Raw genomic sequence first — 447,156 nt, forward strand, 5'->3', positions numbered from 1 at the left:
GCGGCGCGTGCGCACCCGGGCCAAGTGCCCGCTGTGCCAGTCCACCAGCCTCGTGTACGCCGACCCGCACGAACTCTGCCTCGCCTGCGGGGCCTCGTGGATCCGGGACGTGCGTGAGGAACCGATCGCCGCTACACCGCTACCGCAGCCCGCGGCGTAGCCTGCTGCATCTCGTACGCCCGGCCCCACGCCTCGGCCCACCGCCACGAGTTCCGGCGGAGCCGGAGCTGCTCGGCCACCGCGCGCCCCGCCTCCGACATCTCGGCCCGCAACGCCACCGACTCCCGCAGCCTCCTCAACTCCCGGTACCAGCCGCGCGCCCGGTCCGTCAGCACGCCGGCGCCCATCGCGTGCAGCCGTGCATACTCGGCCCGCGGGGACGCCACCCACGGCACGCCGGCCGCCGACATCTCGAGCGGCTTCAGCCACGACTTCGCCGCGTTGAACCGGGTGTCGGCCAGCGGGGCGATGCCGATCCCCAGCGAGGAGACCGCAGTCGGCCACTGCTCGATCGGCACGCCACCGCCGGGCGGGTCCGCTGGCAGCCCGAACGCCCGGCCCGCGCCGGTCGAGTCGCCGCGCATGACGAACTCGGCGCCCTCCTCGACGAGCCGTGCGATCGCGCCGCCGAGCGCCTCGGGGTCGTTCGGGTGGGAGTGGTAGGAGCCGGGCCAGCCGATGATGTCGGAGTCCTGGCGGGGCAGCCCGTAGTAGTGGTCGGGCAGGTAGTTGGGCAGCAGGTGCCCGCGGCCGTGCCGGGCGTACACGTCGAGCAGGGCCGGGGTGGACACGGTGACGAGGGTGGCGTCCCTGCAGGCGGCTGCGAGGTTGCGCCAGGAGTGCCGGTTCACACCGCCGGCCGCCATGCGGCGCCCCTCGTTGCCCGGGTGGTGCATGGCCCACGCCGGGTTGGAGGGGTGGATGGAAGAGAGGTCGTCGTCCACGTCGACCACCACGGCGATGCCCTTGGAGCGGAGGATGCTGACGGTCTGGGCCATGTAGGCGTGGGTGACGCGCTGCATGACGATGACGTCGATGTGCTCGTTGAGGAGGACATCGCGGACGGTGTCGCCCTCCATGACGAGCTGCATCCGGCGGCGCTCCGGTGCGACCACGGTGACGTCGTGGCCTGCGGCGGCGCAGTACTCGCCGGGCCAGGTCATGCGGAACGCTCCGCAGCCGAAGCGGTCGGCCGGGTAGACGACGACCTTCACTCGCTGTCCGCCTTCCTGGCGCGGCGCGCGGCCGGCCGTGTCTCCGGGCTCACGTCCGTCGGCGTCTTGGCCAGCGCGTCGAGCCGGTTGGTGAGGCTCTTCACCGAGGCCCACAGGCTCACGACTTCCTTCTCCAGTGCGGCCACCCGGTCCGCGTCGGCGCTGTCGGCGGGGGCGGCCGGGCTGGAGCCGAGGGCTGCGGCGACTTCCTCGCGGGCGACGGAGCGGATGCGTCCGTCGAGGGGGCTGCTCATGCGCTGGTGTCCTCTCCGGTCGAGGGCTTCCGGTTGGGCACCACCCAGGTGAGGCCGAGCGCGCCGAGCACAGAGGCGACGGCGGTGAGGCCTTCCTGCGTGGTGATCGTGTTGTCCGCCAGCGCGGTTCCCAACGATGCGGCCCCGGCGGCGAGTCCGGCGACGATCGCCTTCCAGTACTTCGACACCTTCATGGGTCAGCCCTCCTTGCCCGTCACGTCGACCGTGACCTTCACGACCGCGTCCTTGATCGCCGTCTGCACCGCCGCGACCACGGTGGCCGTGTCCACGCCCGTGCCGACGAGCTCAGCCAGCTTCGCGATCGCGGCCGTCTGCGCGGCCTCCGCCGCCGTGTTCGCCCGCACCCGCGTCTGGATGTCCCGCAGGACGCTGGCCGCCTGCCACGTCGGGTTCGTCTTGATGTCCGGCGCGTCCGTCGGCGCCGCCATTGCGTCCGTCTTCCAGACGGCGTTGTAGATGTCCTGAGCGGTCATCCCCGCCATGGGGTCCTCCTCGATGTCCGTGCCCTTAGCGAGGGCGATGAGCCGGTTGAAGTCGATGGCGCCGGGGTCGCCGTGGACGTTCTCCGGGACGTGCATGTGGCCGCACACGCCCTTGAAGGCGTTCCACTCGGCGAACGTCATGCGCTGGCCGCCGCCGCTTCCGTACGACGACGGGTACGCCGGCCAGGACTCCGGGCCGGTCAGCGGCACGCCGTGGTTCGCGTGCACCCAGGACAGGAAAGCCGCCACATCGCGCAGCGCCCAGTCCGGCGCCTCCGGCCAGTAGATGTGCGCGGTGCCGGCCGCCAGCCACTTCTTGTGGGTGGCCGGGTCGCAGGTGCCGACGAGTTCGACCTGGACGACGTTGAGGGTGTTCGTCTGCACGCCGCCCGACAGGTTGACGAGGGCCCGGCTGGAGCGGTCGATGTCGAAGTGCTGGTACCAGCGCAGTCGCTTGGCGGCGAAGTCCGGGACCGCGGTGAGGTTCGGCGCCACCGCGCCTCCGTTGTACGACGGAAGCGTGGGGCCTTCCGTGGTGTGGAGGACGGTGACGTTGACCTCCATGAGGTCGCTGTCGAAGTCGTCCTGGTACCAGGCGGTGAGGCTCGCGCCGGGGTATTTCTGTGGTCCAGTGCCAGCCATGGTCAGGCCTCCGTGGGGGTGTAGCGGCGGACGGTGAGATGGCCGTACTCCGAGTCGACCGTCACGGTGTCGCCGGAGACGGCAGCAGTGGAGTGCGCGTCAGCGCGCAGGACGACGGTGACGCGATGGCCGGCTGGCCAGTCCGCGGGGATCTGCCAGACGGTGTCGATCGCCAGCGGCATGTGGTGCCGAGGCGGGGGGACGTTGTCGCCGTCCTTCGGGGAGATCTGTGTCCAGGGCCCGGCGCTGCCGAGGCCGCTGTCGACGTCGTACACCCACAGGTGCCAGCCGATCCCGACGACGTAGCCGGTGTCGTTGGTGATCCGCGCCCAGGCGGAGACGTCGATGGTGTCTCCTGCCGCGACCGGTACGACCTGGCGGAGCATCGTCCGGGGGGTGTCCGGTGACGCGTCCACCGGCAGGGTGGTGGCGACGACCTGGTCCGTGGCTGTGAGGCTGGACAGGGAGAGCGGCGGCGTGGTGATGGACGCTGCCGGGAGGGTTCCGCAGCCGGTGAGCGCCAGCAGTACGGTGACGCAGGCTGCGCGGAGTTTCAGCACGGGGCTCCTCACAGCGGGATGACGCAGATCTCGCGGAACTGGAACGAGCCGGTTCCGCCGCCGACCCGGTACTTCATGGTGAAGGTGTTGGATCCGCCGGTCAGGCCGGTGTGCAGGCCGATGTAGGTGGACCGGTTGAACTCGCCGGTTCCGTTGGTCTCGTGCCACAGGGCGCGGCTGTCGTCGGCGGAGAAGGTCGTGGCGCCGGAGATGTCGTATCCGACGACGCCCGGCTGGGTGGCCGTGCTGTTGTTGATGCGGGCGGTGATGGCCACGAAGGCGCGGTTGCCCAGGGTCACGGTCACGGAGGGCCCAGATGATCCGGCGAGGTCGCCGTAGCTGGTGGAGGTCGTGGTGTCGGAGGTGTCCGACCTGGCGGTGGTCGGGGTGCGCTGGGCGATCGAGTTGGCGCCCGAGGTGACGATCAGTGAGCCGGTGCCGGTGGCCTTCGCCGGGGCGGTCTCGTTGAGGTTGTCGCGGACGTGCGTGTTGAACTGCGCTGCGGTGAACACCGTGTTGGCGACCGCGGTCATCGGTGCTGTCCAGGTCACGTCTACACCCCCATCGAAGGTTCGGCCTCATAGTGCCGCTGTTCCGCGCGGAGCTCTTCCGGCGTCTGCCCGTGCGGCAACGCGAGCCGGACCGCCTCATCGTGGCCGGGCGGGTACCAGTTCCTCGTGACGGGGACCGGGCGTTCCAGCAGTGCTTCCCAGATGCCGTCCGCGTCCGGCGGCCACTCGATCTCGGCGACCTGCTTGCAGCCGCCTTCGCCGCCGCAGTGGAACGTCGCCTGCCCCGGCTGCAGGCGCATGGCGTTCGCGCAGTAGCGGCGCGGGCAGTCGGCGATCCACCGCCCGTGGTTGACCCGCGCCCGCGCGAGCGTAACGATCAGATTCACCGCGCACCTCTCCTCATGTGCCGAGCTCGTTGGTGTCGAACGTCGACTGGCTGTCCCAGATCCACACGGTGGCCGGGTCGTCCGCGACGATCGGGTCGAAGTAGCCGTCGTCGAAGCCGGAGCCGGTCCGGTCGAACGTGAAGGGGTTGTCGTTGGGGGCCTCCCCCTCCTTCTCGCAGCCCAGGACCAGGGCGTGGATGGGAGGCCGGTCAGGGTTGATCCGGACGATGGTGTGGTCGAGCTGCTCGATGAAGAAGTCACTGTTGAGGCCGAGTTCGTCGTTGCGGATGGTGATCCGGTCCGACAGCGTCCGGGTGAAGATCTGCTGCAGGTGCAGTTCGTCCGCGGCCACGATCCGCATCGACACGATCGGCCGGCGGAACGCGTACTGGCCGACCACGGTCTTCGCGACGGCGTCGACGTCGTTGGCGGTGGCCAGCGGGATGTCCTGCGGGTAGGTGCGCAGTCCGTTGACGGTGATCGAGGCGGGGTCCTGCTCGCGGACCTGGACGGTGCGGGAGACGGGGACGGAGCGGGCGCGCAGCCGCATGGACAGGACGGTGGCGGTGCCGCCGGTGGAGGTGACGCGGATGATGGTGGACTGGCCGGAGGTGCGGGTCATGGTGGCGGTGATGACTCCGGCGCCGGAGTAGAGGATGTCGGGGTCGTCTCCGGTGGTGGTCGGCTCGACCGCGTCGAGGAACGGATCGGAGGCGACGGCCTTGATCTCCAGGGTCTGGCCGATGAGGACCGTGAACGGGCTCTCGGTGCTCCACACGGTGGACACGTCGACGTCCTTGACGCGTACGCCGACGTCCTGGGCGACGTCGTTGACGATGTCGCGCCAGCCGTGCTGGTACTCGAACGGGTCGGTGTACGTGTACGTCATGACACCCCCTAGGCGGCTACGGCCCAGGTGGACACGCCCGTGGACGTGTTGCTGGACATGGTGATCGACGAGGGCAGCGACGTCTGACCGGTGGCGCCGATCGCGTGCCGCAGGTTCGCGCCGGTGGTGTTCGCGTTGAACGTGGTCTGCAGCCCCGGCGAGGACGCGCCGGTGGGCGGCGTGGTGCCGACCGACAGGATGGCGACGTAGTAGTAGGCGGACGTCGTGATGGACAGCGGGGCCGTGAGCGCGGGCAGCTTGAAGCCGGTAGACGTCCAGCTGGAGGCCTGGTCCGCCGTGACCGCGAGCCGGGTCCCGGCCGCGCTGTAGAGGCCCATCAGCGACTGGCCGGCTGTGAGCGTGGATCCGGCGGTGGTGATGGTCCAGCCGAGGTTGCTGACGGTCGACCCGGCGGCGATCCACAGCTTGTGCAGGTACACCGTGCCCGAGGCGAGGATGTTGGTGGAGCTCGCGTGCTCGGAGTCGTACCCCCAGGCGACGAGCAGCTGGTCGGCCGGCTTGGAGCCCGCACGTGCCACGGACGAGGTGGTGTCCAGGGACTGCAGGGCCGTATTGAGGACGGTTCCCCAGCCGGATTGCCCGATCGTGGGCACGGTGATCATGCGGGTCCTCCTCCGTAGGCGCAGTCTCCGTAGCCGCCCTCGCCGTATCCGGCGATGTCGCAGCACTGGCTGCCGGTGGGTGTGGTGGCGAAGGTGGCCTGCGAGGTCACCGAGGTGGAGCGGAGCAGGCGGTGGTGGCGGTCGCGGAAGGTGAAGGTGCCGTCGGGTGCGACGTAGACGATGGCCGGCGGGCCTTCGGCCTGGACGGCGTCTTGCAGCGCGTCGAAGGCGGTGGTGCCCTCGGCCCACCAGTACTGGGTGAAGGACGCGCCTGAGTCGAGGTCGCGGCCGCCGGTCCATCCGGCTTCGGTGAGGATGGTGTCGATGATCTGGCCGGTGCGCAGTCCCTCGTACAGGGCGGTGGAGATCTTGATGCCCTGGAAGGAGGCGAGGCCGTCGAGGGCGGTGAAGTCGACGCTGCGGTTGGAGCGGTCGGCGTGGACGGTGAAGTCGTTCAACCGCCCGTAGAACAGCGGGTACGTCACGCCGGCGCGGGTGGCCCGGAAGCGGATCTCGCGGCCCGGCTCCAGGTCGCCGAAGAGGGCGCTGTTCGCGTTCTCCGGGGAGAACAGGCGGGTCACGTTGCACACCGAGAACCCGGCGGATCCGACGCGGCCCGGGGACAGCTGGCGGCTCTGGTCGCGGCCGTAGGAGATGGTGATGCCGCGTTCCAGGACGTCTTCGGTGACGTCGTCGTGGGCGTCGTCGAAGTCGCTGTCGGCCGCCCAGTCCACGGCGATCTGGTAGGCGGCGCCGGTCACGCACGGGGACCACGTCATGCGGCGACCCCCCGGGGCAGGCGCCCCTGCAGACGCAGCCGGTCCATGGCCCGCGTCAGCCAGTCCTCGGCCTCACGCTGCGAGCCGAGGACTCCGCGGTTCTCCAGATGGAAGTGATTGACGAACGTCGTCGACGTTGGCCTGCTACTCGCCCGGGTCAGGCCGACCATGGAGCCGATCGAGTCCGCGCCCGCGTCCGTGACCGACCCGGCAACGGTCCGGACCGTCGCCTGCACGCCGGCCTTCTCCTTCAGCAGCCCCTCGGCCAGGCCGCGCGCGGTGTTGGCGCCGATCTCCGCGAACACCCGCGACGGCGACTTGATGCCGAGCGCCTTCTTGATCGCGCCCTGGATCGACTTCGCGATGTCGAGCATCAGCGCCTCGATGCTCTTCTTCTGCGCTTTCAGCCCCGTCAGGAACCCATCCCCGGCCTTCTTCCCGGCGTCGAACAGGGCGTCCGCACCCAGGCGGCCGAGGTTCTGGCTCGCGTTCACGACGTTGGCCTGCATCTTGTTGAGCTGCTTGATGTAGGCGGGCGACTGCTTCGCCAGAGTGTCCGCGAGCTGGGCGCCCTGCTCGACGCCGAGGTCGAGGATCTGCTGGATGAGGTCCTTGCGCAGGCCGAGCTTCTTCAGCTGGCTGACGTCGGAGGTGAAGGCCTTGATGGCGATGGCGGCGTTGCCGAGGTTCTGCTTGAGGTTCCCGGCGGTGAGCGGGTCGGAGCCGAGGACGTTCTGCAGGGAGAACCCGGACGCAGTGGACGTGGCGAGGTCGGTGGCGAACTTCTGTGCCTGAGCGATCCGCGCGGACAGCTTGTCGCGCTCGTCGGCGAGGGACTGCAGCCGCTTGTTCCCGGACTGGATCAGGTTGACGAGCCGGTCGTCGACCTTGCTGCCGGTGCCCTTGAACGCCTTGACGACGGCGGCGGCCATCCGGTCGGCAGTCTGGTCGATCTTTGATTTGGTGCTGGTCAGGCCGTTGATGAAGCCCTGGCCGACGTTGCGGCCGATCTCCGCGAACACCTTCGACGGCGATGCGATCCCCAGCAGGTTCTTCGCTGCCGACACGGCGCTGCCGACGACGTCCTTCGCGGCCGCCACCAAGGCGCCGGCCATGCTGCGGATACCGCCGATCATGCCCCGGATCAGGTCCGCGCCGGCCGAAGCAAGGCGGCCGCCAAGGCCTCCGAGCGCGGCCGCGGCCCGGCCGGGCATCTCCCGCACTGCGGCCACCGCGCTGGCGACCTTCTCCCGGATCGCCGCCACCAGCGACGCGCCCGCCGACGCCGCCTGCCCCCGCAGCGCCCCGGCCAGAGCCCCCAGTGCCCCGGCCGCCCGGCCCGGCAGCCCGCGCACCCAGTTGACGGCTTCGGCGACCTTCGCCTGCAGCGTGCTCACCAGCGCGCTGCCTGCCTCGACGGCGCGCGCCACGATCCGGGAGGCGAGCCCGGCGAGGGCGCTGAACACCATGCCGGGCAGGCGGCCGAACCAGCTCACGATGCCGTTGACGAGGTCGGGGATGATGCTGTTCCCGATGAGGACGTTGTAGAGCCAGGTGAAGCGTTCGACGATGCTGCGGACGATGGAGGCGACGACGTTGTAGATGTTCGTCAGCGTGGTGGTGAAGTGGGTGGCGACGCCGCTGACCAGGGATTTAAGGGAGTTCCAGGCTGCGGTGAAATCGCCGCGCAGCAGGTTGGACACGAGCTGCAGGGTGGGGATGATCAGGTTGGTGAGGGTGGAGGCGAGCTGGCTGGCCAGGGTGTTGGCGAGCGATGCGACGAGTCCGATGATCGGCTGGAGCGCGGGGAGCAGCCCGCCGAGGAGCTGGGTCGTCAGCTGGGCCATGACAGCGATCAGCGGGGCGGCGGCGGCCAGGAGCAGGCCGGCGCTCTGGCCGAGGCTGATCAGGGCGGGGCTGACCTGGACGAGGAGGTCGCCGAAGAGCTGGATGGCGGCGATGAGCTGGTTGGCGAGGAGGTCGGCGAGGGGCTGGATGATGCCCGGGAGCTGCGCCAGGACGGGTGCGAGCGTGGCCTGCAGCACCGAGGAGACCTGGGCGACGACGGGGGCGAGGGCCTCGAAGATCCGCCGGATGGCGGCCAGCAGGGGGGTGAGTGCGGGCAGGAGCGCTGCCGCCAGTTGCCCGACGACGGGCAGGAGCGGGGCGAGGCTGGTGACGAGCGCCCCGACGGCGGCTGCCGCCTGCAGCAGGACCGGGCCGAGCGCGGTGATGATCGGTTCGAGTCCGGCGCCCAGCGCGGTGATCAGGGTCTGGGCGGGTGGTCCGAGCGCACTGAGGACGGGGGCAATTGCGGCCAGGGCCTGACCGACGAGCGGCCCGACGGTGCGGGCCAGGGTGCCCATCACCTGCGCCAGCGAGCTGATCGCGGTCTGGAAGGCCTGTGTGCCGGTGGCGTTCTTCAGCGCACCAGTGATCTGTACCAGCATGCCGATCAGGCCGCCGCCCGCGGCCTGGACGGGGGCCATGATGTTGCCGAGAGTGGAGAACACGTTCGCGGCGACGGTGCCGAGATCCTTCAGCAGACCGATCGCCGTATCCACGGCGCTCGTCAGCGCCCCGGACTCGAACGCCTTCGATAGCCTGTCGCCGATCCGTGCGGCCGCCCCGGCCGCGCCGGCCGTGAGCCGGCCGAACGCCGGAGTGCCCGCAGCGGCGAGCTGGCCGAGCGCGGTGACGACCTGACCGGGGATTGTCCGCAGGTTGGCGAGGCCCTTGTTGGCGCCGGCCATGGCGGTTCCGAGGGTGCCGCTGGTGGCGAGTTGACGAGCTGCTCCGCTCGCGCCGAGTGCCATCTTGTTCAGGGTGTCGGCGGTGGCGTTCAGGTTGGTGCGCACCAGGGGAAGCACGGTGCTGGACAGGCCCTTGAGTTCGTCGGCGAACCCGGCGAACACCCGGTTCTGGACGCCCTGCTGGAACTTCTGGAACGCGGGCTGCAGGGCGCGGATCTGCTCGGCGAAAGCGCGGGCGTTCGGGGCGAGCTTCTTCAGCGCCTCATCAAACTTCTTCGCCCCGGCCTCGGAGGTGTCGAACGCGGCGGTGACCGCGTCCTCGACGCCGACCATGCTGAGCTTGATGGCGGCCGAGGCTTGTGTGACGGCCAGCATCCCGGTGACCGCGACCGCGCCGGCGGGGGCGATGTTCTCCAGCGTGGTGACGATCCCCGCGAGCAGCGGGGCGGCGGTTCCGGCTGCCGCCCCGATGGCGCCGAGGCCGAGGCCGACGCGGCCGAGTACGCCGCCCGCGGCGGTCGCGGCGTTGGTGATGGTCCGCAGGGTGTGGCCGAAGCGGTTGCCTCGGTCGTCGGCGTTGGTGAGCGCGGTGGTGAGGGTGTTGCCGCCGGTGGCCGCGTTGGTGAGGGTGCGGTTGATGGCCGCACTCTCGGAGACGAACCGGCCGCGTACGTCCCGCATTCGGCCTTGGGCGTCGCGGGAGAACTGGTTGAGGGCGCGCAGTGCCGGATCGGTGTCGCCGTCGACCCGGATGGTTGCGTTGCCGACGAGGTCGTCACCGGCGGGAGTGCTCACGTGAGGGTCACCCCCATCGAGGCGAGGAAGGACTGGGATGCGTCCTCAGCGCCGTCCCACCACCACGGGGCCTTCGGGTCGCGCGGTTCGGGCTTGGCGTACTCGGTGCGGGGTGTGGTCCAGTCGCGCACGCCGAGCTCCCCGTCGAACCGTCGTCGGGCCCGGTCGGGGGTTTCGTTCTCTCCGACGTTGAGGCGCTGCACCATCTCGGCGTAGATCCAGTTCAGGAAGCGGTCGGCTGAAAGGTCGCCGGGATCGATGCCTGCGGCGGCGGCGCGTCCGTCGAGCTCGTGCCAGATTCCGGGCTGGGCGGCCCATCCGACGAGGGCGAGGACGGCTCGGTAGGGCGCAGGCCGTAGGCCTCCAGGAGCCAGGTGATGACGTCGGACGCCTGCTCCAGTTCGATGGGCTGCGCGAGGTCGTCGAGGCGCTTGTTGAAGCGGGCGGCCGACTCGGGGAGGAGCACCATGGCGAGGACGTCGATGAAGATGCCGAGCTGCTGGTCGACGCTCGTCTTCTCGATGTCGGAGAAGCGGGAGGCGAACCGGGCGAGCGTGTTGCCGGGCAGCGCGGCGGCGGCTTCGAACAGGTCGTCGTCGATGCGGAAGAGGAGGCGGTCGCGCTTGCGGGTGAAGTCGCGGATGGGCGCGGACTCCGTGGGTACCGGGGCGTGGGTGTGGGTGGGCTCGGTCATGGTGGGGACGGTAGGCACCACCCCGTCATGATCATTCCGGAGGTCAGAGAGCCGCCCGCAGCGCTTGGCGCAGGAAGTCGTTCGGCTTCGTACCCGGGTGCATGACCAGCCGGGCGTACACGACCTGGCCGCCGACCGTGAACCGCAGCACGCCGCCCTCCCTCCGGGGCCGGATGACGTGCGGGCGCGTCCCCCCGATCACGTACAGGGCAGCCGGATGCCGGACGTTGATGACGCCCTGGAACTCGCCGCCCGGCCCGGGGCGGATCTGCGCACGGATCGTGCTGCCCATCCGGCCCGGCGCCCGGCGGATCGCCTCCGCCTCGACCCGCCGCACCCGGCGCTCCATGTTCCGGTACACCATGCCCCCCGGCAGGCGCAGCATCCGCAGGATCCGCCCACGGTCCAGGCTGAAGCTGGTGGAGACGGTGAACACGGTCAGTTCCTGCCCAGCGCCACGTACGCGCGGAGCTCGTTGCCGACGCAGCCGCCCGCCGGTCCCTGTGAGGTCAGCGGACGCAGCATGAAGTCGGCGATCTCCCGGGCCGCGTTCATCTCGCACAGCTTCACCGACACCGCGGCCAGCATCTCGTACGCGTCGCGCAGCACCTCCTGCGCGGAGGCGGCCAGCTCGGCGGTCGACGGCGGGTTCGCCATGTCGTCGGGGTTGGGGGCGCAGCGGATCACCTGGATGACGAACTCACCCACCTCGTACGGCGCGTCGCACGCGTTACCGATGCGGCGGGCGAGCTGGTCGGGGAACGTCTCGGTGAGGAACACCTGCGCCACCGAGACGGCCAGCAGCCCGCAGTCGCAGGCGTCCCAGGCGATCGCCCCCGGCACCACGCTGTGCCGGGCCGGCTTCTCCGTCAGCTCGGCGTACACCACCTGCTCCAGCGTGGAAGCGACGGTGTACCACTTCAGCTCACCGCTGATCATCGGCATCGTCAGGTCCCCGTCCTGCGGACCTGCGGCCGGTCCACCGAGTACACGCGCGACCGCTGCCGCAGCCCATACGGGTTCCACGCCGCGACGAACATGTCCACCAGGTACAGGCCAGTGCGGCCCTGCCGGAACAGCTCCCCCACATCCGGATAGGAGATGGTCACGCCCTGCCGCACCAACTGCTGCAGCCCGGCCGGAAGCTTGCAGTCCCCGCCGTCAGCGGCCTTCGCGATCTCGCACGCGAGCTGGCCCATGGCCAGCGCCGCGCCTTCGGGGAGGGCCTCGCCGTAGGTCGCGCGGACCGACCACGTTCCGGCCTCGGTGTCTTCCTTCGACAGGTCGTTGCAGCGCGGCCAGGTCCCGCCGTCGGTGCGCACCAGCAGGCGGTGGTTGTCGACGCGGTAGGCGCCGGACGCCATCGGGGTCCCGTCGATGAGGACTTCGACGATCGAGTTCACCGGCGCCGGCAGCAGAACCTCGGACACAGTGCTGCAGGAGCAGCCGCCGTGGCAGGAGCCGCACGTGAGGTTGAACCACAGGCCGCCGATGAGGGCGGGCTGCGGGTAGGAGCGGCCGCCTTCCCACGGTGGGCCGAAGTCGTCGAAGAAGCGGCCGTCGTCGCACGAGCGGGCGCACGGCCGCAGGGTGATCTCGCAGGTCCCGAACCGCATCCCGGTGAGCGCCCACAGCGTCTCGGTCGCCATGCTGACGGCGGCGCCGGTGACGGCCGGGTTGAGGGTGGACACCTCGCAGGTCCAGGTGACGGGCCAGTCGGCGCACGGCCCGGTGGTGCCGCCGGTGCCGCTGGGGGTGCTGACGATGGGGTTGATGACGGGCACCGGGCTGCTCCTTCCTAGGCGGTGGTCTGGTCGTCGATGAGCCCGACGGTGTCGAGGGCCTGGAGGAACGAGGCCAGCGCCGCGTTGCCTGCGCGGGAGCCGGTGACGGCCTGCCGGGCGACCGGGGTGGCGCCGAGGAAGCCGAGCATCGCCTGCCCCGCGTTGGGGGCCGCGCGCATCACTTCGATGCCGTTGGCCGAGTCGGTCAGCAGGAGATCCTGGGATCCGCTGATCTGCTGCCACGCCCACCGGTCGACTCCGGCGGTGCGCCACACGTAGGCGCCGAAGTTGGCGGTGCCGCCGCGGTCGACCGCGTTGATGCCGGTGCCGCTGGAGTCGACGATCAGCTGGCCGTCGACGATGGTAAGGCTGGCCCCGGAGATGTCGACGGGACCCACGTAGTGGGCGCCCGCAAGGAACGCGGTGCCCTGCTCGATGGCGGCCACGCGGGCGAGGGCATCCTGCACCCACATGTCCAGGTTGGCGACCTGCCCGGACAGGGTGGTGACGGTTCCGGTGAGCGTGTTGACGACGACGATCGTGGCGAACTTGCCGTCGGCGTACGCCCGGTCGGCGTGCGGGTCGGCGGCGCCGGTGTGGTTGGTGATGTCCTGCTGCGTTGCCGTCTGCGCAGCCGACCCGACGGCGATCTCGAAGGCTTCGCTGTCGATGTGGACCCAGTAGCGGCCTTCCTCCGCCCAGAACTCCAGCACCCCGCCGGCCGAGGTGCTGACGGGGTTGGCGAGCGGCACGGTTCCGCCGGCGTCGGACCACAGCGTGGCGAGGGTGTTCGTGTTGTGCTGGAACACCCTCGCCGGGACGCTCGCGGCGAGCGTGCCGGTGGGGAACCAGTAGGTGTCGCTGTACTGGGCCAGCGCCATCGGTACCCCCTCCGGGCGGGTGGTGCTACGGGACCAGCGTGGTCGGGTTGCAGGCGGCCGTCGGCGGTGCGGTCGTGGTCACGTTCCACACCCAGTGCTCGTCGGTGTCGACGAACGCCCCGGACGGCAGGTAGTCGTCGCCGACGAGGGTGTCCCACGTCGAGGCGGCGCCCTGGGTCTCCGAGGTGAACTCGAAGGTGGAGCGGCCGTTCTCGATGGTGTAGTTGCCGATCTGGGTGGCGCCCACGTTCGGCCAGGCGTGGTAGATGTACCGCTGGTTCCCGGACGCGTCGCACGCCCCCGACCCGGCGACTTCCTGCCACACCTCCAGGCTGAAGCGGTTGGTGGGGTTGCCCTCGGCGACAGCGAAGCCGGTGCCCGTGGTCGGGCTGCCGGCGGTGAGTTCGCGGGCGCTGATGACGTAGGCGATCGCCGAGACGTTCATCTCGCACATCTGGATGGTGAGGCCCATCCGCTTCAGGGTGGGGTCGTCCTTCTGGTTCACGCACGGGTCACCCGACGCGGTCCGCTCGAAGAACTCCTCGCCGTCCTCATAGTCCGGCTCCATCTCCACCTGCACGAACCCGGAGCTGACGGCGACCAGCCCCGACGCTCCGGTGACCGGGACGCCGCAGGCGTTGAGGGCGATGATCCGAAGGTGCGTGCCCTTGATGGGAGTCGCGCACGTGGAAACTGTGGCCATGGGTCTTTCTCCCTATTCGGTGGGCACGCCGAGGACGATGTGCGCGGCCAGGTGGCAGCATTCGAAGCCGATGAGGTAGTTCCGCTCGGCCAGCATCTGCAGGCTGTTCGACGACCGGTTCAGCGAGTCGCGGACCTGCGAGACGAACACGTCGGACCGGTAGCCCCACGCCGCACCGGTGGCGTAGACCCACGTCGTGCCCGCGGCCGGCGCGCTGCCGTCCGGGCCGGTGCCGGTGTAGCCGCCGCCGGCCACGATCCGGTTCCCGCCCGGTGTGAACAGGCCCCCGCTGGTTTCGGTGACCAGGTTCCACGCGGCCAGCGTCGCCAGCGCCTGGCGGGGCACGTGGATGAGGCCCTGGCCGGAGTAGCAGTCGGCGAGTTCCTGCTCGAGCAGGCCGAGTGCGTGTGCCACGTCCGCGCCGGTGACGACGGGGGTGGCGACGGTTTGCAGGACGACGTCGCCGTCGAGCTGCTCGGCGTTCGCGGCCAGGTGGGGGAAGACCACGGCCTGCCCGCCCGCGGCGCCGGTCCAGAACGCCGTCTCTACCTGTTGCTGCTCCACGCGGGCGAGGGCGTCCTGCGCCGCCGTCTGCGCGTCACCAAGGCCGACGGGCGAGCAGTCGAAGCGGGCGTACACCGTGAACGGTGTCGCCCCGCGGAACTGCTGCTCGACGTTGTCGGTCTTCGCGGGCGGTTCGGGCGGCGCGCCGGTGCCGGTGACCGACAGGCACTCGTCGTAGGTGGTGTCGCCGATCGGGCAGCGCTCCGTCCAGGTGACGCCCTGCTGCCAGTGCACTCCATCGGGGCTGGGGGTCTGGAGGGAGTCCCACAGCCCGAACGGCAGGGTGGTGAACACCGTGGGCAGGTCGATGAGCTGACGCGCCATGGTTCACCACCCTTCCTCAACGGTTCGGTTCACGACGGCAGTCCGGGGTTAGACCCGGACCGTGCCGGTGAGGAGCGCCGACGTGGAGCCGTTGACGTTGAAGCCGACCGTGTACCGGCGCGACTCGTGGCCCACCTTCGCGATGAGGTGCGCCTCCTCCGACCAGGCGGCGGTGTGGTCGTTGGTCTCGTTCAGCACCGAGTCGCGGACCACGCCGAGGTCGAGGCTCATGCCCTGGCCGTGGATGAACGTGCCGGCCGCATAGATGAGGAAGTCGACCGTGGTCGGCCACGCGGTCATCTTCGTGGCGTTGCCGAACTGGCTCGCTCCGCGGACCTGCCAGTCGTTGACCCACTGCACGGCGATGTTGCGGGCGACGAAGTAGGCGTCGACCTCGCTGTTGGGGACGGCCTGCAGTTCGACGCCTGCCTTCCACGCCAGGTCGGCGCGGATGACCTCGCGGACCCAGTACGGCAGGACAACTTCGAGGACGTCGTCGATGCACATGCCGAAGCGGGCCCGGTAGTCGGTCGCGGCGAGGCCGACCGCGTTGTAGATCCGCGGGGCGGCGGCGTCGCTGGAGGCGCCTCCGGAGATGATGGTCGTGGAGGTGGAGCGGGCGAGCATGAGCGCGATGAGGCGGGCGTTGATGACGTGCGCGTGCGCGGACATCAGCAGCTGCAGGGTGTTCTGCGTGGCCTCCGGGTAGGCGTCGTCGGTGAGGTTGCCTGCGGTGAGGCAGTACCCGTACGCCTCCAGCCGCTCCTCGTCGAAGTCCGGGCAGGGGACTCGGATGCACGGCTTGGTCGGGGAGCCGGTGGCGGCGGCGATGTCGTCGGCCTCGGTCCACAGGAACGGCGTCGACGTGTTGGAGAGGGTGGCGGAGAAGCCTGCGAAGGCGGTGCCGCCGCCGAGCGCGTCGGCGAGGGACGGGCTGACGGGGAAGGAGATGCCGCCCCGGGTGACGCCGAAGGTCGGCAGGTCGATCAGCCCGTCCTCGCAGCTGATGTTGAAGAAGTCGTAGCGGATCTCGCTGGGCGCGCACCAGCCACCGCCGGCCACGAGCGCGGCCTGCTTGTCGGGGCCCGTCAGGTAGCTGATGAGGTCGCGCATCTCGCCGCGGCTGGTGCGGTTGTCGACCGTGTGGGAGAAGTCGTTGCGGATGGACGCGACGAGCTGCTCGCTGGGGGCGCCCTGGGTGATGGGCATGCTCTTGGCCTTGCGCGAGGTGACCTCGGCGAGGGAGGAGAGCGAGGGGAGTTCGCTGCCGCGGGCGACGCCGGGGATGTCCACCGAGGCGGTGACGGCGAGGCGCTGGGTGGGGACCTGCGGCGCGGGGGCGTGCGCGGCGGTCTCGGCGAGGGAGGCGGTGGCGCGCCGCGCGATCTCTTCCGGGCGGACGGTGCCGCCGCGGCGGTCGAGCATGAACGCGGAGAGGGCGGCGGTGACGCCCTGGGCGGTGGCCTGCGCGATGGCCTCGGCGTCGACGGCGGCGGCCGGAGCGGGCGGCTGCTCGCCGGTGGCGGGGGCGCCGTTGACGCGGGCCTGGAGCTGGGAGAGCTGGTCGGCGACGCGGGCCTGCTGCAGGGCGGCGGCCTGTTCGGCGCGGACCTCGCGGACGCGGAGTTCGGCGCGGATGCGGTCGAGGTCGTCGGTGAGGCGCATCGCGTAGGCGAGCGTGTCGGGGTCGACGTTGTCGATCTCGCTGACGCGGCTGAACTCGGCGACCGCGCGGGATTCGAGTTCGGCGAGGTCGGCGTCGGACGAGAGGGTGAGGTCGGGCGGGGCGCTGAACAGTTCCTCGGCTGCCACTGTGTCCTCCGTGGGCGAAGGTGGTTGTGCGCCTGGATTGTTGGCGCCCATTCAGCGCGAGGTTAGCTGAATAGCACACAGTCCGGCAAACATCAAATTATGTTCACCGGACTGCATAACTAAAGGTCAGACGCTCGGAGGGGGCGGCGGCGGAGGCGTCGGACGCCGACGCTTGTTGCAGCTGCACATACCCGTTCACCCCCTTCCGGGATGGACTCGACGGGACAGCATCCGCATCACGATCCGCACCGCGTCCCGCTCCACATCAGCCTGCGACCGGCCCCACGCCACCACCGGCTTACCCGCCGCGACCAGCGCCTGCGGCTGCCCGGACGCGACGCGGGCCCGCATCTTCGGCACCGGGAACCCCGGCACGTTGACCGCCAGCAGACCCACCAGCCTGAGCTGGCCGCCGATCCGCCGCCAGTCCCCACTGACTTGCCCGGCCGCCTGGAGCTCGTAGACCCTCAGCGGGTCCGCGCCCGGCCGCACGAACCCGGCCACCCAGATTCCGTGCTGGTCGTTGCCGACCGCCACGTCCGCGACGGCCGCGCCGGTGTTGTCGTAGTGCTCCGCCGCCGGGGTCGCCCCGTACGACAGCGGCGCATGCCCCGTCCCCACCGTGATCTGACCCACCGCCACCCTCGTGCCGTCCGCACAGACGACCTCACCAGTGCGGTAGTACGGGTGCTCGTCCTCGTGCGGCGGCTGCACGCACACACCCTCCTGCCCGATGTGGCACGACCCCCACTGCGCCGCGTGCCCGTAGATCCGACCCTCGTCCGTCACCGTGATCGGCGTCGGCAGCGACAGCTTCGGATCCGCGAACCATGCCGCCGACGGCCGCAGATCCGCAGACGCGGTCACCGCGACCAGCGACCGGAACGGCTCCGGCTCCTGCCCGGCGTCGCGAAGGTGCTTGGCCACGTGGTCGTACACCCCGCGCCGGTCGGCGTCGGGGATGTCGGAGCCGCCGCGGGCGCCATGCAGGGCGCCGATCGCCGCCGAGCACGCGGCCAGGTTCGCCGCCCCCGCGTTGCCGCCGTCGCCGATCTCGTGGTGCAGGAACTTCGCCGCGGTCTTGGGGAGTTCGCCGTCGGCGACCGCGCCGCCGTCGTACCAGGCGTACGCGGCCTTGGCCTGGTCCACGGTCAGCGGGCCGTCGAGACGCTTCTCGTTCACGGCCGCATCCCACGGGCCGTCGGTGGTGGCGGTGTCGTGGGTGCCGACCGCGCCCATCTCCTGCACCCGCAGCTGCGCGAGCTCGGCCGCGGTGACCGGCGCGCCGCCGGCCACGATGGCGCCTTCGGTGTTGAGGAGGGCGATGTAGGCCTCGGCGAACGCGGGGATGTCGACGAGGGTCGCGGCGCGGATCCGGCCCCCGTGGAAGACGGTCTTCTCGGGCTGCGCGAACAGCATCTCGAAGAGGTCGTCCTCCTCGCTGTCGCCGGTGCCGGCGTTGACGTCTTCGGGCCAGACGAACTCGACGTCGGCGTCGGAGATGGAATCGGCGTCGATGGAGACGCCGCGCAGGAACTGGCCTTCGATCTTGTCGTGGGCGCGGCGGCCGTTGTCGTCGGAGAGGTCGAGGACCCCGGCGCCCATGATCTTGTCGCCGTCGCGCCAGATCTTGTCGATGCGGCCGACGTTGACGGCCTTGGTGCGGGCTTCGCCGCCGTGGGAGTCCTCGATGTTCCATCGCAGTGGGACCGGCAGGTCGGCCCAGGACAGGGAGTCGGGGGCGAACTCGCGGCCGTCGCCTGTGACGATGCCTTCGACGGCGAGGACGCCTTCCCACGGGGCGGTCTCGCCCGCGTAGTCCATGTCCGGGGCGGCGTCGGGCGCGTCGTCGTTGGCGTCGTCGTCGCTCTCTGCGGCGGCGAGCGCGGCGAGTTGCTGGGCGGCTTCGTCTTCGGTGGCGTGGCAGCCCATGAGCTCGCCTGTGTCGTTCTGGACCACGGCGAACGGTGTGTCGGCACCGCAGTCCGGGTGCTTTTCCTCGATGCGGTACGGCACGGTGCCGCCTCCTTCTTGGGGTGTCGGCGGCATTGTGTCCGCAGACGCCGCCAAGATCATTCCGGCTTGTGCTGCCTGCGCCCCGTCCTGCGGCCACACCGTCACCAGCGTGCCCCGGCAGCGCGGGCCCCCCAGGCAGCCCGTGTAGCCGCCCGTCGGGTACGCCGTCCGCGCCTCGGTCAGCTCGGTGTACTCGGTGCCGTCGATGTCCCGGCACGGCTTGCACGAGTTCTTGTCAAGGATCTCCGTCGCCGTGTACGTGGCCGGGGGCGCGACCGCGAGGACGGCCATGCGGCCCTCGTTCTGCGCGGCCGTCATCGCCGCCCCCACCTGCTCCTCCACCGCCGCGCCCGACAGGTTCGCGAGGTGCTCGTCGACCTGTGCGGCCACCTGCTCCCCGCTCCCGGAGCCGAACAGCTGCACCGCGCGGCGGATCGCCGACTGCACCAGCCCGACACCCAGGTAGCGGGCCGTCGTCGCGGCCACCTGCCGCAGCCGGTCCCGGATCGCCGCCGCGGTCAGCGCCTCGTCGTCGAGGGACCACTCCGGCACGTCGACGCCCTGGGCCTCGGCCTCCCGCTGCTGCGCCTGTCCGGCCTGCTGGGCGTAGGCCTGCATGCGGCTGGTGAGGAGCTTCTCGGCATCTTTGGTGGAGACGGTCAGGGTGTTGAGCTGGTCGAGGTTGCCGCTGTCGACCGCGGTCTTCACGGCGGCGGTGATCTGCTCGCGCTGGGCGTCCTGGATGGAGGCCCAGTCTTCGAGGACGCCGTTGACGGCCTTGTGCCAGGCGTCGTTCATGTCGGCGAAGTCGGCGCGGGACGCGAGCTCCAGCTCGGTGGGCTGGCGGCGCAGCGGCCCGGCCGCAGCGGTCACGCCGCCGCCGAGGGGGATGTCGGTGTAGTCCCCGGCGAACGCCACCCGGACCCGGTCGAAGGTGACCGGGCCGAGACGCTCCTCCATCGGGATGATGAGGTCCAGCTCGTCCGAGTACGCGGCACAGATGTGGGGCTGCCACGGCGTGTGGGGCGGCGGCAGTTCGGGCGCGTCGGCGCTCTCGGCGAGGCCCTCCTCCAGCGCCATGCAGATCGCGCCGTGCAGCATGCCCAGCACACGAGGTGTGTCAGGGTCGTCGCCGACCGACCATACCCAGCACGGGTCTTCACCGTTGCCGTTCCAGTGCGCGGCGCCGAAGGCCTTCGCCCCCACGGGCCCGTCGGCGTAGTGGGGCAGGACATCAGCGACTGCGTCGATCACGCTCTGGCGGGCGTCGTCGCTGAAGTCCGCGCCCTTGCCGAGGTAGGACAGCGTGAGGTGAAGCTGGTCGGCAGGCTCGCCCCCCTCGATGGCGAGACGCTCGGCGTCCTCGGGCGTCGGCATCAGCGCGACCATCGCGCCGGAGGTGTGCGAGCCGTCAGCTGCGGCCGTGAGCGAACCCATTGCTACTCCGAGAGGAGACGGTGGTCAGGAAGCCGCTGGTGTCGAGCAGCGGAGCGAGCCGGCCGATGGACAGACGCCCGAACGCATCGAGGCGCGCCTCGTACGTCCCCGACGTGCCCGGCCTCGGTACCGCGCCCAGCTTCAGCGCGGCATGGGTGAACGGGCACGAGTAGGCGTGCTGCGTGCACAGCGCCGGGTGCAGCAGCTCCGGCGGGCGGCCGGTCGCGAACCGGATCGCGTGCAGGGCTCGTGCCTGCCGGGCGAGCCGCTCCGAGCGGGCTGCGGCGGCGGCTTCGCGGGCGGCGTCGGCATCTGGTGGACTGTGGTCCTCCGGCGGCGGTTCGGGCTCGGCGCCGTCCTGGGCCTGCTCGCCGGGCGGCGCGGCGGCGACGGGGGTGATCGTGACGCGCTCGCCGGTGAGTTCGGACAGGGCGGATCCGGCGCCGGACGGCAGCGTCTTGACTATGACCTTGAGGCCCTGCTCCTTCAGCTCCTCGTCGGTCGGCTTGTCGGCCTCACTGAACCCGGTCTCCCGGCGCAGCGCCGCGCCGTTGATCTCCAGCCGGTCGTACAGGGCGATCGCGTCGTCGGAGCGGTCGGGCCGCAGGCTCAGCTCCGACATGTCGTACCAGACGACCCAGCTCGCCCAGTCCTCAACACCGGACGCCTTCAGCCGGGGCTGCAGGTAGCCGGTCGTGAGGGCCTGGCAGATCAGCTCCGCCTCGGGCGCGATGTGCGTCTTGAGGGCGCCTTCCTCCAGCTGCCAGGCACCCCAGTGGTTGACGTCGCCCATCCCGAGGAGCACCTCGGCCGGCATGTTCAGCATGGTCGCGAGGCCCTTGATGGCGGACTCGCGTTTGTCGAGGATCCGTTCGTCGAGCTGCAGGGTGAAGTCGATGTGCTTGATCTTGTCGACGTGCTCGGCGGGCACCTTGATCGGGAGCGGCACCACGGCGGATGCGGTGCCCGGGTTGCTGATCGCGGTCGCGGCGATATCGATCCACTCGGCGACGAACGGGTCCGGTGCTTCGGCGAACTCCTCCTTCACCGGGAACGTCACTTCGTCCGGGAAGAGGACCACGCCGGCGCTGGCCAGCCGGGACAGGAACTGGCTGATGATGTACCGGTTGATCAGCTCCAGCTCGCGCATCTTGCCCCGCGCCGCCCGGGCCGGGGAGTCGGCCAGGTAGTGGAGCCGTTTGTGCGGGCGCCACACCCGGGTCACCAGGGAGTCGTCGCCGAGCGGGCGCCACTGGGCGCCGTTGCCGCTCGTCGTGTCGTCGATGACTTCGAAGCGGCCACGTGCGGTACGGACTTCGTTGGTGGAGCGGACCGACCAGCGCTCGACGCCGTTGACGGTCTCGCCGACGAGGTAGCCCTCGCCGGGGACCGCGAGCTGTGTGCCGAACCCTGCCATGAGCTGGGCCTGTGCGCCGACGCCTCCGCCGAGAGTGGTCATGAGGTCGACGGCGGTGCCTGCGTTGGCGCGGACGGGTTCGTCGGCGCCGGTCTCCAGCTTGGCGGCGTAGAGGCGGACGCGGGAGAGCATCGCGGACACCCACTCCACGCCGTAGCGGAACTCGCCGAGGTCGTCGTAGAAGCCCCAGGCTTCTTCCTGCCAGCCCTCGGTGTTGCCGATGATGCCGCTGCGGGGTTCCTTCACGGGCGCGGCTGCGGCGGTGACGGCGTTGGCTTCGGGTGGGGGCAGTGGTCGGGGCGCGGGTGTGCCGCGCCGGGTGAAGACGTGGTACCAGGCCACGGCGCCCTCCGAGTTGGTGAGTCGACTCGGTGGGGACGGTAGGCGCGACACCGTGAAGATCATTCCGGGTGTGGGCGAGGGCCGCCCGCAGTGCCCACCGCGGACGGCCCTCTTCCCTCACCCCGAACCACCACGGGCCCGGTCTCACACACGCCCGCGATGCTACGGGCCCGCGCGGCGCCCGCGTTCCGGGCTCACGCCCATTCCTGCGCGGCCAGCAGAGCACCCGCCGCCCACACGGCCAGCCACGTCAGCAGCGGCACCGGCAGCCCGGCCACCGCCCACGTGGCCGCCGTCACCCCAGCAGCGATCCAGCCAGACGCGCACCACGGGCACGAGACCAACTCGGCCAGCCAGAACGGCGACCACCGCTTCCGCTCCACGTACCGGTACAGACGCCCGTCGATCATGCTGACGCTTCCGAGACCGGCCACCGTGGCGGCCGAGTCCTCCTCGCCGAGGACCGGAAGCGGGTGCTTCTCCATCTCCGGCAACGTCAACGGCCGCCAGCCTCCGACCAGTCGATCCCGCGTCCACAGCACGGGAGGGAACGTGTCGGCCACGGCAAGGCGGGTCAGCCGGTACACGGCGAGCGACATCACGAGCAGCAGCAGCCAGAGATCCATGCCCGTCACCGTAGCCGCCCACCGGCGATCTGCCTTCTGGCCGCATCCCCGCCCAGCGAGCCCTGCCCACGCGGCACCGTCCCCACCAGCTTCGTATGCCAGCCGCCCCACACCATCCCGTCCAGCCGGTCAGGCGACCACCCCAACTCGGGGTACCACGTGCACAGCTGCTCCTCCAGCTCAGGGAACGTGCCCGCGTGATGCCAGCGGCCCTGCGCCGACAGTGCGGCCACAGGCTGAGCGCGGACCGCCTTGCCCTGCGTCGCGCGCACCTTCCGCACCGGGATGTCCACGCCGATCTTCTCCATCGCCGTGCGGATGACCGCCACCGCCTGATCGCCGCCATAGTTCACCTCGACGCAGATGTCGTCGGCCTCCCAGTCGATCGCGGCCCGCACCGCTCGCTCGCCCCATCCCTCCGGCGGAAGTTGGCACGAGCGGTCGTCGAGGACGAAGCCGTGCGGCTGCGGCCGGGGTGTGCCGACGGCCTGGACGGCCGGGTCCTCAGGGTCTACCTGTGGGGCTGGCAGCACGCCGGGCAGGATCAGCCCGGACTTCGCGGTCACGACGATGCCCTGCTCGCCGGCGCCTCCGGACGGGTCGACGCCGACGGTGCGGCGGATCAAGTCCGGGAGGGCGTTCAGCTGCATGCGCGACGCGGCAAGCGCGTGGCGCCGCCAGTACGCGTTGGTCACCTCGTCGAGGATGTGGCCGAGGAGTTCCTGCTCGCCGAGGTCGGTGCCGGCGTAGGCGTCTTCGAGCATCTCCCGGATGTGGGCGGGCAGGTGCGGGTTCTCGTACATGGTGGCGTGGGTGGCGACCACGCCGGGGACCTCGCCGTTCTTGAGCCGGTTGAGGAGCAGCTTCGGCTTCGGGGTGGTGGAGGCGACCCAGTGCGGGCGCGGCCCGGAGCGGAGACCGAAGCGGAGCTGGTCGAACGACTCCTGCATGTACCGCCACGCGGCGAACTCCTCCAGCCACGCCAGGCAGGTGTTGCCGCCGGCGCGGAGGCGTTCGACGTCGTCGGGGGAGCTGGCGCCGTACAGCTTGGCCTGGGAGCCGTTGGCCCACCGTACGACGGTGCCGCCCGCGGTGGTGATCGGGCCGATGGCCGTGGGGTCGTGGGCTTTGATGCCGGAGGGTCCGGAGACGCAGGCGGTGACGGCGTCGCCTTGGGTGGGGGCAATGATGCCGATCCAGTGCGGTACGGGGCCGGGCAGGCAGGGTGGTCCGGCGACGTGTCGGGCGACGTACTCGGCGCAGGCGTCGGTCTTTCCGGCGCCGCGGCCGGCGAGGAGGAGCCAGCCGTACCAGTTTCCGGGTGGGGGGATCTGGTGTGGGAGGGGTTGCCAGCGTGGGGTGAGGAGGGCGGCGAGCGCGGCGGCTGCGCGTTGCGCGACGTGGGCCCGGTCCTCGGTGGTCATGGTCGGATTGTGGCTGCTTCAGGCGCTGGTGTTCTCCGGAACGAAGTCGGAGTGCTGGCTCCTATGCTGGGAGTGCGCCAAGGCGGAGGCCTCATTGACCCGTTGGCGGCCCCGGGAAGAAGCGCGCAGGGCCGCCACTCAGCGTTGGCGAGCATCGCCACGGTTGGGGAGCCCGGAGGTGTTGCCGCCTCCGTGGTGGTGCCAGGTCCAACTCCTGCGGGGCAGGTGCACGATCTTTGCTCCGGCGGCGATGCAGCCGAGGGTGAACTGGAAGTCCTCGCCGCCGACCTGGACGTTGGGATCTCGCGCGAAGCCGATCTCTTTGGCCAGCTCGGTGCGGACGAGGATCGTGATCGTCGTCGAGTTCGGGCAGGTGGGGTCGAAGGCGCGGCCGAAGAACATGGGGAAGGGGTCGGTGCCGCCGACGACGCGGAACCAGGGGTACACGTAGTCGGCCTGCGTCTCGTTCGCGCAGGCGAGGAGCTGTGCGATGTGGTCGGGGTCCATCTCGTCGTCCGAGTCGAGGAACGCGGTCCATTCGGTGTCGACGAGGTGGAGGCCGTGGGTGCGGGTGATGGCCGCGCCCATGTGGTGGACGTCCTCGGCGAGGACGTGCTGCACGGGGACGGTCTGGGCGCGGACCGAGCGGGCGGCGCGCTCCAACATTCCGTTCGCGCGCCGCTGCTCGTGGAACGGAGTCACCACACTCACGCCCGGCTTCATGGCGCGGCCGGGTGGTCGACCTTGCCGAAGGTCTTCTGGCAGGCGCAGCCGTCGACTGGGTTCCAGGTTGGGCAGACGCTGGTGACCGCTGCGGTGTGACCGCAGGGCTCGTTCCAGAAGGTGGCGTCGCAGCCGCACTTGTCGTTGTTGTGCCAGCGGGGGACGGACCAGCGGCACAGCTCGCAGACGAGGAACGGGTTCGCGAACGAGACGAAGACGTGAGTCCTGGTGTGGGTGGTGGCCATCACCGGGGGGTCCCTCGCCAGAGGATCTCGTTGTCGCCCTGGATCAGCAGCTCCAACGTCTCCCAGTACCGGATCCCGTAGTCCGCGTTCGCCGCGAACGACCCGTCGAAGTAGTGGAACGACGGGATACACCAGAAGGAGACGTGCGTCGGGTCCGCGAAGGCGTGCCACGTCCCGGACAGCGCGTTCGGCACCCGGATCTCGAACACGCCGCCCGGGCACAGGACTCGGTGCGCCTCGTTCATCACGTCGATGCGGGGCTGCCCGGCCGGGATGTGCTCCATGACGTGGGAGGCGCGGATCCCGTCCACGCTGCCGTCCGGCGCGGGCCAGGGCACGACCTGGGCGGGGCGCTTCCAGTCGCCGACGCCGTGGGTGGGGTCGAGGTTGGTCCACCCGGCTTGGACGAGGTGACCGCCGCCGATCTCGATGTTCGTCATCACACACGCTCCGGCCAGTGCCAGGTGCCGCCGCGCTGCTGGCTGGTCTCGTTGTGCGGAACATGCTGGTCAAAGAACATGCCCGAAGGGTTGAGCACGGCGAGAGACACGCACTCCATGTGGGCATCACAGTCGGGCGCACCCGTGATGATCGCTGCGCGGCATTGCTCGGTGTACGCCTGCGTACCGTCCTCGCGGACGGGTGTCCCATGACTCACGTAGTGAACCACCCGGCCCACGCTCGGCAGTTGCTCACTCATCCGTGCCTCGCACTCCCCTCATAAGCCAGCCACGGCGTGGCCAGATGATTCCCCGGCCACGCCTGCGGGCGCAGCCCCTTCTCACGCAGCGCGAACGGCTGCGAGATCTGGTCCTGGAAGGACCACCGGTACGTCTCCGCCAGCCAGAGCCAGCCCATCTTCCGCACGGCCTCCGTGTGGCGGCGGCCGATCACGCCGGTGGCCCACAAGCCCCAGGCGGCCGGGTGCCCGGCCTGCCGGTACGACTCGGCCTGCTCCAGCACCGGCTCACCCCGGTACTTCGCCAGCCCGGCCGACTCCTTGGCCTCCTCGAACAGGCAATCCCGCCACGGATGCTGGAACTGGGCGATCGGCTCGCCGTCCGTCAGCCCAGCCGTCGCCTCGACAGCGAACCGGTCGGACACCACCCGGAACGACGCGTCCACCCACAGACTGACGGGCGCGTCCGTGTACTTCCACGGCTCGTACTTCGGGTGCTTCGCCGCCCGATTCGGATGCACGCCTGGGCGCGGCTCATACACCAGCGTCCACCCCCGCGCAGCCTCGGCGTCCGGCGGCGGACCGTCGTGGACACAGATCCACTCCACGTCCACCCCGGTCTGAGGCAGCAGCGGCTTCAGCTCGTCATACCCGTCGTAGATCGCCGTGATCAGCGCAATATCGCTCATACCGGAGACCGATACCACTCCACCGTCGCGGCCACGCGCGCCCAACTGTGCTCCGGCCGCCAGCCCAGCCGATCCCAGCCCTCCCCCTCCGCCACGATCCGGGTCGGCCGCTCGCCCTTCCGCATCGGCAGCCGCTCTACCCCGGCCCGCGACCCGGTCTGCTCGAGCACGAACTCGGCGAGCTCGTTCACCGTGACCGCCTGCCCGGTGCCGGCGTCGAAGGTGACGTCGTCCCCATGGCCGGTGGCCTCGATGAGCATGCGCGCGACGTCGTCGGTGTGGACGAGGTCCATGGTCTGCTCGCCGTCGCCCCACACCGGCAGCGGCCGTCCCTCCCACGCGGCGCGCGCGAAGGTGGGCACGATCTTCTGCGGATGCCCGGGGCCCCACTTCTGCCCGGGCCCGTACGCGTTGAACGCGCGGACGTGGGAGACGGGGATGTCGTACGCCTCGTGCCACGCGGTGGCGAGCCGGTCGGCGCACACCTTCGTCGCCGTGTACACCGAGGGGAAGACGGGCGGCATGGTGATGCCGACATAGCCGGCGCCGTGCTGCTCGCACCAGCGCAGCACCCGGAGGGTGCCGATCACGTTGGCGTGGACCGCGGCCTCCGGCGCGTCGAACAGCTCCGAGGTGCCGAGCATCCCGGCCAGGTGGATGACGACGTCGGCGCCGGACAGGTTGGTGAGGTCGCCGAGGACGTCGTTGCCGTGGGCCCGGTCGAACGACCACGCCTCATGCCCGGCCGTCTCGGCGGCGTGGATGGCGGCTTGTCCGAGGAAGCCGGACCCGCCGGTGACTGCGATCTTCACTGGTGTCTCCTGTTCACCACGGGGTCCGCCCCCACTTGTGTTGGAAGGTGGCCCGGTCGCGGCCTGCCTGCTCGGCGAGTTCGGGGCGCTCGTACATCGACCCGTTCGGGCAGCGGTGCTCCACGGCGAGTCCGGGGACGAGGAGCGCGCCGCCCTCCTGCCGGGCCCGCCAGTCGGCGTCGTCGTCGCCGTACCACCACACGAGGTCTTCGTCGAAGCGCAGCGCGTGCTCGCCGCGCAGCATGAACGCGAAGCCGGTGATGCGCTGGCGCAGGTCGATCGGCTCGGCCCGGGTGTGGAGGATCTGCTCGCGGCCGCCGTGCTGGTCCGGGTAGGCGAGGACCGCGGTCGTCGAGCGCATCGCCGTGGACAGCGCCTCCGCCCAGCCGGGAGGGACGACCACGTCGGAGTTGAGGACGGCGATGTCCCACTGCTCGGCGCCTGCCCGGTGGGCGGCGGCGTCCGCGACGGCGATCCCCACGTTCCAGAAGGTGCTGATGTTCGGTGGGTCAAGGGGGGCCGAGACGCCCCGGACTTTGCCGTGCCACGGCTCGACGTCGATGGGCGGTGTCGAGAGGTTGTCTAGGACGATGACGCGGTCGACCTGGTCCACCACGGAGTTGATGCAGTCGGCGAGGAGATCGTGCCGGTCCCGGGTCGGGATGACCGCGGCCCGGTAGAGGTCACTCATCAGCCGACTCCCGGAGTGCCGCCCGCAAGATGTCGCCGATCTCCAGGAGCGCGTGAACGATGGCAGCGTTCGTGAAGACCTGTGCCTTGGCCGAGTGCGCCAGCAGGACGTCTGCCTTGATCTCCCCGACAGGGATCGACCTGACCTCTTGGTCGGCCGCGTCGAGAGCCCGCTGTGCGTTCTGCGCCGACGGGCCGCGCTCGGACGCGCTCATGCGGCGAGCCACTGCGGGTTGTCGGCGTACCACTCCACGATGTCCGCCAGCGTCTCGTCCAACGGCCGCGGACCGGGCCAGCCGAGCGCGGCCAGCTTGCTGCCGTCCAGCGCGTACCGGTGATCGTGCCCTGGCCGCTGCGAGTGGTAGTCCACCAGCTCGTAGTTCAGCGACCGGCCGGCCGCGGCCGCCATGCGCTGGGCGACGTCGAGGTTGGTGGCTTCCTCGCCGACGATGTTGTAGCGGAGCGGGCCGTCCGGCATGGTCGGGTAGTAGGTGAGCCGCTCGTCGCCGTCGAAATACTGCGTGAGCCACAGCCAGGCGGCGGCGAAGTCGCGGGCGTCGACCCAGCAGCGGGAGCCGGAGGCGCCGTCCGGGGAGGCGTGGACGGTGAGCTTCTCCCCGCCGAAGATGGCGCGGGCGATCTTCGGGATGAACTTCTCCGCCGCCTGCGGTGACGGGGCGAGGAGGTTCATCGTGTTCGTCACGATGAGGGGGATGCCGAGGCCGCGCCAGTACGAGTAGGCGATCGCCTCCTGCGCGGCCTTGCTCGCGGCGTAGGGGTTGGAGGGGCGGATGCTGTCCCACTCGTGGTGTCGGTAGCTGGGCGCGGCGGGGCCGAAGACTTCGTCGGTGGACATCTGCAGGAACAGGCGCGGCCGCGCCTGTCGGGCGTATTCCAGCATGTTGAGCTGCAGCTCGACGTTGTTGCGGACGAACGGCACCGGGTCGGTCAGGCTGCGGTCGACGTGGGACTCGGAGGCGATGTTCCAGATGTAGTCCACGGGCCCGATGCGGTCCGCCATCAGGGGGGTGATGGGCAGCGCGAGATCGTGAGGGATGACGTCAACCCGGCGGCGTACGTCGATGTACGTGTCGAGGACGGCGTTGATGCGGGCGCCGTCGCCGTGGTGCCGGTAGGAGACGGGGCACACCACGTGCCAGTCGGTGTTGGCCAGCACGTGGGCGAGGACGGTGGAGCCGACGAACCCGGACGCCCCGGTGAGCAGGAGTCTCATGGCGGGGACGGTAGACACCCCACCGTGAAGATCATTCCGGGTAGGTGGGAGCGTCCCCGCCCGCGCCGAGGAGATGCTGCTGCGCCGCGCCGAGCGCCAGCACCCGCTGCTCATGCGGCAACTCCAGCGCGTCCAGCGCGGCAGCCAGGGCGGCGGCGACCAGCTCGCCCTCCAGATCAAGACGGCGCTCCAGCGCGACCATGACGCCGGCATCGACGGCCTGCTTCGCGGTGGTCGCTGCGATCTTCCGTTCGAGGCGGGACTGGCCGAGCCACGTCAGGACGTCCTTCGGCGGCTTGAGCGCGTCACCGCCTTCCTCGACGTGCTCCCGCATACGGTTGGCGATGATCGTGTCCGTCCACGCCGCCCGCGCGGTCGCCGTCCGCACGAGCTGGAGGAGGGCCTCGTGGGGAGTGACGCCCTGCTCGGCCGCGAGTTCTTGGGCCATGGCCCAGGCCTCCTCTACGTTCTTGTTCCTGCCGTTGTGCCAGATGCAGACGCCGAGACCAGGATGGTCGGTGCCTTGGCCGGCGCGGTGGGAGCACATGCGGCCGTTGCGGTTTCGTCTGGGGCAGCGGGCCGGGTAGGTGCTCATGGGGCCCAGTGTGGCGCGTTCCAGCGCGTTGATCTTCCGGCGGTGTGGGAAGGCCCGGCCGCGCAGAGGCGCAGACCGGGCCGCTCAGCGAGCCCCTGCGTCAGGGGCAGGTCTCGTCGAACTTGACTGCGGTGAACGTGACGGGCTGACCGTTCAACTTCGCCCCCGCCTTCGGGGTCTGGGTGCAGACCTTCCAGTTCGACTCGATCAGGATGAACCGGCTGTCACCGGATGCGTCGTCGACGGTGACCGACGTTCCGGAGTCGAGTGCGGCGCGGGCGGCCTTCACGCTCTTGCCGACGAACTCGGGCATCGTCCCGCCGGCAGCCGAGGGTGCGGCCTGGTCGGTCTTGGGGCAGGTCTCCTTCAGCTTCACGGCGCCGAAGTCGAGTTCGGTGTCCGTCGATACCGTCTTGCCGGCGGCTACGTTCTGGCTGCAGACCTTCCAGTCGCGGTCGAGGATCTGGTTGCGGGCGCGGCCGAGGCTGTCGTGGGAGGTGAGGGCGTAGAAGCCGGCGGCTTGGGCGGTGTCTTGGGCGGATTGGAGGCCCATGCCGATGAAGTTGGGGACGGCCTTCGTCTCGCTGCTCGCGTCCTTGCTGCTGTCCTTGGCGTCGCTGCTCGCGGTGGCGGTGCTGCTGCTCGTGCCGGTTCCGCTGCTGGCGGTGTTTTTGCAGGCGGTGGCGCCGCTGAGGAGGAGGATCCCAATCGTGAGCGTGGTGGTGGTTTTGCTTTTGGTCATGCTGTGCCCCCTGTTGGTGCGGGTTGTGATGCCGGGGAGCGTAGGCGCGGGTTGCCGGGTGTGTGGGGGTTGTGACTGGGCTGTGACCGGATCGGGTGTACGCGGGCGTGGGTGTGGGCCCGTCCCCTGGTTGGGGGCGGGCCCACTGCCATGTCGGGCGGTCAGCTCTCCCAGCCGCGGGCGACGTCCAACGCCCGACGGAGCGCGGCGGCGAGCGGCAGGCGCTGCTCCTCCGGGAGGACGATCCCGACGTCGACGTGCTGGCCGGCGCCGTGGTTCTCCGTGACACCCACAACCACCCCTCCGGAGGCTGCCGCGACCAGCAAGGCCCCGGAGACCAACGTGTTGTCGGCCCACCACCCTCGCTCGGTGAGCGCCTCGATCACCTTGGGCAGGTCCGTGGTCGTGACGCCAACTTCGGCAACGCCACGGCTGTCGGGGGTGGTGATGCCGAACTCGGCGAGGCCGGTAGCGTCGGGGCGCGTGATGCGGATGTTGACCTCGGCCTCACCGGCGTCGGCGCGCAAACCGGCGGGGATGACCCGGAGGGTGGTGCCGTCGGGGGTGGTGTAGTCCCACGGCTGCGGGGTGAGGTCGGCGATCACGCTGTTGAGGGCGGTGTTGAAGTCCACGGGTTCTCCTGCTCGTTGGCTGGTCAGTTGGTGGGGCGCAGGTCTGCAATCAGGACCGTCGCGTTGTCGGCGCGCGCCGACACGTGCTCGACAGCCGACGCCACGAAGTCGAGGGCGGCGGCACGCAGGTCACCGATCAGGTAGTCGGCCAGGTTCCGGCACGAGTCCTCCAACGGCTCGTACGCCCCGTCGGACGCGAGGAGCAGCCAGCAGTCCTCCGCGCCGCGCGTGACCGTCTCGATCGCCGGGTGCCCGTATCGGTCCCTTACCTCGTCGTCGGTGTCCGAGTTCCCAAGGTAGGAGGTGATGATGTTCCGGTTCCCGCCGTTGTGCGAGTCGCACGGCGGGTAGACGCGCCGCAGGTTGTGGTCGCGGGTGAGGCGCTGGACCGTACCGCGGACGAGGACGTAGGCGCGGGCGTCCCCGCACCAGGCGATGGTGAGCGGCCGGCCGGGGGCGGTGACGGCGACGATCGCCGCGGCGTCCGGGACGCTGTCGCGGGCCCATGGGTCGCTGCGCTCCGGCTCGGCGGCGTACCGCTCGTACACGGCGCGCAGGCCAGCCTCGGCGTCGCCGCGTTGGGCGGCCGCGCGAGCGAGGCGCTGCGCCGCGGTGCGCACCCAGGCGCGGACTTCGTCGGTGGAGCCGATGCCGTCGAGGAGGACGTAGGCGCGGGCCCCGGACGGGGCGGTTGCGGTGGCGGTGGCGTCGCACTGGTGGGAGCGGTCGCCGATGAGCTGGGCGGTGGCGTGGAGGCGCATGTGGTTCTCCTGGACGGTGATGGCGGAATGGGGCGGCGCGCGGAGGCTGTCAGACGGCCGGGCGGTCGAGGATCTGCGCGATCGTCTGCACCACGCCCATCTCCGCCATCTGGGCGTTGGTGGCGAGGTAGACGGTGCCGCCCTGGTCGCAGCGGAAGTGCAGGATGCCGGGGGTGCCGCCGATGGTGAGGACGTCGAGGACGAGGCCGGTCATGACGCCGACCCTGCTGTGGTTGCCGGGAGTGCGGGTGACGTGGACGCGGTGGCCGGCGGCGGGGGTGTAGGTCATGGCGGGGCTCCGATCAGGCGGCCAGCGCGTCTGCCAGCAGGGCGATGCGGGTGGTGGCGGGGCAGTCGACGGGGTAGAGGACGGTGGCGAGGTGATGAGGTCCTCGCCACCGCCGGCCGGTCAGTAGTCGCCGGGGCGGTCCGGGTGGACAGGGCACGGGCCGTAGACGCCGGGCCGACCCGGGATCTCCGGGTGGACGTGCGGCGTGCCGGAGAGGCGGCATGCCGTCTTCGGGGCCTCGTCGCAGTGCTCGACGCAGGTGCAGTCTTCGATCTCGTCCATCGGGTTGGTCTCCTTGCGGCTGCTGCTGGTGTGGGTCGTCTGGTGCAGCGGGTGGTCCGGCTGGTCCATCTCATGGCCGGTCCCCCGCTGGTGGGCGTCGAGCGCGGCGTTCGTGTCGAACGGCTCGCCGCAGGTCCAGCAGAAGCCGGGGCCGAGGTCGGTGGTCATGGTCGTTCTCCGTTCAGGCGGCGAGGCTGAGGATGTGGGCGGCGATGCGGTGCTTGCAGGGGTGGATGCCCTTGATGCCGGCGGGGCAGGAGCAGGCGGCGCGGTGGGTCTTGTAGGTCTGGCTGCCGTCGGAGGAGACGGCGAGGAAGATCTGGCCCCGGAGCGGGATGAGGCCGCCCTGCTCGATGAGCTCTTCGGCCTTGGCGACCTGGTGCGGCTTGTACTGGGCGACGATTTCGGCCTTGGCGGCTTCGCGGACCTTGCGCTGGCAGGTGGGGCCGTATCCGGTGGCGGTCGACTTGGCGGAGGTGAGGGTGCGGCCGCAGCGGAGGCAGTTGGTGTGCTGGTGGGTGGTGGTGTTCTGCATTGCTGCCCCCTTGGTGCGGTGCTCCCTTGCGATGACTCCATCATGAGGCCTACGTGTAGCCCTGTCAATAGGGCTACACGTAGCTCTTCCTGTAGGGCTACGCATCGTGCCAAGATGGAGGCATGCTGAAGGACCACACACCCGCGACCGACGCCGCCGAGACGTTCGCCCGCTACAAGGCCCACTACGAGGGCGAGCGTGCGCTCAAGCCCGAGATGCTGGAAGCCGCCGACCGCGAGCTGAAGGCCGGCGCCACTGTCGGCCAGCTCGCCGCCTGGACTGGGCTCACGCCTGAGGTGTTCCGCCGCAGGGCCCGCGCCCTGGGGGTCGAGCGGAAGAGGCCGCCGACCGTGGGCAAGCTGGCCCCGGAGCGCCCGGTGAGCAACGAGGAGACCACCACATGAGCGATGCAGCCGAGTGGGTCACCCAGCAGCTTGCCGCAGCGGGATACACGGCCCTGCCGTCCCTGCGTCCGGCGGAGTACTTCACGACGACCGGCTTCGCCGTCAAGGCCAGCAGCGCACCAGGCGCGGCCCGCGTCGAGGTGACCGCGCACTACACGGGGCAGGGCAGCTATGAGCAGTGGGGTCAGGCGCAGACTCTCGCCAACCGGCTGATGGACGTGCTGGAGCCGTTGGGCGCGGGGTTCGAGGAGATCGACGGCCGAGAACCGAACTGCGCCTTCGACGTGTGGCCGCCGAGCGCGGGTGTGGTGCGCCCGGACGAGGAGACCACGTGAGCGCTGACCTCGCCGAGATCCTGGCCCGCGAGCTGGGGGACGCGGACGTCGCGCGCGATGCACTACGCGACCGTCTCGACCGCGCCAACCGCGCCCTGATCCAAGTCCTGTACGTCGCCGAGGTGATCGAGGCGAACGGCATCAGCTGGGCAGCCGACTCGGTACGCCGCGCCGTCGCCACCGCACTCGACGAGCCCACGGCATGACGGAGGCCCCGCCCGATCCGGTGCGGGGCCTCTGCACGACGGTGGCAGCGCTAGTTCCCCAGGCTCTCCACCATCTTCAGCTTGTCGAACTTCCCGTCATCGCCCGTCCAGCCCAGACCATCGATCGCCGTGGCCATCTGCAGCGCGGTGTAGTCGTCCTCGTTGAGCGCCCCGCACGCCTCCGGCCTGCCCGTCCCGCCTTCCTTGGCCTTCTTGTCCACCGCGTCGAACGCGTTGTTGGCCACGCCCTCGTACCCGGACCGGACCATGCCCGCGAGCGCATCGTCGAGCGCGTCGACCCGTTCCTTCGCTTCGGCGACGGTCGGCTTGTCCGCAGCATCTCCGCCGACCCGCTCAGCGAGCACAGCGGCGCAGTCCCCAGCGGTGTCTCCGCCGGACGTACAGCCGACCGCAGCACCGGCGAGCAGCAGGACGGCAAGCAGGGTGGTGGTGTGGCGCATGGTCCCCCCAAGGACGTAGGTGGCCGGGATCGTAGCGCCGGCCACCGACAGGCGGGGGCGGGAATGGGCGAAGGCCCACCGAGACGGGGGAAGCCCGGTGAGCCTTCGGGGTGCCGGGCGGTCCCGGCGCGACAAGCCACCAGTGTGGCAGGCCGGCTTACAGGTTCGTGGTCGACCGTCCGAACCCACGGGTCTCGTTGCGCACGCTCGTGTACTCCTGCCGCACCGGCCCGCTGTAGTGGTGGTGATGCACGGCCGGCGCCGCCTCGACCGTCTCCTTCGCCCGCCGCACCAGCCGCGCCACGGCGAGCACGAGCGTGGTCGGCGCCGCGCACAGGACAGCGATCACGACCGGGTCGGCGTGCCCGGACGCCAGCATGATCCCGATCGTCACCGCGCCCACCGGCAACGACGCGACACCCGCGGACAGCATGAGCGTGCTGGCGTCGACAGCCCGCTGACTCATGGGCGGCCGCCCGGGCTGCGGTACCGGCGGAGCCGTGCCGACGGACGGCGGCGGGGTGCGGTCGCGGTAGGCGGTGGGCTGCTCGGCGGCGATCGCGTCCAGGGCGGCGAGGAACTGGCTGGCCTGCTCCTCGATCGCAGTGTCGGCCGTGCGCGGCTGGTACTCGGGCGGCATGACGGGGTCCCTTCAGCTCTGGTCGGGGCGGATGGCGTAGCGGCCGTACTTGGGCTGATGCACACGGGGATCGGCGCCGAGCCAGCGGCCGATCGTCGCCGCGTGCGGGACCTCAACACCAGGGTGGAGGCGCCGGATGGCGTCCTGGATCGCGGCGGGCCCGATGCCGTTCACGCCGGACTTGAGGACGATCTCGAACACGAGGGGCTTCCGCGGGTCGCCGTCGTCACCCTGCTGGACTGCAGTGCCGGCGGCGGGCGGCTGCCAGGTGACGCCTCCGCCGGCGAGGATGTCGAGGAACTGGGCGTCGAGGTTGTTGTCCCGCGAGCCGGTCTCGTTCATCGCCTCGTGCAGCCGCTGGCGGGCGGCTTCGGCCTGGTCGATGACGGCCTGCGCGTCCCCGCCCGCGGGCGCCGTGCCCCAGTCCGCGGTCACGCCGCGGCCGCGCGGAGGCGTCACCGGGCCGGGCTTCTCCTCGACCGGGGCAGGCGTAGGCACCGGACCGCCGAACAGGTGGTCGGTGTTCATCCACCGCTGCTCATACGCCTCCCCCGCGGCACGGCGGGACAGTTCGTCGAGCTCCGGGCGGCGGTCGGATGTGGCCTCGACGATGGCGCGGATCTGGTCCGGCTCCAGCCGGTAGATCTTCACCGGGTGGACCTGCCCGTCGCCGTCCCGCACGAGCGCGCAGCCGGGGTAGGGGGCGTCCTCGGCGGACACGTTGTGGTTGTAGCCGAAGAAGTAGTTGAGCTCGGCGTCGTCGGCGACTTTCAGCCCGGCCTTGAACGTGGACTGTTTGAGGATCTGCGGGTCGGAGATCACGTCCTGGGTGGCGCGCAGCCCGGATGTGGTCTCGTTGACGGCCGCGGCGCGGGCGATCTCCAGGGTCTGCACCAGATCGTCGGCGATGGCCCGCAGGGTCTCGTCACGGCGGGAACGGGTGGAAAAAATCTCGGCGCCCTCGTCGTTGAAGACGCGGATCTCCGGGACCTCGTGGTCGACGGGCAGTTTGTCGTCGTTGGCGGCGATCTCCCGGTCCTGGTAGCCGACCTTGCGGGCCTTGGCGATCCGCACGAGCATCCGCGCCATGGCGAGGGCCTTGTCCGGGGTGTCGGCCACGTAGTCGATCGGGGGTCTGCCGGGGCGTCCGGCGGCGTGCCAGGCGCGCATCCACTTCAGGGCGAGGCCACCGCCGTTGAGGTCGATGACCCAGGTGATGGAGTCGACCATCCTGCACTGGTTGGCGATCATCACGTTCATCAGGTTCGTCTTGCCGGAGCCCCGCTGGCCGACGATCAGCATCGACGCCTGCCGGCTGACCGGGCCCTCGGCCGCGCCGTCGCGGCGCACACCCACCGGGGCCGGTTCGTTGACGGTGAGCGGCGAGTAGTCGGCCGGGTAGTACACGTCCTCGACGAGGTGGTTGACGGTGGAGACGTGGATGAGGACGGCGCCGCGGTGCGCGCCGGGTTCGACTTCCACGCCGCAGCCTTCGGGGAGTCGGGCGTCGGCGGCGAGGGCGTCCTTGAAGTGGGCGACGTCTTTCCAGCGGGTGCCGCCGGGGCCGCATTCTCCGTCGAGGCTGAACCCGCCGCCGGACTCCCACTGTTCGACGCCGACGATCTGTACGACGGCGCCGGTGCAGACGCGGACGATGCGGTCTTCCCACTCGTCGGCGATCTTCTGGCGTTTCCCGTCGAGGGTGGCCCGGCGCGCTGCCGCCTCGGCTTCGACGCGCTGCTCCTCAGCCTTGCGCTCGACGTGGTGTGCCCCGGCCATTGCCGCGCCCAGGCCGAGGACACCGGCCAGCAGCGAGCCGACACCAGCCTGGGTCCACGGCCCGTTGATGATGGCCCACGAGCACCAGCCGCCCGCCCCCAGCCACCCGGCCGCCCGCAGCGCAAGCGTGGACCGGGTGACCTGACGACGGCGGCCGGCGATGTGTGTGCCTACGGCGCCGGCCGTGGCGGTGAGGGCGGCCCACTGCCACGGCATGCCGGTGACGTGACCGGCGTAGCCGACGGCGAGGGCGGCGACGCCGGTGTTGATGGGGCCGGTGACGGGGCCGTGCTTGGCGTCCCAGTCGAGCTTCACGACGTTGCTCCTGATGCTGGTCAGAGGTTGGTGGAGACGTCCCACATGCGTTCGCCCTGGACGCCCTTGCGGGGGTTGCGGAGCCGGTCGAGGTCGACCTGGTGGAGCTGCTCGAACGCGGGCGGGAGTTCGGCGGCGAGTTCGGCGGCCTTCAGCTGGAGGCCGTGGATCTGCCGCATGAGGTCGACGATCCGCGGGTCGAGGGGCTGGTGGGCGTCCGCGTTCTCCACCGTGATCTTCATGGCTTCGGCGTGAAGGCGGAGCGCTTCCTCCAGACCGGCGAAGTCGGCGCCGACTTGCAGCATCCCTTGCGGCTGGTAGTTGGCGGCGGCGCGGGCGAGTTCCATGGCGGGTGCGACGAAGTGGTGTCCTCCACCGGACATGCGGGTTCCTCCAGAAGGGGTGGCGGGGGGTGGGGTGGTGGGGCGCCGGACGCTGTCGGCGACCGCGGGTGTGGTGTCGGTGTCGGGCTGCTCGTTGTTGTGGCGGGTTTTGCGGCGGCGTTTCCAGACGGCTTTGAGGCGGTCGAGGGCGGCGTGCCGGTCGCGGCGCAGCCACGCCCATCCGGCTGCCGTGGCCGCACACAGGCCGTCCCACAGGGCGCCGGGGATGCTGCGGGCGGTCTTCTTGACGGCGGTCGCGGCGCGGGTGGCGAGCGGGCGGGCAGCGTTCCAGGCGGCTCGTGCGGCCCGCCCGGTGGCGGCTTTGAGGGCGTGGCTCTTGCCGGTCTTCTCGGCTTTCGCGGTGAGGTCTTTGGCAGCCTGCCGGATGGCTCGCCTGGCGGCTTTCGCGGCGGCCTTGTCGGATCGGGTCTTCTGCTTGCGGAGCGCCTTGTCGATGCCGCGGTTGTGGCGCAGGCTCGCGCCCCCGTGGCGGCCGGACTGGATGTGGGGGCGCCCGCTACCGGAGCCGATGCCTTTGTCGTTCGCGCCGCTACGGGGGGCGCTCAGCAAGGAGCCGCTACGGCGCCACGAGTGGCCGCTACCGGGGCGTGTAGCGCCACCGCTACCCGACCCGCTACGGCCGCTACGACGTGCCCCGCTACCGCCGCCAGCCGACCCGCTCCCGCCACCGCTACGCGTGGCGCTCCCGCTACCGCCCCCGGTGGCGCGGCCGGAACGGGCCGCCACGCTACGCCGCACCGCGGCACGCCGACGAAGCGCCGCAGCCGTAGCGCCGACCGCCACCACCGCGCCCGTGGCGGCAGCCGCTACCGGACCGCCCGCACTGTAGGCGGCCGTGGCGGTGAGCGCGGTGGCGTTGCTGGCGCCGGCCAGGACTGGGGCCATGGGCAGCCCGCGGCCGCGGCGGCGCCGCGGCTCAGGTTCGGGGAGTTCGGGGACGGGCCATTCGGCCGGCCAGGCGAGGACCGGGGACGGCCGGGGCGCGGCCTCGGCGGGCGGGTCGGGGGCCGGTGTGGGGGGTGCCTTGGCCTCGGTGGGCGGGGCTTCGGTGCGGGCCACGGGGTGGGGCTCCTTCACTGTGACTGGAGTCTGACTGCAGTCACACTCGGGGCGTGGATGGGCTGTCGGCGCTGGTCGGTGGGGGTGCGGGCGGGTACGGCTGCAGTCGCGGTTGGGGTCAGGCTGCGCGCGGTCCGGGCAGGGCGGGGTTCTCGCGGCGGACCTGCGCGCGGATCTTGCGGGCCTGCTGCTCGCTGTTCGCGAGCCCGGCATCTCCGAGGGCGGTGACGATCGCGGACTGCACGGGCTGGTGGCCGAGCTGCTGCCACAGCTGGCGGACGACGTACTGTGCGGTGCCGGGCTCGTAGCGCGGCTCGCCACCCCCGTCGGTGGCGGCCGCGGGGGCGGCGGTGCCGGTGGCGGGAGGCGTGGCGGTCTTGGCCGGCGTGGCGCTACGCGCGGGCCGCGGTGTGGCGGCTGCGGGCGCTACGGGGATTGCCGGGGTGGCGGGGCCCGCTACGGCCGGCGCGTTGGTGGCGCTACCGAGCATCCCGGCGAGCGCGGTGTTGGCGCCGTCGGTGATGCGGGTGTTCTGGACGTCGGTGAGGGCGCTACCGAGGGTGGCGTCGCCGTGGCCGAGCCGTCCCATGAGCCGCCACGCCACGAGTTCGGACACCTTGCGTACCCACTTCCAGGGGTGGCGTTCGGCGCGCGCCCGGTGGAAGGCGATCCGGCGGAGGATGGCCGCGTTGCGGCGCTGCGCTTCGACGTCAACGTCTGTCGAGTAGACGACGACGCGGCGGGCGAGGAGGCCGATTCCTTCAGCGGCACCGCACATTCCGAGAGGCGTGAGTGCGTACACGATGCGTTCGGTCAGGCTGTCGGCGACCGCAACGCCCATGGCGGAGGCGGAGAGCGGGGCGAGCCACAGGCCAACGCGGATGACGGTCGGGGAGGACTGGCCAAACATGGTGAGGACGATCATGACGAGGGCTAGGACGAGGGTGAGGCCTTCGCCGCCAGCGACCGCGCCAGCAGCGGTGGCGGCGCGGCCGAACTCGCTGACGATGTTGGTGTAGGTGCCCCATCCTCCGAATCCACCCACGGCGATCATCGGGAGGGTCGCGAGAACGAGGACAGCGATCTGTCCCCAGGTCAGCTTCTTCACGGTGACGGCTCCGTGGGTTCAGCGGCGGCGGTGGCGCCAGGCGTAGATGGCGAGGGTGGTGGTGATCAGGAACGGCCCGGTCTGGGCGGTGGCGAAGGCGAGGAACGCCAGCAGGGTGAAGCCCCAGCGCGCCAACGGCGTGTGGAAGGTGGCGATCAGTGGGGAGTGCCCGCGTGGCCGGCGGGTGGGGGTGCGTGCCATGCGGTGCTCCTGGTGGTTGGTGCCGGTCTGGCGGGTCGGGTGGGGAACCTGTGGTCCGCCAGACCGGCGGCTCAGTGGAGGGTGGTGCAGAGGGCGGCCATGGTGGTGGCGAGGCTGAGGACGGCGAGCACGGCGGCGGTACGCGGGCGGGGCCGGGTCATTGCGGGCGGCCTGCCTTCAGGACCTCGTCGACGCTGTGTCCGGCTGCGCGTGCTTCGTCGTAGCGGGTGTTCGCGGTCTGCTCGGCGGCGCGCCAGTCGGGGTTGTCGTCGCAGTTGCGGACGCCGGTCTGCTGGGCGATGTCGCGGCAGGTTTGGGCGGCTTGAGCGTAGGCGTCCAGCGCGGGGGTGGGCTGCTGGGGTTGCGGGTGGGTACCGTTGGTCACGGTCGTTTCTCCTGGTCGCTCAGGGGATTCGGCTGGCCCCGGCCGGGCTCTCACACCGACCGGGGCCGTGTTGTTGGTGCTGTTCCAGAGTGCACGTTCTGCTTTACAACGTCAAGCAGAACAGGGAGGATGTTGCCGTGCCCAAGAGCCCTGAACCAGAGGGGAGCCCGCGTTTGATGACCACCAGCGAGATCGCGGTGCAGCACGGGGTCAGCCGTCAGACGATCCACACGTATCGGCGGACCGGCATCTTCCCTGCGCCTGTCGAGGGCGAGGGCAGCACGCGGCCACGGTTCCGTGAGGACCAGGTGGCCGCGTTCTTCAAGGCGAACCCCAAGCAGCCGCGCAAGAAGCGCAGGCCCCAGCCCCAGCAGCAAGGAGATCCCATGACCGCCGCAGTCGACTCGCGTGAATGGCGGCTGACGCCGCAGACGCTCGACCAGTTCGTCCGCGCCCTCGTCGAGGAAGTCGACTACGACATCCACAAGGGCTACGAGCGCGGTGAGGAAGACGGGCTCGACCACTACCCGGAGCTGGTCGCCGAGGCTGCTGCGATGCTCGACGCGATCACCGGAGAGAGCTCCGAGGAGCCGAAGCCGGAGGGGTAGCTGCCCCGTGCAACTGCTGCGCCCCCTGCCGGTGTCCGGTAGGGGGCGCATTCGTGTGGCCGGTCAGGTGGGGCGGCTGGTCGCTTCGGTCGCTGTCGGGGCCGACGGGTCTGGCGGGAGGATCGCGTCGTGAAGCTCGACGAGCCGCTTGTCCCACCATCGCGCGACCGAGGTCCCAAGCGGCGGCGCCCCGGCCTTCACCCACCGCTCGTAGAGGGCGATGACGCGGCTGACTTCTTCCTCGGCGGAGCGGTGGAGAGCGGCGAGGACGCGAGCGGTCGTCTCAAGCTCGGTTGCTTGGGCCGCCGCCGGGGCGGAATCGGCGACGGCATTGCGGATGCCGGTGGCTGCCGCGCGGCGCAGGCTGTCGGCTTCGATGTCGGTCCCGTTGCCCGTGGTGTCGAGCCTGTCGGCATACGCGCGGACGCGGTTGAGGCCAGCCTCGGCGCGGTCGGCGCGCTGCTTCTGCTCGTTGGCGTACCGGACGGCTGACTCGCGCTGAGCAAGCGCAGCCCGCTTCTCGCTGATCTTCCGGGCGAATGCGGCCATCGTGACGTGCCCGACGCTCTGCGAGCAGAACGTGAACGCGCCGTGCTGCCGGGCCTCCCAGAAGTCGGCGATCACTTCGGTGGCAGCATCGGGCTGCGGGCAGTCCAGGCGTGAGCAGGTGATGTAGCCGCCGGAGCCGAGGAAGAGGGAGGAACCTCCGCAGGCGGGGCAGCGGCCTTGAACGAGCGGGTGCGCGGCTGCAGCCGGCGCAGTGGAGCGCGGCAGTGTCGGCTCAGTCACCGTGAGATCTCCTTGCTGAGGTCGGGGATGAGGCCGCGTCGCACGGCCTCCCGGACTGCCGCGGGCCGCTTCTCACTGCGGGGCAGCTGGTCGACACCGAGCCGCCGGTACGCCCCGGTCAGGAGCACGGACACGTACTCGCGGGTGATGTCGAGCCGCTCGGCGATCTCACGAAGGGTGGCCCCGGTCGCGGCGGCCGCGAGGGCCTGGGCCTGGCGTGGGCTGAGGACGGTACTGCGGTTCATGCCTGCTGCCTCCGGCCCCACCGCTCCTCCACCTGGTCCTCCGTGACCGGCACCTCCCGGTACGGCTTCGACGGCGGCGTCTCCCCGGTGCGCAGCGCCCACCAGCCGGCGCACACCATCGCGCCGAGCGGCAGGCCCCGAAATGCGGCGGTCGGGGTGTAGGCGCCGAACGCGGAGATGGGCAGGCCCTGGTGGCAGAAGAAGGGTTCGTCTTCCGGGAGGCGGGCGCCGTTCTCCTCCAGTTCGGGTGAGCCGGGCCGGAACGCGCAGTCGGCGCACGGGGCGCGCATCACGCCGGGCGGCCGTGGGGCCCGTTCGGCCGGGCCGCAGGGCTGGTCGGTGAGGCCGGTGCCGGTGCAGTGCATGCAGCGGTAGCGGCCTTGGCCGTCGTCGCTGGGCTCGATGCCGCCGACGCAGAACGGGCACTTCCACGATGTGATGTGCAGATCGCTTCGTTCGGGGGCCGCGGGCGTCGGGTGCTCGGCGGCGTGCTTCCGCTTGGCGGCGCTCACGACCTCGGCGTAGAACGAGGCGTCCTGGGCGGTGAAGTCTCCGGCGCCGCGGACGAGGACGGCCTCGCCGTCGACGTCGACGAGGTGGCAGGTGTCGGGCTCGTCGTGCTGCTCCTCGGCCCGGGCCCGGTGGTGCGCGCGGCGGGCGCCGGCGGCGATGGCGAGGAAGCTGGGCGCGGTGCAGGCGGTGAGGGCCGCTGTCCACCAGGCGTGGTGGACGGCGAGCCAGGCCGCGCCGGCCAGCTCGGCGAGCGCGATGGTGAGGCAGGCCGTGGCGACGGCGAGGTGGCGGGTCATAGGTAGCTCCCTACGAGGGGCACGTCGGTCATGGTGTGGATCTCCATGGAGGTGAGGCCCTGGCCTCTCAGGTCGCGGTGTCGGAGGGGGTCGTGGAGGAGTGCTGAGCCGAGTGCGCAGAGGGCGTCGTAGTCGTCCTCGTTGAGCCATGCCGGGTCGCAGCCGAGGGCGAGTTGCTCGGCGCTCATGCCGTCCACCGCCTCGTCGGAATGCTGGCCTGCTCGGCGAGACCAGCGGTGTGGGAGGCGCCCCGGGAGCCGTCCTTGATGAAGGCGAGGCAGACGTCCGCACCAAGGGCAACCATCTCGGCGTTGCGGCGGAACCCGGCCGCACGGTCGAGGACGCCGTTGACGCGCCACCGCGCGGGGTGGGCCTCCTCAATGACGCCCAGCTCGTCGTGAAGGCGGGCCCACCCCCTCGCCAGTGCGTCCGCCCCAGTGGGGCAGGCGCCGTGCACGACCACGAGACCATGCGCCGCGCCAGGGCCGATTCGTGCCTCGTGGAGGGCACCGAAGACGGCGTCAGCGTCGCGCCAGTCGCGGCTGCCGGTGACGAGGATGCGGTAGGGCTTCATGCGGCTTCCCGGTAATCGTGCTTGCGGGTGCGGTGGGCGATACGGCGGCTGGCCCGGCAGCCGCGGGCCCAGGCCGGACGGACCGTGGTGCGCCAGATGCCGCGCACGGCCCAGGCGCCGACGGCGCTCCCGGCGAGGAGGACGACGGCCGCGGCAGCGCCGAGGACGAGGATCCAGCCGAGGAGCCACCAGCCGAGGTTGACGAGGGCGTCAATGGCTTCGGCGATCAGCACGGGGCCACCTCGGTGTGCTCGGCCTCGACCGTGGTCGTGGCCGTCACCCGGATGAGCCGGTACTGGCACTTCGGGTTGGCGGTGCGCCGGGCGGCAAGGAACTCCTGTGCCTGCGGGAGCGAGAACAGGTCTGCGGTGTGGTCGCTCCACGGGCCGTCGGGCTTGTACTGGACCTGGAGCACCCAGGAGATCTCGCTGTGGAGCGGCGGCCGGGTGTCGGGCTGCTCCCCGCCAACAGGCCGCTCCAGCAGGTACCGGATACGCGCGGCCACCGGGTGCACCGCGTCCGGTCCGGCGAGCCGGCGGCCGACGTCGTCAAGGCTGGCCGCGAACTCCAGCACACGATCGATGGCGGCCTGGTCGCGTCCCGCTTGGGCGGCGAGGGCGACGTGTGCCTGCATCAGCGTGCTGTGGGCCTGGTTGGCGGAGGGCTGCTCCTCGCGGGCCAGGCCGCGGACGAAGGCGGCCACGCTGCTCCACTCCTCGGCCGCCGTGTGCTCGGTCGGGGACCAGGCGGCCTTGATGCGGCGGGCGTGTTCCTGGTCGAGGCGGTCGGCGAGCTGCTCGTACGGCGCGGCCGACGGAACGGTGGCGGCCTCGTAGGTCTCGGCGAGGACGTCCTCAGCGACGGGGTAGAACTCGCCCTTCACGCCGCGCACGATGTGCTGCCCGGTGTAGACGAGGACCCAGGTGGAGTGCAGCTTGTCGTAGACCGTGGCCGTGGCCTCGGGGTCGTCGCAGTTCTCCCGGTCGGCGTCGTCGAGGGCGTAGAAGTTGCTCGCGCCGCCGGTGAAGGCCTGGACGGCGGCTTCGTTGTTGCCGGTCCACTGGATGGTGTCGACCTCGACGGGCTTCTTGCGGCGGCGGATGACGGGTGTGGTCATGGTGCTGCTCCTGGGTGGCGTGTTGGGATGTAGGGCACGGCCGCCCCTGTCTGCCTCAGGGGCGGCCGGCCTGTGGGCCGCTGATTGGTCAGGCGGCGGTGTTGGCGAGTTCCAGCAGGACGGCGGCGTGGCAGTGGTCCGGGTCGCCGGGCTCCGGGAGCGGGCACCAGCACATGAGGTCCCGGCCCGCGAGCTGCCGCCGCGCGGCGGCGAGGAGGCCGGACTGGGTGGCGGCCCAGGCCCGGTACCAGTCGACGGCGACCCGGCGGGCTTCGGTGTCGCTGCGGCCGCCGAAGATGACGGCGTCGGTGCGGGTGTCGACGACAGCGTGGGTGTGGCCGCACTGCTTGACGGCGTAGGGGTTGCCCCAGGGGGTGCCGCGGCCGACGTACTTGGCGTCAGCCGGGGCGCGCCAGCCCTTGGTGCGGCGGCGTTGGAGGCGGCGGGGCTCGGTGTCGAGGGCGATCTGTCGGATGGTCATCACGCGTTCCTTCAGGGTTGGGCGGTACGGTTCGGGCCAGGCCCGGGCGTGATTGCTGCACGCCCGGGCTGTCAGATCAGGGAGTCCTGCACGGCCTCGGCGGCCAGCGGCGTCTCGGGCTCCTCGCAGAGCGGCGGCGGGTTGAACTCGATGCGGGCGTGCCGCCAGTTCCGCTCCCGCATCTCGGCGAAGCTCATGAGGTTGCGGTGCATCTGGCCGTTGAAGACCGCGGTGAGGGTGCCGTCGGGGTGGAGGGTGCAGTCCTGGGGCCGCAGGCCCTCCGTGTGCACGCGGATCGGGGTTGGGGTGGTGGGCAACTCGATGTGCTGCTCCGCGGCGACGGCCTCGGCGGCCGGGGCGGCGCAGTGCCGGCAGCCGCAGTGCCCGCTCACTGGATGCCCCCGGCCAGAAGGCGGCCCACGGTCGGCTCGTCGACGCACAGCTTGACGGCGATCTCGGCTGCGCCCAGCCCGTCACGGGCGAGGCTCTTGGCCATCTCGGCCCACTTGGCCGGCCGGTCGGCGGGTTGGACGTAGTCGGCGCCCAATCGGGTCGGCCACCAGTCCTCGTGACCCTCCTGGCGGCACAGGGCGCACAACGCGCCGTGGTAGGTCGCCGAGCCGCACTGACCGCACTCCGACGAGGACCGCGCCGGGGGCTCGCCGCCCCGCATCACGGTCACGCAGTCCGGGCACAGGCCCTCGGGCAGCTCGGCGTCCGGCCCGGTCTCGGTCATCTGCTCGGGGACGACGGCCATGCCCTCGCAGGCGGTGAGGGCGAGGACGCCGGGTGCGGCCTGGGGAAAGAAGATCGGGCTGGGGAAGATGTGGCGGACGTCGGGGGTGGCGTCGGCGTAGGGGCTGTGCGGGTTGGGGGCGAGCTTGGCCATGGGGTGTTCCTTTCGTGGTGGGTGGGTTGCGTGTGTAGTGATCGCTGCTGGTCAGGCGGTGTTGGGCCGCTGCGCGGCGACGAGGCGGGCGTGGGCGTGTTCGCGGAGGCTGTTCAGCTCGCGGAGGGTCTGGCAGGCGGCCCGCAGACGGGCGGTGTGCTGCTCGCGGCGGGCGTCCAGCCAGTCGAGGATGGTCCCGTAGCCGTAGTGGACGATCTGGTCGGCGGGGATGCGGAGGAGCCGTTCGGTACGGGCCGCCTCCCAGTCGTCGGCCTCGTCGTCGTCGGGCGTGGTCATGCGGGGCGCCTTTCGGTGTCCGTGGTGGGGTGTGTGGGTCGGTCGGGGTGGCTGCCGGTGTCGGGGTCGCAGGCGAGGTGTGTGGGGTATCCGCGGTCGAGTCGGTAGCCGGTGAGGGGGGTGTGGCAGACGGTGCAGAGGGGTGTGTCTGGGCTGGGCTGCCCGTCCCCCTGTCCCCCCTCTAGGGAGGGGGACATGGGGACAGGTCCGGTGGCGGCCTTGTTGGACCTGTCCCCGACCTGTCCGGGACAGGTTTGACCTGGGGTTTCTTCTGTACCTGTCCTGATCTTGGGGACAGGTTGGTCAGATTTCGGCGGGGACAGGTTTGGGGACAGGTTTTGAGGGCTGTCCTGTCCGGGTGTGTCCCGGTTTGCCGGGGCGTGGGGCTGCTGAGGGATGGTGTCAACAAGAGGCCTCTGAGAAAACTGCTGGTCAGACCTGTCCCCGACCTGTCCCCGTGACTTGCGGATCCGGGCAACGTCAGCAAGGAGGTCATTGCGGACGGAGATCTCCAGGCGCTGGCACTCGGTGCGGAGACGCTCCCGCCCGTAGGTGGCCGGGATGCCGGCGCGGTCGAGCTGGGTGGCGATCCACTCGGCGGTGCCGACGACCGTGGCTGGGTCGACGTTGTCGAGGGACTCCAGCACCACGGAGGTGACCGGCCGGCCGTCGGGCTTGTACTCGCCGTCGAGGGTGACGACCTTCAGGCCGAACTGGATGTCGCCGCCCTGCTCGTCGTCTTTCTGCTTGCCGACCTTGACGGTGACGATGGTGTTGCGGGCGTCGTCGCCCTTCTTCGACACGTGGAGCTCGGACTGCAGGGCGCCCTTGGCGGAGGAGGCGCCGCGGCCGTGTTCGCCGACGTGGCCGGTGTGGTGGATGACGAGGACGCAGGCGCCGGTCGCGCGGCGGAGGTCTTCGATCTTCTCGATGACGACGCCGACTTCGGTGTTGGAGTTCTCTTCGACGCCGACGGACACGCGGGCCTGGGTGTCGATGACGATCATCTGGGGCTGGAGGCGGCGCATCGCCTCGATGAGGGTGTCCCACTCGGGGCCCATCGCCTGGACCGGGCGCGGGAGGAAGAGGACGTTGTCCATGCGGACGCCGTAGTGCTGTTCCCAGGCGCGGACGCGCTTGCGGATACCGCGGGCGCCTTCGGCGACGAGGTAGACGACGGTGCCCTGGCGGACGTGCTGGCCGTGCCAGCGGCGGCCGGTGGCGATGTGGGCGGCGATGTCGATGACGACGAACGACTTCATGTGCCCGGACGGGCCGATGATCCGGGCGAGGCTGTCGAGGTGGAGGAGGTCGCCGAGGATGGGTTCCAGGGCGGGCATGCCGTCGAGGGCACTGGAGTCGAGGAGTTCGGCGAGGAGCGCGTCGGCGGGGTCGCCGGAACGGCCGGCGGCGCGTTCTTTCTGCCGCTGCAGGTAGTCGTCGATGAAGGTGACCGCGGCACCGGGTTCGGCGTCGGGGGCGGTCGCCTGCTGGACGATGCGGCGGCCGAGGTCGGCTTCGGCGCGGAGGTCGGCGTCCTTGCGGACGATGTGGGCGTGGTATTCGGCGTCGAGGCCGTAGTCGCCGATGCGGCTGAGGTAGCCGATGCCGCCGGCGCGGCGGAGTTCCTTGCGCTTCTCCAGTTCCAGGCGGAGCGTGAGGGGGGTGATCTCGATGCCCTCGTCGAAGAGGTGGGTGATGACGTCCCAGATCAGTTCGTGCTGCGGGAGGGCGAAGTCGGCGCGGGTGATGATGGTGCGGACGGTGGGGATGTCCTTGGGCTGATGGACGCAGCCGCCGAGGACGTACCGCTCGGCGTCGTACTGCTCGGAGCCGTGCGGGCCCGCCTCGTCGTCGTGCATGTGGCGGACGTTGGACACTGGCTCTCCTCAGAACAGGGTGGTGGGTTCGGCGGGCGGGCAGTGGTGGGTGAGCAGGTGCTGGTGGGGGCAGTCGGGTGGGTGGCGGCCGGTGGTCCAGCGGAGTCGGAGGGGTCCGTGGCGGGGGCGGGGCAGGCACCAGACGAGGTCGTTCGGTGTGCTCGCCGCCTTGGCGGCCCGGTAGGGCAGGGGCTGCTCGGCGGGTGGGAGGTCGACGGCGGCCTTGAGGGCTGCGGTGTGGCCGACCCACTGGACGAGGAGGGGCGCCCGGCACGCGGGGCAGCGCTGAGGGCGGTCACCGCCCCGCGGCCGGGCGCCCATCAGGCCGGGCTGCCGTTCATGACCGCGGTGTCGATCTGCTCGCCGATCGCTTTGACGACGTCCGCGAACGCGGTCTTCCGGATCTCGTCGGGGCGCTCCAGCTTGTAGCCGAGGCGGAGGCCGTTCTGCCCGATGCGGTGGCGCAGGCGGGCGGTGAGCCGGTAGCCCTCGGATCCCTCGAACGGGACCAGGCCGATCACGAAGGTCTCGGGGACGGTGAGCTGTCCCTTCTGGCCGGCCTTCGACTGGACGGTCTCGACGTACTGGAACTGCCGCTGCCCGCTGCTGAGTCGGCTGGCGGACTGGAAGTCGACCTTGATGGCGGCCTGGAAGGACTGGGCGATCTCCAGCATTTCGGCGGAGGACGGCTCCAGCAGCTCCGGCACGTGGTCCTCGAGGAACTCGGCGAACGCCTCCTGGTCCATCAGCTGGCCGTCCATGTGCAGCCACTGCTTCCAGGCGTTGGTCTCGCGCAGGGAGAGGTGGAGGCGGTGTCCGGCCCAGCGGGCGCCTTCGGTGGTGTGGGCGTCGAGGACGGCGGTGATGGTGAGGCGCTCGCTGTCGGCGTATACCTCGGATGCGTCGTCGTGGTGCTTGGTCCAGTAGGCGAGGAAGGATTTGGCGTCGCGGACGGTGGTGGTGCCGGTCTTGCGGGTGGGGTTGTCCTTGTACTGGTCGCCGGTGAGGTCGACCTTGTGGAGGCTGCCGTTGGGGAGGGCGAAGGCGTAGTACTTGCCGGGCTGCAGCTCGTTGGGCGGGGCGGAGGCGAGTGCGGTGTCGACGATGACCTGGGCGTTGTCGAGGTTGGTCATGGATCAGGCGTCCTTGTATTCGGTGGAGGTGTCGGCCATGCGGAATTCGGTGGTGCCGTCGGCGCTGCGGTAGACGCCGGGTGACATCTGGCGGGGGTCTTCGCGGACGGGCTGGCCGTCGTCGTTGAGGAAGTACAGGCTCTTGACGGGGGTGGGCTTGGGGGCCTTGACGGCGGATTCGACGCCGATCGGCATGGGTGCGGACTCGACGCCGTTGGCGGGCGGGTCGACGACGAGGGTGATCGTCATGGAGCCCTTCTTGCCGTGGGTGCGGACGGCGTCGAGGAGCCGGTGGAACTCGGCGGAGAGTTCTTCGTCGGTGCGGCCGTTGAGGTGGCTGGCGAGGAAGGCGGCGACGGGGGCTTGCGGCTGTTCGGTGATCTCGCCGGTCTCGTGGTTGACGGTCATCTGGTGGTGGTGCCTTTCGGGTTGTGGTCTGCGGTTGTGGTTGTGGGGTGGTGGGCCCGCCCCGGCGGGCTGGGGCGGGGCGGGCCCGGGTGGCGGCCTCGGCGTTGGGGCGCCGGGAGGGGGTGGCCGCCGGGTCAGGCCGCTTCGGGTATCTCCTGGGTGCGGCAGGTGTGGGAAGTTCGGATGTCGGCGACGAAGCGGGCGATGTCGCCGGGGCCGCGGCCGTCGGGGGTCTCGGAGGCTCCGCAGAGCAGGCAGTCGTAGCGGGCGCGGGGGAGGCGGTCCCACCGGATCTGGCCGGCCCGGTCGCCGTGCTTGATCTCGCGGCCTTCGCCGAGGTCGACGAGGAGGACGGCGTTGATCCGGCGGGTGGTCATGCCGCGTCCCGGGTGGCGGTTCTGGTGTTGCTGGTGAAGCGGCGCCGCCGACGGCGGAGCTCCACCTGGCTCATGCCGCCCCAGACGCCCCAGCGTTCTCCGGTCTTGATGGCGAAGTCGGCGCACTGCGGGCGTACGGGGCAGGCGGCACAGATGCGCTTGGCCTGCTGGACCTGGGCGGTGCTGCCCTTGCCGTTGGCGAAGAAGACGCGGGAGTCGAGTCCGGCGCAGTTCGCGAACTCGCGCCAGTCGTCGCGCGAGTCGAGGACGCCGTCGGGGTTGTCGGTGAGGTGCGTCATGCCGCTGCCTCCGCCCGGTGGAGGCTGGCGCGGAGCCGGGTCCCGATCCACGTTCCGACCTGCGGGCTGACGGCGTTGCCGTAGCCGTCGACCTGGTTTCGGGCGCTGCCCCAGACCTTGAAGGTGCCGCGGTGGTCGTTGAGGTCAGTGTCGAAACCGCAGCCTCGGCCGACCTCGTTGGCCTTCATCATCCGGAAGTAGCACTCCTCCAGCGGCAGATCCTTGAGCGAGGCCTGCCACTGGGCCATGAGGAGCGCGGTGGTGTCGTGGGCGGTGAGGGTGCCGAGCGGGTCGGTGAGCGGGTGCGGCGCGGTCCCGTGGCCGGGGCTGGTGCCGTTCTGCTTGAACCAGCCAGCCGCAGACAGAAGACCCGGGATCTGATCCGACGTGACCGTCGGCATCGCCCTGTCCGGCCCCGCGGCGAGGGTGTTCTTCCGGAACGGGATCACCCCGGAGACCACGGCGAGAGTCTCCGACCCGACCTGGGTGGGCAGCGGGGAGCCGATACCGCGCGGGACGCCCTGGAAGTTGTCCACCGCCAGCAGGACCGCCTTCTCATGGGTTGAGGTCACCGTGTCCATGGGCAGGGCGATGTTCTTGCCGTCGCCGTTGTGCCGGTGCGCCGCGAACACCGCGCCCGTGGAGAGCAGCGCGGTCTCCTGCTGGCTGGTCTGCGTCGCCAACGGCTGCCACAGAACCCGCTCCGACCCGTGCACGCCCTTCGCCGGCATGAGGACCGCGGGGAAGTCGGCGAACCGGCGGCGGCAGAGTTCCGCGCGGGTCATCGTCGACTTCGCGAGCGGTCCGACCCATCCGTCCTTGAACGTCTTGATCGGCCTGTCGCCGATGCGCGTGCCCAGGTCGGTGAGGTCGAGGGCGGCGATCGACGGGGTCATCGGCGGGATGACTTCGCGGCGGCAGGACGGGCACCGGTAGTTGTACTGCTCGCCGTAATAGACCTTGCCGGTCGGAGGGATGCCGGTCTTCCACGTCCACACGGCTTCGACGTCCTTGTCGCAGTGGTGGCAGCGCGAGATCGGCCGGTGCTCGAGGTCAGGGGCGGGCAGGGACTTGTCCCAGAACATCCAGTAGCCCCGGTTGCGGGACTGGCCAACTCCGAAGAACTGCGAGTTCAGGAACCGCACCGCGCCGTCGTAGTTCAGCAGGTCGAACTGCTTGAGCCACCACCGGTAGGTGGAGCCGTCGCCGTACTTCTTGCCTGGTACCGCCGGGCCCCACGATTGCAGCTCGGTGGTGCACTCGATGAGGATCAGGCGCGGGTGGTGCTTCGCGGCGTACTGCAGGACGCAGGTTGCGGTGGCCCGGTCCCGCTCGGACTTCGTGACCCGGGCCTCGTAGTCGGGGTCGTGGAGTTCGAACAGGGCGAGGCCCTGTTCGTAGGCCTTGACCGTGTTGGCCTGGCTGTGGCTGGTGCAACTCACGCCTGCGGCGAGGAGGTCGGCTGCGGGGAGATCGGCGGCGGAGTGGTAGTCGGATGCCTCGGGGTCTACGAGGTCGGCGATCCAGTGTTCGGCTTCCGGGTGGTTCGCCTCGTGGACGAGGGTCTTGTACTCGTCGTGGTTCGCGCACATGATCGTTTCGAATCCTGCGCGCTTGATGCCCTCGGTGAGCCCCCCGAACCCGGAGAAGCAATCGACGGCGGTGTAGCTGTCGTGGCGGAAGCGGCGCTTGTTGGCGGCTGGCCGGTGTGTGGCGGTGCGGGGCAGCTTCTTGGACGGGCGGGTGACCTTGGGCAGGGTGGGCATCAGACCGTCACCGCCGCCCGCTCCGGCCACCGGACCGAGTCCAGCGCCCGCCGGTGCGTGTCCGGGACGACCGCGAGGGGACAGCCGAGCCAGTGCAGGCCCATCGCGAGGAGGATGTAGGCGTCGGCCTCGTCGTACTTCGCCGTGCCCTCGGTGGTGATGCCGTACGTGTCGGCGACGGCCTGCCGGACGACAGCTTTCAGCGGGTCGCCCTTCAGTCGGACGCCGGTGTCCGGGTCCTTCGGGGCCGCGGTGCCGACGGCATAGATGATCCGGTGGTCGGGGTGGACGACGGCGTACGGGATGCGGCGTTTCCACAGGTCGTGCCGGACCATCCACCGCATCGCGGAGAGGGCGTCTGCGCCCTGGTTGTTCTTCGAGTAGGCGGCGCCCTCAACGACGACGAAGTCGGCGTGGCGGGTGTGGTCGGCGATGCCAGCCAGCTGCTGTTCGAAGCGGGAGTGCTGGCTGGTGCCCTTGGCCTTGACGTAGTCGGTCCAGCCTTCTCCGGCGATGCCGGTGGTGCCCATGGCGACGTCGAGGCCGATGACCTTGGGGGTGGAGTTGGTGGGCCGGGGCCCGGCCGCCGCGAGGGCGGCCGGAGCCTCGGAAGTGAGGTCGAACAAGGTGGTCACCGGGCACCTCCCGTGATGTTGCGGCAGTCGAGACACACGAGCTGCCGGGTGACGCGAGTACGGCAGTGGAGCGTGATCCGGCCCTCGGCCCGGCACAGGGCGGGCGTCCGCTCCAAGGCCTCGATCGGGCGGAGCAGCGGGCCGGTGGCGCGGTGCCGACCGGACGGGGCCGGGCGCACCCACCAGCGGGAGAGTCGGCTTGCCCCAACGAGTGCGGCGCTGAGGGCTGCAGCCCCAGCGGTGATGCGATCGCTCACGCCCCCTCACCCGCCTCGCGCTGCTCCGGGACCGGGCGCAGCGGCCACTCGGTGGGGATCACGGCCTTCGGGTCATGCTTCTCCTTCGCCTTCACCGGGTTCCGCAGCCAGGCCTGGTAGCCCTCGGCGTCCCGCCGGAACCACTCGATCTGCCGCTCGTGCAGCTCCTCGACCGTCACGTCCCTCAGCGAGTTGAAGCGGTTCGTCCGCAGCGCCAGCACCCACTCCGGGCGCTCCCGGTACGAGGTGTGCGCGATGACGCCCATCCGGAACGCGGCACGGGCGGACATCCACGCGTCGTACTCCGCGCCGTGCGCCTTCTCCTCATCCCAGGGCAGGCCGTACGTCTCGGCCGTCGTGCGCATCTGGTACGGGCCCTGCTCCTCCGAGACCCGCTTGCGGAACGGGGCGGCCTGCCGGTCCAGGACCATCGTGTCGATGACCCGCGGCAGGGGCTGGCGGACGATCCCTACGAGGCTGTCGCCGAGGTGGCGGCGGCACTCGCGGTCGAGGAGGTTGAGGTCGTAGCCGCCGATGTTGTGCCCTACGAGCGGCATCCCGGCGGCGGCGACTTCACTGATGGCCTGGGCGATCTCACCGACACCCTGCTGCGCCGGCATGCCGTGCTCGGCGGCGTACTCGTCGGTGATGCCGTGCACCGCGATCGCTCCGGGCTCCATGGGGATGCCGGGGTTGATCAGCCAGGTGCGGACGTCGGGGGTGCGGCCGACGCCGCCGAGGATGAGGGCGCAGGTGACGATGCGGGCGGTGTCGGCGTCCTTGTCGCTGGACTCGAAGTCGAGGGCGGCCATGTGCTCCAGGTGCCAGGTCACTCGGCACCCCCGGCGGCGCGCTCCTTGCCGATGCGGACGACCATCGCGCCGATCTGCTCCTCGACGCCCGCCTCGTTCGTGATGAGCGCGTCGAGCAAGTTGCCCTGCTTCAGCTCGAAATGGATCTGACGCAGCCGACCGGCGCTCGTGTTCGGGTCGCAGATCTCGTCGAGGTACGACACGGCCGAGCGGACGGAGGCCTCACCGCGGTCGATGGTGCTGCTGCCCGGGTCGGGGTCGCCGGTCGGCACCAGGCCGCCGTTCAGAAGGAGCACCCGCAGGGCGACGGACTGCGCCTTCGCGGTGCCCTTGTCACCGGAGTCCAGGGCCTCGCCCTGCGACTGCGCGACGATGACGTCCCCGCGGGGGCCGATGATGTGCCACGTGACCGTGACGGTGCACTCGCGGGTGGCCTTGCCCTTGGCGGTCTTCGTGTCCCGGTAGGTGGCGTCCACCTGGTGCGGGATGACGTTGACGCCGTGCCGCATGGTCACCGGGGCGAAGGCCTGCACGGTGGCGTCGACACCGCGGAAGCTGTACTTCGACCAGCCGTCGTCGTACTGCTCGCCCTTAGCGATGCCGCGGACGTCCTTGCGGACGCGGAGCCACGCCAGGTGAACGGGCACCATCTCGGGGTCGTCGTCGCCGGGCTCGTAGTCGGGCATCCGGCTCGGCGCGGGGAACTGGTCGACGTACTCGTCCGGCAGCCGCAGGTCGTCATGCTGCTCGTCGGTCTCGGTGCGGCCGGCGGCGGCCGCGGCCCGCTCCTGGATCGTGCTCATGCGTTGTGCTCCTCACGGACAGAGCGGGGGATGTTGAGCTGGTAGTGGGTGCGGTCCTCGACGCAGTCCGCGTAGGCGTCCGGCCAGCGCTCGGCGAGACGGTTCAGGTCCGCAGCCCGCTTGGTGCGCTCTTCGAGCGAGACGTGGAGCTTGTCGAGGACGGTGGCCGCCTCGGCTCCAGCCAGGCCAGCGAGGATGCGGGCCTTCGCGGCCTTCTTCCGCTTCTCGGCGGCGGCGTAGGCCTGGTGCGCGTCGAGGTACTCCTCAACGGCCGTCTGCGTGTCGACGTCCCGGGTGATGTCCACGACCCCGGCCCGGTCCGGATGGAGGCGGCCGTACAGGTCAAGGAGCACATCCGGGTCGGCGTCGTGCGCGAGAACCGGAGGGCGCCGCTCGGTGATCTGGGCCCAGGCCCGCTCGCCCGCAGCCCGCAGGTCGTCGACGAGCTGGGCGTGGTCACGGACGCGGATCACGTACTGGCGGTAGTCGTTCCCGCCGATCAGGACCGCGGCGTGCATGTGGTCGTAGCCGCAGGTGTCGGCCTGGTGCAGGGTCTGCACGAGGACGTCATCCGCGACACCGGCGCGGAACTGGGACGCCTTCATCTTGTCGCGGCACTTGATCTCGACGGCGCACTTCTCGGCGCCGTCGGCGAGCGGGCACTCCATGACGCGGCGGTCGAGGGTGCACATCTGCCAGGGGCGGTCGATGTTCTGGACGAGGCCGACGCGGCGGACCACGCTGCGGTTTCGGCGCGCCCATTCGCGGGCGACGGTCTCCTCGTTGAGCCGTCCCCACAGGGCGGGTTCGCTGTCGTCGGACTCCAGCGGGAGGCCGCCGGTCTTGTCGTGCCAGACAGAGAGGGCGTTGCCGTAGCGGGAGATGCCAAGGATGGCGGCGATGTCGGAGGAGCCGATGCCGGAGCGGCGGGCGGTGAGCCACGCGGCGCGGTCGGCGTCGGCGGGGAGGATGAGCCGGCCGGTGGGGGTGACCCGTCGGCCGGCGGCCGGGGCCGAAACCCCGACCGGCGCGGTCGTCGTCATCGGTTGGTACCGCCCTTCGGCGGCAGCTTCACGCCAGCGACGTCGTACCAGGCCTTGCAGTCGCGGGGCGGCAGGCCGCTGTCGCCCTCGCCATCGACGGGTGATCCCATCGCGGTAGCGGCGGCGTGGGCGAGGGTGGCGTGGACCTGCGCGGCAGCGAGGATGTTGGCCACGTCGCTGCCCTCCTGGCGTCCGTCGCGGACCTCGCGGAGCAGCTGCTCGGCGCGGGTGTAGTGCTCAGGGCCGGTCATGCGGCATCGCCCTTCGTGGTGGTAGAGAGGCTGGCCAGGGCGTCGGCCCACACGGCGTCGCCGTACGCGGCCTGATGGCGGGCGGCGATCTGGCGGGCGGCCTCCGCGTCGCAGCGGATCTCGCCGCGCTCGATCTGGCCGAGGACGCGCTCGGTGTCGGGCGACATCTGGATCCGGTCCGAGCGCAGGGACCGGCGGTCGCCGACGTACCGGGCCTCCAGGAGGGTGCCGTCGTCGGTGAGCTGGGTGCGGGTCTCGAAGGATCCGGCGGGCTCGTAGGGCCTGCCGGTGTGGGGCTTTCCGCCGGATGCGGTGCGGATGATGCGGTCGACGGTGTTGGCGGTCAGGGAGTTGCGGTACTCGGCGACGGGCAGCCAGACGCCGGGCTGCTCGCGCAGGGCGGCGGCGGTCTCGGCGTGGTCGACGCGGGTGTGGCGGCTCACGGGCGGCCGTCCTCTCCGGTGGTCGTGGGGTGGTAGGTGCGGCGGCCGTCGGTGTCCGTCTGTATGGCGTCGAGGAGGTACTGGCGGCGGGTCAGAACGTCAGCCACGGCTGCCTCCCGACTGGCGGGCGACCTCGTACCAGACGACGCCCTTCTCCTCGTGCCGGACCAGGTGGCCGGCGTCCGCGAGAGCCGCGAGGTCCCGCTGCGCCATCCCAGGGCTGACCGGGTGGTGCCCGGCCTTGCGGAGCGCGCTGACCGCGCGGCCGGACTTCCAGCGGCGGGCGGGGGCCTGGAGGATCTCGTTGAGGAGCGCGGCCTGGCGGGCGAGGATGGGGTCGCCCTTGGCCTCGTAGGCGGCGGCTTCGTCAGCGGCGTGCTGGTGGAGGAGGCGGCGGACCTCGGCGACGTTGTTGTCGTAGCGGACGACGACGCGGAGGGTGCGGACGAGGCCGCGGAGCATGGCGAGTTCGCCGTCGTACGCCTCGGGAGTGGCATCGGCCCCGGTGGGGCTGCTCTTCTCCCCGGCCTCGGTGAGGACTTCGGCGCGGTAGGCGTCGAGCGCACCGCGCACCTCGGGCTGGGAGTGCACGTTCATGTCGCCGCGCTCGGTGCGGATCATGTCCTGGAGTCGTTCGCGGGCGCTCATGCGGCAGCACCGTCCTCGCGCTGCGTCGGGATCGGCACCACGTTGCTCGGCCCCGGGGCGGCCGACAGCAGCCGCTCACCGAGCAGCCGCAGCGACTCACCACGCACCCGGATCTCGCAGCCCACGAACGCGGCGAGCTTCTCCAGCAGCAGTCGCTCCGGCTCCCAGCCGTCGTGCTCACGGGACAGGGCGCGGTCGTCGACGATGTCCTGGAACATGGCGTAGGCGTCGGGGTCGTCGGCGAGGACGCCGATCACGTAGGTGAAGTAGTCCTCGACGCCGATCGCCATGCCGTCGGGGATGGGGCGGGTGTAGATCCGCATGGGGTCGGTGATGACCGGGCGCCGGAACAGGCGGTGCAGGTACAGGCGGAGGCGGTTCATCGGGCGTTCTCCGGGGTGATGAGTGCGAGGAGCGCGGCGGCGGTGAGGAGCGCCTGCCGGGCGATGGTGTGGAGGGAGTGGCGGGCGCGGACCGCCTCGATGAGGAGGCGGTCGACGGCGCGGCCGAGGGCGGGGCGCGGGTCGAAGTAGGCGAGGTCGGCGTCCGCGAACGCGAGCCCGAATTTGACCAGGGCGATCGCGGTCAGACCGAGGGACCCGGCGGCCGCCCAGTCGGACGGCGAGGCGGGGTTCACTGCGCACCGTCCGGCGCGGGCAGGTCGTGCGGGACCCGGTACGTGTGGTGGACCGAGGCGTAGTGCTCGCCCTGCTCCTCGGCAGTCAGCGTCGGGCACCCCCACGCGTGCCGGCCGAACCGCTTCGGGCAGCCGCACGGGTGGCACGGGTCCGCGCCCGGCTCGTCCCAGGGAGCGGCCAGCGGGATCCCGAACATGGCCCGCAACTCGTCCTGGGACACGTAGTCCTCGCTGACGAGCGGCGGCCGCCGACCGGGCTGCCATTGCTGACCGGCCCGGAGTCGGGCAGCGAGGTCCTTGCGTTGGGCCTCCAGTTCGGCGACGCGCTCCTGAAGCCGCTTCAGCTCGGCTGCCGTCTCCGGCGTCATCAGCAACTGGGCCGACTCCAGCGCGAGCGCGATGCCGGCCGCCGTGCGGTTCTGCGTCAGCGCCGCCAGGATCACGCCTGCCGCGCTGTTCACGAGCTGCGTGTTCACGCGGCAACCTCCGACGCGTCCGCAGCCGCCTCCAGCACCGCGACCGCCGACTCCGTGGTCCGGCCCTCCACGTCACCCCAGTGCGCGACGTGCCCCTCCAAGTGGTGCGGCTCGTCGTTCCACGCGGGCTCGCCGTCCACCTCCAGGCGGCCGGCCAGCACCTTGACCGCGGCCTCGGACAGCTCGGTGATGCGGTGGGGGTTGTCGCCGTGTGGGGAGGTCACGCAGCGGATCGCGGCCACGATCGACAGCGGGCGCGTGGCGTGCGGTGTCGTCAGCCTGCGGTCGAAGGGGTCGGGGCAGTAGTCGCCCTGGTGGTGGCCGACGACGGCGAGCAGCCGGGCCGCCGCACGGAACACGGCCGGGATGGTCGTCGGCCGGGGCGTGGCCTGCGGGGACTGGCACAGGGGCAGAACCGTGGGGTTCTTCTGCAATGATGTGGCCATCGGTGGCCTCTCTTTCTCTGTTTGAAGGGGCGCCGGTCGGGGGTCACTCGGGCCTGGCAGTCGGAGTGGCCCTTCGGCGTTGGTGGGGTCAGGCGGCGTCGGCCTCGGAGTCCGCCGACCGCGACACGCGGACCGAGGCGAACAGGGCTCGCAGGAACTCGATCTGTTCCGGCCGCAGCCGGGCGGCGGCCTCTGCCGCACTGCGGCGCGCTTCTGCTGCTGCCGCGGGGCCGAACCGGCGTTCAGCCGCTTCGATGGAGAAGTTGCCCGCCATCAGGCCGGCACCGCCGCGATATGCGCCTCGATCGGTTCGGCGGGGGCGGGGACGGTGCGGCCGGTCGGCTTCCACAGGACGAGGAGGTCGACTCCAAGCCGTTTGGCAATTGCCAGTGCTTCGTCGTCGGTGGCGGTTTCGCGTTCGCCGGTGCGCAGGTGGCCGATCTTGCTGGGGTGGCATCCGGCTGCGTCGGCGAGTTCTCGGACGGTGACTTCGCGTCCGTCTCCGGTGCGCTCCATGAGCATGACCAGGAGGTCACAGCTCACGAGGACCATGGGGTTCTGCTGGGGGCGCACGTATCTACCTCCGTAGACGCTGTGTGCGTTTCCGTGAACAAGAACGACAGTACATGGCGGTAGACGTGCTGTCTACGCAAACGCACAGCGCACCCAGATTGAGACATCACATCAAGTAGGGATGGCGCTACCGGGGTGCTTGCGTAGACACTTTGTGCTGGGTCATGAACGGTTGCGTCGCCTGACCTGCTATTTACTCAGTGATCAATAGCCGTAACGTAGACATCAGGCGCCACTCCCGGGAGCTGAGAGGGCACAATGCACGTCATGACCGAGCAGCGAACTGACTTCACCGACCTGTTGAGGGCTCGGCGCGCCGAGCTCGGCAAGAGTCTGCGTGACATGGAAAAGCTCTGCATTGACCCCGAGAGTGGCGAGCAGGCGAAGTTCGGATGGCTCTCTAAGGTGGAGCGCGGCTTGCCCATCGATCCGCCTAGCAAGGAACGCCTGGTGGCAATCTCGATCGGCTATGGGCTTCCGATGAAGATCGTTCGGGCCGCCATGTTCCGACAGTTCTACGGCTACGACCCGGCGGCGGATTCCTCGGCGGTGTGGAGCGAGGACTTCACCACGCGGATCATCGTCGCGCGCACCGAGGAGATGACGGACGAGGAGCGGCAGCAGTATGCCGCGATCGCGGAGACCTTTGCCCGGAGGCGTGCGCAGGGTAGCGGGGGTGCGGGGAACAAGCCGGGCGAATAGTACGACTTTCCGCTACTGAGTGATTCCCTCTGGTCACACCCTGATCGGTATGACATCGTCGGTGATCCGCCTGGGGGGCGCAAACGGATCACTCCACGCGCGCGCTCGAACGCCAGAACGAGCACCGCGCGGCTGCATGTCGGGAGGGCAGTGCGATGGCGGACCAGGAGAACACCGAGTCGCGTGACGACGAGGGCGCCGGCGGGGAAGCCCCCCAGTCGGAAGAGCCCGAACCGCGGGCGGAGTTCAAGATGGAACTGGTCGACTCACTTCCCGGCGGTCGGGCCGTGATCGGCGTGGAGCAGGAAGGCGAGTTCATGTGGCTCGCCTCGAAGGAGCACATCAGCCAGCAGGCTGTGGACGAGTTCGTCGAGCAGCTGACCCGGATCGTGCATGAGGGCTGGTGGGTCCAGAACTGGCCCGGGGCGCGCTGATCCGCAGGACCATTCGAAGGCCGCAGGTCTGTGACCTGCGGCCTTAATGGTGCCTTTGAGGGATGTTGGACAAGCCGAACTGGAACTGGCCGCTGACCACGCCGGGCACGATGGCCGCGCCGCCCTGGGCGGTGGTGATCGACAGCTTCAGGCCGTGCTTCTCGTAGAACCCCTTCTTCACACCCAGGTAGACGGGTGCCACGTCCACGATCGGGATGAGGCCCAGTTTGACGGTCGTGACCCCGCCGGACGACGAACTCCCGCCGGACGAACCGGAGTCGGACGAGCCGCAGGCCGCCGTGGCGAGCAGGAAGGTGCCGGCCGCGAGACCGGCGAACAGACGACGCATGGCTCCCCCTGTGCAGAGACAACGGTGTTCCGACAGGCTGTGCGTGCACCGCACAGTAGTGCTCAACTCGCGTGCAGGGAACGTAGATCGTGCTGTCCGACGGGGTCAATGGTTTTGGCTGACGAAATTGTTGACACTTCGGGGCGTCCCTCGGGCCGGGACTCTCAGAGATCCAGGACGAGCTTCCTCCCCGCGCACCGCGACACACAGATCATCATTGTCTCGCCGGCCTCCCGCTCCTCGGCCGAGAGCACCGAGTCCCGGTGGTCCGGGGTGCCCTCCAGCACGTCCGTCTCACACGTGCCGCAGGTGCCCTCGGCGCAGGAGTACAGCACCTCGACCCCGGCGGCGCGCACGGTGTCCAGGACGGACACGCCGGGCGCGACGGTCAGCGTACGGCCGCTCTGCGCCAGCTCCACCTCGAACTCGGCGTCCTCGCCCGTCTGTTGCTCCTTGGGCTGGAACCGTTCGAGATGCAGCGCCCCGGCCGGGCAGCGTGCCTCCACCGCGTCCAGCAGCGGCCCGGGACCGCAGCAGTAGACCAGCGTCCCCCCGGACAGCCCGTCCAGCACCGACCCCAGGTCGAGCAGCCCGGTCTCGTCCTGCGGGGCGACGGTCACCCGGTCGCCGTAGCGCGCCAACTCCCCGGTGAACGCCATCGATGCGCGGCTGCGGCCGCCGTACAGCAGCGTCCACTCGGCGCCGGCCGCCTCGGCCGCCGCCACCATCGGCAGGACCGGGGTGATGCCGATGCCACCCGCGATGAAGCGGTAGCGGGGGGCCGGGCGCAGGGCGAAGTGATTGCGCGGGCCGCGCACCCGGACCTTCGCGCCCTGCCCCAACTGCTCGTGCACATACGCCGATCCGCCGCGCCCGTCGGGCTCGCGCAGTACGCCGATCCGCCAGGCGGAACGGTCCGAGGGGTCGCCGCACAGCGAGTACTGACGTTCCAGGTCCGGCCCGAGGAGGACGTCGATGTGAGCACCCGGCTCCCAGGCCGGGAGTGGCTCGCCCAGCGGGTGGCGCAGGGTGAGTGCGAGCACGCCGTCGGCAGCCCGCTCCCGTCGCTCGACGACGAGTTCGGCCTCGTACACGTCACTCATGAAGTGCTTCCTCGTGGCTCGTGTCCTGCGGGGTGGCCGAGCATCCACTCCCACATCTCGACCGGGTCCTGGGCGGAGTGCTCGGCGCCGCAGTGACAGGTGCCGTGCAGCACATCGGTGCCCGGCAGCCAGTCGATGCGGTAGATCTCGCCGGTGGGGCCGTTGCTCACAGGACCCTCTCCACCGGCTTGTCGCCCTCCTCGACCAGCCGGGCGAGGATCCGGCGGGCCGCCAGACCGCCGGTGTCGATGTTGATGCTCAGCTCCTGGTAGCCGGCCCGCTCCGAACCCAGCGTCCGCTGAAGGAGGTTGAGCGCGTCGACGTCCTGCATGACCACGGTGTGGTTGCTGCTCCGCAGGAACTCGGTGACCTCGTCGTCGTCCGTCGCCCAGTCCCGCGAGACCATCCAGAAGTCGTACACCCTGCCGTCGGACGACGGGGTGATCGCGTACGTGATCTCGGTGTGGAACCCGTTCGGGTCGCTGCCGTCGGCCTCCGGCAGCACGCCCACCGGCGCGATCCGGCTGTGCAGCAGATACAGGCAGGGGGCGTGGTACTCGATGTCCTGCCAGCGGGTGATCCGGCCCTCGATACCGGTCGAACGGGCGTAGAACGGCGGGCACTCGGCGTCGGCCATGTGCCGGCTGACCCGGACGATGCCGGCGCCCTCGTCGACCTCGGTGGTGATCGGCGTCTCGGCGACCTCGGGGGTGCCGATGTAGCCGCCGTGCAGATACGTCTCGTGCGAGAGGTCGAGCAGGTTGTCGACGAGCAGGCCGTAGTCGGCGTCGATGGGCTCCATGCCGCGCACGGTGGTCCAGCCGGGGGAGTCGAGGTGCCGGGCGCGCGGGATCGTCAGCGGGTCGGCCAGCGCCGGGTCGCCTATCCACACCCACACCAGGGCGTCCTGCTCGACGACCGGGTACGACGCCACACGGGCCGTGCGCGGGACGCGTTTCTGGCCCGGCACGTACACACAGGTGCCGCTCGTGTCGTACGTGAAGCCGTGGTAGCCGCACACCACCCGGTCGCCGTCGAGCCGGCTGGGCTTCTCGTGCAGCGGGAAGCGGCGGTGCACACAGCGGTCGGCCAGCGCGACCGGGGTCCCCTCCTCCTCCGTCCGGTAGAACACGAGGGGCTCACCGAGAACGGTCCGGCCGAGCAGCTCCTCGCGCCCGACCTCGTGGCTGTAGGCGGCGACGTACCACTGGTTCCTGGCGAAGGCGGTCGTGTGCGGCATGGATGCGGCTCCCGTCGTTGGGTGGTGGCGACATCGTCCGGAAGGGCGTCGCGGCGCCGCAACACCTCTTCCGCCTCGCGGAAGGTGCCGGGGAAACCGACCGGCCGGGGCGGGGCTCGGCTCTCGTCAGTGCCGTCGCCCGGGTGCCGGCGCACGCCACCGTGATCGCGGGCGCCGCCACCAGCAGGGGGCCGACGTCCGGTCGTGGTCGAAGGGCCGTGCCCCCGGCGTCCCCCACCCGCCTCGGCGTCCGGCGGTCGAGTCGGGCCGATCACTCAGGTCGGGTTGAGCTTCCGTACTCAGGTCCGGGGCGGCTCCGCCTTGCGAGCATCGGTGCAGCGGCGCCGTCGAGAGCGCCGGCTTCCTCCGCCGAGAGTGTCCGAGCCAGTTACGGAGATCCCGTCATGTCCCGTCGTACCGCCCTGTCCGTCGTCGCCGGTGTCGTCGTCCTCGCAGGTGCCGGGGCCTTCGCTCTCGCCTACGCCGCGGACCCGGCGCCCGCCCTGACGCACGGCACCGCCCGCTACTCGGCCCCCGACGGCGGCCGGGACGGCTCGTTCACCTTCTCCACCGAGGTCGAGGCCTCGTCCGGCGTCAAGAGCCTCAAGGTGCTGGCCTGGCCGGAGAAGTCCTCACTCGCCGCGAAGCGGCCGACCGCCGAGGAGATGCGCCGGGCGGAGTCCGCCCGCTGCACGCCCGCCGCTGCGGACACCGTGCGCTGCGTGTACACGGTCACGGTGACCGACGCCGACGCCGCCTCCTTCCCGCGCGGCTCCTGGCATGTCGCCGCGCTCGCCACCGCCGTTGACGGCACGACGACCCTGGACACCGAGGCGGTGGACTTCACCGTCGGCTGACCGGACCCCCGGGAAGCAGGCAGAGCGCCGCCGTGGCGGACGCCGCCTTCCCGGCAGTCCCTGGGCCTGGTCGTCGGCTCCCCGGGCCGCCGGGGGTCTCGGCGAGGGGGGCCGCGGCCCGCTCGGGCCGGGCAGGCGGGCGGGTACCTGGGCGGCTGGGGCTGCCAGGCCGGTTCGGAGACGGTGCCCTCGAGGGTCTCCACGCCTCGGGGCACCTGCGAGTCGGCCATGAACGCCGCCGGCTTCCCCGCTCTGTCGGCGGCGAAGGAGGCCGCGAACCGGTCCAGGTCCAGGTCCTGGTCCGGGTCCTGGACCGGGAAACGGAAAACGGCACCGCCGTCTGGAGGAGGGCTGGATTCTGCCTTGGGCGGGCGTCCACGGGCGTGGCCCCCCGGCGCCCGGGTCTGCAACGCTCGACCGGAGATCCGGCGGGCCGGGAGACACCGCCGCCGGTCTCTCGAAGACCCCTTGAGAGGGAGTTCCGCATGCCCAACTCCGCGTTGTCCGTCCCCCGCCCCTTCGGCGCCGACCCGGCGAACGAGGGCGAGGAAGCCGCCCTGGGCACCCTCCTGCGCCAGCTGGTACTGGCCGTCGGGCCGCTCAACGTGCTCCAGGCCGGCTGCCCGTACGAGTCCTGCGCCGTCCAGCTCGCGGCGGCGCTGAGCGAGAACGGGCGGGGCCGGGTGATGTGCTGCGACGCGGACACCGCGCGGTCGCAGAGAGCGGCCGCGGCGATCGAGCGGGCGGGTCTGACCCCGTACGCGCAGATGCGGGCCGGCAGTCCCGAGCGGGTGCTGCCGGCCGTGCCGGGGCCGGTCGATCTGCTGCTGCTCGGCGGCGTGCCGGAGTCGCATCTGCCGCTGCTGCGGCTGCTGGAGCCCCGCATGCTGCCGGGCGCGGTGGTCCTGGCGTACGGCGTGCGCCGGTTCGCCGCACGGTGCGCGGAGTTCCTGGCGTACGTCCGGCCGCGGGGCGGCGACTACGTGTCGCTGCCCCTGCCGTTCGGCGCCGGCGTGGAGATGGCCGTCCGCGCCTCCTGAACCGCCGGCCCGCCCGCCCACCGCACCCAGCGCGACCGAGAGGAGCGATGTGTCCAGCCCTGCCGTACCGCAGTCCCTCGCCGAGCGGCGCCCCCGTCCGGCCGGCGACCCGGTCCACGCCACCGCGTACGACGCGCCGCCGGGCAGGGACCCGGCCGCGATCACCAGCACCCTCGACCTGCTCAGACTGATCCACCACCGGGCCGCACGGCACGCCGGCCGCCGCACCGAGGAGCGCTGATGGCGCCCACAACCGTGCGGGAGGCGCTGGTCCGGTACTGCCTGCGACCCGTGCTGCGCTCGCTGATCGCCTACGGAAGCATGCACGTGGTCCCCTACTGGCACCCCGACCTCGGCCCCGCGCCCTTCGCGCCCGACGAGTCGTCCGCGGGGACCCGCGCCCCCGACGGCGGCCTGCCCTACAGAACGTCTCGAGCACCGCTCCAGAGCGGACCGGAAACCTGGCGCTGACACCCCCTCCCGATCCTCCCGAGGAGCGATGAGCGATGAGCGATGAACGACTGGTCGGCACCTGGACCACCCAACTGGACGACGACGGCAAGGCCGTTCCCGGCCTGGTCTCCTTCTCGGCCGACGGCGGGGTCGTCTCGACCCAACTGAACACCAAGAACATCGGACTGGGCACCTGGCGGTCCACCGGCCCCGGCACCTTCGAGTACGGGTTCCACATCCTCGCGGCGGACCCCGAGGGCAAGCACGTGGGCGAGGCCCATGTCCGGGTGGAGGGCGAGTTCGTCTCCGACACCCGCTGGCAGGGCTCCGGCGGCGCCAAGTTCTACGACCCGCAGGGCACCGAACTGCGCGGTCACTCGGGCTCCAAGGTGACCGCCGACAAGTTCGGCGTCGACGACTGATGCTGCGCGACCGCATCCGGGGTGAACTGGTCGAGCCGTCCGACCCCGGCTTCGCCCTGGCCAGACAGCTGCAGAACACCGAGTACGACACCGTCCAGCCGTACGCCGTCGCCTACTGCGCGACGGAGGAGGACGTGGTCGCCTGCCTCCGCCATGCGCGCGAGCACGGACTGCGGGTGCACATCCGGGGCAACGGCCACAGCATGAACGGCTGGTCGACCGGCGAAGGGCTGGTCGTCGACCTGTCCCGGATGAACCACGCCGTGGCCGACGGACCGCACGTCCGGCTCGGCGCGGGCGTCCAGTCCCTCGACGCACTGGCCGCTCTGAAACCGCAGGGCCGCCAGATCGTCACCGGCACCTTCCCCACGGTGAGCGTGGGCGGATTCCTGACCGGCGGCGGCATCGGCTGGCAGACCCGCGGCTTCGGCACGGGCAGCGACCGGATCGCCGCCGCCCGGGTGGTGCTGGCCGACGGGCGCGTCGTGCGGTGCTCCCCGACCGAGGAGCCCGACCTGTACTGGGCGCTGCGCGGCGGCGGGGGCGGCAGCTTCGGCGTGGTCACGGAGTTCGAGGTGCTTCCCGTCGACGCCCCGGCCCTGACCTCCTTCGAGACCCTCTGGGCGTACGAGGACGCGGTGGACGTCCTGACGGCCTGGCAGGAGTGGTGTGTCGGCGGGCCGGACGAGCTGGGGACCTCCCTGGTCGTGCTGCCCGGCATGTTCGGGCCCGGCGGGCGTCCCGTGGTCCGGGTGTGGGGCGTGCACCTGGGGCCGCCCGCACAGCTGGAGGCGGAACTCGACGCCCTGACCGAGCTCGCCGCGGCCAAGCCGATCAGCCGGACCGTCGGCGCCCGGGGCGCCTACTCCGACGTGATGCACGAGGCGCTCTGCGGATCCCAGACCGTGGCACAGTGCCACCGCACCGGCACCAGCGAGGAGGCACAGGGCCACCGCCACCCCTACACCCGGCAGAGCTACCGGCTGACCGGACGCGCCGCCACCCGGGCGGAGTCGGCGGCCCTGCTGGACGCCTGGGACCCGGCCCTGGACCAGGACGGCCGGGAACGCTATCTGCTGTGCATCGCGGTCGGCGGCGCCGCGAACCGGGTGCCCGCGACGGCCACGGCGTACGCGCACCGGGAGGCCCGGTTCCTGATCGGCTATCAGATGGCCTGCCGCGACCTGGCGGCGGACCCGGACGCACCCGGCCGCCTCACCGCCTGGGCCGACCGGGCGGCCGACGCCCTCGCCCCGCTGGCCTGCGGCTCCTACATCAACTTCCCCAGTTCCCGGGTGAGCGAGGACTGGGAGACGGACTTCTTCGGCGAGAACAGCGCCCGACTGAGGGAGGTCAAGCGGGCGTACGACCCGGACGACTTCTTCCGGCACGCGCAGAGCATCGGCGTCCGGCCCCCGACGACCAAGGCGGCTTCATGAAGACGGATCTGCACGACAAGGTGGTGCTCGTCACCGGCGCCTCCTCGGGCATCGGCCGCGCGACGGCCGTGACCTACGGCGCCGAACGGGCCCGGGTCGCGATCACCTACCACACCAACGAGGCAGGGGCCCGGGAGACGGCCCGGCTGGTGGCCGAGGCGGGCGGCACCCCCCTGGTGGTGCGCTACGACCTCGCCGACGAGCAGTCCGTACGGGACGCCGTCGGCCGGGTCGCCGAGGAGTGGGGCGGCCTCGACGTCCTGGTGGCCAACGCCGTGGTGTGGAGCGAGGCGATCCCACGGCCCGGCCGGCCCGTCCCGCGCTTCGAGGACGTCCCGCCCAAGCAGTGGCAGGAGGTGCTGCACACCTCCGTCGAGGCGGTCTTCCACACCGTCCAGGCCGCCCTGCCGGTCATGCGGGGACGCGACTGGGGCCGGATCGTGCTGATCGGCGCGGGCCTGGCGGACGCCGGCAAACCGGGCGCCGGCGCCTACGGCGCGGGCAAGTCCGCGCTGTTCGGCCTGATGCGCAGCCTGGCCTGGGAACTGGGGCCCGAGGGAATCCTGGTCAACATGGTGGTGCCCGGCCAGACGGCCACCGAGACGGTGCGGGCGAACGTGCCCGCCTCCTTCCTGGAGGAGAAGGGCAAGAGCCTTCCCTCCGGGCGGATGTCCGAGCCGCAGGACGTGGCCAACGCGGTGGTCTTCCTCGGCTCCGCCGCCAACGGCAACAGCAACGGCGAAACCCTCCGGGTCACGGGCGGGGCGTGACCCGTTCGCCGCCTGACGAGCCCCGCCGTTCTCGAGGGATCTTCCAAGCCCCCTCGAGAACGGCGGGGCTCAATGGCGTGCGTCGGGAAACGACTCAGGAGGCACGACATGACGGAGACCACCAGTCCACCCGCCGGGACCCAGGCGCCGGCCTATCCGATGACCAGGCGCTGCCCCTACCAGATGCCGGTGGGCTACGAGGAGTTGCGCGAGCGCGGCCCGCTCTCGAAGGTCACCCTGTACGACGGACGCCAGGTGTGGCTGGTCACCGGGAACGAGGTCGGCCGGACCCTGTTCCCCGACCCGCGGCTCTCCTCCGACGTGCTGCACCCGAACTATCCCTTCCTGGCTCCCCGTATCGCCGCCCAGACCCAGCAGCGGGCCGCACCACCGCTGGTGGGCGTGGACGATCCCGAGCACGGGCGGCAGCGGCGCATGGTGATCCCCGGCTTCGGCATCCGGCGCGTCGCGGCCCTGCGTCCCGAGATCGAGCGCATCGCCGAAGGACTCGTCGACAAGATGCTCGACCGCGGCAGCCCCGCCGAACTGCTGGCCGACTACGCGCTTCCGCTGCCCTCGGCGGCGATCTGCGCGCTGCTCGGCGTGCCGTTCGAGGACCGCGGCTACTTCGACGAGCGTTCCCGGCACGTGCTGTCCTCCTCCGGGGAGGGCGAGGCCGAGCTGGCCCGTACGGCCTTCACCGAGATCCTCGGCTATCTGCACGACCTGATCCGCAAGAAGGAGAAGCAGCCGGGCGACGGTCTGATCGACGAGCTGATCGCCCACCAGCTCGAGGACGGTTCGGTCGATCACAACGAACTCGCCATGATCTGCTCGCTGTTGCTCGTCTCCGGACACGAGACCACCGCCAACATGATCGCGCTGGGCACGGTCACCCTGCTCGAACACCCCGAGCAGCTGGCGCTCCTGAAGGCGGACGACGGTCTGCTGCCGGGCGCGGTGGAGGAGCTGATGCGCTTCACCTCGATCGGCGACGTGCTGATGCGGGTGGCGGCCGAGGACATCGAGATCGCCGGGCAGACCATCCGGGCGGGCGACGGCGTCGCCATGTCCACCATGCTGATGAACCGCGACCCGCACGCCTGGGACGACCCGGACGCCTTCGACATCCGGCGCTCCGCCGGCCGGCACGTCGCCTTCGGATACGGCATCCACCAGTGCATCGGCCAGAACCTCGCCCGGGCGGAGATGGAGATCGCCTTCCGCACCCTCTTCCGGCGCGTCCCCGGCCTGCGGGTGCCGGTGCGCGCCGACCAGCTGCCGCTCAACGCCCCGTACGTGCTGCAGGGCGTCGCCGAACTCCCGGTCGAGTGGTGAGCGAGGACCGGGGCATGAACATCACCATCGCGACGGACCGCTGCATCGGCGCCGCCCTGTGCGCGATGACCGCGCCGGAGGTGTTCACCCAGGACGACGACGGAGTGAGCCAACTGCTGCCCGACGGAGCACGGCGCGCCCGGAGCCTTCCGGTCCGGGAGGCGGCCAGGGCCTGCCCCGTCCAGGCCATCACCGTGCACGAGGACTGACCCGCCGCCGTGCGGACGGGCGGCCGGCCGGTCCCGCCGTTCGCACGGCGCCGGGGGTCGAGGCGTCCTCGACGGCGCTTCGAGAGCGGCGGGACAGGGTGGCGGCCATGGAGATTCGCAGCCTCGACGGTGACGACCCGGCGACCATCGCCGCCCTGCTCCCCGGCTTCCGGGAGACCATGAGCCTGGAACTGCCCGCGGATCCGCCGGTGACCCAGGCGTTGCTCGCGCGGCTGTTCCAGCGCCGCCACGGAACGACGCGGATCGTCCTCGCCGCCTTCGCCGACGGCGAGCCGGCGGGGGTGCTGAAACTCGGCCTGGACCTGGGCGATCCCACGGGCCCGGGACACGGCTCGCTCTGGGTGTTCCCCGGCTTCCGCCGCCGCGGCGCGGGCCGGGCCCTCGCCGCGGCCGGCCGCACGGCCCTGCGCGAGCTGGGGCGCGGCCCCCTGCTCGTGGACGCCCCCAAGGGGCAGGCGGCCGAGCGCTTCGCCGACGTCGTCGGCGCCGACCGCACCGGCGAGACCGTACGCAACCGGCTGCGGCCGGCCGGTCCCGCCCGCGCGCTGCTCGAGGCCGCGGCGGCCCGGCCGGTGCCCGGCCACCGCCTCGCGCACTGGGACGGCGCCTGCCCCGACGACCTCGTCGAGGCCTACGCCCGAGCCTGGAGCGCCCTGGACGAACGGGTCAACGGCCAGGCCCGGGTGCGCCGTCCGGCGGTCTCCGACGTACGGGCGCGTGAGGCGGAGGCCGCCCGCGCCGGTCACCGGCCCCTCGTGACGGCGGCGCTCGCCGAGGACGGCGGCGGCATCGTCGCCTACAGCACGCTCTTCGTCCGGGACAGCCCGATGGCGGACGCGGGCGAGACGCTGGTCCTGCCGGGACACCGCAGGCGGGGCCTGGGGGCGTGGGTGAAGGCGGAGCTGCTGCTGCGGGCGGTGCGCGACAACGGCCGTCTCGCGCTGGTCCAGGTCTTCAACGACGTCGACAACACCGCCGTCGTCGCGCTGAACAGGAGGCTCGGCTTCGAGGCCGACTCCCACTGGACGACGTACGCCCTCAAGGTCTGAGCGCCCGGCGGACCGCCATTCCCGCGCCGCCGCACCGACCGCGCACGACCCCGAGCCGATCCCACCTGGCGCACTTCCGAGAGGACCCCATGACCACTGTCAGCCCCGCCGGGCAGCGCGAGCGCAACGCCGAACTCGTCGGCGCCCTGTACGACGTGCTGTACCGCGAGCACCGGTTCGAGGAGGCAGGCCGGTTCCTGCACCCCGACCACATCGACCACGACCCGACGGCCGGGTCCGCCGGGGGCGGCCTCGTCGGCCACTTCAGGTCGCTGACCGGCCACTTCCCGCAGCTGCGCGCGGACATCGACCACCTGGTCGCCGACCACGACCGGGTGATGCTGTTCGTCACCTGGACCGGACGCACCCGCTCCGGCGAGGACGTCCGCCTGCACACCGCCGAGCTGTACCGCACGCACGAGGGCCGGATCGCCGAGCACTGGAACGTGACCGACCGGGACGTGCTCGACGCGCACGGCGTGGGCGGGCTGGAGGGGGACGGCGAGCAGCCGGCCGCGCCCGGGCTGCACGGCCCGCACAGCGCGGCCGAGAAGGCCAACGCCGACCTGGTGCTCGGGGCCTACCGCGAGGTCTTCAGCGAGCACAAGCTGGACCGCGCCGACGCCTACTACCACCAGGACTACCGCCACCACAACATGCGTACCGACGCGGTGCCGGACGGACTCGAGGCGTTCAAGGCGTTCTTCGCGGACAACATCGCGGCCTTCCCGGACCTGGTGACCACCGTCGACCACATCGTCGCCGCCGGGGACCGGGTGATGGTCTTCGTGACCTGGACCGGCACCCTCACCGGGGCGTGGAGCGGCGGCGGCCCCTCCGACCGCCCGCTGCGGATGCGTACCTGCGACCAGTTCCGGATCGAGCACGGCAAGGTGGCCGAGCACTGGGAGGTCGTCGACTACCTGGCGTTGCGCCGGGCCGGGCTGCCCACCCCGTGAGCCGCGCCGCCGTCCATTCCACGAGAGAGGGGTTCCGCGATGTCCGCGACGCGTTCCGGTGACGCACCCGTACTGATCGTCGGCGGCAGCCTGGTCGGTCTGTCCGCCGCCGTGTTCCTCGCCCACCACGGGGTGCGCTGCACCCTGGTGGAGCGCCACCCGAGCACCTCCGTCCACCCGAGGGCGGTCGGCTACTACCCGCGCACCGCCGAACTGCTGCGGCAGGCGGGCGTCGAGGACGCGGCCCTGCGGGAGGCCGCGGGCTTCGAGACCCACCGCACACGGGCCGGGGTGACCTCCCTGGCGGGGGAGGTGCTGTTCAGCAAGGAGGAGCTGGAGGGCGACGACGAACTCGGCGACCTGACCCCGTCCCGGCTGCTCCTGCTGCCGCAGGACCGGCTGGAGCCGCTGCTGCGCCGACGGGCCGAACAGCTGGGCGCCGATCTGCGCTTCGGCACCGAGCTCCTCTCCTTCGCGGAGGATCCGGAAGGGGTCACCGCCGTCCTCGGGGACCGCGACGGCACCAGCACCTTCCGCACCGGCCATCTGGTGGCCTGCGACGGGCCGCGCAGCACCGTCCGTGAGGCGCTCAAGGTGCCCCGTCACGGGCGTGGCGTGCTGTCGCACCATGTGAGCATCGCCTTCGCCGCGGATCTGCGCCCGGTGCTCGGCGCCCGCCGCTACAGCGTGGTCCATGTGAAGAACCCCGAGGTCACCGGCATCCTCGTGCACGACGACACGCTGACCGGTGGCACCCTCATCGTCGGCTACCGCCCCGAGGACGGCGAGAGCCTCGACGACTTCACCGACGCCCGCTGCGCCGAGCTGGTGAGCGCGGCGGTCGGCTCGCCCGGGACCGAGGTCACCGTCCGTTCCCGCTTCCCCTGGGACATGGCGGAGCAGGTCGCCGAGGGCTTCGTCCACGGGCGGGTGCTGCTGGCCGGCGACGCGGCGCACGTGATCCCGCCGACCGGCGGCTACGGCGCGAACACCGGGATCGCCGACGCGCACAACCTGGCCTGGAAACTGGCGCTGGTGGTCGGCGGGGCCGCGGGGGAGGGGCTGCTCGGGACGTACGACGCCGAGCGCCGTCCGGTGGCCGCGTACACGGCCGGACAGGGCTCCCTCCAGCTCGCGGTGCGCTCCGGCAGCGCCACCGACGAGCAGCGGGCCGCCGCCGCGGACGCGCTGACGGTCACCATGGGGCAGGCCTACCGGTCGGCCGCGGTGGTCCCGGAGCCGGGCGACGAGGCGCTTCCCGCCCCGGCCGATCCGCGGACGCTGCGCGGCGCGCCGGGCACCCGCGCGCCCTACGCGGTGCTGTCGCGGGACGGTGCTCCCCTGTCCACGCTCGACCTGTTCGGCGGCGGCTTCGTCCTGCTGGCCGGGGAGCGGGGCGGGGAGTGGCAGTCGGCGGCCGTCGGGGCCGCCGCCGAGCTGGGTGTGCAGCTCACCGCGCGGCGCGTGGTGCCGGGCCCGGGCGGCGGGGCGGGCACCCTGGCCGACCCGGACGGCCGCTGGGCCGAGCGGTACGGCGGTCTCACGGCCGAGGGCGCGGTGCTGGTACGGCCCGACGGAGTCGTCGCCTGGCGCTCGCGCGGGGCGGAACCCGCCGGCCGGGAGCGGACCGCGCTGGCGGCGGTGCTGCGCACGGTGCTCGCCCGCGGATGACGGGCCGGGCCGGGAACCGCGGCAGGACGCCCGCCGCGGCTCCCGGCCGGGGCGCCGACGCGGCTTCTGGCCGGGGGGCCGACGCGGCTTCTGGCCGGGGGGCCGACGCGGCTTCTGGTCCGGGGGGGGGAGGGGGGGCGGCTTCTGGTCTGGAGGCCGGGGCGGCTTCTGGTCCGGAGGCAGGCGTGGGCTCTTGGCCTGGGCGGCGGTGTGGGTTCTGGTCTGGAGGCCGGTTCGGATCCTGGTCCGGAGGCTGGCGTGGCCCTCGGCCCGGGCGTTGGGGTGGCCTCTGGTCCGGAGGCCGGGGCGGCGGCGTGGGTTCTGGCCTGGAGGCCGGGGCGGCTACTGGTCCGGAGGCCGGGGCGGATCCTGGGCCGGGCGCCGGGGTGGCTTCCGGCCCGGGCGGTGGGGCGCCGCCGGTCAGGACGGGTCGGGGGTCTCGTGCTGCAACTCGCCGATGGAGTCGACGTACTTGATGAGCAGCCGCGCGAACTCCAGCCGGTCCTCCTCGGGCCAGCTCTGGGTGATGCGCTCGAACGCCGAGCGCTGGTGGCTGCGGAACCGGACCAGCATCTCCTCGCCCTCCGGGGTGAGCTGGAGGATCGTCCGGCGGCCGTCGCGCTGCGAGGCGGCCCGCACGAGATAGCCGGCTCCGATGCAGTCGGTGACCATACGGCTCGCCACCGACGGGTCCACGGCCAGCCGCTCGCCGACCACGCCGACGGTGATCTCCTGCCCTTCGTGCTCCGGTCCGTCCTGGACGAGATTGAGCACCAGCGTGCGGGTCATGTCCTTGCGGGACACCTGCTGCTCGACACTCAGCGCCTGCGCGCGCCGCAGTCGCGAGAAGGCGGGGCCGACGGCATCGAGCAGTTCGGCTGCTCGCGGCTGGCTCTGGGTCGAAGTCTCCATGACCACATTCTAGGCGAGTTGATTACGGCAGACGAGCATCTGTATGCTGTCAATCCACTGCATGTAATCAAACACATATCTGTCAGCCAACACGTAATTGTCCTTCGCTCGCGGGGAGGACGTGGACACGGACGCGGAGGAACCTGCCATGACAACCCAGCCCACATCCGGGACGACCGGACCGGACGACAACGGACCCGACGAGATGGACGTGCTCATCGTCGGCGGCGGCCCCGTCGGCATGCTGCTCGCCGCGGAGCTGCGCATCTCCCGCGTCCGCGCGGTGGTGCTCGAGCGCCTGCCTGAGCGCACCCCGCACTCCAAGGCCTTCGGGCTGCACGCCCGCTCGCTGGAGTCCCTCGACCGGCGCGGCCTGGTCGAGCGGTTCCGCGACGGCGCCCGGTCCTGGAACAACGGCCACTTCGCGGGACTCGACGAATGGGTCGACTTCTCCGCCCTGGACAGCAGCCACGCCTACGCCCTGCTGTCCGAGCAGACCCGGACCGAGCGCCTGCTGGAGGAGCGCGCCGCCGAGGTGGGCGCCGAGATCCGGCGAGGCCACGAGGTGACGGCGATCCGCCAGCACGCCGACGGCGTCGAGGCCGACGTCACCGGCCCCGACGGCGCCTACACCCTGCGTGCCGGGTACGTCGTGGGATGCGACGGCGGCCGCAGCCTGGTCCGCCGGGAGGCCGGCATCGACTTCCCCGGCACCGGCGGCCGGGTCACCGCCCGCCTCGCCGACGTGAAGCTCGCCGACCGGGAGAACGCCCCGATGGGCATGGAGCGCACCGAGCGCGGCCTGCTCTTCTGCGTGCCGCTCGACGACACCTACCACCGGGTGTCCACCTTCGACTTCGCCGCCGAGCGCGAGGCCGGCGCCGAGCTCACCCTGGACGAGTTCCTCACGAGCCTGCGCGAGATCTGGGGCAGCGACCTCGGCGCCCACGACCCGCGCTGGCTGTCCGTCTTCACCGACTCCGCCTGCCAGGCCGACCGCTACCGCGAGGGCCGGATCCTCCTCGCGGGCGACGCCGCCCACACCCACTTCCCCGTGGGCGGCCAGGGCGTCAACCTCGGCCTCCAGGACGCCTTCAACCTCGGCTGGAAGCTCGCCGCCACCGTCCACGGCTGGGCGCCCGACGGGCTGCTCGACACCTACGACGCGGAGCGCCAGGCACCGGCCCGCAAGGTGCTCGCCAACACCCGCGCCCAGATCGCGCTGATGAACCCGGACCCGTACGTCACCCCGCTGCGCGAGCTCTTCACCGACCTGATGCGCAGGGACCAGGTGAACCTGTACCTCGCTGAGATGCTCAGCGGCGTCACCGTCCGCTACACGCTCGACGGCCCCGCTCACCGCATGCTGGGCGACTTCGCCCGCGATCTCGTCCTGACCACGGAGGAGGGGGAGAAGACCCTCCCCGGCTACCTGAAGCGGGGCACCGGCGTGCTGCTGGACCTGGCCGGCCGCCCGGAGATCGCCCAGACCTACGAGAAGTGGGGCGCGGGCGTCTCCTGGGCCGGGCGGGTGCGTCATGTGCGGGCGCAGTGCGCCGGCGAACCGGAGCTGGCCGGCCTGCTGGTCCGCCCCGACGGCTACGTCGCCTGGGCCGTGGACCGGGACGCCTCGGAACCGGAGGTCCGCGAGTCCCTGGCCACCGCGCTCGCCACGTGGTTCGGCACCGTCTGACCGGCCGCGCGGCGAACGGCCCCGCCCCCCATCCGATGCGAGGAGACGCGTGAGCGCACCACCCTGGTCCCGGGAACTGCTGGCGAAGAGCGACCTGATCACGCCGATGGCCATCAGAGTGGCCGCCACCCTGCGGCTGTCCGACCACATGGCGGACGGCGCGGCCACCGTCGAGGTGCTGGCCAAGGCGGCGGACGTGCATCCCGTGGCGCTGCGCCGCCTTCTCCACCATCTCGTGACGGCGGGGCTCTACCGGGTCGCGGCGGAGGGCGAGTACGAGCCGACGCCGCTCGGCGACATGCTGCGCGGCGACGTCGAGGGGTCGGGCCGTGACTGGCTCGGCCTGGACGGGCCGACCGGCCGGGGCGAACTCGCCTTCCTCCGGCTGCTCGACGCCGTCCGCGACAACCGCCCCGTCTACTCCTCCCTGCACGGCAGGGACTTCTGGGAGGACGTCGAGGCGGACCCGGCGCTCGCGGAGGCCTTCGCCGCGCGGATGGCGGCGAGCATGCGCTGGGTTCTTCCCGCGCTCCTCGCGCAGGGGGAGTGGCAGGGTGTACGGCACGTCGTCGACGTCGGCGGCGGCAGCGGGGCGCTGCTCGCGGCCGTGGTCGCCGCGACCCCCGGCGCCCGGGGGACACTCGTCGATCTCGAACGGCCCGTCGCGGCGGCGGGCCAGGAGTTCGCCTCGGCGGGGCTGGCGGACCGCTGCGAGGCGGTCGTCGGCAGCTTCTTCGACCCGCTGCCGGCCGGGGCCGACGTCCTTCTGCTGGCCAACGTCCTGCTCAACTGGCCGGACGAGCAGGCCACCGCCATCCTGCGCCGCTGCGCCGAGGCCGTCGCCGAGGGCGGCCGGGTCATGGTCGTGGAAGGCCTGCTCGACGTGCAGACCGACCAGACCGATCTCGACCTGCGGATGCTCGTCTACCTCGGCGGCCAGATGCGCACCACCGGCGAACTGGCCCGGCTCGCGGCCGGAGCGGACCTGTCACTGCGCCGCGTGGTCCCCCTGGGCCCGGTCCGCTCCCTGGCCGAGTTCACCAAGCCCTGACCTCCCCCAACCCGACCCACACCGACCCGACCCGCCCCGGCCCGATCCACCCCGACCCACACCGACCCGACCCGTCCCGGCCCGATCCACCCCGACCCGCCCCGGCCCGATCCACCCCGACCGCCGCCCGTCCGGACCGCCCGAATCGGGCCGACCGGATCGGCTGGACCGACCGGATCGCCCGGACCGGATCCGTCCGACCGGGTTGCCTGGACTGGGTGGCCCGGACCGGATCCGTCCGACCGGATCGACCGGGACGGGCGGGGTCGGGTCGAGCCTGGCCGGGCTCGACCGGGCTCGGCTCTGCCTGGGCGGTCCGGTGTGGCTCTGCTCGGTTTCGGGCCCGGTGGGCCGGCCGGGACGGGCGGTTCGTCCGGCTCGGTCGGGCGGCGGGCGGTGCGCGGGACGGCCGCGGTGCCACCGCCGCTCGGCACGGCGCCGACTCCACCGCGGTGCCGGGCCGTACGTCGTACCGAGCCCGCACACACCAGCACATCGCACACATCAGCACCCCCCACACCCGTAAGAGGAGCAAGTCCATGCGTATCGTCCGTCATCACGAGTTCGGCGCCCCGTCGGTACTGCGCGTCGAAGAGGCGGAGAAACCCTCGCCGGGGCCCGGCGAGGTACTGATCCGAGCCGAGGCGATCGGCGTCAACTTCGCCGAGTGCCAACGCCGTCAGGGCATCCCGGTCGGCGGCCCCGCCACCCTCCCCGGCTCCCCGGGCGGCGATGTGGCCGGCACCGTCGAGGCGGTAGGCGAGGGCGTGACCGGAGTGCGGACCGGGGACCGGGTGGTCACCGGCGTCGGCACCGACGGGTACGCCGAGTACGTGGTCACCCGCGCCGACTGGCTGTTCACCATCCCCGAGGGGATCGACGCCGGACAGGCCACCTCCTTGCCGATCCCCGCGCAGACCGCCTACCACGTGATCGTCACGGCCGGCCGGCTGCAGCAGGGGGAGTCGGTCCTCATCACGGCGGCGGCGGGCGGCATCGGCCACCTGCTGGTCCAGATGGCACGGGCGCTGGGCTCCGGCCAGGTGCTGGCCGCCGCGAGCGGCCAGGCCAAACTGGACTTCGCCGCCTCCCTCGGCGCCGACTTCACGGTCGACTACAGCCAGGACGGCTGGGAGGAGAAGGTGCGGGCCGCCACCGGCGGCCAGGGCGTCGACCTCGTCCTGGAAACGGTCGGCGGCGACATCCTCACCAAGAGCGTCAACCTCACCGCCCCCTTCGGCCGAACCGTGGTCTACGGCACGGCCGGCGGCGACGTTCCCGCGATCGAGGTCGGCGACATCTTCGACAACCGTGCCGTCATGGGTTTCAGCATGTGGGGCGTGATGCGCCACCGGCCCGACGCCATGGCCCGGGGCGCTCGGGAGCTGCTGGACATGGTGGCCGCCGGCACCGTCCGGCCCGTCGTGTACGCCGAGCTGCCGCTCGAGGAGGCCGCAGCCGCCCACGAGTTGATGGAGGCACGCCGCCAGCTCGGACGGGTCGTCCTCGTCCCCTGACGGGGCACGCACCTTGGCGCAATAATGTGTGGACCATCATGTAAATGTGTGACAGCATGTAAGTAGTAACCCGGACTCCTGGGCGGAGCCGCGATCCTTCGCGGCTCGACACACTTCCAAGTTGGGAGAAAACCATGCGAATCATCCGCCACTACGAGCACGGCGGCCCTTCGGTGCTGCGTGTCGAAGAGGCGGAGAAGCCGCAGCCCGGACCGGGCGAAGTGCTGATCCGCACCGAGGCCGTCGGCGTCACCTTCGCCGAGGTCCAGCGGCGCCAGGGCATCCCGATCGGCGGCCACGCCCATCTGCCCGGCGCTCCCGGCGGCGATGTCGCCGGTACGGTCGAGGCCCTCGGAGAGGGCGTCACCGACCTCGCCGTCGGCCAGCGTGTCGTCGTCGACGTGGACCACAGTGCCTACGCCGACCACGTCGTCGCCGACGCCGCGTGGGCCATCCGCATCCCCGACTCGATGGACGCCGCCGAGGCGACCCTGCTGCCGAGCCCCGCTCAGACCGCGTACCACGCGCTGAAGGAGTCCGGCCAACTCCAGCCCGGCGAGACCGTGTTGATCGACGCCGCATCCGGCGGCGTCGGCCACCTCGCGGTGCAGATCGCCAAGGCGATGGGCGCCGGCAAGGTCATCGCGACCGCCAGCACCCAGGCCAAGCTGGACTTCGTCCGGGGACTGGGCGCGGACGTCACCGTCAACTACACCGACGAGGACTGGGCCGACCAGGTCATGGCCGCCACCGACGGCCGTGGCGCGGACGTCGTCCTGGAGACGGTCGGCGGCGACATCCTCATCAAGAGCGTCGCCCTGACCGCGCAGTTCGGGCGTCTGGTCTTCTACGGGTCGGCCAGCGGCGACATCCAGTCGGTCAACCCGCTGATGCTCAGCCGGATGAAGACCATCGCCGGCTTCGCGCTCTACGCGATGCTCTACAACAGGCCCGAGGCCATCGCCGCGGGTCAGCGGGACCTGCTCGACATGATCGGCACCGGCAAGGTGCGGCCGGTCGTGCACGAGCGGCTCCCCCTCGTCGACGCCGTCAAGGCGCACGAACTGATGGAGGCACGGGCCCAGCTCGGCAAGGTCGTCCTGGTTCCCTGACCGGCCGCGCCGTTCGGCCACCCTCCCGCCGGACGTGGCCGGCCGCATCATCCCCCGCTGCGGCCGGCCACCCCACCTCCACCCGCACCACGACGTGAAGATCCCCTTTTCGGACAGCGCATGACGCCGGCCCTCACGAAGGAGCCGGTGGGACGGGGACGGAACACCACACGTAGGGGCGCGCGCCCCACGCGGGACACCTGATCCCTCACCCGAAAGGCCACTGCCATGTCATCGCCGCCGACCGAATCGCACCACCCGGGAACGGGCACCGCGCCCGACACCCGCATCAAGATCGTGATCGCCGCCTGCATGCTCACGATCTTCCTCGCGATGCTCGACGCGCAGATCATCGCCACCGCCCTGCCCCGCATCGTCGGCGACCTGGGCGACCTCGACCTGTTCGCCTGGGTGACCACGGCGTACATCATCGCCAGCAGCGTGACCACGCCGATCTACGGCAAACTCGGCGACCTGTACGGCCGTAAGAAGGTCTTCGTGGTCGCCATCGTGCTGTTCCTGGCGGGCTCCGTCGCCGCCGGTGCCGCACAGTCCATGGAGCAGCTCATCGTCTTCCGCGTCTTCCAGGGCATCGGAGCGGGCGGCCTGTTCGTCTCCGTGCTCGCCATCATCGGCGAGCTGTTCAGCCCGCGCGAGGGCGCCAAGTACTTCAACCTCTTCGGCATCGTCTTCGCCGCGGCCGCCCTCGCCGGACCGGCGGTCGGCGGACTCCTCACCGATCTCCTCAGCTGGCACTGGGTCTTCCTGATCAACCTGCCCCTCGGGCTGGTCGTCCTGGTCCTGATCGTCAGCTGCCTGCACCTGCCGCCCAAGGCGCGACGCGCACAGATCGACTATCCGGGGTTCATCTCCCTGAGCCTCGCCATCGTCGCGCTGACGCTGCTCAGCAGCTGGGGCGGGGCGAAGTACGACTGGATCTCGCCGCAGACCCTCGGACTCGGCGCGGTGGCCGTCGTCATGGGCGTGCTGTTCGTGGCCGCGGAGCGGCGGGCCGCCGAACCGGTCATCCCGCTGCACCTGTTCCGCGACTCCACCTTCAGCATCAGCGCGGCCGTCAGCTTCGCGGCGGGCGTCGTCTTCCTCGGCGCGGTCAACTTCCTCGCCCTGTACGTGCAGGTGGTCACCGGCGCCACGCCCACCATGTCCGGGGTGGTGCTGCTGCCGATGATGTTCGGACTCGTCGCCTCCTCGGTGGTGAGCGGACGCATCATCACCCAGACCGGGCGCTACAAGTGGTACCCGGTGCTGAGCATGGCCCTGGGCATCGTCGGCGCCCTGCTCTTCTCCACCATGGACGTCGACACGCCGCGGGCCGTCGTCATCGCGTACATGCTGCTGTTCGGCATCGCCGCGGGCCTCAACATGCAGGTCCTCACGATGGCCGCGCAGAACACGGCCCCGCGCGACGACATCGGCGCCGTCCACGCCACGGTCTCCTTCTCCCGCCAGCTCGGCAGCACCCTCGGCATCTCGGTGTTCGCCTCCCTCTTCTACGACCGTCTCACCGGCGAACTCGCCGACCGCGTCCCGGCCGGCGCCCTCACCGGCATCGACCCGGACGCGCTCTCCTCGCAGGAGGTCCTCGACAACCTCGCCGCGCCTGTGCGCGACGCGGTCGAGCAGGCCTATGTGGCCGCCCTCAACCCCGTCTTCCTCGCCGCGGTGCCGGTGCTGATCGTCGGCCTCGCCCTCGCCCTGCGGATGAAGAACATGCCGCTGAAGACGTGGGACCACGGGGGCCACGGCGACCACGGGGACACCGGCGGCGACGAGCAGGCCCGCGAGCACCAGCCCGCGGACCACTGACCCGCCACCCTTCCACCGGCCGCCCTTCCCGAACGCCCACGCGACCGGGAAGGGCGGCCTTCCCCCACCCCGGCCCACCCCACCCGCCCTCGGCCCCTGAGCCGACGGCGGCGCCGGGACTCGGTTCTGACGCCGGTGGCGGATGTGGGGCCGACGCCCGTTCGCGGTGGTGGACAGCCGGTCGATTCCGGGCAGTCGATCCCCGACTCCAGTCGCCGCCCGCCTGCGGCCGCCGGCCGCGGGCCCGCCGCCCCGGGAGGCGTCGGCCGCAGCGTCTCGACACGGAATGCCGGTCTCGGCCTCGGGCACGCGTCGCGTCCAGGGCACACGGGTGACTTCCCCGCCGCGACCCCGCGGTCGCGTGACGGGCCCGCGGCCGCCGTTCGCCGTGCGTCGGCGCCCTGCCCTCCGGCTTCAGACGCTCGCCACGCGCCACGCACCGCGGGCCTACGGCCGCCGTTCCCCGCGCGCGAGCCCGCTGTTCTCCGCCCGGCCCTCCGCCCAGTCCTCCGCCGGCCCTCCGCTGCCTTCCGCCGGGCGCTCGCCGCCTGGGGTCTGCCCGGGGCCCGCCTGGGGTCTGCCCGGGGTCTGCCCGGGGGTCGGGTCGGGTTCTGCCTGAGGTCCGGCCGGGGTCTGCCCGGGGCCCGCCTGGGGGTCTGCCCGAGGTCTGCCCGGGGCCCGCCTGGGACCCGCCCGGCGTCGGCCGGGGTCTGCCCGGGGGTCGGGTCGGGTTCTGCCCGAGGTCCGGCCGGGGTCTGCCCGGGGCCCGCCTGGGGGTCTGCCCGAGGTCTGCCCGGGGCCCGCCTGGGCCCGCCGGGGGTCTGCCCGGGGGTCGGGTCGGGTTCTGCCCGAGGTCCGGCCGAGGTCCGGCCGGGGCCCGCCTGGGGCCCGCCCGGCGTCTGCCGGGGTCTGCCCGAGGGTCGGGCCGGAGTCCGCCCGGGCCCGCCGGGGGTCTGCCCGGGGGTCGGGCCGGGATCCGCCCGGAGTCTGCCTGGGGTCTGCCGGGGTCTGCGGGGCCCGCCCGGAGTCTGCCCGGGGTCTGCCCGGGGTCTGCCGGGGTCCGGCCGGAGTTTGGGCGAGGGGTGGGTGGTCCGTTTGGTGGGGGCAGGCCGTCCTGTGGGCCTGTCGTCGACGGGACCGTGCGTCCGGGTCCTGGCCGGGGCGGCGGCGGGAGAACGGCGGCTTCAGGAGTGCGGGGCGGAGATCGTCGGCGTCCCGGCCCGGAGGGCTTCAGCGCTCTTCGAGCCCCGCTGGACCCGCCGAGGACATCGTCGGCAGCACCGCACCCACGCAGACGCCAAGGGCGACCAGGAGGCTTGTGTGACGACGACCGAAGACCCCACCACGACGGCAGAAGCGGTCGACCCGGGCCCGCTCATCAAACTGACCATCGCCGACTGCGCTGCCAAGGTGCTGCACAGCGCCGTGACGCTCGGTGTCTTCGCCGCGCTCGCCGAGGGCCCCCGCGACGCCGCCCACGTGTCCCGGCACACCGGCATGCACTCCCGTATGGCCCCCGACTTCCTGGACGCCCTGGCCGGGCTGGGCCTCCTGGAGCGCACGGACGGCCGCTACCGCAACTCCCTCCTGGCGCAGGCCTACCTCGTGCCGGACTCCACCTCCTACCTCGGCGGGTTCGTCGAACTCACCAACGAGACCCTGTACGGAACCTGGGGCCGGCTCACCGAGGCGCTGCGCACCGGCGAACCCCAGCACCTGGACCCCGACAAGGGCGGCTTCGTCGGGGACCGGCACCAGGACCCCGCGAAGATGAAGCGCTTCCTGGCCGGTCTCGACGCCTACAGCGACCGTATGGGCGCCGAGCTCGCCCGACGCGTCGACTGGCGCCGGCACACCTCGTTCACCGACCTCGGCGGCGCCCGCGGCAACCTCGCCGGCGTCCTCGTCCAGGCGCACCCCCATCTGCGGGCCACCTGCTTCGACCTCGAGCGCACCCGGCCGCTGTTCACCGAGCACATCTCGGGTCTGGCGCTCGGCGACCGCGTGGCCTTCGTCGGCGGCGACTTCTTCGCCGACGCGCTGCCCGCGTCGGACGTGTTCGTGCTCGGCCACATCCTGCACGGCTTCGACACCGACCGGCGGCGCACCCTCCTGCGCAGGGTCTTCGACGCGCTCAACCCGGGGGGCGCCGTCGTCGTCTACGACCGCATGATCGACGACGACCGCAGCGACCCCGAACGTCTCCTGAGCAGCCTGCACATGCGGCTGGTCAGCCCCGAGGGATCCGAGTACCGGATCGCGGACTGCCGGGACTGGCTGCGCGAGGCCGGCTTCGCCGACGGCTCCGCCGAGCCGCTGCTCGGCACCCACACCCTGGTGACGGCCCACAAGGAGGCAGCAGCATGAAGCAGGAGCAGACGCCCGTCCTCATCGTCGGCGGCGGGCTGACCGGACTCTCGGCGGCCGTCTTCCTGGCCCGGCACGGGGTGCGCGCCACGCTCGTGGAGCGGCACGCCGACACCTCCTCCCACCCCAAGGCCCGCGCGATCAACCCGCGCACCATGGAGCTGTACCGCGCGGTCGGCATGGAGGAGCGGGTACGGGCCGGACGGTCGCCCATCTCCGGCAACACCGACCTGGTGCACGTGGAGACGCTGGCGGGCCAGGAACGGGTGCGGATGCCGAACGCCTCGCCCGAGGACATCGGCCGCATCAGCCCCACCCAGTGGACGCTCATCGACCAGAACCAGCTGGAGCCGATCCTGCGGGAACGGGCGGTGGAGGCCGGCGCGGACGTCCGCTTCCACACCCGGGTCGAAGCGGTCCAGGAGGACGACGAGGGCGTCCTGGTGCGGGTCAGGGACCTGGCCTCGGACACCGAGACGGAGATCCGTGCCGCGTACGTGATCGCGGCGGACGGCAGCCGCAGCCCGCTGCGCGAGATGCTCGGCATCGGCGGCCACGGTCGCGGCACCATCACCAACCTGATCAGCTTCTTCTTCGAGGCCGACCTCGACGAGGCGCTGCGCGGGCGGAAGATCATCGCCGCGTACGTCAACAACCCCGAGGTGCGCGGCACGATCATCCCCATCGACAACGACCGGCGCTGGGTCATCAACGTGTCCTTCTTCCCGGAACGGGGGCAGAGCGCCGAGGACTTCACCGAGGAGCGCTGTGTCGCACTGGTCCGCGCGGCGGTCGGTGTCCCGGACCTGCAGCTGAAGATCGAGTCGGTGGACATGCCCGCGTGGGACATCTCCGCACGGGTGGCGGACTCCTTCGCCACCCGCCGGGTCTTCGTCGCCGGGGACGCCGCGCACGTCATGCCGCCGACCGGCGCGTTCGGTGCCAGCACCGGCATCCAGGACGCGTACAACCTGGCGTGGAAGCTGGCGCTGGTGCTGTCCGGCGCGGCCGGGCCCGGTCTGCTGGCGAGCTATGACGCGGAACGGCGTCCGGTGGCGGAGGAGACCGTACGGCAGGCGATGCTGCGGTTCGCCGTCCGCGACGGCAAGCAGTACCAGGACGTCGCCGCCGATCTGCTCAGCGAGGCGGCCATGACGTTCGGCTACCGCTACCCGTCCGGCGCGTTCACGGCCGAGGACGGCGAGCCGGGTGCGCTGGTCGAGGACCCGGAACAGCCGAGCGCCCGCCCCGGCGCCCGCGCCCCGCACCTGGTCCTGGACGGCCGTGACGGCCCGCAGTCCGTCGTCGACCTCTACGGCGACGGGTTCACGCTTCTCGTCGACGGGGCGGACGCCTGGCCGGCGGCCGTCGAGGGCGAGGCCGAGGCGCTCGGTGTCAGCCTCAAGGTGGTCCGTGTCGGCCCCGACGGGCACCTGCGGGACCCCGAGGGCGCGTTCCTGCGGCGCTACGGTGTCCGTCCCGGCGGTGCCGTGCTGGTCCGCCCCGACGGATTCGTCGCCTGGCGCACCACCGGCGAGGGCCCGGGCCCGCACGACCGCGAGGCGTCCCACTCCCTCCGCACCCTCCTGGACCGCCTGTAGCCCCGAGAACGACCGCTCCGGCTCGGGGGGAGAGAGGGGGCGGGCCGACAAGGCTCCTGAGCAGCACCGTGCCGACCGGGTCCGGCCAACGGGCCGACCGGCCCCGCCCCTTCGGCCCGGCCCGGCAACCGGACGGCCGGCCAGTCGTCCGGACGAGCGCGGTTCACCCGGTCACCGGCCCGCCCCTCCGAGACCGCCCGACGACGGCCGCACCGGGAGGGCGGGACCGCCGTTCGGCCCGACGGGGGTGGTCCGCCCCGGCGCGTTCTCACTCCCGGCCCCCGGATCTCCCGGCTGCCACAGTCGGGCCCCGGCCGCACCAGCCGTCAGGTGCGCCCGTCAGAGCGACTCGAGCCTCGGGGACGTGAGCCCCGCCCCGGCATCCCCGATGTCACGGCGCCTCAGCGCCCCAGGACCTCAGCGCCCCAAGGCCCCAGGGCCCCGACGCCCCTGCGCCTCGACGTCCCCGATGTCCCAGCGTTCCAGCGTCCCGGCACCCTTGTGCCTCCAGTGCCTCCAGTGCCCCAGCGCCCCGGTGCCCTTGCGCGCCTCGGTCCCCCTGCACCCTTGCGCCCTGAACCCCCCGCCGACCTTGCCCACGCCCCCGCCCTCGCCCCCCGATGACTCCGCGGTGTGATCCAGGAAGAGGATCACACCGCGGACGTGTGCCGGGGCGGGGTCAGGATGACCGGGCGGGGTCAGGTCCTGGGGCGGGAGAGGAGCGTGTCGAGGGCTGTCGACAGGGCCGTGGCCGGCCGGGACGGGAGGTCCCGCGCGCGCCAGGCGATGAAGCCGTCGGGGCGGATCAGCACGGCGCCGGACGCTTCGACCCCGTACCGGGAGAGGAAGGCCTCGGCCGTCCCGCGCGGTTCGTCGGCGCCGACGCGGTGGAAGGAGACGGCGGGCGCACCGCCCGCCGCCGCGCAGGCCGCCTCCCACGGCGCGCCCTCCGGCCCGGCCAGCAGCCAGAAGTCGCCGTCGAGCAGATCGTGCAGCGGCGTCTCCTTGCCCGCCCGGACCAGCGGCAGATGGGGAGCGCGGGTGCCCGGCCGCCCCGACGGGACGGTGGGGTCCTCGACGGGCGCGCCGTCGTCGGGGCCGCCCTCACCGAGTACGGCCCCCGAGCGGTACACATGGCCGAAGAGCACGGTCGTCTCGGGCCGGTGCCGGGCGGCCGCCGCCTCGTCCAGACCACTGCGCTGGAGGTAGCGGATCACGCCCTGGTCGACGGTGAACTCGGCGACCGGCGCCCGCTCGAGCTCGTAACTGTCCAGCAGTTCGGGCCCCGCGTGGCCGCGCAGCACCAGGGCGAGCTTCCACGCCAGGTTGTGCGCGTCCTGGATGCCCATGTTGCCGCCGAAGCCGCCGGTGGGCGGCATGACGTGCGCGCTGTCGCCGGCCAGCAGCACCCGGCCGGAGCGGAAGCGGTCGGCCACCCACGCGGCGATCTCCCAGCTCGTCGCCGTCTCCACCTCGACCGGCAGGTCGGCCACGCCGACCGCGTCCCGTACCAGCCGCACGCAGTCCTCGGCGGCGAACTCCCGGTGGCTGGCCCCGGGCGGCAGGCTGGGCGCCAGCACCCACCGGTCGGAGTCGTCGCCGCCCAGCTTGCCGAGCACCCCCTTGACGCGGTCGTTGCTGACGAAGCAGAGGAAGAAGGTGCGTCCCGCGACGTACGGGTCGAGATCGGCGTGGAAGATCACGTTCATCTGGCCGCCGAAGACGCCCTGCCCGTGCCGGCCGATGCCCAGCGCCTCCCGCACCGGCGCCCGTGAGCCGTCCGCGGCGACCAGATAGCGGGCGCGCACCCGGTACTCGCCCCGCCCCCCGTCCGGCCGCAGGTCGCGCAGGACGGCGGTGACCCCGTCCTCGTCCTGCTCGAACCCGGTCATCTCGGTGGCGAACCGTACGTCCGCCCCCAGCTCCTCGGCTCGCGCCCGCAGCACCGGCTCGAAGCGGTCCTGTCCGATCAGGGTCCAGCCGGTGGTCCCCACCTCGTTCGGGTCGTGCCGGAACGGCCCGTCGAAGCGGCCCAGTTCCGCGCCCGCGAGCGACTCCGCCTGGAGGATGTCCCCGTACTGGGCGTACGGGTTCTCCTGGGCGCGTACGGCGTCCTCCAGTCCGAGCGCCCGCATCAGCTCCATGGTGCGCGGGCTGGCCGCCTGGGCGCGCGGATGGGCCGATATCTCGGGGTGCCGTTCCACCAGGACCGCACGGACGCCCTGCCGGGCCAGGAACAGCGCCTGGGCCAGTCCCACCATGCTGCCGCCCACGATCAGTACCTCGGTCGTCTCTTCTGCCATTCCGGCTCCCGGGATGAGTGCGGATGTGCTCGGACACGGAGCGGCCCGATGCAACACCCCTCTCCTCGAGGTGGACTCGTGCCCCGCCCGAGCCGGGCGGTCCGGAGCCGGAATGCTCCCAGGCGGATTCGAGTGGTGTCCGAGGCCCGGCTGCGAGGTTCGAGCCGGCCGAGCCCGACGCGACGGCCCAAGGGTTCAGAGGAGGGAGCGGACATGGTGGAGGCGTTGAGTGTGCTGGTACTGCTGGGCACCGGCCTGGTGGCGGGGGTGCTGTTCGCGGTCGCGCTGAGCGTGATGCCCGCGCTGATCGCGATGACCCCCGAAAGGTATGTCGACACGCACCGGCTGCTGGGCCGGCGCTACGACCGGATCATGCCCTTCATCGTCACCGGCTCCGTCGCCATCGACGTGGGCTTCGCGGTCCGCGCCACGGGCACGGACCGGCTGCTGTTCGCGGCCGCCGCGCTGTGCATGGCCGGGGTGGCCGTGGTGTCGCAGACGCGGAACGTCCCCATGAACAGAGTCGTCAAGCGGACCCGTCCGCAGGACCTGGGGCCCGACTGGCGGGACCCGCGGCCGGCCTGGCGGGACTGGCACCTGGTGCGCACCTGCTGCGCGGTGGCCGGCTGCGCGTTGACGGCGGCCGCGGTGGTGCTGTCGTGAGCCCCGTCGTCGTACGCGATCTGCCGGACGGCGAGGAGCGCACGGCCGCCGACGCCCGTATGCGGGAGCTGCTCTCCCGGCCCGACCCCGGACCCGTGGCCGCCCGGGTCGCGCTGCTGCATTTCACGGGACGCCGCAGCGGACGGGCCTACACGGTGCCGGCCGGGGTGCACACCCTCGACGGGGAGCTGGTCGTCGCGACCGGCAGCACCTGGCGGCTGAATTTCGCGGGCGGCGCGGACGGCGCCCTGACCTGGCGCGGCGAACACCGTCCGGTCCGCTTCGAGCTGGTGACCGACGAGGCGCGGGTGGCCCGCGGCTACCTGGAGCTCTACCGGCGGTACGAGGACGCGGCGCCCCGTCGGCTGGGCATCGCGGTGCGCGGCGAGGGGACCCCCGGCCTCGCCGATTTCCGTGCCGCGGTGGCGGGGCACGGCCTGTCCCTGGTGACGGTCTCGCCCGGACCGTCCGAGGCGATCGACACGGCGAACGAGAGGACTCCACGATGAGCGGACTGGTCGGCTGGGTGGACTTCGAGCGGGATCTGGTGCCCGAGGCCCCCACGGTACGGGCCATGGCGGACACCCTGTCCCATCGCGGGCCGGACGGCTCGGGCGAGTGGATCGAGGGCCATGCGGCGCTCGCCCACCGGCGGCTCGCGCTGCTCGACCCCGAGCACGGGCAGCAGCCCGCGGTGGGCGCGGCGGACGGCGGCCGCCCGGCGGCCGTGGCCGTCCTCGACGGCGCGGTCACGAACTCCGCGGAGCTCAGGCGCGAACTGGTGGGCCGGGGACACCGGTTCACCGGTCACGGCGACGCCGAGGTCGTGGTGCGGGCGTTCCTGGAGTGGGGCGCGGACTTCCCGGCGCGGCTGGAGGGACTGTTCGCCCTCGCGGTGTGGGACGTCAGGCGCCAGGAGCTGCTCCTGGTCCGTGACCGGCTCGGGGTCAAGCCGCTGGCCTACGTCCTGACTCCCTCGGGCGTGCTGTTCGGCTCCGAGCCCAAGGCCCTGCTGGCGCACCCGGCCGTCCGGCCGGTGGTGGACGCCGACGGGCTGCGCGAGCTGTTCGCGCACAGCCGCAAGCCCGGCACGGGCGTGTTCCGCGGGATGCGCGAGGTGCTGCCGGGCCATGCGATGACCGTGCGCCGTGCGGGCACCGGACTGCGGCGCTACTGGTCGCTGCCCGCCCGGCCGCACGAGGACACGCCGGAGACCACCGTGGCCACGGTGCGCCGGCTGCTGGCCGAGGCGGTCGCCTCGCATCTGCGGGCGGACGTCCCGGTCGGGGCGATGCTCTCCGGGGGCATCGACTCCAGCGCGCTCACGGCGCTCGCCGCGCGTGCGGTGTCCGCGTCGGGCCGGGGCCGTCTGCGGTCGTTCTCGGTCAACTTCACCGGGTACGCGGAGAACTTCGAACCGCACCCCACCATGCGTGCCACCCCCGACGCGCCGTACGCGGCCCTGGCGTCCCGCCACATCGGCACCGAGCACACGGAGATCCTGCTGGACACCGCGGCGCTCGCCGACCCGCGGGCGCACGCCGCCGCCCTGCGCAGCCAGGACGCGCCGTCCCCGCTCGGCGACATGGACGTCTCGCTGCTGCTGTTCTTCCAGGCGCTGCGCTCGGCCGGAGCCACGGCCGTCCTCTCGGGAGAGACCGCCGACGAGGTGTTCAACGGCTATTTCTGGTCGTACGACCCCCGCCACAGCAACTCCACGACGTTCCCCTGGGTCTCCTTCGAGCGCGGTCACGACGCCGCCGCCGGGGGCCTCGGCTGCTCGCTGGTGGACCGGGGCCTGCGCCTCGAACTGGACTTCATGGAGTACGCCGACCAGCACTACCGCGACGCGCTGGCGGAGGTTCCCCAGGTGGCGGGGGAGGGGCCCGCGGAGCGCAGGGCGCGGGAGATCACCTATCTGGCGCTGACCCGCTGGGCGCCCACCCATCTCGACCGGGCGGACCGGATGAGCATGGCGCACGGCGTCCAGCTGCGTCCGCCGTTCTGCGACCGGGCGCTGGTGGAGTACGTGTACAACGTGCCGGCCGAGTTGAAGCGGGTGAACGGCCAGGAGAAGAGCCTGCTGCGGGCGGCGGTGGCCGATCTGCTGCCGGAGCAGGTGCTGAAGCGGCCCAAGAGCGCCTACCCGACGGTGCAGGAGGCGGCCTACGGGGAGTTCGTGCGGCGCCGCTTCGCCGAGCTGGCGAAGGACGGTACGGCGGCGGTCGCCCCGCTGCTGGACACCGAGGCGACGAGCGCGGCGCTGGACACCGCGGGAGCCCCCAGCGGCGCCTTCGCCTGGGTGGAGCGGGCCAGTATGGAGATGGTGCTCCAGCTCGACACCTGGCTGACCGAGTACGGGGTCGAGCTGCGGTGGTGAGAGCGCGCGGACGCGGGCGACACGCCCTGAGACGTGTGTCACTTGTCATCCATGTGCGAGCGGCAATATGATGCGCTTAGGTACATAGTTTGGCGGTATCCGGTCCGCGTCACGGCTCGAGACCGTCGACGCTTCAAGCGCTTTCGCGCTGAAATCCCTCGCCTCCTTTAGCTTCCCGCTGCCGTCCGTGAATTCGAAATGAAGCGCTTGCCGGGCCGGATTTCCATTCGGCCCGGCGGGACGGCGGAAGTTTTGCCCGCATTTTACGGTCGTCGCAGGTCGACCGGATTTCGCGGGGTGCATTTACCGAAAGCATTCTGGCCCAGGAAGGTGAATGGCTGGCAGACTTCCGGGGGTACCGAGCTCGACGATGGCCGCCGCTCATAACGCGGCTAAATCAGGGGGACTTAGTGATTGAGATCGGTCTGCTGGGTTCACTGCGCGTACGCAGGAACGGAGAGGACGTGACCCCGTCCGCCCCGAAGCTGCGTCGGGTGCTGGCCCTGCTGGTGCTCAATGCGAATTCGCTGGTCAGCGTGGACCAGTTGTGTGAAGAGCTGTGGGAGGACCACCCCCCGTTCAGCGCGTTGACCACCCTGCAAACCTACATATATCAGCTGCGGCGCAGACTGCTTCTGGCCACCGGACAGCAGGGTGCCCCCTTCGGTTCCCGTCCGCCGCACGGAACCCCCGCCCTGCTCACCCGGGTCAGCGGTTACGAACTCCGACTGCAGGACAAGCAGGCAGTGGACGCCTACCGGTTCGAGCGACTGGTCGAGCGTGGCAAGGCGGAGGAACGGGGAGGCGCCCGCGAGGAGGCGGCGCGCACTCTGGCGGAGGCGCTCGACGTGTGGCGGGGCCCGGCCCTGGTCGACGTCAGCGCCGGCCGCCGCCTCTCGGCCTGGTCGACGCAACTGGAAGGACGCCGCAAGAACGTTCAGGAGCAACGGTTCTCCTTGGAGCTCGAACTCGGCCGGCACCACGCCGTCCTGGACGAGCTCGCGGGGGCGTTCCGGGACCATCCGACCCACGAGGCCTTCGCCGGGCAACTGATGAAGGCCCTGCACCGGTGCGGCCGCAGGCCCGACGCGCTCGAGGTCTTCCGCACCCTGCGCGGCCATCTGGTGGACGAGCTCGGCCTGGAGCCGTCGCTCCAGCTCCAGCGGCTCCACCAAGAGGTGCTGGCGGACCGCCGCCCGCCCGCGGCGGCCGTCGCACGGTTGGCCAGGACCGGCGGGCCGACCGGTCCCGGGGTGCGGTCGAACTCGCCGGCGCCCGCCCAACTCCCCGCCGACATAGGTGACTTCGTCGGAAGGGAGGACGAACTGGCCCAGCTCGAGGCCTTCCTCGGCGGCAACCGGGCCTGCACGGGGATGCGGGTCGTGGAGGTGCACGGCCCGCCCGGCGTCGGCAAGAGCGCCTTCGCCATCCGCGCCGCGCACCGGCTGCGCCCCCGATTCCCCGACGGGCAGCTGTTCATCGACCTCTCCACGGTCGGCGACGGCGCGGAACAGCTCACCGACGTGCTGTCCGCATGCCTCAGCGCCTGCGGGATCGAACGGGAGAAGCAGCCCACGGGTCTCGACGAGCTCAGCCGGCTGTTCCGCAGCTGGACCGCGGACCGCCGGGTGCTCGTGGTGGTCGACGACGTCCTCACCGCCTCCCAGCTGCGCGCCGTCATGCCGGGCGGCGCGGGCTGCGCGGTGGTCGCCACCAACCGCTACCGGGCGCACAGCCTGTCCACCGGACGCAAGATCACCCTGCCCACCCTCTCCGCCGACGAGGCCCTCGAGCTGTACGACCGGGTCGCCGACGACAGTTCGCCGGCGCAGGACCGGGCGGCCGTGCGGGAGCTGATCCACATGTGCGAGGGGCTGCCGCTCGCGGTGCGGGCGGTGGCCGGACGGGTGGCCGCCAGGCCCTCCTGGTCGGCCGGGCGCCTCGTCGACCGGCTCCGGGGCAACCAGCAGCTGCTGCTGGAACTCCCCGCCGGAACCCAGTCGCTGATGAGCACGGTGGCCTCCAGCTACCGGCATCTGCCCAAGCCCTCCAGGGACCTGCTGCACACCCTGCTCGGGCTGAGCCGGCCACGCTGGCGCATCGGTGAGCTGCGGGCGCTGATGCGCGGGCGCGCGGGCGACATGGAGACGCTCCTGGAGTACCTGGTGGACGTCCATCTGGTGGAGGAGAGCACGCTGTCGGGCACCGACCCGGTCTACACGGTCCCGACGCTCACCCGGCAGGCGCTGCTCCAGCTGCTGCCCGACGGCGTCCACGCGGACCGTCCGGACGACGCCGTCGACCTCCCCCGGGGGAACGTGGTGCTGGTGAAGGTCGAGACCCCGCGCCGGGCCTCCTGACCCCGTCGTGGACGTCCGCCGCCTGTGCGGAGGCGGCCGAGGTCCCCGGCGCCCTGGACCGCTCCGGTCCGGTGAACGAGGCGAAAGCTCACCTTGTTCACCGGACCGGAGCGGTCTGCCGTCTCCACCCACCCTCCCGGCCGGGCCTCCACGACGGACGGCCCTCCCGGCGACCAGGACCCGCCCGCGGTCCCGTGCCGCCCCCGCCCGGCGGCACGTCCCCCGACCCACCAGAAGACCGACGCCCTCCCTCGTCCCTACCGGCACGTCCACCAATCCCCGACCCGACTCCGCTCCTCCGACCCGGCTGCGTCCTTCCGGCCTGGCTGTGCCCCTCCGGGCTGGCTGCGTCCCCGGGCTGGCTGTGCCCCTCCGGGCTGGCTGCGTCCCCGGGCTGGCTGTGCCCCTCCGGGCTGGCTCCGCGCCTCCGGGTCGGCTGCGTCCCCGGGCTGGCTCCGCCCCTCCGGCCCGGCTGCGCCTTCCGGGTCGGCTGCGTCCCTTCCGGGTCGGCTGCGCGCCTTTGGGTCGGCTGCGCCCCCCCGGGCTGGCTGCGCCCCCCCGGGCTGGCTGCGCCCCCCGAGTCGGCTGCGCCCCCCGGCCCGGCTGCGCCCGCCCGCACAACGCGACGCCCGCTCTTCGGCCACCCGACCCCGGCCACCCGACCCCGGCCATCCGCCCCCGGCGCCTCCGGGCCGACGCCTCTCGGTCCCATGGGTTCCGGGGCTCGTCGTATGACGGAATGCCCGAATGCCCGAATGCCCGAATGCCCGAATGCCGGAATGACGGAATGCCGGAATGGCGGGTTCCGACGCTCCAGGGTGGCCCCGAGAAGCGCCGAGCCGCCCCCCGCATGGCCCCTGGGGCCGGCCCGTCAGTGGTTCTCCAGGGGCCTTCGAGACGGTCTCGACCCGTGCCGAACAGGGTGAGCGCACAAGCGACAAGCCCGGGAGGACAACGTGCACCGAACGCTGATCGTGGCGAGGATGGACCTCGCCGACGCCGAGGGCGTCGCGCAGGTCTTCGCCGACTCCGACAGCACCGAACTCCCCCACCTGGTCGGGGTGTCGAGGCGGACGCTCTTCGCCTTCCACAACCTCTACTTCCACCTGGTGGAGGCGGAGCAGGACATCGCGCCGAACCTGTACAAGGCGCGCAGCCACCCCCTCTACAACGAGATCAACACCCGCCTCGGCGAGTTCATCTCGCCCTACGACCCGAACTGGCGGGAGCCGAAGGACGCGATGGCCGTGCCCTTCTACTCCTGGACCCCCCAGCAGGGCCCCACCGTCACCGCGCCGACCGCCGCGAACCTCGGCGGTGCCCGATGAGCGCCCCCACGACCCCCAAGGTGCACGTGGACACGGTCGCCGCCAACACCAAGCGCGGCGGCGACATCCGCGTCACGCTCAGCCCGAAGACGGTGGGCTGCACCTCCGGGTTCGGCGGAACCCTGCGGCTCGCGCCCGGCGAGTACGTCACCGAGCACCTCCACCCGTACTCCGAGGAGTTCCTGCACGTCGTCCAGGGACGGCTGGAGATGACCCTGGACGGCGCCCCCGTCGATCTCGGCCCGGGAGACGCGCTGCTGGTGCCCATCGGGGTGCGCCACCGCCTGGTGAACACCGGGACCGTGCCCGCGGAGGCGGTCTTCCACCTCTCGCCGCTGGCCCCGCGCCCCGAGCTCGGCCACGTCGACACGGAGCAGCCGCTCAACGCCGCGGCCGGCAACCCGGACGTCGGAGAGGCCCGATGAGCGGACCACGACGCCGAGCGGTCATCACCGGTGTGGGGGCCGTCGCCCCCGGCGGCCACGGCCGCGACGCCTACTGGGAGCTCCTCACGGCCGGGCGCACGGCCACCCGCCGGATCAGCCTGTTCGACTCCTCCGGGTTCCGCTCCCGGGTGGCCGCCGAGTGCGACTTCGACCCGCTCGCCGCGGGCCTGACGCCCCAGGAGGTCCGCCGGATGGACCGGGCCGGTCAGTTCGCGGTCGTCGCCGCCCGCGAGGCGGTCGAGGACAGCGGCCTCGACCTGCCGGGGGCCGACCCCGGCCGGGTCGGCGTGAGCATCGGCAGCGCCGTCGGCTGCACGATGGGCCTCGAGGAGGAGTACGCGGTGCTCTCCGACGCCGGCCGGCACTGGCTGGTCGACCACAGCTACGGAGTGCCGCACCTGTACGGCCACATGGTGCCCAGCACCCTCGCGGTCGAGGTGGCCCGGCAGGCGGGCGCGGAGGGACCGGTCGCGCTGATCTCCACCGGCTGCACCTCGGGCCTCGACGCCATCGGCCACGGTGTCCAGCTGATCGAGGAGGGCAGCGTCGACGCCGTCCTCGCCGGCGCGACCGACGCGCCGCTGTCACCGATCACCTCCGCCTGCTTCGACGCCATCAAGGCCACCACGGCCAACAACGACGACCCCGAGCACGCCTCGCGTCCCTTCGACGGCCGACGCGACGGCTTCGTCCTCGGTGAGGGCTCCGCCGTGCTGGTGATCGAGGAGGCCGAGTCCGCGAGGCGACGCGGCGCCCGGGTCTACGCCGAGATCCTCGGCTTCGCCGGACGCAGCAACGCCTTCCACATGACCGGACTCAAGCCCGACGGCCGGGAGATGGCGGAGGCCATCAGGGTCGCCCTCGACCGCGCCCGGACCGACCCCGGGGACATCGACTACATCAACGCGCACGGCTCCGGCACCAAGCAGAACGACCGGCACGAGACCGCCGCGTTCAAGCGCAGCCTCGGGCAGCGCGCCCACGAGGTGCCCGTCAGCTCGATCAAGTCGATGATCGGTCACTCGCTGGGCGCGATCGGCTCGCTGGAGATCGCGGCCTGCGCGCTCGCCCTGCGCCACCAGGTCGTCCCGCCCACCGCCAACCTGTCCGTCGCCGACCCCGAGTGCGACCTCGACTACGTGCCGGTGACGGCGCGTGACCACCGTATGGACCGGGTGCTCAGCGTGGGCAGCGGCTTCGGCGGCTTCCAGACGGCGATGGTGCTGGGCCTGCCCACGGAGGTGCGGTCCGGCCCCCGCCGGGGCACGACGGCCTCCCGGCCGGCCGGACCCGGCGCGCCCGCCCGGAAGAAGGCGGCATGAGCGCCTCCGGGATCCGCCCGGGGAACCCGGGCCGGGCCGTGGTCACCGGGCTGGGCGTCGTCGCGCCGACCGGCATCGGCGCGCACCGGCACTGGGAGTCGGTCCTCGCGGGCAAGAGCGGCCTCGGCCGCATCACCCGCTTCGACCCCACCGGCTACCCCGTCCGGATCGCGGGCGAGGTGCCGGGCTTCCGGGCCGACGAGCAGGTGCCCGGACGGCTGGTCCCGCAGACCGACCGCTTCACGCACTTCGCCCTGGCTGCCGCCCAGGCGGCCCTGGCCGACGCGGCGGCCGACCCCGCGACGCTGCCCGAGTACGAGATGGCGGTGGTCACCGCCGCCTCCTCCGGCGGCACCGAGTTCGGGCAGCACGAGATGGAGAACCTCTACCGGCAGGGCTCCTCCTGGGTGGGCGCCTACCAGTCGATCGCCTGGTTCTACGCGGCCACCACCGGCCAGGTCTCCATCCGGCACGGCATGCGCGGCCCCTGCGGGGTGATCTGCTGCGAGCAGGCCGGCGGCCTCGACGCCCTCGGCCAGTCCCGCCGACTGCTGAACAGCGGCTCCCGGCTGGTGCTCAGCGGCGGCACCGACGCCTCCCTCTGCCCCTACGGCCTGGTCGCCCAGCTGTCCTCGGGGAAGCTGTCCACCGAGGATGACCCGGCCCGCGCCTATCTGCCCTTCGACGCGGCGGCCTCCGGCTTCGTCCCCGGCGAGGGCGGCGCCATGCTCGTCGTGGAGAGCGCCGCGTCGGCACACGGGCGCGGTGCCCCGTCCTACGGCGAACTGCTGGGCTACGCGGCCGGCTTCGACCCGGACACACCCGAGCGGGACCGCGCCGGACGGCCTCCCGTGCTGGTGAACGTCATCCGACGGGCGCTCGCCGACGCCCGGCTGGACCCCGGCGCCGTCGACGCGGTCTTCGCGGACGCCTCCGGGGTGCCCGCCGAGGACCTCGCCGAGGCACGGGCGATCACCGAGGTCTTCGGCGCGGGCAAGGTCCCGGTGACCGCGCCGAAGACGCTCACCGGCCGCCTGTACGCGGGCGGGGCCGCACTGGACGTGGCGACCGCGCTGCTCGCCCTGCAGGCCGGCGTCGTCCCGCACACCGCGGGCCTCGGACGCACCGCCGACGGCTGCGAGATCGACCTCGTCCTCGACCGCCCGCGCCAGACCGATCCGCGCACCGCCCTGGTCCTGGCCCGCGGACACGGCGGATTCACCTCCGCGCTGGTGGTCGGCGCCGGCGACCGGCGCCCGCCCGGCGCACAGCCGCAGCACCCCTGACCGACCGGCCACCACCTCACGACGACCGAAAGGCGTGCACCATGGCAGAGTTCACCCTCGACGACATCAAACGGCTGCTGCGCGCGAGCGGGGGCGTCGACGAACAGTCGGACCTGGACGGCGAGGACTTCGCCACCACCGCGTTCGCCGACCACGGATACGACTCCCTCGCCCTGCTGGAGCTCGTCAACCGCCTCGAGCGCGAGTACGGCATCCAGATCCCCGACGGCGACCTGACGCACACCCAGACGCCCCGCGAGGTCCTCGCCTACGTCCGGGCCCGGCTGACGGAGGCCCGCGTCTGATGGCCGGGCACACCGACAACGCGATCGTCGTCGACGCCCCCATGGACCTGGTGTGGTCGATGACCAACGACGTGGCCTCCTGGCCGACGCTGTTCAGCGAGTACGCGTCCGCGGAGATCCTCGGCCGGGACGGGGACACGGTCACCTTCCGGCTCGCGCTGCACCCCGACGAGAACGGCACGGTCTGGAGCTGGGTCTCCGAGCGCACCCCGGATGCCGCCACCCGTACCGTGCGGGCCCGACGGGTGGAGACCGGGCCCTTCGCACACATGAACATCCGCTGGGAGTACGAGGAGCAGCCCGGCGGGGTGCGGATGCGCTGGATCCAGGACTTCGCGATGAAACCGGACGCCCCGGTCGACGACGCGGCGATGACCGAGCGCCTCAACCGCAACACCGCCGTCCAGATGCGGCTGATCAAGGCCAAGGTGGAGGAGGCGGCCCGGGCCGGCCGGACGCTGCTCGGCAAGCGCCTGCTGGTCACCGGCGGCAGCCGGGGCATCGGGCGCGGCATCGTGCTCGCCGCCGCCCGGGCCGGCGCCGACGTCGTCACCTGCTACCGCACGCCCGGCGAGGCCGTCGCCTCCCTGGAGCAGGAGCTGGCCCGCACCCCGGGCAAGCACCAGGTGGTGCGGGCCGACGCCGCCGATCCGGCGGAGGTGAACCGGCTGGTCGCCGAGTGCGAGGCCAGCCTCGACGGGCTGGACGCGGTGGTCAACAACGCGGGCTCCTTCCTGCCCAGGCCGTACGCGGAACTGGAGCCCGAGGAGTGGGACGCCGCGCTGCGGGGCAACCTGACCGCCGCCCACCTGGTGACCCGGCGCACCCTGCCGCTGCTCGGCGCGGGATCCAGCGTCGTCAACATCGGCTCCACGGTGGCCTTCCTCGGCATGGCGGGCGGGGTCCACTACACCGCGGTGAAGTCGGCGCTGGTCGGCATGACCCGGTCGCTGGCCCGTGAACTGGGCCCGCGGGGCATCCGCGTCAACACCGTCTCGCCCGGCCGGATCGCCACCGAGGCACTCGAGGAACAGCCCGCTGAGGCGGCCGAGCGCGAGCGCCGGATGTTCGCGTCGTTCACCGCGCTCGGCCGGCTCGGCACCGTCGACGACATCGCCCGCACGGTGCTGTTCCTGATCAGCGACCACGCCGCGTACATCACCGGCCAGAACATCCACGTCGACGGCTGCGTGTGACCCGCAGCCCAGCAACGGAAGGGACACCAGTGGAATTCGCACTGCACGGCAAGAAGCTGCTCGTCACCGGCGGAACCCGGGGCATCGGACGCGGCATCGTGCTCGCCGCCGCCCGGGCCGGCGCCGACGTCCTCACCTGCTACCGGCAGGAGAGCGAGGCGGTCGACACCCTGACCGCGGCGCTGAAGGAGACCGCGGGCGACCACCATGTGGTGCGCGCCGACGTCGGTGAGATCGCCGAGGTCGACCGGCTCGTCCAGGAGGCCGCGGACCGCTTCGGGCACCTCCACGGCGTCGTCAACAACGCGGGGGTGATCAGCCACATCCCGTTCGGCGAACTGCCCGCCGACGAGTGGTCCAGGATCATCGACACCAACCTCACCGCCGCCTACCGGATCATCCACCAGGCGCTGCCCCTCTTCGGCGCCGGCTCGTCGGTCGTCAACGTCGGCTCGCGCGGCGCCGCCGCGGGCATCCCGCTGCGTGCCCACTACACCGCCGCCAAGGCCGCGATGACGGGCCTGACCCGCTCCCTCGCCAAGGAACTCGGTCCCCGCGGAATCCGGGTGAACGTCGTCGCACCCGGCGTCATCGAGACCGAGGCCTTCGACGCCATGCCCGCCGAGCGCGCCGCCGGCCTGCGCGCCACCTACGCGCAGAAGACGGCCCTCGCCCGGCTCGGCACCGTCGACGAACTGGCCGGCCCCGTCCTCTTCCTGCTCAGCGAGCACTCCGCCTACATCACGGGCGAGACGCTCAACGTCGACGGAGGCATCTGACATGGCCGACACCGTCTTCCGCGTCATGCTCCGGATGGAGATCAAGCCCGGCATGGAGGAAGAGTTCGAGAAGGTCTGGCTGGAGGTCGGCGACTCGGTCACCGGCCACCCGGCCAACCTGGGCCAGTGGCTGTCCCGCAGCATCGACGAGAGCGGCATCTACTACATCGTCAGCGACTGGGTGAACGAGCCGCTGTTCCGCGCGTTCGAGACGGGCGAGAGCCACGTCCAGCACCGCCGCAAGCTCCACCCGTACCGCAGCGGGGGCTCCATGACGACGATGCACGTCGTCGCCGCCCTGACCGGCGCCGCCGGAGCCGCGCGGTGAGCGCGGCCCCCGTCGAAGTGGTACTGCACCACCTCAGCGACGACGTCCGGGAGGTGGAGCGCGCCTACCACGAGGCCAGCCGGCGGATGGCGGGCACGCCCGGGCTGCTCGGCAACCGGCTGCTGCACGCCGTGGGCGATCCGCGCGCGCTGGTCGTGGTGAGCCGGTGGAGCGACTGGGCGGCCTTCGAGGCCTGGGAGCGCGGCGCCGCCCACAAGGAGCAGACCGCCCCGCTCAGGCCGTTCCGCGACCTGGAGCGGGACCGGCCGTTCGAGATCTACCGGGAAGTCGCCCACTACGAAGGCGGCCACCCGGCGCCCGCCGCGGAAGGAACCCGACGATGAGCGCCCCGCGCCCCGCGGCCACGCCGCCGGTCGACCTGTTCACCCCGGCTTTCCACCAGGACCCGCACCAGGCGCTGGCCGCACTGCGCCGACAGGCCCCGGCCGTCGCCGTCATCACCCCGAACGGGCTGCGCACCTGGCTGGTCACCGGATACGAGCACGCCAGGGCACTGCTCGCCGACCCCCGCCTCAGCAAGGACATGCGGGTGGGCAAGGACCTCATCCCGCGCAACTTCGCCGACCCGGAGAAACAGCGGGCGTTCCTCGCCGAGTCGGGGGAGCGCAGCCAGTTCCCGCATGTGCTCAGCGTGCACATGCTGGACAGCGACCCGCCGGACCACACCCGGCTGCGCCGCCTGGTCGGGCGGGCGTTCACCGCCCGCCGGGTGGAGTCGCTGCGGCCGAGGATCGTCGAGCTCACCGACGAGCTCCTGGACGGCATCGCGGCCGGCGGCGAGCCGCTGGACCTGATGGAGGAACTGGCCTTTCCCGTGCCGTTCACCGTCATCTGCTGGCTGCTCGGCGTGCCGCCGGACGACCGGGCCAGGTTCCGCCGCTGGTCCAATCTGCTCGTCTCGGGAGCGGGCACCGACGAGGTGCGGGACGCCAGCGTCGAGATGATCGCCTATCTGCGGGCGCTGATCGACGCCAAGCGCGCCGAGCCCGCCGACGATCTGCTGAGCGATCTCGTCCACGCCGGCGACCAGGGCGACCAGCTGTCGGCCGACGAGCTGATCGCCATGGCGTTCCTGCTGCTGGTCGCCGGCCACGAGACGACGGTCAACCTCATCGGCAACGGAACGCTCGCGGTCCTCGGCCACCCCGAGGTGCGCAAGCAGCTCGACGCCGACCCCTCGCTGTGGCCCGCGGCCGTCGAGGAGTTCCTGCGCTACGACGGGCCCGTCACCAACGCCACCTGGCGCTTCACCACCGAGCCCGTCGAGGTCGGCCCGGTGGTCATCCCGCAGGGGGAGTTCGTGACGATCTCGCTCGCTGCGGCGGGACGCGACCCGGCGCGCTACCCCGACCCCGACCGGCTCGACATCACCCGTGCCCACAGCGCCTCGGTCGCCTTCGGCCACGGCATCCACCACTGCCTGGGCGCTCCGCTCGCCCGACTGGAGGGACAGCTCGTCCTGAGCCGTCTCTTCGCCCGCTTCCCCGGACTGCGGCTCGCCGTGGACCCCGCCGAACTGCGCTGGCGCAGCAGCCTGATGATGCGCGGCCTGGAACGCCTCCCGGTGGTCACCGGGGAACACCCGGCCTGAGCCCGCCGTACGCCGCGACACCCCCAGCCGCACGCCACCCGAGACCTCAGGAGCGAAACATGGAACGACTGGACACCGAACGCCCCAGCTGGGCGCCGCCGGAAGTGGACATCGACACCCCGAGCATCGCCCGGGTGTACGACTACTGGATCGGCGGCACCCACAACTTCCCCGTCGACCGGGAACTCGCCCACCGGGTCTCGGCGGGCAACCCCGACATCGTCGCCACCCTCCGCGCGAACCGCGCCTTCCTGCGCCGCGCGGTACGGGAGCTGTCGGCGCTCGGCATACGCCAGTTCCTGGACATCGGCTCCGGCATCCCCGCCGAGGGCAATGTGCACGACGTCGCGCTCGGCGCCCACCCGGACAGCACGGTGGTGTACGTCGACATCGATCCGGTCGCGGTCGCGCACGGCCGGGCCCTGCTCGCGGACGAGCCCCGGGCCGCCGTGTTCCAGGGAGACCTGTACAAGTCGCGGGAGATCCTGACCGCGGACGACACCCGCCGGCTCATCGACTTCGACCGGCCGGTGGCGGTGATCCTCGCGGCGGTGCTGCACTTCGTGCCGGACGCCGACGATCCGGCGGAGCTGATCCGCCAGTACACCGAGCCGCTGGTGCCGGGCAGCGCGCTGGTCGTCTCCCACGCCGGGGCGGACGAGGTGCCGCAGGCGGCCCCGGAGGCGGCCGAGCAGTACCGGGGTGCGGTCAGTCAGGTCATCTGGCGCAGCCGGGACGAGGTCGACGCGCTCTTCGAGGGCTTCGACCTCCTCCCGCCCGGGGTGCTGCGCGCCCCGCTGTGGCGCCCGGAGGCGGGGGAGCGGCCCGATCCGGAGCTGGCCATGCTGGCCGGAGTGGCGATCAAGCCGGCTGGGTGAGCCGGATGGACGCCTCGCTCACGGCGCCGTCGGCGCCGGCCGGGCCCCGCACCACGGGCCCCGGCCGGCGCCGCGGTCTCGGCACGCTGCTCGCGGTCGACCTGTGGGAGCGCTTCAGCTTCTTCGGCATGGCGGCGATCCTCGTGCTGTACCTGACCGCGTCGAAGGCCCGCGGCGGTATGGGCATGGCGCCCCAGTCGGCGGCCGCGGTCTTCGCGGCGTACATGTCGCTGAGTTTCCTGGCCGGGCTGCCCGGCGGCTGGCTCGCCGACCGGGTGCTGGGTGCTCGCCGCGCGGTGCTGCTCGGCGGGTCGCTCATCGGCTGCGGGCACCTGCTGCTGGCGGCGCCGTGGGCGGGCGCGCTGTGGCCCGGACTGCTGCTGGTCGTGGCGGGCACCGGCCTGGTCAAGCCGGCGATGGCGGCGATGGTGGCCGAGATCAGCGGTGACGGGCCCGGCCGCAGGGAGGCGGCCTTCTCCCTGTTCTACGTGTGCATCCAGGTGAGCGCGCTCGTGGCGCCCGTCGTCACGGGCCTGCTCGCGGAGCGGGTCGCCTGGCATCTCGGTTTCGCGGCGGCCGCCGCCGGGATGCTGGCCGGGCTCCTGCAGTTCGGGCTGGGGACGCGTGCGTTCGGGGACGTGGGCGTACGTCCGCCCCGTCCCGTCGGCCGGGCCGAGCGCACGGCGGTGCTGCGCCGGGTCCGCGTCGTGGCCGGCGTGGCCTTCGTGGCCGGCGCGATGACGGTCCCGTGGGCGGTGCTCGGCGTCCTGCCCGTCCACGCGGTGCTCGCCGTCCTGGGACTGGTCACGGTCGGCCTGCCGTTCGCCTACCTCCGCGCGCTGCGGCGCCTCCCGGCGGCGGGCCACCCCACCGGGGGCGCGCAGGACGTCCGGGAGGAGGGCGGCGGTGGTGGTGGGGCGCGGGCCCGGCTCGGGGCGTTCACCGCCATGATGGCGGCCTCGGCGGCCTTCTGGATGATCTTCGCCCAGGGCGGCTCGGCGCTCAGCCTCTTCGCCGACCGTCACACCGACCGCGCTCTGTTCGGCTTCGAGGTCCCGGCGAGCTGGTTCCAGTCGCTGCACCCGCTGTTCGTGCTGTCCGTCGCCCCGGTCCTCGCCCGCCTGCGGGCGGGCGCCTGGCAACGTGTCGGGGCGCCGGTGAAGTTCGCGGGCGCGCTGGCCGCCGCGGGCACGAGCTTCGTGCTGATGGCCGTGGCCGCCCGGCTGGCGGAGGACGGACCGGTCGGCCCGGGGTGGCTGATCCTGGTCTACCTGCTCTACTCCTGCGGCGAGATCGCGCTCGCCCCGGCCGGTCTGGCACTGGCCGCCGCGGTCGCCCCGCCCGGCAGCACCAGCCGTTTCCTGGCCGTGAACGGGCTGTTCGGCGCGGTGGGCGTGGTGATCGGCGGCCAGCTCTACCGCCTCACCGCGGTGCTGCCGCTGTCCGTCTACTTCTTGCTGGTGGGCCTGCTCGTCCTGACCGTCGCGGCGGCGGTCGCCCTCGGCGCGGGCCGCCTGTCCCGGCGGCTGTCCGCGGACTGACACCGCCGTCAGGGGAGATCCGGGCACTCCTCGGCGAAGCCCTGCGAGACGGGCTGCCATGCGCCGTGGTCCTGACGCACGCTCAGCCGGTCCGCTTCCGCCGCGGTCGCGATCAGCTGAGCGGTGGTCAGGGGGACGGCCGCCGCGAAGACCCGTCCGAGGTGGTGGCAGTGCACTACCGGGCGGATGTCCGGCGCGTACGGCTCACCGGCCACGGCGAAGAGATCGGGCAGCTGCCAGCCCAGCGGACCCGCCACGGCGGACAGCTGGTGCCGGCGGTGCGGGCTCGGATGGCAGCGCCACACCATCCCGTACAGCGTGCTGCGGGCCAGCCCCATGAACGGCAGTTCGCGGACACCGAAGCCGCGATTGCGGATCAGCGCGTCGAGCACGGCGGCGAGCCTGGTCTCGGCGGGGCGGCGGCCCGGCCACGCCGGCTCCACGAAGGGCGGCGGGGCGGCGGGGCGGGGCAGCGAGCGGACGAAAGCCTCCAGCGCGGCGAGCTGCGCGTGGTCGCAGTGACTGACGCGGTAGGCGAACCGCTGCATGACCTCGGCGTCGCGCTCCGGCGGAAGCAGCTCCACCGGCACCGGGTGGCCCGCGACAGCGAGAAGGTCGGCGGTCGGCAGGTCGAGTTCGGCGGCGAGTTCGACGAGCCGCTGCGGGGCGGTGTCGGTTCCGTCCACGACGAGGCTGCTCAGAAGGGTGGCCCGATCCATGGGAGCAAGGTAGCGGGCGAGTGGGAGCATCCGATGCCCTTCTCCGCCGATGGTGCACCTCCCGCTGCGATGACCTCGGCCTTCGCCGGGCTGCCGCGGTGCCATGTCGTCACTCCGGGTCGGGATCGGGCCCGCCCCGCATCCCGCGGGGCTGAGGGTCCGGACGCGTCCGGAACCGGGTCACCAGGCCACGGGCAGCTCCGACACGCCGTGGACCGCGCGGCCCTCGAACGCGTGCCGTTCCGCGGGCGGGCCCGTCAGATGCAGGCCGGGCAGACGGTCGAAGAGCATCGGCAGGGCGATCTGGAGTTCGGCGCGGGCGAGTGACTGGCCGAGGCAGTGGTGCGGGCCGTGGCCGAACGCGAGCTGGCGGCCGGCGTCCCGGGTGAGGTCGAGGGTGTCGGGGTCCTCGAAGACCGCGGGGTCCCGGTTGGCGGACTGGAGGGCGACGACCACCCCCTCGCCCGCGCGGATGGTCACCCCGCCGATCTCGACGTCCTCGACGGCGATGCGACGCAGCCCGATGTGGACGACCGTGAGGTAGCGCAGGAGTTCCTCGACCGCGCCCGGGACGAGGCCGTCGTCGGCGCGCAGGGCCGCCAACTGGTCGGGATGGCGCAGCAGGGCGACGACGCCCAGCGAGAGCATGCTCGCGGTCGTCTCGTGCCCGGCGATGAGGAGCTGGACCAGCATGCCGGCCGCCTCCGCCGTGGTGGCCTCGCCGGTGGCGACCCGCTCGACGGCGAGCTTGCTCATCAGGTCGTCGCCGGGCTCGCGCGCCTTCGTCGCCAGCAGTTCCTGGAGGTGGCCGAAGAGGGCCGCCCAGCCGGCCCGCATCGCCTCCGGTCCGGCCGAGACGGTGGCGAACGCGGCGGCATGCCGGTGGATGAACTCGCGGTCGGCGTACGGCACTCCGAGCAGCTCGCAGATGACGAGGAGCGGCAGCGGCAGCGTGAAGTGCTCCACCAGGTCGGCCGGCCGGCCCTGCTCGGCCAGGCCGTCGAGGAGTTCGCCGGTGATCCGCCGGACGGCCGGCCGCAGTTGTTCGACCCGGCGGAAGGTGAACTCGGGGATCAGCATGCGGCGCAGCCGGGTGTGGTCCGGCGGGTCCATGGCGAAGAGCTGGCCCGGGGTGGGCGGCGGGGGCGTCGGCTGGAGGCCGGGGAAGCCCGGGCGGACGTTCCGCGCGCTGAAGCGCGGGTCGCCGAGGACGGCGCGGGCGTCCTCGTGCCGGGTGACGAGCCAGGGGTGGGTGTCGCCCCACAGGGTGATCCTGGCCAGCGGCCGTTCCGTGATCCAGCGTCCGTACTCGGCGGCGGGATCGAGGAGGGGCCGGTGGTGGGGGAGGGGCGGTGGGGTGTCCGTCGCGTGCATGGTGGGGGGCTCTTCCGATGATCGGGGGGCAGGGGAGGGGGACCGGAGGGGGCGCCGGCCCGGACGGCCGACCGGGCGCTCAGCCGGTGAGGCCGGCCAGCCCGAGGAGCAGGTCCTTGACCTCGGTCGCGGCGATCCGCTCGCGCGCGGGGCCGGGCCGTGAGCACAGCAGGACGGGGCTGTCGCGCGGGTCCTCGGGGAGCCGGCCGTGACTGCCCCGGACGCCCGAGGGGTCCAGCGGGACGGTCCGGATGCGGTACCGCAGACCGGCCTTCTTGCGCGCGACCTGCCCGAGGACGCGGGCCTTGACGCCGGGGACGGTGGGGTCGTAGAGGAGTTCGGCGGGGTCGTAGCCGGGCTTGCGGTGGATCTCGACCTGGCGGGCGAAGTCCGGGGCGCGTGCGTCGTCCAGCCAGTAGTAGTACGTGAACCAGGCGTCGGACTCCGCCACCGCGACCAGTTCGCCCGAGCGTTCGTGCGCGAGTCCGTGCCGGGCCTTGCCCTCCTCGTCGAGCACCTCGTCCACCCCGTCGAGGCCGGCGACGATCCCGGCGACCTCGGCGAGGTCGGCCGGGTCGCGGACGTAGACATGCGCGATCTGGTGGTCGGCGACCGCGAAGGCGCGGGACGTCATCGGGTCGAGGTACTCCATGCCGTCCTGGGTGTGGACCTCCAGCAGTCCGGCCCGGCGCAGCGCGCGGTTGACGTCGACCGGGCGGGACGCGGGCGTGATGCCGTACTCGCTGAGGATCACGACGGTGGCGTCCTCGCGGCGGAGGTGGTCGAGGAAGGGGCGCAGCGCGTCGTCGAGACGACGGGCCTCGTGCGCGGACTGCGGTGAGCCGGGGCCGGAGCGCTGGGGCTCGTAGTCGAGGTGGGGTACGTAGACCAGGGTCAGGTCGGGCTGCTTCTCGTCGAAGATCTGGCGGGCGGCGGCGAGGATCCACTGGCTGGAGGGCAGGCTCGCGTTGGGGCCCCAGAAGGTGAACATGGGGAACGCGCCCAGCCGGTCGGTGAGTTCGTCGTGCAGGGCGGGCGGCCGGGTGTAGCAGTCGGGTTCCTTGCGGCCGTCGGAGTAGTAGATCGGGCGCGGGGTGACGGTGAAGTCCACGTCGGCGCCCATGGCGTACCACCAGCAGACGTTGGCGACCGTGTAGCCGGGCCGGGAGCGGCGGGCGGCGTCCCAGAGCTTCTCGCCGCCGACCAGGGCGTTGTGCTGGCGCCACAGCAGGACCTCGCCGAGGTCCCGGAAGTACCAGCCGTTGCCGACGACACCGTGCTCGGCGGGCGGTGCGCCGGTCAGGAGGGTGGACTGCACGGAGCAGGTCACGGCGGGCAGGACGGTGTCCAGCCGGGCCTGGAAGCCCTGTTCGGCGACGGCGGAGACGGCCGGCATGTGGCGCAGCAGGCGGGGGGTGAGGCCGACGATGTCGAGGACGACGAGTCGTGTCATGGGACGGGCTCCTTCCGGGGGCGGGCGGTGTCGGTCGTCGCGACGAGGCCGAGTTCCTCGAACCGGGTGCGGGACCAGGCCAGTTCGGCGGCGATTCCCGCGACCAGGCCCTCGCGGTCCTGCGGCCGCAGCTGTTCGGGCAGGACGGACCAGGTGTAGGTCTCCACCTCGACGTGGTCACAGACCGCCTGCGGGCCGCCGAGCAATTCCCGCAGGGCGAAGGTCAGTTCGGCGGCCGTGGTGCTCAGGGGCGGTTCGGGTGCGGCGTGCAGCGGCGCGTGGAAGTGCACCCGCCAGGGGGAGCCGGGGTCCAGGCCGCCGGCCAGGGCGTCCGGGAGGTCGTCGACGCCGCTGACGACGCCGCCCGGGGCCGTACGGGTCTGGTGCAGGAAGCGGGGTTCGGCGAACCGGGCGAGGGCCCGGCGTGCCCCGGGGTCGGCGGGGTCGTCGGCCTGGAGGGCGCTGGAGGCCTGCACCTTGACGACCGGGAGGCCGGCGTCGGCGAGCCGGCGCAGGGCCCGCGCCGGGTTCTCGAACTGCACGGCGAGATGACAGGTGTCCAGACAGACGCCGAGCCGCTCGGGGTCCAGTCCGCCGAGTTCACGGGCGGCCTGGACGGTGTTCTCCACCACGCAGCCCGGCTCCGGTTCGAAGCCGACCCGGATCGTGCGGCCCGTCTCCCGCTCCAGCTCGGCCAGTTGGGAGGCGAGCCGGTCCAGGGAGCGGCGGGCGGTGTCGCGTGCCCCGGCCGGCCAGGGCGTGCGCCAGGCCAGCGGCAGGGTGGAGACGCTGCCCCGCCGCGCGTCGTCGGGGAGCAGCCCGGCGAGGACCCGGGCGCAGTCGACGGTGTAGCGCAGCCGTGCGGGGTCGGTCCAGTCGGGCAGATAGACGTCCTTCTTGACCACCTCGCGGTGGAAACCCTCGTAGGGGAAGGCGTTGAGGGTGACGGTCTCCAGGCCGCGGGCGGTCAGCTCGGCGCGCAGCCGGCGTACGGCCCCGGGCCGGGCGGACAGCTCGGTGACCACGTCCCGCGCCAGCCACAGTCCGATGCCGAGCAGATCGGCGCCGAGGGCCTCCCGGACCGGCTCGGCGTGGGAGGCGAGCTGGCGCACCACCCCGGCCAGGTCCTCCGCCTGGTGGACGTTGCTGCAATAGGCGAGGTGGACGGTGGTGCCGTCGCCGTGTCGGAAGCGCAACCCCTGCTCACTCCCCGCCGCGCTGCACGGAGTTGCCCTCGAAGAGGGCGCCTGCGTCGGCTTCGACGTCCCCCAGGTCGAGCCGGCCGCTCTGCCCGTAGAAGGCCACCGGGTTGCGCCACATCACCTGGTCGACGGCGTCCTCGTCGAAACCGGCGGCCAGCATCGCGTCGGCGGTCTTCCGGGTCTTCAGCGGGTCGCTGCGGCCCCAGTCGGCGGCGGAGTTGACCAGCATCCGCGCGGTGCCGTGCTCCTGCAGGATCCGCACCATGCGGTCCTCGCTCATCTTGGTGTCCGGGTAGATGGAGAAGCCCATCCAGCAGCCGCTGTCGGCCACCATGCCGACGGTGAGTTCGTTGAGGTGGTCGACGAGGACGTGCTCGGGCGGGATGCCGGACTCACGGACCACGTCGAGGGTGCGGCGGGTGCCGGCGGCCTTGTCGCGGTGGGGGGTGTGCACCAGCACCGGCAGTTCGTGCTCGAGGGCGAGGGCGAGCTGCCGGGCCAGCGCCTCGTCCTCCTCGGGCGTCATGGAGTCGTAGCCGATCTCCCCGACGGCCACCACCCCGTCCTTGGCCAGATAGCGCGGCAGCACGTCGAGTACCCCGGCGCAACGCGGGTCGTTGGCCTCCTTCGGGTTGAGGGCGATCGTGCAGTGGTGCCGGATGCCGAACTGCGCGGCGCGGTACGGCTCCCAGCCGAGCAGCGCGTCGAAGTAGTCGGTGAAGCTGTCCACCGAGGTGCGCGGCTGGCCGAGCCAGAACGACGGCTCCACCACCGCCCGGACCCCGGCGGCGTACAGAGCCTCGTAGTCGTCGGTGGTGCGGGAGGTCATATGGATGTGGGGGTCGAAGATACGCATCAGACGGCTCCTGCGGGTGCGGCACCGGGGGCCGGTGCGGTGGCGGAGAAGGCGGCCAGGGCCCGGACGGCAGCGTCGCGGCGGTCGGGGGAGGAGGACCCGGTCTCGGCGGGCAGCCCGGAGGCCTGAAGCGTGCCCGGGTGGGCGCGCACGACCGGCCAGACGTCGGCCGGGACGTCCCGGCCCGCGGCGACCCGCTCATGGGCGAAGTCGGCCATCATGCGGGCGAGTTCACGGTCGGCGCGGTCCGCAAGGCCCGCGATCCGGGCGAGCGGGATGCCGCAGAAGACGCTCTTCAGCACGGCCTGCCGGTAGCCCTCGGCGTCCAGGTGGCGAGCGGCGTACGGTCCGAGGGCCGCCTCGATCAGATCGGTGTCGTTGCTCCGCAGCGCGGCCCGTACCAGGGGCAGACCCCGATCGGCGAAGGACGGGTCCGCGTCCTCCAGCAGGGCCAGGGAGCGCAGCACCGCCCGCTGCTCGGCGGAGTCGCCGTACCGGTGCAGGGCGGTGATCTCCTCGGCGAGCGCCGCGCCGCCGATCGGCAGGGCGGCGAGCAGCCGGGCGCGGGCGGCGTCCGCCACCGTCCAGCCGGCGATCAGCGGGCCGCGGCCGCAGCGCCGGCCCACGGCCGGGAACACGCCGCGTACCGCCGCCGGGTCCTCGCCCACCCGGGCGACCGCGTCGGCCAGCCAGGCCGCCGCGTCCACGGTGAGCCGCCGGTCGAGGGCGATCGGGATGCGTGGGTCCACGGCACATGCCTCCTGTGTCGGTTGCGCGTACGGCGACAGCCGTACCGGGAAAGGGTGATGACGAGATGTCAGAGCGGGGGAGGAGCGAGCAGCACGCGGTCAGTGCGGCTCGGCGGCCTTGAGGAACTCCAGTGAGCGGCGGGCGACCCGGGGGGCGTCGAGCGACGCGCCCTGGATCTCCACCGAGACGGGTCCGTGGTAGCCGGAGGCCTTCAGAGCGGCCAGGACCGGCGGGAAGTCGATCTCGCCCGTGCCGAGTTCGAGGTGCCGGTGCACCCCGCGCCGCATGTCCTCGATCTGTACGTTGACCAGGTGCGGTGCGGCCGCCGCGACACAGTCGAGCAGGGACGCCTCCTCGACGCAGTGGGCGTGGCCGATGTCGAGCGTGACACCGAACGATTCGGGATCGCCGAGCCGGTGGCGCAGCTCCAGCACCCGCTGCACGGTGTCCACGAACATGTACGGCTCGGGCTCGAACCCGAGTGCCACCCCGTGCTCGCGGGCGACCTCCAGGGCCTCCTCGCAGCCCGCGGTCAGCCGCTTCCAGGCCTCCTCCTCCGGGACGCCCTCGGGGGCCGGTCCGCTGGCCAGCTGCACGGCCGGAGCGCCCAGGTCGGCCGCGACGCGCACCGCCCGCGCGAGCAGGTCCAGGCGCCGTTCGGCGCCGGGGGCGCACATGAGGGTGGGGACGTGCCCCCGCCAGGGGTCGAGCAGATACGGCGCCCCGGTCTCCACCATGACGGCGAGTCCCAACCGGTCGAGCCTGGTGGCCAGTCGGCCGACCCGGCGCGGCAGATCCGCGGCGAAGGGGTCGAGATGCGCGTGGTCCAGGGTGAGCCCGACCGAGTCGTAGCCCAGGTCGGCGAGGACGGTCAGGACGTCGTCGAGACGGTGGTGGGCGAAGCCGTTGGTCCCGAAGCCGTAGCGCAGCCGTGCGGGCGGGGTGGGGAGGGCGCTCATGTGGGCGACACCTTCCGGGCCAGCCGGCGAGCCGTCGGATGGGCCGCGGCGAGCAGACCGGCCAGGGCCGGGGCGCCGCCGCCCGCGGTGAGCGCCGCCTGGAGGGGCATCAGCGACAGGATCCCGGCGCCGACGGCCTGCCGGACGTGTGCCGCGGACGGGTGGTGGGCCGCCCGTGCCTGCGCGCCGCCGTACGTGGCCAGATAGGCGAGTGCCCCGGCGGCGGCACCGATCCGGGCCGCCCGCCGCCCGGGTCCCGCGCGTCCGGTGCGCCGTGGCGCCCGTATCGAGGGAAGCGCCCCGGCGGCGAGGGCGGTGGCCGCGGTGCCGGCCAGGGTCGCGGCCGGGACGGAGCGGGGCGAGCCCGTCACCTCGTGGCGGCTCAGCGCCGTGACCGTGTAGGTGTGCGCGCCGACCAGCAGCGCGGCCGGGAGCGCCGCGCTCCTGCGGCCGGGCTCGGCTCCGGCCAGCACGTTGAGCGCCCGTGCCCCCGCCATCGCGGCGGGCCCGGCGGCGGTCGACTTCAGTCGCAGGTCGTACGCCCAGACCAGCCCGGTCAGCGGCACCGCCACACCGAGCGCGGCGCGACCGCCGGCCAGGGCGGCGAGACCGAGGCCGGCGGCGGTCAGCCCGCAGGCGGTGGCCAGTGCGGTGCGCCGGGTGACCCGGCCGGAGGGCAGGGGGCGTTCGGGGCGCTCCACGGCGTCCACGGTCGCGTCCGCGTAGTCGTTGAGCGCCATGCCGGCCCAGTAGAGGGCGACGGACGACGCCATCGTGGCGGCGGTACGGGGCCGGACGCGTCCGGTGCTCGCGACCGCGCCGGCGAGCACGTCACCGGGCACGCTCAGGGCGGCGGGCAGCCGGACGAGGGTCGCCAGATCGGCGAGACGGGGGGAACGCGAGATGTCGTTCGGGCCTTGCATGATCGGTCACCCTACGCCCATTGCTTTAATCTTCAGATACCTTCCCATCACCCTTTGTGTGAAGACTCTGTGTGTACGGCGGATCGAACAACACCCTTTCCCCGTAGGCGATTTGGTGTCGGCGAACCCCGGTGCCCCCGCCCTCCCCTCCGCACTCTTCTACGCTGGTGTAGTCGACCGGGGGGCGTCGATACGATGGCGGGCCGGAAAAGCGTCGGCGGCGGAAGGGAGACAGGGGCGTGACGGACGACCGGCAGGGTCCGCGGCGGCGCAGACAGGGCGAGCTGGAGGCGCTGGTGCTCTCGGTGCTGGGCGAGGCGGAGGGGCCGGTGAGCGCCGGGTGGGTGCAGGAGCGCCTCGGCGACGACCTCGCCTATACGACGGTGATCACGATCCTGACCCGGCTGCTGGCCAAGGGCGTGGTGACCCGGGAGCGGGCGGGCCGGTCCTTCGCCTGGACGCCGGCCTCGGACCAGGCGGGTCTCGCGGCGCACCGGATGCGCAGGGTGCTGGACGCGGAGAGCGACCGCGAGGCGGTGCTCGCCAGCTTCGTCACCGGTCTGGGCCCGGACGACGAGCGGCTGCTGCGGGAGCTGCTGGGCCGTTCCGACGGCGAGTGAAGGGGAAGGCCCGAACCCTATGGGGGTGTTCGTCTTTCTGCCGCTGGTGCTGCCGTTGACGGCATGGCCGGTGGCGCGCCTGGCGGAGCAGCATCTGCATCCGCGCGCGGCGACCCGGCTGCTGTCGGGGGTGGCGGTGGTGATGGCGGTGTGCAGCACGGTGTGTCTGGGGCTGGTGATGGTGGTGGGCACGGCCCAGCTGCCGGGCAATCCGCTGCCGGACGGGTGGTCGGACCCGCAGGTGCGGGCGGCGGTGCCGTACGACGAGGTGGCGGGGAAGGCGGCCATCCCCGCGCTGTTCGCGGTGCTCGTGGCCTGCGGGCGGACCCTGTGGCGGCACGGGCGGGTACGGCGCGGGGCGCATCGCGCGCTGGCGGGGCTGCCGGGTACCGAGGTGGTCGTGCTGCCCGACGGGGTGCCGTACGCCTACGCGCTGCCCGGCGGCCGGCGGGCCCGGGTGGTGGTGACCACCGGCCTGCTGGACCGCCTCGAACCGGCCGAGCGCCGGGCCCTGTTCGCCCATGAGCGCGCTCATCTGACGGCCGGGCACCACCGGTTCCTGCTGGCGGTACGGCTCGCGGCCCGTGCCAACCCGTTCCTGCGGCCGCTGTGCACCGCCGTGTCCTACACGGCGGAGCGGTGGGCCGACGAGGACGCGGCGCGGGCGGTGGGCAGCCGCCGTACCGTGGCGCGGGCGATCGGCAAGGCGGCCCTGGTCTCCCGGGGCACTCCCGTGCCCACGCTGGCGGGCTTCGCGGTGCCGGGACCGGTGCCGCGCCGGGTGGCGGCCCTGCTCGGCCCGGCCCCGACCGGGCGCAGCTGGCCCTCGGCGTTCACCGCCGTGGGCCTCGCGGCATGGGGCGCCGCCGCCGGCACGGCCGTCTCCGCGATGTCCTCGGCGAACTCGGCGGTGACCATGTTCCTGATCCTGTACGCCGCGACACCGCTTTAGGGGCTGGACCGGAGGACAGACGGTCAGGTGGTGGCGCGGCTGCGGGAAAGCCGCCGGTACACGCGGGGCGGGGGCGGGGAGGACGGTGGCGCCGACTCGGCGCGGTGGGACAGCCGGGAATACGACAGGTCAGGACGCCGCCGACGGGCCACCGGCCGCCCCCTTTGACGCCGACTGCACCACCCGACACCCACTCCCCGGCACCCGCCATCAGACACCGCTGCCCGGCACCTGCCATCCGGCATCCGCTCCCGGGTAGCCGCTGCCCGGTACTCGCCATCCGGCACCCGCTGCCCGGCAGCCGTTATCGGGCATCCGCTGCCTGGTACCTGCCATCCGGCACCCGCTCTCGGGCATCCGCTGCCTACCTGCCATCCGGCATCCGCTGCCCGGCACTCGCCATCTGGCACCCGCTGCCCGGCACCCGCCATCAGACACCGCTGCCCGGCACCTGCCATCCGGCATCCGCTCCCGGGTAGCCGCTGCCCGGCACCCGCCACCTGGCACCCGCCACCCGGCAGTCGGCACCCGACACCCGGCACCCGGTGCCGGGACCCGGTATCGCCGTCGGGCATCGCGTTCAGGCGTCAGGCGTCAGGCGTCAGGCGGCAGCCGTGCTGGGCCCCGCCGTCCCGCTCCGTATCCCGTCGCCCCGTACCCCCGTCGGTCAGAGGTCGAACTCGTGCGGCGGCAGGTCGAGGGTGAAGCAGGCCTCGCGGACGACCGCCTGCTCGGTCTTGTCGAAGTCGCCGTCGGCGCCGCCGATGACGATGCCGATCTGGATCACGGCACGGGCCTCGGCCGGCTTCTTCTTGGCCTTGGCGATCTCCTGGAGCACGCTCACCTTGCCGAAGTCGAAGTCGGCCGTCAGCTTGTTCAGGTTGTCGTCGAAACGGCGCTGAAGATCCGTGGCGTCGAAGTTCTGCAACACCTCGTTGGTGGCGATGAGCTGGGCCACGCGACGCCGCTCGGACGGATCGATGGTGCCGTCCGCGGCGGCGACCAGGGCACACATCGCCATGCTCGCGTCGCGGAAGGCGCCGCTCTTGAGGTCGTTCTTCTTCGCCACGAGCTGCGTCTGCATCGTCGACGCGGATTCCTTGATGCGGTCCCACAGGGCCATGAGAACTCCATACGATCGGTATCTACAACAACGTAGAAACTAGCGGGCGGTCGGACAAGTTCCCGCCGCGCCCGCTCAGTTCCGCGAGTTGCCGAACAGCAGGCGGTAGGCCACGAGGAGGACCAGCGAGCCGCCGACGGCCGCGCCCCAGGTGTAGAGGTCGAAGAACTGGTTCTCCACCGGGCGGTCGAGGAACCGGGAGGAGAGCCAGCCGCCGACGAACGCGCCCGCGACCCCGATGAGCGTGGTGCCGATCAGACCGCCCGGGTCGCGGCCGGGCAGCAGGACCTTGGCGATGGCTCCGGCGAACAGACCGAGGATGATCCAGCCGATGATGCCCATGTCGTCGTGTCTCCAGTCGAGTTGCCTGTGCTGAGTTGCAGGTGATGAGTTGCCTGTTTGCGCAACCTTAGAGACGGAACGCGGGGACGGGCGAGCCCGCACAGGTCACTGCGTTCGAGTCGTCGCGGTTCTGTCACTCATTCAGGACATTGCGCAAACCGCCAAGCGGACGTGGGCCTTTCGGCGGCTTCCGGTGCCGCCGCCGACGCCTACACTGGGTACCCGCACGTGCGTCGGTGGTGACGCCCAGGGGACGGGAGAGGGTTGTGGCAACCAGCGCCGGTCGCTTCGAGGACCCGTCCGCCGAGGTCCTCGACGAGGCGGCCGCCGCGTTCGGCCTGCTCGCCGCTCCGGCCCGGCTGCACCTCATGTGGGCCCTGTCCCAGGGCGAGAGCGACGTCACCCGCCTCGCCGACCGCGTCGGCGGCGCGCTCCCCGCCGTCAGCCAGCATCTGGCGAAGCTGAAGCTCGCCGGACTCGTGGGCTCGCGCCGCGAGGGCCGGCGTCAGGTGTACTACGTCGACGACCCGGACGTCGTCACCGTGGTCCGGGTGATGGTCGGCCAGCTGACCGCACGTGCCCACCGGACCACCGTTCCGGTACGACGACTGCGCGGCGCCGGCGGCTGAGGCCGGCCCGCGCCCCCGGGGTGAAATCCGTTCCGCGGGTTGCATGAGATCCCTCACCTGTGAATTCGCCCAGGATCCGGGCTGCTCAGGCCAAGGCTTTGTTAGATTGCGCAACTACGCAAGCAACCTTGATCTTGATTGCCGCCTCTACCTCTGTGCATCTGTCCGACCGTTCGTAGGAGTGGTGAATGAGCGACCCGTGGGACGGTCCGGCCGGCCAGGCCACGCGCAGCCGCACCGGCAGGGTGCCCGGGCAGCGCACGGCCGGGCACGACGAGCCGCTTCCGACGGGCGGGCGGGCCGCGGCACGGGCGGCCTCCCGCAGGCGCCCCGGCCGCGGAGCGCGCCGGGGCCGGCCGGTGCGGCGCGGCAGACGGGTGCTGCGGATCGCCGGACTGTTCCTGGCGGTGCTGGTACTGGGGACGGCCGGTGCGGGCTGGTGGTTCTACCAGCACCTGAACGGCAACATCAACAGCGTCTCGATCGACGGCAAGGGCGGCAAGGAGAAGGCCGACGCATTCGGCCGCACCCCGATCAACATCCTGGTCATGGGTTCGGACGCCCGTACCAGCAAGGCGGACTGCAAACTGGGCGGCGGCTGCTCGCAGACCGGGGTGCAGTCCGGCAACGGCAACGCGGACGTGCAGATGGTGGTCCACATAGCGGCCGACCGCTCCAACGCCACCGTGATGAGCATCCCGCGCGACACCATGACGAACGTCCCGGCCTGCAAGGACAGTGAGAGCGGTCAGTCCACGTCCGGCTACTACGGCCAGATCAACAGCGCCCTCCAGTACGGCCCGGCCTGCCAGGTGTCCACCATCCATCAGCTGACCGGCATCCCCATCGACCACTTCGTCAAGCTCGACTTCTCCGGCGTGGTCAAGATGTCCGACGCGGTCGGCGGCGTCTCCGTGTGCGTGGACGCCAATGTCTACGACACCTACTCGCATCTGAAGCTGTCCAAGGGCACCCACACCCTCAAGGGCGTCGCGGCGCTGGAGTTCGTCCGCTCGCGGCACGGCTTCGGCGACGGCAGCGACCTCGGCCGTACCGTCTCCCAGCACATCTTCCTCAGTGCGATGATCCGCAAGTTCAAGAGCGCGGGCACCCTCACCGACCCGACCGCCGTCTACAGCCTCGCCGACGCCGCCACCAAGGCGCTCACCGTGGACGACGGCCTCGGCAGCGTGAAGAAGCTGATCGGGCTGGCGGCCGACCTGAACAAGGTCCCCACCAAGCGGATGACGTTCACCACCATGCAGACGGCCCCCGATCCGGCGGACAGCGACCGGGTCGTGGTGGGCGCCGGCGCGAAGACCCTGTTCTCCACGATCGCGGGCGACCAGTCGCTCACCACCGGTTCCGGCGGGAAGTCGGCGGCCGCCTCCGCGACGGCGAAGGCGACGGCCACCGCCTCGGCGGTCCCCGCGTCCGAGGTCGCCGTGACCGTGGAGAACGGCACGACCATCACCGGCCGCGCCTCCGCCGTCGCCGGCGCCCTCACCGACGCGGGCTTCAGCTCCGGTACGACCACCGCCAACGCCCCGAGCCCGGCGGCCACCACGACCCTCACCTACGGAACCGGACAGAAGGGCGCGGCGCGGACGGCCGCGAAGACCCTCGGGCTGCCGTCCTCCCATCTGAAGCAGGGCAGCGCAACCGGACTGACCCTGGTCATCGGCAGCGACTGGCCGAGCGGCACCACCTACCCCGGCGGCACCTCCTCGCCGGCCCCCGCCGACACCAAGGCCGCCGTCTCCAACGCCCACGCCCAGACCGCCGACGAGGCCAAGACCTGTGCCGAGGTCAGCCGCTTCCGGACGGTCGCCCTGAACGGCGTCCCCATGACGCCCACCCAGGCCTACGCGGCGGCGCGCGACAAGCCCGACTCGGACGACTGACCGGGCGCCGAAGCGGTCAGGGGCGCGGGGCGGAGTCGTCCCGGTCGACGACCGTGCCCTGGACGACCCGGGGCGCGGACGGCTCCCGCGCCGGGTCGTCCTGGTCCTTCAGGGCCCTCGACTCGCTCTTGAGGATGCGGGCCGCCTTGCCCGCGGAGCGGGTCAGCTCGGGCAGCTTCCTGATCGCGAGGATCACGATGACGACCACCAGGATCAGGGCCAGCTCACTCATGCCGAACATACGGGTCTGCTCTCTCCCGAGGTCGTCTACAGTTCTGTAGAAGTATCCCCGGGAGGCGATCGTTCAACAAGCCTGCCTTCCGGCCGCGTTGGCGGAAACACCGTACGATCCGAGGAGTGTCGGCAGCAGGATGTCCGAGCAGCACCACCAGGCGACCGTCAGCGCGTCCGGGGCGGCCCGCCGGGACCTCGCGCACCGCTGCCGCACCCTCACCGAGGCCCGCTGGTTCGCGCTGACCGTCTTCGCCGTGATCCTCCTCAACGCGGCACTGCTCGGCGTGGAGACCTACTCCGGCCTGGTCGAGGAGTGGCACCGCTGGTTACGGCTCGCCGAGCACGCCTGTCTCGTCGTGTTCACCGTCGAGATCCTCGTCCGGATCGGCGCGCACGCCGACCGCCCCCGGGGCTTCCTGAAGGACCCGTGGAACCTCTTCGACCTCGCCGTGGTCCTGTGCGCCTTCCTGCCGGTCGTCCGCGAGAACACCACCGTGCTGCGCCTGCTCAGGCTCGCCCGCGTCCTGCGCACCGCCCGCTTCCTGCCCCAGCTCCGGGTCCTGCTCACCGCGGTCGCGCGCAGCCTCCCCGGCACCCTGAGCTTCCTGCTCGTCGGCGCCCTGCTGCTGTACGTGTACGCGATGATCGGCTGGGTCTTCTTCGGCCGCGCCGACCCCGGGCACTACGGCTCGATCGGCCGGTCCGTGCTCACCCTGTTCCTCCTCATGACCCTGGACGGCATCGGCGACGCCGTCCACGCGGGCCTGGAGATCTCCCGCTGGAGCCTGCTCTACTACGCCTCCTACGTGCTGCTCGCCTCCTTCGTCCTGGTCAACGTCCTCATCGGCGTCGTCATCACCTCCCTCGACGAGGCCCGGGAAGTGGAGAAGACCCAGCAGCCCCCGGCCGCGCAGGACCAGGACCGGCATCTGCTGCTCGCCCGCATCACCGCGGCCCGCGAGGCCCTCGACGCCCTCGAACGGGACGTAGCCGCGGCGGTCCCGACAGCGCCGTCCAGATCCTGCCGCCGGTAGCGGGGGCAGGGAGGGCCGGTCCGCTAGGATGCTGCGATGCGTCTGACGAAGTACGGTCACGCGTGCGTCCGCCTCGAGGCCGAGGGCCGCTCGCTCGTCATCGATCCAGGCATCTACACCGAGCCCGAGTCCCTGTCCGGGGTTGCGGCGGTGCTCGTCACCCACGAACACGACGATCACATCGATACCGACAAACTCGTGGCGGCGCGGGCCGCCAACCCCGGTATGACGGTGCACGCCCCCGCCGACGTCGCGGCCGCGCTCGGCGACTGGGCGACGCCGGTCGCGGCGGGCGACACGATCTCGGCGGGCGGCTTCACGGTGGCCGTCGTCGGCGGCCGGCACGCCGACATTTTCGACGGGCTGCCCGGCTGCGCCAACGTCGGCTACGTCGTCGACGGGGTCTACCACCCGGGTGACTCGCTGTTCGTCCCGGACGAGCCGGTCGAGACGCTGCTCGTGCCGGTCGCCGGGCCGTGGCTGCACCTCGGCCTCGCGGTGGAGTTCACGCGGGCGGTCAAGCCGGGCCGCGCGTTCGCCATCCACGACGCCACGGTGAACGAGCGCGGGTTCGAGAACGTCGACTGGTGGCTGGCGAACCACAGCGGCGCGCCCTACACGCGCCTGCTCCCCGGCGCATCGGCCGATCTCTAGAACGACCAGGCGGGCGTGAGACTCCCGCCCGGACCCGACGGGACGACCGCGGTCCGGGCGGGAGCCTCACTCAGGCACCTACGCGGTGCCGTCCAGTGCCTTGTCGATGAACGGAACCAGCCGGCCGACGATCGGCGGCTTCATGACCGAGTAGTGGTCGCCGGGGAGCCAGACCTGCGTGACCCGGTCGCCGAAGAGGGTCCGCCAACCGAGCGCGCCGTCCGGCCCGACGACGGCCGACTCCTCGTCCGTGCGGACCAGCAGCACGTCGTAGTCGCCGAACTCCGGCCGGAAGCCCAGCACGTACTCCTGGCAGGCGGCGATGTTCGACCGGTAGAGCGCGAACAGCGTCTCGAAGTGCTCGGCGCCCGCGTCCGGGGTGAGCACGTCGCGGTCCCGCATCGCCTCGGCCAGCAGCGCCTGTTGCTCCGCGACGGAGCGGCCCGCGAGGTCGGCGGCGGTCAGCGGCAGCCCGTAGTGCGCCGCGAACCGCTCGACGATCTGCCGGTCGGTCATGCCCGCGTAGTAGTCGTCGTCGGAGGTCCCCTCGACCACCGCCCTGAGCGCCTGTGTGTCCGGCGCGGCGCCGTCGATGACGACCAGCGTCCCGATCCGGTGGCCGAGGCCGCGCAGCCGTTCGGCCAGAGCGTAGGCGAAGACGGCCCCGAGGCCCCAGCCGACGATCGTGCTCGGCACCCCGTCGGCCCCGGTCCGGCGGCCGATCTCGGCGGCGTACTGCTCGACCATCTCGCGGACGTGCGGCACCGGCGCCCGCCGGCCGTCCAGCCCCACCGCTTCCAGGCCGTGGACCGGGACGTCGGCCGGCATCGCGCGCACCAGGTCGAGGTAGCCCATGACGCTCCCGCCGCCGGCGTGGACGCAGTAGACCGGCGGCCGGGTGCCCTCGGGACGCATCGGGACGAGCACCGTCGACTGCCACTCGGCCTGGGCCCGAACCGTCCGGGCGAGCCCCTCCACGGTGCCGTTCTCGAAGAGGACCGAGATCGGCAGGCGGGCGCCGAGCTTGCGGGACACGGCCGCAAGCAACTGGAGCGCCAGCAGCGAGTGCCCGCCCACGGCGAAGAAGTCGTCGGTGACGCCGAACCGGTCCGAGCCCAGCATCGCCCGCCAGATCTCGAGGATGCGCAGCTCCAGCGAGTCGCGCGGGGGCACCGCGGCCGCCGCGCGGCCCGCCGTGCTGTCCATGGCCTGCAGCTGGGCCCGGTCGACCTTGCCGTTGGCGGTGCGCGGCAGCGCGGCGACGACGGCGAACGCCTTCGGGACCATGTGCTCGGGCAGCACGGTGCGCAGGTGCCCGCTCAGCTCGTCGACCGTGGGCCCGCCCGCTTCCAGCACGACGAAGGCGGTCAGCACCTGATCCGGGCCCGCGACCGTGACGAGGCACTCGCGCACGCCCGGACGCCCGCGCAGCACCGCCTCGATCTCCTGCGATTCGACCCGGTAGCCGTTGATCTTCAGCTGGTCGTCGGTACGGCCCAGGTACTCCAGCTCGCCGCCGGGAAGGGCGCGGACCACGTCGCCTGTGCGGTACCAGCGGACCGGGCCACCACCCGGTGCGGCGGGCGCGCCGAGGAAGCGCTCCGCGGTCCGCTCCGGCTGGTTCAGATAACCGTCGGCCAGTTGGGCACCGGAGAGGAACAGCTCCCCCGGCATCCAGACCGGCACCGGCCGGCCCGTGCCGTCCCGGACCACGGCGCGGGTGCCCGGCAGCGGGGTGCCGATCGGCACGGTCCTGGCCCGCGGGTCGAGGCGCGACGCTCCGGCCGGGAAGGTGCAGACGCCGACGGTGGTCTCGGTCGGGCCGTAGTGGTTGACGACCACGCACTCCGGCGCGATCGCCGCGACCCGCTCGACCAGGTCGATCGGGCACGCCTCACCGCCGACGACCAGCAAGCGGCGCGGCAGCACCCGGGCCGGATCCTCGGCGGCGTTGAGCAGCGCGGCCAGGTGCGAGGGGACGATCTTCAGGCAGTCGATCTCGCGATCGCTCATCCAGGCCGACAGCTCGGCCGGGTCGGTGGCCGCCGACCGCGGCACGACGGACAGGCACCCGCCCGAGGCCAGAGCCGAGAAGACGGCCGTGTACCCCAGGTCGGCGGCGAGGGTCGTGATGACGGCGAACGACGATCCCGCCGCGCCGGGCAGCCGCTGCCCGACCTCGTGGACGTAGGTGGCCAGGGCACCGTGGCTGACCGCCACGCCCTTGGGCTGGCCGGTGCTGCCGGAGGTGTAGACGACGTAGGCGAGGGCGGCCGGACCGGGATCCGACCAGACCGCCGCGGGCGTTTCCTCGTCCGGCAGATCCTCGATCAGGAGGACGGATACGGCCGACTCCGCGAGCCGCCCCGCCAGCGCGGCGCTGGTGACCACGACGCCGGTCCCGGTGTCGGCGAGGGTCGCGGCGATCCGGCCCGGCGGCGTGGTGTCGTCCAGGACGGTGAAGGCCGCACCGGCCCGCCAGATGCCCAGCATCGCGCCGATGGTGAGCGCGCCCCGTGCGAGCAGGACCGGTACGACCGAGCCCGGACCGGCCCCGGCGGCCGCGAGCCGGGCGGCCAGGCGGTCGGCGAGCCGGTCCAGGTCTCCGTAGCTGAGTGTGGTGGTGGCGTCCTCGACCGCGGTGGCGCCCGCGTTCCGCGCGCGGTGCTCGGCGAAGCGTGCGGGCACGAGGCGCACCGCGCCGTCGGCCGGCGTCTCCGCCACGGCCCGGTCCGGCTGGTCCGCGCCGTCCGGCCGGACGCGCAGCGCGCCGACGTGCGCGTCGGGGGCCACAACCGCGTGGGCCAGCACGGTGCGCAGCACCGTCCCGAGCCCGGCCAGATCGGCCTCGGTGAACCGGGCCGGGTCGTAGCCGAGCGCGACCCGCGCGGCGCCGGCCCCGATCTGGTCGACGAGCAGCGTGAGACCCGCGCCCGGGTGCACGCCGTGGACGGCGACCGGCGCGAACAGCAGGTCGCCGGCCGCCCGGGGGGCGCCCAGGTCGACGTGGTCGAAGGCGATCACGTCCAGGGTGTCGCGGGTCGACCACCACGCGGCGTCGAACAGCTCCGACTCGGCCGCGGCGTGCTCGAAGGCGGCGTGGCACCGCCGCACCAGGTCGCGGAACGGCGTGTCGGCGGCGACGGCGACCTGCAGCGGCAGGAGCCGCGCCAGCGGGCCGAGTGCGTCGGCCAGCTCCGGTGCGGAGCGCCCGCCGTCCACCAGCCCGGTGAGGAGCCGGTCCGCGCCGGTGTAGCGGTGCAGCACGACCTGCCAGGCGGCGAGCAGCAGGTCGCGGAGGTCGCCCCCGGTGGCCGCGAGCCGGTCGGCGCCGTCGGGCGGGAGGACGTCCGCCAGCTCGACCACGGCGGCCGTGCCGCCGTCACCGCAGCGCACCGGCAGCTCGAAGGGCAGTCGCAGCGCGGTGGTGTCGTCGTCGACCTCGCGCAGGTAGCGCGGGTGCTCGAAACGGCCGTCCCCGACCCGCTCCCGCAGCCACTCGGCGAGGTCCGCGTACTGCAACGGATCCTCGCCCACGCCGGCACCGGCGTAGGCCCGGGCCAGCTCGTCGATCAGCACCGCCGCCCCCGCACGGTCCAGCACGGCCGCCGAGGCCCGCAGCCGCAGCACGTGCCGGTCCGGGCCGACGCGCCGCACCGCCAGCGATACCGGCGTCGACCCGACCACCGCCTCGGGGCGCCAGTCCTCGGCGGCGTCCGCCGAAGCGGCGTCCGCCCCGGCGCCGGGCACCTGCTCCGGATACGGCCGGATCACCTGGGCCGGCGCCACGTAGCCGTCCAGGATCCGCAGCTCGGTCCGCAGGATCTCGTGATGCTCGACGACGTGACGGGCCGCGCCGTACAACCGATCCAGGTCCAGCGGACCGTGCAGCTCGACCACCACGGTGACCGGGACCGCCCGCCCGCCCCGCGACTCCGCCTTCCGCCACGTCAGCTCCTGCTGCGGCGAGATCGCGAACGCGTCCACGGTGCCGGCGCTCATCGCTCGCCGCCCATCACCGACGAGGCCGGCTCGGCCATCGCCACGAGTACCTTGCGCGGTCCCGTGTACGGTTGCCGGCCGTGCGCGGTCAGCACGTTGTCGATCAGCAGCACATCGCCGTCGCTCCAGGCCTCCGCGCGGTACTCGGCGTCGAACGCCGCGTTGATCGTGGCGATCACCTCGTCCTCGATCGGCGTGCCGTCCCCGTACAGCGCGTTGCGCGGCAGATCGATCGGGTCCAGCGCTTCCAGCAGCGACCCGCGCACGTCCGCCGGCAGGCTGACCGTGTGGAAGAGGTGGGCCTGGTTGAACCAGGACCACTCGCCGGTGACCGGGTGCCGTACGACGGCCTGCGCGACCTGCTGCGTCCGCAGCCGCCGGCCCGGCAGCCAGGTGAACTCGATCCCCGAGTCCGCGCAGAACCGCTCCACCTCGGCCGGGTCCTCGGTCTCGAAGGCCTGCTGCCATGTCAGGTCCATGCCACTGCCGTAGTTGCGCACGTACATCACGCCGTGCGCCGCGAAGCGGTCCCGGACGTCCCGCGGGATCCGCTCGTACACCCGGCGGCTGTCGGCCAGCGGCGTCGCACCGCCGGTCCGGGCCGCCTTGTCGCTGAGGAACCACAGCCGCATCGGCCAGTTCGTCGCGTAGGCCAGCTCGTTGTGCATCGGGATCGACTCGCTGGCCGGGTACTCCGTGGACGTGTAGACCTGACGCATCTCGCGGGTGCGCGGCGTCGATCCGTACACATAGTTCATCGCCTCGGGCGACACGGCGAGGACGAGCCGCTCCAGGCCCTCGGCGCCGGAGATGCCGAAGCCGCGGAACAGTACCGCGCCGTGGCTGTGCAGCAGTTCCCGCAGCGGCTCGCGGCTCGCCGCCAGCCAGGCGGCCAGGTCGACGCCGGGCACGTCGGCCGTGACGGTCGCCGGAAGGCGTTCCGCGGTCGGCGGCGTGACCGTGACGGCCGGGCCGTCCACCGCGGCGACGGTGCGGCGGCGGATGTCCCGGAGTGCTGGACGTTGGTGCGCGTTGACGTTCACGATCTCCCCCGTGGTGGTCAGGCGGTGTTGAGCGGGCGCTCGGCAGCGCCCGGAACCGGATCGACGTTCGGATCGGTGGACGAATCCGTGGGCGAATCGGTGGACGAATCCGTGGACGGACGCTCGGGCTCCACGTCCGAGATCGCCCGGATCTTGCGGATCGGCGAGATGAGTGTGAGGCCGGCCGGCAGGAGCAGTGCCACGCCGAGCACGACGATCGAGGGGCGGGTGCCGATGGCCGCGCCGAGGAATCCACCGACGAGTGCGCCCAGCGGCAGCGCGCCCCAGATGATCGTGCGGATGGCCGCCGTCGTGCGGCTCATCAGGTGCTGCGGCGTGATGGTCTGCCGGATGGTGATGACGTTGACGTCGAACAGCGGGTTGCTGGCGTTCTGGAGGAAGAAGGCCGCGCCGACGACGACCGCCGCCAGCGTGGGCTCGCCGCCGGCGAAGGCGAGCACGATGCCGCCGACGGCGCTGGCCCCGGTGGCGATGCACACCGTGGGGCCGACGCCGAACCACGCGTTGATCCGTCCCATCACGGCGATGCCGAACACGCCGCCGATGGCGCCCACGAACACGACCGTGGCGATGGCCGACGCGCTCAGGTGCAGGTCACGTGACAGGAACACGAAGAACACCGCCAGCAACGCCTGGAGCAGCAGATTCCAGGTCCCGGCGATCAGGGCGATCCAGCGCAGGAACCGGGTCTTCCGGACGAACACCAGCCCGCTGAGCAGCTCCCGGCGGATGGACGCGGGTTCCGGCGACTCCTCCGGCTCGGCCCTGACCGTTCCCATCGAGTGCAGGAAGAGCGCCGAGAAGGCGAACGTCGCGGCGTTGACGGCGATGGCATAGGGGGCCGACAGGACCCGCAGGATCAGCGCGGCGACACCGGGGCCGGCGACCTGGGAGACCACGGCGCTGCTCTCCAGGAGGCGGTTGGCGTTGATCAGGTCGCGCTGGTCGACGACCGAGGTGAGGATGCTCTGGTAGGCGATGTCGAAGAACACGGTGGCCACCCCGACCACGAACACCACGACGCACATCAGGGCGATCGACAGGTGGCCGGTCCACGCGAGGATCGGGATCGTCACGATCGCCGCCGCGCGGGTCCAGTCCGCCGCGATCATCACGACGCGGTGGTTCCAGCGCTCCACGAAGACCCCGGCCGGCAGGCCGAAGAGCAGGTAGGGCGCCCGTTCGGCCGCGGCGAGCAAACCCACCTGCACCGTGCCGACGTTCAGGAGGAGGATGGCCACCAGCGGGAAGGCGACCATGCTCACCTGCGCGCCCATCTGCGAGACGGACTCCGCCGCCCACAGCTTGCGGAACTTCGCCTGACCGGGAGTGAACGGCCAGCGTTTCAGCCGTGACAGGACCAATGCCATGGGGCAACTCTCTTGCTCGATGGATGGGGGTGCTACGCCGTCAGGGGGCGGTGGCGGTGACGGACGCGTCGGCCGGGTCCTGGGCCAGCAGCCGGACGACGTCGCCGAAGCGCGGCGCGCGGTAGAGCTCGCGCAGCGGCGGCGCCTGCCCGAGACGGGCCCGCAGCTGCCCGAGGAACTCCACGGCGGCGATCGAATCCCCGCCGTCGTCGAAGAAGTCCGCGGACTCGTCCTCCGGCTCGCCGCCCAGCGCCGCCGCCCAGCTCTCCCGGACGGCGTCCGCGACGCTTCCGGAGGACTCCGGGTGCGACCGGACCTCGCTCAGCAGGGCCCGCAGTACCGCGGCGTCGACCTTGCCGCGGTCGGTCAGTGGGATCGCGGCGACCGGCGAGAACGACGCGGGGACCATGTAGTCGGGCAGCCGGGCCGCGAGATGGTCGCGCAGGTCGGCGGCGCGCGGCGGGTCCGCGGCGTCGACCGCGACCACGAACGCCGCCAGCGTCCGGCCGGCGCCGAGGTCCACCGGGAGCACCGCGGCCTCGACGAGGCCCGGATGCGTCAGCAGCGCGTTGACGACCTCGCCCGGCTCCACCCGGAACCCGCCGCGGACCTTCACCTGGTCGTCCGCCCGGCCGCGGAACTCGATCAGCCCGTCGGGCCGGACCCGGCCCAGGTCGCCGGTACGGAACCAGCGCCCCTCGGCGCCGTCGGCCGTGGTGCCGAACCGCGCCGCGGTCTCCTCCGGCCGGTCCAGGTAGCCACGTGCCGGCGCGATCCCGCTGATCAGCAGCTCGCCGATCTCCCCGTCGGGCACCGTGCGCAGGTCGGCGTCGACGGCGACGAGCCCGACCCCGCGGATGGGGCGCCCGATGGTGACCGGGCCGCCCGCGGTCAGTTCGGCGAAGCTCACCGCGACCGCGGCCTCGGTCGGCCCGTAGGTGTTGACGATCCGGAACTCCGGGTGCACGGCCGCCGCGTGCCAGGCCTCGGCCGCGTCCGGCCCGGCGGCCTCGCCACCGATGATCATCAGCCGCACCGCCGCTGGCAGCCGCACGTGCGGTACCTGCCGGAGCGCGCGGCCCAGCTGGTTCCAGACACCGGTCGGGAGGTTGACCACGGTCAGTCCCCGCTTGTCGACGAGCCGCAGGAAGTCCTCCACGTCCTCGTAGCGGAAGTCCTCGTCCCGCAGCACGAGCGTCGCGCCCGAGCCCAGCGCGGTGAACACCTCCTCGAGCGCGATGTCGAACGCGATGGAGGAGAACTGCAGCTGCCGATCGGCCGGGGCGAGCCGGTACTCGGCGATCGCGGCCTCGATGTAGTTGACGATCGCGTGCTGCTCGTTGACCACACCCTTGGGTTCACCGGTCGAGCCCGAGGTGTAGTTGAGGTACGCGGCCGGGGACGCGACGCGCGGCACCCGGTCCAGCAGCCGCTGCGGCGGGGCGTCCGGGGCGAGGAGGCCGTCCCGTACCACCACCGCCGCGGGCCTGGCGTCGGCCAGCAGGTGGTCCCGCCGGCTGCGCGGGTCGCGCTGGTCGAGCGGCAGGAACGCCGCGCCGAGCCGCCCGGCGGCGAGCATCGCCGCCACCAGCCGCGGCCCGACCGGCAGGTCGAGGCCGACGACGTGCTCCGGCCCGACGCCGGCGGCGTGCAGTTCCTCGGCGAGCGCCGTGCTGTGCCGGAGGAGCTCGGCGTAGGTCAGCCCGCCCTCGCCGTGCTCGATCGCGTACGCGTCCGGCGTGCGCCGGGCCTGTCGCTCGAACAGGTCGGACAAGGAGACGCCGGGCAAGGGGAAGCCGGACAAGGAGACGCCGGGCAAGGGGACATCGGGCGAGGGGACATCGGGCGAGGACATGCCGGACAACGAGACCTCGGTCATCGCTCGTACTCCCACTCGGTCGTCCGCTCCAGCAACTCGTCGACGGCCGCCCTGCGCTGGTCGAGCTCGGCCAGTGTGGCGGCCGCGATCCAGATGTCGTAGACGCGACCGGCCGAGCCCTGCCGCCAGTGGACCGGTGAGCCGGCCCGGGTGCGCGGGTCGGCGCCGAACACGCCGGGCACGGCGCGCACGGTCCGCGGCGACGGCAGCGCCGACACCGCCGCAGCGCCGTAGGGCGGCTGCGCGTAGTAGTGCATGGCGTGGCCGGTCGGCTCGGCGAACGCGTCCGGCAGCGGCTCCCCGACCGCCAGTGCCGTGGCCAGCCCCACCGGCTCGACGGTCCCGACCCGGGGCATGAGCCGGTACAGGCCGCCGCCGAGCCGCCCGTTGACCTCGATGACGACCGGCCCCTCGGGTCCGAGCTTGAACTCGATGTGCGTGATGCCGGCGGTGAAGTCCACCGCAGCGATCGCCGCGGCGGCGCGCTCCAGCAGGGTCCCGGTGAGCGCGCTGTGCCGGTGCACCGGGAAGACGAGGCCGGTGTCGCGGGCCGGCGGGGCGAGCGGCAGCCGCAGCGTCACGCCGATGTGCCGGACCGCGCCGCGGGCGTCGACGGCGCTCTCGACGGAGACCGAGTCCGTCAGCAACGGCCCGAACGGCGTGTCGACGCCCTCGATGTAGCGCTCGACCACGTAGGGCCGGTCCGGGGACAGCTGCGTCATCAGGTCGCGGAACTCTTCGGCGGAGTGGACGAAGGCCGTGTCCTCGCTGCCGGCGCCCTCGCGCGGCTTGACGACGGCCGGCATCGGTACCCCGGCCGGGAAGACGCCGCCCCGCAGCGGAGCCGTCGGCACGTTGCCGACGCCGCACACGTTGAGCCGTTCGCGCTGGGCGATCTTGTCGCAGCACCATTCCGCCGCTTTCTCCGACAGGCCGGGCAGCCCGTAGTGCCGGGCGAGCCCGGAGGCGAGCCGGAGGCCCTGGTCGGCGAACGTGACGACCCCGGCCGGGACCCGCCCGCCGAGCGCGCGGACGCACGCGTCGACACCGTCGGCGACGACGACCTCGCCGAGCTCCTGCAGGACCGGTACGGACGCGAGCGCGGCGGTGTCATCCGGCTCGACGACGAACGTGCAGCCGCCGTAGGGCTCTGCGGCCTGGGCGATGGCGTTGGGCGGTGCGGATCCGATGCTGAAGACGTTCACGATCATGACGAGCGTTCCCTCCCTCTTCCTGGTCCGGCCGGATGCGCGAGCGCCTTTCGCCGGACGGCGGTCGGCGCCGTGGGCCGCGCGGTGGGGATGACGGGGCGAGACGGGTCCGTGGCCAGCTCGCGCAGGACCGTGACGAACCGGTCCACCAGGTCCCGCATCGTCGCCGCGTCGAACAGGTCCGTGCTGTAGCGCAGTTCCCCGGTCAGGCCGGCATGGTCGCCGCCGGGGGACCTCGACTCCACGAGGCCCAGCCACATGTCGTACCGCGAGAAGGACAGCTCGATGCGCTCCTCGGTGCAGGACAGCCCGGGCGCCCGCAGCAGCTCGCCGTCGTCGCCCAGGATCGTCAGCATCACCTGGAACAGCGGGTGCCGGGCGAGCGACCGCGGTGGGTTGAGCGCCTCGACGAGGCGGTCGAACGGGACGTCCTGGTGCCCGAGCGCCTCCAGGTCCGCCTCCCGGACCCGGCCGAGCACGGTGCGCAGGTCCGGTCGCCCGGCGCAGTCGACCCGCAGTACGAGCGTGTTGACGAAGAACCCGACGACGTCGTCCAAGGCCGCGTCGGTGCGCCCGGCCACCGGGGCGCCGACGACGATGTCGGAACCCGCGCCCAGCCGGTGGAGCAGCGCCACGAGCCCGGCGTGGACGACCATGAAGAGGCTGGTGCCGGTCGACTGGGCCAGCGCGGCCAGCGCCGCGTGCAGTTCGGCGTCCACGGTGACGGCCACGCGGTCGCCGCGGTAGGACGGCGTCGCCGGGCGGGGCCGGGCGAACGGCAGGACGAGCTCGTCGGGCGCGCCGGCGAGCGCGGACCGCCAGTGGCGGATCTGGCTGTTGCCGAGGCCGTGCGGGTCGGCCTCGGCGCCGAGCAGCTCGCGCTGCCAGGCCGCGTAGTCCGCGTACTGCACCGGCAGCGGCGCGAACGCCGGCTCCCGTCCCTCGGTCCGGGCCGCGTAGGCCCGTGACAGGTCCTGGAACAACGGCCGCACCGAGCCGTCGTCGACCGCGATGTGGTGCATCACGACGAGCAGGACGTGCTCGTCGGGCCCCGTCGAGAACAGCCACGTCGCGATCGGCAGGGCCACGGCGAGGTCGAAGACGTGCCGCGCCGCGGCGGCCAGCTCGGCCGGCAGGTCCGCGTCCGTGACCGTCTCCCGGCGCAGCGGCACCCCCACTGCGGTGGGCTCCAGGATCCGTTGCCAGGGCACGCCGTCCACGTCGACGAAGACCGTGCGCAGGCTCTCGTGGCGGACCACGACATCGCGGAGCGCGGCGGCGAGCGCATCGGTATCGAGCGCGCCGCGGATCCGCACGGCGATCGGCACGTTGAACACGCCACCCGTCGCTTCGAACTGGTTGACGGCCCAGAGCCGGTGCTGGGCGAACGACGCCGCGACCAGCTCCGACCTGTCCCGCGGGACGAGCGCCGGGCGGGTGCTCGGCGCCGAGCCGATGGAAGCCACCAGCCCGGCGACCGTCGGCGCCCGGAACAGCGCCTTGAGCGGAAGCTCCACGCCGAACCGCGCCCGGACCGCGTTCACCAGGCGGGTGGCCAGCAGCGAGTTCCCGCCCTCGTCGAAGAAGTCGTCGTCGGGCCCGAGCTCGTCGGTGTCCAGCCCGAGGATGTCGGCGAACAGCCCGGCCACGACGCCGTGGCGCTCGTCGCTCGACGGATCGGTCGACGGACCGGTCGACGGTTCCGTCGACGGAACGGTGGTCGGGTCAACGGTTCGCAAGGCCGGCTTCCCTTCGCACGGCGTCGCGCAGCGGCCGTCGCGGGCCCTGGGGACGGTCGCCCGCGATGCTCACGCGCTCCAGCACACGGGTCTGCGGGTAGTAGTCGGAGACCGCGTAGTGCTGGGTGGACCGGTTGTCCCACAGGGCGACGGCGCCGTCGGTCCAGTGGAAGCGCACCTGGTACTCGGGGTAGTGCGCCTGGTCGCACAGGTACGCCAGCAGCTCCTCGCTCTCCGCCGCGTCCACGCCGAGAATGCGCGTGGTGTAGAAGCGGTTGACGTAGAGGATCTTCTCCCCGGTCTCCGGGTGCACCCGCACCACCGGGTGTTCGCTGACGGGGAACCTGCCCCGGCCGTCGCGTTCCCGTGCGACCTCGTCGTAGCCGTCGTAGATGGTCAGCGGGTCGTGCACGGCGCGCAGGTTGGCGATGCGCTCCTTGACGTCGTCAGGCAGGCCGTCGTGGGCCGCGACCATGTCCGCCCAGAGCGTGTCGCCACCGGCCGGGGGGACGTGCAGGGCGCGCAGGATCGAGCCGAGCGAGGGCTTCTCGTCGCCCGAGCCGTCGCTGTGCCAGACGTTCTCGGCGCCGGGTTCGCCCGGCCCCGCGGCGACGCGGGTCACCTCGGGGAAGTCGCCCTTGTCCGGCATCGGCAGGAACAGCGGGTCGCCGAAGACGCGGGCCAGCTCGACGTGGTCACGGCTGGACAGATACTGGTCGCGGAAGAAGAGCACCTTCCAGTCCCGGAAGGCCCGCCGCAGGTCGGCCCGCGCGGTCGGCGGGATGGGCGCGGCCAGCGACAGCCCCGAGATCTCGGCGCCGATGGTGGGCCCGCACGGACGGATGGCGAAGTGGTCGCTCTCGGCGATGAGGTCGCGCCGAGCGAGGACCTGCGTGCGTCCGACGGGACGCCAACCGGACTTGACCCTTTGCATGACAGAAGACCTTTCTGTGACGGTCCGGGGTGAAGGGCCGGGCGTCGACAGCGTGCCGGTGCGCCGACGGTCCACGGAGGACGTCGTCGCGCGCCCGGCCCACGCCCGCTGAGCCCGTTGATAGTCATCGGGAAATGCGGTGCGGTCGGATATACGTCAGACCGTCACAAGGCCCAGCTCAATGGCGATCAGCTCGGCAAGATTCGCCCATGCCGCACCGCTGAACATATGATCGGCATTCGCCACTTCGTGTATGGCCGACAGAATCGTGCTTTCGGAAATCCAGCCGGCAAGATCCGCGGATCCCACCTCGCGGTCATTCGTTCCGTGGAATACCGTGATCGGAATGCGCAGTCGACCGGGCACGAATTGATATCCGGAAACGGCACGGATATCGGCTTCCAGGATTTCCAGCGCCACCGCACGCATCTCGGAATCGTCCGCGAAGTCCTCGTGCAGATAGCGCTCGGCCAGGGACTCCAGGGAGCCCAGCTCCTCGGCAGCGGTCCGGGCCGCCTCGGCCGGCGGCAGTTGCGAGGCGACGACCAGGCGTGTCACCCGTGGGCCCAGGGCGCGCGCGGCCTCGTAGGCCAGCAGGGCGCCGGAACAGTGTCCGAACAGGACGATCGGCCGGTCGCCCAGCGACTCGACCTCGGCGACGATGCTGTTGACGAGGGAGTCGACGTCCTCGAAGAAGGGCTCGTCGATGCGGCTCTCCCGGCCGGGTAGCCGTACTCCGTAGACGGTCGCGGCGGTTCCGAAGACCGACGCCCATGCACGGAACGGCGCTGCGCCGGCCCCGGCCCAGGGCACGCAAACGAGAGCCAGATTGTCTGTTAATCGCGGCTTGAAGGCTATGAGCGCGCCAGAAGACGCCCTGTTGAACATGTTCATCCCCGTTTTTTCCCCGTTACTTCCCATTTTTGGTGGGCGTGGGCAGGATGGTCGCCAGGCGCCAACGGTACGGTCATCCCGCCCCGGGAGAGAACAACACAGCCGTCGATGCGTTGTCAAGGCTTCCGGTAATAGCCTGAGTGACCGCCGGACTCCGGATATTCATGATCGAGAATCAATCGGCAAGTCCGTGCTCGAAGAACGTGATGAAGACGTGGTTCTGGCTGGTCGTGGGGGTGTTTCCCGGTGTTCGGGCCGTACTCGCCGGTGGGGTTCTCGCGGGTGCGGCCCTCACTCGTTGCCGTCGGTGGGCGGGTACGAGGCCGCCCCGGTCGACGCGGTTGTTTGGGGAAGATTTTATGGCCCCGCTGCGGGGTACCGTCGCGCAGGGCCGGCCGGCTCAGCAGGGCTTGCGCCACACCCCCAGCTCCAGCTTCTTCTGCATCGACGACAGCTTCAGCCGCCGTGACTCGGCGCAGAAGCTGCTCGTGGGCTCGGCGTACTCCACGTGGAAGACCGCCTTGCCGGCCTCGATGAACGGGGTGAGCCGCGCGCACTCGCCGTACTGGGCGCACTCCTCGTTGACCGCGAAGTCGAAGTGCGGGAGGAGCTGCGGGATCTGCGGCAGGTCGTTCTTCAGGCCCACCGACATGCCGCGGTCGTGCGCCAGCCCCGCGATCATGCGGTTGTAGCGGAGCTGGTCGCGCGCGGTGAGCGGGAAGCCGGTGGTGTTGCCGTACCCCTCCAGCAGGTCCGGCTCCACCGCGTCGAAGCCCTTGTCGCGGCACATGTCGAAACGGCGCTCCATGATCGGCCGCAGCAGGGAGATCTTCCGGATGTCCAGCCAGCGCTCGCCCGCCCAGCCGTTCCGCCGGCCCAGCACCGACTTCGGGAAGGCGTCCTTGTCGGACCGGAAGTCCTCCCAGGCGCCGACGTTGACGTAACAGATGACCTTGCGTCCGTCCCGGTGCAGCCGGGCCACGTCCGCGGCCGTGTTCTCGAAGCCGTCGATGTCGTAGACCGGCACGTCCACCGACGGGTCGACCCGGCTGTTGAGCTGCCACTGCCAGGCCAGCCCCGGCCGGGGCCGCCACAGCGCCCCGGTCGAGGAGTCCGCCGTACCGGAGGCCGATCCGGAGGCCGGTGGCGCCGCGTCGTCCCCGCCCCCCGGGCCGGAGCAGCCCGCCAGCGCCAGCACGCCGGTCAGCAGGAGTGCGCGTACCGTGGGCCTCATCGTGGTGCTCCGCTCAGTGCGGGGGTCAACTCACCCCAGGGATTGGGAAGTCCGCCCGTGACGGGACCGGACACGGCCGCGCCCCGCTCGTCCGCGGTGCGCACCGCGAGCGGCACCAGCGCCTCCGGGACGCCGTACACCAGATGGCAGAGCCGCTCGGGCGCGTGCCGGGCGGTCCACGCAGGCCGGGTGAACGACGACACGTACGTGGACCAGTGGCCCTCGAAGGTCACGGTGAGGTCGGCGAGGCGGGCGTAGCCGGGCGCCGGGTGTACCCCGGGGTTGAGGACCACCGTCCCGGCGCCGGTCCGGCGCACGCTCCGCACCAGCCTGCGGCAGGCGGGCAGCGCTTCCGGGGTCGCCGTCACCTGGTCGAGGAAGCAGCCGTCGGCCGCGTACCACGCCTGGTGCCGGCGTACGTCGGCCACCACGTCGGCGCACGGACGCACCCCGTAGTCGGTGTCGACGTACCCGAGGACGCGCGTGCCCGCCTCCCGCAGGGCCCCGGCCACCGCGGCGAACGCGGGGTCGGGGCCCTCCCCGGGCCCGTTCGCGGGGTTGAGGATCACGCCGTACGTGCGCCCCGCGCCCTGGACCAGACGGTGCCAGGCGCCCGGATCGTCGGCGGGGTGCACGTACAGCGGAATCAGCAGGCTCACGGCGTGCCGTCGCCTTCCCACAGCGCGGCCAGCGCCTCGTCGAGGGTGTGCGCGGGCCGCCAGCCCAGGGCCCGCTCGGCGGCCGTGACGTCGGAGCACTGCCAGGACACCTCGCCCGAGCGGACCGACCGTCCGCCGCCCGCGCTCTCCTCGACCCGCCCCCGGAAACCGGCCTGCGAGGCCAGCCCCAGCACCAGTTCGCGCACCGGGACGGCGCGGCCCGCGCTGACGTTCAGGATCCGTGGCAGCGGACCGGGCGCCGTGACCGCGAGCTCCACCGCGTGCGCCACGTCCCGTGCGTCCACGAAGTCACGGTAGGAGGACAGATCGCCGAGCCGCAGGACCGCGTCCGGGTCCCGGCCCGCCTCCCGCAGCAGCGCGGCCAGCCGGCCCGGCAGCCCGGCGGGCGGTGCGCCGGATCCCACCGGGTTGCCGACCCGCAGCACCACCGCGTCCAGGCCGGACGCGGTCACCACCGCCGTGCCCGCCAGCTTGGTCGCGCCGTACGGACCGGCCGGGCAGGTCGGGTCGGACTCGGTGACCGGGCTGCCCGCGACGCCCGGACCGTACTCGGCGGCCGAGCCCAGATGCACCAGCCGGGCCCCCGGCGCCGCCTCCCGCAGGGCCGCGCACAGCACGGCCGGACCGCGGGCGTTGACCTCGGCGAGGGTCACGGCGTCGCCGCCGGTCGCGCCCGCGCAGTTGACCACCGCGTCGGGAGCGGCCAGGGCCAGGGTCTTGGCCAGCTCCGCCGGACGGACCGAGGCGAGATCGACCTCGTGGTCCGCGCCCGGGGAGCGGCCGGCGCCGAGCACCAGCGCGCCCGGCAGGGCCCGCAGCCGTGCGGCGACATGGGCTCCGAGATAGCCGGTGGAGCCCAGGACGAGAATGCGCATGGGGTGCTCAGGCTCCCTTGAGGAGATGGGACTTGCGGGTGGTGAACTCCGCGTTGGCGCGGTCGTAGTCGTCGGGGCGCCCGATGTCCAGCCAGTAGCCGTCGAACTCGTAGGCCTGCGGCGGGTTCTGAGCTCTGATCAGGTCGATGACCAACTCGTCGAAACCGAGCGGGAGTCCGGCGGTGTAGCCGTCCAGCGTCGAGCGGGACAGGCCGTAGACGCCCATCGAGACGCGGTAGTCCATGCTGGGCTTCTCGGTGAAGGCGACCACCTTCGAGGAGTCGGTGGTCAGCACCCCGAAGTCGATGTGCACCTTGCGGGCGTACGTGGCGATGGTCAGCGGCGCCCCCGCGTCGCGGTGCTGCCCGAGGACGTCCGCGTAGTCGAGGTCGGTCAGGACGTCGCCGTTCATCACCAGGAAGGACTCGGGCAGGTGCTCGCGCAGGGTGAGCAGCGGGCCGAGGGTGCCCAGCGGGCTCTCCTCGGTGGCGTAGTCGATCCGCAGGCCCCAGGCGGCGCCGTCGCCGACGTAGGCGCGGATGATCTCGCCGAGATGGCCGATGGCGATGGTGCAGCTGGTGAAGCCGGCCGTGGCCAGCTGGCGCAGCACGATCTCCAGGATGGCGTGCTGGTCGCCGATGGGCACCAGCGGTTTGGGCAGCGCGGTGGTGTACGGCCTCAGCCGAACGCCCTTGCCCCCGGCCAGGATCACTGCGTGCATGGGTCTCCCCCTTGGTGTACTCGGTCTTGGTGTACTCGGTGCCGGACGTGCCGGACGGTCAGATGTTGTAGATGCCGGTCTTGTAGCGGGCCAGGTTGGCCGGGTCGCGGAAGAACTCCACGGTGTGCGCGAGTCCTTCCTCCAGGGTGTGCGCGGGCTGCCAGCCGGTGGCGGCGGCGAGCCGGCTCGCGTCGGCGACCAGCCGCATCACCTCGGAGTTCGCGGGCCGCACCCGGGCGCCGTCCTCGCGGACGTCGAGCGCGGTGTCCATCACCTTGCCGATCAGCGCGACCAGGTCGCCGACGGAGATCTCCCCGCCGGTGCCGGCGTTGAAGGTGCGGCCCACCACCCGCTCGGCGGGCGCGGTGCCGACGGCCAGGAACGCCCGCGCGGTGTCCTTGACGAAGGTGAAGTCCCGGGTGGGCCGCAGATCGCCGAGGGTCAGCGTGCGTTCCCCGGCGGCCACCTGGCCGATGACGGTGGGGATGACCGCGCGCATCGACTGGCGCGGCCCGAAGGTGTTGAACGGCCGCAGCGTCACCACGGGGGTGTCGAAGCTGGCGTGGTAGCCGTCGGCCAGCCGGTCGCCGCCCGCCTTCGAAGCGGCGTACGGGGACTGGGTGTTGATCGGGTGGTCCTCGGTGATCGGCACGGTCTGCGCGGTGCCGTACGTCTCACTGGTGGAGGTGTGCACCAGCCGGGGCGTGCCGAGGGCGCGCACCGCCTCCAGCACGTTCAGCGTGCCGGTGACATTGGTGTCCACATAACTGTGCGGCGCCCGGTAGGAGTACGGGATCGCGATCAGCGCGGCCAGGTGGTAGGCCGTGTCGGCGCCTTCGAGCAGGCCGCGCACCGAGCCCGGGTCCCGGACGTCGCCCAGGACGATCTCCACCTGGTCGAGGACGTCCGGGTGCAGGGTTTCCAGCCAGCCGTACGAGGAGAACGAGTTGTACTGGGCCATGGCCCGCACCCGGTGCCCCGAGGCGACCAGCGCCTCGGTGAGATGCGAGCCGATGAATCCCTCGGCTCCGGTGACGGCGGCGAGCGGTGTGGAGGTCAACTCCGGTGTCCTTCCGATGGGTTCGGCAGAAATGGGCGTGTGGGGGCGTGGGGAGTGGTGGGAGGTCGTGCGGCCCGGGGCGCGGGGTGTTCAGGCGTGCGGCGCGGGACGGCCGAGCTGCCACAGCGCGTACGCCGTCAGACAGAGCGCGGCGCCCGCGCAGGCCGGACGGAGCGCCTCGGCGGGACCGGGCGGCAGGCCGAGGAGGGCCACCGCCCCGGCGCCCGCGGCGGCGGCGAGACAGAGGACGGCCGACGGCCAGGCGGCGCCGAACGCCTGGAGCAGCAACGCGGTCCACAGGGCGGCCGCGAGGAGCAGCAGCGCGGTCGGTGCGACACCGGTGACCAGGGCCGCCGGCACCAGAGGCAGCAGATAGGCGAGCAGACAGACGGCGAGGATGCCGGCCGAGCGCAGCAGGAACCCGGCGGGGGTCGCGGTGGCGCGCAGAGCCGCCACCGACAGTCCGCGGTAGCGGTACAGCAGCCACTCCGCGGGGCCCATGCTGACGGTCAGCACGATCACCGCGTACGGCTCCTCGCGCCCCTCCAGCAGCACCAGCACCCCGGCGGCCAGTCCGAACAGGCCGTACGGCACCGACCACAGCAGACGCGGGAGGGGCCCGGCGGGCGCGGCCGGCGCGGCGAGGGCCGTGCGCAGCGCCACGGCGGTCGCGGCCAGCGTGCCCAGCAGGGCCAGCGCCGGCAGCCCGGCCCGCAGCGCTTCGCCCGGCTCCCCCCACGGCAGGACGAGCGCCCCCGCGACCAGCGGGGAGAGCGCGGCCAGCAGCAGCCGTTCCCGCGCCAGCACCAGCAGGACACCCGCCGCCGCCAGGTACAGCGACTGCGCGGCGGCGGCCAGCAGCGCGGTCACGTTCCCGGCGAACGGGACGGCCGCCGCCGTGGCGAGGGCGGCGCCGACGGGCGCGCCCGCGAGCACCGTACGGCCCGCCTCGCGCCGCCCGGCCGCCAGACGCAGGTGGGCGCGGTGGCCGAGCCCCTGCCCCCAGGCCCAGGAGAGCAGGCCCGCGACGATCAGCGCGGGGGCGTGCTCCGCCGCGTTCCACAGCGGACGGGTGAGCAGATAGGCCAGCCCCGGCAGGGCGAACAGCACACCTCGCAGCAGACAGCGCACGGTGTCCGGGCGCCAGACGTCGGCCGCCGGGGCGGGGTCGGGGAAGGTCCGCGGGACCCGCTCGTACAGCGCGGCGGCCAGCGAGAACAGACCGGGGTGGCCGTAGCGCTCCTTGATCAGGGCGGCCGACAGGCCCTCCGCCTCCAGCAGCGCGGCCACCTCGTAGGGGTGGACGGCGGGCCCGATGCGGTCGGCGAGTTCGGCGGCCAGTTCGCTCACCGCCTCCTCGTCGAGCCCCTGCCGGGGCAGCCGGAGGGTGAGCGTGGTCTCGTCCGGGGCCCGGCGCGGTCGGTGGCGCGGCGGGCGGGTCTCGGCGAGCCGCAGCGCCAGGGTGTCCCGTTCGGGGCCGCCGGGCTCCAGGGAGATCGGCCCGCTCATCCCGCCACCGTGCCCACCGGGGTGAGCGGGGCGAGCGGTCGGGGCGGCACGGGTATCGCCGCGGGTTCCCGGGCCGGTGCGGGCAGTTCGAGGTAGAGGGAGCGGAAGGTGTCGATGGTCTGCCGCAGGGTGAACTGGTCGATCACCCGCAGCCGGGCCCCCTCGCCCATCGTGCGGCGGCGCACCGGGTCGCGCAGCAGTTCCAGGGCGGCCGAGGCCATCGACCGGGGGTCGCGGGGCGGCACCACGAGCCCCGTGTCGCCGACCGCCTCGCGCACCCCGCCCACGTCGGTGGAGACGGTGGCCCGCCCGCACGACATGGCCTCGATCAGTGTGAACGGGAAGCCCTCGCTGATGCTGGACAGCATCACGACGTTGCCGGCCGCGTAGGCGTCCCTGATGTCGTCGACCCGGCCCTCGAAGGTGACGGCGTCCGCGTGGCCCAGTTCGGCGGCGAGCGCCTCGCACCGCTCCCGGTAGGCCTCGCCGCCGCGCGGGGTGCCGCCGAACAGCCGCAGGCGGCAGCCGGGGAGTTCTGCGCGGACGAGGGCGAAGGCCCGGATCAGGGTCTCCAGGTCCTTGATCGGGTCGACCCGGCCGGCCCAGCTGAGGGTGAGGTCCCCGGGTTCGGGTCCGGCGGGCGGGAACGCGGCCGGGTCCACGCCGTTGTAGACGGTGCGGATCGACTCCGGGGCGGCGCCCCCCTCCTCCTCCCACAGCCGGTTGTAGCGGTTGCCGGGGGTGATCAGCGCGGCCCGCCGGTAGGTCTCCTCGGCCAGCAGCCGGAAGAAGCCGAGGACGACCGCCTTCACCGGCCAGCGGTAGGGCGCGGTGCGGTAGCCGAGGTAGCGCTCGCGCAGGTACACGCCGTGCTCGGTCAGCAGCAGGGGCACACCATGCCGGTCGAGTGCGGCGAGGCCTGGCAGGACGGCCACTCCGCCGCTGACCGCGTGCGCCACCCCCTTCTCGGGGGCGGGCGCGGCGAGCGGGCGCAGGGCGTGCTCCAGCAGGGCGGTCGCGGTGAGCGCGTCGTGCAGGGTCGGGCCCGCCTCGCGCACGGCGAGGCCCGGCCGGTTCCACACCGAGGTGAGGACCGCGATGGCCCGGTCGCCGCGCAGGAAGGGGCTGAGCCTCCCGTCCGCAGCGGCCCGCGCCATCGTGTACAGGGCGGGCCCGAAGCCGCCCTCGGCGCGCGGGTCGAGCAGCGCGGCGAGGAACTCCTCGTACGCGCAGGCCAGTCGGGTGCGGGCGCGGCCGCGGGGCGGGCGGCCCGCGGGCGGGTCGCCCCACAGCGGGACGGACCGCACCCGCGCGACATGGGCGGGCAGCTCCCAGGCGAGCGGCTCGCGCCCGGTGCCGGTGACGGCGATGACGTCGAAGTCGATGTCGGGCATGCCCTGGACGAGCTGGTCGCACCAGACGCTGACCCCGCCGTGACTGTGCGGGTAGGTGCCTTCGGTGAGCAGGGTGACGCGCGCCGCGCCGGAGCCCATGTGTGTCATGCGGTGAAGTCCCCTCCCCAGGGCAGGGGTGAGCAGGGCTCCCCTGGAGCCGACGTACCCCCTTGCGGGACGCCGGCTCCCCCTCCGAGGCCGGTCGTCCCCGCATCCGTCGGCGTCAACTTAGTGAGGTGTCTGTGCGGGTTTTGTGATCTTGCCGTGAAAGATGACGGAAAAGTGCTCTTGAGTCATTGGTTCGGAAGACAACCGAATGATGTTTTTTTCCGCCTGGGGTGCTTGTGGGGCCCCTCGGGTGCAAGCGCTTCATGTGCTGGTCGTGGCCACGCGCGACACGGCGGCGAACCCCGTGGGGCCTCCGGTCGAACACCAGTGGTCCATACCGCGGCGGTTGATCCGGATGAGGCCGGAATCAGGTCACCCTAAGGGAGTAGGACCCTGTGTCTTTGGCATGTCCTTGATCCGCCGCACATCTCCCGTACCGGCGACCTTCACGCGGGCGCCACCGCACCCTTCCCGGTCGTTCGATGCCCTTGGAACACTCGCTTCCCGTCACGTGAGACACGCCTTCCGCACGAGAGGTCCCTCACCCATGTCCGAGGTCAACCGGCGCCGCTTCCTCCAACTCGCGGGCGCCACCACCGCGTTCACCGCGCTCTCCGGCAGCATCGAGCGTGCCGCGGCGCTGCCCGCGAACCACCGCACGGGGTCGATCGAGGACGTCGAGCACATCGTCGTCCTGATGCAGGAGAACCGCTCCTTCGACCACTACTTCGGCACGCTGAGAGGCGTCCGCGGCTTCGGCGACCCGCGCCCGGTGACCCTCGCGAACGGCGCCTCGGTATGGCACCAGTCCGACGGCGCCAAGGACGTCCTGCCCTTCCACCCCGACGCCGACGACCTCGGCATGGCCTTCCTCCAGGACCTCCCGCACGGCTGGAACGACGGCCACGCCGCCTTCCACGGCGGCAAGTACGACGGCTGGATCGCCGCCAAGTCCGCGACGACGATGGCGTACCTGAACCGCCAGGACATCCCGTTCCACTACGCGCTCGCCGACGCCTTCACCGTCTGCGACGCCTACCACTGCTCCTTCATCGGCTCCACCGACCCCAACCGCTACTACCTGTGGACCGGTTACACGGGCAACGACGGCAAGGGCGGCGGTCCGGTCCTCGGCAACGACGAGGCGGGCTACAGCTGGACGACGTACCCGGAGCGGCTGGAGCGGGCGGGCGTCTCCTGGAAGATCTACCAGGACGTCGGCGACGGCCTCGACAAGGCGGGCGGCTGGGGCTGGATCCAGGACGCCTACCGCGGCAACTACGGCGACAACTCGCTGCTCTACTTCACCCAGTACCAGAACGCCCAGCCCGGCGACCCCCTCCACGACAAGGCCCGCACGGGCACCGACGCCCGCAAGGGCGAGGGCTTCTTCGAGCAGCTCGAGGCGGACGTCAAGGGCGGGAAGCTGCCGCAGATATCCTGGATCGTCGCCCCCGAGGCCTTCACCGAGCACCCCAACTGGCCCGCGAACTACGGCGCCTGGTACGTCTCCCAGGTCCTCGACGCCCTCACCTCGGACCCGGCGGTCTGGGCGAGGACGGCCCTGTTCCTCACCTACGACGAGAACGACGGCTTCTTCGACCACGTGGTCCCCGCGTTCCCGCCCGCCTCCGCCGCCCAGGGCCGGTCCACGGTCGACACCGGCCCGGACGTGTTCAAGGGCGACAGCGGCCATGCCGCCGGCCCCTACGGACTCGGCCAGCGCGTGCCGATGCTGGTGATCTCGCCCTGGAGCAAGGGCGGTTACGTCTGCTCCGAGACCTTCGACCACACCTCGGTCATCCGGTTCATGGAGCGCCGCTTCGGCGTCCACGAGCCGAACATCTCGCCCTGGCGGCGCACCGTCTGCGGCGACCTGACCTCCGCGTTCGACTTCGGCCGCAAGGACACCCGCCCGGTCTCCCTGCCCGGCACCGACGGCTACGAGCCGCCGGACCGCGACCGTCACCCGGACTACGTCCCCATCCCGCCCGCGCACCCCGTCCTGCCCCGGCAGGAGCGCGGCCACCGCCCGACCCGCCCGCTGAAGTACGCGCCGTTCGTGGACGGTTCGGCGCACGGCGCGGCCGGGGAGATCACGCTCACCTTCGCCTCCGGCGCCCAGGCCGGCGCCGCCTTCCTCGTCACCTCCGGCAACCGCGCCGACGGACCGTGGAGCTACACCACCGGCTCGGGCAGGACCGTCTCCGACACCTGGAACCCGGCGGCCTCCGGCGGCTCCTACGACCTGACCGTGCACGGCCCCAACGGGTTCCTGCGCACGTTCCGGGGCAAGGAGGCCGGCCTTGAGGCGATCGCCCGGCACATCGGCGACGGCCTCGAACTCACCTTCACCAACAGGACCTCCGGCACGGCCGTGCTGAGGCTCACCGACGGCTACGGCGGCCGCGCCGCCTCCGTGCGGGTGCGCCCCGGCGCCGTGGTCCGCCACCGCGTCGACCTGACGCGGAGCCGGCGCTGGTACGACGTCACCGTCACCGCCGACGGCGACCCGGACTTCGTACGGCGGTTCGCCGGTCATGTGGAGAACGGTCGCCCCGGCGTCAGCGACCCGGCGATCGTCACGGAGTAGCAAAGGTCCCGGCGCGCGGGCAAATGCGCGGTGGACACCGCATCGTGGGGTCTGGTCAGGTCCTGGTGGGCTCGGGGTAGTGTGCCCCGGTGACCACGCATTCGAACACACCTGCAGGCTGGTACCCGGATCCGCACGGTGCGGCCCAGACGCTGCGTTACTGGGACGGCACCCAGTGGACCGAGCACACGCACGCCGATCAGCAGGGCAAGCCCGCGCCGGGCATCCCGGCGCAGCAGACCGGGCCCGACCCGCGCGTCCAGCGCCAGGTGCAGCAGCAGGCCGGGGTCGCCCCGAGCGGCCCCGGCGGCGGCACGCTGTTCAGCGAGCCGGTGCTGGTGGTGAACCAGAAGGCCAAGCTCATCGAGCTGACCAACGAGTACAAGGTCATGGACCAGCAGGGCAACCAGCTCGGCTCGGTCGTCCAGGTCGGCCAGAGCGCCCTGCGCAAGATCATCCGGTTCGTCGCCAGCATCGACCAGTACCTCACCCACCGGCTGGAGATCCGCGACGCCCACGGGCAGCCGGTGCTGCTCCTCACCCGGCCGGCGAAGATATTCAAGTCCCGGGTGATCGTGACGCGTCCGGACGGACAGCAGGTCGGCGAGATCGTCCAGCAGAACGTCTTCGGGAAGATCAACTTCGCGATCAACGCGGGCGGTCAGCAGGTCGGCGCGATCAAGGCGGAGAACTGGCGGGCGTGGAACTTCGCCATCGTCGACCACGCGGGCAGCGAGGTCGCCCGGATCACCAAGACCTGGGAGGGCCTCGCCAAGACGATGTTCACCACCGCCGACAACTACGTCCTGCAGATCCACTACCAGCTGCCCGAACCGCTGCTGAGCCTGGTCGTCGCCACCGCCCTGACGGTCGACACCGCGCTCAAGCAGGACGCCCGCGGACTCGGCTGACGCCCGGTCACAGCGGCGTGAGGTGCTCCGGTCCGGTCGTGGGCCGGGGCAGCAGGGCCGGCTCGGCGGAGGCCGTCTCCGGCCTCAGCGCCAGGACGGCGGCCACCGGGTGTTCCTCGTCGTGGACCGGCAGGGGCTCCGGCGTGGCCCGCGACAGCAGCACCACGCCCCACCCGGCGAGCCCCGCGCCCGCCAGCGCGAGCAGCACCCCGGCCGGCCCGCCCTGGAGCCGTTCGCCGAGCAGGACCAGCCCGATCGTCGCCGCGGCCATGGGGTTGGCCAGCGTCACCATCGCCAGCGGGGCGCCGAGCCCGCCCCGGTAGGCCGTCTGCGACAGCAGCAGCCCGGCCGTGGCGAACGCCGCGACCAGCAGCGCCACCCCGACCACCTGCACGCTCAGCAGTGAGCCGGAGCGGTCGGTGGCCGCCACCGTCACCGTCTGGGTGAGCGCCGAGGCGACTCCGGAGACGATGCCGGAGGCGCTCGCGTGCCGCAGCCCCGGCCGGGTGCCGGGCCGGGCCAGCAGCCCGATCAGCGCCGCCGTGGCCCCCGCCACCGCGACCGCCTCGGAACCGCTGAGCGCGTTCTCCGGGGCCGGGCCCGAGGCCGTGACGAGGATCGCGCCCAGCCCGGCCAGGGTGAAGGCGGTGCCCCGCCACTCGGCCGGGGTGACCCGCCGTCCGGCGACCCGGGCGCCCATCGGCACCGCGGCCACCAGCGTCAGCGCGCCCAGCGGCTGCACCACCGTCAGCGCACCGTACTTCAGCGCCACCACGTGCAGCAGGGCCGCCGAGGCGTTCAGCCCCACCGAGGCCCACCAGGCGCCCCGGCCCAGCATGCGCATCAGACCGGCGCCGGGGGAGCGGGAGGCGAGCCGTTCCTGGGCGACGGCCGCGGCCGCGTAGGCGACGGCCGAGAACAGCGAGAGGACGACGGCGACAAGGGTGGCGTTCACCGGCCCGCCCCCACCAGGACGTGGTCCCCGGCCTTCGCCCGGACCGGCCGCGGACCGCCGCGGCCGACCGGGGTCGCCGCGCGTCCGGGTACCCGGATCACCGCGAGCGCCGCGCCGAGCAGGGCGCCCGCCACGATCGCGTCCAGCCAGTAGTGGTTCGCCGTCCCCACGATCACCAGCAGCGTCACCAAGGGGTGCAGCAGCCACAGCCAGCGCCACCGCGACCGGGTCGCCACGATCAGCCCGACCGCGACCATCAGGGCCCAGCCGAAGTGCAGTGAGGGCATCGCCGCGAACTGGTTCGACAACTGGTCCGTCTGCGGCGGTCCGTACACCGAGGGACCGTAGACCCGCGCGGTGTCGGTCAGGCCCGCCGCCGCGAGCATCCGGGGCGGGGCGAGCGGGAACGTCAGATGCAGCACCAGGGCGGCCGCGGTGACGGCGGCCAGCACCCGCCGGGCCCACACGTAGTGCGCCGGGCGCCGCAGGTAGAGCCAGACCAGGAAGGCCAGCGTGGCCGGGAAGTGCACGGTCGCGTAGTAGGTGTTCGCGACCCGGACCAGCACGTCCCCGTGCAGCAGCAGGGACTGCACCGCGCCCTCGCCGGGAAGGTGCAGCCATCGTTCGGCGTGCCACACGTCAGCGGCGTTGCGGAAGGCCTCGGCGGTGTGGCCGGTGGCCAGCTGCCGCCCCACCTTGTAGACGAGGAAGAGCCCTGCGACGAGCAGGAGCTCCCTGACTATGGGCGGCCGGGCCGGCTGAACCGGCTCCGCTGCTTCAGGCTCGGTGCGGGCATTCATCCCCCGGCCCCTTCACTGGACGGTGGTGCGTTTGATCGATCGATACGGCATCGTACCGATACGCTACTGTACCGATACGAGCGAGTACCGGTACACTTGCGTATCGATTGAGATACGACACACTGGAACGCACAGCGAGGGAAAGAGAGGCAGAGGCCATGACGTCGCAGGCCGCGGAGGGACCGGAGCCGGTCGCCGCAACGCGCCGCTCCAAGATCACGCCCGAGCGTGAGCAGGAGTTCTTCGACGCCGTCCTCGAACAGATCCGCTCCTGCGGATACGAAGCGGTCACCATGGAGGGCGTCGCCGCCACCACCCGGTGCAGCAAGTCCACGCTCTACCGGCAGTGGAAGACCAAGCCCCAGTTCGTCGTGGCCGCGCTGCGGTCCCGCAGGACCGGGCGGCTGGCCGGCATCGACACCGGCTCCCTCGCCGGCGACCTGTGCGAGGCCGCACGGGCCACGGGGCGCTGGTCGTCGCACGACAGCAAACTGCTCCAGGCCCTCGGCAACGCGGTCCACGGCGACGAGGACCTCGCGCGGGCCCTGCGCGAGGCGCTGATCGACCCGGAGATCGAGGCGCTGCGGACGATTCTGCGGCGCGGCGTCGAGCGGGGCGAGATCCCCGCCGACCACCCCGCCCTGGAGTACATCCCCGCCCAGATGTTCGGCGTCGTCCGCGCCCGGCCCGTGGTCGACGGGGAGTACGCCGACCCGGAGTACCTGGTCCGGTTCGTGGAGGCCGCCGTACTGCCCGCGCTCGGGCTCGGCAGGCCGTCACCGTAGAGACCCAGGCCGCCGTCCACGGGATGACCGGACGGTGACCTGCTCGCGCCGCACCGTGGGGACGGGGGCGGCGCGCACCCCCCGGCCGGGTGGGGTTCCCCTTGAGCGGAGGGGTGCCCCACCCGGCCGATCGTCAGGGCCTCACACGTCGGTGCCGCTGCCCGAGCCGGACGCGACCTTGATGCCCTTCGTGATCGTGTCGATGACCGACACGCTCTGGTCGGCGTCCACACCGAACCGCAGCACCACCAGCCGCTTGGCGTCCGCCGGGGCCGGGAACGCCAGCGACTCCACGTACCCGTCGGCGCCCTTGCTGGTGACCGCCTTCCAGCGCACCAGATAGCCCTTCTGCCCGGCGACGGTCACCGCCTTGGAGGCCAGCACCTGGTGCGAGGTGATCTCGCCGTAGGTGTCGCCGCCGTAGGACTGCTCCGCGTTCTCGGCGATGTCCGCCTTGGCGACCTCCTCGGCGGTGTCGCCCTTGGTGCCCAGCAGCTCGACCGGCGAGGAGTACACACCGCCCTTGGTGCAGGACTTGGAGGTGTCGCCCGGGCACTCGTAGGAGGACTCGGACGTCACCGCCGCGCCGGAGCTGCCCTCCTGGCCGTACCAGCCGCTCGGGATCGGGATGCTGATCCCGTTGAGCGCGTCCGTCACCGACCCGCTCTTGATCTTCGGCGCCTCGGAATCCTGCGGCGACGGCGAGGCCCCGCCCGAACCGCCCGAACCCCCCGAACCGCCGGAGTCCCCCGAGCCGCCGCTCGATCCGCCCGAGCCGCCGAAGGGCCCGCCCTGGCCGCCGCCCGGCCCGCCCTGGCCGCCCGGCCCCTGCGCCGTACCGCCACCGCTGCCGCCGTCGTCCTTGGACAGCGCGTACACGCCCACCCCGATGCTGGCGAGGACCGCGACCGCCGCCGCGACGGCTATGCCCGTGCGCAGTCCGCGCCGCGGGCCCGTGCCCTCCGGCGGTGCCGGGTACGCCGGATGGGCCGGGTACGCCGCGTACGCGCCGTCGGCCGGCGCCTGCGCCTGCGGACCCCATGCGGCGGCCGAGCCCGCGGGGCGGGTCTGGTCGGTCCACGCCTTGCCGTCCCACCAGCGCTCGCCGGCGGGACCGTCACTTGTCTGCCCCGGGTCGGGGTACCACCCGGGAGGAGTCACCTGCGTCATGCCCTAACCGTATGAGGCATCGGTGAAAGGCGGATGAGAGGGAGGGGAATCCGTCGTACGGCCCCGCACCCGCGAGCGCCGCCGCTGGCGTGAAACCGACGTCAAATCGGTGCGCGTCGCCCGGCGTTGACGTTCCGGGGCCCGCGCCGCAGGCCCGTCCGGCCGGGTCGGGGTCCGTCGTGTCACTCGTGGAGGCAAGACCTGCGCGGACTGTCTGCACGGCGCCGTCCGGACGGCTACGCTCGAGTTCTGTACGTCGTCCGGGCGACACTTGGGGAGGTAGCGGGATGACGGAGGCACGGCCGGCGGGGGCCGCCTCGGCTTCCCTGTGGGAGCGCGAGAAGGAGATCGCCGGCATCGCGCGGGCCGTGGACGCGCTCTGCGCCGACCGGTCCTCCTCGGGCCACCTGCTGGTGCTCCGGGGCGAGGCCGGGGTCGGGAAGACCGCGTTGCTGGCCGAGACCCGCCGTATCGCCGAGGACCGGGGCTGCGCGATCTGGTCGGCCCGCGGCGGCGAGACGCTCAGGTCCGTCCCCTTCAACGTCGTACGGCAGCTGCTCCAGCCCGCGCTGCTGTCGCTGCTGCCCGAGGAGGCCCGCGAGTACCTCGGCGACTGGTACGACATCGCGGGCCCCGCGCTCGGCATAGCCGAACCCGGCGACAGCCCCGCCGACCCGCAGCACGTGTGCGACGGACTCGTCGCCGCCGTGAGCCGGCTGGCTGGCCGCTGCTACCCGCTCGTCCTGCTGATCGACGACGCGCACTGGGCCGACCAGGAGACCCTGCGCTGGCTCGCCGCCTTCACCGAGCGCCTCGAACGCCTCTCCGTCCTGGTCGTCGTCGCCCGCCGGCCCGAGGAGGTGGGCGGCGACCGGGGCCGCCACCTCGAGGCGATCGGCGAGGCCGCCGGCCCTCGCGTCACCAGCATCACCACCCTCACCCCGGCCTCCGTCGCCGGACTGACCCGCACCACCCTCGGGGAACACGCGGACGCCGCGTTCTGCCGCGAGGTGTGGGCCGTCACCGACGGCAACCCCTACGACACCGTCGAACTCCTCGCCAAGGTCAAGGACAAGGGCCTCGAACCGACCGAGGCCTCGGCCGCGGAACTGCGGCCCCTGAACCGCGCGGCCCGCGGCGGCGGACTCGTCGACCGCCTGGAGGAACTGGGCGTCGAGGCCACCCGGTTCGCCATGGCGGCCGCCATCCTCGGCGGCGTCGGCATCTCCATCGAGGAGGCGTCCCGGCTCGCCGTCATGGGCCGCGACACCGCCGTGCGCTGCGCCGAACTGCTGCGCACCGCCCGTATCCTCACCGAACCCGACCCGGCCGCCGTACCCGCCGCCGACGGCGACCTGGAGTTCGTCCACCCGCTCATCGCCACCGCCGTCTACGACAGCATCCCCTCCAGCCTGCGCACCGCGATGCACGGCATCGCCGCCAAGATCGTCACCGAGGCGGGCAAGGGCCTCGCGGCCGCCTCCCGGCACCTCATCCAGGTCCACCCCGAGGGCGACCAGGAACTCGTCGAACAGCTGCGCGGAGCGGCCGGCGAACACCTCGCGGTCGGCGCCCCGGACGCGGCCCGCCGCTGTCTGGAGCGCGCCCTAGCCGAACCGCCCGACCCGGACGTCCACGCGCGCGTGCTGTACGACCTCGGCTGCGCCACCCTCCTCACCGCGCCCGCCCGGACCGTCGAGCACCTGCGCACCGCGCTCTCCATGCCCGGCCTGGAGGGCGACCTGCGGATCGACGCCGTCTACCGCCTCTCCCAGGCCCTGCTCCACAACAACCAGATGGAGGAGGCCGTCCGCACGGTCGAGGCGGAGGCGAACCGGCTCGCCCCGGGCCCGGCGAAGATGCGGCTCCAGGCCGTGCAGTTCATGTGGGAGTGTGTGCACGCGGGCGAGGCGGTCTCCCCGGACCGTTCCGAGCAGCTCGCCGCCCTCGCCGCGACCTGCACCGGCCGCGACAACGCCGAGCGGGCCCTGCTCATCCTGCGCGGCTTCGACGCCGTGACCCGCGGGGAGAACGCGGAGGAGGTCGTCGAGTACTGCGACCGCGCCCTGGTCAACGGCGGCCTCGCCCCGGGCCTCGGCTGGACCGACCAGGTCTGGGGCATCGAACTGCTGATGATGCTGTCCAGCTCCTACGTCTACACCGACCGGCTCGACCGCGCCGACACCTTCTTCAACGAGGCCCTGCGCACCTACGAGTCGGCCGGCTGGAGCGGCGGCCATCTCGCCCTCGCACACGCCTACCTCGGACTCGGGCTGCGCCGCCGGGGCAAGCTGAAGGAGGCGGAGGAGTCCCTCAGGAAGTCCCTCCGGCTCGCCGAGCGCGTCGGCCGCGGACTGCCCCTGTACTGGTCGGCCACCTGCAACCTGGTCGATGTGCTGCTGTGCCGCGGCCATGTCGACGAGGCGTGGGAGGTCGCCGAGGAGTGCGGCTTCGCGCCGCCCTACCCGTCCACGATCGTGCTGCCCGACCCGCGCTCGGTGCGCGGCCGGCTGCTGCTCGCCGTGGGCCGCACCGCCGAGGGGATCAACGAGCTGGAGGAGGCGGAGAAGGCGGCGGCCGTCCGCGGCCACCTCAACCCGGTGATGGTCCCCTGGGCGGTCGACCTCGCCCGGGCCCTCGCGACCGAGGATCCGGCCCGTGCGGCGCTGCTCGCCGCGGACGTCCGCCGGCGGGCGGAGCGGTTCGGCACCGACACCGCGATCGGGGAGGCGCTGCGGTGTGCTGCCGCGCTGGAGACGGGGCAGCGTGCGGTGCGGCTCGCCCATCAGGCGGTCACGTTGCTGGAGTCGTCGCCGAGTCAGTACGAGCACGCCGCCGCGCGGATCGAGTACGGGGTTCTGTCGCGGTCCGTGTCCGAGCTGAATCGCGGGCTGTCCTTGGCGCGGACCTGTGGGGCGGACGGGCTGGTGGAGCAGGCGGAGAGGGCGTTGGGGGTCGGCTGAACCCGTTTCGGGCGCGGGCGCGTTGTGGCTGGTCGCGCCCACGCGGCGGAGCCGCATGTCGACACGGCCCGCGCCCCTTCGGGGCGACGACCCGTCAGCCTTCCTCCTCCAGCACCCGCTGCGCCGCCGCGAACGCCGAGTTCGCCGCCGGGACCCCGCAGTACACGGCCGTCTGGAGCAGGACGGCCCCGATCTCCTCCGGCGTCAGCCCGTTGCGCCGCGCGGCCCGCACATGCATGGCGAGCTCGTCGTAGTGGCCGTGCGCGACCAGCGCGGTCAGCGTGATCATGCTGCGCTCCCGGCGGCTGAGCGTGGGGTCGGTCCAGATCTCGCCCCAGGCGTAGCGCGAGATGAAGTCCTGGTAGCGGGCGGTGAACGGGGACTGCCGGGCCTGCGCCCGGTCCACATGGGCGTCTCCCAGCACCTGGCGCCGTACCTCCATGCCCCGCTTGGCCCCTCCGTCGAAGTGGCCCCGCAGCGCGGTCAGTACCGCCTCGGGCCGCTCGGCGGGCGCCAGGTGCGAGACGCCCGGGATCTCCACGAGCGCCGCGTCCGGCACCGCGTCCGCGATCTCCCGCAGATGAGCGGGCGGGGTCGCCGGATCCTGGCGACCGGCGATGAGCAGGGTCGGCACGGAGATCTCCGCGAGCCGCTCCCGCAGGTCGAACGCGCCCAGCGCGTCACAGCAGGCGGCATAGCCCTCGGGGTCGGCCGTGCGATGGTCGGCGATCAGCTCCGGCACGGTGAACCCGGGGGTGAACCAGCGGGCGTCGGCGTTCTCGGCGAGCCTCTCCAGGCCCTCGCTCCGCACCTGCGCGGCCCGCTCCTGCCACGGCTTGCTGCCGTTGAAGTGGGCCGAGGAGCAGATCACCGCGAGCTTCGACACCCGCTCGGGGTGGTGCAGCGCGAGATGCAGCCCCACCGCACCGCCCAGCGACACGCCCGCGTACGCGAACCGCTCCAGGCCGAGCGCGTCGGCGAGCGTCAGCACCAGCGCGGCCAGGTCGCCGACGGTGGCCCCCGGGCCGATCAGTGAGGCGGCGGAGCCGCCGTGGCCCGGCAGGTCGTAGCGGATCACCCGGTGGGTGATCGACAGCTCGGGTGCGACCTTGTCCCACAGGGCGTACGAGGTGCCCAGCGAGGGGCCGAGCAGCAGCGCGGGCGCGGAAGCGGGGCCCTCGGCACGGTGGTTGAGCAGCTTCTCGGTCAACGTCGCTCCAGCGCACGGTCGGTGAGGGCACCGGCGGAGCCGGTGTAGCGGGCGGGGTCGGTGAGGTCGCCGAGGTCGATGTCCTTCAAGTCGGGTTCCTCGGCGAGGAGTTCGGCCAGCGGGCGGCCCTCGGTGTAGGTGCGCGGGGCGAGCGCGGTGAGCAGTTCCTTGGCCCGCGCCCGGCCGAGGACCGCCGCCAGCTCGGCGGACAGCCGCTCGGAGACGATCAGTCCGTGGGTGCGGTCCAGGTCGGCGCGCATGGCCTCCGGGTGCACCCGGAGGCCCTCGGCCAGCTCGGCCGCGTCCCGGGCGGCGCCGCCGACCAGCCGCAGCAGATCCCGCAGCGGTTCCCACTCGGCGTGCCAGGCCCCGGCCGGCCGCTCGTCCGGGGCGGTCAGCGACCCGAACAGCACGGCCGCGAGCTGCGGTGCGCGCAGGGCGGCGGCCGCGATCAGTGTCGAGCGCACCGGGTTCGCCTTGTGCGGCATGGCGGAGGATCCGCCCCCGCTGCCCTCGGCCACCTCGGCGATCTCGGTGCGGGCGAGGGTGAGGACGTCCGTGGCGACCTTGCCCAGCGCGCCCGCCGCGAAGGCGAGGGCGCCGGCGAGGTCGGCGACGGGGGTGCGCAGGGTGTGCCAGGGCAACCCCGGTTCCGCCAGGGCGAGTTCGCGTGCGTACGCGGCCACCAGCGCGGTCGCGTCCTGGGCGCCGTACGCCGTGAAGGCCGCCAGCGTCCCGGCGGCGCCGCCGAGTTGGGCGGGCAGCGAGTCCCGTACGGCGGTGATCCGGTCCCGTGCGTCCAGGACGAGGGAACGCCACCCGGCGGCCTTCAGCCCGAACGTCGTCGGTACGGCGTGCTGGGTGAGGGTCCGGCCGGGCATCACCGTGTCCCGGTGCGCGGCGGCGAGCAGGGCGAGCGCCTCCTGGGTGCGGCCGAGGTCGGCCAGCACCGGCTCCAGGGCGCGCACGGCGACCAGCATGGTCGCCGTGTCCATGATGTCCTGGCTGGTCGCGCCCCGGTGGACGTAGGGGCCGAAGGCGGCGCCGACCGCCCGGGTGAGGTCCGCGACCAGCGGGATCACCGGGTTGCCGCCGCCGCGGGCGCGCTCGGCGAGGGAGTGCGCGTCGAACGCGCCGGCCGCGGCCGCGGTGACCGCCGCTCCGGCGCCCTCGGGGGCCAGGCCTAGCCGCTCCTGGGCACGGGTCAGCGCGGCCTCCGCGTCCAGCAGCGCCCGTAGATAGGCGGCGTCGCTCGTCGCGGAGGCGGCGGGGGAGCCGGTCCACCCGGGGGAGAGCAGACCGGACTCGGGTGGGGCATCCGTCACTGGAACTCCAGGAACACCGTCTCGCCTTCGCCCTGAAGGCGGATGTCGAAACGGTAGGTGCCCAGCGGGCCGTCCGTGGCGATCAGCGTGGCCCGGCGCGCCGGGTCGAGCCGCTCCAGCAGCGGGTCGGCGGCGAGCGCGGCCTCGTCGCCCGGCAGGTAGATCCGGGTGTACAGGTGCACCAGCAGACCGCGGGCGAACACACAGACGCTGAGGTAGGGGGCGCTGTTCCCGCGCGCGCCGGGCCGCAGGGTGCGGGCGGACCAGTGGCCGTTGCTGTCGGTCTGGATGCGGCCCCAGCCGGTGAACTCCACGCCGTTGCGGCCGAGGAAGCCGCCCGTGGACGGGTCGCGCCGCATCGAGCCGTCGCTCCGCGGCACCCGGCCGTCGGGGTCGGCGCCCCACAGCTCCACGAACGCGTCCGGCAGCGGGTTGCCCTCGCCGTCGTACACGTACCCCTGGAGGGCGATGGTGTCCGGGTGGCCGAGCGGGGCGATGTCGCCGCCGCCGGGGAACGGCAGGGCATGGCCGTAGAAGGGGCCGACCGTGTGCGACGGGGTCGGGAGCACGGTCTCCGGACGGCTCGTGTCGATCTTCGTCATGGCAGGTCAGCGTCCTTCTTCGATCCAGGTGGCGTGCGGGCCGTCCAGCACGATGTCCCAGTGGTAGCCCATCGAGAACTCCGGCACCGACAGGCTGTGGTCGTACGTCGCCACCAGCCGCTGGCGGGCCGCGTCGTCCGTCACCGACTGGATGATCGGGTCGTAGGGGAACAGCGGGTCGCTCGGGAAGTACATCTGCGTCACGAGCCGCTGGGTGAACGCCGTGCCGAAGAGCGAGAAGTGGATATGGGCGGGCCGCCAGGCGTTGAGGTGCTGGCGCCAGGGGTAGGGGCCCGGCTGGACGGTGGTGAAGTGGTACCGGCCGTCGTCGTCGCTCAGGGTGCGGCCGACGCCGGTGAAGTTCGGGTCCAGCGGGGCGTCGTGCTGCTCGCGCTGGTGGGCGTAGCGGCCCGCCGAGTTGGCCTGCCAGATCTCGACGAGCTGGCCCCGGATCGGGCGCCCGTCACGGTCCAGGAGCCGTCCGGAGACGGTGATCCGCTCGCCGATCGGCTCGCCCTGGTGCTGGCGGGTCAGATCGTTGTCGATCTCGGTGATGTCGCGCTCGCCGAAGGCGGGGGAGTGCAGCTCCACCAGCTCCGGGTCCTTCGTGACGTCGATGGTGACCGGCGGCTGCTTCGGATGGCGCAGGACCGAGGAGCGGTACGGCGCGTAGTCGCGGCGCGGCTGGTGCTCCACGGGCGCGCCGTCGGCGAGGCGCTTCTCGTACGCGGCCCGTTCGGCCGCGATCTCCTGGTCGATGTCGTGCTGGGTGAGAGTCATGGCGGTTCCTGGAGGCCTAACGTTCGAGGACGAGGGCGAGGCCCTGGCCCACGCCGATGCAGAGGGTGGCGACACCGGTGCCGCCGCCCCGGCGGGCGAGCTGGTGGGCGACGGTGCCGGCGAGCCGGGCGCCCGAGGCGCCGAGGGGGTGGCCGAGGGCGATGGCGCCGCCCTGCGGGTTGAGGACCGCCGGGTCGAACTCGGGCCATTCGGCGACACAGCCCAGCACCTGGGCGGCGAAGGCCTCGTTGAGTTCGAGCACGGACAGGTCGGCGAAGGTCCGGCCGGCCTTGGCGAGGGCCCGGTTGACGGCCTCGACGGGGGCGAGCCCGAAGTAGTCCGGGTCGACGGCATGCACACCGGTCGCCGAGACCCGGGCGAGCGGCTCCCGGCCGGTGGCCTTGAGCCCCTCCTCGTCCACCAGCAGCAGGGCCGCGGCACCGTCGTTCAGCGGCGAGGCGTTGCCCGCGGTGACGGTCCCGCCCTCGGCGCGGAACGACGGCTTCAGCTTCGCCATCGCCGCCAGGGAAGCGTCCGCCCGTACGCATTCGTCGGCGCCGAAGAGGACCGGCTCACCCTTGCGCTGCGGGATCGCCACCGGCGCCAGCTCGGCGTCGAACAGCCCCTCGGCCTGCGCCTTCGCCGCCTTGTGATGCGAGGCGAGGGCGTACTCGTCCTGCTGCTCACGGCTGATCTTGTGCTTGTCGGCGATCAGTTCCGCCGACTCGCCGAGCGGGATGGTCCACTGCGGGTCCATCCGCGGGTTGACCATCCGCCAGCCGAGCGTGGTCGAGTACAGCTCGGTGTGGCCGGCGGGGAAGGCCCGGTCCGACTTGGGCAGCACGTACGGCGCCCGGGTCATCGACTCCACACCGCCGGCCACGGCGATCGAGGCGTCGCCGACCGCGATGGCGCGGGCCGCCTGGATCACCGCCTCCAGTCCGGAGGCGCACAGCCGGTTGACGGTGACACCCGGCACCGAGGTGGGCAGCCCCGCGAGCAGCGCGGCCATCCGGGCGACGTTGCGGTTCTCCTCGCCGGCGCCGTTGGCGTTGCCGAAGTACACGTCCTCGATGCGGGCCGGGTCCAGAGCGGGCGTCCGGGCGAGCAGCTCACGGACGGCGTGGGCGGCGAGGTCGTCCGGGCGCACCCCCGCGAGGCCGCCGTTGTAGCGGCCGATCGGGGTACGCACGGCGTCGACGACGTAAACCGTGTTCACAGCAGGTCCTCCGAGACGGTCAGCTTGGCGTCGGTCCGGGCGACGACGTCCTCGACGCCCACCCCGGGCGCGACCTCGGTCAGCACGAGCCCGTCCGGGGTCACGTCGATCACCCCGAGATCGGTGATGACCCGGTTCACGCACCGCCGGCCGGTGAGCGGCAGCGCGCACTCCTCGAGGATCTTCGGCGAGCCGTCCTTGGCGGTGTGGGTCATCACCACGACGACCGTGCGGGCCCCGTGGACGAGGTCCATCGCGCCGCCGATCCCGGTGATCAGCTTCCCGGGGACCGCCCAGTTGGCCAGGTCGCCCTTGGCGGACACCTGCATGGCGCCCAGCACGGCGACGTCGATGTGCCCGCCGCGGATCATCCCGAAGGACAGCGCCGAGTCGAAGAAGGACGCGCCCGGCAGGACCGTCACCGTCTCCTTGCCCGCGTTGATCAGATCGGGGTCGACGGCGTCCTCGGCCGGGTAGGGGCCGGTGCCCAGGATGCCGTTCTCCGACTCCAGGATCACCTCCACCCCCTCGGGCAGGTAGTTCGGGATCAGCGTCGGCAGCCCGATGCCCAGATTGACGTACTGCCCGTCCCGCAGCTCGCGCGCGGCCCGGGCGGCCATCTGCTCACGTGTCCAGGCCATCAGCTGCTCACCGTCCGCTGCTCGATCTTCTTGTCGGCGGCCTGCTCCGGGGTCAGCGCGACCACGCGCTGCACGAAGACGCCCGGCAGATGCACCGCGTCCGGGTCGATCTCCCCGGGCTCCACCAGTTCCTCCACCTCGGCGACCGTGATCCGCCCGGCCATCGCGGAGAGCGGGTTGAAGTTGCGGGAGGACTTGTTGAAGACCAGGTTGCCGTGGCGGTCGCCCTTGGCGGCCCGGACCAGCGCGAAGTCGGTGCGGATGCCGCGCTCCAGCACGTACGGGGTGCCGTCGAACTCGCGCACCTCCTTCGGCGGGGAGGCCAGCGCGACGCCGCCCTCACCGTCGTAGCGCCACGGCAGTCCGCCCTCGGCGACCTGGGTGCCCACCCCGGCGGGGGTGTAGAAGGCGGGGATGCCCGCGCCGCCGGCCCGCAGCCGCTCGGCGAGGGTGCCCTGCGGGATCAGCTCGACCTCCAGCTCCCCGGCCAGGTACTGACGGGCGAACTCCTTGTTGGCGCCGATGTAGGAACCGGTCACCCGGGAGATCCGCCCGGCGGCGAGCAGGACCGCGAGGCCCGACTCCATCGCCCCGCAGTTGTTGGAGACGACCGACAGACCGCTCACGCCCCGCTCGTACAGGGCCTGGATCAGGACGTTCGGCACGCCGCTCAGTCCGAAACCGCCCACCGCCAGCGACGCGCCGTCCGGCACGTCGGCCACCGCCTCCAGGGCCGTGGCGACCACCTTGTCCATCCGTTGAGCCCCATCTCTGCGAATTAATCAGCGCACTGAGTATTTCAGCGAGGTGTCCCACGCTGCCACTGGCGGGTGAAGGCGTCAAGAGCTGGGATGATGAAGTGACTCTTACGGAGACAGGCGCGGGAGCGGCGGGTATTGTTCAGTGCACCGACTGATTCGGACGGGGAGTGCACATGGCCGCGCTGGACCTCACCACCCACCCCGGGCACCTCGCCCGGCGGCTGCAGCAGGCGCACTACCTGTTGTGGAACATGATGGTCTCCGAGGAGATCACCTCCCCGCAGTTCGCCGTTCTCAACGCGCTCGTCGCCGAGCCGGGACTGGACCAGCGCACGGTGGGGGAGCGGGTCGGTCTCGACCGGTCGACCATTGCCGAGGTCATCAGCAGGCTCGGCCGCCGCGGGCTGCTCGACAAGGTCCGTGACCCCCAGGACGGCCGCCGCTCCCTGCTGCGCCTCACGGACGACGGCCTGCGCACCCACCGCAGGCTGACCGTACGCACGGCCCGTATGAACCAGGTCTTCCTCGCCCCGCTCTCCGCCGCCGAACAGGCACAGTTCTTCGACCTCATCCGCAGGGTCTCGGACGCGGCCGAGGGCCTGCGCAACCCTGCGGAACCGCTCGTACCTCAAGGCTGACCGCCTGGGCCGCGGCCTCGTTGCAGTACTAGGCCGTGTCCGGCGGGGCCTTCGCGAAGACCACCCACACCTGCCCCTCGGCGAAGTCGACCGGGTTGCCGTCGGCGGTGCTGAAGTCCGTGCCGTCCCGCGCCGTCGGCCGCTTCCAGCGCACGTCGTAGGCCCGTCCGTCGCGCAGCACCTGCGCCGTCCCCGAGCCCACCGTCTCGGTGTACGGCGTGTTGTTGCCGAGGAAGTCGTGGAACCCCGACGCGCGCATCTTCACGTACTGCACCACCACCGTGGCCGGGGCCACCCGCTGCCCGTCGGCCGTCACCGTCGGCGTGCCGTCCATGGAGACCAGCCAGCGCGCCCGGTCCGCCGACCAGGTGAAGGTGAACCGGGCCGCCGGATAGCGCACGGTGTGCGAGGCCTGCGTCCGGCCGCCGGAGGGCGCGGGGCCGTAGCGGAAGCCGGTGGTCAGCGCGGCCGCGCCCGGCGCCGAGGGCAGCAGCCGGTCCGGGCGGAGGTAGAGATTGTGCGGGGCGGCCCGGTCCGGGCCGCGGAAATAGGCCGCGGACGCGTCGCCCGGCGTCACCGCGTCCAGGGGCGCCCGGTCGATCAGCGGCAGCAGCTTGTGCTGCGCCCCGGAGAACGCCAGCAACGGCCGCCGGAACTGCCCCAGCAGCTCCAGATCGGACTCACGGGCGCTGCGCACCGGCCCCACCGCCTGCGGCAGCCTGCTGGCGTACACCGCCATCAGCCGGCTCAGCCCGCCCTCGACCTGCTCGACGTAGACGACGTCCGCGGCGTCCACCCCGGTCTGCGGGCGGGCCGCGTCCGCGTTGTCGATCTTCACGGCGAGCACCGGGCCGAGGGACGTGGCGGGCGCGCTGGTGCCGTCCGGCCGCCCCGAGGTGCTGCGCCCGTCGTCGGGCGACGGGGAGCGGGACGTCGTACAGCCGGCCGTGAGAGAGAGGGAGAGGGAGAGGGAGCAGGCGAGGGCGGCGGCGAGCAGCGCCGCGGCCGGTGTCGCCCCGACCACCGCCCTGGAGCGTCTCGCGCGTTGTGCACCCACCATCGCCACCCCGTCTCCGTCCCTCGATTGTGCGCTCGTCCGTCCGGTCGCGCCTGCGTTCGGTCCCGCCCGCGCGTGGACCGGGCCGGTGTGACGGGGCCGCCGGTCCGGGTACCCGGGGCGCAGCCGGTAACCGGGCCCCGGGCCCGCCGGGACGGACCGGACCGGCGGAGGGAGCGCGCCACCATGAAGGCAGTGACCTGGCAGGGGAAGCGGGACGTCCGGGTGGAGACCGTGCCCGACCCGGAGATCCAGGAACCCACGGACGCCGTCATCCGCATCACGTCCACCGGGCTGTGCGGCTCCGACCTGCACCTGTACGAGGTGCTCACCCCGTTCATGACCCCCGGCGACATCCTCGGCCACGAGCCGATGGGCATCGTCGAGGAGGTCGGCGCCGGGGTACCGGACCTGAAGGCCGGCGACCGGGTCGTGGTGCCGTTCCAGATCGCCTGCGGCACCTGCTGGATGTGTCTCGATTCCCTGCCGACGCAGTGCGAGACCACCCAGGTCGGCGCCGAGGGCATGGGCGCCGCCGTGTTCGGCTACACCCGGCTGTACGGCTCGGTGCCCGGCGCCCAGGCCGGGTATCTGCGCGTCCCGCAGGCCCAGTTCGGCCCGATCAAGGTCCCCGAGGGTCCGCCCGACGACCGGTTCGTGTACCTCTCCGACGTCCTGCCCAGCGCCTGGCAGGCCGTCGCCTACGCGGGCGTCCCGTCCGGCGGCAGTGTCGCGGTGCTCGGGCTCGGCCCCATCGGCGACATGGCCTGCCGGATCGCGCACCTGCGGGGCGCCGGGCGGGTGTTCGGCGTCGACCTGGTCGGCGAGCGGCTGCGCCGGGCCCGGGCGCGCGGTGTCGAGACGTACGACCTGCGCGCCTTCGACAGCGAGAAGGAACTGATCACCGCCCTCCGCGACGAGACCGACGGGCGCGGCCCCGACGCCGTGATCGACGCCGTCGGCACCGAGGCGCACGGCAGTGCGGCCGCCCGTCTGGTCCAGAACGCCGCCGCGCTGCTCCCGCGCACCCTCGGCGGCCCGCTGGCGGAACGCTTCAGCGTGGACCGGCTCGCCGCCCTGCACACCGCCATCGACCTGGTCCGGCGCGGCGGCACCCTCTCCCTGACCGGCGTCTACGGCGGCACGGCCGACCCGCTGCCCCTGGGCACCCTGTTCGACAAGCAGATCCAGATCCGCATGGGCCAGGCCAATGTGCGCCGCTGGGCCGACGACATCCTGCCGTACCTCACCGACGAGGACCCGCTCGGCGTGGACGACTTCGCCACCCACCGGCTGCCGCTGACCCAGGCCCCGCACGCGTACGAGATGTTCCAGCGCAAGCAGGACGGCGCGGTGAAGATCCTGATGACGCCGTGAGTCAGGGCGCCGCAGGGGGCGCCGGGGGCGTTCCGAGGATCTCCGCGAGGTCGTAGCGCACGGGCGCCTCCAGCTGGCCGTACGTGCAGCTCTCCGGGGTGCGGTCCGGGCGCCAGCGGCGGAAGCGGGCGGTGTGACGGAAGCGCGCCCCGTTCTCCATGTGGTCGTACGCCACCTCGGCCACCCGCTCCGGTCTCAGCGGCACCCAGGACAGGTCCTTCTTGCCCGACCAGCGGCTCGGCGCCCCCGGCAGCCGCGCCGTCTCATGCGCGGCCTCCTGCGCCCAGGCCGCCCACGGGTGCCCGGTCGCGTCCGCCATCCGCGACGGCTCCAGCTCCTCGATCAGTTCGGCCCGGCGCTTCATGGGGAACGCGGCGGACACGCCCACGTGCTGGAGGGCGCCCCGGTCGTCGTACAGGCCCAGCAGCAGCGACCCGACGACCGGCCCGCTCTTGTGCAGGCGGTAGCCGGCGACCACCACGTCGGCGGTGCGCTCGTGCTTCACCTTGAACATGGCCCGTTCGTCCTGCCGGTAGAGCAGGGTGAGCGGCTTGGCGATCACCCCGTCCAGCCCCGCGCCCTCGTACTGCTCGAACCACCGCCGGGCCACCTCGACGTCGATCGTCGCCGGCGCCAGATGCACGGGCGGCGTCACCCCCGCGAGCGCCCTCGTCAGCAGCTCCCGCCGGTCGGTCAGCGGTACGTCGAGCAGCGCGGTGTCCGCCAGGGCCAGCAGGTCGAAGGCCACGAACGAGGCCGGTGTCCGCTCGGCCAGCGTGCGCACCCTCGACTCCGCCGGATGGATGCGCTCGGTGAGCGCGTCGAAGTCCAGCCGGCCCTCCCGTGCGATCACGATCTCCCCGTCCAGCACGCACCGCTCGGGCACCCGCTCCTTCAGCGCCTCCACCAGCTCGGGAAAGTACCTGGTCAGCGGCTTCCCGGTGCGGCTGCCCAGCTCGACCTCGGCCCCGTCGCGGAACACGATCGCCCGGAACCCGTCCCACTTCGCCTCGTACTGCATCCCCGCCGGGATCGCGGCCACCGACTTGGCGAGCATCGGCTTCACGGGCGGCATCACCGGAAGATCCATGGCTTCGACTCTACGAGCCGCCCAGGACGCCCGCACGCCGCATGCCGGGGAGCTTGTCCGGTATGCACGTCCTGGGCGGTGCGCCTACCGTGGCTCGCATGGCTGATGCGCTGGAACTGGAGGCGGGCGGCCGGACCGTACGGCTGTCCAGCCCCGACAAGGTCTTCTTCCCGGAGCGCGGCTTCACCAAGCTGGACCTCGCCCGCTACTACCAGGCCGTCGCGCCCGGCATCCTGCGCGCCCTGCGCAACCGCCCCACCACCCTGGAGCGCTACCCCGACGGCGTGACCGGCGAGTCCTTCTTCCAGAAGCGGGCCCCGAAGAACATGCCCGGCTGGATCCCCACCGCCCACATCACCTTCCCCAGCGGGCGCAGCGCCGACGAGATGTGTCCCACCGAGGAGGCGGCCGTGCTCTGGGCCGCCCAGTACGGCACGCTCACCTTCCACCCCTGGCCCGTCCGCCGCGACGACGTGGACCGCCCCGACGAACTGCGCATCGACCTCGATCCGCAGCCCGGCACCGACTTCGACGACGCCGTCCGCGCCGCCCACGAACTACGGGCCGTCCTCGACGAGTTCGGCGGCCTGCGGGGCTGGCCCAAGACCTCCGGCGGCCGGGGCCTGCACGTCTTCGTGCCGATCCGGCCCGACTGGACCTTCACCCAGGTGCGGCGCGCCGCCATCGCCGTCGGCCGGGAGATGGAGCGGCGGATGCCGGACCGGGTGACGATCAAGTGGTGGAAGGAGGAGCGCGGCGAGCGCATCTTCCTCGACTACAACCAGACCGCCCGGGACCGCACCATCGCCTCCGCCTACTCCGTACGGCCCCGCCCGCACGCCCCCGTCTCGGCGCCCCTGCGCTGGGAGGAGGTCGGCGAGGCGCACCCCCGCGACTTCGACCTCGCGACGATGCCGGCCCGCTTCGCCGAACTCGGCGACGTCCACGCCGACATGGACGAGCACGCCTTCTCCCTGGAGTCCCTCCTGGAACTCGCCCGCCGCGACGAGCACGACCACGGTCTCGGCGACCTCCCGTACCCCCCGGAGTACCCGAAGATGCCGGGCGAGCCGAAGCGGGTCCAGCCGAGCCGGGCCCGCAGCGAGGACGCCCCGCCGCCCTCCCGCTCCCCCCGCCGCGAGAAGCCGCCGCCCCCACCGGAGTCGCAGGCTCCCTGACCCGGACGGGCTTCCGGGGCCCTCGCCCCTGACCCGGACGGCTCGCGGGGCTGTCGCCCCAGCCCCCGAGGGGCTCGCGGGGCGTTCCCCTTGCACCTGAGCGGTATCCGGGGGCGCCCCCCCTGACCCCGAGCGGTATCCGGGGGCGCCCCCCCTGACGATCGGTCACCGTCCCTGCGTCGGCCGGGTCGGCGTCCCGCGGCCGCCCGGCGGCGAGAGCGCTCTCACCGGCCACCTCCCGGAGCTATCCTGATCCGCACCCACCGAGGTCCGAGGAGGAGCCCCGACGTGACCGAGACCGCGCAGCGTCCCACCCTGGAGGCCGTGGCCGCGCGGGCCGGCGTGTCCAGGGCCACCGTGTCGAGGGTGGTCAACGGCGGGGACGGGGTCCGGGAGCCTCTGGTGGAGCGGGTCCGGCGGGCCGTGGAGGAACTCGGCTACGTGCCCAACCAGGCGGCCCGCTCCCTGGTGACCAGACGGCACGGGGCCGTGGCCGTCGTCATCGCCGAACCGGAGACCAGGGTCTTCGCCGACCCGTTCTTCGCGCTCCAGCTCCGCGGCATCAGCAAGCAGTTGACCGCCCAGGACAACCAGCTGGTCCTGCTGCTCACCGAGGGCCGCGACGACCACACACGGGTCGCCCGCTATCTCGCCGGCGGCCATGTCGACGGCGCCCTGGTCTTCTCCCTCCACCTCGACGACCCGCTGCCCGGCCTCATCCGGGGCGCCGGTCTGCCCACCGTGTTCGGCGGCCGCCCCGGCTGGAGCGACGGCGACGCCGGGGTGGCGTACGTGGACAGCGACAACCGGGGCGGGGCCCGCGAGGCCGTACGCCATCTCGTCGGCCTCGGCCGCACCCGGATCGCGCACCTCACCGGCCCCCTCGACCAGACCTCGGCGGCCGACCGGCTCGACGGCTACCGGGACGTCATGGGCGAGGCCGATCCCCGGCTCGTCGTGGAGAGCGACTTCACGCCCGGCGGCGGCGAGCGCGCGATGCGCGTCCTGCTGGACCGTTGCCCGGACGTCGACGCCGTGTTCGCCGCGAACGACCTCACCGCCTCCGGCGCGCTGCGGGTGCTGCGCGAGCGGGGGCGGCGGGTGCCCGAGGACGTGGCGGTGGTCGGCTTCGACGACATGCTGCCGGTCGCCGAGGCCACCGACCCGCCGCTGACGACGGTCCGTCAGGACATCGAGGAGATGGGCCGGATCATGGCCCGCCTCCTGCTGCGCCGCCTCGACCCGCGCACCCCCGAGGAGACCCCGGCCGGAGTGGTCCTGCCGACCACCCTGGTGCGCCGCGCCTCGGCCTGAGCCCGCCCACCGGCCCGGTCTCAGCCCTCCCGCTGCGCGCTTCTGATCACCGCGAAACGCGCCCCGTACGGGTCGGCCAGCCGGGCCATCCGGCCCACGCCCTCCACGTCCGCAGCCGGCATCCGGACCTGGCCGCCCCGCGCCTCCGCCTCGGCGGCCACCGCGTCCACGTCCGCGACCTCGAAGTACGGCAGCCAGTACGCCCCGTCCCGCGCCTCGGTCGGATCGTCGGCCAGCGTCACGAACCCGCCGAACATCGCGTCCTCGCCCGCACCCGGGGGGTTGACACAGGTGTACACGCCCCCGGGGAAGGCGGCCGCGGAGGTCTCCAGACCCAGCGTCGTGTAGTAGAAGGCGGCCGCCGCGGCGATGTCCGGCGTGTACAGCTCCACCCAGCACAGCGAACCCGGTTCACCGGCCAGGTCCACGCCCTTGTTCCGCCCCGGCTGCCAGAGGCCGAAGGGCACCCCCGCCGAGTCGGCGACGATCGCCATCATGCCCTGCCCCATGACGTCCATGGGGGCGAAGAGCACCCGGCCGTGGGCCCGTTCGGCGGACCGGGCGGTGGCGTCCACGTCCGACGACTGGAAATAGACCGTCCAGGCCGGGGGACCCTGCGCGGGCGTGGTCTGCATCCCGCCCGCGACGGTTCTGCCCTCCGACCGGAAGAAGCCGTAACCGCCGGCGTCCGGTCCCGCGGACTCGAAGCGCCAGCCGAACAGGGCGCCGTAGAAGGAGGTGGCGCCGTCGATGTCGGGCGTGCCGAGATCGATCCAGTTCGGAGCGCCGTCGACGAAACGGGTGGTGAGCATCTCCGCCCTCCTCGCAAGGGTCCCGTTGTCTGCACTGCCGAGTCTTGCACCGCCCACTGACAATCGCCGCCGGAGTTCCGCGCGCCGCCGTGCGCCGGGGCCGGTCACGGCGTCATCATCGGGGTGGCCGGAGGCCTGTGCCCGCCGCGTATATCCGGCGTTGATCGAACGTTTTTCGCCGCACGGCACGATCCTGGCCATGCATACCGACACGATCCCCACGTCCGACCTCGGCTGGCAGAGCCAGGCGCTGTGCGCGCAGACCGGGGCGGACTTCTTCTTCCCGGAGCCCGGCAGCTCGGTGCGCGAGGCCAAGCGCATCTGCGGCATGTGCGACATGCGCGTGGCCTGTCTCGAGTACGCCCTGGCCAACGACGAGCGCTTCGGCGTCTGGGGCGGCCTGTCCGAGAAGGAGCGCCTCCAGATCAGGCGCACGTCCTGCTGACCCGTCACCGGGCGGTGGGCCGGCAGAGGTGCCTCGGAAATCCGGGAGACCGCGTCGCGGGGGTGCGGTTAGGATCCGGGGGCGCCACCGGACATAGCGCAGAGGCGGTCGCGCCGGCTTGCCCAGCCGGATGCGCCGGTTCGCATCCGGTCGTCCGGGCGCGGCGGGGTCCCGTAGAGCAGAGGCAGACTCGCCACCTTGTCAGGGTGGATACGCCGGTTCGAATCCGGTCGGGACCGCGGTACGGCGAGCACGGGGGCGGGGACGGATGGGCGAGGAGAGCGGACGGGCGGCGGTCACCGAGCCGGTCACCGAGACGGAACTGGCCGCCTTCCACGCGCTGGTCGGCAGACTGCGCGCGCTGCCCGTCGACGATCCCGTACGGCTGCGCGCCGAGCAGGTCGCCGCGTCCTTCGCGCGCGACGGACGGCTGCGCCGCCGCAAGGCCCGCGGCGCCGAGCTGTCGGCGGCCGACGCCGCCGCGATGGCCGCCACCGCCACCGGAGCCCCGGACCGGCGCGAGGACGCACCCCTGACCGGCGCCGACACCGGTGACGGAGGCGTGTTCCTGCGGCCCCGCACCTGTTACGTCTGCAAGTCGCCGTATCGGCAGGTCGACACCTTCTACCACCGGCTCTGCCCCGGCTGCGCCGTCGACAACACCGCCCGCCGCGCCCTGAGCACCGATCTGCGCGGGCGGCGCGTCCTGCTGACCGGCGGCCGTGTGAAGATCGGCTTCCAGCTGGCGCTGATGATGCTGCGCGACGGCGCGGAGGTCCAGGTCACCTCCCGGTTCCCGCACGACACCGTGCGCCGCTTCCGGGCCGAACCGGGCAGCGATCGGTGGCTGGACCGGCTCACCGTCCTCGCCGTCGACCTGCGCGACCCGCGCCAGGTGCTGGGCCTGTGCGAGGACCTGCGCGCCGAGGGCCGCCCCCTCGACATCCTCGTCAACAACGCGGCCCAGACCGTGCGCCGCCCTGCGCGGTCGTACGCCCTGCTCGCGGCCGGCGAGGCCGACGCGCTGCCCGAGGGGGCGCGCCGGGCCCCCGGGTTCGCGCCGATGCGCATGCTCCCGGGCGGGGCCGCCCCGCTGCCGGCGGCCCTGCGCGAGGCCGACGAGGCCGGTCTGCTGCCCGACCCGTCCCCGGAGAACTCCTGGTCGGCGACGCTCGGCGCGCTCGACCCGGCCGAGGTCCTGGAGACCCAGCTCGTCAACGCCCTCGCCCCCGCCCTGCTGTGCGACCGGCTGCTGCCGCTGCTGCTCGCCTCCCCGCACCCGCGCCGGTACGTCGTCAACGTCACGGCCGTCGAGGGCCGGTTCGCCGTGCGCAACAAGATGCCGGGGCACCCGCACACCAACATGGCCAAGGCCGCCCTCAACATGCTCACCCGCACCAGCGCCGCCGAACTCGCCGCCCGGGGTGTCCACATGTGCGCGGTCGACACCGGCTGGATCACCGACGAGAACCCGGCGCCGAAGAAGGCCCGGATGGCGGGCGCCGGCTTCCGCACCCCGCTCGACACCGTCGACGGCGCGGCCCGGGTGTACGACCCGATCGTGCGCGGAGAGGCCGGTGACCCGGTATCGGGCGTGTTCCTGAAGGACTACCGGGAGGCGGAGTGGTGAACGAGGAGAACGAGGTGAACCGGCGGGCCGGGTTCGCCGGAGTGCCTCCGGTCGTCCCCCGGCCGCTCGCCGACCTCGCCCCGCTGCTCGACTGGCTGCGCGCCGGGCGGCCGGCGGGGGAGCGGCTGGACTTCACGGCCGGGACCGCGCTGCCGGACGGGCGTCCGGACCCGTGCAAGCAGGCACCGGGCGCCGAGGGCGCGGCGCCGGTCGCCGAGGCCCTGGCCGGCGGGCCCTTCCAGCGTCCACAGCGCGACGGACGACGGCACGGGGAGCGGTTCCAGGCCCGTCTGATCCGCCGGCGGGCCAGTCGGGAGGGTTCGTGCCGTCGAGCACGGCGGCACGATGCCGTACAGCGCCGACAGGGCGCACCGGTGTTCCGGTGCGCCCCTCGTCGGTGGGCCGAGCCCGGTGTCAGGCCCCGGCGCGCGCGGCCATGCGCGCCTTGCGCGCGGCCAGCTTCTCGTCGAACTTCGCCGCCTCGGAGTCCAGGCCGTTCATGAACAGGCCCAGCTCCTCCTGCGCCTTCTGCCCCTCGGGGCCGAGGCCGTCGATCTCCATGATCTTCAGGAAGCGCAGCACGGGCTGGATGACGTCGTCGTGGTGGATGCGCAGGTTGTAGACCTCGCCGATGGCCATCTGCGCGGCCCACCGCTCGAAGCCGGGCATACCGTGGCCGGGCATGCGGAAGTTCAGGACGACGTCCCGCACGGCCTGCATGGTGAGGTCGGGGGCGAGCTCGAAGGCGGCCTTCAGCAGGTTGCGGTAGAAGACCATGTGCAGGTTCTCGTCGGTCGCGATGCGCGCCAGCATGCGGTCGCAGACCGGGTCGCCGGACTGGTGACCGGTGTTGCGGTGCGAGATGCGGGTCGCGAGCTCCTGGAAGGCGACGTAGGCGACCGAGTGCAGCATGGAGTGCCGGTTGTCGGACTCGAAGCCCTCGCTCATGTGCATCATCCGGAACTGCTCCAGCTTGTCCGGGTCCACCGCGCGCGAGGCGAGCAGGTAGTCGCGCATCACGATGCCGTGCCGGCCCTCCTCCGCCGTCCAGCGGTGCACCCAGGTGCCCCAGGCGCCGTCGCGGCCGAAGAGGGTGGCGATCTCGTGGTGGTAGCTGGGGAGGTTGTCCTCGGTGAGGAGGTTCACGACGAGCGCGATCCGGCCGATCTCGGTGACCTTGGACTGGCTCTTCTCCCAGGCCTCGCCGTCCTCGAAGAAGCCGGGGAAGTTGCGGCCGTCGCTCCAGGGCACGTACTCGTGGGGCATCCAGTCCTTGGTGACCTTGAGATGCCGGTTGAGTTCCGTCTCGACCACTTCCTCGAGCGCGTACAGCAGCTTGGCGTCGGTCCAGACGGCGGGGCTGCCGAGGTGAGGGGAGGCGATCGTCACGAGGTACTCCAGGGGGACAGAAAAACGGAGCAGAACACTCCGGCGAGCGGATACCGGAACCTACGGGATCGTAGGCTACGAAACCGTAGGTTACGAAGCCGTAGGTTAAGGGTGCTGTAAAGATCGCTGATCAGCAAGGCTTCCCAAGGGATTTCGGGGGGTGCCGAACAGCCTCGGGATCCGCAGGTCCCAGGGCCGGAGAGGTGATCCGCTCACCCGGTCAGGCGTACAGTTCCCGAAGTCGCACCGAGAGGCAAGTCACACATCCTTCCAGCTTCTCGAACTCGCCGATGTCGACCGTGACGGGTTCCAGGCCGAGGTCGGCGAAGAGCTCCGCGGACCGGGGCGCGGCGGCCGACATGAGCAGCTTCGGGCCGCCGAGGAGCACCACGTGCGCGCCGGCCTCCTCGGGCACCGACAGGAACCGGGGGAACAGCGAGGGCCGGTCCACATGGGGGATGTGCCCGATCACCGTACCGTCGGGCAGCGCGGTGACCGCCGACTTCAGATGCAGCACCTTGCTCACCGGTACGGCGACCACCCGGGCCCCGAGCGGCTCGAACGCCGCCCGCACCTGCTGGAGCCCGGCGGCGTTGGTCCGTCCGCCGCGGCCGACGTAGATCGTGTCGCCGACCTTCAGCACGTCGCCGCCGTCCAGGGTGCCCGGCTCCCAGATCCAGTTCACCGAGCAGCCGAGGCGGGCCACGGCCTCCTCGACCCCGTCGGTCTCCGCGCGCCGGGACTCGGCGCCGGGGCGCGCGATCAGGGCCACGTTCCTGTACATGACCACGGTGTCCTCGACGAACACGGCGTCGGGGCAGTCGTCGGCCGGGTCGACCTCGATCGTCTCCCAGCCGTGCGCGCGCAGCGTCTCCGTGTACGCCTCCCACTGGTCGAGGGCGAGGTCGACATCGATCTTCTCGCGCTCGATGTGGGTCACCAGCCCTTCGGCGAGACGGGGGCCGGGGCGGCGGACGAGGGCTTTCCTGCTGGGCACGGACGGGTCTCCGAATCAGCGGTGGCTCGGGCCCGGCCGACGGGTCGCGCCGGAGGTCCGACCGGCGCCCCTGACACGGCGCCGGTCCGCCATCATGCAGCGCGGGCCCACCAGGACAAAACCCCTGGCGCCCGCCTGTGCCCCTCCTGAGACCGCCCCGCCTACGCCGGGTCCGTCACCTCCTCCAGGCTGCTCTCGCGCAACTCCCCGTCCAGCAGCAGCCAGCGGGTGATCCCGATCGACTCCAGGAAGGGCAGATCGTGACTGGCGACGACGAGGGCGCCCTCGTAGGACTCCAGGGCCGTGGTGAGCTGCCGCACACTCGCCATGTCGAGGTTGTTCGTCGGCTCGTCCAGGAGCAGCAGCTGCGGGGCCGGCTCGGCGAGCATCAGCGCCGCCAGGGCCGCCCGGAAACGCTCCCCGCCGGACAGGGTGCCCGCGTTCTGGTCCGCGCGGGCGCCCCGGAACAGGAACCGGGCGAGCCGGGCCCGGATCCGGTTGTTCGTGGCGGCCGGCGCGAACCGCGCCACGTTCTCGGCGACCGTCAGCGTGTCGTCGAGGACGTCCAGCCGCTGTGGCAGGAACCGCAGCGGCACGTGCGCGTGCGCCTCGCCCGCGACCGGCGCCAGCTCCCCGGCGACGGTGCGCAGCAGGGTCGTCTTGCCCGCGCCGTTGCGCCCCACGAGCGCCACGCGCTCCGGCCCGCGCAGATCGAGACCGCCCGCCACGCGCGCGCCGTAGGCGAGTTCCAGGTCCCGCAGGGTGAGGACCTCACGCCCCGGCGGGACGCCGGTGAACGGCAGCTCGACCCGGATCTCGTCGTCGTCGCGCACCGCCTCCGCGGCCTCGTCGAGCCGTTCCCTGGCCTCGGTGAGGCGCTCCTCGTGCAGGATGCGGTGCTTGCCCGCGGACTCCTGCGCCGCGCGCCTGCGCGCCCCCATGACGATCTTCGGCTCGCGTTTCTGCTCGAACATCTTCTGCCCGTAGCGCTTGCGGCGGGCGAGCTTGACCTGGGCGTCGGCCAGTTCGCGTTTCTGCCGGCGCAGATCGGCCTCCGCGACGCGCACCATGCGCTCGGCGGCCTCCTGCTCGCCGGCGAGCGCCTCCTCGTAGGCGGAGAAGGTGCCGCCGTACCAGGTGATCTCCCCGCCGCGCAGGTCGGCGATCTGGTCGACGAGCTCCAGCAGTTCCCGGTCGTGGCTGACCACGACCAGCACGCCCGGCCAGGACTCCACGGCGGCGTACAGCCGCCGGCGGGCGTGGCGGTCGAGGTTGTTGGTGGGTTCGTCGAGCAGCAGGACGTCCGGGCGGCGCAGCAGCAGCGCGGCCAGCCGCAGCAGGACGGACTCGCCGCCGGACACCTCGCCGACGGTGCGGTCCAGGCCGATGTGGCCGAGGCCCAGCTCGCCGAGGGTGGCCAGGGCGCGTTCCTCCACGTCCCAGTCGTCGCCGAGGGCCTCGAAGTGCTCCTCCGCGGCGTCGCCGGCCTCGATGGCGTGCAGGGCGGCCCGCTGTACGGCGATGCCGAGGACGTCGTCGACGCGTCGGCCGGTGTCGAGCGTGACGTTCTGCGGGAGGTGGCCGACCTCGCCGGAGACCCGCACGGAGCCCTCGGTGGGGGTGAGCAGCCCGGCGACCAGTTTCAGCAGGGTCGACTTGCCGGAGCCGTTGACGCCGACGAGCCCGGTCCGGCCGGGGCCGAAGGAGGCGTCGAGGCCGTCGAGGACGGCGGTGCCGTCGGGCCAGGAGAAGGAGAGGGACGAGCAGGCGATGGATCGTGTCAAAGGGGCCTCGCGGTGTGCGTGTGCGGTCAGGGGCATACGCGTGTCGAGACACCGGAGGGCGGCGACCACCGCGGGAACGGCGGGAGCGCGGGCATACGGAAAGCCCTGTCGCTCAAGGACGGCTCGAAGACGCCGAGGTCGCACGCAGCGCCCGCACGGGTGCGGGGCACGGTGTCTCAGGACCTCAGACGAGCAACGTCCTTCTCCAATCGGCGGCAACAGGACCGCTTCAGACGATAGGAGGGGCCGGCAGCCCGGTCAAAGGATTAAAACCGGCCGCCCGCGGTTCAGCAGGCGTCCCGCATCAGTTCCGCGAGGTCGTGGTCCAGATCGAGCTGGAGGTGCTCCAGACCGACCGGCACCAGCTCCCCGGTGGCGCCCAGGAAGCGGCGGATGTCCGACGAGTGGACGTGCACGACGGCGGTGCCCTCAGGGGCGTGGAACTCCAGCACCGTGCGGTCCCAGCCGTACGGGCGGACGCGGACGTCGCCGTGGCCCTCGGCCCGCTCCAGACCGGCGGCGAGCAGGTCACGGGCGAAGGTCCAGCAGACCTCGACGCCCTCCAGGGTCGCGGGGGCCGGGAAGGTCATCCGGACGGCGAACGGATCGCTCCGGTCGTAGTGCAGCATGGCGGGGATGCTCGGCATCCGAGGCGCGGCGGCGACCAGGCGGGCCTCAACGGGCTGCTCGATGACGGTGGACAACGCCTTGCTCCCTTGCTGACGAGGGGACGGACTTCCGGCCGGACGGGGACCGGATACAGGAAGAGACGCTGGAACCGGCCGATCCGTGCACACCGAGGGCGAGTGACCTCGGTCACCGCCTTCATGCGCCGGAGTGACACCGGAGTGACACGGAAGTGACGCACCTGTCCCGCCGTTGCGCGCAGGGCGGTCGAGGCGGCCGAGGCCCTCTGGACGCCATCGGGGCCGTGGACTAGCTTCCCGCGCCATGAGGCGCTTGGGGAAGACGCGACGCACGGTAAGGACGGTAAGAACTGCACGAAGGAGGGCGTGGGCCGCCGCGGCGGCGGTCTGCGCGGCGGCGCTGGCCACGCTGCCCGCCGCGCCGGCCCACGCGCACGGCGATCCGCACTGGGCGCCGAAGGACACCGGCAGCCCCTCGGTCCGCTTCCGCGGGCTGTCCGCGGTCGACCGGCACACCGCGTGGCTGTCCGGCACCCAGGGCACCGTGCTGCGCACCGCCGACGGCGGGGCGAGCTGGCGGAACGTCTCGCCGCCCGGCGCCGCCGACCTGCAGTTCCGTGACATCGAGGCGTTCGACGCGCGCCGCGCGGTGGTGCTGGCGATCGGCGAGGGCGAGGCCTCGCGGGTGTACCGCACCGACGACGGCGGGGCGACCTGGACGGAGTCCTTCCGCAACACCGACGCGAAGGCGTTCTACGACTGCATGACCTTCTTCGACCGCCGCCACGGCCTCGCGATGAGCGACCCGGTGGACGGGAGGTTCCGCATCCTGTCCACCGCGGACGGCGGCCGGTCCTGGACGGTGCTGCCGGACACCGGCATGCCGGCCGCCCTGGACGGCGAGGCCGGTTTCGCCGCCAGTGGCCAGTGCCTGGTCTCCGCCGGGCCGCGGGACGTGTGGCTGGCCACCGGCGGCGCGGCACGCGCGCGGGTGCTGCACTCCGCCGACCGGGGACTGACCTGGACCGCGGCCGACACCCCCGTCCCGGCGGGCGACCCCGCGCGCGGGGTGTTCGCCCTCGCCTTCCGCGACCGTCACCACGGCCTCGCCGTCGGCGGCGACTACCGCGCCGGTCAGCCCTCCCCGGACGCCGCGGCCACCACGGGCGACGCGGGCCGCAGCTGGCGCCCCGCCGCCGGCCCGCCGCCCGCCTACCGCTCCGGCGTGGCCTGGCTCCCGCACCGCCGCGCCGCCGCCCTCGCCGTCGGGCCCACCGGCACCGATCTGACCACCGACGCCGGTCGCACCTGGCGGACCGTCGACACGGGCTCCTACGACACCGTCGACTGCGCCCCCGACGGCGGCTGCTGGGCGGCGGGCGAACAAGGGCGCGCGGCACGACTGGAGAACTGACCGGCCCGGGCCGCCGGGCCGCCGGACCGGCGACCGTCGGGAAACGTGATCGCAGGCCCGCGCGGGGGAGCCGTACGCTCGTCACCACCATGACGACCGTAGACATTCCCGCGGGCTGGCCCGCGACCGAGGAGGAGGCCCGCGCCGTCCAGGACGAGCTGCGGGTCCGCGTGGTGCTCGGCGAACCGGGCCCGCCGCCCGGGACCGGCCGGGTGACGGGGGTGGACGTCGCCTACGACGACGAACGGGACGTCGTCGCGGCCGCGGCCGTCGTGCTGGACGCGGCGAGCCTCGACGTCGTCGCCGAGGCCACCGCCGTCGGCCGGATCTCCTTCCCGTACGTGCCCGGACTGCTCGCCTTCCGCGAGATCCCGACCGTGCTGGCGGCCCTGGACGCCCTGCCCGTCCCGCCCGGCCTGGTCGTCTGTGACGGCTACGGCCTCGCCCACCCGCGCCGCTTCGGCCTCGCGAGCCACCTCGGAGTCCTCACCGGCCTGCCCACGATCGGCGTCGCGAAGAACCCGTTCACCTTCACGTACGACGACCCGGACGCACCGCGCGGAGCGTCCTCGCCGCTCCTCGCGGGCGCCGAGGAGGTCGGGCGGGCCCTGCGCACCCGGCAGGGCGTCAAGCCGGTCTTCGTCTCCGTCGGCCACCGCACGACCCTGGAGAACGCCTGCGCCCACACCCTCGCCCTGACGCCGCGGTTCCGCTTGCCGGAGACGACCCGCAGGGCCGACGCGCTGTGCCGACGGGTTCTCCAGGAGGCGACGGCGGGCCCTGACGGGCGGCCGTACGGGCACCCGGTCTGAGTAGCCGGTCTGAGTATCCGTACGGATGTGGGCGCCGCCCGTCGGCGGCGAGGCTGTGCCCATGACCACGCACCGTGCCCCGAAGCCCCTCGCCGACCCCGGCCGGCCCGTCGAGCGCGCCGTCAACGCCGCGCTGATCCTCGCCGTGCTCGCGGGCCTCGGCTGGATCGTCGGCATGATCTACACGCTCGTCGAGTGGCCGATGTGAGCCGGCGCGCCGCGATGCCGGCCCGGGCCGCTCAGCGGCTCGCCGCCACCCGGAAGCGGATGCCCGCACGGATCAGCCGCTCGGTCAGCGCGTCGCCCATGGCCACCGCCGTGGTGACCTGACCCGCCGTCGGCGGCAGGTCGTCGCAGGCCAGCGCCAGCGCCCCCTCGGCGAACATCTTCGCCGTCTCGTCGTAGCCGGGGTCGCCGCCGGAGACCTCGGTGAACACCCGCCGGCCGCCGCCCTCGCCGACGAACCGGACCGAGAACCAGCTCCGGGCCCGCTTCTCCGCGTTCGGCCCCTCCCCGGGCCTGAGCCGGTCCGACAGCCAGCGCCGGGCGGGCGGCAGCTGGGCGGCCGCGACGACCGTCCCGACGGCCGCGACCCCGCCCACGGCGACCGGTAGCCGCCGCACGGCCGCGTAGTGGCGGTAGCGGAAGTCCGGGCCGTAACGTTCCAGCGCCTTCGCCGAGCGGCGCACGATCTGGGGGTCCACGGTCGGCAGCGGCAGCGCCCAGGCGCCGACCTCCGGGGCGAACCGGGGCACGCCCCTCGGCGCAGAGGCCCGGCGGCCCATCAGACGCGGCTCGTGCCGGCCCCGGTCCCGCGCGGCGGCGGCCATCCGCCTCCAGCGCGCGAACTGGCCCAGCGCGGACGCGAACGTCCCGCCCGAGAACTCCGCGTGCGCCGTCACGAAGCCGTCCACGGTCAGCGGCACGCCCTCGGGCAGCTGCCGGACGGTGAAGTACACGCCGAGGTCGTGCGGGACGGAGTCGAAGCCGACGGCGTGCACCAGCCGTGCGCCCGTCTCCCGCGCGCGGGCGTCGTGCCGGACGTACATCAGGTCCAGGAACTCCGGCTCGCCGCTGAGGTCCAGATAGTCGGCACCGGTGTCCGCGCAGGCGGCGACCAGGTCCTCGCCGTACTCCACATAGGGGCCGACGGTCGTGGCCACCACGCGCGCGTGCTCCGCGAGGGCGCGCAGCGACGCCGGGTCCGCGACGTCGGCGGTGAGCACCCCGGCCGTCGCGCCGAGCCGCTCGCGCAGCCGTTCGAGCTTCTCCCGGCTGCGGCCGGCGATCGCCCAGCGCAGATCCCCGGGCGCGTGGGCGGCGAGGTACTCGGCGGTGAGCGTCCCGACGAATCCGGTCGCGCCGAAGAGCACGATGTCGTACGGACGGTCCGTCCTCTTTAGCCTGCTCATGACACCCCTTGCCCGTTCATGACACCTCTGGTCCCGCAGCCCGCGCCGCTGTCGGTGGCTGAGGCTAGCGTGAGGAGGGCGCAGGCCGACGACGAGCCCGGAGGCAGCAGGTGGCGGTGGACCGGAACGCCCTGAAGAAGTGGGAGAAAGTACGCGCGTTCGCGCTCGGGCTGCCGGGCGCGACCGAGGAGTTCCCCTGGGGCGGGGCGGTCGCCAAGGTCAACAGGAAGGTCTTCGTCTTCCTCGGCGTCGACGACGGCAGTCACCCGCTGGGCGTCACCGTCAAGCTCAAGGACGAGACGGCCCACGCGCACGCGCTGGCCGCCCCGGGCGCCGAGCCGACCGGGTACGGCCTGGGGAAGGCGGGCTGGGTGAGCCTCCCGTTGCAGGAGAAGGGCGCCCCGCCGGCCGAGCTGCTGTGCGACTGGGTCGAGGAGAGCTACCGCACGATCGCGCCCCAGCGGCTCATAGCGGAGCTGGACGCCCGCTGAGCCGGTGCCGGCCGGGCGTGTCGCGCCTAAACTGGCTAAGCGCTTGCTCGCTCGGCTCTTGTGCCCACTGGAACACGTTCTTAACATCACGGGTGTTACATCGGTTGTGTCACAGCAAGGGGGCTGGATGACGACGGCACACACGTCCGGGCACGGCCCGCTCACCGGGGTGCGCGTGGTGGAGCTCGCCGGCATCGGCCCGGGCCCCTTCGCCGCGATGCTGCTCGCCGACCTCGGCGCCGACGTCGTCCGCGTGGACCGCCCCGGCGGCCCCTCCCTCGGCGTCGACCCGGCCCACGACGTCACCAACCGCAACAAGCGCTCGGTCCTCGTCGACCTCAAGGCACCCGACGGCCCCGCGCGCGTGCTCGACCTCGCCGCCCGCGCCGACGTGCTGATCGAGGGCAACCGGCCCGGCGTCGCCGAGCGGCTCGGCGTCGGCCCCGAGGACTGCCACGCCCGCAACCCCCGGCTGGTCTACGGCCGGATGACCGGCTGGGGCCAGGAGGGCCCCCTCGCCCACCGCGCCGGCCACGACATCGCCTACATCGCGCTGACCGGCACCCTCGGCATGATCGGCGCCCCCGACACCCCGCCGCCCGCCCCCGCCAACCTGCTCGGCGACTACGCGGGCGGCTCCCTCTACCTCGTCGTCGGCGTCCTCGCCGCGCTGCACCACGCGCGCGTGAGCGGCACCGGCCAGGTCGTCGACGCGGCGATCGTGGACGGCACCGCCCACCTCTCCACGATGATCCACGGCATGCTCGCGGCCGGCGGCTGGCGGGACCGGCGCGCCGCCAACCTCCTCGACGGCGGCTGCCCGTACTACGGCAGCTACGAGACCGCCGACGGCGGGTACATGGCGGTCGGCGCCCTGGAACCGCAGTTCTACGACGAGTTCACCCGCCTCCTCGGCCTCGGGGACTTCCGCGACGCCCGCAGGGACTGGACCCGCTGGGGCGAGCTGCGCGAGGCGGTCGCCGCCCGCTTCAAGGCCCGCACCCGCGACGAGTGGACGGCCCTGTTCGAGGGCTCCGACGCGTGTGTGGCGCCCGTGCTGTCGCTGCGCGAGGCCCCGCACCACCCGCACCTCGCCGCCCGCGGCACCTTCACCGACCACGGCGGCATCACCCAGCCGGCCCCCGCCCCCCGCTTCTCCGCCACCCCCACGGCCGTCCGCTCCGGCCCTGCGCAGCCCGGCGCCGACACCGCGCGGGTGGCCCGCGACTGGGACGTGCCGGGGCTGGCGAACGACCTGGTGAAGACCCCCGTGGACGACCTCCCGCGCCAGGGCGACTGACCCCGTTCGGCCCACCCTCCCCGAAAGGCTTGACCAGTGAGCACCGAAGCGTACGTGTACGACGCGATCCGCACCCCGCGCGGGCGCGGCAAGGCGAACGGCGCCCTGCACGGCACGAAGCCCATCGACCTCGTCGTCGGCCTCATCCACGAACTGCGGGGCCGCTTCCCGGGCCTCGACCCGGCCGCGATCGACGACATCGTCCTCGGCGTCGTCAGCCCGGTCGGCGACCAGGGCTCCGACATCGCGCGGACCGCCGCGATCGCGGCAGGGCTGCCGGACACCGTGGCCGGCGTGCAGGAGAACCGCTTCTGCGCCTCGGGCCTGGAGGCCGTCAACCTGGCCGCCGCCAAGGTCCGCTCCGGCTGGGAGGACCTGGTCCTCGCGGGCGGCGTGGAGTCGATGTCCCGGGTGCCGATGGCCTCCGACGGCGGTGCCTGGTTCAACGACCCCATGACGAACCTCGCCGTCAACTTCGTGCCGCAGGGCATCGGCGCCGACCTCATCGCCACCATCGAGGGCTTCTCGCGCCGTGACGTCGACGAGTACGCGGCCCTGTCCCAGGAGCGGGCGGCGACCGCCTGGAAGGAGGGCCGCTTCGACCGCTCCGTCGTCCCGGTCAGGGACCGCGCCGGACTCGTCGTCCTCGACCACGACGAGCACCTGCGCCCCGGCACCACCGCCGACTCCCTCGCGGCCCTCAAGCCGTCCTTCGCCGACATCGGCGAGCTCGGCGGCTTCGACGCGGTGGCGCTCCAGACGTACCACTGGGTGGAGCGCATCGACCACGTGCACCACGCGGGCAACTCCTCCGGCATCGTCGACGGCGCCTCCCTGGTCGCCATCGGCTCGAAGGAGGCCGGCGAGCGGGGCGGCCTCACCCCCCGCGCGCGGATCGTCTCCGCCGCCGTCTCCGGCTCCGAGCCGACCATCATGCTCACCGGCCCCGCCCCGGCCACCCGCAAGGCCCTCGCCAAGGCCGGGCTGACCATCGACGACATCGACCTCGTCGAGATCAACGAGGCGTTCGCCGCGGTGGTGCTGCGGTTCGTCAAGGACATGGGCCTGTCCCTGGACAAGGTCAACGTCAACGGCGGCGCCATCGCCCTCGGCCACCCCCTCGGCGCCACCGGCGCGATGATCCTCGGCTCCCTCGTCGACGAACTGGAGCGCCAGGACAAGCGCTACGGCCTCGCCACCCTCTGCGTCGGCGGCGGCATGGGCATCGCCACGATCGTCGAGCGCGTCTGACCCTCCCCAGCGGCACCCCACAGACTTCTACGGAGACCCCGTCATGACCGAGAGCACCACCATCCGCTGGGAACAGGACCGCACCGGCCTCGTCACCCTCGTCCTCGACGACCCGAACCAGTCCGCGAACACCATGAACGCGGCCTTCCGCGCCTCCCTCGCCGCGGTCACCGACCGCCTGGAGGCCGAGAAGGACACCATCCGGGGCGTCATCCTCACCTCCGCCAAGAAGACCTTCTTCGCCGGCGGCGACCTGCGCGACCTGATCCGCGTCACCCCCGAGACCGCCCAGGAGCTGTTCGACGGCGGCCTGGAGATCAAGCGCAACCTCCGCCGCATCGAGACCCTCGGCAAGCCCGTCGTCGCGGCGATGAACGGCGCGGCCCTCGGCGGCGGCTACGAACTCGCCCTCGCCTGCCACCACCGCATCGCCCTGGACGCCCCCGGCGCCAAGATCGGCTGCCCCGAGGTCACCCTCGGTCTGCTCCCCGGAGGCGGCGGCGTGGTGCGCACCGTCCGCCTGCTGGGCATCGCCGACGCCCTCCTGAAGGTCCTCCTCCAGGGCACCCAGTACGGCCCGCACAAGGCCCTGCAGAACGGTCTGATCGACGAGGTCGCCGCCACCCCCGAGGAACTCCTCGCCAAGGCCCGCGCCTTCATCGACGCCAACCCCGAGTCCCGGCAGCCCTGGGACAGGCCGGGCTACCGCATCCCCGGCGGTACCCCCGCGAACCCGAAGTTCGCCGCCAACCTGCCCGCCTTCCCCGCCACCCTGCGCAAGCAGACGGGCGGCGCCCCCTACCCGGCGCCGCGCGCCATCCTCGCCGCGGCCGTCGAGGGCTCCCAGGTCGACTTCGAGACCGCGCAGGTCATCGAGGCCCGCTACTTCGTCGAGCTCGCCGCCGGCCAGACCTCGAAGAACATGATCCAGGCGTTCTTCTTCGACCTCCAGGCCGTCAACTCCGGCGCCAACCGCCCCCAGGGCATCGAGCCCCGCAAGGTCCGCCGGGTGGCCGTCCTCGGCGCGGGCATGATGGGCGCCGGCATCGCCTACGCGTGCGCCCGCGCGGGCATCGACGTCGTCCTGAAGGACGTCACCCCGCAAGCCGCCGCCAAGGGCAGGGGCTACTCCGAGAAGCTGTGCGCCAAGGCCGTCTCCCGGGGTCGTACCACCCAGGAGAAGGCGGACGCGCTGCTCGCCCGCATCACCCCCACCGCCGACCCCGCCGACCTGGCCGGCTGCGACGCCGTCATCGAGGCCGTGTTCGAGGACACCGCCCTCAAGCACAAGGTCTTCCAGGAGATCGAGCAGGTCCTCGCCCCCGACGCGCTGCTCTGCTCCAACACCTCCACGCTCCCCATCACCGCCCTCGCCGAGGGCGTGGAGCGCCAGGAGGACTTCATCGGCCTGCACTTCTTCTCGCCCGTCGACAAGATGCCGCTCGTCGAGATCATCAAGGGCGAACGCACCGGCGACGAGGCGCTCGCACGCGCCTTCGACCTGGTCCGGCAGATCAGGAAGACGCCGATCGTCGTCAACGACTCGCGCGGCTTCTTCACCTCCCGGGTGATCGGCCACTTCATCAACGAGGGCGTCGCCATGGTCGGCGAGGGCATCGAGCCCGCCTCGATCGAGCAGGCCGCCGCCCAGGCCGGCTACCCGGCCAAGGTGCTCTCCCTGATGGACGAGCTGACGCTCACGCTCCCGCAGAAGATCCGCCGGGAGTCCCGGCGCGCCGTGGAGGAGGCGGGCGGCACCTGGACCGCCCACCCCGCCGAGGCCGTCGTGGACCGCATGGTCGACGAGTTCGGCCGCCCCGGCCGCAGCGGCGGAGCGGGCTTCTACGAGTACGCCGAGGACGGCTCCCGCGGCGCACTCTGGCCGGGCCTGCGCGAGCACTTCACGCGCGCGGGCAGCGAGATCCCCTTCCGGGACATGCAGGAACGCATGCTCTTCGCCGAGGCCCTCGACACCGTCCGGCTCGTTGAGGAGGGCGTCCTGACCTCCGTCGCCGACGCCAACATCGGCTCCCTGTTCGGCATCGGCTTCCCCGGCTGGACCGGCGGTGTGCTCCAGTACGTCAACGGCTACGACGGGGGCCTCGCCGGATTCGTGGCACGCGCGCGTGAACTCGCCGCACGCTACGGCGACCGCTTCACCCCGCCCGCCCTGCTGGTGGAGAAGGCCGAGCGGGGGGAGACCTTCACCGACGCCCGCTGACACCCCGCGCGCCGGACCCCGTGACCTCCCCAGGGCTCACGGGGTTCGCCCCGTGGGCCCCGCCGCGTAACGCTCCTCGCGCCCCGGTCCAAGAACAGCCGTAGGGACCACGGGAGGAAGGGACGCGCGTGGACGGCACAAGGCGGTCACGGTCGGACTGGCTGGACGCGCTGCGCGCCGTCGCGGCCCTCGTCGTGGTGTTCGACCACGCGTCCGCCACCTTCCTGCCGGAGTTCCGGCGGGACCTCATGCCGCACTTCAACACCAGCCGCTACGGCATCATGGTGTTCTTCCTGGTCAGCGGCTACATCATCCCCGCCTCGCTGGAACGCCGGGGCTCCGTCCGCAGCTTCTGGACCGGCCGGGTCTTCCGCCTCTACCCGCTGTGGGCGCTCGCCGTCGGCACGATCCTGGTCCTCGACCTCGCGGGGGTCACCCGGATCCGCGGCGGCCAGGGCGCCGTCGGGGTCGCCGTCGCCCACGTCACCCTGCTCCAGGAACTGCTGGGCACGCCCAACCTCCTGCTCGTCCTGTGGACACTGTCGTACGAGACGGCCTTCTACCTCTTGGTCGTCGCCCTCTTCACGGTCCGCCGGCACCGGCGGTCGGCGGCGGCCGCCGTCACCCTGGCCGTGCTCGCCGCCGTCGGCGCGCTCACGGGCGGCGGGCTGCCGGTCTCCGCCCTGTCCGGCCTGACCGGCACCGGCCCGCTGATCGCCGGCGCCGCGGCCGTCCTGGCCGTCGCCGTGTGCGGCGCGAGCGCCGGCCCGCCCGCGGTGCGCGTCGCCGGGGGAGTGCTGGGCGGCGTCCTGGCCCTCGCCCTGGTGGCGTTCGACAGCACGGTGCCGCAGTGGGAGAGCCTCGTGATCCTGGCCGTGATGTTCCTCGGCACGGCCGTCCACCGGGCCGAACACGGCAGGAGCACCTGGCGCGCCGCGGTCTGCGCGGCCGCCGTGGTGCTGCTCTGCGCGGTGGGCAGCGCCTGGTGGTACGGCGACGGCCACTACTTCACCCGGCGCGGCTGGATCACCGCGTTCCTGCTGGCCGTGCTCACCTTCGCCGCCGGCTTCGCGGCGCGCGGGCGGCGGATCCCGCGCGGGACGGCCGCGCTGGGCGTGATCAGCTACTCGGTCTACCTGCTGCATCCGGTGCTGCTCACGGCGGTCGACGCCACGATCGGCCGGCAACGGCACGACGAGCCCCTGCTCCTGGTGGCCTTCGTCGTGGTGCTGCTGCCGCTGTGCGCGCTGACGTACCGCTGGATCGAGGTGCCCGGCCAGGCGTGGGGCCGCCGGCTGACGGCCCGCCGGGTGCCGGCCGCCCCTCAGCCGCCCGGCTGCGCCTCCGACAGCCACAGCCGCAGCTCGTCTCGCAGTGAACGCTGAAACGTCGTCAGCAGGGCCTGGACGACCAGCGGACGCATCTGCGCGGTCAGCGAGCGCACGTCCTGCGCGTCCCGTTCGGCCACCGCCTCCCGCAGCAGCCCGGACAGCTCCTGCGCCGCCGCGCGCGAGTGCGCGATCAGCGTGGCGCGCGCCGCGAGGATCACCTCCTGCGACAGCGGTACGTCGAGCAGCCGCACCCCGAGCGGCAGCAGACCGGAGTCGACCCGGTACCCGCCGTCGGGCGCGGCCTCGACGACGTCCATGGCCACCAGCCGCCGCACGTCGTCCTCGGACAGCGGCCGCCCCGCCCGCCGCCGCAGCTCCTCGCCGCTCACCGGCTCGTCGGCGCCCGGCGCCCAGGACGCCACCACCGCCCGGTGCACGGCGAGGTCGTGCGCGTCGAGGCCGGGCGGCAGCTGCCCCAGGTAGCGCTCGATCGCCGCCAGGGTCATGCCCTGCCGCTGCAGCTCCTCGATCAGCTCCAGACGCGCGAGGTGCTCCGGGCCGTAGTGCCCCACCCGGCGCGGGCCGATCACGGGTGGCGGCAGCAGGCCCCTGGTGCTGTAGAAGCGGACCGTGCGGACCGTGACCCCCGCGCGTGCGGCCAGCTCGTCGACCGTGAGGGGCCGCTCGTCGGTCTCGATCGTCATGCGCAGCAGTATCGCGGTCGCGGGGGCGGCCGTGTGAGAAGTAACGCTCTGTGACCCGGGACACGGGTGATCCGGGGGTGCTCTGGGAAGCTGCTGCCCTGCGCAGCCAGGTGCCCTACGGCGGCATCCTGCTCACCTGCGCCGTCTGCGTCCTCGGCGTCGGCCTGAACTTCCTCATGCCGAGCCAGGCCTTCGAGATCGTGCTGAACGTGGCCTCCCTCGGCATCATCAGCACCTGGGTGATCATCATGATCTGCCACCTGGTGTTCGTCCGCCGCGCCCGGGCGGGCCTCGTCGAGCGGCCCTCCTTCCGCCTCCCCGGCAGCCCGGTCGCCGAACTCGTCACGATCCCCTTCCTGCTCGCCGTCCTCGGCCTCATGGGGAACGACCCCGAGGTGGGCCGCAAGACCCTCCTGCTGATCCCGGTGATCGCGGCCGCCCTGGTCGGCGGCTGGTTCGCGGTGCGGCGCCGGGTCTCCAGGACCGCCGACTCCGAACTCGCCGACCTCACGAAGTAGCAGGTCAGGGCCATTGTCAGTGCCATCGCCTACGGTGGCGTCATGTCGGAGATCACGTACATCCGGGGGGACGCCACCGTGCCGTCGGTGAAGGGCGCCAAGGTGATCGCCCACGTCTGCAACGACATCGGGGGCTGGGGCAAGGGCTTCGTCCTGGCCCTCTCCCGCCGCTGGCCGGAGCCGGAGGCGGCCTACCGCGCCTGGCACCGCGAGCGTGCCTCCAACGACTTCGGCCTGGGCGCGCTGCAGCTCGTCCCGGTCAGGCCGGACGTGTGGGTCGCCAACATGATCGGCCAGCGCGGCGTGCGCACGGGCAGCAAGGGCGTGCCCGTGCGCTACGAGGCCGTCGACGCGGCCCTGGCCCGTCTGGCCGACCGCGTCGTCGACCTCGACGCCTCCGTCCACATGCCCCGCATCGGCTGCGGTCTCGCCGGCGGCAAGTGGTCGCGGGTCGAGCCGCTCGTGACCGAGCGGCTCGTGCGGCGGGGCATAGCCGTGACGGTGTACGACCACGGCGAGGGGTAGCGCCCCTCGTTTCCGCTACGGGCGCTACTTCCGGCGTGCCGCGGTCAGGCCGATCACGCCGACGATGACGAGGGGTGCTCCCAGCAGACTCAGGAAAGGCACCCCCGCGATCAGCCCGATGCCGACGCACAGCGCGCCGACACCGGTCAGTACCCGCCACACACCCTCGTTGCCGCTCTGCCCGCCTGCCATGACCTCTCCCCTCGGTCTCCCCGACTCCTTCCCACGGTGTTACCCAGGGCCGCCCCCGCTCAGTGCCCGTGCACCCCGTTCGTGCGCACCGGGGGCGGCGCCCGCGGCGGACGCCGGGATCGCCAGCAGGACGGACGCCGCGGTAAGTGCGCCGGGCACGAGGGATCTGCGGTGCACGTGAGCTCCAAGTCGTGGGGGTGCCAGGGCTGTTCGGAGCCTCTTGAGTCTCTGTGCCCGGTCCGCGTCCACCGCCGCTCCTGTCACACGATCGCCATTCGGCCGCCATGGGCGCACCCCTCGCATGGACCTGTTCCGGCCACCGCGCCCCCGGCGTCACAGCCGGCTCACAAACGCCCTCTTCTGCACGGGTGTTGACCGAGGTACCGTCCCGCGCATGCCGACACGCACGCGCTTCACGATCTGGAGAACGCTCGCGACCGCCGCCCTCACCCTTCTGGTGGCAGGCTTCCTCACCCCGGTGACCGCCCACGGCGCCCCGCGCGAGAGCCGGCCCGTCTACTCCTACGCCCAGGCGATCCGTGAGGCCGTCTGGGTCGACACCGGCCTCGACGGCGACGGCGACGGGAGACCCGACCGGGTCGCCGTCGACATCGTCCGCCCCCGCGAACCCGCCGCCCGGGGCCGCAAGGTGCCCGTCATCATGGACGCCAGCCCCTACTACTCCTGCTGCGGCCGCGGCAACGAGAGCCAGCGCAAGACGTACGACGCGGCGGGGAACGTCGTCCAGATGCCGCTGTTCTACGACAACTACTTCGTCCCGCGCGGCTACGCCTTCGTCGGCGTCGACCTGGCCGGCACCAATCGCTCCGACGGCTGCGTGGACGTCGGCGGCCGCTCCGACATCCTCTCCGCGAAGGCCGTCGTCGACTGGCTGAACGGCCGCGCCAGGGCCTACACCACCCGTACCGGCACCACCACCGCCACCGCGGGCTGGACCAACGGCAGAACCGGGATGATCGGCAAGAGCTGGGACGGCACCATCGCCAACGGCGTCGCCGCCACCGGGGTGAAGGGACTGAGGACCATCGTCCCGATCGCCGCGATCTCCTCCTGGTACGACTACTACTTCTCCCAGGGCGCCCCCCTCTACGACTCCGGCCCCGACTGGCTCTCCGACTACGTCGACAGCCCCGACGCCCGCGCCAAGTGCGCCGACGTCCAGCGCGCACTCGTCGACGGGGCCCCGCGCACGGGCGACCGGACATCCCTGTGGACCGAGCGGGACTACGTCAAGGACGCCCGTAAGGTCCGGGCGAGCGTGTTCGTCGTCCACGGTCTGCAGGACCTCAACGTCCGCACCCGGCACTTCGGCCAGTGGTGGGACGCCCTCGCGAAGAACGGCGTCGAGCGCAAGATCTGGCTCTCCCAGACCGGCCATGTCGACCCCTTCGACTTCCGGCGCGCCGCCTGGGTCGACACCCTGCACCGCTGGTTCGACCACGAACTCCTCGGCTACGACAACGGAATCGACCGCGAGCCCATGGCCGACGTCGAACGCCACCCCGACCAGTGGGCCACCTCGAAGGTCTGGCCGCCGAGCGGCACCCGGTCCACGACGCTGCGCCCGGCCGCGGGCACCCAGCCGGGCGTCGGCACGCTCGGCCTGCGCCGGGGCACCGGCACCGAGACCCTCACCGACGACCCGCGGCTGAGCGAGACCGACTGGGCCGCGCAGATCGACACCTCCACCCCCGCCAAGGCCGGTTTCGCCACCGGGCCGCTCACCCGCGACCTGCGCCTGTCCGGCTCCTCACAGGTCACCGTCACCGCGACCCCCACCACGGCGACGGCCCACCTCAGCGCCGTCCTCGTGGACCTCGGCCCCGACACCGTCCGGGACTACGCGGCGGCCGGTGAGGGCATCACCACCCTCACCGACCGCACCTGCTGGGGCGAGAGCACGGCCGGCGACAGCGCCTGCTTCAAGGAGACCGCGGCGAAGACCGCCGACGTCGGCTTCACGGTCCTCAGCCGGGGCTGGGCCGACCTCGGCACGTACGCCGACCCCGGCAAGGGCGTCCCGCTCACCCCGGGCAGGCGGTACACGATCACCCTCGACCTGGCCGCCACCGACCATGTCGTGCCCGCGGGCCACCGGCTCGCGCTGATCGTCGCGGGCACGGACAAGGACCTCATCGATCCGCCGGTCGACCGTCCGACCCTCACCCTGGACCTGTCCCGCACCTCGGCCAGGGTGCCGTTCGTGGGGGGTGCGGCTGCGTTTGCGGCGGCCACGTCCGGGTCTGCAGGGGGTGGGCTCGACCGGGGTTCGTCGGACGGTGTGCGTGCGCCTCGCGGCGCGTATCGGATTCCGTAGGGGCTGTGGGGCGCTGTCGGCCGGCTGCGGGTTCGTCGTGGCTGGTCGCGCCCACGCGGCGGAGCCGCATATCGATACAGCCCCGCGCCCCTTCAGGGCGTCGCGGCCAAGGTTGCGGCCTCCTCAGCGCAGCCCCAGGCCACCGTCACGCCCGCGCCGCCGTGGCCGTAGTGGTGGACCAGGAGCCGGCCGTCCGGCAGGGTCGTCCGCTCCAGTCGCACCGCCGGCCGTACCGGGCGCAGGCCCACCCGGTGGTCCAGGATCCGGGCGCCGGCGACCTCGGGGCGCAGGGCCGCGCACCGCCGTACGATCGCCTCGGCCTGGGCCGGGTCCGGCTCGGGGGACCAGTCGTCGTCCTGGGCCGTGCCGCCCAGGAGCAGGCGGCCGGGCTGGGGGAAGAGATAGGCCAGGTCACCGCCCGAGGTCCCGGCGACGAGCCAGGTGTCGATGCCGGGGTTCTCGACCACGACCAGCTGCCCGCGCTGGGGGCGCACCGACAGGTCGCCGGCCAGTTCCCGCGCGCCGAGGCCCGTGCAATTGACGACGACCGGTGCCCCGGCCTCCGCCAGATCGGTCACCGTGCGCTCCTCGACCGAGCCGCCCGCCCGCCGCAGCCGCTCCCGCAGCCAGGGCAGATGCACCGCCATGTCGATCAGCGGCAGCCGTGCCCACATGGCGGCCCCGCCCGGGTACTCCCGCTCGGTGGCCCTGCGCACCCCGGCCGGCCGGCCCGCCGTCCAGCGCCGGACCTCGGCCGGGTCGACGCCGCCCATCGCGCCCTCGACCAGCCGTACCCCGGTCTCCTCGGCGCGGCCGGCCAGCTCCTCGTACACCTCCAGCGAGCGCAGCGACCACCGGCGCGCCGCCGTGAGCGGCTCGATGTGGTACGGCCACCAGAGCGCACCGGCGACCGCCGAGGTGGTCCGCTCCACCGGGTCCCGCGTCCAGAGGCGCACCCGCCGCCCGCGCTCGGCCAGGACGAGGGCCGTCGTCAGCCCGACGACCCCACCGCCGACCACCACCACGTCGTCCCGCTCGGCACTGTCCACCAGCGGACGGTAACCGAGGGGGTGGGGGCACGGCGAGGGCCGCCGGGAAACCCGTGCGCCCGCCCGGCCGCGCGACCACTAGGATCTACGACCTGTGACCGCCACCCTCGTCGTCAAGAACCTCGCCGCCGGACACGGCGACCGCTCCCTCTTCTCCGGGCTGGACCTCGTCGTCGCGCCCGGTGACGTGATCGGGCTGGTCGGTGCCAACGGTGCGGGCAAGTCCACCCTGCTGCGGCTGCTCGCCGGGCTCGGCGCGCCCGAACAGGGCGAGCTCAGGCTCTCCCCGCCCACCGCGACCGTCGGCCATCTGCCCCAGGAGCCGGAGCGGCGCCCCGGCGAGACCGTCCGGGAGTTCCTCGCCCGGCGCACCGGTGTCGCCGAGGCCCAGCGGGCCATGGACGAGGCGACCCAGGCCCTGGTGGACGGCGCCCCGGGCGCGGACGACGCGTACGCGACCAGTCTGGAGCGCTGGCTCGGGCTCGGCGGGGCCGACCTCGACGAGCGCGCCGAGGAGGTCGCCGACTCCCTCGGTCTGGGCGTCGGGCTGGACCAGCCGATGACCGCCCTGTCCGGCGGTCAGGCCGCCCGCGCGGGCCTCGCCTCCCTGCTGCTGTCCCGCTACGACGTCTTCCTCCTCGACGAGCCCACCAACGACCTCGACCTCGACGGCCTGGAGCGCCTCGAACGCTTCGTGACCGGGCTGCGCGCGGGCACCGTCGTCGTCAGCCACGACCGGGAGTTCCTCACCCGCACCGTCACCAAGGTGCTCGAACTCGACCTCGCCCAGCAGCGGATCAACCTCTACGGCGGCGGCTACGACGCCTATCTGGAGGAGCGGGAGGTGGCCCGCCGGCACGCGCGCGAGGACTTCGAGGAGTACGCCGACAAGCGGTCCGCCCTCCAGGACCGTGCACAGATGCAGCGTTCCTGGATGGACAAGGGGGTGAAGAACGCCCGCCGCAAGGCGAACAACGACAACGACAAGATCGGCCGCAAGTTCCGCAGCGAGGCCAGTGAGAAGCAGGCCGCGAAGGCCCGGCAGACCCAGCGGATGATCGAGCGCCTGGACGTCGTCGAGGAGCCCCGCAAGGAGTGGGAGCTGCGCATGGAGATCGCGACCGCCCCGCGCTCCGGGGCGGTGGTCGCCACCCTGCGGGACGCGGAGGTACGACGGGGCGACTTCGCCTTCGGCCCGGTGACCCTCCAGATCGACTGGGCCGACCGGGTCGCGGTCACCGGCGCGAACGGCGCGGGCAAGTCGACCCTGCTCGCCGCGCTCCTCGGCCGGATCCCGCTGGACGGCGGGCACGCGGCGCTCGGCTCGGGCGTCCTGGTGGGCGAGGTCGACCAGGCGCGCAAGCTGTTCCACGGCACGGAGTCCCTGCTGGACGCCTTCTGCACGGCCGTCCCCGACACCGAACCGGTCGAAGTCCGCACCCTGCTGGCCAAGTTCGGTCTGAAGTCGGACCACGTCCTGCGCCCGGCGGCCACCCTGTCACCCGGCGAACGCACCCGTGCCGCGCTCGCCCTCCTCCAGGGCCGCGGTGTCAACCTCCTCGTCCTCGACGAGCCCACGAACCACCTGGACCTCCCGGCCATCGAACAACTGGAGTCGGCCCTCGACGCCTACGAGGGCACGCTCCTCCTCGTCACCCACGACCGCCGCATGCTGGACGCGGTCCACGTCACCCGCCGCCTGGAGGTGGCGTCCGGCAAGGTGACGGAACGCTAGGCGCGGGGCCGGGGCGTGTGCGGCTTCGGTCCGGCGGGTGCGGGTGCGGGTGCGGGTGCGTGGTGGCTGGTCGCGCAGTTCCCCGCGCCCCTTTCGGGGCCTCGCCCCTGACGGGGCGGGGCCCGGGGTTTCTCAGTTGCGGCCCTTCTTCGGGTCGAGCAGGCCCGCCTTGCGCAGGGCGTCGGCCATCGCGCTGTTGGCCGGCGGCGGTGCCTGGCGGGAGGCGCCGCCTCCGCGCTGGCCGCCGTTCCCGCCGCGCCGCTCGCCCTGCTGCTGGCGCTGCTGCGGCGGGCGTCCGCCGCCCCGCTGCGGCCGGCCGCCGCCGGAGGAGCGGTCCTGGCCCTGGGGGGCCGCCTCGTCGTCCAGCCGCAGCGTGAGCGAGATCCGCTTGCGCGGGATGTCGACGTCGAGGACCTTCACCTTGACGATGTCACCCGGCTTGACCACGTCCCGCGGGTCCTTGACGAACGTCTTGGACAGCGCGGAGACATGCGCCAGCCCGTCCTGGTGGACACCGACGTCGATGAACGCGCCGAAGGCCGCCACGTTCGTCACGACGCCCTCCAGGACCATCCCGGGCGCCAGGTCGGAGATCTTCTCCACGCCCTCCTTGAAGGTGGCCGTCTTGAAGGCGGGCCGCGGGTCGCGCCCCGGCTTCTCCAGCTCCTTGAGGATGTCCCCGACGGTCGGCAGACCGAACGTGTCGTCCACGAAGTCCGCGGGCCGCAGCGAGCGCAGCACCCCCGTGTTGCCGATGAGGGAGGCCACCTCCTGGCCGGAGGTCTTCACCATGCGCCGCACCACCGGGTACGCCTCCGGGTGCACGCTGGAGGCGTCCAGCGGGTCGGAGCCGCCCCGGATCCGCAGGAAGCCCGCGCACTGCTCATAGGCCTTGGGGCCGAGCCGCGGCACCTTCTTCAGCTCCGTACGGGACGAGAACGGCCCGTTGGCGTCCCGGTGCGCCACGATGTTCTCGGCGAGCCCGGAGGTGATGCCGGACACGCGCGCGAGCAGGGGCGCCGACGCCGTGTTGACGTCCACCCCGACGCCGTTCACACAGTCCTCCACCACCGCGTCCAGCGAACGCGACAGCTTCACCTCGGACAGGTCGTGCTGGTACTGGCCCACACCGATCGACTTCGGGTCGATCTTCACCAGCTCGGCCAGCGGGTCCTGGAGCCGGCGCGCGATGGACACCGCGCCGCGCAGCGACACGTCCATGCCGGGCAGCTCCTGCGAGGCGAACGCGGAGGCCGAGTACACCGAGGCGCCCGCCTCCGACACCATCACCTTGGTGAGCTTCAGCTCCGGGTGCCGGGTGATCAGCTCACCGGCGAGCTTGTCGGTCTCGCGGGACGCCGTGCCGTTGCCGATCGCGATCAGCTCGACCGCGTGCTCCTGCGCCAGCCGCGCCAGCTTGGCGAGCGCCTCGTCCCACTTGTTGGCCGGAACGTGCGGGTAGATGACGTCCGTCGCGACGACCTTGCCGGTCGCGTCGACCACGGCCACCTTCACGCCCGTGCGGAAACCGGGGTCGAGGCCCAGCGTCGCGCGCGTGCCGGCGGGCGCCGCGAGCAGCAGGTCCCGCAGGTTCGCGGCGAACACGTTCACGGCCTCGTCCTCGGCGGCCGTGCGCAGCCGCAGCCGCAGATCGATGCCGAGGTGGACGAGGATGCGGGTCCGCCAGGCCCAGCGGACGGTGTCCGTCAGCCACTTGTCGCCCGGCCGGCCGCGCTCGGCGATGCCGAACCTCGACGCGACGATCCCCTCGTACGACGACGGGCCGGGCTGCTCGGAGGGCTCCTCCGGCTCCAGGACGAGATCGAGGACCTCCTCCTTCTCGCCCCGCAGCATCGCCAGGATCCGGTGCGAGGGCAGCTCGGTGAACGGCTCGGCGAAGTCGAAGTAGTCGGCGAACTTCGCGCCCGCCTCCTCCTTGCCGTCGCGCACCCTGGCGGCCAGCCGTCCGCGCCCCCACATCCGCTCGCGCAGCTCGCCGATCAGGTCGGCGTCCTCCGAGAACCGCTCGGTCAGGATCGCCCGCGCGCCCTCCAGCGCGGCCTGCGGATCGGCGACGCCCTTGTCGGCGTCGACGAACGCGGCCGCCGCCGCGAGCGGCTCCACGCCCGGGTCGCCGAGCAGACCCGCGGCCAGCGGCTCGAGACCGGCCTCACGCGCGATCTGCGCCTTGGTGCGCCGCTTGGGCTTGTACGGGAGGTAGACGTCCTCCAGCCGCGCCTTCGTCTCGGCGCCGCGGATCTGCGCCTCCAATGCTTCGGTGAGCTTGCCCTGCTCGCGCACCGACTCCAGGATCGCCGTCCGCCGCTCCTCCAGCTCCCGCAGATAGCGCAGCCGCTCCTCGAGCGTGCGCAGCTGCGCGTCGTCGAGCATCTCGGTCGCTTCTTTGCGGTACCGGGCGATGAAGGGCACCGTCGAGCCGCCGTCGAGCAGCTCCACGGCGGCCTTGACCTGCCGTTCCCGTACGCCGAGCTCCTCGGCGATCCTGCCTTCGATGGACCCTGCTTCGAGGGATCCCGGTGTCGTCACGAGCCCGTACCGCCTTCTCCACTGAGGTTGCGCCGCAATTGTGGCAGGTGGCACCGACATCCCGCCGCCGCCCCGACGACATCGCCCCGCATGGCAGAAAAGGTGGGGTATTCGTCATTGCCGCCGTCGGCGTGAGCCGCGAAGAATCGTGCCCATGGCGCAGCGCACCGACCGCACCGTCCGCACCGTTCTTCTCGTTCTGTTCGACGACGTCCAGAGTCTCGACGTCACCGGCCCCCTGGAGGTCTTCACGGGCGCCGAGCGCCACACCCCGGGTTCCTACCGCGTCCGCACGGCCTCCCTGGACGGTTCCCCGGTGCGCACCTCCAGCGGGCTGACGCTCGTCCCCGACGAGGCCCTCACGCGTGAGCGTGCCCCGCACACCCTCGTGGTCCCGGGCGGCCGGGGCACCCGCCGGGAGAACCCGGGGCTGACCGACTGGCTGCGCACACACGCCCCGCGCGCGGAGCGTCTGGTGTCGGTGTGCACCGGCGCGATCCCGCTCGCGGCGGCCGGGCTGCTCGACGGCCGCCGGGTGACGACCCACTGGGCCTACGGCGGCGCCCTCGCCCGCGACCATCCCGCCGTCCGGGTCGACCCCGATCCGATCTACGTCCGGGACGGCCATGTCTACACCTCGGCGGGCGTCACCTCCGGCATCGACCTCGCGCTCGCGCTGGTCGAGGAGGACCTCGGCCGGGACGCCGCGCTGGCCGTCGCCCGCCATCTGGTCGTCTTCCTGCGCCGGCCCGGCAACCAGGCCCAGTTCAGCGCGCAGCTCGCCGCCCAGACCGCACGGCGCGAGCCGCTGCGGGAGGTGCAACAGTGGATCACCGAGCACCCGGACGCCGATCTGAGCGTCGAGGCGCTGGCCGCCCGCGCCCGGCTCTCACCGCGCCACTTCGCCCGCGCCTTCCGCACCGACACCGGCACCACCCCCGGCCGCTACGTCGACCGGGTCCGTCTCGAACACGCCCGCCGGCTGCTGGAGGACACCGCCGACGGCGTCGAGGAGATCTCCCGCGCCAGCGGCTACGGCACCCCCGAGGCGATGCGGCGCGCCTTCGTCAGGGCGCTCGGCACGGCCCCCGCGGAGTACCGCCGCCGCTTCCGCCCGGCATCCCTGCCCTGAGACACCACGAAAGGAATCCCGTGCAGATCGCGATCGTCGTCTACGACCGTTTCACCGCCCTGGACGCCGTGGGCCCCTACGAGATCCTCGCCCGGACCCCGGGCGCGCAGACCGTGTTCGTGGCGCCGCGTCCCGGCCCCGTGCGCACCGACCGGGGCAGCCTCGCGGTCGTCGCCGACCGGGCGCTGGGCGACGTACCGCACCCGGATGTGCTGGTGGTCGCGGGCGGGCCCGGGCAGAGCGACCTGATGGAGGACGAGCCGCTGCTGGCGTGGCTGCGCGCCGCGGACGCCACCAGTACCTGGACGACCTCCGTGTGCACCGGCTCCCTGCTGCTGGCCGCCGCCGGGCTCCTGCGGGGCCGCCGTGCCACCTCGCACTGGCTGGCCCTGGAGCGGCTCGCGGCGTACGGCGCCGAACCGACCGGCGAACGCGTCGTCGTCGACGGCAAGTACGTCACCGCGGCCGGCGTCTCCTCCGGCATCGACATGGGGCTCGCCCTGCTCGGCCGGATCGCGGGCGACGACCACGCCCGGGCCGTACAGCTGGCCACGGAGTACGACCCGCAGCCGCCCTACGACGCCGGCGCCCCGCACAAGGCCCCCGCGCACCTCGTCGACGCGCTGCGGGCCCGCAGCCGGTTCATCCTGACGTGACGTCATGCCGTCGTGACGTCATCCCGTCGTGACGGTCATCCCGTCGTGACGGTCCAGGTGAAGCGCGGTTCCCGGCGCTCCAGGAAGGCGGCGACCCCTTCCGCGGTGTCGTCGGCGAGCCGGGCCTGCGCGGCCCAGTGGGCGTCCCGGTCCGTACGGCCGTTCGCGAACTCCTTCGCGGCCGCCTGGGTCAGCCGGGAGCGCGAGACGAGGACCCGGGTGAACTCCGCGACCCGCTCGTCGAGTGCGTCGGGCGGTGCCACCTCGTCGACCAGACCGGTGCGCAGCGCCCGCTCGGTGTCGATCAACTCACCGGAGAACAGCAGGTACTTGGCGGCGGCGGGGCCGACCAGCGCGACCAGCCGGCGGGTGGCGGAGGACGGGTAGACGATCCCGAGCTTCGCCGGGGTCACCCCGAACAGCGCACCCTCCTCGGCGAACCGCAGATCGCAGGCCGCCGCGAGCTGTGCGCCCCCGCCCACGCAGTGCCCCTTCACGGCGGCCAGCGTCGGCTTGGGGAACGCCGCGAGGGCCTCCTCCGCCCGCACGGCCAGTGTCTGTGCCTCGTCCGGCGAGCCCTGGAGCGTGGAGATGTCGGCGCCCGCGCAGAAGGTGCCGCCCGCGCCGGTCAGCACCAGCGCCCGGACCTCGGGATCGGCGGCCAGCGCCTCCAGCAGCGGCGGCAGCGCGGCCCACATCGCGGCGGTCATGGCGTTGAGCTTCGCCGGGTGGTGCAGGACGACGGTGGCGACCCCGTCGGTGACGCCGTGCAGCAGTTCGGGCTCCATGGCCCGGATGCTAACCTCCGGGCCCCGGCACCGGTCACAGCGGCCTCGGGGGACGAAACGGGCGAGGGGGTCGCCGAACCCGTACAACCCGAAGAGTGCGCGAAAGCGGCACCATCGGATCAGGATCGGTCAGGGCAGCGACCTTCTCGGGTAGCGGCGGTCGGGAATGCTCGATAATGGCTGACTTCTGGTCAGTCGGGAGGTGCGGCGCGGCTCGTTGCCAACACTCGACGTGTGGTGACAATCGAGCGCGAGGGTGGCGACCGGACGATGGACAACCACGGGCGCGGGCCCGACCCACGCCCAGAGGGCGGCGCGGACGCCCCTCTCGAGTCCCTGGCGGACCCGGGGCAGCGGCCGCTGCCCTACGAAGGCGTCTGGCGGTTCACCGCACCCGCCGTGGACGCCTCCGTCCCCCAGGCCCGGCACGCCGTGCGCGATCTGCTCCTGCGTCAGGGGGTGCCGGTCTCGGAGGACCTGGTCCAGGGGCTGCTGCTGATCGTCTCGGAGCTGGTCACCAACGCCGTCCGGCACGCGGCGCTGCTGTCGCCGACGCTCGCGGTGGAGGTGGCCGTCGGGGCCGAGTGGGTGCGGGTGGCCGTCGAGGACAACCACCCCTACCGCCCGACGGCCCTGGAGGCCGATCACGAGGAGACCAACGGTCGCGGGCTGCTCCTGGTGCGGGAGATCACCCGGGAGGCGGGCGGGGTCTGCGACGTCGAGCACACCTCCGGCGGCGGCAAGGTGATCTGGGCCGCCCTGCCGCTCAAGCCGGTACGGCTGCCCTGAGCGCCCCGCGGCTCACCAGCCGGCGGACGGTCCCGTCAGCTCCCGTACGGCGGGCCGCGCCGCGTCCAGCACGGTCATGAACCAGGCGGAGAAGGTGTCCTTCGCATGCCGCTCGGCCAGCTCGTCGGGTGTCACGAAGGCCGTGTCGCCGACCTCCTCCGGGTCCGGCGCGAGCGGTGACTGCACCATCCCGACGAAGAGGTGGTTGTACTCCTGCTCCACCAGGCCCGACGCCGGGTCCGGATGGTTGTAGCGGACCGTGCCCGCCTCCGCCATCAGCGAGGGCGACACCCCGAGCTCCTCGAACGTGCGCCGCGCGGCCGCCGCGAAGGGCGCCTCGCCCGGGTAGGGGTGGCCGCAGCAGGTGTTGGACCACACGCCGGGGGAGTGGTACTTGCCGAGCGCCCGCTGCTGGAGCAGCAGCCGGCCCCGCTCGTCGAAGAGGAACACGGAGAACGCGCGGTGCAGCCGGCCCGGCGGCTGGTGGGCCGCGAGCTTCTCCTCGGTGCCGATCGTCACACCGTCCTCGTCGACCAGTTCCAGCAAAATCGCTTCCGCGGCGCCGCTCGACGAGCTGTGCGTCGCGGTGGCAGGTGTGATCGGCATACCCATCCTTAGCATCGGTCCTCGCGTCCCCAGTCTGCCGTACGAGCCCGGTCCGCCCGGCGCTTCGCACGAACGCCGCGCCCGTCCCCCGCGGGACGACGGCGGGCCCCGCGGGTGATCTTGCCCGGGGCCCCCGGTGAGGAACCGTCCTGAACTGGTGTACGCATCACGCACATCGCCGGCTCAGTGGCAGAGCCGTGCCTCGTGCTCCGCGTGGCCGACCGGCTCCAGCTGGAAGGTGCAGTGCTCCACGTCGAAGTGGTCGCCGAGGCAGCCCTGGAGCTCGTGCAGCATCTTCTCGTGGCCGATCGCGTTCAGCACGTCCGAGCGCACCACCACGTGCGCCGACAGCACCGGCATCCCCGAGGTGATCGTCCAGGCGTGCAGATCGTGCACGTCCTCCACCCCGTCCAGCGCGACGATGTGGGCCCGCACCTCCGCCATGTCGACGTCCTTGGGCGCCGACTCCAGCAGCACGTCGAGCGTCTCGCGCAGCAGCTTCACCGTGCGCGGCACGATCATCAGACCGATCACCAGCGAGGCGATCGGGTCGGCGTACTCCCAGCCGGTGGTCAGGATCACCACGGCCGAGATCAGCACCGCGACCGAGCCCAGCGCGTCCGCCGCCACCTCCAGGAACGCCCCGCGCACGTTCAGGCTCTCCGCCTGGCCCCGCATCAGCAGCGTGAGGGAGATCATGTTCGCGACCAGACCGATGGCGCCGAACCAGATCATCAGGCCGCCCTCGGTGCCGGCCGGGGTGACGAACCGCTGCACCGCCTCGTACAGGACGTACCCGCCGACGCCGAGCAGCAGCAGACAGTTGGCGAGCGCGGCCAGGATCTCGGCGCGGGCGTACCCGAAGGTGCGGTTGGTGCTCGCGGGCCGGTTCGCGACGTGGATGGCGAGCAGGGCCATGCCCAGGCCCAGCGCGTCCGTAGCCATGTGCGCCGCGTCCGCGATCAGCGCGAGGGAGTCGGCGAGGAGCCCGCCGACGATCTCGACCACCATGACGCCGAGCGTGATCGCCAGCGCGACGCGCAGTCTGCCGCGGTACGCCGCCGCGGCCGTACCGGTGGTCGGCGCATGCGTGTGTCCGTGGCCGTGGTCGTGCCCAGCCCCCATGGAAAGCACCCTCCTGTGGTCGCCCGGGATCACAGTGAACTACGGGTGGGGGGTATCGGGCAACGCGGCACTGAACACCGTTGTCATATGCTCTGACCTGCGCAAACGAACCGCAGGTCAGAGCGCCCCAGTCGCTGCACGGCCGGTGCTCAGCCCTGGTGGAGCCGCCAGCCCCGCCAGGCCGACTCCACCATCTCGCGCACCCCGCGCCGGGCCGTCCAGCCCAGTTCCCGCGCGGCCAGCCCGGCCGAGGCGACCGCGCGCGGCGCGTCACCCGGGCGCCGGCCCTCGACCACCGCGGGCCGCGCGTCGCCGGTCACCTCGCCGATCAGTGTGACCAGCTCGCGCACCGAGACCCCCTCGCCCCGCCCGATGTTCACGGTGAGGTCGCCCCCGTCGCCGGCCGGCCGGCGGGCCGCCGCGACATGCGCCTCGGCCAGGTCGGCGACATGGATGTAGTCCCGCACGCAGGTGCCGTCCGGCGTCGGGTAGTCGTCGCCGAAGATCCGCGGGGCCTGCTCGCGGGTCAGCCGGTCGAAGACCATCGGCACGATGTTGAACACCCCGGTGTCGGCCAGCTCGGGCGCGGCGGCGCCGGCCACGTTGAAGTAGCGCAGACACGTCGTCGTGATGCCGTGCGCCCGCCCGGCCGCCCGCACCAGCCACTCCCCGGCGAGCTTGGTCTCGCCGTACGGGTTCACCGGGGCGCAGGGGGTGTCCTCCGTGATGAGGTCCACGTCGGGGTTGCCGTAGACGGCCGCGGACGAGGAGAACACGAACCGCCGCACCCCGGCCTCGGCCACCGCCTCCAGGAGCGCGGCCAGACCGCCGACGTTCTCCCGGTAGTAGCGGGTGGGCTGCGCGACCGACTCGGCGACCTGCTTGTGCGCCGCCAGGTGCACCACGCCCGTCACGGCGTGCCCGGCCAGGACCTCCTTGAGCAGGGCCGGCTCCAGCGCGGAGCCCCGCACCAGCTCGACGTCCGCCGGCAGCCGGGCCGGGAACCCGGCCGAGAGGTCGTCCAGGACGACGACGCGCTCCCCGGCGCCCGTCATGGCCCGCGCCACATGGGCCCCTATGTATCCGGCTCCGCCGGTGATCAGCCACGTCATGGCCGCCCACCCTATGCCGAGGCCCCGCGCCGCCCGCAATGTCCCCTATGTCAGACACCTGGCCCCGTGCTGCGCGCCCGGGGCCGTCGCGGTTTGTCGGGCGGGCCGCCGATCGATGATGATGATCTCGGCGAAGGCCGGTGCGAACCAGTGCCGTCCGGCCGCGTTGACCGGAGCTGAACGGCCGGTGAACGCAGCCTTCCCGGCATCCGATAGCCTCTGCCGACATGCCGCCCGCCCGGCCCCGACCGGGGCAGGCCCAGGGCGCCCCCATCGTGTACACGACCGGCGCGGACGCGTCGGGACCCAGGGAGTGAGTTCGGTTGCCGACCGCCATCCTCACCGGTCAGCCGGTCCCCGGATCGTCGCTCGAGAGCGATCTGCGCTCCCTCGGCTTCGACGTCCGGCCGGCCGCCGGCAGCGCCGACACCGCGGCGCTGCTCGCCGAGGTGCCGGCCCAGGACCGGGTCGCCGTCGTCGACGCCCGCTTCGTCGGTCATCTGCACGCCCTGCGCCTCGGCCTCACCGACCCGCGCTTCCCGCTCGCCGCGATCCCCGGCGCGCTCACCGCGCAGCCCGCCGCCCGCCCGGCCCTCACCCGCGCGCTGGCCCGCGAGAACGCCACGAGCGGCGGCACCGCACTCGCCGTGGACAGCCTCGCCGACCGGGTCGTCACCGGCCTCGACGCCGACGGCGAGGGCGTCCACCGCCCCGAGCTCGGCAGCCTGGTCGCCGAGGTCCCCGCCGACCCCCAGGCCCGCAACGAGGCACGGCAGGCCGTCGCCTCCGTCGACGACGAGGCCGTACGCCTGAAGTCGGCCGTGAAGGCCCGCGACGGCTTCTTCACCACGTACTGCATCAGCCCGTACTCCCGCTACGTCGCCCGCTGGTGCGCCCGCCGGGGCCTGACCCCCAACCAGGTCACCACCGCCTCCCTGATCACCGCGCTGATCGCGGCCGGGTGCGCGGCCACCGGCACCCGCGGCGGCTTCGTCGCGGCCGGGGTCCTGCTCATCGCGTCCTTCGTGCTGGACTGCACCGACGGCCAGCTCGCCCGCTACTCCCTGCAGTACTCCACGCTCGGCGCCTGGCTCGACGCCACCTTCGACCGGATCAAGGAGTACGCCTACTACGCCGGCCTCGCGCTGGGAGCGGCGAAGGGCGGCGACGACGTATGGGCCCTCGCGCTCGGCGCGATGATCCTCCAGACCTGCCGGCACGTCGTCGACTTCTCCTTCAACGAGGCCAACCACGACGCCACCGCCAACACCAGCCCCACCGCCGCCCTCTCCGACAAGCTCGACAGCGTCGGCTGGACGGTCTGGGTGCGGCGGATGATAGTCCTGCCCATCGGTGAACGATGGGCCATGATCGCCGTCCTGACGGCCGCCACGACCCCCCGCGTCACCTTCTACGCGCTGATCGCGGGCTGCGCCTTCGCGGCGACGTACACCACGGCCGGGCGGGTGCTGCGCTCGGTGACCCGCAAGGCCAGGCGCACCGACCGGGCCGCGCAGGCGCTCGCGGACCTGACCGACAGCGGCCCCCTCGCCCAGGGCCTGGCCCGGGTCCTGCGCGGGACGGGCGGCCACCTGGCGCCGCTCAGCGCCGCCGGGGGAGTCGTCCTGGTCGTGGCGGGTTCCTGGCTGTGGGGACCGGGCTGGTGGACCGTCCTGATGGCCGGTGCCTACGTGCTGCTGTCGGCCGAAGCCGTCTCGCGCCCCCTCAAGGGCGCCCTCGACTGGCTGGTCCCCCCGCTCTTCCGGGCCGGCGAATACCTGACCGTGCTGATCCTCGCGGCGAAGTCCGAGGTGAACGGAGCCCTTCCTGCGGCTTTCGGGCTGGTGGCCGCCGTCGCCTACCATCACTACGACACGGTGTACCGCATCCGCGGCAACGCCGGAGCGCCGCCGGCCTGGCTGGTGCGCGCCGTAGGGGGGCAGGAGGGGCGGACGCTGCTCGTCGCGGCCGGGGCCGCCCTGCTCACCGCCCCGCAGTTCGAGGTCGCGCTCACGGTCCTGGCCGTGGCCGTCGCCCTCGTGGTGCTCGTCGAGAGCATCCGCTTCTGGGTGTCCGCAGGGGCCCCCGCCGTACACGACGAAGGAGAACCCGCATGATCGGCCTCGTGCTGGCGGCCGGCGCCGGCCGGCGTCTGCGCCCCTACACCGACAGCCTGCCCAAGGCGCTGGTGCCGGTGGGGCCCGCGGGCATAGAGGGCGAGCCCACGGTTCTGGACCTGACCCTCGGCAACTTCGCCGAGATCGGGCTGACCGAGGTCGCGGTCATCGTCGGCTACCGCAAGGAGGCCGTGTACGCGCGCAAGGAGGCCCTCGAGGCGAAGTACGGCCTCAAGCTCACCCTCATCGACAACGACAAGGCCGAGGAGTGGAACAACGCCTACTCCCTGTGGTGCGGCCGTGACGCCCTCAAGGACGGCGTGATCCTCGCCAACGGCGACACCGTGCACCCGGTCTCCGTCGAGAAGACGCTGCTCGCGGCGCGCGGCGAGGGCCGGCGGATCATCCTCGCCCTGGACACCGTGAAGTCCCTCGCCGACGAGGAGATGAAGGTCGTCGTCGACCCCGAGCGGGGCATGACGAAGATCACCAAGCTGATGGACCCGGCCGAGGCCACCGGCGAGTACATCGGTGTCACGCTCATCGAGGGCGATGCCGCCCCCGAGCTGGCCGACGCGCTGAAGACCGTGTGGGAGACCGACCCGCAGCAGTTCTACGAGCACGGCTACCAGGAGCTGGTGAACCGTGGCTTCCGGATCGACGTCGCACCGATCGGCGCCGTCGACTGGGTCGAGATCGACAACCACGACGACCTCGCCCGAGGACGGGAGATCGCGTGCCAGTACTGACCCGGCTCATCCCCTCGCCGCTCGTCGTCGACATCCGTCCGGGTGCCCTCGACGACCTGGGATGCGTCCTCGCCGACGAGCGCATCTCGCACTCCGGCAGGCTCGCCGTCGCCGTCAGCGGCGGCTCGGGCGCCCGGCTGCGCGAGCGGCTCACGCCCCTGCTGCCCGGCGCCACCTGGTACGAGGTCGGCGGCGGCACCCTCGATGACGCCGTCCGGCTGGCCGGCGACATAAAGGCCGGCCACTACGACGCCGTCGTGGGCCTGGGCGGCGGCAAGATCATCGACTGCGCCAAGTTCGCCGCGGCACGGGTCGGCCTCCCCCTGGTCGCCGTCCCCACGAACCTCGCGCACGACGGGCTGTGCTCCCCGGTCGCCACCCTCGACAACGACGCCGGCCGCGGCTCCTACGGCGTGCCCAACCCGATCGCCGTCGTGATCGACCTCGACGTCATCCGCGAGGCCCCGGCGCGCTTCGTCCGGGCCGGCATCGGCGACGCGATCTCCAACATCAACTCGATCGCGGACTGGGAGCTCTCCAACCGCGTCACCGGCGAGAAGATCGACGGGCTCGCCTCGGCGATGGCCCGCCAGGCCGGTGAGGCGGTGCTGCGGCACCCGGGCGGCATCGGGGACGACGCCTTCCTCCAGGTGCTCGCGGAGGCGCTGGTCCTGACCGGCGTCGCGATGTCGATCTCGGGCGACTCACGGCCCGCCTCGGGCTCCTGCCACGAGATCAACCACGCCTTCGACCTGCTCTACCCCAGGCGCGCCGCCAGCCACGGCGAGCAGTGCGGCCTCGGCGCCGCCTTCGCCATGTACCTGCGCGGGGCCCACGAGGAGTCGGCCTGCACCGCACAGGTGCTGCGACGGCACGGACTGCCGGTGCTCCCGGAGGAGATCGGCTTCACCGTGGACGAGTTCGTCCGCGCCGTGGAGTTCGCCCCCGAGACCCGGCCCGGCCGCTACACGATCCTCGAACACCTCGACCTCAAGACCGACCAGATCAAGGACATCTACGCCGACTATGTCAAGGCCATCGGTAGCTGAACTCAGACCGGTCGTCCACCCTCCGGGGGTGAAGGACCGGCGCAGCGGTGAGCACTGGATGGGACGCCTCTACATGCGTGAGGTGTCCCTGCGGGTGGACCGCTACCTGGTGAACACCAGGGTCACGCCCAACCAGCTCACGTACCTGATGACCGTCTTCGGCGTGCTCGCGGCCCCGGCACTGCTCGTGCCGGGGATCCCGGGCGCCGTGCTCGGCGTGCTCTGCGTCCAGCTGTACCTGCTGCTGGACTGCGTGGACGGCGAGATCGCGCGCTGGAAGAAGATGTACTCGCTGAACGGGGTCTACCTCGACCGCGTCGGCGCGTACCTCACCGACGCCGCCGTGCTCGTCGGCTTCGGGCTGCGCGCCGCCGACCTGTGGGGGAGCGGCCGCATCGACTGGCTGTGGGCCTTCCTCGGCACCCTGGCCGCGCTCGGCGCGATCCTGATCAAGGCCGAGACCGACCTGGTCGGCGTCGCCCGCCACCAGGCCGGGAAGCCGCCGGTCAAGGAGGCCGCCGCCGAGATGCGCTCCTCCGGCATGGCGCTGGCCCGCCGGGCCGCCGCCGCGCTGAAGTTCCACCGGCTGATCCTCGGCATCGAGGCGTCCCTGCTGATCCTGGCCCTGGCGATAGCCGACCAGATCCGCGGCGACCTCTTCTTCACCCGCCTCGGGGTCGCCGTCCTCGCCGGTATCGCCCTGCTCCAGACCCTGCTGCACCTGGTCTCGATCCTCGCGTCGAGCAGGCTCAAGTGAGCGCCCTGAAGGTCGGGGCGGTGATCATCACCATGGGCAACCGCCCCGACGAGCTGAGGGCCCTGATCGACTCGGTCGCGGGGCAGGACGGCGACCCGGTCCAGGTCGTCGTGGTCGGCAACGGCTCGCCCGTCCCGGACGTCCCCGAGGGCGTGCGCACGATCGAGCTGCCCGAGAACCTGGGCATCCCCGGCGGCCGCAACGTCGGCATCGAGGCCTTCGGCCCGGCCGGGCGGGACGCCGACGTCCTGCTCTTCCTGGACGACGACGGCCTGCTGGCCCAGAAGGACACCGCCGAGCTGTGCCGGCGGGCCTTCACCGCCGACGCGGGGCTCGGCATCGTCAGCTTCCGCATCGCCGACCCGGACACCGGCGTCACCCAGCGCCGGCACGTCCCGCGGCTGCGGGCCTCCGACCCGATGCGCTCCTCCCGGGTCACCACCTTCCTCGGCGGCGCCAACGCCGTCCGTACGAAGGTCTTCGCAGACGTGGGTGGACTGCCGGACGAGTTCTTCTACGCCCATGAGGAGACCGACCTCGCCTGGCGGGCCCTCGACGCGGGCTGGATGATCGACTACCGGTCCGACATGGTGCTGTACCACCCCACGACCGCGCCCTCGCGGCACGCGGTCTACCACCGCATGGTGGCGCGCAACCGGGTCTGGCTGGCCCGGCGCAACCTGCCCGCCGTGCTCGTACCGGTCTATCTCGGGGTGTGGCTGCTGCTCACCCTGGCCCGGCGGCCCTCGCGGTCCGCGCTGAAGGCGTGGTTCGGCGGCTTCCGGGAAGGCTGGACCACACCGTGCGGGCCGCGCAGGCCCATGAAGTGGCGTACGGTGTGGCGGCTGACCAGACTGGGCCGCCCCCCGGTCATCTGACAAGCTCGTCCCAGAGGGCTCCCGGCCGCACCGCGAGCCCCCCGGCTCATGCCGGCCCGGTCAAGGCCGTGCATCGCGAAGACGAAAGTTTCCTACTTGTGAGTGAGACAACGCATGACGGCGGAGTCGCGGTGAGCGCGCCTCCGTCGCCCGACGAGGGCCTGACGGCCGCCCAGCTGGCCGCGAAGTACGGGTTGGCCGTGAGCGGCGCCCGGCCCCCGGTGCGGGAGTACGTCCGCCAGCTCTGGGGACGCCGGCACTTCATCCTGGCGTTCTCCCGGGCGAAGCTGACCGCGCAGTACAGCCAGGCCAAGCTCGGCCAGCTGTGGCAGGTGGCGACTCCGCTGCTGAACGCGTTCGTGTACTTCATGATCTTCGGCGTGCTGCTCAACGCCAGCCGGGGCATGTCCAAGGACGTGTACATCCCGTTCCTGGTCACGGGCGTCTTCGTGTTCACGTTCACGCAGAGCTCCGTGATGAGCGGCGTCCGGGCGATCTCCGGCAACCTCGGCCTGGTGCGCGCCCTGCACTTCCCGCGCGCCTCCCTGCCGATCTCCTTCGCGCTGCAGCAGCTCCAGCAGCTGCTGTACTCGATGCTGGTGATGTTCGTCGTCGTGATCGGCTTCGGCAGCTACCCGGACGCCTCCTGGGCGCTGATCGTGCCGGTGCTGATCCTGCAGTTCGCCTTCAACACCGGACTGGCGCTGGTGTTCGCCCGGGCCGGCGCGAAGACCCCCGACCTCGCCCAGCTCATGCCGTTCGTGATGCGGACCTGGATGTACGCCTCCGGCGTGATGTTCTCCATCCCCGTCTTCCTCGCCGACAAGCCGCAGTGGGTCGCCAACGTCCTGCAGTGGAACCCGGCCGCCATCTACATGGACCTCATGCGCTTCGCGCTCATCGAGGAGTACGGCGCCGAGAACCTCCCCGACCACGTCTGGGCCGTCGCCGGCGGCTGGGCCCTGCTGCTCGCGGTCGGCGGCTTCCTGTACTTCTGGAAGGCCGAGGAGAGGTACGGCCGTGGCTGACCTGGTACCCGGGACGCACATCCCCACCGTCATCGCCGACGACGTGCACATCGTCTACCGCGTCAACGGCGCGAAGACGGGCAAGGGCAGCGCCACCGCCGCCCTCAGCCGGATCGTCAAGCGCGGTGAGGAACGCGGGGTGCGCAAGGTGCACGCCGTACGGGGTGTCTCCTTCACCGCCTACCGCGGCGAGGCCATCGGCCTGATCGGCTCCAACGGCTCCGGCAAGTCCACCCTGCTGCGCGCCATCGCCGGTCTGCTGCCGCCGGAGAGCGGCAAGGTCTACACCGACGGCCAGCCCTCGCTGCTCGGCGTCAACGCGGCCCTGATGAACGACCTCACCGGTGAGCGCAACGTCATCCTCGGCGGCCTCGCCATGGGCATGTCCCGCGAGCAGATCAAGGAGCGCTACCAGGAGATCGTCGACTTCTCCGGCATCAACGAGAAGGGCGACTTCATCACCCTGCCGATGCGCACCTACTCCTCCGGCATGGCGGCCCGGCTGCGCTTCTCCATCGCCGCCGCCAAGGACCACGACGTCCTGATGATCGACGAGGCCCTGGCCACCGGCGACCGCAGGTTCCAGAAGCGCTCCGAGCAACGCATCCGCGAGCTGCGCAAGCACGCCGGCACGGTGTTCCTGGTCAGCCACAGCAACAAGTCGATCCGCGACACCTGCGACCGCGTCCTGTGGCTGGAACGCGGTGAACTCCGCCTGGACGGACCGACCGAAGAGGTCCTCAAGGAGTACGAGAAGTTCACGGGCAAGTAGCGCGAAGAGGCCGGGGCCCCGCCGGAACTGTCCGGTGGGGCCCCGCGTCTGCAAAGGAAGCGTCAACTCCGGGTCCGCGTAGGAATCTTGACGCCAATCGGTGTGTTGTTGTGATCTGCGGGACACCCGCGCGAACCTCGCTGCGTTGTACAACGTAAGCTGTGACAGGTCCCGAAACGCGTCAAGTGGGGCGATAATGCGCGACACCCTCGGTCGAGGCTGCCGTGCGGACAGCCGGGCGGCGTGTCCGAAATAGTGTGTCTTGGGTCGGCGGTGTAGAACGGGAGATGTGACGGCAATGGCTACGGAAACTCCCCAGCTCAACGCAGTACGTGCCGTCCCTGCCGCGGGTAGCGAACGATGACGGCGCCGGCCGTGCCCCGCACCGGCGGCTCCCCGCGCGGCACCCTCGACAAGGCCGCCGACGAGAACTTCCCGGTCGCCCCGTTCTTCCTGCCCCGCGCCTGGCGCGAGGACCTCTTGGCCGTCTACGGCTTCGCCCGCCTCGTCGACGACATCGGTGACGGCGACCTCGCCCCCGGCGGCGCCGACGCCGCCCTCCTCGGCGTTTCGGCCACCGACGCCGAGGACCGCATGCTCCTCCTCGACGCCTTCGAGACCGATCTGCACCGCGTCTTCGACAGGTCCCCCGGATCCCACGGGGAACCCCGCCACCCCCTGCTGCGCGGTCTGCTGCCCACGGTCCGCCGGCATTCCCTTGCCCCCGAGCCGTTCCTCGCCCTGATCGCCGCCAACCGCCAGGACCAGCTCGTCAAGCGCTACGAGACCTACGACGACCTGCTCGCCTACTGCGAGCTGTCCGCCAACCCCGTCGGCCGTCTCGTGCTCGCCGTCACCGGCACCTCGACCCCCGCGCGGATCCGCCGCTCCGACGCGATCTGCACCGCACTGCAGATCGTCGAACACCTCCAGGACGTGGCAGAGGACCTCGGCCGCGACCGTGTCTACCTGCCCGCCTCCGACATGAAGCGCTTTCATGTGCGCGAGGCGGATCTCGCCGCGCCCTCGGCGGGCGCCTCGGTGCGCGCCCTGGTCGCGTTCGAGGCGCAACGCGCCCGCGATCTGCTGAATGAAGGAGCCCCCCTCGTGGGTAGCGTCCACGGCAGGCTGAGGCTGCTGCTCGCGGGGTTCGTGGCGGGGGGAAGGGCGGCGGTCCACGCGATCGCCGCCGCCGAATACGACGTACTTCCCGGCCCGCCCAAGCCCGGCAAGCTCCGGTTGCTGCGCGAGGTGGGCGTGACCCTGCGAGGAGAGGGGTGATCCGGACCGTGGAGTCGTCACCGCACGTGTCCGCACCGGTACTCGCCGCCTACAGCTACTGCGAGGCCGTCACCGGACAGCAGGCCCGTAACTTCGCCTACGGGATCCGGCTGCTGCCCACACCGAAACGCCGCGCGATGTCGGCGCTGTACGCCTTCTCGCGCCGCGTCGACGACATCGGCGACGGCGCCCTGGCGGACAAGGTCAAGGCGTCCCGCCTCGAGGACACCCGGGCCCTGCTCGCCCGGGTCCGCGACGGCGAGGTCGACGAGGACGACACCGACCCCGTCGCGGTCGCCCTCGCCCACACCGCGCGCGTCTTCCCGGTCCCGCTCGGCGGCCTGGACGAACTGATCGACGGCGTCCTGATGGACGTACGTGGCGAGACCTACGAGACCTGGGACGACCTGAAGGCGTACTGCCGCTGTGTGGCGGGTGCCATCGGACGCCTCTCGCTCGGTGTGTTCGGTACGGAACCCGGGGCGCGCGGCGCCGAGCGCGCGCCGGAGTACGCCGACACGCTCGGGCTCGCGCTCCAGTTGACGAACATCCTGCGGGACGTCCGCGAGGACGCGGCGGGCGGCCGGACCTATCTGCCCGCCGACGACCTCGCCAAGTTCGGCTGCTCGGCCGGGTTCGACGGGCCGACCCCGCCGGAGGGCTCCGACTTCGCGGGACTCGTGCACTTCGAGGTGCGCCGGGCCCGGGCCCTGTTCGCCGAGGGCTACCGGCTGCTGCCCCTGCTCGACCGGCGCAGCGGCGCCTGTGTCGCCGCCATGGCGGGCATCTACCGGCGCCTCCTCGACCGCATCGAACGCGACCCCGCCGCCGTGCTGCGCGGCCGGGTCTCGCTGCCCGGCCGCGAGAAGGCCTATGTCGCCGTGCGCGGACTGTCGGGGCTGGACGCCCGGCACGTCTCCCGGCAGTCCGTCAGGAGGCATGCCTGATGGGCGCCGTGGGCGACCCCACGGGCCGGGGTGCCGCCGCCGGAGAAACCACAGGAACCGATGGAAAGCGGCACGCAACCCTCCGCTGCGGCGCGGCGTCCCTGAGTGCGACCGCCCGCCGTGCACAGTTCACCTACCACGGCAGGGCGGCAGGGGAGGGTGCACGATGAGCGAGGGACGGCAGGGCGCCGACGGACGGCACACGGTCGTCGTCGGCGGCGGGCTCGCCGGCATCACCGCCGCGCTCGCGCTCGCCGACGCGGGCGTGCGTGTCACCCTGCTGGAGGGCCGCCCCCGTCTCGGCGGTCTGGCCTTCTCCTTCCGGCGCGGCGACCTCACCGTCGACAACGGCCAGCATGTCTATCTGCGCTGCTGCACCGCCTACCGCTGGTTCCTCGAGCGCATCGGGGGCGCCGCCCTGGCACCTCTGCAAAATCGTCTCGACGTGCCCGTTGTCGATGTCGCGCGGCCCGAGGGACGACGGCTCGGCAGGCTGCGGCGCGACGCCCTGCCGGTGCCCCTGCACCTCGGGCGCAGCCTCGCCACGTATCCACATCTCTCCCTCGCCGAACGGGCCCGGGTGGGCCGGGCCGCGCTCGCGCTCAAGGGGCTCGACATCGCCGACCCGGCGCTGGACGCGCAGGACTTCGGCAGCTGGCTGACCGCGCACGGCCAGTCGGCCCGCGCCGTCGAGGCCCTGTGGGACCTGGTCGGGGTCGCCACCCTCAACGCGGTGGCGTCCGACGCCTCCCTCGCGCTCGCCGCGATGGTGTTCAAGACCGGTCTGCTGTCCGACCCCGGCGCCGCCGACATCGGCTGGGCCCACGTCCCCCTGGGCGACCTGCACGACCGGCTGGCCCGCGAGGCGCTCGACTCCGCGGGCGTGCGCACCGAGGTCCGTACCCGCGTCACCTCCGTCTCCCCCGACGGAGACGGGCGCTGGAGCGTCCGGACTCCCGGCGGGACGCTCACCGCCGACGCCGTCGTCCTCGCCGTACCGCAGGGCGAGACCCACGAGCTGCTGCCGGCCGGGGCGCTCGACGCCCCCGAACGGCTGCGGGAGATCGGCACCGCGCCCATCCTCAACGTCCATGTCGTCTACGACCGCACGGTGCTGGACGCCCCCTTCCTCGCCGCGCTCGGCACACCGGTGCAGTGGGTGTTCGACCGCACCGACGCCTCCGGGCTGCGCGAGGGCCAGTACCTCGCGCTGTCCCAGTCCGCCGCCCAGGACGAGATCGACACCCCGGTCGCCGAGCTGCGCGCGCGCTACCTCCCCGAGCTCGAACGGCTGCTGCCCCGCGCGCGCGGCGCCGGGGTCAGGGACTTCTTCGTCACCCGGGAGCGCCACGCGACGTTCGCTCCCGCCCCCGGCGTCGGGCGGCTGCGTCCCGGCGCCCGCACCGAAGCCCCCGGCCTGTACCTGGCCGGAGCGTGGACCGCCACAGGGTGGCCCGCGACCATGGAGAGTGCGGTCCGCAGCGGCGTGAACGCGGCGGACGCCGCGCTCGGCGCCCTCGGCCGGCCCCGACCCCACCGGCTCTTCGCTCTCGAGGAGGCGGCCTGATGCTCGATCAGCACGGCTCGGCACACCCCCGCACCCCCTCCGGTACCGCAACAAGAGGAGAAACTGTGCCCACTGTGCCCCCGGCCTCGCCGGCCGCTCCCAGGACCGCGGTGGACGTGACCGCGCTCCTGGAGCGCGGCCGCACCCTGGCCACTCCGGTGCTCCGGGCGGCCGTCGACCGGCTGGCGCCGCCCATGGACACGGTCGCCGCCTACCACTTCGGCTGGATCGACGCCCAGGGCAGGCCGACCGACGGCGACGGCGGCAAGGCCGTGCGTCCCGCTCTCGCGGTGCTCTCCGCCGAGGTGACCGGCGCCGCCCCCGAGACCGGGGTGCCCGGCGCGGTCGCGGTGGAGCTGGTCCACAACTTCTCGCTGCTGCACGACGACCTGATGGACGGCGACGAGCAGCGCCGGCACCGCGACACCGTCTGGAAGGTGCACGGCCCCGCCCAGGCGATCCTGGTCGGCGACGCCCTGTTCGCCCTCGCCAACGAGATCCTCCTCGAACTCGGCACCGCGGAGGCCGGTCGCGCCACCCGCCGGCTGACCACCGCCACCCGCGCCCTGATCGACGGCCAGGCCCAGGACATCTCCTACGAGCACCGCGACCGCGTCAGCGTCGAGGAGTGCCTGGAGATGGAGGGCAACAAGACCGGCGCCCTGCTGGCCTGCGCCAGCTCCATCGGCGCCGTGCTCGGCGGCGCGGACGAGCGCAGCGCCGACCGCCTGGAGAAGTACGGCTACCACCTCGGCCTGGCCTTCCAGGCCGTCGACGACCTCCTCGGCATCTGGGGCGACCCGGTCTCCACCGGCAAGCAGACCTGGAGCGACCTCAGGCAGCGCAAGAAGTCCCTGCCGGTCGTGGCGGCGCTCGCGGCGGGCGGCCCCGCCTCCGAGCGGCTCGGCGAGATCCTCGCCGCCGACGCCAAGAGCAGCGACTTCGCGACCTTCTCCGAGGAGGAGTTCGCGGCCCGCGCCGCGCTCATCGAGGAGGCCGGCGGCCGGGACTGGACCGCCGAGGAGGCCCGTCGTCAGCACACCGTCGCCCTTGAGGCCCTGAACGCCGTGGACATGCCCGAGCAGGTGCGGGACCGGTTCACGGCGCTCGCCGACTTCGTCGTCGTACGAAAGAGATGATCACTATCGGTCGAATAGTCCTCGCGTAGTCGCCGGCCGGTGCAGCGAGGCGAGATGCGTACCGGCCGACGGCGTTCCCACAGCAGCACGACTCGCACGACTGCACGAAGGGGAAGCCATGACAGCGACGACCGACGGAAGCGCCGGGGCGGCCCTGCCGCCCCGGGCGGCCGCGGCCAGCGACACCGACAGCACCATCCCCGTGGCGGCCGGGGTACAAGAAGCCGCCGCACGCGCCACGCGGCGCGCCACCGACTTCCTGCTCGCCCGCCAGGACCCCGAGGGCTGGTGGAAGGGCGACCTCGAGACCAACGTCACCATGGACGCCGAGGACCTCCTCCTCCGTCAGTTCCTGGGCATCCGCGACGAGGCCACCACCCAGGCCGCCGCCCGCTTCGTCCGGGGCGAGCAGCGCGAGGACGGCACCTGGGCCACCTTCTACGGCGGCCCGCCCGAACTCTCCGCCACCGTCGAGGCGTACGTCGCCCTGCGGCTGGCCGGCGACGCCCCCGACGCCCCGCACATGGCGAAGGCCTCGGAGTGGGTCCGCGCCCAGGGAGGCATCGCCGCCGCCCGGGTCTTCACCCGGATCTGGCTGGCCCTGTTCGGCTGGTGGAAGTGGGAGGACCTGCCCGAACTCCCGCCCGAGCTGCTGTACTTCCCCAAGTGGTTCCCGCTCAGCATCTACCACTTCGGCTGCTGGGCCCGGCAGACCATCGTCCCGCTCACCGTCGTCTCGGCGAAGCGCCCGGTGCGCCCGGCGCCCTTCCCCCTCGACGAGCTGCACACCGACCCCGACCGCCCCAACCCGCCGCAGCCGCTGGCGCCCGTGCACACCTGGGACGGACTCTTCCAGCGGCTCGACAAGGTCGTGCGCGGCTACCGCACCATCGCGGTGCGCCGGCTGCGCGGGGCCGCCATGAACTCCGCCGCCCGCTGGATCATCGAGCGGCAGGAGAACGACGGCTGCTGGGGCGGCATCCAGCCCCCGGCCGTGTACTCGGTGATCGCCCTGCATCTGCTCGGCTACGACCTCGAACACCCCGTGATGCGCGCGGGCCTGAAGTCGCTGGATCGTTACGCCGTGTGGCGCGAGGACGGCGCCCGGATGATCGAGGCCTGCCAGTCCCCGGTGTGGGACACCTGCCTCGCCACCATCGCGCTCGCCGACGCCGGTCTGCCCGCCGACCATCCCCAGCTCGTCAAGGCCGCCGACTGGATGCTCGGCGAGCAGATCGTACGGCCCGGCGACTGGTCCGAGCGCCGCCCCCAGCTCCCGCCCGGCGGCTGGGCGTTCGAGTTCCACAACGACAACTACCCGGACATCGACGACACCGCCGAGGTGGTCCTGGCGCTGCGCCGGGTGCGCCATCACGACCCCGAGCGGGTGGAGCGGGCGATCGGGCGCGGGGTGCGCTGGAACCTCGGCATGCAGTCCCGGGGCGGCGGGTGGGCCGCCTTCGACGTCGACAACACCAGCCCGTTCCCCAACCGGCTGCCGTTCTGCGACTTCGGGGAGGTCATCGACCCCCCGTCGGCCGATGTCACCGCGCATGTGGTGGAGATGCTCGCCGTGGAGGGCCTCTCCCACGACCCGCGCACCCGGCGCGGGATCCGCTGGCTGCTGGCCGAACAGGAGCCGGACGGCTCGTGGTTCGGCCGCTGGGGCGTCAACTACGTCTACGGCACGGGGTCGGTGGTGCCCGCCCTGACCGCGGCCGGACTGTCCGCCCGCCATCCCGCGATCCGCCGGGCGGTCGCCTGGCTGGAGCGGGTCCAGAACGACGACGGCGGCTGGGGCGAGGACCTGCGCTCCTACCACGACCCCGCCCGCTGGAGCGGGCGCGGCGCCTCGACGGCCTCCCAGACGGCCTGGGCGCTGATGGCCCTGCTGGCGGCGGAGGAGCGGGACTCCCGGGCCGTCGAGCGGGGCGTCGCCTGGCTGGCCCGGACCCAGCGGGAGGACGGCTCCTGGGACGAGCCCTACTTCACCGGCACCGGTTTCCCCTGGGACTTCTCCATCAACTACCACCTCTACCGGCAGGTCTTCCCGCTGACGGCGCTCGGCCGGTACGTCCACGGGGAGCCGTTCGGCAAGAAGCCCGTACAGGTGATCGACGAACCGGCTTCCTCCGAGGTCAAGGGGGGCTGAATGAACACCCAGCCCGTCCCGGCCCCGCTGCTGATCGCCTGCGCCCTCGGCATCGAGCACCTCGCCCTGCGCCTGGGCGACCGCAGCGGGGCCGGCGGGCCCGTCACCGTCCTGCGCACCGGCATGGGGCCCAGGGCCGCCGAGCGCTCCGTCACCCGGGTGCTCGCCGACCCGGTGCTCGGCGGGGCGGCCGTGCTGGCCACGGGCTTCTGCGCGGGGCTCGCCCCCGGGATGCACCCCGGCGACCTGGTCGTCGCCGAGGAGACCCGCGACCCGCGCGGCACCGTGCCGTGCGTGGGCACCGAACTGCTCGTCAAGGAACTCGTGCGCACCCTGCCCGGGCGCACCGTCCACACCGGCCCCCTCACCGGCTCCGACCACGTCGTACGCGGTCATGAACGGGCCGATCTGCTGGCGACCGGCGCGATCGCCGTCGACATGGAGTCGGCGGCCACGCTGCTGAGCGCCGTGCGCGCGGACGGACGCCCGGTTGCGGCCGTCCGGGTGGTCGTGGACGCTCCAGAACATGAACTCGTCCGTATCGGCACGGTGCGCGGTGGAATATCGGCTTTCCGTGTCCTTCGTTCCGTCCTGCCTGCATTCTTCGAATGGCACCGTAATGTGCTGCTCCCCCGGAGGTGAGCCGAATGGCCATGCCGCTGCGCCAGTCCATCAAGGTCGCTACATATCTCGCTGAACAGAAGCTCCGCAAGCGGGACAAGTTCCCCCTGATCGTGGAGCTGGAACCCCTCTTCGCCTGCAACCTGAAGTGCGAGGGCTGCGGCAAGATCCAGCACCCGGCGGGGGTGCTCAAGCAGCGCATGCCGGTCGCCCAGGCCGTCGGAGCGGTCCTGGAGTCCGGTGCGCCGATGGTGTCCATCGCAGGCGGCGAGCCCCTGATGCACCCTCACATCGACGAGATCGTGCGGCAGTTGGTGGCGAAGCGGAAGTACGTCTTCCTCTGCACCAACGCCATGCTGCTGCGCAAGAAGATGGACAAGTTCAAGCCCTCGCCGTACTTCGCCTTCGCGGTGCACATCGACGGGCTGCGCGAGCGGCACGACGAGTCGGTGGCCAAGGAGGGCGTGTTCGACGAGGCGGTGGCCGCGATCAAGGAGGCCAAGCGGCGCGGCTTCCGGGTCACCACCAACTCGACCTTCTTCAACACCGACACCCCGCAGACCATCATCGAGGTGCTGAACTTCCTCAACGACGACCTCAAGGTCGACGAGATGATGATCTCGCCCGCCTACGCCTACGAGAAGGCCCCCGACCAGGAGCACTTCCTCGGTGTGGAGCAGACCCGCGAGCTGTTCAAGAAGGCCTTCGCGGGCGGCAACCGGAGCAAGTGGCGGCTCAACCACTCCCCGCTCTTCCTGGACTTCCTGGAGGGCAAGGTCGACTTCCCGTGCACCGCGTGGGCGATCCCCAACTACTCGCTCTTCGGCTGGCAGCGCCCCTGCTACCTGATGAGCGACGGGTACGTGCCGACGTACCGCGAGCTGATCGAGAAGACCGACTGGGACAAGTACGGCCGGGGCAAGGACCCGCGCTGCGCCAACTGCATGGCGCACTGCGGCTACGAGCCCACCGCCGTCCTCGCCACCATGGGCTCGCTCAAGGAGTCGCTGCGCGCGATGCGCGAGACGGTCTCCGGGAACCGGGAGTGAGGGCGTGACCGCCGTCCCCCTGGGGGTCCCCGAGGTACCGGTCCGGCCGGTCGCCGCGCGGCGTGTGTCGCGGCGCATCCAGGTCGGGCCGGTGGAGGTCGGGGGCGGGGCCCCGGTGTCGGTGCAGTCGATGACGACGACCCGTACGTCGGACATCGGCGCGACGCTCCAGCAGATCGCCGAGCTGACCGCGTCCGGCTGCCAGATCGTCCGCGTGGCCTGCCCGACGCAGGACGACGCGGACGCCCTCGCGACGATCGCCCGCAAGTCGCAGATCCCGGTGATCGCGGACATCCACTTCCAGCCGAAGTACGTGTTCGCGGCGATCGAGGCGGGCTGTGCGGCGGTCCGGGTGAACCCGGGCAACATCAAGCAGTTCGACGACAAGGTCCGGGAGATCGCGAAGGCGGCGAAGGACCACGGCACGCCGATCCGCATCGGCGTGAACGCGGGCTCGCTGGACCGCCGCCTGCTCCAGAAGTACGGCAAGGCGACCCCCGAGGCGCTGGTCGAGTCCGCCCTCTGGGAGGCGTCCCTCTTCGAGGAGCACGACTTCCGCGACATCAAGATCTCGGTCAAGCACAACGACCCGGTCGTGATGATCGAGGCGTACCGGCAGCTCGCCGCCCGGTGCGACTACCCCCTCCACCTCGGCGTCACCGAGGCGGGCCCCGCCTTCCAGGGCACCATCAAGTCGGCCGTCGCCTTCGGCGCACTGCTCTCCGAGGGCATCGGCGACACCATCAGGGTCTCGCTGAGCGCGCCGCCCGCCGAGGAGGTCAAGGTCGGCATCCAGATCCTGGAGTCGCTGAACCTCAGGCAGCGGCGGCTGGAGATCGTCTCCTGCCCGTCCTGCGGCCGCGCCCAGGTGGACGTCTACAGGCTGGCCGACGAGGTCACGGCCGGTCTGGAGGGCATGGAGGTCCCCTTGCGGGTCGCCGTCATGGGCTGTGTGGTCAACGGCCCCGGCGAGGCCCGGGAGGCGGACCTCGGGGTCGCCTCGGGCAACGGCAAGGGCCAGATCTTCGTCAAGGGCGAGGTCGTCAAGACCGTCCCCGAGTCGAAGATCGTGGAGACCCTCATCGAGGAGGCGATGAAGATCGCCGAGCGGATGGAGCGGGACGGTGCCACGGCGGGGGAGCCGGCCGTCACCGTGAGCTGAACAGCACGGAACCGCACGGACCGAAGGGGGCCCGATCGTGACGATCCTGGAGAACATCCGGCAACCACGCGACCTGAGAGCGCTGTCCGAGCCGGAGCTCGGCGAACTGTCCGAAGAGATCAGGGACTTCCTGGTGCACGCGGTCGCCAGGACCGGCGGACACCTCGGCCCCAACCTGGGGGTGGTGGAACTCACCGTCGCGCTGCACCGCGTCTTCGAGTCGCCGGTCGACCGCATCCTGTGGGACACCGGCCACCAGAGCTATGTACACAAGCTGCTGACGGGACGTCAGGACTTCTCCAAGCTGCGCGGGAAGGGCGGCCTGTCCGGCTATCCGTCCCGGGAGGAGTCCGAGCACGACGTCATCGAGAACAGCCATGCCTCCACCGCGCTCGGCTGGGCCGACGGTCTCGCCAAGGCCCTTCAGGTACAGGGCGAGAAGGGCCATGTGGTCGCGGTGATCGGCGACGGCGCGCTGACCGGCGGCATGGCCTGGGAGGCGCTCAACAACATCGCGGCCGCCAAGGACCGGCCGCTGATCATCGTCGTCAACGACAACGAACGCTCCTACGCCCCGACCATCGGCGGGCTGGCCAACCATCTGGCGACCCTGCGCACCACCGACGGCTACGAGAAGGTCCTCGCCTGGGGGAAGGACGTCCTGCTGCGCACCCCGCTCGTCGGCGCCACCGTCTACGAGTCGCTGCACGGCGCGAAGAAGGGCTTCAAGGACGCCTTCGCCCCCCAGGGCATGTTCGAGGACCTCGGGCTGAAGTACGTCGGACCGATCGACGGGCACGACATCAAGGCCGTCGAGTCCGCGCTCCGCCGTGCCAAGCGGTTCCACGGTCCGGTACTGGTGCACTGCCTGACCGAGAAGGGCCGCGGCTATGAGCCGGCGCTCGCGCACGAGGAGGACCACTTCCACACCGTCGGCGCCATGGACCCCCTCACCTGCGCCCCGCTCACCCCCTCCGGCGGCCCGTCCTGGACGTCGGTGTTCGGCGACGAGATCGTCCGCATCGGCGAGGAGCGCGACGACGTTGTGGCGATCACGGCGGCCATGCTGCACCCGGTCGGGCTCGGCGCCTTCGCCGAGCGGTTCCCGGACCGGGTGTGGGACGTCGGCATCGCCGAGCAGCACGCCGCCGTCAGCGCGGCCGGCCTCGCCACCGGCGGGCTGCACCCGGTCGTCGCGGTCTACGCCACCTTCCTCAACCGGGCCTTCGACCAGCTCCTGATGGACGTGGCGCTGCACCGGTGCGGGGTGACGTTCGTCCTGGACCGGGCCGGGGTCACCGGCGTCGACGGGGCCTCCCACAACGGCATGTGGGACCTGTCGGTCCTCCAGGTCGTGCCGGGCCTGCGGATCGCCGCCCCGCGCGACGCCGAGCAGCTCCGCGCCCAGCTGCGGGAGGCCGTCGCGGTGGACGACGCGCCGACCCTGGTGCGCTTCCCCAAGGAGTCGGTGGGCCCCGAGATCCCGGCGGTCGACCGGGTGGGCGGCATGGACGTGCTGCACCGGGCCGAGGAGGCCGAGGTGCTGCTGGTCGCCGTGGGTGTGATGGCGCCGGTGTGCCTCCAGGCGGCCGAGCTGCTCGCGGCGCGCGGCATCCCCTGCACGGTCGTGGACCCCCGTTGGGTGAAACCCGTCGACCCGGCCCTGCCCATGCTCGCCGCCGGACACCGGCTGGTGGCGGTCGTCGAGGACAACAGCCGTGCGGCGGGCGTCGGTTCGGCGGTGGCCCTCGCCCTCGGGGACGCCGAGGTCGACGTGCCCGTACGGCGGTTCGGCATCCCCGAACAGTTCCTCGCCCACGCCAAACGCGGTGAGGTGCTCGCCGACATCGGCCTCACGCCGGTCGAGATCGCCGGGCGGATCGGCGCGAGCCTCGCGCTCGAGGAGGCAGCCGGGCCAGTGAAGGAGAAACACGTATGACCAAGGAGTTCGACCTCGGCGCGCTCCTGGCCGAGCGCGGAGCCGAGCGCTACGAGCTGCACACGAAGTACCTCAACCACCAGCTCCCGCGCATGCTGCACACCATCGGCTTCGACAAGGTCTACGAGCGGGCCGAGGGCGCCCACTTCTGGGACGCCGACGGCAACGACCACCTCGACATGCTCGCCGGGTTCGGGGTGATGGGCCTGGGCCGCCACCACCCCGTCGTCCGCAAGGCGCTGCACGACGTCCTCGACGCCTCGCTCGCCGACCTCACCCGCTTCGACTGCCAGCCGCTGCCGGGTCTGCTCGCGGAACGGCTGCTCGTCCACAGTCCGCACCTGGACCGGGTGTTCTTCGGCAACAGCGGCACCGAGGCGGTCGAGACCGCGCTGAAGTTCGCCCGCCGGGCCACCGGGAAGCCCAGAGTCCTCTACTGCGACCACGCCTTCCACGGCCTGACCACCGGCTCGCTGTCGGTCAACGGCGAGGACGGCTTCCGCGCGGGCTTCGACCCGCTGCTGCCCGACACGGCCGTACCGCTCGGCGATCTCGACGCGCTGGCGCGGGAGCTGGGGAAGGGAGATGTCGCCGCCCTGATCGTCGAGCCGATCCAGGGCAAGGGCGTGCACGAGGCCCCGCCCGGCTATCTGCGCGCCGCACAGGAGCTGCTGCACCGGCACAAGGCGCTGCTCATCGCCGACGAGGTGCAGACGGGACTCGGCCGGACCGGCGACTTCTACGCCTACCAGCACGAGGAGGGCGTCGCACCGGACCTGGTGTGCGTGGCCAAGGCGCTCTCCGGCGGATATGTGCCGGTCGGCGCGACCCTCGGCAAGGACTGGATCTTCAAGAAGGTCTACTCATCGATCGACCGCGTCCTGGTCCATTCGGCGAGCTTCGGCTCCAACGCCCAGGCGATGGCGGCCGGCCTCGCGACCCTCTCCGTCATGGAGAACGAGCAGATCGTCGCGAACGCACGCGTCATGGGCGACCGGCTGAAGTCCCGGCTCGCGGCGCTGACCGGCACCTACGAGCTGCTCGCCGACGTGCGGGGCCGGGGCCTGATGATCGGCATCGAGTTCGGCCGGCCGAAGTCGCTGAAGCTGCGCAGCCGTTGGACCATGCTCCAGACCGCCCGCAAGGGGCTCTTCGCCCAGATGGTGGTGGTCCCGCTGCTCCAGCGGCACCGGATCCTCACCCAGGTCTCCGGCGACCACCTCGAGGTGATCAAGCTGATCCCGCCGCTGGTCGTCGACGAGCGGGACGTGGACCGGTTCGTCGACGCCTTCACCGAGGTGATGGACGACGCCCACGGCGGGGGCGGGCTGATGTGGGACTTCGGCAAGACCCTGATCAAGCAGGCGGTGGCCAACCGCTGACCGGCCCCGCGCCGACCGGCGCTTTTGCCTCTGAGGCAAGAAATTTGCCCCAGAGGCAACACTCCGGCTGAATGGACGTATGAGTTCGCCCGACTCCCCGTCCGCCCCGGACGACCTGCCGGCCGTCGCACCGCAGCTGCGGTCCCTGCGCCGCAGGGCCGCCCTCACCCTGGAGGCCGCCGCCCGCGCGGCCGGGCTCTCGCCCGCCCATCTCTCCCGCCTGGAGACCGGGCAGCGCCAGCCCTCGCTGCCGATGCTGCTCGCGCTCGCCAGGGTCTACGGTACGACGGTCTCGGAGCTGCTCGGCGAGACGGTCGCCGACCGGGACGCCGTGGTCCGCGCCGCCGAGATGGAACCCACCCGGGCCGGCGGCTGGACGTACTGGCAGGCCGGTGCGTCCGGGCGCGGGATGCAGGCCCTGCGGGTCCATGTCCCGTACGGGTCGCAGGGCGACATCGTGCGGGTGCACCCGGGGGAGGAGTGGCTGCACGTCCTGACGGGCCGGCTGCGGCTGCGCCTCGGGGACACCGTGCATCTGCTCGGCCCCGGGGACAGCGCGCACTTCGACTCGCTGACCCCGCACCGCCTCGCCGCGCAGGACCCCGACGGGGTCGACCTGCTCTTCGTCCACACCCTGCTGCAGAGTCCCACGGCCGCCCTGTGCCTGGGCCCCACCCCTGGAGAGACACCATGACCGACATGGAGGAGCGGTTCCCGCGCAGCCTCTGGATCCGGCTGATCATCTACATCGCGGCGGGGCACGTCCTCGCGGCGTTCATCTGGTTCCTGTTCGAGGTGGGGGCCAACCAGTAGGGGGCCGCGACCCGTAGGGACCCGCGACCGCGGCGTCAGTCGAGCAGCCGCTCGCGCAGCCGCTCCCGGGTCTGCGGAGCCAGCTTCAGCCCCTTCTCCAGATAGGGGTCGACCCCGCCCCAGGTCTCGTCGATGGTGTCCAGCGCCGCCGCGAGGTACTCCTCCCGGGCGTCGAACAGGGGGCTGAGCAGCTCCATCACCTCGGGGGTGTACGCGGTCGCCGCCGAGCCGCCGCGCCGCACCTTGTAGCGGCGGTGCTTGGCGTTGGACTCCAGGTAGTCCGCGAGGATCGCCTCGCGCTCCACGCCGAGGGCGAGCAGCGTCACCGCGACGGACAGACCGGCGCGGTCCTTGCCGGCCGCGCAGTGCATCAGCGCCGGGACGCTGTCCTCGGCGAGCGCGTGCAGCACGCGCGAGTGCTCGGCCGTACGCCCCTTGATGATCGTGCGGTACGAGGCGATCATCCGGCCCGCGGCCTTGCCGTCGCCGAGGAGGACGCGCAGCTGCTCGATGTCGCCGTCGCGGACCATCTTCCAGAACTCCGCGCCGTCCGCCGGGTCCGACAGCGGCAGGTTCACATTGAGCACCCCCGGCAGCGCGACGTCCGGGCCCTCCAGCTTCTGGTCCGCCGCGTTGCGGAAGTCGAACACCGTGTGCAGGCCCAGCGAGGACAGGAACGCGGCGTCCTCGTCGGTCGCGTGCGCGAGATGGCCGCTGCGGAACAGCACGCCGTGCCGCACCCGCCGTCCGTCGGCGGTCGGCAGACCCCCCCACGTCCCGGAAGTTGCGGACACCTGCCAGCTCGGGCTCGGTCGACGGGATCTGCTGCGTCACGGGGGCTCCCTCCCGGGTCGGGCTCCGCCGGTGCGGCTCGGGTGACCGACGGGACCGATTCGACCATACGACATGGATTCCCCGGGCAACGGGTTGTCCACAGCCGGACGAATCCTTCGTCTCCCCAGGTGAAACGTTTGTCCACAGACGTTGCCGGGCGGGGCGCGCGCAGCTGATGATGTTGGGGCTTGATCGCACCTGTTCGAATCAGTGGGGGTTTGATGCCCGAGACCGTGAAGCCCGAGATCGCCGCGGACGGCCGTACCTGGCTCCTTTCGGGGCCGGCGAGCAGCTATGCCCTCCACCTCACCGAGGCCGACGAACTGGTGCATCTGCACTGGGGCCCGAGGATCGCGCTCGCCGACGCCGAGGCCCTCGCGGCCGTGCCCTTCCAGGGCCGCGCGTCCTTCGAGGCCGCGCTGGACGGGCGTGAGGAGTACCCGGTGGAGGGCGGCCCCCGGTTCGTCCGCCCCGCCCTGTCCGTGCGCACCGGCACCGGGCGCCGCGGCACCGAGTGGACCTTCGAGTCGTACGAGATCCAGGACCCCGACGACCCGGGCGCCGAGCTGCGGCTGCGGTTCCGGGACGGCGCCCTGGTGATCACCCTGCACTACCGGATGCGCGGCGACGTCGTGGAGCGCTGGACGGCCCTGCGCAACGACGGCGAGGAGCCGCTGGAGCTGCTGCGCGCCGACTCCGCCACCTGGACCCTGCCCGAGCGCGACGACTGGCGGCTGTCGCATCTGCACGGCCGCTGGGCCGCCGAGTCCCGGCTGGTGCAGGCCCCGCTGACCTACGGCGAGAAGATCATCGGCAGCCGGCGTGGCCACACCGGTCACCAGTACCTGCCCTGGGTCGCCCTCGACACCGACGCGACCGAGGAACGCGGCGAGGTCTACGGCTGCGCCCTCGGCTGGTCCGGTTCCTGGCGTATCGCCGTCGCCCAACTCCCGGACGCGCGCGTGCAGATCACCGGCGGCGCCGGGTACGACGACTCCGGTCTGCTGCGGCTGGCTGCGGAGGAGTCCTTCACCACGCCGCTGTTCGCCGGTCTGTGGAGCGACGCGGGCTTCGGCGGGGCCAGCCGCGCCTGGCACGCCTACCAGCGCGCCCATGTGATCCCGGACGCCGAGCGGGACCGGCCGGTGCTGTTCAACTCCTGGGAGGCCACCTTCTTCGACATCTCCGAGGAGCAGCAGGCCACCCTCGCCCGGCGGGCCGCGGCGATCGGCGTCGAGCTGTTCGTCGTCGACGACGGCTGGTTCGGCGCCCGCACCGGCGACCACGCCGGCCTCGGCGACTGGTGGCCCAACCCGGACCGCTTCCCGAAGGGCCTCAAGCCCCTCGCCGACTACGTGCACGCCCTCGACATGCAGTTCGGCATCTGGGTCGAGCCCGAGATGGTCAACCCGGACAGCGATCTGTACCGGGCGCACCCGGACTGGGTCCAGTTCCAACCGGGACGAAAGCGGACGGAGTTCCGCAATCAGCTCATGCTGAACCTGGCGCGCGAGGATGTCCAGGAGTACCTCTGGGAGCGGCTCGACGGTCTGCTGTCCAGCGCCCCCATCGACTACGTCAAGTGGGACTTCAACCGCTGCTTCACCGACGCCGGCTGGCCGGACGACCCCTACCCGCAGCGCCTGTGGGTGGACCACGTGCGCGCCCTCTACGCCCTGCTGGACCGGCTGCGGGCGGCCCACCCGGGGGTGGCCTTCGAGTCCTGCTCGGGCGGCGGCGGACGGATCGACCTCGGCATCCTGGCCCGCACCGACCAGGTGTGGACCTCCGACAACACCGACCCGCTCGACCGGCTCGACATCCAGCACGGCTTCAGCCAGATCCACCCCGCGCGCGTGATGGCCGCCTGGGTCACCGACAGCCCCAACACCCAGCTCAACGGCCGGATCAGCTCGCTGCGCTTCCGGTTCGTCAGCGCCATGGCCGGGGTGCTCGGGGTCGGCGGCGACCTCTCCGAGTGGACCGAGGAGGAGCTCGCCGAGGCCCGCCGCTGGGTGGACCTCTACAAGGAGATCCGGCCCCTCGTCCAGCGCGGCGACCAGTACCGGCTGCGCCCTCCGGCCGGCGGGCTGAGCGCCGTCCAGTACGTCCGCGGCGACGAGACCGTCGTCCTCGCCTGGCTCCAGGCCCAGCGCTACGGCGAGCCGGTCCCGGTGCTGCGCCTGCGCGGCCTGGACCCGGCGGCGTCGTACGAATGCCGCGAAACGGGCGAAGTTCACCGGGGTGCGGTGCTGTTGCACCACGGGCTGCGGACCGGGCTGCGCGGCGACCTCGATGCGACGGTTATCCGTCTGCGTCGCATCTGAGAGTTCTGTCCGAATTGAAGCCTTCGTTCCAAGTCGCTCTGGAATAAGGGATCCTGGAGGGGTATTACGTGAGCAGGGTCATATCCGTGACCCTGTGTCGCCCGTCATGTTCACGTAATCAGAGTGCTTTTCCAGGGTGTTAGCCGAAATTCCCCGTGTCTGTTGCACGGAGCGTCACTGGGAATTCGCACAGCGGATCAAGAGAAAGGCGTGAACAGGGCAACCACTGCTTGTTCCTGTGCGTCTTGGTCGCTTACGTTCCACACCAATCCGGACGGACGCCGAATCCTGCCGCCGCCCGGAATCCGCACACTCACCCGTGCACGGCAGGAGCGGGGGACCCACAGGCAGAACCGCCTGCTCCGGTCTCCGGAACAGGCTTGGGGTAAAGCCGCGACCCGTCGCGGCCGGGCATCTCCAGTCCGCACCCGACAGCTCACCTCGCAGGCGCCGGAGAGGAATTCGCCATGCCCGCGAAGGGTAAGCACCGCCGCCCGAAGACCCAGCGCTTCACCCGCTCCATCGCCGTCGCCGGAACCGGCGGGGCCGCACTCGCCCTCCCGCTCATGGGGGCCACCGGCGCCCACGCGGCCACCGCCGACTCGGTTTCCCGGTCGGCCGCCCAGGCCATTTCGACGTCGGTCGCGGAAAGCGCCGTACAGGCCGCTCCGGTGTCGCGGAAGTCCGCCGCCTCCAGTACGCGGACCTACACCGTGCGGGCCGGCGACTACCTCGCCAAGATCGCCGACGAGCAGAAGGTCAGCGGTGGCTGGCAGAAGCTGTACGCGGACAACCGTGAGGCCGTCGGCGGCAATCCGTCGCTGATCCACCCCGGCCTCGAGCTGTCGATCGGCAAGAAGGCGGCGAGCACCAAGTCGTCGTCCGGTTCGTCCGGTTCCTCCTCGTCGAAGTCGTCGCAGTCCTCGCAGTCGTCGTCCTCCGCGAAGTCCTCCGACGCGAAGTCCTCGACGTCGTCGTCCTCCTCGAACACGGCCGCCCAGGACACCGGGAGCGGCACGAGCACCTCCAGCGGCTACACCCTGCCGGTGTCCGGCGCGACCGTCGGAACGGGCTACCGCGTGGCCGGCAGCATGTGGTCCAGCGGCTACCACACCGGTGTCGACTTCGTCGTCCCGACCGGCACCTCCCTCAAGGCCATAGCCGCGGGCACGGTCGTCTCCGCCGGCTGGGGCGGCGCGTACGGCAACCAGGTCGTCATCAAGCTCAACGACGGCTACTACGCCCAGTACGCCCACCTGTCGCAGCTCTCGGTCTCGGCCGGTCAGACGGTGACCGCGGGCCAGCAGATCGGTCTCTCCGGCGCCACCGGCAATGTGACCGGCCCGCACCTGCACTTCGAGATCCGCACCACGCCGAACTACGGATCCGACGTGGACCCCGTCGCCTATCTCCGCTCCCACGGCGTCGCCGTCGGCTGACCCCCGCCGACGCCGATCGCCGATCGCGCCTGACGCGCACGCCTGACACGCAGGCGAAGGCCGGACCCGAGCCCCGGGTCCGGCCTTCACTTTGCGTGTTCATGATCGTCGTATTGCGGTCTCGTGGCATCCCTTTTCGCCCCATCGACAGCCGGGTCAGGGTGGGGACACAGTGATCCCCATGAAGGGCAAGCGCTTTCTACGAAGAACCGTCGCCGTCACCGCCGCCCAGCTGCTGGCCGGCCTCCTCTGTGCCCCCGCGGGACAGGCGGCCGACGACGGCCCCCCGCGCCGGAGCGTGGAGAACCTCGACCGCGGGCTGGTCGCCGTACCGGCCGAGGACGGGCGGAGCACCTTCCTCAGCTGGCGCCTGCTGGGGACGGAGTACGCCCGCCACGGCGACGCGATCGCCTTCGACGTGTACAAGAACGGCCGCCGGCTGAACCGCACACCGCTCCGGCGGTCGACGACCTACCGGGACACCTCGCCGGGCACGGGGACGTACACCGTGCGCGCGGTCGTCGACGGCCGGGAGCGGCGGGCCTCCTCGCCCGCCCTGGTCCTCGCCGGCGGCTACGCCGAGATCCCGCTCGCCGTCGCCGACGGCTACACCGTGCAGCACGCCTGGCCCGGCGACCTCGACGGGGACGGGCGGTACGAACTCGTCGTGAGCCGTCTCGCGCAGACCCGCGACCGGTCCGATCTGCTGGAGGCGTACAGCCTCACCGGCGAACGGCTGTGGCGGGTCGACCTCGGCCCCGGCTCCTACACCCAGGCCGGCGGGAACGGCGCGAACGACCCGGCGCCCGCCGCGATCAGCGGCTCGACGGCGATCGGCGGCTACCGCAACGACGACAACGTCACGGTCTACGACCTCGACGGCGACGGCCGGGCGGAGGTGCTGGTGCACACCGCCGCCGGGACCACCTTCGCCGACGGCTCGCAGGTCACCGCCGCCTCGCCCGCGCGGCAGTTCGTGTCGGTGATCGACGGCGCGACCGGCGCCGAGCGGACCCGGCAGCCCGTACCGGACGACTTCGTCGCCGACGGCCCCTCCGGCGGGCACTTCGGCATCGCCTACCTCGACGGCGAACACCCCAGCCTGGTCACCAAGTTGGTGACCCGCGTCGGCGCCAGACGGGGATCCTTCCGGGTGCTGTTCCAGACCTGGGACTACAACGGCACGGATCTGACCCGCCGTTGGAAGTACGTCGTGGACCCGGCGAGCGGCGCGACCAGCTTCCACCAGATCCGCACCGTGGACGTCGACCAGGACGGCAAGGACGAGATCGCCGACGGCAACTACGTCGTCGACAGCGACGGCACCCTGCGCCATGTCGTCGACGGGGCCATCCACGGCGACCGCTTCGACATCGCCGACCTCGACCCCGACCGGCCAGGCCTGGAGGGCTTCGCCATCCAGCAGTCGGAACTCGGCATCGTCTCGCACTTCCCCTGGTACTACTACGACGCCGACACCGGCGAGCGTCTGGTGACCGGTGTCCACCCGGCGAACCCCGCGAGCGACGCCGACCTCGACGTCGGCCGGGGCAACGCCGCCGACATCGACCCCGGCCACCGCGGCTACGAGTACTGGACGTCCACGGCCGACGTCACCCGCCCCGGCGCGGGAGTCTTCAACGTCCGGGACGGCAAGGTCTCCACGACCACGCCCAGCGTCAACTTCCGTATCTGGTGGGACGGTGACAAGGCGTCGGAACTGCTCGACCTCACCCACGTCGAGAAGTGGGACCCGGCGACGGAGACCAGCGCCGTCCTCTTCGACCCGGCCGGAGTCGTCTCCGGCGCCCGCAACGCGACCCCCTTCTACGGCGACCTGATCGGCGACTGGCGCGAGGAGATCCTCGCCGAGACCGCCGACCACGGCGCCCTGCGCCTGTACACCACGACCGAGCCGACCGGCACGCGGATCTACACCCTCGCCCAGAACCCCGCGTACCGCCTCGGCTGGACCGTCCGCGGCTATCTCCAGTCGACGTACACCGACTACTACCTCGGCACCGAGACCCGCCGGATCCCCCGCCCCGCCCTCACCACGACCCAAGGAGCCGACCGACGTGACGACCACGCGTAGAGCATTCGGAGCACTGGCGGCGGGCGCCGCCCTGGCGGCCCTCGGTCCGACGACGACGGCCGCCGCCCATGCCACCGGTCGGGCCACGGGGTTCCGCCACCGCCGGCCGCTCGCCCGCGACGACTTCCGGCACGGCCTCGGACAGTGGGCCGTGGAACTGGAGCGGGGCGGGAACGTCACGGCCGCGGGCGGCGTCCTGGAGGTCGACGTGCCCGCCGGGGCGACGCTCTGGTTCAAGCGGCCGCTCGAAGGGCCGTACGTCCTCGAGTACGTCGCCACGCCCGTCTCGGCGGGCGGCGTCAACGACCGTGTCTCCGACCTCGACACCTTCTGGAACGCCCTCGACGTCCGCTCCCCGGACGACCTCTTCGCCACCCCGCGCGGCGGCGCCCTCGCCGAGTACGACTACCTGAAGACGTACTACGTCGGCTACGGCGCCAACACCAACACCACCACCCGGCTGCGCCGCTACGTCGGCGAGGCGGGCGTACGGTCGCTGGTCTACGACTACACCGAGCCGCTGCTGGTGGCGAACGAGCCGCACCACGTCCGGATCGTGTCCGACGGCTCCACCCAGCGCTGGTGGAACAACGGACGGCTCGTCTTCGACTACACGGACCCGGAGCCGTACACCCGGGGGCACTTCGCGTTCCGCACCACCTGGAGCCATTTCCGCATCCGCAACTTCCGGGCGTGGTCGCTTATTCCCTGATTGACGCAGTCTTGAGGAGTGGCTTATCTCACCGCCCGTCAACCCCTGCCTACGGTCGCGTAGGTCACATTCGAAGGGGAATCATGAACCGCTGTGGCAGACGATTCGAAGAATGACAGCAGATCAGTGATCGGGTCGTACGTGGCGGTGGGGGACAGCTTCACCGAGGGCGTCGGCGACCCCGGTCCCGACGGGGCGTTCGTCGGCTGGGCCGACCGGTTCGCGGTACTCCTCGCGGACCGGCGCCCCGAGGGCGACTTCGCGTACACCAACCTGGCGGTGCGCGGGAAACTGCTCGACCAGATCATGGAGGACCAGCTGCCGCGGGCCGTCGAGCTCGCGCCGGACCTGGTCTCCTTCTGTGCGGGTGGCAACGACATCATCCGTCCCGGCACCGACCCCGACGAGGTGGCCGAGCGCTTCGAGCGCGCGATCGCCTCACTGACCGCCGTCGCCGGCACCGTCCTGGTGACCACCGGCTTCGACACCCGGGGCGTGCCCGTGCTCAAGCACCTGCGCGGGAAGATCGCCACCTACAACGGACATGTGCGGGCCGTCGCCGACCGGTACGGCTGCCCGGTGCTCGACCTGTGGTCCCTGAAGTCCGTACAGGACCGCCGGGCCTGGGACGGCGACCGGCTGCACCTGTCCCTCGAGGGGCACACGCGCGTGGCGCTGCGGGCCGGGCAGGCGCTCGGACTCCAGGTGCCGGCCGACCCCGAGCAGACGTGGCCGCCGCTGCCGCCGCGCGGGACGCTGGAGGTACGGCGCGACGACGTGCACTGGGCGCGGGAGTACCTCGTGCCGTGGATCGGACGGCGGCTGCGGGGCGAGTCGTCCGGGGACCATGTGACGGCGAAGGGCGCGTTGTCGCCGGAGGACATCAGGAACCGGATCGCCTCGGTGGTGTGAAGAGAGGTGGGGAGGGGGCGCCGGGGGGTCTCAGAGGGGCTCGTCCTCGGCGGCCGCCCGCGCCCGCTCCACCGGGGTGCCCAGCTCCCGTGCGAGCGCCTCCTCCACCCACTCCTGCGCCCTCGCCCGGGACACCGTGCCGCCGTACGACGTCAGCTGTACGGCCAGACCGTCCAGGAGGGCCGTCAGGCGCAGGGCCGTGGCGGCGGGGTCGGGGCAGGTGAACTCGCCCGCCGTCACCCCCTCGGCGATCACCTCGGCCAGCGCGGCCTTCCAGGCGCGGTCGAGGTCACGGGCGACCTCCCGCAGCGCGGGCTCGCGCAGGGACACCGCCCAGCCCTCGATCCACAGCCGCCAGCCCTTGGCCTGCCCGGTGGGCGCGTACCAGCGCACGGCGGCCCGCAGCCGGCGCAGCGCGGTCGTGCGGCGGCCGAGCAGCTTGCGCAGATGCGTCAGGTCGTCCTCGGCGGCGTGTGCGAAGGCGGCGGCGACCAGCTTCTCCTTGGTCGAGAAGTGATAGAGGACCAGCGCGTTGCTCACGCCGAGCGCCGCGGCCACGTCGGCGATCCTCACGGCCGCCACGCCCCGCGCCTCGATCTGCTCGATGGCGGCCCGCAGCAGCTCCTCACGCCGCTCGGCCACGCTCAACCGGACCCTCGCCACGCCGTCACCCTACACAGGGCCTCGCGTGGCACCGATCCGCAGAGCCCGCTCGACCTGCGCCGACGCCCTCAGCGATGGCTGCCGAACCGCTCCGTGATCACCGGCAGCCGTTCCGCCGCGACCGCGTGTGCGGCGGCCCGCGGGGTCGTCCCGTCCGCCTCGGCACGCGCCAGGACCAGCTCCGCCAGCGCGCGCATCGACCGGCGGGTGTACGCGAACGCCTCGTCCGCGTCCGCGCCGACGTCCCCGAACAGCGTCCACCACCACCAGGCGTTCGTCCCGGAGTTGACCACCACGTCCGGCAGTACCGTCACCCCGCGCGCGTGGAGCGAGGCCTCCGCCTCCGGCACGACCGGCATGTTGGCCGCCTCGGCGATCCAGCGGGCCCTGATCCGCCCCTGCTCCGAGGCGCCGATCGCGTACGACACCGCCGCCGGCACCAGCACCTCCGCCTCGGCCGACAGCCAGGCGTCACCCGGCAGTTCGCGGTCGCCGGGCCGCAGCACCGAACGGTCCACCGTGCCATGGGCGTCGCGCGCGAAGAGCAGCGCCTCCACGTCCAGCCCGTCCGGGTTGACGATCGTGCCCTTGACGTCGGCGACCGCCACGACCGTCAGCCCCGCGCGCGTGAGGAAGCGCGCCGTGGCACCGCCCATGGTGCCGAGCCCCTGGAGCGCGACCCGGGTCCCCGCGTACGGCACCCCGGCCCGGTCCAGGGCGGTGAGCACCGACTCGGCGACCCCGCAGCCGCCGACCAGCTCGTCCAGCCCGATGCCGTCCACCTCGACCGCGAAGGCGTCCGCTAGCCGCGCGCGGGCCGCCGTCTCGTCGTCGAGCAGCGGGTACACGGCCTGCACGGAGGAGACCAGCCCCGCCTCGGCGGCCGCCCGGTCCACCAGGTCCTGGCTCAGCCCCAGGTCCTCGCCGGTGGTCCAGCAGCTCTCCACGTACGGCCGTACCGCCCGCAGATAGCGGACCAGCAGGCCGTACGCCTCCGGGTCCCGGGGATCGCAGTCGATGCCGCCCTTGGCGCCGCCCAGGGGGACGTACCGCGCCTCGGGGTCGTAGTGCAGCGCCTCCTTCAGGCTCATCCCGCGCGCGAGGCCCGTCACCTCCTCCAGCGTGCAGCCCTCCCGCATCCGCAGACCGCCGCTGCACACCCCGCGCACCAGCCGGTCGACCACCAGATGGCCGCGGCGGCCGGTGACCTCGTCCGTCCAGGTGAGGGACAAATGGGGGGCGGCGGGCATGGGGACTCCTCGGACCGGGTCACTACTGAACAGTGGGTCAGTATCGGGAGGCTGGGCACGGGCTGTCAACGCGCTGTCGGAGGGGGCGACCATAATGGAATGCCTCAGCGACCCCACCTGGAGGTACCGTGTCCGGTTTCCGTTCCCTGAGCTCCGGGCTCCGCGCACTGCAGCCCGAGGGCTTCGGCGCGGACCCGAGCGGTGAGCGCATGGCGCGCATCCGCAGATCCCCCCACTTCAAGGACGGGGTCTTCCAGAACCCCGGCGGCTCCACCCGGATCCGTCCCTCGGCTTCGGCGCTGGACTTCGCCAAGGTCTACTTCGACAAGGAGCAGCGGCCCCGCCGCGCCCCCTCCGGCACGGTCCCGGTGCACCCCACGACCCTCGCCGACCTCGCCGAGCCGCCCGCCACGGGGCTCAGAGTGACCTGGATGGGCCATTCCAGCGTCCTCGCCGAGATCGACGGGCACCGGGTGCTGTTCGATCCCGTCTGGGGCGAGCGCTGCTCCCCGTTCTCCTTCGTCGGACCCAAGCGGCTGCACCCGGTTCCACTGCCGCTGGCCGCGCTGGGCCCGGTCGACGTGGTCGTCATCTCGCACGACCACTACGACCACCTGGACCTGCCTTCCATCAAGGCGCTGGCCGGCACGGACACCCTGTTCGCGGTGCCGCTCGGCGTCGGCGCCCATCTGGAGCACTGGGGCGTCTCGGCGGACCGGCTGCGCGAGCTGGACTGGCACGAGGCGACCAAGGTCGGCGGCCTCACCCTCACCGCCACCCCGGCCCGCCACTTCTGCGGCCGCGGCCTGCGCAACACCCAGCACACCCTGTGGGCCTCCTGGGTGGTCGCCGGCGAGGAGCACCGCATCTACCACAGCGGCGACACCGGCTACTTCGAGGGCTTCCGGGACATCGGCGCCGACCACGGCCCGTTCGACGTCACGATGATCCAGATCGGTGCCTACTCGGACTTCTGGCCCGACATCCACATGACGCCGGAGGAGGGCGTGCGCGCCCACCTCGACCTCCAGGGCGGCGCGCCGGGCGGTGTCCTGCTGCCGATCCACTGGGGCACCTTCAATCTCGCCACGCACGCGTGGGCGGAGCCCGGGCAGTGGACCAAGGACGCGGGCGAGGCGACCGGCCAGCCCGTCGCGACCCCGCGTCCCGGCGAGCCCTTCGAACCCGCGGGCGCGCTCCCCACGGACGCGTGGTGGACGGCGGTCTCCCGTCCGATCGCCCGACCGTGGCGCACGGCCGAGCCGGGCACGGACGCCGTCGAGTCCGGGACCCGGAACGGCGCCGCCGAGGACGGCGAGGCTCCCGAAGCGGTTCCGGCGGGCTGATCGGGAGAACGACGGGGCGCGGCGCGCGGCCAGGTCGGGATCGTGACCGCAGGGGCCCGGCGATCGGTCGGGGGAGCGCTCAGCGGTCTCTGCCGGTTGCGGCGATCCACCAGCCGGCCGAGACCAGTGCCATGCCCGCCACCCCGTTCCAGGTCACGGTTTCGCCCAGCAACAGCGCACCGACCGGAATCCCCACACAGGGCATCACGAAGGTGACGGACGATGCCCGGGCCGCCCCCCACTCCATGACCAGGCGTGTGTTCCACACATAGGCGATCCCGGTGCCCGCTCCGCCCAGGACGACCACGGCCAGCCAGGACCCGGGAGCGGGCCGGGGCAGGGGAGTGGCGAGCCAGGGCGTGGCGGCCAGCATCAGGGCGGCGCCCGCCAGCACGTAGGAGCTCGAGATCGTGGTGACCGACGCCGTGCGCAGGGCGGCGCAGTGATGCAGATAGGTGAAGCCCAGGGCGTAGCAGCAGGCGGCGGCGAGACAGGCCGCGAAGGAGACCCAGTCGTGAGGCGCGCCGACGAGCCGCCAGGGGGCGCCGATCACCGCCACGCCGGCAAAGCTGATGACCAGCCCTAAACCGCGCGGAGACGCCCCGGAGCGACTCGTCCTCGCGAGGGAGACGAGCAGCGCCGTCAGCAAGGGGGTGGTGGCGTTGAGCACGATCGCCACATGGGAGGGCACTCCCCGCTCGGCCAGGGCGTACAGCGTGAACGGCACGACGCACAGCAGCGCGGCCAGTACGTACGCGTGTCCCCACAGGCGGGGCGCGAGCAGGACGGGCTGCCCGCTGACGAGGCCCCACACGAGCAGGACGCAGGCCCCGAGGACCAGGCGGCACCACACGATCTGCACGGCGGTGAAGTCCGTGAGGGCGAAGGCGATCAGTGCGAAGGACGAGCCCCATGTCAGGGACAGCAGGGCGAACTGGGCGGGCAGACGGCGGGCTGTGCGGGGCGGGCTAGACAGGGTCGGTGTTCCAGGTGGTGAGCAGGAACTCGAGACCGCCGGTCACGGTCCCGTCGGCGAGAACGTGGCGCTGAGCCGGATGAGCCTTGGCGAGTCCCGGAAAGCGGGCGAGTACCGACAGATAGGCGGCGAGCTCGACCCGGGCGAGCGAGGCGCCCAGGCAGTAGAACGTGCCGTGCCCGAAGGCGATGTGCGGATTGGGGTGACGGCGGATGTCGAAGCGGGCCGCCCCGGGGAAGACGCGTTCGTCCCGGTTGGCCGACTGGAAGGACAGGACGATCAGGTCGCCCTCTCGGATCGACGCCTGGGGCAGGGGTATGTCGGAGTGGGCGTAGCGCGGGATCCAGCTGCCGCCGGGAACCGCCACCCGGCAGATCTCCTCCACCGCTCCGGGGATCAGGGCCGGATCGCCGGTGAGCGCGCGGAGCTGCTCGGGATGGTCGAGCAGGTACGCGGTCCCGTACACGATGCGGGTGGCCACGGTGTCGTACCCGGCGAGGAACACGTCCAGGATCGCCTCAGCCTGCTCCTCCCGGCGCAGTGCCCGCCCTTCCTGCGGCGCGAGCGCGAGGTCACCGAGGAGACCTCCGTCCGCCGCCCGGCCCGGTGGGCCGGTCCGAGCGGTGTTCAGAAGTTCGTCCACTCGCCGCCTGAGCGCACCGCGACGGGTCGCCGCCTGTTGGCTCATCCCGTGTGAGCGGGCGGCGTCGGACCAGGAGAGCAGGGCGGGTCTGAGAGCCGGCGGCAGCCCCAGCAGGTCGCAGATGACCGCGGCGGCGAACGGCTGGGCCAGCCCCGTGCGCACCTCCATCGGTGGTCCTTCGGCGAGCCGGTCGGCCACGATGCCCGCGAGGAGGCCCTCGATGTGCGGGCGGAGCCGGTCGATCCGTCTGCCGCTGAAATGGCGGGAAAGGGTGTGCCGCCAACGGGTGTGGAAGGCGAACTCGTCCGCGTGACCGCTCTGCGGTTCCATGAGGGCCGCGTCCCACAGCCGTGGAGCCCGGGCGGGGTCGGCGTGGGTCTTGCCCACCCGGGGATCGCTGCACATGCCCCGCACACCCTCGTGGCTGGTCACCAGCCACGCGCTGTCCCCCATCGACGTGGGGACACGGTCGATGCCCGGTCCGGCACGCAGTGCGGAGAACCGCGCGGGTTCCCCCAGGTGCGCGGGGCAGCGAAAGGGGAGGGCGGCATCCTCGTACGACTCCTCGGCCGTGCTCACCGGCGCCTCCCCCTGGCCGTTCCGTCAGATCGTTTCCGCCACTTGCCGTTCCCTCTGCTCACTCGCCCGTGCGGCCCTGTCGAGGATGCCCCGGGACACGGCGGGCAGGGACCCCGGATGCACGGCGAGGAAGAGGTTCGGCTCGACGAGCTCGAGTTCCATGACGACGGGCCGCCCCTGCTCGTCGTCCACGAGGTCGACCCGCGCGTAGAACAGCTGCTCTCCGCCCGGGACCACCGCCAGCGCCCGGCCGGCCACGTCGATCTCCTCCTGGATGGGGTTCCACGGCTGCAGACCCGGGTGGGCGACCTTGCGATGGTCGAACGGGACCTCCGGCGCCAGTACCGCCTGCTTCCTGATGGCGTGCAGAAAGCCTCCGCCGAAGAAGACGAGGGCACGTTCGCCGGCGGAGTCGATCGCCGTCATGTACGGCTGGACCATGGCGGTGAGGCCCTCGTCGTGCATCCGGCGGATGTGGCGTACGGCCGTCTCGTGGTCGGTCGGCTGATAGCGGGCCGCGTAGCGCGCACCCGCTCCGACGGCGGGCTTCACGACGAACTCGTGCCCGGGCAGGACGGGGTCGGCGCCCGGCGCGACGTAGTGGGTCCGGACCACCGGCACACCGGCGTCCGCCAGCCGTGAGAGGTAGTACTTGTCGGCGCTCCAGTGCACCACCGGGGGCGGATTGAGAAGGGTCGTCATCGAACTGGCCCTTTCCACCCACGCCATGTACTCCTCGGACCGCCAGGTGTAGTCCCACGTCGACCTGATCACCGCGAGATCGAAAGTGTTCCAGGCGACGTCCGGGTCGTCCCAGTTGACTGAAACCGTTTCCGCGGATTCGGTGTTCAGTGCCGCGAGAAGCATCGGCATGTCGTGATCCACGTTGATCTCCGGACGTGGTTCGGTGGTGACCAACGCGATCCTGACAACTGGCATGACCCATTCCTCACTCGGGACGACGTGTTGCGAGGGCACGTTACAGCGAGTGTTTGCCGTTCCTGGAACCGGTTTGGGGCGGAGCGTTCCCCGTGTTAATAGAGGTGCCGGAAAGGGATGGACTTCCCGAGTTCTCCGGTTCATCCTCCCGGGAGGATCTTAAGTTGACGCCCCGGCAATGTTAGAAGGAACGGGTCCTGTTGGCTATTGCTGTGACCATTTCTGGCGGAATTCAAGCCACTTCCCTTCGGTCGGTGGCATGGTCATGATTTTCCGGTCCGAGTGAGTCGCTCGGTGATCCTTCTCAGAAGATCCACGGCATTTCTCGTTTCGGGGTGATCGTCTCCGAGGGCCTGGCGATAGCGCAGGACCGTCTCTTTCTGGAGGGTCACCGCGCGGTCGAGTTCGTCCAGACGGTGCAGGATCTCGCAGAGCGCCTGGGCGGCGCGCAGACTCTGCGGATGGGCGGCGCCCAGGACCTGCCGGCACCGGGTGAGCGTCGCCTCCTGCAGGACCAGCGCCGGCTGCAGCCGCCCCAGCTCACGCAGGATCGTGGCGAAGGACACCGCCGCGCGCAGCGTGTACGGGTGGTCTTCGCCGAAGGTGTGCCGGCAGCGTTCCAGGGTGTCCTCGTCCAGGGCCTGCGCCTCAGCGTACTCGCCCAGGGCGATCAGGTCCGCTGCCAGGTGGTTCGCCGAACGCAGGGTGTCGGGATGGTCGTTTCCAAGGACCCGCCGATAGCGGGCCAGGGTGTCCTCGTGGAGCCGCTTGGCCTTGTCGTGGTGACCGAGGGCGCCGAGGTCGACCGCCAGATGGTTGGCGGAGTGCAGTGAGTGCGGGTGGTCCTCGCCGAGCACCTTGCGATAGGAGAGCAGCGTGGCTTCCTGCAGCGACCTGGCCGCGGCGTACTGGCCGAGCAGCCGTAGGTTGATGGCCGAACCGTGAGCCAGGCGGAGTGTGTCGGTGTGTTCACGGCCCAGGACCCGCCGGTAGCGCGGCAGCGCGTCGTCGTAGAGCAGCCGGGCCTCCTCGTACCGCCCCAGCTCGCGCAGGGCCCGGGCCAGACATCGGGTCACCCAGAGCACATGGACGTCGTCGGGTCCGAGATCCCGCAGCCATGCCGCGCGGAGGGCCTCGCCGAGCCGCGCTGCGGCGTCCGCGTCCCCGCGTTCGATCAGGTACCACGAGGTGTCGCAGGACAGCGCCCGTAGCCGCGGATCGGTCGGAACGGTCGGTTCCACACTGAGCAGGTGCGGGACGACGCGCGCCCAGTCCTGCCAGGTGGCCGGGTCCTCGGGATCGCCCGGGCGATTGGCGACCAGCAGGGCGCGCGCATGGCGGCGCACCCGCTCACGGGTGCGGGGCGCCAGCAGATCGCGGATCACCCCCTGGACGAGCCGGTGCAGACGGACGCCGTCGCGGTTGCTCTTCGCCAGACCGAACCGGACCGCCGTTCCGATGGCCCGGCGCAGCAGCATTTCGTCGCCCGCGACCCTCGCCAGCGGCGCCAGGACCTCGTCGTCCCCCGCGGTGATGTCGTCCACGGCCATGAGCCACCGCACCGGGATGGACTCGGGTGCGAGGAGGGCGCACACCCGGACCGCGGCCAGTCCCACTGGGTCCGCCTGGGCGAGCTGATCGAGGCTCAGTCCGATCACCGCGGCCAACGAGCGCGCGTAGTCCCCCGCCTCGCCCTCGTTCAGGAGGGCGGCGGGATGGGTGTGCAGCAGATGCAGGTAGTCCCCCACTTCCGTCGCGGTCTCGGCCAGGAAGCCGCCTGCCTGGCACAGGGCCAGCGGAAGGTAGTCCAGTTCCTCGGCGAGCGACTCCGCCTCGCTCCGGCTGAGCTCGGGGCAGTGGGTCTTGAGCAGGGCGACGGACTCGGACTCGCCCATCACCTCGACCTGCACGGTCGTCGCGACACGCTCCCAGCCGCCGGCCCGCGAGGTGATCAGCACATGCCCGGGCCCACCGGGTAACCACTCCGACACCGCGGCCCTTTCCTCGGCGTTGTCGAAGATGATCAGCCAGCGGTCCCGGCCCCGCAGATGCGACTTCGCGACAGCCGCGGCCGTCGTCGTGTCGGTGCCCTGCTCCACCAGTCCCAGTTCGACCGCGAGCGCGGCGATCTGCTCACCGACGAGCGGCGGGTCTTCGGCCGCGATCCACCAGACCAGGTCGTATCCGTCGGAATGACGGTGCGCGTACTCCACGGCGATCTGTGTCTTGCCCACTCCGCCCGGCCCGCGCAGGGTCTGGACCGTGGAGGGGCTCCCCTGGGAGAACCGTTCGCGGACGCCGCGCAGGATGATCTCCCGGCCGGTGAACTCGGGATTGCGCGGTTCGAGGTTCCAGATCGTGGGCAGCGCTCCCGCCACCCGCTCTCTGGGGGCGGGGAGTGCCGGAGGCTGCTCCGCCCTGTCGGCCCGGATGAGGATCGCGGCCTCCGCGGCGGGTGCGGATCGCGGCAGCGGTTCGCCGGCCGGGGCCGGGGGCGGCAGGGAACCGAGAGAGGAGACCAGCTGCCGCGCGTCCAGGGTGACGGCATGGTCGGCGCCGAGCGCCTTCACGCACTCGTCGACCAGATGCCCTGCGGCCGACGTCGCGTCGGCGTGACGGTCCTGGGCGATCAGCACCTCGACGATGCCGCGCCGGGCGCGCACCTCCGTGTGCACATCGGACCAGGACGACTCCCGCTGCAACTCGATCACGGTCGCGTACACCGCTTCCGCCGCCGCCCAGTGGCCCTGGCCCTGCAGCGTCGCGCCCACCGCGGTCAACGCCCGGGCGGCCTCGTCCAGGGTGCGGCCCTGGAGCCGCAGACGTGCGCGCACCTGGGACAGTTGTTCCTCAAGATCGCTGATTCTTCTTTTCGCCTGAGCGAACTGCTGCGGATGGTGAGTCTCGTGTTCCTCGGCCGGTTCATTGACCTTGTATTGAACCGCCAGTCGATTCCAGGCGTTCTCCCATGCCCGCCTCTCGTCCGGTCCGGCTCCGCACAGCTCGACGAAGGTCAGCAGAAAGGCTTTGCTCGGGAACCTCCGGCCGCGCAGCACCTCGCCCAGAGTGGTCCGGGGGAGGGACCGTCCTTTTCCCAGGGCACCGGCGGCTTTCTCGAGATCCCGGTACGAAGGGCTGTCGGCTCTCGCGCGGAGCATCCGGAGAAAACGCGCGAGCTCCTCTTTGCTGCCCGCCGACGAAGGGTCGACGCGACCCTCTGTCCCCTGATCCATTGAGCTCCCCCGACTTCAGGGCCGCTGTCCGGCGGCGTCCCAAAACGTCCTCAGGATAGGTGTCCCAAGCCAAGCCGGGACAGCGGTTGTCCCAAGTTGGTGGCCCGCCGTCCCGGGCAGGTTTTCTCCGAGCCGGGTTTCAACTGGCTTTGGCCTGATCAATGGTGGGACACCGGATGGCCTGCTGTGATGAAACGACTGGAACGTTCCGCTGGTTTGCAAGGAGGAAATCGGTGACCCAGACCTCCAGGCTCCGGTCCCGGGCTCGCATGGTGATGCGCCTCGTGCGGTCCGCTGTCGGGGGCACGGACGCCTCACAGCCCCTCCCGCCGCACGGCGACCTGGCCGTGTTCCTCGGTGCCCTCGCCGGTGCCGGGGCGGGTCTCGTCATGACGTTTCTGGGGGCCTCGCCGGTGGACGCAAGCGGCTTCGGCCTGGGCACGGCGGCGGCTGTCGTTCGGCTGCTGGCCGGGCCGGTCCGTATCGACGGGGACTCGGCGACGTCGTCGGCGGAGGACGCCGGGGGAGGGGGACGGGCGCCGTCGCGCACCCCCCTCCACGGAGTGCCTCCGCAGAGGTCCGGCGCCGACGCGCCCCGTTGCTCCGCCTGCGGCCGACGGCACGGCGACGTGGACACCGCGACGGGTGAGGACCCTTGATGGATCGTTGCGGCCGGTCCGGAAGTCGAGGCCAATGCCGATACTTAGCGTGATGTTCGGCAGGCTGCAGCTGAGGGTGGCGGGGGTCCGGAAGCGGACCCGCCGGGCCGGATGGAAGGGTGGTGACGCGAGGCGGCGAGGGTCGGGGGCGGGGAACCCCTCGGCCCTCGCTGTCCGTTCGGGACCGGCTCTGAACAGTTGTGATCGACTGCTTCACTGTCCGCGCCGGGCCTGGAGTCAGGGCCTCGGTCTCTTGTGCGAGGCTTCATACCAGAGCGGGACGTTCCCCGGGGGAGTTTGTCAACTGCCCGCCGCACATGATGCCTTGGTGACTACTGTGAGTGGCCGATGGCGTATGCCCGCCTTGCGTACCCGCGCCAGAAAACAGGCCCACGGACCCAGTACGAGGACACCGATGTCTCACCTCCGCGCACCCGTCGCACGTGCAGACCGCCGTGAGGGCGGGCGGCACGGACGCCCGGTGGCCCCCCGCACCGCCCCCGTGCCGGCCGAGACGCATCTGAGGCCCCAGCTGCTGCGGCTCGCCGTGCTGCCGCCGACCGCCGTCGCGCTCAGCGCCTGCGCGGTCGTCCTGTTCACCGTGCGCTCCACCGGCACCCGGCCCGGCCCCGTCCTGTGGGCCGTCCTGGCCGGCGCGGTGGCGGTCACCGGCGTCGGCATCCTGGTCGCGGCCGTCGCCGCCGACCGCGCCGCCCGCTCCGTGGGCGACCGCGTCGCCGCCCTGCGCCGCAGCAGCGCGCGCGGCGAGGCCGACCTGCGCGCGCTCGTCGAGTCGCTGCGCCGCGGCGAGGCCCCGGAGCGGCGCAAGTCGCGCGGCGGGCCGCCCGGCGACGCCGACGACTTCGAGCTGCTCGCCGCCGACCTCGCCCGCGCCCACTCGGGCGCCGTCACGGCCGTCGTCCAGGCCTCCCGGCTGTCCAGCCAGGCCGGCAGCGAACAGAAGCTGGAGGTCTTCGTCAACCTCGCGCGGCGGCTTCAGTCCCTCGTGCACCGCGAGATCTCGATCCTCGACGAGCTGGAGAACGAGATCGAGGACCCCGAGCTGCTCAAGGGCCTCTTCCACGTCGACCACCTCGCCACCCGCATCCGCCGCCACGCCGAGAACCTCGCCGTCCTCGGCGGGGCCGTCTCCCGGCGGCAGTGGAGCAACCCCGTGTCCATGACCGAGGTACTGCGCTCCGCCATCGCCGAGGTCGAGCAGTACTCCCGGGTCAAGCTCGTCCCGCCGATCGACGGCGAGCTGCGCGGGCACGCCGTCGCCGACGTCATCCATCTCCTGGCCGAACTCGTCGAGAACGCCACCGTGTTCTCCGCGCCGCACACCCAGGTGCTGCTGCGCGCCACCCTGTGCACCTCCGGGCTCGCCGTCGAGGTCGAGGACCGCGGCCTCGGCCTGCCCGTCGAGGAGCAGGCCCGGATGAACGCGCTGCTCGCCGACCCCGACCAGGTCAACGTCGGCCGTCTGCTGGCCGACGGCCGGATCGGCCTGTACGTCGTCTCCCAGCTCGCCCGTCGGCACGGCATCCGGGTCCGTCTCCAGTCCAACATCTACGGCGGTGTCCAGGCCGTTCTCGTGGTCCCACAGGCCCTGCTGGGAGGCGCGGCCGGGGCCGTCGTACCGGCACGGGACCCTCTCGCCCCGGACCCCGCCCCCACCCCTGCCCCCGACCACCGACAGGCGGCTGCCCCGACCACCGCCGCCCCGGCCGCGATCGCCACCCCCTCGCGCCAACTGCCCCGCCAGGGCACGGACACCGGACGCCGTCCGGCGGGGCCGGGCGCCGGGGCGGTTCCGCGGCAGGGGGAGGACACGGGCGGCTGGGAGCGACTTCCGGTGCCCCCAGGGCCACGGCACCCGGGCGGCACAGGGCGCCCTCCGGTTCCGCCACGGCAACAGAGCACGCGCGGCACGCAGCGGCTTCCGGTTCCGCCACCACCGCAGAACACCGCGGCCACGACGAGCCACCCGCTCACCGCACCGCCCCCGCAGAACACCCGTGACACCGACGGCTCCCGCGTACCGACCCGGCGCCATGGAGGCACCGGCGGGGGTGCCTCGACCACGTCCCCGCACCCGGGGTCTGTCACCGGAGCACCCCGCCCGACCGAGCCCGTGTCGCTCACCCCCACCGGAGAAGGCACGCCCAGCGTCACCGGTGTCGGTGAAGCCGCGCTCACGTCGTCGTCCGAGGCCGCGCCCGACCACGGTCGGGATTCCGGTTCCCCCGGCGGTCCCGGACCCTTGCCCGTGCGGGGGGAGCGGCACGATCGGCCCAATCCCGCCGAGGCCGTGCCCGGGATCCGGCGGGCCGACCGGCGGGTCGTGGAGGAGAACGCGGGCATCGCGCCCGTCCCGCGCTCGGGTGCCGTGCGCGGCACCATGGGCAAGCCGCGACTGCCCCGGCGCCGCGCCCAGGAGCACATCGTGCCCCAGCTGCGCGGCGGCCCGGTCCCCCGTCCGGACGCCGAGCAGCCCGCCGGGCACGACCCCGGTCTGATGGCCGCCTTCCAGCGCGGCATCGGTCTCGCCGAGGCCCAGCAGAGCCTGGAGTCGGAGGTGCTGGAGTCGGCCGTACCGCTCCCGGAGTGGGAGCCCCTGGAACGCAGTGCCTACCCGGCGCCCGGCCCCTTCGACCGGCCCCGAACACCGCCCCCGGCCGCCGCGGCCCCGGACAGGCCCACCGCCCCGCCTCACGGGTCTGCTGCCTGGACCCCGGCAACCGCCCCGGACCCGTCCGCCACCGGGATCCCGGCGAGCGCCCCGGACAGGTCCGCCGCGTCACCCCGCCAGACGGCCGCCGGGGTCCCGGCAACCGCCCCGGAGTCACCGCGCGTGGCCCCGCCCGTCGGGCCTGTCGCGTTCCCCGTGGCCGCCCCGGACGGGTCCGCCGTGTCACCCCACGGGGCGGCCGCCGGGGTCCCGGCAACCGCCCCGGAATCACCGCGCGTGGCCCCGCCCGTCGGGCCTGTCGCGTTCCCCGTGGCCGCCCCGGACGGGTCCGCCGTGTCACCCCGCCAGACGGCCGCCGGGGTCCCGGTGAGCGCCCCGGACAGGTCTGCCGTGTCACCCCACCGGACGGCCGTCCCGGAATCACCTCGCGTCGCTGCGGCCGTCCCGGTCACACCCCCCGCCGCCCCGCCCCGGATAGCCGACGTGTCCTTCGTGCACGCCTCCGGTGATCCCCGGGCGTACGGCGTGCGGGACGGGACGGCCGGGGCCGCGCAGGTCTCCGATCACGGTTCCGACCACCCCACCCCCCGGCACGACGGGAGCGCCTCCGCCGGATGAGCCGTACCCCCACCCCCAGCGCTCCCGCAGACCTTCGTACCCCAAGGAGTCGATCCACCATGGCGAGCGACGCGCCGACCGGCCAGGCATCCGATCTCGACTGGCTGATGAGCGGCCTCGTGCAGCGCGTGCCCCACACCAGCAGCGCCGTACTGCTGTCCTGCGACGGACTGGTGAAATCGGTCCACGGTCTCGACGCCGACAGCGCCGACCACATGGCCGCCCTGGCCTCCGGCCTGTACTCCCTCGGCCGCAGCGCGGGCGTCCGCTTCGGCGACGGCGGGGACGTACGCCAGGTCGTCGTCGAACTCGACGCGACGCTGCTGTTCGTCACCACCGCCGGCTCCGGGACCTGTCTCGCCGTGCTCGCCGGACGGGAGGCCGACGCCGCCGTCCTCGGCTACGAGATGGCCATGCTGGTGAAGAGCGTGCGGCCGTACCTGACGACCGCGCCCCGGCAGTACGCCGTCGATGCGTCGGTGACGGGAACTTGAGCGTGGCGGCGGCCGGCGACGGGCCCTGGCTCGACGACGCGGCCGGGCGGCTGGTGCGCCCCTTCACGGTCAGCAACGGGCGCACCGAGCCCACCGTCGCCCTCGACCTCATGTCCCAGGTGATGGCCACCGGAGCGAGACCCCTCGGCTATCTCGGCCCCGAGCACGCACAGGCCCTCGACCTGTGCCGGGCCCCGGTCCCGGTCGCCGAGGTCGCCGCCCATCTGAAGCTGCCGGCGGCGGTCACCAAGGTCCTCCTGTCGGACCTAGTCGACTGCGGGGCCCTGACCACCAAGCCCCCCGAGTTCCACCACAACCCCACCGACCGGGCCCTACTGGAGGCAGTGCTCGATGGACTACGACGACAGCTCTGAGAGCGACGGGTACGACGCGTACGACGCGCGAACGACGTACGAGCGCTACGACGAAGGCCGCGGCGACCCCTTTCCGACCGCCCTGAAGATCCTGGTCGCGGGCGGCTTCGGCGTCGGCAAGACCACCTTCGTGGGCGCCGTGAGCGAGATCGCCCCGCTCAGCACCGAGGAGCTGCTCACCACGGTCGGCGCCACGACCGACAACCTCGACGGCATCGAGAACAAGGTCGAGACGACCGTCGCCATGGACTTCGGCCGCATCAGCCTGGACCCGCGGCATGTGCTGTACCTGTTCGGCACGCCCGGACAGGAGCGGTTCTGGTTCATGTGGGACGAGCTGTCCGAGGGCGCCCTCGGCGCGGTCGTCCTCGCCGACACCCGCCGCCTCGAGGAGTGCTTCGCGGCCGTCGACTTCTTCGAGGAGCGCGGCCTGGGCTTCATCGTCGCCGTCAACGAGTTCGACGGCGCCCACCACTACGACCCCGAGGAGGTGCGCGCCGCCATCGACCTCGACCCGGACATCCCCATCGTGCGCTGCGACGCCCGGATCTCCGCCTCCGGCGTGCAGACCCTGCTCACCCTCGTCCGGCACCTCATCGCCCACGCACCGGGGGCACCCCAGCCGAGCCGCGGCGCCACCATGTGACCCCGCATCCCCTGCCATGGAGCCGCAGATGACGACCCACGCCCACCTCCCCGGCGACCCGGCCCGCCCGCCCGGAGCCCGCCCATGAACTACGACCCGCCCCGCCCGGCCGGTCGCCTGCTGCTCACCCCGCAGGACAGGGACGCCCCCGCCCGCGCCCGGAGGCTGCGCCGACTCGGCCTCGGGGAGTGGCCGGAGCCCGCCCTGGACACCTTCGCCGAGCGCCTCGCCGAGCTGACCGGCGCCGCCTACGCCATGGTCAACTTCCTGCGTGAGGAAGGGCAGTTCTTCGCCGGGCTGCACACCCCGGCGGGGGGAGAAGCGGCCCGGGGCGGAAAGCCCGAGCTCGGCCGGCGCCTGCCGCGCGAGTACGGCTACTGCCCGCATGTCGTCGTCCGGCGCAAGGCGCTGGTCCTGGAGGACGTCGCCGACTACCCGCGCTTCGCGGGCAACCCCGTCGTCGACGAGTACGGCATCCGCTCCTACCTCGGCGCCCCGCTCATCGACACGACCGGCACGGTCCTCGGCACGGTGTGCGTCGCCGACCTCGCACCCCGGCGCTGGGGCACGCCCGGCCTGGGGACCATCAAGGCGACCGCCGCCGACCTCGTCGCCCGCCTGGAGACCGGCACACCGCCGGCCTAGGGCAAGGACGCCCGGGTGCCGCGGCGCTCCAAGATCAGGGCGTGAAGGAAACCTGTTGCTCCGCTTAAGAAAAGCTCGATGGACCGGGGCCGGTGGCATGCGGCAGATTGCTGCACGAATCCCCCTCCCCGGCAGCGGGGCGCCCCGGCAGGTCCGTGCGCCCCCGGGGCCTCATCACAGGAGCCGCAGCTTGAAGGCGCTGGTCAAGGAGAAGGCGGAGCCCGGGCTGTGGCTCCGGGACGTCCCGGAGCCCGAGGCCGGCCCCGGTGACGTACTGATCAAGGTGCAGCGGACCGGCATCTGCGGCACCGATCTGCACATCCGGGCCTGGGACGGCTGGGCGCAGCAGACCATCGGCACCCCGCTGGTCCTCGGCCACGAGTTCGTCGGCGAGGTCGTCGCGACCGGCCGGGACGTCACCGACATCGCGGTCGGCGACCGGGTGAGCGGCGAGGGACACCTGGTGTGCGGCAAGTGCCGCAACTGTCTCGCCGGGCGCCGCCATCTGTGCCGGGCCACCGTCGGCCTCGGCGTCGGCCGCGACGGCGCCTTCGCGGAGTACGTCGTGCTGCCCGCGTCGAACGTCTGGGTGCACCGGGTGCCCGTGGACCTCGACGTGGCCGCGATCTTCGACCCGTTCGGCAACGCCGTGCACACCGCGCTGTCCTTCCCACTGGTCGGCGAGGACGTCCTCATCACCGGCGCCGGCCCGATCGGCCTGATGGCCGCCGCCGTCGCCCGGCACGCCGGCGCCCGCAACGTCATGGTCACCGACGTGAGCGAGGAGCGCCTGGAGCTGGCCCGCAAGATCGGCGCGAGCCTCGCCCTCGACGTCTCCCGCGCGTCCATCGCGGACGGCCAGCGCGAGCTCGGGCTGCGCGAGGGCTTCGACATCGGCCTGGAGATGTCCGGGCGCCCCGAGGCCCTGCGCGACATGATCGCCAACATGACCCACGGCGGCCGGATCGCCATGCTCGGGCTGCCGGCGCAGGAGTTCCCGGTCGACTGGGCCCGGATCGTCACCTCGATGATCACGATCAAGGGCATCTACGGCCGGGAGATGTTCGAGACCTGGTACGCGATGTCGGTCCTGCTGGAGGGCGGTCTGGACCTCGCCCCCGTGATCACCGGCCGGTACGGGTACCGCGACTTCGAGGCGGCGTTCGCCGACGCGGCGAGCGGCCGCGGCGGCAAGGTCATCCTCGACTGGACCGCGTAAGTCACCTGCATCTCTGAGGAGTTTCCCGATGTTCGACTCCGTGCGCGACGACCTGCGCACCACCCTCGACGAGATCCGCGCCGCCGGACTGCACAAGCCCGAGCGGGTGATCGGCACCCCGCAGTCGGCGACCGTCGCCGTCACCGCGGGCGGCCGTCCCGGCGAGGTCCTGAACTTCTGCGCCAACAACTACCTCGGTCTCGCCGACCACCCCGAGGTCGTCGCCGCCGCCCACGCGGCGCTGGACCGCTGGGGCTACGGCATGGCGTCCGTGCGCTTCATCTGCGGTACGCAGGAGGTGCACAAGGAGCTGGAGGCCCGGCTGTCGGCGTTCCTCGGCCAGGAGGACACGATCCTGTACTCCTCCTGCTTCGACGCCAACGGCGGGGTCTTCGAGACCCTGCTCGGCCCCGAGGACGCGGTGATCTCCGACGCCCTCAACCACGCCTCGATCATCGACGGCATCCGGCTGTCCAAGGCCCGCCGCTTCCGGTACGCCAACCGCGATCTGGAGGACCTGGAGCGGCAGCTGAAGGAGGCGTCCGGCGCGCGCCGCCGGCTCGTCGTCACCGACGGCGTCTTCTCCATGGACGGCTATGTCGCGCCGCTGCGCGAGATCTGCGACCTCGCCGAGCGCTACGACGCGATGGTCATGGTCGACGACTCCCACGCGGTCGGCTTCGTCGGCCCCGGCGGCCGTGGCACCCCCGAGCTGCACGGCGTGATGGACCGCGTCGACATCGTCACCGGCACCCTGGGCAAGGCCCTCGGCGGGGCCTCCGGCGGCTATGTCGCCGCCCGCGCGGAGATCGTCGCCCTGCTGCGCCAGCGCTCCCGCCCGTACCTGTTCTCCAACACCCTCGCCCCGGTGATCGCGGCCGCCTCCCTGAAGGTCCTCGACCTGCTGGAGTCCGCCGACGACCTGCGGGTCCGCCTCAGGGAGAACACCGCCCTGTTCCGCCGCCGGATGACCGAGGAGGGCTTCGACGTCCTCCCCGGCGACCACGCCATCGCCCCGGTGATGATCGGCGACGCCGCGAAGGCGGGCCGGATGGCCGAACTGCTGCTGGAGCGCGGGGTGTACGTGATCGGCTTCTCCTACCCGGTCGTCCCGCAGGACCAGGCCCGGATCCGGGTCCAGCTGTCGGCCGCGCACTCCACCGAGGACGTCGACCGCGCGGTGGACGCCTTCGTCGCGGCGCGCGCGGAACTGGAGGGCTGAGGAGCCCCGACATATTGCGATAATCGATCCCATGATCGAGGCGCGGCGGCTCCACATCCTCCGTGCGGTGGCCGACCACCGCACCGTGACGGCGGCTGCCGCCGCGCTGTACCTCACCCCCTCCGCCGTCTCCCAGCAGCTCGCCGCCCTGGAGCAGGAGACCGGCCACCGTCTGGTGGAGCGCGGCGCCAAGGGCGTCCGGCTCACTCCGGCCGGCGAGATCCTGCTGACCCACACCCACGCGGTCCTCGCCCAGCTGGAGCGGGCCGAGGCGGAGCTGGCCGCGTACAGCTCGGGTGAGGCCGGCACGGTCACCGTCGCCGCCTTCGCGACCGGGATCGCCCTGGTCGTGGCGCCCGCGGTGGCCCGGCTGGCCCGCAGCGCGCCCGGGATAAGGATCCGCGTCCAGGACGCCGAGGGGGACGCCAGCCTGCCGATGGTGCTGGACCGGCAGGTCGATGTCGCGGTGGCCGTCGAGTACCGGGGCGCCCCCGCCGCCGACGATCCGCGGCTCGCGCACATCCCCCTGTACGCCGAGCCCTTCGACGCGGTCGTGCCGGTCACCCACCGCCTCGCCGACGCCGAGGAGGTCCCCCTCGCGGAGCTGGCCAAGGACCCCTGGATCGGTCCCTACCCCGGCAATCCCTGCCATGACGTGGTCGTCCTGGCCTGCGAGAGCGCCGGGTTCCAGCCGCGGCTCGAACACTCCTCGGACGACTTCCGCGCGGTCGTCGCGCTCGCCTCGGCCGACGCGGGCGTGGCCCTCGTACCGCGCTCGGCCCTGCGCGGCATGGACCTCACCGGTGTCGTCGTGCGCCCGATAGACGGCGCGGCCCCGACCCGCCGCGTCTTCGCCGCCGTACGGCGCGGCGCGGAGGAGCACCCGCTGATCCTGCCGGTGCTGGACGCGCTGCGGGAGGCGGCGCGGGTGTGAGCCGCCCGTAACGCGCTCTTCTCATATCCGGGATAGATTCCCGGATATGAGACGAACCGAGGAGGCGGCGGCCACGGACGCCGTCGATGCCCGGCTGGGCGCCCGCCTGGCCGCACTGCGCGCCGAACGCGGCTGGTCCCTGGGGGACGTGGCGGAACGCAGCGGGGTGAGCCGTTCGACGCTGTCCCGCGCCGAACGGGCCGAGATCAGCCCGACGGCCTCGATGCTCAACCGTCTGTGCGCGGTGTACGGGCGGACGATGTCCCAGCTGCTCAGCGAGGTCGAGACGGAGCCCGCGCTGCTGGTGCGGGCCGCCGACCAGCAGGTCTGGCGGGACCAGGGCGCCGGCTTCGCGCGCCGGTCGGTGTCCCCGCCGCACCGCGGACTGCGCGGCGAACTCGTCGAGGGACGGCTCGCGCCGGGCGCCGACCTCTCCTACGACCGCCCGCCGGTACCCGGCCTCGAACAGCACATCTGGGTCCTGGAAGGAGCCCTGGCCCTGACCGACCAGGGCGACGAGCACCACCTCGACACGGGCGACTGCCTGCGCCTGCGGGTGTGGGGGCCGACCCGGTTCCGCTGCGTCGGCGACACCGAGGCGCGCTATGTGCTGGCGGTGGTGCTGCCGTGACGGCGACCGTGCGGCGCCTGGACGGGGCCGATCTGCTCCTCGCGGCCGAGCAGCTGGCCGCCCTGCTCGTCGACACCGTGGCCGGCGGCGCGTCGATCGGTTTCCTGGCGCCGCTGGACACCGCCGGGGCGCTCGCCTGGTGGCGGGAGCGGGCCGAGGGCGCCGACGCCGGACGCCTCGCGGTCTGGGCGGCGTACGACAGGGGGCGGGTGGTCGGCACCGTCACGCTCGCCTTCCCCGACAAACCCAACAGCCGCCACCGCGCCGAACTCGTCAAGCTCATGGTCCACCGCGACGCCCGCGGCAAGGGCCTGGGCCGCACCCTCCTCACCACCGCCGAGCGGGCCGCCCTCGCCGCCGGTGTCACCCTGCTCCACCTGGACACCGAGACCGACAGCCCCGCCGAGCACCTCTACGGCGCCGCCGGCTGGACCAGGGCGGGCGTGATCCCCGACTACGCGGCGGACCCGGCCGGCGTCCTGCGCCCCACCACCCTGTACTACAAACGCCTCACCAGCGGCTGACTGTCAGTGCCGGCGGCTACGGTGCGAAGCATGCCCGACGCCGAAGACGTACGCCGAATCGCCCTCTCCCTGCCGGACACCACGGAGAAGGTCGCCTGGAACATGCCCACGTTCCGGGTCGCGGGGAAGATGTTCGCCACGCTGCCCGAGGACGAGACCTCCCTCGCCGTGCGCTGCCCCAAGGAGGAGCGCGACGAGCTGGTCCTCGCCGAGCCCGAGAAGTTCTGGATCGCGGCCCACGAGGCACAGTTCGCCTGGGTGCGGGCCCGGCTCGCCGCCGTCGAGGACGAGGACGAGCTGCGCGACATCCTCGCCGACTCCTGGCGCCAGGCCGCCCCGCCCCGCCTCCTCGACGCCCACCCGGAGCTGGGCCTGCCCGCCGGCTGACCTGCCCCGGCCGGAAACGGGTGCGCGACCACCGACCCGAGTGCGGTATTGTTTCCCTGCACGTTCGGCCAGGGGAAACCCCAGGTCAGGCGGGCAACGGGACGTGGCGCAGCTTGGTAGCGCACTTGACTGGGGGTCAAGGGGTCGCAGGTTCAAATCCTGTCGTCCCGACAGGGCGAAGGGTCTTCGCAGGCGAGAGCCTGGGAGGCCCTTTTCGCGTTGCGCCCGCCCGCCGCGAGCCTGTGAGCAGGCCGAGGGAGCTGTGGATTCGCCCAACCCCGGTCGTTCCGCGTGAGCGCGCTGTCAGGATCAGGACCCATGATCCCGGGGTGCTGGTCGCGCGTGCTGAGGGCCGCCGTGTTCGCGGCCGTCTGCGTGCTGCTCGCCGCCCTGGGGCACGTGATGATGTCCGGGGAGGTCCTGTCCTGGTGGGCGCCGGGTGCCGGGTTCGCCGCCACGGGGGCTGCGGGATGGTGCCTGACCGGGCGGGAGCGGGGTGTGCCGGCGGTGACGGCGGTGGCGCTCGCCGCGCAGGCCGGGCTGCACTTCGCCTTCTCCCTTGCGCCGTTGGCCACCACCGGCCCCATGGGCGGGATGGAGCACATGGGGCCGACGGTGGCCATCGGCGGGACCTCGCCCTCCGGTATGACCGCCGCCCATGGGCTCGCCGCGCTGCTGTGCGGGCTCTGGCTGGCGTTCGGGGAGCGGGCCGGGTTCCGGGTGCTGCGGGCCGTGGCCGGGTGGCTGACGGCCCCGCTGCGCCGGCCGGGCGGACGCACCCTGCCGCCGCCGCCCCCGCGCGCCGGGGTGCGCGGCCGTTCGCAACGGGCGCCGCGGCCCTTCCTTCTCGTCGACGCGCTCACTTCCCGGGGGCCGCCCACGCGGACCGCCGTCCTGTGAGGACGGCCGGAACCGTACGGCACTCTCCCCTCCACCCGAGAAGGACCCATGGCGATGCCCCCTGCTCCGACGACCGCGCACGACCAGAAGACCGGCAGGAAGACCGGCAGGCACGAGAGCCCCCGCGACCACACCAAGTCCGCCCGGCACAGCACCCGCCGCCGGGCCCACAAGGACAACCCCGCCGACGAGACCACCACCGCCCTCGCGCTGGCCGCCCGGCACGGGGACGCCGGGGCCGTGGAGCAGCTGGTGCGGGCCCTGCACCGGGACGTCCTGCGCTACGTCGCCCATCTGTGCGCCGACCCGCAGGCGGTGGACGACCTGGCGCAGGACACCTTCCTGCGGGCGCTGGGCAGTCTGCACCGGTTCGAGGGACGGTGCTCGGCACGGGTGTGGCTGCTGTCGATCGCCCGCCGGGCCGTGATGGACAGCTACCGCTACGCCGCGACCCGCCCGCGCCTCGCGGACCTGCCGGACTGGCGGCCCGCCGTCGAGCTGGCGCAGCCGCGCGGGCTGCCCGGCTTCGACGACGGGATCGTCCTGCGCGAGCTGCTGCAGGCGCTGCCCGCCGACCGGCGGGAGGCGTTCGTGCTGACGCAGCTGCTGGGGCTGCCGTACGAGGAGGCGGCCCGGGTGAGCGACTGCCCGGTGGGGACGGTCCGTTCCCGGGTGGCCCGCGCCCGCGCCGCCCTCGCCGAGCAGGTCGGCCACTGAGGGTTCAGCGGAGCCGGCCGAGCTGCCGCAGCTCCTCCACCCTCAGCAGCCGCGCCAGGGCCGCGTAGACCAGGCCGATGGTGACGGTCCCCGCCGTGAGCGCCAGCGCGGTGGGGACCGTGCCGCCGCCCAGCCACTGGCCGCACACCCGGTCCGCCGCCCAGCCGCAGGCCGCCGCCAGGGCCGAGGCGCAGATCAGCCGGGTGTACGTCCGGCGCAGGGCCCCGTCGTCGAGCCGGCCGCCGACCCGCCGGCGCACCAGCCGTGCGGTGAGGGCGAGTCCGGCCAGGTAGGACACGGTGTAGGCGCCGGCCATGCCGGTCACCGCCCAGCGGACCGGCAGCAGCAGATGGCAGGCGGTGGCCAGGGCGATGTTCACTGCCGCGATCCACACCGCCAGGAAGAACGGCGTCCGGGTGTCCCCGAAGGCGTGGAAGCCGCGCAGCAGCAGATACTGCGCCGAGAACGGGATGAGGCCGAGGCCGAACGCCTGGAGCATGTGCCCGAGCGGCTGCGCGGAGGCCGCGTCGGCCGCCCCGTGCGCGAACAGCAGCGTGGCGATCCGCGGGCCGAGCGCCAGGAACAGGAACGCGGCGGGCACGACGACGACGCCGCTCACCCGCAGCCCCCGGGACAGATCGGCGCGCAGGTCCGCGATCCGGCCCTCCGCCACCGCCCGGCTCATCCTCGGCAGCAGCGCGGTCACCAGCGACACCGTGACCACCGACTGCGGCAGCATCCAGATGGTCTGCGCGTAGGTGTACGCCGTGTAGCCCGCGCCGGCGTCCGGGAGCGCCTGGTCGGCCGCGCCCGCGTAGTTGGTGACGACGGTCAGCGCGACCAGGTTCGTCAGGACGAACAGCAGTGTCCACTTGGCGGCGTGCACCCCCGAACCGAGCCCCGAGCCGCGCCAGTCGAAGCGCGGCCGGAACCGGAACCCGGCCGCCCGCGCGAACGGCACCAGCGCCAGCGCCTGCACGACGATCCCGGCGGTCGTCCCCAGGCCGAGGAGGCGCACCTGCGTGCCGGTGATGTCCTGCACCCGCCCGGGCACGGTCATCAGCCCGAGGTAGGCGCCGAACACCCCCAGCAACACGAGGTTGTTGAGGACCGGCGTCCACATCATCGCGCCGAACCTCTCGCGGGCGTTGAGGACTTGGCCGTACATGTTGAACAGCCCGTAGAAGAAGATCTGCGGGAGCAGGAACCGGGCGAAGACGACGGTGAGTTCGTACGCCTCGTGGCGGGCCGGGGTGTCGCGCAGATACACGCTGACGATCTGCGGCGCCGCCCACACCGCCAGCGCGGTCCCGACAGCCAGTACCGACACCACCAGCGTCACCAGCCGCTGCTCGTACGCGCGGCCGCCGTCCGCGTCCGCGGAGCGGGCCCGCACCAGCTGCGGCACCAGCACCGAGTTCAGCGCGCCGCCGATCAGCAGGGTGTACAGGCTGGTGGGCACGGTGTTCGCCGTGTTGTACGTCGTCGCCAGCAGACCGGTGCCGAGCGCGGCGCCCTGGAGCACCTGCCGGATCAGCCCGGTCGCCCGGGACACGACGGTGCCCAGCGCCATCAGCGCCGAGGAGCGGGCCGCCCCGCCGGAACGTTTCGCTGCCCGCTCTTGTGTCGTCGCCCCCATCGGGCCAACGTACGTCATCAAGATCCGCGAGCCCAATCCGCCTTCCGGGAAGGGCAGTTGCTAGCGCCGGCTGCGCACCCGGGCGTCCCGGGGCGGCTGGATGAACTGGAGCTCCAGGGTGAGAGGAGGGGGCGCGAGGCCCGGGCCGCCGTCCCGCGCCCACCGCAGCAGCTCCTCCGTGGAGTCGTCGTCCGAGGCGAACCCGACCCAGGTGGGCCGGCCGCCCGCCCGGCGTCCGGCGGCGGAGGGCTGCACCACGACCACGTTCGCCTGGTCGCAGGGGCCGAGGCAGTCCGTCGTACGGACCTCCAGGGCCCCGCCCGACCCGGCGGCGGCCGCCCGCAGCCGCTCCAGCTGCCCGGCGTGGTCGTGGCCGGGGTGCTTGCGGGCGTCGCCGCAGCAGCAGCCCCTGCACACCACGAGTGTGCAGGGGCGGCGCGGACCGGGCAGCGGGGCCACGGCGCTCAGGACGCCGAGAGACCGACGTGGGCCAGCGCCTGCCGCAGCAGGAACCCGTGCCCGCCCGGCATCTCGCTCTGCACCGCCGGGGAGGCCGCCTCCTGCGGGTCGAACCAGACCAGGTCCAGGGCGTCCTGACGGGGCGAGCAGTCACCGGTCACCGGCACGATGTAGGCCAGCGACACCGCGTGCTGACGGGGATCGTGGTACGGGGTGAGGCCCTGCGTCGGGAAGTACTCCGCGACCGTGAACGGCTGGAGGGAGGCCGGCAGCCGGGGCAGCGCCACCGGTCCGAGGTCCTTCTCCAGGTGCCGCAACAGGGCGTCGCGGACCCGCTCGTGGTGCAGGACCCGGCCGGACACCAGGGTCCGGCTGACGTTTCCGTCGGGTCCGATGCGCAGCAGCAGTCCGATGCTGACGACTTCGCCGCTGTCGTCGACGCGCACGGGCACGGCCTCGACGTACAGGATCGGCATGCGGGCGCGGGCCATCTCGAGCTCGTCTGCGCTCAGCCAGCCGGGCGTGGTCTCGGTCAAGTCTGACATTGCTTGATCATACTTTCAGTGTCCGTCGGGAAGCCGGTAGACCCGGCGGGCGTTGTCCGCTCCGGCCCAGCGCGCCAGGCGCAGCGCGTCGGGCAGGCTCAGTTCGTCGGCGTCCACCCGGTCCTGGAGGAGGTCTCCGAGACCGCGGCGGAACGCCAGCGCTCCGAGGGTGTAGAACTCCGACACACCGTAGGCGTCCGAGCTGTACAGCAGTTTGCGGAACGGTGTGATCTCCAACGCTTCCTCCAGCACCGTCCGTGCCCGCACCGGGCCGACGTGGTGCAGGGTCAGCCCCACGTCGAGGTACACCTGCTCGAACACGGCCGCCAGATAGGCGGCCTGCCGCTGGTAGGGCCAGCAGTGCAGGAGCAGCACGGGGATCGTTCCCGCGATCAGGTGCAGCCAGTCCGTCAGAAGCGCGGGATCCGCCCGGTGCAGCCGGATGTCGTGGTCGCCGAAGCCCGTGTGCAGTTGCAGCGGCAGGCCGAGGTCGACGGCGGTCCACAGCAGGTGCCGTACCAGGACCGGCTCGTCGAGCCGGCCGCCGCGCGCCAGCCACCGCCGGGCCGCCCGGGTGACCTCGGCGTCGGAGGGGCGGGCCGGGTCCAGGTCGAAGCCGGTGCGGTAGGCGGCCACCGACTTCACCCCGGCCACGCCCGGCCGGCGCACCGCGTCCAGCGCCGCCGCCCGGAACGCGTCGGCGTACCCGCCCGCGTCGACGCCCCGCGCGGCCACGGACTCCGCCACCGACTCCAGCCGTACGACCTCCAGCGCGGTGCCGTCGGCCGCCCGGGCCAGCGCGGCGGGCGGGGTGAGCGGGAGCGGGGCGAAACCGGTGTCGACGCAGAACACACCGGTGCGGGCCGCCGTCAGGAAGCGGCGGTTCACCTCCTCGGGGCCGAGCGCGGCGCGCCGGGCCAGATAGGCGTCGGCGGGGGCGTGCCGGTCGAGGTCGAGCAGGGGCGCGCAGTGGCGGCGCACGGCGACCCCGGCGGGGGTGTCGAAGGAGGAGACGCCGGGCCAGGGCTCGCCCTCGGTGAGCAGCGACTCGAAGCCCGGCCGGTCCAGGGCGCCGGTGGTCACCCCGTGGCAGTGGTGGTCCACCAGCTCCAGCGCGGCCAGCTCCTCGTGGACCGGTCCGGCGCCCATCTCAGTACACCCACCGGTAGGCGGCGGCCACCTGTGCGTCGTCCAGCCCGTACGTCGCGTCGATCTCTCCCTGCCGTACGGCGGTCACCGCGTTGGCGAGGACCGGCCCCAGCGCGGTCCGCAGCACCTCGTCCTGACGGAACTCCTCGACCGCCTGCGCGAGCGAGGTGGGCAGCCGCCGTACGCCCTTCGCCGCGGCCTCCTCGGCGGCCAGCCGGGCCGGGTCGCCGGTGATCTCCTCCGGGAGCGCGGCCCGCGCGGCGAGCCCGTCCAGTCCGGCGGCGATCAGACAGCCGAGCAGCAGATACGGGTTGGCGGCCAGGTCGACGGGTTTGACCTCCAGGTTCGCCTGCTCCGCCCGCCGGCCGGCCGTGCCCCGTACGACCCGCAGGGCCGACTCGCGCGTCTCCAGGCCCCAGGCGGTGAACACCCCCGCCCACTGGGACGGTTTGAGCCGCAGATAGCTGGCCGGGCTGGGCGCGGTCACCGCCGTCAGGGCGGGCAGCCGGGCGAGGACGCCCGCGGCGAAGGACTCCGCCTCGGCCGTCAGACCGTGCCGTCCCTCGCCGCCGGAGTGCAGGTTGCGGCCCTCGCGCCAGGCGGACAGATGGACGTGCCCGCCGTTGCCGACGCCCTCCGCGGCGACGGCGGGGGAGAAGGAGACCCGCAGCCCGTGCCGGCGGGCCACGGCGCGGATCGTCTGCCGGACGAGGACGCTGCGGTCGGCCGCCGCCACCGGGTCCAGCGCCCCCACCGAGATCTCGAACTGGCCCGGCGCGTACTCCGGATGGATCTGGTCGACGGTCACGCCCTGCGCCTCGCACGCCGCCAGCAGATCGGCGGTGTACTCGCCCAGCTCGACCATCCGGGTCGCGCCGTACGCCGGTCCCGTGGTCGCCGGGACGAACTCCCCGGCGGGCGCGGAGTCCAGTCCGACGGCCCACTCGATCTCGACGGCGGCCCGGAAGTCCAGGCCGTGGTCGCGGGCGGCGTCGGCGACGATCCGCCGCAGGAAGGTGCGCGAGCAGCCCGGATGCCGCTCGCCGTCCTGGGTGAGGCGGTCGACCGGCGCCCACGCCCACCCCGGCTGGGCGGCCAGCGCCACCAGCCGGTCCAGGTCCGGGAACAGCCGCAGATCGCCGTCGGGGGAGCCGAGGACGTCCGTGCTGACGATGTGGTCGTTCGCCAGGAAGGTGTCGAACACCGGGGACATCCCGACGCCCCAGGCCACCGCCGACGCCAGCCCCGTCGCCGGGACCGCCTTCACCCGGCCGACGCCCGCGGTGTCGACGTAACTCAGGACGATCCCGTGCACGCCCGCACCGGACAGCTCCCCGCTCAGCGCCGAGGCCCGTTCGACCTCTCCGGGACGCCCGCCGGGGACGGGGTCGGCAAGGGTGCTCATACGTCCTCCGCGGGCTCGTCCGTCAGGAAGTGCAGGGAGTGAGGGGAGTGCAGGAGTTCAGCGTTTCACGGCCACCGCGCCGTACTGCGGCACCGCCGCCGCCGAGTCGTCGTCGGCCCGCCAGCGCGCACAGGACACCAGGCCCGGCTCCAGCAGCTCCAGGCCCTCGAAGAACGCGGTGATCTCCGCGCCGGAGCGGGCGGTGATCGGCGGGGTGGCGTTCTCGTTCCAGAACCTCATCGCCGGGATCTGGCCCTCGCCGCCCACCTCCGCGTCGTGCGTGGGGTGGGTGAGCACCAGGTAGCTGCCGACCGGGACCTGGGCCATGACCTTGCGGACGATGTCCCGGGCCGCCTCGTAGTCCAGCACGAAGTTCAGGATGCCCAGCATCATCACCGCGACCGGCCGGTCGAAGTCGAGGGTGCCGGAGGCCCGTTCGAGGATCGCGGACGGGTCGTGGACATCGGCGTCGATGTAGTCGGTGGCGCCCTCGGAGGTGCCCGTCAGCAGGGTGCGGGCGTGCGCCAGCACGATCGGGTCGTTGTCGACGTACACGATCTTCGAGTCCGGCGCGATCCGCTGCGCTATCTCGTGCGTGTTGTCGGCCGTCGGCAGTCCCGTGCCGATGTCCAGGAACTGCCGCACCCCGCGCTCCTCGGCGAGGAACCGCACCGCCCGGCCCAGGAACCAGCGGTCCGCGCGGGCGATGTCCCGGATCAGCGGGAACATGCCGGCGACGTGCTCACCGACCCGCTGGTCGACCTCGTAGTTGTCCTTGCCGCCGATCCAGTAGTTCCACACCCGCGCGTTGTGCGCCACGCTGGTGTCCAGCCGTGCACCGCCCACGTCACCGCTCCTTCGTGCGACCATCCGTCCGGCTGTCCATTGTGCCGCCCGATGATCATCGCTGTCCCGGGATTCGCGGGGTCCCCCGGTAGGGTGACAATCCGGTCACCCCGTCGCCGCACGCGCGCCCGCAGCACAGGAAGCAGGACATGCCCTACTCGCACGCCCCCCAGCAGGCCGCCCCCGAGCTCCCGGCCCATCCCGTCGACATCCGGCTCGTCGTCACCGACATGGACGGCACGCTGCTCGACGACGACAAGCGGATCCCGGACGGGCTGTGGGACACGCTGGCGCGGCTGCGGGAGCGCGGGGTGCTGTTCAGCCCGGCGAGCGGACGCCAGTACGCCACCCTGGCGGCGGAGTTCGCCGAGGTCGCCGACGGGATGGTGTTCATAGCCGAGAACGGCACCTATGTGGTGCGCGACGGGCGGGAACTCAGCTCCGATCCGCTGGAGCCGGCCGTGACCGCGCGGATCGTGCACACCGCGCGGGGACTCGCGGCCGACGGGGTCGACCTGGGCGCCGTCGTCTGCGGGAAGCGGTCCGCGTACGTCGAGCGGGCCGACGAGGCCTTCCTGGCCGAGGTGCGCCGGTACTACGTGCGCTGCGAGCTGGTCGAGGACCTCACCGCCGTCGACGACGACGTCATCAAGGTCGCCCTGTTCGACTTCGGCGCCGCCGAGGAGAGCACCGCCCCCGGGCTCGCCCCCTTCGCGGACACCCATCAGGTCGTCGTCTCCGGCGAGCACTGGGTCGACGTCATGAACCGCACCGCCAACAAGGGCGCCGCCCTGCGCCGGCTCCAGCGCGAGCTGGGCATCACGCCCGCGCAGACCATGGTGTTCGGCGACTACCTCAACGACCTGGAGATGCTGGACGCGGCCGACTGGTCCTTCGCCATGGCCAACGCCCACCCCCGGGTCGTCGAGCACGCCCGCCACCTCGCGCCCTCCAACAACCACAACGGGGTCCTGCGCACCATCACCCGCCTCCTGCACCTCTGAGGCCCGGCCCGGCTCAGGAGCGCGGTCCGGCGTGGCCGTGCTGCCAGGCCCAGTCCTTCAGCAGGAAGCCGCAGGCGCCGCCGCGCAGCGCCCCGTACCCGTACTCGTCCAGGTCGAAGGTGGTGACCACGACCACCCGCAGCGCACCAGGCACACCTCCGGCCGCAGCTCACGGGCGCGTGCCACGGCCTCCGCGACCACCGTGATGTCCGGCTGGGCGTCCAGGACCAGGGGGATCACCGTCTCCCGGGTGCGGGCCCGGTCCAGCACCTTCAGCGGGGTGCCCGCCAGCCGCAGCAGGCCGTACACCCGGCGCCGGTCGAGGACGTTCGCCGCGGCGGTCGGTGGCCACCCGGCCGCACGCGCCCGCGTAGTCCTGCGTGTAGGGGGGCGCGGGCGGTGCCGAGGCCGGTGAGGGCGGTGGCGGTCGTGTCGAGCGCGCGGTCGTCCCCGGTGACGGGCACGATCGGGCCCGCCGTCCCGGCCGGCAGGCGGTCGTGGTCGCCTTGTGGCCGTCGACGAGGACGGTGTTGCACCGGTCGAGTCCGGTGGTCGACTCGGTGCCGGAGAGCAGAGGGGTGCCGAGAGCGTCTACGGCCACCACGGAGGAAGCGGCTCCGGCCTCGCCGTCCGGGGCCGCCCCGCGCCTCCGCCGAACGGCCGTAATCCCAGGGCCGGTTCCTCGACCGTTCGGCCGACCACCCCGTACCCTCCGGCTATGACCGAACCGGCCGTCGTCGCCCGTCTCACCCTGGACATCACCTCGGGTCTGAAGCAGGGGGACCTGGAGGACTTCTACCGGGACCTGCACCGGCACCCCGAACTCGCCTTCGCGGAGCACCGCACCGCGGCGCGGCTCGCCGGCCGGCTGCGGGCCGCCGGGTACGAGGTGACCGAGGGCGTCGCCCGCACCGGGGTGGTCGGGGTGCTCGCCAACGGCGAGGGGCCGGTGGTGTGGCTGCGCGGCGACATGGACGCGCTGCCGGTGCGGGAGGCGACCGGGCTGCCGTACGCCTCGACCGTCGACGGGGTGATGCACGCCTGCGGCCACGACCTCCACATCACCTGGCTGGCCGCCGCGGCCGAGGCCCTCGCCGCCGCCCGGGACCTCTGGTCCGGCACGCTCGTCGTGGTCGGGCAGCCCGCCGAGGAGGCGGAGGGCGGGGCGGCCGCGATGGTCGCCGACGGCGTCCACGAGCGGTTCCCGCGCCCCGACGTGCTGTTCGGGCAGCACGCGGCGCCCGGGCTCGCCGGCTTCTACCCGCACACCCCCGGACCGACCCTGGCGGCCTCCGACGACCTCGACGTCGTCGTGCACGGGGTGGGCGGGCACGGCTCACGGCCCGAGTCGACCGTCGACCCGGTGGTCACGGCGGCGTACGTCGTCACCCGGCTGCAGACGGTCGTCTCCCGGGAGGTCGCGGCGGGCGAGTCGGCGGTGCTGACGGTGGGGTCCTTCCACGCCGGGACGAAACCCAACATCATCCCGGCCGAGGCACGGCTCTCGCTGAACGTACGGACCCGCGACGACCGGGTGCGCGAGCGCGTCCTCACCGCGATCCGCCGGATCGTCGAGGGGGAGTGTGCCGCCGCGGGCTGCCCGGCGCCGCCCGAGGTCACGCTGCTGCCCGGCTATCCGAACACCGTCAACGACCCCGCCCTGGACGGCGAGATAGCCGCCGTCCACCGGCAACTCTTCGGCGAGCACACGGTGTTCGACTTCGGCGGCACGATGGGCAGCGAGGACTTCTCGCTCCTCGCGCCGCAGGGCGTGCCGTACGACTACTGGTACGTCACCTCGACCCCGGCCGCCGTCTGGGAGGCCGCGCCCGGGGAGGAGTTGAGGGAGAAGTTCGCCAACGTGCCCGGAAACCACAGCCCGTTGTTCGCGCCCGATCCCGCGGTGCTGGTGCCGGGCGTGCGGACGCTGGTGTCGGCGGCGCTGTCCCGGCTGGCCGTGAGCCCGCCTCAGTAGGCGGGCGGAGGCGCCCCTCCGTGGTCGAGGACCCCGTCCAGGAAGCCGGTCAGGTCGGCGAAGACCTCCGTCCTGTTCGTCTCGTGGAACACCTCGTGCCGGGCCCCGGCATAGACCCGTTCGGTCAGGCCGCCCCCGTGCAGCCGCTCCACGCCGGTCCGGCTGCCGGGCAGCGGGACCAGCCGGTCGGCTTCGCCGTGCAGCCACAGCACCGGGAGCGCGCCGACGGGGCCCGCCTCGGCGACGGTCTGAAGGGTCCGTACGAAGGCCTCCAGCGTCGGCCGTTTCATCGGCCCGTGCCAGACCAGGGGATCCGCCGCGTACGCCGTCCCGACCGCCGGGTCGCGGGAGAGGGCGGCGGGGCTGACGGGCACGTCGGGGATCTCCGCGTGCGCCAGCAGCCGTCCGGGCAGCTCCCAGGCGCCGATGACCGGCCCGGACAGGACGAGCGCGGCGAGACCGGTGCCGTACCGCTGGGCGTAGCGGGCGGCGATCAGACCGCCCATGGAGTGCCCGATCACGACCAGCGGCAGGTCCGGGTGGGCGGCCCGGGCGAGCTCCACGACGGCCCGCGCATCGGTGACCACGTCCTCGAAGTCCTCGATCCGCACCCGTTCGCCGTCCGACCTGCCGTGCCCCATGTGGTCGGGCGCGAACACGGCGGCGCCGTGCGCGGTCAGGACGCCGGCGAGTCCGGCGTGGCGGCCGGCGTGCTCGCCGTAGCCGTGCACGACGAGGGCGAGATAGCGTGCCGCCGGATTCGGCCACTCGTGCGCCGTGACGGCGCCCCGGGTGCCGGCCAGGACGTGCTCGGCCATGACTCCTCCAGCTGGGTCGGGTGAGGGTCTCCGGAGGATCCTCCCAGGGCCCCGCCCGGCGCCCCGGCCATCTGGCGAGACGGTTCTTACGCCGTCGTATACGTGCGCATAGCATCGGTCCCCGCATGAACACGATGAATCTGTGGCACATCACCGGCTGGGAGTTCGCCGCCCTCGCCCTCGCGGCGCTGCTGGTCGGCTTCTCCAAGACGGCGGTCAGCGGCGCCAACACGGTCAGCCTGGCGATCTTCGCGGCGGTCCTGCCGGCCCGCGCGTCGACCGGTGTCCTGCTGCCGTTGCTGATCGCGGGGGACGTCCTGGCCGTCCTCACCTACCGGCGGCACGCCCACTGGCCCACCCTGGGGCGGCTGTTCCCGGCGGTCGCGGCCGGGGTGGTCCTCGGCACCCTCTTCCTGATGTGGGCCGACGACTCGGCGGTGCGCACCTCGATCGGCGCGATCCTGCTGCTGATGGCGGCCGTCACCGTGTGGCGCCGCCGCACGGCCGAGGCGCCCGTCGACCCCGACGCGGTGGTCACCCGCGCGGGCCGCCTCAAGGCCCGCTCCTACGGCGTCCTCGGCGGCTTCACCACGATGGTCGCCAACGCGGGCGGCCCCGTGATGTCGATGTACCTGCTCTCGGCGGGCTTCCGCAAACTCGGCTTCCTCGGCACCTCCGCCTTCTTCTTCCTCATCGTCAACCTCTCGAAGGTGCCCTTCAGCGCCGGCCTCGGCCTGATCGACGGACCCTCGCTGCTCCTGGACGCCGCGCTCGCCGTGTTCGTCGTCCCCGGCGCCCTGCTCGGCAAGTGGGCCGTCCACCGCATCAACCAGCGGCTCTTCGAACAGCTCGTCATCGCGGCGACCGTCGTGGGCGGTCTGCAGCTGCTACTGCGCTAGCCCGAGCAGCCGCGGCAGGTCCGCGAAGGAGTCCACGACGTGGTCGGGGGCGCCGCTCGCCGCGCGGTGGGTCTGCGGGAGGTACTTGCCCGTCCGCACCAGCACTCCGGTGATGCCGGCGCGCTGGGCCGCGAGGACGTCCGACTCGATGTCGTCGCCCACCATCAGCGCCGTGCCGGCGTCGGCGCCCAGCCGGCGCAGTGCCGCCGCGAAGAACGCCGGCGACGGCTTCCCGGTGACCTCGGCCTCGACCCGCGCGGCCGCCTCCAGGCCGGTCACGAACGCGCCCGAGTCCAGCCGCAGCCCGGCGTCGGTACGCCAGTACAGGTTGCGGTGCATGGCCACCAGCCGCGCGCCCCGCTGGAGGTGCCCGAAGGCCCGGTCCAGCGCCGCGTACCCGAACTCGGGGCCCGCGCCGCCGACCACCACCACCTCCACGTCCTGGTCGACGAGCATGACCCCTTCCAGGTCCTCCTCGATGTCCCCGCTGTTCAGCAGCGCGCACCGGGCTCCCGGGTGGTGCTCGGCGAGGTACGAGGCGGTGACCGCCGGGGCGGTGAGGATGTCGTCGGCGGTCACCGGGAATCCGGCGTCCGCGAGCGTCCGGGCGATCGAGGCGCGGGTCCGGGAGGTGGTGTTCGTGACCAGGGCGACGCCCAGCCCCGCCTCCCGGAGCGTTCGCAGCGCCTCCACCGTGCCCGGGAGCGGCTTCCAGGAGACGGTGAGGACCCCGTCGATGTCGATCAGCACGGCGCGCACTGCATCCATACGGGGACGATAGCGCCGGGGTCAGTCACCCGGCCCGAGGATCATGCACGTGGTCGTCGCGTGGGCGATCAGCCGCCCCTGTTCGTCGACGACCCTGCCCTCGGCGGTGGCGGTGCGACGGCCCGTGTGGACGACGGTGCCCTCGGCGGTCAGGGTCTGGCCGTCCGTGCGGGCGGGCCGTATGTAGTTCACCTTGAGCTCCAGCGTGGTGTAGCCGGTGCCGGCGGGCAGGGTGGAGTGGACCGCGCAGGCCAGGGCCGAGTCCAGCATGGTCGCGGCGATGCCGCCGTGCACGGTGCCGAGCGGGTTGGCGAAGTCCGGGCGGGTGTCGAGCGAGAGCACGGCCCGCCCGTGCTCCACCTCGTCGAAGCGCATCCCGAGCAGCCGCCCGATGGACGGCCGGTCGCCGAGCTCTCCGTCCCGTACGAGACGCAGGAGTTCGAGGCCGGACAGTGCGGAGGGATCGGTGGTGGTCACGCGGGGTTGTCCTTTCGAGGGGGCTTGCTGGTGTCGCCGTACGGGAGGTGTTCAGTCGCCGAGCGGGTTCTCCCGCTCGCGCAGGGGCGTCAGCACGTGTGCGTACATGCGGGACCTGATGGTGCGCAGGGTGTCGCCCGCCTTCCGGGCCTGGGCCGCGGCGAGCCCGACGGCCGTGGTCCGTACGGCGTCCTCGTCGACCGCGTGGTCCACGATATCGGCGGCCAGCGCCTCCTGGCCGCCGTAGCGGCGGGCGGTGACCATCGCCTCGTGCGCGGCCCGCGGGGTGAGCCGGGCCTGGACGAGCGCGGACATGCCCGGCGAGAACGGGATGCCGATGTCGGCCTCGGGCAGACACCAGAAGCCGCGGTCGGCGCGCATCACCCGCAGATCGTGGGCCAGCGAGAACATCGCGCCCGCGGCGAAGGTGTGCCCCTGGAGCGCGGCCACCGTCACGACCGGCAGGGTCAGCATCCGGGCGTACAGCGCGTGCACCGCGACCACGTACTCCCGCTGCCGGTCGGCGTGGGCGAACAGCCAGTCCAGGTCGAGGCCGTTGGACCAGAACCGGCCCGTCGCGGCGGTCACCAGGGCGCGCGGGCCGTCCGCCTTCTCCACCTCGTCCAGGGCGGCGTCCACGGCGGCGAGCCAGTCGGGGTGGAAGCGGTTCTCCCCGTCCCCGAGGTCGAGGACGAAGACGTTCTCCTGCCGGTCGAGCGTGGGCATGGCGACTCCTTCGGGATGCAGGTCGGGGGCGTACCGGCAGATCCGTCTCAGGACTGCGGGCGCGCGGTCCGCAGGGCGTGGTCCAGGAGGTCGTGGATCTCGGCGGCGACCGCGTCGAGGGGTGCGGTGGTCCGCTCGGCCCGGCACATCACCACCGCCCCCTCCACGGCCGCGACGACGAACGCGGCCAGCCGTCCGCCGCGTTCCCCGGGCAGCCCGTGCCGCACCAGCAGCGCGGTCAGCGCCCGCTGCCAGCGGGCGAAGGCCGCCGCCGCGGAACGGGCCGGCTCGGGGGCGCTGTCGTCGTTCTCCACGGCCACCGCCACGACGGGACAGCCGACCCGGAAGTCACTGCGCACCAGCCGCTCCCGCCACAGCGCGAAGAACGCGTCCACGGCCCGCAGCGGATCGGGGTCGTCCACGGCGCTCTCGATCAGCCCGGCGATGAAGTCCCCGGCGAACACCACGGCCTCGTCGATCAGTTGGGCCCGACCGCCCGGAAAGTGGTGGTACACCGAGCCGCGCGGCGCCCCGCTGTGCGCGAGCACCCGGTCGATGCTCACCCCGGCGGCCCCGTGCTCGCCGAGCAGGTCGGCGGCGCCGGCGATCATCCGGCGGCGGCTGTCGGTCCTGCGCGGGCTCATGGGCGCACCTCTCCGCAGGCGCGCTGGGTACGGCCTCCTGCTACCGGTCGGTAATTATGCTCTATGGCATAGAACATGCAAGAGGCGCCGGCCGCCGATCTCCGGTCAGGGCGCGACGACGGCCGGTCGGGGCTCCGTACGGCCCCGGGGCGCCTCGTCGCCGAGGTCCTCGGCCAGCAGCCGCTTGGAGATGGTGTCCACGGCGGCGCGCAGATCGCTCGGCGCGGGGTGGCCGATGTCCCGGGCCACCCGTTCCTCCAGCCACCGGGCCCACGCCTCGGTGATCACCCCGGCCTCGCGCACCCCCGCCTCGGTCAGCGAGAGCAGCGAGCCGTCCCGGGTCACGTACCCCTCGTCGACCATGCGGTCGAACACCGGCAGCAGCACCTCCGGCGGCAGCCGGCGGCGGGCGGCGACCAGCCCCAGGCTGGTGTGGCCCACCATCCGGTTGTGCAGTTCCACCTGCATCACCGCCCAGGCGCCCGCCACGTCCAGCCGGGTGTCGGAGTCCTCGAAGATCCGGCGCGCGGTGTCCAGGCCCGCCCCTCCGATGATCTTCGCGACGGAGGCCTCCAGCACCCGCTGCGCGTTCGCGTCGTGCGGGGAGCCGAACCCCTCGCCCAGGTCGGTGGAGCCCATCCGCGCGCTGTCCCGCAGCGGGACCTGCTTGAGGAACAGGGCGACGACGAAGCCGACCGCCGCGACCGGCACCGTCCACAGGAACACCGTCCGCAGGGTGTCGGCGTACGCCTCGATGACCGGCGCGGCGACCTCGGAGGGCAGCGCGTGCACGCCCTCCGGGCTGGTCGCGGCCCGGGCGACGGTCGCCGGGTCCGGGGTGCCGCCCGCGACGGCCGCGGCGGAGGCGACGCCCTCGCGCAGGTTGGGCGTGAGGGCGTTGGTGTAGATCGTGCCGAACACGGCCGTGCCGAACGAACTGCCCAGGGTGCGGAAGAAGGTGACGCCGGAGGTGGCGGTGCCCAGGTCGGCGTAGGCCACGGTGTTCTGCACGGCGATCGTCAGCACCTGCATGGACAGGCCGATGCCGGTGCCGAGCACGCACATGGAGAGCGACTCCAGCCAGGCGCTCGTGTCCGGCCCCATCAGGGACATCAGATACAGGCCCAGGCCCATCACCAGCGAGCCGACGATCGGGAAGAGCCGGTAGCGGCCGGTCCTGCTGACCACGGTGCCGCTGAAGACCGACGCGATGAGCAGACCGCCCACCATGGGCAGCGTGCGCACCCCCGACACGGTCGCCGAGTCGCCGTCGACGTACTGGAGATAGGTCGGCAGATACGTCAGCGCGCCGAGCATCGCGAAACCCACGATGAAGCTGAGGACCGAGCAGACCGTGAAGACGGGGCTGCGGAACAGCCGCATCGGCAGCATGGGTTCCTTCGCCCGGGTCTCCACCAGGCAGAACAGGGCGAGGGCGACGGCTCCGCCCGCGAACAGGCCGATGACGACGCCCGAGTTCCAGGCGTACTCCGTGCCGCCCCAGCTGGTCGCCAGGATCAGGGCGCTCGCCCCGGCCGCGATCAGCGCGATGCCCAGGTAGTCGATCACGGGCCGGCCCGCCGAGCGCACCACGGGGATGGTGCGGGCGGCCGCGACGACGACGAGGACCGCGATCGGCACGTTGACGTAGAACGCCCAGCGCCAGGAGAGATGGTCCGTGAACAGCCCGCCCAGCAGCGGGCCGACGACGGTCGCCACCCCGAACACGGCGCCGATCGCGCCCTGGTACTTGCCGCGCTCGCGCAGCGGGATCACATCGGCGATCAGCGCCATCGCCGTCACCATCAGCCCGCCCGCGCCGACGCCCTGCACGGCCCGCCAGGCGATCAGCAGCGACATGTCGGTGGCCAGGCCGCACAGGAACGAGCCGGTGATGAAGACGATCGCCGAGACCTGGAAGACCACCTTGCGGCCGAACAGGTCGCCGAACTTGCCGACGAGGACGGTCGCCACGGTCTCGGCCAGCAGATACGCCGTGACCACCCAGGACATGTGGGTGGCCCCGCCGAGGTCCGACACGATCGTCGGCAGCGCGGTGCCCACGATCGTCTGGTCCAGCGCCGCGAGCAGCATGCCCAGCACGATCGTCACGAACACGATGTTCCGGCGGCCCGCGTCCAGCACGGGCGGCTGTGGGGCGGAGGAGGGGGCTCTGTCAGGGGCTCTGTCCTCGGCGACGGTCACGAGGTCACGATCACACCGGCGGGCCGCCCCCGCATGCCGGACGGGCCGCCCGGGCCATCGCGCCGGGCTACCGCTCGCCCGGGTTGCGGCGCAGCAGATAGGTGTCCATGATCCAGCCCTTGCGCTCGCGCGCCTCGGCCCGCACCCGCTCGATCCGGGGGCCCGCCTCGGCGAGGGGGCCGGAGACCAGGATCTCGTCCGGGGTGCCGATGTAGGCGCCCCAGTAGATGTCGATGTCCTCCCCCGCGTACCGCCGGAAGGTCTGGTGGGCGTCCAGCATCACCACCACGTCGTCCACCCCCTCCGGGAACCCCTCGGCGAGCCGCCGCCCGGTGGTGATCTGCACCGGGCGCGCCACCCGGTTCAGACCGGTGCGGTGCCGGGCGACCAGCGCCGAGACACTGCTGATGCCGGGTACGACGTCGTGCTCGAAGGCCACCGCGCCCCGCGCCAGCACCTCCTCCAGGACGCCCAGGGTGCTGTCGTAGAGCGCGGGATCGCCCCACACCAGGAACGCGCCGCTCTGGTCCTCGCCGAGCTCCCGCGCGATCAGCCGCTCGTAGATGTCCGCGCGGGCGCTGCGCCAGTCGCCGACCGCGGGGGAGTAGGCGGCCCCGCCGGCCCCGCGGTCCCGCTCCGGGTCCCGTGCCTCGACCACCCGGTACCCGCCCTCGGGCAGATGGGTCTCGAGGATGTCCCGGCGCAGCCCCGTCAGGTCGCTCTTCGCCTCGCCCTTGTCCAGGACGAAGAACACGTCCGTGGCCCGCAGGGCCCGTACGGCCTGCAGGGTGAGCTGGTCGGGGTCGCCCGCGCCGATACCGATGACATGAATCCTTCGCACGCCACCGAGTCTGCCGTACGCCACGGACGGTGACCGGACCGGGAGTCACCGCAACCGCGGCGCACACCGCCCCGCGTCCACCGACGCCTTCGTCCGCTCCACCTCGTCCGCCAGCGCACGCCCCCACCGGACGACCCCCGGGAGGTCCATCCCGTGCGTCCGCGCCGCCCCCGCGCCCGCCGCCCACTCCTCCACGGCCCCGGCGCCACGCCGCAGCAGCCGGGGACCGCCGGTGAGGTTGCCCCGGGCCGCGTGGGTCAGCCCGACCGCGAGCTGGGCGAGCCCGCGCCACAGCCCGCGTTCCGCCTCGGGGCCGGTCTTCCAGGCGTCCTCGAAGACCTCGTGCGCGTGGAACGGCTTCCCCGCGTCCAGCAGCGCCTGCGCCTCGGCGACGGTCTCCTCCGGGCCGCGCACGACCCCCTCGGGCTGCCGCGCCACCCCTTGCGCCCCGTACGGCAACGGCCGCCCCAATCCGTCCCGGGGCCGCGCGCTGCGCGCCCGCCCCTCGCCGTCCCGGTCCCTTCGGTCCATACGCCCGATTGTCGCGCGCCCGGCTCCCTTTCGGTGCGGCGCCCGTCGTGGGGTAAAGTGCTGTTCGCGCGATCACGCGGAACTCCGCGACGATGGCGCACCGGGACGTGGCGCAGCTTGGTAGCGCACTTGACTGGGGGTCAAGGGGTCGCAGGTTCAAATCCTGTCGTCCCGACTGGAGACAGTCGCAGGTCAGGGCCGGTTTCGGAGGCATCCGAAACCGGCCCTTGATTATTCTTGGGGACCAGATGGGGACCGGCGCCCTTGACCGAGGTCAGCGGGTCACGACAATCGGGCTCGGCAGCGAGCGCGGCGCGCGCAGCACGCTGAGGTGGGCGGAGAGCGCCGCCCCGGCGGCCGTGATCTTGTGTACGTCGGGGTGCAGGTAGCGCTGGGTGGTGGTCAGGGAGCCGTGGCCTGCGATGCGTCGCAGGACGTGGACCTGCACGCCTGCGTCGGCGAACCAGGTCAGTCCGGTGTGCCGGAGGTCGTGGCGGCGCAGGTGCTCGTAGCCGAGCTTGGTGACCACGTCGTCCCAGTGCGTGGCGTCGCGGAGGACGGCGGTGGAGATGCGTCCGCCGCGCGGGCCGGTGAACAGGCGGGCATCGGGATTCGAGCCGGCGGACAGGACGCGCTGGGCGACGAGGGGGCGGATCTCCTGGACGATGGGAACCTTGCGGGCCCGCTTGCCCTTGGTGCCCTTGTCGGTCAGCCCGCCGGGCGCGGGGGTGGTCTGGCGCCGCACGGTCCGGATCCACTGGCTGGTGTCGATGTCCCCGACGCGGCAGCCTGAGACCTCACCGATCCGTGCGGCTGTGCACGCGGCGACGACGACGACGTCTGCCCAGCCGCGGTACTGGTCGTGGGAGGCGGCCACGAGCGCGTCGGCCAGCGCGATGAGGGTCTCCCAGTCGGGCCGGCGCGCGTGGGTCGAGGAGTTCGTCCTCGGCCTGCTTGTAGAGCTTCTGCCAGCCGGTCACCCGGGCGGGGTTGACCTTGATGATGCCGTCGCGGACTGCCTGTTCCATGACGCGGACCAGGACGGCGATGGTGTTCTTGACCGTGGAGCGGCTGTGCTCGTCGGCGATCCAGTTCTGCACGGTGCGGTCGACGACACCATTGGTGATCATCCGTACCGCTAGGTGGCCCAGGGCGGGGACCACACGCATCCGCCACCCTGACAGGTAGGGGTCCAGCGTTTTCAACTCCAGGCCGCGCAGGGCGAGGTCCATGTTCGCTTCGCCGTATTCGGCGAGCTTCATGGTGGCCTGAGAGGGGTTCAGGCCGGCTTCTGCGGCCTCGATGATGGACTGGAGCCATTCCTGAGCGTCTTCTTCGCTGTCCTTTCCCTCGGACAGTGACTGGCGGCGTTTGCTGGTCGGATCGGTCCATCGGACGCGTGCCCGATACGGCGTGGGGCGATCGGGACGGTATTCGATGTCGGTGGAGAGCCGGACACCGACGGGAACGGTGGCCTTATCTGCCATTGCACTCCTTGGCCGGGACGGTACGTCGGTGGCACAGCCATTCCTCGACGTCGAGGGCGCTGTACATGACGACGCGTTCCGAGACCGTGACGAATGGCGGCCCCTGGGGTGGCTGGGCGGTGCGCCAGCGGCGCAGGGTTGAGGCGTCCACTCGCAGGCAGGCGGCGAGGTCGCTGGTTGAATACCAGGCGCTGGTGAGGAGTAGCGCTTGGCTATCAGGCGAGACGGCATGATGGTGAGGAGTTGCAGGGTTCGCTGTGGTCTCCTTATCGCGATGCGGTTCGCTGTTGGCAATGGTTGCTATTGGTTCATTGGGCAAGTGCGGCTATTCCCGGGGGAGTACGGAACACTAGACGGATCTACGGAAGAGTCCAGAGACGGACAGCACAGTTCGCGAACGGAGAACGCGCGGCGGATTTCCGGCAGGCGGCGGCAACATGCCTTCGGCAGTGCTTAGATCTGTGGGGTTGTGCTCGGGCGCGGACGTTGGTGTATTAATCGTCTCCGGAAACGCCGGTTTGGCTACCGGTAGTTCGTTAAATTCGGCGGTAGAGGTCAATGCCGTGTCCGGTGGTGACCGCGTCGATCAGGGCCTGGAGGTCGGGGGGCGGGTCCTTGTCCGTCCAGGCTTGCCACCACCGGTTGAGGGTGATGGCGGGGGTGAGCCAGGACCGGATGGCCCGTAAGGCCCTGGGCCAGCAGGGCTGTTGGGGCTGGTGGTGTCCGGTTGGTCCCCCTCTCTGGTCCCTCGTCGGGGCACGGGTCCGGCGCGCTGGCGTCCAGGGGCCCGGGTGGGGTGAACCACTGATCCCAGCAGAAGGAGAAGGCGCAGTTGACCAGGGTCTGGTGGCGGCGGATGGCGCGGTCGGAGCGGACTTGGAAGTCGGCCCAGCCGAGTTCGTCCTTGATCTGCTTGTAGCTCTGTTCGATCCACGGCCTCAGTCCGTAGAGGCGGACGATCTCGGTCAGGTCGGCGGGCGGGTGCGGGCTGGTGGCGTGGTGGGGTGCGTCGGGGTGGGGCAGGTTGGTGGCCAGATACCAGGTGGCCTTGTCCGGCAGGGCGGCTGGGTCGGTGGTGGCCACGACCAGGCGGCAGGGTGAGTCGGGGCCGTAGCCGCCCAGGCGGGCATCGGCTGCCCACCAGGTCTCACTGTGCCCGTCGCGGAAGTGCCGCTCCACGGGTGTCCAGTCGCCGGGACGTTTGGCATCACGCCAGGTCAGGGCATGTGCGGCCTCGATGGGAGTGTGCGGCTGGTCGGCCCGGGCCCAGGTACCGCGGTGCGGCTTGAGCGCGACCACGTAAGCCAGGCCGGCCTCGCGCAGTGCGAGATACCAGTCGTCGCTGACGGAGTAGGCGCAGTCGGCGACCACCGCCCGGCAGGAAAAGCCGGCCGCCTTCCCCCGGGCCGCGAGGGCAGCGGCCAGCTGGGGTTTCGTACGGAAAGCCGGATCGGACCGGCCACGCGCGAAGTGGTGGGCGGGGGTGTAGGGAGTCGCGTGCAGCGGGTAGTACACACGGCCGTCGGTCCACACCGTGGTCACCGTGACGATGCCGTTGTCCGTCTTACCGTACCGGCCCAGCCACTGCCGCCCCACATTCGCGGTCGCCGTGCCGTCCTTGCGGTCCCCGGAATCGTCGATCACGATCACCCCGCCCTCGTGCGGAGCCGTCGCCGGCTCCTTGCGCAGCAGTTCAAGCCGCCGGTCGTTGACCTGCTCGGCCTCCCAGGGCGACTCGGACAGGAAGAACTGCAGCCGCTGCACCCCCGGCATCCCCGCACCCGCCACCGGCTCCGCCCCTGCCAGGCAGGTGATCGTCTTGTTCCGCTCTCGAGGCGCCAGCAGCCCGGTCAGATACTCACGAAATCCTCGCCGTTGGGCCAGGCTGAAGAAGAGGTCGTCGAACTGGGCCGCGTAGTCCTCCAGCGGCCCCGGCGCAGGCGGACACGGACGGCGAGCGGTCATCTTCAGCCCCCAGCAGTGCAGTTGGCCCCTATCACCGGCCTACGACCAACTCAACCCGTCGTCAACCCACACCACCGCCGGATTTAACGAACTACCGGTATCTCACCGCGGAGGAGTCGGCCGTCCTGCGATATGCGGCCCACTTGCCGGAACGAGCAGCAGCCCTTCAGCGGGGTGGCGAAGCCGAAGCTCCCACAGACGTTGATGCTGACGAATTCGGTACGGCGGCTGTCGTCGATGTACTTGCCGAACATGCGGAGGCATACCGAAACACCCTCACCAAACTCGTGGCGGCGGCTCTCGAAGCTGCTACCTCACCAGACGAAGACGCTGGTGACGATGAGGAAGAGACCGCTTCGCCGGGAGATGTGCCCGCGTAGGAGAGTCAGCCCTGGTCGTCGAGAGCGATCCGGCGGCGCAGATGCTGACAGTGCGTCCAGGGAATAGGGGATGAGGCGGGAGCCGGTACGCTCGGGCATACCCGTGAGGTTGGCGGTGCTGAGGAGGGTGAGGCCGTCGGAGGGTAGGGCCTCGATGATCCCACCTTTAGTTTCGACGACCTTGTTTCTGCTCGGCGAAATCGCCGATGTGGGCAGTGTCGAGCCAGGGGCTTTGCGTGAAGTGATCTTGTCCGGTTTCATCCGGTGAGGCCATTGACAGGCCAGTGGCCGACGGTAGTCGCGGGCCGTTTGTCGGAGGGCGGCGCGATGTTCTTCTGGCCGTCCTGCCGGTGAAGGCCGATGGCCAGGTTGCGGTGACTGGCCATCGTGCGGGGCGGTTGAGCGGTACGGATCTTGGAGTCGTCCTCGCGGAAGGTCCGGTCACGGACGTGGTGGAGGGGGTTCTCGATCCCCCAGTGGCCCCTGATCCAGGAAGCGAGCTGGGCGCTGGTGGCCGCGCCGGGCGGCAGGCTGGTGATCAGGTAGATGCGTTCGATGGTCAGCTTGCCCGAGCCTTGGTCTCGTCTCCGGCGCACGACGTGGAGGGCCTGGCGGACGTCGGGGTAGTCGAGGTGGGCGAACGCGGCGGTCTTCAGCCGTCGGCTCTGGTCGCGGTGGTGGGCCCGGGTGCGCTCGTAGTGGTCGAGTGTGATCTCGCGCCAGGGCAGGGTGCGGACGCGGTCGAACAGGCCGGGGTGGTTCTTCTTCACGACGACGATGTAGTGAGCTCCTTGTGAGCGCAGGTAGGTGCCGTGGCCGTGCTGGGTGTGCAGGGCGTCCGCTGTGATCACGGCATGGGTGAGGTCGGCGCTGTTCAGCAGCAGGGCGAAGGAGGGGAATTCGTGCCACGGAAGACGCCCACACGCTTGCGATGCACTCCTCCGTGGAAATCGTCGACGTAGAGGAGTTCCAGGAGATCAGGCGGAGAGCTGCTGTGACCGGGTACTGGCTTCGTGACGTGTAGGGGTACGACATCCCGGAACCACGCAAGCTATCCCGGCCTCTGAGGCAGCCAACCACCACAAAGATCAATCTTGCTACTGATCACCTCGCGGATATGCGGTCGACGAGGACACTGACGCCACAGGGGAGCTGCGGGCTGAGCATCTTCGCGGCATGTAATGCGGTGCACGCAGCTGTGATCAGTAGGACAGATAAGGGGCCAAGGCTGCCGCCGTCAAGCCGCAGTTCAGGTAGCTGCCCATGGTGTGGAAGTCGATGGCAGCTATGTGCGCTTCTTGATGGCTGTCGACGTTGAATCGGTCACCCAGCCGACGCGGCACTGCAACCAAGTCTCCCGGGTCGGCGATGTTGACCCACCGGGCCAGGCCAGGGGGGCGACTGCCGCGGCCGTTTTTTGGCGCCGGGTCCAGGGATTCGAAGACGCCCCCCGGCAGCCCAAGCGGGGAGCCGAGCGTGAGCAGATATTCGATCTGGGGCAGAGGGAAGGCGTGGAGGGCCTCGTAGGCGACGATTGATCCGAGTGAGTGGGCGACGACGACCCGTGCCCCGGACGTCTGGATTGCCTTCGCCACCACCTGGCGTGCAGCTGTGCGGCGTGTCGGCGAGGAGAGGTAGCCGTACACCTCCGGCAGCAGCGCGACCGCGATCCGCGCCAGCAGATCCGCCGACGTACCGCGCCGCCGGGCGAACCAGTCGAGTGCCTGCCGGATGGGCATCGTGCCCCATGCCTGGCCCTCAGGAGGTTCTTCCGGCAGTCCCGCCGCACGCAGCCACGACATCAGGAGCTCGGTCTCGGCCGGCCCCAAGTCGTCCAGCCCGTGCGAAGCGGACTGCTTCTCCGCGTCGTTGAGCAGGTCTGCGTAGTAGGCAGCGTGGATTCGGGGCAGTGCCATGTGCCCGAGACCGGCGTCCCGGTACCCGGCGGCGAGCCGGACAGCCCAGTCGCCGGCGAGTTCTGCCGCTGCCTTATCGGCGGCAATGCCGGGGCGCCAGTTCCGCACCCCGTGCACCATGACGACGTCGTGCTGCTTCACTCCTGCTGTCCTCCTGTCCGTAGCCAGCTGAAGTATGAGACGCGGGACCCGAAGGCGGCCAAGACCCCCTTGCGGGAGACGACCACCGAGCTCAGTTCGCCGGAGACCTCGACCTGCCCGACCTGCTGAACATCGTCAAACGGCGCCCAGACACTGATGGTTCCGTCGGGGGAGGCGGACACGGCGTAGAACGACTGGCCATGCGCCATCGTATCGACGGACAGCACGTCTGAGTGGCCAGTTGGGAGGGAGAACACCTCGTGCCCGTCAAGGAGATCGCGGCCGGTGATCAGTCCCTCGGACGACACCGCAACCAGGATTGGTCTGTCGGCGTTGAGGCCCAGCGCGAGCGCGGTCTGCTCCGTGTCGTAGGCGAACGTCTGCGTCCCTGTCTCGGACTTCACCTTGACGAAGCCGTCACTGGTGGCCAGGGCGATGACACTGAGAGGGCCGACGTCGCCGACCGTGTATGCCGACAGACTGCCTACCGCGTGATACGTCCGCACCTTCTCGGGGCGGGCGGCGTCCGCGACGAGCAGGCCATCATACGGGTCCCACCCGCACAGCACGTCTCCGCCCCGGTAGCGGAACCAGGAAAGGTCCATGAGATCCGTGGGCCATGTCCAACTGCGCTGCACCGAGCCGTCGATCATGCCGACGGCTCTGCAGCTGCCCTGCCTGTCGTAGAGGACGGCAACCGGTGTGCCGTTCGTTGTGCCCGCGATGGCGAACACCGCGTCGGCGGTGCGGCCTGAGTACAGACACAGCCCATCCTCGACGTCCCAGGTGTGAAAGACGCCGTCGTTGCTTAGGCTCACCGCGAACTGCTGCCCTTGATGACCGACCAGGCCAGCAGAGATCACGTTGCAGTCGTGCCCCTCCCATGACGCGAACCGGCCTGCGGAATCGATGCGGTTGAGGACGATGGCATCGTGTCGCAGCGACTCGGCGACTGCCAGCAGCCGTGGCCCGGACGCGGACAGGACCCGCAGGGTGGTCTCCTCGGGGCAGGGGTGGGCGCGTACGGAGCCGTCACGGAGTGAGTGAATCTCAAGGCGGTTCCCACATCCGACAGCGACGTACTCGTCACCGGCCGCGTCGAAAGCAGCGACGGCCCTGCCCTGCCCCTGGCCCACGGACAGTTCCCTCGCGCTTCCGTCCTCTGCGTCCAACACTTTGACGCTGCCGAACGAACAGGCCAGGACACGCCGGGTCATTCCATCTCGGCTGGGGGCGACGGAGTGCACGACGCCTGAGTGCACTTGCTGGCTGCGGTGGTTGCTGCCGTCGGCATCCCACAGCTCGACGGTGCCCACCGAGGTGCCGGCGATCACAGCGGGTACTCCGTCGAACTCGGCGACCGCGACCGCCGTGCACTCCGGTATCTCGAGCAGAGTCTGCAGGTCCCAGTCGGCGTCCCGGCCTGCCGATCTGAGCCACATCTCTTCTAAATCCACGCTCCACAGACGGTCACCCGTCGCCGAGAACAACGTGATATCCCGTGCTGTGGCCGCGGCCACCACAAGCTTTCCGCGCAGCGTGCCAATCGCGATGGCGATCACCTCGTACAACAGCGACGCGGTCCAGGCAATGCGCCGGTCTACGCTCCACAGGGTCAACTTCCCTGTGGTGTCGCCGGTCGCCACCACAGCAGTGTTGTGGACCGAGCCCGCTGCGAGCGCAGTCGTCTCGTCACCACCTTCGATCAAGGACTGCAGTACTCCGCCGGTCTCGGTGTCCCACAGGTGCACATCACCGTCCGCATGCGCTGTCACGGCGATGGGGCCCGCATCTGTCTCGGCGAACGCGGCATCGAGTAGAACCTTGCTCCATCCAGGTTCCCGGATCCGGGAACCCCACTGCAGGGCGAGCGCGGCGGACGGCAGGTCTTGCGTATCGATGCCGCGCAGGGTGTCCAGACCGCGCACGAGCCAGTCCTCGTGCGCGGTGACCGCGTTGTTGCGCAGCCACTGCCAGCGCAAGTCGGGATCAGTGCGAGGCACCAGCGCCGAGGAAATCACCTGGGTGACCTGACGGGCGCGCAGAGATCGGGCGTATGGGGACTGGGTTTTCAGGATCGTGGGGTCGGCATGCACCAGGAAGCCGGGCGACTTGAGCAGTTCGTCGAACCGTTCCGCGGCCACGGCGTGCTGAGCGGCATGCCGCAGTACGTAGGGCAGCGCGAGATCCCAGATGCGTTCGCCATGCTCGTCCCGCCCAGGCACCGTGCCCAGCACGGCCTCAAAGACAGCGTGGTGGTCCGCAGCGGATGCGAGGTAGTCCGTGAGGCTCTGGTGGAAGAAGCGGTAGAGCCTGCGGCCGTCGGTGTCCACGGCGGAGCGGATGTAGAAGGAGATCGCCTCGATCGCGTCCTGGGTGTCGTCGAGATTGGGGGCCTCCTGCCCTGGCAGGGTGAGCGCTCCCGCCACGGCCTGAATGATCTCCAGCGGCATTCCCTGGCCCAGGCCATGCGCGAGCGCCGAGAGCACTGGACGGAGGGTGGGCCGGTCACGGGCCAGGATGCCCAGGTGTAGTTCGAGCATGCCCGGCAGGTTGTCGGGCACCCGGTGCAACGCTTCGCCCACCGTTAGGGAGGTGCCGAGTTCCGCGAGATAGTGGGCGAAGAGGGAGGTGAGAAGGAACCCGCCGCCGTGCCGCAACCGGTTGAGCTTGGGCGCCACCGCGCGGGCCAGGCCCTCGCGCACCGCAGACGTGCCCGGGCCGCTATAGGCAGGTACCTCCTCCAGCAGGTCCGTCAGGTAATCACCCAACTCCCCCTCTCGCTCCGCTTCCGGCGCCCGATCGAGGTCGATAACCTCCGACTGCGGTGAGTCCACACGGAGTTCGGGGAACTGATCCCACCAGGGGCGCACGCCGACCAGGACCTTGCACACCGGCATGCCCTGTCCGATCTGCGGAGCCCGAGCGAGGGGCAGCAAGACCGAACGGAGGAGTTCCTGGTCCAGCGACGCCTCGTCCAGAGCATCAACGATCACAATGACCGAATCACTCAACGCCAGCCGGTACAGGCGATCCAACAGCATGTCGGCACTCCAGCCTTGCGAAGGCGCAGGACCCAGCCCCAACTGGTTGGCGATCGATGTCAGGACATCGGACGGAGTCCGCTGCCGGGCGTGCACAGCCGCGAGCATCCGCTGCCGCTCGACCCGCAGATACCGGGGCACGCACGCTCTGATCGGCCCGGACACCTCCTGCAATTTCTGGTGCGCGAGGCAGGTGACGACGCCGAGCAGTGCCGACTTCCCGGACCCCGGACTGCCAGTCACCACCATCAGCGACTTCACCGGTATCTTCTGCTTCCGACTGTCCGCCTCCAACCAGTCCTTGAGCTGCTGTAGTTGCCGATGGCGTCCCGTGAAGAAGCAGCGCCGGGTGACGTCCAGCTGCAGCGGGCTGCCCGACGCCCGGGAGACGAAGTGCACGACGTCGAGCGCGGGGTCGGCGGCTGAGGCGAACTGCCACAAGCCACTTTCGACGTGCTGCCGGAAACGGCCGGCAGCAGTCTCCCGGAAGGCGGGATTCTTGAGGAGGGGCGGTACCGGGGCGTCGGCTTCGGTATGCGCCGTCCGCGTCACCCGTTGCGGCGGCTTGTCTTCGGCCTCGGTAAGACGGGCCAGTTCTCGGTCGATCTCCTGTGCGAAGGTCTCCATCGGCACATGCCGCAAGCTGGGGGAGAGGTCCAGCCAGCCTGCCTTCAGCCGCTTGAGCACAGAGACGGTGGCGCGTGAGAAACGCCCTCCGTATGCCGTGCCACTGTCGGAACTGGCGGCGATCACCCAGGCCCGCCGTCGGTTTGCCGACAGACCCTGCAGCCATTGCTGGTTCGGGACGCGGCCGGCATCACAGACGTCGAGAAGGAATAGGACCGGTGGCCCCTTTTGTGTGCTCTCTGCCTGCTTCAGCCATCTGTCTATGTCGATGGCCGTCCAGGCGGGGGAAGCGGGGTCGGTGTCACGTGCCGCCAGATACAGAGAGTGGTCGGTCGCGCCTTTGATTCCGTGTCCGGCAAAATGTACGATTAGCCCTGAACCGCTGTAGATTGAGGCCGAGTAGGCTTCGCGCCAGGCGTCTTCCAGGGGAGCGTGAGCAAGATCGAGCCGAGGGCCGCCATCGCACAGCGATACGCCCGGCTGGGCGTCTAACGCGGCCGCGATCTCATGGATGACGGGCGGAATGAAAGGCAAGGGGCTCAGCGGGGGCGGCCCAAGCGGGTTGTCTTCTGCGCGGTCCTTCGCGTCGAAGGTACTCATGCCGACAACGAGCGCTATAACCACTGAACCCTCCCCGTTCCGAAGCGGATTGTAGGGCGCAACAACGCCGGCAGTCCGGGTGTTGGGCCTCGCGCCTGCTGCCGCTGCCCCCGCTCGAGCAGATGCCACTGGGGGGCGGGGAAGCAAAGAGGGAAGCTGAAGAGGCTCCTTTCCTGGACGAGGTGCCCCCTGGCCTGCGAGGCCGCAGGGGCCGACTGTATCTGCTGTCCGCCCTACTGGCAGCGGCAGCGGTGCCGTGCTGGCCGGCGCTCGCTCCCTGGCTGCGATCGGTGAGTGGATCACGGACGCACCGCGCTGGGCTGTGAGCGCCCTCGGCTTCGCCCCGGATCCCCTGACCGGTGGTGGTCCCGCACCCGGCGACGGTGCGCCGTCTGCTCGCCCGTCAGCGCCGACCTCACCCATGCCGTGATCACAGCGGACGCCCTGCACACCCAGCACGGCCACGGCACCTACCTGCGCTCACAAGGAGCTCACTACATCGTCGTCGTGAAGAAGAACCACCCCGGCCTGTTCGACCGCGTCCGCACCCTGCCCTGGCGCGAGATCACACTCGACCACTACGAGCGCACCCGGGCCCACCACCGCGACCAGAGCCGACGGCTGAAGACCGCCGCGTTCGCCCACCTCGACTACCCCGACGTCCGCCAGGCCCTCCACGTCGTGCGCCGGAGACGAGACCAAGGCTCGGGCAAGCTGACCATCGAACGCATCTACCTGATCACCAGCCTGCCGCCCGGCGCGGCCACCAGCGCCCAGCTCGCTTCCTGGATCAGGGGCCACTGGGGGATCGAGAACCCCCTCCACCACGTCCGTGACCGGACCTTCCGCGAGGACGACTCCAAGATCCGTACCGCTCAACCGCCCCGCACGATGGCCAGTCACCGCAACCTGGCCATCGGCCTTCACCGGCAGGACGGCCAGAAGAACATCGCGCCGCCCTCCGACAAACGGCCCGCGACTACCGTCGGCCACTGGCCTGTCAATGGCCTCACCGGATGAAACCGGACAAGATCACTTCACGCAAAGCCTCTGGGTGTCGAGGTCGGGGCTATCGGAGCAAGAATTCAGAGTAAGCGCTTAGAAGGCACCTGCTCTGTCTCGGTGTCGGTAGTCGAGGGCTGCGTTCGTGCGGTGTAGAGGAGATGGGTCGCCGCTGAGCCGACGACGTCGTGGAGTTCCGCTTCAACGTTCAGTTTTCGGCGCCCCTCTCTGCCCTCTTTGGGGACCGGCTCTCGGCAGGTCTTCTGAGCGTGACGTCCTGCCGTGATCAGAAACGTCCCCGCATACGGGCGGAGGCTGGGCGCCCTCGGTCGGCTCGAACGTGCTGCCGAGTGCTCGGATGCTGTCTGTTGTATTCGTCACTTGGGCGACCCCGTCGTCGGTTATGCCTGGCGGCTATAACACGGGATCGCCAGTTGGCCAAACCGGCGGTTCTCCTGATCATTGTCTGCGTTCGTTGACGGACATTGCGATCACCTTGTTTGTGGTGGGGCATCTTCGGCGCTTCGCTGGTGAGGGGGAGAACGCCTCGTCGGTCTGGGGACCAGAACTGGGGACCAGTGCATCGTGCACGCAGTGGCCTCGCAGTGTCGGTGTTGATGAAGAGCATGCAAGTGATGAGACGGCGCGTCGTTCAAAGATTGGACGCGGCACCGTTTTGGTGCGTGGAAGGGGTTGCGGTGTTGCGGGGTTCGAGTTGTCGAGGCGAAGAGTCAGGGGGACTTGTGGGTATCGAGCTGTCGTTGGCTGACGTTCCGCTCGGGCCGTTCGAGGGTTCGTTGGTCACCGTGTATTCGGCCAGGAGTAAGGGGGCCAGTCTGCATGTGTCGGGGCGGTGCGGACAGTTGCGCACGTCCGATGTGAGGACCGCCGATGTGCCGCTGGAGAGGGCGATGTTGCGGCGGTTGTGCTCGCGGTGCGCGGCATGGGGTGCCTGGGGCCGGCCGGGTACCGGGCTGGGCATGTTCCTCGGGGCTCTCGGCGGAACCGGGCTGCTGTACCAGTTGCAGTCCTACGTGGAGCCGGACGAGGACGAACGCTGGACCGATCGCGGGGTACGGGATGCCGCCGAACTTCTTCGTAGTGAACAGGATGTCGACCCCGATGATGACGAGGCGGAGGCGGAGGCCGGCATATCTCTGCGGGAGGCACGTGAGGATGCGGAGGCGCTGCGCGGTCTGATCTTTACCCACTGGCGCGGCGCGGCACGGAGCCTGCATCGCGCACAGGCTGTCCTTGCTCACTTTCCCTGGCTAGAGGAGTGGGCGAAGCCGTCACTGACGGTCAAGACGCGGTACCTGGAGACGCTTCGGGCACAGGCGGCGCGGTTCGTGGACCCGGAGGAGCTTGTCGTGGCTGCTGCCGCAACGGCCCTCCCCACGCCCGAGCTTCCGCACGCGGATCCGGCTTTCGCGGTGCTCGGCGATAACAGCCGGGTGTCCAGGGCCCTGGTGGACCTGTGGCACCGGTGGCAGAGCGCGGCCGGGCGGCCCTGGGAAGGGCCGGGGACACGTGCGTACCTTTCGTACGAGATCGTGCGAGGTATGCGCAGCAATCGGAAGGGCTACGACGAGGCCCGAGCCGAGGCAGCGCGCCTGATCGCCTCCTGGGAGGAACAGGCCCAGGCGGCGACGCCGACCGACCGGGCGCCGGGGCGCCGGCTGACGGCGCAGATGCCGGAAGCATCCGAAGCCCTGCCACGTCATGGTGTCCGGGACTTCCTGGACGGGCTGGATACGTGGACGCTCGGGGTGCTGCTCAGGTGGACTGTCCATGCCGACTGGGGCAGCGGCATCCTCACCCTGGAAGTGCCCGATCCCATCGCCGAACGGCTGCTGAGCCCGGCGAGCAGCCTTCCGTGCAGTCCCGCCGCCGCAGCTCCGGATCTGCCTGAACACGACCGCGGTCCAGGAAGGGAGCCGGGCCTCGTTCGGCCGGGTGTCTTTGACGATACCCCCGTCTTCGACCGGCGCCCGGTGACCCTCGATCACCTCCGTGCGCTGCGCACACTCGGGCCAGGTGCCGACGAGCTTTACCTTGTCTTCTCAGCGAGCGGGGGAGCGGAAGTACTGCCTCTGGACACCGTCGAGAAGCGGCTGGCCAAGGGGTGGCTGGGCGTCCTCATAGCAGGGGCCCGCGACCTGCCCGGAAGCGTGCTCGCCCCGGAGGAGCCGGAACGCAGTCCCGAGCCGGAGGCGAGTGAGGCCCAGCTGTCCGGTCGCGGCCAGGGCGTCCACGATCCGACTTTCGGCGAAGGGCTGGGTCTTGCCGAGGGCACACGCCGGACCCTTCGCCAGACGTATGCCACCGAAGACCGGAACCTGAATCTTCGCCTGCTGGCCATGGCGCGCGGCGCCCACGACCTGCGAAGCCTGGATGCCGGACGGCCTGGCGGGCTGCCGGTGGCCGTATGGCACGGGCTGCTCGCCGAGGACCGCCTCAGCCTCGCGCCTTTCCGGCAGCCCGGCAGCGACCGTTGGCGAAGCGGCAGCGGCCTCCCTCTGGGGCCCTTGGCCGCAGTCCAGCTCTACACCACCAATGCCAACCCTCTGATCGAGGGCAAGGGCCACTCGCCGCTGTGCTGGCACGCTCACGAACGCGCGGTTGTGGCCGGCGATGACCTTCTGACGGTCGCCGACCTCATGGCGCGCACCGACTTCGACTGGTGCAGCAAGTGCGGCGGCTACGCCTTGCGCAGGCTCGGCGACACCCAACTGTCCTACTACCGTGCGGCTCACCAACTGCACGACATCAAAAAGCGACTCGACCGCGGCAACGGAATTTCCGACACCGACACCTCCACGGTGACCGCTCGCCTGGACGAACTGGCCGCCTGGCAGCCGGATGATGAAGCAGAGTGGTCCAGCAGTGATTCCTGGCAATGGCAGGACACCAACCGCGAGCTCAGGCGGAGAGTCGCGAGTCATCACACTGTGACCGGCACTGGCGAATCCGCTTCCTGACCGGGGGTGGTCCTCGGACGTGGGGTGCGGATGCCCCGTCGGACGACACGAGAGTCTCCTCCAACTGGGTCGAAATCTCGGCGAGGTTGACTTGGGGACCGGCTCTGGGGACCAGTGGCCGGTGCACGGATCTGCATCGCAGCGTCGACCGTGGTGAGGATCTCGGGAGAGAGGGGATGCGCCCGGCAAGTTGACCTCTTGACCGACGTCAGCCTTCCGGCCTCATTGTCAGGCGCTGCGACGGAGTTTTACCGCGGGATCTTGGACACGGGCCACGCGGCTGGGGCTGGGTTGGTTGAGTTGCTGGGGAAGGTGTGCCTGCTCGCGTTTGTGAATCTGGAGGAGGCCCCGGCGCTTCGTGGTGGTGATGCGCGCGACCTGCACCGGGCGCTGGCCCGCTTCTGCGCCGCGTACCGCGTTCGGCTGTCATGACGGCTTCGACGATCAGGCTCCGGACTTACAGACACCTGGTGGTCGTCGCGCAGCCGCTGCCACCTGTCCCGACGAACGGCAGCAGCCAGGTCACAGACAACTATTGGAGCAGTGTCAGGAGTGTGTCGGCGGCGGCCCGCGCAGCAGCAGGGGCGACCCGGCTGAGTGAAGCCAGCACCGATGGGCACGGGCTTATGCGCAGCGCCTCGACGAGGAGTCGCACGGCGGACGGATCATCGGGTGTGGAGTCGGCACGGCGCAGCAGTGCTTCAGCTTGCTTCTCTTGCGGGGTGTCGGTGTCTGCCGTGTTCGGCGGCGGGGCAGTAGTCGTGGGGCGCTGTTCGGATGCCGTGGTTTGCTGCGTGCTGCGGTGGTCATGCACCGCGCTGAGGCCGAGTTGCTGCCATGCCGGGTCGGCGATGGCAGCCACGAGTCGCTCCGCGCGGACGAGGTCACCGGAGCGTGCGGATTCCCAGGCAACGGCCACCAGGGCTGGCGCCTGGGCGCTATGGAGGGTGATTGCGTGAGCCGCGCGTTCAGCGGGGCCGAAGTCGCCGCGAGCCGCAGCCACCCGAGCCACGTCCGTGAGCGCGTCAGCCTGCCGGTCCGGGATTGTGATTGTCAGGGCGAGGGTGGTGGCCGGGCCTGGCTGTCCGGCCAGGGCCAGGGCACGTGCCACATCCGTGAGAGCGAGCGCTCGTTGGTCTGGGTGCTCGATGGCGCAAGCGGCGGCCTCGGCCTGCCCGAGATCGCCGATGTGGATGGCAGCAACCAGTCGCGCTTGTTCGGCATAGAGCCGGTTGTGCGGGTCGGTGATCCACGGAGTGAGACCGCTCAGCGCGGCAACCTGCCGCTGGGCCGCGACCGGATGGCCGCGATCGGCCGCCGCCATGGCGGCCGAGGCGAGTCGTTCGACCTGCGTACAGGGAATGGGGAAGACCCGTGCAGCCTCCCCGAAGATCCGGTCCGCGTCCACGGAGTCTCCCGAGGCCATGACCATGGCGGCGACATCGGCGAGCGCAGTCGAGCGCGCTGCCGGGTCCAGGACCTGGCCAGCAGCGACTTCGGCTCGTCGCACCAGCATCCCGATCCTTTCGGCATCGCCATGCTGCACAAGCGCGCAGGCCGCCGCAGTCAGCGCTGCCGCCCGCCACCCCGGGTCCGGTCTAGAGCGCACGGCGGCCTCCGCGGCCTCCAGAAGCTCCCGGGCGTGCTCCGGGGCCGTTGCCACGACGGCTGCCCTCGCCATGCTAATCCTCAGCCGTACCTGGGCATCGGGCTGGCGAACGCTGGTCACCAGAACCTCGGCGACATCGAAGGCCAGCTCGTCGAGGGCCGCTTGGACGAGTGCGGCTACCTTCGCCTCGTCGAGGGCCGGTGAGCCGGCCAACCTTTGTGCGACGGCCAGTGCCGCCGGGCGGTCGTGAGCCCGCAGATGCGCCCGGAGGAAGCCCGGCAGCAAGGTGTCTCGGGTCGTCGGGTCCGTGATCCGGCCACAAAGTTCCGTGGCCGACCCGAGGTCGTCGGCATCCAGCACGCTGGCGACAACGCGGACCAGCACATGCTTTCGGAGTTCACGATCGGCGAACGCCCGGGTCGCAGCCAAAGCCTCGTCGGCCCGGCCCAGGCGAGCCAGCAGGCTGACCGCGTCGTACAGTTTCTCGGGAGCCTTCGCCGACTTCGCCGCTCCCCGCACCACGTCGGTGGCCAGTGCAATGGCGATCTCGTCATCACCGCAGTCGGCTGCGGCCTCTGCCACAGCCAGCAACGTGTACTGTCTGGTCGTCTCCTCCTGGCAGGCACTGGCCTCGGACACGGCGCGTTCGAGGTTGCCGGTCGCTGCCATGGCCCGCAGCACGTCCGCGAACGCACGTGCGGAATGGAAGTATTGCGGCAACCGCGTCACGGCCTCCAGCGCCTCATCGAGCAGTCTTCGGGCGTGTTCGGCCCGGCCTATCTCCCAAAGGGCCACCCCGACGCTGACGAGAGCCGTTGGGTCGCCGTCGACCTCGCACAACGCGTGGGCGCTGACCTCGGCGCCGGCCGGCGCGCCCGTCGCCACGGCTGTCTTGACCAATCGGTTCAGGACCCCGGACCTGCGGTCACCGTTCAACGGGCCCAGAGCGATCCTCTCGGCACGATCCATATCGCCTTCCCGCACGGCGCTCTCGACCACGTCGGCGAGGTACCCGTACCAGGGACTGTGTTGCTGGAGCGCCTCGGCGACCGCCTCCGCCCGATCGAGGTCGCCCATGGCGAGGAACCGCCGGGCAACACGATCGGACAGATGGGCTGGTGGGAAGGCCGAAGCCAGCACAGAGTCGGACGGCGCGGAGAATTCCCGGGGCGCGACGGCTGATCCTCGTGCCCAGAGGATGGAGTTCCACAAGTTCACACGCCGTTCGGGGTCCCGAACGGCGCACGCTATGACCTCCGCCGCGTCGAACCACCTCTCCTCGGCACCGCTGACCCTTTGAGCAACCACGATCAGCGCATGGACGTCCTGCTCCAGCCCGGCGTCGTCCATCAGCCCGGCGTCGTCAGTGGTTGTGCCGCCTACAGGTGCCCACCGGGTCGGCGCGGGCAGCGCCGCGGCGGCCGGATCCTGGGGCCTGGAGCTAGTCGTCTCCATGGCGGCCGCGATCAACTGCATTGCTTCCGCGCGCTGCTCCTCGTCGCTGATCGACTGGGCCAGCGCCTCGGCACGCGCGAAGAAGCCGAGTTGAGCCCACAACATGGGCAGCTCCGCAGGAATACTGCGGTTGCGACGCACCAAGACGTCACGGTGTACCGCGACGGTCGCCATGGATGTCACATCAGGGACGTCCTGTGCCAGGATCAAGTCCTGCGCCATGGTGAGTTCCGCCATGGTCGCGCTATCGGCACCGGAGCGTGCTAGAAGCCGGTCCTGACGGACCGGATCGGTCACAAGACCGACCAGCCGTGTCACGTCGTCGCCGGTCTGCAGGAGACTCAAATACCCCTGCAGCAGGTAGTCGGGGGTGCTTTCGGGCCAGCCGCGTCGCCGATAGGCGTCGGCCCAGAGATGAAGCCGTCGGCGATAGTCCTCCAGCGCTTGCCCGCCGAGAAGGTCAACGGTTCTGTTCTGGAGTTCCTCGTGGCCGAGCACGTAGGTGTCCTCCCGCTGCCAGGTGCCCGCTCGGGTGCCGAACGTCCGTCCGGCCGTGGCGTGCAGGCGATCCTCGACCTGCCAGGCGAGCCGGTCGGTCAGCTCGGCGAGGTCCGGCACCGTCAAGCCGCCACCGGCGGTAGCGATGAATCCCAGCAGATCTCGGTCGGCCGGATCGGCAAGGAGCCGCTTGACCTCCTGCTGCGTGATAGCCCTGGTCGACGCGGCGTGGGGGGACTGGATCAGGGTCCGGACCGTCGTGGCATCGCGCAGCGGATGGTGCCCGTTCACATCGGGCGGCAGCGGCGGGTTGGGGCGGCCGGTGACGATGATGCGCATCCCGGCGACCGGCCGCTCCGGCAGCAGCGCGGCGATGCTGTGACCGTCGGTACCGCGGTCCTCGTCCAGCCCGTCGACGACGAGCACCAGCCGCTCCCCGCGCGCCCGGCACACGGCCGCAGCCTCGTTGAGCTTGGCCAGCAGATGCGCGTCACGGGTCGTCTCGGTCAGCAGCGGGGGCACCGGATGCCCAAGCAACGCAAGGGTCTGTTCCAGCACGGCTTCCGCGAAGGCAACCCGGTCGTCCTGGCGGGCGAAGCGGGCGGTGACGAAGAACGACACCACCCGGACGGCCGGAGGAGGGTGCAGAACGAACCATGACATCAAAGCCGACTTGCCGGCCCAGGCACCCGCTCGCAGCCACCGGTACGTGTCACTGTCGGGTTGCGTGCAGAACCTGGACAGCTCATCCAATTCTTCCGCGCGGCCGAGCAGTTCCGCCGGGGCGATCCGTTCCACCTGGGACTCGTACGCTGACTTGCGGGGGTCTGCGGCATGCGTCGCGGACGGCGCTGGCACGGGTTGCAGGTGTGCCGGACCATCGACCGCGCCGAGCCGCCGCCACCACGCCGCCGGATCGGGGACACCCGGCCCCCAGAGGGGCCAGTCTCGGTCCGCTTCCAACGCGGTCAGCGGCAGCACGGTGACGGTCGAGGACCCTTCGGCGAGGGCATGCTCGATGACCACACCCAGAAGCCGTTCGTCGGCGACGACAGGGCCGCCGGACATACCTGACCAGGGCGACTCCCCTGACCGGGCCGACGCAGATTGCGGACTCAGCGTTGCTGGTTCGAGGGAAACCACCATGCTCAACAGACCACGGGAGAGCTTGGACAGGGGAGCGATCACGCCGACCGCGTGGACGCTGTCCCGAGCCGGCCGTGGCTCAGAGGTCTCGGCGAACCCCGGGTAGCCGAATGCGTGGCAACGTTCGATCACCACGGGTGTCTGGCCGTCCCTCACCGCCCGTCCGAGGGTCAGCGGCGGATATCCGTCGCCTGGAAGGTCATCGACCTGCAGCAGCGCGAGGTCCGGGGCGGGGCCTTCGGGCGAACCCATGAACTCGGCGTCGACCTTGGCCGGGTAGGACCGCTTATGGGTGTCGCGGATCGTGACGCTCACCGCGTCGAAGATGACATGCGCGGCGGTGAGCACGGTCTTACCGGTCACCACGCAGCCGGATCCGTAACGGAAGCCGGCCGGACCGATGTCCGCTATCACCTCGACCAGACGCTCCGACCACGGGACACCGGTCACTGCGTCAGTCCTTCAACTCACCGCCGCCGCGGGCGACTTTGACGGGCCTGCCCTGCGCGTCCACCGGGCTCCCGAAGGTGACCGTCACCCGCTGCTCGTTGCCACGTCCGAGAGTTCCGCCACCCCCGACCTCGACGAACGGCACCTTGAACCCCGCCTTGCCATCCACGGACCGCGACGCGGTCACTGTCAGCTCGACCGTCATGGAATCGATGGGAAGTTGCACCGCTGCCCCCGCACCTGCCTCGCGGGCCGCGAGCAACTCGTCACGCAAGATACCGATCGCCTCCGCCAGACCGAAGCCTGCCACAGCTCGCTCTTCACTCACCTGTTTCGTCCTCCTCTCCGGACATTGTCCGCCGGGAAATCCCTTTGTCGTGGCGGTTCAGTCAGATCTCTCGCGGTCTCTTGTGCGGAGACCATCTGTCGGACCGCTCCGTGAAGGGTCCTGAACACGGGCGGTGGACGGCTGGCTCTGACGGTTTGAGGTGGGGTTTGGCAGCGATCACGGTCATCGTGTGCGACGGGGCGCGCTCCGGCGTCTCCTACGCACCGCTGGCGGCAGGGGTAGGGCGGCTGCACATTGTGCGGTATCGACAGCCGAGGTGGGGACATGCTCGGACACGGTGTGAGCACACAGACTACTTCGAGCAGGCCGCACGGGACGGCACGCTCTGGCGACAGAGCTATGGCTGCGAGTGGGGACCAGTTGGGGACCACACGGCGTGCGCGATGGTGCACGGGGGAGCCTTCCACACGCATCCTGCGCCCTGTTTAGTCTGCTATATCCAGAAAATACCTCCGACCCTCACTCCTGGGGGTCAAGGGGTCGCAGGTTCAAATCCTGTCGTCCCGACTTGCTGGAACAGCAGGTCAGAGGCCGTATCGGAAGCTCCGATACGGCCTTTTCGGCGTCCTGGGGTCAGGAGGGCCGGGCGGGTCAGGATTCCCGCGGGGTGGGCAGCTGGGCCCGCTCGGGGCGGGCGAGGGCCGCGGCCGCCGCGCGGCCCGGATGGGCGAGCGCGGTCGAGACGAGCGCCCCGGCGCGGGCGGCGGGATCGCCGGTGGCGGCCCGCAGGTACAGGGGGAGGGCGGCGGCCGGGTGGCCCGCGGCCAGGAGCTCGTCGGCGGTCACGGGGCGCTCCGCGACCCGGGCGAACCCGGGGGTGCGCGGGTCCGGCCAGGAACTGTCCGAGGGGACCGGGACGTAGTGCGGCGGCCGGAGGTTGCGCAGCCGCCACTCCGTGCGGTGCAGACGCGCCGCGGTGCGCGCCCGGTAGAGGAGGGCGGCGGGCACCTCCTCGCGCAGCCAGCCGGCCAGCGTCCCGGCGAGGCCGTCGACGACGGCCTCGCCGTGCGCGGTCAGCCGCTCCGACTGGGACAGCGTCCGTACGACCAGGCGGGCCTGGAGCCGGCGCAGGGCGAAGTGGTACGCGGCGGACTCCCGGGTGACCGGGTCGCTCTCCGTGTCGCGCATACGCAGCCGCCAGAAGCCGGCGACCCCGGTGAAGGCGTAGGCGCCGTGCAGGAGCCCGGTGAGATGGCGGGGGTCGCTGCGCCAGGGCGCGTAGTAGCGCTCGCCGCGGTCGTCGTCGAGGAGGGGGAAGTGGTGCAGCAGCGCGGCGAGTTTGCTGTGCTGGAACTCGTGGACCAGCGTCTCGGCCAGCCGGACGGCGTCCGGCGGCTGCGAGATGACCATGGAGGCGTAGGCGTCCCCGGTGGAGGCGGACAGCTGGGGGCGGTGCGGGTCGGCGGCACCCGTGTCCCCGGGCTGCCAGGGGACGATCGTACGGATGCGGCCCGGGTCCACGGTGCCGGCGACGCGCAGGGCCCGGGCGTCGGAGCCGGCCGGCGCGTCCCTGGTGAGGAGGGCGTGCGCCGCGGCGTACAGGGTCTGCCAGCGCGCCGCTTCCTCCGTGGACAGGGGCTGCGGGGCCACCGGCTCGTCGAGGTCCCGGTACGGGTCGAGGTCGTCGAGGGTGACGGAGCCGGGGCGCAGGATCCGCAGCGGGCGCCAGTGCGCGGCGGGCGGCGACTCCCAGGACGTACGCGGGGTGCTGCCCCGATCCGTGGTCAGGGTGAACGCGCCCTGGCCGACGGCCAGTCGGCCCACCCCGTGCGCGGGATGCCGTCCGGGTGCCGTCACGAGCCCGAGCCCCGGCAGCGACAGACTGCCCGCGCGCAGCGGCACCGGCAGCTCCGCCTCGATGCCGCAGCGCAGGGCGGCGGTGGCGGCGAGCGCGAAGAGCCGTCCGGTGTCCGTCCACAGGCCGGCCCGAGCGTCCGGGCGCGGTCGTTCCCGGTGGAGACGGCGCAGGGTGTGGGCCAGCCAGGTGCCGGTCTGCGGACTGGTGAGGAGGTCGTCGGCGATCCCGGGAGCGGTGCGGGCGGCACGTTCGAGCAGGGACCACGCGTCCGTCCAGCGGCCGATGGGCCCGGTGAGCCCGGGCCGGCGGTCGAGGGCGTCGAGGAGCTCCCTGAACAGCAGGAGCCGGCGGGTCCGCTCGCCCTTCTCCAGGAAGGTCAGCGCGGCGGGTGTGGCCCCGCCGGAGGCGAGAGCGGCGAGATCCTCGCTCGACAGAGCCAGCCGGGGGTACGACGAGTCGGCACTCATGCCTGCTCCGATCCGGGTGGTGCTCGGCTGCCGCCGCTACTCGGCGCGGCCCGGGTTCGAACCGCCCAGCGCGTTCGCACGAGGGCGCCGGACCTCGTCGAGGAGCCGCTCGGCGGGCGCGGGGAGTGCGGCGGTGCGCAGATTGTGCAGCGACACGGACGCCAGGTCGGGCAGATCCGACGACCGGTGGTCCGCAGACTCCGCGGGCGACTGGGGCACTTCGGTTATCCACCTCGACTCTGGTCCTGGACAACGTCGAGGTCCATCGCACACCGGATGTGAACGCGCCCGGCTTGCCGCGGCGGCCAGGTCACGCGTGAGGTTAACAGAAATTGAGGCTGTGTCACGGCACGTCATGGAAGCTCTCCTGACGAGCCGTCGACGATCCGCAGGGCCGCGCGCAGCGCCTCCAGACCGCCGTCCGTCCGGCTGAGATGGAGGACGATGCCGACGAGGTCCGCGCGGGACGTCCGGGACCGCGGGACATGCTCGCCGAGATGGCGGGGCAGGGCGTCCACGAGGTTCTGCCGGACGTCCGGATCCGACGCCCAGGGGCGTCCGCACAGCGCCTCCACGAGGGCGCCGACGGTGGTGCGAGCGGTGTCGTCCGGGTGGTCGCCGTCCGGGTGGTGCGTGCCGGTGGCGGGTGCCGGTCGTCCGGGCTCCGCCAGCGAGCCGAAGGAGACGTCGTGGCCGGGTTCCCGCAGCCGGGTCCAGCTGGGGGTGCCCTCGCCGTCGGCCGTACGGGCGGCGTGCTCGACGGCGTCGACGAAGGCCGGGTCGAGCGGGGTGCTCGCGTCGGCGCGCAGCCGGAGCCGGGTGAGGACGAGGCCGGAGAAGCGGCCGGTGCGCTCCGCCGGCGCGTTGGGGGTCCGGCGTCCGCGGCGGGCCGCGTGCAGATGGACCTGACGGGAGCGGTCGGCGGGGCGGGCCTGCGGCAGGGTCTCGGTCGGCGGGTCGAGGGCGAGGTTCAGCTCGTGCTCGAAGGTCGCGCAGGCATCGACGATCCAGGCCTGCTCCGGGTGCCCGGGCACGGCGGTGCCGGCGTAGTAGGCGAGGACGTCGTCCAGATCGATGTTGACCGCGTCGCGTTCCGACGCATCGGCGGTGAGCAGGCGCAGCCGGCCCCGTGGGTCGAGATAGCCGTGGCCGCCCCAGAACACCCACAGCATCCGGGAGGCGACGGCGGGCAGTTCCCGGACGAGCGTGCGGCGCAGCGCCCAGCGGTCGCAGGGCCGGTAGGGCAGGTCGGGGGCGTGGCCCGGCGCGGGGGCGAGATGGAGCCGGATGTTGCCGTCCGGCACACCCCGGTCGAGCAGCCACGCACGGAAGCGCAGGGCGTCGTCGGAGGGGCCCGGGAGGGTCCAGCGGGGCCCGAAGGCGTAGGTCTCGATCCCCACGACCAGCGCGTGGACGTCGTCGGGGGACGCGGCCGGGTCGGTCATCGTGCTCCTCGTGCCGGGGGCGGACGGATGAGCTCAGGTCAGCCGTCCGGCCACGGCCTCGTACAGCGCCGGGTTGGTCCAGTACGCGCTGTGGGAGTGGGGGAAGGGCTGTCCGCTGGCGAGCGGGACGTCGGTGGCGTGCGCCGGGAAGAGCGGCTGTGCGGCGAACGCGAGCAGATCGCGCGGATCGTGGATGTTGAGCCACGGGGGGAACGAGGGCGGCAGGGGCCGCGGGTGGGGGAGCGAGGGGAGGGCGCCGGTCTCGTAGAGGAACGGGGCCTGGGAGCCGGCGGTGACGAGGAGGGTGACCTGGGGGAGGGCGTGGGTGACGAGGGTGTCGACGGCGATGATGCCGCCGAGGCTGTGGCAGAGCAGGACGACGGGTGCGGGCTGGGCCCGGACCAGGTCGGCGAGGTGGGCGCGGTGGGCGTCGCCGCGGGCGAGGTAGCGGAGGATGTCGCCCGCCGCCGGATGGGTCGCGCGGGTGAGGGCCGCGCGGCGGCGGACGGCCGCGCGGGAGGCGAGCGGGGTCACCGCGCGCAGCAGCAGCCGGGCCGGTCCGCGCTCGGAGCCGGGCGGACGGCCGCCCAGCCGGGTGCTGAGCACGGCCACGGCCGCGTCCCGGCCGGCGGCGGTCGGGCTGAGCGGGTCCCCGGTGTCGGCGGCGTCGGCGAGCAGCAGCGCGACGAGGGCACGGGCGGTGAGTTCCGCGAGTGCGTCGGCGTCGGACGCCCGGGCCGCCGCCGTGAGTTCGGGGGCGTCCAGGAGTGCGCGCAGGGCGCTCTCGCCATGCGGGGCGGCGGTGAGCCCGAGGGCCGTGTCCAGCGCGGCGGGGTCGGCGAGGAGGCCGGTGAGACGGCCGCGGACCTCCGCGTCGGGCGGGGCCTGCTGGGGTGGCACCGGACCGGGCGGTGTGCCGCCGGCGCCCGCGAGGCGGAGCTCGGCGAACGGATCGGCGTACAGGAGTTCCCACGCGGCGGCGTCGGCCTCGGCGGCGGCGTCCGCGGGCGTGCCGGCCGGGGGGAGGCGGCCGGGGCCTGCCGGGGCGTCGGGCCGGTGACGGGTGCCCGTGCCGTCCGGGATGCTCGCGCCGTTCGCCGCCAGCGTGGCGCCGTGGTGGGAGCCCCAGTCGCAGGGGATCAGACGGGTGCGGGGTGCGGCGCGGTGCAGTCCGTCGCGGACCCGGGCGGTCAGCGCCGTCAGGGCGGGTTCGCGGACGCCGGTGCCGTGCACGAAGACGACCGTGGTCACGGGTTCCTCCTGCCGCCGCGCTGCGGCGCCGCCCGTCACAGCGGCATCGGTGAGGTGTCGCACTCGACGCGCCGCCCGTCGCGGGCCGCGAGCAGCCAGTCGTGGCCGGCGCCCACCACCCGGGCGAGGCCGTCGACGGCGGCGAGCGTGTGCGTGTGGGCCTGTTCGGGCCGGTCGAGGGCGGCCAGATCGGTGGCCAGGTTGGCCTGCAGGGCGAGGGTCACCGGATGGTCGGCTCCGCACACGGCCGTGAGCCGGGGCAGCAGGGCCTCCTGCACGGAGACGGCCTGGTCGTACGCGCCGTCCAGGTGCAGGTCGGCCGCGTGTCCCATGGCCACGGCGAGGGTGTTGGGGTGGTCGGGTCCGACGGTGGCGTGCAGCCGGGCCAGGGCCTCCTCGTCCAGGGCCCGGGCACGGTCGGTCTCGCCGAGGGCGCGATGGGTGGCGGCGAGGTTGGCCCGGGTGATCAGCGTGTACATGTGGTCGGGGCCGAGGGCCTCCGCGTAGCGGTCGGCGGTGTCCTGGCCGATCGCGCGCGAGCGGTGGAGTTCACCGCCGATACGACGGTCCACCATGACGTTGACCGCGGAGGCGAGGGTGTCGCTGTGGTCGCGCCCGCACTTCTCGACGAACAGCTGGAACACGTGCTCGCTGAGCTCCCACGCGGCGTCCAGCGCCCCGTCCCTGCGCCGGCAGACCGCGAGATTGCGCGCCGCCCGGATCGTCGCCGGGTTCTCCGAGCCGAACGCGGACCGGTAGGCGGCGTGCACGTCCTCCTGGAGCCGGCGGGCCCGCGGGTAGTCGCCGCACTCGCGGATGTCGATCGACAGCCCGTTGCGGGTGTTGAGGGTGAAGCCGTCCGCGTGTCCGTAGACCAGCTCCCACTGGCGTGCGGTCTCCTCGTCGAGCGCGCGGGCGGCCCGGAACTCGCCGCACATCCGCAGCGAGACGCCGTAACTGTGCGCCGCCTTCAGGGTGTCGGGGTCGTCGGGGCCGAACAGGGTGCGGGCCCGCTCGAAGGCCTCCTGGTCCAGGGACCGGGCGGCGGGGAAGTCGCCCCGGTAGCGATGGGCGCCGGCCATCTGCCACATCGAGTCGATGAGTTCCTCCTCCGGCACCTCCGGACGCCGCGACACGGCGAGGGCCCGTTCGTTGAGGGAGAACGCGTCCCGGTCGACGCCGATGATCCGCTGGCAGAAGGCGTACAGCTTGGCCATCTGGATGACGAGGGTGTCGGGGACGCCGGTGTCCTCGTTCCAGTGCCCCCAGGCCTGCCCGGCGAGGTCGACGGCCTGCTCGTGGTCGCCCCAGTAGTACAGGTAGTACACGAGGCTCGCGACGAGATCGCGGACCCAGCCGTCGTGGCTCGCCGCCGCCTGCGAGGACACGGCGTGCGGAAGCAGCGCCTGGTAGCCGTCCCAGTGGCCGGGGGAGGACGGGCTGCCCGCCGGTTTCGCGGCGGCGAGCAGGGCGTGCGCGGCGTGCAGCAGCCCCTCGCGCTCGGCGGGTTCGGTGGTGGTGCGCAGCACGCTCTGCATCAGCCGGTGCATCTGGATGGCGTCGCGGCGGTGGTCGACACGGATCAGGGAGAACTTGGACAGCTCGCGGATGGCGCGGGACAGCCGGATCGGGTCGCGCAGGATCGGGTCGAGCTCGCGGCTGACGCTGATGCGCCCGCCGCTGCGGAAGATGCTCAGCGGTACCGGCTCGGCGGCCAGACAGCCGCACACGCCGAGCAGCTGGTACACGCCGGGCGACTCGGTCTGGAGGTGGGCGAGGGTGATGAGCCAGGCGGCGGCGACCGAGGACGGGTAGTCGTGGACGAGCCCGCTCGTGTCGAGTTCCCTGCGGTGCCGCTCCAGCAGCGTGAGATAGCGGTCGACGGGCATGTGCGACGCCGCGTGCCAGGCGGCGGCGAGTTCGATCGCGAGCGGCAGGTCGCCGAGCGCGGCCGCGAGCCGGTCCGCCTCGTCCTCGCCCAGGGCGGGGGAGCGGCGCATCAGCAGGTCGCGGCTCTCCTCCCGGCGGAACACGTCGACGGTGAGCGAGGTCGCCACGCCCTCCCAGGCCCGGTTGCGGGAGGTGACGATGACCTTCCCGTTGCCGCTGGTCGGAATGAACGGCCGTACGCCGTCGACGTCCTCGGCGTTGTCGAAGACCAGCAGCCACCGCCCGTACCGGTCGCCGTCGCGCAGCGCCTCCAGCACCCGGGGCACGGCGGTGCCCGGCTGCGGTCCGACCGTGAGTCCCAGCGCGCGGGCGAGACCCGCGTACGAGGACAGGACCATCGACTGCTGCTCGGCCGGGATCCACCACACCACGTCGAACTCGTGCTGGTGCTGGTAGACGTACTCGATGGCGATCTGGGACTTGCCGACCCCGCCCGTGCCGTGCAGCGCGTGCGGCAGGACCGCGGCGAGTTCGCCGTGCTCCAGCTGCTCGGCGACGGTGGCGAGCATGTCGGCGCGGCCGATGAAGTGCGCGTTGCGCGGTGGCATGGGCCCCTTGATGCCCGGCGGACCGTGGCGGCCGCCGGCGGGGCGGGGCGGTTCGGGGTCCATGGCGCTGCCACCTTTCGATTCCGGTCGCCGGGACGGGGACGGGAGCGGGCCGGGGTGTTCCAGGGCCTCGCGAAGCCTGCGGGCGCGCCGGGCGTGCGGTCCGGACAGGGCCTCCAGCACGGCGAGTTCCAGCCGCAGCCAGGCGCGGTCGGTGCCGGCCGGATCGGGCAGCGGCGCCAGATCGGGGTCGGAGAGGGCCGCGCGCAGCCGTACCGCCCGCGGGTCGGGCCGGCCGGGCGGGAGCTCGGCGAGACAGGAGACGATCGCGGCGAGTTCGGAGCGGGTCCCGCCGGCCAGCAGCACCTCGCGCACCCCGTCGGCGAAGTCGACGTCGGCACCGTGGCGTCCGGGCCACTCCAGCAGCCCGCCCATGAGGATCTCCGCGAGATGGCCCGGGCCCGACGAGGGCAGCATCAGGCGCTGGACGGCCCGCACCGTGTCCAGCTCCAGCGGTACGGCGGCCAGTTGCGAGGCGAGACGGCGGGCCGTGGGTGTGGCGAGGGAGGTGAAGGCGCGCACCGCCGCCTCGGCGCTGTCCGCGCAGTACGTCAGTCCCGGCGCCGGGGGTTCCTTGGCGAGCGTGCCCGCCCGCACCACCTGGCACCGCTGCTGCGCGCCCCGGCCCCCGGCCACCAGGTCCGCCCAGCCGGCGAGGGACGCCGCCTTCAGCGACAGCACCGGGACGAGAACCTGTCCGCCCGCCTCGTCCGGCGGCGGCGCGCGCAGCGGGTCGTCGAGCTCCTCGTCCGGCACCTGCGTCAGGGTCGTGTTGGCCCGTCCGAAGCCGCTGGCCGCGAGTGTCGCGGGGAACGGGCGCAGCGCGGAGCGGTGGCGCAGATGCGTGGGCAGCAGATGGACGATCGCACACGGGCCCGCGCCGGCCAGCCGACGCAGCAGCCGGTCCGTGCCCGGCGCCGCCCACCCGTCCCCCAGTCCGTCCGTGACCAGGAGGAACGCCCGTTCCCCCCGGGGGTCGAGGAGTTCGGCCGGTGAGGCCCGGCGGCCGCCGGGCCGCAGCAGCGCGGCCGGACCGTCCGGGACCAGTGACAGCGAGACGGTGCGGACGTCCCGGAACGCGCCGGACAGCGCGGCCTGCTCGGACAGTCCGCGCGTCTCCCGTTCCCACACGCGCAGGGTGCGCCCGGCGTCCACCAGCACCACCAGATCCAGCGCCCGCTCGGGAACCGGGCGCAGCACGGGCAGCCAGGAGGCGCCGTCGAGGACCCGGTCCGCGGTGCGCTCCTCGTCCAGTTCGCGCAGATGGGCCGAGGGCCGGCGGCGGGCGAGCCGGCGCAGCGCCCGGGCCAGCGGCAGGGTGCCCGACACGGCCGGTTCCCGGCGCCGTGACTGCGGGAGGCGGGGCGGCGGCAGGGCGAGGACGACCTCGCCGCCCGGGTCGGGGCGGACATGGGGCGGTGCCTCCGAGGGGCCGCCGCCGGACCCGCGGCCGGCGCGGTCGGCACCCCGGTCCGCGGCCCCCGCCCCGGCCTGCGCGGGAGGTCTCGCACCCGCAGGCGCGGGGGGCGGCCCGTCCGGGGCGGGTTCGGCGGGAGACACGGACCCGGGCAGCGGGCGGTCCGCGGCGATCCAGAACGCGCCCAGCCAGGCGGCGTCGGCGAGTTCGGTCCACAGCACGTCGGGCGGTGCGCCGTGCTCCGTTCCCGGGCCGCCGGCGGGGCCCGGCCCCTCGGGCGCCGCGGACGGCGGGCTCGGCGCGCCGGGCGCCTGCCGCCCGGCCGCGCCCCTGCCCTCGGGGGCGTCCACTACTGCCCCTTGGACAGGTCACGCAGCAGCGTCTCGATCAGCGCCTTGCCGCGCGACCCCGCGGGGAACCCTTTCTGCGTGATCAGCTGCGCCGCGTTGAGGAGCTGGTCGACGGAGTGCGTGCCGCCGTTGCCGAGCCGTAGCGCGAAGTCCTCCACGAGTTCCACCAGTCCGTCGGGGCGGTGCCGCAGATGTCCCTCGACGATCGCCAGCAGCAGCTCCGGGCTCGGCGGCCGCATCTCCAGGGGCAGACAGCGCCGGCGGAAGGCGGCCGGGAACTCCCGCTCCCCGTTGCTGGTCATCACCACGACGGGGAACTCCGCGCATTCGACGCGCCCGCGCTGCACCACCGTGCGGCCCTGCGGATCGTCCGTGTGCACCTCGGCCTGCTGCTCACCGGTCCGCGCCAGCTCGGGAATGTCGAACGAGCCGTTCTCCAGCACGTGCAGCAGGTCGTTCGGCAGGTCGATGTCCCCCTTGTCGAGCTCGTCGACGAGCAGGATCCGCGGCCTTCGGTAGGGCAGCAGCGCGGTGCCGAGCGGGCCCAGCGTCAGGAACTCCCCGACCGACGGCCGGGGTGGGGCGCCGGGCCCCGGCCCGTTCCCGTCCGTCGCCGTGGTGTCGCCGCCGGTGCGCGCCGCGAGTTCCGCCACGGTCTGGGCGCGTCCGATCGCGTCGTAGTCGTAGAGGCCGCTGCGCAGCGTCGAACGGCTCACGATCGACCACTGGAGCACCCGGCCCAGGCCCAGTTCCCGGGCGATGAGGTAGGCCAGCGTCGACTTGCCGATTCCCGGCGGCCCGGTCACCAGGAGGGGACGGCGCAGCAGGATCGCGGCGTTCACGACGTCGATCTCGGCCTCGCCGAGCTGGGCGATGCGGTTGCTCGCGCCGAGCCGCCGGGCGGATCCGGCGTCCCACTGGTCGGGCTGCGGCAGGGGCGGTCCGCCCCGGAACTGCCGCCAGGGCGGTGCCTTGGGCAGGGGGGCGGCCTCGCCTTCGGGGGACTGCCCGGTGGCGTGGAACACCCGCCATCCGTCACCGGGGCGGGCCGGTCCGGTGGTCATCAGGGTGCCTCCTCTGCGGTCGGCGAACGCGGTGTCCGGGTGGTACCGGGCGCCGCGGGGGGTCGGTCGGACGGGGTGGGGCCGAGTCCGGGGAAGGGGCCGGGCCGGGCGCCCGGCGGGGTGCGCCCCGGCTGGCAGTCGACGATCCGGTCCGGGTCGTCCCACAGACAGGCGACATGACGGCCGAGGAACACCTCCCCGTCCGCGTCCGCCTCGGCGCGTGCCCGCATCTCCTGCACCCGGCGCGGTACACCGTGTGCGGCCCGGGTGCCGTCCAGCAGTTCCGCGAACGTCTCGCGGCTGCGCGGCTCCAGCTTGCCGCGGCGGTCCCACAGGGCCAGCCCGAACCCTTCCGCGATCGCCCGCTTCAGCGCCGTGAGCGCCCTGCTGCCCCGCTTCGGCGCGTCCAGTGCCAGGGCGGTGTACGGCGCCGAACCGTGCTGCCGGTGGGTCAGGGAGCGGGACCAGAGGTCCATCGGCACGTCGCCGTGCGTCCAGTGGTGCAGCCGGGTGCCGTGCTGGTGCAGTTCCTGCCAGCGCTGCCGCCACCGGTTGGCGATGAACGGATCGTGGGGGACCCGCCGCAGCCGGTCGAGGCTGCGCAGATGCACGCAGTACCGGGGTCCGATCGCCGCCGCCGCGGGACCGTCCGAGCCGATCTCCAGCCGGGCGACGTCATGGTTGAGCAGCAGGTACGGCAGGATGAACTCGACGAACGGCGGCAGTTCGTCCGCCGGGTCCGCCCGTGAGGCGGCCCACAGCCGTTCCCCCTCGGCCAGTGCGCGTTCCACGGCCGCGCCGAGTCCGTCCATGCGGGTCTCGGAGGCCTCCCCGGCGCGCGGCGCCCAGTGTCCCGCGAGGTCGTTGATCCAGTAGCGGACCGTCACGTCGTCGCTGCCGTCCTCGGCGGGTTCGACCATGATCAGCAGGGCCCGGGGCACCCGGGGGTCGGCCTGCCACAGCTCGCGCGCCTGCCGTCGCCGCAGCAGGGCGGGCAGACAGTCGTGGTCGCGGGCCCATCGCTGCGCCCACTCCCGGCAGTGGCGGGCCGCGGTCTTGTCCGCGAGGCCGGCCGCCACCCATTCGACGGCGACGACCGAGGGCGGTACGCGGTCGGGGGGAGCGTTGAAGTCGACGAGGGCGTCGAACAGGTCGAGCGGCGTCGAGGGGTCGCCCGGGACGGGAAAGCCGAGTTCGAAGCCGATGCTGTCGCGCAGCCGGTGCATCTCCTGCGGTCCGGTCCGCTCCAGCATCAGCAGTCGCTGGATGCGCCGGTGTTCGTCGGCGGTGAAGGGGCTGGGCAGCTGGGGGAACTCCGGGGGCGGCGGAGGCGGCGAGTGGGCCAGGCCGTTGCGGTCCGCCGTGCCGGGGGAGGGGGCGGGGCCCGGGAGCGGGACGGTCGACAGGGGGCGGTACGCGTGCGGGCCGCCCCCCGGGTCGGCCCGCGTCGTCAGGAACGGCTGCAGTCGCCGCCAGAGCGACTCCCGGCGCGGCTCGTCGTACCAGCCCACCACGGTGCACAGGGTGGACGCCCGCCCGACGGGGTCCACGCTCACATGGCGGGCCACCTCGACCCGGAACGCGGGGAGCGTTCCCTCCCACAACTCGGGGGAGAGTCCCATGTGTTCGCCGACGGTCCGACGGCAGGAGCCCTCGTCGAGGAAGCGGCAGCGCGCCAGTTCGTCGACGACCGCGCCCACGAATGCGTCCCGCTCCGCACCCGCCAGCCCGCCCGCGTCAGCCATCGGATCTCCCCCCGGACACACCAATCCGATCAGAGCAGTACGACGAAATTACCATGCGAGCTGACGCTGAGTAAGATTCGCGTCACCCGAAGCATGCGGCCGGCCTGCGCGTAAAAGCCTTGCGCTGAAGCGCACTTCAAGCTGAAGACTCCTCTTCGAGCCGGGCCGCCCACGGGCTCGGCCGACGAAGCGAGAGGAGTCGCCGTGAAGTACCGCACCCTCGGCACCGACCCCGCCACCCGGCGTGAGGTCAGTGTGCTCGCGCTCGGCGCGATGCTGTTCGGGTCGGTGACCGACGAGGGGACGTCGTTCGCGATCCTCGACCGTTACGTCGAGGCCGGCGGCAACTTCGTCGACACCTCCGACAACTACGCGTTCTGGGTCGACGGCGGGCAGGGCGGCCAGAGCGAGGAGCTGCTCGGCCGGTGGCGGCGCAGCCGGGGCGTCGGCGACGAGATCGTCTTCGCCACCAAGCTCGGCGCCCGCCCGCTCGCCCCCGGCACCGGCTACACCGACAACCCCGAGGGGCTCTCGGCGAAGGTGATCCGCGAGTCCGCCGAACGCAGCCGGGAACGCCTTGGGGTGGGGAGGCTGGATCTGCTCTACGCCCACATCGACGACCACACCGTGCCGCAGCGCGAGACGGTCGAGGCGTTCGCGGAACTCGTCGCCGAGGGCACGGTCGGTCTGCTCGGGGTGAGCAACCAGGCGATGTGGCGCGTGGAGCGGGCCCGTGCCCTCGCCGCCGCGGCCGGTCTGCCCGGCTACGAGGTGCTCCAGTACCAGCACAGTCATCTGCGCCCGCGCACCGACATCCCCGACGACCTCTTCCCGGACGGCGGCCTCGGGCACGCCGGCGCGGAACTCCTCGGCTATCTGCGGGCCGAGCCCGCGCTGACCCTGGTCGCGTACTCCCCGCTGCTCAGGGGGGCGTACACCCGGCCGGACCGGCCGCTGCCCGCGGACTACGACCACCCGGGGACCCCGGCCCGGCTCGCCGCGCTGCGGGAGGTGGCGCGCGAGACCGGGGCCACCGTGAACCAGGTCGTCCTGGCCTGGCAGTCGGGCGGCGAGCTGCCGATCGTTCCGCTGGCCGGCGCGTCCTCCCTGGCGCAACTGGAGGAGAACCTCGCCGCCATGGACCTGGAACTGACCGAGGAACAGCGGGACCGGCTGGACACCGTGCACTGATGACCGGGTAGTAACAAAGGGGGCTAACCTGAGATCATGCCGTCCACCCGCCGCACCGCCCGACAGGCCGACCTGCTGGAACGACTTGTCGCGCTGCTCACGGCGGAAGGGTTCTCCGCCCTCACCCTCGACGACCTCGCCGAGCGGCTGCGCTGCTCCAAGACCACGCTCTACCAGCTCGCCCGCAGCAAGCAGGGCCTGGTCGTCGAGGCGGTCAAGCACTACTTCCGCGGTGCGACGGAGGCCGTGGAGAAGCGGGTGGCGCAGACCGTGGACCCCTCGGACCGGGTCCGGGTGTACCTCACCACCGTGGCCGAACAGCTGCGCCCGCTCTCCCGCGCCTTCCTCGACGACGTGGCGGACTTCCCGCCCGCCCGCGAGGTGTACGAGGCCAATACGCGGATGGCCGCGGAGCGGGTCCGGCAGCTGATCGCCGAGGGGGTCTCCGGCGGTGCCTTCCGGGACGTGCACACCGCGTTCGTCGGGGAGGTCGCCGCGGCGACCATGCGCCAGATCCAGCAGGGCGAGCTGAAGACGCGCACCGGGCTGACCGACGCGGAGGCCTACGAGCAGCTCGCCTCGCTGATCGTGCACGCCGTCTCGTCCTGATCCGACTGATCCGATCCCCCGTTCCGGGGTGCTTCGGCATGCCAGCGTGCCGTACTGTGAATGATACGTTCGTACGCACTTCAGTATCATTTCCAGTACTACTCCGGGGAGGTCACCATGCCTGCCACTCGCGCCCTGCCGACCGGGGAGGCCGTGGAGCTCATCCAGCTCACGCGTACCCTCGCCGCCAAGGAGCTCGCTCCCCGGGTCGCCGACGCGGAGGCGGACGGGGCGTTCCCCAGGGACGCGTTCCGCACCCTCGGCCGCAGCGGCCTGCTCGGTCTGCCGTTCGCCGAGGAGGACGGCGGGGCGGGACAGCCGTACGAGGTCTATCTCCAGGTGCTGGAGGAGGTCGCCGCCGTCTGGTCCAGCGTCGCCGTGGGCATCTCCGTGCACGCCCTGTCCTGCTTCCCGCTCGCCCGCTTCGGCACCGCGGAGCAGCGGCGCGCATGGCTGCCGGACATGCTCGGCGGGGAACTGCTCGGCGCGTACTGCCTGTCCGAGCCGCACGCCGGCTCCGACCCGGCGGCCATGCGGACCCGCGCCGTGCGCGACGGCGACACCTATGTGCTGAACGGCGCGAAGGCCTGGACCACCCACGGCGGACACGCCGACTTCTACACGGTCATGGCCCGCACCTCCGAGGACCGCAGCCACGGCATCTCCTGCTTCCTCGTCCCGGCGGACACCCCGGGGCTCAGCGCCGACCCGCCGGAGCGCAAGATGGGGCTGACCGGTTCGGCCACCGCCACCATGCGGCTGGACGACGTCCGGGTGCCGGCCGGCCGGCTCATCGGGGAGGAGGGGCAGGGGCTGAGGATCGCGCTCGCCTCCCTCGACCACGGCCGGCTCGGCATCGCCGCCGTGGCCTGCGGGCTCGCCCAGGGCGCCCTCGACCACGCGGTGCGCTACGCCCGGGAGCGGGAGACCTTCGGCAAGCCGATCATCGAGCACCAGGGGCTGGCGTTCGTGCTGGCCGACATGGGCGCCGCGATCGAGTCGGCGCGGGCCACCACACTGTCCGCCGCGCGGCTGAAGGACCTCGGTCTGCCCTTCACACGCGAGGCGTCGATCGCCAAACTCGTGGCCACGGACAACGCCATGAAGGTGACCACGGACGCCGTGCAGGTCCTCGGGGGGTACGGCTACACCCGCGACTTCCCCGTCGAGCGCTACATGCGCGAGGCCAAGGTCATGCAGATCTTCGAAGGAACCAACCAGATCCAGCGCATGATCATCTCCCGTGCGCTGGACCGTAACGACGGCGGTGTGCTCACCGCCCTCGGCAAGGAGTGATGATGCAGCTCGCCCACACCGCCGCCCTCGTCACCGGCGGTGCCTCCGGCCTCGGCGCGGCCACCGCGAAGGCCCTCGCCGAGCGCGGCGCGCAGGTGTTCGCCCTCGACCTCAAGGACGGCGTCGACCGGGCCCCCGAGGTCGACGGCGTCACCTACGTCCCGACCGACGTCACCGACCCCGAGCAGGTCCGTGCCGCCGTCGCCGCCGCGGCGGACGCCGGGGTCCCGCTGCGCACGGTCGTCAACTGCGCCGGCATCGGCCCGTCCGCGCGGATCCTCGGCAGGAAGGGCGTCCACGACCTCGCCCTGTACGCCAAGGTGATCCAGATCAACCTGATCGGCACCTTCAACGTGCTCGCGCTCGCCTCCGAGGCCATCGCCGCCACCGAGGCCGACGAGCACGGCCAGCGCGGCGTCATCGTCAACACCGCGTCGATCGCCGCGTACGACGGCCAGATCGGCCAGGCCGCCTACTCCTCCTCCAAGGGGGGCGTCGTCGGCCTGACCCTGCCCGCCGCGCGTGACCTGGCGCAGTACGGCATCCGGGTGTGCACCATCGCCCCGGGCATCGTGGAGACGCCCATGCTGGCCACCGTCTCCGAGGAGTACCGGGCGGGCCTCGCGGCCGGGGTGCCCTTCCCGCAGCGGCTGGCGCGGCCCGAGGAGTACGCGCAGCTCGCCCTGTCGATCATCGACCACGACTACCTCAACGGAGAGATCATCCGCATGGACGGCGCCCTGCGGATGGCCCCGAAGTAGCCGCGAGCCGGCTCCTCAGCCCCTGACCAGCAGCTGGAAGTCGAACGCGTACCGGGACGCACGGTAGATGTGCGTCCCGTACTCGACCGGCCGGCCGGTGTCGTCGTACGCCGTGCGCTGCATGGTCAGCAGGGCCGCGCCCGTCTCCTCGCCGAGCAGCCCGGCCTCCTCGGCGGTGGCCGCGCGGGCGCCGACGGTCTGCCGGGCGCTGTGCAGGGTGATGCCCGTCGCGCGCATCAGGTGGTACAGGCCGGTCGCCTCCAGCCGCTCCGTGTCCAGGTCGAACAGGGCCGGGGGCAGGTAGTTGCACAGATGCGCCACCGGCTCGCCGTGCGCCGAGCGCAGCCGCTCCAGCCGGGTGACCTCGGCGCCCTCCGCGATCCCGAGGGCGGCCGCCACATCGGCGCCCGCGGGGACCCGTTCGTTGCGCAGGACGTGCGTGGTGGGTCCCTGCCCGGCCGCCTCCAGGTCGTCGTAGAGGCTGCTGAGCTCCAGCGGCCGTTTGACCTGGCTGTGCACGACCTGCGTGCCGACGCCCCGGCGGCGCACCAGCAGCCCCTTGTCGACCAGGGACTGGATCGCCTGGCGGACCGTGGGGCGGGACAGACCGAGCCGGGTCGACAGGTCGATCTCGTTGCCCAGGAGGTTGCCCGGGGCGAGCGCGCCGTGCTCGATCGCCGACTCCAGCTGCTGGGCGAGCTGGTAGTAGAGCGGTACCGGGCTGGACCGGTCGAGCGCGAAGGGCAGCCCGTCCAGGGCCGAGCCGGCCACCGCGCGGGTACGTTCACCGGTCTTCGCCATGAAGGGCACCTCCTGTGTCGGCCGCACAGCGGATCGTCCGTGCCGGTGTGCGGGGGATGATGATCGGCTCCTAGGGTGATCGGGGGTCCGGTGTCTCCAAGGTGTAGGTCCCGGTGACCTCCGCTGTCAATGGTTTGTTCTTACATTCGGACCTTGTCCTGAGATGATGTCTTAACAAAGTATTGACAGCGGGCCATACAGGGGATTTGATCCCGTCCCAGTAGTGCACGGGCCGAGTCCAGACATCGAACAGAAAACGAACACTCGCGGACCCGGCCCCCTGGCCCCACCCTGAGCAGTAGCGGGCCTTGATCCCAGAGATCCCTTCTCCCTTTCCCGGTCGTTCTCCCGTCGCACAGTGAGGTGCAGGAAAGATGGACAGCTCTTCGCCCCGTTCCCGCAGAATCGCCCCGGTCGTGGCCATGGCCGCGGCAGTGGCCCTGACCCTGGCGGGCTGCTCCAGCAGCTCCGGTGGCAAGAAGGCCGAGGAGAGCGCGGACGGCGCCTCGGCGGGCAAGGCGAGCACCCCGCAGATGACGGTGGCGCTGGTGACGCACCAGTCGCCCGGCGACACCTTCTGGGACATCGTCCGCAAGGGCGCCGAGGCCGCGGCGGCCAAGGACAACGTCAAGCTCGTCTACTCCGCGGACCCGAACGCGGGCAACCAGTCCAACCTGGTCCAGAACGCCATCGACCAGAAGGTCGACGGCATCGCCATCACCCTCGCCAAGCCCGACGCCCTCAAGGACGTCGTCGCCAAGGCGAAGGCCGCGAACATCCCCGTCGTCGGCCTCAACTCCGGTGTGAGCGAGTGGCAGAAGCTCGGTCTGATGGAGTTCTTCGGCCAGGACGAGACCGTCGCCGGTGAGGCGCTCGGCAAGCGGCTCAACGAGGAAGGCGCCAAGAAGGCCGTCTGTGTCATCCAGGAGCAGGGCAACATCGGCCTGACCCAGCGGTGCGACGGGGTGAAGAAGACCTTCTCGGGCACCACCGAGGTGCTGAACGTCAACGGCACCGACATGCCGTCGGTGAAGTCCACGATCACCGCCAAGCTCACCCAGGACAAGTCCATCGACTACGTCGTCACGCTCGGCGCCCCCTTCGCCCTGACGGCCGTCCAGTCCGCCTCCGACGCCGGCTCCAAGGCGAAGATCGCCACCTTCGACCTCAACAAGGACCTGACCGGAGCCATCAGCAAGGGCACCATCCAGTTCGCCGTCGACCAGCAGCCCTACCTCCAGGGCTACCTGGCGATCGACTCGCTGTGGCTCTACAAGAACAACGGCAACTACATGGGCGGCGGCGAGGCTCCGGTGCTGACCGGTCCGGCCTTCGTCGACAAGACCAACGTCGACAAGGTCGCCGCGTTCGCCGCGAAGGGCACCCGGTGATCAGTATGACCCACCACGCCGAGCCGGCGGTGAGCTCACCGCCGGCCCCCGGCCCGAAGGAGACGGACGGCCGGACCGCCCGACGTCCCCTTGCCCTGCGGCTGTTGGCCCGCCCCGAGGTGGGTGTCTTCCTCGGTGCCGTCGCGGTCTATGTCTTCTTCCTCATCGCGGCCCCGCCGGTGCGCGAGGCCGGCTCGATGGCCAACATCCTCTACCAGTCGTCCACCATCGGGATCATGGCGCTGCCCGTGGCCCTGCTGATGATCGGCGGCGAGTTCGACCTGTCCGCCGGCGTCGCCGTGATCACCTCGGCGCTCACCGCGAGCATGCTCGCCTACCAGCTGAGCATGAACGTCTGGGTCGGTGTGGTCGTCGCGCTCGCGGTCTCCCTCGCCATCGGCTTCCTCAACGGCTGGATGGTGGTGAAGACGGGGCTGCCCAGCTTCCTCATCACCCTCGGCACCTTCCTGATCCTCCAGGGCGCCAACCTCGCGGTGACCAAGCTGGTCACCACCAACGTGGCCACCGACGACATCAGCGACATGGAGGGCTTCGACCAGGCGAAGAAGATCTTCGCCTCGTCCTTCGACATCGGCGGTGTCGAAGTGAAGATCACGATCTTCTACTGGCTGGCCTTCGCCGCCCTCGCCACCTGGGTGCTGCTGCGCACCCGGTACGGCAACTGGATCTTCGCGGTCGGCGGCAACAAGGACAGCGCGCGGGCGGTCGGCGTGCCCGTCACGTTCACCAAGATCTCCCTGTTCATGCTGGTCGGCTTCGGCGCCTGGTTCATCGGCATGCACCAGCTCTTCACCTTCAACACCGTGCAGTCCGGCGAGGGTGTCGGCCAGGAGCTGATCTACATCTCCGCGGCCGTGATCGGCGGCTGTCTGCTGACCGGCGGCGCCGGCAGCGCGATCGGCCCGGTCTTCGGCGCCTTCATGTTCGGCATGGTGCAGCAGGGCATCGTCTACGCCGGCTGGAACCCCGACTGGTTCAAGGCATTCCTCGGCGTGATGCTGCTCGGCGCCGTCCTGATCAACTTGTGGGTCAGCCGCACGGCGACCCGGAGGTGACCCCCATGACATCCACCAACGGAACCGGCACCCACGGGGCGGTCATCGCGGACACCGCCGACCAGGCGGACGGGGCGATCGTCGCACTGCGAGGCGCGGGCAAGGCCTACGGCAACATCCGCGCCCTGCACGGCGTGGACCTGAAGGTGTACCCCGGCAAGGTGACCTGCGTCCTCGGCGACAACGGCGCCGGCAAGTCCACCCTCATCAAGATCATCTCGGGGCTGCACCAGCACACCGAGGGCGAGTTCCTCGTCGACGGCGCCCCGGTGCGCTTCACCACCCCGCGCGAGGCCCTCGACAAGGGCATCGCCACGGTCTACCAGGACCTCGCGGTGGTCCCGCTGATGCCGGTGTGGCGCAACTTCTTCCTCGGCTCCGAGATGACCAAGGGCCCCTGGCCCGTGCGCCGCCTCGACATCGAGAAGATGAAGAAGACCGCCGACGAGGAACTGCGCAACATGGGCATCGTCCTCGACGACCTGGAACAGCCCATCGGCACGCTGTCCGGCGGCCAGCGCCAGTGCGTGGCCATCGCCCGCGCCGTCTACTTCGGCGCCCGGGTGCTGATCCTGGACGAGCCCACCGCCGCCCTCGGCGTCAAGCAGTCCGGTGTGGTGCTGAAGTACATCGCCGCCGCCCGCGACCGCGGCCTCGGCGTCATCTTCATCACCCACAACCCGCACCACGCCTACATGGTCGGCGACCACTTCAGCGTGCTGCGCCTGGGCACCCTGGAACTCTCCGCCGACCGCAGCGAGGTCAGCCTCGAGGAGCTGACCAACCACATGGCCGGCGGCGCCGAACTCGCGGCCCTCAAGCACGAGTTGTCCCAGGTCCGCGGTGTCGACGTGGAGGAGCTGCCGGAAGAGGCGGACCTCACCGCCCCGGTGGCGGGCGGCGGCGAGGGGAAGTCCTGAGATGACCGCACCCCTGGACCGCATCCGGGTCGGCTCCGCCCCCGACTCCTGGGGCGTGTGGTTCCCCGACGACCCGCGGCAGGTGCCGTGGGAACGCTTCCTGGACGAGGTCTCCGAGGCGGGCTACTCCTGGATCGAACTCGGCCCGTACGGCTATCTGCCCACCGACCCGGCCCGGCTCACCGACGAGGTGGCCCGGCGGAACCTGAAGGTCTCGGCCGGCACGGTCTTCACCGGGCTGCACCGCGGGCCGTCCGTATGGGAGTCCACCTGGGAGCACGTGAGCCAGGTGGCCGCGCTCACCCAGGCGATGGGCGCCGGGCATCTCGTCGTCATCCCGTCCTTCTGGCGCGACGACAAGACCGCGGAGATCCTGGAGCCGCCGGAGCTGACGGCCGAGCAGTGGGCCCATCTCACCAAGGGCATGGAGAGGCTGGGCCACGAGGTCAAGGAGACGTACGGTCTCGACATCGTCGTCCATCCGCACGCCGACACCCACGTCGACACCGAGGAGCACGTCGAGCGCTTCCTGGACTCCACCGACGGCGAACTGGTCAACCTCTGCCTGGACACGGGGCACTACGCCTACTGCGGCGGCGACAGCGTCAAGCTGATCGAGACCTACGGCGAGCGCATCGGCTATCTGCACCTCAAGCAGGTCGACCCGGAGATCCTGGCCGCGGTGGTCCGGGACGAGGTGCCGTTCGGCCCGGCGGTGCAGCGCGGTGTGATGTGCGAACCGCCGGGCGGGGTGCCGGAGCTGGAGCCGGTGCTGGTCGCGGCCCAGAAGCTCGGTGTCGAGCTGTTCGCGATCGTCGAGCAGGACATGTACCCGTGCGAGCCGGACAAGCCGCTGCCGATCGCGGTGCGCACCCGGCAGTTCCTGCGCTCCTGCGGGGCGTGAGGAGCCTCGCGGCGACGGAAGTGACGTAGGCGACGGATGCCCCGGTGCGTTCTCACCGGGGCATCGTCGTTCCCGGAACCGGTGGCGCGTCGCCGACGTTGAAGAGGACGGAAGGTGTGCGAAGCCTTGGACGGGGAGGGTGAGATGCAGGAGGAACGGCAGGAAAGCACCGAGGAGGACCGGCGCAGGGTCCGGTTCGGGACGCTGCCCGAGCGGGTGCGCCCCGAGGACACGGTGGAGGAGCGCCCGGCCGCCCCGCGGGACCCGGCGCGCGACGCCTACGACCCGGACGACTGGCTGGTCCGCTACTGCCTGTGAGGGCGGCCCCGGTCGGGCCGTCGCCGACGCGGAGGGGCGGGCCGCTGACCGCCCCCGCCGCCTGAATCACCCGTTGGAGTGACGGCCGCCGAAGGGCGGTCCGCAAGGACACAGCCGCCGCTACGCTCCCCCGACGAGGGGGGCGCATTGCTCAAGGACATCATCATTCGCGTTGCCGCCACGGTGGCCGCGGCGTTATTCATCTACATCGTCAAGATGCTCTGGCAGAACCGGCGACACAAGCGGTTGCTTCTGCTGCTGTTCGTCCCGTGGCGGAGCACGCGGGTCTCGGTGGCCGCACTCCTGCGACTCCATGACGAGGACCGCTATGTCCTGTTCGACTCGCCCACGCGTCCGGGAGCCTTCGGCCCGCCCGGTGGAGTGATCAAGTATCACGAGACCGGCCGCGGCGAACTGGAGAAGCGGGGCTTCCGGTACGAGGAACGCAGTCAGGCGGTGATGCGGTGCGACCTACGGGGCTTCCTGCGAGCGAGGAGGGTGCCGCGGTTCGCAAGCTGGTTGCACGACGGCACCGGCCGTGAGTCGGCGACGGACTGTCTGCGCCGCGAACTCGCCGAGGAATCGGCCGAGGTGGGTCACCCCGAACTGGCTCCGCTCGCGGCCTCCGTCAACTTCACCCGCGTCCGCCGGGTGATCGACGGACCGCTGAAGGTGGCCGGGGCGCCGTACCAGCAGGTCCGCTTCCTCGAGGTGTACGACCTCGTGCTCGACCGGCCGGAAGCCGTGGAACTCAGGTCGTCGTTGCTGGCCCTGGCGGCCGATCCCGCGGACCGGCACGTCGTCGCGGTGGGCCGTGAGGGCATCGCCCTGGGCCGGGAGGGCGCGCACATGGTCCTGCCGCAGTCCGCGTTCCTGATCGGTGACAAGCGCCTCCGCGAGGACATCCAGCCGGTAGGGCGGCCGACGCCCGGACGGGCGGGAACTCCGTGAGCGAGGATCTGCCGGAGCTCCTCCACCAGCAGACGGCCGCGCTGAACTTCCCGTTCACCCCGGACCTTCTGGACCGGGTCGTGGCCTCCTGCCCGGGCCGCACGTTCCAGGAGCTGCTCGACGCCCGGACCGCGGTGAGCGCCTTGCCCGATGTCTGGAACGCTTCCTACAACCGACTCGACCCCGAGCGGGCCATCCCCGTCTGTCTCGCTGTGCGCAACGTCCTGCGACCGGGACCCGAGGTGGTCGGGACGCGTTTCGGCAGGCTGCGCTGGGACGCCACGTTCTTCCACGTGCATCTGTACCTGGCCGGGGCGTTGCAGGCGTACGCCACGGAACGGATGGCCCGGGGGCGCAGCCGTCTGGTCCGCCCCATGCTCGAGGAGGCCATCCGGTGCTGGGAGACGGTCGAGGCCGACGCGGACCGACTGCTGGCCCCCGAGAGCAAGGCCCGCCGCATCTGGCGTGGCAAGCGCGGCGTCACCCGGCTGTACCTGGCCCGCAACACCCGGCAGCCGTTCGATCTCCTGCGCAAAGCCCGTGCGGACCTGGAGTACGCCGAGGCGGAGGGAGACACCAGCCCGGGGCACTTCACGTTCCTGTTGGAGGTGCTCACCCGGCTGTCCGACGACCCGAAGGAGCTTCCCGAGCTCTGGGACGCGGCCGACGCCCTGATCGAACGGGCCGCCCTCCATGTCGTCGGCTCCTCCCGCTGGCTGGTCAACCTGGGCGAACACCGGCTCAAGAGGGCGCAGGCGCCGCACTGCCGCTCTGCCGACGGGCCCGACGTCCAGTCGGCCTCCGCGCTGTACGGGCAGCTGCGCGAGGACCTCATGCTGTCCGGCGGGGAGAACAGAGAGGCCAAGGTGGCCCTGGGCCGGGCCGCCCTGTACTACGCGAAGGTGGTGAAGCTCGCCGGCGGCTCGGACGACGAGGGCGTGATGCTCCTGCACGAGGCCAGGGACATGCTCACCAGCTGCCTCGGCGCGGACCCCGCCGACACCGGCGGCGAGGAGGAGGTCCAGGAGGTCTCCTCCGCGCGGGTCACCTGCCTGCTCGCCGAGGTCTGTCTGCGGCTGTTCTCGTTCACCCGAGCACCGGACCACCTCACGGAGGCGATCGACCGGTTCGAATCGCTCTCCGAGGACGACCAGGCCCCGGACAACCTGCACGGCCTGCTGGGCGAGGCCTACCTCTGGCGGGCCCGCACCGGCAGCGACGCGGACCTGCGCACCGCCCTCGAGTACAAGGCCCGCGCTCGTGACCTCGGTGACCCCAACCCCGGGAACTTCAGCGTGTCGGCCGCCGGCCACCATCAGCTGTGGCGGTCGACCGGTGCGCCCGAAGAACATGCCGCAGCGGTCGACCTCGCCGTCAAGGCCTGGAAGCTCGATCCCCACTGGCCCTGGCCCCTGATGCAACTCGCCGAATTCACCGCGGCACGGGCGCGGACCGCCGCACCGGCCGACGCGACGGAGGGGACGCCGAACCTCGGGGAAGAGGAGCACGCGGACCCGAAGGTGTCGGAGATCCTGCGCGCGGTCGGCGAGGGCGATCAGGCCTGGCTGTACCGGGAAGCCGCGTGGACGGCCGTCCACGCACAGCCCTTCCGCCAGGAGATCCTGGGGGGACGGTCGGACACCTTCGTACTCGACGATCCGCAGCGTCTGCTGTCGTCGACACTGGTGCTGAAGCCGACCAGCCGGGGCAAGGCCGAGGCGGAACGCGATCACCTGGCGTCTCTGCGGCGGTATCTGAAGGACACCAGGGCACCGGACTGGATGCTGTTGCCCGTGCCTCTGGCGACGGTCGAACTCCCCCGGGACTGGCCGAGCCTGCGCAAGCCCGCGCCGGACACGGCTCTGGCCTCCCGTCGCGCGGTGGGCCGCAGCCTGGCGGCGGCCATCGCGGACGCCTATGAAGGGCGGGGAGGTCACCCGCAGGCGTCGGTGTCCCGGGCGGTACGGTACCTGGCTCGCATCCACGCCTGGGCGGCGAACGAGTCGCGTGCACCAGGGCAGGACGCCGCCACGGCAACGGGGGCCTACGCAAGGGCCGCGGGCCAGCTGGCCAAGCGCGCGGGCCGGCTCGGCGTCTCGCGTCCCGACGCGCTCGGCGCGCGATGGCGCGCGGTGACGCCCGCGTCGCTTCCTCCGATTCCGGGCCGCGACGCGCACGCGGAGAACTGGCTGGTCACCGGCAACGGCAAGGTGGTCGCACTCGACCTCGAACCCCACGGTCACTTTCCCCTGCTCTACGAGGTGGTCCAGTTGCTCGAGGACCACGCCGCCCTGGACCTCAAGGAGAGCGACTGGCGGGAACGTGAGGTGTTGTGCCACCTGTATCTGGACGAGCTGGCGGCTCTCGGGCACCCGGTGACGGTCACCGACGTCGACGTGCTCCCCGCCTACCAGTCCTTCGCTCTGGTGAGGGCGGTGTTCCTGAGGGAGCACCTGTCGGAGAGCGCGGCGGCCGACTCCTCCGCGTCGACGGGTTCGCGCCGCTGGGCGCAGAGGCGGCTGGCCCACGCGCACGCCCTGATGCAGCGCTGTGAGGAGACGGCAGCCGCAGCAGGGCTGCGAAGCCTGGCGGTGGAGCTGAGGGGCTTCCTCGACGGCTGACAGCAGGTCTGCGCCCTCTTCCGTCCCGAGAGCGCAGACCTGGCTTCCCGCCCGACGTCCCGCCGGAGCGCGTCCGTCAGGAGGCGCGCACCTCCGCGATCGTCACCGGCCGGTGCTCGTGCAGCGAGAGCGTGCAGGCCTCGGCGATCCAGCCCGCCTCCAGGGCGTCCTCGATCGTGCAGGGCGAGGGCCGGGTGCCGGCGACGACCTCGGTGAACGCGGTCAGCTCGGCGCGGTAGGCCGCCGTGAAGCGGTCCATGAAGAAGTCGTGCGGGGTGCCCGCCGGGAAGGTGACCCCGGGCTCCACCGAGCGCAGCGGCAGCTTGTCCTCCAGGCCCACGGCGATGGAGTCCGTGAAGCCGTGGATCTCCATGCGGACGTCGTAACCACGGGCGTTGTGACGGGAGTTGGAGATCACGGCGATCGTTCCGTCGTCGAGGGTGAGCAGCGCGCCGGTGGTGTCGGCGTCGCCGGCCTCCTTGATGTAGTCGGCGCCCCGGTTGCCGCCCACCGCGTACACCTCGGTCACCTCACGGCCCGTCACCCAGCGGATGATGTCGAAGTCGTGGACCGAACAGTCGCGGAAGATGCCCCCGGAGGCGGCGACGTAGGCGGCCGGCGGCGGCGCCGGGTCCAGGGTGGTCGAGCGGACGGTGTGCAGCTTGCCCAGCTCACCCGACCGCACGGCGGCCCGCGCGGCGACGAACCCGGCGTCGAAGCGGCGGTTGTAGCCGATCTGGATCGGCACGTCCTTGCCCTGGACGGCCTTGAGGACCTCGACGCCCTCGCTCATGGTCTTCGCGACGGGCTTCTCGCAGAAGACGGGGATGCCCGCCTCGACACCGGCGAGGATCAGCGCGGGGTGGGCGTCGGTCGCGGCGGCGACGACGATGCCGTCCACACCGGCGGCCAGCAGGGCCTCGGGCGAGTCCACGACCTCGGCCCCGAACCGCTCGGCGGCGGCCTTGGCGGCCTCCGCGAACGGGTCGGTCACGACGAGCGACTCGACGGCGTCGAGTCCGGAGAGGGTCTCGGCGTGGAAGGCGCCGATGCGGCCGAGGCCGAGGATTCCGATGCGCATGGGGGTGCAGCTCCTTGAGATTCTTACGGGGGAGGGATGAGGTCTAGTCGAGGCCGCCGAGCACGTTCTGGTCCCAGTCGATCACCGAACCGGTGACCACGCCGGACCGATCGGACAGCAGGAACACCACGAAGTCGGCGATCTCGTCCGGCTGGCCGAGCTTGCCCATCGGCAGCCGTGCTGCGGCCTCCTCGCGCCAGTCGTCCCCGGCGCCGTGGAATGCCTTCTGCGTCGCGTCCTCGCCCTCGGTCGCCGTCCAGCCGATGTTCAGGCCGTTGATCCGGACGCGGTCGAAGCGATGGGCGTGCGCCGCGTTGCGGGTCAGACCGACCAGGCCCGCCTTGGCGGCGACGTACGGCGCGAGGAAGGCCTGTCCGCCGTGCGCCGAGGAGGTGATGATGTTGACGACCGTGCCGGGCGCCTTACGGGCCACCATGTCCGCGACCGCCGCCTGCATGGCGAAGAACGGCGCCTTCAGGTTGATCGCGATGTGCTGGTCGAACAGCTCGGGCGTGGTGTCGAGGAGCGTGCCCCGGGAGGTCAGCCCGGCCGAGTTGACCAGGCAGTCGACCCGGCCGTACGCGGCCACGGTCCGGGCCACCGAGGCCTTCGCCTGGTCGGCGTCCGCCAGGTCTGCCCGGACGAAGAGCGCCGTGCCGCCCGCCCCGGTCAGCTCGGCGACCAGGGCCTCGCCGGGCTCCGGCCGCCGCCCGGTGACCGCGACCAGGGCGCCCTCGCGGGCCGCCGCGCGCGCGATGGCCGCGCCCACGCCCTGGCTGCCGCCGTTGACGAGGACGGCCCTGTCATCGAGAAGTCCCATGTACCGCGTGTCCTTTCAGCCGATGCGCCGCTCGGCGCCCGCCCGCGGCCCGTCCCCGACGACCGCGGGGTCACCCCTCGCGCAGCCCCCGCCGGACGAGGGCCGCCTGGGAGGGCGCCCTCGGACATCGTCGTCCCTTCGATGACAATGGCGGCTCAGCACTGCCATTCTTGTCAGGACAAACCCGTCGAACAACCAGCAGGCGGCCATCAAAAACCCCTCAAGCGGACCGTCGAGCGACTACGAGGAGCCTTCCGTGGGTCATCCCTTCCCCCTCCGCGAGATCGCACGTCAGGCGGGTCTGAGCGAGGCCACCGTCGACCGGGTCCTCAACGGCCGGGGAGGGGTGCGTGAGTCCACCGCCCAGGAGGTGCGGCGGGCCATCGCCGAGCTGCACCGGCAGCGCACCCAGGTCCGGCTCGTCGGCCGGACCTTCATGGTGGACATCGTGATGCAGGCGCCCGAACGGTTCACCACCGCCGTACGGGCCGCGCTGGAGGCCGAACTGCCCTCGCTGCACCCGGCGGTGCTGCGCTCCCGCTTCCACTTCCGGGAGACCGGACCGGTCGCGGAGCAGATCGCCGTCCTCGACCGGATAGCCCGGCGCGGCTCGCAGGGCGTGATCCTCAAGGCGCCGGACGTCCCCGAGATCACGGCCGCCGTGGGCCGGCTGGTCGCCACCGGCATTCCGGTCGTCACCCTCGTCACGGACCTGCCCGCGAGCGCCCGGCTCGCCTATGTCGGCATCGACAACCGGGCCGCCGGCGCCACCGCCGCGTACCTCATGGGGCAGTGGCTGGGCGACCGCCCCGGCAATGTCCTCACCAGTCTGTCCAGCGGCTTCTTCCGCAACGAGGAGGAGCGCGAGATGGGCTTCCGCGGTGTGCTGCGGGCCCGGCACCCGGGCCGCACCCTGGTGGAGATCACCGAGGGGCAGGGCCTGGACGCCACCCAGTACGACCTCGTCCGGGCCGCCCTGGCCCGCGACCCGGAGATCCGGGCGGTGTACTCGATCGGCGGCGGGAACTTCGCCACCCTGAAGGCCTTCGCCGACGCGCGCCGCGAGTGCGCCGTGTTCGTCGCGCACGACCTCGACCACGACAACACCCGGCTGCTGCGCGACCACCGGCTGTCCGCCGTACTCCACCACGATCTGCGCCAGGACATGCGCGAGGCCTGCCACACCGTGATGCGCGCCCACGGGGCCCTGCCGCCCGCCGGGCCGGTCCTGCCGTCCGCGATCCAGGTGGTGACCCCGTACAACATGCCCCAGTCGGCGGGCGGCTGACCCGGGCCGGGGCCGGACGGGGCTCAGAGGTTGATCGCGTACGCCTTGCGCAGGGTCTCGTGGACCGTCCAGGTCGTCCGGTCGCCCGCGCGCAGGACCGCCAGGTCGCCCGGGCCGACGGTCAGGGTGGGGCCGCCCTCGATCTCGATGGTCGCCGAGCCGCTGAGCACGACGAACATCTCGTCGGCCTCGGTGTCGGTGACCACCCCCGGTGTGATCTGCCAGACGCCCCGGATCTGCCGGCCGTCCGCCGACTCCCAGACGACCTTGCCGGTCACCTCGGGCGTGCCGGAGACGATCTGCGCCGGGTCGAGCGGCTCGGGTTCCAGGGCGGCGTGGGGGATGTGCAGAGCGAAGCTGTGGGTCATGCGACGACCCTAGAGGCGGTGCGCGCCCGCCCGGTGTGGACACAGTGTGCGGTATCCGCCCGGCCGGGCGGACGGTTCGTCGTGACGGGCAAGTGACCGACAAAATTGTTGACAATCTTGTTTGGCTAGATTTAGGTTCGACAGGCACTCACTCAGGGAGGGCGCAATGCCGAACGAAGCCCGTCCGAGCACCGGGGAGCAGGCCAAGCAGCATGCGCTCGCGCAGCTGCGGCAGGCGATCCTGCACGGCGACATGGCACCGGCGCAGCGGTTGGTGGAGAACGAGCTCGCCGAGCAGTTCGGTGTGACCCGGGCCAGCATCCGCGCGGCACTCATCGATCTGGAGTCCCAGGGACTCGTCGAGCGGATCCGCAACCGCGGTTCGCGGGTGCGGGTGGTGACCGTGGACGAGGCGGTCGCCATCACCGAGTGCCGCATGGTCCTCGAAGGGCTGTGCGCGGCGAAGGCGGCCGTCGCGGCCAGCGACGAGCAGCTGATCCAGCTCACCGAGCTGGGGACGGCGATGACCAAGGCAGTCGCCGACGGCGAACCGGTCACCTACTCCGACCTCAACCACGAACTGCACGTCCGCATCCGGGAGTTCTCCGGCCAGCAGACCGCGCAGGAACTGCTGGAGCGGCTGAACGCGCAGCTGGTGCGCCACCGCTTCCAGCTGGCGCTGAGACCGGGACGGCCGCAGCAATCCCTGACCGAGCACCTGACCATGATCGAAGCGATCCGGGCCAGGGACCCGCAGGCGGCCGAGACGGCCGTCCGCGCCCACCTCAGCAGTGTGATCGAGGCGCTGCGCGACTGATCACGGCTGCGCGAGGCGGGCGCCCACCTGTCATCAAGGAGAGAACAGCATGACCCAGGCCAACGCGCCCGCCCGCCCACCCCGGTCCACCCTCGTCGTCACCGCCCATGCCGGGGACTTCGTCTGGCGTGCGGGCGGTGCCATCGCCCTGGCCGCCGCGCGCGGGGAGAACGTCACCATCGCCTGTCTGACCTTCGGCGAGCGCGGGGAGTCCGCCAAGGCCTGGCGCGAGGGCAGGAAGCTCGACGAGATCAAGGCGATCCGCCGGGACGAGGCCGAGCGGGCCGCCGCGACCCTGGGGGCCGAGGTCCGCTTCTTCGACGCCGGCGACTACCCGCTCGTCGCCTCCGCCGAGCTGACCGACCGGCTCGTCGCGCTCTACCGCGAGACCCAGCCCGACGTCGTCCTCACCCACCCGGCCGAGGACCCGTACAACGGCGACCACCCGGCCGCCCATCGGATGGCCCTGGAGGCCCGGGTCCTCGCGCAGGCCATCGGCTACCCGGGCGAGGGCGAGATCATCGGCGCCCCGCCGGTCTTCTACTTCGAGCCGCACCAGCCCGAGATGAGCGGCTTCCGCCCCGAGGTGCTGCTCGACATCACCGAGGTCTGGGAGACCAAGCGGGGGGCCATGGAGTGCCTGGGCGCGCAGCAGCACCTGTGGGACTACTACACCGACCTCGCCGTCCGCCGGGGCGTCCAGCTCAGGCGCAACGCCGGCCCCAACCTCGGTCTGGCGCACAGGACGCTGGCCGAGGCGTTCATGCGCCCCTACCCGCAGATCGCGAAGGAGCTGGCGTGAGCGGCGTGATCGTCACCAACCCGCCGAAGGCGGAGCGGAAGGACGTCGACGCGCTGGCCGCCTTCGGGGTGGCCACCGTCAGCGAGGCGATGGGGCGGGCCGGGCTGCTCGGGCCGGGCGTCCGCCCGATCCAGCAGGGCGTACGGATGGCCGGCACCGCCGTCACCGTCCTCAGCTGGCCCGGGGACAACCTCATGATCCACGCGGCCGTCGAACAGTGCGGCGAGGGCGACGTCCTGGTCGTCACCACCACCTCCCCGTCCACCGACGGCATGTTCGGCGAGCTGTTCGCGACCGCGCTCCGGCGGCGCGGGGTGCGCGGACTGGTCATCAACGCGGGCGTCCGGGACACCCAGGAGCTGCGCGAGATCGACTTCCCGGTCTGGTCGCGGGCGGTCTCCGCGCAGGGCACGGTGAAGGCCACCGGCGGCTCGGTGAACGTGCCCGTCGCGATCGACGGCCAGGTGATCCGCCCCGGCGATGTGGTCCTCGCCGACGACGACGGGGTCGTGGTCGTCCCGCGCGAGCGCGCCCGGGCCGTGGCGGAGGCGTCCGAGGCCCGCGAGGCCAAGGAGGCCCGCGCCCGCGCCGCCTTCCTCGACGGCGAACTCGGCCTGGACCGCTACGGGTTGCGGGAGACCCTGCGGCAACTCGGCGTCGAGTACCGGACGTACGAGGAGTACCCGGGGGAGTCGCGGTGACCTCCCTGCCCGAGGAGGTGCCCTGTCTGCTGATGCGGGGCGGCACCTCCAAGGGCGCCTACTTCCTCGCCGGTGACCTCCCCGCCGAACCGGCTCTGCGCGACGAGCTGTTGCTGCGCGTGATGGGCAGCCCGGACGAGCGCCAGATCGACGGCCTGGGCGGCGGGCACCCGCTCACCAGCAAGATCGCGGTGGTGTCCCGGTCCGCCCACCCGCGCGCCGACGTCGATTATCTCTTCCTGCAAGTGGCCGTGGACCGGGCCGAGGTGAGTGACCGTCAGAACTGCGGCAACATCCTGGCGGGCGTCGGCCCGTTCGCCGTGGAGCGCGGACTCGTCGCGGCGGGGGACCGGGAGACCGCCGTACGGATCCGCATGGTCAACAGCGGCGACCTCGCGACGGCGACCTTCCCGACCCCCGGTGGCCGGGTGCGCTACACCGGCGGGGCCGAGATCTCCGGCGTGCCGGGGACGGCCGCGCCGGTGGTGATCGAGTTCCCGGCGGGCGAGCGTCACCTGCTGCCCACCGGCAACGTCCGGGACGTGATCGACGGCACCCCGGTGACCTGCGTGGACAACGGCATGCCGACCGTGCTGATGCGCGCCGCGGATCTCGGCGTCACCGGCTACGAGCCGCCCCGGGACCTGGAGGAGGACCTGGCCCTCGCCGACCGGCTGCGCGCGATCCGGCTGGCGGCCGGCCGGCTGATGGGCCTCGGTGACGTATCCGACACCACCGTCCCCAAGCTCACGCTGCTCGCCCCGCCCCGCGCCGGGGGCGCGGTCACCACCCGCACCTTCATTCCCGTGCGCTGTCACCCCTCGATCGGCGTCCTCGGCGCGGCGGGCGTCGCGGCCGGGCTGCGGATCGAGGGCGGGGTGGCGGACAAGGCCGCCGTGCCGCCCGCCGACCGTGACCGGGTACGCATAGAACATCCCACGGGATTCCTCGACATCGACATCACCCTCGGCACCACCCCCGAGGGACTGCCCACCGCCCGTCGCACCGCCGTGGTCCGCACGGCCCGCAAGATCTTCGACGGCACGGTCTTCCCCACTGGAGGTCAACGATGACTCCGCCGCTCGGCGACATCGCCCACATCGGCCACGCCCAGCTCTTCACCCCGGACCTGGACGCCAGCGTCGCCTTCTTCACCGACTATCTGGGCCTCACGGTCGACGGTGAGGACGGCGGCACGGTCTACCTGCGGACCTTCGACGACTACGAGCACCACAGCCTGGTGCTCACCGCCCGCGAGCAGCCCGGCCTCGGCCGGCTCGCCCTGCGCACCTCCAGCGAGGAGGCCCTCCACCGCCGGGTCGCGGCGATCGAGGCGGCGGGCGGAACCGGCGCCTGGGCCGAGGACGAACCCGGCCTCGGCAAGCTCTACGTCACCACCGATCCCGACGGCCACGAGCACGCCCTGTACTGGGAGAGCGAGCACTACCGGGCGCCCGAGGGGCTCAGGCCCGCGCTGAAGAACCAGCCCCAGGCCAAACCCAACCGGGGCGTGGGCGTACGGCGCCTGGACCACGTCAACTTCCTCGCCGCCGACGTGCTCGCCAACGCCGAGTTCCAGCAGAACGTGCTCGGCGCCCGGCCCACCGAGCAGATCAGGCTCGACAACGGCACGATCGCGGCGCGCTGGCTGACGTACACGAACAAGTCGTACGACGTCGTCTACACCTCGGACTGGACCGGAAGCGCCGGACGGCTGCACCACATCGCGTTCGCGACGGACACCCGGGAGGACATCCTGCGCGCCGCCGACCTGGCGATCGACACGGGTGTGTTCATCGAGACGGGACCGCACAAGCACGCCATCCAGCAGACGTTCTTCCTCTACGTCTACGAGCCCGGCGGCAACCGCGTCGAGCTGTGCAACCCGCTCACCCGGCTGGTGCTGGCCCCCGACTGGCCGCTGATCACCTGGACCGAGGACGAGCGCAGGAAGGGCCAGGCCTGGGGTCTGCAGACCATCGCGTCCTTCCACACGCACGGGACACCGCCCGTCGCCTGAGCGGCCGCCGGCGTCGGCGATCCGTCGACTCCGTCGATTGTCGATGAGATTGTTGACAAAAGCGTTGACACTTTTCGGGGTGGGTCCTTAGCGTCTGAGGACCCACCCCGCTCGAGAGGGAAACAACGATGTCCTCCTCCACCCACCCGGCCGCGCGCGGCAGCAGACTGGCCCTCCTGGTCGTCGGCCTGTGCTGGCTGGCCGTCCTGTTCGACGGCCTCGACATGTTCATCTACGGCTCCGTGCTGCCGCACCTGCTGGAGACGAAGACCTTCGGCCTCACCCCGGACACGGCCGGTGACCTGGGCAGCTACGCCACCTTCGGGATGCTCGTCGGCGCCCTCACGGCGGGTACGGTCGCCGACCGGATCGGGCGCAAGAAGCTGATGGTCGGCTGCGTCGTCCTGTTCTCGCTGGCGTCCGGGGTGTGCGCGCTCGCCGGCAGCGTCGAGGTCTTCGGCCTCGGCCGGACCCTCGCGGGCGTCGGCCTCGGCGGTCTGCTGCCCACCGCGATCAGCATGGTCTCCGACTACGCCCCGCGCGGCCGCGCCGCCGTCACCATCGGCCTGCTGATGACCGCCCACCACGCCGGCGGCATCCTCTCCGCCTATGTCGCCAAGTGGCTGATCGACCCGGTCGGCTGGCGCGCGGCCTTCTGGGTCTGCGTGGCCCCGCTGCTGTTCGCCCCGGTACTGGCGAAGCTCCTGCCCGAGTCGCTGAGCTTCCTCGTCGCCAAGGGCCGTACCGAGGAGGCGACCGCGCTCGCCGCCCGCCACGACGTCGAACTGCCCGCCGCCCCGTCCGGCCGCAGGTCCGCCGCCGACCGCTTCGACGCCCTCGCCGGACTCTTCCGCGGCGGCGAGTGGATCCAGACCCTGCTGTACTGGCTGGCCTCGTTCGGCGGCCTCCTGCTGGTCTACGGCGTCGCCACCTGGCTGCCGACCCTGATGCGCGCCGAGGGCTACGCGCTCGCCAACGCCCTGACCTTCGTCGTCGTCTTCAACCTCGGCGGCATCGTGGGCATGCTGGTCGCCGGCCGCGCCGCCGACCGCTTCGGCGCCCCGCGTATCTCCGCGGTCTGGTTCGCGCTCACCGCCGCCGGTGTCTTCCTGCTCAGCGTGCACCTGTCGACCGCGATCACGATGATCGTCGTCTTCCTCACCGGTGTGTTCCTCAACAGCGCCCAGACGATGATCTACGCGACGGTGTCGATCCGCTCGGCCCCCGACAACCGCGCCACCGCCGTCGGCTGGACCTCCGGCATGGGCCGCTTCGGCGCCGTCTTCGGCCCCTGGCTCGGCGGCCAGCTGCTCGCCGCGGGCCACGGCGACTGGGGCTTCACCGCCTTCGCGCTCGCCGGTGTCTCCTCCATGGTCTTCATCGGGATCGCGGCCCTGCGCGGCGCGAAGCAGCCGCCCGTCCCCGCCGGCCAGGAGCTGGTGGGCGCGCACTGACCGACGCGCACCGGCACCCGGGGGACACCGTCACGCCGGCCCCGCACCTCGTGTGCGGTGGCCGGCGTTCGGGGTGCGGAGCGCGTCGTACGGGGTCACGCTCGTTGTATGGGTGAGCGTTGGGAGGTCCGCCGCGGAGGGCCGGCGGACGCCGCGCACCGGGTGCTGATGATCCCGGGCGGACTGTGCACGAACGAGTTCTGCGCGGACGTCATGGCCGAGCCCGCGGTGGCCGGCCTCGGGACGGTCGCGGTGACGCTGCCGGGCTTCGGCCGCACCGAGCCGCCCGAGGACGTGTCCATGGAGCACTACGCCCGGCTGATGGCGGACTTCGCCGCCGAGGCGGGCTGCGAGGCGGTGGTGGGGCACAGCCTGGGCGCCAACGTGGCGCTGGAGATGGCCGCCCTCGGCCTGTTCCGGGGGCCGCTCGTGCTGCTCTCGCCGAGCTTCTCGCGCGGGGACGAGACGAAGTCCCTGGCGGTGCTGAACGCGGTGGGCCGGGTGCCGGGGCTCGGCGCGATGGTCTGGGCGGGCATGCTCGGGCTGCTGCCCCGGGCGATGAAACGCGAACTGCCGCCGCGGCGCGCGGAGGCGCTCGCGGCGGTGATGGCCGACAACGACCCGGCGGCCTGCCGCCGGATCCTCCAGGAGTACTACGCCTACCTCGGGCGTCATCGGTCGCTGGTGCGGCGGCTGTGCGGGGCCGGCGTCCCGTCCTGGGTGGTGCGGGGCGACCACGACGAGATCGGCCTGACCGACGAGGAACGGGCCGGTCTCGAGGCCTGCCCGCACGTGCGGATGGTGACGGTCCCGGACGCGGGACACGCGGTCCTGGTGGAACAGCCCACGGCGGTCGCCGAGGTGATCGCGGAGGCGGTGAAGGCCGGGGTGCGCTGAGTGCCCTGAAGGGGCGCGGGGCGCGAACTCGGGGGTCGTCCCGCCGGAAGCCGCCGAATAGGGGGACGGCGGCTTCCGGCGGGACCGCGGTGCCCGCGCCTCTCAGGAGGCGTCGGACGCGGTGGCCCGGCGGAGATGACGGGCCATCAGGGCATAAGCGGTACGGGCCTTCTCGTCGTCGTTCGTGTCATAGCCGTGGTCGGCCCCGGCCACCTCGTGGTGCTCGACGAGGGCACCGGCCGAGCGCAGCCGCTCGGCGTAGCGGACCGCCTCGGCGCGCAGCAGGTCGTACTCGGCCGTGACCACCAGCGCCGGCGCGATGCCCCGGAGATCGGCGGTGTCCGAGGGATGCGCGGGGGAGACGAGCCGGTCGGCGCGCTCCTTGGCGTCGGGCACGTACGACGTGTCGAAGACGTCCGCCATCCAGGGCCGCAGCATCGGCCTGGCGACCGCCGCCTTCTTGTCCCGGGCGGCGGTGGCGAGGTCCAGCGGCGGATAGTGCAGCACCTGGAGGGCGATCGGCGGCCCGCCCTGCTCCAGGGCCTGGCGGGCCACGGCCGCGGCGAGACCGCCACCCGCGCTCTGCCCGCCCACGGTGAGCCGCGCACCGTCCCAGCCGTGCTCCGCGCCGTGCCCGGCCACCCAGCGCACGACCTCGTACGCCTGGGTGGTCGGCGCCGGGAACGGGTGCTGCGGCGCGACCACGTACTTCACGTTGACCACGACCACACCCGCCTCGACGGCCAGGAACCGGCACAGCGCGTCGTCCATCACCGGCATCGACATGACATAGCCGCCGCCGTGGAAGTTGACGTGGACGGGCGGCCGCGCGGCGGTCCCGGCCGGCGGCAGATACACCGTGACCGGCGCCGGGGCGACCGAGGTCGGCACGGTCGTCTCACTCGCGTCCCGCGGGTACTCGGGAAACCGGGCCAGCCAGGCGGCCGTGGAACCGGGGCCGCCGGAGCGGCGGCTCGCCAGCCTGGTGAGGCCCTGCATCGTCTTGGCGGCGCGGGTCGCCACCGCCGGTCTGGCCAGGAGGGACATGCGGGTTCCGTTCGTCGGACCGTACCGTCGATCGCCAGGATTCCTGATGATTCGATGGGCCTGAAGCTAGCACGGCGGAACCCGTCTGCCCAGCCGTCAGTCGCGTCGGGCCACGATCCGGTACGCGTTGGCCACGCCCAGCCGGTGCGCCAGCGGCCGGACGGCGAACCGGTCCAGCAGCGTGCCCGCGATCAGCGCCGGGACGCCCGCGACCAGCAGCGCCGCCCGCAGCGCCCGGCGGGGCGCACCCGGCCGTGCGGGCAGCCACGGCGCGTCCTCGCGCGGCGCCGCGTGGTCCAGCGCCAGCCAGACGGCGGCCAGCAGATCGACCGGGTCGTGCGGCTCGGCGTGCTGCTCCGCGACCACCGTGAAGCCCAGTTCGGTGAGCCGGTCCCGCAGATTGCCCACCGGCACGAGATGCAGATGCTGCGGCTGGAGCCAGGGCAGCCACCAGCGGCCGAGCAGCCGCGCGTACCGGCTCTCGGGGTCGGGGACCTCGATCAGCAGATGCCCGCCCGGCCGCACCGCCTCCCGCGCGGCCCGCAGCTCACGGTCGGGGTCGGTGCTGTGCTCCAGATAGTGGAACATGCTCACCACGTCGTAGCGGGCGGCCAGTTCGGGCGCCAGGTCCGGGAAGCTGCCCCGGTGGCCGTGCGCCACCCGGCCCTCCCGCTCGGCGAGTTCGACACCGTCGGTGAAGTCCAGCCCGTCGAACACCGTGTCCGGCAGCACCTCCCGGGCCGCCGCGCAGAAGTGCCCGTGCCCGGTGCCCACGTCCAGCCAGGCCTTCGGCGCGCGGTCGTACGGCAGCATCGACTCGGCCCGGTTCCGGTACGCCTTCGTCCGCGCCCCGAAGGTCTCCCCGAGCTTCTTCTCCCCGAGGCCGTCGTAGAAGTCCCGGTAGTAGAACTCCAGCCCCTCCGCGCTCAGCCGGGGGTTCTGGAAGACGTGCCCGCAGCCCTCGCAGCGGTCCAGGACGAACCGGCCCGGCTTGTGCTGGAGCAGGTCGGTGGTGCGCAGCCGGGTGGTGAGGGCCTCGCAGCCGCACCACGGGCAGCTGGTGCGCCGGGGCTCCAGGAAGCGCTCCACCCCGGCCGCGAGGTCGGCCTGGTAGCCGGGGCGCAGCGCGGCGATCCGCTCGCCCGGCCGCAGCTCGTCGGTCATCCGGACTCCCTTGCCAGCTTCTCGACATGGTCCGCGGCGGCCGGTGCGCCGCCCGCGGCACGGAACGCCGAACCGATCCGGTCGGCGGCCGCCCAGTACCCGGGCCCGTGCAGTACGGCGTCCAGGGCGGCGCCCAGCCGCTCCGCGGTGACCCGGCCGAAGCGCACCCGCACCCCGGCGCCCGCGTCCACGACCTGCCCGGCGACCACCGGCTGGTCGTCCCGGATGGGGGCGACGACCAGCGGGACACCGTGCCACAGCGCCTCGCACACCGTGTTGTGCCCGGCGTGGCACACCACCGCGTCCACCCCCCGCTCCAGCAGGGCGAGTTGGGGCACCGACGGCACCACCAGCACATCCTTGTCGTCCCTGCCGCCCCCGCCGTCCTCGGCGGCGCCGAGCGTGCCGCCCGGGTCGACGATCAACGCCTGCACCTGGTCGGCCCGTTCGCGCAGCGCGGTCCGGCACACGTCGAGGAAGCGCCCGCCCACGTCGGTGTTGGCGGTGCCGAGACTCACCAGGACGGTGGCCCGGCCGGCGTCCAGCCACTCCCAGGGGAAGCCGGACGCCTCGGGGCGCGCGGTGATCGAGGGACCCACCCAGCGCACGCCCTCGGCCGGGCCCGCCAGCTCCGCCGCGCTGAAGCCCAGCACGAGGTGCGGGGAGAAACGCGGGTCGGTCGTCCGCGAGGGATCGCCGAGCCGGGTGCGCAGGGCGGCCAGCCGCCCGTCGACCCACTCCCGCACCTTGGGCAGCCCGGCCAGCGGGTCGGTGAACTCCGCCGAGGTCGTCGCCGAGGTCGCCCAGGGCAGCCCCAGCCGCTCGGCGGTGAACGCCCCCGCGAACGCCTGCTGGTCGGCCACCACCACATCCGGCCGGAACTCCCGCGCGGCCGCCCGCACACCCGGCGCCATCGCCTCGGCCAGCGGCAGCAGGTACCACTCCCACAGGAACTTCAGCGCCTCGGGACCGCGCAGCTCCGCGGGCCGCTCGCCCCGGACGGCACCGGCACACCCGAACACCTGCGCCCCGGGCCCCGCGAGCCGCCCCACCAGCTCCGGGTCCGGGCACACCCACGCCACCCGGTGTCCTCGCGCGAGAAGCTCGGCGGCGACCCCCACGGCCGGGTTCACATGCCCGACCAGCGGCGGCACGACGAACAGGAACCGGCTCACCGGGCCGCCGTCCCGAGCGTCTGCGCCACCAGCGCAAGCACCTGCCCGCCCACCGTCCCCGAGGCCTCCACGAGGATCGAGTGCTCATGCCCGGGCACGATCACGGTCCGGCAGTCCGGCAGCACCCCCTCCAGCCAGGCCGCCTGCCCGGCCAGGTCGGAGTCGCCCCCGTAGAGGGCGAGCACCGGGCAGCGCACCGCCGCGATCTGTTCCTCGGTGAGCACCCGGCTGGCCGGGATGTCCCGGCCGAGCGTGGTCTCCCGCACCAGCCGCGCCGCGCTCCTGGCCAGCCGGGCCGTGTGCTGCCCCCGGTGGGCCGTGACCCAGGCGAGCGCCTCCGGCTCGTGGTGCGCGAGCCGCTCCACCACCCAGCCAAGGATCCGCTCCAGTTTCTCCGCCCAGGCGGGGGTGGCCGGCTCGGACTCGATGAGACAGACACTGCTCGCCCGCTCCGGATGACGGGCCGCGTAGCCGAACGCGACCGTGCCGCCGTAGGAGTTGCCGACCAGATGGACCGGCCCGGTCACCCCGAGCCGGTCCAGGAGCGCCTCCAGGTCGTCGATGTTGTGGTCCAGGGTGTAGCCCTCGGCGGGGCGTTCGCTGCGGCCGTGGCCGCGCAGGTCGTACATGACGACGTCGAGGCCGGCCGCCGCGAACGCGGGGGCGACGGTGAAGTAGTGGCTGGCCAGGCTGTCGGTGAGCAGACCGTGCACCAGGACGACGGTGGCGTCGGCCGGGCGGCCCCCGCCGGGACCGAGCCGCTGGACGTGCAACCGGACGGCGCCGGTGTCGACCATCGCCATGGTTCAGTTCGCCCCCGCCGCCTTCAGACTGGTCACCACGTACTCGACGAGCCGGCCGACGGTCAGCTCGATGATCTCGTCGAGCTCCATCCCCGCCAGGAACTCGGCGAAGTTGACCCGGTCGCCGTAGTGCTCCTGGAGCAGTCCCGCCAGCGTCACCAGGTCGATGCTCTCCAGCTCCAGATCGCGGTTGAACGTGGTCTCCCTGCCGATCTCCACGTCGTCGAGGCCGTACTCGTCCTCCAGGAGCCGGGCGAGCATGCCGGTGATGTCGGCGAGGACGCTCTCCTCGTCGGCGGTGACGGGGGTCATCGGTCGTACTCCTTCGGTCGGATCGGTTCCGTGGACGCGGGTTCGGGGCCCGTGGTCCAGGCGACGACGTACTGCCGGACGGGCAGGGTGGGCGGGTTGGCGGCGGGATCGCAGTGCACGGTGTAGGCGCGCTCCAGGCGGCCGGAGACGGTCAGCCGCCGGCCGTCCGGGGTCGCGTCCCGCACGGTGAAGTCCCTTGGCCGGCCGCCGAATCCGGTGCCCTCCGCCTTGGCGACGGCCTCCTTCGCCGTCCAGAAGCGGGTGAACCAGAGCGCCTCGGAGTCCTCGGTGGTCGACAACAGACTTCTCAGCAGCCGGAGTTCGTCCGGGCCCAGGGCCGCGTCGAGGGTCTCGGGTGGACGTGCCGTGACCTCCTCGACGTCGATGCCGGGGCCCGGTCCGGGGGTGTGCGGGCGGACGATCGCCACGCCCGCCTCCGCGCAGTGCGCCAGGGAGACGTCCAGCGCGGGCAGGACCCGTCCGTGCACACCGGTGACGTACGGGCGGCCCGACGCGTCGTTGTCCACCCGGAGTTCCGCCGGGAAGACCGGGCCCTCGCCCCGGTCCCACAGCCACCGCCGTACGGCGTCCTTGACGGCGATCCGGCCGAGCAGCCACTGCCGGCGGCCGCGCGGGGCGTGTGCCGCGTAGGCGTCACGCTCCCGGCCGCCGAGCGAGTTGCGCATGATCAGCTCACGGGAGGCAAGGTCCGGCCAGCGCTCGTGCAGCAGCGTCCAGCCGCCCGGCCGGGACTCCGAGAGCGTGTTGCGCTCCGGGAAGCGCTCGACGGGACGGGTCCTGGGGTCGTTGTCGAACCGGCGGTCCTGCCAGCCGTACAGCTCGGCCCAGACCGTGCCGTCGACCGTGAGCTGGACGTCCGCCTCCAGGACGGTGTCGGTGAGCGAGGTGATCCGGACCAGACACGCGACCTCGGTGCCGGGGGCGGGATGCGGCCCGTAGAACCGCATCTCCCGCATGCCGACCGGGAACACCACGGTCCGCTCGGTCCGCGTCGCCATGATCCAGTAGCCGAGGATCTGACCGACGTTGTCCAGCAGCGCGCCCGGCGCGGGCGGGGTGGTGATGATCCCGCGCACCTGCCGGTCGCCGATCGCGGTCAGCTCGGTGACGCCCTGGAACGCGGGGCCGTGGAACATCCAGCGCTCGTCGTAGAGCTGGGCCGCGGTGTGCTCGGGGACGCGTTCGGCGGCGGTGCCGGCCGGCCACGAGGCCGGGGGCGGGGACGGGTGGGAGGCGGCCAGTTCGACCGTGGCGCGGGCGCGGGGGCCGAAGGAGACGGCCATGCGGTCCGGGCCCTCCGGGACCGCCGCCACCGGTACGTCGACCGGCGGGGTGGCGGTGAGCCACTCCTCGAACCGCGCGCCGTGCACGGCGACCGGCACCGTGCCGGGGGCCGCCTCGGCCGCCGCGTCCATGATGTGCCGCACGATCGTCGTCGCCGGCACCACCGGCCACCGGTCGGCCACGTCGGGCCAGCCGGGGCGCTGCGGGAAGAAGCAGTGGTCGAGGAGGTGGGGCATGGTGTCCGGGGAGACCCGGACGGTGGTGCGGCGCGGGGCGGGGGCCGCACGGGCGGGGCGCCGGGCCGAGGGGTCCATCAGGGCCGCGGCCGTGTCCGCCGTCTCCCGCATCAGCGCGGTCAACTCGGCGGCCAGTGGGGAGTGTTCGGCGAGCGTGTCCAGGGGCGAGGGGTGGCCACCGGTTCCGGTGCGGAGCCCGGCGCGGAGCCCGGGGAGCCGGTCCGGCGGGAGCGACACGAGGGCGCCGCCCAGGTCCAGCCGAACCGGAGGCCGTCGGGCCGGCGTCCGCCGGGGAGGGTGCGTCAGCGCGGGGGCCACGTCCGCGCCCGCCGTCCACACCGCCGTGGCCACCCGGCGGAGCTGGGCCAGGCCCGTGCGGTGGGGGGAGTTGGCGGCGACGACCAGGTGGTCCTGTCCGCCGAGGGTGTCGCCGACGAGGGAGCCGAGCTGACCGGGGCCCGCCTGGACGAACACGCGGTGCCCCGCCGCGTACAGCGCCTGCGCCAACTGCCGGAAACGCACCGGTTCCAGCAGATGCCGTACGAACAACTCCCGTATCTCCGCCTCCCCTTCGGGGAAGGGAGCGGCGGTCGTCCCGGACCAGACGGGGGTGTGGGGCGCCTGGAGCCGGAACCGGTCGGCGGCCTCCTGGATCGGGCCCAGGTGGGGCTCCAGCATCGGGGTGTGGAAGCCCGACCGGAACGGCAGCACCTGGCTGAGCACACCCCGGGAGCGGAACTCCCGGACGAACTCCTCGACCGCCGCCTCCGGCCCGCACACCATGGACTGGCCGGGCGCGTTGTCATGGGAGAGGACGAGTCCCGCCCCGGCCCTGCCTTCCTCGCGCAGGGCCGCCAGCACCCGTTCGGCGGAGGCGCCGATCGCGCCGAAGGCCAGCCCGGGGACCGTCACCGAGTCGGGGTCGAAGCCCGCCATGAAGGCGTCGACCTCGTCCCCCGCGTACAGTCCGCCCGCCGCCATCGCCGTCCACTCGCCCACGCTGTGCCCGGCGACCGAGTCCGGCACGATCCCGGTGCGGCGCAGCGCGGTGTCGAGCAGCCGGCCCACGGCGACGACACCGAAGCCGTGCCGGCCGATGTCCTGCGCCTCCTCGCCGGGGAGTTCGGGGGCGGGCAGGCCGAAGTGGGCGGCGATGTCGTCGACCCGGGGTGTGAAGTCGCCCTCCAGGCCGGGGAAGAGGAACGCCAGCTTTCCGGATTCGGCACCGAGCAGTGGTCCCGGCCGGAACCAGACGTCGGTACGGCCGTGCCAGGCCCGCCCCTTGCCGACGGCGCGACGGGCCAGCGCGAGCCGCTTGGCGGTGGGGTCGACGATCCCGACCCGCGCCGGGCCCGCGCCCGGGTGCGGACGGGCGGGGTCGAGCCCGCCGGCCCGCACGGTGACGTCGTCGGCGTCCAGCAGGGCGGCGAGCCCTCCGGGGGAGTCGGCGGCGAGGAGCAGGATCTGCTCGGGTTCGGTCACCCGCGGCCGCGAGGGGGCGGCGGGCATCGCACCGCGTTCCGCCCGTGCCCCCGGTGCCTCCTCCAGGACCACGTGCGCGTTGATCCCGCCGAACCCGAAGGCGTTGACGGCGGCCCGGCGGACCGGCGCCCCTGGGCCGGTCTCCCACTCCGCCGCCTTCTCCAGGGTGCGGAAGCGCGTGCGGGCGAGGCCCGGGTGCGGATCGTCGCAGTGGAGCGTGGGCAGCAGGGTCGCGTGGTGGACCGCGAGGGCGGCCTTGACCAGACCGGCGACACCGGCCGCGGGCATGGTGTGCCCGATCATCGACTTCACCGAGCCCACAACGGCGTCCCGCTCGCCGTCGCCCGGCCCGAACACCTCGGCCAGCGTGCTCAGTTCGGCGCCGTCACCGGCGGGTGTCGCGGTCCCGTGCGCCTCCAGCAGTCCCAGCGCGCCGGGCGCCGCGGGGTCGAGCCCGGCGGCCCGCCACGCCTGTCGCACGGCCGCGGCCTGACCGCCGGGATCGGGGTTGACCAGCCCGGCCGCCCGGCCGTCGCTGGCCACCCCGGTGCCCCGGATCACGGCGTATACCCGGTCGCCGTCCCGCTCGGCGTCGGCCAGCCGCTTCAGGACGACGACCCCGGTGCCCTCCCCGATGAGGATGCCGTCGGCGTCCCGGTGGAAGGGGCGGATCCGCTGGCTCGGGGACAGGGCGCGCAGTTGGGAGAACACGCTCCACAGCGTGATGTCGTGGCAGTGGTGGACGCCCCCCGCGAGCATCAGGTCGCAGCGCCCGGAGGCCAGTTCGCCGACCGCCTGGTCCACGGCGACCAGCGAGGACGCGCAGGCCGCGTCCACCGTGTACGCCGGGCCGCGCAGATCGAGCCGGTTGGCGACCCGGGAGGCGGCGAGGTTGGGCACGAGACCGATCGCCGCTTCGGGGCTGTCCGGCCCCAGTCGCTCGGTGAACGCCTCGCGGACACGCGCGAGTTGTCCCTCGGTCAGGTCGGGCAGCAGCTCGCCCAGCGTCCGCACCAGCTGTCCCGCCGTACGCACCCGCTGGTCGAGCCGGGCCAGCGCGGGGGTGAGGTAGCCGCCCCGGCCGAGGACGACGCCGACGCGACCTCGGTCGGGGAGCCGGTCCGTGCCGCCCGCGTCGTCGAGGGCCGCGGCGGCCACGTGCAGGGCGATCAGCTGGTCGGGCTCGGTGCCGGCCACCGAGTTCGGCATGATCCCGAACCGGGTGACCTCCACCTCCGCCAGCCCGTCCACGAACCCGCCCCTGCGGGCGTAGACCCGGTCCGCGAGGGCCGGTTCGGCGGCCGTGCCGGGCCGGTAGTAGTCGGCGTCCCAGCGTCCCTCCGGCACCTCGCCGATCGCGTCCACACCGTCCCGCAGGTTCCGCCAGTAGGCGTCCAGACCGGCGGATCCGGGCAGCAGCACCGACATGCCGACGATGGCCACCGGTACTTGACGGGCCGTCAAGGGTTCTCTCCCGGCTCCCATGCCTTCTCTCCCGGCCGTCACGGGGGATGACGTCACCGGTCACCAGCCCGAAGCGGTGTGGACCACGGCCGTGACCGACGGATCGCCCCACGCCAGCTCCCGCAGCAGCGCCGCGGTCCCCTCCTCGGGGTCGATCAGCCGGATGCCGCGCCGGGCGTACTCGCGGGCCAGTTCCGCCCCGACCATTCCGCCGTGACCGGGGGCGGGCGCCCACGGGCCCCAGTGCACGGTCACCGCACGCCGTCCGGTGCGGGCGGCGAAGGCGGCGCCGAGGGTCTCCAGGGCGTCGTTGGCCGCGGCGTAGTCCACCTGGCCCCGGTTGCCGAGGACGGCGGAGATGCTGCCGAACAGCACCGTGAACGCGGGCGCGGACGGCAGTTCCTCCAGCGCCGTCAGCAGGGCGTCCGCGCCGGTCGCCTTCGTTCCGTAGACCCGCTGGAAGGACTCGGCGCTCTTCTCCGCGATCAGCCGGTCCTCGATGATCCCGGCCGCGTGCACCACGCCGTCGAGCCGGCCGTGCTCGGCGTGGATCTCCTTGACCGCCTGCACCACCGCCTCGGGCTCGCGGAAGTCGACCGACCGGTAGCGCACCCGGGCGCCGAGCGCGCCGAGTTCACCGAGGGTCGCGGTGATCTCCCGTTGGGCCAGCAGGAGTTCGGCGGCCCGGTTGATCTCCGCCGGCCTCAGCCCGCCGCGCGCGGCGAGTACGGACCGCAGTTCGGCCATGGTGCGCGCGCCGGCCGTGTCGGGGGCCTCGGGGCCGTCCGGCGCGGGCGTCCGGCCGAGCAGTTCCAGCCGGCAGCGGGCGGCTCCGGCGAGCGCGGCGGCGAACTGCGCGGTGATGCCCCGCGCCCCGCCCGTCAGCACCACCACCGAGTCCTGGTCCAGGCCGAGCGCGGCCGCCTCGGCGACCCCGTCCCCGGCCGGTCCGGCGCCGGTGCGGCCGAGCGCCCCCAGGGGCTCCTCCACCAGCTCGAAGCCGTACCGTCCGTCCTGTGCGCGCACCACCACCGGCGTCCGGTCGGCTGCCGCGGCCTCCTCGACCACGGCCCGCGCGACCGCGTCCGGCGCGGCGTCGGCCAGGTCGACGAGCCGGGCGAGCGTCTGCGGGTACTCCCGTGCCACGGTCCGGAACAGCCCGCGCAGCCCGGCCGAGCGGGCGTCCGGCGCCTCGCCGTCCAGGTGCCGTACGGCCAGCAGCCGGCCCGGACCACGCCCGAGGGCCGCCTTGAGCACGCCGAACGCGTCGGGCAGCACCGGCACGTCGTCCTCGGGCCCGGCGAGCGCGCCGAGGTACAGCACACCGTCCACCGGCCCGTCCGCCTCGGACAGCGCATGGTCCCGGGCGTGTACGACGACCTCGGCGCCGTGGGCCGCGAGGCGCGCGGCGGCCTCCGGGGCGTCCCCGAGCAGGGCCCAGCGGGTGCCGGCCAGCACGGCGGCCGGGTCGGCCGCGGCGGCGTCGAGCAGGACCGGCCGCAGCACATGCCGCCGGGGCGGCTCACCGGTGACTTCGTCGAGGTGACGGGAGGCGCTCGCGGCGGCGGGCCGGGAGGTCTCCGGGGCACCGGGCCGGGATGTCTCCGCGGCGGCCGGCCGGGACGGCTCCATCACCCCGGGCCTGGAGGGCTCACCGGTAGCGGGGCGGGACGGGTCCATCACGGCGGGCCGGGATGTCTCCGCGGCGGCCGGCCGGGACGGGTCCATCCCGCCGGGCCTGGAAGGCTCGCCGGTAGCGGGGCGGGACGGGTCCACCACGCCGGGCCAGGAAGGCTCCCCGGCGGTCGGCCGGGCAGGCTCGCCGTCCGCCGACCCCGCACCCGCACCGGCCGCTCCCGACCCCGGACCCGAGCCCGCCGATCTCGGACCCGCACCTGCCGACCCCGCACCCGTCGAGGCCGTTCCCGCACCCGCACCCGCCGGGGCCGCTCCCATCGATCCCGGGGCCGCTCCCGTCGGGGCCGGGTCGTCCAGCCGGGATCGGAGCCAGTCCGTCACCGCCGCGGCCGTCCGTGCCTTCGCCAGCTCCTCCAGTTCGGCGTCGTCCAGCGCGGTGAGGTCCGCCGCGCCCCCGGCGCCCAGGCGCTTCGCCAGCTCCCCGGCGATCTCGGCCCGCTTGATGGAGTCGATGCTGAGGTCCGCCTCCAGATCGAGGTCGGGCTCGATCATGTCGACGGGGTAGCCGGTGCGCTCGCTGATGATCTCCAGGACGACCTGCTGGACGTCGGTGTCGCCGACGGGAGCGGAGACGGGCTCCGGGACGGGCACGGTGACCGGGGCCGCCGCCGGTACCGCCGCGAGGGCGGCCATCCGGATCACCTCGGCCGGGGCCTCGGTCCGCGGTGCGAGGGGCGCCGGGAGGTGCGCTCCCGGTGTGGCACCGAAGTAGGTGAGCAGCACGTCCCGTTGGGCGGCGATCATCTCCCGGCTGGTGCGCAGGAACTCGGAGATCAGCGCGTCCCGGTCGGCGGGGGCGCCGTGCGGGGGATTCGTCGTCACTGTCGGCACGGTCCTTTCGACGGGGTCCGCGAGGCGTTGGGCGGGGGCGAGCGCGCCGGGCAGCAGCGCGCCGGAGGCGGTGCGGACCAGGTGTCCGTCCACCGTCCAGCCGGGCCGCTTCGGCGGGGAGGTGTGGACGGCGTCGACGGCGTCCCGGCCGCGCAGCAGCCCGCCGGTGCGCACCGGCAGCCCCGCCACGGCCAGCCGCGCCAGCGCGTCCAGCCAGCCGGGCAGTCCGGCGCCGGGCCGGGGCTCGCAGGCCACCGTCCGGTGCGGCCGGTCGCCGAGGATCTGCCCGACCAGCCGGGTCAGCACGGACCCCGGACCGGCCTCGACGAAGACCCGCGCCCCCGCCTCGTACATCGCCTCGATCTGCTCGGCGAAGGCGACGGGCGCCCCGATCTGCGCGGCGAGTCCGGTCCGTACGGCGTCCGGGTCGGCCGGATAGGGGGCGGCCGTGCGGTTGGCCCACACCGGGAACTCGGGGGCGTGCACCGGCCGTTCGGCGAGCACCTCGGCGAAGCGGTCACCGGCCCCGGCGACGAGCGGGCTGTGGAAGGCACAGGCGACCGGGATCCGTTTCGCCCCGAGGCCAGCCTCGCGCAGCAGCCGTACGGCGTCCGTGACCGCGTCGGTCGGGCCCGAGACCACCGTCTGCTCCGGCGAGTTGTGGTTGGCGAGGACCACCGAGTCCGGCGCCCCGGCCGCCCGCAGGGCTCGGGCCGTCTCCTCGGCGCCCGCCGCGACGGCGGCCATGGTGCCGGGTTCCGGACCGGCGCCGGCGGCGGCGTCCAGGATGGCCGCCGCCCGCTCGGCGCTCAGGTCCAGCAGGGTGTCGGGATCGAGGGCGCCGGCCGCGCACAGGGCGACCAGCTCGCCGTAGCTGTGCCCGGCGGCCATGTCCGGGCGCACCCCCGCCGCCGTGAGCACGGCGTGCGCGGCGAGCCCGGCGACACCGAGGGCGGGCTGGGCGACCCGGGTGTCGGTCAGCGCGGCCCGCTGCCGCTCCCGGGCGGCCTCGTCGAAGGCGGCCGGAGGGTACAGCGCGCCGGCGTGGGCCCGGCCGAGTTCCAGGTACGGGCGCAACTCGGGGAAGGCCAGGAAGAGTTCGCCGAGCATGCCGGGGCGCTGGCTGCCCTGGCCGGGGAAGAGGAAGGCGACCGCGCCGTCCTGCGGGTCGTGCGGGTGCAGCCCGTGCCGGGGGTCCCACTCGCCGCGCAGCGCTCGCCGGAGCTTGCCGGTGAGGTCGTCGACGTCCGTCGCCACGACCGCGATCCGCACGGGATCGCCGCTCGCGTCCGCCCGCCGGGCCGCGCTCAGCGCCAGGTCGCGCAGCCGCCACGGCCGGCCCTCGGCCTCCGCCGCGCGCAGCAGTTCCTCGACCGCCCGGTGGGCCGTGGCCTCGTCCCGTCCCCGGAACAGGAACAGTTCGGCCGGCCAGGCGTCCAGGCCCCGCACCGGCGGTGCGCCGTCCGCGTAGGCGCTCAGCACGGCGTGGAAGTTGGTGCCGCCGAACCCGAACGCGCTGACCCCGGCGAGCCGTTCACCGGCGGGCGCCGCCCACGGCCGGGCCTCGGCGTGGAAGGCGAACGGGCTGCCGTCCGCGTCCCAGGCCGCGTTGGGGGCCTCGACGTGCAGGGTCGGCGGCCGGACGCCGGTGTACAGCGCCAGCAGGGTCTTGATCAGCCCGGCCAGTCCGGCCGCGCACTTGGTGTGCCCGATCTGCGACTTCACCGAACCGAGTACACAGGACCCGGACTCGGCTCCGGCCTCGCCGAACACCTCGCCGAGGATGCGCAGTTCGGTACGGTCGCCGACCACCGTTCCGGTGCCGTGCGCCTCGACGAGTCCCACGTCGGCCGGGGAGACGCCCGCGCTGCGGTACGCCCGCTCCAGCGCCGAGCGCTGGCCCTCGGGGCGGGGGGCGGTCAGGCCGAGGGAGCGACCGTCGCTGGAGGCACCGAGGCCCTTGATGACGCCGTAGATCCGGTCGCCGTCGCGTTCGGCGTCCGCGAGCCGTTTGAGGACGACACAGGCCACGCCCTCGCCGAGTGCGATGCCGTCCGCCGAGCCGTCGAAGGCCCGGGAGCGGCCGGTGGGGGACAGGGCGTGGACGGAGGAGAACAGCACGTAGTCGTTGATGCCGTTGTGTAGGTCGGCGCCCCCGCACAGCACCACGTCGGAGGTGCCGCCGACGAGTTCCTTGCAGGCGACGTCCACCGCGGCGAGCGAGGACGCGCAGGCCGCGTCGACCGTGTAGTTGGCGCCGCCGAGGTCGAGCCGGTTGGCGATCCGCCCGGAGATGACGTTGGCGAGCATGCCGGGGAAGGAGTCCTCGGTGAGCCTGGGGAGCTGCTCCTCCAGACCGGCCGGCACCTTGCCGTAGTAGGAGGGGAGCACGGCCCGCAGGGTGGCCGCGTTCGACAGGTCGCTGCCGGCCTCGGCGCCGAACACCACCGAGGTCCGCGCACGGTCGAACTCCCGTCCGCCGTCGCCGTATCCGGCGTCCTCCAGGGCCCGCCGGGCGGCCTCCAGGGACAGCAGCTGCACCGGCTCGACGCTGCCGAGGGAGGCCGGCGGGATGCCGTAGCGCAGCGGGTCGAAGGGGATCGGCGGCAGGAAGCCGCCCCACTTCGACGGGGTGGACTCGCCGTGGTGGACGGCCGGGTCCCAGCGGTCGGCCGGGACCTCGCCGACCGCGTCGACGCCGCCGACGACGTTGGCCCAGAAGGTGGGCAGATCGGGTGCCTGCGGGAACATGCACGCCATGCCGACGACCGCGACGTCCAGCGGCGCCGGCGCCTCGGGCTCCGTCCGCCCGTCCGCCGGCACGCCCAACTCGGCGGCTCGCAGGGCGAGATGTTCGGCGGCGCCGGTCGTCACGGACGCGTGCAGTGCGGCGAGGGTCGTGGTGGCCGAGCGCAGCACGGCCACCTCCCCGGCCATGAACATCCCCTCGGCGTGCTGGCGTTGTTCGTCGACGGGGGTGAGGGTGCCCTCGCCGTCGCGGGTCACGCCCTTGCTGGCCAGGCGCAGCCGGCCCACGTTGAGGCGCTCCAGTTCCTCCCAGACCTGCCGCTCGGGCACGCCGTCCGCGCGCAGCCGCGCCTCCTGCGCGCGGAAGTCGGCGGCGAACGGGCTCGGCACGCACCGGGTGGCGTGGCCCGGCGCCGACTCCAGGAGCGTGGTGCCCTCGGCGGCCAGGACCTGGCGCTGGAACAGCGGGCGGATCGCGCCGTGTGTCACCGCCTCCTCGGTGAAGAGGTAGGCCGTCCCCATCAGCACACCGACGGCCGCCCCGCGCGCGGTCAGCGGGGCGGCCAGCGCGGCGACCATCGCGGCCGACCGCTCGTCGTGCACCCCGCCCGCGAAGAACACCTCCAGGTCCGAGCCGTCGGCATCGGCCAGGTGGTCCTCCAGCACGGCGAGTTGGGCTTCCCAGAGCGGGAAGCTGCCGCGCGGTCCCACATGCCCGCCGCACTCGGAGCCCTCGAACACGAACCGGCGCGCGCCCGCCTGGAGGAACTGCCGCAGCAGCCCCGGCGACGGCACGTGCAGGAAGGTCCGGATGCCGTCCCGCTCCAGGGCCTGCGCCTGGGACGGCCGCCCGCCCGCGATGACCGCGTGCGTCGGCCGCAGCTCCCGTACGGCCTCCAGCTGCGCGGCCCGCACCTCCTCCGGCGCGAAACCGAGCACCCCCACCCCCCAGGGCCGCCCCGCCACCGCGTCCCGGGTCGCCGCGAGCAGCTCCCGGGTCCGCGCCCCGTCCGCCAGGGCCAGCGCCAGGAACGGCAGCGCCCCCTTCGCGGCGACCGCGGCGGCGAAGGACGCCTCGTCGCTCACCCGGGTCATCGGCCCCTGCGCCACCGGCAGCCGGGTGCCTAGCGCGGCGCTCATCGGCGACTGAGCCCCCAGCGCCCGTACGGCCGTGTCGTCGCCCAGGGCCTCCAGCACCGCCTCGCGCAGGGCCCGTACCGTGCGCCGGGCGTCGCCCCAGCGCTCGGCGAAGCGGGCGGCGAGGAAACCGTCCTGGCCCACCGGGAGGAGTTCGGTGCGCGGATCGCGGGCGCCGAGCAGCGCCGCCACCGCCTCGGGCCCGGCGTCCTCGGGGACCCGGGGGGCATCGGGACCGCGTCTGCGCAGGACGCGGTGCCCGGCCAGGACGACGGTCTCCGAGCCGTCCATCGCGCGCAGCGCGGCGGCCGCCGGCCCGGGGAGCGCGGAGTCGTCGAGCAGGGCGAGCTGGCTGTCCAGGACGACACCGGCCGCCCCGCCGGCCACCGCGGCGGCGGCCGTGCGCGGCCCGATCCCGCCGCACGCCCACACCGGCAGCCCGAGATCCTGGGCCGCGAGCAGCTGCTGGAGCAGGACGAAGGTGCCGATCCCGCCGACCCGGCCGCCGCACTCGGCGCCCCGCGCGATCAGTCCGTACGCCCCGGCGCGCGCCGCTTGCCCCGCCCCCGCGCGATCGGTGACCTCCACCAGCACGCGGTGGCGGCCCGCGACCTCGGCCACGGGCCAGGGCGCGTCCGCGGCGAGCACCACGGTGTGCGGTCCGGCGTCCCCCGCGGGGAGGTCGGCGGGGGTGAGCCGACAGCCGGGTCCGACTCTCACCCCGTAGGCGCCGGGTGAGGCGCGGCGCAGCCGGGCCAGCGCCTCGCGCGCTCTTCGGTCCCCGGGCCCCAGGTCGAGCACGCCGAGGCCGCCGGCCCGGCCGACCGCCAGGGCGAGACCGGCGTCGGGCTCACCGAACGGGGTGATGCCGATGATCATGTCCTCGGAACGCGCAGCGGACGTCATGATTCTCCGAATCAACGTGAAACCGCAGGGTGGGGGGTTCAGGACAGCAAAGGCGGTGCACCGCATTCGCGCGGGCACAGGTCACCGCGGAAGGCGGGATCAAAAAGCCTGCTCGAAACGCGTAGAAAGGTAGTGCTGTTGTTACTCACCGGTCAACGATCGAACGATCGGCTGGTAACCAGCCGCAATGATTCGGTCACTCGTCGACGGACGGCCAGGATGTAGGAAATCGGATGAATTCCTTTCGGGCCCGGCCCCGTCCACTCCCCGGCCGTAATGTGGAAGCCGCGACGACCGAAAGAAAATGGGTTCCTTTGGAGCGCTTGTCCGAATCGGAATGTGCTTTTCCCGCCCTCGGCGGGCCGTGGATGACGGGTGGGGAAAATCTGTGTGTCGGGTGACGAGTGTCCGGGAAAGGTCGGGACGGGTCTTGACGTGCGGGGGGCCGCCGCCAGGACTTCGCCGCCGTCGAGTTGCTGATCCGCAGCTCCACCGCACCGCCCGCCCACCCGACTGACGCGACGTCACCAGCGGTCGCATAGAGGTGGGTTCGGCATGCGCGCCGGTCCGATCGACCGGGCGACCCTCGGTGGTCGGTGTCCTCGTCGGTCGCGTCGGCCAGGTGGGCCCTTGGTGGCCGGTGTGCTCGGCGGTCTGGTCGGGGTCTCAGTGGGCGGCCGCCTCGGTGATCTCGTCGAGCAGCCCCCAGTCGAACGCCTCCGCCGCCCCCAACGCGGTTCCGGACAGGGCGAGATACGCCGTGCGTCGCCGGCCGATCCGGGCCGGGAGGCTCGCCGTGCCGCCCGCGCCGGGGATCAGCCCCATGCCCAGCTCCGGCAGCCGGACCGTGGTGTCCGGTGCGGCCCGCACCCGGCCCGCGAACGCCGCCAGTTCGATGCCCGCGCCCACGCAGGCACCGTGCAGATGAGCGGTCACCTTCGCCGCGCAGCGCTGCAACAGCGCGGCGGGACTGCGGCCGACCCGGACCAGATGGGCGGCGGCGGGATCCCGCGACGTACCGAACTCGGCCAGGTCGCCCCCGGCGCAGAACACGGGGCCCTCGCCCCGCAGATCGACACGGGTGACCGTGGGGTCCGCGACGGCCACCTCCAGCGCCTCGCACAGGGCGTCGCGGGTGGCGGCGTCGAAGGCGTTGCGCACCCGCGGCCGGGACAGGGTGAGGGTGAGACGCCCGCCCTCGCGGCGCACCCGCACCGGCTCGGCGGCCGGGCGCGGGGTGCGCGCGGGGGCGGCGGCCAGCCAGTCGCGGAAACCGGCGCCGCCCTGCAGCGCGGAGTACGCCAGCGATTCGAGGACCAGCCGGTCGGGGGCGGGCAACGCGGCTCCCGTGCGCAGGACCTGGACGAGGGTGACGGCCGCGGCCGGCTGCCGGGTCACCTGCTCGCGCAGGAGCCCCGCGGCGGCCCGGGGGTCGGCGCAGCCCACCCAGGGGCGTGGCGGGCCGGGTTCGGCCGTCAGCAGGACGTCGAAGGCATCGCCCACCGGACGCGGCCGGTCGGCCACTCCCACCTGCACGGCCTGTCCCGGCCGGGGCGGCGGACCGCCGCCCCGGCCGCGGTCGAGGTCGATCAGGCGGAAGGGCGGCTCCATGGACCCCGCAGTGTAATCTTTCCTCACCTCTGAGGAGAAGGGTGTTCGCATGGAGAAGAACGCCACTCTTGAGGCGGGCGCACTGCCCTGGACGCGGTCCGTGGCGCCGTGCCTCGCGCCCCTCACCGAGGCGACCGACGACTTCACCTCCCGGACCGGCGTCCCCGTCGATCTCTCCGAGGCCCTCTTCCTCCGGGCCCGCCTCGCCGGGTTCGCCGCCCTCCCCGGCCGGGTCTCGGCGGGCGGCTCCTGCCGGCTCCTCGCCACCACCGACGGCTGGGCCGCCGTCAACCTGGCCCGCCCCGACGACACGGCCGCCGTGCCGGCCCTGCTGGCCCTCCTCGGAACGCCCCCCGGCACCGATCTGCCCACGGCGGCGCGAGGCGTCACGGCAGCGCAACTGGCCGACAGCGCCCAGCTGTTGGGCATCCCGGCGGCGGCACACGCCTCGGTCGGCACCGACCGGCCCCCCGTCCTCGCGACCCGCCACGGGCCACGCCGGGCACGCCCCCTCACCGGCCTCCGGGTCGTCGACCTCTCCGCCCTGTGGGCCGGTCCGCTCTGTGCCCGGCTGCTGGGACTCGCCGGAGCGCGCGTGGTGAAGGCGGAGAGCACGACCCGCCCCGACGGCGCCCGCTTCGGGCCCCCCGGCTTCTACCGGCTGCTCCACGAAGGCCACGAGAGCCGCGTGCTCGACTTCACCACCCCGGCCCTCGCCGACCTGGTCGCCGAGGCGGACATCGTGATCGAGGCGTCCCGGCCGAGGGCGCTGCGCCGGCTCGGCATCCACGCGGAACGCTTCCTCGCCGCCCGGCCCGGCCGGGTCTGGGTGAGCATCACCGGGTACGGCCGGGCGGACGACCGGGTCGCCTTCGGCGACGACGCGGCCGTGGCGGGCGGTCTCACCGGCCGGGACCGGGCCGGCCGGCCGGTCTTCCTAGGCGACGCCCTCGCCGACCCGGTCACGGGCCTGTTCGCCGCCCACGCCACCGCCCGCTCGCTGGCCGCCGGGGGCGGGGAGCTGCTGTGCGTGTCGATGACGGCGTGCGCGGCCCGTCTCGCGGGGGCCCGGGGGGCCGGCACCGGGACCGGAGCAGGTGAGGGGCCCGTTACGGCCGGGCACCGTGGGGGAGCCGGACGTCCGGCCGCGATGCCGCAGGACGCGGACCGGGACGGCGGTGCGCTCCCGTCCGGGGCGCACCCGCAAGGCGAGGCACCCGGGGCCCGGTCGTGCTGATCCGGGACGTCGAGGTGGACGGGCGGGGTCGGCTCGACGTGCGGATCCGCGCAGGCCGGATCGTCGAGCTGGGGCGAGCGCTGCCCGGGGCGGCCGACGTCGACGGGCGCGGCGGTGCGCTGCTGCCCGGGCTGCACGACCACCATGTGCACCTGGCCGCGCTCGCCGCCGAGGCGGGATCCGTGCGGGTCGGGCCCGGCGAGGTGCGCGGCCGCGAGGAGCTGGGGGCGGCCCTGCGGTCCGGCGTGCCGGGCGAGTGGGTGCGGGCCGTCGGGTACCACGAGAGCGTCGCAGGGAAGCTGGACCGCCGGGTGCTGGACGGGCTCGTCCCCGACCGGCCGGTGCGGGTCCAGCACCGCAGCGGGGCGATGTGGTTCCTCAACGGCGCCGCCCTGCGCGCCGCCGGCCTCGACGGCGACGGCCGCCTGTGGCGGGAGGACCGGCGGCTGCGGGACCTCGTCCCGCCCGTGCCGCTCGACCTCGCGGCGGTCGGACGGCGGGCCGCCCGGCTCGGCGTCACCGGCTTCACCAACGCCGACCCCCACCCCCGCGAGGGACTGGCGCGGCTGCTCTCGGTCCTCCCGCAGCGGGTCCTCGTGATGTCAGCCGAGGACATGTCAGCCGAGGACATGTCCGCCGAGGGCATGTCCGCCGGGGGCCCGGTGAAGCTGATGCTCGACGACCCGACCCTCCCGGACCCCGCCGAACTGGCCCGTGTCGTCGCCCGGTCCAGGCCCCGGCCGGTCGCCGTCCACTGCGTCACCCGGGTGCAGCTGCTGGTGACCCTGCTCGCCCTGGAGGAGGCGGGCCCGGTCGCCGGCGACCGTATCGAGCACGCCGCCGTCGTCCCGGCGGAGAGCGTCGCATGGATCCGCCGGCTCGGCGTGACCGTGGTGACCCAGCCGCACTTCCCCGTGGAACGCGCCGCCGCCTACGCCACCGACGTCCGCCCCGACGACCGCCCCCACCTGTACCGCTGCCGCACCCTGGCCGAGGCGGGCGTCCCGGTCGCCGCCGGCACGGACGCGCCGTACGGCACCCACGACCCGTGGGCGGTGATGCGGGCCGCCGTCGCACGCGACGACGGGGAAGGCATCACCCCCTCGGCCGCCCTGCGCCTCTTCCTCGGCGCACCCGGACACCCGGCCCGGCCACGCCGGTTGACCGTCGGCTTGGCCGCCGACCTGTGCCTGCTCCACGTCCCCCTGCGGGAGGCGCTCGACGCGCTCTCGGCGCGGACCGTCCGCGCCGCGTACGTCGGGGGCGAGCCGGTTCACACGCTGTAGCCGCCGTCCACCCCCAGCGCCTGACCCGTGATGAACCCGGCCCGGTCCGAGGCGAGGAAGGCCACCGCCTCCGCGATGTCCGCCGCCGCGCCGAAGCGGCGCAGCGGGATGTTGCGGCGGGTGACCGCGAGAGCGGCCTCGTCCAGCTCGCCCGACGCGATCAGCCGCGCCGCGATCCCGTCGTCGAGCATGCCGGGCGCGACACAGTTCACCCGGACCCCGTAGCGGCCCTCCTCGGCGGCCAGCGCCCGCGCCACCGCCTCCACGGCCCCCTTCACCCCCGAGGACAGCCCGTCGCGCACCGGGAAGCGGCGCGTGGCGACGGTGGTCACCGCGACGACGTTGCCCCGGCTCTCCCGGAGCACCGGCAGCGCGGGATGGACGAGGTTGAAGAACGCGACCGCGTCCGCCTCCAGCTGGGCCCGGTACTCGCCCGGCGTCACCCGGCTCAGATGCCGCATCGGCACATGCGGGCCGGCCGCGTACACCAGGGTGTGGATCCCGCCGTACGTCCGTGCGGTCCCGGTCACCGCCCGCGCCGTCGCCTCCTCGTCGGTCAGGTCGAGCCGCAGCACCTCGGCCGCCTTCACCTCCTCGGCCAGCGCCCGGGCCCCCTCCCGGTCGGACCGGTAGGTGAACGCGACCGCGCTGCCCCGGGCGGTCAGGGCCCGCACCACGGCCGCGCCGACGCCGCCGGTGCCGCCCGCGACGAACGCCACGCCGGCCCTGCCGGAGAAGTCCTCCATCAGAAGTCCTCCCTCTCACAACCCCAACGACTTGGCGATGATGACCTTCATGACCTCGCTCGTCCCGGCGTAGATCCGGGTGATCCGGGCGTCCGCGTACAGCCGGGCGATCGGATACTCCAGCATGTAGCCGTATCCGCCGAAGAGTTGAAGACAGCGGTCGACGGACCGGGCCTGCACCTCGGTGCAGAACAGCTTGACCTTCGCCGCGTCCACCCCGGACAGCCGGCCCCCGACCAGCTCCAGCACCGCCCGGTCGAGGAGCGTCTGCGCTGCCTCCAGCTCGGCTGCCACGGCCGCGAGTTCGAACTTCGTGTTCTGGAACGAGGCGACGGTCCGTCCGAACACCTCGCGCTCCTTGACGTACGCGACCGTCGTGTCCAGCGCGGCGCGCGTCTGCGCCACCGAGCCGACGGCGACCGTCATCCGTTCCTGGGGGAGGTTGTGGCCGAGGTAGGAGAAGGCGGCGCCCTCCTCGCCGAGCCGGTTGGCGACCGGCACCCGGACGGCGTCGAAGGCCAGCTCGACGGTGTCCTGCACCTTGATGCCCAGCTTGTCGAGCACCCGCCCCCGGGTGAAGCCGGGCATGCCGTCCTCGACGACCAGCAGCGTCAGTCCCGCCCGCCGGTCGCCGGGATCGGACGCCGTACGCGCCACCACGATCACCAGGTCGGCGAGCAGCCCGCCGGTGATGAACGTCTTGGCCCCGTTCAGCACGTACGCGTCCCCGTCCCGTACGGCGGTGGTCCGGATCCCGGCGAGGTCGGAGCCGGTGCCGGGCTCGGTCATCGCGACGGCGGTGAGCAGTTTCCCGGAGGCCAGCCCGGGGAACCAGCGCTGCCGCTGTCCGGCGTCGGCGTAGGCGAGGAAGTAGGGGAGGACGACGTCGAGTTGGGTGCGGACCGTGCCCAGGGTGACCAGGGCGCGGGCCGCCTCCTCCTGGAGGACGACGTTGTAGCGGTAGTCGGGCCGGCCGCCCCCGCCGTACTCCTCCGGCACCGCCATGCCCAGCAGGCCCAGCGAGCCGAGGAGTGCGAAGAACGAGCGCGGCACCCGGCCGGCCTTCTCCCACGCGGCGTAGTGCGGGACCACCTCGTTCGCCACCACGTCCCGGACCAGGGCGCGGAACGTCTCGTGGTCGTCGGTGAAGAGCGTGCGCTGCACGGACGGCTCCCGTCAGGAGGCGAGTTCGACGAGGGTGGCGTTGGCGGTGCCGCCGCCCTCGCACATGGTCTGCAGGCCGTACCGCAGGCCATGGGCCCGCATGTGGTGGATCATGCGGGTCATCAGGACGGCCCCGGAGGCGCCCAGTGGATGCCCGAGGGCGATCGCCCCGCCGAGCGGGTTCAGCCGCCGCGGGTCGGCGCCGGTCTCGGCGAGCCAGGCCAGCGGCACGGACGCGAAGGCCTCGTTCACCTCGAACACCCCGACCTCGGACAGCCCGACCCCGGCCTTCCGCAGCACCTTCCCGGTCGCCGGGACCGGCCCGGTCAGCATCAGCACCGGATCGGAGCCGGCCACCGCGCCCGCCCGGTACCGGACGAGCGGTGCCAGCCCCAACCGCCGGGCCCGGTCAGGCGTGGTGACGACCAGCGCGGCCGCGCCGTCGGAGATCTGCGAGGCGTTGCCCGCGTGGATCACCCCGTCCTGCCGGAACGAGGGCTTCAGCCGCGCCAGCGTCTCCACGCTGCTGCCCCGGCGGATCCCCTCGTCGGCGCCGACCCCCGCCACCGGCACGATCTCCTCGGTGAACGCACCCGCGTCCTGGGCGGCGGCCGCCCGTTCGTGCGAGAGCGCCGCGAACGCGTCGAGCCCTTCCCGCGTGAACCCCCACCTACGGGCGATCAGTTCGGCGGACAGCCCCTGGTGGAAGGAGAACTCGTCGTAACGGGCCAGGACTCGGGGCCCGTACGGCATCCCGCCCGCCTTGGCCGAGCCCAGCGGCACCCGGCTCATCACCTCCACCCCGCCCGCCACGACCAGCTCGTGCTGCCCCGACAGCACCGACTGGACCGCGAACTCCAGGGCCTGCTGACCCGACCCGCAGGCCCGGTTGACCGTGGTCCCGGGCACGCTCTCCGGCCAGCCCGCCGCGAGCACCGCGTACCGGCCGATGTTGCCCGACTGGTCGCCGACCTGTGAGACGCACCCCCAGATCACATCGTCGACCGTCGCGGGGTCGAGGCCGGTCCGGTCCACCAGGGCGCCCAGCACGGCGGCGGACAGATCGGCCGGATGGACCTCCGCCAGGCCCCCGCCCCGTCGGCCGACGGGTGTGCGCACCGCCGCCACGATCACCGCTTCCCGCATCACATGTCCTCCGTTCGTCCCGGTACCGCCCAGCGGCCTGTGAAGCGCGGCGCGCGTTTCTCCGCGAAGGCCGCGAACGCCTCCGGGGCGTCGGCGCAGGCGAAGTTGACCGACTGCGCCCGCGCCTCGCTGGCGAGGGCGTCCCGCAGAGTGCGGTCGGCGCCCTCGTTCAGCAGCGCCTTGGTCTGGGCGAGCGCCACCGGGGGCCCGGCCGTCAGCCGGGCGGTGACCTCGGCCACGAACGCGTCCACCTCACCCGTGTCCACCACCCAGGTGACCAGGCCGAGCGCGTGGGCCTCGGCCGCGTCGACCGTCTCCGCCAACAGGGCGAGGCGCTTGGCCTGTTGGAGGCCGACGAGCTTCGGCAGCAGCCAGGAGCCGCCCAGGTCGGGGGAGAGCCCGCGCCGGGCGAAGACCTGCGAGAACGTCGACCCCGGGGTCGCCACCACCAGATCGCAGCCGAGGGCCAGGTTCCAGCCCGCGCCCACCGCCGGACCGGTCACCTTGGCGAGCGTGGGCATCGGCAGCTCGTGCAGCAGCAGGGCGATGTCGGTCAACGTCCGCATCCGGTACAGGGGAGGGGAGGCGCTGACCTCCCTGGGCAGCTCGGCCCCGGAGCAGAACGCGCCGCCCGCCCCGGTCAGCACCAGCGCGCGTACGCCCCGGTCGCGCCCCGCCTCGGTCAGCGCGGTGCGCAGGGCCTCCCAGAGCTCCGCGTCGAGGGCGTTCCTGCGGTGCGGCCGGTTGAGGGTCAGGGTGCGCACCCCGCCCGCGTCGTGGATCAGGAGCACGCTCATGCGACCGCTCCCCGCTCCCGCAACGCGGCGATCTCCCCCTCGGACAGGCCGAGTTCGGCGAGCACGGCGTCGGTGTGCCGGCCGAGCGCCGGCACCGCGCCCATCGGCGGCTCGAAGCCGTCGATCACCGGCGGCGGCAGCAGCGCGGGCACCGGCCCCGCGGGGGTGTCGATCTCCCGCCAGCGGTCGCGGGCGGTGAGCTGCGGATGGGCGAGGACCTCGCTCGGTGTGTTGTAGCGGGCGTTGCCGATGCCCGCCGCGTCCGCCCGGTCCTGGACGTCCGCCAGGTCGAGCCGCGCGCACCAGGCGGTGATCTCGGCGTCGAGGACGGCCCGGTGCGCCACCCGCCCCGCGTTGGCGCGGAACCGCTCGTCGGCCGCGAGGTCCGGCCGGCCCAGCAGCTCGCGGGCGAGCCGTTCCCACTCGCGGTCGTTGGTCGTCCCCAGGACGACGGTCTGCCCGTCGGCCGTCGGATAGGCCCCGTACGGCGCCACCGCGGGCGAACTCATCCCGAGCGGCTGCTGCTCCACCCCCGAGTGCCGGGTGTGGGTGAGGGGGTAGCCCATCAGCTCGGCCATGGTGTCGAAGAGGCTCACCGACACCGACGCGGGCACCGCCCGCCCCCGCCCCTTGGCGTACAGCAGCGCCGTCGCCGACAGTGCCGCGTACAGCCCGCTGCACACATCGGCCACCGGCGGCCCGGGCTTCGCCGGCTGCCCCGGCCGGCCGGTGACCGCGCAGGCCCCCGACTCGGCCTGGACCAGCAGGTCGTAGGCGCGCTTGTGGGAGAGGGGGCCACCGGGGCCGTATCCGTCGATCTCGACGGCGATCAGGTCCGGGTGGCTCGCCGCCAGGTCGGCCGCGGACAGGCCGAGTTTCGCCGTGGCACCGGGGGCGAGGTTGGAGACGAGCACGTCGGCGCGGTCCAGCAGCCGGTGCATGATCCGCATCCCCGCCCGGGACTTGAGGTCCAGGGCCACCGACTCCTTGCCCCGGTTGGCCCAGACGAAGTGCGCGGCGAGACCGCCCACCACATCGTCGTAGTGCCGGGCGAAGTCGCCGCCCCGGGGGTTCTCCACCTTGACGACCCGGGCGCCGAGGTCCCCGAGCGTACGGGTGCACATGGGGGCCGACACCGCCTGTTCCAGCGCCACGACCGTGACCCCCGCGAGCGGTCCCTCCCGACCCTCCTGTCCCTCCCGCCCCATCTCAGCGGCTCCCGAACCGCTCGCGCAGCTCGTGCTTGAGCACCTTCTGGCTCGCGTTGCGCGGCAGCGCCGCCACGAACCGCACATGGCGCGGCACCTTGAAGTTGGCCATGTGCTCCCGGGCCCAGGCCACCACGTCCGCCTCGGTGACCTCCGCGCCCGCCCGGGGGACGACGAAGGCACAGCCGACCTCCCCGAGCCGCTCGTCGGGCACGCCGACCACCGCGACCTGGGCGACCGGCCCGCAACCGAGCAGGAGCTTCTCGATCTCGGCGGGGTAGGCGTTGAACCCGCCGACGATGTACATCTCCTTCTTCCGGTCGACGATCGACAGGTTGCCGTCCCGGTCGAGCCGCCCGACGTCCCCGGTGTGCAGCCAGCCCTGCGCGTCGACGGCCTCGGCGGTGGCGGCCGGGTCGCCCCAGTAGCCGCGCGTGACGTTGAAGCCGCGCACCAGGACCTCCCCGACCACGACCCCGTCCGCGCCCGCCTCGTCCCCGGCGATCCGTACCTCGACGCCGGGGATCGGGCGGCCGGTGGTGCGGGCGACGGTCTCCTCGCCGTCGCCGGGGCGGGTCGAGGTCACCAGGGCCGTCGACTCGGTGAGCCCGTACGCGCTCAGCACGATGTCGAAGCCCAGGTCCTTCTTCATCGCCCGGATCAGGGACTCCGGGATCGTCGTGCCGCCGGTCATGGACACCCGCAGCGAGGTGAGGTCGCGGGCGGCGCGGTCGGGGTGGCCGAGGAGGTCGTGGAAGATCGTGGGCGGGCCGAGGAGGACGCTCACCCGTTCCCGCTCGATGATCTCCAGCGCCCGGCCGGCGTCGAAGACCGGCAGGGGGACCACGGTCACGCCGTGCAGGAAGGACGCGAGCCAGCCCGCCTTGTAGCCGAAGCAGTGGAAGAACGGCGGGACGACCAGGAAGGTGTCCGAGGCGCGGAAGGTGTACTCCTCGGACATCCAGCCGTAGGCGCGCAGCGACTGGCCGTGGGTGAGGATCACGCCCTTGGGGTGGCCGGTGGTGCCGGAGGTGAACATCACGTCCGAGACGTCGTCCGGGCCGAGCCGGTCGATCGCCGCGTGCGCGGTGGACCCGTCGGACGCGTCCGCCGCCTCGCCGAGGGCGAGGAACCCCTCCCAGTCCAGCCCGGCCGCACCGCGCGGCCCGGGCAGCGAGACCGTGGTCGCCAGCGCCGGCAGCGCGGGGTCCGCCGCCCGCAGCGCGGCGATGTGGTCGGTGTCCAGGAAGGAGGTCGCGGCGAAGAGCGCCTTCGCCCCGGACGTGCGCAGGATGTAGGAGATCTCCCCCGCCTTGAAGCGGGTGTTGAGCGGGACGACGATCCCGCCCGCGCCCTGGATGCCGAGCGCGGCGACGATCCACTCCGCCGAGTTCGGTCCGCACAGGCCCACCCGGTCGCCCGGCCCGACGCCGAGCGCCGCGGCCGACCGGACCGACCGCAGCATCAGCTCCTCCAGGTCGGTGAAGCTCAGCCGCCGTTCGCCCTCGACGAGCGCCGGGCTGTCGCCGAACCGGCGGGCGGCCGACCGGATGACGTGCGGAATGCTCCGGAACTCCGCGTCGTACCGCCTGGGTCGGCTCATCGGTCCGCTCCGTCGGTCAGGCGCAGCACGCGCCGGGCGATGATGTTCCGCTGGATCTGCGAGGTGCCGCCGTACACGGAGGCGGCCCGGGAGTAGAGGTACTCGGCGAAGACGTCCCCGCCCGGCCCGTGCACCTCCTGCGGGAACACCTTCAACGCCGTGGCGTACAGCCGCTGTTCGGCCCGTGTCATCAGCAGTTTGTCGACGGAGGACTCCGGTCCCGCGGGCTGTCCGGCGAGCCGTTCGGCGATCCGGCGGCGGGCGTGCGCGAGCAGCACCTCGTAGTCGACGAAGCAGCGCCCGATCTCCGACAGCAGCCCGTCCGGCAGCTCGCCGTGCCGCTCGCGGGCGGCCCGCCGCAGCCGCTCGACGAGCAGCCCGTACTTCGACAGATGCCCGGTGTCCAGGGCGTTGCGTTCGTACGACACCGTCGTCATCGCCAGCGCCCAGCCGTCCCCCTCGGCCCCGATCCGCTCGGACTCCTCCAGCCGTACGTCGTCCAGGAACAGCTCGCAGAACTCGTCGTCGCCGTTGGCCGCCCGCAGCGGGCGCACGGTCACCCCGGGCCGGTCGAGGGGCAGCGCGAAGGCGGTGATGGAGGTGTGCGGGCGCGCCGTCCGGTCGGTGCGGGCCAGCAGGAGGCAGTGGTCGGAGTACTGCGCGTAGCTCGTCCAGAGCTTCTGGCCGCGCACGGTGTAGTGGCCGTCGTCGTGCCGGGCGGCGTACGTGGTCATCCCGGCGAGGTCCGAGCCGGCGCCGGGTTCGCTGAAGCCCTGGCACCACACGTCGTCACCGGCGAGCATGCGCGGCAGCAGCCGGCGGCGCTGCTCCTCGGAGGCGAATTCCAGCAGGGCGTGCGCGAGATAGCCGATGCGGGGGACACCGGGTGCGCCGCGCGCCCCCGACTCGGCGCTGACGGCCACCTGGTGAAGGGAGGTCAGGCCGCGTCCGCCGTACTCCTCGGGAACGTCGAGGCCGACCCAGCCGCCGGAGTGCAGCAGCCGGTGCCAGCGGTGCAGGAACAGCGGCAGCGGCTCGTCCGGGAGGCGCTCGGGCAGCGGGTGCCGGGCCAGCCAGCTGCGGAAGGCGGCACGCAGGCGTTCGAGGTCGGCGGGGTCGCCGAAGTCGAGGGGGTTCTCCGTCATCGCGCGCTCCCTCCGGGTTCCGCCAGGACGGGCAGCAGCTCGCCCGGGGGCGCCAGCGCGGTCGCGCCCACCAGGACCCTGCGCAGATACAGATGGGCCACGTGCTCCCAGGTCTGGGCGATGCCGCCGAACACCTGCATACCCGTGTACACCGCCTCCACCGCCGAGGTGCCGGCCTCCGCCTTCGCGACCCGGGCCGCGGTGAGCGCCCGGCCGGGCGGCTCGTGGTCCAGGCTCCAGGCGGCGTACCGGACGGCGCTCGTGCACGCCTCCACCAGGACCGTCGCGTCGGCCAGCAGATGCCGTACCGCCTGGAAGGAGCCGATCGGACGGCCGTACTGGCGGCGCGCCCGGGCGTGGTCGACGCTCATCGCGACGAACTCCCGTGCCGCGCCGACGATGTCGCTCGTCACGAGCACCAGGGCGTAGGCCTGCCAGTGCTGGAGCGCCGGTGCGGTGAGCCGGCCGACGACGGGGCCGGGCCGGGCGGCGCGTACCGTGCGCAGCAGGTCGGCCGTGGGCGCGGGTGGCCCCAACTCGGCCCGGCGGACGGTGCCTTCGGTGTCCACGCACAGGGCGCTGCCGGCGCCCTCGCAGTCCCAGGCGACCAGTGCGGCGGCGCCTGGCCGGGGGAGGCCGAGGTCGGGAGCGAGGGCGAGGGCGGGGGTGCCGTCGATCTCCCGGCCCGCCTCGCCGAGGAGCCGTACGACCTCGGGCGCCAGCAGGGTCGTGCCGAGGAAGGAGGTGGTCAGCGGGTGGCGGCCGTGCTCCTCGGCGAGCAGCGCGCACTCCTGGACGGTGGCGGCCGGTGTCGCCGTACGGCGCAGCTCGGCGAGGCCCAGCCCGTCGAGGGCCTCCTGTGCCGCCGTGCGGGCGGCGGGCTTCGCCTCGTCGGCCGAGCGGATCCGGTGCCGGGCCGCGAACGACCGCAGCAGCTCACGGACCTGGTTGAACTCCTCGGACTCCACGCTCCTCAGCCCTCCTCGGCCGTTTCGTGGGCGGCCGCCGGGCGGGCGGCCCGGGAGGCCAGTGCGTCGACGATGCGGATGTGGTCCGGGCTGGTCATCGTGGCCCGCTCCGCCAGCAGCGCGGCCTCCATGCCGCCGCGTGAGACCTGTTCGACCACCGTCGCCAGGGCCGCCTTGGTGGCGCGCAGGGCCTCGGCGGGCTGGGCGGCCAGCCGGCGGGCGAGGGCGAGCGCCTCGTCCATCAGCCGGTCGCCGGGCACCACCCGGTTGGCCAGGCCCAGTTCGACGGCGGTCGCGGCCGGGATGCGGTCCCCGGTGAACAGGTACTCCTTCACCCGCAGCAGGCTCGTCAGCAGGGGCCACAGGGTGACCCCGCCGTCGCCCGCGACCAGGCCCACGCGGACGTGCGGGTCGGCCAGATAGGCGTCCTCGGCCATCAGGACGAGGTCGCAGCCCAGGGCCAGCGAGCAGCCCAGGCCCACGGCCGGGCCGTTCACGGCCGCGATCACCGGCAGCGGAAAGCGGATCATGTCGGTCTGGATGGTGCGGTCCAGCCGCACCGACCGCTCCCGCAGCTCCGGATCGGTGTGGTGGCGGCGCAGATGGTCGAAGTCGCCGCCCGCGCTGAACGCCCGGCCCGCGCCGGTCAGGACGACCGCCCGCGCCCCGGCGTCGTCGGCCAGCTCGCGCCACACCTCGGAGAGCCTGCGGTGCAGCTCCTCGGACACGCCGTTCAGCCGGTCGGGGCGGTTCAGCGTGACGACACGGAGGTCGCCGTCGGCAGCCACGGTCAGTACGGGACTCACCTCGCTCATACCGGGATGGTATTAAAGGTCAGACCGAAGCTGTCAATGGTGTTGCGCGAATTGGAGAATCACATTCTCAAGCCAGGGGGTCGGACTGCGAGATCAGATGGACTCCCGGTCGTCCACCTCGGCCGCCGCCGCCGCGAAACCGCACACGTGCCGGGTCATCCGCCGGGCCGCCGCCGCCTCGTCGCCCGCCCGGATCGCCTCCGTGACGCGGGTGTGCGCGCGGGCGGTCAGCGCCCGGACGTCGGCGTCCAGGAACGTCTCCAGGTCCGTCGCCGCGTGGATGGACCGGGCGAGGGCGCTCATGAACCCGATGAGCAGTTCGTTGCCACCCGCCCGCGCCACCGCCGTGTGCCAGCGCACATTGGCCCGCAGGAACCGCTGGACGTCGTCCCCCGCGCCGGTCAACTCCGCGTGCGCCGCGTCGAGTTCCGCGAGATCCCGCTCGGTGCGGCGGCGGGCGGCCAGCGCGGCGCAGGCCGGCTCGATCGCCTCACGGGTCTCGTGCAGCGCCTCCAGCCGGATGCCCTGGCCCCGGATCACCAGCTGCACGGTGTGCGCCAGGGACTCCCGCCCCGGCCGCCGCACGAAGGCCCCGCCCCCGCGTCCCGGCCGGATCTCCAGCAGCCCCTCGACCTCCAGGATCCGCAGCGCCTCGCGCACGGTGGCCCGGCTCAGCCCGGTCTGCTCGACGAGCTGCCGCTCCGGGGGCAGCGCGGTCCCCTCGCCGAACTCCCCGGACAGGATCCGCTCCCGCACCTCGTCCGCGAGGACGTCCGACGCCTTCGGGACGGTGAGGGTCTCGAAGCGGGGGGTGGACTGGTCGGGGCGTGTCACGTGCGGGAGCCTCTCGTCCGAGTGCCGGTTGGGCCATTCAATAGGGCGCCCCCGGCCCCTGTCACATGACCATGCCCCCGTCCACCGGCAGCACCTGCCCGGTGACGAACGACGCCGCGTCCGACGCGAGGAACACGAAGGCCCCGGCGACCTCCTCCGGCTGCGCCCAGCGCCCCAGCGGGATCCGGGCCAGCATCTGCGGCGCGAACCTCCCGTCCGTGCGGATGGTCTCGGTCATCGGCGTGGCGGCCAGCGGGGCCAGTGCGTTGACCAGGATGTTCCGGCGTGCCAGTTCCCGCGCGAGGGACTTGGTCATCCCGATGATCCCGGCCTTGGCGGCCGCGTAGTTCACCTGGCCGAGCGTCCCGACCAGCCCCGCCGACGAGGTGACGTTGATGATCCGGCCCCGGCCGTCCCCCGCCAGATACGGCAGGGCCGCCTGGGCGCAGTGGTAGGCGCCGAGGACATGGACGTCGAGGATCCGGCGGAAGGCGTCCTCCGGCAGCTTCTCGAACATGGCGGGGGCGGTGACCCCCGCGTTGTTGACCAGGATGTGCAGGGTGCCGCCGGTGAGCGCGGCCGCGCGTTCCACCGCCGCGTCCGCCGCCGGCCGGTCCGTGACGTCCAGCGGCGCGCTGTCCGCCGTACCCCCGTCCGCGGCGATCCTCCCGGCGACGGCCGCCGCGGCCGCCCCGTCCACATCGGTCACCAGCACCGCGGCGCCCGCCCGGGCGAGCGCCTCGGCGACGGCGCGGCCGATCCCGCCCGCCGCACCGGTGACCAGCGCGGAACGCCCCGTGAGATCGAACAGTTGCGACCGGTCGGTCATCAGTAGCTCCTCGGCAGTCCCAGTGTGTGCGATCCCAGATAGTTGAGGATCATTTCCTGACTGATCGGCGCGATCCGCATCAGCCGCGCCTCACGGAAGAAGCGGGCCACGGGGTACTCCTCGGAGTAGCCCATCCCGCCGTGCGTCTGCAGCGCCCGGTCGGCGGCGGCGAAGCCGGCGTCCGCGCACAGGTACTTGGCGGTGTTCGCCTCCCGCCCGCAGGGCCGCCCCTGGTCGTACAGCCAGGTCGCCTTGCGCAGCACCAGCTCGGCCGCGTCCAGGCGGGCGAGCGCGTCGGCGAGCGGGAACTGGATGCCCTGGTTCTGGCCGATCGGCCGGCCGAAGACGACGCGCTCACGCCCGTAGCGCACCGCCCGGTCGAGGGCGACCCGGCCGATGCCGAGCGCCTCCGCCGCGATCAGCATCCGCTCCGGGTTGAGCCCGTCGAGGAGGTACCGGAAGCCCTCGCCCTCCTCGCCGACGCGGTCCTCGACCGGCACCCGCAGGTCGTCGATGAACAGTTCGTTCGAGGTGACGGCGTTGCGGCCCATCTTCGGGATGGGGCGGACGTCGATCCGGGCCCGGTCGAGGTCGGTGAGGAACAGGGTCATGCCGTCGGTGCGGCGGCCGACCTCGTCGCGGCGGGACGTCCGGGTCAGCAGCAGGATCTTCTCGGACTCCATCGCCTTGGAGATCCACACCTTGCGGCCGCTGACGACGTAGTGGTCGCCCTCCCGGCGGGCGTACGTCGTGATGCTCGTCGTGTCGAGTCCGGCGCCGGGCTCCGTCACCCCGAAGCACACGTGCAGGTCGCCGGAGGCGATGCGCGGCAGGGTGCGGCGCTTGAGCTCCTCGGACCCGTGCACCACCACCGGGTGCATGCCGAAGATCGACAGGTGGATCGCGCTGGCGGCGTTCATCCCGCCGCCGGAGCGGGCGACCTCCTCCAGCAGCAGCGTGGCCTCGGTGATGCCGAGGCCGTGGCCGCCGTACTCCTCCGGGATCGTGATGCCCAGCCAGCCGCCGCCCGCGACGGCGGCGTAGAACTCCTCGGGGAACGCGTGGTCGCGGTCCTTCTCCATCCAGTACCGGTCGTCGAAGTCCTTCAGGAGCCCGGCGACGGCCTTGCGGATCGTCGTCTGGTCCTCGGTCAGTGCGAAATCCACGGCGGGGACACCCCTCTGCCGGATACCTGCGAAGTGCGGACCATTTAAAGGTCAGACCAAAATGCCTGTCAACTCCTCCGTACGGGTCCGTGGGCGCGATGGCCGGAGTGTGGCGCGCCGCGGATCACGGGAATCCGCCCATAGTGCGCATATGACGCGTACCCGTACGGCGGTGCTGTGTGCCGCCGCCCTCCTCGCCGCCACCCTGCCGACGGCGGTCGCGACCGCCGCGCCCGACCACCACCACCGCGCCTGCGCCACCACGCAGAACCCGCAGGGCCGGGCGCGCAAGGTCCTCGACATCGTCCGCAAGGCCAAGAAGGACCTCGATCTCAAGGCCGCCCTCGTCAAGGTCACGGTCGACGGGAAGAACCTCTACACCGGCGCGGTCGGCGAGTCCATGACCGGGGTGCCGGCCACCCCCGCGATGCACTTCAGGACCGGCTCGGTCGGCATCGCCTTCATGGGCACGGTGCTGCTCCAGCTCGTCGAGGAGCACAAGGTCGGCCTCGACGAGCCGGTCTCCCGCTGGCTGCCCGGCCTGCCGCACGGTGACAGGATCACCCTGCGCATGCTCGGCGACTCCACCTCGGGGATCCACGACTACGTCCCCGACCCCGTCTTCCTGAAGAAGCTGTACGCCGACCCGTGGCGGCACTGGACCCCCAAGGAGGTCGTCGGGATCTCCCTCAGCCACCCCCTCTGGTACCGGCCCGGCACCAACTGGAGCTACTCGCACGCCAACTTCCAGCTCCTCGGCCGCGCCCTGGAGAAGATCACCGGCACCCCGCTGGACCGGCTGCTGCGCCAGCGGATCTACCGCCCGCTCGGGCTGCGCAACACCGTCGCCAACGACACGGCCGTGATCCCGGAGCCCGTCCTGCACGCCTACGACGACGAGCGCGGCACCTACGAGGAGTCCACCTACTTCAACCCGTCCTGGACCACCGCCCCCGGCGCGATCATCACGCAGGACGTCTGCGACCTGGCCCGCTCCGGGAAGGGCGTCGGCGCGGGCGAACTGCTCTCCCGCAGCTCCTTCCGCACCCAGCTGAACCCGGGCACGGTCGGCCTCGGTCACCCCACGAAGACGTGCCCGGCCACGGTCTGCCTGCCCATGACCGAGGACTTCCACTTCGGCGTCGGCGTCGTCGTCAAGAACGGCTGGGTGGTGCAGAACCCGTCCTTCTTCGGCTACGCGGCCGTGATGGCGTACGAGCCGCACCAGCGGCTGACCATCGCCGTGTCCACGACGGTGGGCCGCAACGCGCCCGGCGGCAACACCGCCCAGACGGTCACCGAGCGGATCGCCGAGCAGCTCGACCCCCGGCACCCGCTGGCCGGCTGACCGGCCGCCGCCGGCTCAGCGCCCGGCGCGCACCCCGTCCAGGGCGATGGCCAGGACGCGGTCGCGCTGGGCGCCGTCCAGGTAGGCGGTCGCGGTCACGCCCGCGACCAGCCGCAGCAGATCGCCGAAGTCCATGTCGGAGCGCGCGACCCCCGCCTCCTGGGCCCGCTCCAGCAGCGGGCCGCCCGCCGCGTACATCGACTCGCGGCAGGCCTGGAAGATCTCCGACTCGTCCTCCAGCGCCTCGCGCACCGCCCGCTTGGTGACCATGTACCCCGCGAACCGGTCGAGCCAGGCCGTCAGCGCCTCCCACGGCTCCCGGTCCGCCGACAGTTCCACCGCGGCCCGGCACAGCGCGTTGACCTCCTCCGCGTACACGCTCTCGAACAGCACGCGACGGGTCGGGAAGTTCCGGTACAGCGTGCCGATGCCCACGCCCGCGCGGCGTGCGATGTCCTCCAGGGAGGCCTCGGCGCCGTGCTCGGCGAAGGCCTCGCGCGCGGCGGCCAGCAGGGCGTCGAAGTTGCGGGCGGCGTCCTTGCGGCTGGGGCGCTGGACCACGACGATCTCGCCGACGGGGAACGGCTGGGCGGGCACGGCTGGTGCGGGCGTGTTCTCGATGCTCCAGTCGCTCATAGCGCCGGCCCTGCCGACCGTGCAGCACGCCCTGCACGCCTCGCAGACCACCGCGACCTGGGTGATGACGGCGTATCTGCTGTCCGCCTCGGTCTTCACCCCGATCCTCGGCCGCGTCGGCGACCTGATCGGCAGGAAGCGCACCCTGGTCGGCGTCCTGCTGGCCGTCCTGGCGGGCTGTCTCCTCGCCGCCCTCGCGCCGGACATCGGCGTCCTCGTCGTCGCCCGGGTGATCCAGGGCGTCGGCGGCGCGCTGTTCCCGCTCTCCTTCGGGATCATCCGGGACGAGTTCCCGGCGGTCGAGGTCCCCGGCCGGATCAGCAGTCGCCGTGCGGTATGTGCCCGAGTCGCCCAACCGGGGCGAGGGAAAGGTCGGTTGGCTCGGTGCCGTGCTGCTCTCGGGCTGGCTGGTGGCCCTGTTGCTGCCGCTGAGCCAGGCGGGCGTCTGGGGCTGGGGATCGGCCCGGGTGCTCGGCCTGTTCGCCCTCGCCGCCGCCCTGTTCGCGCTCTGGCTGACCGCCGAGGCGCGCTCCCGCACCCCGCTGATCGACCTGCGCGTCATGCGGCTGCCCGCCGTGTGGACCACCAACCTCGCCGCCCTGCTGTTCGGCGCCGGCATGTACGCGATCTGGTCCTTCCTGCCCGGCTTCGTCCAGACCCCGAGCAGCGCCGGCTACGGCTTCGGCGCGAGCGTCACCGCGGCCGGACTGCTGATGCTCCCCATGCTGGTCGCGATGTTCGTCTCCGGTGTGCTCAGCGGCCGGCTCGAACCCCGCGTCGGCGCCAAGGCCCTGCACACCACCGGCGCCGCGCTCGGCGCGCTGGCCCTCGGCTTCCTCGCCCTCTGGCACGACCGGCAGTGGCAGGTCGCCCTCGTCGCCGGGGTGTTCGGCCTCGGCATCGGTCTCGCCTTCGCCTCCATGGCCAACCTGATCGTCGGCAGCGTCCCCGCCGCCCAGACCGGCGCCGCCACCGGCATGAACGCCAACATCCGCACCATCGGCGGCTCCATCGGCGCCGCCGTGACCGGCGTCCTGGTCACCGGCCGGCTCCAGCCCTCCGGCCTGCCCTACGACTCCGGCTACACCCACGGCTTCACCCTGCTGGCGCTGCTCTGCCTGGGCGCCGCCCTCGCCGCCCTCCTGGTGCCGGTACGCCCCTCCGCCCGCCCCGCGGACCCGGCCGCCCGCCCGGTCCCGACGCCCGCACCCGTCCGCGTGCGGTAAGGTTTACCTGCGCGTTCCCGCAGCTCACCGCCGCGGCAGCGCGACGGGACGTGGCGCAGCTTGGTAGCGCACTTGACTGGGGGTCAAGGGGTCGCAGGTTCAAATCCTGTCGTCCCGACTGGAGACAGTTTGCAGGTCAGGGCCGGTTTCGGAGGCATCCGAAACCGGCCCTTGATCATTCCTGGGGACAGGCGTCACGGCTCACCGGACCGTCGAGTTCCGTCAGGTGTTCCGCGGCCGGGCGTGGGTGGCCTGGTCGACGAGGCCCTGGAGACAGGCTGACCGGTGGCGGTCCAGTACGGCGTGATCGGCGTCGTCGTGGCGTGCCGCCTGCTGGTAGTCGGCGAGAGCCTCCTGCCAGGAGCCGCGCGCCTGGTGCAGTTGTCCTCGGTGAAGGAACGCGGCGGCGTCGGTCCGGACGGCCAGGTATCGGTCGGCGTCACGGAGCGCCTCGGCCACGTTCTCCATGGCGAACAGGGTGGTGCTGCGGTTCTTCAGGGCCGCGGGATGGGACGGGTCGTGCACCAGTGCCCTGGAGAAGTCCGCCAGGGCGGTCTCCAGGTCGCCCGAGGACAGGTTCACCAGTCCCCGTATGCAGAGCAGGTCGGGGTGGCCGGGCTCGCTGCGCAACCCCGTGTCGGCATCGCACCTCGCCTCGGCCGGCCTGCCCGACCGGTAGTGCAGCGCCGCCCGGTTCAGCCTGGCGGGAACGTACTCGGGATCCAGTTCCAGCGCGCGGGTGTACTCGTTCAGCGTCTGATCGCTGTCGTGCCCGGCCGCGCAGGCCAGCCCGGCGTTGAAGTGCATCTCCGGGCTGGGCGGGCCGACTTGCATCGCCATTCGGTAGTCCGCCAGGGCGGCACGGTGGTCGCCGAGTGCGCGGTGGGTGTTGCCGCGCTCCACGTACAGGTCGGCGCTGCGCGGCTCCAGGGCGATCGCCTCGGTGTACGAGGCGACGGCGAGGTCCTCCTGTTTCAACGCCATGTGCGCTCTGGCCAGGTTCTGCAGGAGGACGGGGGCCTCGCCCCGGAAGCGCTCCGGGCACAGCCGGCGCAGGTCGGCCAGCCCCTCGTGCTCCAGGCGAATGGCCTCGTCCGTTCGCCCGGCACGGATGGCGAGCAGCGCCCGGAAGTTCTTGTCGATGAAGACGCGGTTGCCGATCTCGCCGGGACCCTGCGGCCCGCTGTCCAGGAACGCGATGGCCTGTGCCATGTGGTGTGCGGCCTTCGCCAGATCGCGCTGCTCCGGCGGGCGCAGCCTGGCCTGGATGACACCCAGGGCATAGCTGCAGACCATCCCCATGCGGGGGTCGTCGGTGGTGGACAGCCGTACGGTACAGAACGCCTCGGCCTCATCGAGATGTCCGAGCAGCATCAGCGAGTAGACCGTGGTGGAGCAGAGCGTACGTGCCGTGGCGATGTCGTCGTCCGTGGCGTACCGGGCGGCAGTGCGTGCGGTGTGCAGTGAGGCCTCGTAGAACCCGACCGCCAAGTAGTGCTCCGCCGCGGCGGTGAACGCGTGGAGAACGACGTCCGGGGATGCCGTGCTGTGCTCCAGGTGGTGCAGCACGCTGCTGAGGTCGAGCGAGCGCCGTTCGAGGGCCATCAACTCCTCGGCGCGGAGCAGGTGTTCCTCGGGAGACAGACAGGCCGCCTCGCTGTCGTGACGGGGTTCGGAGCCGTCGTTCTGGTCGTCCCGTACCACCAGGAGCAGGTCCGGGTCCGCTCGCCGGCTCAGGATGTCCAGGAATTCCTTCTGGAGCGGATCCGCCGAGGCCGTGTTGGTGAACGACAGCCTCAGGGGCGGGGCGTCGTCGAGCCCCGACCGCCAGCGCAGGACGAGACTGGCCACGCCGTGTGCCAGCCAGGTGGTGCGGTTGACCATGAACGGGATCGAGACCGGTTTCCCCAGGACGTCGGCGAGATCGGGGCAGTGGTTCAGGATGTCTGCGCGGGTGTCCGGTGCCAGGGCGACGAGGCAGTGGGCGAACTCCCGCACCAGGCCGGGGCTGTCCTGGCGGATGGCGGGCAGGAGTTGCCGCATCAGGTTGTTGCAGCCCACGTAGGGGTAACGCCCGAAGGCGTGGCAGTCGACGGCGACGGTGCGGACGGCGGGCATGGCTGTCTCCTGGGCAGAGGTGTGACGCCGGCCCCGGGCAAGGGGCCGGCATCACGCCGACGGGGTCAGATGACGCAGATCAGGCTCGGGAGGCCGGCCGAGGAGGTCTGCTCGGGGACCGCCACGGCCAGGGTGGTGGTGCTGGAGACGGACTGCTGAGTCGACGTGGCGGTCGCGGTGTACGGCGCGGTGGACGCGTCGACGGCGACAGCGGTGGCGTGGGTGGCACCACCCACGACAGCGGCGACCGAGGCTCCGATGACTCCAGCGAGGGCAGGCGACTTGACGCGGTTCATGGGGGTGTTCCTTCCAGGAGGATCGAAGATCATCGTGCGTCACGATGGTGGCGTGCGTGATCGGCTGTTTCGGCGGTCCCGGCCGTTCGACGGCTAAACACAGGGAAACCTGACGCGAGTTGTCGGGTCAGCGGGAGCGGGTGAGTACGGCGGTGGCGAGTTCCGTGCGGGAGCGTTTTCCGGTGCGGGTGAACAGCCGGGACAGCCGCTGGGCCACCGCGTCCTCGTTGAGCCGCAGGACGATCGCGATCTGACGGTTGGTCAGCTGTTCGGCGAGCAGGGTGGCCAGGAGGTGGTCGTTCTCCGCGGTGGTCTGCTTGCGGCCGGGGGCGGTGAGCCCGGCTGCGCGCATCGAGGTCCTGGTGTGGAAACGCCACAGGGTGGCGCCGGTCATGCCGAACAGTTCGTAGGCTTCGTGCAGCAGCGTGGACGGGCCCGCGCCTGTGGTGGCGGCGGCGACCAGGGTGGTCGCCGTTTCGAAAGGAAGGCCCCGCAGCCGGGCGAGGCCCACGGCCTCGCGCAGGTGCTCGCGAGCAGCGTCGGGGGCGTGCTGGGGCGGGATGTGGGCCGAGGCCAGCAGGAAGCGCAGTCGTGCCCGGTCGCTGCCCGACCGGGCGGCGCTCCGCTCCAGGTGTTGCAGGCTCGCCGCCGCCTCGGCGGGGCGTCCTGCCTCGGCCGTCACCTCGGCGAGCAGAGCCCACAACTCCGCTGCGCCGTGGACCGGGCCGTGGGCCTGCGCCGCGTCCAGCCCGCGACGCAGTGCCTTTTCGGCGCCTCCCAAGTCGCCGAGAGCCTTCCGTACCTCTGCCTCGGCGACGTCCATGGACCACCGCGGTGGCCCCTGCTCGGGGTCCGGCCTGTTCGTCGCCATGTCCAGGGCGCTGGTGAGGCGCCCTCGGGCGAGGAGGATGGCGGCGGTTCGTGAGGGAAGAACATGGCTGTCCAGCCCCGGGGTCTGGCCCTCATCGGTGGCCAGCAGGCGGCGGGCCGACTCCAGTGCCTGGTCCCACCGGCCGGTGAGGTGATGGTGGAGGAACTGGCTGAGCGCGGGCAGCATGCCGACGGTCAGCGCGCGGGAGTCCAGCAGGGATTTCGCCGCGTTCAGTTCATAGCCGACGGCCAGTTCGGCGAACATGGTGTCGGCCAGCGCGTACAGCTTGCCAGGCGGCAATAACGGCGCGTCCGGCATGGTCAGTTCGTGCCGGAAAGCCTCCGGCCTGCCGAGAGCGAGTTCCGCCGAGGCTTTGAAACACGCGGGCGACGCGCGGGCGTACGGGTCGGTGTTCCACACGGATTCCGTCCGGGAGAGCAGCTCCGCTGCTTCCTGATACCTGGCCAGGCGGCGCAGGGCCAGAGCCTGGCCGGTGACCTTGGCGAGTGCCGGCACCGGCAGTTCGTCCCACCAGTGTGCCGTCGCCTGGACGGACAACTCCCGCCAGTTTCTCTGATCTGCCGTCAATGTCACGAGCAGGCAGGCGATCTCCTGCATGGCCAGCGCGGTCAGTGACGCGCCCGGGTTGCGCAGGAGGGCCTCCGCGATGGCCCGGCCCGATGTGTAGTCGCACGCCCTGTAGGCGGCCGTGGCGCATTGCTGAAGGACGGTGTCCCGGGCGGAGTGGTCCTCGACCAGACCGGCGGTGGCCCGCAGCCACCTCTGCACCGCCCCGTCGTCGACACCGGGCTGTACCGCCCGGGCGGCGGCGGTCAGCTCGACCACCGCGCGCTCGCGGTCGATCAGGATACCCGCGTCCGCGATACGGTCCGCTCGGTAGACCAGTGCGTCGTGGGCGTCGGGCACGGCCGGTACCGTGGGGGGTACCTCTGCGGTGTGCGAGGCTTCCGCGTCTGCCCAGAGCGCCTCGACCGCCATGGCCGAAAGCCGGTTGCGTTCGATCGGGTTGAGCCGCTCCCGGAGGGTGTGTGCGGTCAGCGGGAGACGGAAGGTCCAGCCCGGTACCGCAGCGCCGTCGTGGCGGGGCAGTTCTTCGACGATGCCCGCCTCGACCAGGCCGCGGACCGCGCTGCCGGCTGCCTCGGCGGACAAACCGGCCCATGCCGCGGTCAGCCGAAGGGCCGTCCGTCCGAGTGGCCACAGAATGCTCAGTGCCGCGGCCGCCGCGCGATACGGCTCACCGAGACCGTCCACCGCCGTGACGAAGCGGTCGTCGTCCGGCAGGGCGGGCACCGGCGTCGTGGCGGCGATCGAAGCGTGACGGTCGGCGACGCGGATCCGCCCCCGCCGCGTCCAGCCGGTGAGCAGGGCGTCCACGGCTCCCGGGACGCCGCGCGTCAACTCGGTGACCCGCCGGGCCAAGGCGGTGTCGGGCTGCGCCGTCAACCACTGCGCCGCCAGCGCCGTGGTGCCCTCCGGTCCCAGCGGGGCCAGGGCCACTGTGCGGGCCCCCGCCACGCCGGCCAGCCGTTCCAGCTCGGCCGGACTGTCCCGGTTCGGTGCTCCGGCCCCCTCCGGCTGCCGGGCGGGGTACGAGGGATGGCCGACAGCGGACGTCGCGGTGCCCGCACCCCGGTCGTCCGGGCGCGGGACGATGTGCCGCACTGCCGACACCACCAGCCGCACACCGGACGCAAGCTGCGGCCAGCGGATCGCGCTCAGGACGGCCAGCGAGCCGGGGTCGGCGTGTTGGGCGTCATCGACCATGACCGCCACCCCTGCGGACCGGGCAAGAGCGGCACGCAGCGCCGCCTGCATCGCCGCCGGATCACGCTGGTCGGCGGCGGACAACGCCCGAGTGACCAGCCCCCCGGCCGGTTTGCGCGGGTGGGCTGTGGAACGGTGCTCTTCCAGCACCATGACCAGCCGAAGGGCCAGCAGCAGCGGTCGCTCACCGTCGCCGCACACACAGTCCACCGCAAGCACGGTGGTCTCCTGGGCACGCAGCTGCTTCCCGACTGCCCGGAGGAACGCGCTGCGGCCCACGCCGCGTTCACCTCGCACGAGGACCACGCGCGGCCCGTCGGGGGCTCTCAGCCAGTCGTGGATCTGTTCCCACACGCTCTCACGGCCCAACAGGCGCTCGGCGCTGCGGTCCATGACGGCGGGCGTACCCCAGCGGACCAGTCCGTTGACCCTCGGCTGCGCGACCACGGGGCAGTACATCCTTTTCTCACCGGGGGCTTCTTCCGGGCCCGGCCATTATGCGAGCACCGCCAGACGTGAACGGCCGGGGCCCCATGGACGATCTTCTGATGACGGGGACGGTTCGTCTCCGTCCGAGAGCGAGAGAGAGGGAACCGTGCGGCAACAGCGTGCGGCGGTCATCGGCAGAGAGGACGACGTCCGCGCAGTGGCGAACGTCCTGTGCGCGACCGGTGACGCGGCTCGCGTCCTGCTGGTCACCGCTGAGGCAGGGATGGGCAAGACCACCGTGCTGGAACAGGCACGGCACGCCGCGGTCCAGGACGGTGCCGCGGTGGTGCGGCTCGGCCGGCGGGACGAAGAGAGCGAAGACACCGCAGACGCGATCGTCCTCGCCGCCGGCTGCGGCCTGGTCGTTGCCGACCCCGACGGCTTTCTGCCGCCACTGTCCGCCCGAGGGGCACGACTGCGGACTGCCGCGCGGGAAGGCCGGATGAGCGGACTGTTCGCGTTCTGCGAGGTACTGGCTGCGGCAGCCCGGCAGACCCCCTTCGCGCTGGTCGTCGACGGCGTTGAACAGATGCCTCGGCGCAGCGTCGAGGCTCTGGGGCTGCTGCTGCGGGTCTTCCGTCCGCGCGGCGTCCCCGTGGTGGGGGCCGTCAGGTCGGCGCCCGCAGCCGACGGTGCTCGCGCCCAGTTGGCTGCCTCGGCCGACGAAGTCCTCGAACTGGCGCCACTGACACCGCAGGACGTCGCCATGCTCGTCGACGTCCACGTCACCAGGCGGTTCGGCCGTCCGGCCGAACCTGCTCTCGCGGAGGCCGTGTCGCAAGCCCTGGGCATGCTGGCGGGCAATCCGCGGGCCATCCTGTCGGTCCTCGACACCCTGGACGGACCGGACCTGCTGGAACTCGACGGCCTGATGTGCCTCACGCGTGCGGGGAACCGTCTGCGGCTGACCACCGAGGAAGCCTTCCGTCTGGCCTTCGGCCGGCCCCACGCGCCCCCGTACTCCGGGATCGTCGCGGCGGCGATCGTCACCGCCTGCGTGCTGGACCATGCCGACGTGCACGTCGAGGACGTGTTCCGGCTGAGGCCGTCGGACGGCGCCCGGGCTCTCGAACACACACTGGACCGACTGATCACGGACCGGATCCTGACCGCGGACCCGCAAGGCCACCTGTCGTTCGCCGTCCCGGCGCTGGCGGCGGCCTTACGGACCCTTCCCGGCGGGCGCGATGTGCAGGGGAACTCCGCGCGGTTCGTCACGTCGTTGACGGACAGGCTCGGTGCCGAGGCCACGGGCCGGGGCTACCCGAGACTGGCCGATCGCGTCGCGGCCGTCGGCTCGCGCCTGGACGACGCCCTCGCGCTGCCGCTGCTGCTGGCCGCGGCCCGCGAGGAGGCCAGGACCAACTGGCCCCGCTCGGCCCGTGCCTACGCAGCCGCACTGCGCCGGCTCGCGCCACTGGACCGGCGCACCCCTGGAGTGCTCCACGAGGCGAGCAGCTTGAGTCTGCGGCACGGCGACCACGACGGGCTTCTGGCGCTCGGCGAGCCCCTGATCGCCTGCCTCGGCGCGCAGCAGGACGTGACCACCGACCACCCTGAGGCGCTGGAGGAACCGGCCGGGCTGGGAGACGTCGCCCAGGCATGGGCGTGGGCGGCTCTTCACGAACACCGCTCACCCTGCGCCGAGACCACCGACCCCGACTCCAGAGCGCTCCACGCTCTTCCCGCCACGACCGGGCTGACGGCACTCGGCGGCCTCTACGGCATCGGCGTGCCGACGCCCTGGCCGGTGACGACCGTCCACGGTGCTCAGGGCTCCGATCCCGGGCGCCGACGCACGCCCCTGCCCTCGCCCGCCGATGTACGGCTGGTGGCCGCTGCGGTAGGCGGCCGCGTCGGGCTGCGCCGCGCGCGCCGGAGCATGCCGTGCGCCGTCATCGATCAGCGGGCCCTGGACCAGTTGAGCGGCGCCGCCGCCTACGGGGACCTGGCCGGCGCGCTCAGCGCCGTACTCGGCGACCGGTACGCAACGGCAGGGGACTGTGTCGCCGCCCTGTACCAGGGCATGGTGGGTGACTACCTGGCGGGGGACTGGGATGCCGCGCTGGCGGCTGCCCGCCGCGTGGAGGTGCGCAGCCGCACGCACAGCGCCGTGGGCGTGTCCTGCCTGGCACGGGTGCTGGCGGCGGAGATCCACTGCGCACGCGGCGACGTCGTCCGTGCCCGGGCATGGCTCGACATGGTTCCCGACACCTTCACCCATCCGCTGGCGGCGCGGGCGCGGCTGGCCGTCCGGTACGGGTCGGGCCGGGCGGAGGAGGCCTTTGAGGGGGCTTGGCACGAGGCGCGGCAGGCGCGGAAGAGCGGACTTCTCGCCGGTGTCGAGCGGGTGCTCCTGCGCATCCTGTCGCTCGCCGCCTCCGAAGACCGACCGCACATGGTCCAGCAGGCTCTGGAGGAACTGGAAACCCTGCACGAGGAGGCGGTCACACCCATGACCCACGAGGCCCTGCTCATCGGACGCGCCATCGCACTCCGCGACGCCGACAGCGCACAGACCGCGTACCGACTCCTCAGGCGCCGCCGCGACGTTCACCTGAACGTCGTCTGCGGTCTGTGTCTGACCCACCTCGCTGACGACCCCTCCTCCTGGCTGTCCGAGGCCATGCACAACGCCCACCGTCTCGGCCTGGGACGTCCCTTCCGCATGGCCGCCACCCGTGCCGCACAGCGGCGCGGCATCCCCGTCCCGAGGCTCCGCCAGACCTCCGAGGAACTGACCGAAGCCGACGTCGCCGTGGTGCGCATGGTCAGCGACGGCGCGACCAACCGGCAGATCGCCGCGGAACTCGCATGCAGCCACAAAACCGTGGAGCAGCGCCTGACACGGCTGTTCCAGCGCACCGGCTGCCGCTCCCGCGCGGAACTCGCTGCGGCCTGGCTGAACGGAATCCTCACCGGCCCCGGCGTCGCCTCCGCATCCCCTTCATCCGGCTTCGGCCCTCCGGACGATCGCTGACACAGGTTCGCCCGGGACCGGCAGGGGAGAGGCCGGCGGGGTCAGTAGCGCGCGACGACGTCCCTCAGATAGCCGCGCAGCATCACCTTCGCCTCGTCGAGCAAGGCGGTGTCGCCGTCCGCGTCCCGGCGGAACGCCTCCTGGGCGAGCGCGTCGGCCGCGAGGACGGCGGCATGGCAGGCGCGGGCGAGCGGCTCGTCGTCGCGTACGACGTCCAGCGCGAGCAGCACCCGGCGGATCCCGTCGGCCATCCGCCGCTTGTGCTCACGGTCCGCCGCCCGGGCCCGCTCGGTCAGCCCGCTGCCGAACCACAGCGCCCGGAAACCGTGCTCCGTCCGGTAGATCCCGGCGTACGCGTCGATCATCACCCCGACCGGATCCTCCCACCGCTCCACGGCCGCGGCCCGGGCCAGATCGTCCGTGACGCCCTCCAGCCGGGCCAGGTAGCCCGCCGCGAGGGCGTCGATGATCGCGCCGCGATCGGGCAGGTACTGGTAGAGCGAGCCCACGGAGACCTTCGCCCCGGCCGCCACCCGGGTCGTCGTCAGCGCCTCCACGCCCTCCTCGACCAGGATGCGCTCGGCGGCCCGCAGCAGCAGCGCCAGTCGGGCCTTGCTGCGCGCCTGACGGGGGGTACGGCGCAGGGGAGTGTCCAAGAACCGGCTCCGAACGTGAACGTGACTTTGTTTCACGTTTACGCTACCTTCGCGCCCATGACCGCCTCAAGCTCGACGCCGAGCCGGGAGCGGGCCGCCGTCGCGGACGCCTGCCGGCGCCTGGGGGCCGAGGGCCTCCTCATCGGCACGGCCGGGAACGTGAGCGTCCGCGTCGACGACCGGGTCGCCATCACCGCGACCGGAGCGGTCCTCGCCGCGCTGACCCCGGACCAGGTGACCGTGGTCGACCTCGACGGCCAGCACATCGAGGGGACCTACGAGCCGACCTCGGAACTGGAGCTGCACCTCGGCGTCTACCGCCGGTACGGCACCGGAGCGGTCGTCCACACCCATGCGCCGCACGCCACCGCCGTGTCCTGCGTGCTGGACGAACTTCCCTGCATCCACTATCAGTTGCTCGCCCTCGGCGGTACGGTCCGGGTCGCGCCGTACGCCACCTTCGGCACCCCGGAGCTCGCCGAGTCGGTGCTCACCGCCCTCGAGGGGCGCAGCGCCGCCCTGATGGCGAACCACGGCGCCGTCACCCACGCCGTCACCCTCGACCAGGCCGTCGAACACGCCCTGCTCCTCGAATGGGCCTGCGGCGTCTACCAGCGCGCGGCCTCCATGGGCACCCCCCGCTTCCTGGACGAACAGCAGCAACTCGCGGTGATCGAGGCGGCCCTCGCCCGCAACTACGGAACCACCCGTCCCATGCCACCCGCGCAAGAGGAAAACAGGGGGAGCAGATGAAGGTCTTCACGATGGGCGTGCACGTCCTGGACGTCCTGGTCCGGCCGGTCGAGGAGATACCCGAGGGGCAGGGCGCGACCCTGGTCGAGGACATCCGGATGACCGCCGCGGGAACGGCCGGCGGCACCGCCCTCACCCTCGCCAAGCTGGGCGCCGAGGTGCGCAGCGCCGGCGCGATCGGCACCGACCCGACCGGTGACATGCTGGTGCAGTTGCTGAACAGGGCCGGTATCGACACCGGGTTCCTCGTCCGCCGCACCGACACCGCGACCTCCGCCAGCGTCCTGCCCATCCGCCCCAACGGCGACCGGCCCTCGCTGCACCTGCTCGGCGCCAACATCACCTACGGCGTGGACGACGTGCCCTGGGACGCTCTCGCCGAGGCCACCCATCTGCACCTCGGCGGGCCCGAGTTGATCGGGGTGGACACCGCGACGCGGATCCTGTCGTACGCCAAGGACCACGGGGTCGTCACCTCCGTCGATCTGCTCGCTCCGGGGGTGCTCGGCAGCTTCGAGCAGATCGAGGCGGCGCTGCCCTACGTCGACCACTTCCTGCCCAACGAGGACCAGGTCCTCGGTTTCACCGGCGAGGACGATCTGCTCACCGGTGCGCGGAAGTTGCTGGCCGCCGGGGTGGGCGTCGTCGCCGTGACGCGCGGTGGCGACGGGGCGCTGGTGGTGAGCGCGGACGGGGCGGAACCGGTGCCGGCGTTCGTCGTCGACGTCGTCGACACCACCGGGTGCGGGGACGCGTTCTCCGCGGGGTATCTGCGGGGGATCGGGCTGGGGCGTACGCCGAGTGACGCGGCGGTGCTCGGCAGTGCGGCCGCCGCGCTGGTCGCGCAGGGGCTTGGCAGCGATCACGGTGACTTCGATCTGGTGGCTGCCGACGCGTTCGCCTCTTCTGCCAAGTCCCATGCGTGAGCGGGTGCGGCGCCGTCGTGGCTGGTCACGCAGTTCCCCGCGCCCCTGGAGGTCACCCGGCGTAATCATGGAACCCTCTGCCTGACTTCCGGCCCAGCAGGCCCGCTTCCACCATCCGCTGCAGCAGGGGTGGCGGGGCGTGCTGGGGGTCCTTGAAGTCCGCGTACATCGCCTCCGCGATGGCGGTGAGCGTGTCCAGGCCGATCAGGTCCGCCAGGCTCAGCGGGCCCATGGGGTGGGCGCAGCCCAGGACCATGCCCGTGTCGATGTCGTCCGCCGAGGCGTGTCCGGACTCCAGCATCCGGATCGCCGACAGGAGGTACGGCACCAGCAGGGCGTTCACCACGAAGCCGGCCCGGTCCTGGGCGCGGATCACCTTCTTGCCCAGGACCGTCGTGACGAACTCCTCCGCACGGCGCTGTGTCTGGGGACTCGTCAGGAGGGACGGCACGATCTCGACCAGCTCCAGGACCGGGACCGGGTTGAAGAAGTGGACCCCGATCACCTGGTGCGGGCGGCTGGTGGCCATGCCCAGTTTCATCACGGGCAGGGACGAGGTGTTGGAGGCGAGGATCGCGTCCTCGCGGGTGACGGTCCGGTCGAGCTCGGCGAAGAGCCCGGCCTTGACCTTCTCGTCCTCCGTCGCCGCCTCCACCACCAGGTCCCGGTCCGCCAGGGCGGTGAGGTCGGGAGTGACCCGCAGCCGGTCCAGCGCCGCGTCGCGGTCCGCGGCGGTGAGCTTTCCGCGCCGGACGCCCCGCTCCAGCGAGGCGGTGATCCGGGCGCGGCCCGCCTCGGCCGCGGCCGGGGTCACCTCGTGGACCACGACGTCCAGCCCGGCCCGGGCGCAGACCTCGGCGATGCCCGCGCCCATCAGCCCGCAGCCGACCACGCCGACCCGGGAGAGGGCACTCACCGGAACGCCGCCTGCCCCGTCAGCGCCTGCCCGATCACCAGGGTGTGCATCTCCACCGTCCCCTCGTAGGTGAGGATCGACTCCAGGTTGTTGGCGTGCCGGATGACCGGGTACTCCAGCGAGATGCCGTTGGCGCCCAGCACGGTCCGCGCGGTGCGGCAGATCTCCAGCGCCGCCCGGGTGTTGTTGAGCTTGCCGTGGCTGACCTGCTCGGGGCGCAGACCCCGGTCGTCCTTGACCCGGCCGAGGTGCAGGGCCAGCAGGATGCCCTTGTTCAGCTCCAGGGACATGTCGGTCAGCTTGGCCTGGGTGAGCTGGAAGCCGCTGATCGGCCGGCCGAACTGGACCCGGTCGCCCGCGTAGGCCAGGGCGGTCCGGAAGGCGGAGCGGGCGGCTCCCATCGCGCCCCAGGCGATGCCGTAGCGGGCCTCGCTCAGACAGGACAGGGGCCCGCGCAGGCCCCGTACGCCGGGCAGGACGGCGCTGCCGGGCAGCCGTACCCCGTCCAGGACCAGCTCGCTGGTCACCGAGGCCCGCAGCGACATCTTGTGCTTGATCGCGGGCGCCGAGAAGCCGGGCGTGTCGGTGGGGACGACGAAACCGCGGATGCCGTCCTCCGTACGCGCCCAGACCACGGCGACCTCGGCGACCGAACCGTTGGTGATCCACATCTTGCGGCCGTCGAGGACCCAGTTTTCGCCGTCCCGGCGGGCCGCGGTGCGCATGCTGCCGGGGTCGGAGCCGGAGTCGGGCTCGGTCAGGCCGAAGCAGCCGATCGCCGTGCCCGCCGCCATCCTCGGCAGCCACTCCTCCTTCTGTTCCTCGGAGCCGAAGGCGTGGATCGCGTACATCGCCAGGGAGCCCTGCACCGACACCAGGGAGCGCAGCCCCGAGTCGGTGGCCTCCAGCTCCAGACAGGCCAGGCCGTAGTCGACCGCGCTCATGCCCGCGCAGCCGTAGCCCTCCAGGTGCATGCCCAGCAGGCCCAGTTCACCGAGTTCCTTGGTCAGGCCGCGGATGTCCTCGATCCCGCCCCGCTCGAACCACTCGGCGATGTGCGGGTCGACGCGCCGCTCGCAGAAGGTGCGCACGACATCGCGTACGGCACGCTCCTCGTCGCTGAGCAGGCTGTCGAGTTCCAGGAGGTCGAGGGGGTCGGCCGGGCGGCCGGTGTGCGCTGCGTGCATCGTCGCTCTCCCGTCAGGCCTGCGGGCCGATGATGAAGTTGCTGAAACCGCCGTTGCGTACGGCGATCCCGCTGATGGCGTCGTTGACCTGGTCCAGCGGGAACACCTGGTGCTCCAGGGGGCTGAGGTCCAGCAGGCCGGCCCCGGCCATGTCGGCCATGGTCTGGCCCTCGGCGGAGGTGAACCAGGCCGAGCCGATCAGCCTCAGCTGCTGGTCCATCATGTGGTGGACGTCGATCGGCACATCGCCCGCGACGGCACCGATGTTGACGGCGACGCCGCCGCGCGCCAGCGCCCGCATGCCCGCCCGGAACGTCTCGTGCGGGGCGCCCGGGCCGAGGGCGTCGATGTAGATGTCGGCGCCGTGGCCGCCGGTCTCCGCGCGCACCCAGTCGTCGAGCGGGCCGTCGTCCAGGGAGTGCAGACGCAGCCGGCCGTCCGCCAGCCTGCCGACCCGCTCCAGCAGGGCCCGGTCCCGTCCGGTGCCGTACACATGGGTCAGGCCCATGGCGGGCGCGAGGAGGGCGGCGGCGATGCCCAGGGTGCCGCTGATGCCGTTGATCAGGATCCTCTTGCCGGGACCGGCCCCGGCCTTGCGCAGCGCCGAGTACATGGTGCCGATGTAGCCGAAGCGGGCGGCCGCCTCGAAGGACAGCGAGTCCGGCAGCTTCACCAGGCTGTACGCCGGGGCCACCGTGTACTCGGCGAGGCCGCCCTGGTACCGGTCGAGCAGATGGATCGCGGTGGGGGAGAAGCCGAAGTAGCCGGCGAAGGCGTAGCTGGCGCAGTTGATCGAGTCGCCGCCGCGGCACGAGCGGCAGGAGCCGCAGGAGCGGCCCGGGTTGACGTACACCCGGTCGCCGACCTCGAAGCCCTCGACGCCCTCGCCGATCTCCTCGATCACACCCGCCGGGTCGAGACCGAAGATCGCCGGCAGGGTGGGCAGCGGGCTCATCGGGAACCACGTGGTCCACATGTTCAGGATGTTGGCGAGGTTGGGCACGATGTTGACGGCGTGCACGGCCACCCGGACATCGCCGCGGCCGGGCTCGGGAACGGGCAGTTCCTCGATCTTCATCGGCTCGCCGACGTGGTGCATCCGCGCGGCTCGCATGGTCGCACTCATGGCGTCTCCTCGGGGTGTGAGGGCTTCAGGGGTATGGGTGGGGGAGACGGCACCTGCGGCGGTGCGGTCTCCGGTGATCGTCAGCGGTTGTCAGTCGTCCAGCAGGGTGGCGAGACGCGCCCGCTGGAGCTTTCCGGTGGCCCCGCGCGGCAGGGCGGGCACGACCTGGAGTCGGCGTGGCCACTTGTGCCGGGCGAGCCGGCCGTCGAGGTGGTCCCGGATCTCGTCCAGGGTCGGGTTCCCGGACTCGGCGACGAGGAAGGCGGTCACGACCTCGCCCCAGACCGGGTCCGGGGCACCGGACACGGCGACCTCGACGACGCCGGGGAGGTCGGCGAGGGCGTTCTCGACCTCGGCGGGGTCGATGTTCTCCCCGCCGGTGATGATGGTGTCCTTCAGCCGTCCGACGACCGACAGGCGGCCCTCGTCGTCGAACAGCCCGCGGTCCCCCGAGTGGAACCAGCCGTCGTCGTCGGTCACCGGCACCGGTCCGGCGGCGTTCCAGTACACGGCGGCCACCGAGGGGCCGCGCACCCAGATCTCGCCGGGTGTCCCGGCCGGTGCGGGCGTCCCCGTCGCGTCCACGACGGTCAGCTCGACCCGTGGGACGGGCGATCCCGCGGAGCCCGCCGGTGCGTCGGGCGCGGAGTACGTCACCCCGGCCGCGGTCTCCGTCAGACCGTAGGAGTCGACCACCCCGATCCCGCGGGCCCGGAACCGCTCGCGGGTGGCGCTCTGCGCGGGAGAGCCGCCGGAGAGGATCCAGCGCAGGGTGTCGAGGTCGCCGCTGCCGAACCGGGGGTGCCGGGCCAGCAGGGCGGACATCGCGGGGACCGCGAACGCGCAGGTCACCCGGTGGTCGCGGACCAGGTCGACGAACAGGTCCGGATCGAAGCGCGGTGCCAGCACGACCGTGCCGCGCCGCGCCCAGGTGCACTGCGGGAGCCCGCCCAGCACGGCGACATGGGCCAGCGGGGTGGACACGAGCGCGGTGTCGCTCGCCCCGAAGGGCAGCCGGGCCAGGCCGTTGACCATGCTCCAGTGGAGGTTGTCGTGGGTCAGGGCCACGCCCTTGGGCCGGCCGGAGGTGCCGGAGGTGAACGCGACGACCGCGACGTCGGACCCGGCGGGCGGGCCGAGGGAGGAGCACCCGGGGTCCTCGTCCCCGGCCGGGTGCAGGTCCTCCCAGCCCAGCCGGTGACCCGTACCCGCCGGGAAGCCCTCGTCGGCCACCACGGCCACCGGCCGGGTCTCCTCGCAGACCACCGCCAGCTCGCCGCCGGTCACCTGCGGATGCAGCGGCACGAGCACCGCGCCCGCCCGGGCCACCGCGAACAGGGTGATCAGGGCCTCGGGGCGGGCCGCCCCCTGCATCACCACCCGGTCGCCCCTGCGCACCCCGTACTTGTCGAGGCGGGCGACGGTCCGCCGGACCGCGCGCTCCAGCTCGGCGTAGGTCCAGGTGCGGTCCCCGAAGACCAGGGCGGTCCGGGAGCCGGCCTCGGCCGCCGCGGCGGTCAGATGCGCGCCGAACGTGTCCGTCATGTCCGCACCTCCGCCGCGCGTCTCGCGCGGGCGAGCGCGCCGAGGGTCGTCCCCGCCAGTTCGGCGGCGGACACCGGCGTCCCGCGTTCCAGGAGCCGGCGGGCCGCGAGATGCTCGGCGGGCCAGTCCAGGGTCTCCACCGCCACCAGGAGCCCGTCCCGGAAGGCGTACGCGGCCAGCCGCTCGGGGGAGTCCCCGGCCGCGAGGCGCACCTCGTCGGAGGGCGCCCGCAGCCCGGCGATCCGGAGCCTGACGTCCCCCTGGTCGCTCCAGAACCACGGCAGCCCGGCATACGGCTCCGGCGGCTGCCCGGCGAGCCGGCGGCCGACCAGCGCCCCCTGGTCGGTGGCGTTCTGCACCGACTCCAGCCGCACCGGTCCGGCCGCGTGCGGATGCGGAGCGCGGGCGCAGTCGCCGACGGCGGAGATCCACGGGTCGGACACCGAGCACAGCCGCTCGTCGACCAGCACCCCGTCGTCCACGGCGAGACCGGCGTCCCGGGCCAGTTCGTCGCGGGGGGCGGCGCCGATGCCGTACACGACGAGGTCGGCGGGCAGGACGCCCGCGGACGTCACGACCCGCTCCACCCGCCCCGCGCCCTCCAGGGCCCGTACGGCGGTGCCGGTGAGGACGCGGACACCGGAGCGTTCGTGGCGCTCGCGCAGCCGGGGCTCCAGCTCGGGGGAGAGCGCGCGGCCGAGCAGCCGGCCGGCGAGTTCCACGACGGTCACCCGGGCGCCGTGCGCGAGGGCCACCCGGGCCAGTTCGAGGCCGATGAAGCCGCCGCCGACGACCACCACGTCCCGGGCCGTCGCGAGCGCCGCGCCGACGGCCAGCGCGTCGTCCAGGGAGCGCACGGCGTGCACACCGGGGAGGCCGGCGCCGGGGACGGGCAGCCGGCGGTTGCGGGCGCCGGTCGCGAGGACGAGACGGGTGTACGGGACGCGGGCGCCGGAGCGGGCGAGGACCGTACGGGCGGCGGGGTCGAGGGAGACGACGGCGTCGTCCAGCCGGAGGGCGATGTCCCGCTCCCGGTAGAAGCTCTCCGGGACCAGGGAGACCTCGGGGCCGTCCGGACCGGTGTGCGCCTTCTTCGACAACGGCGGCCGCTGGTACGGCAGATGCGGCTCGGCCCCGAACAGGGTGAGGGGACCGTCGTAGCCGCAGGCGCGCAGGGTGGAGGCGACGCTGTAGCCAGCCTGCCCCCCGCCCACGATCACCACGCCCGCGCTCACACCTGCTCCTCGGGGACGTGGACGACCAGTCCGTCCAGGGCGTCGGAGAGAACCACCTGGCAGCTCAGGCGGCTGGTGGGGCGGCGTTCGGCGGCGGTGAAGTCCAGCATCTCGTCCTCGACGTCGTTCGGCGGACCCGCCGGCCCGCTCTGCGCGGGGTCGAGGTAGACGTGGCAGGTGGCGCAGGAGGCGTTGCCGCCGCACTCGGCCACGATGCCCGGCACGCCGTGGGAGACGGCCGCCTGCATGAGCACGGTCCCCGACGCGGCGGCGACCTTGTGTTCGGTTCCGTCGGGCGACCGGAAGATGACGGTGGGCATGAAGTCCTCCCGATGGGGACGGCTCAGGCTGCTTGCCAGGTGACGTTCAGCGAGGTCAGCCCGCGGAACACCCAGCCGTCCAGGCGATCGTCCGCGCCCTCGGCGAGGTGCAGACCCTTCAGACGGCTGAAGACGAGGGGCCAGGCGATGGCGCTGACCTCGTGGCGCGCGACCCACGCGCCCATGCAGAAGTGCGGACCGCCGCCGAAGGCGAGATGCGGGCGGTGCGGCCGGTCGGGGTCGAACTCCCCGGCCCGCTCGAACACCGACTCGTCCCGGTTGCCCGAGGCGATGACCAGGGCGACACGGCTGCCGGCCGGGAGGGTCACCCCGGCGATCTCGTACTCCCGGGTGAGCTGGCGCGGATACATGCCGATCGGCGAGACCCAGCGGGCGGTCTCCTCGAAGACCCGCTTCCAGGAGGCCGGGTCGGCGAGGACCCGGTCCAGCATCTCGGGGCGGTGCAGCAGCGCCCAGGCGCCGACCCCGAAGACGTCCCGCGGCTCGTTGACCCCGCCGCCGATGATCACCTTGACGTTGTTCTGGATCTCGGACAGCTCCACCGGGGCGGCCGTGTGGACCATGGAGGAGATCACCGAGCCGTCGGGCTCGCGGCGGGCCGCCTCGGCGGCCTCGGCGACCGCCTCCTCGATGGCCCGGGTGGCCCGCTCGGCGCGCAGCCAGACCCCGGGGTCGTCGGCGTAGTTGCCGTTGGCGGCCATCATCGCCCGCGACCAGTCGGAGACGTCCGCGGCGCTCGTGGTGCGCAGTCCGAGGACGAGCGCCAGGTTGGCGGCCGCGAGGGGTTCGGCGAAGTCGGCGATCAGATCGGCCTCGCCGCGGCCGGCGATCCCTTCGAGCAGGTCGTGCGCGGTCTTCTCGAAGGCGCCGGCCCACAGGTCGCGGACCTGCCGGGGACGGGTGGGCGGCTCGGCCGCGGCCCGCAGCCGGCGGTGGTCCGGATCGTCCTCGCGGAGCATGTTCGGGCCGACCGTGCGCAGCAGCAGCGAGCCCTCCTCGCGGGAGGAGAACACCTCGGGCAGCTTCTCCGCGTGGACGATGTCCTCGTGGCGGGTGAGCAGATGCCGGCCGACCGAGGGCACCCAGGCGAGCGGGGCGGCGCGGCGCAGCTCGGCGTAGGCGGGGTAGGGGTCGCGGCACAGCTCGTCGAGGTCCAGGTCGACGACCGGAGCGCCGGGCGCCGCCGTCGTCAGGGCGCTCATGCGGTGCTGCCCGCGCCGATCAGTACGAAGAACACGGTGGCGGGCTCGGTGCCGTTGTTCCGCCAGGCGTGCCGGGTGCCGTTCTGCACGATCAGGTCGCCGGGCTTCAGCGCGGCCGTCTCCCCGCCGTCGAGGTCCAGGACGATCTCGCCGCTGAGGACGACGCCGTAGTCGACGGTGGGGGTGGTGTGCATGCCGGGGTTGTCCGGCTCGAACAGCTCGGCGAGGCCCGGGGTGGCCTCCAGCTGCTCGGCGCCGGCCGCCGCCGGGTCCCAGCCCGGGTCGGCGTACACGCCGGCCGGGGGGAAGGTGACGGTCAGCGCGACCGTCTCGCCGGGCGCCGGAACATAGGACGTGAGTGACGCCGTCGGATCGTCGGACGGGGCGGCGGGTGCCGTCGTGTTCCACACCAGGGAGCGACCGAAGCCGGGGGTGTGGGTGTACTGACGGGTGAGGGGCGGCTCCCCGTCGCTGACGATGACGGGCTTGCCGCTGGAGCTGACACCGGTGACGACACGACGGACCATGATTCTCTCCCTTGAGAAACCAGCCTGTTGTTAGATGCTTGACAGTTAGATGCCTGATGAAAAAACACCTGTGACGGTGCGCCGGTCCCCCGGAGGCCGCCCACCGAGGCCGCTCACTCCGCGGGCGGTGTCTCCTGGTTGACCAGCGTACGCAGCAGATGCACCAGCTCACTGAGCTGGTCGTCGCGCAGCACGCCGGTCCAGGCCCGCTCGCGCCGGGTCTGGGCCTCGATGGCCCGGCGCAGGGTCTCGCGGCCCTCGGCGGTCAGCTCGACCGTCAGCTGGCGGCGGTCGGTCTCCACCCGCTCCCGGGTCACCAGGCCCCGGCTCTCCAGGGTCGCGAGCGCGCTGGAGATGGAGGCCCGGGTGGAGCCGGAGACCCGTCCGATGTCCTGCTGGGCGAGCGGGCCGTAGACCCACAGCGCGTTCAGGATCCGGAAGCCCGCCCAGGTCAGTCCGAGCGGCCGGTGGACGTGCTTCTCGAAGTCCTTGGTCAGGCGGGCCTCGAGCCGGGTGAGGTCGGTGACCATCTCGATCGCGTCGAGGTCCCGGGGCTCGGTGGTGCCCAGCTCGCGGTGGTGGTGGCGCAGGAGCTCCGAGAACTCCCGGGTCCGGCTGGCAGCGCCGAGGCCCGGCTCGCCCACGGTGTCCGTCACGATCTCCCGCCCTTTCCGTTGGGGCCGGCCGGCTGGGGTCAGCCGGCGACGACCGGGTTGACCATAGTGCCGACGCCGGTGACCTCGGTCCGCAGGACCTTACCCGCGGTGAGGTAGAGACGAGGAGTGCGGCGGACGCCGCAGCCGGCCGGGGTGCCCGTGAAGATCAGGTCGCCCGGCTCGAACGTCACCCGCTTCGACAGCCAGGCGATCAGCTCCGGCACGCTGAAGATGAGGTCCGAGGTCCGGCCCCGCTGTACCTCCAGGTCGTCGACCCAGCCCGCCACCTCGATGTCGTCGGGGTCGGCGAACTCGTCGAGCGTCACCAGATACGGCCCGATCGGGCTGAAGGTGTCGTACGACTTCGGCAGCGTGAACTGGTTGATCGGCTTGCGCCACTGCTCCTTGCGGTCGGAGACGTCCTGGCCGGCGGTGACACCGGCGACGTACGACCACGCCTCGGCCTCGGGGATGTTCTTGCCGGTGCGGCCCATGACGACGACCAGCTCGGCCTCGTAGTCGACCTTGTCGTACTGCGGCTCGACCACGATCGCGTCGTACGGCCCGACGACCGACGAGGCGAACTTCGCGAAGACCGACGGCTCGTCCGGGACCGGCAGATTCGACTCCTCGGCGTGCGCCCGGTAGTTCAGCGCGACCCCGATCGCCTTGTACGGCTTGGCCACCCGCCCCAGGTCACGCGGTGCGAACGGCTTCCAGGCGGACGCGTCGGCGGACTCGGCCAGCGCCCGCAGCTCGTCGTGGCGGGAGAGGTCGGCGAGCACCTCCAGGCGCGGCTCGATCGCTCCCTTGCTCGCGTCCGCGATGTCGAGGGCGAGGTCGTCGCGGACGACGACCGGGCGGCCGGCGAGGTGGGCGAGCTTCATGCGGCTTCTTCCTTCTGGTCGCGGGTCCGGGGCAGGGGCAGGGCCGGCTCGCCCTCCACCCGCACGCCGAGGGTGTTGATGACGGTGGCGATGGTCAGGTACTGGCCGACCGTGTAGAGGACGTCGATGATCTGCTCCGTGCCCAGGTGCTCGGCCAGCCGGCCCCACAGCTCGTCGTCCACGCCCTGGTGGTCCAGGAGCGAGTCGGTGGCGGTGAGCAGCACCCGGTCGAGCTCGTCCAGTCCGTCCCAGTCGCCGTGCGCGGCGGCCAGGATCGTCCCGTCGGCGAGCCCGGCCCGGCGGGCGATCCGTACGTGCTGGTCCCACTCGTAGGCGGCCCGCGCCCGGGCGGCGATCCTGAGGATCATCAGTTCCCGGGAGGGCAGCGGCAGGGTGTTCTTCCCCAGCACGTGGTTGCCGAAGACGAGGAAGCGGCGCAGGGCGTCCTCGTGGTGCGCGAGGGTCGTCCAGATCGTGTAGATCCGGCCGTCCTGATCGCGGTACGGCGCCAGCGACGCGAGCGTCTTCTCGTGCAGCTCGCTCTCGTCGACGGGCTGCAGTCGGGCCTTCTCGGGCACCTTCGCGGGCACTTCTCCCGGCATCGTCGGACCTCCTCGGCTCGATGACGTCAACGTATTCGTATGACCCTTGACCGTCAAGGGTCTGACAAATACCGTCTTCGTCATGACGATCCAGAGCCTGGGGTACGTGGGTATCGGCGCCCCCGACCCGACAGCATGGGCAAAGTACGCCCGCAACGTGATGGGCCTCGCGGTCGAGCCCGGGGACTCCGTGCCCTACCGCCTGCGCATGGACCAGCACCCGTTCCGGATGTGGCTGACCGAGGCGGAGACCGGCGGTGTGACGGTCATCGGCTGGGAGGTCCGCGACGCCCTGGCCATCGACGCGATGACCGTCCGTCTGAAGGAGGCCGGTGTCGACGTCACCGTCGGCACGGACGAGGAGTGCCAGGACCGCCAGGTGGCCCGCATGGTGCACTTCACCGGCCCGCTCGGCATCCGCACGGAACTCTTCTGCGGCCGCCGCCTCGCCCCGACCCGGTTCGTCTCGCCGCTCGGCGTCGACTTCGTGACCGGTGAACAGGGGCTGGGGCACGTGGTGATGAAGACGCCGCGCGTGCAGGAGGCCGTCGACTTCTACTGCGACGTCCTGGGCTTCCGGCTCAGCGACACCGCCGACTATCCCTGGGGCACCTTCTACTTCCTCGGCTGCAACCCGAGGCACCACAGCATCGCCTTCATCCGGTCGTACAAGAACGAGGGCACCCACCACATCCTGTGCGAGGTCACCAGTACGGAGGAGGTCGGCCGTGCCCTCGACCGCACCCGTGAGTACGACGTCAAGCTGATGGCGACACTCGGCAAGCACGCCAACGACGGGATGTTCTCGTTCTACATGACCTCACCGGCGGGCTTCGGCATCGAGATCGGGGCGGGCGGTGTGCAGGTCGACGAGAGCACCTGGGTCAGCCGTGTCCACACCGCCGACATCTGGGGCCACCACCCGGTGCCGTAAGGCACGCACCTCCCTGTGACGTTCTCGAAGAAAGCGGGCCGCTTCCCATGCTCCAGAGCCATCTGCAGGACACCTGGGTCACCCCCACCGCCGCGGACGGGTCCGCGACCGACGTGCACGACGCGGTCACCGGGGACCTGGTGTGCCGTGTCTCCTCCGCCGGCCTCGACCTGGACGGGGCGTTCGGCCACGCCCGCCGCGTCGGCGGCCCCGCGCTGCGGGCCCTGACCTTCCACCGGCGGGCCGGTCTGCTGGAGGCCGTCGCGGACGCCGTGCGCGCCCGCCGTGCGGAGCTGTACGCCCTGTCCGTCCGCGCCGGCGCCACCCTGAACGACGCCCGGTACGACGTCGACGGCGGTGTCCGCGTCCTGCGCGACTACGCCGCCCGGGCCCGCGCCGGACTCCCGGACGCACCCCATCTGGTCGAGGGTCCCGCCGAACGTCTCGCCCGTGCCGGGGACTTCCTCGGCGTCCACCTCGTCACGCCCTCCCCGGGGCTGATGCTCCAGGTCAACGCCTTCAACTTCCCTGTCTGGGCCCCGCTGGAGAAGCTCGCGCAGGCCGTCCTGGCGGGCCTGCCGAGCGTGGTGAAGCCGGCCACCCCGACGGCGTACCTCACCGAGCACCTGGTCCGGATCGTGACGGAGGCCGGCGTCCTGCCGCCCGGCGCGCTCCAGTTGGTCGTCGGCTCGGTCCGGCCGGCCCTCGACCTCCTCGGGGAGCAGGACGTCCTGTCCTTCACCGGCTCCGCCGCCACCGCCCAGACCCTGCGCGTCCACCCGGCCCTGGTGTCCCGCTCCGTCCGCCTCAACGCCGAGGCCGACTCCGTCAACGCGATCGTCCTCGCCCCCGACGTCACCCCCGGCACACCGCTGTTCGACGCGTTCGTGCGCGAGGTGGTGACCGAGATGACGGTCAAGGCGGGGCAGAAGTGCACCGCGATCCGCCGGGTCCTGGTCCCCCGCGAGCAGGAGGCCGCCGCCCTCGACGCGATCGCCGCCGAGCTGGCCGGGGTGACCGTCGGCAACCCCGCCGCCGAGGGCGTCCGGATGGGCGCGGTCGTCAGCCTCGCCCAGCGGGAGGACGTACGGCGGGCCGTGCGCCGGATCGCCGCGTCGGGGCGGTTCGTGCACGGTGACCCGGACAAGGTGCGGGTCACCGACGCCGACCCGGAGCGGGGCGCCTTCCTGGACACCCTTCTCCTCTCCGCCGACCCGGAGGCCGCCGACCCGCACGAGGTCGAGCCGTTCGGACCGGCGGCGACCGTCCTGGCGTACCGGGACACCGCGCACGCGGCGGACCTGCTGGCGCGCGGACGCGGCAGCCTCGCCGCGTCCCTGGTGAGCGACGACGTCCCGTGGACCACCGCCCTCGTCGCGGAGACGGCCGCCTGGCACGGCCGGCTGCACCTGCTCGACTCCGTCACCCTGGCGGGGACCACCGGGCACGGATCGCCGCTGCCCGCGCTGCGGCACGGCGGACCCGGCCGGGCCGGCGGCGGCTCGGAGCTGGCGGGCCTGCGGGGCGTGCTGGACCTGATGCAGCGGACCGCGGTGCAGGCGTCACCGCGGATGCTGGACGCGCTCGGAGCGTGAGACGCGGCCGGGGAGGCCGCCTGGTCGCGTGCGCGGGGCGGCCTCCCCGGCCGTGTGCGGGATCAGGCCTTGGTGCGGGACGCACCGGCCGGGGACTTGGGGGCCGTGGACCGGCTCGTCGTGCGGCGTGCGGCGGTCGCCTTCTTGGCGGGGGCCTGCGCGGCGGGCTCGGACGCGGTCGCCTCCGCCCCGGCCCCGTCCTCGGGCTCCTCCTCCGCGGGGGTGCTGGTGACCGCCCCGCCCGTGATCCCGCCCAGGCAGAACGCCCACACCTCCTCGGCGGAGATCGGTGAGGGATGCGCGCCGACCGGGGCCGCGGGGGCCCGGGCGGTGAACATCGCCGTCTGCATGATCAGGGAGGCGGTGCGGCGCGGCTTGGGGGAGACGGCCTGGCCCGCCGCCACGGCCTCCTCCACCAGCTCGGTGAAGAAGCCGAGCAGCGGCAGATGCGCGGTGGCCACCTGGTCGGGATGGCTGACCAGAAGCTGGATGGCGAAGTCGGTGAACAGCGGGGACTGGGCGCCCGCCCGCGGCTCGGAGGAGTGGTACAGCAGGTCGACCGCGATCCGCAGCCGCTCCAGCGGGTCGCGCCCGGCCGCCGAGGCCTCGCGGATCTGCGCGGCCGACCGGGACAGGGCGTCCTCGAAGAGCGCGAGCAGCAGCTCGTGCTTGCCGTCGAAGTGCTGGTAGAAGCTGCGCAGCGACTGGCGGGAACGCTCCACGACCTCCTGCACGGTGAAGTCGGTGGTGCCCTTGTCGGCGATCAGCTCCTGCGCGGCGTCCAGGAAGCGCTGGACGCGTTGCTCCGCGCGCAGCTTCGCGGCGCGCGTGGAGCGCTCGACGGCACGCTGCCGCCAGGCTGGCTCGGGTGTCTCGACCGGATCTGCGGGGACGGCACTCATGGAAGAACGGTACTCCACTCATGTGAAAAGAGAGGGCGCTCCCCCTACCGCATAGCGCTGTCTCAGAAACAAGACTCTTACTTCCCGATAGTGAGAATGTTATTCTCACTCGCGTCTGTGTGCCCAGCGTCCGCGGAGGGGGACCGGCGTGGAGTTCGAACTCGACGACGAGCAGCGGCTGCTGCGCCGCACGGTGCGTGAGACGGTCGCCAAGGTGCGCGGCCGGCCCGAGCGGGAGCAGTGGGAGACCTATCTGCGGCTGGGCTGGCTGGAGGCGCCCCCGCTGGAACTGGCGCTCGTCCTGGAGGAACTGGGCCATGCCGCCGACCCCACCCCGTTCCTGGCCACCGCCACCTGGTTCGTCCCGCTGGCCGGGCGGCTCCCCGAGGGCAGCGGCACCGCGGTCTTCGACGGCCTCGGACGGTACGTCCTCGACGCCGACCGTGCCGACGAGGTCGCCCTGCTCACCCCGGACGGCGTCGAAATCGTGCCCGGCGCCGCGCTGGCCGCCGAGCGGATCCCGGTCCTCGACCCGCGGCTGCACGTGGCCCGGGTCCGGGCGCCCGGCGAACTCGCCCCCGGCGTACCGGATCTGGCGCTCACCGGGCTCGCCGCCACCGCGGTCGGCGCCTGCCGCCGGGTCCTCGACCTCGTCCTGGCCCATGTGCGGCAGCGGGTGCAGTTCGGGCGGCCGCTCGGCTCCTTCCAGGCCGTCCAGCACAAGGCCGCCGACATGCACGTGGCGATCGAACGCGCCCGTGCCCTCACCCACTTCGCCGCCCTGACGATCGCCGAGGACGACCCCCGCCGCACCCGGGCCGCGCACATGGCCAAGGCGGCGGCGGGGGAGTGCCAGCGGCTGGTCTTCCGGCACGGCCTCCAGCTCTTCGGCGCGATGGGCTTCACCTGGGAGAACGAGCTCCAGTGCGTGCTGAAGCGGGCCCAGGCCTGCGACCTCCTCCTCGGTACCGCGTCCGCCCACCGGAAGGCGCTGCTCCCATGATGAGACTGGCGGACGACCCCCAGGTCACCGCGTTCCGCGCCGAGTTCGCCGCGTTCCTCGACGCGCACCTGCCCGCCGAGGCCGAGGCCCGGGAACGCCCCCGCTCCAGCGCCCATGTCCCCGGCTGGGCCCGGCACTGGCAGCGCACCCTGTTCGACCACGGCTGGCTGCTCCCCGGCCAGCCTCCCGAGTACGGCGGCCGGCACGCCACCCTGCCCCAACAGCTCGCCCATCTGGAGGAGTTGGCCGACCGGCGCATCTACCACAGCTTCAACCCCCAGGGCCTGGGCATCGTCGCCGCCTCGCTGCTCACGTTCGGCACCGAGGAGCAGAAGGCCCGCTGGGCGGTGCCGATCCTGCGCGCCGAGCTCACCGCCGCGCTCGGCATGAGCGAACCGGAGGCGGGCTCCGACCTCGCCTCCCTGCGCACCCGGGCGGTCCTCACGGGCGATGTCTTCGTCGTCGACGGGCAGAAGATCTGGACCTCCGGCGCCCATGACGCCGACGTCCTGCTCACCTTCGTGCGCACCGATCCCGACGCGCCGCGGCACCGGGGCATCAGCGCCCTGCTGATCCCGACCGGCACCGAGGGCGTCGTCCGCCGTCCCTTCGGCTCGATCGCCGCCGAGGACGACCTCGACTTCAACGAGGTGTTCCTCACCGGCGTCCGCGTTCCCCGCGAGCACCTCGTCGGCCCCCTGAACGAAGGCTGGCGGGTGGCGAACGGCTCCCTCGGCCATGAACGCACCCTGCTCTGGCTGTCGTACGCCGAACGCCTCGCGGACCTGGTGCGCGACGCCGCCGGTACGGGCGGCGACCAGGAGTGGTACGCCACGCTCCAGATGGACCTCCAGGCCCTGCGCCTGCTCGGCCACCGGCAGCTGGGCCCGGACCGCGACCCCGCCGAGATCTCGGTGCTGAAGCTGCTGGGTTCCGAGGCCGTCCAGAACGCCTCCCTGCACGCCCTGGAGGCGGCGGGCGCGGACGCGCTGCCGCACCCGGCGCGCACCGGCCCGCACCACCACATGAACAACGAGGACTTCGTCTCCAGCTGGTTCGAGCGCCATGCGCGCAGCTTCGCCGGCACCATCGCGGGCGGCACCAGCGAGATCCAGCGCAACATCATCGCCGAGCGCCTCCTCGGCCTGCCCCGCTGACCACCCAAGGAGCGGCATGGACCAGATCCTGTACGACGCCGAGGACGGCATCGCGACCATCGCCCTGAACCGCCCCGAAGTCGCCAACGCCCAGACCATGGCGCTCCTCGACGACCTCGACGCCGCCTTCACCCGCGCCGCCCGCGACGAGGACGTACGGGTCGTCGTCCTGCGCGCCAACGGCCGGCACTTCTCCGCCGGGCACGATCTGAAGGACCGCTGGCCGGGGCCCGGCGAGATCACCCTGGAGTGGATCTACGACGCCGAGACGCGCCGCTATCTGGAGTACTCCCTGAAGTGGCGCAACCTGCCGAAGCCCACCATCGCGGCGGTGCAGGGCAAGTGCATCGCCGCCGGGCTGATGCTGTGCTGGCCCTGCGATCTGATCGTCGCCGCCGAGAACGCCGAGTTCTCCGACCCGGTGGTGCACATGGGCATCGGCGGTGTCGAGTACCACGGCCACACCTGGGAACTGGGCCCGCGCAAGGCCAAGGAGATCCTCTTCACCGGCCGCCCGCTGACCGCCCGCGAGGCGGAACAGGTCGGCATGGTCAACAAGGTGGTGCCGCTGGACGAACTCGACACCTCCGTGCGGGACCTGGCCCACCGCATCGCCCGAATGCCCCCCTTCGGCCTGCGCCAGGCCAAGCGCGCCGTCAACCAGACCCTCGACGTCCAGGGCTTCTACGCCGCCCTCCAGTCCGTCTTCGACATCCACCAGACCGGCCACGGCAACGCCCTGAGCGTGGACGGCTTCCCGATCCTGACCCGCCTGGAGGAGATGAAGCAGCACGTCCGAGGGGGTTCATAAGCCTGCTGTGACCGCGGGCGGCGGGCCCCGCCCACCGCCCCGTCCTCAGGTCTCGTCGAAGCCGCCGTCCGGCAGGCCCTCGTCGAGTTCCAGGCCGAAGGTGTTGAACGCCATCGCCAGGGTCCCGTAGGCGCCGACGGTGAAGACGAAGTCCATGAGCTGGTGCTCGTCGAGCTCCTTCGCCAGTTCCTCGTAGACGGCGTCGGAGAGGGCGGAGGTGGCGTCGAGTTCGTCGACGGCGCGGTTGACCAGGGTCGGGGAGCCCGTACGGACTTCGGTCAACTCCTCATCCGTCAGTCCTGCCTGACGTCCGATCAGGACATGCTGGGCCCACTCGTACGCGCACCCGCGCCGCCACGCCACCCGCAGGATCGCCAGCTCGCGCGTCCTCGGCGGCAGCGAGTTGCGCAGCAGCAGATGGGTGTTGAAGGTGAGGAACGCCTTCGCGAGCCGAGGGTGGCGGACCAGGAGCCCCAGGGCGTTGGAGGGGGGCACCTTCCGGCCGCCCGTCAGCGGCTTCAGCGCCTCGGCGTCCCAGTCCTCGTACGGGACCGGTGGCAGCCTCGTCATGTGTTGCGGCCCCCGTTCACCCCGAGGATCTGGCCGGTGATGTAGCCGGCCTCCTCGCTCACCAGGAAGGAGCAGGCCGCCGCGATGTCCTCCGGGCGGCCGACGCGGCGGACCGGCGTGCGGGCGATGTGGTCCTCGACGGAGCCGCCGAGCTGCTGCCTGCGCTCGGCGGTGCGCAGCATCGGGGTGTCCACGAAGCCGGGCGGGACCGCGTTGACGGTGATGCCGCGCGGGCCGAGCTCCAGGGCCAGGGACTTGGTCAGGCCGTTCACCGCGGACTTGGCGGCGACGTAGTGCGCCATGAAGGGCTGGCCGGAGTGCGTGCTGCTGGAGGAGATGTTGACGATCCGGCCCCAGCGGCCCTCCCACATGTCCGGCAGCGCGGACTGGACGCAGTGGAAGACGCCGTTGAGGTTGATGTCGACGACCCGCTGCCAGTCGGCGAAGGTCAGATCGCCGAAGCGGGTGAAGCCGTCCTTCCCGGCCGCGTTCACCAGCACCGAGACCGGGCCGAGGCGCTCGCGGACGGCGGCCATGGCCTTGTCGACCTGCTCGCGGTCGGTGACGTCGACCGTGAAGCCGTGCCCCTCCTCGGCCGGGACGAGGTCGAGCACGGCGACCCGCAGTCCGTCGGCGGCCAGCCGCCGGGCGATGGCCCGGCCGATCCCGGAGGCGCCACCGGTCACGACCGCCGTCCTGGCCGGTCCGGCCGCGTCGGTGGCGCCGGCCGCTCCGGCCGCGTCCGCCGTGTCCCGGGCCGTCATGCGAACGCCTCTTCGCCGACGACCGTCGTCCGGTGCAGCAGCCGCTCGGAGTTCTCGTCGTAGGGCAGCGCCCGGTGCAGTATCCCGGTGTTGTCCCAGACGACGAGGTCGCCGACCGTCCAGTCGTGGGTGTAGCAGAACCGGTCCTGCGTGCTGAAGTCGAGCAGCTCGTCCAGCAGGGCGCGGCCGTCCTCGGGGTCCATGCCCACGACATGGTCGGCGGTGGTGCCCGTGACCAGCGAGCGGCGGCCGTCGTGGCGCCGCCAGACGAGGGACATCTCCTGGGCCGGCTGGGTGCGCCAGCCCGCCACCTCCTCCTCGGTCGGGTCCGGGTTCACCAGCCGCTGCGAGGCCTCGAAGCTGTGCACCACGCGCAGGCTCGCGTACCGCTCGCGGTCCTTCTCCGGCAGGTTCTCGTAGGCGGCGTAGGTGCTGGCGAACTGGGTTCCGCCGCCCACGGTGGCCACATGACGGGCCGTCAGGGTGGTCGCCTTGACGGGCACGTCGTCGGTGGTGCCGTCGAGATGCCAGGAGAAGGCGCCCTTGAGGTACTTGGCGGTGCTGCTGACCGCCGGGTCGAGGGAGATCGGGAAGATCTCCCGGCCCCTGAGCGAGACCACCTCGCCGAGCCGCCGGCTGAACGCCAGCTGCTGCGCGTCGTCCAGGTGCAGCCCGCGGACCAGCAGGACCCCCCGCCATTTCAGGGCCTCGGCGGCCCGCGTGACGAAGGCGTCGTCGAGGGGATCGGACACACCCGTGAACTCCACCCCGAGCGACGGGCTCAGGGCCTTCGAATCGATCATGGAAACACCCCTTCCATTCGCGAGAACCATATTCTCATCATGGTCGTGACGGGAAGTGGAGAGCATCAGATTCTCTTGTCCGTATCCTTGATTCGCGCAAATAGAGAATGTAGTTTCCGGACATCCGGGGTCTGACCATCGGGGCCTACCGAAGAAGGAGGCGGGATGCGGTTCAAGGACAAGGTGGCGATCGTCACCGGGGCCGGACAGGGCATCGGCGAGGGGTACGCGAAGGCGCTGGCCGCCGAGGGCGCCAGGGTCGTCGTCGCCGAACTGAACGAGGAGCAGGGGCAGCGGGTCGCCAAGGAGATCGGCGACGCCCTCTTCGTCCGGGTCGACGTCGCAGACCCGGCCTCGGCGCAGGCCCTCGCCGACACCGTCGTCGCCGAACTCGGGAGCATCGACCACCTGGTCAACAACGCCGCGATCTTCCACGGCATGCGCCGCGAGGGCATCGTCACCGTCGACTACGACTACCTCGACCGCTTCCTCAAGGTGAACCTGCTGGGCGCGCTGCACATGACCCGTGCCGTCCTGCCGCACCTGAAGGAGGGCTCGGCGATCGTCAACCAGTCGTCCACCGCCGCCTACCAGCCCACCGGGTTCTACGGGCTGGCCAAGGCCGGCATCAACCACCTCACCGTCTCCCTCGCCGCCGAGCTCGGCGGGCGCGGCATCCGCGTCAACGCGATCGCCCCCGGACCGACGGACACCGAGGCCACCCGCAGCATCGTCCCCGAGGAGTACCGGGGCGCGATGGTGCAGAACCTCGCCCTCAAGCGTCTGGGCACCCCCGCCGACCAGGCGGGCGCGGTGCTCTTCCTGCTCTCCGACGACGCGAGCTGGCTCACCGGACAGATCCTCGCGGTGGACGGCGGACAGGTGGTGCGGCTGTGAGCCCCCTCGTCGTCAAGTCACAGCTGATCGACGGCAAGCTGGTCGCGGCGGAGACCACCTTCGCCTCCCACAACCCCGCCACCGGTGAGCTGCTCGGCCATGCTCCCGACGCCACCACGGCGGACGCCGACACCGCCGTCGCCGCCGCCCGCCGTGCCTTCGACACCACCGGCTGGTCCACGGACCGGGAGCTGCGACTGCGCTGTCTGCGCCAGTTGGAACGCGCCCTCGACGAACACCGCGAACAGCTGCGCGAGTTGACCATCGCCGAGGTGGGCGCCCCGCGCCAGCTCACCCACGGCCCCCAGCTCGACGAGCCGATCGGGCTGGTCAGGTACTACGCCGACCTGCTGGAGACCTACGAGTTCACCGAGGACCTCGGCGAGATCGACTCGCGCGGCCAGCGCCACCACCGCTGGGTGGAGAAGGAGGCCGCCGGGGTCGTCGCCGCGATCCTGCCGTACAACTACCCCAACCAGCTCGCCCTCGCCAAGCTCGCCCCCGCGCTCGCGGCCGGCTGCACGGTCGTCCTCAAGGGCGCCCCGCAGAACCCGCTCATCACCCTCGCCCTCGGTGAACTCGTCGCCGAACACACCGACATACCGCCCGGTGTCGTCAACGTCCTCAGCTCCTCGCGCGCCGAGGTCGGCGAACTCCTCACCACCCACCCGGACGTGGACGCCGTCACCTTCACCGGGTCGACCCCCGTCGGCCGCCGCATCATGGCCGCCGCCGCGGACACCGTGAAGCGGGTCTTCCTCGAACTCGGCGGCAAGTCCGCGATGATCGTCTTCGAGGACGCGGACTTCGCCAGGGCGGCCATGTTCGCCGCGTTCACCATCTGCTCCCACTCCGGCCAGGGCTGCGCGCTCACCTCCCGGCTCCTCGTCCCGCGCGCCCACCACGACGAGATCGTGGCCCTCGTCGCCGCCGGCCTCGGCCGCGTCAAGGTCGGCGACCCCACCGACCCGAAGACCTCCATGGGCCCGCTCATCAGCGAGCAGCAGCGCGACAAGGTCGACGGCATGGTGCGGCGGGCGGTCGCCGACGGCGCGACCCTCGTCCGCGGCGGCCACCCCATCGACCCCGGCTGGTTCTACGAGCCCACCCTCCTCGCGCACGTCGACCCCGACAGCGAGATCGCCCAGGAGGAGGTCTTCGGACCGGTCCTCGCGGTGATCCCCTTCGACGACGAGGACGACGCCGTCCGGATCGCCAACCACTCCCGGTACGGCCTGTCCGGCGCCGTCCACAGCGCCGACGAGGACCGCGCCCTGCGCGTCGCCCGCCGTATCCGCACCGGCACCTTCTCGATCAACGGCGGCAACTACTTCGCCCCGGACGTGCCCTTCGGCGGCTACAAGCAGTCCGGCGTCGGCCGGGAGAGCGGACGGGCGGGCTTCGAGGAGTTCCTGGAGGAGAAGTCGTTCGCCCGGGTCGTCGTACCGCGGGACCCGGCGTGAGGCCCCTCGAAGGGATCCGCGTGCTGGAGGTCGCGATGTACGGCTTCGTGCCCTCCGCCGGGGCCGTGCTCGCCGACTGGGGCGCCGACGTCGTCAAGGTCGAGCACGCCGTCACCGGCGACCCGCAGCGCGGACTGCGCCGGACCGGCACCTTCGAGGTCGAGGGCGACCCCAACCCGAACGTCGCCCACGCCAACCGGGGCAAGCGCTCCCTCGGTCTCGACATGGCCACCGCGGACGGCCGCGCGGTGCTGTACGAACTGGCCGGGCGCGCCGACGTGTTCCTCACCAGCTTCATGCCCGCCTCCCGCGCCCGCCTGGCCATCGACGTCGACGACATCCGCGCGGTCAACCCGCGGATCGTCTACGCCCGGGGCAGCGCCCTCGGCCCGCGCGGACCGGAGTCCGCCAAGGGCGGCTACGACATGACCGCCTTCTGGTCCCGCGCCGGCACCGCCCGCACCCTCACCCCGCCCGGCACCGAGGGCCTGATCAGCCCGCCCGGCCCGGCCTACGGCGACACCGTCTCCGGCACCAATCTCGCGGGCGGCATCGCGGCCGCCCTGCTGTGCCGCGAGCGCACCGGCGAGGCCCCGGTGGTCGACGTGTCCCTGCTCGGCAGCGGGCTGTGGGCGCTCGGCCACTCCATCGGGCTCTCCCTCCACCTCGACCGGCCCTGGGAGGGCGTCACCCCGAGCGCCCACGGCTCCCCGACGAACCCCCTCTCCGGCCTCTACCGCACCGCCGACGACCGCTGGATCTCCTTCGTGATGCTCCAGCCCGCGAGGTTCTGGGCGAACGTCTGCCACTGCCTCGGACGCCCCGACCTCGCGGACGACCCCCGGTTCGCCACGCCCGAGTCCATCGCCGCACACACCGACGACGCGGTGAAGATCCTCCGCGAGGTGATCGCCACCCGCACCCTCACCGAGTGGTCCGAGGACCTCGCCGCCCTGGACGGCCCCTGGGCCCCGGTCCAGGACACCCTCCAGGCAGCCGCCGACGCGCAGGCGCGCGCCAACGGCTACATCGGACAGGCCGGCGAGCTCGAACTCGTCGCCAGCCCCGTCCAGTTCGACGTCGAGGACACCCGCCTCGGCCCCGCTCCCGAGTTCGCCGCGCAGACGGAGGAGATCCTCTCCGAGCTCGGCTACGACTGGGACCGCATCCTCGCGCTCAAGGCGAGCGGCGCGGTCACCTGAATCCCGCTGTTCCTCGCCCGGACGACGGCGTCCGGGCTCCCCGAGGAGGCACCTTGCGCAGGCTGCTCATCGGCTCGGTCACCGTGCTCGCGGTGCTGCTGGCCGGCTGCTCCACCAGATCCGACGACGACACGAACTCCGACGCCGGGCAGAAGGCGACGCCCGCGGCCGGGGCGTCCGCGGCCTCGGCCGACTTCGGCACGCTGAAGAACGTCTGCGGTCCCGGCACCCCCAGGTCCTCGTCCGTCCAGGGCGTCACCGACAAGAGCGTCCAGGTCGGCGTCATGTCCGACGTGGGATACACCAAGAACTCCGAATTCCCCGACGCCGCCAAGGTGTTCACCTCCTGGTGCAACGACGCCGGCGGCATCGACGGCCGCAAGATCGTCCCCGTCACCCGTGACAGCAGGCTGATGCAGGTCCGCCAAGCCGTCCTGGACGCCTGCAAGTCCGACTTCGCCCTGGTCGGCGGCGGCTCCGCACTGGACGCCCTGGGTGTGCAGGACCGCCTGAAGTGCCTGCTGCCGGCCTTCCCCGCCCAGTCCAGCCAGATCGGCGCCATCGGCTCCGACCTCCAGGTCCTCTCCGGCGGCGCCGCCCCCGGCTACTTCCAGTACGCCGGCTACTACACCTGGCTGCTGAAGGACAAGTACCCCGGCTCCGCGCGGAACGTCGGCATCATCTCCGGCGACGCCCCCGTCACCAAGGTGATGTCCGGCCAGTTCAAGGAAGCCGTCGCGGGCCTCGGCGGGAAGGTCTCCTACAACGACCTCTACCCGGCCGCCGGCGTCTCCGACTGGACCCCGTACGCCCAGTCCCTGAAGAACAAGGGCGTCAAGGGCCTCGTCTTCCTGGGGGACTTCGCGAGCCTGGCCAAGCTGGAACAGGCGCTCACCAACATCGGCTACACCCCCGACTGGATCGACGCCAACAGCAACGCGTACGGCCCCGCCTTCCTCCAGCTCGCCGGCACGGCCCTGGCGAAGCAGCACAACTACGCCGAACTCTTCGCCACCGCACCGCTGGAGAGCGCCGCCGACAACCCGGCCACCCAGCAGGTGATCGACCTGTTCAAGAAGTACGCGCCGGACAAGCAGGTCACCTACCCGGTGCTGCGCGCCTTCTCCGCCTGGCTGCTGTTCGCCACCGCCGCGAAGGACTGCGCCGAACTCACCCGCACCTGCCTGTACGACAACGCGGTCAGGCAGACGGCGTGGACCGGCGGCGGCCTCCAGGCACCCGCCGACCTGAGCAAGTCGGACGTCCCCTCGAAGTGCTACACGATCGTCGAGGCGACCGCGAAGGGCTGGCAGCTCGCCGACTTCGCACCGACCACCGGCGACTACCGCTGCGACGCCCCCACCTACAAGTACAAGGCCGACTACGGCAAGCCGGTCACGCTCGCGGACGTCGGCAAATCCCTGGCCGACGTCACCTGAGAGGGAGGTGAGCCACCGTGAAGGTACGTGTCGACCCCGAGCGCTGCCAGGGCCACACCCTGTGCTTCATGCGTGCCCCGGAGGTCTTCGAACTCAGCGAGATCGACGGGCACTCCACACCGGTCGCCGACGAGGTGCCCGAGGACCAGGAGGCGGCGGTGGTCGAGGCCGTCCGCTCCTGCCCCGAGCGAGCCATCGGCGTGTTCTGAGAGGAGGCACCCCAGATGACCGACGACGAGGCCCGCAAACAGCCCCGCGTCCACTTCGACCGGCACGCCCCCGAGTACCGCGACCGGTTCGAGGAGGAGACCCGCTCCTTCCACGAGGGCTGCCCCCTCGCCTGGTCCGACACCTACGGCGGGCACTGGGTGGCCGCGGGCAACCGCGAACTGCTCGCCTTCGCCCGCGCCCAGGAGAAGCTCTCCAACGACCACGACGTGCACGGCGAACGCCGCGGCTACCAGGGCATCAACATCCCCGCGCCGGCCCGGGGACGCGGTATCCGGGGCGGCTTCCTGGAGATGGACCCGCCCGAGCAGCGCGCCTATCGCAACGCCCTCAACCCCTACCTCTCCCCGGCGGCGATCGCCCGCTGGATCCCCTTCGTCGACGAGGTGGCCCGCGCCTGCCTCGACGAGCGGATCGAGTCCGGCCGGATCGACTTCGTCGACGACCTCGCCAACATCGTCCCCGCCGTCTTCACCCTCGCCATGATGGGCATCCCGCTGAAGAAGTGGGAGCTGTACAACGAGCCCGCCCACGCCGGTGTCTACACCCCGCCGCACTCCCCGGAGATGGCCCGGGTGGTCGAGGCGCACCGGGCCATGCTCAAGGACATCGGCGCCACCCTTCACGAGGTGCGGACGAACCCGCGCCCCGGACTCGCCGACGCCCTCGCCCGCATGCAGATCGACGGCGCGGCCCCCTCCGACGGCGAGCTCGTCGGCGCCCTCGCCCTCCTCATCGGCGGCGGCTTCGACACCACCACCGCGCTTACCGCGCACGCCCTGGAATGGCTCTCCCGACACCCGCGCGAACGGGACCGGTTGAGCCGCGAGCGGGCGACCCTGCTCGACTCGGCGACCGAGGAGTTCCTGCGCTACTTCTGCCCCGCGCCCGGCGACGGACGCACGGTCGCCGAGGACTGCGAGATCGCCGGCAAGGAGTTCCGCGAGGGCGACCGGCTCTGGCTCTCCTGGGCGATGGCCAACCGCGACCCGGCCGTCTTCCCCGACCCCGACCGGGTCGACCTCGCCCGCCCCGGCAACCGCCACACCGCCTTCGGTCTCGGCATCCACCGCTGCATCGGATCCAACGTGGCCCGTACGGTGTTCAAGCGGATGCTCCTCCACGTCCTCGACCGCGCACCGGACTTCGTGTGCGACCCCGAGGGCGCCGTCCACTACGAGACCATCGGCGTCATCCAGGGGATGCGCCACCTCCCCGCCACCTTCACCCCCGGCCCCCGCCTCGGCCCCGGTCTGGCGGAGACGTTGGAGACCCTCCAACGGGTCTGCGACGAACAGGGGTTGGCAGAGCCGGTCACCGTCCGTAAGGCGGAGGCGAAGGTCCGTTGAGCCCGCAGCACGAGCGGACCGCCCGTCCGCAGCCGGTCGTGTCCCAGGAGACCGCGTTCTTCTGGACCTCCGGCCGCGACGGGCGGCTCCGCTTCCAGGCCTGCACCGCCTGCGAGGCCCTCGTCCACCCGCCGCAGCCGGTGTGCCGGCACTGCCGCTCCCACGACCTCGTGATCCGCGAGGTCTCCGGCCGTGCCACCCTCATCGGCTTCACCGTCAACCACCGCTTCCCCTTCCCCGGCCTGCCCACCCCGTTCGCCGTCGCCCAGGTGGCCGTCGAGGAGGACCCCCGAGTCCGCCTGACCACCAACGTGGTCGACTGCGCACCGGAGGACCTGCGGATCGGCCTGCCGATGGAGGTCGTCTTCGAGCAGACGGGAGACATCTGGCTGCCCCTGTTCCGCCCGGGCGCCGACGGGCCGCCGTCCGACTCGCTCCCGACGGACGACCCGGCCCCCGAACACCTCCGCGCCCGTGTCCGCCCCCCGGCCGGCCCCCGCAGGTTCGAGGAGCGGGCCGTCATCACCGGGGCCGGCGCCTCCCGGCTGGGCCGCCGGCTGATGGTCCCGCCCCTCGAACTCACCGTGGAGGCCTGCGAGAAGGCCGTCGCCGACGCCGGGCTCGCCTTCGACGACATCGACGGCCTCTCCACCTACCCCGGCGGCGGCGCCTACGGCGGCTTCGCCGAGGGCGGGATCACCGCCCTGGAGTCCGCCCTCGGCATCCGTCCCGTCTGGCACAACGGCGCCGGCGAGACCTTCGGCCCCGGCGGCTCGGTGATCGCCGCGATGCTCGCCGTCGCGGGCGGCCTCGCCCGGCATGTGCTGTGCTTCCGTACGGTGTGGGAGGCGACGTACGCCGAACTGATCCGTCAGGGCCGCATCCGTCCGCCCCAACCGGCGTGCCCCGAGGGCTGGTTCAAGCCCTTCGGCGCGGTCTCGCCCGCGATCATGCTGGCCATGAACGCCCAGCGGCACATGCACCGCTACGGCAGCACCCGCGAGACCCTCGGCTGGATCGCCCTCAACCAGCGCGCGGGCGCCGCCCTCCACCCGGACGCCGTCTACCGCGACCCGCTCACCATGGACGACTACCTGTCCGCCCGCACCATCACCACCCCCTTCGGCCTCTACGACTGCGACGTCCCCTGCGACGGAGCCACCGCCGTCGTGGTCTCCGCCGCCGAGACCGCCCCCGACCGGCCCAGGCCCGCGATCCGGATCGAGGCCGTCGGCACCCAGATCGTCGAACGCCCCGAATGGGACCAGGCCACCCTCACCCACGAACCCCAGGTGCTCGGCCAGGCGGCCCACTTGTGGACCCGCACCGAGCTGCGCCCCGCCGACGTCGACGTGGCGCTGCTGTACGACGGCTTCACCTTCAACTGCCTGTCCTGGCTGGAGGCGCTCGGCTTCTGCGGCATCGGCGAGGCCCGGGACTTCCTGGACGGCGGCAAGAACATCGCCCGCGACGGGGTGATCCCGCTCAACCCGCACGGCGGCCAGCTCTCCCACGGCCGCACCCACGGCATGGGCCTGCTGCACGAGGCCGTGGTCCAGCTGCGCGGCGAGGGCGGCGCGCGGCAGGTGGCGGGCGCGCGGACCGCCGTGGTCTCCAGCGGCGGGCTCACCCCCGGCGGCGTACTCCTGCTCAGGACGGACGGATGACCTCACTCGGACCCGAACTCACCACCGCCGTACGGCGAGAAGTCGTCGACGTGCGCGGTGTGCCCGCCTCCGCGCTCGTCGCCGAGGCGTCCCGCCCGCAGGCGGTGATCGTCGCCCTGCACGGCGGCGCCACCACCTCCGCCTACTTCGACCACCCCGGCCACCCCCGGCTCTCCCTCCTGCGCACCGCGGCGGCCGCCGGATTCACGGTGATCGCCCTCGACCGTCCCGGCTACGGCAGTTCGGCCGGACACGAGGACCGGATACGCACCCCCGAACAGCGCACGGACCTCGCCTTCGCGGCCGTCGAGGCGCTGCTGGAGGACCGGGAGAGCGGGGTCGGTGTGTTCCTGTGGGCGCACTCGGCGGGCTGCGAGCTCACCGTGCGAATGGCGAGCGACCCGCGCGGTGCGGACCTGCTCGGCGTCGAACTCGCCGGGATGGGCCGGGTGCACCACCCCAACTCCCTGCGGGCGATGGAGGAATGGCGCCGCGATCCGACCCGCCCCCGGCCCGATCTGCGCCGGGTCCTGTGGTATCCGCCGCACGCCTATCCGCCGGACGTGCACGGCGGCCGGGGCATCGGCGCGGCCTCACCCGCCTACGAGGCCCACCGCGAGAACTGGCAGGCGGAGTTCGCGCACCTCGCCGCACGTGTGCCGGTGCCGGTGCATCTGACCGTCGCCGAGCACGAACAGGTCTGGCTGAGCGGCCCGGAGGGACTCGCCGGCCTCGCCTCGATGTTCACCGGCGCGCCGCGCGTCGTACGGCACGAACAGGCGGGAGCCGGTCACAACACCAGCGTCGGCCGCACCGCCCTCGCCTACCATCTGCACGTCCTCGCGTTCGTCGAGGAGTGCGCGCTGGGGGTCCGGGCACTGCCGGGTGTGGAGGGACGCCATGGGTGAGGCCCCGGACGCGGCCCTGCTGCTGGTGCGGGTCGTCCTCGGCGCGGTCATGGCCGCCCACGGCTGGAACCACTGGCGGGGCGGCGGCGGCATCACCGGCACGGCCGGCTGGTTCGCCGGCCTCGGACTCACCCGCCCCCGCCTCCAGGCCTGGCTGAGCGTCCTCACCGAACTCGGCGCGGGCGCCCTGCTGGTGGCGGGTTTCCTCACACCTCTGGCCTGTGCTGCGGTGCTGTCCGTGATGCTGGTCGCGGGCCTGCTCGCGCACCGCCGCAACGGCTTCTTCGTCTTCAGGGAGGGCTATGAGTACGTCCTCGTCCTCGGCGTCCTCGCCCTCGCGCTCGGTGTGTGGGGCCCGGGGAGGTACGCGCTCGACGAGGCGGCCGGCACCGCCGTCACCGGCTGGGCGGGCGCCGCGCTGACCGCCGGGGTGGGCGTCGTCGCCACCGCCGGACTGCTGGCCGTGTTCTGGCGGCCCCGGACACAGGAGGACTGAGGGATGCGCGTCGGCTTCATCGGCCTGGGCAGCCAGGGGGCGCCCATGGCCCGCAGGATCGTCGAGGCGGGCTTCGAGACCCTCCTGTGGGCCAGACGCCCCGCGACGCTCGCCGCCTTCGAGGGCACCCCCGCCCGCGCCGCCGGCTCGGCCGCCGCGCTCGGCGCCGCCGCCGACCTGGTGTGTCTGTGCGTGGTCGACGACGACGATGTGCGCGGGGTGGGCGAGCAGGTCCTCACGGGGCTGCGCCCCGGCGGCTGCCTCGTCGTGCACTCCACCGTCCACCCCGACACCTGCCGCCGGCTGGCCGAGCGGGCCGCCGCCCGGCAGGTCACGGTCCTCGACGCCCCCGTCAGCGGCGGCGGCCGGGCCGCCGAGCGGGGCACCCTGCTCGTCATGGTGGGCGGTGAGGAGAAGGCGTACGACACCTGCCGCCCGGTCTTCGCCACCTACGGCGACCCCGTCGTCCACCTCGGCCCCACCGGCTCCGGGCAGATCGCCAAGCTCCTCAACAACCTTCTGTTCACAGCCCAGTTGGGGCTGGCCGCCGACACCCTCGCGCTCGGCGACCGCCTCGGCCTGGACCGGGACGGCCTGGGCCGGATCCTCCCGCGTGGCAGTTCCGCGAGCTTCGCGCTGGAACGGGTCGTCGACGCGGGCGGCACCCTGGACCGGATCGCCGCCCACGCGGGCGCTCTGCTCGCCAAGGACGTACGCCTGCTCGGCGAGGTCGCGGGCACGGCCGGTGCGGGGCCGGCCCGGGACGCGGCCCGCACCGCCCTCGCCGCGATGGGTCTGTGAGGAACAATCCGGAGTCGGTACTGTGTGCGGGCACCCGTCCAACGGCGGAAAGGGGCGTTCCGTGGTGTCCGCACGGCGTGGGGAGATCCTCGAAGCGGCGCTGGAGGTGCTGGCCGACCGCGGGTTCAAGCACACCTCGATCGATGCCGTCGCCGAGCGCGCCGGGCTCACCCGGCAGGGCGTCCTGCACTACTTCCCCAGCAAGAAGCGGCTGTTCCTGGAGGTGCTGAACCTCCGCAACGAGTTGAACCGGGAGCATCTGGCCGACCGCAACGTGGGCGAGGACTGGGCCGGCGACTTCGCCGAGGCCGTCGCCTTCGAACAGGACCACCCCTCCCTCGCCCGGGTGCAGTGCGTGGTGCTGGCCGAGGCGGTGACCGGCCAGGAGCCGGCCCGCAGCTATGTCCGCGACCGCTGCCGCACCGTCCAGGACCATCTCGCCGGCCACCTCGCCGCCCGGTACGGGGACCGGCTGCCCAGCGGCCTGGACACCCGTACCGGCGCCACCGCGCTGTTCGCCCTGGTCGAGGGCATCCACCAGCTGTGGCTGGCCGACCAGGACGGCGAGGACCACTATCCCGAGGTCGTGCGCGAGGTGCTGTCGGTGCTGCTGGGGGACCCGGACGTCCCCGCGGTGTAGGGATAGATCCGGGTGAAGTCCGCCCCCGGCTGCGCCGCCGCGAACGCCCCCCACACGGCCTGCGTCACCCCGGCCACCGCCGCCGCGCCGCCCAGAGCCGCGGCCTCGCGCAGATAGAGCCGTACGTCCTTCGCCATCAGCGTGTTGCTGAACCCCGACGCGTACCGCCCGGTCAGCACCTCGTCCGGGAACTTGTCGGCGGTGGCCCCGCTGCGTCCGCTGGAGGCGTCGAGGACCTCCACCATCACCGCAGGATCCAGCCCCGCCGCCGTGCCGAAGGCCACCGCCTCGCTGGTCGCGGCCAGCGCGGTGGCGGACAGGAAGTTGTTGGCGAGTTTCAGCGCCTGCGCCTGGCCCGGCCGGTCGCCCACCCGGCGCCGGCGGTCACTGAGCCCCGCGAGCACCGGCTCGACCCGCGCGCAGTGCTCGTCCGTGCCCGCGTACATGACCATCAGGGTCCGGCTGCGGGCCCCGGCCGCGCCGCCCGACACCGGCGCGTCCACATAGGCCAGCCCCATCGAGGCCAGCCTGCGCGCCGCCGCGACCCCGACCGTGGAAGTGTCCACGACATGCGTGACCCGACGGTCGCGGACGCCCACGAGGTCCCGCAGCACCTCCTCGCACACCGTTCCGTCGGGCAGGCTCAGCACGGCGAGGTCGGCCGCCCGGGCCACATCCGCCGGCCCCGGCACCCAGCGGGCGCCGAGCGGGGTGCGGTCCGGTCCCGCGGCGTCGTACGCGACGACCTCGAACCCGGCCCGCACCAGGTTGGCGGCCAGCGCGCCGCCCATGTTCCCGAGTCCGACGAACCCCACGACCGGCGCGTTCACGCTCCCTCCCGCGCGGCCCGCACCTCACGGATGGCCGAGCGGGCCGCGGTCCCCGCCGGGGCGCCGCAGTACGCGGTGATCTGGTACAGCAGCTCGTTCACCTCACCGTCCGTCACCCCCGCGTTCGCCGAGGCCCGCAGATGGATCCGGAACTCGTCCATCCGGCCGTTCGCCGCCGTCATCGCCAGCACCAGCAGACTGCGGTCGCGCCTGCTGAGCGGGCCGCCGCGGGCCCATACGCCCCAGGCCATCGCGGTGAGGTAGTCCTGGTACTCGCGCGGCACCGGGTCCCCGGGCGGGGCCGTCCGGCCGCCGTCGTCGCCGATGACCTCCGCGCGCACCGCCCGTGCGGCCCGCTGCCAGTCGCCGTCGTACATCCGCTGCCTCCTCGTCAGAGCCGTGCGCTGATCGTCTTGAGCTGGGTGTACTCGTGCAGGGCGGCCAGCCCCTTCTCCCGTCCGTACCCGCTCTGCTTGTAGCCGCCGAACGGGGTCTCCACGTTCAGGGGGCCGCCGTTGACCGCCACCTGACCGGCGTCGATGCGCTCGGACAGCCGCAGTCCGCGCGCCAGGTCGCCGCTCCAGACGGCGGCCACCAGCCCGTAGTCGGTGTCGTTCGCGAGCCGCAGGGCCTCCGCCTCGTCCCGGAAGGGCAGGGTCACCAGCACCGGCCCGAACACCTCCTCACGGGCGATGCGGGCGCCCGGATCGACCCGGGGGTACACGGTGGGCCGTACATAGAGCCCGCGCGCGGCCGGCCCCTCGGTGTACGGCCCGCCGCCGGTCGCCGCCCCCGGGGTACCGGCCAGGAAGCCGAGCACCTTCGCGTACTGCGCCTCGGTGATCAACGGGCCGAAGTCCACGCCCGGTCGGAGTTTCTCCACGGCCGTGACCACCCGCCGGACCACCTCGTCGTGGACGGACTCCTCCACCAGCAACCGGGTGGTCGCCGAGCAGACCTGCCCGGAGTTGGCGGCGAGCGCCGACACGGCCGCCGCCACCGCGCCGTCCAGATCGGCGTCCGCGAAGACCAACAGCGGTGACTTGCCGCCCAGTTCGAGGGTGAGGGGGATCAGCCGCCCGGCGGCGGTCTCGGCGAGCCGCCGCCCGGTGGCCACCGACCCGGTGAAGGCGAGCCGCCGTACCCCCGGGTGCGCGGCGAGCGCGGCGCCCGCCTGCGGGCCGGTGCCGGTGACCACGTTCAGGACCCCGTCCGGCAGTCCGGCGCGGGAGGCGAGCCGGGCCAGGTGGAGGGTGGAGACGGAGGTGGACTCCGAGGGCTTGGCCACCACCGTGTTGCCCGCCGCCAGCGCCGGGGCGAGCGCCCGGCAGGCCTGGTTCAGGGGCAGGTTCCACGGGGTGATCACCCCGACGACGCCGTACGGCTCGTGGCGGGTGTACGTGTGCGTGCCCGCCCCCTGCTCGATCACCCGCCCCTGCCCGGCGGCCCGGACCACGCCGGCGTAGTAGCGGAAGTACTGCACCGAGAGGTCGGCCTCCAGGCGGAGCTGTGCCGGGACCTTGCCGGTGCACTCCCGCTCCAGCCGCATCAGCGTGGACGCGTCCTCCTCCATCGCGCCGGCGATCCGGTGCAGCACGGCCGAGCGTCCGGCGGGGGAGAGGGCGGCCCAGCCGTGCCGGGCTTGTCCGGCCGCCGCCACCGCGCGGTCCACGTCGGCGGCCGTGCCCGCGGCGATCGGGTCGCCGGGCGCGCGGGTGGCCGGGTCGAGCGTCGTCAGCCAGGTCCCGCCGGCCGGCGGCGCGTCCCGGCCGTCGATCCAGTGCTGGTGGCGCGGGGCAGCGGTCACGTGCGTCCTCCCGGGGCCGGGCGTCTTCGAGAACTCTGCCGACGATAAGCGGAAACGGTATTCTCCTCAAGAGAGATCGCTGTTATCTTGACGAGGTCAACCGACCGGAGGTTCCGTTCCATGGCGCACTTCCCGAAGCCCTCCGAGGGCAGTTGGACCGAGCACTTCGAGATCGACACCGAGCCGGTCTCCTACGCGGACTCGATCTCACCGGAGTTCTACGAACGCGAACGAGACGCGATCTTCCGCCGGACCTGGCTGAACGTCGGCCGTGTTGAGCAACTCCCGCGCAAGGGCAGCTACTTCACCAAGGAACTGGACGCTGCCCGGGCCTCCGTGGTCGTGGTGCGCGGCACGGACGGCGAGGTGCGCGCCTTCCACAACGTCTGCCGGCACCGCGGCAACAAGCTCGTCTGGGACGACTATCCGCGCGAGGAGACCAAGGGCACCTGCCGCGCCTTCACCTGCAAGTACCACGCCTGGCGCTACGACCTCGAGGGCAGGCTCACCTTCGTCCAGCAGGAGTCGGAGTTCTTCGACCTGGACAAGTCCCGCTACGGACTGCTGCCGGTGCACACCGAGGTCTGGGAGGGGTTCATCTTCGTCAACCTCGACCCCGACAACACGCAGACGCTCAGGGACTACCTCGGCAGGTTCGGCGCCGGGATCGAGGGCTACCCGTTCCACAAGCTCACCCAGGTGCACAAGTACCGCGCCGAGATCGGCAGCAACTGGAAGCTGTTCATCGACGCGTTCGCCGAGTTCTACCACGCGCCGATCCTGCACTCCGGCCAGTACGTCGCCGAAGAGGCCGCCAAGATCAAGAAGTACGGCTACGAGGCCCTGTCGTACGACATCGACGGCCCGCACAGCATGGTCTCCTCCTGGGGCGGCATCGCCCCGCCGAAGGAGCGGGCCATGGTCAAACCGGTCGAACGGGCCCTGCGCAGCGGACTGTTCGGCGCCTGGGAGGCCCCCGACATCGGCGTCACCACCGAGGAACTCCCGCCCGCGGTCAACCCGACCCGCAGCAAGGTCTGGGGGATGGACTCATTCGTCTTCTTCCCCAACTTCATGCTGCTGATCTGGCGGCCCAACTGGGTGCTCACCTACCACTACTGGCCGACCTCGTACCACACCCACGTCTTCGAGGGCACCGCCTACTTCGTCCCGCCGGAGAACGCCTTCCAGCGACTCCAGCAGGAGCTCGCGGTGGTGTCGTTCAAGGAGTACGGCCTCCAGGACGGCAACACCCTCGAAGCCACCCAGACCATGCTGGAGTCGCGCACCCTGGACAGCTTCCCGCTGTGCGACCAGGAGGTTCTGCTGCGCCATCTGCACTCCACGGCCCGCAGGTTCGTGGACGAGTACGCGAAGTGAGGGAGCACCCGGACATGGCCCACGTCTTTCCCGCCGAGTTCGCCGCACTGGAACCCTTCGCCGACTGGGCGATCCACGGCGAACGGGCCCGCTACGCCAAGCGGATCGCCTCCACCATGGAGGAGCTCCAGGCCTTCTACGACGTGGCGTTCCCGCTCCTGGAGAAGGGCGGCGCGTATCTGGAGAAGGTCCGGCTCGACGGCATCGGCGACGAGGACCGGCATCTGCTGTGGGCGTTCTGCTCACTGATCACCGTCGCCTTCCCCGTGGAGGCCTGGGGGCAGCCGCGGGTCCCCGACAGCGGTCCGTCGAGCATCGACGCCGTCGTCGAACCGGCCGTGTGATGCGACGGCCCCCCGCGCCGCCGGTCCTGCTGCGGGCCGCCCGTCTCCTCGACGTCGACAAGGGCGAACTCGTCGAACCCGGCGAGCTGCTGGTGGTCGGCGACCGGATCGCCGAGGTCGGCCGGCCGGCCCGGCTGCCCGAGGGCACGGTGGTGCGCGACCTCGGGGACGTCACCCTGCTGCCGGGCCTGATGGACATGGAGGTCAACCTCTTCCTCGGCGGCCCCGACCACCGCAGTCCCCTCATCCCGGTCCAGGAGGACCCCGCCGTACGGACCCTGCGCGCGGTCGCCAACGCCCGCCGCACCCTCCACCACGGCTTCACGACCGTACGCAACCTCGGTCTCTTCGTGCAGACCGGAGGCGTGCTCCTGGACGTGGCGCTGAAGAAGGCCGTCGACCTGGGCTGGGTCGACGGACCGCGGATCGTCCCCGCCGGCCACGCCATCGCCCCCACCGGCGGCCATCTCGACCCCACCATGTTCCAGGCGTTCGCGCCGGGCGTGCTGCCGCTGACCGTCGAGGAGGGCATCGCCGACGGTGTCGCCGAGGTCCGCAGGGCGGTCCGGTACCAGCTCAAGTACGGCGCCCGGGTGATCAAGGTGTGCGCCTCCAACGGCGTCATGTCGCACACCGGACCGGCCGGAGCCCAGCAGTACTCCGACGAGGAACTGCGCGCCATCGTCGACGAGGCGCACCGGGCCGGGGTGAAGGTCGCCGCGCACTGCATGGGCGACACCGCGATCCGGGCCGCCGTCGAGGCCGGCGTCGACTGCGTCGAGCACGGCTTCCTCGCGAGCGACGCCACCCTCGACCTGATGGCCGAACGCGGCACCTTCCTGGTCGCCACGACCTATCTCACCGAGGGCATGGACACCGCCCACGCCGACCCGGAACTGCGGGCCAAAGCCGCCGAGGTCTTCCCGCGCGCCCGCGAGTCCACCGCCCGGGCGATCCGGCACGGCGTCAAGGTCGCCCTCGGCACCGACGCCCCGGCGATCCCGCACGGCCGGGGCGCCAAGGAACTGCTCGCCCTCGCCGACCGGGGCATGCGGCCGCTCGACGCGCTGCGCGCCGCGACCGTCGTGGCGGCCGGGCTCATCGACGCCGACGACCGCGGACGGCTGCGCGAGGGACTCCTCGCGGACGTCGTCGCCGTCCCCGGCGACCCGCTCACCGACCTCTCGGTCACCGAACGGGTGTGCTTCGTCATGAAGGACGGGCGGGTGTACCGCGACGACCAGTGAGGAGAGACGGATGTACGACTACGTCGTCGTCGGCGCCGGATCGGCGGGCTGTGTGCTCGCCGACCGGCTCTCGCGCGACCCCGGGACCAGGGTGCTGCTCATCGAGGCGGGCGGCACCGGCCGGCACCCGTATCTGAGGATCCCCAAGGGTGTCGGGAAGCTCTTCGGCGACCCCGCCTTCTCCTGGCACTACCGCACCCGCCCGCTCAGGGAGGGCGGCAACCCGGAGGTGTGGGTGCGGGGCAAGGTGCTGGGCGGCTCCAGCGCCGTCAACGGCATGGTCTACAACCGGGGCACCCGCGCCGACTGGGACGCACTCGCGGAGCTCGGCGACCCCGGCTGGGGCTGGGACGAGATCCTGCCCGTGTTCCGCGCGATGGAGGACAACGCGTTCGGCGCCACCGCCACCCGGGGCGCGGGCGGTCCCCTGCATGTGTCGGGCGTGCGCGACCCGGACCCGCTGTGCGACGAACTCCTCGCCACCGGCGCCCGGTTCGGCCTGCGGACCGTCCCCGACGTCAACGAGGAGGACGGCGAGCGCATCGGGTACGCCATGGCCACCATCAAGGCCGGCCGGCGTTTCAGCGCCGCCCGCGCCTTCCTGAGCCGGGCCCGCTCCCGCCCCAACCTGACCGTCGCGCACCGCACGAGCGCCCTGCGCGTCCTGTTCGACGGCGACAAGGCCGTCGGCGTACGGGTCCGCACCGCGGAAGGGCACGAGGAGGACGTCCGGGCCCGGCGCGAGGTCGTCCTCAGCCTGGGCAGCCTCGGCACCCCCCGGCTGCTCCAGCTGTCCGGCGTCGGCCCCGCCGAGACGCTCCGGCGGGCCGACGTCGACGTCCGCCTCGACCGGCCGCACGTCGGCGCCCGGCTGCGCGAACACCGCTGCCTGGCCCTGCGGTTCCGGCTGAACGCCCCCCTCGGCGTGAACCACCTCCTCGCCACCGCCCCCGCCCAGGCCCGCACCGGCGCCGGATACCTGCTCACCCGCAAGGGCCCGCTCGCCCGGCCCGCCTACGACGTGATCGGCTTCCTGAAGACCCGCCCCGAAGCGGCCCGCCCCGACGCCGAGATCCTCCTCGCCCCCTGGTCGCTCGGCGCGCTGACGCCCGGGAAACCCGCCGGGGTGGAGCGGGAACCGGGCCTGTCCGCCTGCGCGATGGTGCTCCGGCCCACCTCCGAGGGCTCCCTCGCGATCACCTCCGCCGGCCCCGACGCCGGGCTGGACATCGACCCCGGGTACTGGCGGTCGGCGTACGACCGCGAGGTGGGCGCCGCACTCTTCCGGCGGCTGCGGGAGTTCTTCGCCACCGAGCCGATCGCCTCACGGATCCGGCGGGAGACCTTCCCCGGACCGGGGACCGGCACCGACGAGGAGATCCTCCGCAGCTCGCTCGACGGCGGGTACTGCGGGTTCCACGCGATCGGCACCTGCGCGATGGGCTCCGCCCCGGACAATGTGACCGACGGGCGGCTGAGGGTGCGGGGCGTCGACCGTCTGCGGGTCGTCGACGCCTCCGTCCTGCCCGTGATGGTGTCCGGGAACCTCAACGGGCCCGTGATGGCCCTGGCGTGGCGGGCGGCGCGGTTCATCCTGGACGAAGACTGAGGTTCCCCGACCGGCACCTGGACATCAGGTACTCCGCCGTCGCCCCCGCCTGCCGCAGCCCCAGCGCCGAGGCGTCCTCGTACACCCGCAGGTCCACCGCCACCCCCGAGTGCGCCGCCCGGGTCGCGAAGGACAGGGCGTCGTCCAGCAGGACCTCGGTGCCGGCCGCGTGCAGCTGTATCGGGGGCAGGCCGTGCAGATTGCCGTGCAGCGGGCTGAGCAGGGGAGTGGCGCGCGGGGTGGGCCCGGCGTACGCCGCCGCCCGCACCGGGAGCGACCGCGCGTCCACGGTGCGGTCGGCGGCCGCGTTCAGCAGCAGGCTCGGCGCGTCCAGGGTGAAGTCCAGGAGCGGGGAGACGAGTACCGCGCAGGTGGGCGGGGGTGCGCCCTCGTCGCGCAGCCGCAGCAGCAGACCGGCGGCCAGCGCCCCGCCGAGCCGTTTGCCGGCCACCGCGACGGCGCCGCCCCGGGACCGGCAGTGCTCCCAGGCGTCGTACACGTCCTGGAGCGCCTGCGGGAACCGGGGCCGGTAGCGGGCGCAGAGCACGGCGTACCCGGTGGTGCGCGCCAGTTCACGGGCGGTGGGCAGGGCGTCCTGCGGGGTGCCCGCGAGCCGCGGGTCCCCGTGCAGATACAGCACGGTCTGCTCCACCGGTCCGTCCGGGCGGACCTCCGGCCCGAACGGACCCTCCTCGACGCGGACTTCACTTGCCACGGGACATCACCCTCTCGGCCGCTTCCCAGTGCTCGTCGGCCACCCACAGCCGGGCGAAGGCCGCGGCGGCCTCCTCCGGCGTTCTCGTGCGGGTGGTCAGCTCCTTGATCTCTCGTGCCTGCGCGGTCGCCAGCGCGCGGGCCACCTCCCGCCAGGCGGCGGTGAATCCGGCGCGCGGCAGGACCAGGTCGACCAGGCCGAGGCGTTCGGCCTCGGCGGCGTCGAGGGTCCGGCCGGTGCCGGCCAGCAGCAGCGCCCGTCCCGGGCCCACCAGCCGGGCCAGCCGCTCGGCTCCGCCCCAGGCCGGCACGATCGCCAGCCGGGACTGGTTGAAGCCGATGCGGACGTCCTCGGCGGCGATCCGGAGGTCGGCGGCGACCGCCACCTCCGCGCCCCCGCCGAACGCGTGCCCGTTCAGGGCGGCGACGACCGGGCCGGGGAAGGCGGCGATGCGGTCGCAGACGGCGCGCATCCTGAGCGCCATCTCCGCCGCCTCCGGCTCGGTGCGCAGCCGGGCCAGCTCCTTGAGGTCGCCGCCGGACACGAACGCCTTGTCGCCGGCCCCGGTCACCGCGAGCGCACGGGCGCCCCCGGCCGCGTCCAGGGCCTTCTCCAGCTCGCCCATGGTCGTGAGGTCGACGGCGTTGCGGGCGTGCGGCCGGTCGATGGTGACGACGGCGAGCCCGTTCTCGATCTCCAGCTCGACCATGTCAGTCCTCGTACTCCACCGTCACGTCCGGCGAGGCCGGCTCCGCCTGGCAGGTGAGCACATACCCCTCGGCGACTTCGTCGGCGTCGAGGGCGTTGTTCACCCGCATCTTTGACTCCCCCGCCGTGACCCTGGCCATGCAGGTCGCGCAGTCGCCCGACTCACAGGAGAAGGGCGGGGTGAACCCGGCGCGGCGGGCACTCTGGAGCAGGGTCTCGCCCGTCCGCCGCGGCACGGAGCGCCGCTGACCTCGCAGGACGACGGTGACCGTGCCGTCGGCCGGGGGTGCGGGCGGGGCCGCCGAGCCGTTCGCCGGGGTGAAGCGCTCGACGACGATCCGCTCCCTGGGGACCCCCTGCGTGATGAGCGTCTCCTCGACCAGGGTCATGAACGGCTGCGGCCCGCACACGTAGAAGTCGGCCGAGCCGTCGCCCGCGAGGTCGCGGACCCGTCCGGCCGTGACGAGGCCGTGGCGGTCGTCGAAGTGCTGCCGCACGGTGAGCCGCCCCGGACGGCGGCCCGCCAGCTCCTCCAGCTCGGCGCGGAAGATCGCGGCCGGCGCGTCGCGGTGGGCGGTGAGCAGCCGCACGGGCCGCGCGGTCGTCGCCAGGGCGCTCTTCACCAGGGAGAACACGGGGGTGATGCCGCTGCCGCCGGCGAACGCGACCAGGGGGCGGTCACCCGCGTCGGGACGCAGACAGAACGATCCCCCGGGCCGGGTGACCTCCAGGACGTCCCCGGGCCGCAGCGCGTCGTGCATCCAGCCGGACACCAGTCCGCCCGGCACCCGTTTGACGGTCACGCACAGCTCGCCGTCGGTGTCGGGGGAGCTCGACATCGAGTAGCTGCGCAGGGTGCCGCGCAGCCGGAACGTCAGGAACTGCCCCGCCCGGTAGGGAAATCCGGCGTCGAGGGCGAACGTGCGCACATCCGGCGTCTCGTCGACGATCCGGGTGATCCGCACCGGATGGAAGCCGTGGTCGCGTGCCATGTATGGAAGTTACCTTCTCGTTGTGCGAGAGTGCAATTCTCGTGAATGCGGTTCTCCCGTGGTTCTCCCGCGGTTCTCCCGCAGCAGAGGAGGCGATCCCCTTCATGCCGACCTTCCCTTCCGGCGCCCTGCGGCCGGTCCCGCCCGAACTGGCCGCGCGCTACGAGGCCGAGGGGTGGTGGACCCGTGAGACCCTCGGCGACCTGCTGGCGAAGGGGCTGGCCGCGGCGGGGGACACCGAGTTCCGGGTCCACTCCGAGGTGCGGCCCTGGGCGGGCACGTTCGCGCAGGTCGAGCAGTTGGCCCGGCGGCTCGCCGGCGGACTCGCGGCGCGCGGCGTCGGCCCCGGTGACGTGATCGTCATGCAGCTGCCCAACTGGACCGAGGCGGCGGCCGTCTTCTGGGCCTCGGCCTTCCTCGGCGCGGTCGTCGTCCCGGTGGTCCACTTCTACGGCCCGAAGGAGGTCCGGTACATCGTCGAGGCCACCCGCCCGAAGGCCTTCTTCGCCGCCGAACGCTTCGGACGCCTCGTCTTCGACCCGGAACTGTGCGCCTGCGTGCCGGTCGTCGGTGTCGTCGGCCGGGACTTCGACGAACTGCTCGCCGACGAGCCGCTGCCCGGCACCCGCCCCGTCGACCCGGACGCCCCCGCCCTGATCGCCTTCACCTCCGGCACCACCCGCGACCCCAAGGGCGTGATCCACAGCCACCGCACCCTCGGCTTCGAGACCCGCCAGCTCGCCGCGAGCTACCCGCCCGACCGGGGCCGCCAGTTCACCGTCGCCCCCGTCGGCCACTTCATCGGCATGGTCAACGCCTTCCTCATCCCCGTGCTCGACGGCACCCCGGTCCATCTCGGCGACACCTGGAACCCCGCCCGTGCGCTGACACTGATGAAGGACGAGGGGCTGACCGTCGGCGGCGGCGCGACGTACTACATGACGAGCCTGCTCGACCACCCCGACTGCGCGCCCGAGCACCTCGCCCGGCTGCGGTACGCCGGCCTCGGCGGCGCGTCCGTCGCCTCCGCCGTGACCACCCGGCTGGAGGGTCTGGGCATCACGGTGTTCCGGGCGTACGGCTCCACCGAGCATCCCTCGGTGACCTGCACCCCGTACGACGGACCGGCCGCCAAGCGGCTGCACACCGACGGACTCCCGCTGCCCGGCGTGGAGTTGAGGCTCGACGGCGACGGCGAGATCCTCACCCGCGGTCCCGACCTCTGCCTCGGCTACACCGATCCGGCCCTGACCGCCGCCGCCTTCGACGAGGACGGCTGGTACCGCACGGGCGACATGGGCGTCGTGGATGACGACGGCTGGTTGTCGATCACCGACCGCAAGGCGGACGTCATCATCCGGGGCGGCGAGAACATCAGCGCCCTGGAGGTCGAGGAGGTCCTGCTGGGCCTGCCGGGCGTGGCGGAGGCGGTGGTCGTCGCCGCGCCCGACCCGCGGCTCGGCGAGCGGGCCGCCGCCGTGCTGCGGATGCTGCCCGGCTGGTCGGCGCCGGGCCTCGCCGAGCTGCGGCTGCACTTCGGGCGCTCCGGCATGGCCCGGCAGAAGTGGCCCGAACAGGTGCACACCGTCGTGGACTTCCCCCGCACCCCGAGCGGCAAGGTCAAGAAGTTCGCACTCCGCCACAGCATTGCCACTTCACTGGAGTGAGAATACGATTCTCGATATTGGCGAAGGAGGATCTCCCATGCCCTCTCGTGATCTCGCGTATCCGCTGTTCGACGCGGACAACCACCTCTACGAGACGCAGGAAGCGCTCACCCGGTACCTCCCGAAGGAGTACGACGGGGCGATCGAGTACGTGAACGTCCGCGGCCGCACGAAGATCGCGATCCGTGGGCAGATCAGCGAGTACATCCCGAACCCCACCTTCGACGTGGTGGCCCGCCCGGGCGCCATGGAGGAGTACTTCAAGGTCGGCAACCCCGACGGCAAGACCCGCCGGGAGATCTTCGGCGAGCCCATGCGCTCGGTCCCCGCCTTCCGTGAACCGGCCCCGCGGCTCGCCCTCATGGACGACCTCGGCATCGGCCGCAGCCTGATGTTCCCGACGCTCGCGAGCCTCATCGAGGAGCGGATGAAGGACGACCCGGAGCTGATCCACGCGGTCATCCACGCCCTCAACCAGTGGCTGCACGAGACCTGGGGCTTCGCCTACAAGGACCGGATCTTCACCGTCCCCGTCATCACGCTGCCGATCGTGGAGAAGGCGATCGACGAGCTGAACTGGGTGGTGGAGCGCGGCGCCCGCGCGATCCTGATCCGTCCCGCCCCGGTCCCCGGCTTCGGCGGCACCCGGTCCTTCGCGCTCCCGGAGTTCGACCCGTTCTGGAAGCGGGTGGTGGAGACGGGTGTCCTGGTCGCCTTCCACTCCTCCGACTCCGGCTACGCGAACTACGCAGGCGACTGGGAGGGCAACCGGCGCGAGTTCCTGCCGTTCAAGCCCAACGCGTTCCGGCAGGTCAACGAGTGGCGGCCGATCGAGGACGCGGTGTCCTCGCTGATCTGCCACGGCGCGCTCTCCCGCTTCCCCGAACTGAAGGTCGCCGTCATCGAGAACGGCGCCTCCTGGGTGCTGCCCGTCCTGGACCGGCTCGCCGACGTGTACAAGAAGATGCCGCACGAGTTCCGGGAGGACCCGGTCCAGGTCTTCAAGCGGAACATCCACATCAGCCCGTTCTGGGAGGAGGACATGGCCGCCCTCGGCGAACTCATCGGCATCGAGCGCGTCCTGTTCGGCTCCGACTACCCGCACCCCGAGGGCCTGGCCGATCCGGTCACCTACGTCGACCACCTGGTGAAGCTCACCGAGGAGGACAAGGCGAAGGTCATGGGCGGCAATCTGGCCCGCCTGATCGACGGATGAGACGGCGGGGTACGACAGTGCGATGGCCGAGCATTCCCGCGCTGGTGCGGGACGCCGCCGAGCGCTTCGGCGACGCCGAGGCCGTGGTCGACGGCGACCGGCGGCTGAGCTTCGCCGAACTGGCCGACCAGGTCCGGCGCACCGCAGGGGCGTTCGCCTCGGCGGGCGTCGGCCCCGGCGACCGGGTGGCGCTGTGGGCGCCCAACTCGGCCGAGTGGATCGTCGCCGCGTTCGGCCTGCTCACGGCCGGCGGGGTCCTCGTCCCGGTCAACACCCGCTTCCGCGACGAGGAGGCGCACGACATCGTCGTGCGCAGCGGCGCCAAGCTGCTGCTGGTGCAAGGCGGCTTCCTGGACCGGGAGTTCACCGGCCCGCCCGGCGTCCCGGTCATCGACCTGCGCACGGACGGATTCCTCGGCTCGGGAGAGCCGCTGGAGCGCGGGACCGGCCCGGACGACCTCGCGGACATCATCTTCACCTCCGGGACGACCGGCCGCCCCAAGGGCGTGATGACCACCCACGGCCAGACCTTGCGGCTCTACGCGGAGTGGTGCGACCTCGCGCAACTGCGCACCGGCGACCGCTACTTGATCGTCAACCCGTTCTTCCACATCTTCGGCTACAAGGCGGGCCTGGTCGCCTCGATGATCCGGGGCGCGACCGTGCTGCCGCTGGCCGTGTTCGACACCGACCGGGTGCTGGAGCTGGTCGAGAAGGAACGGGTCACGGTCCTGCCGGGCCCGCCGACCCTCTACCACTCCCTCCTCCGGGCGGGCGGCGGACGGGACCTGTCCTCCCTCAGGGTCGCGGTCACCGGCTCCGCCGACATCCCCGTCGAGCTGGTCCGCCGGATCACCGCCGAACTGCCGTTCCGCCATCTGATGACCGGCTACGGCCTCACCGAGGCCGGCACCGTCACCGCCTCCCGCCCCGGCGACCCCCACGAGGCCGTCGCCACCACCGTCGGCCGCCCCTGCGAGGGCTTCGAGATCCGCGTCGCCGACGACGGCGAGGTCCTCGTGCGGGGGTACGGCGTGATGCGCGGCTATCTCGACGACCCCGCCGCCACCGCCGAGGCGATCGATCCGGACGGCTGGCTGCACACCGGCGACCTCGGAGAACTCGACGCCGACGGCCGCCTCAGGATCGTCGGCCGCAAGAAGGACATGTTCGTCGTCGGCGGCTTCAACGCCTATCCGGCCGAGATCGAGGGCTTCCTGATGCGCCATCCCGCGGTCGCCCAGGCCGCCGTGATCGGCGTGCCCGACGAGCGGCTCGGCCAGGTCGGCAAGGCGTTCGTGGTGACGCGCGGACCGGTCACCGAGGCCGAGCTGATCGCCTGGGCGAAGGAGCGCATGGCCGGCTTCAAGGTGCCCCGGCGGATCGAGTTCCGCACCGGACTGCCGCTGAACGCCACCGGCAAGGTGATGAAGGACGAGCTGGCATGACCAACGACGACACCACGGCCTCCGGGATCCCGCTGAAGCCGGTCTACGGCCCCGGCGACCGGCGCGCCGAGCCGCCCGCCCCGGGCGTCTTCCCCTTCACCCGTGGCAACTACCCCACCGGCTACCGGGGCCGCACCTGGACCCTGCGCCAGTACTCCGGCTTCGGCACCCCCGAGGAGTCCAACCGCCGCTACCGCTACCTCCTCGACCAGGGCGGCACGGGACTGTCCGTCGCCCTCGACCTGCCCACCCAGTGCGGCTACGACTCCGACGACCCCGAGTACACCGACGAGGTCGGCCGGGTCGGCGTCGCCGTCGACACCCTCGCCGACGCCGAGATCCTCTTCGACACCATCCCGCTGGACCGCGTCAGCACCAGCTTCACCATCAACGGCACCGCGGCGATCCTGCTGGCCCTGTACGTGGCCGCCGCCGAGAAGCGCGGCATCCCGCGCGCGAGGCTCACCGGGACCATCCAGAACGACATCCTCAAGGAGTACGCCTCGCGCGGCACCTGGATCTGGCCGCCCGAGCCCTCGCTGCGGCTGATCGCCGACACCGTCGAGTTCTGCGCCGCCGAGGTGCCCCGCTTCAACGCGATCTCCGTCGCCGGCGCCCACTTCCGCGACGCGGGCGCCACCGCCGTCCAGGAGATGGCGTTCACGCTCGCCGACGGGGTGACGTACTGCGAGACCGTCCTCGCCCGGGGACGCCTGACCATCGACGAGTTCGCCCCGCAGATCTCCTTCTTCTTCTACACCCACGGCGAGTTCTTCGAGGAGATCGCCAAGTACCGTGCGGGCCGACGGCGTTGGGCCACCCTGGTGCGCGAGCGGTTCGGCGCGAAGACCGACAAGGCCGGCATGTTCCGCTTCGGCTGTGTCGCGGGCGGCGCCTCGCTGTACGCGCCGCAGGCCCGCAACAACACCGTCCGGGTCGCCTACGAGGCGCTCGCCTCCGTCCTCGGCGGGGTGCAGTCGATGTTCACCGCCGCCTGGGACGAGCCGTTCGCCCTGCCCAGCGAGGAGTCCGCCACGCTCGCCCTGCGCACCCAGCAGATCCTCGCCCACGAGACCGGCGTGACCAAGGTCGCCGACCCGCTGGGCGGTTCGTACTTCGTGGAGGCGCTGACCGACGCCACCGAGGAACGCATCGAGCGGGTCATGGCCGATCTGGAGGCGCACGGCGGCATGGTCCGGTGCATCGAGGACGGGTATCTGCAGGGGCTGATCGCCGACGAGGCGTGGCGGCTGCACCGGGCGGTCGACTCCGGTGAGCGGCCGGTGGTGGGGGTCAACCGGTTCACGGCCGACGAGCCGCCGCCCGATCTCGCGGCCTACGAACTGGACGCCGAGGGCCGCGAACGGCAACGGAAGCGGCTGGCCCGGGTGAAGGCGGAGCGCGGCGCGGCCGACGTCCGGGCGCGGCTGACGGAGCTGAAGCGCGCCGCCGAAGGAGACGCCAATCTGATGGGACCCCTGATCGACTGCGCCACCTCCTACTGCACGGTGGGGGAGATGGCGGGGGCCCTGCGCGAGGTGTGGGGCGAGTTCCGGCAGCCGGTGGTGTTCTGATGCCCACCCGGGTGCTGGTCGCCAAGCCCGGTCTCGACGGTCACGACCGGGGCGCCAAACTCGTCGCGCGCGGGCTGCGCGACGCCGGGTTCGAGGTCGTCTTCACCGGCATCCGGCGCCGTGTCGACGACATCGCCGCCACCGCCGTACAGGAGGACGTGGCCCTCGTCGGGCTGTCGATCCTGTCCGGGGCGCATCTGGCGCTGACCCGGCGCACGGTCGAGGCGCTGCGGGCGGCCGGCGGGGAGGACATCCCGGTCGTCGTCGGCGGGACCATCCCGGCGGGGGACGTTCCTCGGCTGCGCGCGGCCGGAGCGGCCGCCGTGTACCCGACCGGCACCCCGCTCGACGTCATCGTCGCGGACATCCGCGCCCTTACCGACCGCCCTCACGAACAGGAAGGACCGACATGCGAGTCGGAGTGATGAGCGGCCCCGAGCGGGGCGACGCCGCGCACAAGGCGGCACGGATGGTCGAGGACGCCCGCTGGGCGGAGGAGGCCGGCTTCGACACGGTGTGGGTCCCGCAGGTGCCCACGGACTTCGACGCGCTGACCGCCGTCTCCCTGATGGGCCAGGCCACTTCGCGCATCGAACTCGGTACCGCGGTCGTCCCGGTGCACGCCCAGCACCCCGTCGCCCTGGCCCGGCAGGCCCTGTCCGCGCACGCGGCGGCGGGCGGCCGGCTCGCGCTCGGGGTCGGCGCCTCGCACCACTGGATCGTGCGGGACATGCTCGGGGTGCCGTACGAGAAGCCCGCCGCGTACACCCGCGACTACCTCGATGTGCTGACCACGGCGGTGAGCGGGACGGCCTCGGTGGACGTGGAGAACGAACGCTTTCGGGTCCACAACCCGCTGACGATCGCCCCGGTCGCCCCACTCCCCGTGCTGATGGCGGCGTTGGGCCCGGTGATGCTGAGGGTCGCGGGGGAGCGGACCGACGGCACGATCCTGTGGATGGCCGACGAGCGGGCGGTCGCCGAGCATGTCGTCCCGGTCCTCTCCAAGGCGGCGGAGTCGGCGGGCCGGCCCGCCCCGCGGATCGTCGCGGGCATCCCCGTCTGCCTGTGCGCGCCCCACGAGGTGGACGCGGCCCGCGAGCGCGCCCACCGCATCCTCGGCGAGGCCGAGATCTCGCCCAACTACCAGCGGCTGCTGGAGTACGGCGACGCCCGTGACGTGGGCGACCTGTGCGCGGCGGGCGACGAGGCGGCCCTCGAGACCCGCTTGAGGCGGTTCGCGGACGCGGGGGTGACGGACCTGTCGGTCCGCCTGCTGCCGATCGGCGACGGCCGGGAGGAACTCCTCGCCTCGAAACTGCGCACCCGGGACGCGGTGGCGGCCCTCGCGGCGGCCTTCCGATGACCGGACCCCTCGCGGACCTCAGGATCCTGGAGGTCGGCCACATCCTCGCGGGCCCCTACGCCACCATGCTCCTGGCCGACCTGGGTGCACGGGTCACCAAGGTCGAGCCGCCCGGCGGGGACCTCTCCCGGCAGGTCTCGGACGCCTATTTCGCCAGCCTCAACCGGGGCAAGCGCTCGGTGCGCGTGGACCTGGCGACCGCGCGGGGCCAGGAGCACCTGCGCGACCTGGTCCGGGACGCCGACGCCCTGCTGGTCAACCTCAAGCCCTCCGCCGTCCACCGCTTCGGCCTCACCTACGAGGCGCTCGCGCCCTGGAACGAGCGGCTGGTGTGCGTGATCCTCACCGGCTGGGGCATGGACGCGGGCGACGCGCCCGCCTTCGACTACGTCGTCCAGGCCGCCACCGGCATCGCGGCCCTGACCGGCGCCCCGGACGGCCCGCCCCTGCTGCCCGGCTACTCCTCGGCGGACAACTCCGCCGGCCTCGCGGCGGCCCTGGGCCTGCTGGCGCAGGTGCACTCCGGGCGCGGTGGCCAACTGGAGGTCTCGCTGCGGGACGTGATGCTGTCCCAGCTCAACTACCATGCCGCCGCCTGGCTGAACGAGGGCCGCGCGCCCCGCCGCCTCGGCGGCGCCCACGCCTACTACGTCCCGGCCCAGCTCTTCCCCACCGCTGACGGCCACTTGGCCCTCTTCATCACCCACGACGGCTTCTGGCGCTCCTTCGCCACCGAGGCCGGCATCGAGGGCTACCCGACGATGGCCGAGCGCGCGGCCCGCCGCGAGGAGGTCGTCACCGCCGTGACGAAGGCCCTCGCCGCCGACACGGCGGCCGGCTGGGAGGCCCGGCTCCGACCGCTGCGGGTGCCCGCGGCGGCTGTACGCACCCTCCCCGAGGCCCTGGCCGCGACACCGGGCGCGGTCGTCGAGGCAGGCGGCCACCGCCTGGTGGGCAGCCCATTCGGCATCCCGGGACACACGCCGTCGTACGGCCCGCCGCCCGCGCTCGGCGAGCATGGCGATCTGACCTGACTCGCCGTGCCGGGCTCAGGGGGTTTCGGCGTGCCGCCGGGCGGTCCTACGGCATCCCGCCGTCCACCCGCAGGGTCGCCCCGCTCGTGTACGAGGACGCGTCCGACAGCAGGTAGAGCGCCGCGCCGACGATCTCGTCCGGGGCGCCGATGCGCCGCAGGGCATGGGGACGGACCCCCTCGGCGAGCTGCTCCGGGTCCTCCTGCCAGCCCCGGGTCGCCCAGGTCGCGAACGGGCCGCACATCAGGGTGTTGACCCGCACGGACGGGCCCAGGGCGTGGGCGAGGCCCTCGCTCATCGCGTTGAGACCTGCCTTCGCCGCCGCGTACGGCACGATCGCCGGGCGGGGCCGCACGGAGCCCGTGGAGCTGACGTTGACGATCGTGCCGCCGCCCGCCTCCGCCATCCGGGTGCCCGCGAGGACCGACAGCCGGAACGGGCCCTTGAGGTTGAGGTCCAGCACCGCGTCGAACATCCGCTCCGTCACGGTGGTGAGGTCGTCGTAGACCGGGGACATCCCCGCGTTGTTGACCAGCGCGTCCAGCCGGCCGAAGCGGTCGTACACCGCGTCGACCAGGCCCGGCAGTTCGTCCCAGCGGCCCACGTGGACGCCGTACGGCAGGGCCGGGCGTCCGGTCTCCTGCTCGATCTCCTCGCTCACGGCCGCGCAGACCTCGTACTTGCGGCTGGCCACCACCACGTCGGCGCCGCAGCGGGCCGCGCCGAACGCCATGGCCCGCCCGAGCCCGCGGCTGCCGCCGGTCACCAGCACGACCCGGCCGGTGAGGTCGAACAGCTCGTCCGCGTATCCCATCCCGCCGCCTCCTGGAGTGTTCTCGTGAGGGAGAGTATCGTTCTCGCTCGTGCAGAATAGCATTCTGAACATGGGTGAACGAGGGATTCAACGTGGGAGGGTGCGTCATGTGGGACTTCAGTACCGACGACGCGTTCCAGGAGAAACTCGACTGGGCCGCGCGACTCGTCCGTGAGGAGATAGAGCCGCTGGACGTGCTGTTCCCGGGTCATGCCGAGCCCTACGACCGGGGGAGCGAGGTCTTCCGTGAGGTCGTACGGCCGTTGCAGCGGCGGGTGCGCGAGCAGGGGCTGTGGGCCGCCCATCTGCCGCCCGCGCTCGGCGGGATGGGGATGGGGCAGGTGCACCTCGGCCTGCTGAACGAGATCCTCGGCCGGTCGAGCTGGGCGCCCATGTGCTTCGGCACCCAGGCCCCGGACTCCGGCAACGCGGAGATCCTCGCCCACTACGCCACCGAGGAGCAGCGCAAGGAGTACCTCGAACCGCTCCTCGACGGGCGGATCGTCTCCACCTTCGCGATGACCGAACCGACCGGCGGCGCCGACCCCGGCGGCTTCACCTGCACGGCGGTCCGCGAGGGCGACGAGTGGGTGATCGACGGCGAGAAGTGGTTCGCCTCCAACTACCCGCTCGCGGCCTTCGTCATCGCCATGGTGATCACCGACCCGGACGTGCCCGTCCACCAGGGCGCCTCGATGATCCTGATCCCGGCCGGGACGCCCGGCATGGAGATGGTGCGCGGCACCGGCATGGGCGGCGAGCCGCTCGGCGAGGGCGTGCACGGCTATCTGCGCTTCACCGGCTGCCGGGTCCCCGCCGAGAACCTCCTCGGCGAACCGGGCTCCGGCTTCCTGATCGCCCAGACCCGCCTCGGCGGCGGCCGGCTGCACCACGCGATGCGCTCCGTCGGCCAGTGCCGGAAGGCTCTGGAGATGATGACCGAGCGCGTCGCCTCCCGCCGCACCCGCGGCGGCCCCCTCGCCGACCAGCAGGCGGTGCGCCACCAACTCGCCGACACCTGGATCCAGATCGAGCAGTTCCGGCTGCAAGTCCTGCACGCCGCCTGGCACATGGACAGGGCCGCCCGCACCGGCGACCGCGCCGACGCCCGCCGCGCCCGCCTCCATGTCTCCGGCGTGAAGGTCGCCACCCCGAGGGTCCTGGTCGACGTCGCCTACCGCGCCCTCCATCTGCACGGGGCCCTCGGCGTCTCCAACGAACTGCCGCTGACCAGGATGTGGCACTCCGGACCGACGCTGGGCGTCGCCGACGGCCCCACCGAGGCCCACCAGGACGTCGTGGCCCGGCTGCTGCTCAAGGGCGCCGAACCGGCCGACGACCCGCTCTTCGGCTCCGCCCATCTGCCCACCCGGCTGGCCGCGGCCCGCGCCCGGTACGCGGACCGCCTTCCCGAGACGGCGGTGACCTGGTGACCGGCGACGACCTCACGGCAGGCCTCGAGGCCGACCTCGACCGGCTCAACGCCTGGACGGGCCTGGACGGCCTCCCCGGCGACGGACCCGTGACCGCCCTCGAACCGCTCACCGGCGGCGCCCAGAACCTCCTGTTCACCCTCCGCCGCGCCGACGGCACCGCACTCGTCCTGCGCCGCCCCGGCCGCCATCTGCGCTCCGGCGCCTCCGACGCGTTCCGTCGCGAGAGCCGCGTCCTCGCCGCCCTCGCCGGCACCGACGTACCGCACCCCCGGCTGCGGGCGAGCGTGCTCGACGACGACGTGCTCGGCGGGCCCTTCTCCGTCCTGGAGAAGATCGACGGCTTCGCCCCGCGCGGCACGCTCCCCGGCCGGTACGCGCGGGACGCCGGGTGGCGCCGTTCGCTGGCCTTCGCCCTCGTCGACGGCGCAGCGCGGCTCGCCGCCGTCGACCCGGCCCGGCACGGACTCGCCGATCTCGGCCGGCCCGAGGGCTGGCTGGAGCGCCAGACGCCCAAGTACCTGAAGATGCTGCACGGTTACCGCGACACCCCCGGCTACCGCGAGGGCGAGTCCCCCGAGGTCGACCCGGTCGCCGACTGGCTGGCCGCGCACACCCCCAAGGAGAGCGCCACCGGGATCGTCCACGGCGATCTCCAGTTCGCCAACGTCATGTTCGCCCATGACGCCCCCCGGCTCGCCGCGATCGTCGACTGGGAGATGGCCTCCCTCGGCGACCCCCTCCTCGACCTCGCCTGGATCCTCACCGCCTGGCGCGAGAAGAGCGACCCGCCCGGCAGCGACCCCCAGTTCCAGCCCTGGGACGGGGTGCCCGGCCGTGCCGAACTCGTCGCCCGCTACGGCGAGTGCACCGGCCGCGACGTCTCCGGCTTCCGCTGGTACCAGGTCCTCGCCTGCTTCCGCCTCGCCGCCCTCCTGGAGGGCAGCTACGCCCGCGCCCTCGCCGGGAGGATGAACCGCGGGCTCGGCGAGGGACTGCACGGCTACGCGGGCTGGCTGTGGGCGAAGGCGCGGCAGGAGATGGACGCCGACTGAGCCGGTCCTATTTCGGCGGGAATCTCAACGCGCCGTCCAGGCGCACCACTTCACCGTTGAGGTAGTCGTTCTCGCACAGGTGCTGGACCAGGGCCGCGTACTCCTCGGGGCGCCCCATCCGACGCGGGTGGGGCACCTGCGGCCCCCAGTACGCCTCCAGTTGCCCGCCCGCCTTGCCGTAGGCGGGGGTGAGGATCGTGCCCGGCGCCACCGAGACGACCCGGACGCCGAGCGGGGACAGATCCCGGGCGGCCACCAGGGTCATCGCGGACACCCCGCCCTTGGCCGCCGCGTAGGGAAGCTGGCCGATCTGCCCCTCGTACGCCGCGATGGAGGACGTGGTGACGACGACCCCGCGCCCGCCGTCCCCGTCGAGGGGCGCGGTGCGGGCGATGGCCGCGGCGGCCAGCCGCAGGACGTTGAACACGCCGGTCAGATAGACGTCGACCGTCGTACGGAACCCCTCCAGCGCGAGGGGTGAGCCGTCCTTGCCGACCAGCCGGCCGCCGCTCGCCGGGCCGCCGTGACAGTCCACCGCGATCCGGAACGCCCCCGCGTCCGCCGCCTCCCGCACCGCCGACGCCACCGACTCCTCGTCGGTGGCGTCGGTGCGCACGTACCGCACCCCCAGCTCGTCCTGGAGCGCCTTGCCCTTGTCGTCCGCCAGATCGGCCACCACGACCCGGGCCCCGGCCGCGTGCAGACGCCGTACCGTCGCCTCGCCGAGACCGCCCGCGCCGCCGACCACCAGGGCCGAGGAACCTTCGATCAGCACCGTCATTCCCCTCTCTTGCGAGTCGGCCTCTGAGTGTATGAGAATGGCGTTCTCATGAACATAGCCGTGATCCTGGAAATGGCCGCATCCGCGGGGGACCGGCCGGCCGTCACCGAGGGCGGCCGTTCGCTCTCCGCCGCCGGACTCCAGCGCCTCGCGCACCACGCGGCCGACCGCTTCCGTGACCGCTCCGCGGTCCTGTACCTGGGGACGAACCACCTCGCCTACCCCGTCGCCCTGTTCGGCGCGGCCCTGGCAGGCGTCCCCTTCGTCCCCCTCAACTACCGCCTCGCACCGGAGCAGCTGGACGAGCTCACCGCCCGTCACCCCGGCGCCGCCCTGCTCCGCCCGGACGACCTGGACGGCCTCCTCGCCCCGCCCGGCGACCCCGCCGCGCGGCCCGCCCCCGACGACCGCGACGCCACCGCCGTCGTCCTCTACACCAGCGGGACCACGGCCGCCCCCAAGGCGGCCCTGCTGCGCCACCGCCATCTGCTCTCCTACGTCTTCAACACGCAGGACTTCGGCTCCGCCGACCCGTCCGACGCGACCCTCGTCGCGCTCCCGCCGTACCACGTGGCCGGCCTGATGAACCTGCTCACCAACCTCTACGCGGGCCGCCGCATCGTCTACCAGGCGTCCTTCGACCCGGCCGGCTGGCTGGCGACCGTACGCCGCGAGCGCGTCACACACGCCATGCTCGTGCCGACCATGCTCGCCCGCATCAGCGCCGAACTGGGCGACGCGCCCGCCGGGACGCCGAGCCTGCGCAGCCTCGCCTACGGCGGCGCCCGCGCGCCCCGGCCGGTGGTGGAGCGGGCGCTGCGGCAGTTCCCGGACACCGGCTTCGTCAACGCCTACGGACTGACCGAGACCGCCTCCTCGGTGTGCGTGCTGGGCCCCGACGACCACTGGCGGGCCGTCGCCTCCGACGAACCGGCCGTCCGTGAGCGGCTCGGCTCGGTCGGCCGGCCGCTGCCCGGCGTCGAGGTCGAGATCCGCGACGCCGACGGCACGGTCCTGGCGCCGGGGACGACCGGGCTCGTCTTCGTCCGCGGGGAACAGATCTCCGGCGAGTACGCGGGCGCCGAGGACACCGTCACCGACGGCTGGTTCGCCACCCGCGACCGGGGGCGGCTCGACTCCGGCGGCTACCTCCACATCGAGGGCCGCGCCGACGACACCATCATCCGGGGCGGCGAGAACATCGCCCCGGCCGAGATCGAGGACGTCCTCCTCGGACACCCGGGCGTACGGGAGGCCGCCGTGCTCGGGGTGCCGGATCCGGAGTGGGGGCAGCGGCTCGTCGCCGTCCTCGTCGGAGCGGGCGACCCGGAGGCGATCCGGGCCTACGCCAAGGCACGCCTGCGCTCGGCCAGGACCCCGGACACCGTCGTCTTCCGCCCCGAACTGCCCCGCACCGCCACCGGAAAGCTGCTCCGTCGCACCCTCGTCGCCGAACTGGAGGAGGCCGCCGATGCCTGAAGCCGTGATCGTCGCCGCCCTGCGCACCCCGATCGGCACCGCGTTCAAGGGCACCCTGCGCGACACCACCGCCCACGAACTGGCCGAACGGGTGGTCGGCGCGGTGGCGGAGGGCCTCGACCCGGACCGGGTGGACGACGTCGTCCTCGCCGAGTCGCACTACGGCGGGGGAGTCGTCGCCCGCCACGCCGCCCTCACCGCCGGCCTGCCGCACGTACCGGGGCTGGCCCTGAACCGGCACTGCGCGGGCGGCCTGGCCGCCGTCCAGACCGCCGCCGCCTCGATCCGGGCCGGTATGGACCGGCTGGTGCTCGCGGGCGGGGCGCAGTCCCTGTCCACCGCGCCCCGGCTGACCTTCCGGGGCACCGAACGCTGGGTGCCGCCCTCCCACCCCGACCGCCCCGACGCGCCCCACCTGGACATGTCGATCACCGTCGGCTGGAACACGGCCGTCCGGGCCGGCATCGGCCGCGCCGAGATGGACGCCTGGGCGCTGCGCTCCCACCGCAACGCCGTCCGCGCCCTGGACGAGGGCCGCTTCAAGGACGAGACCGTGCCGCTGGACACCCCGCACGGGGTCTTCACGGCCGACGAACACCCGCGCCGCGACACCAGCGCCGAGAAGCTGGCCCGGCTGAAGCCGCTGCACCCGGAGATAGAGGGCTTCTCGATCACGGCCGGGAACGCCTCCGGGGCCAACGACGCGGCGGCGGTCCTCGCCGTGGCCGACGACCGCTCGGGCCTGCCCGCGCTCGCCACCGTCCGCGCGTGGGCCTCGGTCGCCGCCGACCCCGCGGAGACCGGACTGACCCCGGTGCGGGCCATTCCCAAGGCCCTCGCCCGGGCCGGGATGTCCGTCGCCGACGTCGGCCTCTTCGAGATCAACGAGGCCTTCGCCTCGGTCCCCGTCGCCGCGATCCACCGCCTCGGCCTCGACGCCGACACGGTCAACGTCAACGGCAGCGGCTGCTCCCTCGGCCACCCGGTCGCCGCCTCCGGCGCCCGCATGCTGGTCACCCTCGTCCACGAACTGCGCCGCCGGGGCGGCGGAGTGGGGGTGGCGTCGATGTGCGCGGGCGGGGGGATGGGCTCGGCGGTGGTGGTGGAGGTCCCCGCGCCCTGAACCGCTGCGGTTCACAGGAACCGCAGCAGCGCCTCCTGCGCGTACGACGCCACCAGGGTGCCCTCGCCGGTCAGTACGTCCCCGCGACCGAAGCAGCGGCCGTGGGCGGCGACGGGGCTGTGCTGGCGCAGGAGGAGCCAGTCGCCGAGTTCGGCCGGGCGGTGGAACCACACCGTGTGCGAGGTGACCGCCGAGACGAACGCCCGCCCGGAGTCGGTCTGGGTCACCCCGGCCACCGGCCGCAGGGCGGTGCCGATCGGGGTGAGATCCGTGGCGTACGCGAGGAGGGCCGGCGCCAGCGGCCACCGCACCTTCGGCACCTGGGTCCACAGTTCGAAGACGGGCGGCTCGGCCTTCTCGGTGTCGAGGTCGGTCGCCGCCCGTGACTCCCAGGGGAGCAGCGGGAGTCCGGCGCCGTGCTCCGGGCCGGGGAGCGCGGGCACCGGGTCGACGGTCTGCCGGTCCGGGCCCTCCTCCCACACATGCAGGCTCGCGTTGGCCACGGCGACGATCCCGTGCCCCTGGCGGGCGGTGAGCCGTGCGGCGGCGAACGTCCGGCCTTCCTGCGGGAGTTCGGCCGTGTAGCGCACCGGCTCACCGGTCCGGCCCTCCCGCAGGAACTGGGTGTGCAGGGACTTCAGGCCCTTGCCGGGGGCGGCCAGGGTGGCGGCGCGGGCGAACTGGGCGAGCAGCTGGCCGCCGAACAGGCGCCGGTACTCCAGTTGTTGGGAGCGGCCCTCGTAGACACCCGGCTCGCGCGGGGTGAGGTCGAGGCAGCCGAGCAGGTCGGGCCAGAGATCGACGGTGGTCATCCGGGGCTCCTCAGAGGTCGACCAGACGAGGTGTGCGGCCCTCGCGCAGCAGCAACGCGCCCGCCTCGCGGGTGAGTTCGCGGGCGGAGCCCAGGAGGCCGTCGAGGACGAGGGCCCGCCGGACATGGCGGTGCAGCTCGTGCTCGGCGGTGAAACCGATACCGCCCAGGGCCTGCTGGCAGTGCCGGGCGGCGGTGAGCGCGGCCCGTCCGGCGGCGGCCTTGGCCAGCAGCGAGCCGGTGTCGTCGGCCGCCGCCGTGAGCGCCGCCTGCGCGCCCTCCAGGGCGACGTACGTCTCCGCGAGCCGGTGCCGCAGCGCCTGGAAGGAGGCGAGCGGGCGACCGAACTGCTCACGGTCCAGGATGTGCCGGCGGGCGAGGGCGAGCATCGCGTGGCCGGTGCCCAGCAGCCACCAGCCCAGCGCCCGGCGCCCGGCGGCGAGGGGGAGGAGCGGTGCGTCGGGCGCGGCGCGGCGCAGGGGGAGTTCGGGGTCGAGCGGGCTGTCGTACGGCGGGCTGTCGTACGGCGGGCTGCGGTACGGCGATCCCTCCCTGAGCCAGACCAGACGGGTGCCGCCGGTGAAGGGGAGGGCCGGGGTGCCGGTGAGGGGGAGGCCGGCGGCGTGCAGGAGGACGTCGTTGAGGACCGGGGCGTGCCGGCCGGTCTCGCCGAGCAGCCGGAACAGCAGTGGGACGACCGTCTCCGGCTCCTCCAGGAGCATGTCGGGCCAGCCCAGGTCGGTGAGGTCGGCGCCCGAGGTGAGCGTCCTGCGCAGGGTGTCGCCCAGCAGGGCGCGCTCGGCCGGGTCCACGGTCACTCCTTTCCGAGGTCCAGCAGTCGGCGGGCGACGATGTTGCGCTGGATCTCGGCCGTGCCGCCGTAGATCGTCGCGGCCCGTGAGTAGAGGTACTCGGTGCGCCAGGCCGACGCGCCCAACTCCACCGCTCCCGGCAGCAGGTCGCGGGCCGTGTCGAACAGCCGTTGCTCGGCGCCGGCCAGCAGGATCTTGTCCACGGAGGTCTCCGGGCCGAGCCGGCCGCCCCCGGCCAGCCGGGCCTGGGTGGCGGCCGAGCGGCAGCGGGTGGTGTGCAGGTCGACCCAGACCGATCCGAGCGCGTCCGCGTCGGCCTCGCAGCCGTCGGCGAGCAGCCGGTCGAGACGGCTGTAGAGATGGGCGATCCGGTGCCAGAAGCAGGTGGAGCGCTCGTGCGGCAGCAGGTCCGTCGCGAGCCGCCAGCCGTCGCCGGGGGCGCCGAGCAGCCGGGACGCGGGGACCGGGACGTCGTCGAGGAACACCTCGGCGAACTCGTCCACGCCGTGCATCGTGCGCAGCGGGCGGACCGTGATCCCGGGGGAGTCCATGTCGACGAAGAACGCGCTGATCCCGGCGTGTCCGGGGCTGCCGGTGCGGGCCAGCAGGACACAGCGGGCCGCGTACTGGGCGAGGCTCGTCCACACCTTCTGCCCGGACACCCGCCAGCCCGCCCCGTCGGCCGACGGGACCGCCCGGGTGGACAGGGACGCCAGATCGCTGCCCGCGCCCGGCTCGGAGAAGCCCTGGCACCACTGCTCCCGCCCGTCCAGCAGCCGGGGCACCATCTCGGCGGCCAGCGCGGGCGGCGCGTAGTCGATCAGGGTCGGGACCAGCACCTCCACCATCGACCAGATGCCGGGCTCGGCGAGGCCCCGGGCGGCGACCTCCTCGCCGAGGACCGCGCGCAGGGCGCTCGGCCCGCCGAGCCCGCCGACCTCGGCCGGCCAGCCGTAGCGCATCCAGCCGGCCGCCCACAACGCCCGCCGCACCCGGGCGAGTTGACCGACCTGTCCGTCCAGTCCACCGTCGTCGCCGGCCGGGGACAGATCGTGGTCGTCGAGCCAGTCGCGCAGCTCGCGGCGGAAGGCGCCGAGGCCGACCGAGGGGTCGGTGGAGGGGTCGGTGGAGGGGTCGGTGAAGGGGGAGATCCTCATGACCGGGTGAAGGCGTGCGGCCGCCCGGAGTCGTGGGCGCCGCTGCGCCGGATGAAGGTCATCGCCCGGGTGCGCAGCCGCCAGCCGTCGGCGGTGCGGGCGTAGGTGTCGTCGTAGTAGCCGATCCGCATCTCGTGCCGGGCGTGCTCGACGAAGCAGAGCGGCTGGGTGCCGGTCGCCGTGTCGCCGTCCAGCTCGATCACCGGTGTCCCGACCAGGAACAGGCCCTTGGGGGCGGCGGCGGCCAGCGCGGGGAACGCGTCGAGCGGATAGGTGTCGCCGAACGCGCTGTACGTGCCGTCCGGGGTGAAGACGGCGAGCACCCGGTCCACGTCGCCGCGGGTCATCGCCACCGCGTAGCGGCCGAGGAGCTGCTCGATCTCCACCAGGTCGTCGGTGTCGCTCAAGAGACCTCCCGAGAATATGATTCTCTCAAACGAGTATCACGCTTCCATGCTCGTCGGCGCCCGTCAACGCCGCAGCTTCCCGAAGTCCCAGCTGACCACCTCGTCCGGCACCAGGCGCAGCCATCCGTGCCGCCCGTCGTACCGGAACCGCCCGCCCGCGTACTTCTCCCCGAACAGCCGCTCCGGCTCGACGAGTCCGCCGTACGGCTCGCCCGTGCGCGGCACCTCGCCGACCACCTCCGCCGGTCCGCGCAGCTCCACCCCGCGCAGTGCCGGGAAGTCGAAGCCGCCCTCGTCCACCACCACCGAGATCCGGCCCTGTTGCACCACGTCGGACCAGCGGCGGCTGCCCACCAGCGAGTTGAGCCACAGTGCCGTCCCGTCCCAGACGAACCACAGCGGGCTGATGTGCGGATGGCCGTCGGACGCCGTGACGGCGACCCGGCAGACGGGCTGGGCGCGCAGGAACGCGTCGACCTCCGCGGCGTCCATCGCGATCGCGGCGCCGCGCTTCTGTGGTCCGGCCATGGATCCTCCCTCTGCTCGACCTCTTGTCCGACCTCTGTCCGAATGGTTGATTCTCCAATAGTGAGAAGCTAGTTTCCAGTCCATGGATCAGTTCCTGGCCTTCACGGTGGTCGGCCTGAGTACCGCCGCGATCTACGCCGTGATCGGCAGCGGTCTGGTGCTCACCCACACCACGGCCGGTGTCTTCAACTTCGCCCACGGCGCGGCCGGGATGCTCGCGGCCTTCGCCTACTGGCAGCTGGCCGTCGGCTGGGCCTGGCCGGTGCCGCTCGCGCTCGCCGCCGTGCTCCTCGTCCTCGCGCCCGCCTTCGGCCTCCTCGTCGAGCGGGTGCTGATGCGCCCGGTGCAGACGCTCGGCGAGGCGGAACGCCTGGTCATGACGGTCGCGCTGCTCACCGGGTGCATCGCGCTGGCCCGCTGGGTCTGGGACCCCAACACCGCCCGTCCCCTCACCCCCTTCTTCGCCGACCGCCCCGCGCTGCGGCTCGGTCCGGCCGCCGTCACCTGGCACCAGGCCGTCACCACGGCCGTCGCCGTCGCGGTCGCCGCCGGCCTGTGGTTCCTGCTGCACCGCACCCGCGCCGGCACCGAGATGCGCGCCTGCGTCGACGACCGGGAGCTCGCCGGACTCACCGGCGCCGATCCGCTGCGGGCCGGACGACTGGCCTGGGTGCTCGGCATCCAGCTCGCCGCCGTCGGCGGCATCCTCATCGCGCCGACCGTCGCGCTCGACGCCCAGCAGCTCTCCCTGCTCATCGTCAGCGCCTACACCGCCGCCGTCTTCGGCCGGCTGCGCAGCCTGCCGCTCACCTTCCTCGGCGCGGTCGTCGTCGGCCTGCTGGAGGCCTACCTCGCCGGCTACCTCCCGCAGAACGCCTACCTCCCCGGACTGCGCCTGGCCGCCCCCGCCCTGCTGCTGCTCCTGGCCCTGCTCGCCTTCCCGCACCGCCGGCTGCGCGGCCGCGACCGGCGCCTGGTCCCCGTGCCGCTGCCCGGCCGGCGCGGCGCCCCGCTCCTCGCGGCCGCGATCCTCGGCCTGGCCCTGGTCCTGGTGACCGTCCTCGCCGAGGACTCCCTCGTCCCGTACGGCGCGGTCTTCTCCCTCGGCGTGGTCGCGCTGTCGTACGTCCCGCTCGCCGGGTTCGCCGGGCAGGTCTCCCTGTGCCAGCTCTCCATCGCCGGGATCGGCGCGGTGGTCTGGGGCCACCTCGGGGCGCACGGCGAGCTGTGGGCGCTGCCGGCCGCCGTGCTGGTCGCCGCCGCCGTCGGCGCGCTCGTCGCCGTACCGGCGCTGCGGCTGTCCGGGATCTACCTCGCCCTCGGCACCACCGCGTTCGCCGTGATCCTCGACCGCTGGATCTTCACCCTGCCCGCCTTCGACGTCCTCGGGGTGCGCATCGCCCTGTTCGACCAGGGCTCGGTCAACGTCACCGGACCCGACCTGTTCGGACTGCACCTCACCAGCCCGGCCCAGCTGCTCCTGCTGGCCGCGGTCTGCCTCGCGCTCGCCTCCCTCGGGGTCGCAGCCCTGCGCCGCGGCCGGTTCGGGCGCCGGCTGATCGCGCTGCGCGACAGCGAGGCCGCCTACGCCACCCTCGGCGGCCGGCTCCTCGGCGCCAAGGTCGCCGTCTTCGCCCTGTCCGCCGGGATCGCGGGCCTGGGCGGCGCCCTGTACGGCATGCAGCTCCAGACCGTCACCGCTGACCAGTTCAACCTCGTCGCCGGGCTGCCGATCTTCCTGGTCGCGGTCATCGCCGGACTCGGCTCGGTAGGCGCCGGCCTGTTCACCGGGGTCGCGTTCGTCGTACCGACCCAGCTGCTCGGCGAACTCGGCACCTGGGCGCAGGACCTGTCGGCCCTGCTGATCGCCCTCGCCGGCATGGGCCTGGCCCACAGCCCCAGCGGGATCATCACCCGGCTGCGCACCGAATGGGCGCCGCTCGCCCGGGACCGGCTGCTCCTGGCGGCCGCGGGCGCGGTGCTCGCCGCCTGCTGGCTGCTCGCGGCGCTGGACGCGGTGCGCGGATGGCCGGCGCTCGTCGTCGCCCTCGCGGCGGCCACGGCCCTGCGCATCCGGGCCGCGGCACGTCAACAGGAGCCGGAGGGAACGCCGTTGGAATGGCGGGGAGTACGCCGGCCCTGGCGGCCCGAGGACGGGGAGGTGCTGAGCCGTGCCACTGCTGCGGGCTGAGGAGGTGACCGTAGCCTTCGGCGGACGACGGGCCCTCGACTCCGTGTCCCTGACCGCCGAGGTCGGCCGGGTCACCGGGCTCATCGGGCCCAACGGGGCGGGCAAGAGCACCCTGTTCGACGTCGTCTCCGGGCTGCGCCGGCCCCGTACCGGACGGGTCCGGCTGGACGGCCGGGACATCACCCGCGAGGGGCCCGCCCGGCGCGCCCGGCGCGGTATGTCCCGCACCTTCCAGCACCTGGAACTCTTCGGCCGGCTCTCCGTCCGCGACAACCTCCTCGTCGCCGCCGAACTCGGCCCCGAGCGCCGGCACGCCGCACGGACCGCCGACGCCGTCCTCGGCCGGCTGGGACTGACGGCCCTCGCCGACGACCCGGCCGACGCCCTGCCCACCGGTGTCGCCCGGCTCGTCGAGGTCGGCCGCGCCCTCGTCCTGCGGCCGCGCGTCCTGCTCCTGGACGAGCCCGCCGCCGGACAGGACGCCGAGGAGACCGAACGGTTCGCCGCGCTGCTGCGCTCCCTCGCCGCCGACGGCACCGCCGTCCTCCTCGTCGAGCACGACATGAGCCTGGTGATGAGCGTCTGCGACGAGGTGTACGTCCTCGACCTCGGCCACGTCGTGGCCTGCGGCCCGCCCGCCCGGATCCAGCGCGACGAGACGGTGCTGGCGGCCTACCTGGGGGAAGCATGAGCCTGCTGGAGCTCGTCGGCGTCCGCGCCGCGTACCACGGCATCTCCGTACTGCACGGAGTGGACCTCTCGGTCGCCGCCGGACAGGTGGTCGCCCTCCTCGGCCCCAACGGGGCGGGAAAGACCACCGTGCTGAAGGTCGCCTCCGGGGTCCGTCCGCCGAGCGGCGGGCGGCTGCTGCTCGGCGGACGGGACGTCACCGGCATCCGCCCCGGCGACCTCGCCCGGGCCGGGGTCTGTCTCGTCCCCGAGGGCCGGGGCGTCTTCCCCAACCTCTCGGTCCGCGACAACCTCCTGATGATGACCTTCACCGGCCGCACCCGGGAGGAGATCGAGGAGACCGCCTACGCCCGCTTTCCCGTCCTCGGCCGGCGCCGCACCCAGCACGCGGGCACCCTCTCCGGCGGCGAGCAGCAGATGCTCGCCCTCGCCCGGGGCCTGGCCACCGATCCCGCCGTCCTGCTCCTCGACGAACTCTCCATGGGTCTCGCCCCGCTGGTCGTCGCCGAGCTGTACGAACTCGTTGCCGGGATCGCCCGGCAGGGCGTCGCGGTCCTCGTCGTCGAACAGTTCGCCACCGCCGTGCTGAAGATCGCCGACCACGCCGCCGTCCTCGTCCGCGGCCGTGTCCAGTGGCAGGGACACCCGGACAGCTCCCTGCACGCCGAGCTGTCGTCGTACTACCTGGGCAGCGCCCCATGAGGTCGCAGTGCCCGCAGTGCCCGCCATGCCCGCGGCGCCTGCCGTCCCCGCCGTCCTGCCGTGCCCGCCGTGCCAGTTGAGGAGCGCCAGATGACCACCACCTCCGTGACCTCCGTGCCGGGGCCGCCCGCCGACCGGGCGGAGCGGTTCGTCCGGGAACTCGCCGCCCTGAAGATCCCCGATCCGGCCGCCGCCCGCGCCGCCCTCTGGCTGCGCCTCGGCGGACTGCTGATGTGCGCCGGCCTGGTCCTCGGCGGGCTCGCCTTCCCGCTCGCCCACGCCACCGACTCCGCCCTCGGCCAGGGCGACGCCCTCGCCCTCGGCCTCGGCGGGGTCACCGCCGCGGTGGTCGGCGGCGCGCTCTTCCTGCGTTACTCCCTCACCGGCTTCCTGCGCTTCTGGCTGGCCCGTCAGTCCTACGACCTGGACCGGCTGGGGGAGCAGCTGACAGCCGCCGTTTCCACGCCCACCTCCACCGCCACCCCCGCCCCCGAAGGAGAACCGAGCCATGGCGACCTCCCCCGCACCGGCCCCGCGCCCCGGTGACCAGCTCGCCTCGGCGAACGGCACCACCCGGGTGATCGTCATCCGGGTCCCCGCGGACGCGGCCGGCCCCATCGAGTGCGGCGGCGCCCCGATGGTCCCGGCCGGGCAGGCGCCGGCCGCCCCGCCCGCCGCGGCGACAACCGGCACCCTCATCGGCAAGCGGTACGTCGACGCCGACGACACCCTCGAACTGCTCTGCACCGCCTCCGGTGCGGGACCCCTGACCTACGGAGGACAGCCGCTGACCGTCAAGGCGCCCAAGGCGCTGCCCGCCTCGGACTGATCCGCCTCGGACTGATCCGCCTCGGACCGATCCGTCTCACCCGCCGTACTCACCTGGTGGACGCCCCCTTGACGTCCGCCGGGGGTGGATCGACACTCGATTCGGGAATCCTAGTGAACAGGTAGGGAAACATGGGGCGCCTGCATCCGGCCACCGGCCGCACAAGCCGCACGACCTGGTCGTCGCCCCTTCTCACCTCCCGCCGTCACATCGACCTGCAGCGCGTCTGCAGCGCCATCAGCCCGACCGGCTGAGCCGGGCCCCTCCCGCGCCGGACCGAGCGGCGGTGTCCACCGGACACCGCCCCGTCCCGCGTGTGTGGACGAGGGCCGTCTCCCTTTTCGCCGTCGCATCCGCCGTGCGCACGTCCGCCCGTGCGCCCGCCCCCGGGGAGAGTCATGTCCGTCACACCGCTGGCCGCCCACCCGTCCGTCCGTCCCGCCCCCGCCTTTCGGGGCCGCATCGGCCGGGACGCGCGCAGCGGGCACTACGCCGTGCCGCGCCGCTACCGGCTCCATCTGTCCACCGCCGACCCGGACGGGCTGCGCATCGCCGTCACCCACACCCTCCTCGGCCTCGACCGGGCCTGTCCGGTGACCTTCCTGCCCGCCGTCCCCGACTGTCCCGACGGCGGTCATACGCAACTGCGCCCGCTCTACGACGCCAGCGCCCACCGCTACACCGGCCCGGCCCTCGCGCCGGTGCTCAGCGACGACTGGTCGGGCCGGATCGTCTCCACCCACGGCCCCGACATCGCCCGGGACCTCGCCCGGAGATTCGCCGGCGGCCGGGCCGTGCTGTACCCGTGCGGCGCGGAGTCGGAGATCGAGGCCGTGGAGCGGATGTGCGCCCAGGGCATCGAGCGGGCGGCCCAGTGCGCCGGGGACGCGGGCGCCGACCCGGCCGGGCGGGCCGCCGCACTCGACGCGCTGCTCGCCACCCTCGGCGTACTGGAGCAAGGGCTCAGCGTGCAGCCGTATCTGATCAGTGATCAGATCACCGCGGCGGACGTCGAGTTGTGGGTGGCGCTGGTCCGGCTGGACACCGTGCACCGGCATCACCTCGACGCCGACGCCGTGCGCCGTATCGCCGGACACCCCGCCCTGTGGGCCTACGCCCGCCGGCTGGCCGCCCACCCGGCCTTCGGTGCGCACCTCGACCTGGGCGGCATCGCCCGCCGCCACCACGCCCGTTGCCAGGGCCTGGAGGCCGCCGGAGCCGCTGTCCAGATCCTGGACTGGGCGGCCTACGCGGCGGACGGAAACGGCCTTCCCCCGCAGGTCAACCGGCCCTGAGGGAGTCCACCCCTCGGACGGCCGTTGACATTTGATCGGTCGACTGCCTTACTTGCGGGCAGAACGGTCATGAGCGTCAGCGACAAGCCCTGGCTTGCTGACCGGCAACCCTCGCTCCGCGGTGGGGTGCCCCAGGTGACGACCGGACCGGATGACGTTTCGGTAAGCGCGAGGCCCACAGGGCCGGAACAGAGATGGTGACGAGATGTACGCAGCTCCCAGGACGGCCGCACGCCGTCCCCAGGGCTGCGTACTGCCGTACGCGAACCTGTCGAACCTGTTCGCCGCCAACCGCGCCGTCGACCTGCTCCGCGTGAACAGCGCACTGTGTACCGCACCGGGCCGTGCCCGCTGTCGGGGCTGAACTCCTTCTTCTCTCCCTTCGCCCCGACTCCGCGTTCCTGACGGACACCGCCGAAGCGGTGTGCCGCCCACCGCCCCACCCCGGTTCCCTCGTACGCACCCGTGCGCCGCGCGCTGACCCCCCGCGGCTCCTCACGTCTGCGTCGGTCCGGGGTGCCCGACTCCCGCCGGAGCCCACCATGAGTGAACCCCCAGGCGCCGTGACCCTCGCCGAGGCACCCGCCGCCGACACCCCGTCAGAGAAGCTCACCGCACAGCGCGTTCAGCCGCTGCGCCGCCCGGGACGCTGGATCGCCACCGCCGTGGTGCTGGTCCTGGTGGCCCAGTTCGTGCACGGCCTGGTGTCCAACCCGTTCTACCAGTGGGACCGCTTCGGCTACTGGTTCCTGCGCCCCGTGATCCTCGACGGGCTGCTCATCACCCTCGAAGTCACCGCCTACAGCGCGGTGCTGGGCCTGCTCGGCGGCGTCCTGCTCGCCCTCGCCCGGCTCTCGAGGTCCCCGGTGCTGCGGGCCGTCAGCTGGACCTACGTCTGGGCGCTGCGCTCCATCCCGCTGATCGTCGTCCTGCTGTTCCTGTACAACTTCAGCGCCCTCTACCAGACGCTCAGCCTGGGCGTCCCCTTCGGCCCCGCGTTCTTCACCTTCGACGAGTCCCGGCTCGCCACCGACATGGTGATCGCGGTCGTCGGGCTCAGCCTCAACGAGGCCGCCTACGCCGCCGAAGTGGTCCGCGGCGGCATCCTCTCCGTCGACCAGGGCCAGCACGAGGCGGCCGCCGCCCTCGGCCTGCCCAAGGGCTACCAGTTCCGCAGGATCGTCTTCCCGCAGGCCCTGCGCTCGATCGTGCCGAACTACGTCAACCAGCTCATCGGCCTGGTCAAGGCCACCTCGCTGGTGTTCTACGTGTCGCTGCTCGACCTGTTCGGCACCGCGCAGACCATGGGCGCCACCTACCCCGGCGACATCGTGTCGCTGCTGCTGGTCGTCACCGTCTGGTACCTGATCCTGACCAGCCTCGTCTCCGTCGTCCAGTTCTACGTCGAGCGGTACTACGCCCGGGGCGCCACCCGCTCCCTGCCGCCGACGCCGTTGCAGCAGCTGCGGACCGGTCTCACCGACCTGCGGGCCCGCATCCGCCGGGAGGCCGCCGTATGACCACCGAGACCACCGAGACCACCGAGACCGTGAAGACCGACCCGGCCGCCGCCGCGGTGGTGCCCGCCGCCGTCGAGGTGCACGACGTGCACAAGTGGTACGGCGCCCACCGCGTCCTGGACGGCGTCAGCCTCACCGTCCGGCCCGGCGAGGTCACCGTGATCCTCGGCCCGTCCGGCTCCGGCAAGTCCACCCTGCTCCGGGTCATCAACCATCTGGAGAAGCCGGAGATCGGCCATGTCAGCGTCAACGGCGAACCGATCGGCGTCCGCCGGCACGGCGGCCGGCTGCGCGAGATCGGCGAACGCGCCATCCTCGCCCAGCGCAGCCGCATCGGCTTCGTCTTCCAGAACTTCAACCTCTTCCCGCACCTGACCGTGCTGGACAACGTCGCCGCCGCCCCCGTGGCGACGGGCCGGCTCGGCAAGCCCGAGGCACAGGAGTTCGCCCGCGAACTCCTCGGCCGGGTCGGCCTCGCCGACAAGGCCGGCGCCTACCCGCGCCAGCTCTCCGGCGGCCAGCAGCAGCGCGTCGCCATCGCCCGCGCCCTCGCCCTGCGCCCCGGCGTCATCCTCTTCGACGAGCCCACCTCCGCCCTCGACCCCGAACTGGTCGGCGAGGTCCTCGCCGTCATCAAGGACCTGGCGACCAGCGGCACCACCCTCGTCATCGTCACCCACGAGGTCGGCTTCGCCCGCGAGGTCGCCGACAAGGTCGTCTTCATCGACGGCGGCCGGATCGTCGAACAGGGCCCGCCCCACGAGGTCCTCGACAAGCCGCGGCACGAGCGGACCCGGGACTTCCTCAGCAAGGTCCTCTGACCGAGCCCACGACTTCCCCCCACGCACAGCAGCACTCTCTCTCCTCTCACCCAGTCACAAAGGACGGCCATGGCCACCCACTTCACCCGACGCAGCCTGATTCGCGGCATCACCGCGGCGACCGCGGTCGCCACCCTCGCCACCGGGCTCGCCGCCTGCGGTGGGGAGAGCGACGCCGCCACCACGGCCGGATCCGCCGCCTCCGGCAGCGTGACCATCGGCCGGGTCTCCAACGGCGCCGCGAAGGAGACCACCCTGAAGGTCTCCGAGGTCAAGTCGATCAGTGCCGAACTGCCCGCCGCCGTCAGGAAGAGCGGCAAACTCACCATCGGCATCGGCGCCCTCCCCTCCGGCTTCGCCCCGCTCGCCTACGTCGGCGACGACCAGAAGACCCTCACCGGCGCCGAGCCCGACCTCGGCCGCCTGGTCGCCGCGGTCCTCGGACTGAAGCCCGAGACGAAGAACTTCACCTGGGAGAACCTCTTCGTCGGCATCGACAGCGGCAAGGTCGACGCCGCCTTCTCCAACGTCACCGACACCGAGGAGCGCAAGAAGAAGTACGAGTTCGCCTCCTACCGGCGGGACAACCTCGGCTGGGAGGTGAAGAAGTCCAGCACGTGGAACTTCGACGGCAACTACGAGAACCTCGCCGGCCTCACCGTCTCCGTCGGCTCCGGCACCAACCAGGAGAAGATCCTCCTGGAGTGGAAGAAGAAGCTCGAGGCCGAGGGCAAGAAGCTCACGATCAAGTACTACCCGGACCGCAACGGCCTCTACCTGGCCCTCAGCAGCGGCAAGATCGACGCCTACTTCGGGCCCAACCCCGGCATCGCCTACAACGTCTCCCAGACCGCCGGCACCGCCAACGCCACCCGCAACGCGGGCACCTTCTCCGGCGCCGGTGAGACGCTCCAGGGCCTGATCGCCGCCACCGCCAAGAAGGACAGCGGCCTCGCCAAGCCGCTCGCCGACGCCATCAACCACCTGATCGAGAACGGGCAGTACGCCAAGTGGCTGGCCGCCTACAACCTCTCCAACGAGGCCGTCACCAAGTCCGAGATCAACCCGCCCGGCCTGCCGCTGGACAACTCCTGACACCAGGAAGGGACTCCGTCTCCGCCGGCGTGTCGATGCGCACGCCGGGAACACCCGGCGCGGCGGGGGCGTTGTGACTCATGACGGGGTGTGGACGGCGCCGCGGGGCGCCCGACAGGGGGAGGTGCCGGCCGTGACGCTCATATGCCAGGCCGTGCGCCTGCACTCCCGGCCCCACATCGACCTCCAGCGCGTGGCCGGCGCGCTCTGTTGCTCCTGACCGGTTCCCCCTCCCGCCGCACCCTCGCACGGGTGACGTGCGCCCTCGTACGGACCTCCAGGAAGGCACCCCCGTGTCCTCGAACCCCGTCTCTCCCCTCCACCTCGCCGTAGCCCTCGACGGCACCGGCTGGCACCCCGCCTCGTGGCGCGAGCCGGTCGCCCGCCCCCAGGAGCTGTTCACCGCCGGCTACTGGGCCGAACTGGTCGCCGAGGCCGAGCGCGGCCTGCTCGACTTCGTCACCCTCGAGGACGGCCTCGGCCCCCAGTCCGCCCACTTCCTCGACCCGGACGACCGCACCGACCAGGTGCGCGGCCGCCTCGACGCGGTGCTCGTCGCCTCCCGCGTCGCCCCGCTCACCCGGCACATAGGCCTGGTGCCGACGGCGGTGACCACCCACACCGAGCCGTTCCACATCTCCAAGGCGATCGCCACCCTCGACTACGTCAGCACCGGCCGCGCCGGACTGCGCGTCCAGATCACCGCCCGGCAGAGCGACGCCGACCACTTCGGCCGCCGTACGATCCCGCGCATCGACGACTACCACGGCCCGGTCGTGACGGAACTCTTCGACGAGGCCGCCGACTACGTGGAGGTGGTACGCCGCCTCTGGGACAGCTGGGAGGACGACGCCGAGATCCGGGACGTGGCCACCGGCCGCTTCATCGACCGCGACAAGCTGCACTACATCGACTTCGAGGGCCGCCGCTTCAGCGTCAAGGGCCCCTCCATCACCCCCCGCCCGCCGCAGGGCCAGCCCGTGGTCGCCGCGCTCGCCCACGCCACCGTCCCGTACCGGCTGGTGGCCCGCGCCGCGGACGTCGGCTTCGTCACCCCGCACGACACCGGCCAGGCCCGCGCCGTCGTCGCCGAGATCCGGGCCGAGCAGCAGGCCGCGGGCCGCGCCGCCGAACCCCTGCATGTCTTCGGCGACCTCGTCGTCCTCCTCGACGACGACCCCGCCGCGGCCGCCGCCCGCCGTGACCGCCTCGACACCCTCGCCGGTGAGGCGTACACCAGCGACGCCCGGATCTTCGCCGGCACCCCCGCCCAACTCGCCGACCTCCTCCAGGAGCTGGCGCAGGCCGGGCTCACCGGCTTCCGGCTGCGGCCCGCCGTCGCCGGCCACGACCTGCCCGCCATCACCCGGGGCCTGGTCCCCGAACTCCAGCGCCGGGGCGTCTTCCGCCACGCCTACGAGGCCGACACCCTGCGCGGACTGCTCGGTCTGTCCCGCCCCGCCAACCGCTACGCCGCAGCCTGAGCCGGACGGAGAGCCGACCACCATGAGCAAGCCCCTGAAGCAGATCCATCTGGCCGCCCACTTCCCCGGCGTCAACAACACCACCGTGTGGAGCGACCCGAAGGCCGGCAGCCACATCGAGTTCAGCTCCTTCGCCCACTTCGCGCGCACCGCCGAACGCGCCAGGTTCGACTTCCTCTTCCTCGCCGAGGGCCTGCGGCTGCGCGAACAGGGCGGCAGCATCTACGACCTGGACGTGGTCGGCCGCCCCGACACCTTCACCGTCCTCGCCGCGCTCGCCGCCGTCACCGACCGCCTCGGCCTGACCGGCACCATCAACTCCACCTTCAACGAGCCCTACGAGGTCGCCCGCCAGTTCGCCAGCCTCGACCACCTCTCCGCCGGCCGCGCCGCGTGGAACGTGGTCACCTCCTGGGACGCCTTCACCGGCGAGAACTTCCGGCGCGGCGGCTTCCTCCCGCAGGACGAGCGCTACTCCCGCGCCAAGGAGTTCCTCGCCACGGCCACCGAACTCTTCGACTCCTGGCAGGGCGACGAGATCGTCGCCGACCAGGTCACCGGCACCTTCCTGAGCGATGCCAAGGCCGGCGCCTTCGTCCACGAGGGCCACCACTTCGACATCCACGGCCGCTTCAACGTGCCGCGCGGCCCCCAGGGCCGCCCGGTGATCTTCCAGGCCGGCGACTCCGACGAGGGCCGCGAGTTCGCCGCGTCGAGCGCCGACGCGATCTTCAGCCGGTACGCGCAGCTCGACGCCGGCCAGGCGTTCTACGCCGACGTCAAGTCCCGCCTCGCCCAGTACGGCCGCCGCTCCGACCAGCTGCTGATCCTGCCCGCCGCCAGCTTCGTCCTCGGCGACACCGACGCCGAGGCCCAGGAGATCGCCAAGGACGTGCGCCGCCGCCAGGTCAGCGGCGCCACCGCCCTCAAGCACCTGGAGTTCGTCTGGAACCGGGACCTCTCCTCGTACGACCCCGAAGGCCCCCTCCCCGACGTCGACCCGGTGGTCGGCGAGGAGCACATCTCCCGGGGCCGCGCCCAGGTCCGCATGTACCGGGACCCGCTGGCCGTCGCCCGCGAGTGGCGTGAGCTGGCCGAGGCCCACAACTGGTCCATCCGCGACCTGGTCATCGAGACCGGCAACCGGCAGAACTTCGTCGGGACGCCCGAGACCGTCGCCCGGACCATCGACGCGTACGTCCAGGCGGACGCCGCCGACGGTTTCATCCTCGTCCCGCACATCACCCCCACCGGCCTCGACGAGTTCGCCGACAAGGTCGTCCCGCTGCTCCAGGAGAAGGGCGTCTTCCGCACCGAGTACGAGGGCACCACCCTGCGCGACCACCTCGGCCTCGCGCACCCGGACGACGAGGCGGCCGGGGAACGGGCCGCGTCGTGAAGGTCCTCGCCATCACCAGCGTGGCCTCATGATCACACCGTCCGGGCGCGGCCGGGGACGACGTCTCCCTCCCCCGAAGGAGACGTCGTCCCCGGCCCTTCCCCCGGCGCCGGACAGTGGTCTGTACGCGGTCCCGTGCCGCTCACCAGCACATGACCGCCGTCTCGCCCGAACCCCAGCCGGAGTACAGGCGGACCCGGACGAAGTAGCGGCGGCCCTTGACGAGCCGGGCCCTGATCGTGGCGTTGCGCGGGGTGCCGCCGTCGTCCCGGCCGGCGAGGAAGCGGGGTTCGCCGTCCCGTTCCTCGAAGACCACCACGACCGCGTCGCCCTCCCCGAAGGTGCCCACCGTGTACGCGCGGGTCTCCCGCGGCTCCACGGTGAAGTCGGCCTGCTCGCCGGTCCCCAGCGACAGCGCCACGGAGCGGAACGGCACCAGTGACGGCGGTCGCGGCGCGTCCGGCGGCGGGTACCAGCGCAGCACGAACTCCTTGTCCAGCGGGGAGAGCGCCCCCGGCGGGTGGACCCCGCCCCGGAACTGCTCCGGCTCCAGGATCAGCCCCGCCGCGAAGGGGTACTCCATCACGGACTGCGGATCCCACACCGAGCCGTTGACCTCGGCCGGATCCAGCTTGCGCAGGACGTTGAAGAACGTGCGGTCCCGGCTCCAGTGGTTCGGCGGACCCGCCAGATCGGCGTAGACCGCCTCGTCGTCCCAGTGGATGCCGGCGAACGGGCTCTGGTGCTCGTGCTGCATGCCGAGCGCGTGCCCGATCTCGTGCAGGGCCGTCGCCCGCTCCCCGGGAGCGGTCAGATCCCAGCCGAAGTTCATGGTCCGCTCGTTGAGCCCCGCGAACAGCGCGTCCCGGCCCACCGCCGACCAGGACCCGTCCCCCTGCTGGAAGCCGATGCGCAGTTCCGCATCCGAACGGTCCGCGACCTCGGCGAACGACACCCCGATCCCCAGCCCGGCCCACTCGCGGAAGCAGTCGCGCACCACGTCCCGCTGGTCCTCGCCGCCGACCCACGACACCCGCCGGGTGCCCCCCGCCCCCGGCACCGGGATCACCGAGGCATCGCCCTCGTCGGCGAGGAAGTGGTAGTGCAGGACCGTGCCGTTGACCCACATCCGGCGCCCGCTCAGGAGCGCGCCCAGCCGCTCGGCGGCCAGCCCCGGCGCGAAGGCGGGGACCGGCTGCTGCGCGAGCGAGCAGTAGCGGGCGGTCATGGGCACCAGCGTGCCGTGACGGCCGGGCCGGACGCCTGAGTCGGGGGCTACTCAAGTCGCCCTGTATCAGACCTGAGCATCCGGGCTCCTGATGACGTGACGACGATCGAGACGCATGCCGGGGCCCTGCGCCTGCCGTTGCCGTTCACCGGACGGGAGGAGGAGCGGGAGCTGGTGCGCCGCGCGCTGGCGGCGGGCCGGCCGGGCATCGTGCTGACGGGACCTGCGGGCTGCGGCCGCACCCGGCTGGCGGCCGAGGCGGTCCGCACCACCGACTGCGCCCGTGTCGCCGGCACCCCCGGCGCCCGGGGCACCGCCTTCGCCGCGTTCGCCCACCTGCTCCCCGAGCGCGTCACCCTCCACCGGGCCGTCCGGCTCCTGTCCGGCATCAAGCTGCTGCTGGTCGACGACGCGCATCTGCTCGACGACGCCTCCGCCGCGCTGCTGCACCAGCTCGCCGTCCGGGGCCGCACCCGGCTGCTGGTCGTCGTCACCGACGGTGTCCGCGCGCCGGACGCCGTCACCCGGCTGTGGACCGGCGAACTGCTGCCGCGGCTGGTCCTCGAGCCCCTCCCCGCCGAGGATGTCGCCCAGGTGCTCACGGCCGACGCGGGCGGCCCCCTCGCCCCCCTCACCGTCGGCCGGCTGCACCGTCTGTGCCGGGGCGATCTGCGCCTGCTGCGCGACCTCCTGGCCGCCGTACGCGACGAGGGCCTGCTCACCCCGGCGCCCGGCACCGAGGAGCCGGCCTGGCGCGGCCCGGTCCCGCTCACCCCCACCCTCCGCGAACGCGCCGCCCCCGTCCTCGCCCGCCCCTGTCCACAGGAACGCGAGACCCTCGACCGGCTCGCCTTCGCCGAACCCCTGCCGCTGCCCGCGGACGCCCTCGACCTGGGGGTCCTCGAACGCCTGGAGGCGGACGGCCTGATCGAGGCGGACGACGGCGAGCCCGCGACCGTACGCCTCGCCGACCCCCTCCACGGTCCCGTGCTGCGGGCCGCCGCCGGCCGGCTGCGCGCACGGCGCCTGACCGCCGGCCGCCGGCCCCTGGACGACGCCCTCGACGCGGAGGCGGCCGCCCTGGCCCACGGCATCGACCGCGCCGACGTCCGCGCCGGACGGGCCCCGGTGGGGGAGTGGCTGGTCGCCGAAGGGGAGACCGTCCCGCCCGGGTACGCCGCCGTCCGCGCCCGCCACGCACGCCTGCGCGGACAGCCCCACGAGGCCGCGGCCTGGGCGCGGGAGGGCCTCGCGGGCGCGCCGCAGGACGCGGTGTGCCTGCGGGAACTCGACCTGGCGGCGGCCGAGTCGGGCCGGGCGGAGGTGGTCCGCGACGGCGACCCCTACACCGCCGTACGCCTCGGCACACCGGAGGAAGCCCTCGGGCTCCTCCCGCCCGGCAGCGTCTTCGCCCGGCACGCCCGGGCCCTCGCCGACGCCGACGGTCCCGCCCTGGACCGGGTCGCCGAGGACCTGGCGGAGCGCGGGTTCCTGCTGTTCGCGGCGGAGGCGCACGCCCAGGCGGTACGGGTCCACCGCGACCCCACGGCCGCCCGCACCGCCCGCACCCGGGCCGTCGCCCTGGCCCGCCGCTGCCCGGGCGCGCACACCCCGGCCCTGTCCGGACCCGCCCTGGGCGAACTCACCGCCCGGCAACGGCAGATCGTCACCCTCGCCGCCGCCGGACTGAGCAACCGTCAGATCGCCGAGCGGCTCACCCTGTCCGTCCGTACGGTCGGCAACCACCTCTACGGCGCCTACACCCGCCTCGGCGCCGGCGACCGGGCGGCCCTGCCCTGCCTGATGGAGCAACCTGCCTAGCAGTTACGGGCGTTCACGCCGCGCCGAACGCCGTGAACGCCCACCCCGTCGCCTGGTGCAGCGCGTCCCCCGGCAGCGCGGCCCGTGCGTCGCGCAGCGCCTCCGCGAGAGAGGCGCCGTCACTGAGACCCTTGTGCAGCGCCAGCATCAGCGGCACCACCGCCGCGTCGTTCACCGGAGCGCTGCTCGCCACCACGCCCGCCGTGCCCAGCGGCAGCAACGCGGCCACCAGACCGAGGAGTTCGTCGGCGCCCACCGAGGCCAGCCGGGCGGTGTCACAGCTGGAGAGGATGATCCGGTACGGGCTGCGGGCGAGCCGCTCGAAGTCATGGACGATCAGCGGCCCGTCGGCCATCCGCAGCGCCGAGAACATCGGGCTGTCGGCACGGAAGGTGCCGTGCGCGGCGATGTGCGCCAGCGCGGCCCCGTCCAGTTCCCGCAGCACCCGGTTGCCGTGCGCGTCGGCCTGTTCCAGCACCGTCGGCCTGCCGTACCGCCCGGCCACCTCCGGCACCTCGGCGCCCCCGGTCGCCAGCCCCGGGCCGCGCACCAGGACCTGCCGGCCGCCCGGCGGCGGCTCGGTGTCCCGGGCCCGCAGCCAGGCGCTCGCCGACGGCGACACGCTCACCACCCGCTCGCGCAACGAGGGCAGCAGCGCCCACGGGACCCGGTGCAGCCGCGCCGGGGGCACCACCACCAGCGGCCCCGTGCCGAGCCGCCGAGCCGCCTCGCCCAGCAGCAGCTCCTCCAGCCGCCGCCCCGCCGTCTCGGCCAGCGGCAGCCGCGCCTCCCCGCCCGGGTGGGCCAGCCGGCGCAGCGCCGACTGCACGTACTCGGCCTCGCGCTCCGCCTCCGCCAGCAGCCCGCCGGTGAACCGTCGTACCCGCCCCCCGCCGCACAGCAGCACCTGCACCCGCCCGTCCAGTACGGCGAGTTCGACGAGGTGCCCGTCGCCGAGCCGGTCCAGGAGCCGGCCCGTGTCGAACCGGCCGCCGTTTCCCGGCGCGTGACCGCGGATGTGCAGGGTGCGGGAGCGGATCTCCCGCTCCAGCCGCCGCTGCTCCCGCTCCAGGGCGGGCACCGGACGCCCGTCCATCCGGGCCTCCTCCGCGCGCGCCGCGATCACCCGGAACGCGGTCAGCCCGCTCAGCAGCGCCGGGTCGGCGGGCGGCCGGGTCGGCGGGGTGGACAGGGCCGTGGCCCGCCAGCGCTCGCTCCACTCCAGCAGCCGGCGGGGCCCGCCCCGCTCCAGGCTCACCTGCTGGGCCAGCGCGGCCAGTTCGGCCCCCTGCGCGGTCGCCCGGGCCCGCAACTCGGAGGCGCCCAGCGTCGTCCGGTGGTCGTCGAGGACGGCGAGGCCGCGTCGGCAGGCCTCCAGCACCCCCCGGTCCGAGCCGGTGGCCCGGGCCCACAGCGCCTGGGCCGCCCAGCCCGTCATCCGCGCCAGCGGCGGCCCGCTGCGCCGGCTGCGCGCGGCGACCTCCAGATAGCGTTCGGCGTCCGCCGACCAGTCCAGGCCGAGCGCGATCCGGCCCGCCAGCAGCCAGGCCTCCGGCGCGGCCGGCGCCCCGAACGAGGACAGCCGCTCCGCCACCCTGACCGTGTCGGCGACCAGCCGTCCCGAACCGCGCCCGGCCGCCACCCGCGCGTCGATCAGGACGAGTTGGGCGTGCGCCTCCCACCAGGTGCGCCGCTGCCCGGCGAACAGCCGCACCGCCACCGCCGCCCGCGCGATCGCCGTCCCCGGATCGCCCGCCAGCCGGGCGGCCCTGGCGGCGGCCAGCAGCAGTTCCGCCTTGCGGGTGGACTGGCCGCCGATGCCGTCCAGGACCGCTATGGCCGCGTCCGCCTCGGCGAGGGCCTCCGGCGCCAGCCCGGCGGCCATCAGCACCTCGCAGCGGCGGATGTTGAGCATGAAGGTGGGGGTGCCGAGCTTGGCGTACCGCTCCCCGGCCTCGTCGAGGAGCCGCAGTGCCGCCGGGACGTCCCCGGAGCGGAACGCGGCCAGGCCCCGGCTCTCCACCGCGTCCGCCTTGTCGTGCTCCTGGCCGGTGGTGTCCCACAGCGCCTCGGCCGCCGTGAAGTCCGCCTCCGCCCGTTCCACCGACCCGAGCGCGAGGTGCACGGTGGCGCGCAGGGTCAGCGCACGCGCCGTCCAGATCACGTCGTCCGCCTGCCGCAGCACCGGGATCGCCCGCCGTACGTCCTCCAGCGCCTCCGGGTGGTGCCCGAGCACCCACCACGAGTAGGCCCGCCGGTACAGCACGCGCGCGCGGGTGTGGCCGCTCCCGCGCGCGATCCCCCGCTCGAAGGCCGTCAGGCCCTGCCGGGTGCGGCCGGCGTGCACCAGCGCCACCCCGAGCGTGGCCAGTACGTCCGCCTCGCGCTCCGCGGAGTCCGCGCGTGCCGCCAGGTCACGGGCGCGCCGCAGATGGTCCAGGGCGAGCCGCATGTCGCCCCAGTCGCGCTGCCAGATACCGATCACCTGATGCGCGACCGAGGCGCGCAACGGCGTCGGATCGGTGTCGAGCACCCCCTTCGCCCGCGACAACGCGTCGTTGGGGGCGGCGAACACCATCGGCAGCAGTTCGAGAACCGGGTCGTTTCCCGCTGTCACTCCACGGATGGTAGTGCTCCGCACGGCAGGCCACACCGGTCGGGAGCCGTATCGGCCGGTATCGGCGGGGCAGGGCGGCCGGGCAGGGCGGCGAGGCAGGGCGGGAACAGGGGGCGAGGCAGGGGGCGTACGCACACAAGTACGCCACCTCGTTCCGCAACCGCACCACCGTCCCCGCCGTCGCACCACCTGTATCAGCGGACCGCCTCGCGGATCAGACTGACGACACACCGGCCAGGGGGAGGACACGGCATGGCACCACGGCGATTCCACGAACAGTTCGACCAGATCCAGCGCGCGCTGCCCGGCGTACCGCTCGCGATGGGACCCGACGACTCCGCCGAGTTCATCTACGAGAAGGGCGTCGTGCTCGCCCGCGACGGCGAGGAGGCACGGGTCGTCGAGGACACCGTCCGCGCCCACTTCACCGCGACGGCCGGCCTGACCGCCGACGACGTCCGGCGCGCGGGACCGCGTACCAACCGCTCCGGCATCACCCGCATCCGGGTCGGCGACCCCGGCCAGGGCGACCGCACCGCCGACCACGCCGTCGCCGGCGCCGTGCGCGCCCTGCGCGAGGCGGAGGCCCGTACCGGACGCCGCCTCGTCAGCCGCAACCACGTGGTGTCGATCTCCGTCAACGCCTGCCCCGGCGACGAGCCCGTGCCCGCCCCGGCCACCGGCCTGCCCAACCCCGCCCCGTCCGACGGCCGTCACGACCCGGACTCCGCCGTAGGCGTCCTGGTGATCGACACCGGCCTGATGCACGACTACCGCTCCTACCCGCCGCTCGCCCACACCGACGGCGACCTGCAGATCCGCGAGACCGACGACGACGGCGTCCTCCAGCAGTACGTCGGCCACGGCACGTTCATCGCCGGACTGGTCGCGGCCGTCGCGCCCAACACCGACGTCACCGTGCGGAACACGCTCAACGACTGCGGCGCCATCCTCGAGGACGAGTTCGGCGAGAAGCTCTTCGACGCCGTGGAACAGGGCGGCTGGCCGGACATCCTCAGCCTCTCCGCCGGCACCTCCAACGGCCGGGTCGACGGCCTCCTCGGCCTCGACGCGTTCCTGCGGGCCCTGAGCGCACAGCGCACCCTGCTGGTCGCGGCCGCCGGCAACAACGCCAGCGCCACCCCCTTCTGGCCGGCTGCCTACGGCTCCCTGCCCGAGTACGCCGACGCCGTGCTCTCGGTCGGCGCGCTGCGCGCCGACGGCGAGTTCGGCGCCTGCTTCAGCAACCACGGCCCCTGGGTCCGGGTCTACGCCCCTGGCGAGCGTCTCACCGGCGCCCTCACCGGCTTCGCCGCACCCGTCCCGTACGTCTACCAGCACTCCACCTACGACAGCTGCCGCTACGGCTTCGGCTACGCCTGCACCTGCCGCTCCCCACGCCACACCGGTGTGCTCAGCGACGGCTCGGGCAAGCCGGACCAGGTGATGTTCGAGGGGCTCGCCTCCTGGAGCGGGACCTCTTTCGCCACCCCCCTGGTCGCCGGGCTCGTCGCCGCCCACATGACCGTGAACAAGGAGACCGATCCCCGTGCCGCCGCCCGTCAACTGCTCGAGAAGAACACCGAGTTCGCCGAGGTGCGCGGAGCGCATGTCCCGGCGCTGCGCCCGATCGGCTGGCGTCCGGCCCCGGTCGGCCCGTCCTGAGCGTGCGGGCGGGAACCCCATGAGGTCCGAAGGAGCACCCGTCACGGCGTACGATGACAGGCCGTACACGAGGGGTGGGGCCGTGGACCGTACAGATGTCGGCGCGCTCGTCCGGTCGGCCGTCGACGGTGAAACGGCGGCCTGGAAGGCGCTCGTGGAAGGGCTGAGTCCGCTGGTGTGGTCGGTGGTGCGCGCACACCGGCTCTCCGAGGCCGACGGACACGAGGTCTACCAGACCGTGTGGTTCCGCTTCGCCCAGCACCTCGGCCGGATCCGCGAACCGGAGAAGGCGGGCTCGTGGATCGCGAGCACCGCGCGCAACGAGTGCCTGAAGGTGCTCAAGAGCTTAAGGCGGCTGACACCGACCGACGATCCCCAGCTGCTCGACCGCGCCAGCGAGGCACCGACGCCCGAGCAGTCGGTCCTCGACTCGGAGGAGGCGGCCGCGCAGAGCGAGCGCGTCCGCTTCCTGTGGCAGGAGCTCGAGGCGCTCGGCGACCGCTGCCGGCAGTTGCTGCGGGTGCTGGTCTCCTCGCCGCCGCCCAGCTACCAGGAGGTGTCGACCGCGCTCGGCATCGCCGTCGGCAGCATCGGACCGATGCGCCAACGATGTCTGCGCCGTCTGCGGGCCCGACTCGACGCACGGGGAGCACTGTGAACGGCATGAGCGGCGACCTGAACGGCGACCGGAACGGCGACCTGAACGGGGACCTGAACGGCTTCGACGGCAGGGGAGACGACGGGTTCGACGACGGGTTGAACGACGGCTTCGAGGACGGTTTCGAGGACGACGAGTTCGACCTCGCGAGCCTGGAGGAGGAGCTCCGGCAGGCCGTCGCCATCCTCGATCCGGTCCCGGCGGAGCTGTGCCGGATCGCCGTCGAGGCGTACGCGCTGCACGACCTGGACGCCCGGATCGCCGAGCTGACCTTCGACTCGCTGACCGACGCGATCCCCGTCAGGGGAGCCGAGGACGTGCCGCGGATGCTGACCTTCCACAGCGGTGGGCTCACGGTCGACGTGGAGGTGTCCGAGGACGGACTGCTGGGGCAGCTGCTGCCGCCCCAGTCCGCCTCGGTCGAGGTCCTGCACGGCCCGCGCGCGGGGGCCGCGCTCACCGCCGACGCCATGGGCCGCTTCGCCTCCCCCACCCCGCCCACCGGCCCGTTCGCCCTGCGGCTGCGGACCGGCGGCGAGGTGGTCGTCACCGAGTGGATGCGGGCCTGAGCGCGGGCGGCCCTCAGGACACGGCGTCCACCAGGGCCGCGAGGGCCGAGGCCAGCCGGGGCAGTCCCGCCCCGGCCGGCCCGCCCGGCTCGCTCATGTAGGTGTCCCGCCGGATCTCCACCATCAGCGCGGACACCGCCGGTTCCCGCCCGTAGTGCTCCAGCGGGACGTACGTCCCGGCGAACGGGCTGTCCAGCCCGGTCTCCCCGACCACCGCGAACGCGGTCCGTGCGGCGGCGAGCAGCTCCGGCGGGGTGTGGAAGGCGTCCGTGCCCAGACAGACCGGCGGACGCGGCCCCGCGCCGTGCAGCTCGTACGGCAGCCGCTCCGCCGGATACGAGTGCACGTCGACCACGACGGCCCGCCCGACCGCCGCGAGCCGCTCCCGCACCGCCCGGGTCATGGCGGCGGCGTACGGCAGGAAGTACCGCTCGAC

422 protein-coding genes, 5 tRNA genes, 7 pseudogenes and 2 riboswitches (2 of these 436 cut by a window edge) are annotated in these 447,156 nt (G+C 72.6%); of the genes and pseudogenes, 199 read left to right on the plus strand and 235 right to left on the minus strand.

The annotated features are described in order from the left end of the window. On the plus strand, window positions 1-160 hold the final stretch of the coding sequence (locus ACYQ8Q_RS37105; RefSeq protein WP_460071058.1) for a WhiB family transcriptional regulator. It extends 230 nt beyond the left edge of the window; the window shows 160 of its 390 coding nt (coding positions 231-390); its start codon lies off the left edge, out of view; it ends in the stop codon at window positions 158-160. On the opposite strand, the gene ACYQ8Q_RS37110 is transcribed toward ACYQ8Q_RS37105, so the two are convergent. The 40 genes from ACYQ8Q_RS37110 to ACYQ8Q_RS37305 all read right to left on the minus strand — a co-directional run bounded on the left by ACYQ8Q_RS37110 (window position 132) and on the right by ACYQ8Q_RS37305 (window position 32,842). After that, the gene (locus ACYQ8Q_RS37110; protein ID WP_460071059.1) at window positions 132-1,214 is read right to left on the minus strand and encodes a glycosyltransferase family protein; all 1,083 of its coding nucleotides are present in this window, start codon (window positions 1,212-1,214) and stop codon (window positions 132-134) included. The genes ACYQ8Q_RS37105 and ACYQ8Q_RS37110 overlap by 29 nt on opposite strands. Next, on the minus strand, window positions 1,211-1,468 hold the full coding sequence (locus ACYQ8Q_RS37115) for a hypothetical protein (RefSeq protein WP_460071060.1): 258 nt from the start codon (window positions 1,466-1,468) through the stop codon (window positions 1,211-1,213). The genes ACYQ8Q_RS37110 and ACYQ8Q_RS37115 overlap by 4 nt, the downstream gene beginning before the upstream one ends. Next, entirely contained in the window at window positions 1,465-1,662 is a 198-nt protein-coding gene (locus tag ACYQ8Q_RS37120) for a hypothetical protein (protein ID WP_460071061.1), read from the minus strand. Before ACYQ8Q_RS37120 ends, ACYQ8Q_RS37115 begins: the two co-directional genes overlap by 4 nt. A gap of 3 nt (window positions 1,663-1,665) precedes the next feature. Next, the gene (locus ACYQ8Q_RS37125; RefSeq protein ID WP_460071062.1) at window positions 1,666-2,613 is read right to left on the minus strand and encodes a hypothetical protein; all 948 of its coding nucleotides are present in this window, start codon (window positions 2,611-2,613) and stop codon (window positions 1,666-1,668) included. A 2-nt stretch (window positions 2,614-2,615) separates the two neighbouring features. Beyond that, entirely contained in the window at window positions 2,616-3,173 is a 558-nt protein-coding gene (locus ACYQ8Q_RS37130) for a hypothetical protein (protein ID WP_460071063.1), read from the minus strand. An 8-nt stretch (window positions 3,174-3,181) separates the two neighbouring features. Further along, a complete protein-coding gene (locus tag ACYQ8Q_RS37135) occupies window positions 3,182-3,724 on the minus strand; it encodes a hypothetical protein (RefSeq protein ID WP_460071064.1) in 543 nt (180 codons plus the stop codon). A gap of 2 nt (window positions 3,725-3,726) precedes the next feature. Then, on the minus strand, window positions 3,727-4,071 hold the full coding sequence (locus ACYQ8Q_RS37140; protein ID WP_460071065.1) for a hypothetical protein: 345 nt from the start codon (window positions 4,069-4,071) through the stop codon (window positions 3,727-3,729). A gap of 13 nt (window positions 4,072-4,084) precedes the next feature. After that, window positions 4,085-4,960: a hypothetical protein gene (locus tag ACYQ8Q_RS37145; protein WP_460071066.1), complete on the minus strand. Its 876-nt coding sequence runs from the start codon at window positions 4,958-4,960 to the stop codon at window positions 4,085-4,087. Between the two features lie 8 nt (window positions 4,961-4,968). After that, the gene (locus tag ACYQ8Q_RS37150) at window positions 4,969-5,583 is read right to left on the minus strand and encodes a hypothetical protein (protein ID WP_460071067.1); all 615 of its coding nucleotides are present in this window, start codon (window positions 5,581-5,583) and stop codon (window positions 4,969-4,971) included. After that, complete coding sequence (locus tag ACYQ8Q_RS37155) at window positions 5,580-6,362, minus strand: hypothetical protein (protein ID WP_460071068.1); 783 nt, start codon at window positions 6,360-6,362, stop codon at window positions 5,580-5,582. The genes ACYQ8Q_RS37150 and ACYQ8Q_RS37155 overlap by 4 nt, the downstream gene beginning before the upstream one ends. Further along, window positions 6,359-9,910, minus strand: a complete 3,552-nt coding sequence (locus tag ACYQ8Q_RS37160) for a phage tail protein (protein ID WP_460071069.1) — start codon at window positions 9,908-9,910, stop codon at window positions 6,359-6,361. Before ACYQ8Q_RS37160 ends, ACYQ8Q_RS37155 begins: the two co-directional genes overlap by 4 nt. Further along, window positions 9,907-10,116, minus strand: coding sequence for a hypothetical protein (locus ACYQ8Q_RS37165; RefSeq protein ID WP_460071070.1), 210 nt, complete (start codon window positions 10,114-10,116; stop codon window positions 9,907-9,909). Before ACYQ8Q_RS37165 ends, ACYQ8Q_RS37160 begins: the two co-directional genes overlap by 4 nt. Before the next feature lie 17 nt (window positions 10,117-10,133). Further along, window positions 10,134-10,604, minus strand: coding sequence for a hypothetical protein (locus tag ACYQ8Q_RS37170; RefSeq protein ID WP_460071071.1), 471 nt, complete (start codon window positions 10,602-10,604; stop codon window positions 10,134-10,136). A gap of 43 nt (window positions 10,605-10,647) precedes the next feature. After that, window positions 10,648-11,040 (minus strand): hypothetical protein, encoded by a 393-nt coding sequence (locus ACYQ8Q_RS37175; RefSeq protein ID WP_460071072.1) that lies wholly within the window; start codon window positions 11,038-11,040, stop codon window positions 10,648-10,650. Window positions 11,041-11,042: 2 nt separating this feature from the next. Continuing rightward, entirely contained in the window at window positions 11,043-11,549 is a 507-nt protein-coding gene (locus tag ACYQ8Q_RS37180; protein ID WP_460071073.1) for a hypothetical protein, read from the minus strand. A gap of 2 nt (window positions 11,550-11,551) precedes the next feature. Further along, window positions 11,552-12,388, minus strand: coding sequence for a hypothetical protein (locus ACYQ8Q_RS37185; RefSeq protein ID WP_460071074.1), 837 nt, complete (start codon window positions 12,386-12,388; stop codon window positions 11,552-11,554). Window positions 12,389-12,402: 14 nt separating this feature from the next. Continuing rightward, the gene (locus ACYQ8Q_RS37190; RefSeq protein WP_460071075.1) at window positions 12,403-13,269 is read right to left on the minus strand and encodes a hypothetical protein; all 867 of its coding nucleotides are present in this window, start codon (window positions 13,267-13,269) and stop codon (window positions 12,403-12,405) included. 25 nt (window positions 13,270-13,294) lie between these two features. Further along, complete coding sequence (locus ACYQ8Q_RS37195; protein ID WP_460071076.1) at window positions 13,295-13,972, minus strand: hypothetical protein; 678 nt, start codon at window positions 13,970-13,972, stop codon at window positions 13,295-13,297. Window positions 13,973-13,984: 12 nt separating this feature from the next. Continuing rightward, window positions 13,985-14,860 carry a hypothetical protein gene (locus ACYQ8Q_RS37200; protein ID WP_460071077.1) on the minus strand — a complete coding sequence of 292 codons (876 nt, stop codon included), beginning with the start codon at window positions 14,858-14,860 and terminating at the stop codon, window positions 13,985-13,987. Window positions 14,861-14,908: 48 nt separating this feature from the next. Further along, window positions 14,909-16,672 (minus strand): major capsid protein, encoded by a 1,764-nt coding sequence (locus tag ACYQ8Q_RS37205; RefSeq protein ID WP_460071078.1) that lies wholly within the window; start codon window positions 16,670-16,672, stop codon window positions 14,909-14,911. Between the two features lie 195 nt (window positions 16,673-16,867). Beyond that, on the minus strand, window positions 16,868-20,125 hold the full coding sequence (locus ACYQ8Q_RS37210; protein WP_460071079.1) for a hypothetical protein: 3,258 nt from the start codon (window positions 20,123-20,125) through the stop codon (window positions 16,868-16,870). Further along, complete coding sequence (locus ACYQ8Q_RS37215; RefSeq protein WP_460071080.1) at window positions 20,100-21,884, minus strand: hypothetical protein; 1,785 nt, start codon at window positions 21,882-21,884, stop codon at window positions 20,100-20,102. Before ACYQ8Q_RS37215 ends, ACYQ8Q_RS37210 begins: the two co-directional genes overlap by 26 nt. 194 nt (window positions 21,885-22,078) lie before the next feature. After that, complete coding sequence (locus ACYQ8Q_RS37220) at window positions 22,079-22,510, minus strand: DUF1360 domain-containing protein (RefSeq protein ID WP_460071081.1); 432 nt, start codon at window positions 22,508-22,510, stop codon at window positions 22,079-22,081. Between the two features lie 5 nt (window positions 22,511-22,515). Continuing rightward, a complete protein-coding gene (locus ACYQ8Q_RS37225; RefSeq protein WP_460071082.1) occupies window positions 22,516-23,934 on the minus strand; it encodes a terminase large subunit domain-containing protein in 1,419 nt (472 codons plus the stop codon). Window positions 23,935-24,072: 138 nt separating this feature from the next. Continuing rightward, window positions 24,073-24,645, minus strand: coding sequence for a glycosyltransferase family 2 protein (locus ACYQ8Q_RS37230; protein ID WP_460071083.1), 573 nt, complete (start codon window positions 24,643-24,645; stop codon window positions 24,073-24,075). 8 nt (window positions 24,646-24,653) lie between these two features. Further along, window positions 24,654-24,902: a hypothetical protein gene (locus tag ACYQ8Q_RS37235; protein ID WP_460071084.1), complete on the minus strand. Its 249-nt coding sequence runs from the start codon at window positions 24,900-24,902 to the stop codon at window positions 24,654-24,656. Then, window positions 24,902-25,342, minus strand: a complete 441-nt coding sequence (locus ACYQ8Q_RS37240) for a methyltransferase domain-containing protein (protein ID WP_460071085.1) — start codon at window positions 25,340-25,342, stop codon at window positions 24,902-24,904. The genes ACYQ8Q_RS37235 and ACYQ8Q_RS37240 overlap by 1 nt, the downstream gene beginning before the upstream one ends. After that, entirely contained in the window at window positions 25,342-25,602 is a 261-nt protein-coding gene (locus ACYQ8Q_RS37245; protein WP_460071086.1) for a hypothetical protein, read from the minus strand. The genes ACYQ8Q_RS37240 and ACYQ8Q_RS37245 overlap by 1 nt, the downstream gene beginning before the upstream one ends. Then, a complete protein-coding gene (locus ACYQ8Q_RS37250) occupies window positions 25,599-26,270 on the minus strand; it encodes a glycosyltransferase domain-containing protein (RefSeq protein ID WP_460071087.1) in 672 nt (223 codons plus the stop codon). Before ACYQ8Q_RS37250 ends, ACYQ8Q_RS37245 begins: the two co-directional genes overlap by 4 nt. Continuing rightward, window positions 26,267-27,082 carry an NAD-dependent epimerase/dehydratase family protein gene (locus tag ACYQ8Q_RS37255; protein ID WP_460071088.1) on the minus strand — a complete coding sequence of 272 codons (816 nt, stop codon included), beginning with the start codon at window positions 27,080-27,082 and terminating at the stop codon, window positions 26,267-26,269. The genes ACYQ8Q_RS37250 and ACYQ8Q_RS37255 overlap by 4 nt, the downstream gene beginning before the upstream one ends. Window positions 27,083-27,095: 13 nt before the next feature. After that, window positions 27,096-27,773 (minus strand): glycosyltransferase family 2 protein, encoded by a 678-nt coding sequence (locus tag ACYQ8Q_RS37260; protein ID WP_460071089.1) that lies wholly within the window; start codon window positions 27,771-27,773, stop codon window positions 27,096-27,098. Beyond that, window positions 27,766-27,987, minus strand: a complete 222-nt coding sequence (locus tag ACYQ8Q_RS37265) for a hypothetical protein (RefSeq protein ID WP_460071090.1) — start codon at window positions 27,985-27,987, stop codon at window positions 27,766-27,768. Before ACYQ8Q_RS37265 ends, ACYQ8Q_RS37260 begins: the two co-directional genes overlap by 8 nt. Next, window positions 27,984-29,006 carry an NAD-dependent epimerase/dehydratase family protein gene (locus ACYQ8Q_RS37270; protein ID WP_460071091.1) on the minus strand — a complete coding sequence of 341 codons (1,023 nt, stop codon included), beginning with the start codon at window positions 29,004-29,006 and terminating at the stop codon, window positions 27,984-27,986. Before ACYQ8Q_RS37270 ends, ACYQ8Q_RS37265 begins: the two co-directional genes overlap by 4 nt. Window positions 29,007-29,037: 31 nt before the next feature. Then, a complete protein-coding gene (locus tag ACYQ8Q_RS37275; RefSeq protein WP_460071092.1) occupies window positions 29,038-29,601 on the minus strand; it encodes a hypothetical protein in 564 nt (187 codons plus the stop codon). A gap of 100 nt (window positions 29,602-29,701) precedes the next feature. After that, a complete protein-coding gene (locus ACYQ8Q_RS37280) occupies window positions 29,702-30,343 on the minus strand; it encodes a hypothetical protein (RefSeq protein WP_460071093.1) in 642 nt (213 codons plus the stop codon). Window positions 30,344-30,504: 161 nt separating this feature from the next. After that, window positions 30,505-30,975 (minus strand): hypothetical protein, encoded by a 471-nt coding sequence (locus tag ACYQ8Q_RS37285; protein WP_460071094.1) that lies wholly within the window; start codon window positions 30,973-30,975, stop codon window positions 30,505-30,507. 23 nt (window positions 30,976-30,998) lie between these two features. Next, on the minus strand, window positions 30,999-31,736 hold the full coding sequence (locus ACYQ8Q_RS37290; RefSeq protein ID WP_460071095.1) for a PP2C family protein-serine/threonine phosphatase: 738 nt from the start codon (window positions 31,734-31,736) through the stop codon (window positions 30,999-31,001). A gap of 49 nt (window positions 31,737-31,785) precedes the next feature. After that, window positions 31,786-32,025 carry a hypothetical protein gene (locus ACYQ8Q_RS37295; RefSeq protein WP_460071096.1) on the minus strand — a complete coding sequence of 80 codons (240 nt, stop codon included), beginning with the start codon at window positions 32,023-32,025 and terminating at the stop codon, window positions 31,786-31,788. A 120-nt stretch (window positions 32,026-32,145) separates the two neighbouring features. Beyond that, window positions 32,146-32,475 carry a hypothetical protein gene (locus ACYQ8Q_RS37300; RefSeq protein ID WP_460071097.1) on the minus strand — a complete coding sequence of 110 codons (330 nt, stop codon included), beginning with the start codon at window positions 32,473-32,475 and terminating at the stop codon, window positions 32,146-32,148. 13 nt (window positions 32,476-32,488) lie between these two features. Beyond that, window positions 32,489-32,842, minus strand: a complete 354-nt coding sequence (locus ACYQ8Q_RS37305; protein WP_460071098.1) for a DUF6011 domain-containing protein — start codon at window positions 32,840-32,842, stop codon at window positions 32,489-32,491. Between the two features lie 122 nt (window positions 32,843-32,964). On the opposite strand from ACYQ8Q_RS37305, the gene ACYQ8Q_RS37310 reads away from it, so the two are divergent. The 3 genes from ACYQ8Q_RS37310 to ACYQ8Q_RS37320 are packed head-to-tail and all read left to right on the plus strand — an operon-like array spanning window position 32,965 to window position 33,787. Further along, window positions 32,965-33,246 carry a hypothetical protein gene (locus ACYQ8Q_RS37310; RefSeq protein WP_460071099.1) on the plus strand — a complete coding sequence of 94 codons (282 nt, stop codon included), beginning with the start codon at window positions 32,965-32,967 and terminating at the stop codon, window positions 33,244-33,246. Further along, window positions 33,243-33,581: a hypothetical protein gene (locus tag ACYQ8Q_RS37315; RefSeq protein WP_460071100.1), complete on the plus strand. Its 339-nt coding sequence runs from the start codon at window positions 33,243-33,245 to the stop codon at window positions 33,579-33,581. The genes ACYQ8Q_RS37310 and ACYQ8Q_RS37315 overlap by 4 nt, the downstream gene beginning before the upstream one ends. Continuing rightward, window positions 33,578-33,787, plus strand: a complete 210-nt coding sequence (locus ACYQ8Q_RS37320; RefSeq protein ID WP_460071101.1) for a hypothetical protein — start codon at window positions 33,578-33,580, stop codon at window positions 33,785-33,787. The genes ACYQ8Q_RS37315 and ACYQ8Q_RS37320 overlap by 4 nt, the downstream gene beginning before the upstream one ends. A gap of 50 nt (window positions 33,788-33,837) precedes the next feature. On the opposite strand, the gene ACYQ8Q_RS37325 is transcribed toward ACYQ8Q_RS37320, so the two are convergent. From ACYQ8Q_RS37325 to ACYQ8Q_RS37355, 7 genes are all read right to left on the minus strand, one after another. Next, entirely contained in the window at window positions 33,838-34,248 is a 411-nt protein-coding gene (locus ACYQ8Q_RS37325; RefSeq protein ID WP_460071102.1) for a hypothetical protein, read from the minus strand. 157 nt (window positions 34,249-34,405) lie between these two features. Next, window positions 34,406-34,888 (minus strand): hypothetical protein, encoded by a 483-nt coding sequence (locus ACYQ8Q_RS37330; protein WP_460071103.1) that lies wholly within the window; start codon window positions 34,886-34,888, stop codon window positions 34,406-34,408. A 12-nt stretch (window positions 34,889-34,900) separates the two neighbouring features. Beyond that, a complete protein-coding gene (locus ACYQ8Q_RS37335; RefSeq protein ID WP_460071104.1) occupies window positions 34,901-36,982 on the minus strand; it encodes a hypothetical protein in 2,082 nt (693 codons plus the stop codon). A gap of 20 nt (window positions 36,983-37,002) precedes the next feature. After that, complete coding sequence (locus ACYQ8Q_RS37340) at window positions 37,003-37,935, minus strand: hypothetical protein (protein ID WP_460071105.1); 933 nt, start codon at window positions 37,933-37,935, stop codon at window positions 37,003-37,005. A 628-nt stretch (window positions 37,936-38,563) separates the two neighbouring features. Then, complete coding sequence (locus tag ACYQ8Q_RS37345; protein WP_460071106.1) at window positions 38,564-39,553, minus strand: hypothetical protein; 990 nt, start codon at window positions 39,551-39,553, stop codon at window positions 38,564-38,566. Between the two features lie 18 nt (window positions 39,554-39,571). Then, window positions 39,572-39,754 (minus strand): hypothetical protein, encoded by a 183-nt coding sequence (locus ACYQ8Q_RS37350; protein WP_460071107.1) that lies wholly within the window; start codon window positions 39,752-39,754, stop codon window positions 39,572-39,574. A 157-nt stretch (window positions 39,755-39,911) separates the two neighbouring features. Continuing rightward, window positions 39,912-40,139 carry a hypothetical protein gene (locus tag ACYQ8Q_RS37355; RefSeq protein ID WP_460071108.1) on the minus strand — a complete coding sequence of 76 codons (228 nt, stop codon included), beginning with the start codon at window positions 40,137-40,139 and terminating at the stop codon, window positions 39,912-39,914. 176 nt (window positions 40,140-40,315) lie between these two features. On the opposite strand from ACYQ8Q_RS37355, the gene ACYQ8Q_RS37360 reads away from it, so the two are divergent. Continuing rightward, on the plus strand, window positions 40,316-40,747 hold the full coding sequence (locus tag ACYQ8Q_RS37360) for a helix-turn-helix transcriptional regulator (protein ID WP_460071109.1): 432 nt from the start codon (window positions 40,316-40,318) through the stop codon (window positions 40,745-40,747). A gap of 63 nt (window positions 40,748-40,810) precedes the next feature. Here ACYQ8Q_RS37360 and ACYQ8Q_RS37365 read toward each other — a convergent pair whose 3' ends face one another. The 31 genes from ACYQ8Q_RS37365 to ACYQ8Q_RS37515 all read right to left on the minus strand — a co-directional run bounded on the left by ACYQ8Q_RS37365 (window position 40,811) and on the right by ACYQ8Q_RS37515 (window position 58,835). After that, window positions 40,811-41,536 carry a DUF6085 family protein gene (locus tag ACYQ8Q_RS37365; protein ID WP_460071110.1) on the minus strand — a complete coding sequence of 242 codons (726 nt, stop codon included), beginning with the start codon at window positions 41,534-41,536 and terminating at the stop codon, window positions 40,811-40,813. Continuing rightward, window positions 41,533-41,781, minus strand: coding sequence for a sigma factor-like helix-turn-helix DNA-binding protein (locus ACYQ8Q_RS37370; RefSeq protein ID WP_460071111.1), 249 nt, complete (start codon window positions 41,779-41,781; stop codon window positions 41,533-41,535). Before ACYQ8Q_RS37370 ends, ACYQ8Q_RS37365 begins: the two co-directional genes overlap by 4 nt. Then, on the minus strand, window positions 41,778-42,590 hold the full coding sequence (locus ACYQ8Q_RS37375) for a hypothetical protein (protein WP_460071112.1): 813 nt from the start codon (window positions 42,588-42,590) through the stop codon (window positions 41,778-41,780). The genes ACYQ8Q_RS37370 and ACYQ8Q_RS37375 overlap by 4 nt, the downstream gene beginning before the upstream one ends. Continuing rightward, complete coding sequence (locus ACYQ8Q_RS37380; protein WP_460071113.1) at window positions 42,587-42,778, minus strand: hypothetical protein; 192 nt, start codon at window positions 42,776-42,778, stop codon at window positions 42,587-42,589. Before ACYQ8Q_RS37380 ends, ACYQ8Q_RS37375 begins: the two co-directional genes overlap by 4 nt. Then, complete coding sequence (locus tag ACYQ8Q_RS37385) at window positions 42,775-43,164, minus strand: SLOG family protein (protein WP_460071114.1); 390 nt, start codon at window positions 43,162-43,164, stop codon at window positions 42,775-42,777. The genes ACYQ8Q_RS37380 and ACYQ8Q_RS37385 overlap by 4 nt, the downstream gene beginning before the upstream one ends. Continuing rightward, window positions 43,161-43,397 carry a hypothetical protein gene (locus tag ACYQ8Q_RS37390; protein WP_460071115.1) on the minus strand — a complete coding sequence of 79 codons (237 nt, stop codon included), beginning with the start codon at window positions 43,395-43,397 and terminating at the stop codon, window positions 43,161-43,163. Before ACYQ8Q_RS37390 ends, ACYQ8Q_RS37385 begins: the two co-directional genes overlap by 4 nt. Next, window positions 43,391-44,281, minus strand: coding sequence for a hypothetical protein (locus ACYQ8Q_RS37395; protein ID WP_460071116.1), 891 nt, complete (start codon window positions 44,279-44,281; stop codon window positions 43,391-43,393). The genes ACYQ8Q_RS37390 and ACYQ8Q_RS37395 overlap by 7 nt, the downstream gene beginning before the upstream one ends. Before the next feature lie 88 nt (window positions 44,282-44,369). Beyond that, complete coding sequence (locus ACYQ8Q_RS37400) at window positions 44,370-44,762, minus strand: DUF4326 domain-containing protein (protein ID WP_460071117.1); 393 nt, start codon at window positions 44,760-44,762, stop codon at window positions 44,370-44,372. A gap of 71 nt (window positions 44,763-44,833) precedes the next feature. Next, entirely contained in the window at window positions 44,834-45,154 is a 321-nt protein-coding gene (locus ACYQ8Q_RS37405; protein ID WP_460071118.1) for a hypothetical protein, read from the minus strand. After that, on the minus strand, window positions 45,151-45,651 hold the full coding sequence (locus ACYQ8Q_RS37410) for a hypothetical protein (protein WP_460071119.1): 501 nt from the start codon (window positions 45,649-45,651) through the stop codon (window positions 45,151-45,153). The genes ACYQ8Q_RS37405 and ACYQ8Q_RS37410 overlap by 4 nt, the downstream gene beginning before the upstream one ends. Window positions 45,652-45,702: 51 nt before the next feature. After that, window positions 45,703-45,948 carry a hypothetical protein gene (locus ACYQ8Q_RS37415; protein WP_460071120.1) on the minus strand — a complete coding sequence of 82 codons (246 nt, stop codon included), beginning with the start codon at window positions 45,946-45,948 and terminating at the stop codon, window positions 45,703-45,705. Next, window positions 45,945-47,828: an AAA family ATPase gene (locus tag ACYQ8Q_RS37420; RefSeq protein ID WP_460071122.1), complete on the minus strand. Its 1,884-nt coding sequence runs from the start codon at window positions 47,826-47,828 to the stop codon at window positions 45,945-45,947. The genes ACYQ8Q_RS37415 and ACYQ8Q_RS37420 overlap by 4 nt, the downstream gene beginning before the upstream one ends. 9 nt (window positions 47,829-47,837) lie before the next feature. After that, window positions 47,838-48,149, minus strand: coding sequence for a hypothetical protein (locus tag ACYQ8Q_RS37425; protein ID WP_460071123.1), 312 nt, complete (start codon window positions 48,147-48,149; stop codon window positions 47,838-47,840). Continuing rightward, window positions 48,149-48,961, minus strand: a complete 813-nt coding sequence (locus tag ACYQ8Q_RS37430) for a DUF2303 family protein (RefSeq protein ID WP_460071124.1) — start codon at window positions 48,959-48,961, stop codon at window positions 48,149-48,151. Before ACYQ8Q_RS37430 ends, ACYQ8Q_RS37425 begins: the two co-directional genes overlap by 1 nt. A 3-nt stretch (window positions 48,962-48,964) precedes the next feature. Beyond that, the gene (locus ACYQ8Q_RS37435) at window positions 48,965-49,369 is read right to left on the minus strand and encodes a hypothetical protein (RefSeq protein ID WP_460071125.1); all 405 of its coding nucleotides are present in this window, start codon (window positions 49,367-49,369) and stop codon (window positions 48,965-48,967) included. A gap of 134 nt (window positions 49,370-49,503) precedes the next feature. Further along, entirely contained in the window at window positions 49,504-49,746 is a 243-nt protein-coding gene (locus tag ACYQ8Q_RS37440; RefSeq protein WP_460071126.1) for a hypothetical protein, read from the minus strand. Next, entirely contained in the window at window positions 49,743-50,045 is a 303-nt protein-coding gene (locus tag ACYQ8Q_RS37445) for a WhiB family transcriptional regulator (RefSeq protein WP_460071127.1), read from the minus strand. Before ACYQ8Q_RS37445 ends, ACYQ8Q_RS37440 begins: the two co-directional genes overlap by 4 nt. After that, a complete protein-coding gene (locus ACYQ8Q_RS37450) occupies window positions 50,042-51,811 on the minus strand; it encodes a DNA cytosine methyltransferase (protein ID WP_460071128.1) in 1,770 nt (589 codons plus the stop codon). Before ACYQ8Q_RS37450 ends, ACYQ8Q_RS37445 begins: the two co-directional genes overlap by 4 nt. Beyond that, window positions 51,811-52,446, minus strand: coding sequence for a hypothetical protein (locus tag ACYQ8Q_RS37455; RefSeq protein WP_460071129.1), 636 nt, complete (start codon window positions 52,444-52,446; stop codon window positions 51,811-51,813). Before ACYQ8Q_RS37455 ends, ACYQ8Q_RS37450 begins: the two co-directional genes overlap by 1 nt. Window positions 52,447-52,699: 253 nt before the next feature. Further along, window positions 52,700-53,536 carry an exonuclease domain-containing protein gene (locus ACYQ8Q_RS37460; protein ID WP_460071130.1) on the minus strand — a complete coding sequence of 279 codons (837 nt, stop codon included), beginning with the start codon at window positions 53,534-53,536 and terminating at the stop codon, window positions 52,700-52,702. Further along, on the minus strand, window positions 53,533-54,318 hold the full coding sequence (locus ACYQ8Q_RS37465) for an ERF family protein (protein WP_460071131.1): 786 nt from the start codon (window positions 54,316-54,318) through the stop codon (window positions 53,533-53,535). Before ACYQ8Q_RS37465 ends, ACYQ8Q_RS37460 begins: the two co-directional genes overlap by 4 nt. Next, window positions 54,315-55,361 carry a lambda-exonuclease family protein gene (locus tag ACYQ8Q_RS37470; RefSeq protein ID WP_460071132.1) on the minus strand — a complete coding sequence of 349 codons (1,047 nt, stop codon included), beginning with the start codon at window positions 55,359-55,361 and terminating at the stop codon, window positions 54,315-54,317. The genes ACYQ8Q_RS37465 and ACYQ8Q_RS37470 overlap by 4 nt, the downstream gene beginning before the upstream one ends. Beyond that, entirely contained in the window at window positions 55,358-55,612 is a 255-nt protein-coding gene (locus tag ACYQ8Q_RS37475; protein ID WP_460071133.1) for a hypothetical protein, read from the minus strand. The genes ACYQ8Q_RS37470 and ACYQ8Q_RS37475 overlap by 4 nt, the downstream gene beginning before the upstream one ends. Further along, a complete protein-coding gene (locus tag ACYQ8Q_RS37480) occupies window positions 55,609-56,055 on the minus strand; it encodes a hypothetical protein (RefSeq protein WP_460071134.1) in 447 nt (148 codons plus the stop codon). The genes ACYQ8Q_RS37475 and ACYQ8Q_RS37480 overlap by 4 nt, the downstream gene beginning before the upstream one ends. 99 nt (window positions 56,056-56,154) lie before the next feature. Then, window positions 56,155-56,703, minus strand: coding sequence for a hypothetical protein (locus ACYQ8Q_RS37485; RefSeq protein WP_460071135.1), 549 nt, complete (start codon window positions 56,701-56,703; stop codon window positions 56,155-56,157). Further along, complete coding sequence (locus tag ACYQ8Q_RS37490) at window positions 56,700-57,086, minus strand: hypothetical protein (RefSeq protein ID WP_460071136.1); 387 nt, start codon at window positions 57,084-57,086, stop codon at window positions 56,700-56,702. The genes ACYQ8Q_RS37485 and ACYQ8Q_RS37490 overlap by 4 nt, the downstream gene beginning before the upstream one ends. Next, on the minus strand, window positions 57,083-57,340 hold the full coding sequence (locus ACYQ8Q_RS37495; protein WP_460071137.1) for a hypothetical protein: 258 nt from the start codon (window positions 57,338-57,340) through the stop codon (window positions 57,083-57,085). Before ACYQ8Q_RS37495 ends, ACYQ8Q_RS37490 begins: the two co-directional genes overlap by 4 nt. After that, a complete protein-coding gene (locus tag ACYQ8Q_RS37500; RefSeq protein WP_460071138.1) occupies window positions 57,337-57,816 on the minus strand; it encodes a hypothetical protein in 480 nt (159 codons plus the stop codon). The genes ACYQ8Q_RS37495 and ACYQ8Q_RS37500 overlap by 4 nt, the downstream gene beginning before the upstream one ends. After that, window positions 57,813-58,262, minus strand: a complete 450-nt coding sequence (locus tag ACYQ8Q_RS37505) for a DUF6197 family protein (protein WP_460071139.1) — start codon at window positions 58,260-58,262, stop codon at window positions 57,813-57,815. The genes ACYQ8Q_RS37500 and ACYQ8Q_RS37505 overlap by 4 nt, the downstream gene beginning before the upstream one ends. Before the next feature lie 88 nt (window positions 58,263-58,350). Beyond that, on the minus strand, window positions 58,351-58,536 hold the full coding sequence (locus ACYQ8Q_RS37510; RefSeq protein ID WP_460071140.1) for a hypothetical protein: 186 nt from the start codon (window positions 58,534-58,536) through the stop codon (window positions 58,351-58,353). After that, window positions 58,536-58,835 carry a helix-turn-helix domain-containing protein gene (locus ACYQ8Q_RS37515; protein WP_460071141.1) on the minus strand — a complete coding sequence of 100 codons (300 nt, stop codon included), beginning with the start codon at window positions 58,833-58,835 and terminating at the stop codon, window positions 58,536-58,538. Before ACYQ8Q_RS37515 ends, ACYQ8Q_RS37510 begins: the two co-directional genes overlap by 1 nt. 267 nt (window positions 58,836-59,102) lie before the next feature. On the opposite strand from ACYQ8Q_RS37515, the gene ACYQ8Q_RS37520 reads away from it, so the two are divergent. Both ACYQ8Q_RS37520 and ACYQ8Q_RS37525 read left to right on the plus strand, forming a co-directional pair. Next, on the plus strand, window positions 59,103-59,537 hold the full coding sequence (locus tag ACYQ8Q_RS37520; protein WP_460071142.1) for a helix-turn-helix domain-containing protein: 435 nt from the start codon (window positions 59,103-59,105) through the stop codon (window positions 59,535-59,537). Between the two features lie 155 nt (window positions 59,538-59,692). Beyond that, window positions 59,693-59,971 carry a hypothetical protein gene (locus tag ACYQ8Q_RS37525; RefSeq protein ID WP_460071143.1) on the plus strand — a complete coding sequence of 93 codons (279 nt, stop codon included), beginning with the start codon at window positions 59,693-59,695 and terminating at the stop codon, window positions 59,969-59,971. A gap of 61 nt (window positions 59,972-60,032) precedes the next feature. Here ACYQ8Q_RS37525 and ACYQ8Q_RS37530 read toward each other — a convergent pair. The 4 genes and pseudogenes from ACYQ8Q_RS37530 to ACYQ8Q_RS37545 form a co-directional block, all read right to left on the minus strand. Beyond that, window positions 60,033-60,320 (minus strand): annotated as a pseudogene (locus ACYQ8Q_RS37530) (ABC transporter substrate-binding protein); the annotation flags it as partial. Window positions 60,321-60,484: 164 nt separating this feature from the next. Next, window positions 60,485-61,423 (minus strand): PDR/VanB family oxidoreductase, encoded by a 939-nt coding sequence (locus ACYQ8Q_RS37535; protein WP_460071144.1) that lies wholly within the window; start codon window positions 61,421-61,423, stop codon window positions 60,485-60,487. Then, a complete protein-coding gene (locus ACYQ8Q_RS37540) occupies window positions 61,420-61,593 on the minus strand; it encodes a hypothetical protein (RefSeq protein WP_460071145.1) in 174 nt (57 codons plus the stop codon). The genes ACYQ8Q_RS37535 and ACYQ8Q_RS37540 overlap by 4 nt, the downstream gene beginning before the upstream one ends. Continuing rightward, window positions 61,590-62,663, minus strand: coding sequence for a Rieske 2Fe-2S domain-containing protein (locus ACYQ8Q_RS37545; protein ID WP_460071146.1), 1,074 nt, complete (start codon window positions 62,661-62,663; stop codon window positions 61,590-61,592). Before ACYQ8Q_RS37545 ends, ACYQ8Q_RS37540 begins: the two co-directional genes overlap by 4 nt. A 404-nt stretch (window positions 62,664-63,067) precedes the next feature. Here ACYQ8Q_RS37545 and ACYQ8Q_RS37550 point away from each other — a divergent pair, with 404 nt between their 5' ends. The 12 genes from ACYQ8Q_RS37550 (at window position 63,068) to ACYQ8Q_RS37605 (ending at window position 72,891) form a co-directional block, all read left to right on the plus strand. Further along, the gene (locus tag ACYQ8Q_RS37550; protein ID WP_460071147.1) at window positions 63,068-63,520 is read left to right on the plus strand and encodes a DUF5707 domain-containing protein; all 453 of its coding nucleotides are present in this window, start codon (window positions 63,068-63,070) and stop codon (window positions 63,518-63,520) included. A 485-nt stretch (window positions 63,521-64,005) separates the two neighbouring features. Beyond that, window positions 64,006-64,560, plus strand: a complete 555-nt coding sequence (locus ACYQ8Q_RS37555; RefSeq protein ID WP_460071149.1) for a class I SAM-dependent methyltransferase — start codon at window positions 64,006-64,008, stop codon at window positions 64,558-64,560. A 49-nt stretch (window positions 64,561-64,609) separates the two neighbouring features. Next, window positions 64,610-64,801 (plus strand): hypothetical protein, encoded by a 192-nt coding sequence (locus tag ACYQ8Q_RS37560; RefSeq protein WP_460071150.1) that lies wholly within the window; start codon window positions 64,610-64,612, stop codon window positions 64,799-64,801. Next, window positions 64,801-65,031, plus strand: a complete 231-nt coding sequence (locus ACYQ8Q_RS37565) for a hypothetical protein (protein WP_460071151.1) — start codon at window positions 64,801-64,803, stop codon at window positions 65,029-65,031. The genes ACYQ8Q_RS37560 and ACYQ8Q_RS37565 overlap by 1 nt, the downstream gene beginning before the upstream one ends. Before the next feature lie 35 nt (window positions 65,032-65,066). Beyond that, complete coding sequence (locus ACYQ8Q_RS37570) at window positions 65,067-65,435, plus strand: hypothetical protein (protein ID WP_460071152.1); 369 nt, start codon at window positions 65,067-65,069, stop codon at window positions 65,433-65,435. Further along, window positions 65,435-66,874 carry an FAD-binding oxidoreductase gene (locus ACYQ8Q_RS37575; protein WP_460071153.1) on the plus strand — a complete coding sequence of 480 codons (1,440 nt, stop codon included), beginning with the start codon at window positions 65,435-65,437 and terminating at the stop codon, window positions 66,872-66,874. The genes ACYQ8Q_RS37570 and ACYQ8Q_RS37575 overlap by 1 nt, the downstream gene beginning before the upstream one ends. Beyond that, entirely contained in the window at window positions 66,871-67,644 is a 774-nt protein-coding gene (locus ACYQ8Q_RS37580; RefSeq protein ID WP_460071154.1) for an SDR family NAD(P)-dependent oxidoreductase, read from the plus strand. Before ACYQ8Q_RS37575 ends, ACYQ8Q_RS37580 begins: the two co-directional genes overlap by 4 nt. A gap of 108 nt (window positions 67,645-67,752) precedes the next feature. Then, a complete protein-coding gene (locus tag ACYQ8Q_RS37585) occupies window positions 67,753-68,982 on the plus strand; it encodes a cytochrome P450 (protein ID WP_460071155.1) in 1,230 nt (409 codons plus the stop codon). Between the two features lie 14 nt (window positions 68,983-68,996). Next, entirely contained in the window at window positions 68,997-69,191 is a 195-nt protein-coding gene (locus tag ACYQ8Q_RS37590) for a ferredoxin (RefSeq protein ID WP_460071156.1), read from the plus strand. Between the two features lie 107 nt (window positions 69,192-69,298). Beyond that, entirely contained in the window at window positions 69,299-70,261 is a 963-nt protein-coding gene (locus tag ACYQ8Q_RS37595) for a GNAT family N-acetyltransferase (RefSeq protein WP_460071158.1), read from the plus strand. Window positions 70,262-70,350: 89 nt separating this feature from the next. Beyond that, complete coding sequence (locus ACYQ8Q_RS37600; protein WP_460071159.1) at window positions 70,351-71,220, plus strand: ester cyclase; 870 nt, start codon at window positions 70,351-70,353, stop codon at window positions 71,218-71,220. A gap of 39 nt (window positions 71,221-71,259) precedes the next feature. After that, complete coding sequence (locus ACYQ8Q_RS37605; RefSeq protein ID WP_460071160.1) at window positions 71,260-72,891, plus strand: FAD-dependent oxidoreductase; 1,632 nt, start codon at window positions 71,260-71,262, stop codon at window positions 72,889-72,891. Window positions 72,892-73,311: 420 nt separating this feature from the next. Here the strand turns inward: ACYQ8Q_RS37605 and ACYQ8Q_RS37610 are convergent, their stop codons facing one another. Further along, window positions 73,312-73,803 (minus strand): MarR family winged helix-turn-helix transcriptional regulator, encoded by a 492-nt coding sequence (locus ACYQ8Q_RS37610; RefSeq protein ID WP_460071161.1) that lies wholly within the window; start codon window positions 73,801-73,803, stop codon window positions 73,312-73,314. 148 nt (window positions 73,804-73,951) lie between these two features. Here ACYQ8Q_RS37610 and ACYQ8Q_RS37615 point away from each other — a divergent pair, with 148 nt between their 5' ends. From ACYQ8Q_RS37615 to ACYQ8Q_RS37645, 7 genes are all read left to right on the plus strand, one after another. Then, window positions 73,952-75,496, plus strand: coding sequence for an FAD-dependent monooxygenase (locus ACYQ8Q_RS37615; protein ID WP_460071162.1), 1,545 nt, complete (start codon window positions 73,952-73,954; stop codon window positions 75,494-75,496). Window positions 75,497-75,545: 49 nt separating this feature from the next. Next, window positions 75,546-76,547 (plus strand): methyltransferase, encoded by a 1,002-nt coding sequence (locus tag ACYQ8Q_RS37620; protein WP_460071163.1) that lies wholly within the window; start codon window positions 75,546-75,548, stop codon window positions 76,545-76,547. 539 nt (window positions 76,548-77,086) lie between these two features. Then, entirely contained in the window at window positions 77,087-78,064 is a 978-nt protein-coding gene (locus ACYQ8Q_RS37625; RefSeq protein ID WP_460071164.1) for a quinone oxidoreductase family protein, read from the plus strand. A 134-nt stretch (window positions 78,065-78,198) separates the two neighbouring features. Further along, window positions 78,199-79,176: a quinone oxidoreductase family protein gene (locus tag ACYQ8Q_RS37630; protein ID WP_460071165.1), complete on the plus strand. Its 978-nt coding sequence runs from the start codon at window positions 78,199-78,201 to the stop codon at window positions 79,174-79,176. A gap of 228 nt (window positions 79,177-79,404) precedes the next feature. Next, window positions 79,405-81,003, plus strand: coding sequence for an MDR family MFS transporter (locus tag ACYQ8Q_RS37635; RefSeq protein WP_460071166.1), 1,599 nt, complete (start codon window positions 79,405-79,407; stop codon window positions 81,001-81,003). Window positions 81,004-82,323: 1,320 nt separating this feature from the next. Next, window positions 82,324-83,370 carry a methyltransferase gene (locus ACYQ8Q_RS37640; protein ID WP_460071167.1) on the plus strand — a complete coding sequence of 349 codons (1,047 nt, stop codon included), beginning with the start codon at window positions 82,324-82,326 and terminating at the stop codon, window positions 83,368-83,370. Beyond that, the gene (locus ACYQ8Q_RS37645) at window positions 83,367-84,971 is read left to right on the plus strand and encodes an FAD-dependent oxidoreductase (RefSeq protein ID WP_460071168.1); all 1,605 of its coding nucleotides are present in this window, start codon (window positions 83,367-83,369) and stop codon (window positions 84,969-84,971) included. The genes ACYQ8Q_RS37640 and ACYQ8Q_RS37645 overlap by 4 nt, the downstream gene beginning before the upstream one ends. 698 nt (window positions 84,972-85,669) lie before the next feature. Here the strand turns inward: ACYQ8Q_RS37645 and ACYQ8Q_RS37650 are convergent. Next, on the minus strand, window positions 85,670-87,274 hold the full coding sequence (locus ACYQ8Q_RS37650) for an FAD-dependent monooxygenase (protein ID WP_460071169.1): 1,605 nt from the start codon (window positions 87,272-87,274) through the stop codon (window positions 85,670-85,672). Window positions 87,275-87,487: 213 nt separating this feature from the next. On the opposite strand from ACYQ8Q_RS37650, the gene ACYQ8Q_RS37655 reads away from it, so the two are divergent. From ACYQ8Q_RS37655 to ACYQ8Q_RS37735, 17 genes and pseudogenes are all read left to right on the plus strand, one after another. Next, on the plus strand, window positions 87,488-87,937 hold the full coding sequence (locus tag ACYQ8Q_RS37655; protein WP_460071170.1) for an anthrone oxygenase family protein: 450 nt from the start codon (window positions 87,488-87,490) through the stop codon (window positions 87,935-87,937). Then, entirely contained in the window at window positions 87,934-88,446 is a 513-nt protein-coding gene (locus ACYQ8Q_RS37660) for a hypothetical protein (RefSeq protein WP_460071171.1), read from the plus strand. Before ACYQ8Q_RS37655 ends, ACYQ8Q_RS37660 begins: the two co-directional genes overlap by 4 nt. After that, window positions 88,443-90,317, plus strand: a complete 1,875-nt coding sequence (asnB, locus tag ACYQ8Q_RS37665) for an asparagine synthase (glutamine-hydrolyzing) (RefSeq protein ID WP_460071172.1) — start codon at window positions 88,443-88,445, stop codon at window positions 90,315-90,317. The genes ACYQ8Q_RS37660 and asnB overlap by 4 nt, the downstream gene beginning before the upstream one ends. 464 nt (window positions 90,318-90,781) lie before the next feature. After that, window positions 90,782-92,677 (plus strand): AfsR/SARP family transcriptional regulator, encoded by a 1,896-nt coding sequence (locus ACYQ8Q_RS37670; RefSeq protein ID WP_460071173.1) that lies wholly within the window; start codon window positions 90,782-90,784, stop codon window positions 92,675-92,677. A gap of 956 nt (window positions 92,678-93,633) precedes the next feature. Next, window positions 93,634-94,005, plus strand: a complete 372-nt coding sequence (locus ACYQ8Q_RS37675; RefSeq protein WP_460071174.1) for a TcmI family type II polyketide cyclase — start codon at window positions 93,634-93,636, stop codon at window positions 94,003-94,005. Next, the gene (locus ACYQ8Q_RS37680) at window positions 94,002-94,430 is read left to right on the plus strand and encodes a cupin domain-containing protein (protein WP_460071175.1); all 429 of its coding nucleotides are present in this window, start codon (window positions 94,002-94,004) and stop codon (window positions 94,428-94,430) included. The genes ACYQ8Q_RS37675 and ACYQ8Q_RS37680 overlap by 4 nt, the downstream gene beginning before the upstream one ends. Next, complete coding sequence (locus ACYQ8Q_RS37685) at window positions 94,427-95,773, plus strand: beta-ketoacyl-[acyl-carrier-protein] synthase family protein (protein ID WP_460071176.1); 1,347 nt, start codon at window positions 94,427-94,429, stop codon at window positions 95,771-95,773. The genes ACYQ8Q_RS37680 and ACYQ8Q_RS37685 overlap by 4 nt, the downstream gene beginning before the upstream one ends. Continuing rightward, complete coding sequence (locus tag ACYQ8Q_RS37690; RefSeq protein ID WP_460071177.1) at window positions 95,770-97,059, plus strand: ketosynthase chain-length factor; 1,290 nt, start codon at window positions 95,770-95,772, stop codon at window positions 97,057-97,059. The genes ACYQ8Q_RS37685 and ACYQ8Q_RS37690 overlap by 4 nt, the downstream gene beginning before the upstream one ends. A gap of 41 nt (window positions 97,060-97,100) precedes the next feature. Further along, window positions 97,101-97,364, plus strand: coding sequence for an acyl carrier protein (locus tag ACYQ8Q_RS37695; RefSeq protein ID WP_460071178.1), 264 nt, complete (start codon window positions 97,101-97,103; stop codon window positions 97,362-97,364). Then, a pseudogene (locus ACYQ8Q_RS37700) lies at window positions 97,364-97,819 on the plus strand (SRPBCC family protein); the annotation flags it as partial. The gene ACYQ8Q_RS37695 and the pseudogene ACYQ8Q_RS37700, both read left to right, overlap by 1 nt. Beyond that, complete coding sequence (locus ACYQ8Q_RS37705) at window positions 97,793-98,560, plus strand: SDR family NAD(P)-dependent oxidoreductase (RefSeq protein ID WP_460073649.1); 768 nt, start codon at window positions 97,793-97,795, stop codon at window positions 98,558-98,560. The pseudogene ACYQ8Q_RS37700 and the gene ACYQ8Q_RS37705, both read left to right, overlap by 27 nt. Window positions 98,561-98,589: 29 nt before the next feature. Then, on the plus strand, window positions 98,590-99,339 hold the full coding sequence (locus tag ACYQ8Q_RS37710) for an SDR family NAD(P)-dependent oxidoreductase (protein WP_460071179.1): 750 nt from the start codon (window positions 98,590-98,592) through the stop codon (window positions 99,337-99,339). Window position 99,340: 1 nt separating this feature from the next. Next, window positions 99,341-99,667 (plus strand): antibiotic biosynthesis monooxygenase family protein, encoded by a 327-nt coding sequence (locus tag ACYQ8Q_RS37715; RefSeq protein WP_460071180.1) that lies wholly within the window; start codon window positions 99,341-99,343, stop codon window positions 99,665-99,667. Continuing rightward, the gene (locus ACYQ8Q_RS37720; protein ID WP_460071181.1) at window positions 99,664-100,011 is read left to right on the plus strand and encodes an antibiotic biosynthesis monooxygenase family protein; all 348 of its coding nucleotides are present in this window, start codon (window positions 99,664-99,666) and stop codon (window positions 100,009-100,011) included. The genes ACYQ8Q_RS37715 and ACYQ8Q_RS37720 overlap by 4 nt, the downstream gene beginning before the upstream one ends. Continuing rightward, complete coding sequence (locus tag ACYQ8Q_RS37725; protein WP_460071182.1) at window positions 100,008-101,279, plus strand: cytochrome P450 family protein; 1,272 nt, start codon at window positions 100,008-100,010, stop codon at window positions 101,277-101,279. Before ACYQ8Q_RS37720 ends, ACYQ8Q_RS37725 begins: the two co-directional genes overlap by 4 nt. Before the next feature lie 59 nt (window positions 101,280-101,338). Beyond that, window positions 101,339-102,157 carry an SAM-dependent methyltransferase gene (locus tag ACYQ8Q_RS37730; RefSeq protein WP_460071183.1) on the plus strand — a complete coding sequence of 273 codons (819 nt, stop codon included), beginning with the start codon at window positions 101,339-101,341 and terminating at the stop codon, window positions 102,155-102,157. 5 nt (window positions 102,158-102,162) lie between these two features. Then, window positions 102,163-103,698: a peptide MFS transporter gene (locus ACYQ8Q_RS37735; RefSeq protein WP_460071184.1), complete on the plus strand. Its 1,536-nt coding sequence runs from the start codon at window positions 102,163-102,165 to the stop codon at window positions 103,696-103,698. 8 nt (window positions 103,699-103,706) lie between these two features. Here the strand turns inward: ACYQ8Q_RS37735 and ACYQ8Q_RS37740 are convergent, their stop codons facing one another. The 8 genes from ACYQ8Q_RS37740 to ACYQ8Q_RS37775 all read right to left on the minus strand — a co-directional run bounded on the left by ACYQ8Q_RS37740 (window position 103,707) and on the right by ACYQ8Q_RS37775 (window position 111,934). Then, complete coding sequence (locus ACYQ8Q_RS37740) at window positions 103,707-104,417, minus strand: hypothetical protein (RefSeq protein ID WP_460071185.1); 711 nt, start codon at window positions 104,415-104,417, stop codon at window positions 103,707-103,709. Window positions 104,418-104,597: 180 nt separating this feature from the next. Next, window positions 104,598-105,791, minus strand: coding sequence for a cytochrome P450 (locus ACYQ8Q_RS37745; RefSeq protein WP_460071186.1), 1,194 nt, complete (start codon window positions 105,789-105,791; stop codon window positions 104,598-104,600). Window positions 105,792-105,870: 79 nt separating this feature from the next. Then, window positions 105,871-107,244, minus strand: coding sequence for an alkaline phosphatase family protein (locus tag ACYQ8Q_RS37750; protein ID WP_460071187.1), 1,374 nt, complete (start codon window positions 107,242-107,244; stop codon window positions 105,871-105,873). Further along, window positions 107,241-108,440 (minus strand): metabolite traffic protein EboE, encoded by a 1,200-nt coding sequence (gene eboE / locus ACYQ8Q_RS37755; RefSeq protein ID WP_460071188.1) that lies wholly within the window; start codon window positions 108,438-108,440, stop codon window positions 107,241-107,243. Before eboE ends, ACYQ8Q_RS37750 begins: the two co-directional genes overlap by 4 nt. Window positions 108,441-108,447: 7 nt before the next feature. After that, the gene (locus tag ACYQ8Q_RS37760; protein WP_460071189.1) at window positions 108,448-109,302 is read right to left on the minus strand and encodes a TatD family hydrolase; all 855 of its coding nucleotides are present in this window, start codon (window positions 109,300-109,302) and stop codon (window positions 108,448-108,450) included. After that, the gene (locus tag ACYQ8Q_RS37765) at window positions 109,302-110,051 is read right to left on the minus strand and encodes an EboA domain-containing protein (protein ID WP_460071190.1); all 750 of its coding nucleotides are present in this window, start codon (window positions 110,049-110,051) and stop codon (window positions 109,302-109,304) included. Before ACYQ8Q_RS37765 ends, ACYQ8Q_RS37760 begins: the two co-directional genes overlap by 1 nt. A gap of 99 nt (window positions 110,052-110,150) precedes the next feature. Then, window positions 110,151-111,011, minus strand: coding sequence for a sugar phosphate isomerase/epimerase family protein (locus ACYQ8Q_RS37770; protein ID WP_460071191.1), 861 nt, complete (start codon window positions 111,009-111,011; stop codon window positions 110,151-110,153). Further along, the gene (locus ACYQ8Q_RS37775) at window positions 111,008-111,934 is read right to left on the minus strand and encodes an SCO3242 family prenyltransferase (RefSeq protein WP_460071192.1); all 927 of its coding nucleotides are present in this window, start codon (window positions 111,932-111,934) and stop codon (window positions 111,008-111,010) included. Before ACYQ8Q_RS37775 ends, ACYQ8Q_RS37770 begins: the two co-directional genes overlap by 4 nt. Window positions 111,935-112,173: 239 nt before the next feature. Here ACYQ8Q_RS37775 and ACYQ8Q_RS37780 point away from each other — a divergent pair, with 239 nt between their 5' ends. After that, entirely contained in the window at window positions 112,174-112,554 is a 381-nt protein-coding gene (locus tag ACYQ8Q_RS37780) for a BlaI/MecI/CopY family transcriptional regulator (protein ID WP_460071193.1), read from the plus strand. A gap of 19 nt (window positions 112,555-112,573) precedes the next feature. After that, window positions 112,574-113,506: a M56 family metallopeptidase gene (locus tag ACYQ8Q_RS37785; RefSeq protein ID WP_460071194.1), complete on the plus strand. Its 933-nt coding sequence runs from the start codon at window positions 112,574-112,576 to the stop codon at window positions 113,504-113,506. A 667-nt stretch (window positions 113,507-114,173) separates the two neighbouring features. On the opposite strand, the gene ACYQ8Q_RS37790 is transcribed toward ACYQ8Q_RS37785, so the two are convergent. Together ACYQ8Q_RS37790 and ACYQ8Q_RS37795 are read right to left on the minus strand one after the other, a co-directional pair. Further along, the gene (locus ACYQ8Q_RS37790) at window positions 114,174-114,629 is read right to left on the minus strand and encodes a tellurite resistance TerB family protein (protein WP_359000353.1); all 456 of its coding nucleotides are present in this window, start codon (window positions 114,627-114,629) and stop codon (window positions 114,174-114,176) included. A 75-nt stretch (window positions 114,630-114,704) separates the two neighbouring features. Then, the gene (locus ACYQ8Q_RS37795) at window positions 114,705-114,971 is read right to left on the minus strand and encodes a GlsB/YeaQ/YmgE family stress response membrane protein (protein ID WP_460071195.1); all 267 of its coding nucleotides are present in this window, start codon (window positions 114,969-114,971) and stop codon (window positions 114,705-114,707) included. A gap of 266 nt (window positions 114,972-115,237) precedes the next feature. Between ACYQ8Q_RS37795 and ACYQ8Q_RS37800 the strand changes: the two genes are divergently transcribed. Next, the gene (locus ACYQ8Q_RS37800; protein WP_460071196.1) at window positions 115,238-115,600 is read left to right on the plus strand and encodes an ArsR/SmtB family transcription factor; all 363 of its coding nucleotides are present in this window, start codon (window positions 115,238-115,240) and stop codon (window positions 115,598-115,600) included. 188 nt (window positions 115,601-115,788) lie between these two features. After that, window positions 115,789-117,504 (plus strand): LCP family protein, encoded by a 1,716-nt coding sequence (locus tag ACYQ8Q_RS37805; RefSeq protein WP_460071197.1) that lies wholly within the window; start codon window positions 115,789-115,791, stop codon window positions 117,502-117,504. Window positions 117,505-117,520: 16 nt separating this feature from the next. On the opposite strand, the gene ACYQ8Q_RS37810 is transcribed toward ACYQ8Q_RS37805, so the two are convergent. Beyond that, the gene (locus ACYQ8Q_RS37810) at window positions 117,521-117,745 is read right to left on the minus strand and encodes a twin-arginine translocase TatA/TatE family subunit (RefSeq protein ID WP_460071198.1); all 225 of its coding nucleotides are present in this window, start codon (window positions 117,743-117,745) and stop codon (window positions 117,521-117,523) included. 130 nt (window positions 117,746-117,875) lie between these two features. On the opposite strand from ACYQ8Q_RS37810, the gene ACYQ8Q_RS37815 reads away from it, so the two are divergent. Together ACYQ8Q_RS37815 and ACYQ8Q_RS37820 are read left to right on the plus strand one after the other, a co-directional pair. Next, on the plus strand, window positions 117,876-118,772 hold the full coding sequence (locus tag ACYQ8Q_RS37815; protein ID WP_460071199.1) for an ion transporter: 897 nt from the start codon (window positions 117,876-117,878) through the stop codon (window positions 118,770-118,772). A gap of 36 nt (window positions 118,773-118,808) precedes the next feature. Next, a complete protein-coding gene (locus ACYQ8Q_RS37820) occupies window positions 118,809-119,426 on the plus strand; it encodes an MBL fold metallo-hydrolase (protein WP_460071200.1) in 618 nt (205 codons plus the stop codon). 78 nt (window positions 119,427-119,504) lie between these two features. Here the strand turns inward: ACYQ8Q_RS37820 and ACYQ8Q_RS37825 are convergent, their stop codons facing one another. The 15 genes from ACYQ8Q_RS37825 to pelF all read right to left on the minus strand — a co-directional run bounded on the left by ACYQ8Q_RS37825 (window position 119,505) and on the right by pelF (window position 140,100). Beyond that, the gene (locus ACYQ8Q_RS37825; protein ID WP_460071201.1) at window positions 119,505-123,428 is read right to left on the minus strand and encodes a non-ribosomal peptide synthetase; all 3,924 of its coding nucleotides are present in this window, start codon (window positions 123,426-123,428) and stop codon (window positions 119,505-119,507) included. Beyond that, a complete protein-coding gene (locus tag ACYQ8Q_RS37830; protein ID WP_460071202.1) occupies window positions 123,425-124,471 on the minus strand; it encodes a TauD/TfdA family dioxygenase in 1,047 nt (348 codons plus the stop codon). The genes ACYQ8Q_RS37825 and ACYQ8Q_RS37830 overlap by 4 nt, the downstream gene beginning before the upstream one ends. Before the next feature lie 17 nt (window positions 124,472-124,488). Next, entirely contained in the window at window positions 124,489-125,862 is a 1,374-nt protein-coding gene (locus tag ACYQ8Q_RS37835; protein ID WP_460071203.1) for an MFS transporter, read from the minus strand. Between the two features lie 40 nt (window positions 125,863-125,902). Continuing rightward, window positions 125,903-127,741, minus strand: a complete 1,839-nt coding sequence (locus ACYQ8Q_RS37840; protein WP_460071204.1) for a non-ribosomal peptide synthetase — start codon at window positions 127,739-127,741, stop codon at window positions 125,903-125,905. Then, window positions 127,738-128,952, minus strand: a complete 1,215-nt coding sequence (locus ACYQ8Q_RS37845) for an ATP-grasp domain-containing protein (protein ID WP_460071205.1) — start codon at window positions 128,950-128,952, stop codon at window positions 127,738-127,740. Before ACYQ8Q_RS37845 ends, ACYQ8Q_RS37840 begins: the two co-directional genes overlap by 4 nt. Next, window positions 128,949-130,691, minus strand: a complete 1,743-nt coding sequence (locus ACYQ8Q_RS37850; RefSeq protein WP_460071206.1) for a condensation domain-containing protein — start codon at window positions 130,689-130,691, stop codon at window positions 128,949-128,951. Before ACYQ8Q_RS37850 ends, ACYQ8Q_RS37845 begins: the two co-directional genes overlap by 4 nt. Further along, window positions 130,678-131,625: a TauD/TfdA dioxygenase family protein gene (locus ACYQ8Q_RS37855; protein WP_460071207.1), complete on the minus strand. Its 948-nt coding sequence runs from the start codon at window positions 131,623-131,625 to the stop codon at window positions 130,678-130,680. The genes ACYQ8Q_RS37850 and ACYQ8Q_RS37855 overlap by 14 nt, the downstream gene beginning before the upstream one ends. A 156-nt stretch (window positions 131,626-131,781) precedes the next feature. Then, window positions 131,782-132,519, minus strand: coding sequence for a thioesterase II family protein (locus ACYQ8Q_RS37860; RefSeq protein WP_460071208.1), 738 nt, complete (start codon window positions 132,517-132,519; stop codon window positions 131,782-131,784). 400 nt (window positions 132,520-132,919) lie between these two features. Then, window positions 132,920-133,753 (minus strand): endo alpha-1,4 polygalactosaminidase, encoded by an 834-nt coding sequence (locus ACYQ8Q_RS37865; RefSeq protein WP_460071209.1) that lies wholly within the window; start codon window positions 133,751-133,753, stop codon window positions 132,920-132,922. After that, the gene (locus ACYQ8Q_RS37870; protein ID WP_460071210.1) at window positions 133,750-134,412 is read right to left on the minus strand and encodes a spherulation-specific family 4 protein; all 663 of its coding nucleotides are present in this window, start codon (window positions 134,410-134,412) and stop codon (window positions 133,750-133,752) included. The genes ACYQ8Q_RS37865 and ACYQ8Q_RS37870 overlap by 4 nt, the downstream gene beginning before the upstream one ends. Beyond that, a complete protein-coding gene (locus ACYQ8Q_RS37875) occupies window positions 134,409-135,308 on the minus strand; it encodes an NAD-dependent epimerase/dehydratase family protein (protein WP_460071211.1) in 900 nt (299 codons plus the stop codon). Before ACYQ8Q_RS37875 ends, ACYQ8Q_RS37870 begins: the two co-directional genes overlap by 4 nt. 7 nt (window positions 135,309-135,315) lie before the next feature. Then, complete coding sequence (locus ACYQ8Q_RS37880) at window positions 135,316-136,029, minus strand: nucleotidyltransferase family protein (RefSeq protein ID WP_460071212.1); 714 nt, start codon at window positions 136,027-136,029, stop codon at window positions 135,316-135,318. A 58-nt stretch (window positions 136,030-136,087) separates the two neighbouring features. Beyond that, the gene (locus ACYQ8Q_RS37885; protein WP_460071213.1) at window positions 136,088-137,089 is read right to left on the minus strand and encodes a GDP-mannose 4,6-dehydratase; all 1,002 of its coding nucleotides are present in this window, start codon (window positions 137,087-137,089) and stop codon (window positions 136,088-136,090) included. Between the two features lie 90 nt (window positions 137,090-137,179). After that, window positions 137,180-138,598 carry a hypothetical protein gene (locus tag ACYQ8Q_RS37890; protein WP_460071214.1) on the minus strand — a complete coding sequence of 473 codons (1,419 nt, stop codon included), beginning with the start codon at window positions 138,596-138,598 and terminating at the stop codon, window positions 137,180-137,182. Further along, entirely contained in the window at window positions 138,595-140,100 is a 1,506-nt protein-coding gene (gene pelF / locus ACYQ8Q_RS37895) for a GT4 family glycosyltransferase PelF (RefSeq protein ID WP_460071215.1), read from the minus strand. Before pelF ends, ACYQ8Q_RS37890 begins: the two co-directional genes overlap by 4 nt. A 547-nt stretch (window positions 140,101-140,647) precedes the next feature. Between pelF and ACYQ8Q_RS37900 the strand changes: the two genes are divergently transcribed. Both ACYQ8Q_RS37900 and ACYQ8Q_RS37905 read left to right on the plus strand, forming a co-directional pair. Beyond that, window positions 140,648-142,693, plus strand: coding sequence for a phosphocholine-specific phospholipase C (locus ACYQ8Q_RS37900; protein WP_460071216.1), 2,046 nt, complete (start codon window positions 140,648-140,650; stop codon window positions 142,691-142,693). Window positions 142,694-142,782: 89 nt separating this feature from the next. Next, entirely contained in the window at window positions 142,783-143,604 is an 822-nt protein-coding gene (locus tag ACYQ8Q_RS37905) for a phospholipid scramblase-related protein (RefSeq protein WP_460071217.1), read from the plus strand. A 7-nt stretch (window positions 143,605-143,611) separates the two neighbouring features. On the opposite strand, the gene ACYQ8Q_RS37910 is transcribed toward ACYQ8Q_RS37905, so the two are convergent. Beyond that, complete coding sequence (locus ACYQ8Q_RS37910; RefSeq protein ID WP_460071218.1) at window positions 143,612-144,559, minus strand: DMT family protein; 948 nt, start codon at window positions 144,557-144,559, stop codon at window positions 143,612-143,614. Further along, on the minus strand, window positions 144,556-145,359 hold the full coding sequence (locus ACYQ8Q_RS37915) for a phosphatase PAP2 family protein (protein WP_460071219.1): 804 nt from the start codon (window positions 145,357-145,359) through the stop codon (window positions 144,556-144,558). Before ACYQ8Q_RS37915 ends, ACYQ8Q_RS37910 begins: the two co-directional genes overlap by 4 nt. 158 nt (window positions 145,360-145,517) lie before the next feature. Here ACYQ8Q_RS37915 and ACYQ8Q_RS37920 point away from each other — a divergent pair, with 158 nt between their 5' ends. Next, complete coding sequence (locus tag ACYQ8Q_RS37920) at window positions 145,518-146,144, plus strand: TetR/AcrR family transcriptional regulator (RefSeq protein WP_460071220.1); 627 nt, start codon at window positions 145,518-145,520, stop codon at window positions 146,142-146,144. Between the two features lie 141 nt (window positions 146,145-146,285). On the opposite strand, the gene ACYQ8Q_RS37925 is transcribed toward ACYQ8Q_RS37920, so the two are convergent. After that, window positions 146,286-147,314, minus strand: coding sequence for a DUF2510 domain-containing protein (locus tag ACYQ8Q_RS37925; RefSeq protein ID WP_460071221.1), 1,029 nt, complete (start codon window positions 147,312-147,314; stop codon window positions 146,286-146,288). A 287-nt stretch (window positions 147,315-147,601) separates the two neighbouring features. Here ACYQ8Q_RS37925 and ACYQ8Q_RS37930 point away from each other — a divergent pair, with 287 nt between their 5' ends. Then, entirely contained in the window at window positions 147,602-150,277 is a 2,676-nt protein-coding gene (locus tag ACYQ8Q_RS37930) for an ATP-binding protein (RefSeq protein ID WP_460071222.1), read from the plus strand. Window positions 150,278-150,371: 94 nt separating this feature from the next. Here the strand turns inward: ACYQ8Q_RS37930 and pcaDC are convergent, their stop codons facing one another. The 7 genes from pcaDC to ACYQ8Q_RS37965 are packed head-to-tail and all read right to left on the minus strand — an operon-like array spanning window position 150,372 to window position 156,809. Further along, on the minus strand, window positions 150,372-151,487 hold the full coding sequence (pcaDC, locus tag ACYQ8Q_RS37935; protein ID WP_460071223.1) for a bifunctional 3-oxoadipate enol-lactonase/4-carboxymuconolactone decarboxylase PcaDC: 1,116 nt from the start codon (window positions 151,485-151,487) through the stop codon (window positions 150,372-150,374). After that, window positions 151,484-152,812 (minus strand): 3-carboxy-cis,cis-muconate cycloisomerase, encoded by a 1,329-nt coding sequence (pcaB, locus tag ACYQ8Q_RS37940; RefSeq protein ID WP_460071224.1) that lies wholly within the window; start codon window positions 152,810-152,812, stop codon window positions 151,484-151,486. The genes pcaDC and pcaB overlap by 4 nt, the downstream gene beginning before the upstream one ends. Further along, window positions 152,809-153,414, minus strand: coding sequence for a protocatechuate 3,4-dioxygenase subunit alpha (gene pcaG / locus ACYQ8Q_RS37945; RefSeq protein ID WP_460071225.1), 606 nt, complete (start codon window positions 153,412-153,414; stop codon window positions 152,809-152,811). The genes pcaB and pcaG overlap by 4 nt, the downstream gene beginning before the upstream one ends. Before the next feature lie 6 nt (window positions 153,415-153,420). Then, window positions 153,421-154,194 carry a protocatechuate 3,4-dioxygenase subunit beta gene (gene pcaH / locus ACYQ8Q_RS37950; RefSeq protein ID WP_460071226.1) on the minus strand — a complete coding sequence of 258 codons (774 nt, stop codon included), beginning with the start codon at window positions 154,192-154,194 and terminating at the stop codon, window positions 153,421-153,423. Between the two features lie 16 nt (window positions 154,195-154,210). Then, window positions 154,211-155,413, minus strand: coding sequence for a thiolase family protein (locus ACYQ8Q_RS37955; protein WP_460071227.1), 1,203 nt, complete (start codon window positions 155,411-155,413; stop codon window positions 154,211-154,213). Continuing rightward, entirely contained in the window at window positions 155,410-156,054 is a 645-nt protein-coding gene (locus ACYQ8Q_RS37960; protein WP_460071228.1) for a CoA transferase subunit B, read from the minus strand. The genes ACYQ8Q_RS37955 and ACYQ8Q_RS37960 overlap by 4 nt, the downstream gene beginning before the upstream one ends. Next, window positions 156,054-156,809, minus strand: a complete 756-nt coding sequence (locus tag ACYQ8Q_RS37965; RefSeq protein ID WP_460071229.1) for a CoA transferase subunit A — start codon at window positions 156,807-156,809, stop codon at window positions 156,054-156,056. The genes ACYQ8Q_RS37960 and ACYQ8Q_RS37965 overlap by 1 nt, the downstream gene beginning before the upstream one ends. Window positions 156,810-156,988: 179 nt before the next feature. Between ACYQ8Q_RS37965 and ACYQ8Q_RS37970 the strand changes: the two genes are divergently transcribed. After that, the gene (locus ACYQ8Q_RS37970) at window positions 156,989-157,453 is read left to right on the plus strand and encodes a MarR family winged helix-turn-helix transcriptional regulator (protein WP_460071230.1); all 465 of its coding nucleotides are present in this window, start codon (window positions 156,989-156,991) and stop codon (window positions 157,451-157,453) included. Between the two features lie 28 nt (window positions 157,454-157,481). Here the strand turns inward: ACYQ8Q_RS37970 and ACYQ8Q_RS37975 are convergent, their stop codons facing one another. Next, window positions 157,482-158,513 (minus strand): DUF3048 domain-containing protein, encoded by a 1,032-nt coding sequence (locus ACYQ8Q_RS37975; RefSeq protein WP_460071231.1) that lies wholly within the window; start codon window positions 158,511-158,513, stop codon window positions 157,482-157,484. Between the two features lie 183 nt (window positions 158,514-158,696). On the opposite strand from ACYQ8Q_RS37975, the gene ACYQ8Q_RS37980 reads away from it, so the two are divergent. Next, complete coding sequence (locus ACYQ8Q_RS37980) at window positions 158,697-159,887, plus strand: zinc-dependent alcohol dehydrogenase (protein ID WP_460071232.1); 1,191 nt, start codon at window positions 158,697-158,699, stop codon at window positions 159,885-159,887. A gap of 1 nt (window position 159,888) precedes the next feature. On the opposite strand, the gene ACYQ8Q_RS37985 is transcribed toward ACYQ8Q_RS37980, so the two are convergent. After that, complete coding sequence (locus ACYQ8Q_RS37985) at window positions 159,889-160,977, minus strand: ATP-dependent DNA ligase (protein WP_460071233.1); 1,089 nt, start codon at window positions 160,975-160,977, stop codon at window positions 159,889-159,891. 98 nt (window positions 160,978-161,075) lie between these two features. Here ACYQ8Q_RS37985 and ligD point away from each other — a divergent pair, with 98 nt between their 5' ends. Beyond that, a complete protein-coding gene (gene ligD, locus ACYQ8Q_RS37990) occupies window positions 161,076-162,155 on the plus strand; it encodes a non-homologous end-joining DNA ligase (RefSeq protein ID WP_460071234.1) in 1,080 nt (359 codons plus the stop codon). A 288-nt stretch (window positions 162,156-162,443) separates the two neighbouring features. Beyond that, window positions 162,444-163,469: a LacI family DNA-binding transcriptional regulator gene (locus ACYQ8Q_RS37995; RefSeq protein ID WP_460071235.1), complete on the plus strand. Its 1,026-nt coding sequence runs from the start codon at window positions 162,444-162,446 to the stop codon at window positions 163,467-163,469. Between the two features lie 20 nt (window positions 163,470-163,489). Here ACYQ8Q_RS37995 and ACYQ8Q_RS38000 read toward each other — a convergent pair whose 3' ends face one another. Further along, window positions 163,490-164,281 (minus strand): VOC family protein, encoded by a 792-nt coding sequence (locus ACYQ8Q_RS38000; protein WP_460071236.1) that lies wholly within the window; start codon window positions 164,279-164,281, stop codon window positions 163,490-163,492. A 199-nt stretch (window positions 164,282-164,480) separates the two neighbouring features. On the opposite strand from ACYQ8Q_RS38000, the gene ACYQ8Q_RS38005 reads away from it, so the two are divergent. The 4 genes from ACYQ8Q_RS38005 to ACYQ8Q_RS38020 all read left to right on the plus strand — a co-directional run bounded on the left by ACYQ8Q_RS38005 (window position 164,481) and on the right by ACYQ8Q_RS38020 (window position 166,356). Then, complete coding sequence (locus tag ACYQ8Q_RS38005) at window positions 164,481-164,726, plus strand: WhiB family transcriptional regulator (protein ID WP_460071237.1); 246 nt, start codon at window positions 164,481-164,483, stop codon at window positions 164,724-164,726. Between the two features lie 87 nt (window positions 164,727-164,813). Then, window positions 164,814-164,885, plus strand: a tRNA-Gly gene (locus ACYQ8Q_RS38010). Between the two features lie 8 nt (window positions 164,886-164,893). Then, a tRNA-Asp gene (locus ACYQ8Q_RS38015) sits at window positions 164,894-164,965 on the plus strand. 29 nt (window positions 164,966-164,994) lie between these two features. Then, window positions 164,995-166,356: an SDR family NAD(P)-dependent oxidoreductase gene (locus ACYQ8Q_RS38020; protein ID WP_460071238.1), complete on the plus strand. Its 1,362-nt coding sequence runs from the start codon at window positions 164,995-164,997 to the stop codon at window positions 166,354-166,356. A 414-nt stretch (window positions 166,357-166,770) separates the two neighbouring features. Here the strand turns inward: ACYQ8Q_RS38020 and ACYQ8Q_RS38025 are convergent, their stop codons facing one another. From ACYQ8Q_RS38025 to ssgD, 5 genes and pseudogenes are all read right to left on the minus strand, one after another. Continuing rightward, window positions 166,771-167,745 carry an acyl-ACP desaturase gene (locus ACYQ8Q_RS38025; protein WP_460071239.1) on the minus strand — a complete coding sequence of 325 codons (975 nt, stop codon included), beginning with the start codon at window positions 167,743-167,745 and terminating at the stop codon, window positions 166,771-166,773. Between the two features lie 220 nt (window positions 167,746-167,965). Continuing rightward, the gene (gene ddaH / locus ACYQ8Q_RS38030; protein ID WP_460071240.1) at window positions 167,966-168,742 is read right to left on the minus strand and encodes a dimethylargininase; all 777 of its coding nucleotides are present in this window, start codon (window positions 168,740-168,742) and stop codon (window positions 167,966-167,968) included. 161 nt (window positions 168,743-168,903) lie between these two features. After that, window positions 168,904-169,812 (minus strand): ATP-binding cassette domain-containing protein, encoded by a 909-nt coding sequence (locus tag ACYQ8Q_RS38035; protein WP_460073651.1) that lies wholly within the window; start codon window positions 169,810-169,812, stop codon window positions 168,904-168,906. 123 nt (window positions 169,813-169,935) lie between these two features. Continuing rightward, window positions 169,936-170,442, minus strand: a pseudogene (locus tag ACYQ8Q_RS38040) (ATP-binding cassette domain-containing protein); the annotation flags it as partial. A 371-nt stretch (window positions 170,443-170,813) separates the two neighbouring features. Further along, window positions 170,814-171,230 carry a spore wall synthesis regulator SsgD gene (gene ssgD / locus ACYQ8Q_RS38045; RefSeq protein WP_460071241.1) on the minus strand — a complete coding sequence of 139 codons (417 nt, stop codon included), beginning with the start codon at window positions 171,228-171,230 and terminating at the stop codon, window positions 170,814-170,816. Window positions 171,231-171,477: 247 nt separating this feature from the next. Between ssgD and ACYQ8Q_RS38050 the strand changes: the two genes are divergently transcribed. From ACYQ8Q_RS38050 to mmpA, 3 genes are all read left to right on the plus strand, one after another. After that, a complete protein-coding gene (locus tag ACYQ8Q_RS38050; RefSeq protein WP_460071242.1) occupies window positions 171,478-172,587 on the plus strand; it encodes a WD40/YVTN/BNR-like repeat-containing protein in 1,110 nt (369 codons plus the stop codon). Window positions 172,588-172,676: 89 nt separating this feature from the next. Then, a complete protein-coding gene (locus ACYQ8Q_RS38055; protein ID WP_460071243.1) occupies window positions 172,677-173,399 on the plus strand; it encodes an endonuclease V in 723 nt (240 codons plus the stop codon). Window positions 173,400-173,460: 61 nt separating this feature from the next. Continuing rightward, window positions 173,461-173,607, plus strand: coding sequence for a morphogenic membrane protein MmpA (gene mmpA / locus ACYQ8Q_RS38060; protein ID WP_460071244.1), 147 nt, complete (start codon window positions 173,461-173,463; stop codon window positions 173,605-173,607). Window positions 173,608-173,638: 31 nt separating this feature from the next. Here mmpA and ACYQ8Q_RS38065 read toward each other — a convergent pair whose 3' ends face one another. Then, a complete protein-coding gene (locus ACYQ8Q_RS38065) occupies window positions 173,639-174,811 on the minus strand; it encodes a saccharopine dehydrogenase family protein (protein WP_460071245.1) in 1,173 nt (390 codons plus the stop codon). Between the two features lie 110 nt (window positions 174,812-174,921). On the opposite strand from ACYQ8Q_RS38065, the gene ACYQ8Q_RS38070 reads away from it, so the two are divergent. From ACYQ8Q_RS38070 to ACYQ8Q_RS38090, 5 genes are all read left to right on the plus strand, one after another. Next, the gene (locus tag ACYQ8Q_RS38070; RefSeq protein WP_460071246.1) at window positions 174,922-175,302 is read left to right on the plus strand and encodes an MmcQ/YjbR family DNA-binding protein; all 381 of its coding nucleotides are present in this window, start codon (window positions 174,922-174,924) and stop codon (window positions 175,300-175,302) included. Between the two features lie 127 nt (window positions 175,303-175,429). Beyond that, window positions 175,430-176,602 carry a CaiB/BaiF CoA transferase family protein gene (locus ACYQ8Q_RS38075; RefSeq protein ID WP_460071247.1) on the plus strand — a complete coding sequence of 391 codons (1,173 nt, stop codon included), beginning with the start codon at window positions 175,430-175,432 and terminating at the stop codon, window positions 176,600-176,602. Between the two features lie 36 nt (window positions 176,603-176,638). After that, window positions 176,639-177,853, plus strand: a complete 1,215-nt coding sequence (locus ACYQ8Q_RS38080) for an acetyl-CoA C-acetyltransferase (RefSeq protein WP_460071248.1) — start codon at window positions 176,639-176,641, stop codon at window positions 177,851-177,853. A 43-nt stretch (window positions 177,854-177,896) separates the two neighbouring features. Next, window positions 177,897-180,074: a 3-hydroxyacyl-CoA dehydrogenase NAD-binding domain-containing protein gene (locus ACYQ8Q_RS38085; protein WP_460071249.1), complete on the plus strand. Its 2,178-nt coding sequence runs from the start codon at window positions 177,897-177,899 to the stop codon at window positions 180,072-180,074. Between the two features lie 128 nt (window positions 180,075-180,202). Continuing rightward, the gene (locus tag ACYQ8Q_RS38090; protein ID WP_460071250.1) at window positions 180,203-181,459 is read left to right on the plus strand and encodes an acyltransferase family protein; all 1,257 of its coding nucleotides are present in this window, start codon (window positions 180,203-180,205) and stop codon (window positions 181,457-181,459) included. Here the strand turns inward: ACYQ8Q_RS38090 and ACYQ8Q_RS38095 are convergent. Then, complete coding sequence (locus ACYQ8Q_RS38095) at window positions 181,399-182,109, minus strand: MerR family transcriptional regulator (RefSeq protein ID WP_460071251.1); 711 nt, start codon at window positions 182,107-182,109, stop codon at window positions 181,399-181,401. The genes ACYQ8Q_RS38090 and ACYQ8Q_RS38095 overlap by 61 nt on opposite strands. A gap of 101 nt (window positions 182,110-182,210) precedes the next feature. Here ACYQ8Q_RS38095 and ACYQ8Q_RS38100 point away from each other — a divergent pair. Further along, window positions 182,211-182,627: pseudogene (locus ACYQ8Q_RS38100) on the plus strand (amino acid permease); the annotation flags it as partial. A 42-nt stretch (window positions 182,628-182,669) separates the two neighbouring features. Next, a complete protein-coding gene (locus ACYQ8Q_RS38105) occupies window positions 182,670-183,152 on the plus strand; it encodes a macro domain-containing protein (RefSeq protein WP_460071252.1) in 483 nt (160 codons plus the stop codon). A gap of 24 nt (window positions 183,153-183,176) precedes the next feature. On the opposite strand, the gene ACYQ8Q_RS38110 is transcribed toward ACYQ8Q_RS38105, so the two are convergent. Continuing rightward, window positions 183,177-183,344, minus strand: a complete 168-nt coding sequence (locus tag ACYQ8Q_RS38110) for a hypothetical protein (protein ID WP_460071253.1) — start codon at window positions 183,342-183,344, stop codon at window positions 183,177-183,179. A gap of 394 nt (window positions 183,345-183,738) precedes the next feature. On the opposite strand from ACYQ8Q_RS38110, the gene ACYQ8Q_RS38115 reads away from it, so the two are divergent. Then, window positions 183,739-185,682, plus strand: coding sequence for a Xaa-Pro dipeptidyl-peptidase (locus tag ACYQ8Q_RS38115; protein WP_460071254.1), 1,944 nt, complete (start codon window positions 183,739-183,741; stop codon window positions 185,680-185,682). Between the two features lie 92 nt (window positions 185,683-185,774). On the opposite strand, the gene ACYQ8Q_RS38120 is transcribed toward ACYQ8Q_RS38115, so the two are convergent. Then, entirely contained in the window at window positions 185,775-186,731 is a 957-nt protein-coding gene (locus ACYQ8Q_RS38120; protein WP_460071255.1) for an NAD(P)/FAD-dependent oxidoreductase, read from the minus strand. A 94-nt stretch (window positions 186,732-186,825) separates the two neighbouring features. Here ACYQ8Q_RS38120 and ACYQ8Q_RS38125 point away from each other — a divergent pair, with 94 nt between their 5' ends. Next, window positions 186,826-188,466, plus strand: coding sequence for an ABC-F family ATP-binding cassette domain-containing protein (locus ACYQ8Q_RS38125; protein ID WP_460071256.1), 1,641 nt, complete (start codon window positions 186,826-186,828; stop codon window positions 188,464-188,466). Between the two features lie 132 nt (window positions 188,467-188,598). On the opposite strand, the gene ACYQ8Q_RS38130 is transcribed toward ACYQ8Q_RS38125, so the two are convergent. Continuing rightward, window positions 188,599-191,013: a Tex family protein gene (locus ACYQ8Q_RS38130; protein ID WP_460071257.1), complete on the minus strand. Its 2,415-nt coding sequence runs from the start codon at window positions 191,011-191,013 to the stop codon at window positions 188,599-188,601. A gap of 154 nt (window positions 191,014-191,167) precedes the next feature. Between ACYQ8Q_RS38130 and ACYQ8Q_RS38135 the strand changes: the two genes are divergently transcribed. Together ACYQ8Q_RS38135 and ACYQ8Q_RS38140 are read left to right on the plus strand one after the other, a co-directional pair. Continuing rightward, window positions 191,168-192,145, plus strand: a complete 978-nt coding sequence (locus tag ACYQ8Q_RS38135; RefSeq protein ID WP_460071258.1) for a GlxA family transcriptional regulator — start codon at window positions 191,168-191,170, stop codon at window positions 192,143-192,145. A 20-nt stretch (window positions 192,146-192,165) separates the two neighbouring features. Further along, window positions 192,166-192,801, plus strand: coding sequence for a DJ-1/PfpI family protein (locus tag ACYQ8Q_RS38140; RefSeq protein ID WP_460071259.1), 636 nt, complete (start codon window positions 192,166-192,168; stop codon window positions 192,799-192,801). Window positions 192,802-192,836: 35 nt separating this feature from the next. Here ACYQ8Q_RS38140 and ACYQ8Q_RS38145 read toward each other — a convergent pair whose 3' ends face one another. Beyond that, entirely contained in the window at window positions 192,837-193,589 is a 753-nt protein-coding gene (locus ACYQ8Q_RS38145; RefSeq protein WP_460071260.1) for an enoyl-CoA hydratase/isomerase family protein, read from the minus strand. A 270-nt stretch (window positions 193,590-193,859) separates the two neighbouring features. Between ACYQ8Q_RS38145 and ACYQ8Q_RS38150 the strand changes: the two genes are divergently transcribed. Then, on the plus strand, window positions 193,860-194,378 hold the full coding sequence (locus ACYQ8Q_RS38150; RefSeq protein ID WP_460073653.1) for an ATP-binding protein: 519 nt from the start codon (window positions 193,860-193,862) through the stop codon (window positions 194,376-194,378). Between the two features lie 12 nt (window positions 194,379-194,390). Here ACYQ8Q_RS38150 and idi read toward each other — a convergent pair whose 3' ends face one another. The 3 genes from idi to galE all read right to left on the minus strand — a co-directional run bounded on the left by idi (window position 194,391) and on the right by galE (window position 197,221). Then, window positions 194,391-194,984 (minus strand): isopentenyl-diphosphate Delta-isomerase, encoded by a 594-nt coding sequence (gene idi, locus ACYQ8Q_RS38155; protein ID WP_460071261.1) that lies wholly within the window; start codon window positions 194,982-194,984, stop codon window positions 194,391-194,393. Between the two features lie 183 nt (window positions 194,985-195,167). Next, window positions 195,168-196,109 (minus strand): cation diffusion facilitator family transporter, encoded by a 942-nt coding sequence (locus ACYQ8Q_RS38160; RefSeq protein ID WP_460071262.1) that lies wholly within the window; start codon window positions 196,107-196,109, stop codon window positions 195,168-195,170. Window positions 196,110-196,258: 149 nt separating this feature from the next. Then, window positions 196,259-197,221 (minus strand): UDP-glucose 4-epimerase GalE, encoded by a 963-nt coding sequence (gene galE, locus ACYQ8Q_RS38165; protein ID WP_460071263.1) that lies wholly within the window; start codon window positions 197,219-197,221, stop codon window positions 196,259-196,261. Window positions 197,222-197,544: 323 nt separating this feature from the next. On the opposite strand from galE, the gene ACYQ8Q_RS38170 reads away from it, so the two are divergent. The 20 genes from ACYQ8Q_RS38170 to ACYQ8Q_RS38265 all read left to right on the plus strand — a co-directional run bounded on the left by ACYQ8Q_RS38170 (window position 197,545) and on the right by ACYQ8Q_RS38265 (window position 218,623). Further along, complete coding sequence (locus ACYQ8Q_RS38170; RefSeq protein WP_460071264.1) at window positions 197,545-199,338, plus strand: DUF5941 domain-containing protein; 1,794 nt, start codon at window positions 197,545-197,547, stop codon at window positions 199,336-199,338. Next, window positions 199,335-200,087 carry a phosphocholine cytidylyltransferase family protein gene (locus ACYQ8Q_RS38175; protein ID WP_358983702.1) on the plus strand — a complete coding sequence of 251 codons (753 nt, stop codon included), beginning with the start codon at window positions 199,335-199,337 and terminating at the stop codon, window positions 200,085-200,087. Before ACYQ8Q_RS38170 ends, ACYQ8Q_RS38175 begins: the two co-directional genes overlap by 4 nt. Then, entirely contained in the window at window positions 200,075-201,136 is a 1,062-nt protein-coding gene (locus tag ACYQ8Q_RS38180) for an iron-containing alcohol dehydrogenase family protein (RefSeq protein ID WP_460071265.1), read from the plus strand. The genes ACYQ8Q_RS38175 and ACYQ8Q_RS38180 overlap by 13 nt, the downstream gene beginning before the upstream one ends. Continuing rightward, window positions 201,114-201,893, plus strand: a complete 780-nt coding sequence (locus ACYQ8Q_RS38185) for a CDP-alcohol phosphatidyltransferase family protein (RefSeq protein ID WP_460071266.1) — start codon at window positions 201,114-201,116, stop codon at window positions 201,891-201,893. Before ACYQ8Q_RS38180 ends, ACYQ8Q_RS38185 begins: the two co-directional genes overlap by 23 nt. 32 nt (window positions 201,894-201,925) lie before the next feature. Continuing rightward, on the plus strand, window positions 201,926-202,771 hold the full coding sequence (locus ACYQ8Q_RS38190) for a glycosyltransferase family 2 protein (RefSeq protein ID WP_460073654.1): 846 nt from the start codon (window positions 201,926-201,928) through the stop codon (window positions 202,769-202,771). A 98-nt stretch (window positions 202,772-202,869) separates the two neighbouring features. Beyond that, window positions 202,870-203,799, plus strand: coding sequence for an ABC transporter permease (locus ACYQ8Q_RS38195; protein WP_460071267.1), 930 nt, complete (start codon window positions 202,870-202,872; stop codon window positions 203,797-203,799). Further along, window positions 203,792-204,571 carry an ABC transporter ATP-binding protein gene (locus tag ACYQ8Q_RS38200; RefSeq protein WP_460071268.1) on the plus strand — a complete coding sequence of 260 codons (780 nt, stop codon included), beginning with the start codon at window positions 203,792-203,794 and terminating at the stop codon, window positions 204,569-204,571. Before ACYQ8Q_RS38195 ends, ACYQ8Q_RS38200 begins: the two co-directional genes overlap by 8 nt. A 360-nt stretch (window positions 204,572-204,931) precedes the next feature. Next, on the plus strand, window positions 204,932-205,852 hold the full coding sequence (hpnC, locus tag ACYQ8Q_RS38205; protein ID WP_460071269.1) for a squalene synthase HpnC: 921 nt from the start codon (window positions 204,932-204,934) through the stop codon (window positions 205,850-205,852). After that, on the plus strand, window positions 205,849-206,799 hold the full coding sequence (hpnD, locus tag ACYQ8Q_RS38210) for a presqualene diphosphate synthase HpnD (RefSeq protein ID WP_460071270.1): 951 nt from the start codon (window positions 205,849-205,851) through the stop codon (window positions 206,797-206,799). Before hpnC ends, hpnD begins: the two co-directional genes overlap by 4 nt. After that, window positions 206,799-206,969: a DUF6380 family protein gene (locus ACYQ8Q_RS38215; RefSeq protein WP_460071271.1), complete on the plus strand. Its 171-nt coding sequence runs from the start codon at window positions 206,799-206,801 to the stop codon at window positions 206,967-206,969. The genes hpnD and ACYQ8Q_RS38215 overlap by 1 nt, the downstream gene beginning before the upstream one ends. Further along, window positions 206,966-208,366 (plus strand): hydroxysqualene dehydroxylase HpnE, encoded by a 1,401-nt coding sequence (hpnE, locus tag ACYQ8Q_RS38220; RefSeq protein ID WP_460071272.1) that lies wholly within the window; start codon window positions 206,966-206,968, stop codon window positions 208,364-208,366. Before ACYQ8Q_RS38215 ends, hpnE begins: the two co-directional genes overlap by 4 nt. A 74-nt stretch (window positions 208,367-208,440) precedes the next feature. After that, entirely contained in the window at window positions 208,441-209,505 is a 1,065-nt protein-coding gene (locus ACYQ8Q_RS38225) for a polyprenyl synthetase family protein (RefSeq protein WP_460073656.1), read from the plus strand. A 118-nt stretch (window positions 209,506-209,623) separates the two neighbouring features. After that, the gene (gene shc / locus ACYQ8Q_RS38230) at window positions 209,624-211,657 is read left to right on the plus strand and encodes a squalene--hopene cyclase (RefSeq protein ID WP_460071273.1); all 2,034 of its coding nucleotides are present in this window, start codon (window positions 209,624-209,626) and stop codon (window positions 211,655-211,657) included. Beyond that, entirely contained in the window at window positions 211,658-212,299 is a 642-nt protein-coding gene (locus ACYQ8Q_RS38235) for a phosphorylase family protein (RefSeq protein ID WP_460071274.1), read from the plus strand. It begins immediately after the preceding gene. A 5-nt stretch (window positions 212,300-212,304) separates the two neighbouring features. Next, on the plus strand, window positions 212,305-213,327 hold the full coding sequence (hpnH, locus tag ACYQ8Q_RS38240) for an adenosyl-hopene transferase HpnH (RefSeq protein WP_359285495.1): 1,023 nt from the start codon (window positions 212,305-212,307) through the stop codon (window positions 213,325-213,327). 4 nt (window positions 213,328-213,331) lie between these two features. After that, the gene (ispG, locus tag ACYQ8Q_RS38245; protein WP_460071275.1) at window positions 213,332-214,489 is read left to right on the plus strand and encodes a flavodoxin-dependent (E)-4-hydroxy-3-methylbut-2-enyl-diphosphate synthase; all 1,158 of its coding nucleotides are present in this window, start codon (window positions 213,332-213,334) and stop codon (window positions 214,487-214,489) included. A 37-nt stretch (window positions 214,490-214,526) separates the two neighbouring features. Beyond that, window positions 214,527-216,428, plus strand: coding sequence for a 1-deoxy-D-xylulose-5-phosphate synthase (gene dxs, locus ACYQ8Q_RS38250; RefSeq protein ID WP_460071276.1), 1,902 nt, complete (start codon window positions 214,527-214,529; stop codon window positions 216,426-216,428). Beyond that, complete coding sequence (locus tag ACYQ8Q_RS38255; protein WP_460071277.1) at window positions 216,425-217,810, plus strand: aspartate aminotransferase family protein; 1,386 nt, start codon at window positions 216,425-216,427, stop codon at window positions 217,808-217,810. Before dxs ends, ACYQ8Q_RS38255 begins: the two co-directional genes overlap by 4 nt. 79 nt (window positions 217,811-217,889) lie before the next feature. Further along, a complete protein-coding gene (locus ACYQ8Q_RS38260; RefSeq protein WP_460071278.1) occupies window positions 217,890-218,504 on the plus strand; it encodes a helix-turn-helix domain-containing protein in 615 nt (204 codons plus the stop codon). Next, window positions 218,501-218,623 carry a DUF6126 family protein gene (locus ACYQ8Q_RS38265; protein ID WP_460071279.1) on the plus strand — a complete coding sequence of 41 codons (123 nt, stop codon included), beginning with the start codon at window positions 218,501-218,503 and terminating at the stop codon, window positions 218,621-218,623. Before ACYQ8Q_RS38260 ends, ACYQ8Q_RS38265 begins: the two co-directional genes overlap by 4 nt. A gap of 35 nt (window positions 218,624-218,658) precedes the next feature. Here the strand turns inward: ACYQ8Q_RS38265 and ACYQ8Q_RS38270 are convergent. Further along, window positions 218,659-219,457, minus strand: a pseudogene (locus tag ACYQ8Q_RS38270) (tyrosine-protein phosphatase). Window positions 219,458-219,678: 221 nt separating this feature from the next. On the opposite strand from ACYQ8Q_RS38270, the gene ACYQ8Q_RS38275 reads away from it, so the two are divergent. The 5 genes from ACYQ8Q_RS38275 to ACYQ8Q_RS38295 all read left to right on the plus strand — a co-directional run bounded on the left by ACYQ8Q_RS38275 (window position 219,679) and on the right by ACYQ8Q_RS38295 (window position 226,942). Then, window positions 219,679-221,784 (plus strand): alpha-galactosidase, encoded by a 2,106-nt coding sequence (locus ACYQ8Q_RS38275; protein WP_460071280.1) that lies wholly within the window; start codon window positions 219,679-219,681, stop codon window positions 221,782-221,784. Between the two features lie 304 nt (window positions 221,785-222,088). Next, a riboswitch (cyclic di-AMP (ydaO/yuaA leader) is annotated at window positions 222,089-222,247 on the plus strand. A gap of 4 nt (window positions 222,248-222,251) precedes the next feature. Further along, complete coding sequence (locus tag ACYQ8Q_RS38280) at window positions 222,252-223,223, plus strand: M23 family metallopeptidase (protein WP_460071281.1); 972 nt, start codon at window positions 222,252-222,254, stop codon at window positions 223,221-223,223. Window positions 223,224-223,404: 181 nt separating this feature from the next. Then, window positions 223,405-225,318, plus strand: a complete 1,914-nt coding sequence (locus tag ACYQ8Q_RS38285; protein ID WP_460071282.1) for a rhamnogalacturonan lyase family protein — start codon at window positions 223,405-223,407, stop codon at window positions 225,316-225,318. Beyond that, entirely contained in the window at window positions 225,302-226,030 is a 729-nt protein-coding gene (locus tag ACYQ8Q_RS38290; protein WP_460071283.1) for a DUF6250 domain-containing protein, read from the plus strand. The genes ACYQ8Q_RS38285 and ACYQ8Q_RS38290 overlap by 17 nt, the downstream gene beginning before the upstream one ends. A gap of 126 nt (window positions 226,031-226,156) precedes the next feature. After that, window positions 226,157-226,942: an SGNH/GDSL hydrolase family protein gene (locus tag ACYQ8Q_RS38295; protein ID WP_460071284.1), complete on the plus strand. Its 786-nt coding sequence runs from the start codon at window positions 226,157-226,159 to the stop codon at window positions 226,940-226,942. Between the two features lie 30 nt (window positions 226,943-226,972). Here ACYQ8Q_RS38295 and ACYQ8Q_RS38300 read toward each other — a convergent pair whose 3' ends face one another. After that, window positions 226,973-227,605, minus strand: coding sequence for a TetR/AcrR family transcriptional regulator (locus tag ACYQ8Q_RS38300; protein WP_460071285.1), 633 nt, complete (start codon window positions 227,603-227,605; stop codon window positions 226,973-226,975). A gap of 68 nt (window positions 227,606-227,673) precedes the next feature. Further along, on the minus strand, window positions 227,674-228,855 hold the full coding sequence (locus tag ACYQ8Q_RS38305) for a Glu/Leu/Phe/Val dehydrogenase dimerization domain-containing protein (protein WP_460071286.1): 1,182 nt from the start codon (window positions 228,853-228,855) through the stop codon (window positions 227,674-227,676). A gap of 128 nt (window positions 228,856-228,983) precedes the next feature. Between ACYQ8Q_RS38305 and ACYQ8Q_RS38310 the strand changes: the two genes are divergently transcribed. After that, window positions 228,984-230,201 (plus strand): MBL fold metallo-hydrolase, encoded by a 1,218-nt coding sequence (locus tag ACYQ8Q_RS38310; protein ID WP_460071287.1) that lies wholly within the window; start codon window positions 228,984-228,986, stop codon window positions 230,199-230,201. 79 nt (window positions 230,202-230,280) lie between these two features. Here ACYQ8Q_RS38310 and ACYQ8Q_RS38315 read toward each other — a convergent pair whose 3' ends face one another. The 5 genes and pseudogenes from ACYQ8Q_RS38315 to ACYQ8Q_RS38335 all read right to left on the minus strand — a co-directional run. Next, window positions 230,281-231,177 (minus strand): DMT family transporter, encoded by an 897-nt coding sequence (locus ACYQ8Q_RS38315; protein ID WP_460073658.1) that lies wholly within the window; start codon window positions 231,175-231,177, stop codon window positions 230,281-230,283. Next, the gene (locus ACYQ8Q_RS38320; protein ID WP_460071288.1) at window positions 231,170-232,399 is read right to left on the minus strand and encodes a cytochrome P450; all 1,230 of its coding nucleotides are present in this window, start codon (window positions 232,397-232,399) and stop codon (window positions 231,170-231,172) included. The genes ACYQ8Q_RS38315 and ACYQ8Q_RS38320 overlap by 8 nt, the downstream gene beginning before the upstream one ends. A gap of 24 nt (window positions 232,400-232,423) precedes the next feature. Beyond that, entirely contained in the window at window positions 232,424-233,338 is a 915-nt protein-coding gene (locus ACYQ8Q_RS38325; RefSeq protein WP_460071289.1) for an ATP-grasp domain-containing protein, read from the minus strand. Between the two features lie 263 nt (window positions 233,339-233,601). After that, the gene (gene fxsT, locus ACYQ8Q_RS38330; protein ID WP_460073659.1) at window positions 233,602-236,172 is read right to left on the minus strand and encodes an FxSxx-COOH system tetratricopeptide repeat protein; all 2,571 of its coding nucleotides are present in this window, start codon (window positions 236,170-236,172) and stop codon (window positions 233,602-233,604) included. A gap of 192 nt (window positions 236,173-236,364) precedes the next feature. Next, a pseudogene (locus ACYQ8Q_RS38335) lies at window positions 236,365-236,571 on the minus strand (hypothetical protein); the annotation flags it as partial. A gap of 233 nt (window positions 236,572-236,804) precedes the next feature. Here ACYQ8Q_RS38335 and ACYQ8Q_RS38340 point away from each other — a divergent pair. The 15 genes from ACYQ8Q_RS38340 (at window position 236,805) to ACYQ8Q_RS38410 (ending at window position 249,233) form a co-directional block, all read left to right on the plus strand. Next, window positions 236,805-237,230 (plus strand): hypothetical protein, encoded by a 426-nt coding sequence (locus ACYQ8Q_RS38340; RefSeq protein WP_460071291.1) that lies wholly within the window; start codon window positions 236,805-236,807, stop codon window positions 237,228-237,230. Window positions 237,231-237,645: 415 nt separating this feature from the next. Then, window positions 237,646-240,540, plus strand: a complete 2,895-nt coding sequence (locus tag ACYQ8Q_RS38345) for a sensor histidine kinase (RefSeq protein ID WP_460071292.1) — start codon at window positions 237,646-237,648, stop codon at window positions 240,538-240,540. Between the two features lie 59 nt (window positions 240,541-240,599). After that, window positions 240,600-241,034: a roadblock/LC7 domain-containing protein gene (locus ACYQ8Q_RS38350; protein ID WP_460071293.1), complete on the plus strand. Its 435-nt coding sequence runs from the start codon at window positions 240,600-240,602 to the stop codon at window positions 241,032-241,034. A gap of 2 nt (window positions 241,035-241,036) precedes the next feature. Then, entirely contained in the window at window positions 241,037-241,408 is a 372-nt protein-coding gene (locus ACYQ8Q_RS38355) for a DUF742 domain-containing protein (RefSeq protein WP_359279256.1), read from the plus strand. Next, a complete protein-coding gene (locus tag ACYQ8Q_RS38360) occupies window positions 241,386-242,054 on the plus strand; it encodes a GTP-binding protein (protein ID WP_460071294.1) in 669 nt (222 codons plus the stop codon). The genes ACYQ8Q_RS38355 and ACYQ8Q_RS38360 overlap by 23 nt, the downstream gene beginning before the upstream one ends. Before the next feature lie 84 nt (window positions 242,055-242,138). Beyond that, window positions 242,139-242,699 carry a GAF domain-containing protein gene (locus ACYQ8Q_RS38365; RefSeq protein ID WP_460071295.1) on the plus strand — a complete coding sequence of 187 codons (561 nt, stop codon included), beginning with the start codon at window positions 242,139-242,141 and terminating at the stop codon, window positions 242,697-242,699. 190 nt (window positions 242,700-242,889) lie between these two features. Then, window positions 242,890-243,918 (plus strand): L-threonine 3-dehydrogenase, encoded by a 1,029-nt coding sequence (gene tdh / locus ACYQ8Q_RS38370; protein ID WP_460071296.1) that lies wholly within the window; start codon window positions 242,890-242,892, stop codon window positions 243,916-243,918. Between the two features lie 28 nt (window positions 243,919-243,946). Continuing rightward, a complete protein-coding gene (locus ACYQ8Q_RS38375; protein WP_460071297.1) occupies window positions 243,947-245,140 on the plus strand; it encodes a glycine C-acetyltransferase in 1,194 nt (397 codons plus the stop codon). 31 nt (window positions 245,141-245,171) lie between these two features. Continuing rightward, the gene (locus tag ACYQ8Q_RS38380; protein WP_460071298.1) at window positions 245,172-246,074 is read left to right on the plus strand and encodes a LysR family transcriptional regulator; all 903 of its coding nucleotides are present in this window, start codon (window positions 245,172-245,174) and stop codon (window positions 246,072-246,074) included. A gap of 46 nt (window positions 246,075-246,120) precedes the next feature. Further along, window positions 246,121-246,705: a helix-turn-helix domain-containing protein gene (locus ACYQ8Q_RS38385; RefSeq protein WP_460071299.1), complete on the plus strand. Its 585-nt coding sequence runs from the start codon at window positions 246,121-246,123 to the stop codon at window positions 246,703-246,705. Beyond that, on the plus strand, window positions 246,702-247,229 hold the full coding sequence (locus tag ACYQ8Q_RS38390) for an N-acetyltransferase family protein (protein ID WP_460071300.1): 528 nt from the start codon (window positions 246,702-246,704) through the stop codon (window positions 247,227-247,229). Before ACYQ8Q_RS38385 ends, ACYQ8Q_RS38390 begins: the two co-directional genes overlap by 4 nt. A 30-nt stretch (window positions 247,230-247,259) precedes the next feature. Continuing rightward, window positions 247,260-247,616 carry an MmcQ/YjbR family DNA-binding protein gene (locus ACYQ8Q_RS38395; RefSeq protein ID WP_460071301.1) on the plus strand — a complete coding sequence of 119 codons (357 nt, stop codon included), beginning with the start codon at window positions 247,260-247,262 and terminating at the stop codon, window positions 247,614-247,616. Between the two features lie 97 nt (window positions 247,617-247,713). Beyond that, window positions 247,714-247,787, plus strand: a tRNA-Pro gene (locus ACYQ8Q_RS38400). Window positions 247,788-247,958: 171 nt separating this feature from the next. Next, a complete protein-coding gene (locus ACYQ8Q_RS38405; RefSeq protein ID WP_460071302.1) occupies window positions 247,959-248,516 on the plus strand; it encodes a hypothetical protein in 558 nt (185 codons plus the stop codon). Between the two features lie 48 nt (window positions 248,517-248,564). Continuing rightward, entirely contained in the window at window positions 248,565-249,233 is a 669-nt protein-coding gene (locus ACYQ8Q_RS38410) for a sigma-70 family RNA polymerase sigma factor (protein WP_460071303.1), read from the plus strand. A gap of 4 nt (window positions 249,234-249,237) precedes the next feature. On the opposite strand, the gene murJ is transcribed toward ACYQ8Q_RS38410, so the two are convergent. From murJ to ACYQ8Q_RS38440, 6 genes are all read right to left on the minus strand, one after another. Then, complete coding sequence (gene murJ / locus ACYQ8Q_RS38415; RefSeq protein ID WP_460073662.1) at window positions 249,238-250,806, minus strand: murein biosynthesis integral membrane protein MurJ; 1,569 nt, start codon at window positions 250,804-250,806, stop codon at window positions 249,238-249,240. 126 nt (window positions 250,807-250,932) lie between these two features. Next, a complete protein-coding gene (locus tag ACYQ8Q_RS38420; RefSeq protein ID WP_460071304.1) occupies window positions 250,933-251,331 on the minus strand; it encodes a (2Fe-2S) ferredoxin domain-containing protein in 399 nt (132 codons plus the stop codon). Window positions 251,332-251,336: 5 nt separating this feature from the next. Further along, on the minus strand, window positions 251,337-251,876 hold the full coding sequence (locus ACYQ8Q_RS38425) for an NUDIX hydrolase family protein (RefSeq protein WP_460071305.1): 540 nt from the start codon (window positions 251,874-251,876) through the stop codon (window positions 251,337-251,339). A 15-nt stretch (window positions 251,877-251,891) separates the two neighbouring features. Continuing rightward, window positions 251,892-253,025, minus strand: coding sequence for an amidohydrolase family protein (locus ACYQ8Q_RS38430; protein ID WP_460071306.1), 1,134 nt, complete (start codon window positions 253,023-253,025; stop codon window positions 251,892-251,894). A 1-nt stretch (window position 253,026) separates the two neighbouring features. After that, window positions 253,027-254,430 (minus strand): type I glutamate--ammonia ligase, encoded by a 1,404-nt coding sequence (locus ACYQ8Q_RS38435; protein WP_460071307.1) that lies wholly within the window; start codon window positions 254,428-254,430, stop codon window positions 253,027-253,029. A 57-nt stretch (window positions 254,431-254,487) separates the two neighbouring features. Then, window positions 254,488-255,300, minus strand: a complete 813-nt coding sequence (locus tag ACYQ8Q_RS38440) for an SAM-dependent methyltransferase (RefSeq protein ID WP_460071308.1) — start codon at window positions 255,298-255,300, stop codon at window positions 254,488-254,490. 125 nt (window positions 255,301-255,425) lie between these two features. Here ACYQ8Q_RS38440 and ACYQ8Q_RS38445 point away from each other — a divergent pair, with 125 nt between their 5' ends. Then, window positions 255,426-256,280, plus strand: coding sequence for a Cof-type HAD-IIB family hydrolase (locus tag ACYQ8Q_RS38445; RefSeq protein WP_460071309.1), 855 nt, complete (start codon window positions 255,426-255,428; stop codon window positions 256,278-256,280). 13 nt (window positions 256,281-256,293) lie between these two features. Here the strand turns inward: ACYQ8Q_RS38445 and ACYQ8Q_RS38450 are convergent, their stop codons facing one another. Further along, the gene (locus tag ACYQ8Q_RS38450) at window positions 256,294-256,434 is read right to left on the minus strand and encodes a hypothetical protein (RefSeq protein WP_460071310.1); all 141 of its coding nucleotides are present in this window, start codon (window positions 256,432-256,434) and stop codon (window positions 256,294-256,296) included. 564 nt (window positions 256,435-256,998) lie between these two features. Here ACYQ8Q_RS38450 and ACYQ8Q_RS38455 point away from each other — a divergent pair. Continuing rightward, window positions 256,999-258,255 (plus strand): amidohydrolase, encoded by a 1,257-nt coding sequence (locus ACYQ8Q_RS38455; protein WP_460071311.1) that lies wholly within the window; start codon window positions 256,999-257,001, stop codon window positions 258,253-258,255. Here ACYQ8Q_RS38455 and ACYQ8Q_RS38460 read toward each other — a convergent pair. Next, complete coding sequence (locus ACYQ8Q_RS38460; RefSeq protein ID WP_460071312.1) at window positions 258,249-259,073, minus strand: alpha/beta hydrolase; 825 nt, start codon at window positions 259,071-259,073, stop codon at window positions 258,249-258,251. The two genes, ACYQ8Q_RS38455 and ACYQ8Q_RS38460, sit on opposite strands and share 7 nt — an antisense overlap. 125 nt (window positions 259,074-259,198) lie before the next feature. Between ACYQ8Q_RS38460 and ACYQ8Q_RS38465 the strand changes: the two genes are divergently transcribed. After that, window positions 259,199-259,972, plus strand: a complete 774-nt coding sequence (locus ACYQ8Q_RS38465) for a sulfite exporter TauE/SafE family protein (RefSeq protein ID WP_460071313.1) — start codon at window positions 259,199-259,201, stop codon at window positions 259,970-259,972. Here the strand turns inward: ACYQ8Q_RS38465 and ACYQ8Q_RS38470 are convergent. The 7 genes from ACYQ8Q_RS38470 to ACYQ8Q_RS38500 form a co-directional block, all read right to left on the minus strand. Then, on the minus strand, window positions 259,961-260,740 hold the full coding sequence (locus ACYQ8Q_RS38470; RefSeq protein WP_460071314.1) for an HAD-IIA family hydrolase: 780 nt from the start codon (window positions 260,738-260,740) through the stop codon (window positions 259,961-259,963). The two genes, ACYQ8Q_RS38465 and ACYQ8Q_RS38470, sit on opposite strands and share 12 nt — an antisense overlap. Before the next feature lie 21 nt (window positions 260,741-260,761). Further along, window positions 260,762-261,217 carry a PaaI family thioesterase gene (locus ACYQ8Q_RS38475; RefSeq protein ID WP_460071315.1) on the minus strand — a complete coding sequence of 152 codons (456 nt, stop codon included), beginning with the start codon at window positions 261,215-261,217 and terminating at the stop codon, window positions 260,762-260,764. A gap of 51 nt (window positions 261,218-261,268) precedes the next feature. Then, window positions 261,269-261,943 (minus strand): enoyl-CoA hydratase-related protein, encoded by a 675-nt coding sequence (locus ACYQ8Q_RS38480; protein ID WP_460071316.1) that lies wholly within the window; start codon window positions 261,941-261,943, stop codon window positions 261,269-261,271. Window positions 261,944-261,990: 47 nt separating this feature from the next. Next, entirely contained in the window at window positions 261,991-262,587 is a 597-nt protein-coding gene (locus tag ACYQ8Q_RS38485; RefSeq protein ID WP_460071317.1) for a TetR/AcrR family transcriptional regulator, read from the minus strand. A gap of 105 nt (window positions 262,588-262,692) precedes the next feature. Next, entirely contained in the window at window positions 262,693-264,792 is a 2,100-nt protein-coding gene (locus ACYQ8Q_RS38490; RefSeq protein ID WP_460071318.1) for an MDR family MFS transporter, read from the minus strand. A gap of 67 nt (window positions 264,793-264,859) precedes the next feature. Continuing rightward, window positions 264,860-265,633, minus strand: a complete 774-nt coding sequence (gene cobF / locus ACYQ8Q_RS38495) for a precorrin-6A synthase (deacetylating) (RefSeq protein WP_460071319.1) — start codon at window positions 265,631-265,633, stop codon at window positions 264,860-264,862. Between the two features lie 45 nt (window positions 265,634-265,678). Next, window positions 265,679-266,164, minus strand: coding sequence for a DUF309 domain-containing protein (locus ACYQ8Q_RS38500; RefSeq protein WP_460071320.1), 486 nt, complete (start codon window positions 266,162-266,164; stop codon window positions 265,679-265,681). A 101-nt stretch (window positions 266,165-266,265) separates the two neighbouring features. Here ACYQ8Q_RS38500 and ACYQ8Q_RS38505 point away from each other — a divergent pair. Further along, a tRNA-Pro gene (locus ACYQ8Q_RS38505) sits at window positions 266,266-266,339 on the plus strand. Between the two features lie 99 nt (window positions 266,340-266,438). On the opposite strand, the gene ACYQ8Q_RS38510 is transcribed toward ACYQ8Q_RS38505, so the two are convergent. The 6 genes from ACYQ8Q_RS38510 to ACYQ8Q_RS38535 all read right to left on the minus strand — a co-directional run bounded on the left by ACYQ8Q_RS38510 (window position 266,439) and on the right by ACYQ8Q_RS38535 (window position 276,324). Further along, complete coding sequence (locus tag ACYQ8Q_RS38510; RefSeq protein ID WP_460071321.1) at window positions 266,439-267,041, minus strand: tyrosine-type recombinase/integrase; 603 nt, start codon at window positions 267,039-267,041, stop codon at window positions 266,439-266,441. Further along, window positions 266,962-267,651: a hypothetical protein gene (locus ACYQ8Q_RS38515; RefSeq protein ID WP_460071322.1), complete on the minus strand. Its 690-nt coding sequence runs from the start codon at window positions 267,649-267,651 to the stop codon at window positions 266,962-266,964. Before ACYQ8Q_RS38515 ends, ACYQ8Q_RS38510 begins: the two co-directional genes overlap by 80 nt. Before the next feature lie 555 nt (window positions 267,652-268,206). Further along, window positions 268,207-269,616, minus strand: coding sequence for an IS701 family transposase (locus ACYQ8Q_RS38520; protein ID WP_460071323.1), 1,410 nt, complete (start codon window positions 269,614-269,616; stop codon window positions 268,207-268,209). Window positions 269,617-270,253: 637 nt separating this feature from the next. After that, complete coding sequence (locus tag ACYQ8Q_RS38525; protein ID WP_460071324.1) at window positions 270,254-270,847, minus strand: ISAs1 family transposase; 594 nt, start codon at window positions 270,845-270,847, stop codon at window positions 270,254-270,256. A 351-nt stretch (window positions 270,848-271,198) separates the two neighbouring features. Continuing rightward, on the minus strand, window positions 271,199-272,053 hold the full coding sequence (locus tag ACYQ8Q_RS38530; RefSeq protein WP_460071325.1) for a serine peptidase: 855 nt from the start codon (window positions 272,051-272,053) through the stop codon (window positions 271,199-271,201). Further along, window positions 272,050-276,324, minus strand: a complete 4,275-nt coding sequence (locus ACYQ8Q_RS38535; protein ID WP_460071326.1) for an AAA family ATPase — start codon at window positions 276,322-276,324, stop codon at window positions 272,050-272,052. The genes ACYQ8Q_RS38530 and ACYQ8Q_RS38535 overlap by 4 nt, the downstream gene beginning before the upstream one ends. 426 nt (window positions 276,325-276,750) lie before the next feature. Here ACYQ8Q_RS38535 and ACYQ8Q_RS38540 point away from each other — a divergent pair, with 426 nt between their 5' ends. The 3 genes from ACYQ8Q_RS38540 to ACYQ8Q_RS38550 all read left to right on the plus strand — a co-directional run bounded on the left by ACYQ8Q_RS38540 (window position 276,751) and on the right by ACYQ8Q_RS38550 (window position 280,739). Next, the gene (locus ACYQ8Q_RS38540) at window positions 276,751-277,344 is read left to right on the plus strand and encodes an ISAs1 family transposase (RefSeq protein ID WP_460071324.1); all 594 of its coding nucleotides are present in this window, start codon (window positions 276,751-276,753) and stop codon (window positions 277,342-277,344) included. 725 nt (window positions 277,345-278,069) lie between these two features. After that, a complete protein-coding gene (locus tag ACYQ8Q_RS38545) occupies window positions 278,070-280,307 on the plus strand; it encodes a hypothetical protein (RefSeq protein WP_460071327.1) in 2,238 nt (745 codons plus the stop codon). Between the two features lie 198 nt (window positions 280,308-280,505). After that, a complete protein-coding gene (locus ACYQ8Q_RS38550; protein ID WP_460071328.1) occupies window positions 280,506-280,739 on the plus strand; it encodes a hypothetical protein in 234 nt (77 codons plus the stop codon). A gap of 100 nt (window positions 280,740-280,839) precedes the next feature. Here the strand turns inward: ACYQ8Q_RS38550 and ACYQ8Q_RS38555 are convergent, their stop codons facing one another. From ACYQ8Q_RS38555 to ACYQ8Q_RS38595, 9 genes are all read right to left on the minus strand, one after another. Beyond that, window positions 280,840-285,465, minus strand: a complete 4,626-nt coding sequence (locus ACYQ8Q_RS38555) for a trypsin-like peptidase domain-containing protein (protein ID WP_460071329.1) — start codon at window positions 285,463-285,465, stop codon at window positions 280,840-280,842. A gap of 4 nt (window positions 285,466-285,469) precedes the next feature. Beyond that, the gene (locus tag ACYQ8Q_RS38560; RefSeq protein ID WP_460071330.1) at window positions 285,470-285,793 is read right to left on the minus strand and encodes a trypco2 family protein; all 324 of its coding nucleotides are present in this window, start codon (window positions 285,791-285,793) and stop codon (window positions 285,470-285,472) included. Between the two features lie 612 nt (window positions 285,794-286,405). Next, complete coding sequence (locus ACYQ8Q_RS38565) at window positions 286,406-288,079, minus strand: HEXXH motif domain-containing protein (protein WP_460071331.1); 1,674 nt, start codon at window positions 288,077-288,079, stop codon at window positions 286,406-286,408. A gap of 36 nt (window positions 288,080-288,115) precedes the next feature. Beyond that, window positions 288,116-288,298: an aldo/keto reductase gene (locus ACYQ8Q_RS38570; RefSeq protein WP_460071333.1), complete on the minus strand. Its 183-nt coding sequence runs from the start codon at window positions 288,296-288,298 to the stop codon at window positions 288,116-288,118. A 134-nt stretch (window positions 288,299-288,432) separates the two neighbouring features. Next, the gene (locus ACYQ8Q_RS38575; RefSeq protein ID WP_460071334.1) at window positions 288,433-289,524 is read right to left on the minus strand and encodes an effector-associated domain 2-containing protein; all 1,092 of its coding nucleotides are present in this window, start codon (window positions 289,522-289,524) and stop codon (window positions 288,433-288,435) included. 33 nt (window positions 289,525-289,557) lie between these two features. After that, a complete protein-coding gene (locus ACYQ8Q_RS38580; protein ID WP_460071335.1) occupies window positions 289,558-290,775 on the minus strand; it encodes a hypothetical protein in 1,218 nt (405 codons plus the stop codon). 35 nt (window positions 290,776-290,810) lie between these two features. Then, window positions 290,811-295,100 (minus strand): FxSxx-COOH system tetratricopeptide repeat protein, encoded by a 4,290-nt coding sequence (fxsT, locus tag ACYQ8Q_RS38585; RefSeq protein ID WP_460071336.1) that lies wholly within the window; start codon window positions 295,098-295,100, stop codon window positions 290,811-290,813. Continuing rightward, window positions 295,100-296,164 carry an AAA family ATPase gene (locus ACYQ8Q_RS38590; protein WP_460071337.1) on the minus strand — a complete coding sequence of 355 codons (1,065 nt, stop codon included), beginning with the start codon at window positions 296,162-296,164 and terminating at the stop codon, window positions 295,100-295,102. The genes fxsT (ACYQ8Q_RS38585) and ACYQ8Q_RS38590 overlap by 1 nt, the downstream gene beginning before the upstream one ends. Beyond that, window positions 296,164-297,909 carry a VMAP-C domain-containing protein gene (locus ACYQ8Q_RS38595; RefSeq protein ID WP_460071338.1) on the minus strand — a complete coding sequence of 582 codons (1,746 nt, stop codon included), beginning with the start codon at window positions 297,907-297,909 and terminating at the stop codon, window positions 296,164-296,166. The genes ACYQ8Q_RS38590 and ACYQ8Q_RS38595 overlap by 1 nt, the downstream gene beginning before the upstream one ends. 204 nt (window positions 297,910-298,113) lie before the next feature. Between ACYQ8Q_RS38595 and ACYQ8Q_RS38600 the strand changes: the two genes are divergently transcribed. The 4 genes from ACYQ8Q_RS38600 (at window position 298,114) to ACYQ8Q_RS38615 (ending at window position 301,766) form a co-directional block, all read left to right on the plus strand. After that, window positions 298,114-299,100 (plus strand): aldo/keto reductase, encoded by a 987-nt coding sequence (locus tag ACYQ8Q_RS38600; RefSeq protein WP_460071339.1) that lies wholly within the window; start codon window positions 298,114-298,116, stop codon window positions 299,098-299,100. A 36-nt stretch (window positions 299,101-299,136) separates the two neighbouring features. Further along, the gene (locus ACYQ8Q_RS38605; protein WP_358983822.1) at window positions 299,137-299,709 is read left to right on the plus strand and encodes a TetR/AcrR family transcriptional regulator; all 573 of its coding nucleotides are present in this window, start codon (window positions 299,137-299,139) and stop codon (window positions 299,707-299,709) included. Between the two features lie 117 nt (window positions 299,710-299,826). Next, window positions 299,827-301,005: an acyl-CoA dehydrogenase family protein gene (locus tag ACYQ8Q_RS38610; protein ID WP_460071340.1), complete on the plus strand. Its 1,179-nt coding sequence runs from the start codon at window positions 299,827-299,829 to the stop codon at window positions 301,003-301,005. Window positions 301,006-301,007: 2 nt separating this feature from the next. Next, window positions 301,008-301,766, plus strand: a complete 759-nt coding sequence (locus ACYQ8Q_RS38615; protein WP_460073664.1) for an SDR family NAD(P)-dependent oxidoreductase — start codon at window positions 301,008-301,010, stop codon at window positions 301,764-301,766. 15 nt (window positions 301,767-301,781) lie between these two features. Here ACYQ8Q_RS38615 and ACYQ8Q_RS38620 read toward each other — a convergent pair whose 3' ends face one another. Continuing rightward, complete coding sequence (locus ACYQ8Q_RS38620; RefSeq protein WP_460071341.1) at window positions 301,782-302,567, minus strand: GntR family transcriptional regulator; 786 nt, start codon at window positions 302,565-302,567, stop codon at window positions 301,782-301,784. A 374-nt stretch (window positions 302,568-302,941) separates the two neighbouring features. Here ACYQ8Q_RS38620 and ACYQ8Q_RS38625 point away from each other — a divergent pair, with 374 nt between their 5' ends. From ACYQ8Q_RS38625 to ACYQ8Q_RS38655, 7 genes are all read left to right on the plus strand, one after another. Then, window positions 302,942-303,958, plus strand: a complete 1,017-nt coding sequence (locus tag ACYQ8Q_RS38625) for a sugar ABC transporter substrate-binding protein (RefSeq protein WP_460071342.1) — start codon at window positions 302,942-302,944, stop codon at window positions 303,956-303,958. Then, window positions 303,958-305,034, plus strand: a complete 1,077-nt coding sequence (locus ACYQ8Q_RS38630; protein ID WP_460073666.1) for an ABC transporter permease — start codon at window positions 303,958-303,960, stop codon at window positions 305,032-305,034. Before ACYQ8Q_RS38625 ends, ACYQ8Q_RS38630 begins: the two co-directional genes overlap by 1 nt. Window positions 305,035-305,039: 5 nt before the next feature. After that, window positions 305,040-305,954, plus strand: coding sequence for an ATP-binding cassette domain-containing protein (locus ACYQ8Q_RS38635; RefSeq protein WP_460071343.1), 915 nt, complete (start codon window positions 305,040-305,042; stop codon window positions 305,952-305,954). Between the two features lies 1 nt (window position 305,955). Next, window positions 305,956-306,858 (plus strand): sugar phosphate isomerase/epimerase family protein, encoded by a 903-nt coding sequence (locus tag ACYQ8Q_RS38640; RefSeq protein WP_460071344.1) that lies wholly within the window; start codon window positions 305,956-305,958, stop codon window positions 306,856-306,858. 144 nt (window positions 306,859-307,002) lie between these two features. Next, the gene (locus ACYQ8Q_RS38645) at window positions 307,003-307,176 is read left to right on the plus strand and encodes a hypothetical protein (protein WP_460071346.1); all 174 of its coding nucleotides are present in this window, start codon (window positions 307,003-307,005) and stop codon (window positions 307,174-307,176) included. Window positions 307,177-307,323: 147 nt separating this feature from the next. Further along, window positions 307,324-308,127 (plus strand): SMODS-associated NUDIX domain-containing protein, encoded by an 804-nt coding sequence (locus ACYQ8Q_RS38650; RefSeq protein ID WP_460071347.1) that lies wholly within the window; start codon window positions 307,324-307,326, stop codon window positions 308,125-308,127. Further along, complete coding sequence (locus tag ACYQ8Q_RS38655) at window positions 308,124-310,748, plus strand: aminoglycoside phosphotransferase family protein (RefSeq protein ID WP_460071348.1); 2,625 nt, start codon at window positions 308,124-308,126, stop codon at window positions 310,746-310,748. Before ACYQ8Q_RS38650 ends, ACYQ8Q_RS38655 begins: the two co-directional genes overlap by 4 nt. Window positions 310,749-310,824: 76 nt before the next feature. Here ACYQ8Q_RS38655 and ACYQ8Q_RS38660 read toward each other — a convergent pair whose 3' ends face one another. Further along, a complete protein-coding gene (locus tag ACYQ8Q_RS38660; protein WP_460071349.1) occupies window positions 310,825-311,829 on the minus strand; it encodes a Gfo/Idh/MocA family protein in 1,005 nt (334 codons plus the stop codon). Between the two features lie 43 nt (window positions 311,830-311,872). Further along, window positions 311,873-312,649 carry an SDR family oxidoreductase gene (locus ACYQ8Q_RS38665; RefSeq protein WP_460071350.1) on the minus strand — a complete coding sequence of 259 codons (777 nt, stop codon included), beginning with the start codon at window positions 312,647-312,649 and terminating at the stop codon, window positions 311,873-311,875. Window positions 312,650-312,905: 256 nt separating this feature from the next. On the opposite strand from ACYQ8Q_RS38665, the gene ACYQ8Q_RS38670 reads away from it, so the two are divergent. Beyond that, window positions 312,906-313,937: a LacI family DNA-binding transcriptional regulator gene (locus ACYQ8Q_RS38670; protein ID WP_460071351.1), complete on the plus strand. Its 1,032-nt coding sequence runs from the start codon at window positions 312,906-312,908 to the stop codon at window positions 313,935-313,937. A 23-nt stretch (window positions 313,938-313,960) separates the two neighbouring features. Here ACYQ8Q_RS38670 and ACYQ8Q_RS38675 read toward each other — a convergent pair whose 3' ends face one another. Beyond that, window positions 313,961-314,305, minus strand: coding sequence for a cupin domain-containing protein (locus tag ACYQ8Q_RS38675; protein ID WP_460071352.1), 345 nt, complete (start codon window positions 314,303-314,305; stop codon window positions 313,961-313,963). Between the two features lie 166 nt (window positions 314,306-314,471). On the opposite strand from ACYQ8Q_RS38675, the gene ACYQ8Q_RS38680 reads away from it, so the two are divergent. The 7 genes from ACYQ8Q_RS38680 to ACYQ8Q_RS38710 all read left to right on the plus strand — a co-directional run bounded on the left by ACYQ8Q_RS38680 (window position 314,472) and on the right by ACYQ8Q_RS38710 (window position 320,996). After that, window positions 314,472-315,122 carry a GntR family transcriptional regulator gene (locus ACYQ8Q_RS38680; RefSeq protein ID WP_460071353.1) on the plus strand — a complete coding sequence of 217 codons (651 nt, stop codon included), beginning with the start codon at window positions 314,472-314,474 and terminating at the stop codon, window positions 315,120-315,122. A 49-nt stretch (window positions 315,123-315,171) separates the two neighbouring features. Then, entirely contained in the window at window positions 315,172-315,924 is a 753-nt protein-coding gene (locus tag ACYQ8Q_RS38685; RefSeq protein WP_460071354.1) for a PIG-L deacetylase family protein, read from the plus strand. Continuing rightward, a complete protein-coding gene (locus ACYQ8Q_RS38690; protein WP_460071355.1) occupies window positions 315,921-316,625 on the plus strand; it encodes a 4-carboxy-4-hydroxy-2-oxoadipate aldolase/oxaloacetate decarboxylase in 705 nt (234 codons plus the stop codon). Before ACYQ8Q_RS38685 ends, ACYQ8Q_RS38690 begins: the two co-directional genes overlap by 4 nt. Beyond that, window positions 316,622-317,698, plus strand: coding sequence for a 4-oxalomesaconate tautomerase (locus ACYQ8Q_RS38695; RefSeq protein ID WP_460071356.1), 1,077 nt, complete (start codon window positions 316,622-316,624; stop codon window positions 317,696-317,698). The genes ACYQ8Q_RS38690 and ACYQ8Q_RS38695 overlap by 4 nt, the downstream gene beginning before the upstream one ends. Further along, a complete protein-coding gene (locus ACYQ8Q_RS38700) occupies window positions 317,695-318,645 on the plus strand; it encodes a VOC family protein (RefSeq protein ID WP_460071357.1) in 951 nt (316 codons plus the stop codon). Before ACYQ8Q_RS38695 ends, ACYQ8Q_RS38700 begins: the two co-directional genes overlap by 4 nt. Before the next feature lie 128 nt (window positions 318,646-318,773). Further along, window positions 318,774-320,099 (plus strand): MFS transporter, encoded by a 1,326-nt coding sequence (locus tag ACYQ8Q_RS38705; protein WP_460071358.1) that lies wholly within the window; start codon window positions 318,774-318,776, stop codon window positions 320,097-320,099. Between the two features lie 108 nt (window positions 320,100-320,207). Next, window positions 320,208-320,996, plus strand: a complete 789-nt coding sequence (locus ACYQ8Q_RS38710; protein WP_460071359.1) for an alpha/beta fold hydrolase — start codon at window positions 320,208-320,210, stop codon at window positions 320,994-320,996. Between the two features lie 102 nt (window positions 320,997-321,098). On the opposite strand, the gene ACYQ8Q_RS38715 is transcribed toward ACYQ8Q_RS38710, so the two are convergent. From ACYQ8Q_RS38715 to ACYQ8Q_RS38750, 8 genes are all read right to left on the minus strand, one after another. Further along, window positions 321,099-322,043 carry an alpha/beta hydrolase fold domain-containing protein gene (locus tag ACYQ8Q_RS38715; RefSeq protein ID WP_460071360.1) on the minus strand — a complete coding sequence of 315 codons (945 nt, stop codon included), beginning with the start codon at window positions 322,041-322,043 and terminating at the stop codon, window positions 321,099-321,101. 96 nt (window positions 322,044-322,139) lie between these two features. Beyond that, on the minus strand, window positions 322,140-323,207 hold the full coding sequence (locus tag ACYQ8Q_RS38720) for a class I SAM-dependent methyltransferase (protein WP_460071361.1): 1,068 nt from the start codon (window positions 323,205-323,207) through the stop codon (window positions 322,140-322,142). Then, a complete protein-coding gene (locus ACYQ8Q_RS38725; protein WP_460071362.1) occupies window positions 323,204-324,382 on the minus strand; it encodes a glycosyltransferase in 1,179 nt (392 codons plus the stop codon). Before ACYQ8Q_RS38725 ends, ACYQ8Q_RS38720 begins: the two co-directional genes overlap by 4 nt. Then, the gene (locus tag ACYQ8Q_RS38730) at window positions 324,379-325,185 is read right to left on the minus strand and encodes an alpha/beta fold hydrolase (protein ID WP_460071363.1); all 807 of its coding nucleotides are present in this window, start codon (window positions 325,183-325,185) and stop codon (window positions 324,379-324,381) included. Before ACYQ8Q_RS38730 ends, ACYQ8Q_RS38725 begins: the two co-directional genes overlap by 4 nt. Window positions 325,186-325,188: 3 nt before the next feature. Beyond that, on the minus strand, window positions 325,189-325,497 hold the full coding sequence (locus ACYQ8Q_RS38735; RefSeq protein ID WP_460071364.1) for an acyl carrier protein: 309 nt from the start codon (window positions 325,495-325,497) through the stop codon (window positions 325,189-325,191). Continuing rightward, window positions 325,494-330,005, minus strand: coding sequence for a beta-ketoacyl synthase N-terminal-like domain-containing protein (locus ACYQ8Q_RS38740; protein ID WP_460071365.1), 4,512 nt, complete (start codon window positions 330,003-330,005; stop codon window positions 325,494-325,496). The genes ACYQ8Q_RS38735 and ACYQ8Q_RS38740 overlap by 4 nt, the downstream gene beginning before the upstream one ends. Window positions 330,006-330,044: 39 nt before the next feature. After that, window positions 330,045-337,304 (minus strand): SDR family oxidoreductase, encoded by a 7,260-nt coding sequence (locus ACYQ8Q_RS38745; RefSeq protein WP_460071366.1) that lies wholly within the window; start codon window positions 337,302-337,304, stop codon window positions 330,045-330,047. A 666-nt stretch (window positions 337,305-337,970) separates the two neighbouring features. Continuing rightward, window positions 337,971-338,915 (minus strand): enoyl-CoA hydratase/isomerase family protein, encoded by a 945-nt coding sequence (locus tag ACYQ8Q_RS38750; protein ID WP_460071367.1) that lies wholly within the window; start codon window positions 338,913-338,915, stop codon window positions 337,971-337,973. A gap of 49 nt (window positions 338,916-338,964) precedes the next feature. Between ACYQ8Q_RS38750 and ACYQ8Q_RS38755 the strand changes: the two genes are divergently transcribed. Continuing rightward, on the plus strand, window positions 338,965-340,152 hold the full coding sequence (locus ACYQ8Q_RS38755; protein ID WP_460071368.1) for a CoA transferase: 1,188 nt from the start codon (window positions 338,965-338,967) through the stop codon (window positions 340,150-340,152). After that, the gene (locus ACYQ8Q_RS38760) at window positions 340,146-341,438 is read left to right on the plus strand and encodes an amidohydrolase family protein (protein WP_460071369.1); all 1,293 of its coding nucleotides are present in this window, start codon (window positions 340,146-340,148) and stop codon (window positions 341,436-341,438) included. Before ACYQ8Q_RS38755 ends, ACYQ8Q_RS38760 begins: the two co-directional genes overlap by 7 nt. Here the strand turns inward: ACYQ8Q_RS38760 and ACYQ8Q_RS38765 are convergent. The 12 genes from ACYQ8Q_RS38765 to ACYQ8Q_RS38820 form a co-directional block, all read right to left on the minus strand. Continuing rightward, window positions 341,426-342,184, minus strand: coding sequence for an SDR family NAD(P)-dependent oxidoreductase (locus ACYQ8Q_RS38765; RefSeq protein ID WP_460071370.1), 759 nt, complete (start codon window positions 342,182-342,184; stop codon window positions 341,426-341,428). The two genes, ACYQ8Q_RS38760 and ACYQ8Q_RS38765, sit on opposite strands and share 13 nt — an antisense overlap. Window positions 342,185-342,199: 15 nt before the next feature. Then, window positions 342,200-343,348 carry an acyl-CoA dehydrogenase family protein gene (locus ACYQ8Q_RS38770; RefSeq protein WP_460071371.1) on the minus strand — a complete coding sequence of 383 codons (1,149 nt, stop codon included), beginning with the start codon at window positions 343,346-343,348 and terminating at the stop codon, window positions 342,200-342,202. Window positions 343,349-343,360: 12 nt separating this feature from the next. Next, window positions 343,361-344,494, minus strand: a complete 1,134-nt coding sequence (locus tag ACYQ8Q_RS38775; RefSeq protein ID WP_460071372.1) for a thiolase family protein — start codon at window positions 344,492-344,494, stop codon at window positions 343,361-343,363. Then, complete coding sequence (locus ACYQ8Q_RS38780; RefSeq protein WP_460071373.1) at window positions 344,494-345,291, minus strand: enoyl-CoA hydratase/isomerase family protein; 798 nt, start codon at window positions 345,289-345,291, stop codon at window positions 344,494-344,496. The genes ACYQ8Q_RS38775 and ACYQ8Q_RS38780 overlap by 1 nt, the downstream gene beginning before the upstream one ends. Beyond that, window positions 345,288-346,499 (minus strand): CaiB/BaiF CoA transferase family protein, encoded by a 1,212-nt coding sequence (locus ACYQ8Q_RS38785; RefSeq protein ID WP_460071374.1) that lies wholly within the window; start codon window positions 346,497-346,499, stop codon window positions 345,288-345,290. The genes ACYQ8Q_RS38780 and ACYQ8Q_RS38785 overlap by 4 nt, the downstream gene beginning before the upstream one ends. A 1-nt stretch (window position 346,500) precedes the next feature. Then, window positions 346,501-348,102 carry a FadD3 family acyl-CoA ligase gene (locus ACYQ8Q_RS38790; protein ID WP_460071375.1) on the minus strand — a complete coding sequence of 534 codons (1,602 nt, stop codon included), beginning with the start codon at window positions 348,100-348,102 and terminating at the stop codon, window positions 346,501-346,503. Next, window positions 348,099-349,247, minus strand: coding sequence for an acyl-CoA dehydrogenase family protein (locus ACYQ8Q_RS38795; protein WP_460071376.1), 1,149 nt, complete (start codon window positions 349,245-349,247; stop codon window positions 348,099-348,101). The genes ACYQ8Q_RS38790 and ACYQ8Q_RS38795 overlap by 4 nt, the downstream gene beginning before the upstream one ends. Further along, window positions 349,244-350,215 carry an acyl-CoA dehydrogenase family protein gene (locus ACYQ8Q_RS38800; RefSeq protein WP_460071377.1) on the minus strand — a complete coding sequence of 324 codons (972 nt, stop codon included), beginning with the start codon at window positions 350,213-350,215 and terminating at the stop codon, window positions 349,244-349,246. The genes ACYQ8Q_RS38795 and ACYQ8Q_RS38800 overlap by 4 nt, the downstream gene beginning before the upstream one ends. A 5-nt stretch (window positions 350,216-350,220) precedes the next feature. Further along, complete coding sequence (locus ACYQ8Q_RS38805) at window positions 350,221-351,030, minus strand: enoyl-CoA hydratase/isomerase family protein (protein ID WP_460071378.1); 810 nt, start codon at window positions 351,028-351,030, stop codon at window positions 350,221-350,223. A 93-nt stretch (window positions 351,031-351,123) separates the two neighbouring features. Beyond that, a complete protein-coding gene (locus ACYQ8Q_RS38810; RefSeq protein WP_460071379.1) occupies window positions 351,124-351,864 on the minus strand; it encodes a FadR/GntR family transcriptional regulator in 741 nt (246 codons plus the stop codon). 61 nt (window positions 351,865-351,925) lie between these two features. Beyond that, window positions 351,926-352,693 carry an SDR family NAD(P)-dependent oxidoreductase gene (locus tag ACYQ8Q_RS38815; RefSeq protein WP_460071380.1) on the minus strand — a complete coding sequence of 256 codons (768 nt, stop codon included), beginning with the start codon at window positions 352,691-352,693 and terminating at the stop codon, window positions 351,926-351,928. Continuing rightward, window positions 352,693-353,859 carry an acyl-CoA dehydrogenase family protein gene (locus ACYQ8Q_RS38820; protein ID WP_460071381.1) on the minus strand — a complete coding sequence of 389 codons (1,167 nt, stop codon included), beginning with the start codon at window positions 353,857-353,859 and terminating at the stop codon, window positions 352,693-352,695. The genes ACYQ8Q_RS38815 and ACYQ8Q_RS38820 overlap by 1 nt, the downstream gene beginning before the upstream one ends. A gap of 151 nt (window positions 353,860-354,010) precedes the next feature. Here ACYQ8Q_RS38820 and ACYQ8Q_RS38825 point away from each other — a divergent pair, with 151 nt between their 5' ends. Next, entirely contained in the window at window positions 354,011-355,207 is a 1,197-nt protein-coding gene (locus ACYQ8Q_RS38825; RefSeq protein WP_460071382.1) for a serine hydrolase domain-containing protein, read from the plus strand. A gap of 15 nt (window positions 355,208-355,222) precedes the next feature. Here ACYQ8Q_RS38825 and ACYQ8Q_RS38830 read toward each other — a convergent pair whose 3' ends face one another. Next, a complete protein-coding gene (locus ACYQ8Q_RS38830; protein ID WP_460071383.1) occupies window positions 355,223-355,804 on the minus strand; it encodes a TetR/AcrR family transcriptional regulator in 582 nt (193 codons plus the stop codon). On the opposite strand from ACYQ8Q_RS38830, the pseudogene ACYQ8Q_RS38835 reads away from it, so the two are divergent. Together ACYQ8Q_RS38835 and ACYQ8Q_RS38840 are read left to right on the plus strand one after the other, a co-directional pair. Beyond that, a pseudogene (locus tag ACYQ8Q_RS38835) lies at window positions 355,773-357,069 on the plus strand (MFS transporter). The gene ACYQ8Q_RS38830 and the pseudogene ACYQ8Q_RS38835 sit on opposite strands and share 32 nt — an antisense overlap. A gap of 44 nt (window positions 357,070-357,113) precedes the next feature. Beyond that, window positions 357,114-357,187: transfer RNA gene (locus ACYQ8Q_RS38840), tRNA-Pro, on the plus strand. 104 nt (window positions 357,188-357,291) lie between these two features. On the opposite strand, the gene ACYQ8Q_RS38845 is transcribed toward ACYQ8Q_RS38840, so the two are convergent. From ACYQ8Q_RS38845 to ACYQ8Q_RS38855, 3 genes are all read right to left on the minus strand, one after another. Then, the gene (locus tag ACYQ8Q_RS38845) at window positions 357,292-359,187 is read right to left on the minus strand and encodes a tetratricopeptide repeat protein (protein ID WP_460071384.1); all 1,896 of its coding nucleotides are present in this window, start codon (window positions 359,185-359,187) and stop codon (window positions 357,292-357,294) included. A 65-nt stretch (window positions 359,188-359,252) separates the two neighbouring features. Continuing rightward, a complete protein-coding gene (locus ACYQ8Q_RS38850; RefSeq protein WP_460071385.1) occupies window positions 359,253-359,483 on the minus strand; it encodes a hypothetical protein in 231 nt (76 codons plus the stop codon). Window positions 359,484-359,610: 127 nt separating this feature from the next. Continuing rightward, a complete protein-coding gene (locus ACYQ8Q_RS38855) occupies window positions 359,611-362,589 on the minus strand; it encodes an AAA family ATPase (protein ID WP_460071386.1) in 2,979 nt (992 codons plus the stop codon). A gap of 148 nt (window positions 362,590-362,737) precedes the next feature. On the opposite strand from ACYQ8Q_RS38855, the gene ACYQ8Q_RS38860 reads away from it, so the two are divergent. After that, window positions 362,738-365,611: a helix-turn-helix transcriptional regulator gene (locus tag ACYQ8Q_RS38860; RefSeq protein ID WP_460071387.1), complete on the plus strand. Its 2,874-nt coding sequence runs from the start codon at window positions 362,738-362,740 to the stop codon at window positions 365,609-365,611. 41 nt (window positions 365,612-365,652) lie between these two features. Here ACYQ8Q_RS38860 and ACYQ8Q_RS38865 read toward each other — a convergent pair whose 3' ends face one another. After that, a complete protein-coding gene (locus tag ACYQ8Q_RS38865) occupies window positions 365,653-366,267 on the minus strand; it encodes a TetR family transcriptional regulator (protein ID WP_460071388.1) in 615 nt (204 codons plus the stop codon). A 57-nt stretch (window positions 366,268-366,324) separates the two neighbouring features. On the opposite strand from ACYQ8Q_RS38865, the gene ACYQ8Q_RS38870 reads away from it, so the two are divergent. Then, entirely contained in the window at window positions 366,325-367,020 is a 696-nt protein-coding gene (locus ACYQ8Q_RS38870) for a class II aldolase/adducin family protein (RefSeq protein ID WP_460071389.1), read from the plus strand. Then, the gene (locus tag ACYQ8Q_RS38875; protein WP_460071390.1) at window positions 367,017-367,946 is read left to right on the plus strand and encodes a carbohydrate kinase family protein; all 930 of its coding nucleotides are present in this window, start codon (window positions 367,017-367,019) and stop codon (window positions 367,944-367,946) included. The genes ACYQ8Q_RS38870 and ACYQ8Q_RS38875 overlap by 4 nt, the downstream gene beginning before the upstream one ends. A gap of 52 nt (window positions 367,947-367,998) precedes the next feature. On the opposite strand, the gene ACYQ8Q_RS38880 is transcribed toward ACYQ8Q_RS38875, so the two are convergent. From ACYQ8Q_RS38880 to ACYQ8Q_RS38930, 11 genes are all read right to left on the minus strand, one after another. Then, window positions 367,999-368,862: a 3-hydroxybutyryl-CoA dehydrogenase gene (locus ACYQ8Q_RS38880; RefSeq protein ID WP_460071391.1), complete on the minus strand. Its 864-nt coding sequence runs from the start codon at window positions 368,860-368,862 to the stop codon at window positions 367,999-368,001. Continuing rightward, a complete protein-coding gene (locus ACYQ8Q_RS38885; protein ID WP_460071392.1) occupies window positions 368,859-370,049 on the minus strand; it encodes an acyl-CoA dehydrogenase family protein in 1,191 nt (396 codons plus the stop codon). The genes ACYQ8Q_RS38880 and ACYQ8Q_RS38885 overlap by 4 nt, the downstream gene beginning before the upstream one ends. Before the next feature lie 13 nt (window positions 370,050-370,062). Next, entirely contained in the window at window positions 370,063-371,175 is a 1,113-nt protein-coding gene (locus ACYQ8Q_RS38890) for an alcohol dehydrogenase catalytic domain-containing protein (RefSeq protein ID WP_460071393.1), read from the minus strand. A 90-nt stretch (window positions 371,176-371,265) separates the two neighbouring features. Continuing rightward, the gene (locus ACYQ8Q_RS38895; protein ID WP_460071394.1) at window positions 371,266-372,720 is read right to left on the minus strand and encodes a class I adenylate-forming enzyme family protein; all 1,455 of its coding nucleotides are present in this window, start codon (window positions 372,718-372,720) and stop codon (window positions 371,266-371,268) included. Continuing rightward, window positions 372,717-373,955, minus strand: a complete 1,239-nt coding sequence (locus tag ACYQ8Q_RS38900) for an NAD(P)/FAD-dependent oxidoreductase (protein WP_460071395.1) — start codon at window positions 373,953-373,955, stop codon at window positions 372,717-372,719. The genes ACYQ8Q_RS38895 and ACYQ8Q_RS38900 overlap by 4 nt, the downstream gene beginning before the upstream one ends. Continuing rightward, window positions 373,952-374,275, minus strand: a complete 324-nt coding sequence (locus ACYQ8Q_RS38905) for a 2Fe-2S iron-sulfur cluster-binding protein (RefSeq protein ID WP_460071396.1) — start codon at window positions 374,273-374,275, stop codon at window positions 373,952-373,954. Before ACYQ8Q_RS38905 ends, ACYQ8Q_RS38900 begins: the two co-directional genes overlap by 4 nt. 23 nt (window positions 374,276-374,298) lie before the next feature. Then, window positions 374,299-375,498 carry a cytochrome P450 gene (locus tag ACYQ8Q_RS38910; protein ID WP_460071397.1) on the minus strand — a complete coding sequence of 400 codons (1,200 nt, stop codon included), beginning with the start codon at window positions 375,496-375,498 and terminating at the stop codon, window positions 374,299-374,301. After that, window positions 375,495-376,025 (minus strand): cupin domain-containing protein, encoded by a 531-nt coding sequence (locus ACYQ8Q_RS38915; RefSeq protein ID WP_460071398.1) that lies wholly within the window; start codon window positions 376,023-376,025, stop codon window positions 375,495-375,497. Before ACYQ8Q_RS38915 ends, ACYQ8Q_RS38910 begins: the two co-directional genes overlap by 4 nt. 113 nt (window positions 376,026-376,138) lie before the next feature. Next, window positions 376,139-376,681: a MarR family winged helix-turn-helix transcriptional regulator gene (locus ACYQ8Q_RS38920; RefSeq protein WP_460071399.1), complete on the minus strand. Its 543-nt coding sequence runs from the start codon at window positions 376,679-376,681 to the stop codon at window positions 376,139-376,141. Between the two features lie 38 nt (window positions 376,682-376,719). Then, window positions 376,720-377,568, minus strand: a complete 849-nt coding sequence (locus tag ACYQ8Q_RS38925) for a fumarylacetoacetate hydrolase family protein (RefSeq protein WP_460071400.1) — start codon at window positions 377,566-377,568, stop codon at window positions 376,720-376,722. Further along, window positions 377,565-378,170 (minus strand): carboxymuconolactone decarboxylase family protein, encoded by a 606-nt coding sequence (locus ACYQ8Q_RS38930; RefSeq protein WP_460071401.1) that lies wholly within the window; start codon window positions 378,168-378,170, stop codon window positions 377,565-377,567. The genes ACYQ8Q_RS38925 and ACYQ8Q_RS38930 overlap by 4 nt, the downstream gene beginning before the upstream one ends. An 82-nt stretch (window positions 378,171-378,252) precedes the next feature. Here ACYQ8Q_RS38930 and ACYQ8Q_RS38935 point away from each other — a divergent pair, with 82 nt between their 5' ends. After that, window positions 378,253-379,104: a VOC family protein gene (locus tag ACYQ8Q_RS38935; RefSeq protein WP_460071402.1), complete on the plus strand. Its 852-nt coding sequence runs from the start codon at window positions 378,253-378,255 to the stop codon at window positions 379,102-379,104. A 47-nt stretch (window positions 379,105-379,151) separates the two neighbouring features. Continuing rightward, window positions 379,152-380,699 (plus strand): phenylacetic acid degradation bifunctional protein PaaZ, encoded by a 1,548-nt coding sequence (gene paaZ / locus ACYQ8Q_RS38940; protein WP_460071403.1) that lies wholly within the window; start codon window positions 379,152-379,154, stop codon window positions 380,697-380,699. 62 nt (window positions 380,700-380,761) lie between these two features. Here the strand turns inward: paaZ and ACYQ8Q_RS38945 are convergent, their stop codons facing one another. Continuing rightward, window positions 380,762-381,601, minus strand: coding sequence for a TetR/AcrR family transcriptional regulator (locus tag ACYQ8Q_RS38945; protein WP_460071404.1), 840 nt, complete (start codon window positions 381,599-381,601; stop codon window positions 380,762-380,764). A 148-nt stretch (window positions 381,602-381,749) separates the two neighbouring features. Between ACYQ8Q_RS38945 and ACYQ8Q_RS38950 the strand changes: the two genes are divergently transcribed. The 3 genes from ACYQ8Q_RS38950 to ACYQ8Q_RS38960 are packed head-to-tail and all read left to right on the plus strand — an operon-like array spanning window position 381,750 to window position 384,572. Then, the gene (locus ACYQ8Q_RS38950) at window positions 381,750-382,604 is read left to right on the plus strand and encodes an acyl-CoA dehydrogenase family protein (RefSeq protein ID WP_460071405.1); all 855 of its coding nucleotides are present in this window, start codon (window positions 381,750-381,752) and stop codon (window positions 382,602-382,604) included. Further along, window positions 382,601-383,761: an acyl-CoA dehydrogenase family protein gene (locus ACYQ8Q_RS38955; protein ID WP_460071406.1), complete on the plus strand. Its 1,161-nt coding sequence runs from the start codon at window positions 382,601-382,603 to the stop codon at window positions 383,759-383,761. Before ACYQ8Q_RS38950 ends, ACYQ8Q_RS38955 begins: the two co-directional genes overlap by 4 nt. Before the next feature lie 16 nt (window positions 383,762-383,777). Next, window positions 383,778-384,572, plus strand: a complete 795-nt coding sequence (locus tag ACYQ8Q_RS38960) for an enoyl-CoA hydratase (RefSeq protein WP_460071407.1) — start codon at window positions 383,778-383,780, stop codon at window positions 384,570-384,572. A 45-nt stretch (window positions 384,573-384,617) separates the two neighbouring features. Here ACYQ8Q_RS38960 and ACYQ8Q_RS38965 read toward each other — a convergent pair whose 3' ends face one another. From ACYQ8Q_RS38965 to ACYQ8Q_RS38975, 3 genes are read right to left on the minus strand one after another with little or no spacing between them, the layout of a single operon-like run. Continuing rightward, window positions 384,618-385,142, minus strand: coding sequence for a carboxymuconolactone decarboxylase family protein (locus ACYQ8Q_RS38965; RefSeq protein ID WP_460071408.1), 525 nt, complete (start codon window positions 385,140-385,142; stop codon window positions 384,618-384,620). After that, window positions 385,139-385,906 carry an SDR family NAD(P)-dependent oxidoreductase gene (locus ACYQ8Q_RS38970; protein WP_460071409.1) on the minus strand — a complete coding sequence of 256 codons (768 nt, stop codon included), beginning with the start codon at window positions 385,904-385,906 and terminating at the stop codon, window positions 385,139-385,141. Before ACYQ8Q_RS38970 ends, ACYQ8Q_RS38965 begins: the two co-directional genes overlap by 4 nt. Next, window positions 385,903-386,709, minus strand: coding sequence for a TauD/TfdA dioxygenase family protein (locus ACYQ8Q_RS38975; RefSeq protein WP_460071410.1), 807 nt, complete (start codon window positions 386,707-386,709; stop codon window positions 385,903-385,905). The genes ACYQ8Q_RS38970 and ACYQ8Q_RS38975 overlap by 4 nt, the downstream gene beginning before the upstream one ends. Before the next feature lie 165 nt (window positions 386,710-386,874). Between ACYQ8Q_RS38975 and ACYQ8Q_RS38980 the strand changes: the two genes are divergently transcribed. The 11 genes from ACYQ8Q_RS38980 (at window position 386,875) to ACYQ8Q_RS39030 (ending at window position 397,799) form a co-directional block, all read left to right on the plus strand. Further along, window positions 386,875-387,606: an SDR family oxidoreductase gene (locus tag ACYQ8Q_RS38980; RefSeq protein WP_460071411.1), complete on the plus strand. Its 732-nt coding sequence runs from the start codon at window positions 386,875-386,877 to the stop codon at window positions 387,604-387,606. Continuing rightward, complete coding sequence (locus tag ACYQ8Q_RS38985; RefSeq protein WP_460071412.1) at window positions 387,603-389,069, plus strand: aldehyde dehydrogenase family protein; 1,467 nt, start codon at window positions 387,603-387,605, stop codon at window positions 389,067-389,069. Before ACYQ8Q_RS38980 ends, ACYQ8Q_RS38985 begins: the two co-directional genes overlap by 4 nt. After that, window positions 389,066-390,271 carry a CaiB/BaiF CoA transferase family protein gene (locus tag ACYQ8Q_RS38990; protein ID WP_460071413.1) on the plus strand — a complete coding sequence of 402 codons (1,206 nt, stop codon included), beginning with the start codon at window positions 389,066-389,068 and terminating at the stop codon, window positions 390,269-390,271. The genes ACYQ8Q_RS38985 and ACYQ8Q_RS38990 overlap by 4 nt, the downstream gene beginning before the upstream one ends. A gap of 53 nt (window positions 390,272-390,324) precedes the next feature. Next, a complete protein-coding gene (locus ACYQ8Q_RS38995) occupies window positions 390,325-391,710 on the plus strand; it encodes an ABC transporter substrate-binding protein (protein WP_460071414.1) in 1,386 nt (461 codons plus the stop codon). A gap of 17 nt (window positions 391,711-391,727) precedes the next feature. After that, entirely contained in the window at window positions 391,728-391,919 is a 192-nt protein-coding gene (locus tag ACYQ8Q_RS39000; RefSeq protein WP_460071415.1) for a ferredoxin, read from the plus strand. Between the two features lie 15 nt (window positions 391,920-391,934). Beyond that, window positions 391,935-393,287 (plus strand): cytochrome P450, encoded by a 1,353-nt coding sequence (locus ACYQ8Q_RS39005; protein ID WP_460071416.1) that lies wholly within the window; start codon window positions 391,935-391,937, stop codon window positions 393,285-393,287. Next, window positions 393,284-394,954 carry a thiolase C-terminal domain-containing protein gene (locus tag ACYQ8Q_RS39010; RefSeq protein ID WP_460071417.1) on the plus strand — a complete coding sequence of 557 codons (1,671 nt, stop codon included), beginning with the start codon at window positions 393,284-393,286 and terminating at the stop codon, window positions 394,952-394,954. The genes ACYQ8Q_RS39005 and ACYQ8Q_RS39010 overlap by 4 nt, the downstream gene beginning before the upstream one ends. Further along, complete coding sequence (locus ACYQ8Q_RS39015; protein WP_460071418.1) at window positions 394,951-395,862, plus strand: alpha/beta hydrolase; 912 nt, start codon at window positions 394,951-394,953, stop codon at window positions 395,860-395,862. The genes ACYQ8Q_RS39010 and ACYQ8Q_RS39015 overlap by 4 nt, the downstream gene beginning before the upstream one ends. Beyond that, window positions 395,855-396,358 (plus strand): DoxX family protein, encoded by a 504-nt coding sequence (locus ACYQ8Q_RS39020; protein ID WP_460071419.1) that lies wholly within the window; start codon window positions 395,855-395,857, stop codon window positions 396,356-396,358. The genes ACYQ8Q_RS39015 and ACYQ8Q_RS39020 overlap by 8 nt, the downstream gene beginning before the upstream one ends. A gap of 3 nt (window positions 396,359-396,361) precedes the next feature. Then, window positions 396,362-397,159 (plus strand): NAD(P)-dependent oxidoreductase, encoded by a 798-nt coding sequence (locus ACYQ8Q_RS39025; RefSeq protein ID WP_460071420.1) that lies wholly within the window; start codon window positions 396,362-396,364, stop codon window positions 397,157-397,159. Between the two features lie 64 nt (window positions 397,160-397,223). Then, window positions 397,224-397,799 carry a TetR/AcrR family transcriptional regulator gene (locus ACYQ8Q_RS39030; RefSeq protein ID WP_460071421.1) on the plus strand — a complete coding sequence of 192 codons (576 nt, stop codon included), beginning with the start codon at window positions 397,224-397,226 and terminating at the stop codon, window positions 397,797-397,799. Here ACYQ8Q_RS39030 and ACYQ8Q_RS39035 read toward each other — a convergent pair. From ACYQ8Q_RS39035 to ACYQ8Q_RS39045, 3 genes are read right to left on the minus strand one after another with little or no spacing between them, the layout of a single operon-like run. After that, on the minus strand, window positions 397,733-398,629 hold the full coding sequence (locus ACYQ8Q_RS39035) for an NAD(P)-dependent oxidoreductase (RefSeq protein ID WP_460071422.1): 897 nt from the start codon (window positions 398,627-398,629) through the stop codon (window positions 397,733-397,735). The two genes, ACYQ8Q_RS39030 and ACYQ8Q_RS39035, sit on opposite strands and share 67 nt — an antisense overlap. Next, the gene (locus tag ACYQ8Q_RS39040) at window positions 398,626-399,006 is read right to left on the minus strand and encodes a carboxymuconolactone decarboxylase family protein (RefSeq protein WP_460071423.1); all 381 of its coding nucleotides are present in this window, start codon (window positions 399,004-399,006) and stop codon (window positions 398,626-398,628) included. The genes ACYQ8Q_RS39035 and ACYQ8Q_RS39040 overlap by 4 nt, the downstream gene beginning before the upstream one ends. Window positions 399,007-399,020: 14 nt before the next feature. Then, window positions 399,021-400,436 (minus strand): aldehyde dehydrogenase family protein, encoded by a 1,416-nt coding sequence (locus ACYQ8Q_RS39045; RefSeq protein ID WP_460071424.1) that lies wholly within the window; start codon window positions 400,434-400,436, stop codon window positions 399,021-399,023. Between the two features lie 120 nt (window positions 400,437-400,556). Between ACYQ8Q_RS39045 and ACYQ8Q_RS39050 the strand changes: the two genes are divergently transcribed. Genes ACYQ8Q_RS39050 through ACYQ8Q_RS39065 form a run of 4 tightly spaced genes read left to right on the plus strand, consistent with a single transcriptional unit; the run spans window position 400,557 to window position 405,016 of the window. Further along, window positions 400,557-401,816: an aromatic ring-hydroxylating oxygenase subunit alpha gene (locus ACYQ8Q_RS39050; RefSeq protein ID WP_460071425.1), complete on the plus strand. Its 1,260-nt coding sequence runs from the start codon at window positions 400,557-400,559 to the stop codon at window positions 401,814-401,816. A gap of 14 nt (window positions 401,817-401,830) precedes the next feature. Continuing rightward, window positions 401,831-402,160, plus strand: coding sequence for a hypothetical protein (locus tag ACYQ8Q_RS39055; RefSeq protein WP_460071426.1), 330 nt, complete (start codon window positions 401,831-401,833; stop codon window positions 402,158-402,160). Beyond that, a complete protein-coding gene (locus ACYQ8Q_RS39060) occupies window positions 402,160-403,407 on the plus strand; it encodes a metal-dependent hydrolase family protein (RefSeq protein ID WP_460071427.1) in 1,248 nt (415 codons plus the stop codon). Before ACYQ8Q_RS39055 ends, ACYQ8Q_RS39060 begins: the two co-directional genes overlap by 1 nt. 10 nt (window positions 403,408-403,417) lie before the next feature. Continuing rightward, window positions 403,418-405,016, plus strand: a complete 1,599-nt coding sequence (locus ACYQ8Q_RS39065; protein WP_460071429.1) for a GMC family oxidoreductase — start codon at window positions 403,418-403,420, stop codon at window positions 405,014-405,016. On the opposite strand, the gene ACYQ8Q_RS39070 is transcribed toward ACYQ8Q_RS39065, so the two are convergent. Genes ACYQ8Q_RS39070 through ACYQ8Q_RS39080 form a run of 3 tightly spaced genes read right to left on the minus strand, consistent with a single transcriptional unit; the run spans window position 404,997 to window position 407,431 of the window. Further along, entirely contained in the window at window positions 404,997-405,731 is a 735-nt protein-coding gene (locus tag ACYQ8Q_RS39070) for an alpha/beta hydrolase fold domain-containing protein (protein ID WP_460071431.1), read from the minus strand. The two genes, ACYQ8Q_RS39065 and ACYQ8Q_RS39070, sit on opposite strands and share 20 nt — an antisense overlap. Further along, window positions 405,721-406,440 carry an enoyl-CoA hydratase/isomerase family protein gene (locus ACYQ8Q_RS39075; RefSeq protein ID WP_460071433.1) on the minus strand — a complete coding sequence of 240 codons (720 nt, stop codon included), beginning with the start codon at window positions 406,438-406,440 and terminating at the stop codon, window positions 405,721-405,723. Before ACYQ8Q_RS39075 ends, ACYQ8Q_RS39070 begins: the two co-directional genes overlap by 11 nt. A 1-nt stretch (window position 406,441) precedes the next feature. Further along, entirely contained in the window at window positions 406,442-407,431 is a 990-nt protein-coding gene (locus ACYQ8Q_RS39080) for a 2Fe-2S iron-sulfur cluster-binding protein (RefSeq protein WP_460071435.1), read from the minus strand. A 104-nt stretch (window positions 407,432-407,535) separates the two neighbouring features. Between ACYQ8Q_RS39080 and ACYQ8Q_RS39085 the strand changes: the two genes are divergently transcribed. Genes ACYQ8Q_RS39085 through ACYQ8Q_RS39115 form a run of 7 tightly spaced genes read left to right on the plus strand, consistent with a single transcriptional unit; the run spans window position 407,536 to window position 415,736 of the window. Continuing rightward, window positions 407,536-409,098, plus strand: coding sequence for an AMP-binding protein (locus tag ACYQ8Q_RS39085; RefSeq protein WP_460071437.1), 1,563 nt, complete (start codon window positions 407,536-407,538; stop codon window positions 409,096-409,098). A gap of 37 nt (window positions 409,099-409,135) precedes the next feature. Beyond that, window positions 409,136-410,314: an amidohydrolase family protein gene (locus ACYQ8Q_RS39090; protein ID WP_460071438.1), complete on the plus strand. Its 1,179-nt coding sequence runs from the start codon at window positions 409,136-409,138 to the stop codon at window positions 410,312-410,314. Then, window positions 410,311-411,762 (plus strand): FadD3 family acyl-CoA ligase, encoded by a 1,452-nt coding sequence (locus tag ACYQ8Q_RS39095; protein WP_460071440.1) that lies wholly within the window; start codon window positions 410,311-410,313, stop codon window positions 411,760-411,762. The genes ACYQ8Q_RS39090 and ACYQ8Q_RS39095 overlap by 4 nt, the downstream gene beginning before the upstream one ends. Continuing rightward, on the plus strand, window positions 411,759-413,336 hold the full coding sequence (locus tag ACYQ8Q_RS39100; protein WP_460071441.1) for a methylmalonyl-CoA mutase family protein: 1,578 nt from the start codon (window positions 411,759-411,761) through the stop codon (window positions 413,334-413,336). Before ACYQ8Q_RS39095 ends, ACYQ8Q_RS39100 begins: the two co-directional genes overlap by 4 nt. After that, window positions 413,336-413,761, plus strand: coding sequence for a cobalamin B12-binding domain-containing protein (locus tag ACYQ8Q_RS39105; protein ID WP_460071443.1), 426 nt, complete (start codon window positions 413,336-413,338; stop codon window positions 413,759-413,761). Before ACYQ8Q_RS39100 ends, ACYQ8Q_RS39105 begins: the two co-directional genes overlap by 1 nt. Next, on the plus strand, window positions 413,746-414,702 hold the full coding sequence (locus ACYQ8Q_RS39110) for a TIGR03564 family F420-dependent LLM class oxidoreductase (RefSeq protein ID WP_460071444.1): 957 nt from the start codon (window positions 413,746-413,748) through the stop codon (window positions 414,700-414,702). Before ACYQ8Q_RS39105 ends, ACYQ8Q_RS39110 begins: the two co-directional genes overlap by 16 nt. Beyond that, entirely contained in the window at window positions 414,699-415,736 is a 1,038-nt protein-coding gene (locus ACYQ8Q_RS39115; RefSeq protein WP_460071445.1) for a CaiB/BaiF CoA transferase family protein, read from the plus strand. The genes ACYQ8Q_RS39110 and ACYQ8Q_RS39115 overlap by 4 nt, the downstream gene beginning before the upstream one ends. Before the next feature lie 46 nt (window positions 415,737-415,782). Here ACYQ8Q_RS39115 and ACYQ8Q_RS39120 read toward each other — a convergent pair whose 3' ends face one another. Beyond that, on the minus strand, window positions 415,783-416,550 hold the full coding sequence (locus ACYQ8Q_RS39120) for an SDR family NAD(P)-dependent oxidoreductase (protein WP_460071447.1): 768 nt from the start codon (window positions 416,548-416,550) through the stop codon (window positions 415,783-415,785). Between the two features lie 107 nt (window positions 416,551-416,657). Here ACYQ8Q_RS39120 and ACYQ8Q_RS39125 point away from each other — a divergent pair, with 107 nt between their 5' ends. After that, window positions 416,658-417,983 (plus strand): acyl-CoA dehydrogenase family protein, encoded by a 1,326-nt coding sequence (locus ACYQ8Q_RS39125; protein ID WP_460071449.1) that lies wholly within the window; start codon window positions 416,658-416,660, stop codon window positions 417,981-417,983. Beyond that, a complete protein-coding gene (locus tag ACYQ8Q_RS39130; RefSeq protein ID WP_460071450.1) occupies window positions 417,980-419,038 on the plus strand; it encodes a phosphotransferase family protein in 1,059 nt (352 codons plus the stop codon). The genes ACYQ8Q_RS39125 and ACYQ8Q_RS39130 overlap by 4 nt, the downstream gene beginning before the upstream one ends. A 7-nt stretch (window positions 419,039-419,045) precedes the next feature. On the opposite strand, the gene ACYQ8Q_RS39135 is transcribed toward ACYQ8Q_RS39130, so the two are convergent. Next, complete coding sequence (locus tag ACYQ8Q_RS39135) at window positions 419,046-419,813, minus strand: SDR family oxidoreductase (RefSeq protein ID WP_460071452.1); 768 nt, start codon at window positions 419,811-419,813, stop codon at window positions 419,046-419,048. A gap of 54 nt (window positions 419,814-419,867) precedes the next feature. On the opposite strand from ACYQ8Q_RS39135, the gene ACYQ8Q_RS39140 reads away from it, so the two are divergent. Together ACYQ8Q_RS39140 and ACYQ8Q_RS39145 are read left to right on the plus strand one after the other, a co-directional pair. After that, on the plus strand, window positions 419,868-421,298 hold the full coding sequence (locus ACYQ8Q_RS39140; protein WP_460071454.1) for a class I adenylate-forming enzyme family protein: 1,431 nt from the start codon (window positions 419,868-419,870) through the stop codon (window positions 421,296-421,298). Continuing rightward, the gene (locus ACYQ8Q_RS39145; protein WP_460071456.1) at window positions 421,291-422,421 is read left to right on the plus strand and encodes a thiolase family protein; all 1,131 of its coding nucleotides are present in this window, start codon (window positions 421,291-421,293) and stop codon (window positions 422,419-422,421) included. The genes ACYQ8Q_RS39140 and ACYQ8Q_RS39145 overlap by 8 nt, the downstream gene beginning before the upstream one ends. A gap of 11 nt (window positions 422,422-422,432) precedes the next feature. Here the strand turns inward: ACYQ8Q_RS39145 and ACYQ8Q_RS39150 are convergent, their stop codons facing one another. The 5 genes from ACYQ8Q_RS39150 to ACYQ8Q_RS39170 form a co-directional block, all read right to left on the minus strand. Then, complete coding sequence (locus ACYQ8Q_RS39150; protein ID WP_460071458.1) at window positions 422,433-423,233, minus strand: acyl-CoA thioesterase; 801 nt, start codon at window positions 423,231-423,233, stop codon at window positions 422,433-422,435. A 10-nt stretch (window positions 423,234-423,243) separates the two neighbouring features. Next, window positions 423,244-424,044, minus strand: coding sequence for an acyl-CoA dehydrogenase family protein (locus ACYQ8Q_RS39155; protein WP_460071460.1), 801 nt, complete (start codon window positions 424,042-424,044; stop codon window positions 423,244-423,246). A 2-nt stretch (window positions 424,045-424,046) separates the two neighbouring features. Then, window positions 424,047-425,201: an acyl-CoA dehydrogenase family protein gene (locus tag ACYQ8Q_RS39160; protein ID WP_460071462.1), complete on the minus strand. Its 1,155-nt coding sequence runs from the start codon at window positions 425,199-425,201 to the stop codon at window positions 424,047-424,049. Then, entirely contained in the window at window positions 425,198-425,608 is a 411-nt protein-coding gene (locus tag ACYQ8Q_RS39165; RefSeq protein ID WP_460071464.1) for a nuclear transport factor 2 family protein, read from the minus strand. Before ACYQ8Q_RS39165 ends, ACYQ8Q_RS39160 begins: the two co-directional genes overlap by 4 nt. Window positions 425,609-425,671: 63 nt before the next feature. Continuing rightward, the gene (locus ACYQ8Q_RS39170) at window positions 425,672-426,136 is read right to left on the minus strand and encodes a pyridoxamine 5'-phosphate oxidase family protein (RefSeq protein ID WP_460071466.1); all 465 of its coding nucleotides are present in this window, start codon (window positions 426,134-426,136) and stop codon (window positions 425,672-425,674) included. Window positions 426,137-426,218: 82 nt separating this feature from the next. Between ACYQ8Q_RS39170 and ACYQ8Q_RS39175 the strand changes: the two genes are divergently transcribed. The 13 genes from ACYQ8Q_RS39175 (at window position 426,219) to ACYQ8Q_RS39235 (ending at window position 438,162) form a co-directional block, all read left to right on the plus strand. Beyond that, window positions 426,219-428,327 carry a branched-chain amino acid ABC transporter permease gene (locus tag ACYQ8Q_RS39175; protein ID WP_460071468.1) on the plus strand — a complete coding sequence of 703 codons (2,109 nt, stop codon included), beginning with the start codon at window positions 426,219-426,221 and terminating at the stop codon, window positions 428,325-428,327. A 4-nt stretch (window positions 428,328-428,331) separates the two neighbouring features. Further along, on the plus strand, window positions 428,332-429,018 hold the full coding sequence (locus tag ACYQ8Q_RS39180) for an ABC transporter ATP-binding protein (protein WP_460071470.1): 687 nt from the start codon (window positions 428,332-428,334) through the stop codon (window positions 429,016-429,018). Further along, on the plus strand, window positions 429,015-429,719 hold the full coding sequence (locus ACYQ8Q_RS39185) for an ABC transporter ATP-binding protein (RefSeq protein WP_460071471.1): 705 nt from the start codon (window positions 429,015-429,017) through the stop codon (window positions 429,717-429,719). The genes ACYQ8Q_RS39180 and ACYQ8Q_RS39185 overlap by 4 nt, the downstream gene beginning before the upstream one ends. A gap of 90 nt (window positions 429,720-429,809) precedes the next feature. Continuing rightward, a complete protein-coding gene (locus ACYQ8Q_RS39190) occupies window positions 429,810-430,265 on the plus strand; it encodes a hypothetical protein (protein WP_460071473.1) in 456 nt (151 codons plus the stop codon). Further along, window positions 430,228-430,548 (plus strand): hypothetical protein, encoded by a 321-nt coding sequence (locus ACYQ8Q_RS39195; protein WP_460071474.1) that lies wholly within the window; start codon window positions 430,228-430,230, stop codon window positions 430,546-430,548. The genes ACYQ8Q_RS39190 and ACYQ8Q_RS39195 overlap by 38 nt, the downstream gene beginning before the upstream one ends. A 131-nt stretch (window positions 430,549-430,679) precedes the next feature. Then, a complete protein-coding gene (locus ACYQ8Q_RS39200; RefSeq protein WP_460071476.1) occupies window positions 430,680-430,802 on the plus strand; it encodes a putative leader peptide in 123 nt (40 codons plus the stop codon). A 144-nt stretch (window positions 430,803-430,946) separates the two neighbouring features. Then, window positions 430,947-431,843, plus strand: a complete 897-nt coding sequence (locus tag ACYQ8Q_RS39205; protein WP_460071478.1) for a glutathione S-transferase C-terminal domain-containing protein — start codon at window positions 430,947-430,949, stop codon at window positions 431,841-431,843. 65 nt (window positions 431,844-431,908) lie between these two features. Further along, window positions 431,909-432,018, plus strand: a riboswitch (SAM riboswitch). A gap of 367 nt (window positions 432,019-432,385) precedes the next feature. Then, complete coding sequence (locus ACYQ8Q_RS39210; RefSeq protein WP_460071479.1) at window positions 432,386-433,363, plus strand: amino acid ABC transporter permease; 978 nt, start codon at window positions 432,386-432,388, stop codon at window positions 433,361-433,363. Then, complete coding sequence (locus tag ACYQ8Q_RS39215) at window positions 433,360-434,184, plus strand: amino acid ABC transporter ATP-binding protein (protein ID WP_460071482.1); 825 nt, start codon at window positions 433,360-433,362, stop codon at window positions 434,182-434,184. The genes ACYQ8Q_RS39210 and ACYQ8Q_RS39215 overlap by 4 nt, the downstream gene beginning before the upstream one ends. 69 nt (window positions 434,185-434,253) lie before the next feature. Next, on the plus strand, window positions 434,254-435,279 hold the full coding sequence (locus tag ACYQ8Q_RS39220; protein WP_460071485.1) for an ABC transporter substrate-binding protein: 1,026 nt from the start codon (window positions 434,254-434,256) through the stop codon (window positions 435,277-435,279). Window positions 435,280-435,433: 154 nt separating this feature from the next. Further along, window positions 435,434-435,499 (plus strand): putative leader peptide, encoded by a 66-nt coding sequence (locus ACYQ8Q_RS39225; protein ID WP_322724904.1) that lies wholly within the window; start codon window positions 435,434-435,436, stop codon window positions 435,497-435,499. Window positions 435,500-435,572: 73 nt separating this feature from the next. Next, the gene (locus ACYQ8Q_RS39230; RefSeq protein WP_460071486.1) at window positions 435,573-436,763 is read left to right on the plus strand and encodes an LLM class flavin-dependent oxidoreductase; all 1,191 of its coding nucleotides are present in this window, start codon (window positions 435,573-435,575) and stop codon (window positions 436,761-436,763) included. Window positions 436,764-436,785: 22 nt separating this feature from the next. Then, window positions 436,786-438,162 (plus strand): NtaA/DmoA family FMN-dependent monooxygenase, encoded by a 1,377-nt coding sequence (locus tag ACYQ8Q_RS39235; protein ID WP_460071488.1) that lies wholly within the window; start codon window positions 436,786-436,788, stop codon window positions 438,160-438,162. Window positions 438,163-438,304: 142 nt separating this feature from the next. Here ACYQ8Q_RS39235 and absR1 read toward each other — a convergent pair whose 3' ends face one another. Next, on the minus strand, window positions 438,305-439,390 hold the full coding sequence (absR1, locus tag ACYQ8Q_RS39240; RefSeq protein WP_460071490.1) for a beta-glucuronidase AbsR1: 1,086 nt from the start codon (window positions 439,388-439,390) through the stop codon (window positions 438,305-438,307). Window positions 439,391-439,486: 96 nt separating this feature from the next. Here absR1 and ACYQ8Q_RS39245 point away from each other — a divergent pair, with 96 nt between their 5' ends. Then, window positions 439,487-441,211 (plus strand): LuxR family transcriptional regulator AbsR2, encoded by a 1,725-nt coding sequence (locus tag ACYQ8Q_RS39245; RefSeq protein ID WP_460071492.1) that lies wholly within the window; start codon window positions 439,487-439,489, stop codon window positions 441,209-441,211. 13 nt (window positions 441,212-441,224) lie between these two features. On the opposite strand, the gene ACYQ8Q_RS39250 is transcribed toward ACYQ8Q_RS39245, so the two are convergent. Next, window positions 441,225-443,789 (minus strand): CHAT domain-containing protein, encoded by a 2,565-nt coding sequence (locus ACYQ8Q_RS39250; protein ID WP_460073668.1) that lies wholly within the window; start codon window positions 443,787-443,789, stop codon window positions 441,225-441,227. A 291-nt stretch (window positions 443,790-444,080) separates the two neighbouring features. On the opposite strand from ACYQ8Q_RS39250, the gene ACYQ8Q_RS39255 reads away from it, so the two are divergent. The 3 genes from ACYQ8Q_RS39255 to ACYQ8Q_RS39265 all read left to right on the plus strand — a co-directional run bounded on the left by ACYQ8Q_RS39255 (window position 444,081) and on the right by ACYQ8Q_RS39265 (window position 446,720). Next, window positions 444,081-445,493, plus strand: a complete 1,413-nt coding sequence (locus tag ACYQ8Q_RS39255) for a S8/S53 family peptidase (RefSeq protein WP_460071494.1) — start codon at window positions 444,081-444,083, stop codon at window positions 445,491-445,493. A gap of 82 nt (window positions 445,494-445,575) precedes the next feature. Further along, window positions 445,576-446,151: an RNA polymerase sigma factor gene (locus tag ACYQ8Q_RS39260; RefSeq protein WP_358984239.1), complete on the plus strand. Its 576-nt coding sequence runs from the start codon at window positions 445,576-445,578 to the stop codon at window positions 446,149-446,151. A 5-nt stretch (window positions 446,152-446,156) separates the two neighbouring features. Beyond that, window positions 446,157-446,720: a hypothetical protein gene (locus tag ACYQ8Q_RS39265; RefSeq protein ID WP_460071496.1), complete on the plus strand. Its 564-nt coding sequence runs from the start codon at window positions 446,157-446,159 to the stop codon at window positions 446,718-446,720. A 13-nt stretch (window positions 446,721-446,733) separates the two neighbouring features. Here ACYQ8Q_RS39265 and ACYQ8Q_RS39270 read toward each other — a convergent pair whose 3' ends face one another. Beyond that, a protein-coding gene (locus ACYQ8Q_RS39270) for an N-formylglutamate amidohydrolase (protein WP_460071497.1) crosses the window boundary here: on the minus strand, window positions 446,734-447,156 show its 3' portion. The gene runs 372 nt beyond the window's last position; the window shows 423 of its 795 coding nt (coding positions 373-795); its start codon lies off the right edge, out of view — the gene reads right to left on this strand; its stop codon occupies window positions 446,734-446,736.

The organism is Streptomyces sp. YKOK-I1 (assembly GCF_054660435.1).

Coding starts and splice junctions, on each gene's coding strand:
- ACYQ8Q_RS37280 (WP_460071093.1), bottom strand. CDS start 30,343: ATGACCAAAAGCAAAACCACCACCACGCTCACGATTGGGATCCTCCTC.
- ACYQ8Q_RS37440 (WP_460071126.1), bottom strand. CDS start 49,746: ATGACCACCCGCCGGATCAACGCCGTCCTCCTCGTCGACCTCGGCGAA.
- ACYQ8Q_RS38945 (WP_460071404.1), bottom strand. CDS start 381,601: ATGAGTGCCGTCCCCGCAGATCCGGTCGAGACACCCGAGCCAGCCTGG.
- ACYQ8Q_RS37805 (WP_460071197.1), top strand. CDS start 115,789: ATGAGCGACCCGTGGGACGGTCCGGCCGGCCAGGCCACGCGCAGCCGC.
- ACYQ8Q_RS38595 (WP_460071338.1), bottom strand. CDS start 297,909: ATGGCTGACGCGGGCGGGCTGGCGGGTGCGGAGCGGGACGCATTCGTG.
- ACYQ8Q_RS37165 (WP_460071070.1), bottom strand. CDS start 10,116: ATGGTGCAGCGCCTCAACGTCGGAGAGAACGAAACCCCCGACCGGGCC.
- ACYQ8Q_RS37170 (WP_460071071.1), bottom strand. CDS start 10,604: ATGACCGAGCCCACCCACACCCACGCCCCGGTACCCACGGAGTCCGCG.
- galE (WP_460071263.1), bottom strand. CDS start 197,221: ATGACGTGGCTGATCACCGGCGGAGCCGGATACATAGGGGCCCATGTG.
- ACYQ8Q_RS38905 (WP_460071396.1), bottom strand. CDS start 374,275: ATGCCCACCGTCATCTTCCGGTCGCCCGACGGAACCGAACACAAGGTC.
- ACYQ8Q_RS38700 (WP_460071357.1), top strand. CDS start 317,695: ATGACTCCGCCGCTCGGCGACATCGCCCACATCGGCCACGCCCAGCTC.
- shc (WP_460071273.1), top strand. CDS start 209,624: ATGACAGCGACGACCGACGGAAGCGCCGGGGCGGCCCTGCCGCCCCGG.
- ACYQ8Q_RS39125 (WP_460071449.1), top strand. CDS start 416,658: ATGTGGGACTTCAGTACCGACGACGCGTTCCAGGAGAAACTCGACTGG.
- ACYQ8Q_RS37860 (WP_460071208.1), bottom strand. CDS start 132,519: ATGAACATGTTCAACAGGGCGTCTTCTGGCGCGCTCATAGCCTTCAAG.
- ACYQ8Q_RS39100 (WP_460071441.1), top strand. CDS start 411,759: ATGACCAACGACGACACCACGGCCTCCGGGATCCCGCTGAAGCCGGTC.
- ACYQ8Q_RS37590 (WP_460071156.1), top strand. CDS start 68,997: ATGAACATCACCATCGCGACGGACCGCTGCATCGGCGCCGCCCTGTGC.
- ACYQ8Q_RS39105 (WP_460071443.1), top strand. CDS start 413,336: ATGCCCACCCGGGTGCTGGTCGCCAAGCCCGGTCTCGACGGTCACGAC.
- ACYQ8Q_RS37735 (WP_460071184.1), top strand. CDS start 102,163: ATGGACGCCTCGCTCACGGCGCCGTCGGCGCCGGCCGGGCCCCGCACC.
- ACYQ8Q_RS39060 (WP_460071427.1), top strand. CDS start 402,160: ATGCGACGGCCCCCCGCGCCGCCGGTCCTGCTGCGGGCCGCCCGTCTC.
- ACYQ8Q_RS37270 (WP_460071091.1), bottom strand. CDS start 29,006: ATGAGACTCCTGCTCACCGGGGCGTCCGGGTTCGTCGGCTCCACCGTC.
- ACYQ8Q_RS38895 (WP_460071394.1), bottom strand. CDS start 372,720: ATGACGGACACGTTCGGCGCGCATCTGACCGCCGCGGCGGCCGAGGCC.
- ACYQ8Q_RS38345 (WP_460071292.1), top strand. CDS start 237,646: ATGTCTCACCTCCGCGCACCCGTCGCACGTGCAGACCGCCGTGAGGGC.
- ACYQ8Q_RS38910 (WP_460071397.1), bottom strand. CDS start 375,498: ATGAGCGCCCTGACGACGGCGGCGCCCGGCGCTCCGGTCGTCGACCTG.
- ACYQ8Q_RS38755 (WP_460071368.1), top strand. CDS start 338,965: ATGGAGAAGAACGCCACTCTTGAGGCGGGCGCACTGCCCTGGACGCGG.
- ACYQ8Q_RS37425 (WP_460071123.1), bottom strand. CDS start 48,149: ATGGGCGCCCGGCCGCGGGGCGGTGACCGCCCTCAGCGCTGCCCCGCG.
- ACYQ8Q_RS37970 (WP_460071230.1), top strand. CDS start 156,989: ATGGCCGCGCTGGACCTCACCACCCACCCCGGGCACCTCGCCCGGCGG.
- ACYQ8Q_RS39220 (WP_460071485.1), top strand. CDS start 434,254: ATGGCCACCCACTTCACCCGACGCAGCCTGATTCGCGGCATCACCGCG.
- ACYQ8Q_RS38605 (WP_358983822.1), top strand. CDS start 299,137: ATGCCGTCCACCCGCCGCACCGCCCGACAGGCCGACCTGCTGGAACGA.
- ACYQ8Q_RS37715 (WP_460071180.1), top strand. CDS start 99,341: ATGGCCGACACCGTCTTCCGCGTCATGCTCCGGATGGAGATCAAGCCC.
- ACYQ8Q_RS38260 (WP_460071278.1), top strand. CDS start 217,890: ATGAGTTCGCCCGACTCCCCGTCCGCCCCGGACGACCTGCCGGCCGTC.
- ACYQ8Q_RS39185 (WP_460071471.1), top strand. CDS start 429,015: ATGAGCCTGCTGGAGCTCGTCGGCGTCCGCGCCGCGTACCACGGCATC.
- ACYQ8Q_RS37760 (WP_460071189.1), bottom strand. CDS start 109,302: ATGCGTATCTTCGACCCCCACATCCATATGACCTCCCGCACCACCGAC.
- ACYQ8Q_RS37465 (WP_460071131.1), bottom strand. CDS start 54,318: ATGAGCACGATCCAGGAGCGGGCCGCGGCCGCCGCCGGCCGCACCGAG.
- ACYQ8Q_RS37445 (WP_460071127.1), bottom strand. CDS start 50,045: ATGACGCACCTCACCGACAACCCCGACGGCGTCCTCGACTCGCGCGAC.
- ACYQ8Q_RS37555 (WP_460071149.1), top strand. CDS start 64,006: ATGCCCAACTCCGCGTTGTCCGTCCCCCGCCCCTTCGGCGCCGACCCG.
- ACYQ8Q_RS38455 (WP_460071311.1), top strand. CDS start 256,999: ATGACCGAACCGGCCGTCGTCGCCCGTCTCACCCTGGACATCACCTCG.
- ACYQ8Q_RS38680 (WP_460071353.1), top strand. CDS start 314,472: ATGCCGAACGAAGCCCGTCCGAGCACCGGGGAGCAGGCCAAGCAGCAT.
- ACYQ8Q_RS37690 (WP_460071177.1), top strand. CDS start 95,770: ATGAGCGCCTCCGGGATCCGCCCGGGGAACCCGGGCCGGGCCGTGGTC.
- ACYQ8Q_RS39205 (WP_460071478.1), top strand. CDS start 430,947: ATGTCCGTCACACCGCTGGCCGCCCACCCGTCCGTCCGTCCCGCCCCC.
- ACYQ8Q_RS37145 (WP_460071066.1), bottom strand. CDS start 4,960: ATGACGTACACGTACACCGACCCGTTCGAGTACCAGCACGGCTGGCGC.
- ACYQ8Q_RS37265 (WP_460071090.1), bottom strand. CDS start 27,987: ATGAGCGCGTCCGAGCGCGGCCCGTCGGCGCAGAACGCACAGCGGGCT.
- ACYQ8Q_RS38410 (WP_460071303.1), top strand. CDS start 248,565: ATGGCGATGCCCCCTGCTCCGACGACCGCGCACGACCAGAAGACCGGC.
- idi (WP_460071261.1), bottom strand. CDS start 194,984: ATGCCGATCACACCTGCCACCGCGACGCACAGCTCGTCGAGCGGCGCC.
- ACYQ8Q_RS38020 (WP_460071238.1), top strand. CDS start 164,995: ATGGGCGAGGAGAGCGGACGGGCGGCGGTCACCGAGCCGGTCACCGAG.
- ACYQ8Q_RS38055 (WP_460071243.1), top strand. CDS start 172,677: ATGACGACCGTAGACATTCCCGCGGGCTGGCCCGCGACCGAGGAGGAG.
- ACYQ8Q_RS37575 (WP_460071153.1), top strand. CDS start 65,435: ATGCTGCGCGACCGCATCCGGGGTGAACTGGTCGAGCCGTCCGACCCC.
- ACYQ8Q_RS37920 (WP_460071220.1), top strand. CDS start 145,518: ATGACGTCGCAGGCCGCGGAGGGACCGGAGCCGGTCGCCGCAACGCGC.
- ACYQ8Q_RS38710 (WP_460071359.1), top strand. CDS start 320,208: ATGGGTGAGCGTTGGGAGGTCCGCCGCGGAGGGCCGGCGGACGCCGCG.
- ACYQ8Q_RS37520 (WP_460071142.1), top strand. CDS start 59,103: ATGACCGAGCAGCGAACTGACTTCACCGACCTGTTGAGGGCTCGGCGC.
- ACYQ8Q_RS38615 (WP_460073664.1), top strand. CDS start 301,008: ATGCAGCTCGCCCACACCGCCGCCCTCGTCACCGGCGGTGCCTCCGGC.
- ACYQ8Q_RS38235 (WP_460071274.1), top strand. CDS start 211,658: ATGAACACCCAGCCCGTCCCGGCCCCGCTGCTGATCGCCTGCGCCCTC.
- ACYQ8Q_RS37305 (WP_460071098.1), bottom strand. CDS start 32,842: ATGCAGAACACCACCACCCACCAGCACACCAACTGCCTCCGCTGCGGC.
- ACYQ8Q_RS39095 (WP_460071440.1), top strand. CDS start 410,311: ATGAGACGGCGGGGTACGACAGTGCGATGGCCGAGCATTCCCGCGCTG.
- ACYQ8Q_RS37855 (WP_460071207.1), bottom strand. CDS start 131,625: ATGCAAAGGGTCAAGTCCGGTTGGCGTCCCGTCGGACGCACGCAGGTC.
- ACYQ8Q_RS37790 (WP_359000353.1), bottom strand. CDS start 114,629: ATGGCCCTGTGGGACCGCATCAAGGAATCCGCGTCGACGATGCAGACG.
- ACYQ8Q_RS37605 (WP_460071160.1), top strand. CDS start 71,260: ATGTCCGCGACGCGTTCCGGTGACGCACCCGTACTGATCGTCGGCGGC.
- ACYQ8Q_RS37235 (WP_460071084.1), bottom strand. CDS start 24,902: ATGGCCACCACCCACACCAGGACTCACGTCTTCGTCTCGTTCGCGAAC.
- ACYQ8Q_RS37975 (WP_460071231.1), bottom strand. CDS start 158,513: ATGGTGGGTGCACAACGCGCGAGACGCTCCAGGGCGGTGGTCGGGGCG.
- ACYQ8Q_RS39210 (WP_460071479.1), top strand. CDS start 432,386: ATGAGTGAACCCCCAGGCGCCGTGACCCTCGCCGAGGCACCCGCCGCC.
- ACYQ8Q_RS38035 (WP_460073651.1), bottom strand. CDS start 169,812: ATGGTGCGCGTCGCGGAGGCCGATCTGCGCCGGCAGAAACGCGAACTG.
- ACYQ8Q_RS38175 (WP_358983702.1), top strand. CDS start 199,335: ATGATCGGCCTCGTGCTGGCGGCCGGCGCCGGCCGGCGTCTGCGCCCC.
- ACYQ8Q_RS37330 (WP_460071103.1), bottom strand. CDS start 34,888: ATGCCGCCCGAGTACCAGCCGCGCACGGCCGACACTGCGATCGAGGAG.
- ACYQ8Q_RS37595 (WP_460071158.1), top strand. CDS start 69,299: ATGGAGATTCGCAGCCTCGACGGTGACGACCCGGCGACCATCGCCGCC.
- ACYQ8Q_RS37825 (WP_460071201.1), bottom strand. CDS start 123,428: ATGAGCGCCGGCACCGTGGACGCGTTCGCGATCTCGCCGCAGCAGGAG.
- ACYQ8Q_RS37840 (WP_460071204.1), bottom strand. CDS start 127,741: ATGACCGAGGTCTCGTTGTCCGGCATGTCCTCGCCCGATGTCCCCTCG.
- ACYQ8Q_RS38625 (WP_460071342.1), top strand. CDS start 302,942: ATGGACAGCTCTTCGCCCCGTTCCCGCAGAATCGCCCCGGTCGTGGCC.
- ACYQ8Q_RS38145 (WP_460071260.1), bottom strand. CDS start 193,589: ATGGAGCCCGAACTGCTGCACGGCGTCACCGACGGGGTCGCCACCGTC.
- ligD (WP_460071234.1), top strand. CDS start 161,076: ATGGCTGATGCGCTGGAACTGGAGGCGGGCGGCCGGACCGTACGGCTG.
- ACYQ8Q_RS37545 (WP_460071146.1), bottom strand. CDS start 62,663: ATGCCGCACACGACCGCCTTCGCCAGGAACCAGTGGTACGTCGCCGCC.
- ACYQ8Q_RS37195 (WP_460071076.1), bottom strand. CDS start 13,972: ATGGCCACAGTTTCCACGTGCGCGACTCCCATCAAGGGCACGCACCTT.
- ACYQ8Q_RS38885 (WP_460071392.1), bottom strand. CDS start 370,049: ATGCACGCAGCGCACACCGGCCGCCCGGCCGACCCCCTCGACCTCCTG.
- ACYQ8Q_RS39065 (WP_460071429.1), top strand. CDS start 403,418: ATGTACGACTACGTCGTCGTCGGCGCCGGATCGGCGGGCTGTGTGCTC.
- ACYQ8Q_RS38685 (WP_460071354.1), top strand. CDS start 315,172: ATGACCCAGGCCAACGCGCCCGCCCGCCCACCCCGGTCCACCCTCGTC.
- ACYQ8Q_RS38825 (WP_460071382.1), top strand. CDS start 354,011: ATGACGCGTACCCGTACGGCGGTGCTGTGTGCCGCCGCCCTCCTCGCC.
- ACYQ8Q_RS37750 (WP_460071187.1), bottom strand. CDS start 107,244: ATGACACGACTCGTCGTCCTCGACATCGTCGGCCTCACCCCCCGCCTG.
- ACYQ8Q_RS38930 (WP_460071401.1), bottom strand. CDS start 378,170: ATGCCGGGAGAAGTGCCCGCGAAGGTGCCCGAGAAGGCCCGACTGCAG.
- hpnE (WP_460071272.1), top strand. CDS start 206,966: ATGAGCGAGGGACGGCAGGGCGCCGACGGACGGCACACGGTCGTCGTC.
- ACYQ8Q_RS38500 (WP_460071320.1), bottom strand. CDS start 266,164: ATGGACCGAAGGGACCGGGACGGCGAGGGGCGGGCGCGCAGCGCGCGG.
- ACYQ8Q_RS37565 (WP_460071151.1), top strand. CDS start 64,801: ATGGCGCCCACAACCGTGCGGGAGGCGCTGGTCCGGTACTGCCTGCGA.
- ACYQ8Q_RS39255 (WP_460071494.1), top strand. CDS start 444,081: ATGGCACCACGGCGATTCCACGAACAGTTCGACCAGATCCAGCGCGCG.
- ACYQ8Q_RS37200 (WP_460071077.1), bottom strand. CDS start 14,860: ATGGCGCGTCAGCTCATCGACCTGCCCACGGTGTTCACCACCCTGCCG.
- ACYQ8Q_RS38430 (WP_460071306.1), bottom strand. CDS start 253,025: ATGGGCGCCGGACCGGTCCACGAGGAGCTGGCCGCGCTGGAGCTGGTG.
- ACYQ8Q_RS37880 (WP_460071212.1), bottom strand. CDS start 136,029: ATGCACGCAGTGATCCTGGCCGGGGGCAAGGGCGTTCGGCTGAGGCCG.
- ACYQ8Q_RS38115 (WP_460071254.1), top strand. CDS start 183,739: ATGCCGACACGCACGCGCTTCACGATCTGGAGAACGCTCGCGACCGCC.
- ACYQ8Q_RS38730 (WP_460071363.1), bottom strand. CDS start 325,185: ATGGCGATGGTCGACACCGGCGCCGTCCGGTTGCACGTCCAGCGGCTC.
- pcaH (WP_460071226.1), bottom strand. CDS start 154,194: ATGACTCTCACCCAGCACGACATCGACCAGGAGATCGCGGCCGAACGG.
- ACYQ8Q_RS37250 (WP_460071087.1), bottom strand. CDS start 26,270: ATGAGCGATATTGCGCTGATCACGGCGATCTACGACGGGTATGACGAG.
- ACYQ8Q_RS38460 (WP_460071312.1), bottom strand. CDS start 259,073: ATGGCCGAGCACGTCCTGGCCGGCACCCGGGGCGCCGTCACGGCGCAC.
- ACYQ8Q_RS38635 (WP_460071343.1), top strand. CDS start 305,040: ATGACATCCACCAACGGAACCGGCACCCACGGGGCGGTCATCGCGGAC.
- ACYQ8Q_RS39200 (WP_460071476.1), top strand. CDS start 430,680: ATGGGGCGCCTGCATCCGGCCACCGGCCGCACAAGCCGCACGACCTGG.
- ACYQ8Q_RS39150 (WP_460071458.1), bottom strand. CDS start 423,233: ATGACCACCGTCGATCTCTGGCCCGACCTGCTCGGCTGCCTCGACCTC.
- ACYQ8Q_RS38395 (WP_460071301.1), top strand. CDS start 247,260: ATGCCCGACGCCGAAGACGTACGCCGAATCGCCCTCTCCCTGCCGGAC.
- ACYQ8Q_RS37785 (WP_460071194.1), top strand. CDS start 112,574: ATGGGGGTGTTCGTCTTTCTGCCGCTGGTGCTGCCGTTGACGGCATGG.
- ACYQ8Q_RS37890 (WP_460071214.1), bottom strand. CDS start 138,598: ATGAGCGGGCCGATCTCCCTGGAGCCCGGCGGCCCCGAACGGGACACC.
- ACYQ8Q_RS38660 (WP_460071349.1), bottom strand. CDS start 311,829: ATGCGCATCGGAATCCTCGGCCTCGGCCGCATCGGCGCCTTCCACGCC.
- ACYQ8Q_RS37630 (WP_460071165.1), top strand. CDS start 78,199: ATGCGAATCATCCGCCACTACGAGCACGGCGGCCCTTCGGTGCTGCGT.
- ACYQ8Q_RS39055 (WP_460071426.1), top strand. CDS start 401,831: ATGGCCCACGTCTTTCCCGCCGAGTTCGCCGCACTGGAACCCTTCGCC.
- ACYQ8Q_RS39265 (WP_460071496.1), top strand. CDS start 446,157: ATGAGCGGCGACCTGAACGGCGACCGGAACGGCGACCTGAACGGGGAC.
- ACYQ8Q_RS37370 (WP_460071111.1), bottom strand. CDS start 41,781: ATGAACCGCAGTACCGTCCTCAGCCCACGCCAGGCCCAGGCCCTCGCG.
- ACYQ8Q_RS37295 (WP_460071096.1), bottom strand. CDS start 32,025: ATGACCTACACCCCCGCCGCCGGCCACCGCGTCCACGTCACCCGCACT.
- ACYQ8Q_RS39215 (WP_460071482.1), top strand. CDS start 433,360: ATGACCACCGAGACCACCGAGACCACCGAGACCGTGAAGACCGACCCG.
- ACYQ8Q_RS38740 (WP_460071365.1), bottom strand. CDS start 330,005: ATGGGAGCCGGGAGAGAACCCTTGACGGCCCGTCAAGTACCGGTGGCC.
- ACYQ8Q_RS37900 (WP_460071216.1), top strand. CDS start 140,648: ATGTCCGAGGTCAACCGGCGCCGCTTCCTCCAACTCGCGGGCGCCACC.
- ACYQ8Q_RS38850 (WP_460071385.1), bottom strand. CDS start 359,483: ATGAACCGCGTCAAGTCGCCTGCCCTCGCTGGAGTCATCGGAGCCTCG.
- ACYQ8Q_RS38305 (WP_460071286.1), bottom strand. CDS start 228,855: ATGCCCGCCGCCCCCCATTTGTCCCTCACCTGGACGGACGAGGTCACC.
- ACYQ8Q_RS38375 (WP_460071297.1), top strand. CDS start 243,947: ATGTTCGACTCCGTGCGCGACGACCTGCGCACCACCCTCGACGAGATC.
- ACYQ8Q_RS38085 (WP_460071249.1), top strand. CDS start 177,897: ATGACCGAGAGCACCACCATCCGCTGGGAACAGGACCGCACCGGCCTC.
- ACYQ8Q_RS37410 (WP_460071119.1), bottom strand. CDS start 45,651: ATGGCCAAGCTCGCCCCCAACCCGCACAGCCCCTACGCCGACGCCACC.
- ACYQ8Q_RS38190 (WP_460073654.1), top strand. CDS start 201,926: ATGGGCAACCGCCCCGACGAGCTGAGGGCCCTGATCGACTCGGTCGCG.
- murJ (WP_460073662.1), bottom strand. CDS start 250,806: ATGGCGCTGGGCACCGTCGTGTCCCGGGCGACCGGGCTGATCCGGCAG.
- ACYQ8Q_RS38780 (WP_460071373.1), bottom strand. CDS start 345,291: ATGAGCGTGCTCCTGATCCACGACGCGGGCGGGGTGCGCACCCTGACC.
- ACYQ8Q_RS37865 (WP_460071209.1), bottom strand. CDS start 133,753: ATGAGGCCCACGGTACGCGCACTCCTGCTGACCGGCGTGCTGGCGCTG.
- ACYQ8Q_RS38675 (WP_460071352.1), bottom strand. CDS start 314,305: ATGACCCACAGCTTCGCTCTGCACATCCCCCACGCCGCCCTGGAACCC.
- ACYQ8Q_RS38915 (WP_460071398.1), bottom strand. CDS start 376,025: ATGGTCCGTCGTGTCGTCACCGGTGTCAGCTCCAGCGGCAAGCCCGTC.
- ACYQ8Q_RS39025 (WP_460071420.1), top strand. CDS start 396,362: ATGCGCGTCGGCTTCATCGGCCTGGGCAGCCAGGGGGCGCCCATGGCC.
- ACYQ8Q_RS37655 (WP_460071170.1), top strand. CDS start 87,488: ATGGTGGAGGCGTTGAGTGTGCTGGTACTGCTGGGCACCGGCCTGGTG.
- ACYQ8Q_RS38955 (WP_460071406.1), top strand. CDS start 382,601: ATGATGAGACTGGCGGACGACCCCCAGGTCACCGCGTTCCGCGCCGAG.
- ACYQ8Q_RS37775 (WP_460071192.1), bottom strand. CDS start 111,934: ATGCAAGGCCCGAACGACATCTCGCGTTCCCCCCGTCTCGCCGATCTG.
- ACYQ8Q_RS37610 (WP_460071161.1), bottom strand. CDS start 73,803: ATGGAGACTTCGACCCAGAGCCAGCCGCGAGCAGCCGAACTGCTCGAT.
- ACYQ8Q_RS38715 (WP_460071360.1), bottom strand. CDS start 322,043: ATGTCCCTCCTGGCCAGACCGGCGGTGGCGACCCGCGCCGCCAAGACG.
- ACYQ8Q_RS38735 (WP_460071364.1), bottom strand. CDS start 325,497: ATGACCCCCGTCACCGCCGACGAGGAGAGCGTCCTCGCCGACATCACC.
- ACYQ8Q_RS37260 (WP_460071089.1), bottom strand. CDS start 27,773: ATGAGTGACCTCTACCGGGCCGCGGTCATCCCGACCCGGGACCGGCAC.
- ACYQ8Q_RS37120 (WP_460071061.1), bottom strand. CDS start 1,662: ATGAAGGTGTCGAAGTACTGGAAGGCGATCGTCGCCGGACTCGCCGCC.
- ACYQ8Q_RS37360 (WP_460071109.1), top strand. CDS start 40,316: ATGACCACCAGCGAGATCGCGGTGCAGCACGGGGTCAGCCGTCAGACG.
- ACYQ8Q_RS39195 (WP_460071474.1), top strand. CDS start 430,228: ATGGCGACCTCCCCCGCACCGGCCCCGCGCCCCGGTGACCAGCTCGCC.
- ACYQ8Q_RS38975 (WP_460071410.1), bottom strand. CDS start 386,709: ATGATCGATTCGAAGGCCCTGAGCCCGTCGCTCGGGGTGGAGTTCACG.
- ACYQ8Q_RS38215 (WP_460071271.1), top strand. CDS start 206,799: ATGGGCGCCGTGGGCGACCCCACGGGCCGGGGTGCCGCCGCCGGAGAA.
- ACYQ8Q_RS38280 (WP_460071281.1), top strand. CDS start 222,252: ATGCCCGCGAAGGGTAAGCACCGCCGCCCGAAGACCCAGCGCTTCACC.
- ACYQ8Q_RS38790 (WP_460071375.1), bottom strand. CDS start 348,102: ATGAGCCGACCCAGGCGGTACGACGCGGAGTTCCGGAGCATTCCGCAC.
- ACYQ8Q_RS37925 (WP_460071221.1), bottom strand. CDS start 147,314: ATGACGCAGGTGACTCCTCCCGGGTGGTACCCCGACCCGGGGCAGACA.
- ACYQ8Q_RS38575 (WP_460071334.1), bottom strand. CDS start 289,524: ATGACCGACCCGGCCGCGTCCCCCGACGACGTCCACGCGCTGGTCGTG.
- ACYQ8Q_RS38285 (WP_460071282.1), top strand. CDS start 223,405: ATGAAGGGCAAGCGCTTTCTACGAAGAACCGTCGCCGTCACCGCCGCC.
- ACYQ8Q_RS37635 (WP_460071166.1), top strand. CDS start 79,405: ATGTCATCGCCGCCGACCGAATCGCACCACCCGGGAACGGGCACCGCG.
- ACYQ8Q_RS37275 (WP_460071092.1), bottom strand. CDS start 29,601: ATGAGCACCTACCCGGCCCGCTGCCCCAGACGAAACCGCAACGGCCGC.
- ACYQ8Q_RS37290 (WP_460071095.1), bottom strand. CDS start 31,736: ATGCGCCTCCACGCCACCGCCCAGCTCATCGGCGACCGCTCCCACCAG.
- ACYQ8Q_RS38970 (WP_460071409.1), bottom strand. CDS start 385,906: ATGACGGCCCGGGACACGGCGGACGCGGCCGGAGCGGCCGGCGCCACC.
- ACYQ8Q_RS38385 (WP_460071299.1), top strand. CDS start 246,121: ATGAGACGAACCGAGGAGGCGGCGGCCACGGACGCCGTCGATGCCCGG.
- ACYQ8Q_RS37435 (WP_460071125.1), bottom strand. CDS start 49,369: ATGACCGTCAACCACGAGACCGGCGAGATCACCGAACAGCCGCAAGCC.
- ACYQ8Q_RS39075 (WP_460071433.1), bottom strand. CDS start 406,440: ATGGTCGAGCTGGAGATCGAGAACGGGCTCGCCGTCGTCACCATCGAC.
- ACYQ8Q_RS37225 (WP_460071082.1), bottom strand. CDS start 23,934: ATGACCACCGAGGACCGGGCCCACGTCGCGCAACGCGCAGCCGCCGCG.
- ACYQ8Q_RS37795 (WP_460071195.1), bottom strand. CDS start 114,971: ATGGGCATCATCGGCTGGATCATCCTCGGTCTGTTCGCCGGAGCCATC.
- ACYQ8Q_RS38360 (WP_460071294.1), top strand. CDS start 241,386: ATGGACTACGACGACAGCTCTGAGAGCGACGGGTACGACGCGTACGAC.
- ACYQ8Q_RS38805 (WP_460071378.1), bottom strand. CDS start 351,030: ATGAGCGAGGTGAGTCCCGTACTGACCGTGGCTGCCGACGGCGACCTC.
- ACYQ8Q_RS39040 (WP_460071423.1), bottom strand. CDS start 399,006: ATGTACGACGGCGACTGGCAGCGGGCCGCACGGGCGGTGCGCGCGGAG.
- ACYQ8Q_RS37510 (WP_460071140.1), bottom strand. CDS start 58,536: ATGGCGGGCAACTTCTCCATCGAAGCGGCTGAACGCCGGTTCGGCCCC.
- ACYQ8Q_RS37150 (WP_460071067.1), bottom strand. CDS start 5,583: ATGATCACCGTGCCCACGATCGGGCAATCCGGCTGGGGAACCGTCCTC.
- ACYQ8Q_RS37300 (WP_460071097.1), bottom strand. CDS start 32,475: ATGACCACCGACCTCGGCCCCGGCTTCTGCTGGACCTGCGGCGAGCCG.
- ACYQ8Q_RS37650 (WP_460071169.1), bottom strand. CDS start 87,274: ATGGCAGAAGAGACGACCGAGGTACTGATCGTGGGCGGCAGCATGGTG.
- ACYQ8Q_RS37585 (WP_460071155.1), top strand. CDS start 67,753: ATGACGGAGACCACCAGTCCACCCGCCGGGACCCAGGCGCCGGCCTAT.
- hpnC (WP_460071269.1), top strand. CDS start 204,932: ATGACGGCGCCGGCCGTGCCCCGCACCGGCGGCTCCCCGCGCGGCACC.
- ACYQ8Q_RS38325 (WP_460071289.1), bottom strand. CDS start 233,338: ATGCCAGTTGTCAGGATCGCGTTGGTCACCACCGAACCACGTCCGGAG.
- pcaG (WP_460071225.1), bottom strand. CDS start 153,414: ATGACGAAGATCGACACGAGCCGTCCGGAGACCGTGCTCCCGACCCCG.
- ACYQ8Q_RS39085 (WP_460071437.1), top strand. CDS start 407,536: ATGCCGACCTTCCCTTCCGGCGCCCTGCGGCCGGTCCCGCCCGAACTG.
- ACYQ8Q_RS38610 (WP_460071340.1), top strand. CDS start 299,827: ATGCCTGCCACTCGCGCCCTGCCGACCGGGGAGGCCGTGGAGCTCATC.
- ACYQ8Q_RS37470 (WP_460071132.1), bottom strand. CDS start 55,361: ATGACGACGACCGCGCCGGTCGGGGTTTCGGCCCCGGCCGCCGGCCGA.
- ACYQ8Q_RS37570 (WP_460071152.1), top strand. CDS start 65,067: ATGAGCGATGAACGACTGGTCGGCACCTGGACCACCCAACTGGACGAC.
- ACYQ8Q_RS38875 (WP_460071390.1), top strand. CDS start 367,017: ATGAAGGTCTTCACGATGGGCGTGCACGTCCTGGACGTCCTGGTCCGG.
- ACYQ8Q_RS37685 (WP_460071176.1), top strand. CDS start 94,427: ATGAGCGGACCACGACGCCGAGCGGTCATCACCGGTGTGGGGGCCGTC.
- ACYQ8Q_RS37385 (WP_460071114.1), bottom strand. CDS start 43,164: ATGAAGCCCTACCGCATCCTCGTCACCGGCAGCCGCGACTGGCGCGAC.
- ACYQ8Q_RS38470 (WP_460071314.1), bottom strand. CDS start 260,740: ATGGATGCAGTGCGCGCCGTGCTGATCGACATCGACGGGGTCCTCACC.
- ACYQ8Q_RS37625 (WP_460071164.1), top strand. CDS start 77,087: ATGCGTATCGTCCGTCATCACGAGTTCGGCGCCCCGTCGGTACTGCGC.
- ACYQ8Q_RS38435 (WP_460071307.1), bottom strand. CDS start 254,430: ATGAGCACCCTTGCCGACCCCGTCCCCGGCGGGCGTCCCGGAGAGGTC.
- ACYQ8Q_RS37615 (WP_460071162.1), top strand. CDS start 73,952: ATGACAACCCAGCCCACATCCGGGACGACCGGACCGGACGACAACGGA.
- ACYQ8Q_RS38150 (WP_460073653.1), top strand. CDS start 193,860: ATGGACAACCACGGGCGCGGGCCCGACCCACGCCCAGAGGGCGGCGCG.
- ACYQ8Q_RS38050 (WP_460071242.1), top strand. CDS start 171,478: ATGAGGCGCTTGGGGAAGACGCGACGCACGGTAAGGACGGTAAGAACT.
- ACYQ8Q_RS39090 (WP_460071438.1), top strand. CDS start 409,136: ATGCCCTCTCGTGATCTCGCGTATCCGCTGTTCGACGCGGACAACCAC.
- ACYQ8Q_RS39080 (WP_460071435.1), bottom strand. CDS start 407,431: ATGGCACGCGACCACGGCTTCCATCCGGTGCGGATCACCCGGATCGTC.
- ACYQ8Q_RS37730 (WP_460071183.1), top strand. CDS start 101,339: ATGGAACGACTGGACACCGAACGCCCCAGCTGGGCGCCGCCGGAAGTG.
- ACYQ8Q_RS38445 (WP_460071309.1), top strand. CDS start 255,426: ATGCCCTACTCGCACGCCCCCCAGCAGGCCGCCCCCGAGCTCCCGGCC.
- ACYQ8Q_RS37325 (WP_460071102.1), bottom strand. CDS start 34,248: ATGCGCCACACCACCACCCTGCTTGCCGTCCTGCTGCTCGCCGGTGCT.
- ACYQ8Q_RS38960 (WP_460071407.1), top strand. CDS start 383,778: ATGGACCAGATCCTGTACGACGCCGAGGACGGCATCGCGACCATCGCC.
- ACYQ8Q_RS37580 (WP_460071154.1), top strand. CDS start 66,871: ATGAAGACGGATCTGCACGACAAGGTGGTGCTCGTCACCGGCGCCTCC.
- ACYQ8Q_RS37845 (WP_460071205.1), bottom strand. CDS start 128,952: ATGATCGTGAACGTCTTCAGCATCGGATCCGCACCGCCCAACGCCATC.
- ACYQ8Q_RS38520 (WP_460071323.1), bottom strand. CDS start 269,616: ATGACCGCTCGCCGTCCGTGTCCGCCTGCGCCGGGGCCGCTGGAGGAC.
- ACYQ8Q_RS37915 (WP_460071219.1), bottom strand. CDS start 145,359: ATGAATGCCCGCACCGAGCCTGAAGCAGCGGAGCCGGTTCAGCCGGCC.
- ACYQ8Q_RS38720 (WP_460071361.1), bottom strand. CDS start 323,207: ATGACCGACGAGCTGCGGCCGGGCGAGCGGATCGCCGCGCTGCGCCCC.
- ACYQ8Q_RS38105 (WP_460071252.1), top strand. CDS start 182,670: ATGTCGGAGATCACGTACATCCGGGGGGACGCCACCGTGCCGTCGGTG.
- ACYQ8Q_RS37725 (WP_460071182.1), top strand. CDS start 100,008: ATGAGCGCCCCGCGCCCCGCGGCCACGCCGCCGGTCGACCTGTTCACC.
- ACYQ8Q_RS38750 (WP_460071367.1), bottom strand. CDS start 338,915: ATGGAGCCGCCCTTCCGCCTGATCGACCTCGACCGCGGCCGGGGCGGC.
- ACYQ8Q_RS37645 (WP_460071168.1), top strand. CDS start 83,367: ATGAAGCAGGAGCAGACGCCCGTCCTCATCGTCGGCGGCGGGCTGACC.
- ACYQ8Q_RS37125 (WP_460071062.1), bottom strand. CDS start 2,613: ATGGCTGGCACTGGACCACAGAAATACCCCGGCGCGAGCCTCACCGCC.
- ACYQ8Q_RS37820 (WP_460071200.1), top strand. CDS start 118,809: ATGCGTCTGACGAAGTACGGTCACGCGTGCGTCCGCCTCGAGGCCGAG.
- ACYQ8Q_RS37245 (WP_460071086.1), bottom strand. CDS start 25,602: ATGAGTGAGCAACTGCCGAGCGTGGGCCGGGTGGTTCACTACGTGAGT.
- ACYQ8Q_RS38590 (WP_460071337.1), bottom strand. CDS start 296,164: ATGACCACCGGACCGGCCCGCCCCGGTGACGGATGGCGGGTGTTCCAC.
- hpnH (WP_359285495.1), top strand. CDS start 212,305: ATGGCCATGCCGCTGCGCCAGTCCATCAAGGTCGCTACATATCTCGCT.
- ACYQ8Q_RS38095 (WP_460071251.1), bottom strand. CDS start 182,109: ATGACGATCGAGACCGACGAGCGGCCCCTCACGGTCGACGAGCTGGCC.
- ACYQ8Q_RS38380 (WP_460071298.1), top strand. CDS start 245,172: ATGATCGAGGCGCGGCGGCTCCACATCCTCCGTGCGGTGGCCGACCAC.
- ACYQ8Q_RS38440 (WP_460071308.1), bottom strand. CDS start 255,300: ATGGTCGCACGAAGGAGCGGTGACGTGGGCGGTGCACGGCTGGACACC.
- ACYQ8Q_RS38925 (WP_460071400.1), bottom strand. CDS start 377,568: ATGAAGCTCGCCCACCTCGCCGGCCGCCCGGTCGTCGTCCGCGACGAC.
- ACYQ8Q_RS37600 (WP_460071159.1), top strand. CDS start 70,351: ATGACCACTGTCAGCCCCGCCGGGCAGCGCGAGCGCAACGCCGAACTC.
- ACYQ8Q_RS37380 (WP_460071113.1), bottom strand. CDS start 42,778: ATGAGCGCCGAGCAACTCGCCCTCGGCTGCGACCCGGCATGGCTCAAC.
- ACYQ8Q_RS38425 (WP_460071305.1), bottom strand. CDS start 251,876: ATGTCAGACTTGACCGAGACCACGCCCGGCTGGCTGAGCGCAGACGAG.
- ACYQ8Q_RS38075 (WP_460071247.1), top strand. CDS start 175,430: ATGACGACGGCACACACGTCCGGGCACGGCCCGCTCACCGGGGTGCGC.
- ACYQ8Q_RS38980 (WP_460071411.1), top strand. CDS start 386,875: ATGCGGTTCAAGGACAAGGTGGCGATCGTCACCGGGGCCGGACAGGGC.
- ACYQ8Q_RS38135 (WP_460071258.1), top strand. CDS start 191,168: ATGGCGCAGCGCACCGACCGCACCGTCCGCACCGTTCTTCTCGTTCTG.
- asnB (WP_460071172.1), top strand. CDS start 88,443: ATGAGCGGACTGGTCGGCTGGGTGGACTTCGAGCGGGATCTGGTGCCC.
- ACYQ8Q_RS39140 (WP_460071454.1), top strand. CDS start 419,868: ATGAACATAGCCGTGATCCTGGAAATGGCCGCATCCGCGGGGGACCGG.
- ACYQ8Q_RS37525 (WP_460071143.1), top strand. CDS start 59,693: ATGGCGGACCAGGAGAACACCGAGTCGCGTGACGACGAGGGCGCCGGC.
- ACYQ8Q_RS39115 (WP_460071445.1), top strand. CDS start 414,699: ATGACCGGACCCCTCGCGGACCTCAGGATCCTGGAGGTCGGCCACATC.
- ACYQ8Q_RS38775 (WP_460071372.1), bottom strand. CDS start 344,494: ATGCGGGAAGCGGTGATCGTGGCGGCGGTGCGCACACCCGTCGGCCGA.
- ACYQ8Q_RS39120 (WP_460071447.1), bottom strand. CDS start 416,550: ATGGGATACGCGGACGAGCTGTTCGACCTCACCGGCCGGGTCGTGCTG.
- ACYQ8Q_RS38815 (WP_460071380.1), bottom strand. CDS start 352,693: ATGACCGACCGGTCGCAACTGTTCGATCTCACGGGGCGTTCCGCGCTG.
- ACYQ8Q_RS37450 (WP_460071128.1), bottom strand. CDS start 51,811: ATGCCCACCCTGCCCAAGGTCACCCGCCCGTCCAAGAAGCTGCCCCGC.
- ACYQ8Q_RS38515 (WP_460071322.1), bottom strand. CDS start 267,651: ATGGCAGATAAGGCCACCGTTCCCGTCGGTGTCCGGCTCTCCACCGAC.
- absR1 (WP_460071490.1), bottom strand. CDS start 439,390: ATGACCGCCCGCTACTGCTCGCTCGCGCAGCAGCCGGTCCCCGCCTTC.
- ACYQ8Q_RS39110 (WP_460071444.1), top strand. CDS start 413,746: ATGCGAGTCGGAGTGATGAGCGGCCCCGAGCGGGGCGACGCCGCGCAC.
- ACYQ8Q_RS38620 (WP_460071341.1), bottom strand. CDS start 302,567: ATGGCGAAGACCGGTGAACGTACCCGCGCGGTGGCCGGCTCGGCCCTG.
- ACYQ8Q_RS37210 (WP_460071079.1), bottom strand. CDS start 20,125: ATGGGTTCGCTCACGGCCGCAGCTGACGGCTCGCACACCTCCGGCGCG.
- ACYQ8Q_RS39175 (WP_460071468.1), top strand. CDS start 426,219: ATGGATCAGTTCCTGGCCTTCACGGTGGTCGGCCTGAGTACCGCCGCG.
- ACYQ8Q_RS37695 (WP_460071178.1), top strand. CDS start 97,101: ATGGCAGAGTTCACCCTCGACGACATCAAACGGCTGCTGCGCGCGAGC.
- ACYQ8Q_RS38935 (WP_460071402.1), top strand. CDS start 378,253: ATGACGATCCAGAGCCTGGGGTACGTGGGTATCGGCGCCCCCGACCCG.
- ACYQ8Q_RS37310 (WP_460071099.1), top strand. CDS start 32,965: ATGCTGAAGGACCACACACCCGCGACCGACGCCGCCGAGACGTTCGCC.
- ACYQ8Q_RS37980 (WP_460071232.1), top strand. CDS start 158,697: ATGAAGGCAGTGACCTGGCAGGGGAAGCGGGACGTCCGGGTGGAGACC.
- ACYQ8Q_RS37770 (WP_460071191.1), bottom strand. CDS start 111,011: ATGAGCGCCCTCCCCACCCCGCCCGCACGGCTGCGCTACGGCTTCGGG.
- ACYQ8Q_RS38535 (WP_460071326.1), bottom strand. CDS start 276,324: ATGAGTACCTTCGACGCGAAGGACCGCGCAGAAGACAACCCGCTTGGG.
- ACYQ8Q_RS38765 (WP_460071370.1), bottom strand. CDS start 342,184: ATGGAGGACTTCTCCGGCAGGGCCGGCGTGGCGTTCGTCGCGGGCGGC.
- pelF (WP_460071215.1), bottom strand. CDS start 140,100: ATGACACACATGGGCTCCGGCGCGGCGCGCGTCACCCTGCTCACCGAA.
- ACYQ8Q_RS38185 (WP_460071266.1), top strand. CDS start 201,114: ATGTCAAGGCCATCGGTAGCTGAACTCAGACCGGTCGTCCACCCTCCG.
- ACYQ8Q_RS37395 (WP_460071116.1), bottom strand. CDS start 44,281: ATGACCACACCCGTCATCCGCCGCCGCAAGAAGCCCGTCGAGGTCGAC.
- ACYQ8Q_RS38065 (WP_460071245.1), bottom strand. CDS start 174,811: ATGAGCAGGCTAAAGAGGACGGACCGTCCGTACGACATCGTGCTCTTC.
- ACYQ8Q_RS37240 (WP_460071085.1), bottom strand. CDS start 25,342: ATGACGAACATCGAGATCGGCGGCGGTCACCTCGTCCAAGCCGGGTGG.
- ACYQ8Q_RS37960 (WP_460071228.1), bottom strand. CDS start 156,054: ATGGCCTGGACACGTGAGCAGATGGCCGCCCGGGCCGCGCGCGAGCTG.
- ACYQ8Q_RS39015 (WP_460071418.1), top strand. CDS start 394,951: ATGACCTCACTCGGACCCGAACTCACCACCGCCGTACGGCGAGAAGTC.
- ACYQ8Q_RS39005 (WP_460071416.1), top strand. CDS start 391,935: ATGACCGACGACGAGGCCCGCAAACAGCCCCGCGTCCACTTCGACCGG.
- ACYQ8Q_RS37875 (WP_460071211.1), bottom strand. CDS start 135,308: ATGCGCATTCTCGTCCTGGGCTCCACCGGCTATCTCGGAGCCCATGTC.
- ACYQ8Q_RS39235 (WP_460071488.1), top strand. CDS start 436,786: ATGAGCAAGCCCCTGAAGCAGATCCATCTGGCCGCCCACTTCCCCGGC.
- ACYQ8Q_RS37155 (WP_460071068.1), bottom strand. CDS start 6,362: ATGACGTGGTCCCCGTGCGTGACCGGCGCCGCCTACCAGATCGCCGTG.
- ACYQ8Q_RS39190 (WP_460071473.1), top strand. CDS start 429,810: ATGACCACCACCTCCGTGACCTCCGTGCCGGGGCCGCCCGCCGACCGG.
- mmpA (WP_460071244.1), top strand. CDS start 173,461: ATGACCACGCACCGTGCCCCGAAGCCCCTCGCCGACCCCGGCCGGCCC.
- ACYQ8Q_RS39170 (WP_460071466.1), bottom strand. CDS start 426,136: ATGGCCGGACCACAGAAGCGCGGCGCCGCGATCGCGATGGACGCCGCG.
- ACYQ8Q_RS37965 (WP_460071229.1), bottom strand. CDS start 156,809: ATGGACAAGGTGGTCGCCACGGCCCTGGAGGCGGTGGCCGACGTGCCG.
- paaZ (WP_460071403.1), top strand. CDS start 379,152: ATGCTCCAGAGCCATCTGCAGGACACCTGGGTCACCCCCACCGCCGCG.
- ACYQ8Q_RS37180 (WP_460071073.1), bottom strand. CDS start 11,549: ATGCCGATGATCAGCGGTGAGCTGAAGTGGTACACCGTCGCTTCCACG.
- ACYQ8Q_RS37815 (WP_460071199.1), top strand. CDS start 117,876: ATGTCCGAGCAGCACCACCAGGCGACCGTCAGCGCGTCCGGGGCGGCC.
- ACYQ8Q_RS38110 (WP_460071253.1), bottom strand. CDS start 183,344: ATGGCAGGCGGGCAGAGCGGCAACGAGGGTGTGTGGCGGGTACTGACC.
- ACYQ8Q_RS37400 (WP_460071117.1), bottom strand. CDS start 44,762: ATGACCATCCGACAGATCGCCCTCGACACCGAGCCCCGCCGCCTCCAA.
- ACYQ8Q_RS38845 (WP_460071384.1), bottom strand. CDS start 359,187: ATGCCCGCCGTCCGCACCGTCGCCGTCGACTGCCACGCCTTCGGGCGT.
- ACYQ8Q_RS37415 (WP_460071120.1), bottom strand. CDS start 45,948: ATGACCACGCCCGACGACGACGAGGCCGACGACTGGGAGGCGGCCCGT.
- ACYQ8Q_RS37490 (WP_460071136.1), bottom strand. CDS start 57,086: ATGAACCGCCTCCGCCTGTACCTGCACCGCCTGTTCCGGCGCCCGGTC.
- ACYQ8Q_RS37550 (WP_460071147.1), top strand. CDS start 63,068: ATGTCCCGTCGTACCGCCCTGTCCGTCGTCGCCGGTGTCGTCGTCCTC.
- ACYQ8Q_RS37350 (WP_460071107.1), bottom strand. CDS start 39,754: ATGGCACGCACCCCCACCCGCCGGCCACGCGGGCACTCCCCACTGATC.
- ACYQ8Q_RS37190 (WP_460071075.1), bottom strand. CDS start 13,269: ATGGCGCTGGCCCAGTACAGCGACACCTACTGGTTCCCCACCGGCACG.
- ACYQ8Q_RS38275 (WP_460071280.1), top strand. CDS start 219,679: ATGCCCGAGACCGTGAAGCCCGAGATCGCCGCGGACGGCCGTACCTGG.
- ACYQ8Q_RS38365 (WP_460071295.1), top strand. CDS start 242,139: ATGAACTACGACCCGCCCCGCCCGGCCGGTCGCCTGCTGCTCACCCCG.
- ACYQ8Q_RS37375 (WP_460071112.1), bottom strand. CDS start 42,590: ATGACCCGCCACCTCGCCGTCGCCACGGCCTGCCTCACCATCGCGCTC.
- ACYQ8Q_RS37535 (WP_460071144.1), bottom strand. CDS start 61,423: ATGAGTGACGTGTACGAGGCCGAACTCGTCGTCGAGCGACGGGAGCGG.
- ACYQ8Q_RS38965 (WP_460071408.1), bottom strand. CDS start 385,142: ATGACGAGGCTGCCACCGGTCCCGTACGAGGACTGGGACGCCGAGGCG.
- ACYQ8Q_RS37475 (WP_460071133.1), bottom strand. CDS start 55,612: ATGACCGGCCCTGAGCACTACACCCGCGCCGAGCAGCTGCTCCGCGAG.
- ACYQ8Q_RS38705 (WP_460071358.1), top strand. CDS start 318,774: ATGTCCTCCTCCACCCACCCGGCCGCGCGCGGCAGCAGACTGGCCCTC.
- ACYQ8Q_RS37220 (WP_460071081.1), bottom strand. CDS start 22,510: ATGGATCTCTGGCTGCTGCTGCTCGTGATGTCGCTCGCCGTGTACCGG.
- ACYQ8Q_RS39145 (WP_460071456.1), top strand. CDS start 421,291: ATGCCTGAAGCCGTGATCGTCGCCGCCCTGCGCACCCCGATCGGCACC.
- ACYQ8Q_RS38795 (WP_460071376.1), bottom strand. CDS start 349,247: ATGACGGAGAACCCCCTCGACTTCGGCGACCCCGCCGACCTCGAACGC.
- ACYQ8Q_RS38350 (WP_460071293.1), top strand. CDS start 240,600: ATGGCGAGCGACGCGCCGACCGGCCAGGCATCCGATCTCGACTGGCTG.
- ACYQ8Q_RS38640 (WP_460071344.1), top strand. CDS start 305,956: ATGACCGCACCCCTGGACCGCATCCGGGTCGGCTCCGCCCCCGACTCC.
- ACYQ8Q_RS38665 (WP_460071350.1), bottom strand. CDS start 312,649: ATGGGACTTCTCGATGACAGGGCCGTCCTCGTCAACGGCGGCAGCCAG.
- ACYQ8Q_RS37505 (WP_460071139.1), bottom strand. CDS start 58,262: ATGGCCACATCATTGCAGAAGAACCCCACGGTTCTGCCCCTGTGCCAG.
- ACYQ8Q_RS37930 (WP_460071222.1), top strand. CDS start 147,602: ATGACGGAGGCACGGCCGGCGGGGGCCGCCTCGGCTTCCCTGTGGGAG.
- ACYQ8Q_RS38465 (WP_460071313.1), top strand. CDS start 259,199: ATGAACACGATGAATCTGTGGCACATCACCGGCTGGGAGTTCGCCGCC.
- ACYQ8Q_RS39020 (WP_460071419.1), top strand. CDS start 395,855: ATGGGTGAGGCCCCGGACGCGGCCCTGCTGCTGGTGCGGGTCGTCCTC.
- ACYQ8Q_RS38000 (WP_460071236.1), bottom strand. CDS start 164,281: ATGCTCACCACCCGTTTCGTCGACGGCGCTCCGAACTGGATCGATCTC.
- ACYQ8Q_RS37485 (WP_460071135.1), bottom strand. CDS start 56,703: ATGAGCGCCCGCGAACGACTCCAGGACATGATCCGCACCGAGCGCGGC.
- ACYQ8Q_RS38160 (WP_460071262.1), bottom strand. CDS start 196,109: ATGGGGGCTGGGCACGACCACGGCCACGGACACACGCATGCGCCGACC.
- ACYQ8Q_RS38005 (WP_460071237.1), top strand. CDS start 164,481: ATGCATACCGACACGATCCCCACGTCCGACCTCGGCTGGCAGAGCCAG.
- ACYQ8Q_RS38745 (WP_460071366.1), bottom strand. CDS start 337,304: ATGACGTCCGCTGCGCGTTCCGAGGACATGATCATCGGCATCACCCCG.
- ACYQ8Q_RS37740 (WP_460071185.1), bottom strand. CDS start 104,417: ATGGATCGGGCCACCCTTCTGAGCAGCCTCGTCGTGGACGGAACCGAC.
- ACYQ8Q_RS37430 (WP_460071124.1), bottom strand. CDS start 48,961: ATGACCAACCTCGACAACGCCCAGGTCATCGTCGACACCGCACTCGCC.
- ACYQ8Q_RS38265 (WP_460071279.1), top strand. CDS start 218,501: ATGACCGACATGGAGGAGCGGTTCCCGCGCAGCCTCTGGATCCGGCTG.
- ACYQ8Q_RS38485 (WP_460071317.1), bottom strand. CDS start 262,587: ATGAGCCCGCGCAGGACCGACAGCCGCCGCCGGATGATCGCCGGCGCC.
- ACYQ8Q_RS38870 (WP_460071389.1), top strand. CDS start 366,325: ATGACCGCCTCAAGCTCGACGCCGAGCCGGGAGCGGGCCGCCGTCGCG.
- ACYQ8Q_RS39160 (WP_460071462.1), bottom strand. CDS start 425,201: ATGAGGATCTCCCCCTTCACCGACCCCTCCACCGACCCCTCCACCGAC.
- ACYQ8Q_RS37835 (WP_460071203.1), bottom strand. CDS start 125,862: ATGGCATTGGTCCTGTCACGGCTGAAACGCTGGCCGTTCACTCCCGGT.
- ACYQ8Q_RS38480 (WP_460071316.1), bottom strand. CDS start 261,943: ATGCCCACGCTCGACCGGCAGGAGAACGTCTTCGTCCTCGACCTCGGG.
- ACYQ8Q_RS37985 (WP_460071233.1), bottom strand. CDS start 160,977: ATGGATCTTCCGGTGATGCCGCCCGTGAAGCCGATGCTCGCCAAGTCG.
- ACYQ8Q_RS38565 (WP_460071331.1), bottom strand. CDS start 288,079: ATGAGTGCCGACTCGTCGTACCCCCGGCTGGCTCTGTCGAGCGAGGAT.
- ACYQ8Q_RS37810 (WP_460071198.1), bottom strand. CDS start 117,745: ATGTTCGGCATGAGTGAGCTGGCCCTGATCCTGGTGGTCGTCATCGTG.
- ACYQ8Q_RS39050 (WP_460071425.1), top strand. CDS start 400,557: ATGGCGCACTTCCCGAAGCCCTCCGAGGGCAGTTGGACCGAGCACTTC.
- ACYQ8Q_RS37680 (WP_460071175.1), top strand. CDS start 94,002: ATGAGCGCCCCCACGACCCCCAAGGTGCACGTGGACACGGTCGCCGCC.
- ACYQ8Q_RS38255 (WP_460071277.1), top strand. CDS start 216,425: ATGACCAAGGAGTTCGACCTCGGCGCGCTCCTGGCCGAGCGCGGAGCC.
- ACYQ8Q_RS37315 (WP_460071100.1), top strand. CDS start 33,243: ATGAGCGATGCAGCCGAGTGGGTCACCCAGCAGCTTGCCGCAGCGGGA.
- ACYQ8Q_RS37745 (WP_460071186.1), bottom strand. CDS start 105,791: ATGCACGCGACGGACACCCCACCGCCCCTCCCCCACCACCGGCCCCTC.
- ACYQ8Q_RS39250 (WP_460073668.1), bottom strand. CDS start 443,789: ATGGTGTTCGCCGCCCCCAACGACGCGTTGTCGCGGGCGAAGGGGGTG.
- ACYQ8Q_RS38785 (WP_460071374.1), bottom strand. CDS start 346,499: ATGGGGCGGGAGGGACAGGAGGGTCGGGAGGGACCGCTCGCGGGGGTC.
- ACYQ8Q_RS37115 (WP_460071060.1), bottom strand. CDS start 1,468: ATGAGCAGCCCCCTCGACGGACGCATCCGCTCCGTCGCCCGCGAGGAA.
- ACYQ8Q_RS38890 (WP_460071393.1), bottom strand. CDS start 371,175: ATGAGTGCGACCATGCGAGCCGCGCGGATGCACCACGTCGGCGAGCCG.
- ACYQ8Q_RS38645 (WP_460071346.1), top strand. CDS start 307,003: ATGCAGGAGGAACGGCAGGAAAGCACCGAGGAGGACCGGCGCAGGGTC.